The 453309-nt window shown below is 66.0% G+C and carries 441 protein-coding genes, 1 tRNA gene, 3 pseudogenes and 2 riboswitches (2 of these 447 cut by a window edge); of the genes and pseudogenes, 218 read left to right on the forward strand and 227 right to left on the reverse strand.

Translation table 11 applies throughout. From position 1 onward, the window contains the following. The 7 genes from H556_RS0104580 to H556_RS0104610 all read right to left on the reverse strand — a co-directional run. Window positions 1–457: the 5' portion of a CPBP family intramembrane glutamic endopeptidase, BDIM_20840 family gene (locus H556_RS0104580; RefSeq protein ID WP_024353313.1), read on the reverse strand. Its footprint begins 263 nt before the window's first position; the window shows 457 of its 720 coding nt (coding positions 1–457); its start codon is at window positions 455–457; the stop codon falls past the left edge of the window. Window positions 458–564: 107 nt separating this feature from the next. Then, on the reverse strand, window positions 565–1254 hold the full coding sequence (gene phoB, locus H556_RS0104585; protein WP_024353314.1) for a phosphate regulon transcriptional regulator PhoB: 690 nt from the start codon (window positions 1252–1254) through the stop codon (window positions 565–567). Between the two features lie 44 nt (window positions 1255–1298). Continuing rightward, window positions 1299–2045, reverse strand: a complete 747-nt coding sequence (gene phoU / locus H556_RS0104590) for a phosphate signaling complex protein PhoU (protein WP_024353315.1) — start codon at window positions 2043–2045, stop codon at window positions 1299–1301. Between the two features lie 10 nt (window positions 2046–2055). Beyond that, window positions 2056–2925, reverse strand: coding sequence for a phosphate ABC transporter ATP-binding protein PstB (gene pstB, locus H556_RS0104595; protein ID WP_024353316.1), 870 nt, complete (start codon window positions 2923–2925; stop codon window positions 2056–2058). 5 nt (window positions 2926–2930) lie between these two features. Beyond that, window positions 2931–4226: a phosphate ABC transporter permease PstA gene (gene pstA, locus H556_RS0104600; protein ID WP_024353317.1), complete on the reverse strand. Its 1296-nt coding sequence runs from the start codon at window positions 4224–4226 to the stop codon at window positions 2931–2933. Then, window positions 4219–5649, reverse strand: a complete 1431-nt coding sequence (gene pstC, locus H556_RS0104605; RefSeq protein ID WP_024353318.1) for a phosphate ABC transporter permease subunit PstC — start codon at window positions 5647–5649, stop codon at window positions 4219–4221. The genes pstA and pstC overlap by 8 nt, the downstream gene beginning before the upstream one ends. Window positions 5650–5830: 181 nt before the next feature. Next, a complete protein-coding gene (locus H556_RS0104610) occupies window positions 5831–7150 on the reverse strand; it encodes a sensor histidine kinase (RefSeq protein ID WP_029673205.1) in 1320 nt (439 codons plus the stop codon). Between the two features lie 232 nt (window positions 7151–7382). Between H556_RS0104610 and H556_RS0104615 the strand changes: the two genes are divergently transcribed. Further along, window positions 7383–9725, forward strand: coding sequence for an ATP-binding protein (locus H556_RS0104615; protein ID WP_024353320.1), 2343 nt, complete (start codon window positions 7383–7385; stop codon window positions 9723–9725). 28 nt (window positions 9726–9753) lie between these two features. Here H556_RS0104615 and H556_RS0104620 read toward each other — a convergent pair whose 3' ends face one another. Next, a complete protein-coding gene (locus H556_RS0104620; protein ID WP_024353321.1) occupies window positions 9754–9963 on the reverse strand; it encodes a hypothetical protein in 210 nt (69 codons plus the stop codon). Window positions 9964–9992: 29 nt separating this feature from the next. Further along, window positions 9993–11270 (reverse strand): isocitrate lyase, encoded by a 1278-nt coding sequence (gene aceA, locus H556_RS0104625; RefSeq protein WP_024353322.1) that lies wholly within the window; start codon window positions 11268–11270, stop codon window positions 9993–9995. A gap of 155 nt (window positions 11271–11425) precedes the next feature. Here aceA and H556_RS0104630 point away from each other — a divergent pair, with 155 nt between their 5' ends. Then, window positions 11426–12856, forward strand: a complete 1431-nt coding sequence (locus tag H556_RS0104630; protein WP_024353323.1) for a helix-turn-helix domain-containing protein — start codon at window positions 11426–11428, stop codon at window positions 12854–12856. 6 nt (window positions 12857–12862) lie between these two features. Here H556_RS0104630 and H556_RS15820 read toward each other — a convergent pair whose 3' ends face one another. From H556_RS15820 to H556_RS0104645, 3 genes are all read right to left on the reverse strand, one after another. Next, complete coding sequence (locus H556_RS15820; RefSeq protein ID WP_024353324.1) at window positions 12863–13696, reverse strand: universal stress protein; 834 nt, start codon at window positions 13694–13696, stop codon at window positions 12863–12865. A 71-nt stretch (window positions 13697–13767) separates the two neighbouring features. Next, window positions 13768–15201, reverse strand: a complete 1434-nt coding sequence (locus H556_RS0104640; RefSeq protein ID WP_024353325.1) for a gluzincin family metallopeptidase — start codon at window positions 15199–15201, stop codon at window positions 13768–13770. A 77-nt stretch (window positions 15202–15278) separates the two neighbouring features. Beyond that, the gene (locus tag H556_RS0104645) at window positions 15279–16262 is read right to left on the reverse strand and encodes a helix-turn-helix transcriptional regulator (protein WP_024353326.1); all 984 of its coding nucleotides are present in this window, start codon (window positions 16260–16262) and stop codon (window positions 15279–15281) included. A gap of 99 nt (window positions 16263–16361) precedes the next feature. Here H556_RS0104645 and H556_RS0104650 point away from each other — a divergent pair, with 99 nt between their 5' ends. Next, window positions 16362–16601 carry a hypothetical protein gene (locus H556_RS0104650; RefSeq protein WP_024353327.1) on the forward strand — a complete coding sequence of 80 codons (240 nt, stop codon included), beginning with the start codon at window positions 16362–16364 and terminating at the stop codon, window positions 16599–16601. Between the two features lie 85 nt (window positions 16602–16686). Continuing rightward, on the forward strand, window positions 16687–17262 hold the full coding sequence (locus H556_RS0104655; protein ID WP_024353328.1) for an HdeD family acid-resistance protein: 576 nt from the start codon (window positions 16687–16689) through the stop codon (window positions 17260–17262). Here H556_RS0104655 and H556_RS0104660 read toward each other — a convergent pair. Beyond that, on the reverse strand, window positions 17240–18706 hold the full coding sequence (locus tag H556_RS0104660) for an amidohydrolase family protein (RefSeq protein ID WP_024353329.1): 1467 nt from the start codon (window positions 18704–18706) through the stop codon (window positions 17240–17242). The genes H556_RS0104655 and H556_RS0104660 overlap by 23 nt on opposite strands. Window positions 18707–18773: 67 nt before the next feature. On the opposite strand from H556_RS0104660, the gene H556_RS16250 reads away from it, so the two are divergent. Then, window positions 18774–19271 carry a hypothetical protein gene (locus tag H556_RS16250; RefSeq protein ID WP_155802404.1) on the forward strand — a complete coding sequence of 166 codons (498 nt, stop codon included), beginning with the start codon at window positions 18774–18776 and terminating at the stop codon, window positions 19269–19271. Between the two features lie 15 nt (window positions 19272–19286). Here H556_RS16250 and H556_RS0104665 read toward each other — a convergent pair whose 3' ends face one another. The 11 genes from H556_RS0104665 to H556_RS0104715 form a co-directional block, all read right to left on the reverse strand. Then, window positions 19287–19658 carry a cupin domain-containing protein gene (locus H556_RS0104665; protein WP_024353330.1) on the reverse strand — a complete coding sequence of 124 codons (372 nt, stop codon included), beginning with the start codon at window positions 19656–19658 and terminating at the stop codon, window positions 19287–19289. Beyond that, window positions 19627–20148: a hypothetical protein gene (locus H556_RS0104670; protein WP_024353331.1), complete on the reverse strand. Its 522-nt coding sequence runs from the start codon at window positions 20146–20148 to the stop codon at window positions 19627–19629. Before H556_RS0104670 ends, H556_RS0104665 begins: the two co-directional genes overlap by 32 nt. 11 nt (window positions 20149–20159) lie before the next feature. After that, window positions 20160–20879: a hypothetical protein gene (locus tag H556_RS0104675; RefSeq protein WP_024353332.1), complete on the reverse strand. Its 720-nt coding sequence runs from the start codon at window positions 20877–20879 to the stop codon at window positions 20160–20162. 67 nt (window positions 20880–20946) lie between these two features. Next, a complete protein-coding gene (locus H556_RS0104680) occupies window positions 20947–22365 on the reverse strand; it encodes an NAD(P)(+) transhydrogenase (Re/Si-specific) subunit beta (protein WP_024353333.1) in 1419 nt (472 codons plus the stop codon). A gap of 26 nt (window positions 22366–22391) precedes the next feature. Next, complete coding sequence (locus H556_RS0104685; protein ID WP_024353334.1) at window positions 22392–22766, reverse strand: hypothetical protein; 375 nt, start codon at window positions 22764–22766, stop codon at window positions 22392–22394. Window positions 22767–22784: 18 nt separating this feature from the next. Then, window positions 22785–23066 (reverse strand): hypothetical protein, encoded by a 282-nt coding sequence (locus tag H556_RS0104690; protein ID WP_024353335.1) that lies wholly within the window; start codon window positions 23064–23066, stop codon window positions 22785–22787. After that, window positions 23063–23389: an NAD(P) transhydrogenase subunit alpha part 2 gene (locus tag H556_RS0104695; RefSeq protein ID WP_024353336.1), complete on the reverse strand. Its 327-nt coding sequence runs from the start codon at window positions 23387–23389 to the stop codon at window positions 23063–23065. Before H556_RS0104695 ends, H556_RS0104690 begins: the two co-directional genes overlap by 4 nt. Beyond that, window positions 23389–24522: a Re/Si-specific NAD(P)(+) transhydrogenase subunit alpha gene (locus H556_RS0104700; protein ID WP_024353337.1), complete on the reverse strand. Its 1134-nt coding sequence runs from the start codon at window positions 24520–24522 to the stop codon at window positions 23389–23391. The genes H556_RS0104695 and H556_RS0104700 overlap by 1 nt, the downstream gene beginning before the upstream one ends. Before the next feature lie 220 nt (window positions 24523–24742). Further along, the gene (locus H556_RS0104705; RefSeq protein ID WP_024353338.1) at window positions 24743–24988 is read right to left on the reverse strand and encodes an aa3-type cytochrome c oxidase subunit IV; all 246 of its coding nucleotides are present in this window, start codon (window positions 24986–24988) and stop codon (window positions 24743–24745) included. An 86-nt stretch (window positions 24989–25074) separates the two neighbouring features. After that, a complete protein-coding gene (locus H556_RS0104710) occupies window positions 25075–26424 on the reverse strand; it encodes a serine hydrolase domain-containing protein (RefSeq protein ID WP_024353339.1) in 1350 nt (449 codons plus the stop codon). Window positions 26425–26484: 60 nt separating this feature from the next. Then, complete coding sequence (locus H556_RS0104715; RefSeq protein WP_024353340.1) at window positions 26485–28275, reverse strand: M3 family oligoendopeptidase; 1791 nt, start codon at window positions 28273–28275, stop codon at window positions 26485–26487. 124 nt (window positions 28276–28399) lie between these two features. Here H556_RS0104715 and H556_RS0104720 point away from each other — a divergent pair, with 124 nt between their 5' ends. The 3 genes from H556_RS0104720 (at window position 28400) to H556_RS0104730 (ending at window position 32533) form a co-directional block, all read left to right on the forward strand. Then, window positions 28400–30196 carry a DUF4153 domain-containing protein gene (locus H556_RS0104720; RefSeq protein WP_024353341.1) on the forward strand — a complete coding sequence of 599 codons (1797 nt, stop codon included), beginning with the start codon at window positions 28400–28402 and terminating at the stop codon, window positions 30194–30196. A 115-nt stretch (window positions 30197–30311) separates the two neighbouring features. After that, entirely contained in the window at window positions 30312–31781 is a 1470-nt protein-coding gene (locus H556_RS0104725; protein WP_024353342.1) for a sigma-54-dependent transcriptional regulator, read from the forward strand. An 89-nt stretch (window positions 31782–31870) separates the two neighbouring features. Further along, a complete protein-coding gene (locus tag H556_RS0104730; protein WP_024353343.1) occupies window positions 31871–32533 on the forward strand; it encodes a hypothetical protein in 663 nt (220 codons plus the stop codon). A gap of 119 nt (window positions 32534–32652) precedes the next feature. On the opposite strand, the gene H556_RS0104735 is transcribed toward H556_RS0104730, so the two are convergent. The 3 genes from H556_RS0104735 to ykgO form a co-directional block, all read right to left on the reverse strand. Beyond that, a complete protein-coding gene (locus tag H556_RS0104735; RefSeq protein ID WP_024353344.1) occupies window positions 32653–32952 on the reverse strand; it encodes a hypothetical protein in 300 nt (99 codons plus the stop codon). Window positions 32953–33182: 230 nt separating this feature from the next. Continuing rightward, window positions 33183–33455 (reverse strand): nucleoid-associated protein GapR, encoded by a 273-nt coding sequence (gene gapR, locus H556_RS0104740; protein WP_024353345.1) that lies wholly within the window; start codon window positions 33453–33455, stop codon window positions 33183–33185. Between the two features lie 265 nt (window positions 33456–33720). Then, window positions 33721–33846: a type B 50S ribosomal protein L36 gene (ykgO, locus tag H556_RS0104745; protein WP_003165750.1), complete on the reverse strand. Its 126-nt coding sequence runs from the start codon at window positions 33844–33846 to the stop codon at window positions 33721–33723. Between the two features lie 357 nt (window positions 33847–34203). Between ykgO and H556_RS0104750 the strand changes: the two genes are divergently transcribed. Next, window positions 34204–35490 carry a lytic murein transglycosylase gene (locus tag H556_RS0104750; protein ID WP_024353346.1) on the forward strand — a complete coding sequence of 429 codons (1287 nt, stop codon included), beginning with the start codon at window positions 34204–34206 and terminating at the stop codon, window positions 35488–35490. Between the two features lie 156 nt (window positions 35491–35646). On the opposite strand, the gene cysS is transcribed toward H556_RS0104750, so the two are convergent. Continuing rightward, a complete protein-coding gene (gene cysS, locus H556_RS0104755; protein ID WP_024353347.1) occupies window positions 35647–37053 on the reverse strand; it encodes a cysteine--tRNA ligase in 1407 nt (468 codons plus the stop codon). Between the two features lie 140 nt (window positions 37054–37193). On the opposite strand from cysS, the gene folE (H556_RS0104760) reads away from it, so the two are divergent. The 14 genes from folE (H556_RS0104760) (at window position 37194) to H556_RS0104825 (ending at window position 49571) form a co-directional block, all read left to right on the forward strand. Beyond that, complete coding sequence (gene folE, locus H556_RS0104760; RefSeq protein WP_003165753.1) at window positions 37194–37808, forward strand: GTP cyclohydrolase I FolE; 615 nt, start codon at window positions 37194–37196, stop codon at window positions 37806–37808. Between the two features lie 199 nt (window positions 37809–38007). Further along, a complete protein-coding gene (locus H556_RS0104765) occupies window positions 38008–38451 on the forward strand; it encodes a biopolymer transporter ExbD (RefSeq protein ID WP_024353348.1) in 444 nt (147 codons plus the stop codon). Between the two features lie 135 nt (window positions 38452–38586). Continuing rightward, window positions 38587–40425, forward strand: coding sequence for a gamma-glutamyltransferase family protein (locus tag H556_RS0104770; protein WP_024353349.1), 1839 nt, complete (start codon window positions 38587–38589; stop codon window positions 40423–40425). Window positions 40426–40790: 365 nt separating this feature from the next. Next, window positions 40791–41597, forward strand: a complete 807-nt coding sequence (locus H556_RS0104775; protein ID WP_024353350.1) for an alpha/beta hydrolase family protein — start codon at window positions 40791–40793, stop codon at window positions 41595–41597. Window positions 41598–41643: 46 nt separating this feature from the next. Beyond that, the gene (locus H556_RS0104780) at window positions 41644–42510 is read left to right on the forward strand and encodes an aldo/keto reductase (protein ID WP_024353351.1); all 867 of its coding nucleotides are present in this window, start codon (window positions 41644–41646) and stop codon (window positions 42508–42510) included. A gap of 41 nt (window positions 42511–42551) precedes the next feature. Further along, window positions 42552–42800, forward strand: a complete 249-nt coding sequence (locus tag H556_RS0104785; protein WP_024353352.1) for a helix-turn-helix domain-containing protein — start codon at window positions 42552–42554, stop codon at window positions 42798–42800. A gap of 48 nt (window positions 42801–42848) precedes the next feature. Then, window positions 42849–44378: a UbiD family decarboxylase gene (locus H556_RS0104790; RefSeq protein WP_024353353.1), complete on the forward strand. Its 1530-nt coding sequence runs from the start codon at window positions 42849–42851 to the stop codon at window positions 44376–44378. Window positions 44379–44495: 117 nt separating this feature from the next. Beyond that, entirely contained in the window at window positions 44496–46277 is a 1782-nt protein-coding gene (locus H556_RS0104795; RefSeq protein WP_419185421.1) for a M14 family metallopeptidase, read from the forward strand. Then, window positions 46274–46675 (forward strand): MAPEG family protein, encoded by a 402-nt coding sequence (locus tag H556_RS0104800; RefSeq protein ID WP_024353355.1) that lies wholly within the window; start codon window positions 46274–46276, stop codon window positions 46673–46675. The genes H556_RS0104795 and H556_RS0104800 overlap by 4 nt, the downstream gene beginning before the upstream one ends. 42 nt (window positions 46676–46717) lie before the next feature. Then, complete coding sequence (locus H556_RS0104805; protein ID WP_024353356.1) at window positions 46718–48064, forward strand: TldD/PmbA family protein; 1347 nt, start codon at window positions 46718–46720, stop codon at window positions 48062–48064. Next, window positions 48061–48855: a 3'(2'),5'-bisphosphate nucleotidase CysQ gene (locus tag H556_RS0104810; RefSeq protein WP_024353357.1), complete on the forward strand. Its 795-nt coding sequence runs from the start codon at window positions 48061–48063 to the stop codon at window positions 48853–48855. The genes H556_RS0104805 and H556_RS0104810 overlap by 4 nt, the downstream gene beginning before the upstream one ends. 13 nt (window positions 48856–48868) lie before the next feature. Then, window positions 48869–49120 carry a DUF4170 domain-containing protein gene (locus H556_RS0104815; protein WP_003170661.1) on the forward strand — a complete coding sequence of 84 codons (252 nt, stop codon included), beginning with the start codon at window positions 48869–48871 and terminating at the stop codon, window positions 49118–49120. Window positions 49121–49218: 98 nt separating this feature from the next. After that, window positions 49219–49380: a hypothetical protein gene (locus tag H556_RS16450; RefSeq protein ID WP_169469172.1), complete on the forward strand. Its 162-nt coding sequence runs from the start codon at window positions 49219–49221 to the stop codon at window positions 49378–49380. Next, complete coding sequence (locus tag H556_RS0104825) at window positions 49377–49571, forward strand: hypothetical protein (protein ID WP_024353359.1); 195 nt, start codon at window positions 49377–49379, stop codon at window positions 49569–49571. The genes H556_RS16450 and H556_RS0104825 overlap by 4 nt, the downstream gene beginning before the upstream one ends. A 1-nt stretch (window position 49572) precedes the next feature. Here H556_RS0104825 and H556_RS0104830 read toward each other — a convergent pair whose 3' ends face one another. Further along, the gene (locus H556_RS0104830) at window positions 49573–50238 is read right to left on the reverse strand and encodes a protein tyrosine phosphatase family protein (protein ID WP_024353360.1); all 666 of its coding nucleotides are present in this window, start codon (window positions 50236–50238) and stop codon (window positions 49573–49575) included. 103 nt (window positions 50239–50341) lie between these two features. Between H556_RS0104830 and H556_RS0104835 the strand changes: the two genes are divergently transcribed. Genes H556_RS0104835 through lpxK form a run of 4 tightly spaced genes read left to right on the forward strand, consistent with a single transcriptional unit; the run spans window position 50342 to window position 55213 of the window. Further along, window positions 50342–52213 (forward strand): ABC transporter ATP-binding protein, encoded by a 1872-nt coding sequence (locus tag H556_RS0104835; protein WP_024353361.1) that lies wholly within the window; start codon window positions 50342–50344, stop codon window positions 52211–52213. Then, entirely contained in the window at window positions 52210–52896 is a 687-nt protein-coding gene (locus H556_RS0104840) for a lysophospholipid acyltransferase family protein (protein ID WP_024353362.1), read from the forward strand. The genes H556_RS0104835 and H556_RS0104840 overlap by 4 nt, the downstream gene beginning before the upstream one ends. Before the next feature lie 2 nt (window positions 52897–52898). After that, window positions 52899–54200 carry a 3-deoxy-D-manno-octulosonic acid transferase gene (locus H556_RS0104845; protein WP_024353363.1) on the forward strand — a complete coding sequence of 434 codons (1302 nt, stop codon included), beginning with the start codon at window positions 52899–52901 and terminating at the stop codon, window positions 54198–54200. Beyond that, window positions 54197–55213, forward strand: coding sequence for a tetraacyldisaccharide 4'-kinase (lpxK, locus tag H556_RS0104850; protein ID WP_024353364.1), 1017 nt, complete (start codon window positions 54197–54199; stop codon window positions 55211–55213). Before H556_RS0104845 ends, lpxK begins: the two co-directional genes overlap by 4 nt. On the opposite strand, the gene H556_RS0104855 is transcribed toward lpxK, so the two are convergent. Then, window positions 55204–56520: a metal-dependent hydrolase family protein gene (locus tag H556_RS0104855; RefSeq protein WP_024353365.1), complete on the reverse strand. Its 1317-nt coding sequence runs from the start codon at window positions 56518–56520 to the stop codon at window positions 55204–55206. The two genes, lpxK and H556_RS0104855, sit on opposite strands and share 10 nt — an antisense overlap. Window positions 56521–56647: 127 nt before the next feature. Here H556_RS0104855 and H556_RS0104860 point away from each other — a divergent pair, with 127 nt between their 5' ends. Then, a complete protein-coding gene (locus H556_RS0104860) occupies window positions 56648–57346 on the forward strand; it encodes a murein L,D-transpeptidase catalytic domain-containing protein (protein ID WP_024353366.1) in 699 nt (232 codons plus the stop codon). Between the two features lie 16 nt (window positions 57347–57362). On the opposite strand, the gene purD is transcribed toward H556_RS0104860, so the two are convergent. The 3 genes from purD to H556_RS0104875 all read right to left on the reverse strand — a co-directional run bounded on the left by purD (window position 57363) and on the right by H556_RS0104875 (window position 59326). Further along, window positions 57363–58640, reverse strand: coding sequence for a phosphoribosylamine--glycine ligase (purD, locus tag H556_RS0104865; RefSeq protein ID WP_024353367.1), 1278 nt, complete (start codon window positions 58638–58640; stop codon window positions 57363–57365). A gap of 72 nt (window positions 58641–58712) precedes the next feature. Further along, the gene (locus H556_RS0104870; RefSeq protein ID WP_029673212.1) at window positions 58713–59132 is read right to left on the reverse strand and encodes a hypothetical protein; all 420 of its coding nucleotides are present in this window, start codon (window positions 59130–59132) and stop codon (window positions 58713–58715) included. A 14-nt stretch (window positions 59133–59146) separates the two neighbouring features. Beyond that, window positions 59147–59326 carry a hypothetical protein gene (locus tag H556_RS0104875; RefSeq protein WP_029673213.1) on the reverse strand — a complete coding sequence of 60 codons (180 nt, stop codon included), beginning with the start codon at window positions 59324–59326 and terminating at the stop codon, window positions 59147–59149. Between the two features lie 90 nt (window positions 59327–59416). Here H556_RS0104875 and xseA point away from each other — a divergent pair, with 90 nt between their 5' ends. Further along, a complete protein-coding gene (gene xseA, locus H556_RS0104880) occupies window positions 59417–61015 on the forward strand; it encodes an exodeoxyribonuclease VII large subunit (protein ID WP_024353369.1) in 1599 nt (532 codons plus the stop codon). Window positions 61016–61124: 109 nt separating this feature from the next. Here the strand turns inward: xseA and H556_RS0104885 are convergent, their stop codons facing one another. Further along, on the reverse strand, window positions 61125–62342 hold the full coding sequence (locus tag H556_RS0104885; RefSeq protein WP_024353370.1) for a DmpA family aminopeptidase: 1218 nt from the start codon (window positions 62340–62342) through the stop codon (window positions 61125–61127). An 87-nt stretch (window positions 62343–62429) separates the two neighbouring features. Here H556_RS0104885 and H556_RS0104890 point away from each other — a divergent pair, with 87 nt between their 5' ends. Together H556_RS0104890 and H556_RS0104895 are read left to right on the forward strand one after the other, a co-directional pair. Then, on the forward strand, window positions 62430–62639 hold the full coding sequence (locus H556_RS0104890) for a DUF2093 domain-containing protein (protein WP_024353371.1): 210 nt from the start codon (window positions 62430–62432) through the stop codon (window positions 62637–62639). Between the two features lie 68 nt (window positions 62640–62707). Then, window positions 62708–63202, forward strand: coding sequence for a response regulator (locus H556_RS0104895; protein ID WP_024353372.1), 495 nt, complete (start codon window positions 62708–62710; stop codon window positions 63200–63202). On the opposite strand, the gene H556_RS0104900 is transcribed toward H556_RS0104895, so the two are convergent. Together H556_RS0104900 and H556_RS0104905 are read right to left on the reverse strand one after the other, a co-directional pair. Then, complete coding sequence (locus tag H556_RS0104900) at window positions 63199–64212, reverse strand: lysophospholipid acyltransferase family protein (RefSeq protein ID WP_024353373.1); 1014 nt, start codon at window positions 64210–64212, stop codon at window positions 63199–63201. The genes H556_RS0104895 and H556_RS0104900 overlap by 4 nt on opposite strands. Then, entirely contained in the window at window positions 64202–64972 is a 771-nt protein-coding gene (locus tag H556_RS0104905) for an SDR family NAD(P)-dependent oxidoreductase (RefSeq protein ID WP_024353374.1), read from the reverse strand. Before H556_RS0104905 ends, H556_RS0104900 begins: the two co-directional genes overlap by 11 nt. A 109-nt stretch (window positions 64973–65081) precedes the next feature. On the opposite strand from H556_RS0104905, the gene tipF reads away from it, so the two are divergent. Further along, on the forward strand, window positions 65082–66350 hold the full coding sequence (gene tipF / locus H556_RS0104910; RefSeq protein ID WP_024353375.1) for a flagella assembly cyclic-di-GMP phosphodiesterase TipF: 1269 nt from the start codon (window positions 65082–65084) through the stop codon (window positions 66348–66350). 74 nt (window positions 66351–66424) lie between these two features. Here the strand turns inward: tipF and ileS are convergent, their stop codons facing one another. After that, on the reverse strand, window positions 66425–69346 hold the full coding sequence (gene ileS / locus H556_RS0104915) for an isoleucine--tRNA ligase (protein ID WP_024353376.1): 2922 nt from the start codon (window positions 69344–69346) through the stop codon (window positions 66425–66427). Between the two features lie 288 nt (window positions 69347–69634). On the opposite strand from ileS, the gene H556_RS0104925 reads away from it, so the two are divergent. After that, window positions 69635–70201 carry a DUF3828 domain-containing protein gene (locus H556_RS0104925; RefSeq protein ID WP_024353377.1) on the forward strand — a complete coding sequence of 189 codons (567 nt, stop codon included), beginning with the start codon at window positions 69635–69637 and terminating at the stop codon, window positions 70199–70201. A 4-nt stretch (window positions 70202–70205) separates the two neighbouring features. On the opposite strand, the gene H556_RS0104930 is transcribed toward H556_RS0104925, so the two are convergent. From H556_RS0104930 to H556_RS0104940, 3 genes are read right to left on the reverse strand one after another with little or no spacing between them, the layout of a single operon-like run. Then, complete coding sequence (locus H556_RS0104930) at window positions 70206–71135, reverse strand: bifunctional riboflavin kinase/FAD synthetase (protein WP_024353378.1); 930 nt, start codon at window positions 71133–71135, stop codon at window positions 70206–70208. A 12-nt stretch (window positions 71136–71147) separates the two neighbouring features. Further along, entirely contained in the window at window positions 71148–71609 is a 462-nt protein-coding gene (locus H556_RS0104935; RefSeq protein ID WP_029673216.1) for a MaoC family dehydratase, read from the reverse strand. Window positions 71610–71647: 38 nt separating this feature from the next. Beyond that, window positions 71648–72517: a TIGR01459 family HAD-type hydrolase gene (locus H556_RS0104940; RefSeq protein ID WP_024353380.1), complete on the reverse strand. Its 870-nt coding sequence runs from the start codon at window positions 72515–72517 to the stop codon at window positions 71648–71650. A 108-nt stretch (window positions 72518–72625) separates the two neighbouring features. Between H556_RS0104940 and lspA the strand changes: the two genes are divergently transcribed. Together lspA and H556_RS0104950 are read left to right on the forward strand one after the other, a co-directional pair. Then, complete coding sequence (gene lspA, locus H556_RS0104945; RefSeq protein ID WP_024353381.1) at window positions 72626–73153, forward strand: signal peptidase II; 528 nt, start codon at window positions 72626–72628, stop codon at window positions 73151–73153. A 69-nt stretch (window positions 73154–73222) separates the two neighbouring features. Beyond that, complete coding sequence (locus H556_RS0104950; RefSeq protein ID WP_024353382.1) at window positions 73223–73789, forward strand: DUF3035 domain-containing protein; 567 nt, start codon at window positions 73223–73225, stop codon at window positions 73787–73789. 69 nt (window positions 73790–73858) lie between these two features. Here the strand turns inward: H556_RS0104950 and ispH are convergent, their stop codons facing one another. Beyond that, the gene (gene ispH, locus H556_RS0104955) at window positions 73859–74830 is read right to left on the reverse strand and encodes a 4-hydroxy-3-methylbut-2-enyl diphosphate reductase (protein ID WP_024353383.1); all 972 of its coding nucleotides are present in this window, start codon (window positions 74828–74830) and stop codon (window positions 73859–73861) included. A 148-nt stretch (window positions 74831–74978) separates the two neighbouring features. Here ispH and H556_RS0104960 point away from each other — a divergent pair, with 148 nt between their 5' ends. From H556_RS0104960 to H556_RS0104975, 4 genes are all read left to right on the forward strand, one after another. Continuing rightward, complete coding sequence (locus tag H556_RS0104960; RefSeq protein ID WP_024353384.1) at window positions 74979–75626, forward strand: hypothetical protein; 648 nt, start codon at window positions 74979–74981, stop codon at window positions 75624–75626. 3 nt (window positions 75627–75629) lie between these two features. Further along, window positions 75630–77429 (forward strand): arginine--tRNA ligase, encoded by a 1800-nt coding sequence (gene argS, locus H556_RS0104965; RefSeq protein WP_024353385.1) that lies wholly within the window; start codon window positions 75630–75632, stop codon window positions 77427–77429. A 39-nt stretch (window positions 77430–77468) separates the two neighbouring features. Further along, window positions 77469–78479: an adenosine deaminase gene (locus tag H556_RS0104970; RefSeq protein WP_024353386.1), complete on the forward strand. Its 1011-nt coding sequence runs from the start codon at window positions 77469–77471 to the stop codon at window positions 78477–78479. Window positions 78480–78605: 126 nt separating this feature from the next. Continuing rightward, entirely contained in the window at window positions 78606–79907 is a 1302-nt protein-coding gene (locus H556_RS0104975; RefSeq protein ID WP_024353387.1) for a Y-family DNA polymerase, read from the forward strand. A gap of 174 nt (window positions 79908–80081) precedes the next feature. Here the strand turns inward: H556_RS0104975 and pncA are convergent, their stop codons facing one another. Together pncA and H556_RS0104985 are read right to left on the reverse strand one after the other, a co-directional pair. After that, window positions 80082–80714, reverse strand: a complete 633-nt coding sequence (gene pncA, locus H556_RS0104980; RefSeq protein ID WP_024353388.1) for a bifunctional nicotinamidase/pyrazinamidase — start codon at window positions 80712–80714, stop codon at window positions 80082–80084. A gap of 4 nt (window positions 80715–80718) precedes the next feature. Further along, complete coding sequence (locus H556_RS0104985; protein WP_024353389.1) at window positions 80719–81687, reverse strand: class 1 fructose-bisphosphatase; 969 nt, start codon at window positions 81685–81687, stop codon at window positions 80719–80721. Between the two features lie 114 nt (window positions 81688–81801). Beyond that, a riboswitch (glycine riboswitch) is annotated at window positions 81802–81898 on the forward strand. Window positions 81899–82059: 161 nt separating this feature from the next. Here H556_RS0104985 and gcvT point away from each other — a divergent pair. The 6 genes from gcvT (at window position 82060) to H556_RS0105015 (ending at window position 87844) form a co-directional block, all read left to right on the forward strand. Then, window positions 82060–83172, forward strand: a complete 1113-nt coding sequence (gcvT, locus tag H556_RS0104990) for a glycine cleavage system aminomethyltransferase GcvT (RefSeq protein ID WP_024353390.1) — start codon at window positions 82060–82062, stop codon at window positions 83170–83172. Window positions 83173–83257: 85 nt separating this feature from the next. After that, a complete protein-coding gene (gene gcvH, locus H556_RS0104995) occupies window positions 83258–83623 on the forward strand; it encodes a glycine cleavage system protein GcvH (protein WP_024353391.1) in 366 nt (121 codons plus the stop codon). 120 nt (window positions 83624–83743) lie between these two features. Continuing rightward, window positions 83744–85090, forward strand: coding sequence for an aminomethyl-transferring glycine dehydrogenase subunit GcvPA (gene gcvPA / locus H556_RS0105000; RefSeq protein WP_024353392.1), 1347 nt, complete (start codon window positions 83744–83746; stop codon window positions 85088–85090). 14 nt (window positions 85091–85104) lie between these two features. Then, on the forward strand, window positions 85105–86682 hold the full coding sequence (gcvPB, locus tag H556_RS0105005) for an aminomethyl-transferring glycine dehydrogenase subunit GcvPB (RefSeq protein WP_024353393.1): 1578 nt from the start codon (window positions 85105–85107) through the stop codon (window positions 86680–86682). Between the two features lie 170 nt (window positions 86683–86852). After that, window positions 86853–87254: a PGPGW domain-containing protein gene (locus H556_RS0105010; protein WP_024353394.1), complete on the forward strand. Its 402-nt coding sequence runs from the start codon at window positions 86853–86855 to the stop codon at window positions 87252–87254. Between the two features lie 119 nt (window positions 87255–87373). Continuing rightward, window positions 87374–87844: a DUF6789 family protein gene (locus tag H556_RS0105015; RefSeq protein WP_024353395.1), complete on the forward strand. Its 471-nt coding sequence runs from the start codon at window positions 87374–87376 to the stop codon at window positions 87842–87844. A gap of 112 nt (window positions 87845–87956) precedes the next feature. Here H556_RS0105015 and H556_RS0105020 read toward each other — a convergent pair whose 3' ends face one another. The 10 genes from H556_RS0105020 to H556_RS0105065 all read right to left on the reverse strand — a co-directional run bounded on the left by H556_RS0105020 (window position 87957) and on the right by H556_RS0105065 (window position 95398). Then, window positions 87957–88472, reverse strand: coding sequence for a F0F1 ATP synthase subunit B (locus tag H556_RS0105020; RefSeq protein WP_024353396.1), 516 nt, complete (start codon window positions 88470–88472; stop codon window positions 87957–87959). A 1-nt stretch (window position 88473) separates the two neighbouring features. Continuing rightward, window positions 88474–89046: a F0F1 ATP synthase subunit B family protein gene (locus H556_RS0105025; protein WP_024353397.1), complete on the reverse strand. Its 573-nt coding sequence runs from the start codon at window positions 89044–89046 to the stop codon at window positions 88474–88476. Window positions 89047–89126: 80 nt separating this feature from the next. After that, a complete protein-coding gene (locus tag H556_RS0105030; RefSeq protein WP_003168985.1) occupies window positions 89127–89351 on the reverse strand; it encodes a F0F1 ATP synthase subunit C in 225 nt (74 codons plus the stop codon). 58 nt (window positions 89352–89409) lie between these two features. Beyond that, the gene (locus tag H556_RS0105035) at window positions 89410–90198 is read right to left on the reverse strand and encodes a F0F1 ATP synthase subunit A (protein ID WP_003168986.1); all 789 of its coding nucleotides are present in this window, start codon (window positions 90196–90198) and stop codon (window positions 89410–89412) included. Between the two features lie 5 nt (window positions 90199–90203). After that, entirely contained in the window at window positions 90204–90575 is a 372-nt protein-coding gene (locus tag H556_RS0105040; protein WP_024353399.1) for an AtpZ/AtpI family protein, read from the reverse strand. A 152-nt stretch (window positions 90576–90727) separates the two neighbouring features. Then, window positions 90728–91408 (reverse strand): SMC-Scp complex subunit ScpB, encoded by a 681-nt coding sequence (gene scpB / locus H556_RS0105045; protein ID WP_024353400.1) that lies wholly within the window; start codon window positions 91406–91408, stop codon window positions 90728–90730. Then, window positions 91405–92229: a segregation and condensation protein A gene (locus tag H556_RS0105050; protein WP_024353401.1), complete on the reverse strand. Its 825-nt coding sequence runs from the start codon at window positions 92227–92229 to the stop codon at window positions 91405–91407. The genes scpB and H556_RS0105050 overlap by 4 nt, the downstream gene beginning before the upstream one ends. 16 nt (window positions 92230–92245) lie before the next feature. After that, window positions 92246–93295, reverse strand: coding sequence for a beta-N-acetylhexosaminidase (nagZ, locus tag H556_RS0105055; RefSeq protein ID WP_024353402.1), 1050 nt, complete (start codon window positions 93293–93295; stop codon window positions 92246–92248). A 13-nt stretch (window positions 93296–93308) separates the two neighbouring features. Further along, on the reverse strand, window positions 93309–94124 hold the full coding sequence (locus H556_RS0105060) for an SPOR domain-containing protein (RefSeq protein WP_024353403.1): 816 nt from the start codon (window positions 94122–94124) through the stop codon (window positions 93309–93311). An 86-nt stretch (window positions 94125–94210) separates the two neighbouring features. Further along, on the reverse strand, window positions 94211–95398 hold the full coding sequence (locus H556_RS0105065; RefSeq protein WP_024353404.1) for a deoxyguanosinetriphosphate triphosphohydrolase: 1188 nt from the start codon (window positions 95396–95398) through the stop codon (window positions 94211–94213). Window positions 95399–95532: 134 nt separating this feature from the next. On the opposite strand from H556_RS0105065, the gene erpA reads away from it, so the two are divergent. The 3 genes from erpA (at window position 95533) to ypfJ (ending at window position 97248) form a co-directional block, all read left to right on the forward strand. Continuing rightward, window positions 95533–95874: an iron-sulfur cluster insertion protein ErpA gene (erpA, locus tag H556_RS0105070; RefSeq protein WP_233552006.1), complete on the forward strand. Its 342-nt coding sequence runs from the start codon at window positions 95533–95535 to the stop codon at window positions 95872–95874. A gap of 19 nt (window positions 95875–95893) precedes the next feature. Continuing rightward, the gene (locus H556_RS0105075; protein ID WP_245559414.1) at window positions 95894–96298 is read left to right on the forward strand and encodes a hypothetical protein; all 405 of its coding nucleotides are present in this window, start codon (window positions 95894–95896) and stop codon (window positions 96296–96298) included. A gap of 98 nt (window positions 96299–96396) precedes the next feature. Beyond that, window positions 96397–97248: a KPN_02809 family neutral zinc metallopeptidase gene (gene ypfJ / locus H556_RS0105080; RefSeq protein ID WP_024353407.1), complete on the forward strand. Its 852-nt coding sequence runs from the start codon at window positions 96397–96399 to the stop codon at window positions 97246–97248. A gap of 10 nt (window positions 97249–97258) precedes the next feature. Here ypfJ and H556_RS0105085 read toward each other — a convergent pair whose 3' ends face one another. Then, a complete protein-coding gene (locus H556_RS0105085; RefSeq protein WP_024353408.1) occupies window positions 97259–98560 on the reverse strand; it encodes a DUF418 domain-containing protein in 1302 nt (433 codons plus the stop codon). Between the two features lie 65 nt (window positions 98561–98625). Further along, window positions 98626–99570 carry an aspartyl protease family protein gene (locus H556_RS0105090; RefSeq protein ID WP_024353409.1) on the reverse strand — a complete coding sequence of 315 codons (945 nt, stop codon included), beginning with the start codon at window positions 99568–99570 and terminating at the stop codon, window positions 98626–98628. A gap of 187 nt (window positions 99571–99757) precedes the next feature. Here H556_RS0105090 and thrC point away from each other — a divergent pair, with 187 nt between their 5' ends. Continuing rightward, window positions 99758–101152, forward strand: a complete 1395-nt coding sequence (gene thrC / locus H556_RS0105095) for a threonine synthase (RefSeq protein ID WP_024353410.1) — start codon at window positions 99758–99760, stop codon at window positions 101150–101152. A 24-nt stretch (window positions 101153–101176) separates the two neighbouring features. Here thrC and H556_RS0105100 read toward each other — a convergent pair whose 3' ends face one another. The 3 genes from H556_RS0105100 to H556_RS0105110 all read right to left on the reverse strand — a co-directional run bounded on the left by H556_RS0105100 (window position 101177) and on the right by H556_RS0105110 (window position 104485). Further along, on the reverse strand, window positions 101177–101644 hold the full coding sequence (locus H556_RS0105100; RefSeq protein ID WP_024353411.1) for a hypothetical protein: 468 nt from the start codon (window positions 101642–101644) through the stop codon (window positions 101177–101179). Window positions 101645–101783: 139 nt separating this feature from the next. Then, window positions 101784–102746, reverse strand: a complete 963-nt coding sequence (locus H556_RS0105105) for a homoserine kinase (RefSeq protein ID WP_024353412.1) — start codon at window positions 102744–102746, stop codon at window positions 101784–101786. Between the two features lie 2 nt (window positions 102747–102748). Next, window positions 102749–104485, reverse strand: a complete 1737-nt coding sequence (locus tag H556_RS0105110; RefSeq protein ID WP_024353413.1) for an amino acid kinase family protein — start codon at window positions 104483–104485, stop codon at window positions 102749–102751. A gap of 453 nt (window positions 104486–104938) precedes the next feature. Beyond that, a riboswitch (SAM riboswitch) is annotated at window positions 104939–105065 on the forward strand. An 82-nt stretch (window positions 105066–105147) separates the two neighbouring features. On the opposite strand from H556_RS0105110, the gene metX reads away from it, so the two are divergent. Both metX and metB read left to right on the forward strand, forming a co-directional pair. After that, window positions 105148–106215, forward strand: coding sequence for a homoserine O-succinyltransferase MetX (gene metX / locus H556_RS0105120; RefSeq protein WP_024353414.1), 1068 nt, complete (start codon window positions 105148–105150; stop codon window positions 106213–106215). Then, window positions 106212–107390 (forward strand): cystathionine gamma-synthase, encoded by a 1179-nt coding sequence (metB, locus tag H556_RS0105125; protein ID WP_024353415.1) that lies wholly within the window; start codon window positions 106212–106214, stop codon window positions 107388–107390. The genes metX and metB overlap by 4 nt, the downstream gene beginning before the upstream one ends. Window positions 107391–107524: 134 nt before the next feature. Here the strand turns inward: metB and H556_RS0105130 are convergent, their stop codons facing one another. The 3 genes from H556_RS0105130 to dusA form a co-directional block, all read right to left on the reverse strand. After that, window positions 107525–109348, reverse strand: coding sequence for a methyl-accepting chemotaxis protein (locus tag H556_RS0105130; protein WP_024353416.1), 1824 nt, complete (start codon window positions 109346–109348; stop codon window positions 107525–107527). Between the two features lie 99 nt (window positions 109349–109447). Continuing rightward, window positions 109448–110272 (reverse strand): sulfite exporter TauE/SafE family protein, encoded by an 825-nt coding sequence (locus H556_RS0105135; protein WP_024353417.1) that lies wholly within the window; start codon window positions 110270–110272, stop codon window positions 109448–109450. A gap of 110 nt (window positions 110273–110382) precedes the next feature. Next, window positions 110383–111417: a tRNA dihydrouridine(20/20a) synthase DusA gene (gene dusA / locus H556_RS0105140; protein ID WP_029673218.1), complete on the reverse strand. Its 1035-nt coding sequence runs from the start codon at window positions 111415–111417 to the stop codon at window positions 110383–110385. Window positions 111418–111793: 376 nt separating this feature from the next. Between dusA and H556_RS0105145 the strand changes: the two genes are divergently transcribed. After that, a complete protein-coding gene (locus H556_RS0105145) occupies window positions 111794–112591 on the forward strand; it encodes a site-specific integrase (RefSeq protein ID WP_245559415.1) in 798 nt (265 codons plus the stop codon). A gap of 240 nt (window positions 112592–112831) precedes the next feature. Here H556_RS0105145 and H556_RS0105150 read toward each other — a convergent pair whose 3' ends face one another. Continuing rightward, on the reverse strand, window positions 112832–113977 hold the full coding sequence (locus H556_RS0105150) for a serine hydrolase domain-containing protein (RefSeq protein ID WP_081650876.1): 1146 nt from the start codon (window positions 113975–113977) through the stop codon (window positions 112832–112834). Between the two features lie 206 nt (window positions 113978–114183). Between H556_RS0105150 and H556_RS15825 the strand changes: the two genes are divergently transcribed. Then, complete coding sequence (locus H556_RS15825) at window positions 114184–115221, forward strand: S41 family peptidase (protein ID WP_024353421.1); 1038 nt, start codon at window positions 114184–114186, stop codon at window positions 115219–115221. A gap of 216 nt (window positions 115222–115437) precedes the next feature. On the opposite strand, the gene H556_RS0105160 is transcribed toward H556_RS15825, so the two are convergent. After that, the gene (locus H556_RS0105160; RefSeq protein WP_155802405.1) at window positions 115438–116013 is read right to left on the reverse strand and encodes a hypothetical protein; all 576 of its coding nucleotides are present in this window, start codon (window positions 116011–116013) and stop codon (window positions 115438–115440) included. Window positions 116014–116196: 183 nt separating this feature from the next. Here H556_RS0105160 and H556_RS0105165 point away from each other — a divergent pair, with 183 nt between their 5' ends. The 4 genes from H556_RS0105165 to H556_RS0105180 all read left to right on the forward strand — a co-directional run bounded on the left by H556_RS0105165 (window position 116197) and on the right by H556_RS0105180 (window position 123016). Then, window positions 116197–118641: a DUF4238 domain-containing protein gene (locus tag H556_RS0105165; protein ID WP_024353423.1), complete on the forward strand. Its 2445-nt coding sequence runs from the start codon at window positions 116197–116199 to the stop codon at window positions 118639–118641. A 201-nt stretch (window positions 118642–118842) separates the two neighbouring features. Further along, the gene (locus H556_RS16840) at window positions 118843–120690 is read left to right on the forward strand and encodes a pirin family protein (protein WP_051130210.1); all 1848 of its coding nucleotides are present in this window, start codon (window positions 118843–118845) and stop codon (window positions 120688–120690) included. A 92-nt stretch (window positions 120691–120782) separates the two neighbouring features. After that, the gene (locus H556_RS0105175; RefSeq protein ID WP_024353424.1) at window positions 120783–121901 is read left to right on the forward strand and encodes a zinc-binding dehydrogenase; all 1119 of its coding nucleotides are present in this window, start codon (window positions 120783–120785) and stop codon (window positions 121899–121901) included. Window positions 121902–121936: 35 nt separating this feature from the next. Beyond that, a complete protein-coding gene (locus H556_RS0105180; RefSeq protein WP_024353425.1) occupies window positions 121937–123016 on the forward strand; it encodes an MBL fold metallo-hydrolase in 1080 nt (359 codons plus the stop codon). Between the two features lie 72 nt (window positions 123017–123088). On the opposite strand, the gene H556_RS0105185 is transcribed toward H556_RS0105180, so the two are convergent. Beyond that, window positions 123089–124072 carry a LysR family transcriptional regulator gene (locus tag H556_RS0105185; protein ID WP_024353426.1) on the reverse strand — a complete coding sequence of 328 codons (984 nt, stop codon included), beginning with the start codon at window positions 124070–124072 and terminating at the stop codon, window positions 123089–123091. Between the two features lie 92 nt (window positions 124073–124164). On the opposite strand from H556_RS0105185, the gene H556_RS0105190 reads away from it, so the two are divergent. From H556_RS0105190 to H556_RS0105225, 8 genes are all read left to right on the forward strand, one after another. Further along, window positions 124165–125160, forward strand: coding sequence for an alpha/beta fold hydrolase (locus tag H556_RS0105190; protein ID WP_211216093.1), 996 nt, complete (start codon window positions 124165–124167; stop codon window positions 125158–125160). Between the two features lie 116 nt (window positions 125161–125276). After that, window positions 125277–125921, forward strand: coding sequence for a hydrolase (locus H556_RS0105195; protein WP_024353428.1), 645 nt, complete (start codon window positions 125277–125279; stop codon window positions 125919–125921). Window positions 125922–126101: 180 nt separating this feature from the next. Then, entirely contained in the window at window positions 126102–126761 is a 660-nt protein-coding gene (locus tag H556_RS0105200) for a hydrolase (RefSeq protein ID WP_024353429.1), read from the forward strand. Window positions 126762–127034: 273 nt separating this feature from the next. Continuing rightward, entirely contained in the window at window positions 127035–128747 is a 1713-nt protein-coding gene (locus H556_RS0105205; RefSeq protein ID WP_245559416.1) for an amidohydrolase, read from the forward strand. A gap of 1 nt (window position 128748) precedes the next feature. After that, complete coding sequence (locus H556_RS0105210) at window positions 128749–129138, forward strand: DoxX family protein (protein ID WP_024353431.1); 390 nt, start codon at window positions 128749–128751, stop codon at window positions 129136–129138. Then, window positions 129135–130787, forward strand: a complete 1653-nt coding sequence (locus H556_RS0105215) for an MFS transporter (RefSeq protein WP_024353432.1) — start codon at window positions 129135–129137, stop codon at window positions 130785–130787. Before H556_RS0105210 ends, H556_RS0105215 begins: the two co-directional genes overlap by 4 nt. Then, window positions 130787–131617 carry an alpha/beta fold hydrolase gene (locus H556_RS0105220; RefSeq protein WP_024353433.1) on the forward strand — a complete coding sequence of 277 codons (831 nt, stop codon included), beginning with the start codon at window positions 130787–130789 and terminating at the stop codon, window positions 131615–131617. Before H556_RS0105215 ends, H556_RS0105220 begins: the two co-directional genes overlap by 1 nt. Window positions 131618–131726: 109 nt before the next feature. Next, complete coding sequence (locus H556_RS0105225) at window positions 131727–132593, forward strand: CPBP family intramembrane glutamic endopeptidase (RefSeq protein WP_024353434.1); 867 nt, start codon at window positions 131727–131729, stop codon at window positions 132591–132593. 106 nt (window positions 132594–132699) lie between these two features. On the opposite strand, the gene H556_RS15580 is transcribed toward H556_RS0105225, so the two are convergent. Both H556_RS15580 and H556_RS0105235 read right to left on the reverse strand, forming a co-directional pair. Then, a complete protein-coding gene (locus H556_RS15580; RefSeq protein ID WP_051130211.1) occupies window positions 132700–133017 on the reverse strand; it encodes an OsmC family protein in 318 nt (105 codons plus the stop codon). A gap of 162 nt (window positions 133018–133179) precedes the next feature. Beyond that, entirely contained in the window at window positions 133180–134073 is an 894-nt protein-coding gene (locus H556_RS0105235) for a pirin family protein (protein WP_024353435.1), read from the reverse strand. 355 nt (window positions 134074–134428) lie between these two features. Between H556_RS0105235 and H556_RS0105240 the strand changes: the two genes are divergently transcribed. Next, window positions 134429–135334: a LysR family transcriptional regulator gene (locus H556_RS0105240; protein WP_024353436.1), complete on the forward strand. Its 906-nt coding sequence runs from the start codon at window positions 134429–134431 to the stop codon at window positions 135332–135334. Window positions 135335–135542: 208 nt separating this feature from the next. Here the strand turns inward: H556_RS0105240 and H556_RS0105245 are convergent, their stop codons facing one another. After that, the gene (locus tag H556_RS0105245; protein ID WP_081650878.1) at window positions 135543–139271 is read right to left on the reverse strand and encodes an autotransporter outer membrane beta-barrel domain-containing protein; all 3729 of its coding nucleotides are present in this window, start codon (window positions 139269–139271) and stop codon (window positions 135543–135545) included. Between the two features lie 716 nt (window positions 139272–139987). Then, window positions 139988–140296, reverse strand: coding sequence for a GNAT family N-acetyltransferase (locus H556_RS0105255; protein WP_024353439.1), 309 nt, complete (start codon window positions 140294–140296; stop codon window positions 139988–139990). Window positions 140297–140651: 355 nt separating this feature from the next. Here H556_RS0105255 and H556_RS16625 point away from each other — a divergent pair, with 355 nt between their 5' ends. From H556_RS16625 to H556_RS0105275, 4 genes are read left to right on the forward strand one after another with little or no spacing between them, the layout of a single operon-like run. Next, window positions 140652–141527, forward strand: a complete 876-nt coding sequence (locus H556_RS16625) for a hypothetical protein (RefSeq protein WP_162140895.1) — start codon at window positions 140652–140654, stop codon at window positions 141525–141527. After that, window positions 141524–142531 (forward strand): NADP-dependent oxidoreductase, encoded by a 1008-nt coding sequence (locus H556_RS0105265; protein WP_024353441.1) that lies wholly within the window; start codon window positions 141524–141526, stop codon window positions 142529–142531. Before H556_RS16625 ends, H556_RS0105265 begins: the two co-directional genes overlap by 4 nt. A 48-nt stretch (window positions 142532–142579) precedes the next feature. Continuing rightward, entirely contained in the window at window positions 142580–143638 is a 1059-nt protein-coding gene (locus H556_RS0105270; RefSeq protein ID WP_024353442.1) for an alpha/beta fold hydrolase, read from the forward strand. A 10-nt stretch (window positions 143639–143648) separates the two neighbouring features. Next, complete coding sequence (locus H556_RS0105275) at window positions 143649–144737, forward strand: ankyrin repeat domain-containing protein (RefSeq protein ID WP_024353443.1); 1089 nt, start codon at window positions 143649–143651, stop codon at window positions 144735–144737. A gap of 19 nt (window positions 144738–144756) precedes the next feature. Here the strand turns inward: H556_RS0105275 and H556_RS0105280 are convergent, their stop codons facing one another. Then, window positions 144757–145377: a TetR/AcrR family transcriptional regulator gene (locus H556_RS0105280; protein ID WP_024353444.1), complete on the reverse strand. Its 621-nt coding sequence runs from the start codon at window positions 145375–145377 to the stop codon at window positions 144757–144759. A 140-nt stretch (window positions 145378–145517) separates the two neighbouring features. On the opposite strand from H556_RS0105280, the gene H556_RS0105285 reads away from it, so the two are divergent. Beyond that, window positions 145518–145922: a Rid family hydrolase gene (locus H556_RS0105285; RefSeq protein ID WP_024353445.1), complete on the forward strand. Its 405-nt coding sequence runs from the start codon at window positions 145518–145520 to the stop codon at window positions 145920–145922. Window positions 145923–145981: 59 nt separating this feature from the next. Here H556_RS0105285 and H556_RS0105290 read toward each other — a convergent pair whose 3' ends face one another. Further along, a complete protein-coding gene (locus H556_RS0105290) occupies window positions 145982–146641 on the reverse strand; it encodes a TetR/AcrR family transcriptional regulator (protein WP_024353446.1) in 660 nt (219 codons plus the stop codon). A gap of 84 nt (window positions 146642–146725) precedes the next feature. On the opposite strand from H556_RS0105290, the gene H556_RS0105295 reads away from it, so the two are divergent. The 4 genes from H556_RS0105295 to H556_RS0105310 all read left to right on the forward strand — a co-directional run bounded on the left by H556_RS0105295 (window position 146726) and on the right by H556_RS0105310 (window position 151394). Beyond that, a complete protein-coding gene (locus H556_RS0105295; RefSeq protein ID WP_024353447.1) occupies window positions 146726–147466 on the forward strand; it encodes an SDR family NAD(P)-dependent oxidoreductase in 741 nt (246 codons plus the stop codon). Window positions 147467–147605: 139 nt separating this feature from the next. Continuing rightward, window positions 147606–148121 (forward strand): RNA polymerase sigma factor, encoded by a 516-nt coding sequence (locus H556_RS0105300; RefSeq protein ID WP_024353448.1) that lies wholly within the window; start codon window positions 147606–147608, stop codon window positions 148119–148121. 40 nt (window positions 148122–148161) lie between these two features. Then, entirely contained in the window at window positions 148162–149127 is a 966-nt protein-coding gene (locus H556_RS0105305) for a FecR family protein (RefSeq protein ID WP_162140896.1), read from the forward strand. Further along, window positions 149124–151394, forward strand: coding sequence for a TonB-dependent receptor (locus H556_RS0105310; RefSeq protein WP_024353450.1), 2271 nt, complete (start codon window positions 149124–149126; stop codon window positions 151392–151394). Before H556_RS0105305 ends, H556_RS0105310 begins: the two co-directional genes overlap by 4 nt. A gap of 43 nt (window positions 151395–151437) precedes the next feature. Here the strand turns inward: H556_RS0105310 and H556_RS0105315 are convergent, their stop codons facing one another. Beyond that, window positions 151438–152637: an MFS transporter gene (locus H556_RS0105315; protein ID WP_155802407.1), complete on the reverse strand. Its 1200-nt coding sequence runs from the start codon at window positions 152635–152637 to the stop codon at window positions 151438–151440. 124 nt (window positions 152638–152761) lie between these two features. After that, the gene (locus H556_RS0105320) at window positions 152762–153787 is read right to left on the reverse strand and encodes an alpha/beta fold hydrolase (RefSeq protein ID WP_024353451.1); all 1026 of its coding nucleotides are present in this window, start codon (window positions 153785–153787) and stop codon (window positions 152762–152764) included. A 453-nt stretch (window positions 153788–154240) separates the two neighbouring features. On the opposite strand from H556_RS0105320, the gene H556_RS0105325 reads away from it, so the two are divergent. The 3 genes from H556_RS0105325 (at window position 154241) to H556_RS15585 (ending at window position 157971) form a co-directional block, all read left to right on the forward strand. Then, window positions 154241–154675, forward strand: coding sequence for a DoxX family protein (locus H556_RS0105325; RefSeq protein ID WP_024353452.1), 435 nt, complete (start codon window positions 154241–154243; stop codon window positions 154673–154675). Between the two features lie 162 nt (window positions 154676–154837). Continuing rightward, a complete protein-coding gene (locus H556_RS0105330; RefSeq protein WP_024353453.1) occupies window positions 154838–156457 on the forward strand; it encodes an autotransporter domain-containing protein in 1620 nt (539 codons plus the stop codon). A gap of 428 nt (window positions 156458–156885) precedes the next feature. Next, complete coding sequence (locus H556_RS15585; RefSeq protein ID WP_024353454.1) at window positions 156886–157971, forward strand: glycosyltransferase family 4 protein; 1086 nt, start codon at window positions 156886–156888, stop codon at window positions 157969–157971. Here the strand turns inward: H556_RS15585 and H556_RS16005 are convergent. Then, window positions 157941–158426, reverse strand: a complete 486-nt coding sequence (locus H556_RS16005; RefSeq protein WP_081650880.1) for an Ada metal-binding domain-containing protein — start codon at window positions 158424–158426, stop codon at window positions 157941–157943. The genes H556_RS15585 and H556_RS16005 overlap by 31 nt on opposite strands. A gap of 300 nt (window positions 158427–158726) precedes the next feature. Between H556_RS16005 and H556_RS0105340 the strand changes: the two genes are divergently transcribed. The 7 genes from H556_RS0105340 to H556_RS16255 all read left to right on the forward strand — a co-directional run bounded on the left by H556_RS0105340 (window position 158727) and on the right by H556_RS16255 (window position 167950). Beyond that, window positions 158727–159698: a LysR family transcriptional regulator gene (locus tag H556_RS0105340; protein ID WP_024353455.1), complete on the forward strand. Its 972-nt coding sequence runs from the start codon at window positions 158727–158729 to the stop codon at window positions 159696–159698. A 181-nt stretch (window positions 159699–159879) separates the two neighbouring features. Next, window positions 159880–160755, forward strand: a complete 876-nt coding sequence (locus H556_RS0105345) for a LysR family transcriptional regulator (RefSeq protein ID WP_024353456.1) — start codon at window positions 159880–159882, stop codon at window positions 160753–160755. A 459-nt stretch (window positions 160756–161214) separates the two neighbouring features. Next, a complete protein-coding gene (locus tag H556_RS0105350; RefSeq protein ID WP_024353457.1) occupies window positions 161215–162870 on the forward strand; it encodes an acetolactate synthase large subunit in 1656 nt (551 codons plus the stop codon). 27 nt (window positions 162871–162897) lie between these two features. Beyond that, entirely contained in the window at window positions 162898–164280 is a 1383-nt protein-coding gene (locus tag H556_RS0105355; protein WP_024353458.1) for an aldehyde dehydrogenase family protein, read from the forward strand. A gap of 442 nt (window positions 164281–164722) precedes the next feature. Further along, complete coding sequence (locus H556_RS0105360) at window positions 164723–165328, forward strand: TetR/AcrR family transcriptional regulator (RefSeq protein ID WP_024353459.1); 606 nt, start codon at window positions 164723–164725, stop codon at window positions 165326–165328. A 92-nt stretch (window positions 165329–165420) separates the two neighbouring features. Beyond that, complete coding sequence (locus H556_RS0105365) at window positions 165421–167586, forward strand: prolyl oligopeptidase family serine peptidase (protein ID WP_155802432.1); 2166 nt, start codon at window positions 165421–165423, stop codon at window positions 167584–167586. 82 nt (window positions 167587–167668) lie between these two features. Continuing rightward, a complete protein-coding gene (locus tag H556_RS16255) occupies window positions 167669–167950 on the forward strand; it encodes a hypothetical protein (RefSeq protein WP_155802408.1) in 282 nt (93 codons plus the stop codon). Window positions 167951–168244: 294 nt separating this feature from the next. On the opposite strand, the gene H556_RS0105370 is transcribed toward H556_RS16255, so the two are convergent. Together H556_RS0105370 and H556_RS0105375 are read right to left on the reverse strand one after the other, a co-directional pair. Beyond that, complete coding sequence (locus H556_RS0105370; protein WP_024353461.1) at window positions 168245–169720, reverse strand: aldehyde dehydrogenase family protein; 1476 nt, start codon at window positions 169718–169720, stop codon at window positions 168245–168247. Window positions 169721–169830: 110 nt separating this feature from the next. Then, a complete protein-coding gene (locus H556_RS0105375; RefSeq protein ID WP_035302743.1) occupies window positions 169831–171450 on the reverse strand; it encodes a GMC family oxidoreductase in 1620 nt (539 codons plus the stop codon). A 427-nt stretch (window positions 171451–171877) separates the two neighbouring features. Here H556_RS0105375 and H556_RS16790 point away from each other — a divergent pair, with 427 nt between their 5' ends. Continuing rightward, the gene (locus H556_RS16790) at window positions 171878–172180 is read left to right on the forward strand and encodes a recombinase family protein (RefSeq protein ID WP_155802409.1); all 303 of its coding nucleotides are present in this window, start codon (window positions 171878–171880) and stop codon (window positions 172178–172180) included. 95 nt (window positions 172181–172275) lie between these two features. On the opposite strand, the gene H556_RS0105380 is transcribed toward H556_RS16790, so the two are convergent. Continuing rightward, window positions 172276–173169, reverse strand: a complete 894-nt coding sequence (locus H556_RS0105380) for a LysR family transcriptional regulator (protein ID WP_024353464.1) — start codon at window positions 173167–173169, stop codon at window positions 172276–172278. A 142-nt stretch (window positions 173170–173311) separates the two neighbouring features. Here H556_RS0105380 and H556_RS0105385 point away from each other — a divergent pair, with 142 nt between their 5' ends. Continuing rightward, window positions 173312–174436, forward strand: coding sequence for an alkene reductase (locus H556_RS0105385; RefSeq protein WP_029673232.1), 1125 nt, complete (start codon window positions 173312–173314; stop codon window positions 174434–174436). Window positions 174437–174483: 47 nt separating this feature from the next. Here H556_RS0105385 and H556_RS0105390 read toward each other — a convergent pair whose 3' ends face one another. Together H556_RS0105390 and H556_RS0105395 are read right to left on the reverse strand one after the other, a co-directional pair. Next, a complete protein-coding gene (locus H556_RS0105390; RefSeq protein WP_245559418.1) occupies window positions 174484–174879 on the reverse strand; it encodes an NADPH-dependent FMN reductase in 396 nt (131 codons plus the stop codon). Between the two features lie 394 nt (window positions 174880–175273). Further along, window positions 175274–176899 (reverse strand): hypothetical protein, encoded by a 1626-nt coding sequence (locus tag H556_RS0105395; RefSeq protein WP_155802410.1) that lies wholly within the window; start codon window positions 176897–176899, stop codon window positions 175274–175276. A 283-nt stretch (window positions 176900–177182) separates the two neighbouring features. Here H556_RS0105395 and H556_RS0105400 point away from each other — a divergent pair, with 283 nt between their 5' ends. The 11 genes and pseudogenes from H556_RS0105400 (at window position 177183) to H556_RS0105450 (ending at window position 190091) form a co-directional block, all read left to right on the forward strand. Next, a complete protein-coding gene (locus tag H556_RS0105400; protein WP_024353467.1) occupies window positions 177183–177506 on the forward strand; it encodes a HigA family addiction module antitoxin in 324 nt (107 codons plus the stop codon). Next, window positions 177503–179233 carry a site-specific DNA-methyltransferase gene (locus H556_RS0105405; protein WP_024353468.1) on the forward strand — a complete coding sequence of 577 codons (1731 nt, stop codon included), beginning with the start codon at window positions 177503–177505 and terminating at the stop codon, window positions 179231–179233. Before H556_RS0105400 ends, H556_RS0105405 begins: the two co-directional genes overlap by 4 nt. 4 nt (window positions 179234–179237) lie before the next feature. Further along, a complete protein-coding gene (locus H556_RS0105410; protein ID WP_024353469.1) occupies window positions 179238–181829 on the forward strand; it encodes a DEAD/DEAH box helicase in 2592 nt (863 codons plus the stop codon). A gap of 158 nt (window positions 181830–181987) precedes the next feature. Next, complete coding sequence (locus tag H556_RS0105415; RefSeq protein ID WP_024353470.1) at window positions 181988–184282, forward strand: ATP-dependent nuclease; 2295 nt, start codon at window positions 181988–181990, stop codon at window positions 184280–184282. 79 nt (window positions 184283–184361) lie between these two features. After that, window positions 184362–186206, forward strand: coding sequence for a UvrD-helicase domain-containing protein (locus H556_RS0105420; RefSeq protein WP_081650883.1), 1845 nt, complete (start codon window positions 184362–184364; stop codon window positions 186204–186206). 247 nt (window positions 186207–186453) lie between these two features. Beyond that, entirely contained in the window at window positions 186454–186639 is a 186-nt protein-coding gene (locus H556_RS0105425; protein WP_024353472.1) for an antirestriction protein ArdA, read from the forward strand. Window positions 186640–186672: 33 nt separating this feature from the next. Further along, window positions 186673–187760 (forward strand): IS3 family transposase gene (locus tag H556_RS0105435; RefSeq protein WP_155802411.1). Its coding sequence is split into 2 segments (ribosomal slippage): window positions 186673–186922 and window positions 186922–187760, totalling 1089 coding nucleotides; the frame shifts between segments, so codons are not numbered across the junction. Window positions 187761–187819: 59 nt separating this feature from the next. Continuing rightward, window positions 187820–188182, forward strand: a pseudogene (locus H556_RS0105440) (antirestriction protein ArdA); the annotation flags it as partial. Window positions 188183–188376: 194 nt separating this feature from the next. Beyond that, window positions 188377–188592 carry a transcriptional regulator domain-containing protein gene (locus H556_RS16795; RefSeq protein ID WP_081650884.1) on the forward strand — a complete coding sequence of 72 codons (216 nt, stop codon included), beginning with the start codon at window positions 188377–188379 and terminating at the stop codon, window positions 188590–188592. Continuing rightward, complete coding sequence (locus tag H556_RS0105445) at window positions 188531–189157, forward strand: DUF2285 domain-containing protein (RefSeq protein ID WP_245559420.1); 627 nt, start codon at window positions 188531–188533, stop codon at window positions 189155–189157. Before H556_RS16795 ends, H556_RS0105445 begins: the two co-directional genes overlap by 62 nt. Before the next feature lie 52 nt (window positions 189158–189209). After that, window positions 189210–190091 carry a hypothetical protein gene (locus H556_RS0105450; protein ID WP_024353477.1) on the forward strand — a complete coding sequence of 294 codons (882 nt, stop codon included), beginning with the start codon at window positions 189210–189212 and terminating at the stop codon, window positions 190089–190091. Window positions 190092–190099: 8 nt separating this feature from the next. Here the strand turns inward: H556_RS0105450 and H556_RS16265 are convergent, their stop codons facing one another. The 4 genes from H556_RS16265 to H556_RS0105465 all read right to left on the reverse strand — a co-directional run bounded on the left by H556_RS16265 (window position 190100) and on the right by H556_RS0105465 (window position 191913). Next, entirely contained in the window at window positions 190100–190411 is a 312-nt protein-coding gene (locus H556_RS16265) for a hypothetical protein (RefSeq protein WP_155802412.1), read from the reverse strand. After that, window positions 190408–190818, reverse strand: coding sequence for a hypothetical protein (locus tag H556_RS0105455; protein WP_024353478.1), 411 nt, complete (start codon window positions 190816–190818; stop codon window positions 190408–190410). The genes H556_RS16265 and H556_RS0105455 overlap by 4 nt, the downstream gene beginning before the upstream one ends. Next, window positions 190805–191518 carry an HNH endonuclease gene (locus H556_RS0105460; protein ID WP_024353479.1) on the reverse strand — a complete coding sequence of 238 codons (714 nt, stop codon included), beginning with the start codon at window positions 191516–191518 and terminating at the stop codon, window positions 190805–190807. The genes H556_RS0105455 and H556_RS0105460 overlap by 14 nt, the downstream gene beginning before the upstream one ends. A 101-nt stretch (window positions 191519–191619) precedes the next feature. Then, complete coding sequence (locus H556_RS0105465) at window positions 191620–191913, reverse strand: DNA -binding domain-containing protein (protein WP_024353480.1); 294 nt, start codon at window positions 191911–191913, stop codon at window positions 191620–191622. Between the two features lie 463 nt (window positions 191914–192376). On the opposite strand from H556_RS0105465, the gene H556_RS0105470 reads away from it, so the two are divergent. From H556_RS0105470 to H556_RS16505, 10 genes and pseudogenes are all read left to right on the forward strand, one after another. Further along, window positions 192377–192646 carry a helix-turn-helix transcriptional regulator gene (locus H556_RS0105470; RefSeq protein ID WP_024353481.1) on the forward strand — a complete coding sequence of 90 codons (270 nt, stop codon included), beginning with the start codon at window positions 192377–192379 and terminating at the stop codon, window positions 192644–192646. Beyond that, complete coding sequence (locus tag H556_RS0105475; protein ID WP_024353482.1) at window positions 192647–193789, forward strand: replication initiator protein A; 1143 nt, start codon at window positions 192647–192649, stop codon at window positions 193787–193789. Further along, complete coding sequence (locus H556_RS0105480) at window positions 193786–194304, forward strand: DUF2840 domain-containing protein (RefSeq protein WP_024353483.1); 519 nt, start codon at window positions 193786–193788, stop codon at window positions 194302–194304. Before H556_RS0105475 ends, H556_RS0105480 begins: the two co-directional genes overlap by 4 nt. Further along, a complete protein-coding gene (locus tag H556_RS0105485; protein WP_024353484.1) occupies window positions 194301–194846 on the forward strand; it encodes a S26 family signal peptidase in 546 nt (181 codons plus the stop codon). Before H556_RS0105480 ends, H556_RS0105485 begins: the two co-directional genes overlap by 4 nt. A 34-nt stretch (window positions 194847–194880) precedes the next feature. Further along, the gene (locus tag H556_RS0105490) at window positions 194881–195216 is read left to right on the forward strand and encodes a DUF736 domain-containing protein (protein ID WP_024353485.1); all 336 of its coding nucleotides are present in this window, start codon (window positions 194881–194883) and stop codon (window positions 195214–195216) included. Next, window positions 195213–196109, forward strand: a complete 897-nt coding sequence (locus H556_RS0105495) for a lytic transglycosylase domain-containing protein (protein WP_024353486.1) — start codon at window positions 195213–195215, stop codon at window positions 196107–196109. The genes H556_RS0105490 and H556_RS0105495 overlap by 4 nt, the downstream gene beginning before the upstream one ends. Window positions 196110–196614: 505 nt before the next feature. Continuing rightward, window positions 196615–197076 (forward strand): annotated as a pseudogene (locus H556_RS16800) (relaxase/mobilization nuclease domain-containing protein); the annotation flags it as partial. A 168-nt stretch (window positions 197077–197244) separates the two neighbouring features. Then, window positions 197245–198477 carry a DUF3363 domain-containing protein gene (locus tag H556_RS16500; RefSeq protein WP_414631162.1) on the forward strand — a complete coding sequence of 411 codons (1233 nt, stop codon included), beginning with the start codon at window positions 197245–197247 and terminating at the stop codon, window positions 198475–198477. A gap of 216 nt (window positions 198478–198693) precedes the next feature. Then, complete coding sequence (gene floR, locus H556_RS0105505; protein ID WP_024353488.1) at window positions 198694–199908, forward strand: chloramphenicol/florfenicol efflux MFS transporter FloR; 1215 nt, start codon at window positions 198694–198696, stop codon at window positions 199906–199908. A gap of 93 nt (window positions 199909–200001) precedes the next feature. Beyond that, window positions 200002–200118 (forward strand): annotated as a pseudogene (locus H556_RS16505) (DUF3363 domain-containing protein); the annotation flags it as partial. Here H556_RS16505 and tetR(G) read toward each other — a convergent pair. Further along, window positions 200115–200741, reverse strand: a complete 627-nt coding sequence (tetR(G), locus tag H556_RS0105515; RefSeq protein ID WP_024353490.1) for a tetracycline resistance transcriptional repressor TetR(G) — start codon at window positions 200739–200741, stop codon at window positions 200115–200117. The pseudogene H556_RS16505 and the gene tetR(G) sit on opposite strands and share 4 nt — an antisense overlap. A 104-nt stretch (window positions 200742–200845) precedes the next feature. Between tetR(G) and tet(G) the strand changes: the two genes are divergently transcribed. Next, window positions 200846–202021: a tetracycline efflux MFS transporter Tet(G) gene (gene tet(G) / locus H556_RS0105520; protein ID WP_024353491.1), complete on the forward strand. Its 1176-nt coding sequence runs from the start codon at window positions 200846–200848 to the stop codon at window positions 202019–202021. Between the two features lie 89 nt (window positions 202022–202110). Beyond that, entirely contained in the window at window positions 202111–203028 is a 918-nt protein-coding gene (locus H556_RS0105525; RefSeq protein WP_035302745.1) for a LysR family transcriptional regulator, read from the forward strand. Window positions 203029–203062: 34 nt separating this feature from the next. Here the strand turns inward: H556_RS0105525 and fabF are convergent, their stop codons facing one another. Then, a complete protein-coding gene (gene fabF / locus H556_RS16015; protein WP_081650885.1) occupies window positions 203063–204325 on the reverse strand; it encodes a beta-ketoacyl-ACP synthase II in 1263 nt (420 codons plus the stop codon). 4 nt (window positions 204326–204329) lie between these two features. Further along, window positions 204330–204839 (reverse strand): winged helix-turn-helix transcriptional regulator, encoded by a 510-nt coding sequence (locus H556_RS16020; protein WP_042061242.1) that lies wholly within the window; start codon window positions 204837–204839, stop codon window positions 204330–204332. A gap of 195 nt (window positions 204840–205034) precedes the next feature. Between H556_RS16020 and H556_RS0105535 the strand changes: the two genes are divergently transcribed. From H556_RS0105535 to H556_RS0105630, 19 genes are all read left to right on the forward strand, one after another. Beyond that, a complete protein-coding gene (locus H556_RS0105535) occupies window positions 205035–205994 on the forward strand; it encodes a LysR family transcriptional regulator (protein ID WP_035302746.1) in 960 nt (319 codons plus the stop codon). Between the two features lie 124 nt (window positions 205995–206118). Beyond that, the gene (locus H556_RS0105540) at window positions 206119–208104 is read left to right on the forward strand and encodes a conjugal transfer protein TraG (RefSeq protein ID WP_024353495.1); all 1986 of its coding nucleotides are present in this window, start codon (window positions 206119–206121) and stop codon (window positions 208102–208104) included. Next, complete coding sequence (locus H556_RS0105545; RefSeq protein WP_245559421.1) at window positions 208085–208594, forward strand: CopG family transcriptional regulator; 510 nt, start codon at window positions 208085–208087, stop codon at window positions 208592–208594. Before H556_RS0105540 ends, H556_RS0105545 begins: the two co-directional genes overlap by 20 nt. 147 nt (window positions 208595–208741) lie before the next feature. Beyond that, window positions 208742–209725, forward strand: a complete 984-nt coding sequence (trbB, locus tag H556_RS0105550) for a P-type conjugative transfer ATPase TrbB (RefSeq protein ID WP_024353497.1) — start codon at window positions 208742–208744, stop codon at window positions 209723–209725. Further along, window positions 209722–210054: a TrbC/VirB2 family type IV secretion system protein gene (locus tag H556_RS0105555; RefSeq protein ID WP_024353498.1), complete on the forward strand. Its 333-nt coding sequence runs from the start codon at window positions 209722–209724 to the stop codon at window positions 210052–210054. The genes trbB and H556_RS0105555 overlap by 4 nt, the downstream gene beginning before the upstream one ends. After that, window positions 210054–210335 (forward strand): VirB3 family type IV secretion system protein, encoded by a 282-nt coding sequence (locus tag H556_RS0105560; RefSeq protein ID WP_024353499.1) that lies wholly within the window; start codon window positions 210054–210056, stop codon window positions 210333–210335. Before H556_RS0105555 ends, H556_RS0105560 begins: the two co-directional genes overlap by 1 nt. 10 nt (window positions 210336–210345) lie before the next feature. Further along, the gene (gene trbE / locus H556_RS0105565; protein WP_024353500.1) at window positions 210346–212838 is read left to right on the forward strand and encodes a conjugal transfer protein TrbE; all 2493 of its coding nucleotides are present in this window, start codon (window positions 210346–210348) and stop codon (window positions 212836–212838) included. Further along, entirely contained in the window at window positions 212835–213608 is a 774-nt protein-coding gene (gene trbJ, locus H556_RS0105570; RefSeq protein WP_024353501.1) for a P-type conjugative transfer protein TrbJ, read from the forward strand. The genes trbE and trbJ overlap by 4 nt, the downstream gene beginning before the upstream one ends. A 13-nt stretch (window positions 213609–213621) precedes the next feature. Then, window positions 213622–213888 (forward strand): putative entry exclusion protein TrbK-alt, encoded by a 267-nt coding sequence (gene trbK-alt / locus H556_RS0105575; protein ID WP_024353502.1) that lies wholly within the window; start codon window positions 213622–213624, stop codon window positions 213886–213888. Between the two features lie 2 nt (window positions 213889–213890). Continuing rightward, complete coding sequence (gene trbL / locus H556_RS0105580) at window positions 213891–215264, forward strand: P-type conjugative transfer protein TrbL (RefSeq protein ID WP_024353503.1); 1374 nt, start codon at window positions 213891–213893, stop codon at window positions 215262–215264. A 2-nt stretch (window positions 215265–215266) separates the two neighbouring features. Then, the gene (gene trbF, locus H556_RS0105585; protein WP_456304000.1) at window positions 215267–215950 is read left to right on the forward strand and encodes a conjugal transfer protein TrbF; all 684 of its coding nucleotides are present in this window, start codon (window positions 215267–215269) and stop codon (window positions 215948–215950) included. Further along, window positions 215947–217350, forward strand: coding sequence for a P-type conjugative transfer protein TrbG (trbG, locus tag H556_RS0105595; protein WP_245559422.1), 1404 nt, complete (start codon window positions 215947–215949; stop codon window positions 217348–217350). Before trbF ends, trbG begins: the two co-directional genes overlap by 4 nt. Beyond that, window positions 217347–218474: a TraB/TrbI/VirB10 family type IV secretion system protein gene (locus H556_RS0105600; RefSeq protein WP_024353506.1), complete on the forward strand. Its 1128-nt coding sequence runs from the start codon at window positions 217347–217349 to the stop codon at window positions 218472–218474. The genes trbG and H556_RS0105600 overlap by 4 nt, the downstream gene beginning before the upstream one ends. Before the next feature lie 2 nt (window positions 218475–218476). Beyond that, window positions 218477–218698: a DUF2274 domain-containing protein gene (locus H556_RS0105605; RefSeq protein WP_024353507.1), complete on the forward strand. Its 222-nt coding sequence runs from the start codon at window positions 218477–218479 to the stop codon at window positions 218696–218698. Between the two features lie 134 nt (window positions 218699–218832). Next, on the forward strand, window positions 218833–219150 hold the full coding sequence (locus H556_RS0105610) for a hypothetical protein (RefSeq protein ID WP_024353508.1): 318 nt from the start codon (window positions 218833–218835) through the stop codon (window positions 219148–219150). Next, the gene (locus tag H556_RS0105615; protein WP_024353509.1) at window positions 219147–219500 is read left to right on the forward strand and encodes a toxin-antitoxin system TumE family protein; all 354 of its coding nucleotides are present in this window, start codon (window positions 219147–219149) and stop codon (window positions 219498–219500) included. Before H556_RS0105610 ends, H556_RS0105615 begins: the two co-directional genes overlap by 4 nt. Beyond that, window positions 219497–219895 carry an HVO_A0114 family putative DNA-binding protein gene (locus H556_RS0105620; RefSeq protein ID WP_024353510.1) on the forward strand — a complete coding sequence of 133 codons (399 nt, stop codon included), beginning with the start codon at window positions 219497–219499 and terminating at the stop codon, window positions 219893–219895. The genes H556_RS0105615 and H556_RS0105620 overlap by 4 nt, the downstream gene beginning before the upstream one ends. Then, window positions 219892–221532, forward strand: coding sequence for a recombinase family protein (locus tag H556_RS0105625; protein ID WP_029673239.1), 1641 nt, complete (start codon window positions 219892–219894; stop codon window positions 221530–221532). Before H556_RS0105620 ends, H556_RS0105625 begins: the two co-directional genes overlap by 4 nt. A 932-nt stretch (window positions 221533–222464) precedes the next feature. After that, complete coding sequence (locus H556_RS0105630) at window positions 222465–223841, forward strand: flavin-containing monooxygenase (RefSeq protein WP_024353511.1); 1377 nt, start codon at window positions 222465–222467, stop codon at window positions 223839–223841. Between the two features lie 75 nt (window positions 223842–223916). Here the strand turns inward: H556_RS0105630 and H556_RS0105635 are convergent, their stop codons facing one another. Continuing rightward, window positions 223917–224666, reverse strand: coding sequence for an SDR family NAD(P)-dependent oxidoreductase (locus H556_RS0105635; RefSeq protein ID WP_024353512.1), 750 nt, complete (start codon window positions 224664–224666; stop codon window positions 223917–223919). Window positions 224667–224701: 35 nt separating this feature from the next. Further along, complete coding sequence (locus H556_RS0105640; RefSeq protein ID WP_024353513.1) at window positions 224702–225460, reverse strand: 3-oxoacyl-ACP reductase; 759 nt, start codon at window positions 225458–225460, stop codon at window positions 224702–224704. Window positions 225461–225578: 118 nt separating this feature from the next. Between H556_RS0105640 and H556_RS0105645 the strand changes: the two genes are divergently transcribed. From H556_RS0105645 to H556_RS0105655, 3 genes are read left to right on the forward strand one after another with little or no spacing between them, the layout of a single operon-like run. Further along, the gene (locus H556_RS0105645; protein WP_024353514.1) at window positions 225579–225866 is read left to right on the forward strand and encodes a metalloregulator ArsR/SmtB family transcription factor; all 288 of its coding nucleotides are present in this window, start codon (window positions 225579–225581) and stop codon (window positions 225864–225866) included. Then, on the forward strand, window positions 225859–226530 hold the full coding sequence (locus tag H556_RS0105650; RefSeq protein WP_024353515.1) for an SdpI family protein: 672 nt from the start codon (window positions 225859–225861) through the stop codon (window positions 226528–226530). Before H556_RS0105645 ends, H556_RS0105650 begins: the two co-directional genes overlap by 8 nt. Before the next feature lie 29 nt (window positions 226531–226559). Then, window positions 226560–227492: an alpha/beta hydrolase gene (locus H556_RS0105655; RefSeq protein WP_024353516.1), complete on the forward strand. Its 933-nt coding sequence runs from the start codon at window positions 226560–226562 to the stop codon at window positions 227490–227492. 184 nt (window positions 227493–227676) lie between these two features. Here H556_RS0105655 and H556_RS0105660 read toward each other — a convergent pair whose 3' ends face one another. From H556_RS0105660 to H556_RS0105675, 4 genes are all read right to left on the reverse strand, one after another. Further along, window positions 227677–228411, reverse strand: coding sequence for a prephenate dehydrogenase/arogenate dehydrogenase family protein (locus H556_RS0105660; RefSeq protein WP_024353517.1), 735 nt, complete (start codon window positions 228409–228411; stop codon window positions 227677–227679). Continuing rightward, window positions 228408–229745 (reverse strand): dihydroorotase, encoded by a 1338-nt coding sequence (locus H556_RS0105665; RefSeq protein WP_024353518.1) that lies wholly within the window; start codon window positions 229743–229745, stop codon window positions 228408–228410. The genes H556_RS0105660 and H556_RS0105665 overlap by 4 nt, the downstream gene beginning before the upstream one ends. 66 nt (window positions 229746–229811) lie before the next feature. Then, a complete protein-coding gene (locus H556_RS0105670; protein ID WP_024353519.1) occupies window positions 229812–230768 on the reverse strand; it encodes a glycosyltransferase family 9 protein in 957 nt (318 codons plus the stop codon). A 68-nt stretch (window positions 230769–230836) separates the two neighbouring features. Beyond that, the gene (locus tag H556_RS0105675; protein WP_024353520.1) at window positions 230837–231319 is read right to left on the reverse strand and encodes an Lrp/AsnC family transcriptional regulator; all 483 of its coding nucleotides are present in this window, start codon (window positions 231317–231319) and stop codon (window positions 230837–230839) included. An 85-nt stretch (window positions 231320–231404) separates the two neighbouring features. Here H556_RS0105675 and H556_RS0105680 point away from each other — a divergent pair, with 85 nt between their 5' ends. Further along, window positions 231405–232313, forward strand: coding sequence for an EamA family transporter (locus tag H556_RS0105680; protein ID WP_024353521.1), 909 nt, complete (start codon window positions 231405–231407; stop codon window positions 232311–232313). Between the two features lie 9 nt (window positions 232314–232322). Here the strand turns inward: H556_RS0105680 and H556_RS0105685 are convergent, their stop codons facing one another. Next, window positions 232323–233738 carry a methyl-accepting chemotaxis protein gene (locus tag H556_RS0105685; protein WP_081650886.1) on the reverse strand — a complete coding sequence of 472 codons (1416 nt, stop codon included), beginning with the start codon at window positions 233736–233738 and terminating at the stop codon, window positions 232323–232325. Window positions 233739–233998: 260 nt separating this feature from the next. On the opposite strand from H556_RS0105685, the gene fliI reads away from it, so the two are divergent. The 3 genes from fliI (at window position 233999) to H556_RS0105700 (ending at window position 237008) form a co-directional block, all read left to right on the forward strand. Beyond that, window positions 233999–235342: a flagellar protein export ATPase FliI gene (gene fliI / locus H556_RS0105690; RefSeq protein WP_024353523.1), complete on the forward strand. Its 1344-nt coding sequence runs from the start codon at window positions 233999–234001 to the stop codon at window positions 235340–235342. A gap of 16 nt (window positions 235343–235358) precedes the next feature. After that, window positions 235359–235766, forward strand: coding sequence for a flagellar export protein FliJ (locus H556_RS0105695; protein ID WP_024353524.1), 408 nt, complete (start codon window positions 235359–235361; stop codon window positions 235764–235766). Between the two features lie 171 nt (window positions 235767–235937). Further along, window positions 235938–237008: an endo-1,4-beta-xylanase gene (locus H556_RS0105700; RefSeq protein WP_024353525.1), complete on the forward strand. Its 1071-nt coding sequence runs from the start codon at window positions 235938–235940 to the stop codon at window positions 237006–237008. A gap of 248 nt (window positions 237009–237256) precedes the next feature. Here H556_RS0105700 and ctrA read toward each other — a convergent pair whose 3' ends face one another. Further along, a complete protein-coding gene (gene ctrA / locus H556_RS0105705; RefSeq protein WP_024353526.1) occupies window positions 237257–237958 on the reverse strand; it encodes a response regulator transcription factor CtrA in 702 nt (233 codons plus the stop codon). A 373-nt stretch (window positions 237959–238331) separates the two neighbouring features. Between ctrA and H556_RS0105710 the strand changes: the two genes are divergently transcribed. The 4 genes from H556_RS0105710 to H556_RS0105725 all read left to right on the forward strand — a co-directional run bounded on the left by H556_RS0105710 (window position 238332) and on the right by H556_RS0105725 (window position 241421). Continuing rightward, window positions 238332–238703 carry a chromosomal replication initiator protein DnaA gene (locus H556_RS0105710; RefSeq protein ID WP_024353527.1) on the forward strand — a complete coding sequence of 124 codons (372 nt, stop codon included), beginning with the start codon at window positions 238332–238334 and terminating at the stop codon, window positions 238701–238703. Then, complete coding sequence (locus tag H556_RS0105715) at window positions 238700–239416, forward strand: DUF6456 domain-containing protein (RefSeq protein ID WP_024353528.1); 717 nt, start codon at window positions 238700–238702, stop codon at window positions 239414–239416. Before H556_RS0105710 ends, H556_RS0105715 begins: the two co-directional genes overlap by 4 nt. Window positions 239417–239530: 114 nt before the next feature. Then, a complete protein-coding gene (locus tag H556_RS0105720; protein ID WP_024353529.1) occupies window positions 239531–240325 on the forward strand; it encodes a hypothetical protein in 795 nt (264 codons plus the stop codon). A gap of 37 nt (window positions 240326–240362) precedes the next feature. Beyond that, on the forward strand, window positions 240363–241421 hold the full coding sequence (locus tag H556_RS0105725; protein ID WP_245559423.1) for a linear amide C-N hydrolase: 1059 nt from the start codon (window positions 240363–240365) through the stop codon (window positions 241419–241421). Between the two features lie 184 nt (window positions 241422–241605). Here H556_RS0105725 and H556_RS0105730 read toward each other — a convergent pair whose 3' ends face one another. Next, complete coding sequence (locus H556_RS0105730) at window positions 241606–242043, reverse strand: SufE family protein (protein WP_024353531.1); 438 nt, start codon at window positions 242041–242043, stop codon at window positions 241606–241608. A 144-nt stretch (window positions 242044–242187) separates the two neighbouring features. Here H556_RS0105730 and H556_RS0105735 point away from each other — a divergent pair, with 144 nt between their 5' ends. Next, entirely contained in the window at window positions 242188–243834 is a 1647-nt protein-coding gene (locus H556_RS0105735) for a sensor histidine kinase (protein ID WP_024353532.1), read from the forward strand. Between the two features lie 16 nt (window positions 243835–243850). On the opposite strand, the gene H556_RS0105740 is transcribed toward H556_RS0105735, so the two are convergent. Further along, complete coding sequence (locus H556_RS0105740) at window positions 243851–244486, reverse strand: LysE family translocator (RefSeq protein WP_024353533.1); 636 nt, start codon at window positions 244484–244486, stop codon at window positions 243851–243853. A gap of 62 nt (window positions 244487–244548) precedes the next feature. After that, window positions 244549–245424, reverse strand: a complete 876-nt coding sequence (locus tag H556_RS0105745) for a hypothetical protein (RefSeq protein ID WP_024353534.1) — start codon at window positions 245422–245424, stop codon at window positions 244549–244551. A 55-nt stretch (window positions 245425–245479) separates the two neighbouring features. Here H556_RS0105745 and H556_RS0105750 point away from each other — a divergent pair, with 55 nt between their 5' ends. From H556_RS0105750 to H556_RS0105760, 3 genes are all read left to right on the forward strand, one after another. After that, entirely contained in the window at window positions 245480–245809 is a 330-nt protein-coding gene (locus tag H556_RS0105750; RefSeq protein WP_024353535.1) for a DUF1491 family protein, read from the forward strand. A gap of 214 nt (window positions 245810–246023) precedes the next feature. Next, window positions 246024–246404 (forward strand): hypothetical protein, encoded by a 381-nt coding sequence (locus tag H556_RS0105755; protein WP_024353536.1) that lies wholly within the window; start codon window positions 246024–246026, stop codon window positions 246402–246404. A gap of 64 nt (window positions 246405–246468) precedes the next feature. Further along, window positions 246469–248124 (forward strand): DUF1570 domain-containing protein, encoded by a 1656-nt coding sequence (locus H556_RS0105760; protein WP_024353537.1) that lies wholly within the window; start codon window positions 246469–246471, stop codon window positions 248122–248124. 10 nt (window positions 248125–248134) lie between these two features. Here the strand turns inward: H556_RS0105760 and H556_RS16460 are convergent, their stop codons facing one another. Next, entirely contained in the window at window positions 248135–248275 is a 141-nt protein-coding gene (locus tag H556_RS16460) for a hypothetical protein (protein ID WP_169469175.1), read from the reverse strand. 158 nt (window positions 248276–248433) lie between these two features. Between H556_RS16460 and H556_RS0105770 the strand changes: the two genes are divergently transcribed. Continuing rightward, window positions 248434–250074: a peptide chain release factor 3 gene (locus H556_RS0105770; protein WP_024353538.1), complete on the forward strand. Its 1641-nt coding sequence runs from the start codon at window positions 248434–248436 to the stop codon at window positions 250072–250074. Between the two features lie 3 nt (window positions 250075–250077). Here H556_RS0105770 and yczE read toward each other — a convergent pair whose 3' ends face one another. Together yczE and H556_RS0105780 are read right to left on the reverse strand one after the other, a co-directional pair. After that, on the reverse strand, window positions 250078–250683 hold the full coding sequence (gene yczE, locus H556_RS0105775; RefSeq protein ID WP_024353539.1) for a membrane protein YczE: 606 nt from the start codon (window positions 250681–250683) through the stop codon (window positions 250078–250080). 29 nt (window positions 250684–250712) lie between these two features. After that, window positions 250713–251864: an MFS transporter gene (locus tag H556_RS0105780; RefSeq protein ID WP_024353540.1), complete on the reverse strand. Its 1152-nt coding sequence runs from the start codon at window positions 251862–251864 to the stop codon at window positions 250713–250715. Window positions 251865–251920: 56 nt separating this feature from the next. Here H556_RS0105780 and H556_RS0105785 point away from each other — a divergent pair, with 56 nt between their 5' ends. The 5 genes from H556_RS0105785 to H556_RS0105805 all read left to right on the forward strand — a co-directional run bounded on the left by H556_RS0105785 (window position 251921) and on the right by H556_RS0105805 (window position 255611). Further along, window positions 251921–252823: a LysR family transcriptional regulator gene (locus tag H556_RS0105785; protein ID WP_024353541.1), complete on the forward strand. Its 903-nt coding sequence runs from the start codon at window positions 251921–251923 to the stop codon at window positions 252821–252823. Window positions 252824–252911: 88 nt separating this feature from the next. Continuing rightward, complete coding sequence (locus H556_RS0105790; protein ID WP_024353542.1) at window positions 252912–253292, forward strand: hypothetical protein; 381 nt, start codon at window positions 252912–252914, stop codon at window positions 253290–253292. 164 nt (window positions 253293–253456) lie between these two features. Then, a complete protein-coding gene (locus H556_RS0105795; protein WP_024353543.1) occupies window positions 253457–254704 on the forward strand; it encodes a hypothetical protein in 1248 nt (415 codons plus the stop codon). Window positions 254705–254815: 111 nt separating this feature from the next. After that, window positions 254816–255166 (forward strand): Grx4 family monothiol glutaredoxin, encoded by a 351-nt coding sequence (gene grxD, locus H556_RS0105800; RefSeq protein ID WP_003169676.1) that lies wholly within the window; start codon window positions 254816–254818, stop codon window positions 255164–255166. Between the two features lie 19 nt (window positions 255167–255185). Continuing rightward, window positions 255186–255611: an acyl-CoA thioesterase gene (locus tag H556_RS0105805; protein ID WP_024353544.1), complete on the forward strand. Its 426-nt coding sequence runs from the start codon at window positions 255186–255188 to the stop codon at window positions 255609–255611. A 10-nt stretch (window positions 255612–255621) separates the two neighbouring features. Here the strand turns inward: H556_RS0105805 and H556_RS0105810 are convergent, their stop codons facing one another. The 5 genes from H556_RS0105810 to rpsD form a co-directional block, all read right to left on the reverse strand. Continuing rightward, window positions 255622–256005 carry a hypothetical protein gene (locus tag H556_RS0105810; protein ID WP_024353545.1) on the reverse strand — a complete coding sequence of 128 codons (384 nt, stop codon included), beginning with the start codon at window positions 256003–256005 and terminating at the stop codon, window positions 255622–255624. Next, window positions 256005–256133 carry a hypothetical protein gene (locus H556_RS16720; protein WP_003169681.1) on the reverse strand — a complete coding sequence of 43 codons (129 nt, stop codon included), beginning with the start codon at window positions 256131–256133 and terminating at the stop codon, window positions 256005–256007. The genes H556_RS0105810 and H556_RS16720 overlap by 1 nt, the downstream gene beginning before the upstream one ends. A gap of 87 nt (window positions 256134–256220) precedes the next feature. Beyond that, complete coding sequence (locus H556_RS0105820; RefSeq protein WP_024353546.1) at window positions 256221–258602, reverse strand: bifunctional diguanylate cyclase/phosphodiesterase; 2382 nt, start codon at window positions 258600–258602, stop codon at window positions 256221–256223. A gap of 124 nt (window positions 258603–258726) precedes the next feature. Beyond that, on the reverse strand, window positions 258727–259107 hold the full coding sequence (locus H556_RS0105825; RefSeq protein ID WP_024353547.1) for a lipoprotein: 381 nt from the start codon (window positions 259105–259107) through the stop codon (window positions 258727–258729). A 158-nt stretch (window positions 259108–259265) separates the two neighbouring features. After that, the gene (rpsD, locus tag H556_RS0105830; RefSeq protein WP_003169687.1) at window positions 259266–259883 is read right to left on the reverse strand and encodes a 30S ribosomal protein S4; all 618 of its coding nucleotides are present in this window, start codon (window positions 259881–259883) and stop codon (window positions 259266–259268) included. 264 nt (window positions 259884–260147) lie between these two features. Between rpsD and H556_RS0105835 the strand changes: the two genes are divergently transcribed. Further along, window positions 260148–261617 (forward strand): amidohydrolase family protein, encoded by a 1470-nt coding sequence (locus H556_RS0105835; protein ID WP_024353548.1) that lies wholly within the window; start codon window positions 260148–260150, stop codon window positions 261615–261617. A 65-nt stretch (window positions 261618–261682) separates the two neighbouring features. Here the strand turns inward: H556_RS0105835 and H556_RS0105840 are convergent, their stop codons facing one another. Then, window positions 261683–262297: a superoxide dismutase gene (locus H556_RS0105840; protein WP_024353549.1), complete on the reverse strand. Its 615-nt coding sequence runs from the start codon at window positions 262295–262297 to the stop codon at window positions 261683–261685. A gap of 193 nt (window positions 262298–262490) precedes the next feature. On the opposite strand from H556_RS0105840, the gene H556_RS0105845 reads away from it, so the two are divergent. Continuing rightward, window positions 262491–262673: a hypothetical protein gene (locus H556_RS0105845; RefSeq protein ID WP_024353550.1), complete on the forward strand. Its 183-nt coding sequence runs from the start codon at window positions 262491–262493 to the stop codon at window positions 262671–262673. Between the two features lie 15 nt (window positions 262674–262688). Here H556_RS0105845 and cckA read toward each other — a convergent pair whose 3' ends face one another. The 4 genes from cckA to fliQ all read right to left on the reverse strand — a co-directional run bounded on the left by cckA (window position 262689) and on the right by fliQ (window position 267121). After that, window positions 262689–264758, reverse strand: a complete 2070-nt coding sequence (gene cckA, locus H556_RS0105850) for a cell cycle histidine kinase CckA (protein WP_024353551.1) — start codon at window positions 264756–264758, stop codon at window positions 262689–262691. A gap of 244 nt (window positions 264759–265002) precedes the next feature. After that, on the reverse strand, window positions 265003–266079 hold the full coding sequence (flhB, locus tag H556_RS0105855; protein WP_024353552.1) for a flagellar biosynthesis protein FlhB: 1077 nt from the start codon (window positions 266077–266079) through the stop codon (window positions 265003–265005). Further along, a complete protein-coding gene (fliR, locus tag H556_RS0105860; protein WP_024353553.1) occupies window positions 266072–266842 on the reverse strand; it encodes a flagellar biosynthetic protein FliR in 771 nt (256 codons plus the stop codon). The genes flhB and fliR overlap by 8 nt, the downstream gene beginning before the upstream one ends. 15 nt (window positions 266843–266857) lie before the next feature. Then, window positions 266858–267121 (reverse strand): flagellar biosynthesis protein FliQ, encoded by a 264-nt coding sequence (fliQ, locus tag H556_RS0105865; RefSeq protein ID WP_024353554.1) that lies wholly within the window; start codon window positions 267119–267121, stop codon window positions 266858–266860. A 150-nt stretch (window positions 267122–267271) separates the two neighbouring features. Between fliQ and folE (H556_RS0105870) the strand changes: the two genes are divergently transcribed. The 3 genes from folE (H556_RS0105870) to H556_RS0105880 are packed head-to-tail and all read left to right on the forward strand — an operon-like array spanning window position 267272 to window position 269614. After that, on the forward strand, window positions 267272–267859 hold the full coding sequence (gene folE / locus H556_RS0105870; protein WP_024353555.1) for a GTP cyclohydrolase I FolE: 588 nt from the start codon (window positions 267272–267274) through the stop codon (window positions 267857–267859). A gap of 21 nt (window positions 267860–267880) precedes the next feature. Beyond that, entirely contained in the window at window positions 267881–268420 is a 540-nt protein-coding gene (locus H556_RS0105875; protein ID WP_024353556.1) for a GrpB family protein, read from the forward strand. 48 nt (window positions 268421–268468) lie between these two features. After that, window positions 268469–269614, forward strand: a complete 1146-nt coding sequence (locus H556_RS0105880; RefSeq protein ID WP_024353557.1) for an acyltransferase family protein — start codon at window positions 268469–268471, stop codon at window positions 269612–269614. 2 nt (window positions 269615–269616) lie between these two features. Here H556_RS0105880 and H556_RS0105885 read toward each other — a convergent pair whose 3' ends face one another. The 4 genes from H556_RS0105885 to H556_RS0105900 all read right to left on the reverse strand — a co-directional run bounded on the left by H556_RS0105885 (window position 269617) and on the right by H556_RS0105900 (window position 271276). After that, window positions 269617–270000, reverse strand: a complete 384-nt coding sequence (locus H556_RS0105885) for a VOC family protein (protein ID WP_024353558.1) — start codon at window positions 269998–270000, stop codon at window positions 269617–269619. Window positions 270001–270086: 86 nt separating this feature from the next. Continuing rightward, window positions 270087–270410: a flagellar hook-basal body complex protein FliE gene (fliE, locus tag H556_RS0105890; protein WP_024353559.1), complete on the reverse strand. Its 324-nt coding sequence runs from the start codon at window positions 270408–270410 to the stop codon at window positions 270087–270089. Between the two features lie 13 nt (window positions 270411–270423). Next, on the reverse strand, window positions 270424–270858 hold the full coding sequence (flgC, locus tag H556_RS0105895) for a flagellar basal body rod protein FlgC (RefSeq protein ID WP_024353560.1): 435 nt from the start codon (window positions 270856–270858) through the stop codon (window positions 270424–270426). 13 nt (window positions 270859–270871) lie between these two features. After that, window positions 270872–271276 (reverse strand): flagellar basal body protein, encoded by a 405-nt coding sequence (locus H556_RS0105900; RefSeq protein WP_024353561.1) that lies wholly within the window; start codon window positions 271274–271276, stop codon window positions 270872–270874. Between the two features lie 167 nt (window positions 271277–271443). Between H556_RS0105900 and H556_RS0105905 the strand changes: the two genes are divergently transcribed. The 3 genes from H556_RS0105905 to H556_RS0105915 all read left to right on the forward strand — a co-directional run bounded on the left by H556_RS0105905 (window position 271444) and on the right by H556_RS0105915 (window position 273097). Further along, window positions 271444–271722, forward strand: a complete 279-nt coding sequence (locus H556_RS0105905) for a FliO/MopB family protein (RefSeq protein ID WP_024353562.1) — start codon at window positions 271444–271446, stop codon at window positions 271720–271722. 182 nt (window positions 271723–271904) lie between these two features. Then, the gene (fliP, locus tag H556_RS0105910) at window positions 271905–272696 is read left to right on the forward strand and encodes a flagellar type III secretion system pore protein FliP (protein ID WP_155802435.1); all 792 of its coding nucleotides are present in this window, start codon (window positions 271905–271907) and stop codon (window positions 272694–272696) included. Between the two features lie 122 nt (window positions 272697–272818). Continuing rightward, complete coding sequence (locus H556_RS0105915; RefSeq protein WP_003170475.1) at window positions 272819–273097, forward strand: HU family DNA-binding protein; 279 nt, start codon at window positions 272819–272821, stop codon at window positions 273095–273097. 75 nt (window positions 273098–273172) lie between these two features. On the opposite strand, the gene H556_RS0105920 is transcribed toward H556_RS0105915, so the two are convergent. Next, complete coding sequence (locus H556_RS0105920; protein WP_024353564.1) at window positions 273173–276016, reverse strand: tetratricopeptide repeat protein; 2844 nt, start codon at window positions 276014–276016, stop codon at window positions 273173–273175. A 148-nt stretch (window positions 276017–276164) separates the two neighbouring features. Here H556_RS0105920 and H556_RS0105925 point away from each other — a divergent pair, with 148 nt between their 5' ends. Continuing rightward, on the forward strand, window positions 276165–276617 hold the full coding sequence (locus H556_RS0105925; RefSeq protein ID WP_024353565.1) for a DUF983 domain-containing protein: 453 nt from the start codon (window positions 276165–276167) through the stop codon (window positions 276615–276617). 62 nt (window positions 276618–276679) lie between these two features. Here H556_RS0105925 and H556_RS0105930 read toward each other — a convergent pair whose 3' ends face one another. The 4 genes from H556_RS0105930 to H556_RS0105945 form a co-directional block, all read right to left on the reverse strand. After that, complete coding sequence (locus H556_RS0105930) at window positions 276680–279055, reverse strand: TonB-dependent receptor (RefSeq protein ID WP_024353566.1); 2376 nt, start codon at window positions 279053–279055, stop codon at window positions 276680–276682. Window positions 279056–279172: 117 nt separating this feature from the next. Continuing rightward, window positions 279173–279406, reverse strand: coding sequence for a hypothetical protein (locus H556_RS0105935; protein ID WP_029673244.1), 234 nt, complete (start codon window positions 279404–279406; stop codon window positions 279173–279175). A 37-nt stretch (window positions 279407–279443) separates the two neighbouring features. Further along, window positions 279444–279932: a hypothetical protein gene (locus H556_RS0105940; RefSeq protein WP_024353568.1), complete on the reverse strand. Its 489-nt coding sequence runs from the start codon at window positions 279930–279932 to the stop codon at window positions 279444–279446. 77 nt (window positions 279933–280009) lie between these two features. Continuing rightward, window positions 280010–280486, reverse strand: coding sequence for a helix-turn-helix domain-containing protein (locus H556_RS0105945; protein WP_024353569.1), 477 nt, complete (start codon window positions 280484–280486; stop codon window positions 280010–280012). Between the two features lie 180 nt (window positions 280487–280666). Between H556_RS0105945 and H556_RS0105950 the strand changes: the two genes are divergently transcribed. Next, complete coding sequence (locus H556_RS0105950) at window positions 280667–281455, forward strand: prepilin peptidase (protein WP_024353570.1); 789 nt, start codon at window positions 280667–280669, stop codon at window positions 281453–281455. On the opposite strand, the gene H556_RS16025 is transcribed toward H556_RS0105950, so the two are convergent. Then, window positions 281452–282336: a hypothetical protein gene (locus tag H556_RS16025; protein WP_081650888.1), complete on the reverse strand. Its 885-nt coding sequence runs from the start codon at window positions 282334–282336 to the stop codon at window positions 281452–281454. The genes H556_RS0105950 and H556_RS16025 overlap by 4 nt on opposite strands. Window positions 282337–282409: 73 nt before the next feature. Further along, window positions 282410–282544, reverse strand: a complete 135-nt coding sequence (locus tag H556_RS16725) for a hypothetical protein (RefSeq protein ID WP_255413956.1) — start codon at window positions 282542–282544, stop codon at window positions 282410–282412. Between the two features lie 87 nt (window positions 282545–282631). On the opposite strand from H556_RS16725, the gene H556_RS0105960 reads away from it, so the two are divergent. Beyond that, window positions 282632–283192, forward strand: coding sequence for an OmpA family protein (locus H556_RS0105960; protein WP_024353572.1), 561 nt, complete (start codon window positions 282632–282634; stop codon window positions 283190–283192). Between the two features lie 210 nt (window positions 283193–283402). On the opposite strand, the gene cueR is transcribed toward H556_RS0105960, so the two are convergent. Together cueR and H556_RS0105970 are read right to left on the reverse strand one after the other, a co-directional pair. Next, entirely contained in the window at window positions 283403–283819 is a 417-nt protein-coding gene (gene cueR, locus H556_RS0105965) for a Cu(I)-responsive transcriptional regulator (protein ID WP_024353573.1), read from the reverse strand. Continuing rightward, complete coding sequence (locus H556_RS0105970) at window positions 283819–286314, reverse strand: heavy metal translocating P-type ATPase (RefSeq protein WP_024353574.1); 2496 nt, start codon at window positions 286312–286314, stop codon at window positions 283819–283821. The genes cueR and H556_RS0105970 overlap by 1 nt, the downstream gene beginning before the upstream one ends. A 547-nt stretch (window positions 286315–286861) precedes the next feature. Between H556_RS0105970 and H556_RS0105975 the strand changes: the two genes are divergently transcribed. Beyond that, window positions 286862–288259: a recombinase family protein gene (locus H556_RS0105975; protein ID WP_162140898.1), complete on the forward strand. Its 1398-nt coding sequence runs from the start codon at window positions 286862–286864 to the stop codon at window positions 288257–288259. Between the two features lie 107 nt (window positions 288260–288366). Here the strand turns inward: H556_RS0105975 and H556_RS0105980 are convergent, their stop codons facing one another. The 10 genes from H556_RS0105980 to H556_RS0106020 all read right to left on the reverse strand — a co-directional run bounded on the left by H556_RS0105980 (window position 288367) and on the right by H556_RS0106020 (window position 302066). After that, window positions 288367–288981: a hypothetical protein gene (locus H556_RS0105980; RefSeq protein ID WP_024353576.1), complete on the reverse strand. Its 615-nt coding sequence runs from the start codon at window positions 288979–288981 to the stop codon at window positions 288367–288369. A gap of 43 nt (window positions 288982–289024) precedes the next feature. After that, a complete protein-coding gene (locus H556_RS0105985) occupies window positions 289025–290989 on the reverse strand; it encodes an AAA family ATPase (protein ID WP_024353577.1) in 1965 nt (654 codons plus the stop codon). Window positions 290990–291283: 294 nt separating this feature from the next. Further along, on the reverse strand, window positions 291284–291649 hold the full coding sequence (locus tag H556_RS16270; RefSeq protein ID WP_155802413.1) for a hypothetical protein: 366 nt from the start codon (window positions 291647–291649) through the stop codon (window positions 291284–291286). 11 nt (window positions 291650–291660) lie between these two features. Then, the gene (locus tag H556_RS0105990; RefSeq protein WP_162140899.1) at window positions 291661–293259 is read right to left on the reverse strand and encodes a hypothetical protein; all 1599 of its coding nucleotides are present in this window, start codon (window positions 293257–293259) and stop codon (window positions 291661–291663) included. A gap of 397 nt (window positions 293260–293656) precedes the next feature. Next, the gene (locus tag H556_RS0105995; protein ID WP_024353579.1) at window positions 293657–294577 is read right to left on the reverse strand and encodes a TniB family NTP-binding protein; all 921 of its coding nucleotides are present in this window, start codon (window positions 294575–294577) and stop codon (window positions 293657–293659) included. Beyond that, entirely contained in the window at window positions 294574–296760 is a 2187-nt protein-coding gene (locus H556_RS0106000; RefSeq protein ID WP_024353580.1) for a Mu transposase C-terminal domain-containing protein, read from the reverse strand. Before H556_RS0106000 ends, H556_RS0105995 begins: the two co-directional genes overlap by 4 nt. Further along, window positions 296757–297656: a TnsA endonuclease N-terminal domain-containing protein gene (locus tag H556_RS16030; RefSeq protein ID WP_081650889.1), complete on the reverse strand. Its 900-nt coding sequence runs from the start codon at window positions 297654–297656 to the stop codon at window positions 296757–296759. Before H556_RS16030 ends, H556_RS0106000 begins: the two co-directional genes overlap by 4 nt. Window positions 297657–298541: 885 nt before the next feature. Beyond that, window positions 298542–300500, reverse strand: a complete 1959-nt coding sequence (drt3b, locus tag H556_RS0106010) for an antiviral reverse transcriptase Drt3b (RefSeq protein ID WP_024353582.1) — start codon at window positions 300498–300500, stop codon at window positions 298542–298544. Beyond that, entirely contained in the window at window positions 300493–301743 is a 1251-nt protein-coding gene (drt3a, locus tag H556_RS0106015; protein WP_162140900.1) for an antiviral reverse transcriptase Drt3a, read from the reverse strand. Before drt3a ends, drt3b begins: the two co-directional genes overlap by 8 nt. A 246-nt stretch (window positions 301744–301989) precedes the next feature. Further along, window positions 301990–302066: transfer RNA gene (locus H556_RS0106020), tRNA-Arg, on the reverse strand. Between the two features lie 285 nt (window positions 302067–302351). Here H556_RS0106020 and H556_RS0106025 point away from each other — a divergent pair. Together H556_RS0106025 and H556_RS0106030 are read left to right on the forward strand one after the other, a co-directional pair. Continuing rightward, a complete protein-coding gene (locus H556_RS0106025; protein ID WP_024353584.1) occupies window positions 302352–304886 on the forward strand; it encodes a helicase-related protein in 2535 nt (844 codons plus the stop codon). Then, entirely contained in the window at window positions 304883–305167 is a 285-nt protein-coding gene (locus H556_RS0106030) for an RNA-binding S4 domain-containing protein (protein ID WP_029673250.1), read from the forward strand. Before H556_RS0106025 ends, H556_RS0106030 begins: the two co-directional genes overlap by 4 nt. Here H556_RS0106030 and H556_RS0106035 read toward each other — a convergent pair. After that, window positions 305164–305814, reverse strand: a complete 651-nt coding sequence (locus H556_RS0106035; protein ID WP_029673251.1) for a YceI family protein — start codon at window positions 305812–305814, stop codon at window positions 305164–305166. The two genes, H556_RS0106030 and H556_RS0106035, sit on opposite strands and share 4 nt — an antisense overlap. A 168-nt stretch (window positions 305815–305982) precedes the next feature. Between H556_RS0106035 and fdxA the strand changes: the two genes are divergently transcribed. Next, window positions 305983–306324, forward strand: coding sequence for a ferredoxin FdxA (gene fdxA, locus H556_RS0106040; RefSeq protein ID WP_003166185.1), 342 nt, complete (start codon window positions 305983–305985; stop codon window positions 306322–306324). 309 nt (window positions 306325–306633) lie between these two features. Beyond that, window positions 306634–307176, forward strand: a complete 543-nt coding sequence (locus H556_RS0106045; protein ID WP_024353585.1) for a CarD family transcriptional regulator — start codon at window positions 306634–306636, stop codon at window positions 307174–307176. Between the two features lie 66 nt (window positions 307177–307242). Here the strand turns inward: H556_RS0106045 and H556_RS0106050 are convergent, their stop codons facing one another. Next, window positions 307243–310053, reverse strand: a complete 2811-nt coding sequence (locus H556_RS0106050) for an ankyrin repeat domain-containing protein (protein ID WP_035302749.1) — start codon at window positions 310051–310053, stop codon at window positions 307243–307245. Between the two features lie 100 nt (window positions 310054–310153). Next, the gene (locus H556_RS0106055) at window positions 310154–310639 is read right to left on the reverse strand and encodes a DUF3617 domain-containing protein (protein ID WP_233551947.1); all 486 of its coding nucleotides are present in this window, start codon (window positions 310637–310639) and stop codon (window positions 310154–310156) included. Between the two features lie 251 nt (window positions 310640–310890). On the opposite strand from H556_RS0106055, the gene rpmB reads away from it, so the two are divergent. After that, complete coding sequence (gene rpmB / locus H556_RS0106060) at window positions 310891–311187, forward strand: 50S ribosomal protein L28 (RefSeq protein WP_003170390.1); 297 nt, start codon at window positions 310891–310893, stop codon at window positions 311185–311187. A gap of 105 nt (window positions 311188–311292) precedes the next feature. Beyond that, the gene (locus H556_RS0106065; RefSeq protein WP_029673252.1) at window positions 311293–312975 is read left to right on the forward strand and encodes a M1 family metallopeptidase; all 1683 of its coding nucleotides are present in this window, start codon (window positions 311293–311295) and stop codon (window positions 312973–312975) included. Window positions 312976–313147: 172 nt separating this feature from the next. On the opposite strand, the gene H556_RS16275 is transcribed toward H556_RS0106065, so the two are convergent. The 8 genes from H556_RS16275 to H556_RS0106100 all read right to left on the reverse strand — a co-directional run bounded on the left by H556_RS16275 (window position 313148) and on the right by H556_RS0106100 (window position 323228). After that, window positions 313148–313669, reverse strand: a complete 522-nt coding sequence (locus H556_RS16275; RefSeq protein ID WP_155802415.1) for a hypothetical protein — start codon at window positions 313667–313669, stop codon at window positions 313148–313150. Between the two features lie 79 nt (window positions 313670–313748). Beyond that, window positions 313749–317027 carry a TonB-dependent receptor gene (locus tag H556_RS0106070; protein WP_024353588.1) on the reverse strand — a complete coding sequence of 1093 codons (3279 nt, stop codon included), beginning with the start codon at window positions 317025–317027 and terminating at the stop codon, window positions 313749–313751. A gap of 102 nt (window positions 317028–317129) precedes the next feature. Further along, the gene (locus tag H556_RS0106075; RefSeq protein ID WP_081650891.1) at window positions 317130–318071 is read right to left on the reverse strand and encodes a FecR family protein; all 942 of its coding nucleotides are present in this window, start codon (window positions 318069–318071) and stop codon (window positions 317130–317132) included. A gap of 67 nt (window positions 318072–318138) precedes the next feature. Next, a complete protein-coding gene (locus H556_RS16035; RefSeq protein ID WP_162140901.1) occupies window positions 318139–318666 on the reverse strand; it encodes an RNA polymerase sigma factor in 528 nt (175 codons plus the stop codon). A 76-nt stretch (window positions 318667–318742) separates the two neighbouring features. Then, window positions 318743–320911, reverse strand: coding sequence for a TonB-dependent receptor (locus H556_RS0106085; protein ID WP_024353591.1), 2169 nt, complete (start codon window positions 320909–320911; stop codon window positions 318743–318745). A 229-nt stretch (window positions 320912–321140) separates the two neighbouring features. Continuing rightward, window positions 321141–321713, reverse strand: coding sequence for an HNH endonuclease (locus H556_RS0106090; RefSeq protein WP_211216110.1), 573 nt, complete (start codon window positions 321711–321713; stop codon window positions 321141–321143). 138 nt (window positions 321714–321851) lie between these two features. After that, window positions 321852–322514 (reverse strand): trimeric intracellular cation channel family protein, encoded by a 663-nt coding sequence (locus tag H556_RS0106095; protein WP_024353593.1) that lies wholly within the window; start codon window positions 322512–322514, stop codon window positions 321852–321854. A 60-nt stretch (window positions 322515–322574) separates the two neighbouring features. Further along, window positions 322575–323228 carry a DNA-3-methyladenine glycosylase family protein gene (locus H556_RS0106100; RefSeq protein ID WP_024353594.1) on the reverse strand — a complete coding sequence of 218 codons (654 nt, stop codon included), beginning with the start codon at window positions 323226–323228 and terminating at the stop codon, window positions 322575–322577. Window positions 323229–323272: 44 nt separating this feature from the next. On the opposite strand from H556_RS0106100, the gene H556_RS0106105 reads away from it, so the two are divergent. Both H556_RS0106105 and gluQRS read left to right on the forward strand, forming a co-directional pair. Further along, window positions 323273–324406 carry a JmjC domain-containing protein gene (locus H556_RS0106105; RefSeq protein ID WP_024353595.1) on the forward strand — a complete coding sequence of 378 codons (1134 nt, stop codon included), beginning with the start codon at window positions 323273–323275 and terminating at the stop codon, window positions 324404–324406. Window positions 324407–324423: 17 nt separating this feature from the next. Then, the gene (gene gluQRS / locus H556_RS0106110; protein WP_024353596.1) at window positions 324424–325272 is read left to right on the forward strand and encodes a tRNA glutamyl-Q(34) synthetase GluQRS; all 849 of its coding nucleotides are present in this window, start codon (window positions 324424–324426) and stop codon (window positions 325270–325272) included. 82 nt (window positions 325273–325354) lie between these two features. Here gluQRS and H556_RS0106115 read toward each other — a convergent pair whose 3' ends face one another. Then, window positions 325355–325558: a cold-shock protein gene (locus H556_RS0106115; RefSeq protein WP_003170380.1), complete on the reverse strand. Its 204-nt coding sequence runs from the start codon at window positions 325556–325558 to the stop codon at window positions 325355–325357. A 486-nt stretch (window positions 325559–326044) separates the two neighbouring features. Between H556_RS0106115 and ppk2 the strand changes: the two genes are divergently transcribed. After that, window positions 326045–326788 (forward strand): polyphosphate kinase 2, encoded by a 744-nt coding sequence (gene ppk2, locus H556_RS0106120; protein WP_024353597.1) that lies wholly within the window; start codon window positions 326045–326047, stop codon window positions 326786–326788. Window positions 326789–326794: 6 nt separating this feature from the next. Here ppk2 and H556_RS0106125 read toward each other — a convergent pair whose 3' ends face one another. Next, a complete protein-coding gene (locus H556_RS0106125; protein ID WP_024353598.1) occupies window positions 326795–327433 on the reverse strand; it encodes a DUF2238 domain-containing protein in 639 nt (212 codons plus the stop codon). Then, window positions 327430–328716, reverse strand: coding sequence for an acyltransferase family protein (locus H556_RS0106130; protein ID WP_024353599.1), 1287 nt, complete (start codon window positions 328714–328716; stop codon window positions 327430–327432). Before H556_RS0106130 ends, H556_RS0106125 begins: the two co-directional genes overlap by 4 nt. 12 nt (window positions 328717–328728) lie before the next feature. On the opposite strand from H556_RS0106130, the gene H556_RS0106135 reads away from it, so the two are divergent. Genes H556_RS0106135 through H556_RS0106145 form a run of 3 tightly spaced genes read left to right on the forward strand, consistent with a single transcriptional unit; the run spans window position 328729 to window position 331557 of the window. Continuing rightward, window positions 328729–329673, forward strand: a complete 945-nt coding sequence (locus tag H556_RS0106135; RefSeq protein WP_024353600.1) for a LytTR family DNA-binding domain-containing protein — start codon at window positions 328729–328731, stop codon at window positions 329671–329673. Then, complete coding sequence (locus H556_RS0106140) at window positions 329670–330689, forward strand: UbiA family prenyltransferase (RefSeq protein WP_024353601.1); 1020 nt, start codon at window positions 329670–329672, stop codon at window positions 330687–330689. The genes H556_RS0106135 and H556_RS0106140 overlap by 4 nt, the downstream gene beginning before the upstream one ends. A 25-nt stretch (window positions 330690–330714) precedes the next feature. Continuing rightward, a complete protein-coding gene (locus tag H556_RS0106145) occupies window positions 330715–331557 on the forward strand; it encodes a DUF3298 and DUF4163 domain-containing protein (RefSeq protein ID WP_024353602.1) in 843 nt (280 codons plus the stop codon). Between the two features lie 7 nt (window positions 331558–331564). Here the strand turns inward: H556_RS0106145 and H556_RS0106150 are convergent, their stop codons facing one another. The 3 genes from H556_RS0106150 to H556_RS0106160 form a co-directional block, all read right to left on the reverse strand. Then, complete coding sequence (locus H556_RS0106150; RefSeq protein ID WP_024353603.1) at window positions 331565–332494, reverse strand: alpha/beta fold hydrolase; 930 nt, start codon at window positions 332492–332494, stop codon at window positions 331565–331567. Between the two features lie 126 nt (window positions 332495–332620). Continuing rightward, window positions 332621–332818 (reverse strand): helix-turn-helix transcriptional regulator, encoded by a 198-nt coding sequence (locus H556_RS0106155; protein ID WP_024353604.1) that lies wholly within the window; start codon window positions 332816–332818, stop codon window positions 332621–332623. Beyond that, window positions 332818–333225, reverse strand: a complete 408-nt coding sequence (locus tag H556_RS0106160) for a hypothetical protein (protein WP_024353605.1) — start codon at window positions 333223–333225, stop codon at window positions 332818–332820. Before H556_RS0106160 ends, H556_RS0106155 begins: the two co-directional genes overlap by 1 nt. A 123-nt stretch (window positions 333226–333348) precedes the next feature. On the opposite strand from H556_RS0106160, the gene H556_RS0106165 reads away from it, so the two are divergent. Together H556_RS0106165 and H556_RS0106170 are read left to right on the forward strand one after the other, a co-directional pair. After that, on the forward strand, window positions 333349–333921 hold the full coding sequence (locus H556_RS0106165; protein WP_147399889.1) for a hypothetical protein: 573 nt from the start codon (window positions 333349–333351) through the stop codon (window positions 333919–333921). Beyond that, a complete protein-coding gene (locus H556_RS0106170; protein ID WP_024353607.1) occupies window positions 333908–334573 on the forward strand; it encodes a class I SAM-dependent methyltransferase in 666 nt (221 codons plus the stop codon). Before H556_RS0106165 ends, H556_RS0106170 begins: the two co-directional genes overlap by 14 nt. A 7-nt stretch (window positions 334574–334580) precedes the next feature. Here H556_RS0106170 and H556_RS0106175 read toward each other — a convergent pair whose 3' ends face one another. From H556_RS0106175 to H556_RS0106185, 3 genes are all read right to left on the reverse strand, one after another. After that, a complete protein-coding gene (locus tag H556_RS0106175) occupies window positions 334581–335153 on the reverse strand; it encodes an NADPH-dependent FMN reductase (protein ID WP_024353608.1) in 573 nt (190 codons plus the stop codon). Window positions 335154–335231: 78 nt separating this feature from the next. Then, window positions 335232–336542: a nicotinate phosphoribosyltransferase gene (locus H556_RS0106180; protein WP_024353609.1), complete on the reverse strand. Its 1311-nt coding sequence runs from the start codon at window positions 336540–336542 to the stop codon at window positions 335232–335234. A 6-nt stretch (window positions 336543–336548) separates the two neighbouring features. Beyond that, window positions 336549–338414, reverse strand: a complete 1866-nt coding sequence (locus H556_RS0106185) for a monovalent cation:proton antiporter-2 (CPA2) family protein (protein WP_024353610.1) — start codon at window positions 338412–338414, stop codon at window positions 336549–336551. A gap of 168 nt (window positions 338415–338582) precedes the next feature. On the opposite strand from H556_RS0106185, the gene H556_RS0106190 reads away from it, so the two are divergent. From H556_RS0106190 to H556_RS0106200, 3 genes are all read left to right on the forward strand, one after another. Continuing rightward, the gene (locus H556_RS0106190; RefSeq protein ID WP_024353611.1) at window positions 338583–338996 is read left to right on the forward strand and encodes a CBS domain-containing protein; all 414 of its coding nucleotides are present in this window, start codon (window positions 338583–338585) and stop codon (window positions 338994–338996) included. A 90-nt stretch (window positions 338997–339086) separates the two neighbouring features. After that, window positions 339087–339677 (forward strand): hypothetical protein, encoded by a 591-nt coding sequence (locus H556_RS0106195; RefSeq protein WP_024353612.1) that lies wholly within the window; start codon window positions 339087–339089, stop codon window positions 339675–339677. Between the two features lie 102 nt (window positions 339678–339779). Next, window positions 339780–342167: a cache domain-containing sensor histidine kinase gene (locus tag H556_RS0106200; RefSeq protein ID WP_024353613.1), complete on the forward strand. Its 2388-nt coding sequence runs from the start codon at window positions 339780–339782 to the stop codon at window positions 342165–342167. Here the strand turns inward: H556_RS0106200 and H556_RS0106205 are convergent. From H556_RS0106205 to H556_RS0106290, 18 genes are all read right to left on the reverse strand, one after another. Continuing rightward, window positions 342152–342688 carry a periplasmic heavy metal sensor gene (locus H556_RS0106205; RefSeq protein WP_024353614.1) on the reverse strand — a complete coding sequence of 179 codons (537 nt, stop codon included), beginning with the start codon at window positions 342686–342688 and terminating at the stop codon, window positions 342152–342154. The genes H556_RS0106200 and H556_RS0106205 overlap by 16 nt on opposite strands. Before the next feature lie 2 nt (window positions 342689–342690). Continuing rightward, window positions 342691–343131: a hypothetical protein gene (locus H556_RS0106210; protein ID WP_029673259.1), complete on the reverse strand. Its 441-nt coding sequence runs from the start codon at window positions 343129–343131 to the stop codon at window positions 342691–342693. A gap of 10 nt (window positions 343132–343141) precedes the next feature. Further along, window positions 343142–343717, reverse strand: a complete 576-nt coding sequence (locus H556_RS0106215) for an RNA polymerase sigma factor (RefSeq protein ID WP_024353616.1) — start codon at window positions 343715–343717, stop codon at window positions 343142–343144. Between the two features lie 62 nt (window positions 343718–343779). After that, window positions 343780–344430, reverse strand: coding sequence for an EF-hand domain-containing protein (locus H556_RS0106220; protein ID WP_024353617.1), 651 nt, complete (start codon window positions 344428–344430; stop codon window positions 343780–343782). A gap of 67 nt (window positions 344431–344497) precedes the next feature. Next, the gene (locus H556_RS0106225; RefSeq protein WP_024353618.1) at window positions 344498–347383 is read right to left on the reverse strand and encodes a bifunctional [glutamine synthetase] adenylyltransferase/[glutamine synthetase]-adenylyl-L-tyrosine phosphorylase; all 2886 of its coding nucleotides are present in this window, start codon (window positions 347381–347383) and stop codon (window positions 344498–344500) included. Then, window positions 347380–348795, reverse strand: coding sequence for a sensor histidine kinase (locus H556_RS0106230; protein ID WP_024353619.1), 1416 nt, complete (start codon window positions 348793–348795; stop codon window positions 347380–347382). The genes H556_RS0106225 and H556_RS0106230 overlap by 4 nt, the downstream gene beginning before the upstream one ends. Next, the gene (locus H556_RS0106235) at window positions 348792–349190 is read right to left on the reverse strand and encodes an endonuclease domain-containing protein (protein ID WP_024353620.1); all 399 of its coding nucleotides are present in this window, start codon (window positions 349188–349190) and stop codon (window positions 348792–348794) included. Before H556_RS0106235 ends, H556_RS0106230 begins: the two co-directional genes overlap by 4 nt. A gap of 77 nt (window positions 349191–349267) precedes the next feature. Further along, window positions 349268–349939 carry a response regulator transcription factor gene (locus H556_RS0106240; protein ID WP_024353621.1) on the reverse strand — a complete coding sequence of 224 codons (672 nt, stop codon included), beginning with the start codon at window positions 349937–349939 and terminating at the stop codon, window positions 349268–349270. A gap of 65 nt (window positions 349940–350004) precedes the next feature. Further along, complete coding sequence (locus H556_RS0106245; protein WP_024353622.1) at window positions 350005–351549, reverse strand: Do family serine endopeptidase; 1545 nt, start codon at window positions 351547–351549, stop codon at window positions 350005–350007. 297 nt (window positions 351550–351846) lie between these two features. Next, window positions 351847–352329: a cytochrome c-type biogenesis protein gene (locus H556_RS0106250; RefSeq protein ID WP_024353623.1), complete on the reverse strand. Its 483-nt coding sequence runs from the start codon at window positions 352327–352329 to the stop codon at window positions 351847–351849. Then, complete coding sequence (locus H556_RS0106255; protein ID WP_024353624.1) at window positions 352326–354335, reverse strand: heme lyase CcmF/NrfE family subunit; 2010 nt, start codon at window positions 354333–354335, stop codon at window positions 352326–352328. The genes H556_RS0106250 and H556_RS0106255 overlap by 4 nt, the downstream gene beginning before the upstream one ends. Before the next feature lie 3 nt (window positions 354336–354338). After that, on the reverse strand, window positions 354339–354830 hold the full coding sequence (gene ccmE / locus H556_RS0106260) for a cytochrome c maturation protein CcmE (RefSeq protein WP_024353625.1): 492 nt from the start codon (window positions 354828–354830) through the stop codon (window positions 354339–354341). A 66-nt stretch (window positions 354831–354896) separates the two neighbouring features. Beyond that, window positions 354897–355715 (reverse strand): c-type cytochrome biogenesis protein CcmI, encoded by an 819-nt coding sequence (gene ccmI, locus H556_RS0106265; RefSeq protein ID WP_024353626.1) that lies wholly within the window; start codon window positions 355713–355715, stop codon window positions 354897–354899. A gap of 18 nt (window positions 355716–355733) precedes the next feature. Next, the gene (locus H556_RS0106270) at window positions 355734–357077 is read right to left on the reverse strand and encodes a hypothetical protein (RefSeq protein ID WP_024353627.1); all 1344 of its coding nucleotides are present in this window, start codon (window positions 357075–357077) and stop codon (window positions 355734–355736) included. Window positions 357078–357229: 152 nt separating this feature from the next. Continuing rightward, window positions 357230–357646, reverse strand: coding sequence for a hypothetical protein (locus H556_RS16510; RefSeq protein WP_211216098.1), 417 nt, complete (start codon window positions 357644–357646; stop codon window positions 357230–357232). A 427-nt stretch (window positions 357647–358073) separates the two neighbouring features. After that, the gene (locus H556_RS0106280; protein WP_024353628.1) at window positions 358074–359576 is read right to left on the reverse strand and encodes an ATP-binding protein; all 1503 of its coding nucleotides are present in this window, start codon (window positions 359574–359576) and stop codon (window positions 358074–358076) included. A 10-nt stretch (window positions 359577–359586) separates the two neighbouring features. Next, entirely contained in the window at window positions 359587–360267 is a 681-nt protein-coding gene (locus tag H556_RS0106285) for a response regulator transcription factor (protein ID WP_003169901.1), read from the reverse strand. After that, a complete protein-coding gene (locus H556_RS0106290) occupies window positions 360268–360618 on the reverse strand; it encodes a hypothetical protein (RefSeq protein WP_024353629.1) in 351 nt (116 codons plus the stop codon). Window positions 360619–360883: 265 nt separating this feature from the next. On the opposite strand from H556_RS0106290, the gene H556_RS0106300 reads away from it, so the two are divergent. After that, complete coding sequence (locus H556_RS0106300) at window positions 360884–361258, forward strand: hypothetical protein (RefSeq protein ID WP_024353631.1); 375 nt, start codon at window positions 360884–360886, stop codon at window positions 361256–361258. Between the two features lie 80 nt (window positions 361259–361338). On the opposite strand, the gene H556_RS0106305 is transcribed toward H556_RS0106300, so the two are convergent. From H556_RS0106305 to H556_RS0106315, 3 genes are read right to left on the reverse strand one after another with little or no spacing between them, the layout of a single operon-like run. Then, window positions 361339–361935: a nucleotidyltransferase family protein gene (locus tag H556_RS0106305; RefSeq protein WP_024353632.1), complete on the reverse strand. Its 597-nt coding sequence runs from the start codon at window positions 361933–361935 to the stop codon at window positions 361339–361341. Then, entirely contained in the window at window positions 361932–362750 is an 819-nt protein-coding gene (thiD, locus tag H556_RS0106310) for a bifunctional hydroxymethylpyrimidine kinase/phosphomethylpyrimidine kinase (RefSeq protein WP_024353633.1), read from the reverse strand. The genes H556_RS0106305 and thiD overlap by 4 nt, the downstream gene beginning before the upstream one ends. Next, window positions 362750–363091: a DMT family transporter gene (locus H556_RS0106315; protein ID WP_003169895.1), complete on the reverse strand. Its 342-nt coding sequence runs from the start codon at window positions 363089–363091 to the stop codon at window positions 362750–362752. Before H556_RS0106315 ends, thiD begins: the two co-directional genes overlap by 1 nt. Before the next feature lie 290 nt (window positions 363092–363381). Here H556_RS0106315 and H556_RS0106320 point away from each other — a divergent pair, with 290 nt between their 5' ends. Next, the gene (locus H556_RS0106320; RefSeq protein ID WP_051130235.1) at window positions 363382–363828 is read left to right on the forward strand and encodes an SRPBCC domain-containing protein; all 447 of its coding nucleotides are present in this window, start codon (window positions 363382–363384) and stop codon (window positions 363826–363828) included. Window positions 363829–363837: 9 nt separating this feature from the next. Here the strand turns inward: H556_RS0106320 and folP are convergent, their stop codons facing one another. Then, window positions 363838–364662: a dihydropteroate synthase gene (folP, locus tag H556_RS0106325; protein ID WP_024353635.1), complete on the reverse strand. Its 825-nt coding sequence runs from the start codon at window positions 364660–364662 to the stop codon at window positions 363838–363840. Window positions 364663–365141: 479 nt separating this feature from the next. Here folP and rnk point away from each other — a divergent pair, with 479 nt between their 5' ends. Next, on the forward strand, window positions 365142–365549 hold the full coding sequence (gene rnk, locus H556_RS0106330) for a nucleoside diphosphate kinase regulator (RefSeq protein ID WP_024353636.1): 408 nt from the start codon (window positions 365142–365144) through the stop codon (window positions 365547–365549). A 79-nt stretch (window positions 365550–365628) separates the two neighbouring features. Here rnk and ftsH read toward each other — a convergent pair whose 3' ends face one another. From ftsH to H556_RS0106415, 17 genes are all read right to left on the reverse strand, one after another. Beyond that, window positions 365629–367563 (reverse strand): ATP-dependent zinc metalloprotease FtsH, encoded by a 1935-nt coding sequence (gene ftsH / locus H556_RS0106335; RefSeq protein ID WP_024353637.1) that lies wholly within the window; start codon window positions 367561–367563, stop codon window positions 365629–365631. A 42-nt stretch (window positions 367564–367605) separates the two neighbouring features. Continuing rightward, window positions 367606–368910 (reverse strand): tRNA lysidine(34) synthetase TilS, encoded by a 1305-nt coding sequence (gene tilS / locus H556_RS0106340; RefSeq protein ID WP_081650894.1) that lies wholly within the window; start codon window positions 368908–368910, stop codon window positions 367606–367608. Continuing rightward, window positions 368910–369758 carry a tol-pal system YbgF family protein gene (locus H556_RS0106345; RefSeq protein WP_024353639.1) on the reverse strand — a complete coding sequence of 283 codons (849 nt, stop codon included), beginning with the start codon at window positions 369756–369758 and terminating at the stop codon, window positions 368910–368912. Before H556_RS0106345 ends, tilS begins: the two co-directional genes overlap by 1 nt. 43 nt (window positions 369759–369801) lie before the next feature. Then, window positions 369802–370950, reverse strand: a complete 1149-nt coding sequence (locus H556_RS0106350) for a DUF3667 domain-containing protein (protein WP_024353640.1) — start codon at window positions 370948–370950, stop codon at window positions 369802–369804. 105 nt (window positions 370951–371055) lie between these two features. Beyond that, entirely contained in the window at window positions 371056–371610 is a 555-nt protein-coding gene (gene pal, locus H556_RS0106355; RefSeq protein ID WP_024353641.1) for a peptidoglycan-associated lipoprotein Pal, read from the reverse strand. A 150-nt stretch (window positions 371611–371760) separates the two neighbouring features. Further along, window positions 371761–373143, reverse strand: coding sequence for a Tol-Pal system beta propeller repeat protein TolB (tolB, locus tag H556_RS0106360; RefSeq protein WP_024353642.1), 1383 nt, complete (start codon window positions 373141–373143; stop codon window positions 371761–371763). Between the two features lie 124 nt (window positions 373144–373267). After that, window positions 373268–374140 carry a hypothetical protein gene (locus H556_RS16280; protein WP_024353643.1) on the reverse strand — a complete coding sequence of 291 codons (873 nt, stop codon included), beginning with the start codon at window positions 374138–374140 and terminating at the stop codon, window positions 373268–373270. Between the two features lie 6 nt (window positions 374141–374146). Continuing rightward, complete coding sequence (locus H556_RS0106370; RefSeq protein ID WP_024353644.1) at window positions 374147–374608, reverse strand: ExbD/TolR family protein; 462 nt, start codon at window positions 374606–374608, stop codon at window positions 374147–374149. 3 nt (window positions 374609–374611) lie between these two features. Next, window positions 374612–375367, reverse strand: a complete 756-nt coding sequence (tolQ, locus tag H556_RS0106375; protein ID WP_024353645.1) for a protein TolQ — start codon at window positions 375365–375367, stop codon at window positions 374612–374614. 302 nt (window positions 375368–375669) lie between these two features. Beyond that, the gene (ybgC, locus tag H556_RS0106380; RefSeq protein ID WP_024353646.1) at window positions 375670–376119 is read right to left on the reverse strand and encodes a tol-pal system-associated acyl-CoA thioesterase; all 450 of its coding nucleotides are present in this window, start codon (window positions 376117–376119) and stop codon (window positions 375670–375672) included. Window positions 376120–376125: 6 nt separating this feature from the next. After that, the gene (locus H556_RS0106385) at window positions 376126–376476 is read right to left on the reverse strand and encodes a hypothetical protein (RefSeq protein WP_245559425.1); all 351 of its coding nucleotides are present in this window, start codon (window positions 376474–376476) and stop codon (window positions 376126–376128) included. 104 nt (window positions 376477–376580) lie between these two features. Then, on the reverse strand, window positions 376581–377612 hold the full coding sequence (ruvB, locus tag H556_RS0106390) for a Holliday junction branch migration DNA helicase RuvB (RefSeq protein WP_024353648.1): 1032 nt from the start codon (window positions 377610–377612) through the stop codon (window positions 376581–376583). 10 nt (window positions 377613–377622) lie between these two features. Continuing rightward, window positions 377623–378249, reverse strand: a complete 627-nt coding sequence (ruvA, locus tag H556_RS0106395) for a Holliday junction branch migration protein RuvA (RefSeq protein WP_024353649.1) — start codon at window positions 378247–378249, stop codon at window positions 377623–377625. Continuing rightward, window positions 378246–378758, reverse strand: a complete 513-nt coding sequence (gene ruvC / locus H556_RS0106400) for a crossover junction endodeoxyribonuclease RuvC (RefSeq protein ID WP_024353650.1) — start codon at window positions 378756–378758, stop codon at window positions 378246–378248. Before ruvC ends, ruvA begins: the two co-directional genes overlap by 4 nt. A 70-nt stretch (window positions 378759–378828) precedes the next feature. After that, window positions 378829–379551: an MgtC/SapB family protein gene (locus tag H556_RS0106405; protein WP_024353651.1), complete on the reverse strand. Its 723-nt coding sequence runs from the start codon at window positions 379549–379551 to the stop codon at window positions 378829–378831. A gap of 59 nt (window positions 379552–379610) precedes the next feature. Then, window positions 379611–380312: an MgtC/SapB family protein gene (locus tag H556_RS0106410; protein ID WP_024353652.1), complete on the reverse strand. Its 702-nt coding sequence runs from the start codon at window positions 380310–380312 to the stop codon at window positions 379611–379613. Beyond that, window positions 380305–380823 carry a hemerythrin domain-containing protein gene (locus H556_RS0106415; RefSeq protein ID WP_024353653.1) on the reverse strand — a complete coding sequence of 173 codons (519 nt, stop codon included), beginning with the start codon at window positions 380821–380823 and terminating at the stop codon, window positions 380305–380307. The genes H556_RS0106410 and H556_RS0106415 overlap by 8 nt, the downstream gene beginning before the upstream one ends. A gap of 131 nt (window positions 380824–380954) precedes the next feature. Here H556_RS0106415 and H556_RS0106420 point away from each other — a divergent pair, with 131 nt between their 5' ends. Next, complete coding sequence (locus H556_RS0106420) at window positions 380955–381656, forward strand: hypothetical protein (protein WP_155802416.1); 702 nt, start codon at window positions 380955–380957, stop codon at window positions 381654–381656. 7 nt (window positions 381657–381663) lie between these two features. Here the strand turns inward: H556_RS0106420 and H556_RS0106425 are convergent, their stop codons facing one another. Then, entirely contained in the window at window positions 381664–382437 is a 774-nt protein-coding gene (locus tag H556_RS0106425) for a YebC/PmpR family DNA-binding transcriptional regulator (protein WP_024353655.1), read from the reverse strand. Between the two features lie 125 nt (window positions 382438–382562). Between H556_RS0106425 and H556_RS0106430 the strand changes: the two genes are divergently transcribed. After that, window positions 382563–382772, forward strand: a complete 210-nt coding sequence (locus H556_RS0106430) for a hypothetical protein (protein WP_024353656.1) — start codon at window positions 382563–382565, stop codon at window positions 382770–382772. Between the two features lie 3 nt (window positions 382773–382775). Here H556_RS0106430 and H556_RS0106435 read toward each other — a convergent pair whose 3' ends face one another. From H556_RS0106435 to H556_RS0106445, 3 genes are all read right to left on the reverse strand, one after another. Next, window positions 382776–383630, reverse strand: a complete 855-nt coding sequence (locus H556_RS0106435) for a ribokinase (protein WP_024353657.1) — start codon at window positions 383628–383630, stop codon at window positions 382776–382778. Beyond that, entirely contained in the window at window positions 383627–384565 is a 939-nt protein-coding gene (locus H556_RS0106440) for a nucleoside hydrolase (RefSeq protein WP_245559426.1), read from the reverse strand. The genes H556_RS0106435 and H556_RS0106440 overlap by 4 nt, the downstream gene beginning before the upstream one ends. Before the next feature lie 91 nt (window positions 384566–384656). Next, on the reverse strand, window positions 384657–385688 hold the full coding sequence (locus H556_RS0106445) for a phospholipase C/P1 nuclease family protein (RefSeq protein ID WP_024353659.1): 1032 nt from the start codon (window positions 385686–385688) through the stop codon (window positions 384657–384659). A 394-nt stretch (window positions 385689–386082) separates the two neighbouring features. Between H556_RS0106445 and H556_RS0106450 the strand changes: the two genes are divergently transcribed. Then, window positions 386083–386646, forward strand: a complete 564-nt coding sequence (locus H556_RS0106450; protein WP_024353660.1) for a 3D domain-containing protein — start codon at window positions 386083–386085, stop codon at window positions 386644–386646. 225 nt (window positions 386647–386871) lie between these two features. On the opposite strand, the gene H556_RS0106455 is transcribed toward H556_RS0106450, so the two are convergent. From H556_RS0106455 to H556_RS0106465, 3 genes are all read right to left on the reverse strand, one after another. After that, on the reverse strand, window positions 386872–387192 hold the full coding sequence (locus H556_RS0106455) for an Mpo1-like protein (RefSeq protein WP_024353661.1): 321 nt from the start codon (window positions 387190–387192) through the stop codon (window positions 386872–386874). A 175-nt stretch (window positions 387193–387367) separates the two neighbouring features. After that, window positions 387368–389365 carry a DEAD/DEAH box helicase gene (locus tag H556_RS0106460; RefSeq protein ID WP_024353662.1) on the reverse strand — a complete coding sequence of 666 codons (1998 nt, stop codon included), beginning with the start codon at window positions 389363–389365 and terminating at the stop codon, window positions 387368–387370. 173 nt (window positions 389366–389538) lie between these two features. After that, window positions 389539–390198, reverse strand: a complete 660-nt coding sequence (locus H556_RS0106465) for a winged helix-turn-helix transcriptional regulator (RefSeq protein ID WP_245559427.1) — start codon at window positions 390196–390198, stop codon at window positions 389539–389541. 122 nt (window positions 390199–390320) lie between these two features. On the opposite strand from H556_RS0106465, the gene H556_RS0106470 reads away from it, so the two are divergent. The 4 genes from H556_RS0106470 (at window position 390321) to H556_RS0106485 (ending at window position 392288) form a co-directional block, all read left to right on the forward strand. Continuing rightward, window positions 390321–390764, forward strand: a complete 444-nt coding sequence (locus H556_RS0106470; RefSeq protein ID WP_024353664.1) for a VOC family protein — start codon at window positions 390321–390323, stop codon at window positions 390762–390764. 3 nt (window positions 390765–390767) lie between these two features. Then, complete coding sequence (locus H556_RS0106475; RefSeq protein ID WP_024353665.1) at window positions 390768–391244, forward strand: SRPBCC family protein; 477 nt, start codon at window positions 390768–390770, stop codon at window positions 391242–391244. Continuing rightward, a complete protein-coding gene (locus H556_RS0106480) occupies window positions 391241–391735 on the forward strand; it encodes a VOC family protein (RefSeq protein ID WP_024353666.1) in 495 nt (164 codons plus the stop codon). Before H556_RS0106475 ends, H556_RS0106480 begins: the two co-directional genes overlap by 4 nt. Before the next feature lie 199 nt (window positions 391736–391934). Continuing rightward, window positions 391935–392288 carry a DUF1428 domain-containing protein gene (locus H556_RS0106485; protein WP_024353667.1) on the forward strand — a complete coding sequence of 118 codons (354 nt, stop codon included), beginning with the start codon at window positions 391935–391937 and terminating at the stop codon, window positions 392286–392288. A 213-nt stretch (window positions 392289–392501) separates the two neighbouring features. On the opposite strand, the gene rpoD is transcribed toward H556_RS0106485, so the two are convergent. Continuing rightward, on the reverse strand, window positions 392502–394424 hold the full coding sequence (gene rpoD, locus H556_RS0106490) for an RNA polymerase sigma factor RpoD (protein WP_024353668.1): 1923 nt from the start codon (window positions 394422–394424) through the stop codon (window positions 392502–392504). 75 nt (window positions 394425–394499) lie between these two features. Continuing rightward, window positions 394500–396377: a DNA primase gene (dnaG, locus tag H556_RS0106495; protein ID WP_024353669.1), complete on the reverse strand. Its 1878-nt coding sequence runs from the start codon at window positions 396375–396377 to the stop codon at window positions 394500–394502. Between the two features lie 172 nt (window positions 396378–396549). Between dnaG and H556_RS0106500 the strand changes: the two genes are divergently transcribed. Both H556_RS0106500 and H556_RS0106505 read left to right on the forward strand, forming a co-directional pair. After that, entirely contained in the window at window positions 396550–397758 is a 1209-nt protein-coding gene (locus H556_RS0106500; RefSeq protein WP_024353670.1) for a patatin-like phospholipase family protein, read from the forward strand. 185 nt (window positions 397759–397943) lie between these two features. After that, the gene (locus H556_RS0106505) at window positions 397944–398207 is read left to right on the forward strand and encodes a hypothetical protein (RefSeq protein WP_024353671.1); all 264 of its coding nucleotides are present in this window, start codon (window positions 397944–397946) and stop codon (window positions 398205–398207) included. Between the two features lie 6 nt (window positions 398208–398213). Here H556_RS0106505 and H556_RS0106510 read toward each other — a convergent pair whose 3' ends face one another. The 3 genes from H556_RS0106510 to H556_RS0106520 all read right to left on the reverse strand — a co-directional run bounded on the left by H556_RS0106510 (window position 398214) and on the right by H556_RS0106520 (window position 401738). Further along, the gene (locus tag H556_RS0106510) at window positions 398214–399182 is read right to left on the reverse strand and encodes a hypothetical protein (RefSeq protein WP_024353672.1); all 969 of its coding nucleotides are present in this window, start codon (window positions 399180–399182) and stop codon (window positions 398214–398216) included. Beyond that, window positions 399183–400343, reverse strand: a complete 1161-nt coding sequence (carA, locus tag H556_RS0106515) for a glutamine-hydrolyzing carbamoyl-phosphate synthase small subunit (protein WP_024353673.1) — start codon at window positions 400341–400343, stop codon at window positions 399183–399185. Window positions 400344–400430: 87 nt separating this feature from the next. Further along, a complete protein-coding gene (locus H556_RS0106520; RefSeq protein WP_024353674.1) occupies window positions 400431–401738 on the reverse strand; it encodes an amino acid permease in 1308 nt (435 codons plus the stop codon). Window positions 401739–401859: 121 nt separating this feature from the next. On the opposite strand from H556_RS0106520, the gene H556_RS0106525 reads away from it, so the two are divergent. From H556_RS0106525 to trxB, 11 genes are all read left to right on the forward strand, one after another. After that, on the forward strand, window positions 401860–402558 hold the full coding sequence (locus tag H556_RS0106525) for an HAD family hydrolase (RefSeq protein WP_024353675.1): 699 nt from the start codon (window positions 401860–401862) through the stop codon (window positions 402556–402558). 223 nt (window positions 402559–402781) lie between these two features. Next, window positions 402782–406141 (forward strand): TonB-dependent receptor domain-containing protein, encoded by a 3360-nt coding sequence (locus H556_RS0106530; protein WP_024353676.1) that lies wholly within the window; start codon window positions 402782–402784, stop codon window positions 406139–406141. A gap of 174 nt (window positions 406142–406315) precedes the next feature. After that, window positions 406316–406636 (forward strand): ribonuclease E inhibitor RraB, encoded by a 321-nt coding sequence (locus H556_RS0106535; RefSeq protein WP_003166071.1) that lies wholly within the window; start codon window positions 406316–406318, stop codon window positions 406634–406636. Window positions 406637–406646: 10 nt separating this feature from the next. Further along, window positions 406647–409946, forward strand: a complete 3300-nt coding sequence (gene carB / locus H556_RS0106540; protein ID WP_024353677.1) for a carbamoyl-phosphate synthase large subunit — start codon at window positions 406647–406649, stop codon at window positions 409944–409946. A gap of 169 nt (window positions 409947–410115) precedes the next feature. Next, window positions 410116–411444 carry an amidohydrolase gene (locus H556_RS0106545; RefSeq protein WP_024353678.1) on the forward strand — a complete coding sequence of 443 codons (1329 nt, stop codon included), beginning with the start codon at window positions 410116–410118 and terminating at the stop codon, window positions 411442–411444. A gap of 71 nt (window positions 411445–411515) precedes the next feature. Continuing rightward, the gene (locus tag H556_RS0106550) at window positions 411516–411722 is read left to right on the forward strand and encodes a hypothetical protein (RefSeq protein ID WP_024353679.1); all 207 of its coding nucleotides are present in this window, start codon (window positions 411516–411518) and stop codon (window positions 411720–411722) included. Window positions 411723–411764: 42 nt separating this feature from the next. Further along, window positions 411765–411965 (forward strand): hypothetical protein, encoded by a 201-nt coding sequence (locus H556_RS0106555; protein ID WP_024353680.1) that lies wholly within the window; start codon window positions 411765–411767, stop codon window positions 411963–411965. A 203-nt stretch (window positions 411966–412168) separates the two neighbouring features. Beyond that, window positions 412169–412642 (forward strand): transcription elongation factor GreA, encoded by a 474-nt coding sequence (gene greA / locus H556_RS0106560; RefSeq protein ID WP_003170051.1) that lies wholly within the window; start codon window positions 412169–412171, stop codon window positions 412640–412642. 38 nt (window positions 412643–412680) lie between these two features. Then, window positions 412681–413661 carry a mitochondrial fission ELM1 family protein gene (locus tag H556_RS0106565; protein ID WP_024353681.1) on the forward strand — a complete coding sequence of 327 codons (981 nt, stop codon included), beginning with the start codon at window positions 412681–412683 and terminating at the stop codon, window positions 413659–413661. Window positions 413662–413819: 158 nt separating this feature from the next. Beyond that, entirely contained in the window at window positions 413820–414161 is a 342-nt protein-coding gene (locus H556_RS0106570; protein ID WP_024353682.1) for a hypothetical protein, read from the forward strand. A gap of 75 nt (window positions 414162–414236) precedes the next feature. Then, window positions 414237–415244: a thioredoxin-disulfide reductase gene (trxB, locus tag H556_RS0106575; protein ID WP_024353683.1), complete on the forward strand. Its 1008-nt coding sequence runs from the start codon at window positions 414237–414239 to the stop codon at window positions 415242–415244. 15 nt (window positions 415245–415259) lie between these two features. Here trxB and H556_RS0106580 read toward each other — a convergent pair whose 3' ends face one another. Next, window positions 415260–416183 (reverse strand): MBL fold metallo-hydrolase, encoded by a 924-nt coding sequence (locus H556_RS0106580; protein ID WP_029673271.1) that lies wholly within the window; start codon window positions 416181–416183, stop codon window positions 415260–415262. A gap of 114 nt (window positions 416184–416297) precedes the next feature. Between H556_RS0106580 and H556_RS0106585 the strand changes: the two genes are divergently transcribed. Beyond that, window positions 416298–416900, forward strand: coding sequence for a DUF2975 domain-containing protein (locus tag H556_RS0106585; RefSeq protein ID WP_024353685.1), 603 nt, complete (start codon window positions 416298–416300; stop codon window positions 416898–416900). Further along, window positions 416900–417151: a helix-turn-helix domain-containing protein gene (locus tag H556_RS0106590; protein ID WP_024353686.1), complete on the forward strand. Its 252-nt coding sequence runs from the start codon at window positions 416900–416902 to the stop codon at window positions 417149–417151. The genes H556_RS0106585 and H556_RS0106590 overlap by 1 nt, the downstream gene beginning before the upstream one ends. 11 nt (window positions 417152–417162) lie before the next feature. Here H556_RS0106590 and H556_RS0106595 read toward each other — a convergent pair whose 3' ends face one another. Both H556_RS0106595 and H556_RS0106600 read right to left on the reverse strand, forming a co-directional pair. Beyond that, window positions 417163–418353: a cell wall hydrolase gene (locus tag H556_RS0106595; protein ID WP_024353687.1), complete on the reverse strand. Its 1191-nt coding sequence runs from the start codon at window positions 418351–418353 to the stop codon at window positions 417163–417165. Window positions 418354–418477: 124 nt separating this feature from the next. Further along, entirely contained in the window at window positions 418478–418954 is a 477-nt protein-coding gene (locus H556_RS0106600) for a Dps family protein (RefSeq protein WP_024353688.1), read from the reverse strand. Window positions 418955–419190: 236 nt separating this feature from the next. Between H556_RS0106600 and H556_RS0106605 the strand changes: the two genes are divergently transcribed. Continuing rightward, the gene (locus tag H556_RS0106605; RefSeq protein WP_024353689.1) at window positions 419191–419460 is read left to right on the forward strand and encodes a hypothetical protein; all 270 of its coding nucleotides are present in this window, start codon (window positions 419191–419193) and stop codon (window positions 419458–419460) included. A 42-nt stretch (window positions 419461–419502) separates the two neighbouring features. On the opposite strand, the gene H556_RS0106610 is transcribed toward H556_RS0106605, so the two are convergent. Together H556_RS0106610 and H556_RS0106615 are read right to left on the reverse strand one after the other, a co-directional pair. Then, window positions 419503–419865: a DUF6481 family protein gene (locus tag H556_RS0106610; RefSeq protein ID WP_024353690.1), complete on the reverse strand. Its 363-nt coding sequence runs from the start codon at window positions 419863–419865 to the stop codon at window positions 419503–419505. 223 nt (window positions 419866–420088) lie between these two features. Next, the gene (locus tag H556_RS0106615) at window positions 420089–420286 is read right to left on the reverse strand and encodes a hypothetical protein (protein WP_024353691.1); all 198 of its coding nucleotides are present in this window, start codon (window positions 420284–420286) and stop codon (window positions 420089–420091) included. A 427-nt stretch (window positions 420287–420713) separates the two neighbouring features. Between H556_RS0106615 and H556_RS0106620 the strand changes: the two genes are divergently transcribed. Beyond that, entirely contained in the window at window positions 420714–421847 is a 1134-nt protein-coding gene (locus H556_RS0106620) for a cell wall hydrolase (protein WP_245559428.1), read from the forward strand. Window positions 421848–421853: 6 nt separating this feature from the next. Here H556_RS0106620 and nadC read toward each other — a convergent pair whose 3' ends face one another. The 9 genes from nadC to H556_RS0106665 form a co-directional block, all read right to left on the reverse strand. Further along, a complete protein-coding gene (gene nadC, locus H556_RS0106625; protein WP_029673277.1) occupies window positions 421854–422729 on the reverse strand; it encodes a carboxylating nicotinate-nucleotide diphosphorylase in 876 nt (291 codons plus the stop codon). After that, the gene (locus H556_RS0106630) at window positions 422730–424298 is read right to left on the reverse strand and encodes an L-aspartate oxidase (RefSeq protein WP_024353694.1); all 1569 of its coding nucleotides are present in this window, start codon (window positions 424296–424298) and stop codon (window positions 422730–422732) included. A gap of 4 nt (window positions 424299–424302) precedes the next feature. Further along, window positions 424303–425181 (reverse strand): metalloprotease, encoded by an 879-nt coding sequence (locus tag H556_RS0106635; protein WP_024353695.1) that lies wholly within the window; start codon window positions 425179–425181, stop codon window positions 424303–424305. A gap of 58 nt (window positions 425182–425239) precedes the next feature. Further along, a complete protein-coding gene (nadA, locus tag H556_RS0106640; RefSeq protein WP_024353696.1) occupies window positions 425240–426319 on the reverse strand; it encodes a quinolinate synthase NadA in 1080 nt (359 codons plus the stop codon). 164 nt (window positions 426320–426483) lie between these two features. Continuing rightward, on the reverse strand, window positions 426484–427110 hold the full coding sequence (gene pgsA, locus H556_RS0106645; protein ID WP_024353697.1) for a CDP-diacylglycerol--glycerol-3-phosphate 3-phosphatidyltransferase: 627 nt from the start codon (window positions 427108–427110) through the stop codon (window positions 426484–426486). A 79-nt stretch (window positions 427111–427189) separates the two neighbouring features. Beyond that, window positions 427190–427804 (reverse strand): carbonic anhydrase, encoded by a 615-nt coding sequence (locus H556_RS0106650; protein WP_024353698.1) that lies wholly within the window; start codon window positions 427802–427804, stop codon window positions 427190–427192. A 54-nt stretch (window positions 427805–427858) separates the two neighbouring features. Continuing rightward, the gene (gene uvrC, locus H556_RS0106655; RefSeq protein ID WP_024353699.1) at window positions 427859–429757 is read right to left on the reverse strand and encodes an excinuclease ABC subunit UvrC; all 1899 of its coding nucleotides are present in this window, start codon (window positions 429755–429757) and stop codon (window positions 427859–427861) included. A gap of 16 nt (window positions 429758–429773) precedes the next feature. Next, window positions 429774–430220, reverse strand: a complete 447-nt coding sequence (locus H556_RS0106660) for a DMT family transporter (RefSeq protein WP_024353700.1) — start codon at window positions 430218–430220, stop codon at window positions 429774–429776. 8 nt (window positions 430221–430228) lie between these two features. Then, window positions 430229–430702 carry an NUDIX domain-containing protein gene (locus H556_RS0106665; RefSeq protein WP_024353701.1) on the reverse strand — a complete coding sequence of 158 codons (474 nt, stop codon included), beginning with the start codon at window positions 430700–430702 and terminating at the stop codon, window positions 430229–430231. 154 nt (window positions 430703–430856) lie between these two features. Here H556_RS0106665 and H556_RS0106675 point away from each other — a divergent pair, with 154 nt between their 5' ends. From H556_RS0106675 to H556_RS0106700, 6 genes are all read left to right on the forward strand, one after another. Then, window positions 430857–431645, forward strand: coding sequence for an SDR family NAD(P)-dependent oxidoreductase (locus tag H556_RS0106675; RefSeq protein ID WP_024353702.1), 789 nt, complete (start codon window positions 430857–430859; stop codon window positions 431643–431645). Between the two features lie 90 nt (window positions 431646–431735). Then, window positions 431736–432272, forward strand: coding sequence for a 6-pyruvoyl trahydropterin synthase family protein (locus tag H556_RS0106680; RefSeq protein ID WP_024353703.1), 537 nt, complete (start codon window positions 431736–431738; stop codon window positions 432270–432272). Next, complete coding sequence (gene folB, locus H556_RS0106685) at window positions 432269–432658, forward strand: dihydroneopterin aldolase (RefSeq protein ID WP_024353704.1); 390 nt, start codon at window positions 432269–432271, stop codon at window positions 432656–432658. Before H556_RS0106680 ends, folB begins: the two co-directional genes overlap by 4 nt. A gap of 58 nt (window positions 432659–432716) precedes the next feature. Continuing rightward, window positions 432717–433088 (forward strand): serine/threonine protein kinase, encoded by a 372-nt coding sequence (locus H556_RS0106690; protein WP_024353705.1) that lies wholly within the window; start codon window positions 432717–432719, stop codon window positions 433086–433088. A gap of 14 nt (window positions 433089–433102) precedes the next feature. Next, entirely contained in the window at window positions 433103–433477 is a 375-nt protein-coding gene (locus H556_RS0106695; RefSeq protein WP_024353706.1) for a membrane protein, read from the forward strand. A gap of 25 nt (window positions 433478–433502) precedes the next feature. Beyond that, window positions 433503–433793, forward strand: a complete 291-nt coding sequence (locus tag H556_RS0106700; RefSeq protein ID WP_024353707.1) for a GNAT family N-acetyltransferase — start codon at window positions 433503–433505, stop codon at window positions 433791–433793. Window positions 433794–433924: 131 nt separating this feature from the next. On the opposite strand, the gene H556_RS0106705 is transcribed toward H556_RS0106700, so the two are convergent. Beyond that, window positions 433925–434251: a hypothetical protein gene (locus H556_RS0106705; protein ID WP_003167846.1), complete on the reverse strand. Its 327-nt coding sequence runs from the start codon at window positions 434249–434251 to the stop codon at window positions 433925–433927. 199 nt (window positions 434252–434450) lie between these two features. Here H556_RS0106705 and H556_RS0106710 point away from each other — a divergent pair, with 199 nt between their 5' ends. Then, window positions 434451–434669: a hypothetical protein gene (locus H556_RS0106710; protein ID WP_024353708.1), complete on the forward strand. Its 219-nt coding sequence runs from the start codon at window positions 434451–434453 to the stop codon at window positions 434667–434669. A 4-nt stretch (window positions 434670–434673) separates the two neighbouring features. On the opposite strand, the gene H556_RS0106715 is transcribed toward H556_RS0106710, so the two are convergent. The 4 genes from H556_RS0106715 to H556_RS0106730 form a co-directional block, all read right to left on the reverse strand. Next, window positions 434674–435894, reverse strand: a complete 1221-nt coding sequence (locus H556_RS0106715; protein WP_245559429.1) for a dicarboxylate/amino acid:cation symporter — start codon at window positions 435892–435894, stop codon at window positions 434674–434676. Window positions 435895–435999: 105 nt separating this feature from the next. Continuing rightward, window positions 436000–436929: a DUF6999 family protein gene (locus H556_RS0106720; protein WP_024353710.1), complete on the reverse strand. Its 930-nt coding sequence runs from the start codon at window positions 436927–436929 to the stop codon at window positions 436000–436002. Further along, window positions 436926–437666 (reverse strand): iron-containing redox enzyme family protein, encoded by a 741-nt coding sequence (locus tag H556_RS0106725; protein ID WP_155802418.1) that lies wholly within the window; start codon window positions 437664–437666, stop codon window positions 436926–436928. The genes H556_RS0106720 and H556_RS0106725 overlap by 4 nt, the downstream gene beginning before the upstream one ends. Further along, window positions 437606–438790, reverse strand: coding sequence for a beta-ketoacyl-ACP synthase III (locus H556_RS0106730; protein ID WP_051130216.1), 1185 nt, complete (start codon window positions 438788–438790; stop codon window positions 437606–437608). Before H556_RS0106730 ends, H556_RS0106725 begins: the two co-directional genes overlap by 61 nt. 81 nt (window positions 438791–438871) lie before the next feature. Between H556_RS0106730 and uvrB the strand changes: the two genes are divergently transcribed. Next, the gene (uvrB, locus tag H556_RS0106735; protein WP_419185422.1) at window positions 438872–441199 is read left to right on the forward strand and encodes an excinuclease ABC subunit UvrB; all 2328 of its coding nucleotides are present in this window, start codon (window positions 438872–438874) and stop codon (window positions 441197–441199) included. Window positions 441200–441220: 21 nt separating this feature from the next. Here uvrB and H556_RS0106740 read toward each other — a convergent pair whose 3' ends face one another. Then, window positions 441221–443851: a M14 family metallopeptidase gene (locus H556_RS0106740; protein WP_024353714.1), complete on the reverse strand. Its 2631-nt coding sequence runs from the start codon at window positions 443849–443851 to the stop codon at window positions 441221–441223. Between the two features lie 147 nt (window positions 443852–443998). Here H556_RS0106740 and H556_RS0106745 point away from each other — a divergent pair, with 147 nt between their 5' ends. The 3 genes from H556_RS0106745 to H556_RS0106755 are packed head-to-tail and all read left to right on the forward strand — an operon-like array spanning window position 443999 to window position 446079. Then, entirely contained in the window at window positions 443999–445105 is a 1107-nt protein-coding gene (locus H556_RS0106745) for a bifunctional transcriptional activator/DNA repair enzyme AdaA (protein ID WP_024353715.1), read from the forward strand. Beyond that, on the forward strand, window positions 445086–445637 hold the full coding sequence (locus tag H556_RS0106750) for a methylated-DNA--[protein]-cysteine S-methyltransferase (RefSeq protein ID WP_024353716.1): 552 nt from the start codon (window positions 445086–445088) through the stop codon (window positions 445635–445637). The genes H556_RS0106745 and H556_RS0106750 overlap by 20 nt, the downstream gene beginning before the upstream one ends. 37 nt (window positions 445638–445674) lie before the next feature. Further along, window positions 445675–446079: a host attachment family protein gene (locus H556_RS0106755; RefSeq protein WP_035302822.1), complete on the forward strand. Its 405-nt coding sequence runs from the start codon at window positions 445675–445677 to the stop codon at window positions 446077–446079. A gap of 4 nt (window positions 446080–446083) precedes the next feature. Here H556_RS0106755 and ilvA read toward each other — a convergent pair whose 3' ends face one another. The 4 genes from ilvA to H556_RS0106775 form a co-directional block, all read right to left on the reverse strand. Further along, window positions 446084–447601: a threonine ammonia-lyase, biosynthetic gene (ilvA, locus tag H556_RS0106760; RefSeq protein ID WP_024353718.1), complete on the reverse strand. Its 1518-nt coding sequence runs from the start codon at window positions 447599–447601 to the stop codon at window positions 446084–446086. 99 nt (window positions 447602–447700) lie between these two features. Continuing rightward, window positions 447701–448228 carry a GNAT family N-acetyltransferase gene (locus H556_RS0106765; RefSeq protein WP_024353719.1) on the reverse strand — a complete coding sequence of 176 codons (528 nt, stop codon included), beginning with the start codon at window positions 448226–448228 and terminating at the stop codon, window positions 447701–447703. Continuing rightward, window positions 448225–450342: a S46 family peptidase gene (locus H556_RS0106770; RefSeq protein WP_024353720.1), complete on the reverse strand. Its 2118-nt coding sequence runs from the start codon at window positions 450340–450342 to the stop codon at window positions 448225–448227. The genes H556_RS0106765 and H556_RS0106770 overlap by 4 nt, the downstream gene beginning before the upstream one ends. Before the next feature lie 260 nt (window positions 450343–450602). Beyond that, window positions 450603–452696, reverse strand: coding sequence for a S46 family peptidase (locus tag H556_RS0106775; RefSeq protein WP_024353721.1), 2094 nt, complete (start codon window positions 452694–452696; stop codon window positions 450603–450605). 183 nt (window positions 452697–452879) lie between these two features. On the opposite strand from H556_RS0106775, the gene H556_RS0106780 reads away from it, so the two are divergent. Beyond that, on the forward strand, window positions 452880–453309 hold the start of the coding sequence (locus H556_RS0106780; RefSeq protein ID WP_024353722.1) for an ABC transporter permease. 743 nt of this gene lie beyond the right edge of the window; 430 of the gene's 1173 nt are visible here — the first part of the coding sequence; it begins with the start codon at window positions 452880–452882; its stop codon lies beyond the right edge, outside the window.

The raw sequence follows: 453309 nt of genomic DNA on the forward strand, positions 1-453309 counted from the left end.
GCAGCACGCCGCGATAGAAGATCTCCTCGTCCAGCCCCGGCATGGTCAGTTGGAAGGCCAGGCTGTCGGCGTCGAACCCCTCGCCCGGCGCCCAGATCGCCAGACCGAGGAACAGCAGAACCAGCAGGCCGGACAGGATCAGCGCCCCCTTCAGCCCTTGCCGGTCCTGATGCAGGGTCAGGCCGCTGCGCCTCCATCCGACGATGGGCAGGCTGGCGACGGCCAGTGAAAGCATGACGGCCAGCGTCTTGCCCTCCCAGTTCCAGCGCGAAGGTCCGAAATCCAGCGGGATATGCCCATAGCCGCGTGTCAACACAGCGTCATAGACGGCCATCAGCAGCAGGGCTGCGACCAGCCAACCCCAGCGCACTCTGCCGCGCGACAGCATTGCAGCCGCCAGGCCCGCCAGCGCGACGGCTCCCACCCAGCCCAGCATGGCGATGACTGCGTCCGGCATGACCTGCCTCCCCCGATGCAATGTCGGCGTTCAGAGGTGGCCGGACGGGCCTGCGGATGCAAATGAAGAAAACTTAAGCTTCCTTCTCCCCCGAGGGGGAGAAGGGTCTAATTATTCAGGTCCAGCGAATAGCCCGCAGAACGCACCGTGCGGATAGGGTTGACCGTGCCTTCGACGTTCAGCGCCTTGCGCAGACGGCCGACGTGGACGTCCACGGTGCGGGCCTCAACATAGACGTCCGAGCCCCAGACCGCATCCAGCAGCTGCTCACGGCTGAACACCCGGCCCGGATGCTTCAGGAAGTGGTCCAGCAGGCGGAACTCGGTCGGGCCCAGGTGGACCTCCTTGCCCGCGCGGCTGACGCGGTGGGCGACGCGGTCCATGATGATGTCGGCGTGGTTGACCCGGTCGTCGGCCAGACCCGGGCGGATGCGGCGCAGAACGGCGCGGATGCGCGCGGTCAGTTCCGTCATCGAGAAGGGCTTGGTCATATAGTCGTCGGCGCCGGTGTCCAGGCCGCGCACGCGATCCGTCTCCTCGCCGCGCGCGGTCAGCATGATGATCGGCAGGTTGCGCGTCTCGGCCCGGCCGCGGATGCGGCGGCAGACCTCGATGCCCGACAGCTTGGGCAGCATCCAGTCCAGCAGGATCAGGTCGGGGGTGCGTTCCTCGACCTGCAGCATCCCTTCCTCGCCGTCAGAGGCGACGGCCACGTCATAGCCTTCCTTCTCCAGATTATACTGAAGCAGGGTGGCCAGGGCGTCCTCGTCTTCCATCACCAGGATATAGGGTTGCACGTCAGCCTCTCCGGTTCGTCGAAGTCGTCAGCGATGTAGGGGTGTCAGTCGTCCGCTGCGTCGGGAGACGCAGACAGATGCGGGGTCGGCGTCGGCTCTTCGCCGGGACCGGGCACGGCCTTGGGCCGCTCGCCCAGCATTTCCTCGCCCGTGATCTCATAGTGGACCGTCTCGGCGATATTGGTCGCGTGGTCGCCGATCCGCTCCAGGTTCTTGGCCATGAACAGCAGGTGAGTGCAGGCCGTGATCGTGCGCGGGTCGCCCATCATATAGGTGAGCAGTTCGCGGAACAGGGCGTTGTAGTGCTCGTCCACCTCGTCGTCGGTCTGCCAGACCGACAGGGCGCGCTCGATCTCTGACGCCGTATAGGCGTCCAGCACGTCGCGCAGGCGGTTCGACACCAGCCGCCCCATACGCTCGATCGAGCGCGTCAGCGGCTGCATCGGCTCGGCCTCGGCCAGGATCAGCGCCCGCTTGGCGATGTTCTTGGCCAGATCGCCGGTCCGCTCGAGGTCCGAGGCCAGCTTCATCGCCCCCAGCGTCCGGCGCAGGTCGCTGGCGACCGGTTGGCGCAGGGCGATCAGGCGGATCGCCTTCTTCTCGATGTCGCGGTGCAGGGCGTCCAGGCGGTTGTCGCGCTCGACCACCGCCCTGGCCAGCGCCACGTCGCGGCGGGCGACGGATTCGATGGCGTCCGCCACCTGGGCCTCGGCCAGACCGCCCATGCGCACGACCTCCGCCGTCAACTGGTTCAGCTCGTCGCCGTAAGCCTTGACCGTATGCTGGTTCATCGTCGCGTCCTCAGCCGAAGCGGCCGGTGATGTAGTCGAGCGTGCGCCGCTCGCGCGGATTGGTGAAGATCTCTTCGGTGTCGCCCGTCTCGACCAGCTTGCCCATGTGGAAGAAGGCCGTGCGCTGCGACACACGGGCCGCCTGCGCCATCGAGTGGGTGACGATGACGATGCAGTAACGCTCGCGCAGTTCGTCGATCAGTTCCTCGATCTTGGCTGTGGCGATCGGGTCCAGCGCCGAGCAGGGTTCGTCCATCAGGATGACTTCGGGCTCGACCGCAATGGCGCGGGCGATGACCAGACGCTGTTGCTGGCCGCCCGACAGGCCGGTGCCCGGCGAATGCAGGCGGTCGGCGACCTCGTCCCACAAACCGGCGCGCTTCAGCGACTTCTGGACGATCTCGTCCATCTCGCCCTTGCTGGAGGCCAGACCGTGGATTTTCGGGCCATAGGCCACGTTCTCATAGATCGACTTGGGGAAGGGGTTCGGCTTTTGAAACACCATGCCGACCTGGGCGCGCAGCAGCACCGGGTCGATCTTGCGGTCGTTGATGTCGCCGCCGTCCATCTCGATCCGGCCGGTCACACGGGTGCCGGGGATGGTGTCGTTCATGCGGTTCATCGTCCGCAGGAAGGTGGATTTGCCGCAACCTGAGGGGCCGATCAGCGCCGTCACCGTCTTGTCCGGGATGTCCAGCGACACGTCGAACAGCGCCTGTTTGTCGCCGTAGAAGACACTGACGTCGCGCGCAGCGATCTTGATCGGGCCCAGCGGCGCCGAAGCGTGGGCGCCGACCGTCGGAACTGTCGTCAGCGTAGCGGCCTCGGAGGCGCCGCCGTTCGACGTACCTTCAGGAGCGCGGAGGATGCGGGACTTCATAGGATTTACCACCGGCGTTCGAAGCGACGGCGCAGCAGGACTGCGGCGGCGTTCATGACGATCATGAAGGCGAGAAGGACAAGAATGGCGGCCGCCGTCCGTTCGTGGAAGGCGCGCTCGGACGCGTTCTCCCAGATGTAGATCAGCGACGGCAGGGCGCCGACGGGCTCATCAATGGCGTGCGGGACGCCCGGCACGAAGCTGATCATGCCGATCAGCAGCAGGGGCGCCGTCTCGCCGAGCGCGTGGGCCATGGAGATGATGGCCCCGGTCATCACGCCGGGCATGGCCAGCGGCAGGACATGGCCGAACACCGTCTGGGTGCGGCTGGCGCCCATGGCCAGAGCCGCCTCGCGGATCGACGGCGGCACCGCCTTCAGCGATGAGCGGGTGGCGATGATGATGGTCGGCAGGGCCATCAGCGCCAGCACCAGACCCCCGACCAGCGGACTGGCGCGCGGCAGGTGCAGGAAGTTGATGAACAGGGCCAGACCCAGCAGGCCGTAAACGATGGACGGCACGGCGGCCAGGTTGTTGATGTTGACCTCGATGATCGCCGTAATGCGGTTGCGCGGAGAGTATTCCTCCAGCCAGACGGCGGCGCCGACACCGACGGGAATGGCGATCAGGGCCGTCACCATCAGCATCAGGGCCGAACCGACCACGGCGCCCAGCAGGCCCGCCAGCTCCGGCTGGGTCGAGTCGCCCTTGGTGAACAGGGCCGCGTTGAAGTGGGCGCGGATGGCGCCCGAGGCCTTCATCTTGTCCAGCCAGTCCATCTGCGCATTGGAGACGCGGCGCTGGTCCTCGGGCTGATCGCGGGTGATCTTGCCCTTCAGATACATTTCGGCGTCGTCGGACAGGGGCGCGGCGATCGGCACGGTCTGACCCAGCAGGCTGGGCTGGCGCGCGACCATCTTGGCGGCCTGGAACTTCAGTTCCGAGGACAGCAGGGCCTTCATGGCCGAGGCTTTGCTTCCCTGCTCGTCGTCCTGCACGCCCAGGCGGCGGACCTGCTGCTCGGCGACGATCTGCTCAAAGTTGGCGCCCTGCGGATAGGAACGGTCGATCCGCGCCGGATCCATATAGACCGGCAGGGTCACGGTGTGGGCGTAGAAGGCCGTGTAGCCCTGGGTGATGATGCTGCCGAGCAGGATCACCAGGAAGGCCAGCGCCACGCCGATGGCCGCACGGCCGTACCAGCGGAAGCGGGTCTCGCGCGCATAGCGGGCGCGCAGGCGGGCCTTCAGGCGCTGGGTGCGAGGGCTGACGCCGGTCATGGGGGAGGCCGCGTCAGTCATACTGTTCCCGATAGGCTTGCACGATACGCATGGCGACGATGTTCAGCAGCAGGGTGACGACGAACAGCGTCAGGCCCAGACCGAAGGCGGCCAGGGTCTTGGGGCTGTTGAACTCCTGGTCGCCGGTCAGCAGGGTGACGATCTGGACGGTGACGGTCGTGACCGTCTCCAGCGGGTTCAGGGTCAGCTTGGCGGCAAGACCCGCCGCCATCGTCACGATCATGGTCTCGCCGATAGCGCGCGACACGGCCAGCAGCAGGGCGCCAGCGATGCCCGGCAGGGCGGCGGGCAGAAGCACCTTCTTGACCGTCTCGGACTTGGTCGCGCCCATCGCATAGGAGCCGTCGCGCAGGGACTGCGGCACGGCGTTCAGGATGTCGTCGGACAGGGAGCTGACGAAGGGAATCAGCATGATCCCCATGACCGCCCCCGCCACCAGAGCCATCTGGTTCTGCACCAGAGACAGGTATAGCCCCAGATCGTTCAGCGGCCCGCCGATCAGCATGTCGCCGATGCTGTTGAAGAAGACGCGCAGAGCCGGCCCCACGGTCAGGGCGGCGAAGAAGCCGTAGACCACGGTCGGCACGCCCGCGAGAACCTCAAGCGCAGGCTTGACCAGGGCGCGGGTCTTGCGGCCCGAATATTCCGACAGATAGACGGCCGAGAACAGGCCGATCGGCGCCGCCACCGCCATCGCGATCAACATGATCAGGAAGGTGCCTGCGAACAGGGGCACAGCCCCGAAGGCGCCCGACGAGCCCACCTGATCGGCACGAATGGCGATCTGCGGGCTCCACTTGGTCCCGAACAGGAACTCGGTGATCGGCACCATGCTGAAGAAGCGCAGCGAATCGATCACCAGCGAGAAGATGATGCCCAGCGTCGTCAGCACCGCCACCGCCGAACAGGCGAACAGGAGGCCCGTGATCCAGCCCTCGACCTTGTTGCGCGCACGCAGGTCCGGGCGGATGCGAGTGAAGACGAACAGGCCGCCCAGCACTGCGGCGATCAGGGCGGCGACGCCCCCGCCCCAGTTCAGGGTCGAGGCGATGCGGTGGGCGCGGCGGCCCTCGGCGGGCAACTCCTCGGCGTAGGGGGCGGGCCAGATTTGGCGCGCCTCCTGCCCGGCGCCGACCAGACGGGCGTCGGCAAAGAAGGCCTCGCGGCGGAAGGGCTCAAGCGCGGCGACGCTGTCCGGCGCGCCCGCCCGCATCATCTGCTGTTCGATCGAGGTCGAGAAGACCGAGGCGGCGATCAGCATGGCCAGGGCCGGCGCTCCAACCCAGATCAGGGCGTAGAGTCCATGTTGGCCGGGTCGCGAATGCGACTTCGCGCCTCGGCTCCGACGCACGGCCAGCGTCCGCCCGGCCACATAGGCCATGACGACGAAGGCGATCAGCAGCAGCAGGAAAATCCAGATCATCCGGTCCGATCAGCGCAGGAATCGATGAACGCGCCGGGTGCGGTGCGTTTCGGCCGGGAAACTGCCTGCGATACGTCAGCGGATTAAGACGGCTGGATGACAGTTATGTTACGGCGCAGGTCCGTCATGTCGCAGTCCTGTGACGGTGAATCCGCAAACGCCCGGATTTCCTTCGCTTCCGTCAGCTTTCAGAGGTCGGAGCCAGCGGGAAACAGGCCGCAAAGATAGCCCCCTGCCCCGGCGCGCTGTCTACCGACAGGCCGCCTCGGTGGCGGATGATGATGTGCCGAACAATGGCCAGGCCCAGACCCGTGCCCTGACGATCGCCGCTCTTCTGTCCCTCGACACGATAGAAGCGCTCGGTCAGGCGCGGCAGATGCTCGCGCGCCATCCCCGGCCCGTGATCACGTACGGTGACCACGGCGTAGCGCTGCCCCGCCTCGCGGTCCGGCGTGGCCAGCGACAGGCGGTTGCCCTCGGCCATCCGGCTCGACATGGCCTCGTCCAGCGTGCGGTCGATCTCGATGCCGACCTCAATGGTGCCGCCCGCGCTGGAGTATTTCAGCGCATTGTCGATCAGGTTCTGCACCACCTGGGCGATCTCGTCCCGGTCGCCGGTCACGGCGGACCCGCCGTGCGGCAGTTCCGCCTTGATCGTCACCTGACGCTCGCGCGAGATGACGCTGACCGCATCGACCACGTCGGCCGTCGCCCGCGCCAGATTAACCCGGCCCAGCGGCGCGATGTGTTCGTTCAGTTCGATCCGGCTCAGAGACAGCAGGTCGGCCACCAGACGCCGCATCCGGTCGGCCTGCACCGCCATGATGTCGAGGAATTTGTCGCGCGCCTTGGGGTCGTCCCTGGCGTGGCCCTTCAGCGTCTCGATGAAGCCGGACAGCGAGGCCAGCGGCGTGCGCAGTTCATGGCTGGCGTTGGCCAGGAAGTCGACGCGCATCTTCTCCATGCGCCGCACGTCCGTCTCGTCGCGCAACGCCAGCAGGGCCAGGGCGCCGCCGCCCCAGTCGTTCGCCTCGCGCGCGGGAAGCGGGCGGATCAGGGCGCGCCAGTGGCGTTCCTGCGCGCCGCCGCCGACATATTCCACCGCCCCCGCCAATCCCTCGAACAGGGCCTCGTCCACGGCCTCAAGCACGCGCGGCTCACGGATCACCGAGACCAGCAGCCCCGCGCCGGTCCCGCCCAGCCGAAACAGTTCGCGCGCCGAGGCATTGGCCAGGGCGATGCGGCGCCCGGCGATATCGTCCGCCTCGCCGCCGCTGATGATGAACAGCGGGTCGTCCAGCGCTTCGAACACATCGCCCAGCAGGGCCGCATCCGGCCCCAGGTCCACGGCGCCGCCGTCCAGATCTGAAATATCCACCGGCGCCGGGGGCGTGCGGTTGACCAGCCAGGTCGCCAGGATCACCGCAGCCGCGCCAGCCGCCAGCCACCCGGCCAGTTCCGGCTTCATCACCGCCAGCACCGCCATGACCAGGACCGCCACGCCGCCGCTGGCGCCCGCCGTCCAGAGCCGGGAGGTCGCCGTAGGGGCTACGGGTGATGGCGGATGCTCATAAGGCATGGTGATCGACGTTATCTCATTCTTCAGCAGACCGGCGTTAGGCTGCTGGACTTGGGGGCGCCGAGTCGCACGACGTCGAACGACACTAAGGGCGTTTCTTCACGGATTTACGGCGGATTTTTCAACAGTTTTCGGAGCAAGCGGAACACAGGCCATGAGGACCGTCATCAGTTGCCTCGTCAATGATCACGACTGGCGCCTGCTCCCGGTCGCCATACTGGTCTGCCTGTTCAGTCTGGCCACCGCCTTCGTACTGACCGACCGGGCGCGGCGCGTGGCGCGGCGGTCGCGCCTGCCCTATATGGCGGCGGCGCCGCTGGTAGGCGGGCTGGGAGTGTGGAGCACCCATTTCATCGCCATGCAGGCCTATGACGCAGGCGTGCCGGTGCGCTACGACCCGGCCGAAACCCTGTTGTCGCTGGCCATCATCATTCTGGCTCTGGGCGCCAGCATCAGCCTGGGTTTCGCAGCCCTTGGTCCGCGCCACCGTTCAATCGTCACCCTGGGGCGCAGAGCGCCGGGCGGCCTCCTTCCTGCGGTGACCGCAGGTTTCGGCGTCACAGCCATGCATTTCGTGGGCATGGACGCCGTACGCCTGTCCGGCGCCGTCATTGTCTGGAACCTGCCTCTGGCGATGGCGGCCGTCGCCGGCGGCGTCGCCATTTTCGCCTCCATCGCCTTCCTTCCCTCATGGCGCGACTGGCGGGCGCTGGCGGGCGGAACCGTCATTGCGGCGTTGGGCGTCTGCTGGCTGCATTTCGTCGGCATGAGCGCCGCCTCCGTCATCCCGGCGCCCGGCGTACTGCTGCCGGAAGCCGCCGCCTCGGCCCGGCTCATCGGCCTGTGGACGATGATCGGGGTCAGCCTGACGGTGCTGATCGCCGCCTTCCTGACCGGGATGATCTGGTGGTCACGGCGCAGCGTCCTGGGGCAGGTGTTGGAGGCGATCCACGCCATGCCTGACGGTCTGGGCGTCTATGACGCCGACGACCGGCTGCAAATCTGGAACGAGCGGTACCTGGATATCAGCCCCCATCTGGCCAGCGCCCTGAAGGTCGGCGTGTCGTTTGAAGAACTTCTCGACATCGGCCTGAAGGCGGGCGCCTACCCCGAAGCCGTCGGCCGCGAACGCGACTGGGCCGCCGAACGACTGGCCCAACGCCGCCATCCCCATGGCCCGCGCGAGCTTCAGGTCGGCGATCGATGGCTGCGCGTCCAGGACCGTCGCACCACCGGCGGCGGTCTGGTCACCGTCTGTTCGGACATCACCGACATGATCCGCAGCGCTGAAGCCCTGGCCGAGGCTCGCGACGCCGCCGAAACCGCCAACCGCGCCAAGAGCCGCTTCCTGGCCAATATGAGCCACGAGATCCGCACGCCCCTGAACGGCGTCATCGGCGTCGCCCAGGCGCTGGCGCGAACCGAGCTCAACCCCAGCCAGCATGAGATGCTGGACCTGATCCAGTCGTCCAGCCGCACCCTGCAGACCCTGCTCAGCGACATTCTGGACCTAGCCCGGATCGAGTCCGGACGGCTGGACCTGAAGGAGGAAGCCTTCGATCTGGCCCGCGTCGTCGAAGAAGCCGCCCTGCTCTACGCCGCCGCCGCGCGCGACAAGGGCCTGCAGTTCATCGTCGAGGTAGCGCCCGAAGCCCGCGCCTGGGTCATAGGAGACCCCGTTCGACTGAAACAGGTGCTGACCAATCTGGTCTCCAACGCGGTCAAGTTCACGTCCTCCGGCTTCGTCAGCCTGACCGTCGACGCCGCCCCGGCGCAGAGGCCCGAGACCCTTCGCTTCGTCGTGCAGGACACCGGCATCGGCTTCGACGCCCCCACTCGCGACCGCCTGTTCACACGGTTCGAACAGGCCGACGGCGACATCACCCGCCACTACGGCGGGTCCGGCCTGGGTCTGGCGATCTCGCGCGATCTGGCGGCCATGATGGGCGGCGACCTGGACTGCGAGAGCGAACCGGGCGCGGGCGCCGCCTTCATCCTGACCCTGCCGTGGCGTGAGGTCGCCGCGCCCGATACCGCTGCGCCTGCCACCCTGTCGCAGACCTGTGAGCCGCAGGCTTGCGACCCGGCCCCACGCCGCCTGCGCATCCTCGCCGCCGACGATCACCCCACGAACCGCAGGGTGGTCGAACTGATCCTCGACCCGTCCCTGTTCGACCTGGTCTCGGTCGAGAACGGCGCCGAAGCGGTCGAGACCTATCGCGCCCAGGCTTTCGATCTGGTGCTGATGGACATGCAGATGCCCGTCATGGACGGCGTGACCGCCGTGCGTGAAATCCGGCTGCATGAGGCGGTCCTTGGCCTTGCGCCCACGCCCATCGTCATGCTGACCGCCAACGCCCTGCCCGAACATCTGCAACAGGCTCTGGTCGCCGGGGCCGACCGCCATATGGCCAAGCCGTTCAGCGTCGAGGCCCTGCTGGCCGCTGTCGCTGAACTGACCGCACAAACGCCTCAGGCCGCGGAAGCCGCGGCCTGAGATCGCCTTCATTCAACCGCGGCCGAGCCTATTCGTAGCCGTGCGCTGCTTCGTTGATGACCTGGCTGGGCATGGATGAGAAGTCCACGCTCAGCGGCCGGGCGGCCTTGGACTGGAACGTCCTGATGACGTGCTCCAGGCGGCGGCGGGCCTCCCGCTCGCCCTCTCCTGATCCGTCGAGCCCCAGCGGCGCCAGACAGAAGTCGATGATGGCCTGTGGTCTGCTCAGCGGTTCCATAGGGTTTCCTTTCCTGTGAAGTCTGGAACTCAGGCGGCGTGGAACTGGGCGGTTTCGGTGGAGTCCTTCAGGGCCGTCGTCGAGGACTGGCCCGAAGAGATGACCGTGGCGACGTCGTCGAAGTAGCCGGTGCCGACTTCGCGCTGATGACGGGTGGCGGTGTAGCCCGTCGCCTCATTGGCGAACTCGCGCTGTTGCAGCTCCGAATAGGCCGCCATGCCGCGATCCCGATAGCCGCTGGCCAGCTCGAACATCCCGTTGTTCAGGCTGTGGAAGCCCGCCAGCGTCACGAACTGGAACTTGTAGCCCATGGCCCCCAGCTCGCGCTGGAACTTGGCGATGGTGTCCTTGTCCAGCTTGGCTTCCCAGTTGAACGAGGGCGAGCAGTTGTAGGCCATCAGCTTGCCCGGATGCTCCTTCTGGATCGCCTCGGCGAACTTCTTGGCGTCGTCCAGATCGGGGTGCGAGGTCTCCCACCACAGCAGGTCGGCGTATTTGGCGTAGGACAGGCCGCGCGCGATGCAGTGGTCCAGACCCGTGCCCGGCTTGAGGCGATAGAAGCCCTCCGGCGTGCGGTTCTCGCGGTCGATGAAGGGGTGGTCCCGCTCGTCGATGTCCGAGGTGATCAGTTGGGCCGACTCGGCGTCGGTGCGCGCCACCGTCAGGGTCGGCGTGCCGCAGACGTCGGCCGCCAGACGCGCCGCGATCAGGTTCCTTTCGTGGGCCTGGGTCGGGATCAGCACCTTGCCGCCCAGGTGGCCGCACTTCTTCTCGCTGGCCAGCTGGTCCTCGAAATGGACGCCTGCGGCGCCCGCCTCGATGAAGGCCTTCATGATCTCGAAGCTGTTCAGCGGCCCGCCGAAACCGGCCTCGGCGTCGGCGACGATGGGGGCGAACCAGTCGCGCTTGGCGCCGCCCTCGGCGTGCTCGATCTGGTCGGCGCGCTGCAGGGTGCGGTTGATGCGGCGGCACAGTTCCGGCGCGGCGTTGGCCGGATACAGCGACTGGTCCGGATACATGGCGCTGGCCGTGTTGGCGTCGGCCGCGACCTGCCAGCCCGACAGATAGATGGCCTTCAGACCCGCGCGGACCATCTGCATCGCCTGATTGCCGGTCACGGCGCCCAGGGCGTTGATGTAGGACTCGCTGTGCAGCAGCTCCCACAGGCGGTTGGCGCCGCGCTCGGCCAAGGTGTGGGTGACCGGCACCGAACCGCGCAGACGCAGGACGTCTTCCGGCGAATAGGGGCGCTCGATGCCGTCGAAACGGCCCGCGGGCGAAGGAACCAGATCGGCGAAGGTCGTCATGTTCGTCTCGGTCTCGATAAGGCGCGGCCGCAGCCGCCGTCCCGGAAACCTGAACACGCCGCCGTCACGATTGACACAGCTAAAGCCACATCATTCAAGTCAAACAGTCACATCATGACACTTGCTATGAAGTCATGATGTGACATAATCGCACTATGAACGCCGCCGCTGACCGCAAGCTGTTCCTGGGCGGCCGCCTCAAGCGGCTGCGGCGCGAGCTTGACCTGTCGCAGACGGCGATGGCGGCGGATCTAGGCGTCTCGCCCTCCTATCTGAACCATATCGAGCGCAACCAACGCCCCGTCTCGGCGCAGCTGCTGCTGCGTCTGGCCGAGACCTATGACGTCGATCTGCGCAATCTGGGCCACTCCGGCGGCCCGGCGTCCGAGGCGGAACTGTCCGAAGTCTTCGCCGACCCTCTGTTTCGGGGTCTGGCCGTGCCGCGTCACGAGATCATGCAACTGGCAGAGGATCAGCCCGCCGCCGCTGACGCCGTGCTGCGCCTCTATCGCGCCTTCACCGACCGCCGCGTGCGCGACCGGGCCGAGGTCGAGGCGGGCGGCGGCGCAGCCCCGACCGACAGCCCGTCCGAATGGGTGCGTGAATACGTCCAGTCCCGCCACAACCACTTCCCCAACCTCGACGCGCTGGGAGAGGCCCTGCATGACGCCCTGCGCGCCGAAGCCACCGGCCCCGACGAAGGCTTTGAGGCGCTGGCCCGCGCGCGCCTGTTCGCCCGCCACGGCCTGACCGTCCGCACCCTGCCCGTTGAGGTCATGGTCGAATGGACCCGCCGCTTCGACCCGCACCGGGGACGGCTGCTGCTGTCCGATGCGCTGGGCCCGTCGTCGCGCGCCTTCGCCGTCGCCAACCAACTGGCCCTGATGGAGCATGGCGCCGAACTTCAGGCCCTGACCGAAGCGGCGAACGCGCCCGACCTGCCGACCCGAAATCTGCTGAAGACCTCGCTGACCAACACCCTGGCCGCCGCCGTGCTGATGCCCTACGCCGCCTTCCAGCGCGCGGCCGAGGAAACCGGCTATGATCTGGCCCGGCTGCAGGCCCGATTCGGCGTCGGCTTCGAGCAGGCGGCGCACCGGCTGACCACCCTGTCGCGGCCCACGGCGCGCGGCGTGCCCTTCTTCCTGATGCGGGTGGATCAGGCGGGAAATGTGTCGAAGCGATACGCCTCCGGCGCCTTCCCCTTCTCGCGCTTCGGCGGCGCCTGCCCGCGCTGGCGGCTGCATTCGGCCTTCCGTACGCCGGGCCGCATCGTCACCCAGATCATCGAGACTCCGGATGGCGGCCGCTGGTTCACCCTGGCGCGCACAGTGGATCGTCAGGGGCAGGACGCCTTCACCGAAGGGCATGACCTCGCCATCGGCCTGGGCTGCGAACTGAAACACGCCCACCGTCTGATCTATGCGCGCGGTCTGGACCTTCAGAAGCCGGAGGTCACGCCCATCGGCCCAGCCTGCCGCCTGTGCGAGCGCCACCCCTGCGCCGAACGCGCCGCCCCACCGGTCGGACGAGCGCTGACGGTCGATGACTGGTCCAAGTCCGTCAGCCCCTATCCGTTTGCCTGACGCGTTTCAGTGCGCCAGCATCAAGGTCACGGGCGCTTCGGTCAGCAGGGTCTGCGTCACCCCGCCGAAGATCCATTGCCGCATCCGCGCATGGCCCCAGGCGCCGGCGACGATCAGCCCGGCTCCCATTTCCTCGGCGCAGTCGATCAGGCGTCGCCCGCCTGAGCGGTCGTCGTGTGCGCGGGCGTCGGGCTCAGCGGCGACGCCATGTCCGGCCAGCCACCGAACGACGTCCTGCGTCCTGATCCGCGCCCCGTCGATATCTTCGGGGTCGCACAGTTCGACCACCCGCACGCTGTCGGCGCGCTTCAGCAGCGGCAGGGCCGCCTGCGCCGCCAATCGGCTCTCACGCGTGTCGGTCCAGGCCAGCAGCGCCGCCGCATCCACCATCGACCGGATCGGGTTAGGCGGCAGGACCACGACCGGCCGCCCCGCACGCATGGCCAGATCAGCCGGATGCGGCGCGCGCCAGGCGCTGAGCCCGCCCGCGTCGCGCCCGACCAGGGCTGCATCCGCCGCCCGCAGATGGCGCAGGGTCAGAGCCGTGGGATCGCCCACATCGCCCCGCCATTCGCCCTCGACCCCCGCCGTCTCGACGGCGGTGCGGAACCTCTGCTCGGCGGATTTCAGCGTGGTCTCGTTGCGCGCCTGTTGGGCCGCCATCACCTCGCCCAGCAGTATGCCCGCGCCATAGGCGTCGGCCACAGGCGTCTCGGGCGCGCAGCCCGAAACCCCGATCAGCCGCGCTCCATAAGCGCGGGCCAAGGTGCAGGCCTCGATCAGGCGGGCGGGGTTGTCGGCTTCGTCATCGACGTAAACGATCAGACTGGTCCAGGGCATGGCGGCCTCCTGTTTCAGGACACGCCCTATCAACGCACCAAACGCCGTTCCGCGCCTTGAGCAGGATCAATTCACGTCAGGAGGATGCGCGCGCCTTCGGCCCGATGCGGCACGCCCGCGCGGCGGAACAGGCTGGCGATCTCCGCCGCCGGATCGGCTGCCCCCTGATCCAGCATCCGCCCGATGTCGGCCGCTAGCGTCGGATCGCCCGACACGCGCGTCAGAGCGTTCAGCCATTCGTCGCGGGACAGCACTCCATCCCTGCGGTTGGCGTCCAGCAAGGGGCGCAGGAAGCCGAACCAGTCGCCCCCGTCGCGCCGCTTTTGCGCCCCCTCGGCCGTCATGGCGAAGACGGCGCCGCAGGCGTAATAGGCGCGGTGCTCGCCCCGCTCCGCCGCTCCGGCCACGCCGCGCCCCTGACTCAGGGTCACGCAGTCGTCGACCTCTTCCTGCAGGGCCTTGCGGTCGTCGTAGGCCGGATCCAGCGCCTTCAGCGCCCGCACCGCCATCAGGTCGGCGCCACCCTCGGTGATCCAGGCGTCGCGCGCGAACTCGTAACGCACCGTCTGGCCCAGCCAGAAGTGAGCGCTTTCATGGGCGATGAACCAGCGGGCGACCCGCTCCATCTCCGCCGTCGGCCGGGTGACGCCCGTCCCCTCGAACGACATGACGATCAGGCCGGGCAGGACGCTGCCCCCCATGCTGGTCATCCGTTCAGTCGGGCCGTTCCACGACACCATGACGACCGGCTTGTCGCCGCCCGCGCCGGGACGGCCCAGCCGCTGCATGTAGAACTGGCCCACGTGCGGGGCGAAGTCGCGGATTTTTTCGCCGATCCACGGCGGAAGATTGGGGTCCATGACCGTGGTCAGTCCCTCGCCCGGCGTCACCCGCGCCTGGCCCAGCAGGACATAGGACCGCTCGCCTGTCGTCGTCAGTTCGGCGTGACGCTCGCCGTTGAACAGCACAAGGCCGTCCAGATCGCGCCAGGTCACGCGCGAGGGTCCGCCGTCCAGATTGAGCCCGTTCAGATCGGCCGGAACCGCCGCCGCCGCCTCGGGCGAGCCCAGGGCGAAGACATCCATCTGTCGCGTCGGCAGGGCCACGGCCCCGTCCGAGAAGACCAGAGTCTTGTACTCCGCCTCCAGCTCGACCGCCTGCGGCCGGACGCTGAAGCGGACATGACGCGGCACGGGACCACCGTCTGCGCTGCGGATGATGTCGTAGTGGCCGCGCCGCTCCATCACCACGCCGGGCGTCTCGACCGTCCACTGGCGCGGCCTCCACGGCTCGCGCACGTCGGAGATCAACGCCGAGTCCATGAAGGCCCAGACCACGGCGTCGCGGTTGAAGGCGTAGTCGACCGTCAACCGTCCGTCCGCGCGCGTCACCGTCACCTGCGGCGCCGCCTCGGCGTTCCAGCGAGCGGGCGCCGGAGTCGCGGCGCAGGCAGTCAACAGGGCGACGACGGACAGGGCGGTTGCAGACAGGACTTTCAGACGCACGAAGAGCAGTCTCCTAGAGGGAACGGCGCAGCTTAGGGCTCTCAAACACCGCCCGTCACCTTACGGTTTCCTCAGCATTACGCCCCTTCGAGGGCGCGCCCCGCCGCGTCCAGCGCCTCGGCCATCGCCGCCTTCAGCCGTTCCGGCCCCAGGATGGTGGCCTGCTCGCCCCAGGTGAACAGGTGCCAGGCCAGTTCGCGCATCCCTGAGGCGCGGAACCGCACCACGACCGCGCCGTCGGCCTGATCCTCGATCGTCTGGGTCGGATGCCAGCGCCAGCCGCGCGCCTCACTGGCGCCTTCGGGCGCGATGCGGACGGCGACCTCTTCGATCTCGTCCTGATAGATGCCGAAGGACTGGCTGGCGAAGGCGCCGAGGTCGAAGTCCTCAGGCGGGCGAGCCGTGCCTTCGCCCGCCTCGACTGCGCTCATCCGGTCCAGCCGGAAGGTCTGGATACGCCCGCTTTCGCGGTCGGCCGCCACCAGATAGTTGGCGCGCCCGAACATCAGGCCGCAGGGCGTCATGGTGCGGGTGCGCGCCTCGGCCCCCGGCCGGGCGTAGATGAAGTTCAACGGCCGCTCGGCCAGCACCGCCCCGCGAATCTCGGCCAGCACCGTCTCGTCGGCGCTGGGGCGCGGCCCGGCCTGGACAGCGATAGTCTCGGCCCGGACCAGAGCCTCCAGATCGGGCGCCATGCGGTTCAGGGTGGTCGAGCGCATCGCCGCCTTCACCTTGCGCTCAAGGCTTTCCAGCGCCGCCGCCCGCGCCGGTTCGCCCGCCGCGCGCAGAGCCGCCGCCGCCTTGGTCAGTTCCAGCATTTCGGTCGCCGTCGGCGCCTGTTCAAAGGCCGACAGACCGCCGCGGATGCGCCAGCGTTTGGTCGGCGGGTCGGACACCTCCTCTACCTGCGGAAACAGCATCAGCACGGCGTCGCGCATCCGTTCGGCCGTGCGGCGCCCGACGTTCAGTTGAGCGGCCATCTCATTCAGCGTCAGCCCCTCGGCGCTGGCCGCCATGCCCCGCGCCAGATCGATGACCATGGCCGCCTTGTCGTGCCGCAAGATATCTTCTCCACAGAGATACGTCCGAAACTGGCGCAATGCTGTCTCATATTCATCCTGTCAGCAAGAGGCGACGCCTTTCGCATCAGGAGTTTTCACATGGCCTTCGTCCGCACCCCCTCCGTCCAGAAGCCCGCCCGCAAGACCTTCGCCGACCGCTACATGATCGTGCCTTGCGAAACCGAGAGCGATCTGGCCGTCATCTGGGACCGTCAGGAAGAACAGGTCGTGGACGTCATCAGCGCCTCGACCAGCCGCTACACCAACGAGGACGCCCTGTGGGACGAGTTCCACACCCCGCCGTTCAACGCCCGCTCGGACTGGCGCGCGGCGGCCTGAGCCAGCAAGGGTTGCGGAACCCTCCCCACGGCCCAACGTTGCGCCAGCGTGGCAGTTTGAAGGCCACGGGCTGGGAGCCGAACTCATGACTTCGTCCAATGCCGCGCCTTCGCTGGAAGGCTTTGTCAAATCCGCCCTGCATCGGTCGTGGTGGCTGCTGCTGTTGCGCGGGATCGCCGCCGTGGCCTTCGGCGTCCTGACCTTTGTGTGGCCGCAGATCAGCCTGCTGACGCTCATCATGGTCTATGGGATCTACGCCCTGGCCGACGGGATTCTGGCCCTGATCGCAGCGATCCGCGGCGGCGGCATGGTTCCACGTTGGTGGCTGGCGTTGGCCGGGGTGGTCAGCGTCCTGACCGCCGTCATCGTCTTCGCCTGGCCGGGCCTGACGGCTCTGGTCCTGGTCTATCTGATCGGATTCTGGTCGATCCTGCGCGGCGTGCTCGAAATCGTCGGCGCCATCCGTCTGCGCAACGAGATCGCCAATGAATGGAGCCTGGGCGCCGCCGGGGCCCTGTCGGTGATCTTCGGCCTGATCCTGGTCTTCATGCCGGGGGCGGGCGCCCTGGGCCTGCTATGGTTGATCGCGACGTGGGCCGTGCTGTTCGGCCTGTTGCTGATCTGGGTCGCCTTCAAGGTCAGGGCGCTGGCGAAGGCGTAAACGCAGCATTGCGCGCCGCGACCCGAGCGCGGATTTCGGCGCGCATCCGCTCCAGTTCGGCCGCATCGATCAGGCGGCCGCGCAGCACCACCGCCTCGGCGCCGCGGGTGGCGCTGACGTCCTTCAGAGGGTCAGCCTCCAGAATCAGCAGATCCGCCGACTTGTCCGCCGCCACGGCGCCGTAGCGTTCGCCCTGGTTCAGGAAGCGCGGCCCGTCCACGACCGAACCCATCAGCGCTTCGCGCGGAGTCAGGCCCAGCTCCACATAGAGCTCCAGCTCATCGTGCAGCGAGAAGCCCGGATAGTTGAACGAGTTCAGGAAGCCCGCGTCCGTCCCGGTCAGGATGGTCACGCCCGCATCGCGCAGCATGGGCAGGGTTCGCGCGGTGACGTCCTTGACGAAATGACGGTCCTCGACCTGCTGCGGCGTGGCCTGCGCCGCGCGCTGGATGCGCCAGTCATAGGTCGCCCGGATACCCGGCCCGACATAGGCCAGACCCTCGTCATGCGAGTGGTCGTCAAGGTCCAGATTAGCCAGCGTGGTCGAGCCGTAGAGGGTCGGCGACACCGCCGTGCCCAGCTCCCTCAGCCGCGCATAGACCCGCCGCGCCGTCTCCACGTCAAACGTGTCGGCATAGCGCCGCATCGTCTCGGCATAGGTGTATTTGCCCGCCAGATAATCGGCGGCGATAGCCGCCTCATCGCGCGAGCCCGCCTTCATGGCGTAGTCGAGGTGTTCGATCGACGACAGGCCCGCCTCGGCGGCCTCCAGCACGGTGATGCTGGCGGGAATGTGGGCCGAGGTCTTCATGCCCCGCTTCTTCGCCTCGCGCACGGCGTAGAGGAAAAGCTCGGGCTTCAGGGTGTTGTCGGTGATCTTGACGAAGTCGACGCGCAGGGCCTGCAGTCGGTCCAGGGCGGCGTCCACGTCCGCCTCGCTGCCCGTCTCGATCACGCCCTTCCAGACGGGGGCTATGCCCTCGATCTTGGGGCCGGAGGTGAAGATGCGCGGGCTGTCCGGGCTTGGCGGCGTGTCACGCCAGTCCAGCACCTGCTGCGCCAGATCGCCCGCCGCGTCGCGCACCGCCACCACGCCGTTGATGACGAACAGCGGCATCAGCTCGGCGTTCTCCTCGATCAGGGCCTCGCCGCCGCCGAAGTGGACGTGCATGTCCCACAGGCCCGGCATGACGTAGCGGTCGCCCAGATCCTGTGTCCGCGCGGCCTGATAGCGGCCCGCCTCGCCCTCCGGGCCCACAGCCACGATGTCGCCGCCGCGCACGGCCACCAGTTGATCCGGCGTCGTCGTCCCCTTCTCGACATCGACCACAGTGGCCGAGGTCAGCAGCAAATCGACTGGCTGAACCGGCGTCTGAGCAGCGGCCAAAGGCGCCAGGGCGCAGGCGGACAAGAGGGCGGAGGCGGCGATCAAAAAGGTGCGCATGAATCCGCTATAGGCATGGAAAAAGCTTGGTAAAAGCCATTTTTTTCAGTTGAGGGGAGTGCCAAGCGTGAGCGTAAACAGGATCACCGTTAGGCAAATTTCCGTCGCTTGCAGACATTATCGCGAGCTTAGGGCGGTTGGCGTTACCGAAAACCTCGGCATACGTATTCTCGAGCATCTTGTTGATGTTTACGCCAAATTGCTCACGGGCGCTTCAGCAACCCCCCACCATGTCAGGCAAGTCGATCCGTCACAGTGGTCCGTCGCTGCCCTGGCGCTTCATGCCCGCGATCCCAACGCCCAGCTACGCGTAGAACACGGCACGCCAAGACGAGCCTTGGCACGCCTGGTCCTCGAATTGTGGGAGCAGAATCGACTGTCAGAAGCGGAACTTGATCCTTTGATACAGAAGCGTTGGAAACTGGCGGTTATCACGCTCGAAGAAGATCGACGCCTGAACCGAATGGCGCGATCAAGCCTTTTCGATACCCCCGACGAGCGATGGACAGCCGCAGGCATATCGTTCCCCGACAGGCCCGGCACAGACCGACAGTTGGACCTGTAGTCGTCCCCGATTTTACTAGCGGATATTCAAGCCGATCCGCCCCGCCAGACACCACCCGCCGACCGACCGGGTTCGCAGCCAGCCGCCCGGCAGGATGGAGAGCCACCGGCCCGATCCGGCGTGTAGTGCTTCGCGCCGTACGCCTGCCTCGGTGGCCAGTTCGACCTCCAGCGTCGCGCCCATATAGACGGTCCAGAGTTCCTCAGCCTCGACCGCGCGCCAGTCGGACGGCGCATCGGGGGTCAGCAGACGATAGACGCCGACCGGCGTTCCGGGCGCAGCCTCGTCCGCTCCCGCCATGGGGCGCCCCCAGCCGCCCTCGCCCAGAGGCCGCAGCCCCAGGTTCTCGACGACCTCAGCCAGAGTGAAATCCGCCTCGCCTTCCATTCGGCCGCTGGTGAGGTGTTTCGTCGCCTGCGTCCACGCGCAGGCCGCGCTCCTGCGCCGTGACCGGACGCCACTGACCGCTCTCGAACACCACCTCGTCGCCGCCGCGCCAGGGCAGGCGGCCCAGCGGACCGCCGGTCCGGCCGTAGCCAAAGACGCTGTAGCGCACGCCGGGTTTCAGAGGGGCGGCCTCCACCGTCGCGTCGAACCCGTCGGGCGTCTGGCCATAGACGACCTGTCTCAGGCTCCGGCAATTGCGGCCTCGCGCCTCAATCGACCAGATCGGCCGCATCATGGCGTTCGACCGCTCATGCACGGCGATGCCGCCCAGACAGGCCTTCTCGGGCTTTGCCGGATCCAAGCCGAAGGTCGCGATCGGCTGCTCCAGGCTGCCGCTGATCCGCACCGGGATCATCGCCGAACAGGCGGCCAGCATGGCGGCCGCCGCCGCCAGCGTCGTCCCGGCGCGCAGAACCGCACCGCGCCTCACCGCCCTGTCTCTCAGCACCCGCCGTAAGGGACGTAGCCGACCTCGATCTCGTCGATGCGGACGGTCTTCAGTTCTCGGATCGCCAGCTGGTCGAAGTCGGCGCTACAGTTGAAGGTCGTGTCGATGACGTAGTCCTCGCCCTTGGCCGCCTTGATGGCGTCGCGGATGCGGAAGGAGGCGTCAATGGTGGCGTCGCTGACCATAACGGCCGAAGCGCGGATGCCTGGGAAAGCGCGCGGGCCAGGGCTCTCCAGATAGACCCACGGATCGGCCGCATTGCCACACAGCGTCAGGCAGTCGGCCTTGAAGTCGACGTTGCCGCGCGCCGCCGCGAACTCGCCCATGGTCAGGTCGATCTTCTGCGGCAGGTCATAGTCCTTCAGCGCCGCCAGGGCCTGGGTCGAACAGACCGGCGTCATCGGCACGGCGTAGCCGACGACCTCGCCGCCATCAGCGCTGACGCGGACCGTGCAGCCGCCGATCTCATAGGTGCGCTCCTTGTCCTGAACCGTGCGGGCCGGGCCCAGCTTGGATTCCAGATAGGCGACCTGTACTCCCATCATCTGAGCGATCATCGGCGCGCCGCTGGCAGCAGGCGCGGCTGCTGGGGCGGGCGTCTCGGCCGGGCCTTCGGCTTTCGCAGGCGCCTTATCCGCCTGACCGCAGGCGGCCAGCCCCGCCAGTGCGCCGATCATGGCGACGATCTTCAGTCCCTGGAATGCAGTCATCATCTCTCCACGGCTCAGGTTGAGCGTCGCAACCAACGCACCACGGCGCGATGGGTTCTCGGGCGCGAACTCAAAGGGCCTTCACGATCCCCTCGACCATCTTCTTGGCGTCGGCGAACAGCATCATGGTGTTGTCGCGGAAGAAGAGCTCGTTCTCGACCCCGGCGTAGCCGCTGCCCATCGACCGCTTGATGAACAGGACAGTGCCCGCCTTCTCCACGTCCAGCACCGGCATGCCGTAGATGGGCGACTGCGGGTCGGTCTTCGCCGCCGGATTGGTCACGTCGTTGGCGCCGATGACGAAAGCGACGTCGGCCGAGGCGAATTCGCTGTTGATGTCCTCCAGCTCGAACACCTCGTCATAGGGGACGTTCGCCTCGGCCAGCAGGACGTTCATGTGGCCCGGCATTCGGCCCGCGACGGGGTGGATGGCGTATTTCACCTCGACGCCTTCTTCTTTCAGCTTGTCGGCCATCTCGCGAAGGGCGTGCTGCGCCTGGGCCACCGCCATGCCGTAGCCCGGCACGATGATGACCTTGGAGGCGTTCTTCATGATGAAGGCGGCGTCCTCGGCCGAGCCCTGCTTGACCGGTCGCGTCTCGACCGCCCCGCCGCCCGACGCCGCGCCCGCCTCGGCGCCGAAGCCGCCCAGGATGACGCTGACGAAGCTGCGGTTCATCCCCTTGCACATGATGTAGCTCAGGATCGCGCCCGACGACCCGACCAGGGCGCCGGTGATGATCAGGGCGATATTCTCCAACGTGAAGCCCAGCGCGGCCGCCGCCCAGCCGGAATAGGAGTTCAGCATGGACACCACCACCGGCATGTCCGCCCCGCCGATGGGGATGATCAGGGTCGCGCCCAGGATCAGGGCGATGGCGAACACGCCCCAAAAGGCCCAGACCGCCGTGCCGCCCGTCCCGATCAGGATGCCGATCAGGAAGACCAGGGCCAGAGCCAGCGCAATGTTGATCAGGTGCCGCGCGGGCAGCAGGATAGGCGCCCCGCTCATCCGCCCATCCAGCTTGGCGAAGGCGATGACCGAGCCGGTGAAGGTGACGGCCCCGATGGCGACGCCCAGGCTCAGCTCGACGATGGACAGAGTCTTGATCCCGCCGCTCGCGGTGACGATGCCGAAGGCGTCGGGCGCATAGACCGCCCCCACCGCCACCAGACAGGCCGCTAGGCCGACGAGGGAGTGAAAGGCCGCCACCAGCTGCGGCATGGCTGTCATCGGCACGCGGTTGGCGATCACCGCGCCCGCGCCGCCGCCGACCACGACCCCGCCCGCGATCAGGGCCAGCGTGAGCGGGTCCAGCGCGCCCGAGGCGCCCAGCGTCAACAGAGTGACGCCGACGGCCAGGGCCATGCCTACCATGCCCAGCGTATTGCCCCGTCGGCTGGTCTCGGGACTGGACAGCCCCCGGAGAGACAGGATGAACAGAACCCCCGCCGCCAGATAGGCCAGCGCCGCGATGGATGCGTTCATCCCCCTCCCCCCTCTTCAGTCCTGAATCAGAAAACGTTGACGATGGCGGGCGCGCCGCCGTTGGTGCCCGCGGCCTTGGCCTCGCCGTCCTTGACCACCGCCAGGCCGACGGGCCCCTCGCCCCCGGTCTTGGTGACCTTGCAGCGGCCGTTGTCGCCCGGCAGGCGGCCGGCCATCCGGCCCGAGCCGGTGTGGTTGATGCGGTTCATGTGAATCCCCCGGATCGTCACCGGGGTGAAGCCGCACTCCAGCGCCCAGCTGGCGCCCTGAGGCGCGACCACCGACCAGTGCAGGCCGTTATAAGGGTTCTTGCCCACCTCGCGGTCCGACTGGGCCGAGGCGGCGCCCGCGACGGCGACGACGGCCGACACGGCCAGGGCGGAAATCAGGGAAGCTTTCATTACGCGATACTCGTTGGATTAGCGTTTGACGGACTGAGTGCGCGACAGACGCCACAGCGCCGCCGCAATGAAAAGAGGGCCCAGCAACATCATCGCCCAGTCGAAGACCGTCATCTCCCGGTCCTGAATTATGATGCGCGTCAGCACGGCGGCGAACACCATGACCACGCCGCAGTCCTGGAACCGCAGCCGCCCGATGGGATCCTTGATCCGCACCCAGCTGACGATCCACAGCGCCACGCCCAGACCAGTGACGGCCCAGGAAGCGTAAAACGCCAACAGATAGGGGGACAAGCTCACGAGGCCTTGGGCCTTTCCTTCTTCTTGTACATGGCCAGCATCCGGCGCGTGACCATGAAGCCGCCGAAGATGTTGACGCTGGCCAGGGTCACGGCGGCCACGCCCGCCCCCTTGGCGATCCAGGCGTTCGGCCCGCCCGCCTGCGCGCTCATCGCAGCCGCCGCGATCAGGCCGCCGACGATGATGACGCTGGAAATAGCGTTGGTCACGGCCATCAGCGGCGTATGCAAGGCCGGCGTCACGCTCCAGACGACATAGTAGCCGACGAAGATCGACAGGACGAAGATCGCCAGACGAAAGACGGTGGGATCGACGTGTTCCATCAGCCTCTCACTCCTTCATGCACCACAGCGCCGCCGTGGGTGACGACTGCGGCCTTGAGGATTTCCTCATCCAGATCGACCGCCAGGACGCCGTCCTTGATCATCAACCCCAGAAAGGCGACCAGATTGCGGGCGTAAAGGGCGCTGGCGTCCGCCGCGATGCGGCCGGGCATGTTGCTCCAGCCGACGATTTTCACGCCGTTGGCCGTGGTCACCACCTCGTTCGGTTTCGAGCCTTCGACATTGCCGCCCGCCTCGACCGCCAGATCGACGATGACCGAGCCCGGCTTCATCGAGGCGACATGCGCCGCCGTCACCAGCTTCGGCGCCGGGCGACCGGGGATCAGGGCCGTGGTGATCACCACGTCCTGCTTGACGATATGGGCGGCGGTCAGATCGGCCTGCTTGGCCTGATACTCGGCCGACATGGCCTTGGCGTAGCCGCCTGCCGTCTCGGCCGCCTTGAACTCTTCGTCCTCGACGGCGACGAATTTGGCGCCCAGGCTCTCGACCTGCTCCTTGGCGGCGGGGCGCACGTCAGTGGCCGTGACGACCGCGCCCAGACGCCGCGCCGTGGCGATGGCCTGAAGTCCCGCGACCCCCGCCCCCATGACGAAGGTCTTGGCGGCGGCCACCGTCCCGGCGGCCGTCATCATCATGGGAAAGCCCTTGCCATAGGCGTAGGCCGCCTCGATCACCGCCCGGTATCCGGCCAGATTGGCCTGGGACGACAGCACGTCCATGACCTGAGCGCGCGTGATGCGCGGCACGAACTCCATGGCGAAGGCGGTGGCGTTGGCGCCCCTCAACGCCTCGACCGTCGCCTTGTCGCGCCAGGCGTCCAGCAGGCTGACGACCACCGCGCCGGGCTTCAGGGCGCTGATCTCCGACGCCGTGGGTCCGCGCACCTTCAGCAGAACGTCCGCCCCGGCCAGAGCCGCCGACAAATCCGGCTTCACGCTGGCGCCCGCTTCGGCGTAGTCGGTATCGGTCAGGGAAGAGCCAAGGCCCGTCCCGGCCTCGACGCTGACCGTCGCGCCAAGCGCAATCAGCTTCTTCACCGTCTCCGGCGTTACGGCGCAGCGCGTTTCGCCTTCACGGCGTTCGCGGGTCACGGCGATGGCGACAGCCAAGCGAATCCCTCCCACTCCCCAGGGTCGAACCGACGTTAGGCCGAAGCCGAAGCGGGCGTCAAAGGCGCACCTGCGTCAACGGGCGATTTTCTTGCCGACTTGACCAGTCGCCTGCCCCACGGCGCAAATTTCAACCAAAGACCCAACCCTGACGCGCAAACAAAAGGCCCGCCGGACGCGCCGACGGGCCTTTCAATCACATCAGTCCGAAAGACCGGGCTTAATGGGCCTTTTTGGTCTTCAGCATGAAGAAGCCGATAACCGACACCACCACCGAGGCGATGAAGGCTGGCACGAAGCCGGCGCCGACGCCGAACCACACCGTCAGGAACAGGATCACCACCGCCGTGGCCAGCGAGACCCACTTGGTCAGCCCCAGGAACAGAGCCCAGGTCCAGGCCTGTTCCGAGATGTTCATTTCCCCGTGGACGTGGGGGGCGGTCGCTTCAGCGTGCTGGTCGGCCATGGGGTCTTCCAAAAAAAGAGTCGAGATTTCGACGGCTCTTATAGCGAGGCCTGCGCGCGGCTCAAGTCCGTGGGCCCGAACCGGCTTTAGTCGAGGCTTTCCAGCACCGCTCGGGCGAAGGCGGCGACGTCGAACGGCTTGCCCGCGGGGTCTTCGCCGCGCCTCACGATGACGATGTCGCGGCTGGGCGCGATCACTACATACTGGCCCCGATTGCCGAAGGCGGCGAAGGTATCAGACGGCACGCCTTCGGAGCGGTTCATCAGCCAGAAGGTCGCGCCATAGCCGAAGTCGCCCGTCGGCGGCTGCGGGCCGGTCGGCGCCGTGACGTAATCGCGCCAGCCCTGCGGCAGGAGACGACGCCCCTCCCACACTCCGCCCTGCAGATACAGCTGGCCGAAGCGGGCCAGATCGCGCGCCGTGGTCCAGACCTGGCTCGACAGGATGTAGTTCCCGCGCCAGTCCGTCTCGGCCCAGGTGTGGGTCATGCCCAGCGCATCAAACAGTTCGGCGGGCGGATGGGCGGCGAAGCCCGGGGCCGCCGCCAGGGTCGCCAGAAGCGTGTCGTTGTTGGCGTAGCGATAGACCGTCCCCACCGGCGCCAACAGCGGCCAGCCCGGCGCCTGCTCATCGACCGCCACCCCGCCGAAATAGAGGCCGTCAGTGCGGTTGCCCGCCGTGTCGCTGGTCAGACCCGAAGACATCCGCATCAGGGCGTCGAGCGTGATGGCCGCGCGCGGGTCGCCGGGCGTACGCCAGTTGGCGATGGCGGCGGGCGCCTTCACGTCCAGTTCGCCGCGCTGGACCGCAGCGCCGATGACGGTTCCGGCCAGGCTCTTGGCCACCGACCAGGTGCGCTGGGGCGTGTTCGGGCCGAAGTCGGCGGCATAGCGTTCCGCCACCCGCTTGCCGCCCTGCATCACCACCACGCCGGTCGTGTTGGTCCCCTCGCCGAAGCCCTGATCGAAGGCGCGGCCGACGGCAGCTTCCAGCGCGCGGGCGTTCCCCTTGGGCCGCGCGGTCGGCAGGTCGGGCGCCGAGGCCCGGCGCGCCAGCGGCGCCCGTTCAGGCGCGCCGCCCTGCACATAACCCATCGGCTCGATGACGCAGCCGCGCCCATCGGTCCAGGTCGCGACGCGCGCCGGAGCGGCTTGATCCCAGGCGACGGTGACGGCGTTCCCCGTCATCTCAGCCTTCATGTCGCCGACCAGCGACTGAAGCTCAGGATAGATGCCGACCAGTTCGTTCGCCTCGACGCTGGCGACCGTCCGCTCAGCCCCCGCCGCCCGCGCCGAATGGACGGCGCTGCAAACCGTCAGCGCCTTGTATCCCGCCGCCAGAGCGCGGTGATTGGCCGTAGCCTCAGTCTGGGCGGAAACCGTCGTCGGCAGGGCGAGAACGGCGGCGATAACAAGAACACGTGACGCGATTTTCATGCAGCCACGCTTCAACGCCGCACGCGCCCCTGTCAACGCATACCTGTCAACGCATAGTCGTCAGGCCAGCGCCTCGAACCGGTCGATCAGACCTTCCAGCCGCTTGGTCCCGATGGTCCAGAAGGCCGGGTCGCGCGGATTCAGGTCGAACGGCTTCAGCGCCTCGACATAGGTCCGCGCCCCGCCGCCCGACAGCAGTTCGCGATACAGCGGCGTGAAGCCCGCCGGATCCTTGGCCCGCGTCTCCATCAGCGCCGCGACCAGCAGGTCGCCGAACGCATAGGCGTAGACATAGAAGGGCGCATGGACGAAGTGGCTGACATAGGCCCACCAGTCCTCATAGCCGGTCAGGTCGACAGACGGGCCGAGACTGGCGCCCAGTTCCTCCATCCAGATGTCGCGGATGCGCTCGACCGGAACCTCGCCCGCCGTCCGCTCGTCGTGGAAGCGCGTCTCGAAGCGGTGGAAGGCGATCTGGCGCACCACCGTGTTCAGCCCGTCCTCGATCCGGCCCGCCAGCAGGGCGCGCTGCTCGTCCGGCGTCGCCTCGGCCAGCAGGCGGTCGAAAGTCAGCCCCTCGGCGAAGATCGACGCCGTCTCGGCCAGCGTCAGCGGCGTGTCGGCCAACAGCGACCCCTGCCCCGCCGCCAGCGTCTGATGCACGCCATGCCCCAGTTCGTGCGCCAGCGTCAGCACGTCGCGCCGCTCGCCCATCCAGTTCAGGAAGACATAGGGGTGCCGATCCGCCGTTACCGGGTGGGCGTAGGCGCCGGACTGCTTGCCTGCCCGCGCCCGTGCATCGATCCACGGCCGGTCGAAGAACCAGCCCGCCCGCTCGGCGAAGTCTCCGCCCAGATCCGCAAAGCTGGACAACACCACCTCGCGCCCGCCCGCCCAGTCATAGGCGCGCGACGCCGCCGCCTCGATCGGGGCGTTGCGGTCCCAGTGGGCCAGCCGATCCTTGCCCATCGCCCTGGCCTTCAGCGCGTAATAGCGGTGCGACAGGCGCGGATAAGCTTCGGCCACCGCCTCGGCCATGGCGTCCACGCTCTCGCCGTCGACCTCATTGCCCAGATGGCGGCTGTCGGCGGGGCGTTTAAAGCCGCGCTTGCGGTCTTCCAGCGCCTTCTCGGCGGCGACGGTGTTCAGCACCATGGCCATGGTCCGGGCGATGCCGGAAAAGGCCTTCGACAGGCCCTCGCCCGCCGCCTGACGCCGGGCGCCATCCGCATCGCTGAGACGGTTCAGGCCCTCGGCCAGAGTCAGTTCCTCATCCCCGACCGATGCGCGCAGCACGGCCAGGGTCTCGTCGAACAGGCGCGGCCACTGAGCCTGAATCGGTCCCCGCTCGGCGATGAAGGTCTCAAGTTCGGCCGACAATTCATGCGGCTTCATCGCACGCACCCGGCGCAGCCACGGGGCCCAGCGCGCGGCCGGAGCATGGGCGGTCAGCGCCGTCTCCACCGCCGCCTCGTCCAGCGCATTGATCTCCAGCGTCAGCCAGACGGTCGGGGTGGCGATGACCGTCAGCTTCTCGCGGACATCGGCCTCGAACGCTTGCGCTGCTGTATCCTCGCGGTTGGTGGAGGCGGCCAGGAAGGCGTAGGCGCCCAAGCCTCCCATCACGTCCGCCGCCTGTTCGTAAAGCCCGATCGCCTCGTCCAGCGCCCGGCCCAGCTCGGCGCCCGACAGCACGGCCAGCCGCCCCTGCCAGCCGTTCATCCTCTCCACCAGCGCCCTTGCACGCTCCAGATCGACGGCGACGCGCGGGTCTTCGCGCGAGGCGTAGAGGTCGGACAGGTCCCACAAGGGAGCGTCGGCGAATTCGGTCGGTTTGGCGGGCGCGTTCATGCCCTTGGTTGTGGGGAGGCAGCCGCCGTGATGCAAGCCGCTTCCCCCTCGCTTGAGGGGAGAGGGTGGACGCAGCGCCGTCTGTCGGTTCACCCTGCCTGCAAAGTTCAGGACAAAGCCCGACATGACCCACCCCGTCACCGACCTTACCGGCCGCGCCTCGCTGGACGGTGCGCGTGGGCTTGCCGCCATGCGTATCGGCATCGGTCTGGCGCAGGGCCTGATCCTCTATCTGCTCTATCGCTCGGCAGCGGACAGTGAGGCTCTGGCCTGGCCCGCGACCCAACCGCCGCTGTTCGCCGCCCTGGTTCTGGCGGCCCTGTTCGCGCCCGTGATGCTGCTGGCGGGCGTCGGGCGGATGGGGTGGAAGGCGCTGGCGCTGTGGGGCGCCGTGGCGGCGGCGGTGCTGGCGCTGATGGGCTGGCATGACGCGGCCCAGCAGACCAGGGACTATTTCCACCCGCCTTATCTGAACTTCCCGGTCCTGGCCTTCTCGGCGGCGGGCCTGTTCATCGCCCACCACCTGATCGTGCCCGCCGTCGCCGCGAGACGCTGGATCGCCGATTTCGACGACTATTTCGACACAGCTTGGAAGGCCGGGGTACAACTGGTGCTGTCGCTGGGCTTCACCGGCGCCTTCTGGCTGCTGCTGTTCCTGGGCGCGGCCCTGTTTCGCGTCATCGAACTCAGGTTCCTGGCCGACCTGATCGACGAGAAGTGGTTCTCCATCCCCGTCACCTGCCTGGTCTTCGCCGTGGCGGTGCAACTGACCGATGTGCGCGGCGGGCTGATCCGGGGCGTGCGGACGGTGGCGTTGATGCTGTTGTCGTGGCTGCTGCTCGTCATCACCGTCCTGGTGGCGGGCTTTCTGGCCGCCCTGCCGTTCACCGGGCTTGATGGATTGTGGAAGACGGGCAGCGCTACGGCCCTGGTGCTGTCGGCGGCCGCCGCTCTGATCGTGCTGATCAACACCGCCTATCAGGACGGACGCGAGGACAATCTGCCGCCGGTCGCCTTGCGCCTGGGCGCGCGGGTCGCCTCGGTGCTGCTGACGCCGCTGATCCTGATCGCCATCTGGGGCCTGAGCCTTCGCATCGGTCAGCATGGCCTGACGCCCGACCGCATCATCGCCTCGGCCTGCGCCCTCGTGGGCGTCATCTATGCCGCCGGATACGGCTGGGCGGCGCTGTCGCCGCTGTGGCGCAGGACCGCGTGGATGAAGCCGCTGGAGCGGACCAATGTTCTGGCCGCCGTCCTGACGGTGCTGGTCATCCTGGCCCTGTTCAGCCCCCTGGCCGACCCGGCGCGCCTGTCGGTCAATGATCAGATGGCGCGGCTTAAGCGGGGCGGCGTCAGCGCGGCCCGGTTCGACTACGCCTTCCTGCGTTATGATGCCGGCAAGGCCGGGCGCGCCGCCCTCGCCGAGCTGGCGAAATCGTCCGACGCGGAAGTCGCCCGTCACGCCAAGGCCGCGCAGGCCTCGACCTCGCGCTATGAGCTGACGGACACGACCACGCCCCCGCGCACGCCGACCATCGCCCCCTGGCCCGCGGACAGGCCTTTGCCCGCCGCCTTCCTGGCGCCGACAGCGCCCCCTGATCCGCGCTATGCCTGCAACAGCGACGACAACTGCCTCGCCGCTCAGCGCGACCTGAACGGCGACGGCCGCGATGAAATCCTGCTGGCGACCGCCTACAGGATCGCCCTGTTCGCTCAGGGCGCCGACGGCCGCTGGGTCCATCAGGGCGACTATCAGGTTCCGCATTGCCCCGGCCCCGGCGGGCGCGACCTGCGCGAGGCGCTCAAACATCCCGATCTGAAGACCGCCGCCTCACCCTGGCCCGATCTGAACATGGGCTACTTGACCGGTCGACTACAGCCGGAAACCGTCTGCCCAAAATCCGCCGTCGTTAACCCCTGACTCAGGTCTCCGAAACCCGATCTTCATTCCCTCCGTTCTAGGATTGTGTCGAAACGAGCCAGTCCCGAGCCAATGAGGACGGCCGTTCGATGGTGATGTTGAAGGGTGTGCTCAAATGGCCAAGACCATTCTGGTCGTCGACGATGATCCTACCCAGCGCCGCCTGCTGCAGGCGGTGCTGGAGCGTGAATCCTATGCAGTCGTCCATGCCGAATCCGGCGGCGAGGCCATTGATCGGCTGACCAAGGGCGGCGGCGCTGATGTCGTGCTGCTGGATCTGGTGATGCCGGGCCTGTCGGGTCTGGAAGCTCTGGCCGAACTGCGCACGGCGGGCGTGACCACGCCGGTCATCGTGCTGACGGCCAACGGCGGCATCGAGACGGTGGTCCGGGCCATGCAGGCCGGCGCTCAGGACTTCTTCGTCAAGCCGGTCGGGCCCGAGCGCCTGCTGGTGGGCGTTCGCAACGCCCTGCAGATGACCCAGTTGACCGCCGAGATCGGCCGCCTGAAGAAGCGGGCCACAGGCCGCTCTTCGTTTGACGACATGGTCGGCGACAGCGAGCCCATGCGTATGGTCAAGGCGCTGGGTCAGCGCGCGGCCAAATCCTCCATCCCCGTGCTGATCACCGGCGAGAGCGGCGTGGGTAAAGAGGTCATCGCCCGCGCCCTGCACGGCGCTTCGGACCGGGCGGGCAAGCCCTTCATCGCCGTCAACTGCGGCGCCCTGCCCGCCAATCTGGTCGAGTCCATCCTGTTCGGCCACGAGAAGGGCGCCTTCACCGGCGCGCATGAAAAGCACGCCGGCAAGTTCGTCGAGGCCAACGGCGGCACCCTGTTCCTGGACGAGATCGGGGAACTGCCGCTGGACATGCAGGTCAAGCTGCTGCGCGCGCTTCAGGAAGGCGAAGTCGATCCCGTCGGGGGCAAGCGTCCGGTCAAGGTCGACGTCCGCATCGTCTCGGCCACCAACCGCGACCCGGCCCAGCAGGTGAAGGAAGGCGCCTTCCGCGAAGACCTGTTCTATCGCCTGAACGTCTTCCCGATCGAGGCCCCGGCCCTGCGCGAACGGCGCGAGGACATCCCCGCCCTGGTCGACCATTTCATCGCCCGCTTCAACGTCGAGGAAGGCAAGCGCGTCACCGGCTGCTCGGCCGAGACCCTGGCCCTGCTTCAAGGTCATGACTGGCCCGGCAATGTCCGCCAGTTGGAGAACGCCGTCTATCGCGCCCTGGTGCTGGCCGATTCGCCCCTGCTTCAGCCGCACGACTTTCCGGCCATCTCCGGCGTCGCCGTGCCGCTGGACTCGATGACAGCCGCCCCTGTCGGAGAGACGACGTCCGAGCCGACGACAGCGGCGCCGTCGACCGACGACGACGGCCAGCACGACAGCCCGGTCCGCATCACCGATGAACGCGGGCATGTCCGCACTCTGGAAGAGATCGAGCGCGACCTGATCCAGCACGCCATCGAGGTCTATTCCGGCCACATGTCCGAGATCGCCCGTCGCCTGGGCATCGGCCGCTCCACCCTCTACCGCAAGGTCCGCGAACAGGGGCTTGAGGAGCAGGTCAGAGAAGCGGGCTGACCAAGCCCGTCTTTTCTATTTCAGGGTTTCAACAGGGCATTTTTCACGCCACACCACCCCTTCCTGTTTACGGAGGGGAGCCTTCCATCTTGTTACGTCCCGTTGTTATCGCCCTGAGCCTGGCGTCCTTCGCCGCCCTGACCGCTGCCTGCTCCAACGGCGAGGCGTCGGCCAAAGCTGAAGCCGCCCCTTCCGCCGCGACCAAGATCGCCCTGCCGCCCGAGTGCGAGAATCACCCCCTGCTGGCCGCCATGCCGACGGCCCAGACCATCGCCGGCAAGCCGCTGACCGAGGTAGAGTGCCAGGCCTTCTCCGTCGCGATGACCTATGGCGAACCGGGAACCAGCGCCAAGATTGTTCTGATCGACGCCAAGGCGCCGATTCCCGAGGACGCCGGCGCGCTGGGAGGTCTGCTCGCTACCGCCCAGAAGACGGCCTATGAGAGCGTCTCTCGCGGCGTCATCATGACCAAAGGCGTACGCGAAGCCGCCCTCACCTCCCCGACCGCCGTCGCCTCCGTCGGCGGCGAAAACTACCTTTCTGTCGTGATGGACGGCCCGACGGGCGAACCTGCCGTCATCAGCGTCGAGCCCAAGGACGCCGACGGCCGCGTCGGCGCCCTGATGAGCGTGCTCAAGGGCCGCTACGCCCTGAGCATCGGCATCGAACAGGACGACCTGTCCGGCGCAGACGCAGCGCGCGCGGCCTATCAGCCCTATTTCAACGCCATGCGCCTGAGCGCCCTGCCTTAAATCCTGCCGTCACCCTCGGGCCTGGCCTGAGGGTGACGAAGCCCCTCGCCGTCCTCCCGGAAGGGACCCATCCCCTATCCGGCGCCGCATCAAACGCCTGCGCCTGCGGCGGTTCCGGCTCAAGACCGGGAGGACGCTGGAGGCCGCTTCCGCCTCGCGGGTTTCTCGCCTTTGGCCTTGGCGGTGATCTCTTTCAGTTTGCGCCCCTGCATGGCCGACAGCGGCTGACCCGGCGCGCCCTTTTCCGGATCGGCGAAGGCGCGGCCGTGTTCGCGAATCCGCTCCCCGACCGAATCGAGAAACTCGCCCTCCCAGTCGGACAGGGAAACGCCCGCCTTCTCAGCCGAGCGGCGGGCGCATTTCAGGGCGTGGAGCGCCGAGCGCTTGGCCGCCTCGCGCTGTTGATCCCAAGGGCTCAACAGCTTGGTTTTAAGGGCGCTGCCGTCCTTCGGACTACTTGAGCGGGTTTTAGTGGCGCTACCGTCCTTCGGACTACTTGAGCGCAGTTTAGAAGCGCTACCGTCCTTCGGGCTACTTGAGCGCGAGAAGCCGCTGGAGCGCAGCTTGCTCGAGTGGCCGCCCTTCAGGCTGCTGGAGCGTGAAGGGCCGTTGGAGGGCTTGAAGGGCGTGCGCTTCAGGCCCGCCTCCCTCAGATCTCGCCGAGGGCCGACAGATAGAGGTCTAGGATCGCTTCTTCTTCCTGACGCTTGGCCTTGTCCTGCTTGCGCAGGCGCAGAACCTTGCGCAGCACCTTGACGTCATAGCCTTCGCCCTTGGCCTCGGCGAAGACCTCCTTCATGTCGCCCATGACGGCCTGCTTGTCCTCTTCGAGGCGCTCCAGGCGCTCGATGATGGAGCGCAGACGGCCCTGGGCCGTGGCGGTCAGGACGTCGGGGCTGGCGTCGAAGGAAGCGTCGTCCATGACTGAACTCCAGAACTCATAAACAGGCTGCGCCCTCAAACAGGCCAAGGGCCGTTAGGGCAAGAAGAAACCACGCGCTCAAGCAGGCCGAAGGCCGTTAGGGCGACTAAGTAAAGAATCACTAATCACGCGCAGGCGCAGGGCTCAACGCCGGACGCGAAAAAGCCGCGGACAACGCCCGCGGCCCTGTGGATAGTCATCCCATCCACCGACGATCGGCGCGCGCCTCGCCTTCAGCAGGCAGGGCGCGCCGGATCGCGCCTGATCAGCCTTGCTTGGCTTTGAAGCGCGGGTCGGTCTTGTTGATGACGTACAGAACGCCCTTGCGACGAACGATCTTGCAGTCGCGGTGGCGACCCTTCAGCGATTTCAGCGAGCTACGGACCTTCATGGTCGGACGTCCCGGATTTGGAGGCCCGTGAGGGCGGGTAAAACAAAAGAGCCGCGGGCGAACCTGCGGCGGAGGCGGTCGTATAGAGAGGCCTTGGCCTTTCGTCAACATTCCGCGCGGGAAATCCGCTGGAGGCCTGGCCTCCGAGTCGAACGGAGGGTCTTCGGACATGCACGTCCGACGCGTCGCCCCTCCGCCACCAGGCCGTGCTCAGGGAACGACGCAATGTAAATTCCACTCCCTTAACCGCCTACTGCCGAAAAGGGTTAACGGCGCCTTCACCCTTATCACGGAAACTGATCCTGCCTTCGCGCGCTTGTGATTGGTCGTGGAATTCGGGGGCGTTAGCCTGTGCTCATGCGTATCGCTTATCGTCTTCTTTTGCTCGGGTCGGTCGCCGCCTGCACCCCCATGGTTCCCACGCCGCCGCAGCCCCAGCCTGCGCCGCCGCCCGTGGTCGAGCCTGCGCCCGCGACGCCTGCCCCCACGCCTCCCCCCGCCCAGACTGATCTGAGCGAGGCCTATGACCACGCCAGCTTCGACGCCTGGAAACAGAGCTTCCTGGAACGCCACGGCGGCGCGCATAAATGGGAATACGCCCGAGAACTGGAGGGCGTGACGCCCAACCCCAGCGTCGTGCGTCTGGACCGTAACCAGCCCGAATTCTCCCGCCCCGCCGGGGTCTACATCCAGAACGCCACCACCCCGGCGCGAATCGCCATGGCCCGCCAGCGCGTCGACCGCGTGCCGTGGGACGTGACCCAGAAATACGGCGTGCCGACCGAAATCCTGCTGGGCGTCTGGGCCCAGGAAAGCGCCTTCGGTCAGGTTCAGGGCGACTTCGACGTCATCCGCTCGCTGGCGACCCTGGCCTATGACGGCCGCCGTCGCGCCTGGGCCGAAGAGCAACTGAAGCACGCCCTGGACATCGTCGTCTCGGGCAAGCGCGACCGCGCGGGCCTGAAAGGCAGTTGGGCCGGGGCGATGGGCCAGACCCAGTTCATGCCCGACAACTATCTGAAGCTGGGCGTCGATCAGAACGGCGACGGCAAGGTCGACATCTGGGGTTCGGACGCCGACGCCCTGGCCTCGGCGGCGAATCTGCTGGCTCAGGCGGGCTGGAAGCGCGGTCAGGGCTGGGCCTATGAGGTCACCCTGCCCTCCAACTTCGATTACAGTCAGGCCGAAGGGCCGAAACACCCCTGGTCCTATTGGGTCGCGCGCGGCGTGCGGCTGGCCGACGGCTCCTCCCCCAACAGCGCCGAGGCGGCCGAGGGTTCCGCTATCCTGCTGCCGCAGGGCGCCAAGGGGCCCGCCTTCCTGGCCCTTCCGAACCACTATGTGATCCGCCGCTACAACAACTCGGTCAGCTATGCGCTGGCCATCGGCATGATCGCCGACGGGGTGGCGGGCAAGCCGGCGCTCAAGGCCTCCTGGCCCAACGACGGCCCCCTGACGCGGGATCAGAGAATCGGCGCCCAGCAGGCCCTGACGAGCATGGGCTTCGACACGCAAGGCGTCGACGGCGTCATCGGCTCCAACACCCGCGCCGCCCTGCGCCGCTGGCAACAGGCCAACGGGCGGACGGCGGACGGATACCTGACCGACGTGTTGGCGGATGAGTTGATCAGAAGAGCGCGCTGAGTCTCTCCCTCCCCTTCATGGGGAGGGTGGCTGAGGCGAAGCCGAAGTCGGGTGGGGGCGACGAGGCTATTTCAGCGCCGAGCCTAGCATCACCTGGCCCTCCCCACCCGGTCGCTGCGCGACCACCCTCCCCATGAAGGGGAGGGAGGCGTCGCTTTAGCTCTTCATCCGCCAGGTCGCGCCCTGCGGGCCGTCCATGACGACGACATTCAACTCGTTCAGCCGATCGCGGATGCGGTCGGCCTCTGCCCAGTTCTTGGCCGTGCGGGCGGCCGCGCGCTGTTCCAGCAAGCCCTCGACCTCGGCCTTCAGCCCTTCGTCGACGCCCGAGAACCATTCCGCCGGATCGGCCTGCAGCACGCCCAGGATCGAAGCCGCCGCGATCAACTGCCCCTTGGCCGTCGCCACCGCCGCCTCGTCGCCCGCCGTCATGCCGCGCTCGATGTCGCTGGACAGGGCGAACAGGGTCGCCATGGCGCCCGGCGTGTTCAGGTCGTCCTCGATCGACTTCAGGAACTCGACCGGCGGCTCCACGTCCGCCGCCTCGACCCCGGCCGCGCGGTGCAGGGCGCCGTAGAGGCGGTCCAGGTTCTTGCGGCTCTGCTCCAGCAGGGTCTGGTTCCAGTCCAGCGGCTGACGATAGTGGGCGCTCAACAAGGCCCAGCGCACCACCTCGCCTGGCATGGCCTGCACCAGATCGTGCAGCAGCAGGACGTTGCCGATCGACTTGGACATCTTCTCGGCGTCCACGGTCAGGAAGCCGTTGTGCATCCAGTAGCGGGCGTATTCGTCGTGCGCCGCGTCGCCGTGGGCGTGGCCGTGGGCGCAGACGCCCTGCGCGATCTCATTCTCATGGTGAGGAAAGACAAGGTCGATGCCGCCGCCGTGGATGTCGATGGGCAGGCCCAGCGTCTCTTCGATCATGGCCGAGCATTCGATGTGCCAGCCGGGTCGCCCTTCGCCCCACGGCGACGGCCAGGACGGCTCGTCCGCCTTGGAGGGCTTCCACAGGACGAAGTCGTGCGGGTTCTTCTTGTAGGGAGCCACCTCGACGCGGGCGCCGGCGATCATGTCGTCCAGATTGCGCCCCGACAGCGCGCCGTAGGACGGATATGAAGACACGTCGAACAGCACATGGCCCTCGGCGGCATAGGCGCAGCCCGCGTCGATGATGGCCTGGATCTGTTTGGTGATCGCCTCGATATAGTCGGTGACGTGCGGGGCGATGTCGGGAGGGCTGACGTTCAACAGACCCATGTCGGCCAGATAGGCGGCCTCATAGCGGACAGTGATCTCGCCGATGGCGACGCCTTCCTTGGCGGCCTTGGCGTTGATCTTGTCGTCCACGTCGGTGACGTTGCGGGCGTAGACCACCTTGTCGGCGCCATAGGTGCGGCGCAGCAGGCGCACCAGCACGTCGAACACGACCGGCGGGCGGGCGTTGCCGATATGGGCGTAGTCATAGACCGTCGGGCCGCAGACATAGAGGCTCACCCGGTTCGGATCACGCGGCGTGAACAGGCGCTTTTCACGGCGCAGGGTGTCGTGGATGTGCAGGGCCATGGGTCAGGTCTTTTGCGAGTTTTCTTGCGGGACGGACGAGGTGTCCCATATAGCGGCCTGATAGACAGTCAGGGCCGCGCGCCCAAGTCCATATATAATAGTATTCTGAACAGGCGCTCTCGCCGCCGCCGGATCGTTTCATGAGCAGCACCCCCGCCAAGCCCGTCCTCGTCGCCAATGAGGCGCCCCAGCGTCCCAGCCGCGAACAGGCTCTGGAGGCCGTGCGCACCCTGATCGCCTGGGCCGGCGACAATCCCGACCGTCCCGGCCTGCTGGACACGCCCAAGCGCGTGGTCGACGCCTACGGCGAATGGTTCGACGGCTATGACGCCGATGCGGGCAAGGAGTTGTCGCGCACCTTCGAGGACGTGACCGGCTATGACGACATGGTCATCCTGCGCGACATCGAGGTCGAGAGCCACTGCGAGCACCACCTGGCTCCCTTCCTGGGCAAGGCCTACGTCGCCTATCTGCCGGGCGAGAAGGTGGTGGGCATCTCCAAGCTGGCCCGCGTGGTCGAGATCTTCGCCCGCCGTCTCCAGAATCAGGAAACCCTGACCAACGACATCATCGACGCCATCGAATCGCACCTGCAGCCCAGGGGCGTGGCCGTACTGGTCGATGCGGCGCACCAGTGCATGACGACGCGCGGCGTGCATCACCGCCACGTCTCGACCATCACCACGCGCTTCACCGGCGCCTTCAAGAACGACCCGGCCCTGGCCGAGCGATTCCTCAAACTGGCCCGGGGCTGAGCCTCAAAGGGCTGTGATACGGGGCTGAATTGATCGCGGCCAAGGCGGCCTTGCGCCGAATTCGCAATCTTATTCCCCCGGCGGCGTCATTTCCTCGCATTCAACGGCTTTACAAGCTCGCTTCAGGACGCCAAGAGACGAGCGAGACTTTCAGTTTGGCCCGCCGGAGGGTGTGGGCCTTGATAGAGACGAGGGCGTAATGGGCGCGAGACTTTCTTCGGGCGGCGGCGGCGGCAGCGGCAAGCTGGCGGCACAGAACGCGGACATCAACGTCACGCCGTTCGTGGACATCATGCTGGTTCTGCTGATCATTTTCATGGTCGCGGCGCCGATGGCCACCGTGTCGATCCGTCTGGACCTGCCGCCGGCGACGCCGCCGGCAGACGACGCCGAGCCCAAGGAACCGGTGTACATCACCATCCAGGAATCGGGTTCGCTGTTCATCGCTGAGCAGGAAACGACCGTTTCCAAACTGGCCGCCGACGTCTGCGCCGCGCAGGGCGCCGTGGCCGACTGCCGTGAGGAGCGCGTGTTTGTCCGCGCGGAGCCGGAAGTTAAATACAATCAGTTCATGGAAGTCATGAACACCCTGCAGGAGAACGGCTACTTCAAGGTCGGCCTGCTGAACGAAGACATCACCTGATCCGGTCTTCAGTTGGATATTGAAAGGGTCGCCTTCGGGCGGCCCTTTTTCTTTTGCCGCAAGCGCATCGACGGCTTGCGCCCTCCCCCTGTTCCGGCGTCAATGCGCGCCTCGAACGAGGGGGAGTAAATCATCATGCGTCGTCGTACTTTTCTTTCGGCCCTGCCCGCCGGAGCCCTGATGGCGGGCGCCGCCCGCGCCCAGCAGGCGCCCGCCGCTGCGCCGGTCGCCAATCCGGCGTCGGTGCAGCCCGCCCCCGCGCCCGACCCTTACGCCGGCGTCGGCATCGGCGACCGCATCACCGGCCCCCGCTTCGTCGGCCGCTCGACCGTCTGGGGCGCCAACGGCGCCGCCGCCACAGCCCACCCCGCCGCGACGATGATCGGGCTGGACACCCTGCGGCGCGGCGGCTCGGCCATCGACGCCGCTATCGCCATCAACGCCGCCCTCGGCTTCCTTGAACCGACCGCCAACGGCATCGGCGGCGACGCCTTCTGCCTGATGTGGGACCCGGCCCAGAAGAAGGTCGTCGGCTTCAACGGCTCGGGCCCCAGCCCGCGCGGCCTGTCGCTGGCCGCCGCACGCTCAAAGGCCGGGCGGGACGGCTATCTGCCCCGCTACGGCGCCGTGACGGTCAACGTCCCCGGCGCGGTCGACGCCTGGTGGAGCGCGCACCAGCGCTATGGCAAGCTGCCGTGGAAGGACGTCCTGCTGCCGGTCGCCGAACTGTGCGAGCAGGGCGTGCCCGTGCCGCAGGTCGTGGCCTACTACCTCGAACGCAACATGGCCGGCTTTGACCGCGCCGCCGCGACGATCGAGGAAAACGACAACCGCAAGAAGGTCTGGCTGACCGGCGGCCGCACGCCCAAGACAGGCGAGATCTTCGCCAACCCGGACCTCGGCCGCACCTACCGCCTGATCGCCGAGGGCGGCCGCGACGCCTTCTACGACGGGGTGATCGCCGACCACATCGAGCGTTACTTCAAGCGCATCGGCGGCTGGATGACCCGCGCGGATCTGGCCGCGCACCGCACCGAATGGGTCGAGCCGCTGATGACCACCTATCGCGGGGTCGAGGTCTATTCGCTCGGTCCGAACACCCAGGGCCTCTCGACCAACCAGATCCTGAACATCTGCGAACAGTTCGACCTGAAAGCCATGGGCTTCCAGTCCGCCGCCTCCATCCACGTTCAGGCCGAGGCCAAGCGCCTGGCCTTCGAGGACCGCGCCCGCTACTTCGCCGACGAACGCTTCGCCAAGGCCCCGACCGCCTGGCTGAACTCCAAGGAATACGCCGCCGAGCGCGCCAAGCTGATCAACCCGAACCGCGTCATGGACCGTGTCTTCCCCGGCGATGCGCCGACGCAGGGCGACACCACCTATTTCAGCGTGGCCGACAGCGACGGCATGATGGTCAGCTGGATCCAGTCCAACTATCGCGGCATGGGCGGCGGTCTGGTCGCCGATGGCCCGGACGGCCGGACGCTGGGCTTCATGTTCCAGAACCGCGGCGAACTGTTCGCCCTGACCGACGGCCACCCCAACGTCTATGCGCCGGGCAAGCGCCCCTTCCACACCATCATCCCCGGCTTCGCCTGCAAGGACGGAGAACCGTGGCTGGCCTATGGCGTCATGGGCGGCGGGATGCAGCCGCAGGGACAGGCCCAGATCATCATCAACATGGTCGACTACGGCCTGGACCCGCAGGAAGCCGGCGACAGCCCGCGCTGGCAGCACTACGGCTCGTCCGAACCGACCGGCCAACCGGCTGAGGGCGTCGGCAAGCTGCACCTGGAATTGGGCGTGCCCGAAGCGACCAAACAGCAGCTGACCGCCATGGGCTGGGACCTCGGCCCGCCCGACGGCGGCTTCGGCGGCTATCAGAACGTGATGAAGCAGATCAACGAACAGGGCCGCTGGACCTACGGCGCCGCCACCGAAATGCGCAAGGACGGCAACGCGCTGGCCTATTGATCCGGATGGCTCACCTCTGAGTGTTGTTGCAGACGATTAACACCCGCTCATCCCGGCGGACGCCGGGACCCAGTAAGAGCGCCGGGCAGAAGCTTTGCCGCTGAGTCGGGCGCATTGATGCCAAAACACTGGGTCCCGGCGTCCGCCGGGATGAGCGGGAGGCGGAAGGCGGGAGGCGACGAACGTCCGGTGTGAACCAGGTCTTCTGAAGCCAGCGCGCATCGGCACCCCCCTCTGAACGCGCCAGCCAAGCCTTGACCTGAGATCGGTCATAGGTCCGTCCTGTTTAGAAACGAACTCTAGCCGATTGACGCGGCGTCACGCGCGACTTCACCGCCCCGGCCGCCGACGGCTATTCGCTGTCGATGCGGGTGATTTCGGCCGCCCAGCCTCGTATCGCCGTGCTGGTTTCGTCCGGCACCGGCTTCCCCAAAGGGTTCTACGAACGGTTCGCCCGTTATCTGGCGGAGCGAGGGGCGGCGGTGCTGACCTATGACTTCCGGGGCATCGCCGGGTCGCGGCCGGATGAGCTGAAGGGCTCAACCATCGACTATCCGGACTGGGGACGGCTGGATATGCCCGCCGCGCTGGACGCCCTGATCGAAGCGGCGCCGGGCCTGCGCCTTGTCCATGTCGGACACAGCGTCGGCGGCCATTTCGTCGGCTTCATGCCCAATCACGACCGGATCGAGCGGCACGCCTTCGTCTCGGTCGGGACCGGCTGGTGGGGCGGGCACCACCGCCGCTACAACCTGCTGGAGTTGTTCTTCTGGCTGGGCTTCGGCCCGTTCAGCCTGATGCGGCACGGCTATATCAAGGGCGGCGGTCTGTGGGCCGGGACCGACCTGCCGCGCGGTGTTTTCACCACCTGGCGGCGCTGGTGCCTGAAGCGGGAATACTTCTCCAAGGAGTTGGAGACGACGCTGCGGCCCCACCACTATGAGGCCGTGAGCGCCCCGATCCGGTCGTGGATATTCACCGACGACCCTATCGCTACGCCAGGCACGGCGCGCGACCTGTTGAGCGTCTATCCCAACGCCAGATCCGAGATCAGCGTCCACGCGCCGGGCGATTTCGGCGCTCGCCGCATCGGTCACGAAGGCGCCTTCCGCAAAGGAATGGAGCCGCTGTGGGATCAGGTTTTCCACTGGCTGAACAATGGCGAGGCCTGAGCGGGCGCCTATATTCCAGGCTCCTATTCCTCACCGGAGCCTCCCCATGCCCCATTCGCCATCCTTCTCGGGCCAGCCGACCGTGACCGCTTCGGGCGTTGAGATTCCGCTGCTCGGCTTCGGCACCTGGCAACTGGAGCCCGACGACGCCCGCCGCATGGTGCGCGAGGCCCTGCGCATCGGCTATCGCCACATCGACACCGCCTGGATCTACAAGAATGAGAAGGCCGTCGGCGACGGCATCGCGGACGCCGTGGCCGAGGGGATCGTCACGCGCGACGACATCTTCGTCACCACCAAGATCTGGGTCGAGCATTTCCATCGCGACGCCCTGCTGCGTCAGGCCGAGGAATCGGCCATCAGCCTGGGCCTGACGCCGGACCTGCTGCTGCTGCACTGGCCCAAGCCGACGCCCGCGCTGGAAGAGACCATCGGCGCCCTGAATGAGGCGAAGGAAAAGGGCTTCACCAAGAACATCGGCCTGTCCAACTTCCCCTCCGCCCTGTTCCGCGAGGCCGCGGCCCTGTCGAGCGCGCCGCTGATCACCAATCAGGTCGAATACCACCCCTATCTGTCACAGAAGACGCTGATCGAGACGGCGCGCGAACTGGGGTCGTCCATCACCGCCTGGTCGCCGCTGGCTCAGGGCAAGATCGCCGACGACGCCGTGATCGGCGAGATTGCTCGCGCCCACGGCAAGACCAATGGCCAGATCACCCTGCGCTGGATCATGCAGCAGGGCGTCATCGCCATTCCGCGCACCACCAAGGAGAGCCGCGCGGCCGAGAACTTCGGCCTCTTCGACTTCGAGCTTTCTGCGGACGAGATGGCGCAGGTCAGCGCACTTGCCCGCCCCGACGGCCGCATCGGCGACTGGCTGGACGAGGCCTTTGAGTGGGATCAGGATGCCTGATCCGACGCCGATCTAGAGGCGCGGGCGCACAGGAGGGGGCTTTGGGTTTAGTTCTGGATTTCCCGGCGAGCGATCCGAACGACGCCGTCGTCGGCGCCCGCATCCGCCGCTGGCGCGACCGGCGCGGCGTGCCGTTCGAGGATCTGGCCGCCGCCCTCGACCTGACGCCTGAAGCCCTGCGCCGTGTCGAAACCGGGCGTCAGCGGCTGGATTCGGCTCGGCTGGACGCCGCAACCCGCGCCCTGCGCCTGCCGGTGTGGGCGCTTGTGTCCGACGCCCCGGCCTATTGAAGCGCGCATGGCGTGACAGACGGCTCGCGTCCGCCTAAGCGTCAGCGCATGGCCTACAAGTCCCTGCGCGATTTTCTTGCGACCCTCGAAGCCGACGGCGAACTGGTCCGCGTGTCGGAGCCCGTCTCCACCCATCTGGAGATGACCGAGATCCAGACCCGGCTGCTGCGCAACGGCGGCCCGGCGGTGCTGTTCGAGAAGCCGGTCATGCCCGACGGCTCGATCAGCCCCATCCCCTGCCTCGCCAACCTGTTCGGCACGGTGAAGCGCGTAGCCATGGGCGTGACGCTGGAGGGCAAGCAACGCACCACCGGGCGAGACTTGCGCGAAGTCGGCGAACTGCTGGCCTTCCTGCGCAACCCGACGCCGCCGCGCGGGTTCTCCGACGCCATGGAGATGCTGCCTCTGGCCCAGACCGTCATGTCCATGCGGCCCAAGATGGTGAAGAAGGCTCCGGTGCAGGATGTGGTGCTGAAGGGCGATCAGATCGACCTGACCGCCCTGCCCATTCAGGGCTGCTGGCCGGGCGAACCCGCGCCATTGATCACCTGGGGGCTGGTCGTGACCAAGGGGCCATCGAACGAGCGCGAGGACGACTTCAACCTGGGCATCTATCGGATGCAGGTGCTGGGCAAGGACAAGGCCATCATGCGCTGGCTGGCCCATCGCGGCGGCGCCCAGCACTACGCCCGGCACAAGAAGGCCGGCAAGCGCGAGCCCCTGCCCTGCGCCGTGGTGCTCGGCGCCGATCCGGGAACTATTCTGGCCGCCGTGACCCCGGTGCCGGAGACCCTGTCGGAGTATCAGTTCGCCGGCCTGATGCGCGGCTCCAAGGCCGAGCTGGTTCCGTGCAAGACCGTGCCGTTGATGGTCCCGGCGCAGGCCGAGATCGTGCTGGAAGGCCACGTCCTGCTGGACGAGTTCGAGGACGAAGGCCCCTACGGCGACCACACCGGCTACTACAACTCGGTCGAGAAGTTCCCGGTCTTCCAGGTGTCGGCGATCACCATGCGCAAGGACCCCATCTATCTGACCACCTTCACCGGTCGTCCCCCGGATGAGCCGTCCGTGCTGGGCGAAGCCCTGAACGAGGTCTTCATCCCCCTGATCCGGCAGCAATTCCCCGAAATCACCGACTTCTGGCTGCCGCCCGAGGGGTGCAGCTATCGCATCGCCGTGGTGTCGATGAAGAAGGCCTACCCCGGCCACGCCAAGCGCGTGATGATGGGCTGCTGGAGCTATCTGCGCCAGTTCATGTACACCAAATGGATCATCGTCGTGGACGACGACATCAACGCCCGCGACTGGAAGGATGTCATGTGGGCCGTCTCGACCAAGATGGACCCGGCGCGCGACATCACCGTCATCGAGAACACCCCCATCGACTATCTGGACTTCGCCAGCCCCGAGAGCGGGCTGGGCTCCAAGATCGGCCTGGACGCCACCGACAAGTGGGAGCCGGAGACCAAGCGCGAATGGGGCGAGGAGATCCGCATGGACGAGGACGTCATCGAACGGATCAACGACATCTGGGATCGCCTGGGCCTGCCGGGCGACAAGACTCCGATCTGGAAATAGCTGACTTCTCCCGGAGGGAGAGGGCTGAAAGCTTGCCTCATCGGACCATTCGGCCCACCAAAGCGCATGCGCTCCTGTCTGTTGTTCGCCGCCGCCTTTCTGCTCGCGAGTCCCGCCATGTCCCAGACGCCCCCATCGGCCCTGCCCAATGCCGCACCGTGGGATCAGGCCTTCCTGCCGCCTGCGCCGGCCTGGAACGGCGCCAGCCGAGCCCTGCTGCGCGACGCCTCCGATCCGTGGGTCACGGGTTTCGAGGCCGATGCGGCACATGACTTCTCGCCCAACTACGCCGACACCCGCGCCTGGTTTGACCGGCTGGGCGCCGCCAGCGACCTGATCCGCATCGAACAGTTCGGCACCTCGCCAGAAGGCCGCCCGATCTACGCCGTGATCGCCTCCAAGGACGGCGCGACCTTCGATCCGTCCAAGCCCGTCCTGCTGGCTCAGGCCGGCATCCACCCCGGCGAGATCGACGGCAAGGACGCGGGCATGATGCTGCTGCGCGACATCGCCTTTTACGGCAAGGACGGCCTGCTGGACCGGGCCAATCTGATCCTGATCCCCATCCTGAGCGTCGACGGGCACGAGCGCACCGGCCCCTATTCCCGCCCCAACCAGCGCGGGCCGCGCAATCAGGGCTGGCGCCACACGGCGACGAACCAGAACCTGAACCGCGACTTCATGAAGCTGGATCAGGCCGAGATGCAGGCCGTCATGGGCCTGATCCACAAATACCAGCCCGACCTCTACGTCGATATCCACGTCACCGACGGCATCGATTATCAATATGACGTCACCTTCGGCTACAACGGCGAGGACGGCGTCTGGAGCCGCAGCCCGGCCATCGCTCAGTGGCTGGACGCCGCCTTCAAGCCCGCCATGTATGAGGCGCTGGAGGCGCAAGGGCACATCCCCGGCGAACTGGTCTTCGCCATCGACGACCGTGATCCGAAGAAGGGCCTGAACGACGGCGGTCTGGGCGAGCGCTTCTCCAACGGCTGGGGTTCGGCCGCGCACATCCCGACCATACTGATCGAGAACCACAGCCTGAAGCCGCACGAGCAGCGGGTTCTGGGAACCTATGTCTTCCTTGAACAGGCGTTGAAGCTGCTGGCCGAAAAGTCCGGCGACCTGCGCGCCGCCATCGCCGCCGACCGCGCCCTGCGCCCCGCCGAACTGCCCGCCAATTTCGACAGCGACGAGACGCCCTCGCACACTCGCCCCTTCAAGGGCATCCGCTATGAGACCTTCGACAGCGTGGCATCGGGCCGCCCCGAAATCCGCTGGCTGGGCCAGCCGGACGCCGAACTTTGGCAGATGCCCTTCTATGGCTCCCACCCCACACTGACGCTGAAGCGGCCGAGCGCCTATTGGGTGCCGTCCTACCGCACGGACGTCATCGAGCGGTTGCGCCTTCATGGCGTCGAGATGGAGACGCTGGCCGCCCCGCGCACGGTCGCCGTCGACATGCTGCGCCTGGTCGATCCCAAGGTCTCCGCCCGCACCAATGAAGGCCATGTGCCGATCTCGGTCAGCGAAGTCCGGCCCGAGGCGCATAACTGGACCTTCCCGATCGGCTCCGTCCGCGTGCCGACCGATCAGCCGATGGGCGACCTCGCCATCCTGCTGCTGGAGCCGCAGTCGAACGAGAGCTTCTTCGCCTGGGGCATGTTCCCCGAGGTGCTGAACCGCGTCGAATATATAGAGGCCTACGCCATCGCCCCCCTCGCCGAGAAGATGCTGGCCGCCGATCCGGCGCTGAAGGCCGCGTTCGAGGCCAAACTGGCGGCCGACCCCGCGTTCGCCGCCGACGGCGACGCGCGCCTGGCCTGGTTCTATGAGCGCACCCCCTTCTACGACCAGCGCTATCGCCTCTATCCGGTGGGGCGCGAGAATTGAGCCTGATCCCCACCATTCAGGCGGCCGCCCTATGGGGCGGGCTGCTGATCCTGCTGCTGTTCGTTCTGTCGGGCGTGGTGGTGAACCGGCGGCGCAAGCATCTGGTCGAGTTCGGCGACGGCGGCGTGCGCGAACTGGTCTGCGCCACCCGCGCCTTTTCCAATGCTGCCGAATACATCCCGGCCGGAATGTGCGGCCTGATCCTGCTGGCCTTCCTCGGCGCCCCCGCCCTGTTGATCCATGCGGTCGGCGGGACGCTGTTCGCGGGACGAGTGATCCATGCGCTGGGCCTGCTGTTTCAGGAGGGACCGTCGCTGGGTCGGTCGATCGGCATGATCCTGACCTGGCTGGCGCTTCTGGTAGCGGCGGTCAGCCTGATCGCCTGGTCCATTCTCTAGTCCGGCTGTTGCGGGCGCGGGTTCCGTCCGCCATATCGGGGCATGTCCGATAAGACGCCCTCCCCCGATATCCTGAACGACCTGATCTCCGCCGCGCTGAAGACCGGCGCCGATGCGGCCGAGGCCGTGTCCGCCCATCGCGCCTCCCTGTCCGTCGGCGTGCGCAACGGCGCGCTGGAAGACGTCGAGCGTGAAGAGGCCCGCGACCTGGGTCTGCGCGTCTTCATCGGGCGGCGTCAGGCGACGGTGTCCGCCTCCGACCTGTCCGACGCGACCCGCGCCCGTCTGGTCGAGCGCGCCGTGGCGATGGCGAAACTGGCGCCGGAAGACCCCTATGCCTCGCTCGCGCCGCAGGACCGACTGGCCGCCGCGCCGCACGCGGACCTCGACCTCTACGATCCCGCCGAGCGCTCGGCCGAGGCGCTGGAAGCCACCGCCGCCGAGGCCGAAGCCGCCGCCCTGGCCGTATCGGGCGTCTCCAAATCCGAAGGCGGCCACGCCTCATGGTCGGCCAGCGAATGGCGCCTCGTCACCTCGCATGGCTTCGACGGGCGCCATCGCGGCAGCGCCTTTTCGCTGGGCGTCGGCGTCATCGCCGAAAAGGACGGCGCCATGGAACGCGGCGGCGAAAGCCGCGCCGTCCGCCACCTGTCCGACCTGCCCGACGCCGCCTCCATCGGCCTGAAGGCAGGCGAGCGCGCCGTCGCCCGCGTCGGCCCGCGCAAGATCGCCTCGATCACCGCCCCCGTCATCTTCGAAAACCGCGTGGCGACACAGGTGCTGTCTCCGCTGCTGGGCGCCATCTCCGGCCCGTCGATCGCGCGCGGCAGCTCCTTCCTGAAGGACAAGCTGAACCAGAGCGTCCTGCCGACCGGCGTCGATCTGATCGACGACCCGTTCCGCCCGCGCGGCCTCGGCTCCACCCCCTTCGACGACGAGGGCGTGGCCGTCGAACGGCGCGAGATCATCAAGGACGGCGTCCTTACCACCTGGCTGCTGAACACGGCCTCGGCGGCCCAGCTGGGCCTGCAGACCACCGGCCACGCCTCGCGCGGGCTGGCGGGGCCGTCGGGCGTTTCGACCCACAACCTGCATCTGGCGCCGGGCGAAGGCGATCTGGAGGCCCTGATGGCGCAGGCCGGGACGGGCCTGCTGATCACCTCCATGTTCGGCCCCTCGCTGAACGGCAACACCGGCGACTGGTCGGCGGGGGTGTCCGGCTTCTGGTTCGAGAACGGCCAGCGCGCCTATCCGGTCAGCGAAGTCACCGTGGCGGGCAATCTGATCGACCTCTACGCCCGCCTGCAACGCGCGGGCGATCTGGAGTTCCGCGGCTCGTTCAACAGCCCCTCCCTGCTGTTCGACAAGGTGGCGATCGCGGGCAAATGAGCGACTACAGCGCCGACCTCGCCCTGATCCGCGACGCGGCGCTGGCCGCCGGTCGGCTGGCGCTCGAACACCGCGAGGCCGGGCTGAAGGTCTGGTCCAAGGATGGCGGCTCGCCTGTCACCAGCGCCGACCTGGCCGTGGACCAACTGCTGCGCGACGCCCTGCTGAGCGCCCGGCCAGACTACGGCTGGCTGTCCGAGGAAACGGCCGACAGCACGGACCGCCTGTCGAAGAAACGCATCTTCGTCGCCGACCCGATCGACGGCACGGTCGCCTTCATGAAGAACAAGCCGTGGTGGTGCGTGCCCATCGCCGTGGTCGAAGACGGCCGCCCCGTCGCCGCCGTCATCCACGCTCCGATGATGGACGAGATGTTCGAGGCCACCCTGGGCGGCGGCGCCCGCCTGAGGGGCCGCCCCATCAGCGCCTCCGACACCGACGATCTGGAAGACGCCGAGCTTCTGGCCGACGCCCGGCTGATGGAGGCGCGCGAATGGGACGAGCCATGGCCGCCGATGCGCTTTTCCAAGCGCAACGCCCTGGCCTACCGCATGGCCCTGGTGGCGGCGGGGGCCTTCGATGCGGCCATCGCCATCAGCCCCAAATGGGATTGGGACGTCTGCGCCGGCGCCCTGATCGCCGAAGAGGCCGGGGCGAAGGTCAGCGACCATATGGGCCGTCCGTGGAGATTTAATCGCCCTGATCCGCGTCAAACCAGCCTGATATGCGCCGCACCGGCCCTTCACCCGTTGATCGTAAGGCGCACAGCGCCTATCCCGCTGGCCATCTGACATTCCTCCCGCAATGGACCCCCTCTCCATGGCCGACTCTCACGATCCCCAACTGCTTCACCTCGTCATCGGCGGCGAGATGCGCCACCCCGCCGAGCCTGTCTTCCGCGATCTGTCGCAGGTCGAGTTCGTCGGCGCCTTCGGCAGCTATGACGAAGCCAAGAAGGCGTGGAAGGCCCGCGCCCAGGCGACCGTCGACAACGCCCACATGCGCTATTTCATCCTGCACGCGCACAAGTTGATCGACCCGCGCACCGACGCCTGAGTCAGCGCTCACGGCGTCATCACGCCGCTGTTCCGGAACCGCAGAGGCGGCTGATGCGCTTTCGTGTCAGTCGCCTTTGTTCTTGAACAGGATTTCCCATGCTGCCGACCTTCATCGTCCTGCTGCTGGTCGTTGTCGCCGTCGCGGCGATCGTCTGGGTCGTGCGCAAGGGACCGCCGCACGTCGCCCGTCCCGACGAGGACCAAGACACCGCGTGGAACGACCCCATCACCCCGGCTGATCGAGACCCTCGACCTTGACCCTTTTCGGCCAGACGCTGGACGCCCAGCAGATTTTCAGTCTGATCTCCATGCTCGCCGTTCTGGCGCTGTGCATGGTCACCTTGAGGCGCCGCCTCGAACATGACCGCCAGGTCAAACGGTGGAAAAAGGAGCGGGCCGCGCGCCAAGCGCCGCCCAGCGGCTCTGATCACGGCGGTCCGTGGAGCTGACCTATTCGCGCTTCAGCAGGCGATCCACCACCAGCCTGCCCCACCAGCCGGCCTTGAACTCTGCCCGAATGGCCTTGGGATCATAGGCGTCGCTTTCGACCCAGTCCTCGAAGCTGACGCCCGTGGGCTCGACCTCGGCGACGTATTTCTCCAGCGTATAGTCCAGCACCCCGGTCAGGCCCTCGCGGCTGTGCAGGGTGCGCTTGCCCAGTTCCGTCATGGCCGCCGAAATCGGCTCGCCCAGGTGGAAGTGGCGATAGAAGACCGCCATCATCCCCGCCCGGTCCGCACCCGACTTGCAGTGGATCAACGCCGGATACTCCATCGTCTGGAACAGAGCCTTGGCCCGGCGCACCCGGTCCTTCCCCGGCGGGTCGCGTGAATCCAGCGGGGCGTCGATCAGCGTCAGCCCCAGCCGTTCGCAGGCGTCCTTCTCCAGCCAGTAATAGGCCTCGTCCCTCTGGCCGCGCAGATTGACGACGGTGCGGATTCCCTGCCGCTTCCACCAGGACAACTGCCCCGGCGAGGGCTGGTTGGTCCGCACCAGATCCGGCCCCAGCCAATGGGCGTTGGTGAAGGCCGTGCGCAGGAAGGCGTGATCCTTCCAGAAATAGGACCAGCGCGCCTTGAAACGGCCGAACGGCGTAGTCAGATCGTAGCGCCCCATGACGGCCAGATAGCGCCGTTTGCACCCGGCGTCACCCGTCCCGCGGCGCCTCTCTCTCGCGCGGCCGCTTGACTTGCCGCCTCAGCCGTTCGACCGAAGGCCGATGACTGTTCCCGCTCCTCATGCCGACGCCCGCGAGCCGCTGCGGCCCCTGCTCGCCCGCATCTGGCGCGAGTATCTGTCGCGGCACAAGCCGGCCTTCTTCACCTCCATGCTGCTGGCGGGCGTGTCGGGCGGTCTGACGGCCCTGCTGCTGAAGTTCCTTGAGCCTGCGATCGACCTGCTGTTCGGCCAGCATCAGGGGCCAGTGACGATCTGGAAGACGCTCACCATTCCGGCGGACAAGGTGCTGATCGCCATTCCCCTGTTCATCATCGTCGTGGCGGTGATCCGTTCGCTGAGCATGGCGGGCCAGGCGGCGCTGGTGAACCGGCTGGGCCACGGCATTGTCGGCGACATTCAGAAGCAGTTGTTCTCGGGCATGATCCGGGCCGACCTGTCGCGTCTGCGCAGCCAGCATTCAGGGACGTTCGTGTCGTCGGTCCTGTTCGACGCCAATCTGGTGCGCGAGGCCTTCACCTCGGGCGTAGTCAACTACACGCAGAACGCCCTGATGCTGCTGGGCGTCATCATCGCCATGGGCTTCATCGATCTGCCGCTGACGCTGATCGTTCTGCTGGGTGTGCCGCTGGTCAGTTGGATCATCGGCCGCTTCGGCAAGAAGTCTCGCAAGGCCGCGCGCGGCGCGATGGTCGAGACCGAGGCCCTGTCCAGCGCGCTGATGGAGAATCTGGACGGCGTCCGCGTCATCAAGATCGAGAACCGCGAGGCGGCCGAGGAAGCCCGCGTCGCCACCGTCATCGACCGCCGCCAGCGCCACGTCATCAAGGGCGCCGACAGCCGCGCCTTCTCCGGCCCCGCCAGCGACATCGTCGCCTATTCCGTGGTGGCCGCCGCCATGGCCTATGCCGGATGGAGCGCCAGTAAGGGGCAGATGACCGTCGGCGCCTTCGCCTCCTTCATCGGCATGTTGCTGCTGGCCGGTCAGGCGCTGCGTCAGGTGACGAACCTGACCACGGTGCTGAGCGAGGGCTTCACCGCCGCCCGCCGCCTGTTCGCCGCCCTGGATATCGAGCCCGAGATCCGCGAGGCCAGCGACGCGGCCGAGGTCGCACCCGGTCCCGTAACGGTCGCTCTGGAGCGCGTGTGTTTCGCCTATCGCGCCGAAGTAGATGACGCCGCGCCGACCCTGTCGGACGTCAGCCTGCACGTGGCGCCGGGCGAGACGATCGCCCTTGTCGGCCCGTCGGGTGGGGGCAAGTCGACCATCCTCAGCCTGCTGCCGCGCTTCTATGACGTAACGGCGGGGCGGGTGACGCTGAATGGTCGCGACATCCGCGAGCTTAGCCTTCCGTCCCTGCGCGATCACATCGCCCTGGTGACGCAGGAGCCCTTCCTGTTCGACGACACCATCGCCGCCAATATCGCCTATGGCCGCCCCGGCGCCTCGGCCGAGGATATCGTGGCCGCCGCCCGCTCTGCCGCCGCCCACGACTTTATCGCGGCCCTGCCGGACGGCTACGCCACCCGCGTGGGCGAGGCCGGTGCCCGCCTGTCCGGCGGCCAGCGCCAGCGCATCGCCATCGCCCGCGCCTTCCTGAAGGACGCGCCCATCCTGTTGCTGGACGAGGCCACCAGCGCGCTGGACACCGAGAGCGAGGCCCTGGTCCAGGCGGCGCTGGAGCGGCTGATGAACGGCCGCGCCACCCTGATGATCGCCCACCGCCTGTCCACGGTGAAGAACGCCGACCGCATCTACGTCATCGACGGCGGCCGCGTGGTCGAGGAAGGCTCGCACGACGCGCTTGTGGCGCGCGGCGGTCTCTACGCCCGGCTGGCCCGGCAGCAGTCGCTGGACAGCGACCCCATGGAACTGCCGCCTCTGGTCGAGCTTCCCGACGAGACGGGCGCATGAGGCCGCTGCGCAACCCCGCCATCCAGAACGCCCTGTCCTGGACCCTGGCCCAGTGGATGCGGTTCTGCATCGCCACCATCCGCTGGACCCATGAGAATGAGGCCGCGGCTGAAGATGTCTGGCGTGACGGCGGAGGGGTGCTGTGCGCCTTCTGGCACTCTCGCATCGCCCTGGCGCCGTCCTGCTGGCCCAAGGACAGAGCCCAACCCGCCAAGGCGCTGATCTCCCTGTCCGCCGACGGCGAGTTCATCGCCAAGGCGATCGCGCGTCAGGGCTTTCCCGCCGTGCGCGGCTCCTCCGCCAACAAGGACAAGGCCAAACAGGCCAAGGGCGGGACACAGGCCCTGCGCGACGGCCTGAAGCAGTTGAAGCTGGGCGCTCTCGCGCTGACCCCCGACGGCCCGCGCGGTCCGGCGCGGCAGATGGCCGAGGGCCTGCCGTTGATGGCGAAGATTTCCAAGGCGCCCGTACTGCTGATCGGCATGTCGTGCAAACCGGCGATCCGGCTGAACAGTTGGGATCGCGCCCTGCTGCCCCTGCCATTCGGGAAGGGCGCCGTCGTCTGGGACCGGGTCGACTGGCCTGAAGGCGGCGATCTGGCCGAGGTCGCCGCCGAATGGGGCCAGCGCCTGACCGCCGTCGAGGCCCGCGCCGACGCCATAACCGGGCTGGAGCGCGTCTGACCGTGGCCTTCAGCCCCGCCCTGATCGCCTATCGGCTGCTGACCCGTCTGCTGGAGCCGCTGGCCCCGCGCCTGCTGGACGCCCGCGTCCGCAAGGGCAAGGAAGACCCCGCCCGCGTCGACGAACGGCTGGGCCTGCCCGGCATGGCGCGCCCCGAGGGGCCTCTGGTCTGGATTCACGGCATCAGCGTCGGCGAGGCCCTGTCCATCCTTCCGCTGGCCGAGCGAATCCGCAAGGACCGGCCCGATGTGACCGTGCTGGTCACCACCGGCACCCTGACCTCGGCCCAGGTGCTGGCCAGTCGCCTGCCGCGCGGCGTCATCCACCAGTTCGCCCCGGTGGACGCCCCCTCGGCCGTCGCGGCCTTCCTCGACCACTGGCGGCCCAACGTCGGCGTCTTCGTCGAGAGCGAACTGTGGCCCAATCTGCTGACCACGGCACAGAAACGCGGCGTGCCGCTGGCCCTCGTCAGTGCCCGCATCACCGACAAGACGGCCCAAGGGTGGAAGAAGGCGCCCGGCATGGCCCGCGCCCTGATGAACGGCTTTTCGCACGTCTGGCCTCAGGATCAGGACAGCGCCGACCGGCTGAGCGCGCTGGGCGCGCGCATCGACGGTCAGGTGAACCTGAAGCTGTCCGGCGAGCCCCTGCCCTATGACAAGGGCGAGTTCGCCCGCCTGTCGGCTCTGATCGACGACCGCCCCGTCGTCGTCGCCGCCAGCACCCATGAGCATGAGGAAATGGCCATAGTCGGCGCGCTGGATCATCTGGCCGACCGCCTGTTCCTGATCGTCGTGCCGCGCCACCCCGAACGCGCCGACGCCATCGCCGAGGCCCTGACCCACGACGGCTACGGCTTCGCCCGGCGCAGTCAGGGCCAGCCGATCTGCGACCAGACCGACATCTATCTGGCCGACACCCTGGGCGAACTGGGGCTGTTCCTGCGACTGGCCGATGTGGTGGTCATGGGCGGCTCCTTCGCCCCAGCGCTGGGCGGCGGCGCGGTCGGCGGCCACAACCCGCTGGAGCCTGCGCGCCTAGCCAAGCCCATCGTCACCGGCCCGGACGCCAGCAACTGGCAGGCCGTGACCCGGATGCTGAAGCAGGCGGGCGGCCTCGTCTCCGTCCTGTCGCCCGTCGAACTGCCCTCGGTCGTCGGCCCCATGCTGGCCGACCCCGAGGCCGCCCGCGACATGGGCGAGCGCGCCCGGCGATCCGCAGAGGCCGCCGCCGCCGGTCTGGACCGCCTGTGGCTGGCGCTTCAGACCCACCTGCCCGCCGCCCCGTCGCGGAGACGCCCGTGAAACTGAACACCCCCCGCTGGTGGTATAGCCGCGAGCGTCGCCACGCCCCGGTGACGCGGATGCTGCTGAAGCCCGCCTCATGGCTGTGGGCGGGCGTGACGGCGCGCAAGATCGCCAGCGCCACGCCGGTCGATCCCGGCGCGGCGGTCGTCTCCATCGGCAATCTGACCGTCGGCGGCTCGGGCAAAACGCCGATCGCGCGTGAGACGCTACGCCTGCTGCGCGCTCAAGGGATCGAGGCCGCCGCCCTGTCGCGCGGCTATGGCGGCAAGCTCGAAGGCCCGGTCCGTGTCGATCCGGCCGTCCACACCGCCGCCGATGTCGGCGACGAACCCCTGATGCTGGCGCAAGGATCGCCCGCCTGGATCGCCCGAGATCGCGTCAAAGGCGCCCGCGCCGCAGCGGCCGATGGCGTCGCCGTCCTGGTGCTGGACGACGCCCATCAGAATCCTTCGTTGAAGAAGGCGATCAGCCTGATCGTGGTCGATGGCGAGACGCGCGGCGGCGAATGGCCGTTCGGCGACGGCTCGGTCTTTCCCTCCGGCCCGATGCGCGAACCCCTGAAGGCGGGGCTGGCGCGCGCAGACGCCGTGGTGGTGCTGCTGCCCACCGACCTGGCCGAGGTCGATCCTGAATTGATCGAGGTTTTCGACAGCCTGCCCGTCTTCATCGCCCGACTGGCGCCCGAAGGCCCGCCGCCGCCGGGACCGCAGGTCGGCTTCGCAGGCATCGCCAAGCCGTGGAAGGTGGAGCGGTCGCTGATCGCCGCCGGATGCGATCTGAAGGACTTCGTCCCCTTCCCCGACCACGCCGAACTGTCGGATCGCGACTTCGCCTTTCTGAATGATCGGGCGTCGGTCTACGGCGCCGGTCTGGTGACGACGGAAAAGGACTGGGTCCGGCTCAGCCCAGAAAGAAGGGCCAGGGTTTCACCCTGGCCCGTCGTCGCTCGTTTCGAGGATGAGGCGGCTTTCACCGCCTTCCTGCTGGATCGGCTGAAGCCTCAGTCCTGACGGAAGACCTGGCCGCCCTTCATGACGAAGCGGACGCGCTCAAGCTCGGTCACATCGTTCAGAGGGTCGCCGGCGACGGCGATCAGATCGGCCGGCATGCCCGGCGCGATACGGCCCGCTTCGGCCGAGATCTTCAGGTGCTCGGCGGCGCCGATCGTGGCCGACTGAATGGCCTCCAGCGGCGTCAGACCTGCGCGCACCAGCAGGGCGAACTCCTGGGCGTTGTCGCCGTGGGCCGAGACGCCCGAGTCGGTGCCGAAGGCGATCTTGACCCCGCCGCGATGGGCGCGGGCGGCCATGTCCAGCATCTTGGGACCGGCTTCAAGAGCCTTGGCCGTCTGGGCCGGAGTGAAGAAGTTTTCAGGGCCCGAGGCCACGCGCGCGACGAAGTCGCCCGCCAGCAGGGTCGGCACCAGCCAGGCGCCGTTGGCCTTGAACAGGCGCATGGACTCATCATCCAGATAGGTGCCGTGCTCGATGGAATCGCCGCCCGCCTTCAGGAAGGCGTTGATGCCGTCGACGCCGTGGGCGTGGGCGGTGACCTGACGGCCCATGCGGTGCGCAACCTCGACGATGGAGGCCAGTTCATCCTGGGTGAACTGCTGGTTCAGACCGGCGGCGGTGTTCGACAGCACGCCGCCCGTGGCCGTGATCTTGATGATGTCGGCGCCCGCGCGAACCTGGGTCCGCACCGCGCGGCGGCAGTCTTCGGCCCCCGAGCAGACGCTCTCGTTCGACAGGACGTGCAGGATGTCTTCGCGATAGCCGTTGGCGTCGCCATGGCCGCCGTGGACCGAGACGGACGAACCAGCGGCGATGATGCGCGGTCCGGCCACGTCGCCGCGCCGCACCGCGTCACGCAGGGCGAAGATCGACTCATTGGCGCCGCCCAGGTCCGCCACCGTGGTGAAGCCTGCATTCAGGGTGCGACGGGCGTGACGCGCCCCGACCATCGCCTGGTCGGCGTTCGACATGGTCAGCCGGTCCAGACGGCTGTTCGGGCTCTGCTCGCTGCCCAGATGGACGTGGCTGTCGATCAGGCCGGGCAGCACGAAGGCCGAGCGCAGATCGACGACGTTCCCCTCGCCGACGAAGCCGTCGCGGATTTCGACAACCTGGTTCCCTCTGATCACGAGAGTTTTATCGCGCAGCACCCGGCCGCTGGCCGGATCGGCCAAAAGCCGCCCCACTTGGACGAACTTCGTCGCCTGTTCAGCCGAAACCGGCGCTGCCGCCGGGGCTTGGCGCGCCTCGGCGCCGGTGGCAGCCAAAACAGCTGCGGTCACAATCAGGGCAAGCTTTTTCATGTATCCCTCCCGTTACTGAAGCGCGCAACATAACCATTCCAATCTTCCCGCCAAGGCCAAGGTTGCGTTCTAACGACGGTTCATGAAACAAGCCGATACAGTTGTTTAACCGTGCGAGGGGCGTCGCATGCGGCTTTCCAGACGTGGCTTGATTTTGGGCGGTTCGGCCCTGTTGGCGGGGTGCTCCTCCGCCGCCTCCACCTCTCAACTTCAGCTCGCCGGAGCCGTCGCTCCAACGCTGCCTATCGTACCTGAGCGCGCGCGCACAGCCCATGTGCAGATGGCGGACGCCGGGACGACGATCGACCCCCACGGCATTGTGCGTCCGGACCTGATCGAGCGCGCCCGCGCTGCTATGGACGTGCACGGTCATAAGATATCGAAGCGCGACCGGATGTATCTGGTCGATTTCCAGAAGTTCTCGGGCGAGGACCGCCTGTACGAAGTCGATCTGGAAGGCGGCTGGGTCACGGCTTATCGCACCAGCCACGGCCGCGGATCGGACCCGGCGCATTCAGGCTATGCGCAGCAGTTCTCGAACCGCCCGGACAGCCATATGTCCTCGATCGGCGCCTACGCTACGGCGGGCGCCAGCTGGGGCAGCCAGCAAGGGCCGAACGTCCTGCTGGACGGGCTGGAGTATTCCAACAATCTGGCGCGCGAGCGGGCCATCATCATCCACGGCGCCGACTACGCAGACCCGGCCTTTTTGGCGCGCCAGGGCAAGCTGGGCCGGTCCTACGGCTGCTTCTCGGTGTCCCACGCCGACCTGGTCCCCTTGCGCGAACGCATGGGCGAAGGGCGGCTGTTGTTCGCGATGATCTGAAGCCGCCCGGGCCGCGTCAGCGCGGCTCCAGCGCCCGCCAGCCGATGTCGGTGCGGTGGAAGCCGCCCGGCCAGTCGATCTTGGCGATGGCCTCATAGGCGCGCTCACGCGCCTGGGCCACGTCGTCGCCATAGGCGCAGACGTTCAGCACCCGACCGCCCGCCGCCGCCAGGACGCCGTCGTCACGCAGCCTGGTCCCCGCGTGGAAGACCTGGACGTGCGGTCCGAAGTCCTGATCCGCGCCGCGAATGACCGAGCCTTCCAGCGGGCTGTCGGGATAGCCCTTGGCCGCCAGCACCACGCAGATGACCACGCCGGGCTTGAAGACCGGCGCCGGCGCCTGGGTCAGGTCGCCGCGCGCGCAGGCCAGCAGCAGCGGCACGACATCGCCGTCCAGCCGCATCATCAGCACCTGACATTCGGGGTCGCCGAAGCGGGCGTTGAACTCGACCACCTTGGGGCCTTCAGTCGTCGCCATCAGGCCGACATAGAGGACGCCGCGATAGGGAACGCCTTCCTCGGCCATCTTCTGGATGGTCGGAACGACCACGCGCTCATTGGCGGCGTCGGTGAAGGCCGCCGTGAAGACGGGCGCAGGCGAATATGCGCCCATGCCGCCGGTGTTGGGGCCCATGTCGCCGTCAAAGGCGCGCTTGTGGTCCTGCGCGCCGCCGAACAACACCGACCGCGTCCCATCCGACAGGACGAAGAGGGAGCCCTCTTCCCCGTCCATGAACTCTTCGATCACCACGCGCGCCCCGGCCGCGCCGAACCGGCCGCCCAGCATTCGTGCGATCTCGGCCTCGGCGTCGGCGCGATCGGGGCTGATGGCCACGCCCTTGCCCGCCGCCAGACCGTCGGCCTTGATGACATAGGGGGCCGCATACCGATCCAGCGCCGCCTTGGCCGAGGCGACGTCCTCATAAACGCCATAGCCCGCCGTCGGAATGCCGTGGCGCTGCAGGAAGGCCTTGGAAAAGGCCTTGGAGGTTTCCAGTTGCGCCGCCGCCTGCGTCGGGCCGAAGCAGGGGATGCCCGCCGCGTGCAGACGGTCGGCCAAGCCCTCGGCGAGGGCCGATTCAGGCCCGACGACGACCAGATCGGCCTTCATCTCGCGCGCCAGGGCCGCCAGGCCTTCCGCGTCCGTCGCCTTCAGGTCGGGCCGCATCTCGCCCAGCGAAGCCATGCCGGGATTGCCGGGCGCGACGACAAGCCGCGTGACCAGCGGCGACTGGGCGATCTTCCAGGCCAGGGCGTGTTCGCGCCCTCCCGATCCGACGAGCAGAATGTTCATCCGGGCGGAATGGCCGCACGCGCCGTCCCGGTCAAGCGCCGGAAAGGGTTAGCGGACGCAAGATCATGCAAATCAGGGCATCCAGGCGGGCATGGCTTTCAACTGCTCCAGCGTCATGTCCGACACCAGGTCATAGTCGTCGCCTTCCTTGCGGGGCGTAAGGCCATCCAACGAAATACGCACCCAGCGCGGCCCGCCCTCGCCTGCCGGCTCGATGATCAGCCCGGTGATGGCGCCCGAAGCGTCCACATCGACCTTCTGGACGTCGCCCAGATCAATCCCCGCCGGGGTGATGAGATCGGCGTCCTCCAGTTGCTTGACGGTCAGACCCAGCGCCGTCGCGCCCGCCGCAGGAGCGGCCGTATGCGTCATCCTCGGCGCCGAGGCCGCGTCGGGCGAAGCTTCCGGCGTCTTTGCCGGCTTGGGCGGCGCCTCTGAGCAGGCCGCCATCAAAGCTGCGGCCGAGGCGGCGGCGAGCAATATCCTCATCATCACGTCCTCCTGTCCTAGATCAGAGCCGAGACCACATAGACGCCGGCGCCGGCCAAAAGAATCACGCCCAGAATCAGCCACGGGCTGAGCGCCGGATTATGGCTGCGGCGCGCCAGGTCGCGCTCACGCGCCTGATCGGGCGGCAGGGCGTCGTCCGTAGCGTCTTCCGGCAGCGGGTCTGGGGACTGCACCATGATGCGCGAACGCGCGCGGAGAGGCGCCCGTTCCGCCACGCTTGCCGCAGACGCCTTTGCGGGCGCGACGGCGGCGTCTAGGATGGCGCCATGACCTCCGACGACGACTACGCTTTCGAGGGCGCGGCCCCGCAACCCGCCCGCGACAACAATCCGCCGCTGTCGATCTCGGAGCTGAGCTTCGCCCTGAAGCGCACCTTGGAGGAACGCTTCGGCCATGTGCGGCTGCGCGGCGAAATCTCCAAGGTGAACCGCCACGCCTCGGGCCACGTCTACCTGACGCTGAAGGACGACAAATCGGCCATCGACGGCGTGATCTGGAAGGGCGTGGTGCGCGGTCTGGGCGTCCAGCCCGAGACGGGGCTGGAGGTCATCGTCACCGGCAAGATCACCTCCTATCCGGCGCGCTCTTCCTATCAGATCGTGATCGAGAGCATGGAGGCGGCGGGCGCGGGCGCCCTGCTGGCCCAGCTGGAGCGGCTGAAGGTCCGCTTGCGCGACGAGGGCCTGTTCGACCCGGCGAAGAAGCAAGCTCTGCCCGCTTTCCCGGCAACCATCGGCGTCATCACCAGCCCCACCGGCGCCGTCATCCGCGACATCCTGCACCGCATCGCCGAGCGCTGGCCCTGCCGCGTCATCGTCTGGCCCGTTGTGGTTCAGGGCGACGCCGCCTGCGGCCAGGTGTCGAACGCCATCCGCGGCTTCGACCAGATGACGCCTGACGGGCCGATCCCCCGCCCGGACCTGCTGATCGTCGCGCGCGGCGGCGGCTCGGTCGAGGACCTGTGGTGCTTCAACGACGAGGGTCTGGCGCGCACGGTCGCAGCCGCCCGCATCCCCATAATCTCGGCCGTCGGGCACGAGACCGACACCACCCTGATCGACTTCGTCTCCGACCGCCGGGCGCCGACTCCGACCGGGGCGGCCGAAATCGCCACGCCGGTGCTGGCCGATCTGCGCTGGGCGCTCAGCGATCTGGAGGGCCGCCTGTCGCGCGCCGGGGCGCGGATGCTGGAGGACCGCCGCACCCGCCTGCGCGCCGTCGCGCGCGGCCTGCCCGCCCGCCCCGAAGACCTGCTGGCCCTGCCGCAGCAACGACTGGACCTCGCCGCCAGCCGCCTCGGTTCGGGCCTGCACCGCAACGTCGCCGTGCATGAGCGACAGTTGGCGGTCGCGGCCGGTCGACTGACGCCTGGCCTGCTGCGCGCCCGCGTCGAGCGAGGTCAGGACCGCCTGCGCGGCGCCGCCGACCGTCTGGGCTCCGCGCTTCAGGCCGGGGTCGCCCGCAACGAGCGCCGCCTGCTGCAAACGGCGGGCCGCCTCAGCCCCGCGCCCCTGCACCGCCGCCTTGATCAGAGACAGGCGCGGCTGGAGGCGCTGAGCGTACGTCTGGACGGGGTCATGCCGCGTCGGCTGGAGCGCGCCGAGGACCGCCTCGCCTCCCTGTCCCGCGCCCTGACGACGCTGAACCCCAAGACGCCCAAACCCGGCTTCGCCCGCATCGAGGACGCCCAGGGCGCCATGATCGCCTCTGCCGCCGCCCTGTCGCCGGGTCAGACGGTGCAGATCGTCTTCGGCGACGGCGCCAAGGGCGCGACGATCGACGGCGAGGGTGGGATGCCGCGCCCCACGCCCAAGTCCGCACCGCGCCCGAAGGCCCCTCCTGCCGGACAGGGCGACCTGTTCTAACTTCTAATAACTCCGCTCCTCCCGGCGGACGCCGGGACCCAGTGCTTTGGCTTCAACCTCAGCGCTTGAAAACTCGGCGCCAGTCTCCAGAGAACCGAGCGCGTCGCTCTCACTGGGTCCCGGCGTCCGCCGGGATGAGCGGGTTTAAAGGGGCCGCGCCGCCGGCCTCGCCCAGCACCGCCTTCACCGCCTCGATGTCCAGCGCCTCAACCGTCACCGGCTTGCCATCAATGACCGAGGTCGTCGTCTGCGCCTTCAACAGGGAGTTGAGGATGGCCTCCTCCGTCGCCTCGGCGACCGCGACGAACAGGGGCGACATCCGGTCGTTGGGCCAGTCCGCGACCATCGCCTGCCCCGACCGGCGTTCCGATGTCCGTCGCACGCCATCCGCCGTCGAAAACGCGATTGCATAGTCTCCTGACCCGTTCGAGAAGGCCGCCCCCGTCCGCGCCAGACCGGCGAAGGCGCGGTTCGCCAGCCGCTCCAGATTGCGGTCCGACAGCGGCGCATCGGTCGCCACCACGATCATGATGGAGCCGTCGGCGCGCTCATTCTCCACCTCTTCGCGCAGGTAGTAACGGCCCAGCCGCACCCCGACCGGCGCCCCGTCGATGCTCAAGACCCCGCCGTAGTTCGACTGGACCAGCACACCCACGGTGAAGCCGCCCAGACTATCGGGCAGCTTACGCGAACTGGTGCCGATCCCGCCCTTGAAACCGAAAGCAATGGTGCCCGTCCCTGCGCCGACCGCGCCCTGCTCGACCGGGCCTGTCGTCGCCGTCTCGATGGCCCGCACCACGTCGGCGGCCGTGACGACGCGCGCGCGGATATCGTTCAGCCCGCCATCGTTCGTCTCGCCCACCACGGCGTTGACCGAGCGGACATCCTCATGCCCCGGCTGTTTCAGCGTCCAGTCCAGAACGCCGTCGATCCCTCGCGCCACGGACAGGGTGTTGGTCAGGATGATGGGCGTCTCGATCTCGCCCAGCTCCCTGATCTGGGTCGCGCCCGCCAGCTTGCCGAAGCCGTTGGCGACCGACAGCCCGGCCGGAACCTTGTCGCGGAACAGGGAGCCGCCGTGCGGCACGATGGCGGTGACGCCAGTGCGGATGCTGTCCCCCGAATGCAGCGTCACCTGCCCCACTTTTACGCCCGCCACATCAGTGATGGCGTTCAACGGTCCCGGCGACAGTATGCCCGGCGCCCGTCCGAGGTCGCGGATCGTCGGGCGCGCCTCCGCCCCAGCCTGAGCGTTCACGCCGGAGGCGGCGGCCAGAACGGCGGCCGAAACGGCGACGGCGAGAACGGCGGCGGGCGATCGAGACATGAAATATCCGGCAGATAACGGAGGCGCACGGCCAGATGACCGCGATTCGGCTCTCGTGCCGCACCCGGTCCGCGCTATGATGGCCCCATGAGCACGCAGATTCCTCAAGACTCGGGCCAGACGGCCAGCCTGCACTATGGCGACGGCGAGTTCGCTGTTCTGTCCGCCGGCGCCTTTGTGCGTTGCGCCGTCAGCGGCGTCGCCATTCCCCTGGCGGCCCTGCGCTACTGGTCGGTAGAGCGACAGGAGGCCTATGCCGGGCCGCGCGAATATCTCGCCGCCCAGCCGCCGGGTTGAGCAGCGACTTTTCTTCGCCCTCCCTGTCCGCCGGATGATCCCCGGCACCTCCGTTCGCCGGTGTTCCAATGTCCGCCCTGAGTTCGATCCACGTCCTGCTGGTCGACGACAATCCCAATATGCGCGCCATCGTCGCGGCCATGCTGAAATCCGTCGGCGTCGGCCGCCTGACCGAGGCCGAGGACGGGGCGGCGGCGCTGGAGTTGCTGCGTCAAGAAGCCGTCGACATCGCCATCGTCGACTTCCGCATGAAGCCGATGGACGGGGTGGCCTTCACCCGCGCTGTCCGCAACGAGGCTGACAGCGCCAATCCCTATCTGCCCGTCATCATGATGACGGGCCATTCCGAGAAAAGCCGCGTAACCGAGGCGCGCGACGCGGGCGTCACCGAATTCGTCGCCAAGCCGGTCAAGGCCCAGACCCTGCTGACGCGGATCGAGGCGGTGATCCTGCGTCCCCGCCCCTTCGTGCGTTCGGCCAGCTATTTCGGCCCAGACCGTCGCCGCACGCGAACCGAGAGCTACGCCGGTCCGTTCCGTCGCGCCGACGACACAGCGATTTAGGCCTCAGCCTCTCGCAGCGCCTCATAGACTTGAGGCGGCCAGCGTTTGTGCACCCAGAACCAGTCGACCGGATGCTCGCGCACCCGATCCTCGACGAAACGGTTGGCCGCCAGCACTCCCGCCCGCACATCGGCGGCCTTGTCGCCCGTGTCCGGCACGGCGATCGGCTCATGGGCCGTGACGCGGAAACGCACGCCCGGCAGACGCACCACCGACAGGGGCTGCATCACCGTGCCGAACTTCAGCGCCATGCGCGCCGCGCCCGGCGAGGCGTTGACCGGCTGGCCGAAGAACTCGACCTCCGGCCCCTGGCTGTATTTCTGATCGACCAGCAGGGCGATGGATTCGCCGCGCTTCATCCCCGCCATCAGCTCGCGCGTGCCGTCGCCCTTGGGCGCGAACAGCTTGATGCCGTAACGCTCGCGGCTCTGGCGGATCAGGGCGTCGACATAGGGATTGTTGGCCGCGCGATAGGTCACCTGGCACGGCACGCCCGCCGCCATGATGACCGCCGCCATGACCTCGAAATTGGCCAGATGGCCCGAGATCAGCACGACCGGGCGGCCACTGTCGCGCACGGCGTGAAGCCGCTCCAGCCCGACGATGTCGATGCGCCCGCTTTCCGGCGTCAGTCTGTCCATGACCGCCAGTTCGGCGAAGGTGCGGCCCGTCTGCTCCCACTGATCCACGGCCAGACGGTTGCGCTCGCCTTCGTCCATGTCGGGAAAGGCGATGCGCAGGTTGCGCGTCACCGTCTTGTGCGTGCCGGTCAGCGGCCCCAGCGTCCGCAGCAGCTTGCCGCCGAAGCCCGAGGCCCGCTCGACGCCCAGCAGGCGCAGAAAGCCGAACAGCCCCTGAAACGCCGCCGCCTCCAGCCGCCAGTTCAGGTCCTGAAGAAACGGGACCTCTTTATGTGCGCTACCGCCCTTCGGGCTACTTGAGCGCGTTTGATCGTCTCTATGTGCGCTACCGCCCTTTGGGCTGCTTGAGCGCGTTTGATCACCAGGCAATCGTCAGTCCGCCGTCCACCACAAGGGTCTGGCCGGTCACATAGGCCGACGCAGGGCTGCACAGATAGACCGCCGTGCCGGCAATTTCATCCGGCTGGCCGATCCTTTTCAGCGGCGCAGGATCGGTGACGGTCTTCAGCAGCTCCGGATTCTCCCACAGGTAGCGGGCGAAATCGGTCTGAACCAGGCCCGGTGCGATACAGTTCACCCGCACGTTCGACGGCCCATATTCGACCGCCAGATTGCGCGCCAGTTGCATATCGGCGGCCTTGGAGATGTTGTAGGCGCCGATCAGGCCGTTGCCGCGCAGGCCGCCGATGGACGAGATGATCAGGATCGCCCCGTCCTTCCGCTCCAGCATCTCCGGCGCGACCATCTGGATCAGCCAGTGGTTGGAGATGACGTTGTTCTGAAGGATCTTTTCGAACTGTTCGTCGGCGATGCCCGCCATCGGCCCGGCGTAGGGATTGGTCGCCGCATTGCAGACCAGGATGTCGATCCGGCCAAAGTCGGCGCGCGTGTCGTCCACCAGCCGCTGCAGGTCTTCCTTGGAGGCGATGTTGGCGGGAATGGCGATGGCGCGGCCCTCGCCATGCTTGTCATTGATGGCGACGGCGACCTCTTCGCACGGCCCGGCCTTGCGCGAGGAGATGACGACGCGGGCGCCGTGCTCGGCCAGACGCTCGGCGATGGCCTTGCCGATGCCCTTGGAAGAGCCGGTGATGATGGCGACCTTGCCGCTCAGATCGAACAATTCCATGCGTTAACCTCCTTTTACCGCCCGTTTATCCGCGCGGACCCTAGCCGTTAGCCTTCGTTAACGTGATACTTGATCGATTCTATAGGGAAAGGCGGTTCTGACCGGCCCCATGCGAAAGATCACCGGCGGCTTCCTGTTCTTCGGCTACCTGTTCCTCGCCCTGACCATCGGGGCGATGATCTGGCGCGCCGGTCTTGGAGCGGGCGCAGGCGCAGCCGGAGTGCTGGGCGCGCTGGGGATCATGGCCGGCGCCCACGCCATCGTCACCGGCATGGCCGACCGCCGCGCCCTGCGTCTGGAAATCGGCAAGGTGCGCGAGGCCCACCGCCTGCTGGCCGACGCGATGGAGTCGACGCAAGGCGCCCTGACCGAACTGGCCCAGGCCATCGAGACCGGCGCCCTGTCGCGCACCGACGCCCTGACGGGCGAGGTGCGGATGCTGGAAGGTCTGGTCCAGCAGATGAGCGAATCCATCGAGGAACGGCTGGCCGCCTCCACCTTGACCGCCGACACCTTCGAAGGCCGCCGTCAGGTCCAGTCGAACACCCTGCTGAAGACCGTCCACGACGCCCTGAGCGAGAACCGCGTCGACCTGTATCTGCAGCCCGTCGTGACCCTGCCCCAGCGGCGGACGGTCTTCTATGAAAGCTTCACCCGCCTGCGCGACCCCTCGAACCGGGTGATGATGCCCGCCGAATACCTGTCGGTGGCCGAGGGCGAGGGCCTGCTGCCCGCCATCGACAACCTGCTGCTGTTCCGCTGCGCCCAGATCGTGCGCCGTCTGGCCAGTCAGGACCGCAAGGTCGGGGTCTTCTGCAACATCTCGCTCGCCTCGCTGGGCGACGAGACCTTCTTCCCGCAGTTCCTCGACTTCCTGAGCCAGAACCGCGACCTGAAGGACGCCCTGATCTTCGAACTGGGTCAGGCGACGTTCGACGCGCGCGGCGCCGTCGAAGCGCGCAACATGGCCAAGCTGGCCGATCTGGGCTTCCGCTTCTCCATCGACAAGGTGCAGACGCTGGACCTGGACTTCGCCGACCTGCAACGCTCGGACGTGCGCTTCATCAAGGTGGCGGCCGACCTGCTGATCGAACAACTGCTGGACCTGGACGGCGCCGCCCCACTGCCCAGCCAGCCCGACATCCGCGCCGGGGACTTCGCCCCCTTGACCCGCCGCCACGGCCTGGAACTGATCGCCGAAAAGGTCGAGAGCGAGAAACAGGTCGTCGACATCCTTGAGCTGGATATCGCCATGGGCCAGGGTCATCTGTTCGGCGAGCCGCGTGCCATCAAGGAAGCCGTCCTGGCCGAGACCGACCCGCCCGCCGACTTCGTCCGCTCGACGCTGAAATCGGCTGAGCAGCGGGTGCGGCTCTAGGCGCGGGATCCTTCTCCCCCTGTGGGAGAAGGAAGAAAAAGGCCCCTCCGGCGAACGGAGGGGCCTGATCTCCTTTACGCCTTGCGCGCATCCAGCCAGCGCACCGTGTCAGCGTCGCGGGCCGACAGGTCGGGGTAGTCGGCGTCAGAACCGACGTCCGGCACACGGCGCCAGGAGCGAGCGCACTTGGGATAGTTCGCCGTCTTCACCTCGACCGTGACGGCGTCGCCGCCCGCCACGAGTTCGGCGCCCGAGGTGCGGAACACCTCGGCGGCGTCCAGCCCCTCGAACGGCGCCAGCAGTTCAGCCGGGGCCGTCACCACCGGCCAGGCGTCCAGCGCCCCGCCGATGACCTTGTCGCGACGTGCGGCTTCCAGGGCTTCGTTGACCTCTTCCAGCACAGTCTCGACCTTGGCCCAGCGCGCCGCCTCAGCCGCGTTTTCCCATCCGGCGGGCGTCTCGGGGATCACCCGCGCGCAGTTGGTGCCGGCGTCGGGGAAGCGCGTGGTCCAGGCCTCGTCCATGGTGAAGGGCGTCAGCGGAGCCAGCCAGGTGGTCAGGCGGCTGAAGACCTCGTCCATCACCGTGCGGACCGCACGACGCTTGATGCTGTCGGGACGGTCGCAATAGAGGCTGTCCTTGCGCACGTCGAAATACAGCGCCGACAGATCGCCCGAACAGAACTCCAGCACCGGCCGCACCACGTCCTGGAAGCGGTATTCGGCGTAGGCCTGACGCACCTGAGCGTCCAGCTCCCACAGGCGATGCAGGATGAACTTCTCCAGCGGCGGGAACTGCGAATAGTCCGTCAGGCGCTCTGCCTCGTCGAAGCCGTTCAGCGCGCCCAGCAGATAGCGGACGGTGTTCCTCAGCTTGCGATAGGCGTCGACTGTGGTCTGCAGGATCTGCTTGCCGATGCGCTGGTCGTCCGAATAGTCGACCAGAGCCACCCACAGACGCAGGATGTCGGCGCCGGATTCCTTGATGATGGTCAGGGGGTCGGTCGTATTGCCCCGCGACTTCGACATCTTCTCCCCGTTCTCGTCCAGGGTGAAGCCGTGGGTCAGGACAGCGTTGAACGGGGCGCGACCGCGCGTGCCACAGCCTTCCAGCAGCGACGACTGGAACCAGCCGCGATGCTGGTCCGAGCCTTCCAGATAGAGGTCGGCGGGCCAGTGCGACGGGCGGTCGCCCGTATAGCCGCTCGCGGCCGTGCGCGGGTCCAGGGTGAAGGCGTGGGTCGAGCCAGAATCGAACCAGACGTCGAGAATGTCCGTCACCTTCTCGAACCGCTCGGGATCATGCGCGCCCAGGAAGTCGGCGTCGGGCGCCGAGAACCAGACGTCGGCGCCGCCCTCGGCCACGGCCTTGACGATGCGGGCGTCGACCTCGGGATCGTGCAGGGGCTGGCCGGTCTGCTTGTCCACGAACATGGCCAGCGGCGTGCCCCAGGCGCGCTGACGGCTGATCAGCCAGTCGGGGCGGCCCTCGACCATGGAGCGGATGCGGTTCTTGCCCGCCGCCGGGTGGAAGGCGGTGGCGTCGATGGCGTTCAGCGCACGATCGCGCAGGGTCGCGCCGTCTTCCAGCTCCTCATCCATGCGGATGAACCACTGCGGGGTGTTGCGGAAGATGATGGGCGCCTTGGAGCGCCAGCTGTGCGGATAGGAGTGTTCCATCCGGCCGCGCGCCAGCAGGTTTCCGGCCTCGATCAGCTTTTCCATCACGGCGCCGTTGGCGGGACCGAACTTGCCCGTCTTCTTGCCCTCGGTCTCCAGCACCTTCAGGCCCGCGAACAGAGGAACATGCTCATAATAGGCGCCGTCGGGATCGACCGTGTCCGGCACCTCGCGATGACCGTGGGCCAGCCAGACGGCGAAGTCGTCCGCCCCGTGGCCCGGCGCCGTGTGGACGAAGCCGGTTCCTGCGTCGTCGGTGACGTGGTCGCCCGCCAGCAGCGGCACGGAGAAGCCGTAACCGCTGTCCAGCGCGGCCAGCGGGTGGGCGCATTCCAGACCCGACGGGTCGATGTCGTAGACGCGCGTCCAGGCGGCGATCTTCGCGGCCTTGAACACCTCTTCGGCCAGCTTGTCGGCGAGGATGAAGCGGTCGCCCGGCTTGGCCCAGGGCTCATAGTCCAGCCCTTCCTCAAGGGCCGTGACCTCATACAGGCCGTAGTTGATTTCGGGGCCGTAGCTGATCGCCCGGTTGGCCGGGATGGTCCACGGCGTCGTGGTCCAGATCACGATCGACGGCGTCGCCGTGCGGAAGGCCAGCAGGTCGTCCGGGTGGCTGTCGGTCGCACCGACCACCGGGAACTTGACCCAGATCGTGGGCGAGACGTGGTCGTGATACTCGACCTCGGCGTCGGCCAATGCGGTGCGCTCGACCGGCGACCACATCACCGGCTTGGATCCGCGATACAGCTGGCCCGAGTTCTTGAACTTGTGGAACTCCGAAACGATGGCCGCCTCGGAGGCGAAGTCCATGGTGGCGTAGCGGTTGGCGAAGTCGCCGGTGACGCCCAGACGCAGGAACTGGTCGCGCTGCAGGTCGATGTATTTGCCGGCGTATTCGCGGCAGGCGGTGCGGAACTCCTCCTTGGAGACCTCGTCCTTGCGGCGGCCCTTGGCGCGGAACTGCTCCTCGATCTTCCACTCGATCGGCAGGCCGTGGCAGTCCCAGCCCGGCACGTAGTCGACGTCATAGCCCAGCAGGAAGCGCGAGCGGACCACGAAGTCCTTCAGCGTCTTGTTCAGGGCGTGACCGATATGGATGTCGCCGTTGGCGTAAGGCGGGCCGTCGTGCAGCACATAGAGGGGCGCGTTCTGCGATTGACGGAGGCTGCGCAGATGGCCGTACAGATCGCCCCACTGGGCCAGGATTTCCGGCTCCTTCTTGGGCAGGCCGCCGCGCATCGGGAACGGCGTCTCGGGCAGGAAGACGGTGTCGCGATAGTCGCGGCCGGAAGGGGTCTGGGTGTCGGCGTCAGCCATGAAATGTCTTTTCGTCTTTGCGCGCGCGGCCGCTTCGGAAGCGGCGTCAGGCGTCAGTCTAGCGTGAAGCCGCCGAACGGCCCATGCCCTGATGCCTCAAGGCGGCGACGTCTCGGCGGAATGTTTCGAGAAAATCCCGACGTGCGCGGGGCTGTCAGCCCTGCAGCGCTACGCCGGGCGGCTAATCGAAATCGGACGGATCACGCGAACGGTCATGATGGGAAGGCTCTAGCAGACCCCGCGCCCCCTGCGCCATAGTCCAGACGCACAGATGGGGAGACGGATGAGATGCGTGTTCAAGCCTTGGCGACGGCGGCGGTGTTGGCCCTGACGGCGGCCGCCTGCTCGGAACAGAAGAGCGCCCCTGCGGCTGGAGAGTCGGCCGCGCCCGTCCTGACCGGCCGCGCCGCCGTCTATGCGGCGGGCGAAAGGGACGCCGAAGCCTTCGTGCGCGCCCTCTATGCCCGCGTTAGCGAACCGAAGGACACGCCCGACCCGGCCGAGGCGACAATCACCCCCGGCCGAGACCCGCTCTATTCGCGCACCATGAACGCCCTGATCGGCGTCGACGACCGTGAAGCCAAGCGCAAAAAGAGCGCGCCTCGCCTCAACTACGACCCCGTCTGCGCCTGCCAGGACGCCGAGGCCTTCGCCCTGAAGTCCGTGAACATGACGCCCGAAAGCCCTCAGGCCGCGACCGCCGAAGTCGTTTTCGCCAACCACGGCCAGGACCACCGCCAGACGCTTAAACTGCTGAAGGAAGGCCCGATGTGGCGCATCGCCGATGTGATCGACGACAAGGGCAAGTCGCTGCACGACGACCTGATGGCCATCGCCGAAAAGGCGCCGGGCTGAGGCGTCAGCCCAGAACGGCCCTTGCCGCCTCTGCATCCGCCTCAATCTGAACCTTGAGCGCGTCCAGACCGTCGAACTTCATCTCGGCGCGCAGGAAGGCGACCAGTTCCGTCTCCAGCACCTGGCCGTAGAGGCTTTCGTCGAAGTCCAACAGCCAGACTTCCAGCAGGGGCTGTTCGATCTCGAACATCGGGCGCACGCCCAGATTGGCGACGCCGTTGATGACTCGCCCGTCCGGCAGGCGGGTGCGGGTCGCATAGACCCCATAGGCCGGGCGCATATAGTCGCCCATCGCCACATTGGCCGTCGGCACGCCGATGGTGCGGCCGCGCTTGTCTCCGTGGATCACCTCGCCCTGAATGGCGAAGGGGCGGCCCAGGATGGCGGCGGCGCGGGCCATGTCCCCGGCCTTCAACGCCTCGCGCACGGCGCTGGACGACAGCTTGAGCCCTGAGGCGTCGTCGATGCGGTCGGTGACGGAGACGGTGAATCCCAGCGTCTCGCCATAGGCTTGAAGCAAGGCGGGCGAGCCGGAGCGGCCCTTGCCGAAGGTGAAGTCGAAGCCGACGGCGGCGTGGACGATCCCGAGGCCTTCGGACAGGACGCGTCGGGCGAATTCCTCGTCCGACATGCCGGCCATCTCGCGATCGAACGGCAGCAGATACAGGCGGTCGACTCCCAGCGGCGCCAGGGCGCGCGCCATCTGGTCCGGCGTCATCAGGCGGAAGGGGGCCGCCTCGGGCTGGAACAGGCGGCGCGGATGGGGATCGAAGCTGACCACGGCCAGGGGGACGCCCAGCCGGTCCGCCGCCTCGCGCGCCGAGGCGATAACCGCCTGATGGCCGCGATGCACGCCGTCGAAGGCGCCGACGGCGACCGCCGCCCCCTGCTGCGCTGCGGTCAGACCGCGCCAGTCGCGAATGACTTCGACCACTTCAGGCGGCCTTCAGCGCGCCGAAGGCTTGCGGCGACGCGGCACGCGCACGACGGCGACGCCGTCCATGATCAGCTTGTCCTCGACAAAGCCCTCGCATTTCAGCTGGGCGCGGGCGCCTTCATGGTCCAGCTCGATGACCGTGATCTGAATGCGCACCATATCGCCGATCCGTACCGGGAAATGGAACGACAGGGTCTGGGAGATGTAGATCGACCCCGCGCCCGGCAGGATGGTGCCCACCACCGCCGAGCCGAAGGCCGCCGACAGCAGGCCGTGGGCGATGCGGCCGCGATAGGCCGTCTTGGCGGCGAAGGCTTCATCCAGATGCACCGGATTGAAGTCGTCGGACGCCTCGGCGAACAGACGAATCCGCTCTTCGGTGACGTGAACCGTCTTCTCTGCGGCCATGCCGACGTGGAGTTCGTCGAGGATATAGCCGCCCGACGGGTGCGCTTGGACCAGATCAACCATGTGCGGCCTTTAAGGCAGGTGCGACGAAATGGCGAGACTTACCAGGTCAGTTCCAGCGCGGCGTAGCGAGCGAAGGTCGTCTCGGCGCGAAGCAGTTCGGCGGCGCGCGCCGGATCCAGGGAACCGTCGGCCGCCCTGGCCGCATCGCCGTGAATGCCCTGTGCGATGAACAGGCAGTCCAGCGCCTGCTCGGCGGCGCCCAGGACATCGGTCACCACGCCGTCGCCGATGCACAGCACACGTGAACGGTCGACGGCGCGGCCCAGCAGGCCTTCCGCCTCCTTCAGCGCCAGGGCGTAGATGGGCGCGAACGGCTTGCCCGCCATGATCACCCGCCCGCCCATCGACTCATACAGATCGGCGATGGCGCCGCCGCAATAGATGATCGTATCCCCGCGCTGGACCACGCGATCGGGGTTGGCGCAGATCAGCTCCAGTCCGCGTTCAGCCGCCGGAGTCAGACGTTCGCGATAGTCCTCGGGCGTTTCGGTCGTGTCGTCATAGGGACCGGTGACCGAGATGAAGGCGGCGTCCTCGGCGCCGTGGGCGCTGGTCAGATCCAAACCTTCATACAGGGCGAAGTCGCGATCCGGGCCGATGATCCAGGCCGGGCCGGGCGCGCGGCGCGCAAGCTCCATCCGTGTGGCGTCGCCCGAGGTGACAAAGGCCTTCCAGGCGCTGCGCGGCACGCCCAGTCCATCCAACTGCGCTACCACGTCCGAAGACGGGCGCGGCGAGTTCGAGATCAGGACGACATGGCCGCCCTTCTCATTGAACTTGGTCAGGGCCTCGCAGGCGGCGTCCCAGCTCTCGCGCCCGTTGTGGATCACGCCCCAGACGTCGCAGAGCAGGATATCGTAGTCATTGGCGACGGCGGACAGGCGGGGCAACGGATGAGGCTGGGTCATGCCCCGCTTATAGCGAGTGAAAACCGGGGGGAAAGGCCGTGGCCGACGATGGGGCAGCCTGCGCTTTCCCTCTTCGCCGTCGCTCGTCTTCCTGCTAACCGGCTGGACATGAAGATTTCCCGTCTCGCGCTGGGCGCCTACGGCATCGCCCTGGCCGTCATCATCCTGGACCAGTTGACCAAGGCCTGGGTGCTGGGGGCCATCGACGCCGCCCATATCTCCCACATCCCCGACGGCTATCGCATCGCCGAGGTCGCGCCGCCGGTCTTCAACCTGACCTATGTGCTGAACACGGGCGTCAGCTTCGGCCTGTTCGGCGGCGGCGCGGGGCGCTGGATCCTGAGCATCTTTTCGGTCGTGGTGGCGGGCCTGCTGGCCTGGTGGGCGACACGGGCGAATCGCCGCCTGCTGGTCGCGGCCATCGGCCTGGTCATGGGCGGCGCCGTCGGCAACGTCATCGACCGCATCCGCTTCGGCGGCGTGGTCGACTTCCTCGACTTTTCGGGCACCGGCCTGTTTCCGTGGATCTTCAACATAGCCGACAGCGGCATCACCATCGGGGTTATGCTGCTGATCCTGGACAGCTTCCTGTCCGAGCGTCGCACGACTGTTGGCGCGGCCCACGAAAAGTCGTAATCACACCCTCTTAACTTATCGACCCGAGCCAGCGCCCCGACGGGCGCGCCTCCCGGAGCCGAACGACCCATGCGTATCCGTCCCGTCCTGATCGCGACCCTGGCCGCCGGCGCGGCCCTCAGCCTGAGCGCCTGCGGATCGATGAAGCAGAGCATCGGCCTGTCAAAGGTTGTGCCGGATGAATTCGTCACCGTGGCCAGCGCCCCCCTGGTGGTGCCGCCCGAATACGGCCTGACCCCGCCGACGCCGGGCGCCCCGCGTCCGCAGGAACTGGCCCCCGAAAGCGCCGCGCGCCAGATCCTGCTGGGTCAGCGCCAGGCGGTGACCCGCACGCCGGGCGAACAGGTCCTGGCCGCCGAGGCCGGCGCCGACCGTGCCGACCCCTTGGCCCGCTATGTCGTCGATGACGAGTTCGGCAACCTGGCGCACAAGGAAGAAAGCTGGGCCAATCGCCTGATGTTCTGGCGCAAGAACGATCCGTCCAGCCAGGCTGCGACGGTGACCCAGACGCCGGAGGGCGCCAAGACCATCGACGCCTCCAGCGAACACGCCCGTCTGGAAGCCCTGACCGGCGGCCGCGAGGGCATCACCATCGCCCCGCGTCGCGACACCCGCTTCAAGCTGCCGGGCCTGTAAGCGGCCTCAAGCCGTTCGAGAGATTAAAGGCGCGTTCGTTTCGACGGACGCGCCTTTTTCCTGTTTGGATCAGGTCGTCAGGGCGCGCGGCAGTTTGAAGGTCACGGTCTCGCGGGCGCCGTCGTCCTCGGTCACGGTGACGTCGAAGCGAGTCCGCAGGGCGTCGATCACCCCCTGCACCAGCGGCTCGGGCGCCGAGGCCCCGGCGGTCAGGCCGACCGTCTCAACCCTGTCGAACCAGCTCCAGTCCAGATCGCCCGCATCATCGACCAGACGCGCGTCGCCCGCCCCCGCCTTCAGCGCCACATCCACCAGCCGCGCCGAGTTGGAGGAGTTCTTGGACCCCACCACCAGCACCAGGCCGCAACCGTCGCCCAGCCGCTTGACCGCCTCCTGACGGTTGGTGGTGGCGTAGCAGATGTCTTCCTTGTGCGGGTCGGGCAGTTCGGGGAAGCGCCGCTTCAGCGCCGCCAGAATCTCGGCGGTGTCGTCAACGGACAGCGTCGTCTGGGTGGCGTAGGCTAGCGGCTGATCGCCGGGACGCTGGAAGTTTTCCGCATCCTCGACCGTCTCCACCAGACTGATGGCCCCGGCGGGAAGTTGGCCCATGGTGCCGACGACCTCGGGGTGGCCCGCGTGGCCGATCAGGATGACGTGGCGGCCTGCAGCGAAATTGCGCTCGGCCTCGACGTGGACCTTGGACACCAGCGGGCAGGTCGCGTCCAGAAACAGCATCTCGCGCGAGCGGGCTGTGGCGGGCACAGACTTGGGCACGCCGTGAGCCGAGAAGACCACCGGCCGATCATCCGGGCACTCATCCAGTTCCTTGACGAAGACGGCGCCCAGCCCTTTCAGCCGATCAACGACGTGTCGGTTGTGAACGATCTCGTGGCGCACATAGACGGGAGCGCCGTATTTCTCGATGGCGCGCTCCACGATCTGGATCGCCCGGTCCACCCCGGCGCAGAAGCCGCGCGGCGTCGCCATGCGAACGATCAGGGGGCGTCGTTGAAACTGTGAGGGCGGTACAGGCGCGTTCATGGCCGCGAACTTAGGACTTTGCGCGCCGGATCGCCACCGGAAGTCCGCGCGCCGTTTGCCGCGCCTCGCTTTAGCCGCTATCACCACCCAGCGTGGCCCGTTCGGGCGTCTGATCGGCCCGCCTTCATCGACTGCCGGAAAGCTCCTGATGCGTCGCGTCCTGACCGCCCTCGCCGCCCTTTCTCTTACGGCCGCGCTGATCCCCCACGCCGCCGAGGCCCAGAGCGGGCGCCCACAAGGCGGCCAACAGGGCGGACAGAAGGCTGAAAAGGCGCCGTCGCGCCCGATGCGTTTCGCTCCGCTCAGCCGCCGCGCCAACGCCGGTCCCTGCCCCTATGTGAAGATTCTCTACGACGCGGCCCGCTACGTCGAACTGGCGGACTATGAGCGTCCCTCGGCCAGCGGCGTCGGCTTCACCGGCGAGATCGAAGGCGTCAATTCCGACTGCACCTATCGCGAAAACGATCCGATCCGTCTGGACATGAATCTGCTGTTCAGCCTGGGCAAGGGTCCGCAGGCGCAGGGCGACGCCCGCACCTATCGCTACTGGATCGCCGTGACCGAGCGGAACTCCGCCGTTCTGGCCAAGGAATATTTCGATCTGCCGGTAACCTTCGGCGGGGCCGACCGCACCCAGGCAGAGGCCAGCCAGACCATCGTCATCCCGCGCGCCGAAGCCACCACCAGCGGCGGCCACTTCGAGGTCCTGATCGGCTTTGAGATCACGCCCGAAAACGCCGAGTTCAACCGATCCGGCAGCCGTTTCCGCCCGACTGCGGGCCAACAGACCGACTAAGACATGACCGACCTCAAGACTTCTCTCAGCGAAGCGGTCGGGTCCGCCTTCGCCGCCGAAGGCGTGGACAAGGCCCTGGCCCGCGTCACCGCCTCCGACCGTCCCGATCTGGCCGACTTCCAGTCGAACGGCGCCCTGGCCGCCGCCAAGGCGCTGAAGGCCAATCCGCGCGAACTGGCCGCCAGGGTGGCCGAGCGTCTGGCGGCCGATCCGCGCCTGTCGTCGGTCGAGGTCGCCGGGCCCGGCTTCATCAACATGAAGCTGTCGAATGCGGCCCTGGCGCAGCGCGCAGCCGAGGTCGCGGCGGACGAAGAACTGGCCGGCGCCTCGCGCGTCGAACCGCGTAAGGTCGTCATCGACTACGGCGGCCCAAACGTGGCCAAGCCCATGCACGTCGGCCATTTGCGCAGCGCCATCATCGGCGAGAGCCTGAAGCGGCTGTTCCGCCTGCGCGGCGACGAAGTGGTCGGCGACGCCCACTTCGGCGACTGGGGCTTCCAGATGGGCCTGCTGATCACCGCCTGCGGCGACGAAGGGCTCGCAGACGCCTTCATAACCGAGGGCGACGGCCCCTTCCCGACCGAGACGCCGGTGACTCTGGCCGACCTGGACCGACTGTATCCGCTGGCGGCGGGCAAGGCCAAGGAAGACCCCGCCTTCCGCGACCGCGCCCGCAAGGCGACCGCCGAACTGCAGGGCGGCCGCCCCGGCTATCGCGCCCTGTGGCAGCACTTCGTCGCCGTCAGCCGCGAGGCGCTGAAGCGCGAATATGACGACCTGTCGGTCGACTTCGACCTGTGGAACGGCGAGAGCGACGCCGATCCCCTGATGGACGAGATGATCGCCGACCTGAAGGCCAAGGGTCTGTTGGTCGAGGACGACGGCGCCCAGGTGGTTCACGTCGCCCGCGACGGCGAGACCCGCAAGAAGAAGCTGGCCGACGGCTCGGTGATCGAGGCGCCGTCGCCCCCGCCCCTGCTGGTCATCAGCTCGGAAGGTTCGGCCATGTACGGCACGACCGACCTTGCGACGATCCTGGACCGCAAGAAATCGATCGGCCCGGACCTGATCCTCTACGTCGTGGACGAGCGTCAGGCCGAGCATTTCGAACAGGTCTTCCGCGCCGCCTATCTGGCCGGATACGCGCCCGAGAAGTCGCTGGAACACCTCGGCTTCGGCACCATGAACGGCGCCGACGGCAAGCCGTTCAAGACCCGCGCGGGCGGCGTCCTGAAGCTGCGCGACCTGATCGATCAGGCGACGGAAAAAGCGCGCGAGCGCCTGCATGAGGCCAAGCTGGGCGACGACCTGCCCGCCGAAGAGTTCGAGGATATCGCCCACAAGGTGGCGGTGGCCGCGCTGAAGTTCTCGGACCTGTCGAACAACCGCACGACCAGCTACGTCTTCGACCTCGACCGCTTCATGAGCTTCGAGGGCAAGACCGGCCCCTATCTGCTGTATCAGGCCGTGCGGGTGAAATCCCTGCTGCGCAAGGCTGCAGAACAGGGCGTGGCCTTCGCCCCCATCGTCATCGAGGAAGCCGCCGAACGCGATCTGGCCCTGACGCTGGACGCCTTCGACGCGGCCACGGCGGACGCCTATGACAAGCGCTCGCCCAACCTGATCGCCGAACACGCCTATCGGCTGGCCCAGAGCTTCTCGAAGTTCTACGCCGCCTGCCCGATCCTGGTGGCGCCGGACGAAGCGACCAAGGGCTCGCGCCTGGCCCTGGCCGCCGCGACCCTGCACCAGCTGGAGACGGCGCTGGGCCTGCTGGGCATCGAGACGCCCGAGCGGATGTAATGTGATAAGGGGGAGGCGACCGCCAAGGAGCCTCCCCTCATGTCCCTCGACGCCTTCATCGCCGGCCTGCCCAAGGCCGAACTGCACCTGCACATCGAAGGCTCGCTCGAGCCCGAACTGATGTTCGAGCTGGCGCAGCGCAACGGCGTCGCTATCCCCTACGACGGCGTCGAGGCCGTGCGCGCGGCCTATGACTTCTCGAACCTGCAGGACTTCCTCGACATCTATTATGCTGGCGCGGCCGTGCTGCTGACCCGTCAGGACTTCGAGGATCTGGCCTTCGCCTATTTCCAGCGCGCCGCCGCCGACAACGTGCGCCACGCCGAGATTTTCTTCGATCCCCAGACCCACACCGACCGGGGCGTCCCCTTCGCCGTCGTGGTCGAGGGCCTGATCGCAGGCATGGACCGGGCCAGGAGTGAGCTGGGCGTGACCTCCGGCCTGATCCTCAGCTTCCTGCGCCACCTCAGCGAGGACGAAGCCTTCGCCACGCTGGAAATGGCCAAGCCCTATCTGCACCACTTCATCGGCGTCGGGCTGGATTCATCGGAAGTCGGCCACCCGCCGTCGAAGTTCCAGCGCGTCTTCGCCGCCGCTCGCGAGTTGGGCCTGAAGCTGTGCGCCCATGCGGGCGAGGAAGGCCCGCCGGAATACGTGCGCGAGGCGCTGGACCTGCTGCACATCGACCGCATGGACCACGGCAACCGCTCGATGGAGGACGAGGCCCTGATCGCCCGCCTGGCCGCCGAACAGATGACGCTGACGGTCTGCCCCCTGTCGAACCTGAAGCTGTGCGTGGTCAAGGATCTGAAGGATCACCAGGTCCCCGAGATGCTGCGCCGGGGCCTGCACGTCACCCTGAACTCGGACGACCCCTCCTATTTCGGCGGCTATGTGAACGCCAACTATATCCAGTTGGCCGAGGCGGTCGGCCTGACGCGGGAGCAGGTGACGCAACTGGCGAAGAACAGTTTCGAAGGCAGCTTCCTGAACGACGCCGACAAGGCCGCGAGGATCGCCGAGGTCGATGCCTACGCGGCGGCGAACTGAGACCCTTCCTTCCGTCATCCTCCGGCAAGCCGCGCAAGCGGCGCAGACCGGGGGATGACGAACGAAGGAGGCGGGCCGCGCCAGACCTCACTATCGAGCCACAAATGTTCCTGATATGTTCACCACATGGAGCACCCCGGCCGAAAGCCTGATGAAGACGCCGCGGGGCTGCGCTGGCTGTTCATCGACCTGAACGCCTTCTTCGCCAGCGTCGAGCAGCAGCGGAACCCCGACTGGCGCGGCAAGCCGGTCATCGTCCGCCCGGCGATCAGCGAATACACCGGCGCCATCGCCGCCAGCTATGAGAGCAAGGCCTTCGGCGTCCGCACCGGGATGCAGGTGGCCGAGGCGCGCCGCCTGTGCCCCGACCTGATCGTCGCCGAGGCGCGGCCCGACCTCTATGTTCAGGTCCACAAGCAGATCATGGAAGAAATCGACCGACACGTGCCGGTGTGGAAGGTCGGCTCCATCGACGAATGCTCGTGCGAACTGATCGGGCCGGAGCGGCGCGAGGCGAACGCCGTCGCCCTGGCCCGGCGCATTCAGGCGGGGATCATGGAGAATGTGGGCGAGTGCCTGCGGTCCTCCATCGGGCTGGCGCCTTCACGGTTTCTGGCCAAGACGGCCTGCGGCATGAAGAAGCCCGCCGGGCTGACCATATTGCGCGCCCATGAACTGCCCGGCGCCATCCTGCACCTGCCGCTGTCGCAGTATCCGGGTGTCGGCTCGCGCATGCAGCAAAGGCTGGCCGCGGCGGGCGTCACGGACACGGCGGGTCTGTGGAGCATGACCGCCAAGGAGGCGCGCGCGGTCTGGAACAGCATCGAGGGCGAGCGCATCTGGCGCGGCCTGCACGGTCTCGACAGCGAGCCGACGCCGGTCAAGCCGCCCGCCTCCATCAGCCACAGCCATGTGCTGGCGCAGGCCATGCGCAACCCGGACAAGGCGCGGGCGGTCGCGCGGCGGCTGATGGTCAAGTGCGGGGCGCGGTTGCGGCGGATGGGGCTGACGGGCGCGGGCATCAGCCTGCATCTCGACATGGGGCCGAAGGGCGCCAAGCGCGGCTGGGACACGACGGGCCTGACCCGCGCCATCGCCCCGACGCAGGACACCTTCGCCCTGCTGGCTGCGCTGGACGCGCTGTGGCGCCGGGTCGAGCCGGAACTGGAGGCCGGGCGGCTGAGCTATGTCGGCGTCGGCGTCCACGGCCTGACGGCGCGCGACGCTTTCGAGGCCGACCTGTTCGACATCGGCCCAGATCAGGGCGGCGATGCGCCGTCCCTTCGCCTGTCGCAGGCGCTGGATGCGCTGAACAAACGCTATGGCAAGGACACGGTCAGCATTGGTCCCAAGGCGGGCCTGCCCGACTACATCGGCGCCAAGATCGCCTTCACCCGCATCCCCGACGAGGCAGATTTCTATGAGTGAGTTCCCTTTCGTCATCCTCCGGCGAGCGTAGCGAGACCGGGGGACCCAGCGGCGCGCGTGAGCGCGAAACAGCCACGCGCAGCGCTTGCCGCAAAGGTCGCCTTCGGCGCCGCTGGGTCCCCCGGTCTGCGCCGCTGCGCGGCTTGCCGTAGGATGACGAAAGAAAAAGAGCAGTCAGCCGATGAGCGACGCAGCCTCGATCTCAGCCACGCCCAGCACCGCGAAACTGGTCTTGGCGGCCGCCGCCGTGTCCGGGGCGATGGCGCGGCAGGCGTCTTCGATGACCACGGCCTCAAAGCCTTCGTTCACCGCGTCTTCGGCGGTGAAGCGCACGCAGTAGTCATAGGCCAGACCGCACAGGAAAACGCGCTTCACGCCCAGATCGCGCAGCAGGCCCGCCAGACCCGTCGCCGTCCTGTGGTCGTTCTCATAGAAGCCGGAATAGGAATCGACCGCCGGATTATAGCCCTTGCGGACCACGGCCAGCGCCTTGTTCACCGCAGGCGCCGCGTCGGGGTGAAAGTCCGCCCCCGGCGTCCCCTGCACGCAGTGATCCGGCCACAGCATCTGCGGACCGTAGGCGACCTCGATCTGCGTGAAGGGCGCCGCGCCTGCGTGGTTGGAAGCGAAGCTGATCTGGTCCGGCGTGTGCCAGTCCTGAGTGGCGATGACGGTCGCGAACCGTTCGGCCAGTTGGTTGATCAGGGGCATGATCGCCGCCCCGCCCTGCACCGCCAGGGCGCCGCCCTCGCAGAAGTCGTTCTGGGCGTCGATGACCAGCAGGGCGTCAGAAGCGTCGATCTCCATGGCGTCAGGCCGCCGCGATCTGGTCGACTTCGTTGGCCGAGCCGAGCACGACCGGCACCCGCTGGTGCAGTTCGGTCGGGGTCACGTCCATAATGGCCTGCCTGCCGTCGGTAGTGGACTTGCCGCCCGCCTGCTCGACCAGGAAGGACATGGGGTTGCCCTCATACATCAGGCGCAGCTTGCCCGGCTTGTTCGGCTCGCGCGCATCCCACGGATAGAGGAAGACGCCGCCGCGCATCAGGATGCGGTGCACGTCGGCCACCATGGCGGCGACCCAGCGCATGTTGAAGTTCTTGCCGCGCGGGCCGTCCGCGCCCTTCAGGCAGCCGTCGACATAGCGCTGGACGCTCTCGGCCCAGTGGCGCTGGTTCGACATGTTGATGGCGAACTCCTTGGTATCCGCCGGAATGCGCACGTCCTCATGCGTCATCAGCCAGCGGCCGTCGGGCGCCAGGGTGAAGCCCGCCACGCCCTTGCCCGTGGTCAGCACCAGCATGGCCTGACCGGCATAGACGGCGTAGAGCGCCGCGACCTGATGTCGCCCCGATTGCAGGAAGTCGGCCTCGGTCGGCTGGGCCGAAGGCGATTTCAGCACCGAGACGATGGTGCCGACCGGCGCATTGATGTCGATGTTGGACGAGCCGTCCAGGGGGTCGAACAGCACCAGATACTCGCCCGCCGCATTGGCCGAGGGCTGCATCGTGTCCTTTTCCTCGGACGCCACGCCCGCCACGGCGGGGCAGGCCAGCAGGGCCTCGGTCAGCAGGTCGTCGGCGATGACGTCCAGCTTCTTCTGCTCTTCGTCCTGCACATTGACGGCGCCCGACGCGCCCAGCGCCCCGACCAGGGCGCCGCCCGCCACCACCTGGCGGATCTCGACGCAGGCGGCGGCCGCCGTCGTCAGCGTCGCGACCAGTCCCTGCGGCAGGTCGAGGGAGACGAGGTGGGCGGCGAGATCGGTGCGGGCGGTCATGACGTCCTTGAAATCCTGTGGGCGAAGCGGGGTTCCGCCCCTCATGGCCCTTAGGATCGACGGCGGCAAGTCCGGCGCCGCTTGACTCGGCGCTGGATTCACGGCCTTAGGTCGAACGCTCTCGCGGGAGAGACCGGGGCCGTTCGCGGCGCCCGGAGCCGAAGGCGCAACCGCCCCGGAAACGCTCAGGCAAAAGGACCGCGAAAGCGCACGGACGCTGGAAAGTCGCCGAAGGACGGAGGGTCCCGACGCGCGCCGACGGAGCAAGGCCGAACCTTTTCGGGAACGGTCGGAATCTCTCAGGCTTCGAAGACAGCGGGGGCGCAACGACGGCGAAGCTATCGCCGCAACCTGCGACCCGGAGGCGACGCCATGAGCGATCAGGCCCTTAAGACTACCCCCCTTAACGCCGCGCATCGCGCGCTGGGCGCCCGCATGGTCGGCTTCGGCGGCTATGACATGCCGGTCCAGTATGAAGGCGTGCTGGCCGAGCACCGCTGGACCCGCGAGCACGCCGGCCTGTTCGACGTCTCCCACATGGGTCAGGCCAAGATCACCGGCGTCGACGCGATTGCACAGTTCGAGCGCTTCGTGCCCGGCGACTATGAGATCGTGAAGCCCGGCAAGCAGAAATACACCCTGCTGCTGAACGAACAGGGCGGCGTCATGGACGACCTCATGGCGGGCAAGCCGTTCGAGGACGGCCTCTACATCGTCGTCAACGCGGGCAACAAGCACGCCGACTTCGCCTTCCTGAACGCCAATCTGTCGGGCGATGCGAAGCTTGAGGTGCTGGACCGCGCCCTGCTGGCCATTCAGGGGCCGGAAGCGGCCGCCGTCATGGCCGCCCATTCGGCTGAGCTGGCCGACATGGGCTTCATGGACTGCCGCACCATCCGCCTGTTCGACGAGGACTGCATCGTCTCGCGCTCGGGTTACACCGGCGAGGACGGCTATGAGATTTCGGTTCCGGCCGCCGCCGCAGAGCGCGTGTGGAACCTGCTGCTGTCGGACGAGCGGGTGAAGCCGGTCGGTCTGGGCGCGCGCGACTCCTTGCGTCTGGAAGCCGGTCTGCCGCTGCACGGCCACGATATCGACGCCGCAACCACTCCGGTCGAGGCGGGGCTGACCTTCGCCCTGTCCAAGTCGCGCAAGGAACGCGCCGACTTCGCCGGCGCCGAGACCATCCTGAAACAACTGGCCGATGGCCCGGCGCGCGTCCGCGTCGGCCTGCACGTCAAGGAAGGCGCCCCCGCCCGCGAAGGCGCCGAGATCGCCGACATGGACGGCGCTGTCATCGGCAAGGTCACTTCGGGCGGCCCCTCGCCGTCGCAGGGGCGCAACATCGCCATGGGTTATGTGCCGCCCGCCTTCGCCGAGCTGGGCACGGAACTTAAGGTTCTGGTGCGCGGCCGCCCCGCCGCCGCCGAAGTCGTCGCCACGCCCTTCGTGCCGACCCGCTACTACCGGAAGCCGAAGGCCTAACGCCTTCCTTCCGCTCCTCGGCGCAGGGCCGAGGAAGACGCCTTGAAACAAAGCCTGGGCCACAGGCTCTATGAGGAAGACCAAGATGAAGTTCACCAAGGATCACGAGTGGGTTCGCCTGGACGGCGACGTCGCCACGGTAGGCATCTCCAAGCACGCCGCTGACGCCCTGGGCGACGTGGTGTTCGTCGAGACGCCGGAAGCGGGCAAGACCGTCTCGGTCGGCGACAGCTTCGCCGTCGTGGAATCGGTCAAGGCCGCCTCTGACGTCTACGCCCCGATCGCGGGCGAAGTGATCGAAGGCAACGCCGTGCTGGCGACCGCCCCGGAAACCGTCAACGCCGACGCCGAGGGCGAAGGCTGGTTCGCCAAGATCAAGGTGTCCGACGCCTCGGTGCTGGACGGCCTGATGGACCGCGCCGCCTACGACGCCTACCTGACCACCCTCTAAGTTCCGCTGTCGTCCCCGGACGGCGCGGCGCGCCGGTCCGGGATGCCGGATTTCCCGCCGCTTGAAGCGCTCCCGGAGCGTCGCGCCCCGCGACCTCCGGGATGCCGCCGAGGACCTGTAATGCGCTACCTCCCCCTGACGCCCGACGACCGTGAGGCCATGCTGGCCGCCATCGGCGCCAAATCCATCGACGACCTGTTCATCGACGTGCCGCAGGCCGCGCGCCGCGACGGCTTCGTCGACCTGCCCCGCGTGGCGGGCGAGCTGGAGGTCGAACGCGCCCTCTCGGCCATGGCGGGCAAGAACGCCACGGCCTCGACCGTGCCCTTCTTCTGCGGCGCAGGCGCCTATAAGCACCACATCCCGGCCACGGTGGACCACGTGATCCAGCGGTCGGAGTTCCTGACCAGCTACACCCCCTATCAGCCGGAAATCGCGCAGGGCACCCTGCAGTACCTGTACGAGTTCCAGACCCAGGTCGCGAACCTGACCGGCATGGAGGTCGCCAACGCCTCCCTCTATGACGGCTCGACCGCCATGGCCGAAGGCGTGCTGATGGCCACCCGCGTGACCCGCCGCAACAAGGCCGTCATCTCGGGCGGCGTCCACCCCCACTACGTCAAGGCGACCGAGACCGTGGTTCACGCCGTCGGCGTCGAAACCGAGGCCCTGACCGCCGCCGTCGACGCCGAAGACGCCGTCATCGCCGCCATCGACAAGGACACGGCCTGCGTCGTCGTCCAGACCCCGAACGTCTTCGGCACCGCCACCGACGTGACCAAGATCGCCGAGGCCGCCCACGCTGCGGGCGCCCTGCTGATCGTCGTGGTGACGGAAGCCGTGTCGATGGGCCTGTTGAAGTCGCCCGGCGAAATGGGCGCCGACATCGTCGCGGCCGAAGGCCAGTCGATCGGCAACGCCCTGAACTTCGGCGGCCCCTACATCGGCCTGTTCGCCACCCGCGAGAAACTGCTGCGCCAGACGCCCGGCCGCTACTGCGGCGAGACGGTGGACGCCGAGGGCAAGCGCGGCTTCGTCCTGACCCTGTCCACGCGCGAGCAGCACATCCGCCGCGACAAGGCGACCTCGAACATCTGCACCAACTCAGGCCTGTGCTGCCTGGCGTTCAGCATTCACATGAGCCTGCTGGGCGAGACGGGCCTGCGCCAGTTGGCCCTGCTGAACCACGAGAAGGCGGTCGCCACGCGCGACGCGCTCGCCGCCATTCCGGGCGTCGAAATCCTGACCCCGCGCTTCTTCAACGAGTTCGCGGTCAAGCTGCCCAGGAACGCCGCTGACGTGGTGCAGACGATGGCCGACAACGGCGTCCTGTGCGGCGTGCCCTACAGCCGCCTGAACCCGGATGCGGGCCTCGACGACGTGCTGCTGGTCGCCGCCACCGAGACGACGCTGGACGCCGACATCAAGATCCTGGCGGGTGCGCTCGCCAAGGTTCTGGCCGCCTGAGGGAGATTGGAATCATGAGCACGATGAACACTGTCGGCCGCCCGACCGCCCCGAACGAAGGCCTGGACGCCAACTACAAGCCCGCCACCCTCACCGGGGGGCGCGGCCTGCTGCAGGATGAGCCGCTGATCTTTGAAGGCGAAGGCTGGGGCAAGACCGGCGTCGACCTGCCCAAGCCCGCCACCAATGGCTCTGACTTGGGCGACCTGGTCCGCAAGGATCCGATCGGCCTGCCCGGCCTGTCCGAGCCCGAGGCCATGCGCCACTATGTGCGCCTGAGCCAGAAGAACCACGCCATCGACCTGGCCGTCTATCCGCTGGGTTCGTGCACGATGAAGCACAACCCGCGCCTGAACGAAAAGATGGCGCGCCTGCCGGGCTTCTCGGACATCCACCCGCTGCAGCCGCAGTCGACGGTGCAGGGCGCGCTCGAACTGATGGACCAGCTGGCCCACTGGCTGACGACGCTGACGGGGATGCCTGCGGTGGCCCTGTCGCCCAAGGCCGGCGCCCACGGCGAACTGTGCGGCCTGATGGCCATCCGCGCCGCCCACCAGGCCAAGGGCGAGCATGAGCAGCGCCGCAAGGTGCTGGTCCCGACCTCGGCCCACGGCACCAACCCGGCCACCGCCGCCTTCGTCGGCTACAGCGTGGTCGAAGTGGCCCAGACCGACGACGGCCGCGTGGACGTGGCCGATCTGGCGTCCAAGCTGGGCCCGGACGTGGCGGCCATCATGGTCACCAACCCGAACACCTGCGGCCTGTTCGAGCGCGACATTCTGGAGATCAGCCGCCTGACCCATGAGGCGGGCGCCTACTTCTACTGCGACGGCGCCAACTTCAACGCCATCGTCGGTCGCGTGCGCCCCGGCGACCTGGGCGTCGACGCCATGCACATCAACCTGCACAAGACCTTCTCGACGCCGCACGGCGGCGGCGGACCGGGCGCCGGTCCGGTCGTGCTGTCGGAGGCCCTGGCCCCCTTCGCCCCCGCCCCTTGGGTCGTGAACACCGGTGATGGCTACAAGCTGGTCGAGCGCGAGGAAGACGAGGCCGAACAGGCCTTCGGCCGACTGTGCGCCTTCCAGGGCCAGATGGGCATGTATGTGCGCGCCCTCAGCTACATGATGTCCCACGGCTCTGACGGCCTGCGTCAGGTGGCCGAGGACGCGGTGCTGAACGCCAACTACATCAAGGCCCGTCTCGAGGACCTGATGAGCGTGGCCTTCCCCGAGGGTCCCTGCATGCACGAGGCCCTGTTCGACGACGAATGGCTAAAGGGCACGGACATCACCACGCTGGACTTCGCCAAGGCGATGATCGACGAGGGCTTCCACCCGATGACCATGTATTTCCCCCTGGTCGTCCATGGGGCCATGCTGATCGAGCCGACCGAGACGGAATCCAAGGCCGAACTGGACCGCTTCATCGAGGCCATGCGCCTGCTGGCGGGCGCAGCAAAAGCCGGAGACGTCGAACGCTTCAAGGGCGCGCCCTTCCATGCGCCCCTGAGGCGTCTGGACGAGACCCGCGCCGCGCGCTCGCCGCGTCTGCGCTGGGCCGCGCCGGAAGGCTCCAACCGCGCCGGTTGATCGGTCCTGCAAGCCTGATTTCAGGGAACGCCGTGTCTTTCGGGACACGGCGTTCTGCATTTCTGGCCGACTTACGAAAGCGTCATGGCGACGCCGCCTTTCGGCCTTGTCTCATGCGTTTACTGATTGTCGGCCTTCCCTGGCCGCCATCTTGATCGAGACGCCGCCCCGTGACCCTGGTCCTGCCCTCTCTGAGCCCGCCGCCGCCCCGTCCGGGGCTGGCGCGGCGCATGCGCCGTCTGGCGCTTATGGGTGTGGGCTTCTTCGTCATCCTGCTGGGCGTATTGATCGCGCCCCTGCCCGGCCCCGGCGGCGTGCCCGTCATCGCCCTCGGTCTGGTGATCGTCCTGCGCAACTCCTGGTGGGCCAAGCGCCAGTTCATCCGCGCCCAGCGCGCCCGGCCCAAATGGGTCTATCCCTTCCGCCGCCTGATGCGGAAGAAGCCTGAGATCGCTCCCGTCTTCTGGCAGCAGACCCTGCGCGCCGAAAAAATGGTGTTGCGCCGCCGTCGACGCCCGCTGGCGCGCTTTCGTCGCCGCCTGCGCCGCGGCTGGCGCGCCTTTCGGCAATAAAGGCCAAGCTAAGGCGAACACAGGAATGTGAACCGGGTTCACCCCCGAGCGCCCCTGAACGGCGTATGCTCCCCCTTGCGTAGTCACGAGGTTGATAGGCGTTGGGAGGCGCTGTTCACATGATGTCACGCGTAAAAAAGGGAATCATCGCCGGTTTCATTGCTACCGTCGTGGTTTCCGTGCTTGAGCTCGCCAATCTGTTCCTCAACCACCTGTTCGATCCCTTTCCGGGGGTCGTAGCCCGGATGTTCGGCATGCCGGGCAATATGGCGGCGGGGTGGGCCATCCACCTGGTCATGGGCACCTTTGTGCTGGGGTCGCTGTTTGGCGTCGTCTATCCGAGACTGCCGACGGCCACGCCGATCACCAAGGGCATCGTCTTCGCCGTCGCCGCCTGGGTAGCGATGATGCTGGTCATCACCATGGGCGGCGATTACCGGACCTTCACCGGCTCGTCCGGATTTGGAACCTTCGGCTGGATGCTGGCGCTGCACATGGTCTTCGGCGGCGTCCTGGGCAATGTCTACGCCCGGCTGGTCGAACGTGAGAAGCGCGGCGCCGCGCCGATCGGAGCCGCTCCGGCCCATTAACCGACAGTCTGAACCGTCCTCGATCCCGACAACCGGATCTTGAACAGCAAAAGGCCCCGCCGTCGCCGGCGGGGCCTGATGTTTTTCGGGGCTGACTAAACGCGGTCAGCGATCAGTTCAGCTTGCCGCCGATCTGGCCGATGGCCTGGTCCAGCAGCGGATCGGTCTTGGCGCCGGCGATGCGGGCGGCCAGGATCTGTTGAGCGGCCTTGGCGGCCAGGTCGGCAGCCGCGGCCTTGACCTCTTGCGTGGCCTCGGCCTCGGCTTGGGCGATCCGGCGCTCGGCCAGAGCCTGACGGCGAGCGGTGGATTCTTCGATGCGCGCCTTGGCTTCGGCTTCCAGACGCTTGGCGTCCGCCTCGGCGGTGGCCAACAGGTCGGCGGCCTGAGCCTCCGCCTCGGCCTTCTCCTGACGGATCTGGGCCAGCATGGCTTCGGCTTCGGCGCGCAGGCGGGCGGCCTCGTCCAGGTCGCCCTGGATCTTGGCGGCCTTGGCGTCCAGGCTGGTGGCGACCAGCTTGGGCACGCCCGCCATCACCACGATGGCGATGAAGATCAGCAGGCCGACGGCGACCCACAGCTCAGGGTTGGCGAAATCATAGAAATGGCCGGTCAGGAAGGCGGGCATATCAGGCGGCTCCCTTGATGGCGGCGGCCAGTTCGGCGTCGGTCGCGGCCTTGCCGGTCAGACGCTCGAGCATGGCGCCCGCCGCGGCCGAGGCGATGGTCGACACGTTCGTCATGGCGGCGTCGCGGGTCTTGGCGATGGCGCCTTCGGCCTCGGCGATGCGCGCGTTGACCACGGCTTCATCGGCGGCCAGGCGGGCGTTGAATTCTTCGGTGACGCGCTGCTTGGCGGCGACAGCGGTCGCGCGGGCGTCGGCGCGGGCCTTCTCGACCTCGGCGCGGGCGGCCTCGGCTTGAGCGGCCGCTTCGGTCTGGACCGAGCGGGCGGCGGCGATCGCGGTGTCGATCGTGTCGGCGCGTTCGTCCATCACCTTGCGCAGGCGCGGGGCGAAGACCTTGGCGACCAGGACGTACAGAAGGACGAACAGGATCAGCAGATAGCCGATCTGGCCCGCCCAGTGCTGGAATTCGAACTGGGGCAGACCGCCCGAGGCATGCTCGGCCGTCGCCTGCGTCTCCGCATGGAGGTCGCCCGGCGCCGGGGTCTGAACGTCAAGTGTGGGTGTGCTGGCCATGAACCGTCTTCACTAGATCAGGACAGCGGCGCGCAGGTCTGGCCCGCGCGCCGCCAATTCTGAGAGATCGTGGGCTGGGATCAGCCGAAGATCATCAGGACGCCCAGCACGAAGGCCAGGATGCCCAGGGCTTCGGCCAGAGCCGCGCCGACGAACAGGTTGCCGACCTGCGAGGCGGCAGCAGCCGGGTTGCGCAGAGCGCCGGCCAGGAAGTTGCCGAAGATGTTGCCGACGGCCAGGGCCGAGCCGATCATGCCGAGGGTGGCCAGACCAGCGCCGATGTACTTAGCGGCTTCAGCGTCCATGATGATTTCCTAATTTCTTGGAGCGTTGGAGGGTAGGGTTACGAACTGAACTCAAGCCTTAGTGGCCATCGCCCAGGTTGACCACATCGTTGAGGTAGATGCAGGTCAGAACGGTGAAAACGAAGGCCTGAAGGAAGGCCACCAGAAACTCGAGCGCCGTCATCGCGACCGTCATGCCCAGCGACAGGGCCGCGACGGGAATGAGGGCATAGGCCAGACCGCCGGTGACGATGGCCGCCGCGCCCAGCTGAACGACGAACTGGGCGAAGATCTTCAGCGCCACGTGGCCGCCCAGCATGTTGCCGAACAGACGCAGGGCCAGGGTGATCGGACGCAGCAGGAAGGAGACCAGCTCGATCAGGCCCACAAACGGGCGCAACAGCAGCGGCGCGCCAGCGGGCCAGAACAGCTTGAGGAAGCCGACGCCGTTCTTGACCAGACCGACCACGACAACCGTCAGGAAGGCGATCAAACCCAGGGTGACGGTCACGGCCAGTTGCGAGGTGGCGGTGAAGGTCAGGAACATGCCCAGCAGGTTCATCGACAGAACCATCAGGAACATGGTGAAGGCGAAGGGGAAGTATTTGCGGCCTTCGTGACCGATGATGGAGTTGGCCAGGTTGTCGACCATGCCGAACAGGCTCTCGCCCGCCGCCTGCATCCGCCCCGGGACTACCTTGGCGCCCGAGGTCGCCAGCGACAGGAAGCCCACCACGCCGACGAAGGCGATGGTCATGGCCACGTGCGAATTGGTGATCGCGATCACCTGCTCGCCCAGGACGGGAACATTGACCGTGCCGAACTCTACGAGCGGCTTGACCTCAAATTGTTCAATCGGACCGGCCATTAAGCCTATCGTTCCCTGTTTTCTTCGTCAGCCTCGACGATAGGTTCGCCCTGTTGGGGCAAACCCGCCGCCTTGGCCTGCGCCATCAGCCGGTTGGCTGTGCGGCGCGCCATATAAACCGATAAGGCGAAGCCCAGAAGGACCCCGCCTACAACGCCAATCGGCGTCGTCCCGAACAGCCGGTCGACGCCAAAACCAAGTGCAAGACCGATCAGCACCCCGCCCAGCAGTTCGGCGATGATGCGATAGGCCTGGCCGACCACCTTCTGCGCAGCGACCTCGACGGACTTGTCCGCCTGAACCTTCGCCTCCAGCGCGGATGCGCTTTGGTGGAGGCGTTTGATCGCCTCTTCGCGCGATTCCTTCGTCGGGGACATGGGCCTGTTGGGTCAGCGCCCGGCAGGGCCGGATCGGGTCTGAATTTCGGCGCGGAACCTATAGGCGAGAGGCCTTCAGGTCAAGGCGGCCTCCGCTGGACTTAAGTCCATGAGTTTTCGCGGTTTCTTGCAAGCGCGACGATCCGTCCCGGCTAAGGTTGCGACTCTTCGTCCTCGCTGATGAAATCCTGGGCGAATTCGGGCGAGGCGCCGTCCAGACCGGTCAGCAGATCCTCGCCCTCGTCCTCGCCGGCGCGCGAGGGGTCCGGCACCTCGAAACCGACCGGCATGGACAGGTCCAGCAGGCCCGCCGCCTTCATCTCCTGCACGCCCGGCAGGTCATACAGACTGGCCAGGCTGAAATGCTCCAGGAAGCGGTCGGTCGTCGCGTAGGTCACCGGCCGTCCGGGCGTACGGCGTCGGCCGCGCAGGCGCACGAAGTCCATCTCCAGCAACAGGTCCAGCGTGCCTTTGGACAGGGAGACGCCCCGCACGCTCTCGATCTCGGCGCGGGTGCAGGGCTGGTGATAGGCGATGATGGCCAGGGTCTCGAGCGCAGCCTTGGACAGGCGGCGCGGCTCCTCGCGCTCCTCGGTCATCAGGAAGCCGAGGTCAGGGGCGGTGCGGAAGCGCCAGCGCTCGGCCACGCAGTCCAGCTCGACGCCCCGGCCCTGATAGCGTTCTTGAAGCGCGGTCAGCGCGCCGCCGACGTCGGCGCCTTCTGGCAGGCGGCGCGCGATCTCGGCCAGCGACAGCGGCGCAGCCGCGGCGAACAGCAGGGCCTCGACGCGGCGCTCGATCTCGAGGTGGTCGGGGGTGAAGTCGAGGGTCACGGCGTCAGCTCCAGCGGCTGGCCCAGCCCCCGTCGCTTCAGCCACACCGCGTCGAAAGGCCGCTCCTGCCGGATGTCCATGCCGCCCTCCTTCACCAGTTCCAGACTGGCCGACAGGGTGGAGGCGGTATAGCTGGCCTGACTGGGGCCCTCCTGCCCCTCCGGCTTCTGCGGCGCCACGCGCTCCAGCGGCGTCCATTCAGCCAGGCGCGGCATGATTTCGCGAAGCCAGTCGCGCGCGGCCTCCAACTGGAAGGCCTCGACCCGCTGACCGGGGGCGTATTTGCGGCGTTCCTCGCGGCGGCGCTGGGCGACATAGGCGCTCATCAGTTCATAGAGGCTGGCGTCCACCCGATCAGAGGGGATGATGACCGTCGCCTGCGGGTCGCCGCGCGTGAAGACGTCGCGCTTCAGTTGCGGGCGGCTGGTGATGGCCTCCACCGCCGTGCGCATGGCCTCCAGCTTCTGCAGGCGGAAGGCCAGGGCGGCGGCGATCTCTTCGGCCGGAGGCTCCTCCGGCTTGTCCTTCTCGTTGCGCGGGATCAGCAGGCGCGACTTCAGATAGGCCAGCCACGACGCCATCACGAGATAGTCGGCCGCCAGCGCGAAATTCCGCCGCCGCGCCTCATGCACGAAGGCCAGATACTGTTCGGCCAGACGGGTGATGGACAGCTTCAGCAGGTCCACCTTCTGCGTCCGCGCCAGGGCCAGAAGAACGTGCAGGGGGCCTTCATACCCCTCCAGGTCGACGACGAAGGCCTCCTGCGCCTCGACCTGTTCGACGGCGGTGAAGTCGAGATTCGGCTGGAAGGCCTCGCTCATGCGCCCTCCCCGGCGATCACCCTTGCGCCTCGCCGACGTCCGGCCCCTTGGCGGCGTCGAAGCGGCCGTTCAGCGCCGCCTCCAGCCGGGCCCGGCCCTCGGCGACATCCAGCGGCTCGGGCGCGCGGACGATGCGGTTCAGCGCGGCCTCGGCGCGGCGCTTGGCCTCGCCTTTCAGCTTCTTCGTTCCGTCGGCGACGGCGGCCATCTCCTTCAGGTCGCCGTTGCAGTGGAGCACCACGTCGCAGCCCGCCTTCAGCGACTGTTCCGCCCGCTCGGTCAACGTCCCCGACAGGGCCTGCATCGACAGGTCGTCGGACAGGATCAGGCCGGAGAAGCCCAGCCGCTCGCGCATCAGGCGGATCGCCTTCTTCGAGGTGGTGGCCGGGCGTTTGGCGTCGACGGCGGTGAAGACCACGTGCGCCGTCATCGCCATCGGCATGTCCGACAGCGCCTTGAACGGGGCGAAGTCCCAGGCGTCCAGTTCCTCGATCGCCGTCTCGACCACCGGCAGGTCGTGGTGGCTATCCGAGAAGGCGCGGCCGTGGCCGGGGATATGCTTGATGATCGGCAGGACGCCGCCCGCCAGCAGGCCCTCGGCAGCGGCCCGGCCCAGCTGGGTCACGGTCGCCGGGTCCTGCGCATAGGCGCGGTCGCCGATAATGTCGTGGGCGCCCGGCACCGGCACGTCCAGCACCGGCACGCAGTCGACGGTGATGCCCAGTTCGCGCAGGTCATGAGCGATCAGCCGCGCGCCCAGACGCACCAGTTCACGCGCCGCCGCCGGATCATTGGTCGCCTTCAGATAGGCGGCGCCGGGCGGATATTTCGGCCAGTGCGGCGGGCCGAGGCGCTGCACCCGGCCGCCTTCCTGATCAATCAGGACCGGGGCGTCGTCGCGGCCCACGCTGTCGCGCAGTTCGGACACCAGCGCCTTGACCTGCTCGGGGCTGTCCACATTGCGGCGGAACAGGATGAAGCCCCAGGGCTTGGCCTCGGCGTAGAAGGCGCGTTCCTCCGCCGTCAGCCTGTGGCCGGAACAGCCGTAGATGGCGGCGGAGGTCATGTGCGCTCGCCCCTTAGCGGACGATGCAGTCGCGGCCCGCAGCCTTCAGCGCATTGCAGAAGGCGACGGCGCGTTCACGGCTCATGCCGGTAAAGGTGGTGCGGTACAGGGTCGAGCCGTTGGCGGCGGTGACTTCCTGCACGCGCTTCTGGGCGCCCGAGGCGTACTGGCCGAAGCGGGCGGCGACGGCCGCGTATTCACGGTCGGCGATAGCGGTCGAGGAGAAGGCGCCGATCTGCACGCCGGACGATCCGCCCGCCGCAGCCGGAGCGGGCGCCGGAGCCGGGGCTGGAGCCGGAGCCTTCGTCGCCGGAGCGGGCGTTACGGGCGCAGGCGCGGCCGGAGCCTTGGTCGCCGGGGCGGGCGCGGCGGGCGGCGGGGTCGAGGACTCGACCGGCGTAGCCGGGGCCGTCGGCGCGGGGCGCGGCAGGACTTCTTCCGGACCGGGGGTGAAGGTCGGCGCGGCGTCGCTCGGCTCGCCGCCGTCGCGATAGACGCGGATGTCGGCTTCCGGGTCTATCGGCTGGGCGTCCAGCGGCGCCTCGACCTTCATGCTCTCGACCGGGGTTCCGACGGCGGGCGGCGCATCCGTCGAGGAGCGCACGCCCGAACGATAGAAGACCACCACGGCCACGATCAGCAGCAGCAGGACGATGGCGCTGATGATCAGGGTGATGGGCGGCGACTTGGCGGCCGGAGCCCGGCGAGGGTCATAGCCGCCGCGCGTAAAGGGCAGGTCGTCGTCGGTCGGCGGGGTATAGGCGCCGCGGTCGCGGCCAGCGTTGTGCCCCGCGTTAGGATTGCCTCGGTGATCGTCGTCGTAGGACATGGGTCGCGCCTTGGTGGTCGTGGGACACGCGCGCGAATCGGCGCGCGTCGGCGCTCAGTCTAACGCGCCGTGAAGCCCTTCTCGAATCACAGATCGAGGGCGAGGTCGAGGCTGAACAGCTTCCTGTGGACCTCGATAGCGTAACGATCTGTCATACCGGCGATGTAGTCGCACACCGCCCGCGCCCGTGCGTTCTGGTCATCGGTCAGGGCCGATGCCTGCCATTCCGGCGGCATCACCTCCGGCTCGGCCATGAACAGCTGGAACAGCTGGGCCAGCACACGGCGCGCCTGACTGCGGGTGCGGTTGACGCGATAATGGCGATACATCCGCTCGAACAGGAAGCGACGCAGCACAGCCAGCTCCGCCATCATGCCAGATGAGAACTGCACCAGAGTCTCGGGCGCGTTACGCACGTCCTCGACTGTCTCGATCTTGTGTCTGGCCAGACGGGCCTCGGTCTCGACCAGGACGTCATCGACCATAACGCCGATCATCCTGCGCACGGCCTCCAGCCGCAGCATCCTTTCGTCGACATCGGGCCAGTCGGCGCGCGCGCTGGCGATACAGCGCCCGATCAGGGGCACGTCGGACAGGTCGGACAGGCTGAACAGCCCCGCCTGCACCCCGTCATCCACGTCGTGGTTGTTATAGGCGATGTCATCGGCGATGGCCGCGCACTGGGCCTCCAGCGAGGCGAAGGTGCCAAGCCGCAGGTCCCAGTCGGCCGCTCCGCCCGGCGCATAGGCGGCGACCGCCTTCCACGCCGGGTCCGTCAGCTTATGCGCCACCGGGCCGTTGTGCTTGACCACGCCCTCGACCGTCTCCCAGCTCAGGTTCAGGCCGGTGAAGCCGGGATAGCGCGTCTCCAGCTCGGTCACGACGCGGAAACTCTGGACGTTGTGGTCAAAGCCGCCGAACGCCTTCATCTGTTCGTGCAGTTCGTCCTCGCCCGCATGGCTGAACGGCGGGTGTCCCAGATCGTGGGCCAGGGCGACCGTCTCGGCCAGATCGTCGTCCAACCGCAGGGCGTGGGCCAGCGATCGGGCGATCTGCGCCACCTCAAGACTGTGCGTCAGCCGGGTGCGATAATGGTCGCCCTCATGCGCCACAAAGACCTGCGTCTTCTCCTTCAGGCGACGGAAGGCGGTGGCGTGGATGATGCGGTCGCGGTCGCGGGCGAAGGCGGTGCGGGTGCGGCTGGCGGGCTCGAAGACATGACGACCGCGACTGGCGGCGTGGTTTTCGGCGTAGGAAGCGCGGGTCTGGCTCAAATCGTCAGGCCTTTTGGGGAGTCGGCAGGACTTCGTGATGGCGACAGGCCTTTGCGAACGCCTGTCAGACCCTCATATAGAGGGCTGTGAGCACCGTCCAATCTACAGAATCAGCCCGCGACCTGTCGCTGTCGATCGCGCCCCGTTCGCCCGAAGGCATCACCTTGTCCGAAAGCGGCGCGCGCCGCTTGGCCAGGCTGTCCGAGGCTGAGGGCAAGCCGGTGCTGCTGCGTGTCGCCGTCGACGGCGGGGGCTGCTCGGGCTTTCAGTATCGCTTTGAGCTGGTCGACGGCCCCGAGGCCGACGATCTGGTGGTGCGCCGCGACGGTCAGGCCGTGGTCATCGACCCGGTGTCCGTGCCCTTCCTGAAGGATTCCGAAGTGGCCTTCGTGGACGAACTGGCAGGCGCCCAGTTTGTGATCCGCAACCCCAACGCCGCCTCCAGTTGCGGCTGCGGCGTCAGCTTCTCGATCTGACATCGCAGAACCGCCCCGCTTGGCGGCGGGGCGTCGGGCGCCCATCTTTATCGACATGAAGCGTCTGGCGTTCCTGATCCTGCTGTTCGTCGCCGTTCCGCTGACGGCTAGCGCCCAGACCTGGCCGGGCTGGCCCGGTCCGCCGCCTGCCGGCTACGATCCCAATGTCGCGCGCGCCGAACAGCACAATCAGGCGATGGAGCGACTGCGCCTTCAGGCCGACCAGCGCGAGGCCGACGCCGCCCGCACGAGGCTGCAGACGGAGCGCACGGTTCGCCAGCTCGAAGCCGCACGCGCGCCTGCGCCCGCTGCGCCTCCTCCGACGCCCTATGCGCCGCGACCGACGCCTCTGCCCGCTCCTGCCGATCAGAATGCTCCCGGCGTGGCCGAGATCGACGCCTGGCTGAACCGACCGCCGCACTAACGCCCGCCGCAGCCCACGACGCGTTACATTTGCATCTCTTCACCTGCCCCTGCGTTTCAGCCTAGCTTCGGAACAGACAGCACAGCGGAGACCAGCAGATGCGTTGGCAGGGCGGACGGCGCGGCGGCGGGGTTGAAGATCGGCGCGGCATGGGCGGCGGCGCGGTCGCGGGCGGCGGCATCGGCGTGCTGGTGCTGGCGGCGATCGGCTATTTCGTCTTCGGCATCGACCCCAACACCACCCAACAGCTGGCCAGCCAATTCGGCGGCGCCGGTCAGGCGGAACAGCAGGGCCAGATGGGCTCGCCCGAGGATCAGGACGGCCAGTTCGTCGAGGTCGTCGGCTCCAACATCAACGACGTGTGGAAGACCAAGCTGAAGGGCTACACCGCGCCCATCACCGTCCTTTACGAACAGGGCACCCAGACCGGCTGCGGCTATGGCCAGGCGGCGATGGGGCCGTTCTACTGTCCGGCGGATCAGAAGGTCTATCTGGACCTCAGCTTCTGGCGCGAGATGGAGACGAAGCTGGGCGCGTCCGGCGCTGACTTCGCCAAGGCCTATGTCATCGCGCATGAATTCGGCCACCACGTCCAGACCCTGACCGGGGCCAGCCAGCAGGTGCAGCGCGCCCAGCAGGCGGCGCGGTCACAGGCCGAGGGCAACCGCTATTCCGTCGCGCTGGAGCTTCAGGCCGACTGTTACGCCGGGGTCTGGGCCAGCAACGCCGCCGCCGTGTCGAACGGTCAGGTGGCGCTGGAGCCGGGCGATCTGGAAGAGGGCATGAAGACGGCCCAGGCCATCGGCGACGATACCCTGCAGCGGCGCGGCGGCGGGCGCGTCTCGCCCGAAAGCTTCACCCACGGCTCCTCGGCCCAGCGGGTCGAGTGGCTGCAGCGCGGCTATCAGACCGGCGATCCAGCCGCCTGCGACACCTTCTCCCAGCTTTAAACCGAGTGGATCAGGCGGCCTTCGCGCGCTTCAGCTGCGAAGGCCGCCCATAGGCGAACCAGCGCAGGGCCCACTCCAGCGGTCCCATGTTGAAGGCGCGCAGCCACAGCGCGCTGAACGTCATCTGAACCACCCAGATGCCGAGCGCGACACCCCACAGGCCCCACCAGTCCAGCCTGCCCCACAGGTTCAGGCCATAGAACAACAGGGCCGCGATCGCCGACTGTCCCAGATAGTTGGTCAGGGCCATCCGTCCCAGATTGCGCAACGCCCGCCCGACAAACCCCAGGGCGTTCATCTTCCACAATGAGAGCAGCAGGCCGACATGACCCAGGGTCATGGCGCATCGGCCCAGTTCATAGCTGCTCTGCGTCGCCCAAGACTCGGACGAAAACTGGCTCAACCACAGCACCACCGCCTGCCCGCCGTTGACCGCCAGCCCCACGCCATAACCACAAGCCGTCAGCGCCAGATAGAAACCCAGCGAACGCGCCCCGCCCAGCACGCCCAGCTTGAACAGCGCCATGCCCAACAGCATGAAGGCGACCGATTCAATGACCAGGGTGATGGTGTAGCTGGACGCCGCATAGTCCAGCCAGGTCCTCACGCTCCACTTCAGCAGGCCTGCGACGCCGCCGGTGCGCACGGCGACCTCTTCGGCGACAGCCTCCGGCGACAGGCTCTGCGCCTCCTGGGCGCGGCTATGCGCCTTCAGGGCCTCGGCGTCTTCGGCCGACAGGGACGCTCCGGCCTCAACCTGCAACGCCAGTTCGGCGCCGCGACGCGCTTCAATCGTCTGATAGGCGCCGACCACGGCCGACTCAGCCGTCAACAGCAGCAGAAGCGCGGCCGACAGGGCGATCAGAGTGCGCGGGCGGGCCATGCGGAAAACAAACAGCAGAAATCCCGACAGGCCATAGACATAGAGAATGTCCCCCGGAAACAGCAGGGCCGTGGCGTTGAACACGCCCAGCGCCAGCAGGGCGATGCAACGTCGAAAGTACACGTCCGCCGCCTGAATCGTCCCGCGTCCGTCTTCGCCGCGCAGGGTGATCAGCAGCATTCCCGCGCCGAACAGCAGGGTGAACAGACCCCGCATCGACCCCTGCACGAACAGATGCTGGATGATCCACGCCGACCAGTCCGGATTGGCCAGCGTCGGCGGCAGGTCCGGATGATACTGGTCCCAGGCGCCGCCCATCATCATGATATTGACCAACAGGATGCCGCACAGGGCGAAGCCGCGCAGCAGGTCCAGGCTTTCCAGCCTTTGACCTGGCGATACGGACATCATGGACGGCGAGGCGCTCATGCGGGCCGCTTATCCCCCTTCAGGCCGTGGACGAAACGGATTCTGCCTGCGCAAACCCGTCAAAGCTAAACAATGGTCACATCCATCAACGGCGCGAGGTGCAGCTGTCCGTCGCCAAGGTTGAGAATAATATCGCGCCCTGCGAACGCCTCCATGCCCAACAGGGCGTCCGGGTAGTTGGGCAGCGCCCGATCGGCGTAGACCGCTATCGTCACGTCGCGCCAGGTTTCCGACCCCAAAGCCACGCTCTTCGCCTCAACCAGACGCGCCCTGGCCACCCCGCCCAGAACGATGCTTGACCCTTCCCGTTCCGGGCGGCCGTCCAGCAGGCCCGCCGACTGCGCGACGCCTTCGCTCACAGCCAGAAGGGCGGAAGAGCCGGTATCGAGGACGGCCTGCACCCTGACGCCCTCCACGACCGTATCGGCGATCAGGGACGTACCGGCCCGCCGCACGGGCATGGCGCGATAGGCCGGCGACAGCTCCGTCTGCGCCTTGCGGAACAGACGCAACCGCCGTCGGCGCAGGTCCATCTCCAGCCCCGCCTGCATCAGCAGATCCTGCCCCAGGATCAGCGGCGCCCCCAGCCCCTCCTCTTCCGACAGAGGCCCGAGGTCCAGAATTCCTGCGCGCAGGCGGTCGATGCGCGCCTCGCCAAACGTCAGGTCCAGGGTCACCCCACGGCCCATCTGGGCGCGCCCATCCACCCCATAGGCGATCAGCGGCATGTCGAAGAAACGATCCAGCCCCAGCTCGGCCACCAGCCGCCGGTCGATCACCGAATACTGGGCGCCGCTGTCGATCAGCGCCGTCAGTTCGCGACCAGCCAGCCGCACCGGCACGGTCGGCAACAGGGTCCGGGGCGCGACGAACTGAAGCCAGCCGCTGCTTCCGTCGGCGCCGAAGGTCACGCCGGGACGTCGCCACAGCACATGATCCTTGAGCCACAATCCGCCGCCTACGGCGGCGACGGCGGCTCCGGCGCGAATGAAAAGGGAGCGGCGGTTCATCGGCCTGACATGAACCGGGCGGGGCTCCGACGCCAGCCCTTTTCCCTCGAGATAGCGGTCGCGACGGGGCAAGGCGCGCTGAACGCTTAGTCCCAACCAGGTTGTTGCGTCATCTGGCGAACTTTCCCTTCGCATACGCAAAATAATCATGACGAAGCAGCCAACGGCGGCTAGAAACGACCCCGATATGACGAATTCAGCTGACCGCTACATCTCGACGCGCGGCGACGCCGCTCCGACCCGTTTTTCGGACGCCCTGCTGCGCGGAATCGCGCCGGACGGCGGCCTCTACATGCCGCAGGCCTGGCCCGCCCTGCCGGTCGACGCCACCCGGCCGGGACGCAGCTACGCCGAGATCGCCAAGGCGGCGATGGCGCCCTTTATCGGCGACGCCCTGCCAGCGGGCGCGCTGGATCGTGCGTTGGACCGTCTGACCAAGGGCTTCGACCATCCGCTGGTGACGCCGCTGGTCGAACTGGAGCCGGGCCTGTTCGTACTTGAGCTGTTCCACGGCCCGACGGCGGCGTTCAAGGATCTGGCCATGCAGCTGGTCGCCGCCCTGTCGGACGAGGCCCTGGCCGCGACGGGCGAGACCCTGACCCTGCTGACCGCCACCAGCGGCGACACCGGCGCCGCCGCCGTGCGCGCCTTCGCGGGCGCCGAACGCATCAAGCTGATCGTTCTGCATCCGCTGGACCGCGTGTCGCCGGTGCAGCGCAGGCAGATGACGACGGTCGAGGCGGACAACGTCCTGAACCTGGCCGTGCGCGGCGACTTCGACGACTGTCAGCGTCTGGTGAAGGGGCTGCTGGCCGAGGAATCCCTGCGTGAACAGGGCCGTCTGTCCTCGGTCAACTCGATCAACTGGGGCCGACTGGCGGGCCAGATTCCCTATTACGTCTCGGCCACGGCCCAGCTAGGCCAGGCGGCGACCTTCGTGGTGCCGACCGGCAATTTCGGCGACGCCTTCGCCGGGATCGCCGCCAAGAAGATGGGCCTGCCCGCCGCCGGTTTCGTCGCCGCCGTCAACCAGAACGACGCCCTGGCCCGCGCCATCAATGACGGCGTCTACGCCCGCCGCCCGGCGGTCGAGAGCGGCAGCGTGTCGATGGACGTGCAGGCGCCGTCCAACTTTGAACGTCTGGTCTATGAAGCCTCCGGCCGCGACGCCGAGGCGACCCGCGCCGTGTTCGAAACCTTTGCGCGCGAGGGGTCCGTCACCCTGCCCGCCGACCTTCTGGCCGCCCTGCGCGCCGAGGTGTCGGCTGTCTCGGTCGATGAAGCGACGACAAAAGCCGAGATCGCCCACGCCCACGCCGCCTGGGGCCGCGTCGTCTGTCCGCACACCGCCGTGGCCCTGGCCGCCGCGCGCCGCCTGGACCGCAACGGCGCGCCCATCGTCGCCCTGTCCACCGCCCACCCGTCCAAGTTCGGCGCCTTCGTCTCTGACGTCATCGGCGTCGAGCCGGAACCGGCCCCCGTCATCCGCGCACTGGGCGACCGCCCCGAACGCCTGACGGTGATCGAGAACACGCCCGAGGCGGCGCTGACGGCGGTGAAGGGGTTTGCGAAGGCGAGCTGACACTCCCTCTCTAAATACTCTGGCTCAACGGTCGCCGGTCGAGCGGCTGATGGCGGCCCTCATCCCTTCGGCGTGAAGAGCGCCGGACGGAGCGATCTTGTCGTTGGGGGTGTCGGCAGGGTCGGTATGGGCCGTGCGGTTGTCAGGGATGCCCTCATGCGTCTGTTCGGCCTTACGCTCTACGGCGGCCTTCAGATTGCGCGTCGCTGAGGTCGATGCACGACGGCGCTTCTGTTCCTCAGCTGCGCGCTCGATCGCCTCGGCCAGTTGCGCCTTCTTTTCACGCGCGCCCGTGTCGATATTGGCCTGCCCCTCGCGGCTGGCCTGGCGGGTGCGGGTGCGGATCATCCGCTGAGCGCGGTCGCGCCGCTCGCGCAGTCGTCGCAGCAGATCGGTCAGTTGCGTATCGGTCAGGTGCGCCGCCGCACGGCTCATCTCGACCCACTCCGTCTCATTACGGTCCAGGGCGCGGTTCTTGTCGGCTGCGGTCATGCTGTCCTCCATTCTGAGATGTAGAGGGAGCGCATGGGCCGCCAAGCTTGTTCCCGGTTGCGGCGCCTTGTCCTGCCACACAGGCGGGAATGAAAAAGCGGCCCCTTCGCATGAAGAGGCCGCCTTGATCGCAGAGGGTTCAGGCCGGCTCCGCCGCCTTCCAGTAATCCAGGCGCCGGAAGAAGGGCGTCGGATCCTTGGGCGTGACGAGATTGGCCGGGTCGTGAAACAGCCGGTCATGCAGGCGCGTCAGGGTGAAGCGCACCGCCGCCGCCGCGCCGAGTTCCGGCAGGGCCTGACGCTCGGCGTCCGACAGGGGCCGCACCGACTCATAGCCCTTCTGGAAGGCGCGCAGGGCTGACGGCAGAGGCCGTCCCTCGGCGTCGAAGCCCCAGGCGCTGAGCGCGATGGCCAGGTCATAGGCCAGCACGTCGACGCAGGCGAAATAGAAGTCGATCACGCCGCCCACGTCGGTCGCCCCATGCTCGTTCACAGCAAACAGGACGTTGTCGGGGAAGTAGTCGGCGTGGATCGGGCCGCGCGGCAGCGACGCGTCGCTCCACGGTCGGGCCAGATCGGGCAGCAGGCGCTGCATCTGCTCCAGCATCCTGTGATCCTCGCCCGCAGCGACCGTATCGCAGCGCGCGGCCAGATCGGCCCAGACGCGCGGCCCGACCGGGTTCTCGCGCATGCCTTCATAATCGGCCGCATCGAGATGCAGCAGGGCCAGAACCTGACCGGCGCGATACTGATCCTTGTCCGTCGGCTGGCGCTTCCAGGCGCCGGGCGTCCATTCAACAATGGCGGCGGCGCGATTGTTCAGGCGGCCGATCACCAGCCCTTCGCGATCCGCCACCGGCGCGGGCGTCGGAAAGCCCTGCGCCGCCAGCCGCCCCGTCAGGCCGAGGCAGAACGGCAGGGCCGAGGCCTCGGTCCGCCCCTCGAACAGGGTCAGAACATAGGCGCCCTTGTCAGTCACCAGACGGTAGTTGGTGTTCTCGACCCCCTCGGCGATCGGGGTCAGTTCGACCAGCCCGCCGAGAGGGTAGCGCATGAGATAGTCGTCGGCCTGTTGCGGCGTGACGGGCGTGAAGACGGCCATGACTAGACAAGCTCCGCAGCGGCGCGCCGGGCGCGCATGACGTCGGCGACATCGGCCAGAACGCTCTCGGTCGTGGCCCAGCGCCCGGCGCCGCGCCCCTTGCACGTCCACACCCGGCCGTCCTGACCATAGACTTTCAAGGCGTTGCGCTCTCCGTTCAGCGACAGGAAGAGCGCGTCCTCAAGCGCGCCGTCAAGACGGACATAGGCGTCCAGTTCGCCGTCGCGGTCGAAACAGGCGCCGATCTGGCGCACCGGCGCGTCGCCCAGCGGGGTTTCGGCGGCCAGCACGTCGCGCGGCAGGGCGTCGGGCGAACGGCCGAAGGCCTCGAACGACAGCAGTTTGACCTTGGCCTCGGCGTCGAAGCCTTCCAGGTCCGAGGACGGGTCCTCCTCGGCGAAACCGGCGGCGCGGGCGTCGGCCAGGGCGTCGGAGAAGGTCGCCCCCTCGCCCAGACGCTGCAGCATGAAGTTGACCGTGCCGTTCAGCACCGCCTCGAAACCGACCACCGGACCGGCGGCGCGGGCGGCGCGCAGCGTTTCTATCATCGGCGAGCCCCCGCCGACCGAAGCCGACCAGGCGACCCGACAACCGTTGGCGTCTGCCAGGGCCTGCAGCCCTTTGGGATCGCGGGCCACGGCCTGTTTGTTGGCGCTGACCACGTCGCAGCCCGCCTCCAGCGCGCGGCGGATCAGGGCGTGACCCGCCTCGCCCTCGGACAGGGCTTCCAGCAACAGGTCGGGTTTCTTGGCCAGCAGGGCGTCGACGTCATTGGTGAACAGTTCAGCCGGGGCGGCGACGTCGCGCGGCTTCTTCGGATCACGGACCAGGACGCCGACGACTTCAAAACGGCTGTCGGGCAGAAGGCGGCTGAGCAGACCCCCGCCGACGACCCCGCATCCGGCCACGGCCACCTTCAGCGCCGCCGCCGCCTGCACCGGCCCCGGAGGGGCGCCGCGATCGCCGACCACCGTGCCCTCGGCGCGGCCCAGAGCCGCCACTTCAATCTCGACCGCGCGGGCCTGAGCCAGGTCGATGGCGTCATGCTGGACCAGGGCCCCGCCCACCTGGCGCGCCGTCTCCCATGAGGCGCGGCGATAGCGCACGGGCGTCCCCGCGCTGACCGCCGGATCGCGGTCGTAGAGGCCGTCCACATCCTTGACCAGCCGCACGCGGTTCAGTCCCAGTTCAGCCGCCAGAACCACCGCCGTCAGATCGGACCCGCCCCGGCCCAGCAGGGCGACGCGGCCGTTGGGCCGGACCGCGCCGAAGCCAGGCACGACCACCACCTCATGCGCCTCCAGCGCGCGTTGCAGTTGGTCGCCCTTGAGGCAGACCGGGCGGGCGTGCTGGCTCGGCCCCTCCGCGATGATGCCCAGTTCCCGCACCGACAGGCCGATGGCGTCCAGCCCCACACGATCGCAGGCGACGGCGACCAGGGCGGCAGCCTTTTCCTCGCCCAGCACGACATAGGCGGGCAGAAGCTCGTTCTCGTGGTCGAGGCCCAGGCTGCGCGCCTCGGACAGCAGCTTGTCGGTCTGGCCAGCCAGGGCGGAGACGACGGCGACCACCTTACGGCCGGCGCGGACGTGGCTGTAGATTTCGCTGGCGACGGCGGGGGCCTGAGAGGCGTCGCGCAGAACGGACGAACCGAACTTCAGCACCACCACTTCGGCGGCCGGAGCGAGGGCTTCAACTGGTTTGGGCTGGTCGGCGACGAGGGCGAGAGAGGCGGACATGGACGTTTCCTGAAGGCTGGGTCTGGGAGGATTTTTAAGAGAGATCGGCGGGGTCAGAGTGGATTTAAGGCAATAAAAAACCCGCCCGGGGGTCCAGGCGGGTGATCGGTTTTCTGCGTGTCTCGCCCTAAACGGCGCGCATCATCCGGTCCCCGCCCGCAAGGGCATGGTGGTGGTACCGGTGGTGGTAATCATGGACGCGAAGAGACCCGTCGCCGGGGCGGCGATGGTGGTCGTCTTCATGCTGGCGAGGCGGTAAGGCACAGGCGGCGTCCGGTTGAAAATCGTGCCTTAGGGTGAGCCAGGGCGCCGCGTCGCGTCAACCCCGCATCGAAATAATTTTTCTCGACATCGCCCCAACAGGCCCATTTGGCCATCACCTTGGGGCGCTTTCGCCCAAACGGGGTGAAATTTTTCGCTTGACCGGCGCTCTTCGCAACCGCACCGTAAGCTCACTCATCAAGACCGGCTGAGGGATTAGGCCCTTTGACGCCGGGGCAACCATCGGGTTCCGCCCGAAACGGTGCCAACTCCTGCGGGGTTCTTCGGGCTTGCCTGAATGGACCGCGAGAGATGGGTGGAGCGTCGACGAGGCGACGCGCCACAGGTCTGTCACTGCATGGGTTCCTTGGCGAGCCGTATCTGCTGAGTGACCGAGACCAATGACCCTGGCCCTGATCGATCCCGCCTCCCCCGCCGAAGAGCCCGCCTGTCGGTCGGCTTCCCCACGCCGCCCGTCCAAACTGCTGCAACGCGAGGGCGCTCATGACGTCGTGGTTCCGATCCCGGACGGTTTCGAGCTCGATTTCGGCGGAACCCTGACCCAGAAACAGGTCATCGGCCGCCTGCACGGCAAGCCGGGCGCCCCCCTGATCGTGGTCGCGGGCGGGATTTCCGCCGACCGTTACGTCCATCGCACCGAGACCAAGGGACTGGGCTGGTGGTCCGGCGCCGTTGGCGTGCGCGCGCCGATCGACCTGACGCGATTCCGCGTCCTGGCCTTTGATTTCGCACCGGAATTCGGCGACGGCGTGACGGAGCCGAAGACGCCGCTGACCATCACCACCCAGGATCAGGCGCGGCTGCTGGCCCATCTGCTGGACCATCTGGGCGTGGACAAGGTCGCCGCCTTTATCGGCTGTTCCTACGGCGGCATGATCGCCCTGGCCTTCGGCGAGCTCTTCCCCGACTGGGCCGAGCAACTGGTGGTGGTGTCCGCCGCCCACCGCCCTCATCCGCTGGCCACCGCCTGGCGCGGCATTCAGCGCCGCATCCTGCAACTGGGCCTTGAGACCGGCCGCATCGATCAGGCCGTCGGCCTGGCGCGCGAACTGGCCATGACCACCTATCGCACCCAGGAAGAGTTCGGCGACCGCTTCGATTCAGAGGCCCCAAGCCATGCGGGCCAGGCCTATCCGGTGTGCGACTATCTGACGGCGCGCGGTCGGGCCTATCGCGACCGCACCACCCCCGCCCGCTGGCTGACCCTGTCCGACTCCATCGACCGCCACCGCGTCGAGCCCGAGGCCATCACCGCCCCCGTCACCCTGGTCGGCTTCACCACCGATCGCCTGTGCCCCATCGACGACATGAGGGAGTTGGCGGACCGTCTGCCCAACCTCTGGCGCTTCGAACAACACGCTTCCGTCTACGGCCACGACGCCTTCCTGAAGGAAGACAGACTGGTCGCCGACATCCTGACCTCCGTACTGAAGGATATCGACCAATGAGCCGCGCCCGTCCCGCCGATCCCCGCACCATCGCCGCCCGCTCGGGCGTCGATACGGACACGGCCCACGGCGCGGTCATGCCGGCTCTGTATCTGTCGTCCAACTATTCCTTCGCCGCCTTCGGCCAACCGCGCAAATACGACTATTCGCGCTCGGGCAATCCGACCCGCGACGTGCTGGCCGAGACGCTGGCCGAGTTGGAAGGCGGCGCCGGGGCCGTCATCACCGCCACCGGCATGGCGGCGGTCGACCTGCCGCTCAGCCTGCTGGAGCCCGGCGACCTGCTGATCGCGCCGCACGACTGCTACGGCGGCACCCACCGCCTGCTGACCGCCCGCGCGAAAAAGGGCCACTTCCGCGTCGCCTTCGTCGATCAGAACGACAGCGCGGCGCTGGATACGGCGCTGGCCGACGGCTGCAGGCTGGTGCTGGTCGAGACGCCGTCCAATCCCCTGCTGCGCGTCACCGACATCGCCGAGGTCTGTCGCCGCGCCCACGCCGTGGGGGCCAAGGTGGTGTGCGACAACACCTTCCTGTCGCCCGCCCTGCAACGGCCGTTGGAGCTGGGCGCCGACATTGTGGTCCACTCGACCACCAAATACATCAACGGCCATTCCGACGTGGTCGGCGGCGCCGTGGTCGCGGCCGATCCGGCCGATCATGAACAGCTGGCCTGGTGGGCCAATTGCCTGGGCGTCACCGGCTCGCCGTTCGACGCCTATCAGACCCTGCGCGGCCTTCGGACCCTGTTCACCCGCATCGAGCGCCAGCAGGCGACGGCGGGCGCCGTGGCCGCAGCGCTGCAGCAGCACCCCGCAGTCAAGGCGGTCCACTATCCGGGTCTGACCAGCCACCCCGGCCATGCACTGGCGTCGCGCCAGCAGTCCGGGCCGGGCGCCATGCTCAGCTTTGAGCTGACCGGCGGGACCGACGCCGTGCGCCAGGTGATCGAGCAGCTGGAAATCTTCACCCTCGCCGAATCTCTGGGCGGCGTCGAAAGCCTGATCGCCCACCCGGCCACCATGACCCACGCCGCCATGACGCCCGAAGCGCGCGTGACGGCAGGCATCACCGACGGGCTGCTGCGCCTGTCGGTCGGACTGGAGCATCAGGACGACGTCCTGGCTGACCTGATTCAGGCGCTGGATACGGTGACGCTGGAGGCGGCGGCGTAACCTCTCCTCCCCCGTTTGTGGGGAGGGGGACCTCGAAGCGGTGGAGGGGCAAAGGCCTGCGGAACCAAGCGGCCCCTCCGTCTCGTCGGCTGCGCCGTCGATCCACCTCCCCACTGAGGGGTGAGGAAAACGCCTTAGGCCACCGCCCGCGCCAGGGCCTCCATCCGCCCGCGTGCGTCCAGATCGCGCGCATCATCCAACGCGAACTGCCCCATCATCCGATCCAGCTCGACCGCGTCCGACGCCAGAGCATGGCTGGCGGCCGTCGACTGTTCGACCATGGCCGCATTCTGCTGCGTGACCTGATCCATCTGGGTCACGGCGATATTGACCTGTTGCAGGCCGCTGGACTGTTCCTGCGACGAGGCGGCGATCTCTTCAGCGATCAGGGTCAGGCGTTCGATCTGACCGGCGATCCGCTCCAGCGCCTGGCCGGTATCGCCGACCAGAGCCACCCCCGCCCCGACCTGACGGCCGGATTCCGAAATCAGCGTCTTGATCTCCTTGGCCGCCGAGGCCGAGCGCTGGGCCAGCGCCCGCACCTCGGACGCCACGACCGCAAAGCCGCGCCCGGCGTCGCCTGCCCGCGCCGCCTCCACACCGGCGTTCAGCGCCAGCAGATTGGTCTGGAAGGCGATCTCATCGATCACGCCGATGATGGCGCTGATCTGGTTGGACGACTGCTCGATGGCGCCCATGGCGGCGATGGCGCGGCCGACCACGGCCTGTCCTTCGACGGCTTCGGACCGGGCGCCGCGCACTACGCCCCCCGCCTCGATCGCGCCCTCGGCCGAACGGGCCACGGTGGCGGTGATCTGCTCAAGGGCCGCCGCCGTCTCTTCCAGGCTGGCGGCCTGCTGTTCAGTGCGACGCGACAGGTCGTCGGAGGCTTGCGAAATCTCGCGGGCGCTGGCGCCGATGGCGGCGGCGCGTTCAACGATGACCCGCATCACGCCTTGCAGCTTGTCCATCGCCGCGTTGAAGTCGGCGCGCAGGCCTTCATATTCCGGCGCGAACGGGTCGTTGAGACGGAAGGCCAACTGGCCGCCCGACAGACGCTCAAGCCCCCTGGCCACGCCGTCGACGACCTGGGCCTGCTGGCGGGCGGCCTCGGCGTCGCGGGCGGCCTGCTCCTGACGCTCAATCTCCGACGCGAGGCGCGCTGTTTCGGCCTCGGCTTCCAGCCGCACCTTCTCCTCAGCGTTCTGTTTGAAGGTCAGGACGGCGTCGGCCATCCGACCGATCTCGTCGCGACGGCCCACCGCCGGGATGGCGACGTTCAGATCGCCATTGGCCAGGCGGCTCATGGCGCGGGTCATCGCCTCGACCGGGCGGCTGAGGGCGCCGATGAGCCACAGGGCGGCGCCCACGGCGATGGCCAGAGCCAGCACCCCGCCGATGGCGAAGGAGACATAGGCCTGAACAAAGGCGCCGGATTTGGCCCGGCTGACGACCTCTGCCTCTGCGGCTTCCTTGGCGCGGATGGCGGCGACGGCCGTACGGATATCGGTCAGCTTGGCCACCTGTCCGACCTGGGCCAGAGCCTCGCCGCGAGCGGCCGGATCGCGAGCCTCAGCCATAATCGCCTGAGCCTGCTCCTGAAAGGCGGCGGCGGCGGCGCGAATCTGCGCCTGCTCCTGCCCATAGACGCCCTTGATGTCAGAAGCCGCCAGATCGGCCAGGCGAACAGGCAGGTCGCGCCGTCCCGCTTCGTACTGTTCCAGCACGGCCGGATCTCCGGTCAGGACATAGCCGCGCATGGCGTTCTGCTGCTCGACAGCGGCGGCCAGCAGGCGGTCGGACGCCTTCAACACCTCGCGCGAGGTCAGGTCCGCCGCGTCGGCGCGCTGCAGGGACGCCACGCACCACAGGACGATCAGGGTCGCCGCCCCGCAAGCCCCGATCACGGCCATGAAGGACAGGATCAGCTTCTTGGGTACGGACAGGTTATGCAGCATGACTCAAGGCTCAGACAGAGGGAGGTTCAGCCTCGCTCCTAACCCGCCGTTGTTCGACAAAGTGTTAGCGCCCGCCTGCGGGCATCTACTTAATCGCGCTCACAGCGCCTTCAGCACCACCGAAAACGCCGTCAGCAACAGATAGACGGCGAAGGCCCGGCGCAGGATCTTGCGGTCCAGCCGGTGCGCCAGCCGCGCCCCATAGGGCGCGGTCAGCGCCGTCAGCAGTCCCATGATCACCGCCGCCGGCACATTGACATAACCCAGCGACAGCGGCGGCCGCCCCGGCGCATCCCAGCCGAAGAAGGCGAAGCCCAGCGCCGCCGCCGCCCCGATAGCCAGACCGAAGCCCGAGGCGGTCGCCACCGCCTGATGAATCGGCCGCCCGCACAGGGTCATGGTCATGCCGCCCAGACTACCCCCGCCCACGCCCATCATGGCGGACAACAGGCCGATGCCTGTCCCCACGCCGCGACGGCCCCAGCCCGTCGGCAGGTCTTTTCTGAGCGTGAACCGCTCGGGCATCAGCCCCATCTGCGCCGCGACCAGCAGCAGGCAGGCGCCGTAGACGACCGCCAGCCCCTCCATCGAGGTGAAGCCCGCAATCGCCGCCCCGACCAGTCCGCCGAACGCCACCCACGGCGTCCAGGTCTTCAGCACCGTCTCATCCACCGCCCCATGCGCCCTGTGCGTGGCCAGCGACCTCAGCGAGGTGGCGACGATGGTCAAAAGCGAGGTGCCGATGGCGACGTGCAGATTGCTCTCGCCCCCGACGCCCAGCACCGAAAAAGCGTAAAACAGTGCTGGGACAAGCACCGTCCCGCCGCCAACGCCGAACAGGCCGCCGATCACTCCGGCGATCGCGCCAGCCCCAGCAAGCGCGGCGAGCATCAGGGCGAGTTCGGAAAGGGGAAGGGCGCTCATGGCTTGGGCATAGCCGCAGCCTTGGCCAGCGTCATCCCGGAATTGCGCCAACCTTCCCCTACCTTTCGTCATCCTCCGGCGCCCGTAGGGCGAGGGTGACGCCTGAGGGATCAGGCCGCTTCTTCGCTCTCGCCCAGACGGGCCTGCCGCGCCTCGGCCTCGCGCACGGCCTCGACGGCGCGATCCACGACCTCCAGCCCCGCGCCGGATTTCACGCCCTCGACGGTCAGGATCCGGCGGAAGGCGCGCGCCCCTGCCCGACCGTGCATCAGCCCCAGCATATGGCGGGTCATGCTGGCCAGATTGGCGCCTTCGACCAGCCGCGCGGCCATATAGGGTCGATACCGCTCCAGCGCCTCGAACACGTCCACATCCGGCGTCGCCTCGCCGAAAATGCGTCGATCCACCTGGCCCAGCAGGGCTGGCTCATGATAGGCGGCGCGGCCCAGCATGACGCCGTCCAGTTGCACCCCGTCGTCAGCCTTCAGATGCGCCTCGGCCTGATCCAGATCGCCGATCCCGCCGTTGATGCAGATGGTCAGATGCGGCCGCTCGCGCTTCAGCCGACGCACCAATGCGTAGTCCAGCGGGGGCACGTCCCGGTTCTCCTTGGGCGAAAGGCCTTTCAGCCAGGCCTTGCGGGCGTGGACGACAAAGTGGGTGATCCCTACCGCCGCCGAGGCGTCGACCGTGGCGAACAGGCTTTCCTGCGGGTCCTGATCATCGACGCCGATGCGGCATTTGACGGTGGCGGGCACGGCGACGGCTTCCTTGATCGCCGCCATGCAGTCAGCCACCAGCTCCGGCTTGCGCATCAGACAGGCGCCGAACCGGCCCGACTGCACCCGGTCCGACGGGCAGCCGACGTTCAGATTGATCTCGTCATAGCCATAGGCCTCGCCGATCCTCGCCGCCTCGGCCAGCTGCGCCGGATCCGAGCCGCCCAACTGAAGCGCCACCGGATGCTCGACCGCGTCGAAGCCCAGCAGACGGTCACGATCCCCGTGGATCACCGCCGGCGCCGTCACCATCTCCGTATACAGAAGGGCCCGCGTGCTCAGCGCGCGGTGAAACGCCCGACAGTTGCGGTCGGTCCAGTCCATCATGGGTGCCACGGACAGCCTATGAGCTTGAATTATAGACATTTTTTTAGTAAGATCAAAAAGTTGGAAGGCGGCGTGTGCACTCGAATTTACGACGTGTTGCGACGTTTTTTCCGGGTTTTCGACACCTCAGTGCACACAGAGCGCACACGAAATGGCGACGTACTCGAAACTCCCGTCAGGAACGTGGCGGGTCCAGGTGAGACGGAAGGGTCGCTATATAAGCGAGACCTTCCTCAAACGCGATGACGCGCGCCGGTGGGCCACCGAAGCCGAGGGGCGGATCGATCGCGGCGAGGTCCCTACCCCATCGCGGTCAGCGCGGCTCCGCACGTTCGGCGAACTTATCGACCTACACATCGCGGACATGAAGTCCGTCGGGAAGCCGCCCAGGCGGTCGAAAGCGGCGACGCTGAAGATGCTGAAGACGCGCCTGGGCGCTAAGAAGATCGCCCAGCTGGATCGACAACTGTTCATCGATTTCGGTCGGAGGCGCGCTACCGAAGGCGCCGGCCCCATGACGCTGAGCATCGACATCGGGGCGATCAAGCTCATCCTCTCACACGCCGCGGCGGTTCACGGCCTGACAGTCTCGGTCGAGGCCATCGACATGGCCCGCCTCGCCCTCAAACGCCTTGGCCTGATTGGCAAGGGCGTCGAGCGAGATCGCCGGCCTAGCACTGAAGAACTGGAGCGCTTGATCCGCCACTTCGACGAGAAGCCTCGTCAAACCATACCCATGGGAGCCGTCATTCGGTTCGCGATCGCAACGGCGATGCGTCAGGAAGAGATCTTCAAAGTCGTATGGGATGATTACGCAGCCCGGACCAAGATGCTGACCATCCGCGACCGGAAAGACCCTCGCGAGAAGACGGGAAATGATCAGCGCATCCCCCTATTGTCCGTCTCTGGGTTTGATCCCGTCGCGTTGATCGAAGATCAGCGCCCTGCCCGCTCGAATGCGGACCTTCGCATCTTCCCTTTCAATCACCGGTCAGCCGGGACCGCGTTCACGCGAGCCTGCAAAAGCCTCGAAATCAAGGACCTGCATTTTCACGACCTTCGTCATGAGGGGACGAGCCGTCTGTTCGAAGCCGGCTTTCAAATCCAGCAGGTTGCGCTTGTTACCGGACACAAGGACTGGAAGATGCTCCGACGGTACACTCACCTGCGCCCCGAATCCCTCCACCTCGTTGCATCCGGATTGGCGGCCTGAACCAACCGTAGGTGACCAAAGGCGGAGCTGTAGAACACCGAGGAGCGACGATGGCTTGGCCGCCTGTAAACGGACGCGCGCGCCACCGGCGATTGCAGGGGCACATTCGACCCGTTGAACCCTTTTTTCCGGCTTTACCCGAAGATGGGGCGCCGGTCGCAGAGGGAATTTAGCGGACGTCGCGGCGCCCGCTTTTCATTCGATGACGAGAACTGTCTTCGAAAGGCCCAGTCGGATTTCTCAAGCAGTCTCACCCGTAGGAACTGCCGTGAAAGCCCGCCCGACCTGCTCACGAAGAGGCTGAAGGCGGGTAAATCCCCGATTGGTAAGGACGACAAGCACGGCGTCCTGATCCGGCAGTTGTTCGAAGTCGGCGATATAGCCGTTCGTGCCGCCGCTATGCCCGACCATGACCTGGCCAGCCGCCGAAGAGACCACCACGCCCAGCCCATATCCTCTGGGGCCGACCACAGCCTTGCCTTCCCGGCTCACGACCGGCGCTGCGCGCATCTCGGCCAGGCTTTCAGGCTTCAGAAGTCGGCCGTCATCCAGGGCGCGGTCGAGCGCGAGCATGTCTGCAAGACTGGCGCGAACAGCTCCCGCGCCAAGTTGAATAAAGGCCCAATTCTGAGCCTGGGAAAGAGCGCCGGGCGACCCGTTATAGCCGATGGCCAAGCCTTCTTCCTGCACCGCCACCGGGTGACCGGCGACCATGTTCGGCGCTTCGACGCTGGCGGTCGTCATGCCAGCCGGCTTGAGGACCAGCTCTTCCAGGAGGTGGTCGAAGGGCGCCCCCCGGGTCGCGGCCGCCGCATGCGCGAGAAGCTCGAAACCGAAATTATTATAGCGGAAGTTTTCGCCCGGCGCTTCCAGGGGGCGGGTCTCGTCCTCGGGCAGGTCGTTCAGAACCGCCTTCATCGCCGCCGGGTGATCGACGCTGAAACGCGCCAGCATGGCCTCCGTCAGGTCCGGCAGACCCGAGGTGTGGTTCAGCAGGTTCCGCACGGTGACGCCGGCCCAGCTCGCAGGCGCATCGGGGAGATAGCGACCGATGGGAGCGTCGAGATCCATCTCCCCGTTTTCGCACAGGCGCAGGATGGCGATGGCCGTCAGATACTTGCTGGTCGAAAAGATCTTGAACCGCGTTTCAGGCGTATTGGCGACGCCGTTGACGGGGTCGGCCTGGCCGCAGACATGCTGGAACAGCATCTCGCCGCGCCGCGCCACCGCGAGCACCCCGGAAAATTCTCCGGCTTCGCACGCCGTGACAAGTTGCGCTTCGAGAGGCGCGAAATCAGGTCGCTCTGCGGCGGAGGCCGACAAGGGCGACAACAGGATCAGTGAGGCCAACGCCCCGGCGGGAAGGCTATGCTTGATAAGGGTCATGACCACAGCCTAGGGAGCGGCCCCTCCTCTCCTCAAGTGAAGCTTGAGTCAGGTTGCGGCCATTCTCGTGACGAACGCCCCCTCCAAAAGGCGCTGCCAGATGCCCAGCCCCTTGCCGATTATAATCCGCCCGCATGACCGAGATTTAACTGGTCGCGTGACGGATCTGCTGACTAACCAGGCCTGAACACTGATTTTGGTCCGTCATGCTCCTTCCCCTTCTCGCCGCCCTCTCGCTGACCCAGCAGCCTTCCGAACGTTTCGACGCCGAGGCGCGCATTCAAGACGCCATTGCTATCGTTCGCCCCGTCGCCTATCGCAGCCGGCAGGTCGACTGGGACGCGCTGGCCGAGGACATGCGCCATCGCGCCGAAGGCGCCCGCGACGACATCGACATGCTTCCGGCCTGGGCGGCCCTGGCGCATGGATTGGGCGACGGCCATTCCTTCGTGCAACCCACTCCCGAAGCGATCGCCGCCTGGCGCGAGCGATATGGCGATCGCCCGCTCATGCCTGATGCGCCGTCCCGGCCTCGTCCAGGTTCCCCGTTCATGAAGCGGGCTGAGATCGAAGCCCGCACGCTTGCTGTAGGCACCGACCATGACGCCGATCTGGTTACCGTGCCCTCCGTCTCCGGTTTTGGTGACAAGGCTATCGCCTACGCCTCCCGTCTGTTCGGCGCCGTCGCCGACGCCAGCCCGCGCACCTGCGGTTATGTCCTGGACCTGAGAGGCAATACAGGCGGCAACGTATGGCCGATGCTGATCGGGCTTTCGGGTCTGCTTGGGGACGGTCCGCAGGGCCGAAGCGAGGACGCCGACGGAATGATCGAGGACTACGCCATGCTGAAGGAGGGCTCCGCAATCGTGCTCGCCGAACAGGGACGCGGCCTGACCATGATGACGATCGACAACTGGCGTCCGATCCCGTCGCTCGCCGCCGCCCCAGTCGCGCTTCTACTGGATGACGCGACCGCCAGCTCCGGCGAGGGCGTTGCGGTCGCCTTCGCCGGCCGGGCGCTCACACGCAGCTTCGGCGCCCGCACCTATGGCGTCGCCTCCTCTAACGAGGGGTATCCCCTGGCCGATGGCACCAATGTGGTCGTGACCACGGCCATGATGATGGATCGGAATGGCCGAATCTACCCGGACGGTATCGAGCCGGACCAGGTCATCGATGGTGAAGGCGAAGATGCCGTCGAAGCCGCCCGTACCTGGCTCGCCCTCCAGCCCGCCTGCAAATAGCGATGCGAGGCCTGGAGGCATGATCTCCAGCTTCGTTTGCGTTGAGCGAGAGCACTCATCGTCGGCCAAACCAACCTCCACCTCCCGCCAGCAGAATGTCGCGAGGGCCGCAGACCCAGGCCGCATCTGCGCCAAGAGCGGACATTGGCACACCGCTGAAAAGCAGTCCTTTAGAGCGTCCGACCAGCCCTGACCGCTGCCGCCACCCCTAATAACTTACCGGTCATCCGAAGCTGTAAAAACGTCTTCTGGTGCACCCCAGCGACGCAGGTCCTCTTCATCAACAAATCCAAGACTGCTTTGGGCGATGATGTCGAACTGATGAAGGGCGGCAAGCAACTCGTTCGCTTCATCCACGACTGTCGGCAAAATGGCATTCATCGCCGTCCGCGTCAGTTTCAGTGGGGCTCGATCGAGCGTGCTCAGAAGCGCGTCCAGCTTCAGGCCCACCTCCAATACGGCGATCATCAATGCTTCCGTCCCGTCAGGGGTCGCTTCAACAAAGCGCTGCACATAAGCTTGGGCAGTCCTTAAGCGATAGAGCTCCGAAAGACGGCCAGAATCGCCAAAGGCGTTCAATCGTTCCGCGATATGATTGCGGACGGCGAACATACCCGTCAGCAAGGTCCGTTCGCGTTGTGCTCGAAGGTCTTCTTCAACACGGCGCTTGCGCCTATCTGTGACCCAGTTCGCCAAAATGACGAGACCGCCGCCTACCACTGCAGCTACTAGGCTGCCACAGAGCCGGAGCAGTTCGATCGCGATGGGCGTCAAGCCTGAGGAAAAAGTCATGACACTCGGTAACGCACATCCCAGCGCTGCACACTAAGCCAAATGGCTGTGCTTTGACGGCGATGACGCCCTCATCCGAAGCGAATGCTTCTAGAGATCATCAATCCCCCCACTGATGGGGCACCACTTGTTCGGTACCGATAGCCGATTGATCTCCTGACGCTGCTCGCCGACCATGGTCCGATGGCGAGCCGCGATAACCACTATGTCCCGCGTTGGTACCAGGAAGGGTTCTTCGAACCCGGCCAGAGCGCCCTCGCCTATCTCGATCTACAACCGGTCCAGTACCGTCAGAGCGACGGCTCCCTGAAGCCCGGCAAGTCGCTGTCGTATCGGCCGACGTCCCGCTGCTTCGTGAAGAAGGATCTCTACACCACCTTCTTCGGCGAGGACGTCAATGACGAGATCGAGCGGATGCTGTTCGGCGCCGTCGATCGAAGCGGCGCTCCGGCGGTCCGGGCGTTTATGGCCGACGACAGGAACGAGTGGATCAGGCACTTCCAGACCCTGTTCGGCTACATCGATACGCAGAAGCTCCGCACACCGAAGGGGCTCGCCTGGTTGCGGACCCAGTATCCCGGCCTGACCCAGAATGAACTGATGGAGGAGATGCAGGGTGTCCGGATGATGAACTGCACCATCTGGAGCCAGGGCGTTCGCGAGATCGTGTCCGCCGAAGCGTCCGATGTGAAGTTCCTGATCACCGACCACCCAGTCACCATTTACAATCCGGCCCTGCCCCCCAGCGACGCCCGGAACTGCTATCCTAACGACCCGTCGATCGCGCTGAAGGGCTCGCAGACGATCTTCCCCCTGAGCAGGGACTTCTGCCTGATCCTGACGAACCTCGAGTTCGCCCAGGAACCGGGACGCGCACCGCTGGACAAACGCACCTTCGCGCGGAGCTTCCGCCAATCGATGGTGAAGGCGGACGAGTTCGTCAGGACGAGATCGCTGCAACGTGGGGAGGTCCTCAGGATCAATGCGATCCTGAAGGCTAGGGCTAGTCGCTATGTCGCGGCTGGACGAAAGGAGTGGCTCCACCCGGAAGCCGAGGCCGTCGGGGACTGGCGCGCCCTGGGGGAGCCGCTGTTGCCGCCGAAGAATGAACTCTGGGGGTTCGGCGGCGAGATGTTCGCCAAGATGGAGGACGGTCGCGTCTTCTATCAGGATGCCTTCGGTCGCACCGAGAAACCACTGGAAGAACTGACGAAAGTGCCCACCAAACGGCAGCCGAACGATTCGTGCGGCTGTGGCTCCGAATACGCCTACCGCGCCTGCTGCGCCACGCGCCCGGATCACCTTCGCCCGAGCTGGACGGCGATGAGCATCCGCGAACGCAACTTGTCCCTGTACAACGCGATCTTGGACATCTGCGGCTTCGCCGAGGGCAAAAGCTGGGACGAGGTCCGGCGTGCGATGACGGACGAGAAGATTGCCCGCCTCTATGGCGTCTTCGCCGCCTTCTGGCCGCTCGAGACCGACCTGCTTCAACTGCTTCCCAAACCGGATGGGCGCCCCCGCGCGGTCTACACCGGTCTGATCCACCCTGAGTCGATTGGCCGACATGCCGTCGGCATGGCCCTCTATTTCGGCGAGGTGATTATCCAACACCCCTTCGCCCATCCGGGGGTGTTGGCGAAGGAATTCAGCCCGGTCGAACAGCCACAGGCCTATCGGCAGGAGGTCCTCAAGGCTGTCCTCACCTTCCTGAAACTGTTCCCCTTGGTCGACGCGGGTCTGGTCAACCTGGTCCCCGACCCCTGCGTCTTCGATTTCCACCTTCGCGATCAGATGATGCACATGGCGCAGTCCCGCGGGGCGCGACGCCCGGAGGACGCACCGCAGGACCCTGCCGCCTACCGATTGATGGAAGCGGATGCGCGACGCGCCCTGATGCTCATGCCCGACGAGGTGTTCGAGAAGAGGATAGACGAGGGCCTCCCTGGCCTCGAGGGTGCCAGTCGTGAGGATCTTCGTGTGGCGCTGGACGAGCTTAGGCTGAACGATCCCCTGATATCGCTGCAGCCGGACGGCCTGCCTGCAGGCAAGGAAAAGGGGCTTCTCACAACGATGAGCCTCGCACCGAACTTCGAGATGGCGATGTACCTCGCCCAGGCGACTGGGGCTGCGATCGTGACGGACTCGCCAGACCGGTGGAGAGAGGTCATGACGGCCATGCGGGTCAAGGGAAGCCCCGCCAATGACGGTTTGAATGGACTGGCGCGCGTGATCGAAGGCGCGAGCTTCGCCTTTCCGACCGAGCCGATGAATCTCTTCCTGACCGGCTCCGCCTCGACGGCGACCTACCCCGACCTGTTCTCCGGTGCCTTACGCTATCTTCAGACGCGTTCGGTCAAAGGCCCCAAGCCGAACGTGGAGGCCTCGATCGCCTCGCAGTTCGGGCGCATCCACTCAACCGCGCAGAAGGCCATCGCCAAATCCGGCCAGCCCACCATGACTGCACAGATACGAACGGCGCTCCCGGCGCAGGGCATCCAGGATCACACGATCAACCGCCTGCTTCTGATGTCGAGCTCAGAGCATCATCTCTCGAGTGTTCCGATGGCTTTTTTCATCGCGCCGCCTGGCCCATCGACCGTTAGCCACCTGCCCGGCCTGGGGTAGGGCGCGACCAGCTCCCATCCCAATTTCATCCCTACAGGGCCACTCGATCGCGACGTCCCTCAACTGCGGCACCAGGGCCACCTGACAGACGGCCATGAAGGCGGTGATCCAGGCGTTGGAGTGGCTCCGCGCGGTGCGCGCCCATCCTTGTTCATTCACGACCCTGTAGACTGATCTACCGAATCAGACCGGCGGAAACCCTTGGCTAAGTTGAAGACAACACGACCCCCGATCGCGCGTCGTCAGCCTCGCAAACGCGGTGGTGGACCGACGGCGGCGGGCGGCTACAACTATCAGGCTGCGGTAACAGCCATCGCCCTCGCCTATGCGGGACGCGGCGCGCCGCTCGGCTGGCTGGATGGGCTGGCCGACGACACACCTCGCGAGGTCGCCTGTGAGACGGGACGCGGCGGTGACGACATTCGCCTGACTCTCGTCAACGGCGATCGCGTGGAGATTCAGGTCAAGAAGGGACTGTCTGCCGGGGCTGCGTTAACCGACGCATTAACCGACTTGGCCACCGTCCTCGCCGACGGAAGCGCGGCCTTCGGTGTTCTCGCGGTGTGCCCCTTCAGCAGCCGAACAGTCGCCCAGGGTCTAGCCGCCGACATCATTCGCTTGGGCCAGGATCCCTCAGCGGAGATCGATCCCCTCGCGGCGGATTTTCGGGACAGCTTGACCGCTGGGGGACTGGATATCGCTGGCGTCTGCGGGCGACTGCGGATCGTGACCGTGGCCGCCCTTGACGGCAACGCCGCGCATGTCGCCGCGGCGCGCGCCGAACTGGCTTACCTCTGCGGGAACCCCGCGCAAGCCCGTTCGGCCTGGGATGCGCTTTACCGGTTCGCCTCCATCATGATCGCGAGCCGCGGACGCCGAACCGTCGCCGGCATCGTAGCGCTCCTGCGATCGGCGGGCATCGACCTGTCGAAGGGTGAAGTGCACGCAACGGCGGTTCTGATTGACCGCCTCATCCGCTGGACCGCAGACACCAACGACAGCTTTTCCATCCTGGGGCTCGGCCAAAACCTGTCCATCGATGAAGCTTGGCTACCTCTGACGCTTCGGGTGACCACGGAGACCATTCCTGCCACCACAGACACTCAGACTGCCCTCGACGCCTACCATGGCTGGTCGGCCCGGCCCGGAGCCAAGGGTGAGACCTGCGATGCGGACTCCGTTGGACGCTTCTTTCGACAGGCGGTCAAACCAGGCGACCTGGCGTTGACTGACCCCTTTTTCCTGATGGCCGACGATCAGGTCACATCTGGCGGGCCATTCGGCGAAGCCCACCCACACGCCGGGCTGGAAACGGTCACCTTCATGCTGAACGGCTTCATGGAAGACGGCACAGGCCGCCTTGAGGAAGGCGACGTTGAGTGGATGACTGCAGGGAGCGGCATCGTCCACAATAAGGACACCGTCGTCTCGACCGGCATGCGCCTTTTCCAGCTATGGCTTATTCTCCCCGAGCGCGATCGGAACATGGAACCCCGGGTCCAGATTTTGAAGCGCGATCAAATGCCGGTCCGCCGAGCCCACTACGAAGCCGTTGTATGCTCCCGGCAGATCCTTCGTTGGCTGGACGCATCCTCTCGAGGAGAAAGGCGAAAGCCGGCTGCGACTGACGGCGGGCCCATTGGGTGGCCGCATCATGCTCTACGCGGGCCAGCCCCAGGATATCCAAGTGGTCGCGCGAGGCCCCTTCATCGCCGGATCGGCGCAAGAGTTGGACGGCTATTACCGGAGCTATCGACACGGGGAATTCCCGCAGGCCGAATCTTTGCCCGCATAGGTCCGCTCCACGGACGCTCTACGATCACAGGTCGCCACTTGTCGGCCAGAAAGAGCGGCCTGAGACGCCCTTTGCGGTCCGCGTCAGCATCACCGCGCAGAGCTTGCTCACGCTGGCCGACGCGGCGGCTGGCGATCGATTGGCGACGCCGAGACGCAGGGCGGCCGTCCACCACGTCCACCGCCTTAGGTTCCGGCATTGCAACTCTCTGTTCCCACAAGGCGCACTATAGGGACGCAGGCGAGAGTGGTTAGCTAGCCGAAGCCCGGCCCTAGCCCATGCAGGTTTCGGTGCTTCACGAGGAGCGCGCCTTGCCGACTTTCGACATCATCCCAGCGAGCGCAGCATGAGCGTCCTGGCCCGAGCCGCAGTCATCGCTGAAAAGGACGCGGCCTTCACCTTCCGCAAGGTAATCATCGACGACCCGCGCGCCGACGAGGTTCTTGTCCGCATGGTTGCGACCGGCATTTGTGCAACGGACGCCCATGTGCGGCAGCAGCATATCCCCGCGCCATTGCCGGCCATCCTTGGACACGAAGGCGCGGGCGTCGTGGAGCAGGTCGGATCCGCCGTAGTCCACCTGAAGCCGGGGGACCACGTCGTGCTGTCGTATCACTCCTGCGGTCAGTGCAAGCCGTGCCTGTCTTCCCATGCCGCCTATTGCGACCACGTCTGGGAGACGAACTTCGCCGGTGCGCGGCTGGACGGCTCCATCGGCGTCGGGTCCGATGAAGTGAAGGGCTTGCGCGCCCACTTCTTCGGCCAGTCGTCCTTCGCGACCTATGCGTTGGCTCACGCCCGGAACACCATAAAGGTTCCGGATGATATCCCGCTGGAGCTGCTCGGGCCGCTGGGCTGCGGATTTCAGACGGGTGCGGGCGCGGTGTTGAAGGCCATGGCGGTCACGGTGGGCGCGTCCATGGTGGTCTTCGGCGTCGGAGCGGTCGGGCTGGCGGCCATCATGGCGGCCAAGGTCGCGGCCGCGGCAACGGTCATAGCAGTCGATGTCAACGCCGAGCGACTACAGCTGGCCCTCGAACTTGGCGCCACCCATGTCATTAATGCACGCGAGACCACTGATGTCGCAGCGGCCATACGGGACATCATCCCCAGAGGGATTGAGTACGTCCTGGATACAAGCGGCCGAAAAGAGAACCTCGACGCGGGCGTCGCCGCCCTGGCGCCGATGGGACGCTTCGGCTTCGTCGCCTTCAACGATCATTCGGGCGCGACCCTGGATGCGTCCCGGCTGACGCTAGGCCAGACGTTGCAGGGGATCATCCAGGGCGATGCGGTGTCCTCCCTGCTGATCCCTGAGTTGATCGACTTCTACCGCAGCGGTCGGTTCCCGTTCGATCGCCTGATAACCTTCTACGACTTCGCCGACATCAACGAGGCGTTTGACGACGCTGCTGCAGGGCGCGTCATCAAGGCGGTGCTCCGCTTCGACGCTCCGCGCGGCTGACAGACATTTCACCGACTTCAACTTGGAGACAGACGATGTGTGACAACCATCAAAAACCGATCACGGCATCGGATACGCCCGGATTCTTCGGCATCGACCGGTACGGGTTTCCGGAAGCGGGCGAGCATCCGCTCGACCCTCCCGAATATTACCCGCCTTACTTCCGGAGCGAGCGCTTCCAGAAGCTCGGCTACCACGTTGAAGAATTGCGCGACGGTTTCTACTGGGTGACCAGCGGCGGCTATGACGCAGCCTTTGTGGTGACCGCGGACGGCGTGATCGCCATCGACGCACCGCCCACGCTCGGCGAGAACATGCTGGCCGCCATCGAGGACGTGACCGACAAGCCGGTCACCCACGTGATCTACAGTCATTGGCACACCGACCATATCGGCGCCGCTTCGATCTACGGGCCGGACGTCCAAATCGTCGCCCATGAGATCACAAAGGAGTTGCTCGAGCGCTTTCCCGACCCTAACCGACCCATTCCCACGCTGACATTCGACAAGGCGCACACCCTCATCGTCGGCGGAGTGACGCTTGAGCTCTCCTACAAGGGCGAAAACCACTGCCCAGGCAACATCTTCATCTACGCCCCGGCCCAGAAGGTGCTGACGGTGATCGACATCCTGAGTCCGGGCAGCGCCACCTTTATGCACTGCGACGCGTCACAGAACATTACGGCCTGGTACGAGGCTCAGCACCAGATCATGGAGTATGACTTCGACTTCCTGGTGGCGGGGCACCACATGAAGTACGGCACGCCTGAACTGGTGAAGGAGGGCATCGAGTATTTCGCCGATGTGCTGGAGGGCGCCCAACTCGCCGTTGATCGCTACTCGCGATCGGATCGACTGGTGGACATCCTGCTAAAACCTGGCCTCGATCGCTTCTGGGTAGGGACGGAGAACTGGATCAACTCAATGGTGAATTACGCCACCAAGCACGTGCTCGAGAAGAAGACCAGCAACGGCAAGCTCTGGTCTGAGCGGTTAGCCGGCGTCACCACCCAGACCAAATATCACGCCTACACAGTCCTCGAGTCGATCCGCCTAGAGCGACCGCGCCCAGACTATCGCAAGAGGGGCGAGAATCCGCCGCCATTCTACGCCTGATCGGCCTCCGGCCCTCCCTCGTTTTCTTTAAAACCGAGGGAGGGTCTACTGCGACCGTGAGGCGCGAGACGTCTACAGCGAGGCCCGTCTCGAACTATCCGCATGCGTTGCCCCACGCTCCCCGTCAGATCCGCGCCCTTGAATATTCGCCTCAACGCCGAGCAACTCCGCCTTCAGATCCGCCGCTACGTGATCAATGAAGCTCCGGACAGCTCCCCGTTTGGCTCGGTCAGCCGAGAACACCAGATGGACCGGAACAGCAGGCGGTTCGAAACTCTCAAGAACGCGCACCAAGCGCCCGGCCGCGATGTGTTCCGCAACTTGATAAGATCGCGCGCTGATGACGCCCTGCCCCCGAAGAGCCGCGTCGATGACGGCCGCTTGGTGGCTCACGCTCAACCGCGTACGGACACGAACCGATCGCACCCCGCCTTTTCGCTCCCCTACCGCCCTAAACGGCCATAGCTCAGCGCCGCTTTCCGCGTTTAATCCGACGCAGCTGTGGCGCTCCAGGTCGCCGATAGACGCCACCGCCCCCCCCTCATTCAAATAATCGGGAGAGGCGCAAAACAGTATGCGTACTTGACCGATCTTGATCGCTGACAGCGTTGAATCAGGAAGCGGTGCGATACGAACCGCCAGGTCCACGCCCTCACCGATCAGATTGACGACACGATTGACCAACAAGGCGCGTACAGAAACGGCGGGGTGGTTCCTCAGGAACGTTTCGACAGTAGGCAACACTTTGAGACGCCCGAAGAGCTCCGGCGCAGTCAGGACGACCTCGCCTCTGAGCGACCCCCCCGATTGCTCGCAGGCCACCTCATCAAGCTTCAATAGCACTTCGCGCCAGGTCGCCAGATGGCGCGCGCCGGCCGGCGTAAGGCTGAGTTGCCGCGTGGAGCGCAAAAGCAGAGTCGCGCCGGCGAAGTGCTCCAGCAGCGCCACCGCACGTGTGACGGCAGCAGGCGAGCGGCCGTGACGCCGCGCAGCGGCAGCCAGTGACCCTTCGTCCACTGCCGATACAAACAATGCCATGGCGTCGAGGCGATCCATCGTTCCAGAATCTGCAACTAAGATACGCCAACGGCAAGAGTTCTAACGGCCAGTGGAATAAATACCATCGGTCCTCTTTCAGGAGGTCTCTGATGGACGCGCCCAACCCCACCCATCCTCGCCGCGCTGCACTTGCTCTCCTTGCTGGAGGAACAATCGCCTTGCCCGCACTGCAGGCTGCAAGAGCCGAGCCTGCTCAGGCGAAATCAAAGGATAGGCCGATGACTACCGTTCGATATCTCACGCAGAAGGTGGGCGAGGTAGACGTGTTCTACCGCGAGGCCGGGCCGCTAGACGCGCCAGTTATTCTGCTGCTCCACGGCTTTCCGTCCGCCAGCCACATGTTCCGGGACCTCATACCCGAATTGGCTGATCGCTATCGCGTAATCGCACCCGATCTTCCTGGTTTCGGACAGACTAAAGCGCCCCCGCGGGGCCAGTTCACCTACAGTTTCGACGCTCTGGCTGACGTTGTCGACGGTTTCGTGGATGCCCTGGGGCTCCGCCGTTATGCGATCTACATCTTCGACTACGGCGCTCCTACCGGCCTGCGACTGGCGATGAGGCGCCCCGAACGCGTCACCGCGATCATCTCGCAGAACGGCAACGCCTACCTTGAGGGCTTCAGCGACAACTGGGGACCTTGGCAGGCCTACTGGCGCGACCCGAGCGAAGCAAACCGTGAAGCCTGCCGCGCGTCGCTCTCCCCGGACGCGATCCGCGACTTCCAGTATGGGCCCGGTTCCCCACCTGACCTACTGTCCCCCGACGGATACGAACTCGACATCGCTTACATGGCGCGTCCTGGGGCAGAGGACATCCAACTCGACCTGATCCTCGACTACCGTAGCAATGTCGAGCTCTACCCGGCCTTTCACACCTATTTTCGTGAACACCGCCCGCCTCTGCTGGCCGTATGGGGGCGCCACGACCAAGCGTTCATTCCCGCGGGCGCGCAGGCCTATAAACGCGACCTTCCCGACGCCGAGGTCCACCTTCTCGATGCGGGCCACTTCGCGCTCGAGACACACGCTCGCGAAATCTCGGCTTACATCCGGGAATTCCTTGAACGACGGCTCGTCCGATGACGTCCGCGCTCTGCGTTTGCTGAGCAAGCCGCAGCCCCCTTTCGGGCTGCGCAGGGCCCTCCCCACCGTATCTATGACGATTAGCCCGCCAATTTTTCATCCGCCAAGGCCGCCTCATGACCAGCGAAACGATCCGCAATCCACACACCGACCAACTTCTGTCGCCCGAGAATTCCGCCCTCATAGTGATCGACTACCAGCCGATTCAGGTATCCTCAATCCGCTCGATGCCGCGCGACGAACTCGTCTTCAATATCACGGGCGTGGCCAGGGCGGCGGTCAACTATGGTCTGCCGATCGTCCATTCGACCGTCAATGTTGCGACCGGCCGGAACAAGCCTCCCATTCAGGAACTGCAGGACGTCATCGGCCACCTTCCGACCTATGACCGCACGTCGATCAACAGTTGGGAAGACGTCGAGTTCAAGCAGGCTGTTAAGGCGATCGGTCGCCGCAAGCTCATCATGACGGCGCTCTGGACCGAAGCGTGCCTGACCTTCCCGGCGCTCGACGCCATCCAGGAAGGCTACGAGGTCTACGTGCCGGTCGATGCCGTAGGCGGCACCTCTCTGGCGGCGCACGACGCAGCCCTGCGCCGGATGGAACAGGCCGGTGTGAAGTTGATCAGCCGGGTTCAGATGTACTGCGAGCTTCAGCGCGACTGGGCGCGTGAGGCCACCGTTGCGGGCTTCATGGACGTCTTCCAGAGCTTCGACGGCTTCAATCCGGAAAAGGCGGCCGAAGCGGCGCAGGAATCGTAGCCACCGACGATCCATGCGGGAAGTTCCGAACGGTGGATGAGCCGCCCTCTCTTTCGAGCGGGGAGGCTCGAGCCTCGCTTGCCGCACCACGCTAACCACCGCCAGGGCCGATCATCCTGATGCGGTGATCATCATGAGCTCACTGACAAGCTGCAACTCGCCAGACTTGAGGACATTCAAATGCCAATCACCGCCACCCCGTCGGCCGGCAAAGGTCTGCTTACCCCGACCGATCACACCCTGATCCTGGTTGATCACCAACCGCAGATGGCTTTCGCTACGGCATCCATCCCCATCTCGACACTGCGCACCAACACGGCCCTGGTTTCGGCCGCAGCCCGCGACTTCGAGATCCCTACCATCCTGACGACGGTTGCTGAAAAATCGTTCTCGGGCCCTATCTTCCATGAGATCCGAACCGCCTTCCCCGACGCCGAAGTCTATGACCGAACCACGATGAATGCGTGGGAAGACGCCCAGGTAACCGACGCTGTCAATCTTGCGGGCAAGTCACGCATCGTCTTGGCGGGCCTGTGGACGTCGGTATGCATCACCGGCCCCGTGCTCTCCGCTTTGGATCAAGGTTTTGAGGTCTTCGTCATCACCGACGCGTCCGGCGACATCTCCGATGAAGCGCACGAACGCGCTGTGCAACGCATGATCCAGGCGGGAGCTCGCCCGATGACGTCACTGCAGTATCTCCTCGAACTGCAACGCGACTGGGCCCGTACCGAAACCTACGACACGACCACCGCCGCCGCCGCCGACTTTGGCGGCGCTTACGGGATCGGCCTGCACTACGCCCTAGCCATGCTCGGAGAAGACGCCCGCGAGGGCTGATCCGCAAATGTTCCCGCGGCGGCCGGGCGCCGCGGGCTTCGCAAGCTCAGCCTTGCGCCCGCACGTGACCGGCTTCGCTATGTTCGCTCTTTGGCCCGGAGTTCCGGCATGCCCTCAACCGAGACCCCTGATCTAATCCTAAGCGGCGGTCGATTCACTACTTTGGACCGATCGAACCCGAGCGCCGACACCGTGGCGGTCAAGAACGGGCTCTTTTCCGCTGTGGGTTCTGCGCACGAAATCCTGCCCACCGCAGGCCCCCTGACAAAGATCATGGACCTGGGCGGCCGGCGGGTGGTGCCGGGCCTGATCGATAGCCACACCCACTTCATCCGCGGCGGGCTGAACTACAACATGGAGCTCCGCTGGGACGGCGTACCCAGCCTGGCCGACGCCATGGCCATGCTGAAGGCCCAGGCTCAGAATACGCCGCCGCCGCAGTGGGTGCGCGTCGTCGGCGGCTTCACCCGCCACCAGTTCGTCGAAAAGCGGCTGCCGACGCTCGACGAGATCAACGCCGCCGCGCCAGAGACCCCGGTTTTCATCCTGCACCTTTACGATCGGGCCCTAATGAACCGCGCGGCGCTCCGCGCCGTCGGCTTTACCAGAGACACGCCTAATCCTCCGGGGGGCGACATCCAGCGTGACGCGTCTGGCGAGCCAACCGGCATGCTGATCGCACAGCCCAGCGCCTTTATCCTATACTCTACCCTGGCCAAGGCCCCGAAGCTGCCGGAAGAGTATCAATTGAACTCGACCCGCCACTTCATGCGCGAGTTGAACCGGCTGGGCGTAACCAGCGTCATCGACGCGGGCGGCGGCTTCCAGAACTATCCCGACGACTACGAGATCATCGAGAAGCTGCACGAGGACGGTCAGCTCACGATCCGGCTGGCCTACAACCTCTTCACCCAAAAACCGAAGGAAGAGCTGGCGGACTTCAAGTCCTGGGGCGCAAAGATCCATCCCGGCCAGGGCGACGACTATTATCGCCACAACGGAGCGGGCGAGATGCTGGTCTATTCCGCCGCCGACTTCGAAAACTTCCACCAGCCGCGCCCTGACCTGCCCGTCGGCATGGAGGACGACCTGGAGCCGGTGGTGCGCCAGTTGGTTGAGCAGCGCTGGCCCTGGCGCATGCACGCCACATACGACGAGACGATCGACCGGGCTTTAGACGTCTTTGAGAAGGTCGACCGCGACATGCCATTCGATGGCTTGCACTGGTTCTTCGACCACGCTGAGACCGTGAGCCAGAAAAATATCGACCGCATCGCGGCTCTCGGCGGCGGCGTCGCCGTCCAGCACCGCATGATGTACCAGGGCGAAGATTTCGCCGAGCGCTATGGCGTCGAAGCCCTGGCGAACACGCCGCCGGTATCGCGGATGCTGGCTTCGGGCGTGCCGGTCGGCGCGGGCACCGATGCGACCCGGGTCGCGTCCTACAACCCCTGGGCTTCACTGAGTTGGCTCGTGACAGGCAGGAGCCTCGGCGGCCTACGCATGTATCCAGCCGCCCAGCGTCAGGACCGCGAGACGGCGCTGCGCCTTTGGACCGAAGCTAACACCTGGTTCTCCAATGAAGAGGGCAAGAAGGGCGTCATCGCCGAGGGCCATCTGGCCGATCTGGTCGTGCTGGACCGCGACTATTTCTCGGTGGCCGAAGACGAAATCGTTCACATCGAAAGCGACCTGACCCTGCTAGGCGGACAGGTTGTCTGGGGATCCGGCGACTTCGCGAGCGAGGCGCCGCCAATTCCACCGCCCACGCCGGACTGGTCGCCAGTGCGCGCCTTCGGCGGCTATCACTCGACCAGGGCGCAAGAGCCTGCGGGCTTTTTCGCCAAGGTCGCGGCGGCTTGCGGGTGCGCCACGGCCTGCGGCGTGCACGGGCACGATCACGCGGCCGCAATGCGCCTTCAGGTTCCGGCCGCTGACGCCCGATCCTTCTGGGGGGCGCTCGGCTGCGCCTGCTGGGCGGTTTAGGATGAGCATCCTTTTCAAGCGGGCGACCGTCTCTGGAAGCATCTTGCTCACGGCTGCCTTCTGGGCAAACGGCGTGTCGAAGCTGCTCGATTTCGGGGCGGCCAAAGCTGAACTCCGCAGCAGAGGCTTGCCTTCTCCTGCCCTAGAGGCCGCTATCGTCGTCGCTATCCAACTCGGCGGATCCGGCTTGGTGATTTCGGGGCGAGCGGTGTGGATCGACGCATCACTCCTCACATCCTTCACTGTCCTCGCCTTGCTGGTCGGCCACGCTTCCTGGACGGCCCCCAAGGGCAGGGAACGAACCCATCATCTGAACGCCCTTTTGTCCAACCTGGGCCTCGTCGACGGTCTGGGCCTGGCCGTCGTGTCGGCGGAAAGCCCCCTGCCATGAGCACCGCGACGTTTGAAAGCGCAGCCCGGTCGCCTTTGACCACTCCGGCATTCCGCGCCCTTTGGATCGCCACCATAGTGTCGAACATCGGCACCTGGATGAATGATGTCGGGTCCGCGTGGCTGATGACCTCGCTGTCGCCCAGCCCGCTCTGGGTCGCCATGGTGCAGACGGCGACCACCCTGCCGATATTCCTGTTCGCCCTGCCTGCAGGCGCGCTGGCGGACGTGATTGACCGACGCAAGCTGCTGATCGGATCGCAACTCCTGATTCTGGTCGGCGCGGCCGCGCTCGCGACCACGACCTGGCTTGGCCTGACCACGCCGCTGCTATTGCTGGGGCTGACGGCGGTGATGGGACTGGGCGCTGCGCTCAGCGCCCCAGCCTTCCAAGCCATTGTGCCGGAGCTCGTGGACAGGCCCGTTCTGGCCGAGGCGATCTCGCTGAACAGCCTCGGCGTGAATATCGCGCGCGCCATTGGCCCCGCGCTCGGCGGCGTCATCGTGGCCCTGTCTGGGCCGCCTGCCGTCTACGCTCTTAACGCCGTCTCTATCCTGGCCGTCCTTGGCGTTCTCGTCATGTGGCGGCGACAGGTCGAGGTCAGCTCCCTGCCTGCAGAGCATTTTTTCGGCGCCCTGCGCTCCGGCTTTCGCTACGCACGCCATGCGCCTGCGCTGCAGCTCGTCCTCATCCGCGCGGTCGCTTTCTTCCTCTTCTCGAGCGCTCTTTGGGCCCTTCTTCCTCTGGTCGGACGTCGAGAGCTTGGGCTGGATGCGGCCGGGTACGGCGCGTTGCTGGGCTGTATGGGAGCAGGCGCCATAGTCGGGGCCGTCGGCCTGTCGCTTCTTCGCAAGCACGTAAGCCCCAACAGCTTGTCGATCTGCGCCTCGCTGCTGTTTGCTGTGGCGACCCTATCGCTGGCGCACGCCCCCAACGTCTGGGTCGCGGGCATCGTCATGCTTCTAGCCGGCCTGGCGTGGATCACCATGCTGTCTGCGCTCAACGTCGCCGCCCAGATGGCCGTCCCAGCCTGGATCAAGGCCAGGGCTCTGGCGATCTATTTACTGGTGTTTCAGGGGGCCATGACGGCCGGCAGCATTTTCTGGGGCGCGCTCGCCAGCCGAACGGACATCACCACCGCTCTCAGTATCGCTTCAACCTTAACCGCACTGGCGACCGTTATCGCGCTTCGTTTCCGATTACCTGCCGCCAACGCCGTCGATCTGACGCCGTCCGGCCATTGGGCCAGCCCGGCTGTTGCGGGCGACCACGCTGCAGATCGAGGACCGGTGATGATCTTGATCGAATACCGGGTCGACCCCGCTCGAACGGCGGAGTTCGCCAGCGCCCTTCACAGCTTCAAGTCCGTCCGCAAACGCGACGGCGCCCTCCGCTGGGATGTCTTCGTCGACGCCGAGACGCCGGGCCTCGTCGTGGAGAGCTTTGTGGTCGCGAGCTGGCTCGAACACCTGCGCCAACACGAGCGTGTCACCAACGCTGACCGCCTGAGCCAGGAACAGATGCAGCGTTTTCACATCGGCGACGTTCCCCCCGTCGTTCGCCACCTCATTGCTCCCCCAGTCGTCGCCGGGTCGAAACGCCTGTCGACACGACGCTCGCCCCTCACATTCTTGAAAGGAGTAGACTAATGACGTTTCTAACTCTGAACGACGGCGTTCGCATCTTCTATAAGGACTGGGGGCCGAAAGACGCCCAGCCGATCGTCTTCCACCACGGCTGGCCGCTAAGCGCGGACGACTGGGACAATCAGATGCTCTTCTTTTCTCAGAAGGGCTATCGCGTCATCGCGCACGACCGCCGCGGTCACGGCCGTTCCGATCAGACCGATGCCGGAAATGAAATGGACACCTACGCCGCCGACGTGGCGGCGCTGGCCGAGGCGCTCGATCTGAAGAACGCCGTCCACGTCGGTCATTCTACCGGCGGCGGCGAGGTCATCCGCTATGTCGCGCGCAGCACGCCCGGCCGGGTCGCCAAGGCGGTGCTTATCGGCGCGGTCCCGCCGATCATGTTGAAGACAGCCCGGCATCCCGACGGACTGCCCATGCAGGTGTTCGATGGGTTCCGCGAGGCTCTGAGTCAGAATCGCGCGCAGTTCTTCCTCGATGTGCCGTCCGGCCCCTTCTACGGCTTCAATCGCGAGGGCGCAGCGCCCAGCGAGGGACTGATCCGGAACTGGTGGCGGCAAGGCATGATGGGGGGAGCCAAGGCTCATTACGATTGCATCGCGGCCTTTTCAGAAACCGACTTCACCGAGGATCTCAAGGCTGTGTCACAGCCGGTGCTTCTGATGCATGGCGAGGACGATCAGGTGGTGCCGATCGAGGCCTCCGCCCGAAAGGCGATTGACTTGCTCCAGCATGGAACGCTGAAAACCTATCGCGGCCTTTCGCACGGCATGTTCGCCACGCATCCCGACGTAATAAACGCCGACCTGCTAGCGTTCATCAAGGCCTGACGTCGACATGGCCTTCGATCGATCGCGGCTCCCGGGCTCCCGCCTCCCCCGACGAGGTCAGTCGCCCGCCGTAAACCCGACCAGTAGCAGCTCAGCGATCGTCGCGGGAATGGGCCGCAAGTCCATAGGCGTCTACATCGCCAGCGCCCTTGCACTCAGCTGGCTCCTTCAACTGGCGGCTATTCGCTTCTGGGGTCTCAACACCGGCGGCGCAGACCTGATCTTGCTAGCCACCATGTGGTCGCCCACCCTGTTGGCCTTGATCTTCATTGCAGTTCATCGCCCAGCACGCTCCGGCGTACTTTGGCGCCTGGGACGTCTCCGCTATCTACCGTTGGGCGTAGCCGTCGAGACCGCCATCGCCTTTGCCATGGTGGCGATCCTGGCCGGAGCCGCCGTCGCGACCATGGGATGGTTTGCATTCGAAAGAACCGGGGTGACGGTCCACGGCGGGCCGTGGCTGCTCGGTGCTGGTTTCCAGATCTGGCCGTTTTACGTTTTGAACATCGCGGTCACGGCTGCCGCGTTCTCGGTGTTCGGTCTCGTCGCGGCCACTGGGGAAGAGTTTGCTTGGCGGGGCTTCCTCCAAGGGCACCTGATTAGCCAGGTCGGCGTGCGAAGAGGCATTCTTCTGATCGCGGCCGTCTGGTGGGCGTGGCATCTGCCGGGCCTGCTAGCCGGGTATAACTTCCCTGAATATCCCATCGTCGGCGCCCTGATCCTTTTTCCCCTTCAGATGATCGGCGCAGCCTTATTCTTCGGCTGGCTCACCCTGCGCTCCAAAAGCTTCTGGCCGGCGGCGCTGGCGCATGCCGCCGTCAATTCGGTGCAGCAGGGCGTCATCAACAATCTCGTCGCGACCGTGCCGACGCTCTATATGGACGGACTTCGCACGGCCCTGATCGTGGCTGTGGGCTTGGCTTGCTGGGCGAGCTTGGGCAGGGCTGAGAACAGGTCGACGGCAAAACGAGCATGAACTGCGGGCCTTGGCCCGACAAGTCATAACCGTAAGCCGCGCGATCAACCGTCCGGCGTCTGCTTTGGCCGTTGCTGGGAAAACCCCTGCAGAAAGATAGCGCCGATTACATCGCCGTCGTGATCGTGGGAGTGCTTTCCAGCGTTCGCTGCACTGGGCATTTGTTGGCGACAGCGAGCAGGCGAGCCCGCTGTTCATGCGTAAGCCCGGAGCCGTGGATCGTGATTGTCTTTTCGAACACCTCGACCGGCGCCCTGCCTCCGGCAGGCGCCGCCTTGCTGTAGTTGACGATCACCTCGACGCTCTCCACCGGCCAAGCCTGCTGTCGGGCGAACCACCTCAATGTCATCGCAGTGCATTCGGCCAGGGCCGCCGACAGGAGCTCATACGGCGCAGGCCCCAGACCCCCGCCTCCCGCCTCCACGGGTTCATCACCGGTCAGGACATGGGGCCGACCTGCATGCGCACGGCGTAGACGCTCTCGCCGGTCTCTCTGGCGGCGGCGCGCGCGTGATAGGCCTCCATTACGCCTTCCCTGCAGCGAGACTGCGCGCGAGAGCAGCGCCGTCGTGACGCGCTGCCGGGTTCAAGCCAGGGGCTCCGGCGTGATCCGAGCATTCTCCGGAAAAGGCGTGAACTCCTGGTCATCCTCGCCAGGCAGGATCATGCGACCGGCTTTCCAGTCCTCGGAAGCCTGCCGAAGCCGATCGGGAGAGGAGGATACGAAGTTCCAGTATAGGTAGCGTTCGCCGACCGGCTCCCCGCCGAGAACCATCACGGTCGATGGTTGATTGGCTCGCATCGACGACGCCTGCTTGTCCAGAATCGCCATCTGGCCAGCCGTCAGCCGTTGGCCGCCCAACTCGATTTCGCCTGCGGCGACATAAAGGGCGCGTTCGCTGTGACCGGTCGGGACCTCGGCGGCTGCGCCCGTCTCCAGCTCGAGATGAAGATAGAACAGCGGCGAGTGGGTACGCGCGCCCGCGGTCAGGCCGTGGGCGTTTCCGGCGATCAGATGCCCGTTGACGCCCCTGTCCCGCCAGGATGGCAGATCGGCCCCAGCATAATGGGCGAAGGCCGGCGTCGTTTCCTCATATTCGGTCGGCAGGGCGACCCAGGCCTGGATGCCATGCAGGTGGTCGCCGACGGCTCGCGCCTTCTCCAAGCGCTCGCTGTGCGTGACGCCGCTGCCGGCGGTCATCCAGTTGACCTCCTGAGGCCGAACCGCCTGCGTGAAGCCGAGACTGTCCCGGTGCATCATCTCGCCGGCGAATAAATAGGTGACGGTCGACAGTCCGATGTGAGGATGTGGACGCACATCAATGTCGCGACCGACCCCGGCGCCGACGTCGATCGGTCCCATATGGTCGAAGAAGATGAAGGGCCCGACCATGCGCCGCTTTGCGAACGGCAGGACGCGGCCGACTTCCAGTCCGCCGCCGAGGCTCCGTCGCCGCTGTTCGATGATCATTTCGATCATGGATTTGTCTCTCTATCTACGTGGTTTCAGCGGTCGAGCCGCCTGAAGAACCTCGACCCGCACCTGCCCGGCTCGGCGATCACTGTGTGGCGTGCTTCACCACGGCCTGCGGATCATGGCTGCTCAGATTGGCCAGATGGAAGCGTTGCTAGTTGATCGGACCAGAACGGAATCCGCCCGAAGGATTTGGAACCATTGCGGAACGTTATGATTGCTCTTTGCGCCGGAAGCGGAAACATTGCGAAGAATGGCCATCGCCGCATGCCGCCACGGATGCTTCTACGATCGCACTGAGGGTCACACTGGGGTATTCCCCCTGCGAGCTACGCCGTGTTGCCGTTTGGGGAACGACTAGTTGGACATCGAAGATCTGCGCATCTTTGTGGAGGTGGCTGACGCGGGCGGCGTCTCCGAAACAGCCCGGCGTCTCGGCCTTGCAAAATCGATTGTGAGCCGTCGCCTCTCGCGGCTTGAAAGCGCGCTCGGCGTGGAACTCTTAACCCGGACCACACGCGGGGCGTCTCTGACGCAGGCCGGGGCGACGCTGAAAGACCACGCTGCTCGCATCACAGCCGATGTCGACGCAGCCAGGGAATCGGTTCTGCCGGAAGGCGAACTGCGTGGGCGTCTCAGGATTTCGGCGCCGCTCACATTCGGGCCGACGCATATAGCGCCTGTACTTGCGGAGATGGCCCGTCGCCATCCCTTGCTGAGCCTCCAGTGCTGCTACACGGACAGGTTCGTTGATCTCGTTACGGAAGGATACGACTGCGCGATCCGGGTCGGGCATCTGCCGGACTCCAACCTGCTGGCAAAACGCATAGGGCCGCTTCTTGCCAAGCTGGTCGCGAGTCCGGACTATGTCAGGGCTCATGGCGCACCCGACAAGCCCGAGGACATCGGCGACCATGAGGCCGTTATGCAAGGCACCGAGGCGTGGCGATTCGCGGACGGCAAGAAGATCATTACGGTTCGCCCGCGCGGGCGCTTTAAAGCCGACAACGGCACGGCGCTCGCATCGGCGGCGGTCGCAGGGCTCGGCCTTGCTTGTCTGCCCGATGATTTCATCGACCAACACCTCGCATCAGGCGCTCTTATATCGGTAATGACACGCTATCCACCGCCGCCCGCAGGCGCATATCTCGTGCGCCCGTCAGGTCTGCCGCCCGTGCGAAAAATTCGCGCGCTGACCCAAGTCTTAATCGAGCACTGGAACGACCGGGATGCCTTGGCCGCGCTCCCGAGTGCGCCCCACCCATAACCTTCTTCGGTGGGTCGGGGTCCGTGGCTGACGCCTCCACCCCGCGACGGGCCCGTAGGGCCCACAACACAAAAAGAGGGGCCGCCGGCTAACGCCAGCGGCCCCGGCCCCATGTCATCGCGGGGGGGCAGGAAGGGATGACATGGAGCGACAACACCGGCTCCAGAGAATACCACGGCCCGGCATTGCTTTCCTTACCAACAGCTACCTAGAAACGGATCCGCATGCCGATCCGCGCCGACATAGCGTCATAACCGGAGCCGACATCACCCTGCCCTTCGGCGAAGGTCTCTAAGCCTCGCTCACTCCGGTATGATAGGCCGACCACGCCCTGCCCCCAGGTCTCGACGCGTTCAGCCTCGACACTTTGGCGATTACCGCTGGCAAGCGTGAGGTGATAGTCGTCTCCGAAGCTATGGACGACGGTAGCGCCGCCGTAGAAGCTCAGTTGATCGCCACCGGCCAGGGCACGAGCGCCGCCCAAACGGAACCCAAGGCGACCGGACAGATCTTCGGCGTCCTTGAACAAGAGGGATTGAGCGCCTGAGATGAGATCGTCGGACTTGCTCGTCGTCCAACGCAGCGCGACAAGGGGCTCAAAGAACAGGGTCGGCTTGCCAAGCCGATAGCCGCCTTCCACGTCCAGACCCCAGGTGGAGCCGTCAAGATCGACCTTGCGCGTCAGCGCGGTGCTCGTGAGCTCTGCGGAATGCTGATCGTACTTCAGCAAGACGTTGGCGAAAACGGCGCCCCGAACGATCCCAGCATAGGCCCCGAGGTTGTAGCTCGACACGTCGAACGAGTCAGAGGAGCCGCTGAAGTCCAGCGATGATTGACCATAGCCGGCGGTGACGCCCGCCCTGACATTTTCGCTGACCACCCGCTCGTAGCCGAACTGAGCGCCCTGATGATCCTGGCTGTAGCCCAGATCCACATCTCCGCCGCCCACCATGGCCGCATCCCAGTCGCGGTTGCTTTCCCCAGCCTGAGCAGCGAACCAGAAGCCGCCCTGCGGGGAGCCATCGAAGGCCGCATCACGAGAGCGAACGTTCTGAGAGCCGACGAGATCGCTGCTTGCGGTCCAGACGCCGTCTAGCGCCTGGAGCAGTCCAACCTGGCGGTAGGCAGCCGCGCTGGCCGCGCTGTGGAGCGCGTAGCGTCGGTTCGCCGCGTCGTAGGACAGACTGTGGCCGACGAAACCAAGGTCGCCGGCGCCAGGCGCCAGGCTGAAGGCGTCCGCATCGGACCCTGCGCCCGTTTCGACGACAACCAGCCCATCCAGCCCCCCGAGGGTGGCGACGGAGTAATCGCCCTTGAAGATCAGGCCTGTCTTGCCTGTCGCCGCACCGCCGATCACAAGCCGGTCGGCGACGCCCTTGGCCAGGTCGATATCCAGCGCCACTGTCGAACCCTCCTGACCCGCAAAATCACCCGAGATCGTCAGTTGATCGCCGATCGCGCCGTTACGTAGGTCGACCAGTCCGGCGTTCTCGAACCGCTCGAGGTTACGCAGGGCCAGGATATTCGCGACCTTCCCTTCGGCCAGCGCGACGATTCCGGTGTTGCGCAACAGATCCACGCCGTCACCGAAGTCGCTGTCCTTGGACATCTCGAACAGGCCGGCGTTGTCGAACCGGTCATCTTCCCCGGCGAGCGACAACGAGCCCAGAATCCGACCGGTATTGGTCAGGGCCAGTCGACCGTGGGTCAGACGGATGGCGTGTCCCGTCCCGCCAACGATAACCCCTGCGTTGTTGACCGCCGCTTCACCGTCTCGAAGGATCGGCTGCAGCTTTTCGGGATCGTTATGGTATCCTTCATCGTCGCCAGGATTGGGGCAAGGGTTCGGCGACTTTCCATCATCCGGATTGGGAAGCACGCAGCGCGATCCGGCTGTCAGAAGCAGCCCGTCGACGGCGCCCTGTATGCGGGCGCCCGCACTGATCCTGGCGTCCACGTTCCCGCCCTTCAGCAGTACTGCGCTGCCAAGTTCAGAACGGGCCGCGCCCCGCAGATCCAGAGCAATGTCGCCGATCATATCGGATTCAATCGCCAGATGATGGCGCGACGAGACATCGCCCACAAGCAGGTTCGCATCACCTCGTCCGCGGGCGCTGATGCCGATGGAGCCGGCGCCGGTCACCGCCACATCAACGACCCGAATATCGATATCGCCGTTCAGCAGCGTCTCCGAGGGAGTTTCGGGCATCCCTTGATACAATTCGGCATAGTAGGTCCGCGCGTTGACCCCATGCGAACCTTCGCCGCTTGTCACGATCCGGTTGGCCGCAATCCGCACGTCCCCGCTCTCTCCGCCCCCGAAGACGCCGTGGGACGCAGCTCCGAAGGTGGTGACATCGTCATGCGCTCCGATGTCCGTCACGCCATAGCGCCCGACCGCTCGGAGGGCGTGCGATGCGTCCCCTCGAGTCGTGACCCCGGCGCTGGCCACCACGACAGCATCGCCAAGCGTGGACACCGCTCGAACGCCATCACTGAGCAAACCCGATGTTTCAACGGGCCCCGAGACGGAGACGACCACGTCCTTACCCGCCGCCAGGATGCCGCTCGACTCGTCACCCAAGGTCGTCACATCACCGGCGTAAACCTGCACGGTCCCGCGGAAGGCGGTCGCGGCGATCCCGACGGATTTCCAGCCGCGCGTCGTCACGTCTTTGGCGCGAACGAGAGCGCCGCCCTCTAGCGAACCCGCACTGATGCCGATCGCTTCGTGGCCACCAACGTCAATCGACCCGGCGTCCACAAAAGCCGTGCCGTACTTGCCGTAGGCGAGGACGCCAAATCCGTTCTCGCTCACAAGACTGCCGACGGAAACGTAGGCGTCGCCGTCGGATTCAGCGCCCAGCCCCCCGGTGTTCTCCCCAGTGAAGCGCGCGCTACCGACCATAAGGTGGGCTCTCTCAATTCCAGTCACCATCGCGCCTATGCCGAAATCACCATTGATGGTGAGATCATCAATGACCGCTTCAGCCTGCGTCCATGATCCAAGATTGACGCCGATGTTGTGAGCGCCCTTCAGGTCGATCTTTCCGACTGAAACGCCCGTATAGTCGCTGCTAATCTGGCCTGACGAGTCCATAACGCCATTGAAGGCGTTGACGCCCCAAATATAGTCGCCGTCGCCTCGGATTTCTTTGACGTCAATGATCATCAGACCGCCGCCCGTCGCGACCACGCCGTCAGACGCAAATCCTGCGGTGACGACGGAGTCGGCCTTGATCGAGATCATGCCGAGGCCGCCGTCGACGACAATGCCTCGGGATTCATCCCCCGCCGTCTGGATCTGGCCGGCGTTGATGGCGATGGAGCCGCCGCTGCGCGCGAAGATTCCGTCAGCCATGTAGCCGTCAGTTTCGACCGATTTGGCCTGAATTTTGATCGCGCCCGACACGCTGCCAGCGGAGATGCCGGTCGCGTAATCGCCGCTCGTCCGGACATGGCCGACGTCGATGACGGTATCGCCATGATCGGTCCAGGTGTCTACGCCCCGAAGCGTCGTCCCGGTATTGTCCGAAATTGCTGTGACATCTCCCACTTTCACTCTGACGTCGCCAGCGCCTTCAACGTAGGCCGCCACGCCGCTGGCGTTGTGCGTCGTGAGGGTTGCCCCGGCGCCCTCGATACTGATCGCTCCGCCCTGCGTCACCACATGAACAGCTGGGCGGCCCTGGTCGGTTTCCACGACCGTGCCGTCTTCAAGTCGAACCGTAATATCGCCCGGATACTCGCCGCCATAGTGGATGCCGTCAGGGTAGTCTCTTGGTTCGCAAATCGCGACGCCCTCGACGAGGGGGCCGCACGCGTCGTTGCCGAGAGACTGGCTGTGAACCGCCCCGGCGCTCATAAGGGCCGCGCTCGCGGCCCCGCCGCAAAGCAGGAACCGGCGGCCATGCCGGCCGAGTGATGGGTGCTTCATGGAATGTCCCGATCTGGACGTTGATATTGGGCGTAAGACGCCGCCCAAGGTTCGAACCCGCACGCTGCCCGGAGAAAAATCCGCCCAAATGAGCCAGTGACCGAGATAATAAGCTGATAAATAAAGATTTTTTCTTTATGAATCGAGAGCGCCTTCAGCCTGAATGAGGGAGACTAGGCACGTCGCGCCGTAAAGCCGCCTGCCCGTCGCAGTCCTCCTCCTGAATGGACATCGCTCCGGCTGCGCGCCCAAGGTCGGTTCGCCGCACCCAGACCTCGTCCGAGAGCCGGGTCCGGGCGACGGTCGCTAACCCGGCCGCCTACCGGAACTGAGAGGGACGTCTCACACGCCATTCGCGTAAGCCGGGGTCTCTGCCTCGACCACCGTCCGTTGCGCCTCGGCAACGCCAGTCTCTTGATGTCCGCCCGCCACGTCGCGCTAAATTTTGAGCGAACAAACGTCGGACACAGTCCAGCGCCCCTCAGCCTCGGCGGGACTTGCGTTACCTTGGACGCTCTCGACCTGACCTCAGCTCGAGACTCGACTACCCCCAAGGGGAGGACTGCGCCATCCGGCTGGAAGCCATAGTGGCAGGGTCTTCAACCCTTCATATCGCGGCGAAGCGCTTCGAGATCGGAGCGCAAAGGCGCGCGTTAGCCAGCCCCGCCTGTCGACACCCACGTCCAACAACGAGGCCCCCCCTCAGCAAAAGTCCGTCAGATGCCGAGAATGCCCCGATAGGTCGGATGGACGACGTCCGCGTGCTCGGGATGCTTCTTCAGATAGGACGAGAAAAACGGACAAACCGGCAAGATCAGCAATTTACGCGCCGCCGCATCGGCGATCACATATTTGGCTAGACGCGCCGCGAGCCCTTGCCCCTCAAGCTTCACCGGAACCAAGGTTTCAGTGATCATGAGCTGGTTCGCTCCAGACAGATTATAGGTCACGACTGCTAGGTCGCCGTCGACTTCCAGCTCGTAACGGTTCTGATCAGCGTTATTGCGAATGGTTGCATCAAGCATATTCCGCCCTCCGGCAGCACTGTAGCGGTTCAAGCCATGACCTGGCTGCCTGCCGGCCTTGGAGCGCTTGGTGAAATGTTGATCAGGTCCCCGCCGGCGGTGTCGAGAATACAAGATGGACGTCTTGAACCTCCAACGGCACGAGCCCTGACGCCCCCAGCTAAGCATTCACATCCGCTTTGTCCCGCCCCCGATCGTTCCTGGACATGAAACTCTGTGACGCAGATTTCGAGGCTGTTGAACCACCAGAGGAACGATAACGTGTCGGGACTTGGAGCAGGCCGATCTGTCCGACGCTTCATGGACCTTTTCGCCCCCAATCGCTCGAGGCGAGCCAATGCTTACGGAACGACCTTTGTCGCCGCGGATCTGGATGCTCGTTGGCGCCCTGCTCGCAGCTGGCTTTACCGCTCTCAGCATTCATGTGGGATTGTTGGCGGCGGGCGTCCCATTTCCGCTTCCAAACGGCCCCGCCTGGGCCGGATGGTTGTATGACTCGACGGTCGCAGGCGGGGTTCTCGCTTTCCTCAGCTACGCGCGACCACGCCTTGGGCGTCTCAGTATCCTGACGCAGGCCCTTGTGACCTTCCTGATCATTGCAGCCGTTCAGGAAACCCTGCGAGCGGCGGTCATGAACGGTGTTGTGACGGGCGGGTGGGGCCACTCCGCGCTCAGCTTGGTAAAACCAGTCCTGAGCGATTTGATCTTCGCCTTCCTCTGCGTGATCGCGGCTCGCTGGACCCGCAGCCTCCTGTCGTTTTTCGGAGCGGCCCTGGCGGTCGGCGCGCTCGCGGGATTTGCGGACGACGCGATCAAGGCCGCCATGGCGCCGGTCCTTGAAGCCTTCGCCTGGCTCGCGCGAGATGACCTCTACGGCTTCCCTTACCCAGCCCACGTCATGATCGCAGCCTACGCCACCTTCATCGAAGCGGTGGCTGGCGTAACCCTGATGGCAGCGCTCACATGGGAGCAGATCTCCGCCTCCCGGACGGTTCGCCTGCTGACGCTCGCCGCGCTGACGGCCACGGTGAAGGGAGTGGCTGGCGGCACGTTCCTGCTCGGCTTCTTCACCGGCGAGAACGTCTGGATCGGCATGTTCAGTTGGAGCCAGTTCCTGCTCGAGTTTCTAGCGCTGGGCCTGCTTGTCGGCCTGGCCTGGGAAACGCTGGGTCCCCCCTCAACGCTGGCGGGGCAGCTTGCGCAGCCCCTTCGCAAAGGAATTTTTCAGTGACTTACGTTTCACGCCAGTTTCATCTTATAGACCGCCCGAAGGCCACGCCAAGCAGCCAAAGCTTCAGCTTGGTAGAGCGCCAGTTGACGCCGCCCGGCCCCAAGCAACTCCTCGTTAAAAATCTATGGCTGTCGGTCGATCCGTACATGCGGGGGCGCATGGTCGACCAACCGTCCTACATTGCGCCTTTCGGCCTCAACGAGCCTTTGGATGGCGCTGCGGTCGGCGTCGTCATCGAAAGCCGCGACGACGCGTTCGCGCCGGGCGACATGGTGAGCCACTTCTCTGGATGGCGCGATCGCGCCGTCATTGATGCGTCAGCGGCCACCCTCATCGAATCGTCCCTTCCAGCGCAAACGTTTCTCGGACCGCTGGGCCTGCCCGGGCAGACCGCCTATGTCGGCCTCTTGCGGATCGGCGCCGCTAAGGCTGGCGAAACCGTCTTCATTTCCGCGGCGGCAGGAGCCGTAGGCTCGATTGCGGCCCAGATCGCCAAGATCAAAGGCTGTCGGGTTATCGGCTCCACCGGCTCAAAAGACAAGGAGCGCTGGCTGCTTGAGGAGGCCGGCATAGACGTCGTCATCAACTACAGGGACACCCCTGACATAACGGCAGCATTGATGGATGCTGCCCCTGAAGGCATTGACGTCTATTTCGACAATGTCGGCGGAGATCATCTAGAGGCGGCTATCAGCGCAGCAAACGATTTCGCACACTTTCCACTTTGCGGAATGATCGGCCAGTACAACGGTGAACCCGTGGGTCCTAGAAATATCTTTCAGGTCGTCACAAAGCGCATTCGCATGGAAGGCTTCATCGTAACCGATCACTCGGACATGATAAACGATATACATCGTGACATCAGTCTATGGATCAATCGTGGAGACATAAAATGGACCGAGACAATCGTTGATGGCCTAGAAAACACTCCCAAGGCCTTCATTGATCTGTTTAACGGCAAAAATACTGGAAAAATGATCGTTCGCCTGGATCATAGTATTTAAGCACTCTCACTGAGAACATACACCCGAGACACGAAAGGCAATAGGAACATGACCACCTCCTCCAGAAGACGCCTGCTGCAGGGCGCGGTGGCGCTTGGACTGGGCGTCGGCCTTAGCGGCTCTGCTGCAGCCTCGATCGGTGCAATAGGCGGCGACTTTCCGCTTCAAAGCAGGCTGATCAACATCAATGGCAAGCCGTTCCGCGTTCTCGAGCAGGGCAGCGGTCCTGCTGTTCTGTTCTGCCACGGATTTCCGGATACCGCCGCCACCTGGCGCAGTCAGATGAAGGCTGTGGCCGATGCAGGATACCGCGCCATCGCGCTCGACATGCGCGGCTTTGGCGACAGTTACGCGCCCGTCGAAACAGAGCTCTATTCGTCTCTTTACATCGTCGGGGACATCATTGGCGTGCTGGATGCGCTCGGCGTTCCCACAGCCGTTATTGTCGGCCACGACTGGGGCGCCGACCATGCGCAGCGCACAGCCCTGCTTCGCCCGGACCGAATCCGGGCGCTGGTCAGCCTCAGCATTCCCTACGCGCCACGTGGCGAAGCCAATTACTGGGACATCCTGCGCGAGCTTGGCTTCGGCGAGCGCTACTATGCGCTGGGCATGCTTGGCGACGGCGCCGAGCAGATGTTCGAGCCCGCGTCGCAATCGATTCCGAGCATTCTCTACTGGTTGTCGGCGAGCCCACCGGCCGGCACAGGCTGGGATCCGGTCGATCCCGCCCGACATATGCTGCGCCCGGCGCCGGTCTCCGTCCCCGACTGGGCGGACCCCGACTATGTCGCCCATACGATCCGCGCCTTCACGAAGGGCGGCTTCCGAGGCGGGATGAACTATTATCGCTCGCTGCCGGAGACCTTCGACCTCACGTCGGCATTCAAGAACGCGCCCATTCGGCAACCGAGCCTGTACATCTGGGGCGAGGCGGACGGTCTGTGCCAGTTCTTCCACCCGGGGGGGCCGTCGCTGAGCGACCTGCGGCGAGGGCAACCCGGCCTGGTCGACCAGATCATGATCGAAAACGCAGGGCACTGGATCCAGCATGAGGCGGCCGACCGCGTGAACGCGGAGCTGCTGAAGTTCCTGAAGTCGATCTGACTCCGCTCAAATGGGCAGGCTGCGGTCGGCAGCCTGCCCAGACATCTGTTGTAAGGAGGCGAACCTGACTCTCATCGATAATGTGCGAAACGAGGATCTGACCGCCATCCTCGCGCACGTCGAGGCTGGCGCTGACATCAATCAAGCAGATGAGAACGGACTGACGCCATTGATGATCGCATCGGGTTTCGGCCGAGCGCACGTGGTCGAAATCCTCCTTAGCGGAGGGGCTAACCTGCACGCTACTGAGCCTCGCATGGGGGCGACGGCCCTGCACAAGGCTGCGCAATCAGGCGATGCGGACGTGATTGCGCTTCTGCTCGACCACGGGGCCTTTATTGATCAGCAAACACCGACCCTGGGTCATACGGCGTTGATGGATGCCGTTCTGCACAAACAGGAAATAGCAGTCCGGCGCCTTTTGGATCGCGGGGCCAAGACCGGGATCCGAACCCATTACGACAAAACCGCGCTCGACCTGGCTCGCGCTGACGATCTCATCGAGATCGCTAGGCTGCTGGAAGCGGCCCAAGAGAGGATCAGCGCCCGCGCCGCCTCCCAAGCGCTGATGCTGGCGGTCCAGGCCAACGACGTTGAAGAGGTCCGACAGCGGATTGCGGACGGGGCCTGGATCGACGAACGGGCGCCGATGCTCGGCACGCTGGACGACGACTACACCCCTCTCGGCCTCGCTGCGCGGGATGGGCGTGCAGAGATCGTTCGCGCCCTGCTGGAAGCCGGAGCGGATATCTCGCTACTGAATGGCCTGATGCGCGCCACCGCAGGACATGAGGCCGGATATATGGGGCATGCTGATGTTGCGCGGCTTCTGGTGCAACATCGCGACGGAGGCCGGGCGCTCGATATCGACGCTCAAGGCGCCTACAACGGCTATACCGCCCTGCACGACGCCGTGTGGCACGGCCATCTCGCTGTCGCAGTCGTGCTTGTAGAGGCAGGCGCCCGCCTCGACCTCGAAACTCACGCCGGGATGACTGCCCGCCAACTCGCCATCAGTCTCGGCTACGATGACATCGCACGTCTTCTGAGCGAAGCCGGACCAAGGCGCGGGCCTGACGACGTCCGCAGCCATGCCTAGCCAAAAGGTCGGCGCGGCGTCAGGCCGTCCCCTCATGGAGGGGGGCCTCTTGCGACGGCGCAAGGAGGCCGGATGCAAAGGCGTTGAAGGCCTCCGTGGCCCGTCCCAGAACAGCCTTGGGATCATCAGCTGTTGCGACCCACATCGCCGCGTTCAGGGCCGCGCCGTTCAACAGCCGCGCAGCTGCTTCGGCGTCCACCGTCTTGAGCTGCCCTTCCTCGATCAGAGCTCTGACCGCCTGAATCGTCGCCTGCAGGCATCCATCCTGGCTGGGCCATTGCGAGGGGTCGCCCAGCACCGCAGGACCGTCCAGCAGGACAATTCTCTGGACCTCGGGGTCCATCGCCATTTCGATATAGGCTGCGCCCTCGGCCAGGAGAGCGCGCCACGGCGTCGCGGCCTTACGCCCGATGGCGCGCGCACGCGCCGCCATGTCGCTATCAATCTGTTCGACCACCGCCTGCATCAAGCCGCGCTTGTCGCCGAAGTGGTGATAGAGCGCGCCGCGGGTGAGGCCGGCCTCGGCGGTGAAGTCATCCATAGACGCCCCGGCATAGCCCTTCTCGGCGAAAGCCTTGCGACCCGCGCGCATAAGCTTTGCGCGCGTCTCTTCGATCATTTCGCTGCGCGATCTTCGCACCAAGCCAACCTCCATGTCACCCATTGACATACGATACGTATGCGATTACATATTCGCATACGTCACGTATACTATCGCACCAAATCACTGACTAGAAAAGGCGGGGCTTCGCCACGCAGTGTCGGCGCCCTGAAGTGTCCATGACCCAACGCCAAGCTGTTTTCCCTGCAGGCCGCCACGCCCTCTATGAGACGCACGGCTACTCCGCCGCCATCAAATCCGGCGACCTTCTCTTCGTATCCGGCCAGGTCGGCAGCCTGCCCGACGGCTCGCCTGAGCCGGACTTCACCAAACAGGTGCGACTCGCCTTCGACAATCTGATCGAGGTCCTGGCGGCGGCAGGCTGCACGCTGCAGGACGTGGTCGATGTGACGACCTTTCACACCGACCCGGAGAACCAGTTCGACCAGGTCATGCAGGTTCGCAACGCCGTGATCGGAGACCCCCCCTACCCGAACTGGACGGCCGTAGGCGCCACCTGGTTGTCGGGCTTTGATTTCGAGATCAAGGTCATCGCTCGCATCCCGTCGACCACAGAACTCTAGCTCCACAGCACGGCTCCGCAGGGCAGGCTGTATCCAGCCAATGCCCTGTGCGACGCCGGTCAGGCTTTATGGGCGGATCCGGCAATCCCGTCCCAGGCCGCCATGGCGACGTCAGCAACACCCTCTAGCTCAGCACGACCAGCCCCGCCTCGCGCTTGGATCGTCATGCCGTACTGGATGGTCTCGACGAACTTGGCCAGGCGGCTCGCATCATCGGTTTCCCCCAACTCTCCGTCCGCGACGCCCTTTCGAAATCTCTCCTCCAGACGCTCGAACGTCCCCTGGATGGATTGGGCGAAAGCGTTAAGCGCCGGCAACCCCTCGCAACCGACTGAGGCGATCGCCAGCATACAGCCGCGAGGCCGGTCGGAGACGGCTCCGCTGAGGGCGGCGGCTGAGTCGTAAAGAAAAGTCCGCGCCGCTTCTCGCGCGGTTGTCGCCGCTTCAAAGCCAGTCCATCCCAGCCTGGCGTAGGTTTCATAATAGTGCTGAAGCGCCTCGGCAAACAGGGCTTCTTTGGAGCCGAAGGCCGCATAGAGGCTCTTCGTCCCGATCCCCATGACAGCGGTCAGATCAGCGATCGACGTCGCCTCGTACCCATTTCGCCAGAACAGGTTGGTGGCGGCGCCGAGGGCCTTCTCACGATCAAACGCCCGCGGCCGCCCGCGTCCACGGCGTGTCGGCGGGGCATGGATCGTCACTTCGCCTGATTTCTGCATCGATCACTGAATATATCTATTGACTCCCCCACGCAAGTCCCCAAGTTATTGTGCATCAATCGATGCATAAATGGATGAAAGACGATGACTGATCTGACCGGAAAGCGCGCGCTGGTGACAGGCGGCTCCAGAGGCATTGGAGCCGCCATCGCCCAGGCCCTTGCGGATAACGGCGCCGATGTCGCCTTTACCTATCAAAACTCGGCGGCGAGAGCCGAAGCCGTGAAGACCGGGATTGAAGGCAGGGGGCGTAAGGCCGTCGCGATTCAGGCTGACAGCGCCGACCCCGCCGCTATCGCGCGCTCTGTCAGCGAAGCCGTTTCAGCGCTCGGCGGACTCGACATTCTCGTCAATAGCGCGGGCATCGCCCACAACGGCTTTATCGAAGACCTGGATGTAGACGCCTATCAGCATTTGATGGACGTCAACGTTCGTGCGCCGGTGCTGTTCGCAAAGGCGGCGATCCCTCACCTTCCTGCGGGCGGGCGCATCGTCTTCGTAGGTTCGAACCTGGCGGACCGCGTGCCCTTCCCGGGCGTGACCGCCTACGCCATGTCCAAGTCAGCGCTGCTTTCGCTGACCCGCGGACTGGCGCGTGAACTGGGCCCGAAAGGTATCACCGTCAACCTCCTGCATCCCGGATCGACCGACACGGAAGCTAACCCGGCGGACGGCGCGAGCGCGGAGGTTCAGCGGAGCCTTTCGGCGATTGGGCGTTTCAGCGAGCCTGCCGAGGTTGCAAACGCAGCGGTCTTCCTGGCGAGTCCCGCAGCGAGCGTCGTCACGGGTTCTGTCCTGACTGCGGACGGCGGCGGCGTCGCCTGAGACGCAGGGCGGTTTCATTCGCGCACAAAACCTCTTAGCACGGCCAGCATAACCGGCCCCGGCCATCATCAGGTCGGGGCCGGCGCTCCACGCCCTTCTGATCTTGCCCTGAAAACCCCCCCTACGGTTAGCCCAGCGAATGACGAAGCTTTCTGCGCCGCCCTCGGGACTTGAGGCGGTCTTTCTCGAGCTTCGGCCAACGCTTCTCCACCGCGCGCGCGCCATGGGCGCCGGCCCGGACGCAGAAGACGTCCTCCAAGACGTCTGGTTGCGAACGCAGGCGGTCAAGACGCCGATCGCCCAACCACGCGCCTACCTCTACCGCATGGTCTATACGGTGGTGCTGGATCGTCGCCGACAAGCGCGCCGCGCGGCAACGAGAGACGGCGCCTGGATCCGCGACCAGGACGTGGACGAACCCAGGGCGACGCCGACCCCGGAGCGCAGCCTGTTGGCCCGAGAAGCCCTGCGTGCCGTAGAGACGCGCCTCGCCATTCTCGGCGAGCCCGCCGCCACCATTCTGCGTCGTCACCGGCTAGGCGGCGAAACTCAGAAGGCGATCGCCGCCGATCTGGGAATGGGCCTCAGCACGGTGGAAAAACATCTCAGGCGCGCCTACGCCGCCCTTCTGGACGTGAGCGAGGACGAGACATGAGGGCGAACGCTGTTCGCGGCGTCTTAGAGGGATGGCGACGATGACCGCATCCAAAGACATTCAACAGGTCGCGCTGGACTGGCTCCTACGCGTCAACGACCCTCTGTTCGACGACTGGGACGGCTGGCAGGCCTGGCTGGACGCCTCGCCGGAACACCCCAAGGCCTACTGGACGCTGGCGGAGCAGGAAGCCGAGCTTGTGGACACGCTCGGGTCGATCTCGTGGCCCGCTTCGGGAGCCGCGCCAACGGCCGCGCCCACAGACCCCCGCGCGGGCGGCCGGACGCGAGCCGGCCGCCGCTGGACGCTCCCCGCCCTCGGCGGTCTGGCCGCCGCCCTGGCCTTTGGACTCTGGCTGGCCGTCACCGTGCCCGGTCGGCACTCCATCGTCGAGAGCCCTGACGGCCAGCCCATGACCCTAGCCCTCGCCGACGGCAGCGAAATCGCCCTGGCGGGAGGCAGTCGCATCGTTTTGGACCGCCGCAACCCCCGCTTCGCCAAGCTGGAAGAGGGACGCGCCCTCTTCACCGTCGTCCATGACCGTCACCGCCCGTTCGAGGTCCGGATCGGCGATATGGTCGTGACGGATCTCGGCACCGTCTTCGACGTGACACGCCTTGATCAGGGTGTCCGCGTCGAGGTCGCCGAAGGCTTGGTGCGCGTCGCTCGCGGTGCGGACCGCGTCGACCTTGAGCCAGGCGAGGGCGTCATGGTCGCGCCAGACGGCTTCCATCTGCGCTCGACGCCTCCTGCGAGCGTCGCGGGCTGGCGATCATCCCGCCTCACCTACCATGACGAGACATTGTCGGTCGTGGTTCAAGATCTGGCCCGCGTCCAGGGCCGGCGCATCGCTGTCTCGCCCGATGTCGAAGATCGGCGCTTCACCGGGAGCCTCTCGGCTGACGGAGCCGTGGCGCAGTCCCCCGAACGACTGGCGCAGTTGCTGGGTGCGCCAGTGACGGTCGAGCGGGACGGCTGGCGGGTGGGGGCCGCGACGGGTCATTGACGATCATCGCCTTTGCAGTCGCGGGCCTTGTCGCGTCTGAACCCCTGACGTCCGTGGACGTCCGCTCCGGCCCTGCGCTTCAAGGCGTCTACAGCATCGCCGAGCAGACGGGAATCGACGTGGTCGTCTCGACCCCGCTGGGATCGCGGCGTCTGCCAGCCTTGCGAGGGCGGATGACGCCGGAGGCGGCTCTGGATCGCTGGCTTGCACCGGCCCAAGCGCGAGCGGATCGCATCGGCCCGGGCCTTTACCGGATCGTCGCCGCCAGCCCGGACCGCCCCGCCGTTTCGGCGGATCCAAGACTGACGGAGCCTGTTGCGGTCGCCGATGTCGTGGTGCGCGCCCGGCCTGCCCGCAGCCCCCTGGATGGCGCTGAGGGCCGCGTCCGGCTGCCCGCGGAAGCGCTTGACCTCCAGACTGGACGGCACGCTGTTGCGGCCCTGTCCGATCTCGCCTCCACCGTGGATTCCACGCGGCAAGGATCGGGACGCAATAAACTCTTTATCCGCGGCGTGTCCGACTCGGCCTTCAGCGGCCCCCTACAATCGACGGTCGGGGTCTACCTTGGCGATTTCCGGATCGGGGCCGGAGCCCCGCATCCCGACCTTGCCCTGGTCGACATCCAGAGCGTGGAGGTTTTCGAGGGCCCGCAAAGCGCTCGCTTCGGCACAGGCTCTATTGGCGGCGTAGTCCGGCTCATCCCCACTCCTCCGGATCCGGGGGCTACGGAAGGCTCGCTTGCGACGGGGATCCAAGCCACGCGCGACGGCGCAGCCGGCTTTGACGCGTCCGGATTCATCAACGCGCCCATCGACGACAAGACCGCATGGCGCGTGGCGGCCTACAGCCTACGCGACGGCGGCGGATACGGCGGAGCCCAGGCCGATGACGCGGTATCCACAATCGGCCTGCGCGCTTCCCTGATCCGCAGGGGCGAAGCATGGACGGTCACGGGAATAATCGCCGTCCAGGATATCCAGGCGGACGACAGCCGTAATCGCCCCCTGTACGAGGGAGCGCCGACACGGCGGATCGCCGAACCTTACGAGAGCCGGATCGCTCTGACGGGGGTCACGGCCGTGCGTCGCGCTGGCGGCGTACGCTTCCTTCAATCGGCGATCCTGTCGCGACAGACCCTGGACGAAAAATTCGACGCCAGTCCTTCGCCCGCCAGCCCAGCCGCCGCGGCCCGGTCCCAGGATTCATTCATGGCGTCGAGCGAGACCCGGCTGGAGATCATCGACGGCCCCGTCACCGCCAGTCTCAACCTTTCTCTTGCGGCGGGCCGATTAACCGCGCGACGCGCCCGAGACTTCCAGAACGACGCCGCCCCCATGACCCGGACCCGCGTGACGCGCGACGCCCTGGAAGCCGGCCTCTACGGCGAAGCAGCGTTCGAGATCGGCCCGGATCTGCAGCTCGCGGTCGGCGGCCGGGCGTCGGCGGCGCGGATCGAATACCGCACCCGGACCACGGATCCTGCCGCAACGGGTGCGGAGCAGCCCGATGGGAGAACCTTGTCTCTGGTCCCGGCCCTCACCCTGCGGTGGCGTCGAGAGTCCCGACCGCTGGAGATTTTCGCGCGCCTCGAACAGGGGGTCCGGCCAGGCGGCCTCGACGGCAGCGGAGGCGGCTTCCACGCCTATGAGGAAGATCGGCTGACCTATGCCGAACTCGGCGTCCGCACCGGCGGACTGAGGTCTGATTGGTCCGCAGAGGCGTCCTTCGGGCGCATAGACTGGCGCGACGTTCAGGCGGACATCACGACCCTCGGCGGCGATCTCGTGACCGACAATATCGGCGATGGCGTCGTCCGCTTCTTCCAGGCCAAGGCGTCGTGGCGGCCCGTGGCGACCCTATCGCTGACGGGCAATCTCTTTCTCAACGACAGCCGGCTCCGCTCGCAACGGCCCGGCGTGATCGTCCCCGACGGCGACGCCATTCCCAACGTGGCCTCGGCCGGCGCCTATGTCGGCGCGACTTGGGACGTCTCCCCCTGGTTTCGCCTGGGAACCGCCGCTCGGTATGTCGGACGCTCCCGCCCTGGCTACGGCCCTGGCCTGGAAACCCCGCAGGGCGGCTACCTTAAGCTCAACCTGTCGGCTCGGCTGGGCGGCGATCGAAAAGCCCTGACCCTGGACATCTCCAATGTGCTGGATGAAGACGCTGTCGAGTTCGGGCTGGGTTCGCCCTACCAGTTGTCGTCGCCCCGCATTTCGCCTCTCCGCCCCATCACGGCGCGAATTGGCGTTTTCGCCGCCTTTTGAACCCCGGGGCGAGGGCCGACCCGCCGGCTTTATCAGGCGCAGCCTATCTGATTTTGACCCGGCTTGCGGCTATCATGGCCGCTGCAGCCAACATCACGCCGCTGGCGAGAAATACGCTCCGCGGCCCCGCCAGATCTAGGATCGCCCCGCCAAGCCCAGCGCCTACGGCGGTCGCAAGACTGACAGCCGCAACGATCAGACTCCCGCCTGCCTCGGTCTGATCCGGGACGGACCGGGTCACCCACGTCGACCAGGACACAGGAACCCCTGCGGAAGCCACGCCCCAGAAGGCGATCAAAATCGCGACAGGGGCCGACAGACCTCCGACTAACGTCAAGGCGATCGCCGTCGCCGCCATGACCACCGGAAGCAGCACCAGGGCCAAACGCAGCGACCGACGGATGACAGAGGCAATCCAATAGGCGCCCAGGAGATTGGCCACCCCAAAGCCGAGGAGAATTAGGCCAACGCCATCGATACCGAGGCCGGTGACGGTCTCCAGAAATGGGCGCAGATAGGTGAAAAAAGTGAAATGGCCGCCAAAAGCCAGGAGTGCAGCCGTCATGCCGACGCCTACGCCGGGGCGGCGCAGCACTTCGAGAAGGACTCCGGCGCGAGCCCTGCCTTGGGCGGGAAGCGGCGGCAGCGTCAGGATCTGAAGCAGCAGGGCAGATAACGCCAGCCCCGCCGCCGCAACAAAAACCGCGCGCCAACCGACCAGGCCGCCCAGGTAGACGCCCATTGGGATCGCCAGGACCGTCGCCGCCGACACGCCCATGAACATGATCGAAAGCGCCCTGGGCGCGTCCCGCTCGGGAACAAGACGGATCAGGACGGCGAACGACAGACTCCAGAACCCTCCCAAGGCGATCCCGGTCAGGATCCGCCCAAGCAGCAGCATGGCGATCCCTTGCGCGCTGGCCGCAATCACATTGGCAGCGACCAGGAGCACCGAAAAGGCCATGAGCACCCATCTGCGGTCCAGGCGACCGATCACAGTCGAAATGAACAGACTGGTGAGAAGACCGACAAACGCCGTCACGGTCACCGCCTGCCCGGCCGCGCCCTCGGTAACCCCCAAACCCTCCGCCAGCGGCCTTAAAAGGCTCGCCGGCAGCACCTCGGCCGTCACCAGTGCGAAAACACCGAACGACATGGAAATGACGGCGCCCCAGGCTGGCGGCGCCTGCTTGGGGGGGCGCGCCGCGTCGCTTGCGACAGCAACACATATATCGGACAGCATGAGAGCCTCTCGTTCTTGGCCCCTCGCCGCTGACAGCGAGGCAGTCGCGATCCGCGACCGGTGGAGCTCTGCGGGCTCCGCGGCGCTCGCCGCTGCTGGACGGCAATAGGGCCCAGCGCTCGCGTCACTGCGTCGTCGACGGGAAGCGCGTTGCAAGCCAGGCAAGAGCTGCCTCGTTCACTTCCTGCGGCTTTTCGATTTGCGTCCAATGCCCTGCCCCGGCAATGACGACGACCTCGAGATCGGGCACGTGCTCGTGCATCCCCTCCGCCATGCGAGGCGTAAACACCACATCGTCCGACGCCGCGATCATGAGCGACGGGACACGTACCGTCTGGTCAACCGTAAGACCGGCCTCCCAGTTACGGGACAGGTTGCGGTACCAATTCGCCGCGGGCGTGAAAGTGGTCCGCGTGAAGCTCGCTGCAAAGAACGCGAGCTCATCGTCCGTGAGGATGGCTTCGCCGAGCAAAGCCCCCTCAGGCGAACCCAGCGGCGTGTAGAAGGCCATTTGCCGGTATTCTGCAGGCAAGCTGAAGTAATCGTCTGGTGCGATGACATTTTTACGCACCATGCTTCGGAAGGAGCGCCCCGGATCGAGCGCCAGAAGGCGGTCCCCTTCGTCTCCATCGAGCATCATCAGCACATACATGTCTGAGTTATAGACCTGTCGCATCTGCTGTACGGGATCGGCTAGCGGGTCCGGAACAAAGCCTTCGGGCGCTAGTCCGGCTATCAGCTCCGGCTGCAACCAGAACTGCCAGTGAGGGATGTGCGGCGTGCCGACGCTGATCACGCCCTGGCTGCGGCTTGGGTGGAAAAGCGGCATCTGCCAGGCGAGAATTCCGCCCCAGTCATGACCCATCCACACGGCCTGCTCGATATCCAAGGCGTCAAGCAAGCCCACGAGGTCGTCCATGAGATGGGCAAGGTCGTAGTCTTCCACCGCAGCCGGTCGATCAGTCAGGCCATAGCCTCGAAGATCCGGCGCGATGACGTGATACCCGGCGTCAACGAGGACCGGAATCTGGTTTCGCCAAGAATGGGCGAGTTCCGGGAAGCCGTGAAGCAGCACAATAGCGGGGCCGCTGCCAGCCTCATAGACAGCCATGCGGATGCCGTTTGTCTCAACGTAACGCGCGGGCGGCATGGATGGGACTTCTGCCGACGCGCCGCTAGAAATCGGCGAGACCGTCGTCAGAACTGTAACGCTTAGGGCGAATATTAGCAAACGTCGAGAAATGTTCATTTTCTTCAACCTGAGGCTGTCGGGTTCAGAGTAGTTGCAGCCATCGATCAAGATGCCATGCGATCAGAGCCTCACCCTCGCCGGAAGCCTGCGACGGCAGCACGGGTTGCCCTGACGAACCCAAACCTAAGCGCTCAAAACAACTTTGTCTCTGCTGAGACCGTTCCAAAAACTGAGACTCTGTTGCCCACAACCTGACGCTACCGCACGCACCTTAGAACGCAGTATTCTAAGCCCATCCTAAGCAATACTCCCCATCAACAACCGAGCCATCCCTGAAACCATTTACATTATTACCTCTAGGGACTCGCTCTCGAAAGTAAAAATCCCACCAAAATCAAATGAGGCGACCCTGTGTTTAACAACACCGCCCCTCAACTGCTCACCATCGCTCAGCAGCGCCAACGCAAGAACGTTGCGAATTTGACACTCTGGACCTTCCAGGGGTGGATGGCGATGCTCCTTATCGGGGCTGGCTACGCTAAAGTCGCCGAGCCCATGACTTCTTTGGAGATCCTCCTCGGATGGGCGCGCGCCGACCAGCAGAGTTTGGTGCGCGCTCTGGGCTGGTTCGAGATAGCGCTTGGGCTGACGTCGGCGTCACCTCTCATATTCGGGAACTTCGCGCGATTTCCCCTTCTGATCGGCGCAGCCCTGATCAGCGCGCTCGCGACTATAATGATCGTGGTCCACGGCCTGAGGCTGGAGCCCGGCGCGGTTGCGATGAACCTGGCTCTATTGGGCATGGCCGCGGCAGTATTGGCTGGCCGTCGGCGCCGAACCGGCTAGGGGCCTTTGTCGCTAGTCCCGCAGCGGTCGTCGCAGATCTGAGCTTTCCCCGCAAATTGCCGCCTCCCCATAAGGCTCAAGGCCCAGTGCGGCGTCTTTCCTGAAGGGCCGCAAGCGCGGCGCCGCCTCGCCGACTAGCAGGCGGGTTCCAGGGAAACCTTCATGTCCAGTTTCTTCGTCGCAGTTCTCGCCGGCGGCCACCGTGCTCTGCCCTTGTCCAGCGCCGCCGTGGCCGCGACTCTTTCGGTCACATCTCCGGCCGCGGCTCAGATCGAACGCACGCCAGCCTGGATGCGGGACGGGACCGTGCTCATCGTCGGCGGCTTAGGCTCGATCGAAAGCGCGCAGCCGCTGTCTGACGGCGACGACCACGTGATCAACACCGACACCCTGGTCCTGACCGCCAGCCGCGACTTTGGAGCCGGGAAGGATCTCTTCACCAACAAGGGCGGGACGGTTCGGTTCGGCCAGTCCGGCACGCCTCTCAAACTCGCTTTCAACGGCCTGGAGCAGTTCGCCAATGAGGGCGGCCGGATTGATCTTCGCAACGGCGGCGTCGGCGACAGCCTCACCCTCTCCGGCGCCTATTCCGCCTCCGGAGACGCCCGCCTCGCGCTAGATGTGAGCGGCGGAGCATCAGACAGCCTCGTAGTGATGGGCAAGGCTTCGGGACTAACCCATGTAAGTCTGGCTGCGCTCAAACCAGAGCAGGCCACCCTCTTCGCATCACCGATCAAGCTCATTTCCGTTGGAGCCGGCTCAACCGCCAACGCCTTCAGGTTGGCCGCTCCCGACCAGGGACTGGTGCGCTACCGCCTGACCTACGACCCGAAAGGACTGGCCTATATGCTGGACGCCACAGCCGGACGCTCGGTCCTGCAGAGCGTAAGAGCCGTGGAAGGGCTGCGGTTCGCCTGGCGATCGTCGGCTGAGGCCTTCGACACGGAACAGGCCATGGTGCGCGCCGCAGGCGGCGAGGGCGGTCGCCTCTGGGCCGTCGCTCATGGCTCTCGCATCTCACGCGATAGCGACGGCGCCGACCGCGAATTGGAATATGATCAGGACCTGATCGGCGGCCAGATGGGCGTGTCGCTCGGCGCGCCGCAACTGGCCGGCGGGGATACGGCTTTCGGCCTGACCGGCGGCTACGTCGACTCAACGCTGTCTTTCCAGGGGTCCGGTCAGTCGATCAACATGCAGACCTTTAACCTAGGCGTCTATGGAGCCTGGCGTCGCGACGACTTCTACGCGACCGCCCTGATCAAGGTGGACCATCACGCTTTGGCGATCGAGGACGGCGCCGCCGGGTTCAAGACGAACGCCGACGGTCTCAGCTGGGGCGTGCGCCTGGAAGCGGGACATCGGATCCACCTCGGCCCCATCGCCTTCGATCCGATTGTCGGCCTCGACTACCTGTCGACCAGCGTCGACGACCTGGCGGTCCTTGGGCAGCAGGTGGTCCTGGACGACCGCGACGGCTTCTCGGGTCGGCTCGGGGGGCGAGCCCTAACCCGTTACGTCTTCGCCGAAGGGCGTCATCTGGAGTTGTCGGCCGGCCTCGAACTCGTGCACGACTTCGACGCCGCTCAGAAGGGATCCCTGGCCTCCAACAAGCTCAACGACGCAATCGAGCTCACTGGCCCCGAGACCTACGGACGGGCCCTCGCCGGCGTCCAAGTGAGTCTGACGCAGCATCTCCAGGCTTACGTCCAAGGCGAAGGACGCTTCGGAGACGGCCAGAACGGCGGCGGTTTGCGCATCGGGGCGCGATACCGCTTTTGACCCAGTTGGCCTGCGGCCCCCCACTAGCCCCCCTGGCGCGCCGCAGGCTTTCAGGGCGATCAGATATCCTTGCTGATCGCCTTCGGGGACCGGCGCCTCGGCGTCGGTCCCCGGCCCTCACGCCCTCTTTCGGAACGGCTGCAAGCCCGACGGCTTCGTTCGCTCGCCCGCCCCCACGCCGGTCCGCAGGAAGCCGCGCCGGTCAAGGGCGGCTTGTCCGAAGAAGGCGGTCGGCTCCTGCGCCGGGCGCCCTCTGCTTGATCGCATCGCTCCGCCGAGATGGGCGGCGGCGGGGCGCGTCGCCCCAAACTCACGGTCACGGCCATCGCCCCCGCTGACCTAGAAATTTGCAAACCACCGAGCGCCTCATGAGAACCGCTATCGTCCTGCCGTCTGGCAGTCAGTTTTCCAGCTCCAGGCCTAATTCGATGGAAACGGTCGTCCGCACGCTCCTTCGCGCTGGAACGGGCCATGACCTGCGGATCTTCTGCGACGATGGCGCCGCGGATCACGCGATGGGCGGCCTCATACTCCTGCCTCCCGGCCGCGCCCGCACGCCGACGCTCATTGCCGCCTTGCAGGATTTCGATCCCGAGATCGTCGAATACCACCAGCAGGTCAAACAGGCCGTGGCCGTCGCCCGCCGCCTCCCGAGGGCGGCCCACATCCTCTATCGCCACAATGCCGTAAAGCCGCCGCGCCACGCGATCGATCGTTGGCGCTACGGCCGCCGCTATGACCGCATGGACGGAATGATCTTCGTCAGCGAAGCCGAGCGCGCCCTGTTCGCCGAGACCTTCCCCCACCTTGCTGACCGCGCCTGGGCGGTGCCCAATCCCATCGAGGCGGCCGACTGGCGCGCGCCGCCCGAAAACCGTGAACCCCTGATCGCATTCGCCGGCCGCGCGATGCCGGAGAAAGGCGTCGATGTCATCTGCGCAGCGCTGCCCGCCATCCTCGACCGGCACCCCGACTGGAATGCCGTTCTGATGCTGAATGACTGGGAAGAGCATCGGCTCTGGGCCGAACCGCACGTGGCCCCGCTCCGGCGCTACGGGGACCGGGTGCGCCTGTTGCATTCGGCGCCGCTCGCAGAGGTGCGCTCCTGGATGAAGCGGGCCGCAATCGCCCTCGTCCCCTCGACCTGGGCCGAGCCGTTCGGACTGACCGCCCTTGAGGCCCACGCTGCGGGCGCCGCCCTTGTCTCTTCTGGACGCGGCGGCCTTAGGGAAGCGAGCGGGCCGCATGCCCTGTATCTCAATCGAGTCACGCCGGCGGCGCTGGTCGCCGCAGCAGAGCGGCTGATCACGCACCCAGAGGAACGGCTCAGTCTGGCGCGTGCCGCCCAGGCCTATGTTGAGCTGGTGCACGCTCCCGGGCCGCGCGCCGCTCAACTCGACACCGCTCGCATGGCGATCGTTGAGCGCGCCCGCCAACGCTGTCTCAGACGCGCCGGCGCTTTGGAAAGGAGCGCCTCGGGCGTTCAGGACTGGCCGGTTCCCAACGAATCCTGAAGGGATACGGGCGCGAACACGCCAATCTGCCGCTTGAAGACGCCTGGCGTCTGCCCCGTCACGCACCGGAAGACCTTGTGAAAATGGCCGCGGCTAACGCCGAGCGCGTCCGCCAGTTCGGCGCTCGAAATCCGCCCCAGGCGCTCCCGGATTAGCGTTTGGGCCCGCGCCACCAGGGCTGCCCGCTCCTCGCCGAGCGACCGATCCTCAGGATGGCAGCGCCGGCAGGGTCGGAAGCCGGTGCGACGCGCTTCGGCGAGACTGCCATGGAAGCGCACGTGTTCAAGCCTCGCATGGCGCGACGGACATGACGGCCTGCAATAGACGCCCGTCGTGACCACTGAACACCAGAAACGATCGTCCGCTGCAGCGGATCGGGCCAGATAGGCGGCAACGCGGTCTTGCCGCTGAGTATAGTTGGCCGCCAGCGGCCCGGAGGTCAAAAGGTTCGACACTTAGCGTCTCCATCGCCCCCTTTTTGAAGACGCCGCGACCTCCTCTCCGCCTTATGGTCCGGCTAGATCGCAGTCTAGGGTCGCGCAGATGCTCAACGGCGCATTAGGCGCCCCCGCTCTTCCAGTCGGGGCGATGCTCCCAACACGCTGGAGCATGTCCGTCTGGCCTAGCCCCCGATTGATGGGGGCAGGCGACTGAACCCGCCGCCTGCCACGAAATCGACAGACAGTTGCAAGCGCCTCCCGCGCCATGGTAGCACCAGAATTGATACACCATGTCGCCCAAACAGGAACGCAAGGGTGGATGTCGAAGAGCTACGGACTTTCGTGTCGGTCGCAGAGGCTGGCGGGGTCGCATCAGCCGCGCGAAAACTTGGTATCGCCAAGTCTATTGTTAGCCGCCGCTTAGTACATCTCGAAGACGAAATGGGCGTAAAGCTCATTGAAAGAACAACGCGCGGCACGACACTGACTGAAGCTGGAGCTACTTTTCGCGATTACGCAACGAAAATCTGCGCAGAGCTTGACGTCGCCAAAGAAACTATCCAACCAACAGGCAGCTTGCGCGGACGCCTTAGGATCGCCGCACCGCTTTCCTTCGGACCGACACATCTCTCCTTAATAATCGCGGAATTGGCGCACCGTCACCCACATCTGGACGTCCATACAAGCTATACTGACCGCATCGTAGACATCGTCGCCGAAGGCTTTGATTGCGCGCTCCGACTGGGGCACTTGCAGGACTCAAACCTAATCGCAAGGCGGGTAGGTCCATTTCACGGCAAGCTGGTCGCGAGCCCAGGCTACATCGAGATTTACGGGACGCCGAAGACCCCCGCAGAGCTCGCCGCACACCAGGCTCTCATGCAGGGCACGGAGACCTGGCTCTTCATGGACGGCGAGAGAGTCATCACGGTCCACCCCCAAGGGCGGTTCAAAGCCGACAATAGCTTGGCCCTGGTTACCGCCGCTCTGGGCGGGCTTGGGATCGCCAATCTGCCGGAGGGGCTCGTCGCCGAGCATATCGCTTCAGGCGCGCTCGTGTCGATTATGGCTGACTACCCGCTCAAGCCAGCAGGGATATTCGTCGTCAGGCCGCCGAGCCAGTATCCGACTAGAAAGCTCCGAGCCCTCACCGAGCTTCTCATCGCACGCTTCAACCCGCACGTGATGGATGCCGAGCCCATCGCGGCTTCGACCGCTAAACCGTCCGACACAGCAATCAGTGATAGCGTAGCGGGAAGCTGTCGCCTTCCTACCATAAGCGGCTGATCCCTGTTTCGCGGAGACGAGACAGGAGAGCGAGCGGTCGAAGAATTCGCCCTCAAACTTACGACGTTTGGCGTGTCGTGGCCTTGCGCGCGCTCCTCCGATTATGTGGACAGCATCATTCCTGTTTGCGATACATAGCCACCCGACGCGGCCAAACTTGTCGCAGAAATAGGGACGCGACATGAACATCGACGAGCTCAGGACGTTCGTGGAGGTCGCCGACACGGGAGGTGTGACACCAGCCGCACGGCGACTTGGTTTGTCCAAATCAGTTGTCAGTCGTCGACTGGCTCGCCTCGAGGCGGCCCTGGGCGTGCAGTTGCTGGCGCGAACCACACGCGGCGCCGCGCTAACCGAGGCCGGCATCACATTCCGTGATCATGCTGCGAAGATTTGCTCCGACATCGACATCGCCCAGGAGACAATCCTGCCGGCTGGCGATTTGCGCGGTCTCCTCCGCGTAGCTGCGCCCCTGACTTTCGGCTCGACGCATTTCGCTCCGGTGATCACAGCCCTTGCCCAGCAGCACCCACAGCTGCACGTGCACACCTGCTATTCAGACCGAATGATCGATCTGATTGCGGAAGGCTTCGACTGCGGCATCTGGTACGGTCGCCGAAGTCAGTCGAGCCTGCCCACGAAGCGTGTTGGCCCGATGAGCGCCATATATGTCGCGAGTCCCGCCTACATTGAAAAGTATGGATCACCTGAAACGCCTGAAGAAATGAGGACCCACCAGGCGCTTTTGGGCAACGAAGTGTGGCCCGCTATGGATGGCGACACGCTTATCGAAATGAAGATGAATAGTCGTTTCAAGGCCGACGCGGGCATCGCACTTGTACCCGCGGCTTTGGCGGGGTTGGGAATTGCAGGACTGCCTGTTCCGGCGGTTGAAGAACATCTTGCTTCCGGCTCCCTTGTGCCCGTCATGACCCGCTACCCTGTTCCGGATATGGCGATCTACGTAAGCTACCCGCCAAATCCGCACCCCTTACGCAAGGTGAGAGTGCTGACAGAGATGCTCATTGAACGTTTTGGATCGACTACGAACGATTGATCCAGAGCGCCTGCAAAGAACCGCGAGCGTCCGCAGCGGCCTCGCGCACTTAAAATTAGATTTCGGAGCTGATCTTCAGGATGGGAGAGCAGCGCCTTGGCGACCTGCCTCACTTCGTGTCGCGACCGTGATCGCCAGCCGCGACCTCGAGCGCCCTTGTGTCGGTCTTAGTCCGCCGGTCGGCACGGCCATGCTGATCTAATTCCGAGCACGGCGTCGGGGCATCGTTCCCAATGGGACGACATAGATCTGCAACTAAGGACGCTATCGCACCGCGACTAGAACATTACGGTGAATGAAGAAGCGTGTCCTGGCATATTCGCCGTTGAGAAAAGGCCGCATCGCCAACGATCGATCGTCCGCCACCAAACCGCGAATGGCCGATTTTGCGTCGAGAGCACTTCCTGCACACGTTCGCTGTGAACATCTCCCACGACTAACGCCACAGAGGGTGAAGCTATGCCTAAGGGATCTGACCTTTTCGTCGCCGCGCTTGAGAACGAAGGCGTGGACCGTATCTTCGGTGTGCCAGGCGAGGAAAATTTAGACCTTCTGGAGGCGCTTCGGACCTCCAGCATTGAATTGGTGCTGACGCGGCACGAGCAGGCGGCCGCCTTCATGGCGGCGACGCATGGACGGCTTACCGGACGACCCGGCGTCTGTCTCGCCACCCTCGGACCGGGCGCGCTCAATTTCTCGACTGGCGCGGCCTATGCCCACCTCGGCGCCATGCCGATGATCCTCATCACCGGCCAGAAGCCGGTAAGGAGCGCCAAGCAGGCTCGCTTTCAGATCGTCGATGTCGTCGCCTCGATGAAGCCCCTCACCAAGATGACCCGCCAGATCATCAACGCCGCCAGCATCCCTGCGACAGTCCGAGACGCCTTCAGGTTTGCGATGGAAGAGCGACCAGGGCCGGTGCACCTGGAACTCCCGGAGGACGTCGCAGCGGAAACGATTGAGCATATTTCGGTCATCGCACGTCATGCGCTCGATAACCCCGTGGCCAGCGCCGTCGCGCTCGACAGGGCTGCCGAGGCAATCCGCGCCGCCAAGCGGCCGCTGGTGATGATCGGCGCCGGCGGCAATCGTCCTGCTCTGGTTGAAGCTCTATCGAGTTTCGTGGCGCGTACGCGGTTGCCCTTCTTCAACACCCAGATGGGCAAGGGCGCTGTGACCGGCAACTCAGACTTCTACATGGGCACTGCAGCGCTCTCGGAAGGCGACTATGTGCACGAGGCAGTGGGGCGCGCCGATCTTATCCTCGCCATCGGACACGATACCGTCGAGAAGCCCCCCTTCCTAATGACGAGCAACCTTGGACCGAAGATCGTCCATATCGGCTATCAATCCGCCACTGTCGAACAGGTCTACCAACCTAGCCTCGAGGTGCTCGGCGACATCGGAGCTTCGGTCGAAGGGCTCGCTCAACGACTAGAAAACCGCCTGACCCCCGACGAAGGCATGCTCGAACTAGGTCGGAAAATTCTCGCCCGGATCAACGACCGTGCAGAGGAAGACCGCTTCCCGGTGACGCCCCAGCGCCTTGTCCATGACGTCCGTCAGGTGATGCCGAAAGACGGCGTCGTGTGCCTTGACAACGGAATGTACAAAATCTGGTTCGCTCGCAACTATCGCACCCATGTCGCCAACACCCTGCTGCTCGACAATGCGCTCGCCACGATGGGAGCCGGCCTGCCCTCGGCGATGATGGCGGCGATGATCTACCCAAACCGGCGCGTGATGGCAGTGTGCGGCGACGGCGGCTTCATGATGAACTCGCAGGAGATGGAGACGGCGGTGCGGCTTGGGCTGAACCTGGTCGTGGTCATCTTGAACGACAGCGCCTACGGAATGATCCGTTGGAAGCAGGCAGTGGACGGCTTCCCCGATTTCGGCATGAGCTTCGGCAATCCGGATTTCGTACGATATGCCGAGGCCTATGGCGCGAAAGCTTCTCGGGTAAGCGCGGTCGAGCAACTCGCACCGACACTGGAGGCAGCTTTCGTCGGCGGAGGCGTCCATCTAGTCGAGGTGCCGATCGACTATTCAGAAAACACACGCGTTCTTGTGGACGAGCTACGCAATCGCACGCCGAACGTGGACTGCAGGTGATGGGACGAAGGGTTGAGGTACGCTGCAATGATTAAGGTCGTACAGGCTTTTGATCGCGCACCGATCCGGGAGATCGAAACTGACGATGCCGCAGCGTTGGAGCGCAAGCTTGAAGCCGCCCATCGCACCTTCAAAGATCGTGACAACTGGCTCAAACCTCATCAGCGCATGGCGATACTGCGAAAGCTAGCAGCGCTGATGGAAGGCAAACGCGACCACTTCGCCAGACAAATCGCGCGCGAAGGCGGCAAGCCGTTGCCCGACGCTATCGTTGAGACCAACCGCGCCATCGACGGCGTCCACAATGCTGCGGACGAACTGCGCAATTTCTCAGGTCGAGAAATCCCCATGGGGCTGTCGGCGGCAGCGGACAACCGCTGGGCCTTCACCACCAAGGAGCCGATCGGGATCGTCGCAGCGATCTCAGCCTTCAATCACCCGCTTAACCTGATTGTCCATCAAGTCGCGCCCGCGATTGCTGTCGGCTGTCCTGTCATCATCAAGCCCGCGATTACGACGCCGCTATCCTGCTTGGACTTCTTGGCGCTTGTCCACGAGGCAGGCCTACCTGAGCCGTGGTGCCAGAGCTTGATTGTCGAGGACAACGCCCTGGCTGAACAACTAGCGACTGACAGGCGCATCGCTTTCTTAAGCTTCATAGGCTCGGCCAAGGTAGGGTGGTCTTTGCGCTCGAAGCTCCCCCCGGGGGCCCGTTCGGCGCTGGAACACGGAGGCGCCGCGCCGGCTATCGTCGACCGCAGCGCTGATCTCGGCAAGGTCATCGAGCCGATCGTCAAGGGCGCTTTTTACCACGCAGGGCAGGTCTGCGTGTCAACGCAGCGCATTTACGTTCACGACAGCGTCGCCGACGAATTCACTCAAAGACTCGTCGGTCGCGTCGAAGAACTACGCGTCGCGGACCCGACCCTGGCTGACACAGAGGTGGGGCCGCTAATCCTTCCGCGCGAGGCCGATCGAGTCATGGAGTGGATCAGCGACGCGATCAGAAGCGGGGCCGCCATGGCGACCGGCGGCGCGCGCCTTTCGGACACGACCGTACAGCCGACGGTGCTGCTCGATCCTGCTGCCGACTCGAAAATTTCGACACAGGAGATTTTTGGCCCAGCAATCGCGGTCTATCGCTTCACGGAGCTCGACGAGGCCATTGGCCGAGCGAACGCCCTGCCCACAGCTTTCCAAGCCAGTATCTTCGCACAAGACATCGACGCTGCGATGCGCGCTGCCGACCGCCTCGACGCTTCAGCCGTGATGATCAACGATCCCACCGCATTCCGCACGGACTGGATGCCCTTCGCCGGCCGCCGCGAATCCGGCTACGGCGTTGGCGGTATTCCCTACAGTATGCGCGACTTGGCGCAGGAGAAAATGGTGCTTCTACGCAGAAGCTGACCGCCCCGTTATCTTGGTCGGAACTCTCCTTGCGATGCCAATCCCGACGGCGTTCAAACCCGAACAGCTTAGAACGCTCTCATTAAAATCGTAGCAGCGACGCAGGACAGAAGCCTGCCTGACGGGCCCAGTCGCAAAGCTCGAACACGTCGATCTTGCCGTCGCATCAAGGTCGACTTGCCTCACATCGGACGCTCGAAAAGGTCGCGGCGAAGGCCGAGTCAAAAGTTTTCTGAACCAGCCTCAATGCAAGGAGCAAGGGCGCCTTAATGGGCAGCCGATGACCCGCTTGCCTTACGCTCATCCAAGCGTCCGAGGCGATCCGGGCCCAAAACTCGCCCCATTTGGCAGTTACTGCCACAAAACTGGCAGTTCATGACAGACATGGGAGTACGTCATCGCCCGCCCCGATCCCCGCCTCGCAATCGCTCGGCATGCAGCCATGCTATTCTTGACCAAGGGCGTCTCCGGCACGAGCGGTAAAGAGATAGCCGCCGCCGCTGGCGTGTCAGAGAGAACGGTTTGGCGGCTATTTCGGACTAAGGAGAGCTGCGTCGAGCCGCTTCTGTCGCAGTCGGCGCTTCGTTTTACTGAGCATATGCGCCGATGGTCTCGCCTGATCTCAATCGAAGACCACCTCCTCGAAACTTTCGCCCTTGATCGACAATCTGAGACGACCACCGGGGACAACCGGTTGATCGTACAGCTCCTTGGCATCCTGCCAAATGAGCCCGACTTGCGAGCCACCTGGCTCTTAGCGTGCCAGCTAGGTGAGCGCGGACTTATCGAGATCATTGCTTCACGGCTGGATCGGTCGCCTGATGAGTTCGCCATTCGTCTGTGCGCAGCGGCCGTCTCCGCCGCCATGCGAACAGTCGATGAAGACATCAGCCTTGCCGTGAGCGAACGCAGCGAAGTCATCACGCCATCGCAGGTGGTGGCCCGAATAGCTGATGCCATCCGCGCTGTCAGCACGGTCCCATTCTGCGACCCAGTGCCATTGCCTGCTGGGAAGACGGCAGACGCTCCAAGCTCATTTCAATCCTGACCGAGGTCATTATGCGCCTGCCTCCCGTCCTGTCCGCCCTGGCTCTGTTAATTCCCGGCTCTGCGGCCGCCCAACCCGACATGGAGCTAGAAATGCGACCGATCACCTACCCTCACACCAGACAAGATCCGGTTGTTGGGGTCCATTTTGGCCAAGAGGTTGCAGACCCATACCGCTGGCTCGAAAACAATGTCCACAGCGACACGCAAGTAGCGCAGTGGGTTGAAATACAGAACCACCTCACGCAGCAACATCTGGCGTCCATACCAGGACGAGATGTTTTTGCAGAAAGAATGAAAGCTCTATCGAGCTTCAACCAGTACTCCGTCCCGGTCAAACGTGGAGAACGTTATTTCTATACCCACAGTTCTGGCCAGGAAAATCAGCCCGCCTTGCACATGCGAGCAGGGCGTGATGGCCCCGCGAGAGCGCTGATCGATCCTAACAGCTGGTCGGAAGACAGCGGCGACGCTCTCGCGGAATGGGCGCCCTCTGACGATGGACGACTAGTGGCCTATAGCGTGCAACAGGGCGGAACAGACTGGCGGACGATTCAGGTTCTTGATGTCGACGCCGGCGACATTCTTATCGATACCGTCAAATGGGCCCGTTTCACCGATATCGCCTGGGCTCCAGACGGATCTGGCTTCTTCTATGCGCGCTTTCCTGAACCCGACGGTACGAGCGCCAGCGCAGGAATCGCCAATCATGCGGTCTACTTCCACGCACTAGGAACACCACAGTCCGATGATCGACTGATCTATGCAGACTCAAGCCGCCCCACCTTTCTTGTTCCGCTAAAACGAACTGCAACGGGACGGTATCTCGCGATCTACCCCACCCCTGGGGCCGGTTCCAATGACCTGGTCATAGTGGATCTCAATAGTACCGACTGGACGCCACGCACGCTGATCAAGGACTCCGCTGCAGATTGGCAGATCATTGATAATGAGGGCAGCAAGCTGTTCGTGCGCACGAACCACGACGCCGAGCGCGCGAGGATCGTTGTCTTCGACATGGCGGACAACGAGCCTCAGGCTATCGATGTGGTGGCTGAGAGCGATGCTGTCTTAAGCCAGGCCGCCTTGGTGGGCGGCACCTTGCTCGCCACCTATCAAGTAGACGTAAAAACCGAAATCAGGCGCTTTACCACCACGGGCGCACCTGACGGCGACCTGGCGCTCCCTGGCATTGGCGCCGCCGGCGGCTTTCAGGGTTCGGCGGCTGATGATGAAGCCTTCTTCCTCTTCACCAGCTTTGACACGCCGATCACCGTCTACCGCTACAATGCGGTCGCCAACAGTTACGAAGTCTGGGCCCAACCCGGGCTCGCGGCCAAGCTCGACGACGTCGTGGTCGAACAGCACTTCTATCGGTCAAGCGACGGCGCTCGTATACCAATATTCACTGTTCGCCGCCGGGCCGTGACCGGGCCAGCCCCCACTCTGCTATATGGCTACGGCGGGTTCGGACTGTCGATGCTGCCTATCTATAACCCGATGCAGATGGCCTGGGTGGAGCAAGGCGGGGTTCTGGCAGTCGCCAATATCCGCGGAGGCGGAGAGTATGGCCGGGCCTGGCATAGAGCGGGACAGCTCGAGAACCGTCAGAACGCCTTCGACGACTTCATCGCGGCCGGCGAGTTTCTCAAAGCTGCAGAAATTACCAGCACAGACGGTTTGGTGGCCCAGGGCGAGTCAAACGGCGGGTTGCTCGTCGGCGTCGTGACCAACCAGCGGCCGGATTTATTTGCAGCAGCACTTCCCGGTGTCGGCGTGATGGACATGCTACGCTATCACAAGTTCACAGGCGGCGCGCTTTGGATGTCCGATTTCGGCAATCCCGAGGAAGATGTCCATTTCCGCAATCTGATCAGCTACTCCCCCTATCATAACGTCAGGGGAGGCAGGGACTATCCGGCGATCCTCGCGACAACGGCGGATACTGATGATCGTGTCGTCCCTGGCCATAGCTTTAAGTATGTGGCGGCGCTTCAAGCCGCCGACCTGGGAAACAGGCCGCGCCTTATCCGGGTCGAAACCAGAGCTGGCCATGGCGCCGGCATGCCACTGGACAAGCTGATCGCATTACATGCCGACCAGTGGGCATTCGCCGCTCATTGGGCTGGGTTGAAAGTTCGCGAAGCCCTTGATCCATCATCGACCTTGGCCGCGCGCCAGGCAGTTGGCTCCAAACAACAAGCTACTCAGCCCCTCGTCGCTGGAACTCAAAAGCCATTCTCTGCACGCGACGAATAACCGTAGCGCTCCGACTCGCCTCGATGGCGGGTGCGTTCGGCTCTCAACGAGCAACGACATTCATTCATGAAAGTACGCCTAAATGACCAAGCTCACCCTCCTTGTTTTCGGACCGATCCTGCTGGCGACCTTGGCCGGTTGCGCAGGTCAACCACAGCCAAGCTCGTCTGACGGCTCTCGCTCGGTCACCGTGATGTGCAACAGTACAGTTGGCTATGACACGGGCTTCTGTCAGCTCAAAGCCAATGAGGCGTGCGGTCATCGGGCTCGTCTTGCTGGGATCATCTCCAACATAGAGATGACCGGGCGGCCGACCGGTCAGCTCTACACGATCACCGCGCGCTACCAATGCGGAAGCAATTAGCGACGCCCACGACCTCCTGACGTTTGCCGGCGCAACGCAAGTTTTGAGGGCTGGTGCAGATACAGCGACGAGAGATCGGCCCCACGGCAGGAGCGACTAGGCGCCGATCATGCTGATGCACCAGCCGACATAGCAGCCCGCCACGCGGACAGGGGCCGCAAATTTGGCCTCGGACGCGCCGATAGCGTGGCGGACCACCTCGCCATGAGCTCTACCGCGGCCGAGGGAAGTCAGGCGCGCGTTCACAGGCTGAGCGCAGCGACATGACCCCACCTCGGCAAGGATGCACGGGCGTCAAAAAGCCAAGCCAGGCTTCAAGGCGATGTGCTTGAGCTCTAGAAAATCCTCGAGCGCAGCGAGGCCATTGAGTCGACCCAAGCCCGACTGTTTGAAGCCGCCCTCCTCAGTGTTGTCATACACCTTAGCCCAGTCGTTGACCCATACTGAGCCTGCCTCAAGGGCTCGTGCGACCCGCAACGAACGGTTGACATCTTGCGTCCATATGCTTGCGCAAAGGCCGTACTCGCTGTCGTTCGCCAGCGCGATCGCCTCACGTTCATCGTGGAACCGGTGGATCGTCATCACAGGGCCGAAGGTCTCCTCCTGAGCGATGGGCAGCCGATTATCCTGGACCTCAAGTAGAGCGGGTCGATAAAATGCGCCTCTGGCGAGCGGTCCGTCCTTCGGCGCCCCCCCACGCAGGACCACACGCGCGCCACCTTTGATCGCTGCCTCGACGGCTTCATCCACGCGCTCGACGTTTGCTTTATCGATCAGCGGTCCCATGTCACTCGACACGTCAGCGGCAGGCCCGACTTTCACGTTGCGAAGGCGCTCTGCGATCCCATCTTTCACTTTATCATAGATCGACGCGTGAACGAGCAAGCGCGAGCCCGTCATGCAGAACTGCCCCGAGAATACGGTGAGGGACTTCTCGATTACGGGCAATGCGGCCGCGACGTCGGCGTCCTCGAACACGATCATTGGCGTCTTTCCGCCCAGCTCCATGCCAAAGCGCTTCAACTGCTTTGAGCCCGCAGCTGCTATTGCCCGACCAGTCCGCGTACTGCCCGTGAAGCTGATTGCAGCGACTTCAGGTGCCTCGACCAAATAAGCCGACCCCTCCGGACCGCTTTCGAAAAACAGATTTATAACGCCCTTCGGCAAATCCGGCGCCTCCGCCATCACTTGCGCCATGACGCTTGCCGTCTGCGCGACTTGGCCGGGAAGTTTGATAACCGTGGTGCAGCCAGCAGCAAGGGCTGGGGCCAATGACCGGATCGTCAGGATCGCCGGGGAATTCCACGGCGCGATCACCGCGGCGACGCCGATAGGTTGCCGCATGATGATCGAGATGCTGCCCGGCTTTGGCGTCACCGCCCGTCCGCTTTCAAGCAAGGCTGTCGCGGCCGAGTAGCGCAGTTTGCTCGGTATCATGTCCAGCTCGAACGCGGCTTCCGCGCGCACTTTTCCGTTCTCAAGCATGAGGATGTCGAGCAACCGATCCCGGTGGCGCTCGAATGCAGCGGCCAGTTGATCAAGCACCCGCGCACGGAGCTCGTTATCATGCGCCCAGCCGGTTTCGTGGAAGGCCGCCGTCGCCGCCGCCACCGCTGCCTTAGCGGCTGCAATCCCATTGTCCGGATAGACGCCGATCACCTCATAGGTGGCCGGGTTAATTGACTCGCGGATCGGCCCGTCGCCTACCATTTCGCCGTTAATCCAATTATGGGCCGCCGAACGCAGCTCATTACCCTGATGATCGCCCATTCTAGTCACTCACTGCTGGATTGATTTGTGTGTCGGCGTCGACGGCTAGGCGGCCATCGAGCCCACCTGAGCCTGTCCAGGCGGGCCCAATTTTGTTGCCCGCCATCGGCCTATCCGTTGCGGATCCAGTCGCTCACGCGCTCGCCGATCATGATGACCGAAGGATTGGTCGCGACGCTAGGAACATCCGGAAAGATCGAGGCATCCGCGACCCGCAGATTGGCGATGCCACGCACCCGTCCCTGATAGTCGGTCACCGCATGAGGATCGCCGTCAGATCCCATCGGCGCCGTAGAGGTGGGATGGTGGTAGATGTCCATCGACGTTGCGAGCGCGCTCTCGATCGCCGCGTCGTCGTTGACCGAAGGGCCGGGCGACAACTCCGCTGCGATCATCTTGGACAATGGGCCGGTCGCGGCGATCCTTCGCACCATCTTCACTCCTTCGATGAGCCGGAGACGGTCTTCCCGTGCAGACAGAAGATTGAATCTGATCTGCGGCGCCGAGGCTGGATCCCGGTTCAGCAACTTAACTGAACCGGTCGATTGCGGACGAGTAAGGGCCAGCGCCAACATGAAAATGGCGCCCGTGGGCGACATGTGCGGATCGCCATAGTGCACAGCGCTGACCTGGAGATCGCCGTCACTCGCGCCGGGACCCGACGATCCAGTCCAAAGGATGGCCCCTACCGGGGGAACCGGCAGGCCAAGGCGTTCGGGATGGGCGGCCCAGATGGTGAAGAAGAAGGGATGCTCCTGTAGGCGTTGGCCGACCGGCAAGTCTGCTATCAGCGGAATATTCAGGCGCCGCAGGTCCGCCGCAGGGCCAATGCCGGATCGGAGCAGTATGGCCGGCGAGCCATAGGCCCCAGACGCCAGAACGACCTCGCCGGCGGCGACATGCTCTCCGCTTACAAGCCGCACCCCGGTCGCGCGCCCGTTTTGCACGGTGACGGTGTCGACCATGGTTTCACTGCGAATAGTGAGGTTTGGCCGCGCCCGCACGCCATTCGACAGATAGGTCATGCCAGTGTTGAGGCGCTGGCCCATACGGTTATTCATGGGATAAGGACCGACGCCAAAAGGCTTGTCGGAGTTGAAGTCGTCCGTTCGGTCGAACCCTGCCTGCTGCGCTGAAGCGACAAAGGCCCGCTGCATGTCAGAGATTTCATCATCCTGGAGCTGATGGATCGGCCAGGGACCATTGCGTCCATGCCAAGCATCCTGGCCCGAGGCCGTGCGCTCGCTGCGCTTATAGAAAGGAAGGACGTCAGCGTGGGTCCAGTTAGGAAGACCGGCTTTGGTCCATCGCTCGAAATCAGAGGCGGGCGCTCGCATCGCCACGCCCGCATTCACAGCCGAGGACCCGCCCAGGACCTTGCCTCGGGGGACGGGGTACGCCTTCCCCCCAAAGTCCGGCTCGGACGTATAGCCCCAGTCATGCGCCGGATCCCCCCCGATCAGAGTTTGCAGGCGCACTGCATCCGGATACTGGTCCGGCGCATAGGCCTTGCCAGCCTCGATCAGCAGCACGCGGCGTGACGCATCTTCACTGAGCCGGTTGGCGAGAACGGCGCCAGCTGAGCCGCCACCGACAACGACAACATCGAATCCGCGGCCAGCAGCGATCGCCTGTGGGCCAAAGGCAGCAGCAGCCCCAATCGCGGCAACGCTACCAAGTACAGCTCGCCGGTCGACGCCGTCACCGAGAGTTTTTCCATCGACAACCATAGTGCTTCTCTTCCTATCTGGCAAAACCAGCACACCTTACTCTATTTTTCTACTTACTGATTACACTGCGACACCTACACAAGGTACGACTATCGACCACGAGGAAACGAGAGTATATTTTGCTTTTAATTGTATTTCAGCCAGCACAGAACCATTCACCAAGACTGAATGCAGGACACGTACGCCTACACTTGTGGCTTCTGTAGTCACCACTTGTGGGACAGTCCGTTCTCATTCGTGGAACGACAACGAGCGACGACGCCCCACGCGGAGCCAGAGTCCAGCCCCTGAAAGAACGGTCGGAATGATGCGTGCGAGACTTACAGAAGAGCAGATCATCGGGATGCTGCGGGGAACGAGACCGGCGCCGAAAGGGGCGAGCCGGACAGGCACCCCACCATAGCCTAGCCCGCCGCTCGCAGATCGGATGGGGCGGACTCTCCAAGGAGCGCTTGATGCGAACTCGATCCAGCAGCAGAAATCTGCCATCGCTTCGTATGCGAGTTCGCGCGGATATCAGGTCGTCAGCACCTCTGCTGACGAGGGTATGAGGGGTCTGCTTATCGACCAGCGATCAAGCCTCAAGACCATGCTCGCAGACGTGCTTAGCGGCACTCCAGGTGACGTGATCGCTTCATTCTGTCCGTCCTTTCGAGGGACGGACTCTAGCTATTCCTGGAGAAGTTTCGGGGGATCACGTCAGGGCGCGCCACAGCGGGGCTTTCAGTAAATAGCGATGCGCGACCTTCTCGACTGGGTCCCGCTTCACCTTACAGACCAATCTGACGGTCTAATTTCCGTCACTCGTCGTGGCGGAACGTCGGGTCAGTTAACAACTGCGGCTGCCACGATCCAATCCACGAACGCTCGTAGACGTCCGTTTTGGTGACGATTGGCCGGATAAATCAGGTGGTAGTCCATCGACGGTTGCAACCAGTCATCCAGAAGGGTGACCAGGCGTCCGTCATTGATAAAGGGCTGCATCATGGGGAGGATGCTCTGCCCAATGCCCAATCCCGCAGCCATCATATCGATATGGCCGCTGCTTTCATTAGCCAGGATCGCAAACTGGGCCAGTTGCGTCTTAACGCCGTCCTTCTCGAGTTGGATCGGCACAGTTCGGGAGGTTGCCGCGAAGAAATAGCCCACAAGGTCGTGGCCTTGCCGGAGATCTTCCGCGGTTAGAGGGCAGCCTTTATGTGCAAGATAGCTCGGGGAGGCCGCAAGCGCTGTCGTGGCAGTAAAAAGTCGGCGGGCGATCAAGCTCGTATCACGGAGCTCGCCAACCCGGATCGCACAGTCGACCCCTTCTCCCACGATATCGATCGTTCGATCCGACATCCCGAGTTCGAGCTGGAGCTCAGGATAGCGGCGACGGAAATCCGGCAACCGATCAATGAGAAAATGTTTTGCGAACGACGACGGGACGTCGACGCGTAATCGGCCACGGGGAGTGAGACGTCTGCCACGCACGCGCTCTTCCGTCTCATCCAGATCTAGCACGATAGGCATGACGCTGGCGTAGTAGTCCGCCCCTTCCGGCGTCACGACAGCCTTGCGCGTCGTCCTCTGCATGAGCTTGACGCCAAGATGCTGCTCCAAGTCTGCAACCAGCTTGCTAACAGTCGATCTAGGCATCCCCAGGTGGTCAGCCGCACGCGTGAATGACCCAGATTCAGCTACTCGAACGAACGCCCTTATGGCGAGGAGATGGTTCATCCTAGGCTCCAGCAGAGACAATCTGCGCCGCGCAGATTGTCCATAGGTCTGCATAATGATGTCAGATCCAAGCTCTTCAGTCGCCCCCTATAGACACCCAAGTTTTAGCTCAACAGCGGCGCTATGCTGCCAGGAGCCAACCATGATCGACCTGTTCTCGCCCTTCAACCTGTCCGGACTGCCTCTTCGAAATCGAATAGCTATGGCGCCCCTGACACGTTCTCGCTCCCCGGAAAACATTCCGACGGAGCGCAACGCTCTTTACTATGCCCAGCGAGCCACGGCGGGTCTGATCATCAGCGAGGGCGCGCCAATTTCCCGGGAGGGCCAAGGCTACCTGTTCAATCCAGGCCTCTACACGCCAGAACAGTCGGCCGGTTGGCGCCTCGTGACGAAGTCAGTGCATGCGGCCGGGGGCGCTATATTCGCCCAGCTATGGCATGTGGGCCGCGTATCACATACCAGCGTTCATCCCGACAACACCAGCCCGGTAGGCCCATCCGCCAAGGCAGCCATCGGCGCTCTTGTATTCGCGTACAATGACAAGGGCGAGGCTGGCATGGTCCAGGCTTCGCAGCCGCGCGCCCTCGAGACCGCCGAGATTCAACGCGTCGTTGAGGACTTCGCCTCTGCGGCAGCGCGCGCCGTCGAGGCGGGCTTCGATGGCGTCGAGATTCACGGCGCCAACAGCTACCTGCTGGAACAGTTCCTGAACCCAGTCGTAAATGACCGGTCGGACCAGTACGGCGGCTCGCTGGAGAATCGCCTGCGATTTCCGCTCGAAGTCGTTGACGCTGTGATCGCCCGGATCGGTAAGCACCGCACGGCGATCCGTGTCTCTCCCTATTCGCAGATCTTCGACATGCCGCTCTTCGACGGCCTGGAGCAAACTTACACGGCCTTCGTCCGCGCCCTTGGCCAACGCGGCGTCGCCTACGTCCATATCATGGACCATACGGAGGTCAGCGCGGGTGAAGGCGAGCCCTCGCCACTGGCTTCCCGCATTGACCCCCTGTTGCTCCAGTTCCGTTCAGATCTACCCGCCTCTGCTCTGATTGTGGCAGGGAATATGTCGCCAGTGCGCGCCAAGGCATTGGTCGCTTCTGGGACGGTGGACCTGATTGCGTTCGGCCGCCCTTTCATCGCCAATCCAGACCTCGTCGAGAGGTTGCGTCACGATTGGCCGCTAGCCACCCCGCAGCCTGAGACCTTTTACGGTGGTGGGGCTGAGGGATATATCGACTATCCGCCTCATCGCGTTCGCTGACCGATCCAAGGCCCCGATGCAGTTGGGGAACCGACCAGCGGATCGCCCTAACGTACCGTCATCCGGCAGTGTTCAGCAAAGCCGCTGATGAAGATGCCTAAACGACGGCTCGCATTCTCGTCGATTAACTGCCCCTCTGCATCGAAGGCCGCGCCCGCGTGCGGGATCAACAGTCGCGCCCCGAACCACGGCGCGGCCCCAAGGGTGTGCAGGACCGGCAGCCAGGCGGCTTGACTCATCACCGTGCCGAAGGGGCCCGGCGAAGCGCCCAAGATCGCGACCGGCCGCCCGCCGAACACCCGGTCGATGTCCGAGGCCGGGCGACTGAGCCAGTCGATGGCGTTCTTGAACACGCCGGGAATGCCGTGGTTGTACTCGGGTGTGAACAGCAGCAGGCTACGGTCGTCATCGATGGTCTTGACGCTCAGACGTCCGTTGCGCACGGCTGGCGGTTTGATGACCTCGGGGGCCGCTTGCGAGGCTTAGTAGAGATGTTGAGATGGATTTCGCAGTTTATCGGACAACCGCGTAGCCGCACCGCGCCAGGTGAAGATGACAACTACGTTTACTCCGTAGCCCTATAAATCAGGGTTCGGGAATTGACCGGAAACCATTGGTATCACAATGGGTTCCGGTCTACTCGTTTTCACCATGTGTTGCTACGGACCCGGCGCTACAGCGCCGGGACATTGTCACTGGCGGCTCTCTACAGCGCAACGAATAGCGCGTTCGATTCGGGCCGGCAGTTTGTTCAGGCATCCATGATTTTGCGTCAGCCAGCGGTTTTCAGCGGAATTTATGTGGCTATCGGCGGCAATTCGGATGTTGGGCGCTAGGTCACTCGGCGGCGTCCAACTCGTCATCCAACGAGACGACTTCAATCGCCAGACCTTTGAACTCAGGCGGTTTAGATTTCGTAGGAGCCATCCATGACTGCACTTTTCCTGCGGCCTCGTCGGCTTCGAATTGCTTGGCGACTTCGGCAAGCGGGTGACGGAAGAAATGCTGGTTGAGAGCGTCGGCAAGGGCCTTCTCTTTGCCCGCCCTCGCCAGCGCCAGAACCGCATCGCCGTCCTTCCAGTCGATCTTCGCCTTTACGCGGCGGACCTGTTCCTCTTTCAGTTTCGCCAACGCATCAGGTGCGATGCTGCCACTCGTCCAGATTTCGAAGCGCTGCTCTGCCTCGCGTAAATACCCGTGCTGAGCGTAATGAACGCGGAATGTGGGAATCTTCGCGAGCCATTCCTCCACCTCTGCCAGACTCAACACACCGCCCGGCTCCTTACCTTTGCATTCAATGGCCGTGACGATTGCGTTCTGGTTGGTGATCGTCTGAACGTCGATATCCGCTGTCTTCCCGGTGCTCGGGTCTTTGGCGGTGACGCCCATATCCATCGTCATGGCTGTGCGCCTTGCAAGATAGCCCGCCACCATCTCAAACAGGATGCCCCGAAGGTTCTTGTTGCGTCCTTCGATATCAAACAGGTTGTTCAACAGCATGGTGAGGCGTTCGGGGCTCGATGACGCATATTTCGCGGCATTCTTGAGCACTTCGCAGAGCGAGGCGATTGCCTCCCCGACACGCCTCCCGAACAGGTCTTTGGGGGTTGCCAGCATAACGCCCGCCGCATGTCCTGCGGTCATTGCTTCGCCCGTGAAGCCTTCCGCGACGATGATCGACAGAATGCCGATATCCTTGAAGCTGGCTTTGAGAACGCGAGCTTTGCGGATGAAGAACTGAATCTCATGGACGGTCAAAATGCCTTCGGCGAAAACGTCCGCCACAACGAAACCCGGTTTGCTTGCCGATCCCTGCAACGGTAGGAGATAGCTCGGCCCGGCAAGATCGAATGCGAAAGGCCCGATCGGCTTCAAGTCTTCGTCGCCCCGGATGCGGATAGCGTTGTAACTCGCGAGGCCAATTTTTCGGCACCATTCGCGCAGGCCATCCAGCAAGACACGTTCCGTAATGTCCCGCGCCCGCATGGCAGCGGGTGTGCCCATGGCCAAGCTCGGAGCCGTGTGGAAACAGCGGCCATATTCCGGGTCGTGGAATTCCTTGAGGAAGTCGGACTTTATGAGACGGCTGGCGACCGTATCAGCCGGGACTTGCCCGGTCTTAGGCCTGACCGTCGCACCGCTTACAACCGCGAATTGCTCGACAGGAATTATGCCGCCCCGAGCGATCACGCCGTCGATAGCCGCCGCCGTAATCGAATTGGTTTCGCGGAGATCGCGCAGGAAATTTTGCCAGAACCGTTCGCCGTTACGGTCCTTCTCCAGATAGAGGAACGCCTCGCGTTTAGGCAGGAGCGGAACAGGAAAGCTGCGGACCGGCGGCTTGGCTCGCGATACGCGTTGACGCGCTGCCTCTGCGGATAAACCAGATGCGACAAATGCCTCAACGATCCGTGAGGAACGTGAGGGACCATGCTCGGAAAGGTACTGCGCAACGCTGGTCATAGGGCATGTCACACTACTTAATTTATTAATTCAACTACCTCCACGGCCTCGTTTTTCAACGATGTGTTCAGGGTTGTTTTAAATCAATGGCTTAGAGGGCTGTTTCCGGGTCCGATTTTTTGGTCTCTGTCACAATGGTTTTTTGGAGGCAGGCTTTTGGCCTGCTTTCGCGCCCGAAAATAGGTGCTTGGCACTGCCATGCGCCGTAAAGCGTAACTTTACAGGAAACGTTATGTCCGATACGCTGCATCCGAATCGATGAACATTCAACGGGCAGCGCGCGATGACCGATGAGGATGACCTTCGGCTGAAGACGCCCGCCCATCCGGGTGGCTTCGTGAAGCAAGAGGTCTTGAAACCGCTCGGCTTATCCGTAACGGATGCGGCAGACGCGCTTGGCGTTACGCGGCCGGCCTTGTCAGCGCTTCTGAACGAGCGTGCGCACCTGTCGCCAGAAATGGCGATCCGGATTGAAAAAGCGTTCGGCGTCTCGATGGAGACGCTGATGCGCATGCAGAACAGCTACGACATTGCGCAGGCCCGCAGGCGGGAAGCCGAGATCAAGGTCGAGCGATACACGGGAATGAATACGAAGGGTCGAGCATGACGGAGCTGAGTTTCAAGGGCAAAGAGTTTGTCTATAACCACCATCTGGCGGTGCCCTTCCGTCCGCTTGTGCCCGATGAAAGCAAGGGCATCGGCCCGATTGCGCTTGACGGCAATCTCGTCATTCACGGCGACAATCTGCACGCGCTGAAGGCGCTCCTGCCGCTTTATGCGGGCAAGGTAGATTGCGTGTATATCGACCCGCCCTACAATACCGGCAAGAGCGATTGGTCATATAACGATAAAGTCAATTCGCCGGTGATTCAGGAATGGCTCGATAGCAATCCGATCACCGTCGATGACACGCTTCGGCATGACAAGTGGGCGTGCATGATGTGGCCGCGCCTTCAGCTCTTACGCGACCTCATGAAGCCGGGGGCAGTCATTTTTGCGAGCATCGACGATAACGAGGTCGCTCTGTTCAAGCATCTTCTGCACGCTACATTTGGCGACAATAACAATCCGAAAAGCAACCCTCATCTTGGCACCATTATCTGGAAGAATGCGACAGATAATAATCCAACGAATATCGCAATTGAACATGAGTATGTTCATGTCTTTTGCTTGGAGCGGGATGGCGTTGCACCTATCTGGAGTTCTCCGTGGTCGGACCTGAAAGATTGCCTTCTTGCGAAGGAGCAGGAGCTTTTGGCCGCCAACTTAAGCGATGATGAGCTTTCATCACAATATACGGAATGGTTCAGACTGCATAAGCCGCAACTCGGCCCCTTGCAGGAGTATAATCAGATCGACCGGGGCGGGATTTTCACTGCCTCGCGAAGCGTCCACAACCCGGGCCGTGAGGGTTATCGCTGGGATTTAATGAATCCCAAGACCCAGAAACTGGTGCCGCAACCGCTCATGGGATACCGCTTTCCTGAAGACACCCGCGACGAGTTGCTTGCGCAGGACCGCATCATTTTCAGCGACGATCCCGATCAGCTCATCCGCCTCAAGACCTACGTGAAGGACTACAAGGAGAAGATGCCGGGGATCATTGAAATAGATGGTCGGCGCGGCGCGAATGAGCTGAAAAAGATTTTCCCAGAGTCGAAGCAAGCCTTCAAGAATCCAAAGACCTACACGCTTATTGAGTGGCTTCTTTCATACACCGCTGGCCCGGATGCTGTCGTTCTCGACTCATTTGCTGGCTCCGGAACGACGGCGCAGGCGGTCATGAAACTGAACGAGAGGGATGGCGGAAATCGGAAGTTTATCCTTGTCGAAATGGAAGACTATGCCGACGAACTGACGGCAGAGCGTGTTCGCCGCCTTATCCAGGGCGTTCCGACTTCAAAGGACGACGAGTATAAAACCGGCCTCGGCGGCACCTTCACCTATTGCACTCTCGGCGATCCCGTGGAGCTGGATAAGGTGCTGAGCGGTGAAACCCTGCCGCCCTATGCCGGTCTCGGCGCGGCACTGTTCCACATGGCGACCAATCGCGCGCTCGATCCCGCAGCCGTGCGGGAGGATGATTTCTATCTCGGTGCCATGGGAGGCCAGCATGTCTGGCTGATCTACAAGCCCGATCTCGACTGGCTGAAATCGCCGGAAGCGGCCCTGACGCTGGCGCGCGCCAAGGCATTCGCCGCCTCCGATCCGGACAAGCGGCACCTTGTCTTCGCCCCGGCGCGCTTCGTGAGCCAGAAGATGCTGGCGGAACAGAACATCCCTGTGGAGTTCGTGCCGCTGCCCTTCGCGCTTTACCGCATAGACCGGAGCTGACGCCATGTTTCGCCAGCTCGATTATCAGGACCGCGTGCTCTCTACGCTCGATGCCTATCTCGACCTTTTGAAGGAGAAGAAAGCACGCGCAGACAAGGTGGCAGCGCTCGCCGAACAAGACCCTGACCTTGGCCTCGCCATTCCGGATTTTGCGAAGGACGCTTGGGAAGCGATGAAGGCTGCGAACAAGCTGCCCGCTTCGCGCGCGGCTATTCCGTTCTCGCCGCGCATGGACGGCTGCGAGCGGCCAGTGCCCAACGCCGTGCTGAAAGTGCCTACCGGCGGTGGCAAGACTTGGCTCGCCGTCTCTGCGGTGTCGCGGGTGATGGGCCGCTATCTCGACCGCAACACCGGCTTCGTCCTGTGGATCGTGCCGAACGAGGCGATTTATACGCAGACGCTCAAGCATCTGAAGGATCGCCAGCACCCCTATCGCCAGGCGCTTGACCGCGCGGCGGCGGGGCGTGTGAAGATCATGGAGAAAACTGACCGGCTCGATGCGCGGGACGTGGAAAGCAATCTCTGCATCATGCTGCTGATGCTGCAATCCGCGAACCGCGAGACGCAGGATTCCCTGAAAATGTTTCAGGACCGGGGCGACGTGCATGGCTTCTTCCCGCCCGAAGGCGAACAACAGGCGCATCAGGCCGTCATCGACCGCACGCCGAACCTCTCCGCCTATACGGGCATGTTCCCGATGGTGAAGGACTCCCTCGGGAACGCCCTTCGGATCATCCGGCCCGTGGTCGTGATGGACGAGGGCCACCGCGCCATTTCCGATCTCGCCTTCGGCACGCTCTACGGATTCAACCCCTGTTTCGTGCTGGAGCTGACCGCTACGCCGCAGGATGTGCAGCCGCGTGGCGGCCGCAATCCGCGCGAAGGCCGCTATGCCAATGTGCTGGTGGAAGTGACGGGGCGCGAGCTGGACCGTGAGGGCATGATAAAGATGCCGCTCAACCTCGATCCCCGGCAGGGCAATGACTGGAAGGCGACGCTGAACGCGGCGCTTGCCAAGCTCAACGCGCTCGATGCCGAAGCCCGGCAATTGCGGGCCGATACGGGCCGCTATATTCGCCCGATCATGCTGATCCAGGTCGAGCGCACGGGCGCGGATCAGCGCGAAAGCGGCCATATCCATGCGGAAGATGTAAAAGACTGGCTCCTGACGGCGGGTTTCGACCAGGCGGAAATCGCGATTAAAACCGCCCAGCAAAACGACCTCAACGATCCCGAAAATCAGGACCTGCTCTCGCCCACCAACCGGGTGCGGGCGATCATCACGAAACAGGCGTTGCAAGAAGGTTGGGATTGCCCCTTCGCCTATGTGCTGTGCAGTCTTGCGGCCAGCGCCAACCTAAAAGCCATGACCCAGCTTGTCGGCCGTATTCTTCGGCAGCCAGGCGCGCTCAAGACAGGCGTTGAAGCGCTCGACGAGTGCCACGTTATCACGCATCATGCGGGTACTGCCACTGTCGTCGATGCCATTAAAGATGGCCTCGAACAGGACGGCCTTGGCGATCTGGTCCTGCGCGTGACGCAGGACGACAAGAGCGGGTCAGGCAAAGCTGCTCGCACGATCACGCGCCGCCCGGCTTTCGCTTCCACGGAAATCTACCTGCCCAAAGTGATGGTGGTGGAAAGCGGAGGAGCACGCGAGCTGGACTACGAGACCGATGTGCTCTCCGCGCTCGACTGGCGGGGTTTCGATCCGAGGGACATCGCGGATCGGGTGCCGGAAAACGCACAAGCGGCGGAAAGTCAGATCCAGCGGATCAGGCTTTCTGAGGACGGCGACGAATTGTTCGTCGGCGAAACCGTAGCCGCCAATACGGAAGTCCTCGCCTTCGATCCGGCACATGCCGTCCGGATGATTTCCGACATCGTGCCGAACCCCTTCGTTGGCCGTGAGATTGTGGGCGCGATGATTACGGCCCTGCGGGCGCGAGGCTTCGATGATGCGAAGCTCGGCCTGCTTGCCAGCCTGATCGTGGAAGAGCTGCGCAAGGGCCTCGATGCTGCGCGTAATGCGCGCGCCGAAGCGCTGTTCAAGGCTGAGGTCGCCGCGGAACGCATCCAGTTCCGGTTGCGGCTCGATGGTCGCAACTGGCGGATGCCGTTTGGCATCGAAACGACAGAACCGGAGAACGCCCGCCAACTCCTTAACCGCGCCGGTGGCCCGCTCGAAAAGAGTCTTTTCGCGCCGGTCTACGAGAACGAGCTGAACAGCGACGAGCGGGATGTGGCGGTCTATCTCGACGGCGAAAAGACGCTGGCCTGGTGGCACCGCAATGTCGCGCGGACGCAGTACGGCATTCAGGGATGGAAGAAGGCCAAAATCTATCCGGATTTCATCTTCGCCGTGCAGCGCGATGGCGAAGCGAAGCGGATCACGGTGCTGGAAACCAAGGGCGACCAGCTCGACAACCTCGACACGGCGTACAAGCGCGAGGCGCTGGCGTTCCTCTCGGACCATTTCGAATGGGACGAGGCAACTCCGGTCGGCGAGCTGGAACTGGTCAACAACGGCGAGACCGTGGAAGGCACCTTGATCCTGATGAGCGAATGGAAGGCGAAACTGCCCGCGTATCTCTGACTGAACAGAATTTGTCAGATGGTGTAGTTACCGAGCCGCGAGGGATACGCGCTGCTTGCAGCAATCCCCTGCATTCTTACAATACACCGCCACAACGGCGTGCAATTAAGATTCCGACGTGGGTTATCATCCGTTAGACTTCGTGGTGGGGGAACACGATGCACCTACATTCCTATCGACTGAGAAATTTCCGGCGGCTTCGGGACGTGCATATCGAGCTTGCGTCCGACATTTCCATTTTCGTTGGGGCGAATAATAGCGGAAAAACCTCCGCGACGCAGGCTATGCAGATGTTTCTCTCGGGTGGCAAAGACGCTTTCTCGCTGTATGATTTCAGCTCGCACGCTTGGCCGCTGCTTGATGAGATCGGCGAACGAGAGGGCGACATCGCCGAGGCTGAGTTTCCGACCGTCTCGCTCGATCTTTGGTTCGAGGTGGGAGCCGAAGACCTCTATCTTGTCATCCCCATTCTGCCCTCGACCGCTTGGGCCGGGACGCTTGTGGGCGTCCGCGTCGAACTCGCGCCCAGAAACATCACGGAATTGATCCAGCGTTATCGCACCGCTCGCGACGATGGTCGGGCCAAAGCGGCGGCGCTGGTCGGCGGCGCAGGCGATTATGTGCCTTGGCCAAAATCGCTATCGGCTTACCTGCTTAAAGAACTGAGACACGAGTATGAGCTGCGATATTACGTCCTCGACCACAGGCAATTTGATGCGAAGTTTCAGGCGGTGGAGGGGTATCAGCCGCTGCCGTTGGGGAACGAGCCCGGCGGCAGTGCTGTACTAAAATCGCTCATCAAGGTAGATTTTCTCAATGCACAGCGGCACCTTGCGGACCCTTCAACTGCTTCCGGAAGCGGCCGTTCGGAGGATTTGTCGAAGCGTCTGAGTCGCTTCTATCAACGCAATCTCGATCAACGTCAGGACGATCATCAGGCGCTCAAAGCGCTATTCGAGTCTGAGGTGGGCCTCGACAAGCATCTCGCGGAGGTTTTTAAAGGTACACTGGAACGGTTGGGGCGTTTGGGTTATCCCGGCCTCAATAACCCAAGGCTCGAAATCAAGTCGGCCCTGAACCCCGCGTCCATCATGACGCAGGATGCGCGCGTCCATTACATCGTGGGCGAAGCCGCGCAGACGATCATGCTGCCCGACACCTACAATGGCCTCGGCTTCAAAAACCTGATCTATATGGTGGTCGAAGTGCTCGACCTTCAGGAGCGCTGGAAAGCCGAAGAGGAGAAGCGTGCGCCTCTCCATCTCATATTCATCGAGGAGCCAGAAGCACACCTTCACGCGCAGCTCCAGCAGGTTTTCATTCGCAACATACTCGACTTGCTCGTCATTCCGGGTGAGGCGGGAGGATCATTCGCCACACAAGCGGTCATTACGACCCACTCGCCGCACATCCTGTACGAGCGTGGCTTTCAGCCGATCCGCTACTTCCGGCGCGATTTGGTCGGAAACGATCAAGTCACTGAAGTGCTCAACCTCTCCGCGTTCTATGCGCAGGAAACCGAACACCGCGATTTCCTGCAAAGGTATCTCAAACTCACCCACTGCGATTTGTTCTTCTCTGACGCCGCTGTGCTCGTGGAGGGCAATGTCGAGCGATTGCTGCTCCCGATCATGATATCAAAGGCGGCGACATCGCTGCGATCCTCCTGCATTTGCATTCTGGAGGTGGGCGGTGCCTTCGGCCATAAATTCAAATCGCTGATCGAATTCCTCGGGATCGTCACGCTGATCATCACCGACGTAGACAGTGTTACCTTGTTGCCTGCTGATCATGACGGCGATGATGACGACGATGACGAGCTGGAGATCGAAGTCGAGGCCCTTGAGGTGGCCGCTGCCAACGATGTCGATGAACTACTCGGTGGTGATGCTCCGGCCGCCCAAGCTGGCGATGCCGCCGATCCTGCCCCCGCCCGTCGTTACGGAAAAAAGTGCTTGCCCGGTGTAGCCGGGGCAGTCACCTCCAACCAGACTCTCGTGAAATGGCTTCCGGCCAAGCTGTCGATCGACGAGCTTTTCGCAGCACCGGAGCAAGAGAAGGAAACGCCGGCGGATGTGACGCCCCGTGTCCGCGTGGCATATCAGACGCCCGTTCCAGTCGCATGGAATGGTCAGAACGTAGAGCTGGCAGGTCGGACGTTGGAAGAAGCGTTTGGGTTGGAAAACGCCGAATGGTGCCAGAGCGCGGAGCAGAGGAAATTGGGGCTACGCCTCCGTGGTGCACTAGTGGACCCGGCGGCGTTGGCAGCCGGCCTTCACAAGAGGGTCAGCGGCGATAAATTCGACAAGACCAAGTTCGCGCTTGGCGTACTTACGGCCCGACCGGAAGAGTGGCAGGTTCCGACGTACATCCGTGACGGTCTGGTTTGGCTTAAGGCGCAGGTCGATCTCGAAGTTGAGGCCGAACTGGAAGGTGGTGTAGTCGGTGAGTAGCCGCGCTCAACAGCCTGACACACAGGCCGACGTAGATCTTCGGCTGTGCTTGGAATCTCAGCCGCCGACCAGTTTTAACATGGTCGCCGGCGCGGGGTCGGGCAAAACCACTTCGCTGATCAAGGGGCTCGCCTCGATCCTTGCCATCCATGGCGAGCGTTTGCGACTACGCAGGCAGCGCGTGGCCTGCATAACCTATACAGAGATCGCCGCCGGAGAGATTTGGGCTGACGTGGGAAACAATCCTCTCGTCCACGTCTCCACGATTCATAGTTTTCTTTGGTCGATCGCACGCGGCTTCCAACAAGATATCGCCGCTTGGGTTGCAAACAGGATCGACGAGCGGATCACAGAATTACAGCACGATGCCGCCAATTTTGGCCCACGCGTTCAGCAGAAAACGCGAGACAAGAACGCCCACGATATAACGCGCTACGAGCAGCAGCGTGAGGCTATCACTCAAGTTCGTAGCTTCACTTATGGAACAGGAACTGACTACGCCAAAGGTATCCTCGGCCACGATGACATTATCAAAATGGCTTCGCAGTTGATGATTCAACGGCCGCTTTTCCGAACTCTCGTCGCACAACAATTTCCGTTTGTTTTCGTGGATGAGAGCCAAGATACCTTTCCCATTATTGTCGAAGCATTGATGGCGGTCCAGCAGCAGGAGCGGGCCCGCTTCTGCCTCGGGTTCTTCGGCGATCCGATGCAGCGCATCTATCCCACCGGCATCGGCACAGTTCCCAAACCCGACGATTGGCGGGCGATCCCCAAGCCGGAAAATTTCCGTTCGCCCACCTCGATATTGAATCTCGCAAACGCCATTCGGCGTGAAGGTGACGATCTGGTTCAGATTGGTGGCCGAAAGAAAAAAAACGGTGATCAGGAAGTGCCGGTGATCGGAACGGCGCGATTGTTTGTCTTGCCGACAGATGCTCATCGCGACGAACGCGTGGCGCAGGTTCGGGCGTGGATTGCGAACGCAAACGATGACGAGTTGTGGCAGCCCACCGACGAGAACGACCCGGTTAAAATGTTGGTGATCGTGCATCGCATGGCAGCGAAGCGATTGGGGTTCGGCGATCTGTATGCGGCGCTCAACGATAAGGCGCCTGAGGCCTTCAAGAATGGCTTTCTGGACGCGTCCGCCTGGCCGCTGCGCCCGTTGGTGTCGTTTCTACTGCCGCTTGCGGAGGCTGTTCGGGACGGGCGAGACTTCGAGACGATGCGGCTGCTTCGGCTCCATTCACCGTTGCTAGAAAAGGCCAACCTCCAAGGCGTGAACATCGCCGAGAGGCTCAATGAACTTCAGGCGGTGAGCAATCAGGTCGGTGAGCTGATGGGACCTCAGTCGCAGGCTACCATTCGTGACGTGCTGACTCTTGCCAAGGAAAGTCGCTTGGTAGAGTTCGACCCGCGCCTGTCCGCGTACCTTGAGGATGTTGCTGTGAACGAGGCCGAAGTCGAGGCCGATGACAACGTAGACGAAGGCGAGGAAGGCCTTTCAAACGAGATCAATTCAATGGCCGCGTTCCTAGACTGTCCGGCTAAGCAGCTTCGACCCTACCAGGCTTACGTTAACGACGAATCGCCTTTTTCCACGCAGCAAGGCGTGAAAGGGGCCGAGTTCGATCGTGTGCTCGTCGTCCTCGATGACGAGGAAGGCACGCACTTTCAATTCTCCTACGAGAAATACCTCGGATTGAAAGAGCTTTCTGCGCGAGACAAAAAGACTTTGCAGGACGGTGGCGAAACAGGCGTCGAGCGGACGCGGAGACTTTTCTACGTTTGCTGCACACGCGCGCGGCAAGACTTGGTCGTTATCCTTTTCGTCGCTGATCCCGCAGCGGCGATTGCGCATATTCGCGGGCTCGGACTATTTCCAGAAGCGGATATTCTCTCGCAAGATGCGCTCGCTTGACTGACTCGAGAGCCAAGCCAGATGAGCCTGCGAGCGTAATACTGAATTATACCCTTTCATAGAACTTAGGGCTCCGCCCTCGGCGCACTTCGAGAGGCTTCCGCCCAGCTTCCTACGCGCGTGCCGCGCTCCGTGCAGCCGGTTCCCCGCGAAGTCTCACTCCGTTTGCACACCCGGTCTCGGCGACGGCCAGAAGGTCAGGCGCGGCGTTCCGCTTCGCTGACCTTCAGACCCGAGGATCAGAGATATGACCAACGTATCCGACAGCAGCCCCCGCATTTATGTCGCCTGCCTTGCAGCTTACAATAACGGTTTTCTGCATGGAGCTTGGATCGACGCGGATCAGGACGCGGACCAGATCAGGGTCGAGATTGCCGCGATGCTTGCCCGTTCTCCGGTAATCCTCCCCGTGGTTAAGGGGATGCGAAGGTAGAATTTTCTCGGCAAGATGGACGAGGAGATTCCGATGAAGAAGAGCCGTTTCACCGAAGCCCAGATCATGGGCGTGCTGCGCCAGGCGGAGGGCGGGCTGCCCGTTTCCGAGCTTTGCCGCGAGCATGGGATCAGCAGCGCGACGTTTTACAAATGGCGCGCGAAGTTTGGCGGCATGGATGCATCCATGATGAGCCAGATGAAGGCCCTCGAGGATGAGAACAGGCGACTGAAGCGCATGTTCGCCGATCTCAGCATGCAGGCCGATCTGCTTCGAGAGGCTCTGGGAAAAAAGTGACGCGGCCAGCTCAGCGCCGGGAGCTGGCCGAGAAGGCGGTGGCGACGAAGGGGGTCAGCATCGCGCTGGCCTGCCGGGCGTTCGGCGTCAGCGAGACCTGCTTTCGCTATAGTCCGAAGCGTGACGACGAGAACGAGATGATTGCCGATCTGCTGGTCGGGCTGGCGAATGCCCACAAGACCTGGGGTTTCGGCCTGTGTTTTCTGCACCTGCGGAACGTCAAGGGACATGTCTGGAACCACAAGCGGGTCCACCGGATCTACTGCGAGCTGGAGCTGAACCTGCGGATCAAGCCGCGGCGCAGGCTGAAGCGGGAGAAGCCCGATGAACTGGCAGTTCCAGAAGCCCCGAACCTGGTCTGGTCGATGGATTTCATGGCCGATCGGCTGGCCGACGGGCGGCAGTTCCGGCTGCTGAATGTGCTGGACGACTTCAACCGCGAGGGGCTGGGTATCGAGGTCGATTTTTCGCTGCCCGCCGAGCGGGTCGTCCGAGCCCTGAACCAGATCATTGAATGGCGCGGCAAACCGCTGGCGATCCGGGTCGATAACGGCCCGGAATACGTCAGTGCCACGCTGACAATCTGGGCCGAGAAGCAGGGCATCGCCCTGACCTACATCCAGCCCGGAAAGCCGCAGCAGAACGCCTATGTCGAGCGCTACAACCGGACGGTCCGGCACGAATGGCTCGACCTCTACATCTTTGAAACCATCGAGGAGGTGCAGCAGATCGCTACCGAATGGCTATGGACCTACAACAACGAACGCCCGAACATGGGCATCGGCGGCGTCACACCCGCCATGAAGCTGAAAATGGCCGCGTGAGTTCTACGGTCGCGCCCCGTTAAAACGGGGAGGATTACCCTCCGGTCGAGGAAGCGGAGGAATACGCCATTCATGACTATGAGGGCTTCGAGGGCGTCAGCATCTCCAAATATGCGGGCATCGACAGCGTGGCGCGGATGGCCGCCTTCATCGCAGAACACGGCGCACTAGGCGCGGGCCTGTTGGAGCAGTTCAGCGGCGACATGGACCAAGCCGAAACCGCCTTGCAGGATTGCTATCATGGTCAGTTCGCCAGCCTCGCCGACTACATGGAGGAATTGACCACCGAGAGCGTCACGATTCCCGAGGCACTACGCTACTATGTCGATTGGCAGGCGATGGCGCGCGACGCTCAGATCGGCGGCGACCTATTCACCATCGAGACGGCGCAGGGCGAGGTGCATGTGTTTTCAAGCAGATGAGATCATGTCTGCCTGCCTGTGCTCATACAGGCAGGCATCTCGAAAGCTACGGCTGTCGCCAAGCTAAAAACACCAAAGAATTATCGGATTAGCCGCTCAAGGTATCTGCTTTGAGCGGGTTCTATATTTCCAGTGATCCTTGAACCTCTTTTTGCCGGGCGCTGCCCAGCATCCCGGCTTGGGGAGGTGACGCCATGCTCAGCATCGATTGGCGATCTCCGGCGGCATACGGGCATACAAAGCACATCCCTGCCGCTGGTTTCGCTTGGGAATATTTGCGCCGCAACGAAGAATATCGTCGGGACTACCAGACCATCGCATCGACCGGAAGGGCGGCTGCCCGCGCCCTTGAAGCGTTCGCGCATCGCTGGGGGTTGCGATTTCCCGTGCGATCCGGACGCGCCGCATGATAGGCAATCGCCGATCTGGAGTCCGCGCCTTCAACCGCAAGCCGTGGTGTTGTCGCCGGTCGATCACAAGGACGACGATACCGAACCGACAATGACGTTGGCGCATCTCGACGGCCTCGACCTGCGCCGCGCTGCCGACGGCTGGCACGGCATATGGCATGTGGATGGCGTCGCGCACCAGTTCTGGCTACCCGAGGCGATGCCGGACGCGGCCGCCTTCTATGCCGTGACCCTGCCGATGGATTCCTTTCTGGAACTTCGTGCTCACGCTGTCCGCCGGTTCTGGCGTTCCCTTAACGGCCGTGCGCCCGGTCCCGATTTCCGGGCGGTCCCAGCCCAGCTCCGGCAATGGCATATACTGTCGCTACGCGCGCTCGATGCCCGGCTGCATGGCGAGAGCTATCGCGCCATCGCCGAAGTCTTGCTCGGCTTTCGCGGCACCAAAGAGGATTTCGAGAGTGACCCGCGCAAAAACAAGGCTCGCCGGTTAGTCGCCCACGGCGTCAGGATGATGCGCGGCGGCTACCGCCTGTTGCTCCACTATCCAATCAAGCTTCCGAAGTGAGGCCAGAGCAACTATATTCAGAAAGCATCGGCGCTGTTGGGAGAGCACGTTTATGGCGGATGACGATAACAGTGACGGTGACGGAGGGGAGGATACCCCTGGCGCTAAAGGTCTGGATATTTCCAAGCTCATGATCGGCGGCATGCGACCGCCTGCAATGAACGATACGGTTCGCAAGGCTATTGAGGGTATAGAGCGCCAGACACAACCCTTCCGTGACTTGCAGGACAGAATTACACCGCAGTTAAACAGTGTCACCGCAGCACAGAAAGCGACGGAAACATCTCTCGGGCCATTGCGTGATCTTGAAGCCCGCATGAAGACCCTTGGCGGCATCGCTGGAGAGAACTCATCTTTGGGTCGCCTAGCTGAGCAGATTGGAGCACAGAAAAGCGCCATTGATGCGATGCGTCTGCACGAAACTGAAATACCCCGCATTCCTGAGCTTCCTCCTATTCCGCCGAACCCGATCTTTGAGACCAACAGGCGGCTTGAGCGGATAGAAGAGCGCTTCGAGCAGATGCAAGTCATTGCCACCGACGCTGCCGAGATTGCCACGGGACTTCAAGGAGCTGCCGCTGAGTTCCTCCAGAAATTCGAGAAAGCGGCAGCCGACAATGACCGCACCGCAGCCCGCGCCATCTGGATCGGCGTAGTCGCGGTATTCATTGCTGTCGCTATGCCTGCCGCGCAGATCATCTATTCGGAATATCGCCGCGAACCGAGCAATGGGGCCGAGGTTCAAGCGGCGCTTGAAGCCATGCAGTCTGAACTTACTACCATGCGCAACGCTCAGACCGTTGCCGACGACCAATTGACTGAGGCGCTTGCCACGTCCGACAGCGAGACTGCCGCAATCCTGCGGGATATTCGTGGACTCCTCGCCGGGGAAGGTGCGTCGACCCCGGCCGCGAGAGACGAATCGCCACGATAGGACGTGACCTATCGCGCACCTAACTTATGAAGCTCAGCGTCTAGTGCCGTTAAATCGACGTTGAAGTAATCTTCACGGATCGCCCCAAGACGCACTGCCCGCGCCGTCTTAATGAACTCAAAATGTGCCTCTTCTGCTTCCGAAAGCATTGTTATGTGTGCCCGATCTATGGATTCAGCGAGTCGCCTCTTGCACTCGATGGCTAACTGGCAAGATGCGAGATCGGTGCCTTGATGCACTATTAAAAGATCAACATCACGAGGTGCTTTCGCATCGTCAAAAGCCGATCCAAAACCATAGATAGTGACGCTGTGCGTCACAGCCAGCCTTGCTTCTGGAAGTATTCCTCTTCCATTTCGGTGAGGTGGAGCCAGTAATCATCGCGGTGTAACGCGCCCATGAATTCCCCGATCTTGAACAGTCCGACATTGGAATCGCGACAGTGCCGCTTCGCATCCGGGGAGTATCCGCACCACGCGGAATTGATGACTACGGCATTGACCTCGCCAAGCTGTTCGATAGTTTCGATATATTCCGCGATTCCAAACGCATAGCATTCACAGATAAACACGCGGAGCGTGTCACCTTGCCTTCTCTCCAATGTATAGACGCCGTTGCCCTCACGAGTCAGTGAGACAACCTTCCCATGGCGACCCATCTGCCCCTCAAAGTAATTGTAGTGGCCGTAATGGCTGGTCCAAGGAAAGGTTTCGCTATGCGCCGCCATCGGCAAGCCCCCGAATGAGATCATCAAATTCCATAGGGAAGCGTTTCACCGCTGCATACGGAATCGCATCCTCTACCCATTGTTCATAGCTGCGCACATGCAGGAAGAAGGCCGCAACCACCCCCTGTTCGTCCGCGTCGAACAGAGATCGGTGCTCTTCAAGCAGCACTGCAATCTTCCGGTTATTAGGAATTATTACTGATAGACGCTCCGACATCCACACCGCATGCGCCGATTCATTGTGAGGCTGCGTTCGCGCTAGCTCAGAAAGCGGGCCATACTGCGCCCAAGACTGCCTGTTCTCTTCCAACAGCGGCAGAATTGCGCGGGCAATATCTTGCTTGGTAGGCATGGGGTCTTGATCCAAGCGTTCGAGCACCCGTGCTTCGTGCTCTGCCTTCATCGCATGCAGAATCTCGACCGTATAGACGGCTTCATTTTCCTTGCGGTCGATCAGCGTGTGATGCGTTGGGCAGAGCAGTATTAGGTTTTCATAGTCGTCCCGCTGGGAGTCCGTCTGGCCCACATCATGACGATTGGCCCCCGGCTTGTCTCCGCAGATATGCGCCATCTCACCCAGCGTGTAGGGTGCGGCGTCTTCTGCCTCATGGTAGCATAGACGTTCCCAACAGCCGGCAAAGGCGCAACGACCGCCAGCCGCTGACCAGAGAATCTTGACTGATTTCTGAGTGATCGCCATCACATCTGAATATCATGGTCTACAAAAACATCTATCCATAGGTTCACAGTTTCATGTCTCACGGCGAGCTAACCTGATGATGCAGCCCCGAAGAGCACACGTCAGCCACCGGACTCATTAGCTGCTGCCTGTTCCAGAATCTTCCGATAGCCATCACGCGATAGCCATTGCGCGCGTTCGAGATGGCTTTGCCAGCAACGATAAGTCCGAAGTTCATAGGCGACCGGATCGCGGTGCAGCACGATCCGCGCGACTTCCTTCCAGTCTGCGCCCTCGGCCTTCGCGTCCAGCAAGCGCAGGTAGGTGACGTAGTGCCGTTCGTCATAGGCGGTTATGGCGTTGCCGGTCGGCGCTTCATCATCCACATCGGGATCGAGTTCGACGGGAGTTCGCATAGTCATTCCCCGTTTCCGAGAGAGCTTTGTCTGCGGTGCGCCCCCGCAAACGATTCTCTCTGACTCTTGGTGATCGGGGAGTTCGAAACCGCTGTTACACGGCCCCATGGCCTTTAGCTCGGAAAGCCTGTTGTATACGCCACAGGCTCCCCGACCATAGGTCAAGGAGTGCGGTGCCGTAACGGCCGGCACCAAACGGTAACAGAGGGGTTTCGACGCCCCGGAGCAGCGCGTCTGCTCCGCTGACATTCTTAGCCGAACAGCGCTCGAATGTCTTCGCCTATTCAACGCCACAGGCGATGAGCCGCTGAAATCCCTCATCTATTGGCCGCGCACCGCCCCGAAGGGGGTGCCGCCAGCGCATAGGCGCAAATGCGGCACGCTACGCGCCGCCGATCCCTCGCCATGGTCCGCCACAGTCCGCTGCCGCCACCGGCAGCCCAATCCCGACTGGAGGTGATCCATGCCCAACCCGCTTGCGGGACTGCCGCCGCGCCTGCTGCGCACCAAAGAAGCCGCGCGCTTCCTCGGCATATCCATCAGAACCCTTGAGAAACATCGGACCTACGGGACCGGGCCGACCTATCGCAAGGTCGGCGGCCGTGTCCTCTACACCGTTCGCGATCTGGAAGACTGGAGCGCGGTCGGCGAGCGCAAATCCACCCGCGACAAAACCGCCGGCACCGTATTTCCCGCGCGTCCGCTCACGCCCGAAGAACGGGGCGACTGCTAGATGCTGCGCGAGGACGATCACGACCGCGCATTGCCGGGCGAGGACAGCGAGCGCAGCCGCCTAGACCCCTTCGTGGTCGCAACGGGCGACGCGCCGCCGCGCGACCAGCGCGACTTGATGGAACGGCCGTTTTTCTCGCTGGCGAAGACCCCGCGCAACAAGCCGATTCTCTACAAGGCCGCCGACATAGAGGTGCAGGTGTTCGGGATGCCCGAGCACGGCATGGCGACCATATGGGACGCCGATGTGCTGATATGGGCGGCCTCGCAGATCGTTGCGGCCGAGAACAACGGCCTCACCACTTCGCGCTTTGTCCGGTTTACGCCTTACCATCTGTTGCGCGCCATCGGGCGGCCGACCGGCAATCATCAATACCGGCTTCTGAAAGCCGCGCTGGCGCGGCTGCAATCGACCGTCATCGCCACCACCATCCGCAACGGCCCGCATTGGCGTCGCCGGCAATTCTCATGGATCAACGAGTGGGAGGAAATGACGACGCGCGCCGGCCGCGTCGAGGGCATGGAGTTCGTCCTGCCCGAATGGTTCTACAACAGCGTCATCGACCGTTCGCTGGTCCTGACCATCGACCCGGCCTATTTCCGGCTGACTGGCGGCATCGAGCGATGGCTTTACCGCGTCGCCAGAAAGCACGCCGGGCACCAGCGCCACGGCTGGATTTTCGAGGTCGCGCATCTTCACCAGAAATCCGGCAGCCTCGCGCGGCCGTCCGACTTCGCGCTTGACCTGCGCCGCATCGCGGCCCGCCAGCCACTCCCCGGCTATCGGCTCCGGATCGAGCGGGAAGACGGCCGCGAGCTGCTGCGCATCCGCCCCGAAAAGCTGTCAACAGGCACTGTTGATAACCCTGTTAATGCCATCGGCAGATCAGGCGCACGGGGTATCGGCACATCAGGCGCACCACTATCGGCAGATCAGGCGCACGAACCGCAGCTAACACTTTGGCCTGAAACGCGGAATCCGACCGCTAACTTATCTAACAGAGAATCTAACTCTTTTTCTTTGACGCGCGCGCAGGCGAAGCGTGGTGCCGGTTCCTGCCCGAAGGGGCGAGCCATGACGGCCGCCGGGCTCGACGCGCTGCGCCCGCGCAGCCCCCAGCACATCACCGGAGACGAACAATGACCCGTCGCGCCCATTGCAGCGCGCACGGCCGTCCGCTGCCGGACGGACCTGCGCCCTTCACAACATTGGTCGAGCTGAGCTTCGAGAAACGCAAGGTCGAGCACTGGATACGCTTCGGCCGCAAGAGCTACGAGCAGATCATCGACCGTCGCCGGAGTGTCGTCGGCTTCGCGCCGGGCAGCGTCTTTGCCTTCGTGCGATGGGCGAAGGGCGAGCACGGCACTGTCGTTTCGCGCATCGACATTGTGCGCGCCATCGGCCGGGGCGAGCCGTTCCAGACATTGCCCTTCGTGCGCCCCGGCGGCGAAATCCTGTTGCGCCTCGATAGCTGGCCCAAGGTGCAGCGCGCGCTTGCCGCCATCGACGCCGTGGAATCGCTCGGCCTCGATCCGGCCGATGCCTCGCCGGAGCATTGGCGACACGTCCACAACCGTTTGACCGCCAATCTGGAGGCGCACGCCTACACGCCCGAGCGACATGCCGCGTGGCTTCATCGCCGAAGGATCGCCCCATGACGCGCCGCCGCACCCTCACGGTGACGGCGCTCGCCGTCATCGGCACCGCCGCCGCAAGCGCGGTCGAGACGCCATTGAGGCTCATCTGGAACGCCACCGCCAGCGCGCCCATTGGCTTCTACACCGTCGAGCCGGCAGACCGGATCGACGTACCCGAGCTAGTCGCCGTCATGCCGCCCGAACCGCTCGCCGCGTTCATGGTCGAGCGCGGCTATAGCGCGCGAGGCGTCCCGCTCTTGAAGCGCGTCTTGGGCCTGCCCGGACAGCAGATTTGCCGCACCAACCGCACGATCACGGTGGACGGGATCGAGATGGGCGAGGCGCTGGAGCGTGACAGCCTCGGCCGCGATCTGCCCGTCTGGCAGGGCTGCCGCGTCATCGGCGACGGCCAGCTTTTCCTCATGAATTGGGAAGTCCGCGACAGCCTCGACGGCCGGTATTTCGGACCCATCCCCGCAGCTTCCGTCATCGGCCGGGCGGTCCCGCTCTGGACCGATGAGGAAGGCGTCGGCCGCTACGAGTGGCGCGCGCCGACCCACTGAACCACCCCCCGAGAACCAACCACAGGAGATTTCCATGGCAGAGATAGGCACCTTCACCCGCACCGAAAGCGGCTATGCGGGGGAGCTTCATTCGTTCGGCCTCCGCGATGAGCTGTTCATCGTCCCGGCCAAGCCGAGCGACGCAAAAAACGCGCCCGATTATCGCGTGCGCCTCGATAGCGAGGACGGCCCGGACGCCGGCCCCGCATGGAAAGACTCCAGCGAGAACGCTGGCGACTTCGTGTCGATGCGATTGGAGGGGCCAATCTTCCCGTTCCCGATCCGCGCCAAGCTGTTCCAGTCCAACGACGATCCTTCGGTCTGGACCCTGCGTTGGAAGCACGCCCGGAAGATCGAGGACGAGGAATGACGGCCGCGCGCGGCCGGCCCGCCATCCGGTCAAAGATCGGCATCCCTTTGTTCGCGGAAAAGCCGTCTCATCCCTTCGTCCCGCTCGGCGACCAAACGGCCGGCGCTTGCGCCTTGCCCTTGACCGCAGCGAGAACGCTGGCAGGCTGGCGGCGAAGCGGAGACAGGCCGGCATGGCATTATGCCGTCCTGCTGCTGGCGGGGGCGCTATCCGTCTGCATCGGATCGGGCGTCGCCGTTGCGCAATCCGCGTCGGTCGAGCGCCCGGCCGCTGCCCATCCGTATGCGGCGCACATCGCCGAGGCGTCGCAGCGTTCCGGCATCCCCGAGTACTGGATTCGTGCCGTGCTGCGCGCCGAAAGCGCGGGCGATGTGCGCGCCATATCGTCGGCCGGGGCGATGGGATTGATGCAGGTGATGCCCGACACATGGGCGGGCCTGCGCGTCCGCCATGGCCTCGGCCGCGATCCCTACGACCCGCGCGACAACATCCTCGCAGGCACGGCCTATCTGCGCGAGATGTTCGACCGCTACGGCAATGTCGGCGCGATGCTTGCGGCCTATAACGCCGGCCCCGGCCGCTATGACGAGCACCATGCGACGGGCCGCCCGCTTCCCGCCGAGACACGCGCCTATGTTGCCGCACTCGCCCCGATCCTTGGCGGCGCGGCTCCATCGGATGCGTCGTTGCAACCACCGGCACCGCCGCCCGACTGGCGCGAGGCACCGCTGTTCGTCATGCGCCCGGCCGACACGCGAGCGGCCGCCGCGCCGCCGTCCGAGGTGCAAACAGGCGACGGCCGCGCGACCGTTCCGGCGCGCGATCCCGCCCGTGCGGAGCCGCAGGACGGCAGCATTTTCGTGGCGAGCGCCAGCGATGGGAGAACGCCATGAGGGCGGCGTTCCCGCGCTCGGCGGCTTTGGTTTCGGCATCCGGTCGGGCAGGTTTGCGCCCGGCAGGATTCCCGGCAGGAGGGGCAGAAAAGACAGAAAGGGCGGAGGGCAAGATTAAAGAAGACGGCACCATATGGGGCCGCTTCTGGAAATTGTTGTTGTCTGCACACTGGTTAGGTGGCCGGTTCCGGCACCATGGTTTTGAGGGGCCGCGTGCCGCGATTTTGCGCAAAGCCTTGGCTTTGCAGGGTTTCGAGCGGCACCATAGGCGCAGATCGGCCGTTTTTCGGCGGTTTGGGCTGGAGTCGCGCCCTTGAGCGCCGACGACGAAAACCGCTTCCGTCCGAAGCCCGGCCGCATCCGATCCGACACGCCGAAGGCCGGCAAGACCAAGAGCTTTTTCACGCAGGTCAGGAAGATCACCCGCCAGCATCAGGCGGCAGCCTCACGCGATCCTTCCATGCCGTCATCCGCGCGCCCGTCATCGCCGGGGCGGTCTCGCGCCATGGCCGCCAGCGGCAAGGGCGTGAAGCGCGGCCGGGGCGCGAGCTTCGTGCGCGCCCGGAACATATCCGGCAACTGGCATCATCGCCAGCCGGGCAGCCGCCGCGTGATCGTCAAGCAGCGCAGCGTCCGGGCCGCATGGAAGGGCGGCCGTGCCCGCGCGCATCTGCGCTATGTCCAGCGTGACGGAACCTCGCGCGACGGCGAACGCGGCCAGCTCTATTCGGCGCATGAAGACCGCGCCGATGGCGACGCCTTCCTTGATCGTGGTCAGGATGACCGCCATCAATTCAGATTCATCGTCTCGCCCGAGGATGGCGCGGAGCTGTCGGACCTCACGGCCTACACCCGCGATTTCATGAAACAGGTGGAAGGCGACCTCGGCACGAAGCTGGATTGGGTTGCCGTCAATCACTACAACACCGGCCATCCCCATGTGCATGTCATCGTCAACGGCCGCGATGATACGGGCGGGGATCTAGTCATCAACGGCGACTATCTCGCCAACGGCCTGCGCGAGCGCGCCAGCGAGCTTGCCAGTCTGGAACTCGGCCCCGTTACCGAGATTGAGCAGACCCGCAAGCTGTCCGCCGAAATCGACCAGGACCGTTTCGCCCGCATCGATCGCGCCATGGCCGAGGAAGCCGATGCCCGTTTCGTCGACCTGCGCCACGAGCCGGCAGCGCCGAGGCGGCAGTTCGAGCGAACGCTACGCCTGCGCAGGCTCGCCAAGCTGGAGAAGATGGGGCTGGCGACCGAGCACGCGCCCGGTGTTTGGGAATTGAGCAAGGACATGGAACCGGTCTTGCGCGAGTTGGGCGAGCGGGGCGACATTATCCGCACCATGCACAAGGCGCTTGGGCCGCAGGGCGGCGAACGCGATCCCATGAGCTTCCAAATCCATGACGGAGCGCCCGAGACGCCCATCGTCGGCCGCGTCGTGGACAAGCACCTGTCCGACGAGCTGGGCGAGAACCTGACAATCGTGGTGGACGGGATCGACGGCCGCACACACCACATTGCCGGCATCGCGCCCGAGCGGCTGGAGGACGCCCGCATCGGCAGCGTCGTCCAGATCGGCCCGGCCGAGGCGGCAGCCCGACCGTCCGACCGCACCATCACCGCCATCGCCGAGGACGGCATCTATCGGCCGAGCCGTCATCTGGAGCAGGCGAAATTCGAGGGCCGCGTTCCCGGCGGCGACTATGAGGGCTATATCGATGCCCATGTCCGGCGGCTGGAGGCGCTGCGCCGGGCCGGCATCGTCGAGCGCATCGACGCCGACCAATGGCGCATCCCAGATGATCTGGTCAGCCACGCGGCTGATTACGATGCCGGCCGCGACCGGCAGGCCAGCGTTCGCGTGCTTTCCCCGGTTGATCTGCAAAGGCAGATACGTTCGGACGGCGCGACATGGCTGGACCGGCGATTGGTCCATGGCGAAACGGCCGACCTTGCGCCGACCGGCTTCGGGCAACAGGTCCGCGAAGCCATGGACCAGCGCCGCGAGCATCATATCGAACAGCGCGACGCTACGCGCAACAGGGACGGCCGCATCTTCTACCGGCGCAATCTTCTCGCCACCCTGCGCGAGCGGGAAGTTGCGCGCGCCGGTGCGGAGATGGCCGAGGGCAAGGCGCTGCCGTTCCGCGCCGCCAAGGATGGTGAGAGTGTCAGCGGCAAGTTCACCGGGACTGTCCAGCTAACGAGCGGCAAGTTCGCCATCGTGGAAAAGAGCCACGAGTTCACCCTTGTCCCGTGGCGGCCGATCATCGACCGCCAGCTCGGCCGCGAGGTCGCGGGTATCATGCAGGGCGGTTCGGTGTCGTGGCAGTTAGGGCGGCAGCGGGGGTTGGGGCTATAGGAGCCAACGATACCGCATTGCAACGCAACAACTAATTCGATAAGAGCTGCTATTCAATTTCGTAATCGTGGAGCCATCAGCATGGGAAATTCCAAGTCAGCAGACAAGTAAGCCGCAACATCAGAATTGTTGTTGCGGCGCTCTGTAAGACCAATCCCATCTGATTGCTGACGAGCAGACGCTGCCCGGTATCCTTAATCGAGCGGTTGATTCGTCATGACCACCACACGCCCCGCGTGGGCCTATACGCTGCCGGCAGCCTTGCTGCTTATGGCTCCCTTCGACATCCTCGCGTCGCTGGCGATGGATATTTATCTTCCAGTCGTTCCGGCGATGCCGGGCGTCCTGAACACGACTCCATCCATAATCCAACTCACGTTGAGCTTCTACATGGTGATGCTCGGTGTGGGCCAAGTGATCTTTGGGCCACTCTCCGATCGCGTCGGGCGACGGCCGATCCTGCTTGTAGGCGCAACGGCTTTCGTTGCTGCGTCTCTGGGAGCGGCTTGTTCTTCAACTGCATTAGCCTTTGTTGCGTTTCGTCTGGTTCAGGCAGTTGGAGCATCGGCCATGCTGGTGGCCACCTTCGCGACCGTGCGCGACGTATATGCCAATCGTCCCGAAGGTGCCGTCATCTACGGCCTTTTCAGTTCGATGCTGGCGTTCGTGCCTGCGCTCGGCCCTATAGCCGGTGCGCTGATCGGCGAGTTTTGGGGATGGCAGGCGATCTTCATCACACTGGCTGCACTGGCTTCGCTCGCACTCTTAAACGCCAGTTTCAGGTGGCATGAAACCCGACCGTTGGATCAGGCCAGAACGCAACGATCTGTTTTGCCGATCTTCGCGAGTCCGGCCTTTTGGGTTTACACAGGCGGATTTAGTGCCGGCATGGGCACATTCTTCGTTTTCTTCTCGACAGCCCCCCGTGTTCTCATAGGCCAAGCCGGCTATTCCGAGATCGGATTTAGCTTGGCCTTCGCGACTGTCGCGCTGGTCATGGTCACGACAACCCGCTTCGCAAAGTCCTTCGTTGCCAAATGGGGTATCGCGGGATGCGTAGCGCGCGGGATGGCGTTGCTCGTTTCCGGCGCGATCCTGTTGGGGATCGGCCAACTTTTCGGATCGCCGTCATTTTTCAGCTTCATCCTGCCGATGTGGGTTGTCGCGGTCGGCATTGTCTTCACGGTGTCCGTTACCGCCAACGGCGCACTTGCGCAGTTCGACGACATCGCTGGATCAGCGGTTGCGTTCTACTTCTGCATCCAAAGCCTGATAGTCAGTATCGTCGGGACATTGGCGGTGACGCTGTTAAACGGCGATACAGCGTGGCCCGTGATTTGTTACGCCACGGCAATGGCAGTGCTGGTGTCGTTGGGGCTGGCGCTCCTTCGATCCCGTGATGCTGCCACCGAGAAGTCGCCAGTCGTCTAGCCGACGACTGGAAGCAAGCCCGCTCCGATGCGGCGCAATAATCATCGAAACCTTGTGAATGGCGGTATCCTGTCCGGCAAGATACCGCTCATTTCCCTTGTCCCGTGGCGGCCGGTCATCGACCGCCAGCTCGGCCGTGAGGTCATCGGCATCGTGCAAAGCGGATCGGTGTCGTGGCAGTTGGGGCGGCAAAGGGGCATAAGCCTCTAATCTGTTGTAGATGAACGCAGCCGCTCGAAACCAGCGATGAGGCTGTCGAGTCCGAAGTTGAACGCAGCATCCATGCCGTCTGTTTCCAACTCGTGAAACAGATCGTGCAGGAAGGACGACGGTGCTTGCTCGGACACATCTGGCCTGTCCGGAACTCTCTCATCGGCATCAGATGCCTGCTGCTCGAGAACGGAACCGACCACATAGTGACTGACCGCCCGGAGCGCCCAAACAGCGTGCTTCGGACCAAAGCCCGCCGCGCAGAGAAAGCGTATTTGTGTCTCGGCAGCGCCAAAATTCGGTTCTGTCGGTCGAGTGCCGGCATGGATGCGCGCCCCGTCGCGATAATAGAGCAACGCCGTTCTGAAACTCTGGGCGTTCTCTTTCAGGAATAGCCGCCAGTCTTCGTTCTCTTCGGGTAGCGAGCGGGTGTGGCGTTCCGTCAGCATTGCCTCGGCCAGTGCGTCAAGCAGCGCGCGCTTGTTCTGGAAATGCCAGTAAAGCGCAGGCTGCTGAACCTTGAGGCGTTCAGCGAGCTTTCGCGTCGTCAGGTTGTCCATGCCAACCTCGTTCAGCAGCTCCAGCGCCGCTGCGATCACGGTGCCCTTGTCCAGTTTGGTCATTCACGTTCCTTCGCCAACGCTTGACAATTTATCACCGATAAGTTCTATGTCCATGTCCTTATCATTGATAAAGTCGCTCGCATTGAGCGGCGCTGGAGTTTCAGGTGCGCAGCTCTGCCATCATCGCCCTGCTGATCGTCAGTCTCGACGCCATGGGACTCGGCCTCATCATGCCGGTCCTTCCGACGCTTCTGCGCGAGCTTGTGCCGGCGGAGCAGGTCGCTGGTCACTATGGTGCTTTGCTGTCACTCTATGCGTTGATGCAGGTCATCTTCGCGCCCGTGCTTGGACAATTTTCAGATGCTTACGGTCGGCGTCCGGTGCTTCTGGCTTCCCTTGCGGGGGCCGCAGTCGATTACACGATTATGGCATCAGCGCCGGTCTTATGGGTGCTCTATATCGGCCGGCTCGTCTCCGGCATCACGGGCGCAACCGGAGCTGTAGCTGCCTCAACCATTGCGGATTCGACGGGGGAAGGTTCTCGCGCACGCTGGTTCGGCTACATGGGGGCCTGTTATGGGGCAGGCATGATTGCCGGGCCAGCACTTGGTGGTATGCTCGGTGGTATTTCTGCCCATGCTCCGTTTATCGCCGCTGCCCTTCTCAACGGCTTCGCGTTCCTGCTAGCCTGCATTTTCCTCAGGGAGACTCGTCGCGGCGATGGCGAGACCGGAAAGCCGGTTCGCATCAAACCATTCGTTCTGTTCCGGCTGGATGATGCATTGCGCGGGCTAGTGGCCCTTTTCGCAGTTTTCTTCATTATTCAACTGATCGGCCAGGTCCCTGCGGCCCTATGGGTCATATATGGCGAGGATCGTTTTCAGTGGAACACCACGACCGTTGGCTTGTCGCTCGCGGCGTTTGGAGCAACACACGCGATTTTTCAGGCGTTTGTTACCGGCCCTCTTTCAAGCCGGCTTGGAGAACGGCGCACGCTACTGTTTGGCATGGCTGCGGATGCGACTGGCTTCATTCTTCTGGCTTTTGCCACGCAGGGATGGATGGTGTTCCCGATTTTGTTGCTGCTTGCCGCCGGAGGTGTTGGCATGCCGGCCTTGCAGGCAATGCTTTCAAACAATGTCAGCAGTAACAAGCAAGGAGCTTTACAGGGAACGCTTACAAGCCTCACCAATCTAAGCTCTATCGCGGGACCGCTTGGCTTCACGGCACTCTATTCTGCCACCGTAGGAGCATGGAACGGTTGGGTTTGGATTTTCGGCGCGATCCTCTATTTAATATGTCTGCCAATACTACGCAGACCTTTCGCAACTTCATTGTGATTGAGTCATGGCGAATTGGTATGCGTAGACTTACGAGAAATGACGGATTAAATCCGTTGAGCAATCATCTCCTTTCGGGGCGAGTGCCAATGATGACCTTAGTTCACACTCTCGCTGTCGCCGAATATCTCAACTTCCGTCACGCCGCCAATGCGCTCGGCGTTGCACAGTCCAGCGTCAGCGCCCGCGTGAAGGCACTGGAAGAAGACCTCGGCATCCTCTTGTTCGAGCGTCATGCACGCGGCGTTCGGCTGACCGAGGCCGGACGCCATTTCGTCGAGCGGATAGCCGTAGGTATTGACCAACTCGACCATGCGGTGAAAACCGCCGGCATGGCGGCAGCCGGAGAAAGCGGCCGGCTTCGTATCGGTATCCATGCCCTGATTCCGCATAGCTTCCTCGCAAAGCTGATCGGCCAATACCGCAAGGATCACCCCGATGTTGAAGTCGAGATCGCCGAAGGCCCGGCCCGTGAAGCGGTGGTGCAGCTTCGCGCCGGCAGGTTGGACGTGGCGTTCGTCGCGGGCACGCCCCAACCACCCGACTGCCATTCCCGTCGCACATGGACCGAACCGCTCTTGGCGGTGCTACCGGAACGGCATCCGCTCGCCAAGCGGTCAGCCGTCACATGGCCCGATCTGGCAGGCGAGACGTTCCTTGTCCGGCATGGCGGCACTGGACCGCAGGTTCATAGCCATATCATGCTACGCCATGCCGAGCGCTGGCCTGCGCCGTCGATCCTGCGCTTCGACGTGGGGCGTGGCACCCTTTTGTCCTTGGTCGGACAGGGCTTCGGCATCACCATCGTCGGCGCGGCCACGGCGCTGTTGCCGACAAACGGCATTGTCTTCTTGTCCTTCGCCGACGAGCCGGAGCCGGTCGCCTTCTCGGCTGTCTGGTCGCCGTCCAACCGCAGCGCGGCGCTTCGTAACCTGCTCAGCCTCGCCAACGACATGGGCCGGCAGGTCTGCACGAATTCAGTACTGCCACGGATAGCGAGGGCGTGAGCCGAAGTGGTCGCGGAAGCACCGTCCGGGACTGTTATTGCCATCGCCGGAAAGCGACACTTGCATTAACGCCGCCAAAGCCGAATCCGTTGGAAATGGCATGTTCCATGAGAACAGGCCGTGCAGATTGGCGAACCAGATCGATACCTACGGCAATAGGATCGGGGCTCTCCAAATTTCTCGTTGGGGGAGCGATTTGATCCCGTAAGGCGAGTATCGTGAAGATCGCCTCAATGCCGCCAGCGGCACCGAGTAAGTGCCCCGTCGCTGACTTCGTGGCGCTTACAGCTACATCATGATCGCCAAAAACGGATTTTATCGCGGCTATTTCTCCTCGATCCCCTACGGGGGTGGAGGTTGAATGAGCGTTCAGATGTTGAACATCGTTGGGCTTCAAACCGGCACTTTGTAGCGCGATTTTCATTGCACGGGCCGCGCCTCGACCGTCCTCTGGACCGGCAGTCACATGGTGTGCATCAGCGCTTGTGCCGTATCCTACCAATTCGGCTATGGGTTTGGCACCCCGAGCAAGGGCATGTTCCAATTCTTCTATGACGATCAGACCCGCCCCTTCGGACATTACGAAACCATCGCGCTCGGTGTCGAACGGCCTTGACGCCATTTCAGGTGTAGTATTGTAGCCGGTAGATAGTGCTCGCGCGGCAGCAAATGCCCCGAGACTAACCTTGTCAATGCACGCTTCTGCTCCACCGCACAGAGCGATATCGGCTTCGTTGGAGCGTATCAGCCGCGCGGCGTCTCCGATGGCCTGAACGCTCGCAGCGCAGGCGGTTACAGGCGTGCCAATTGGGCCTGTAAATCCATGCCTGATGGTAACGTGTCCTGCTGCAAGGTTGGCAAGAAACGACGGCACGGTAAACGGTGAGAGCCTCCGTGCTCCCCGTGTATCCGTTATGCGAACTGCCGAAGCGATAGCAGGAAACCCGCCTATACCAGAGGCGATAATTGTCGCCGTGCGCTCACGTTCGTAGTCGCTCGTGGGATGCCATCCTGCCGTTTCAAGAGCCTCCTTCGCGGCCGCAAGTGCAAACAGAATGAAGCGATCCATTTTTCGTTGATCCTTTGTGTCAACGATTAAATCTGGATCAAAACCGGCTTCGGAATCTTCAATCAGGCTGGGAACGATTCCCCCGATTTTCACCGGTAGATCATTGGAGATTTCATCAGGCAAATTCCTGATTCCCGATTTCCCGTCGAGGAGTCTTTTCCAGCTTATTTCAGTGCCAGAACCAAGGGGGCCAACTAAACCCATGCCGGTTACAACAATTCGGCGCATTGGATTATTCCGTTTCTTTTTCTGAGCTTATTCGCTTCATGCGATTTATGACGCGCATCGTTTCCTCTGTTGCGGCGGGGCCTGCCAGAAGAACGGTGTTTTCGGGAGTGATTGCTTCTCCTGTATTCGCGTCGATGATAACGGCGGTCCTCTCCTGTCCGGTTTTCTTGTCACCAAGGCGCATGGCTATTTCATTGGGCGCAAGGTTCCGGTTCCCCCATGCGAACAGGGCGATTGCTACCGGATAGAAATCTCGCCCCTTGTCGGTAAGGACGTATTCAAATCGAGGCGGATGATCATTGTATCGTTGCCTTTCAAACAGTCCTTCCGCCGTGAGATGCTTCAATCGCCTCGCCAAAATGTTCGCGGAAATACCGAGATTCTTCTCGAATTCATCGAATTTGCTAAGCCCTTGGAAGGCGTCTCGCAGGATCAGGATGCTCCACCAGTCACCGACGCTTTCCAGCGCTCGGGCTGCGGGACACTCGAATGACAGAAAGCTTGTTCGTTGCATGACACATCCATAATGGTGTAACTTCCATCATGCAAGTCACCTATGCGCAGTAGGCGACATAGTAGGAGGGGTAATCCAATGCGTCATTCTAAGGGAGCCAAGCACCTGCGTCTGCTACGGCGTGGAACAAAGCACTGTAGTGGCATTTGAGCGATGCGGCGGCGATCAGCACCGATGGATGGTTGCCCATGGGGTATGCCGACCACGCTCGGATCGCGTATCCCCCTCGCATCGCTGATCCAGACACTCGCCGTCGCCGAATATCTGAACTTCCGCCACGCCGCCAATGCGCTCGGCGTGGCGCAATCCAGCGTCAGCGCCCGCGTGAAGGCGCTGGAAGAAGACCTTGGTATCCTTCTGTTCGAGCGTCACGCGCGCGGCGTCCGACTGACCGAGGCCGGACACCACTTCGTCGAGCGGATAGCGGCCGGCGTCGATCAACTGGACCATGCAGTGAAGACCGCCGGCATGGCGGCAGCGGGAGAAAGCGGCCGGCTTCGTATCGGTATCCATGCCCTGATCCCGCACAGCTTCCTCGCAAAGCTGATCGGCCAATACCGCGAGGACCATCCCGGCGTTGAAGTCGAGATGACGGAAGGGACAGCTCGCGAAGCGGTGATGCAGCTTCGCGCCGACCGGCTGGACGTGGTGTTTGTCGCGGGCACGCCCGAGCTGCCAGACTGCCACACCCACCCGATCTGGACCGAACAGTTGGTTGCCGTGCTGCCGGATGGGCATCCACTCGCCGGGCAGTCGGCCGTCACATGGGCCGATCTGGCAGGCGAGACGTTTCTTGTCCGGCATGGCGGCACAGGTCCGCAGGTTCATAGCCATATCGTGCTGCGCCATGCCGGGCGCTGGCCCGCGCCGTCAATCCTGCGCTTCGACGTGGGGCGTGGCGCGCTGCTGTCCATGGTCGGACAGGGCTTCGGCATCACCATCGTCGGAGCAGCTACGGCGCTGCTGCCCACGTCCGGCATCGTCTTCCTGCCTTTCGCCGATGAGCCAGAGCCGGTTGCGTTCACCGCCGTCTGGTCGCCGTTCAATCGCAGCGCCACCCTGAAAAACCTGCTCAACCTTGCAAACAATATGAGGCGTTGCGGCGATTCGCCCGGCCAGTTGCGCAGCGGCGATCACCCGGCCGGATGGCGGTGAACGCAACCCGTCCTATTTGCCGCCGATAGTATCCGGTAGCCCTCCCGCACCCCCTTTCCTGTTGCCTGTCCGGTTTTGCCTACTCTCTGATCGGCTCCGTTTCTTTTGCCGACTGGAGCCTGCATTGCGCGGAGGCCGAATCCTTTGGGGTCAAATCGCTGTCGTCTTCACCATCGTTCTGGTGATGGTGTGGGCAGCGACGCAATGGACGGCGTTCCGCCTCCGCTTCCAGCTCCAGCTTGGCAATCCGTGGTTCGAGCTGGCGGGCTGGCCGGTCTATTATCCGCCGGCCTTCTTCTGGTGGTGGTTTTCGTTTGACGCCTATGCGCCCGCAATCTTCGTCGAAGGTGCCATCATCGCGGCGTCCGGCGGTTTCATCGCCATCGCCGCCGCCATCCTCATGTCGATCATCCGGGCACGGGAGGCGCGCAACGTCGCCACCTATGGTTCGGCGCGATGGGCGGAGGATCGCGAAATCCGCGCCGCCGGTCTGCTCGGCCCCGATGGCGTGGTGCTCGGCAGATACGACCGGCACTATCTGCGCCATGACGGGCCGGAGCATGTGTTGTGCTTCGCCCCGACTCGCAGCGGCAAAGGTGTCGGGCTGGTGGTACCGACGCTGCTGACATGGCCGGGAAGCTGCATTGTCCACGACATCAAGGGCGAGAACTGGACTCTGACGGCCGGCTTTCGCGCCCAGCATGGCCGCGTCCTGCTGTTCGATCCCACGAACGCCAGATCGTCCGCCTACAATCCGCTGCTCGAAGTGCGGCAGGGGGAATGGGAAGTCCGCGACGTGCAGAACATCGCGGATATTCTGGTCGATCCCGAAGGCAGTCTCGACAAGCGCAACCATTGGGAAAAGACCAGCCATTCGCTGCTGGTCGGCGCGATCCTGCATGTTCTCTATGCGGAGAAGGACAAGACCTTGGCGGGCGTCGCCAACTTCCTGTCCGATCCCCGCCGTCCGGTCGAGGCGACCTTGCGCGCCATGATGGATACGCCGCATCTCGGCGAGGCGGGCGTTCATCCCGTCATCGCGTCGTCGGCCCGCGAGCTGTTGAACAAATCCGAGAACGAACGGTCGGGCGTGCTCTCCACCGCCATGTCGTTTCTCGGCCTCTACCGCGATCCCGTGGTGGCGCGGGTGACGGCGCGATGCGACTGGCGCATTGCCGATCTGGTCGGCAGCCGCCAGCCCGTCACGCTCTACCTTGTCGTGCCGCCGTCCGACATAAACCGCACAAAGCCGCTTATCCGCCTGATCCTCAACCAGATCGGCAGGCGGTTGACCGAGGAATTGACCACCTCCGGCAAGCGCCATCGGCTGCTATTGATGCTGGACGAGTTTCCGGCGCTCGGCCGGCTCGATTTCTTTGAATCGGCGCTCGCCTTCATGGCGGGCTACGGAATCAAAGGCTTCCTGATCGCGCAGAGCCTCAACCAGATCGAGCGCGCCTATGGCCCGAACAACGCGATCCTCGACAACTGCCACGTCCGCGTCAGCTTCGCCACGAACGACGAAAGGACGGCGAAGCGTGTTTCAGACGCATTAGGCACGGCGACCGAGCTGCGCGACTCCACCAACTACGCAGGGCACCGCCTAGCCCCGTGGTTAGGTCACTTGATGGTGTCGCGGCAGGAGACGGCCCGGCCGCTGCTCACGCCGGGCGAAATCATGCAGCTTCCACCCACCGACGAAATCGTCATGGTCGCGGGCACGCCGCCGATCCGCGCCATCAAGGCGCGCTATTTCGAGGATGCGCGATTGCAGGAACGCATCCTGACCCCGCCCGATCTGGTCGCCGCTCCGCTGGCGCCCAGCCCATCCGCCGATGATTGGTCCGGCCGCGTGGTCGCGGCGGAAAGCCGTTCCGCGACGTGCGGAAGCGAGGCCGAAGGCGATCCGGCCAATGCGGGCATCCGCCGCGAGCCGGAATTGCCCGAGCATGAGGAAATCGTCGCCCCGCCGCCATCCCCCGAACAGGAGTTCGAGTTTCTGGACGACGAGCCGGACGTTGACGCGGCCAAGGCCCGCGCCATGCGCCAGCGCATGAGGATGGTGGCGCGGCAGGTGGCGATGAACCCCGATGATGGAATCGACCTTTGAGGATACGCCCATGGCAACCAGAACCCGCCTGAATCTCTATTTCGACCCCGCGCTCATTCCACAGATCGAGGCGATGGCGCTGCGCCGCTCGGTGGCGCTGCGCCGCAATGTCTCGAAATCCGCCATCGTTGAGGCGGCGGTCATGTCCTACCTGTCCGGCGATTCCGCCGACCAGCTTGAAGCCGCCATGTCGCGCCGCTTGGACAAGCTCGGCCGCCAGATCGACACGCTCGACCTAGATCTCGCCGTCCTTGGCGAGGCGGTCGCGCAGTTCATCCATTTCTGGATGACCCTCACGCCGCCGCTTACGGGAGCCGCACAATCCGCTGCCCGCGCCAAAGGCGCGGAGCGCTTTGAGGGCTTCATGCAGAATCTCGGACGGCGTCTGGCGACGGGCGACAGGTTCCTCAAAGAGCTGTCGCGTGACCTCGACTCACTTCCCGACGATCCGTTGCCGGACGAGTCCGAGAGCAACGGCGATCAAGAATAAGTATTCGGACCCATCCTATTTACCGCCGTTCGCCGCCGATCACCGCACGCAGCTAGATACTTGTTGAACCGGCCAGATTTCGGCCTCTCTTAATCGACCCCGATCCGGGGATGGCCTGTCGCGTCCCCGCAAGAAGCCGGGGCCGACATGACCACCAACCACCAAAAACCGGAAGCCATTGCGCGCGGCGCACGCATGTTGCGCACCGCGCTCGGCCCCGCCATTGCCCGGCTGCTCGAAGACCCGGCCGTGGTCGAGGTGATGTTGAACCCGGACGGGCGGTTGTGGATCGACCGCCTGTCCGAAGGGCTTTCCGATACGGGCGAGCGCCTGTCCGCCGCCGATGGCGAACGCATCGTTCGGCTGGTCGCGCATCATGTCGGCGCGGAGGTTCATGCCCGCAGCCCGCGCATCTCGGCCGAGCTGCCGGAGTCTGGCGAAAGATTCGAGGGCCTGCTGCCACCCGTGGTCGCCGCCCCGACCTTCGCCATCCGCAAGCCCGCCGTCGCCGTGTTCAGCCTCGACGACTATGTGGCGGCGGGGATCATGTCCACCGATCAGGCCGCGACGTTACGCGCGGCCGTTTCCTCCCGCGCAAATATCCTCGTGGCGGGCGGCACCAGCACCGGCAAGACCACGCTGACCAATGCGCTGCTCGCCGAGGTGGCGAAGACGGCGGATCGCGTCGTCATCATCGAGGATACGCGCGAGCTGCAATGCGCCGCGCCCAATCTAGTGGCGATGCGGACGAAAGACGGCGTGGCGACGCTTTCCGATCTGGTGCGTTCCTCGCTGCGCCTGCGCCCCGACCGCATCCCCATCGGCGAGGTGCGCGGATCGGAAGCCCTCGACCTCCTGAAAGCGTGGGGAACGGGACACCCCGGCGGCATCGGCACCATCCATGCAGGCACCGGCATCGGTGCGCTCCGTCGCCTTGAACAGCTCATCCAAGAGGCTGTCGTCACCGTCCCGCGCGCCCTGATCGCCGAGACAATCGACCTTGTTGCTGTCCTTTCCGGGCGCGGTTCCGCGCGCCGGCTTGCCGAGCTTGCCCGCGTCGAAGGGCTGGGGCCGGACGGCGACTACCGCATCACCCCCGCAATCCAAACCAGCACAGGAGAATCTTCATGATCCGCACGATTTCGCGCGGCTATCGCTTCGCCGCGACCGCCGCATCCACCCTTGCTATCAGCTTCATGCTCGCCCCGGCCGCCCATGCGTCGGGATCGTCGATGCCGTGGGAGCAACCGCTTCAGCAAATCCTTCAGTCCATTGAGGGACCCGTCGCAAAAATTATCGCGGTGATAATTATCATCGCCACCGGCCTGACCCTCGCGTTCGGGGACACCAGCGGCGGCTTTCGCCGTCTGATCCAGATCGTGTTCGGCCTGTCGATTGCTTTCGCCGCGTCGAGCTTCTTCCTGTCGTTCTTCTCGTTCGGCGGCGGGGCGCTCGTTTGATGGCCGTCGCGTTCGAGCAACTGGACGCCGTGCCGGGCTTCACGGTCCCGGTTCACCGGGCGCTGACCGAACATATCCTGCTCGGCGGCGCTCCGCGCGCCATCGCCATCATGAACGGAACGCTGGCCGGAGCCGTGGGCCTCGGCCTGCGCCTCTGGCTGATCGGCATCGCCATCTGGGCAATCGGCCACTTCGCGGCCGTATGGGCGGCAAAGCGCGATCCCCTCTTTGTCGAGGTCGGGCGGCGGCATCTCCGCATCCCCGGTCATTTGGCGGTTTGAGGGTGCAGCCATGATGAACCTTTCCGAATTCCGCCGCACCGCCGCGCGCCTCTCTGATTATCTGCCATGGGCCGCGCTGGTCGGTCAGGGCGTTGTGCTCAACAAGGACGGCAGTTTCCAGAGGACGGCGAAGTTTCGCGGTCCCGATCTGGATTCCGCCGTCGCGGCCGAGCTAGTCGCCGTCGCCGGCCGCATCAACAATGCCGTGCGCCGCCTCGGCTCCGGCTGGAGCATCTTCGTCGAGGCGCAGCGCAGCGAAGCCGCCACCTATCCCGACAGCACCTTTCCCGATCCCGCGTCGGCGCTGGTCGATGCCGAGCGTAAGGCCGGTTTCGAGGAAGCGGGCGCGCATTTCGTGTCCGGCTACTTCCTCACCTTCCTCTGGCTGCCCCCGGCCGAGGAAGCCGCCCGCACTGAGGCATGGCTCTACGAGGGCCGGGAGAAAACGGGGGTGGACCCGTGGGAAGTCCTGCGCGGCTTCATCGACCGCACCGACCGCGTGCTGGCCTTGCTTGACGGCTTCATGCCCGAGTGCCGTTGGATGGATGACGGCGCGACGCTGACCTATCTCCATTCCACCATCTCGACCAACCGGCATCGTGTGCGCGTGCCCGAGGTGCCCATGCACCTCGACGCGCTGCTCGCCGACCAGCCCTTGACCGGCGGGCTGGAGCCGCGCCTTGGCGACGCGCATCTGCGCGTGCTGACCATCGTGGGATTCCCGACCGCGACGACGCCGGGCCTGCTCGACGAAATGAACCGGCTGCCGTTCCCATATCGGTGGAGCACCCGCGCGATCCTGCTCGACAAGACCGATGCAACCCGGCTGCTGACCCGCATCCGTCGCCAATGGTTCGCCAAGCGCAAGAGCGTCGCCGCGATCTTGAAAGAGGTCATGACAAACGAGGCGTCCGCGCTTGTGGACACCGACGCCGCCAACAAGGCGCTCGACGCCGACATGGCGTTGCAGGAGCTTGGGGCGGACGTGGCGGGCATGGCCTACGTCACGGCGACCGTCACCGTATGGGATGCCGACCCGCGCCTTGCCGACGAGAAGCTGCGCCTGGTCGAGAAGATCGTTCAGGGCCGCGACTTCACCGCCATGCCCGAGAGCGTCAACGCGGTTGATGCATGGCTCGGCAGCCTGCCCGGACACGCCTACGCGAATGTCCGTCAGCCGCCCATCAGCACTTTGAATCTCGCCCACATGATCCCGCTATCGGCGGTGTGGGCGGGGCCGGAACGGGACGAGCATTTCGGTGCGCCCCCTTTGCTCTTTGGAAAGACCGAAGGCTCAACCCCGTTCCGGCTAAGCCTCCATGTCGGCGACGTAGGCCATACCCTTGTCGTCGGCCCCACTGGCGCGGGCAAATCCGTGCTGCTCGCCCTCATGGCCTTACAGTTCCGGCGCTATGAGGCCAGCCAAGTCTTTGCCTTCGACTTCGGCGGTTCGATCCGCGCCGCATCGCTCGCCATGGGCGGCGACTGGCACGATTTGGGCGGCGGCCTCACGGAAGGGGCCGAGACGTCCGTTTCGCTCCAGCCGCTTGCCCGCATCCACGATACCTATGAACGCGCGTGGGCGGCGGACTGGATCGCCGCCATCCTCATGCGCGAGGGGCTAACCATCACGCCCGAGGTCAAAGAGTATCTTTGGACGGCGCTGACTTCGCTGGCCTCGGCCCCCGTCGAGGAACGCACCATCACCGGCCTTGCCGTGCTGCTGCAATCCAACGATCTGAAACAGGCGCTCCGGCCGTTCTGCGTCGGTGGGGCCTATGGCCGGTTACTCGACGCCGAGACAGAGCATTTGGGATCGGCGGACGTGCAGGCGTTCGAGATCGAGGGGCTGGTCGGGACCGGCGCGGCTCCGGCCGTGCTCGCCTACCTGTTCCATCGGATCGGCGACCGGCTCGACGGGCGGCCGACGCTTCTCATCATCGATGAAGGCTGGCTCGCGCTGGACGACGAGGGTTTCGCCGGCCAGCTCCGCGAATGGTTGAAAACGCTGCGCAAGAAGAACACCAGCGTCATCTTCGCCACGCAAAGCCTGTCCGACATTGACGGGAGCAACATCGCGCCCGCCATCATCGAGAGCTGCCCGACGCGGCTCTTGCTGCCGAACGAGCGCGCCATCGAGCCGCAGATCACGGCCATCTATCGCCGCTTCGGCCTCAATGACAGGCAGATCGAAATCCTCGCAAGGGCCACGCCCAAGCGGGATTATTACTGCCAAAGCCGCAGGGGCAATCGCCTGTTCGAGCTTGGCCTGTCCGAAGTCGGCCTCGCGCTCTGCGCCGCATCCGCCAAATCCGACCAGACGCTCATCGCGCAGATTGTCGCCGAACACGGCCGCGATGGCTTCCTCGCCGCATGGCTACAGGCGCGCGGCGTCGATTGGGCTGCCGACCTGATCCCGAACCTCACCAATCTCGCCGACCGACCGGAATCCGCCGCGCCGGCCGCGCCGGATATCCACCCCACACAGGAGATTCTTCCATGACCTATTCCAAGATCGTCGGGGCCTCGGCCCTCGCGCTGGCGCTCGCCGTGCCCGTCGCGTTGTCGCCTATGCTGGCAAGCCCGGCCCATGCGCAATTCGGTTTCGGCCGCATCGTCTATGACCCGTCCAACTATGCGCAGAACGTGCTCACGGCAGCGCGCACTCTGGAGCAGATCAACAACCAGATCACCAGCCTCCAGAACGAGGCGCAAATGCTCATCAATCAGGCCCGCAATCTGGCGAGCCTGCCGTATTCCTCGCTCCAGCAGCTCCAGCAGAACGTCCAGCGCACGCAGCAGCTTCTCGGCCAAGCGCAGAACATCGCGTTCGAGGTCGGGCAGATCGACCAAGCGTTCCAGCAGCAATATGGCAACGTCTCGCTTTCGGCGACCGAAGCCCAGCTTGTCGCCGATGCGCGCGGCCGCTGGGAGAATACCGTTGGCGGCTTGCAGGACGCGATGCGCGTTCAGGCGGGTGCGGTCGGCAACATCGACAGCAACCGCGCCGAGATGGCCGCGCTTGTCGGCCAGAGTCAGGGCGCGACCGGGGCATTGCAGGCGACGCAGGCCGGCAACCAGCTTCTCGCGCTCCAGTCGCAGCAGCTTTCCGACCTAATCGCGGTCATCTCGGCAAACGGCCGCGCCGACGCGCTGACCGAGGCAGAGCGCGCGACCGCCGCCGAGCAGGGCCGCATCCAGCGCGAACGGTTCCTGACGCCGGGCAGCGGATACCAGCCCGGCAACGCGCAGATGTTCAACGGCAACAACTGACGGGAGGCTCGCCATGGACGGCAAGATGCTGGCCCGGCTCGGGGCCGTGGTGTTCATCGCCATCGCCGTCACGGCGACCGCAATCGACATGGCGCGGAAGGACGAACCTTCCGTGCTACCCCCGGCGTCGGCCTTCCAGCCACCGGCCGATCCCCTGCGCGAAACCCTGCGCCGTTGCCAGCAGCTCGGCGAGGCGGCGGCGAGTGACACCGACTGCCTCGCCGCATGGGCTGAATCCCGCGACCGCTTCCTCGGCCGTGACCGCAGCGAGGCGCGCTGACCATGGGCAACACGGGCGTCATCGACAATTTTCTCGGCGTATTCACCTCCTACATCGACAGCGGTTTCGGGCTGCTCGGCGGCGAGGTCGCCTTCATCGCCACGACGCTCATCGTCATCGACGTGACGCTTGCCGCGCTCTTTTGGGCATGGGGCGCGGATGACGACATTATCGCGCGGCTGGTCAAGAAGACCCTGTTTGTCGGTGTCTTCGCCTACATCATTTCAAACTGGAACAACCTCGCCCGCATCGTCTTCGAGAGCTTCGCCGGCCTCGGCCTCATGGCGTCGGGTACCGGCTTTTCCGTTTCCGATCTGATGCGGCCGGGCCGCGTGGCGCAGACCGGCCTTGATGCCGGCCGGCCGCTGCTCGATTCCATTTCCGACCTGATGGGCTGGATCGCCTTCTTCGAGAATTTCATTCAGATCGCGTGCCTGCTGTTCGCGTGGGCGCTTGTGGTGCTCGCGTTTTTCATTTTGGCGATCCAACTTTTCGTGACGCTGATCGAGTTCAAGCTGACCACGCTGGCCGGCCTCGTGCTGATCCCCTTCGGCCTGTTCGGCAAGACCGCGTTCATGGCCGAGAAGGTTTTGGGCAACGTGGTGTCGTCCGGCATCAAGGTCTTGGTGCTCGCCGTCATCATCGGCATAGGCAGCACCTTGTTTTCGCAATTCACGGCCGGTTTCGGCGGGGCAACCCCGACCATCGACGAGGCCATGGCGATTGTGCTTGCCGCGCTGTCTCTGCTCGGCCTCGGCATCTTCGGTCCCGGTATCGCCAACGGCATCGTCTCTGGCGGCCCGCAACTCGGCGCGGGCGCAGCCGTGGGAACCGGCCTTGCGGTCGCAGGTGCAGGCGTCGCCGCTGGCGGCGGGGCCATGCTCGCCGCCAAAGGTGGTGCTGCTGCCCTGTCCGGTGGAGCCGCGGCCGTTCGGGGAGGCGCGACCGCCGCGGGCGCGGCGACCGCTGCCTATAACCTCGGCTCGCTCGGCCAGACCGGAGCGGCGGGCGTTGCCTCCGGCCTCGGCGGTGTCGCCCGAGCGGCAGGCTCGGCCGCCGTCTCGCCGCTCAAGCGCGCAGCCTCCAGCGCAACATCCCAAGCAAGCGAAAGCGTCAAGTCCAGCTTCTCCGCTGGCGCAAAGGCCGGCTTCGGCGCGACTGGCGGCAGCTCGACCATGAGCACGGTCGGCGGCGCGAGCGCCGCCCCGGCCGCCGCGCCGCCGACTTTCCCCGATGGTCCCCCGGCTTGGGCGCAGCGGATGCAGCGCCGGCAGGCCCTCAACCACGGCACCGCCATGACAGCCCATGCCGTCCGCTCCGGCGACAGCCACGGCTCCGGTTCCTCCGTCAACCTTTCCGAAAGTGACCGCTCATGAGCATCTTCAAACGACCCGCAACTCATTACGGCAAATCACCCGAACCCGAGACGCCCTACCAGAAGGCCGCGCAGGCGTGGGACGAGCGCATCGGCTCTGCCCGCGTGCAGGCAAGGAACTGGCGGCTCATGGCCTTCGGCTCCCTGATCCTTTCGGCCGGCTTCGCCTCGGCGCTGGTCTGGCAGTCGGCGCGCGGGACCGTGGTGCCTTGGGTTGTTCAGGTCGATAATCTCGGGCAGGCGCAGACCGTCGCGCCGGCCCTAGCCGACTATCGCCCGACTGACCCGCAAATCGCTTTCCACCTCGGCCGCTTCATCGAGCAGGTCCGCGCGATCCCGGCCGATGCGATCATTGTCCGCCAGAATTGGCTTCGGGCTTATGAGTGGACCACGGATCGAGGCGCGGCTGCCTTGAACGACTACGCCCGCGCCAACGACCCGTTCACCCGCGTCGGCCGTCAGCAGGTCGCCGTCGAGGTCTCGAGCGTCATCCGCGCGTCCCCCAACAGCTTCCGAGTGGCGTGGACCGAACGCCATTTCGAGAACGGCCAACTCTCCACGACCGAACGCTGGACCGCGATCCTGACCATCGTGATCCAGCCGCCTCGCAATGCCGAGCGCCTGCGCGCCAATCCGCTCGGAATCTACGTCAACGCAATTTCGTGGTCGCGGGAGATGAGCCAATGAAAACTTCAGCTTGCATCAATCACCTCGCTGATCTTTCCCTCGGAGATCATGAAAAACGAGGTGCCCGTCATCTCGATCTCCTGCCCGGCCTTCCAGCCATTGGGCAGGTCGGTCTTGACCTTGGCGCGATAGCCGATGCGCACGGCTGCACGGTCGTCTATCGCGATACAGTCGAGGATCGTCTGTTCTCTTTCAGCAAACAACTGGACGCCCTGTTCCGCCAGCGCGCGGAATGCCTCGATCCCGTGCGTTTCGTTCGTCGTCTCTCCGTTCGATCTGTTGATAAACCGAACGTCGCCCGACAGGCAGTCGAGCATCGCCTGAACATTCATCCTGTTGTAGGCGTCGATATACCGGGCAACAATCGTCGGCACAGAATCCATTCTGTCGATTCCTCCTTACTGATCCTGAAGTCGCTAACCTATGCGATTTTTGCGACGGCGTTTGCAATTACTTTGGCAGGCTGCGCGACCAACCGGACACCGCAATTCAGCTACGATGCCAGCGTTCCGCCGCTGCCGACCGTGCAGGCGGCGGCAACCGACAACACGCCCCGGCCGCTGCATGTGCCCCCGGCATGGACCGTGGCGCGCGGCGGCACCGCCGCAGGCACACCGACCGGCCGCGTCGAGAACGCAAATGCCGCCGCCCGCGTCGAGCCGCGCCGGGAAGGCTACTACAACGCCATCCAGATTTATCCGTGGTCGGAAGGCGCGCTCTATCAGGTCTATGCCGCAGTCGGGCAGATCACGACCATTGCGCTGGAGCCAGGCGAGAGCCTGACAGGCGCGGGGCCGATCGCGGCCGGCGATACGACAAGGTGGATTATCGGCGACACAGAGAGCGGCAGCGGTGCAAACCGCCGGGTCCATATCCTCGTGAAGCCGACGCGCCCCGACATTTCCACCAACCTTGTCGTCACCACCGACCGGCGCACTTACATGCTCGAGCTGCGCGCGCGGGAATCGCTCTACATGCCGGCCGTGGCATGGGCCTATCCCGCACCGCCTGCCGGCCAGCGCCAGACCGTTCCGGCCGCACCCATCATTCCCGCCGAGGCAGCGCGGAACTATCGTTATGGGTTGCAGGTGCAGGGCGATAGCCCGCCATGGCGGCCGGTTTCCGTCTTCGATGACGGCAGGCGCGTTTATATCGTCTTCCCGGCTGGGATCGTGCAGGGCGAGATGCCGCCGATCTTCGTGCTTGGCGCGAACGGCGAGCCGCAGATCGTCAACAGCCGTGTCCACCAGAACGTCCTGATCGTTGACCGCCTGTTCGGCACGGCCGAACTGCGCCTTGGTTCTGGCAACCGCCAGCAGACGGTCAGGATCGTCCGCACCAACCCGACGCAGGCCGCAGCCCAGCCGGCCAGCGCGACCACGGGAGGATCGTCCTCATGAGCGATACCGATACCGCCGCACCCATGCGCCTGCGCGCTGAATCGCCCCGCGTCACCCGCCTGTCCCGCAAAATGCTGGCAGGCGTCGGAGCCGTCGCGCTTCTCGGCTTCGGCGGGGCGCTGATCTACGCGCTCCAGACCCGCGACGGAGGGCCGGACGGCGGCGAACTTTACTCGACCAACAACCGGCAAACCGCCGATGGGCTGGCGGGCCTGCCGAGCGACTATAGCGGCCCGGTGCTCGGTCCCGCGCTGCCGGGCGACCTTGGCCGCCCGATCCTTGACGCGCAGAACAGGGGCCAGCCAGTCGCGCCGCCCGTCATGACGACGCCCGCCGTCGATCCCGAGGAAGAACGCCGCAGGGCCGAGGAAGAAGCCGCGCGCTTGAGCAACGTCTTTTTCCAGTCCGGCCCGCGCACGGTAGCGCCAGCCGGCACGGCCATGCCCGGCCTTGCCGGTCTTGGCCTCGGCGGGCAGCCCGCGACACAGGATCGCCACGCGGCGTTTCTCAACGGGCCGGTGGACCGGCAGACCGTCGCCCCGGATCGCGTTGTGCCGCCAGCATCGCCCTATATCCTTCAGGCCGGGGCCGTGATCCCGGCCGCGCTCATCACCGGCATCCGTTCCGACCTTCCGGGCCAGATCACCGCGCAGGTGACGGAGAACGTCTATGACAGCCCGACCGGCTCGCTGCTCCTGATCCCGCAGGGCACCCGCATCATAGGCCAATACGATGACGGCGTGACCTTCGGCCAGCGCAGGGTGCTCTTGGTGTGGAACCGCCTGATCCTGCCGGGCGGCCGCTCCATCGTTCTGGAGCGCCTGCCGGGCGCGGACGCCAGCGGCTATGCCGGCCTTGAGGACGGTGTTGATTACCATTGGTGGGATCTAATGAAGGCCGCAGGGCTATCCACGCTGCTTGCAGTCGGCTCGGAGCTGGCCACGAGCGACGAGGACCGGCTGATCCGCGCCATCCGCGACGGGGCGCAGGATACCGTCAATCAGGCCGGCCAGCAGATCGTCCAGCGCCAGTTGCAGGTTGCGCCGACGCTCACCATCCGGCCGGGCTTTCCGGTCAGGATCATCGTCACCCGCGATCTTGTGTTCGAGCCGGCAGGAGGTTGACCATGACGAAACTGAAACTCGGCCCGCTGCCCGACGACAAGCCTGTCAAGGTGACGGTGGAACTGCCCGCGCCGCTTCACCGCGATCTGATCGCCTATGCCGAGGTGCTGGCCCGCGAGAGCGGCCAGCCCGTTGCCGATCCCGCCAAGCTCATCGTTCCGATGCTTCAACACTTCATCGCCACGGATCGCGGTTTCGCCAAGGCGCGGCGAGCCTCCAGCTAACCCCATTCCGGCAGGGGTGCCGCCAGCGCATAGGCGCAAATGCGGCACGCTACAGGCCGCCGACTGCCCTCCATGGTTCGCTTAATTCCGGGGCCAATAGCGCCCCGGAATCCGCCAGAACCAAGGAGGATTCCATGTGCGCAGAGCGCCGCCGCGCCCGCAAAGGGCGACCGCGACAGTCGATCCCCGAACCACTTCCCGACGATCTGTTCGACTACGCCGACGATCCTACGCCGGACGACCGGACGCGAGCCGGCAACACGCCACTTCTCGGCCCGGACGGCCAGAGGATGCGCGTTACCGACGATTGGCCGGAGGACATTCCCGTTACCGAGGCCGAGATTGACGTGTTCGAGCGCTGGTTCGGCGATGTGTTCGACGAACTCTTGAACCCGGGAAAGCCGGATGACAGCTTGCAATTCCTATCTCAAACTGATAGGAAAAAGGCATGAGCGCGGATCGTGATCCGGGCCTCGACACGCTTCTGGACCTCGACGGACAGATGCTCTTTGTCGATCCAGAGGGCGGCCATTGGGTGAAGTTCGTCGTCACCCGCGTTCCGGCATCCCCGGAGAAGCCGCACGGCCTCGATTATTCGCTCACGCTTCACGGGCCTTCGGGCGAACGACTGGTCGGCTTCGACAATGCCCACCCGGTCGGCCGGGGCAGGCGCGGCGAGCCGATGGACCATCGGCACCGCTTTCAGACCGTGAAGCCTTACGCCTACGAGGATGCGGCCACGCTGCTGGCCGACTTCTGGCAGACCGTGGACGCGGTATTGAAGGAACGAGGTGCCCTATGACCACATTGAAAGTCGGGATTGCCGACTATGAAGAAATGAAGGCCCGCACCATGCGGATCGCGCGCGGCGAGGAAAAACCTGCGCCCAGCGATCCGAAGGTGTGGTTCACCTCGACCGAATCCTTTGCCAAGGTGCTGTCGGCCGGCAACCGCGAACTGCTGCGCATCATCGCCGAGAAAGCCCCGGCATCGCTGGAGGAACTGGCGGAAATCACCGGCCGGGCCGGCTCCAACCTGTCACGCACCCTGAAAACCATGGAGAGCTATGGCCTTGTGCGGTTTGAACCGGGGCATGGACGCAAACTCGCGCCCAAGGTGGTGCATGACCGGGTGGAGCTGGCGTTGCCCCTGATCGACCGCCCCAAGGCGAAGAAAGCTATGGGAGGCCAAGCATGAACAAGCACAGCCCAACCACTACCGCCCGTGCCGCCCTCTATCTGCGCGTCTCGACTGCCCGGCAGGCCGAGCATGACATTTCCATTCCCGACCAGAAGCGGCAGGGCGAAGCCTATTGCGAGCAACGCGGCCTGCAACTGGTGGAGACGTTCATCGAAGCAGGCGCAACCGCCACCAACGACAAACGCCCCGAGTTTCAACGAATGATCGAAGCGGGCACGACCAAGCCCGCGCCCTTCGATATTGTCGTGGTCCACTCGTTCAGCCGGTTCTTCCGCGATCACTTCGAGATGGAGTTCTACGTTAGAAAGCTGGCGAAGAACGGCGTCAAGCTGGTGTCCATCACGCAGGAGATGGGCGACGATCCCATGCACCAGATGATGCGGCAGATCATGGCGCTGTTCGACGAATACCAGTCGAAGGAGAACGCCAAGCACGTCCTGCGCGCCATGAATGAGAACGCCCGGCAAGGCTTCTGGAACGGCGCACGGCCGCCTATCGGCTATCGCATCGTCGCAGCCGAGCAGCGGGGATCGAAGATCAAGAAGAAGCTGGAGATCGACCCGCTGCACGCCGACACCGTGCGGCTGATCTATCGCCTGTTCCTCGAAGGAGACGGCACGTCCGGCGCGATGGGCGTAAAGGCCATCGCCACCTATCTCAACGAGCGCCGCTTCTTCACCCGCGACGGAGGGCGTTGGGGATTGGCGCAAATCCACGCCATCCTGACCCGCACCACCTATATCGGCGAGCACAGGTTCAACACCCGCTCGCATAAGGACCGGGAGAAGAAGCCGGAGAGCGAGGTCGCTATCATGGCGGTGCCGCCCCTAATCGAGCGCGAGACGTTCGACGCGGTGCAAGCCCGCCTCAAGTCCCGCAATCCCATGGTGACGCCTGCACGTGTCTCCAGCGGCCCGACGCTCCTGACCGGCATTTGCTTCTGCGCCAAGTGCGGGGGAGCGATGACCCTTCGCACCGGCCAAGGCAGCACGGGCGCGACATACCGCTACTATACCTGCTCGACCAAGGCCCGGCAGGGCAAGACCGGCTGCAAGGGTCGCACAATCCCCATGGACAAGCTGGACCATACGGTCGCCGATTATATCGGGGACCGCCTGCTCCTGCCCAAGCGGTTGGAAACCGTCCTTGCCAGCGTCATCGACCGCCGACAGGAACGCACCGAACGCCGCCGCGAGCATCTTGCCGAGCTTCAAAGGCGAATCACGGAAGCCGACCAGCGGCTCGGCCGTCTCTTTGACGCCATCGAAGCCGGCATGGTGGACAAGGACGACGCCATGGCAAAGGAACGCATGGTGAGCCTCAAGGCATTGCGGGATCAAGCCGCCGCCGACGCGGAGCGCACGCAGCTCGCGCTCGATAGTTCAGGCAATCAGGGCGTCACCCCCGATATGCTCAAGGGGTTTGCCCGCAAAGCCCGTGAACGGATCAAGCTCAACGATGGCGGCTACCGCCGCGACCATCTACGCGCGCTGGCGCAGCGTGTCGAGGTTGCCGACGACGAGGTTCGCATCATGGGATCGAAGTCGGAACTGCTGCGAACGTTGGTCGCCGCTTCAAGCGTAGAAACGGCGGCGTTCGGCGTTCATAGTTCTGTTCTGAAATGGCGCGCCTAGGACGATTCGAACTTCTATCTCGATAGCCTAAATCTGTACGCGATTGATGCCGGTACTAGCGCAGGCCTGAACATCGTAAACTAGGTCTGCATGGCGCTCGCGGTCAGAGCGTCGGCACCACCGGAGCGCTTCAGTGGTCACCCGCCAACGGCAGCGTACGAAGCACAGTTTCAGTTAGCCGCCGATCTCATTGGCGTAGAAAGCCACGCCGGTTCGCGAGAACGAAAAGGAAAGAAAAGCAAAACTGCGTGTGCAAATTTTGCACACACCGACAAACAACCAACTGATTATAAACAACAATCATCACCATCCATCATGGGGGCCACGGACAGTCTGTACGCTGGGTGCATCGGCGTTATTGGAAGACATCAAGAAAGGCGGAAGGGTCGCTATATAAGCGAGACCCTCATCAAATGCGATGACGCGCGGCATGGCGGCCCATACTGCGGCATCGGGCGTCCGCGACCATCCCCGCTCCTCTGTCCAACCCAGCTTGGCGCAGCAGGAGACACCGTCAGGCCCCCTTGCGCAGCGCGGCCGCCGACGTTTCTGAAGGCGCGCTGTAACCGTTGCTCGCACATGGACCGAACCCGGATATATCCGGGATAAATTTGCGATTCATCGAGCATTAAGTCATAATCGCTCGATTATAGAGACAACATAAGATTGCGGCGACGAATATATGTTCATATTCGTCGTGACGTTTTTTGTTCTTGTGTTGTCTGCCGAATAAAGAACTGGAGAGGCAATCATTCCAGCCTGCAAGCATAAACTCTAAGATATTCGGACTAAGCGATATTTCCGCGCGCCGATTCCATGTCCGCACTCCGTATATTGGGAATGCTGGCGATCGGCCCTCTTTCGCCCCGAGTTTTTTTGCGGCCGCAGAGCCGCCTGCGACGGGGCCTGTCACCCATCAGCCCAAAGTGAATATGCCCAAGCAAAAACGTATCGCCATCATCGGCGCCGGCCCGTCGGGCCTGGCCCTGCTCCGCGCCTTCCAGTCCGCCCGTGACGAGGGCGCCGACATCCCTGAAATCGTCTGCTTCGAGAAGCAGACGGACTGGGGAGGCATGTGGAACTACACCTGGCGCACCGGCATGGACGAGAACGGCGAACCGGTTCACGGCAGCATGTACCGCTATCTGTGGTCGAACGGCCCCAAGGAGTGTCTCGAGTTCGCCGACTACACCTTCGACGAGCACTTCAAGAAGACCATCTCCTCCTATCCCCCGCGCGAAGTCCTGTGGGACTACATCCAGGGTCGGGTGAAGAAGGCGAACATTCGCCAGTACATCCGCTTCAACACCGCCGTGAAGGACGTGGTCTTCGACAAGGCGTCCGGGCAGTTCACCGTGACGGCCAAGGACTATTCCGCCGGTCGCCGCACGTCAGAGACTTTCGACCATGTGATCGTCGCCACCGGCCACTTCTCGACGCCGAACGCGCCGTCCTATCCGGGTTTCGACCTGTTCCCCGGCCGTATCCTGCACGCGCACGACTTCCGCGACGCGGCCGAGTTCAAGGGCAAGGACGTGCTGCTGATCGGCTCCAGCTACTCGGCCGAGGACATCGGTTCGCAGTGCTACAAGTATGGTGCACGGTCGGTCACCACCAGCTATCGCAGCCAGCCGATGGGCTATGACTGGCCCAAGGGCTGGGAGGAGAAGCCCTGTCTGACGCGCGTGGACGGCAAGACCGCCCACTTCAGCGACGGTACGCACCGCGACGTCGACGCCATCATCCTGTGCACCGGCTACAAGCACCACTTCCCCTTCCTGCCGGACGAGCTGCGCCTGAAAACCAGCAACCGTCTGTGGCCGCTGAACCTGTATGAGGGCGTGGCCTTCACGCCGAACCCCAGGCTGTTCTACCTGGGGATGCAGGACCTCTGGTACAGCTTCAACATGTTCGACGCCCAGGCCTGGCTGACGCGCGACATCATCATGGACCGCATCCAGCTGCCGTCACGCGCGGACATGGAGGCCGCCAACGACCAGTGGCGCGAGAAGGAGGTCGCCATCCGCACGGATGAAGAGGCCTTTGAGTATCAGGGCGAATACATCAAGCGCCTGATCGCCCAGACCGACTATCCTGATCTTGATATCGACAACATCAACAGGATCTTCCTGCAGTGGAAGAAGGACAAGAAGGCCGACATCATGGGCTATCGCGACAAATGCTATCGCTCGGTCCTGACCGGTACGCTGGCGGCGCGTCACCATGTGCCGTGGATGAAGGCGTTCGATGACTCGCTGGAGGCCTATCTGCGGCTTCCGTCGGCGCGCAGCCAGGCCGCGCGCGCCTGATGCACGGCCTCTCCTGCCGCCGCCGCGCGGGCAGGAGAGGCCGCACCGGCGGCCCGGCGCAAGGCGAAAAGGCGCTTAGGCGCGCGCCACCTGAAAACCGGCGAAGGACTGGCTGACCGGCATCAGTTCCAGCGCATTGATGTTCAGATGCGCCGGCAGGGTGGCGACCCAGAACAGGGTCTCGGCGATATCCTCGCCGGTCATCGGCTGGGCGCCGCCATACAGGGCGTCCGACGCCGCCTGATCGCCGCCGGTGCGGACTAGGGTGAACTCCGTCTCGGCCATGCCCGGCTCGATGGAGGTGACGCGCACCCCCGTCCCATGCAGGTCCGAACGCAGGCCCAGCGAGAACTGGCGCACGAAGGCCTTCGTCCCGCCATAGGCGTTGCCGCCCTTATAGGGATAGGTCGCCGCCACCGAACTGATGTTCAGGATCGCCCCCTTGCGCGCGATCAGGCGCGGCAGCAGGCGGTGCGTCAGCGTCACCAGACCGGTGATGTTGGTGTCGATCATCTGGCGCCACTGGGCCAGATCAGCCTCCTGCGCCGTCGCCGTGCCCAGCGCCAGACCGGCGTTGTTGACCAGAACGTCGATGTCGCGGAAGCCCTCGGGCAGGGCCTCCAGCGCCGCGTCGATGGCGGCCTCGTCCCGCAGGTCGAAGGGGGCGGCGTGGACCCGATCCGCGCCCAGTTCGGCGACCAGTTCGTCCAGGCGTTCCTGACGGCGGCCGGTGGCGATCACCTTCCAGCCCGCGCCCGCGAAACGGCGCGCCGCCGCCCGGCCGATGCCCGAGGTGGCTCCGGTGATCAGAATGACGCCGCTCATGATGTCCGTCCTTGAGGCCTTACTGCCCAGCCGACTTAATCCCGCACCAGCCCGCCGTCGACCACCAGATTCTGCCCCGTCACTGCGCGGCTCCACGGCGAGGCGAAGAAGAGGGCCGCATCGGCGAACTCTTCCGGCGTCGTCACCGACCGCAGCGGCGTCATGCTGGCGATCAGGTCGAATACGGCTTCAGGCGTCGCGGCGCTGGCGTCCGTCGTCCGCAACAGGCCGCCCGAGATCATGTTGACGGTGATCCCCGACGGCCCCAGATCGCCCGCCGCCGTCCGCGTCAGGCTGAGCAGGGCGGCCTTGGCGGCGGTGTAGTCATGGTAGGGCACCACCGGATTCTGGAACAGGTTCGTACCGATGTTGACGACCCGGCCGAACGCCTGCGCCCCCATGCCGGGCACCGTCGCCTGAATGACGTTCAGGGCGCCCCGGATCACGGTGGCGAACTGACGCTCCATGTCTTCCCACGGAATGTCCGCCATCTGGGCGCGGGCGTCGCCGTTGAAACTGTAGTCCAGTGCATTGTTGACCACGGTGCTGACCGCCCCGCCGAAATGCGCCTCAACCTTCGCGACCATGGCGTCGACGCCTGCGCGGGCCGTCACATCGGCCTGAACGGCCAGCGCCCGCTCGCCCAGTTCAGCCGCCAGCGCCTCGGCCCGCTCGCCGCTGTTGCGCCAGTTGATCGCCACCCGCGCGCCCTGCCCCGCAAAGGCCCGCGCCGCCGCCGCGCCCACGCCGCGCGCGCCGCCGGTGATGAGAACGATCTGATCGCGGATTTCCATGAGAACAACTCGCAGCTTCTGAACCGACCTCAGCCATAGGCCGTGCCCGTGATGAAGACCAGCCGACCCTGAAGAACAGCGGTTGCATTTAGCGAATACCCTAATTAGTTTTCCTCCTATGAACAGCCTGTTCAAGGCCCTGTCCCATCCGGTGCGACGGCGCATCATCGCCATGCTGCGCAAGGGGCCGCTTGCGTCCGGCGACATCGCCGCCGCTTTCGACATGAGTTGGCCGACCATCACCGGCCATCTGAATGCGCTGAAGGAGGCCGAACTGGTCAGCACCGAGCGCGACGGCCAGTCGATCCGCTATCGGCTGGAGATTTCAGCCGTCGAGGAGGCCCTCGCCTTCCTGATGGACCTGAGCGGGACGGGCGAAACAAAGGAGGAGGACCATCATGACTAGAGTGAAACTGGACACCCTGGATCTGGCCTCGATCATTCTGATCGGCGCCGTCGCCTCCCTCGCCATCTGGGTCGGAACCGCAGGCCCGACGACGCCGATCCCCATCCATTTCAACCTGGCGGGAGAAGCCGACGGCTGGGCGCCGCGTGGCCAGGTCGCATGGATGATCGGCGGCCTCGGCGTCGCCGCCGCCGCAACCGTCGGCGGATGCAGCCTTTACGCGCGGCGGGCTCAGGCCGATCCCGCGCGCCGACGCAGCCTCAAGAGCGCCCAGTTGGTCAGCCTGCTGGCCTTCGCGGGCTGCATCGGTCTGATCGCCTTTCCTCTGTTCAGCAAGGCCCCGCCAAGTCAGGGTGCGCATATGGCCGTGACGGCTCTGCTGTTGCTGGCGGTCGGCGCCTTCCTTGGCCGCGTCGGCCCCAATGTGGCTGTCGGGGTGCGCACCCCGTGGAACTATAAGAGCAAGCTGGCGTGGGAACGCTCCAACCGCCTGGCCGGGCGGCTGATGTTCGGTCTCGGCCTGGTCGGCCTGATCGCCGCGCCGATTGCGCCCCAGCCCCTGGGGTTCAGCGCCCTGATCACCGGCGCTCTGATCGCCGCCGCCTGGTCGGTGTTTGAAAGCTGGCGCGTGTGGCGCGCCGATCCCGACCGACAACCTTTCTGACCCCTGCCCATCTGACGACGGAGACGACCATGCTGACCCTCGCCGCCGCCCTGCTGCTCTCACCGGTTTCGACGCCGGTCGAGCTGCCATCCGGCCCCGCGCCGCTGCACGGAACCCTGCTGTCGCCCGAAGGCCAGACGCGCGCCGCCGCCGTCATCATTCCCGGCTCGGGACCGACCGACCGCGACGGGAACAGTCCGCAATTCGGCATTCAGGCGGCGACCTATCGCCTGCTGGCCGAAGGATTGGCCGAGCGCGGCGTCGCCGCCGTTCGCATCGACAAACGCGGCATCGGCGAGAGCGCCGCCGCAGGCGCCTCCGAAGCCGACCTGCGCTTTTCAGCCTATGCCGAGGACGCCCGCGCCTGGGCGGCCGAGACGGCGACGAAAACGGGCCGCCCCTGCGCCTGGCTGATCGGCCATAGCGAGGGCGCGCTGGTCGCCCTGGCCGCTGTCGCCGCCAAACCCGACGGAGAGGGCGACGACAAGGTCTGCGGCCTGGTGCTGCTGTCCGGCGCCGGGCGTCCGGCGGGCGTCGTGCTGCGCGAACAACTGGCCGCCCTGCCTGAACCGCTGAAGACCGAGGCCTACGCCGCCGTCGAGGCGTTGGAAGCGGGCCGCACGGTCGCCAATCCGCCTGCATCGCTGGCGGCGCTGTTCCGGCCGTCGGTCCAGCCTTACCTCATCTCCTGGCTGGCGCTGGATCCGGCGAAGCTGGCGGCCGCCTACGACGGCCCGCTCTTTATCGGTCAGGGCACGACGGACATTCAGGTGACGCTCGCCGACGCCGAAGCGCTGAAAGCCGCCCAGCCGCGCGCCGAACTGGCGATCTGGGACGGCGTGAACCACGTCCTGAAGGTCGCGCCCGTCGAACGCGCCGCCAATATCGCGACCTATATGGACCCCGCCCTGCCGCTGGCGCCCGGCGTGGTCGAGGCGGTGGCGGATTTCATGCTGAAATAGATCATCCAGACACCACGCCTCTCCCTCCCCTTCATGGGGAGGGTGGTCGACGCGAAGCGGCGAGCGGGTGGGGAGGGCTAGATGATCCCGGCCTCGGCGCTTGATCGCCCAAGCCGCCCCCACCCCCCCCCGCCCTGTCGGGCTCAGCCACCCTCCCCATGAAGGGGAGGGAGAAGGAAAGCGGTCAGTCGTCCAGTTCCGCCCGCGCCTGTTCGGCCAGATCGAAGAAGCGGCGGCGGACTTCGGCGGCGAAGGGGTTGTCGTGTTCGATGGCGCGGAAAACCGCAGCGCTGTCGTGGCGGACCATGTCGACGCCCTGCATGACCCGCTCGAAACTGGTGGTGGTCATCCGCGTCGGCAGCGGCTCCATCGCCAGCAGCACCTTGGCGATCAGATGGGTCAGACCCTGCACCGTCGCCGCCTCCCGGTCGTGATCCTCGGGGCTGACCACGAAGACCTTCAACGCCAGCGCACGACGACAGAAGGCGGCGACGCGCCACGCCGCCTTGTCGCCGCGCACCGGACAGACGGCGATGCGCAGACCGACGATGCCGTCCTTGCCGCTCTGGGGACCGAACAGGGGGTGGGCGCCGACGATGTCCACGCCTTGCGGCAGACCCTCAAGCATGACCTTTGCAGGCTTTACCTTCACCGACCCCACGTCGAGGATCAGGGCGCCCGGCGTCACGGATGGCGCGATCGCCGCGACCGTCTCGGCCAGAACCCCGACCGGCACGGCCAGCACCACCACCGGACAGGCGGCGGCCTCTTCCAGCGTCGTCAGCCGCGCCAGCCCATCGCCGTCGCTCGCCGCCGGATCATGGGCGACAAGGTCGAACCACGGCGCCAGATGCTTGGCCGTCAGCCGCCCGAAGGCGCCGAAGCCGATCAAGCCGAGTTGGGGCTTGGCGCCGCTCACCCCGCCAGCGTCTCCTGGAACCGCACCGGGCGGCCGTGGGCCTGACCGATCAGTTCGCCGTCCTTCATCACCACGCGGCCGCGCACGATGGTGGCGACCGGCCAGCCCGTCGCCTCGAAGCCGTCGAAGGGCGTCCAGCCGCAGCGCGTGGCCTGCTGGTCGTGCGTGATGGTCTTCTTCGCCTTCAGGTCGACGATGGTCAGGTCGGCGTCATAGCTGACGGCCATGCGGCCCTTGTTGGCCGTCCCGAACACCCGCTGCGCCCCGCCCGAGGTCAGGTCGATGAAGCGCTCCAGCGACAGGCGGCCCTCGGCCACATGGGTCAGCATCAGCGGCACCAGGGTCTGCACCCCCGGCATGCCCGAGGGCGAGGCCGGATAGGGCTTGGACTTTTCTTCCTTCGTGTGCGGCGCGTGGTCCGAGCCCAGCACATCGGCCACGCCCTGCTGCATCCCCCACAGCCACAGGGCGTCGACGTGCTCCTGCGACCGGATCGGCGGGTTCATCTGGGCGTAGGCGCCGAGGCGCTGATAGGCCTCTGGCGCGACCAGGGTCAGGTGCTGGGGCGTGATCTCGACGGTGGCGACGTCCTTGTGGAAGCGCAGGAACTCCATCTCATCCTTAGTCGTCACGTGCAGGACGTGGATGCGGGCGCCGGTCTCTTTCGCCAGCCCGACCAGACGGCGCGTGGACATGATGGCGCTCTCGGCGTCGCGGACTTCCGGGTGGCTGGTCCAGTCGCCGGTGCGGGCCAGGTTGCGGCGCTCGACTAGGCGGTATTCGTCCTCGGAGTGGAAGGTGGCGCGACGGCGCACGTTCGACAGAACCTTGCGCACCCCCTCGTCGTCGGCGATCAGCAGGTCGCCGGTCGAGGCGCCCATGAAGACCTTGACCCCGCAGCAACCCGGCAGGCGCTCCAGATCGGCCAGATGGTCGGCGTTCTCATGCGTGCCGCCGATGTAGAAGGCGTGGTCCGTCCACATCCGGTCGCGCGCCCGCGCCAGCTTGTCGGCCATGGTGTCGGGATCGGTGGTGTTGGGATTGGTGTTCGGCATCTCGAACACGGCGACGACGCCGCCCAGGGCCGCCGCGCGGCTGCCGGTCTCCAAGTCTTCCTTCCATTCCAGACCCGGCTCGCGGAAGTGGACCTGGGTGTCGATGACGCCCGGCAGCACGGTCAGGCCCGTCGCGTCGAACACCTCTCCGGCCGAGGCCTGCGACAGATCGCCGATGAAGGCGATACGGCCGTCGATGACGCCGACGTCCGCCTTGCCCCGCCCGGCGTGGTTGGCTACCTCGCCGCCCCGAACGATCAGGTCATAGGTCTGGGTCATCGCGCGCATCTCCTGAAGTTCCGGCGCTTATGCGCGCCGAAGGCTTGGAGACGCAAGCCGAGGGGGTCAGGCCGCCCGTTCCGCCAGCAGCCTTTTCGCCGCCTTCAACACGCGCTCATAGGGCAGGTCCATCATGTGCTGGATGTGCTGGTTCAGGCGCGGGTCTAGTTCGCGGAACTCTTGCAGGCTGCGCGGGCCGCGCACGGCGACGCCCGTCCACGGGCGCTTCAACGTCTCGTCCGAGGGGCCGAAGACCGCCACCGCCGGCACGCCTGCCGCCACGGCCAGCTGCGTCCACAGGGAGTCGCCGCCCAGATAGAGGTCCGCGTGCGACAAGGCCGCGGCCGTCTGCAGACGCGTCAACCGCCCCTGAAGCTCGATCACCCGGTCGCGTTTGACGGCCGAGCGGATGGTCTGGGCCGCATCGCGGTCCGCCTCCTCGCCCACGATCATCAGCCGCCCGCCCGCCAGCGGCCCGCCCTCGCCCAGCAGGGAGATGGCGATCTTGGCGTAACGATCGGCGGGCCAGCGCTTGCCGATCCAGTCGGCGCCCGGCCCGATGGCCAGAATAGGCCCGTCGCCTGCCGGGATCAGGGCGTCGGCGGCTTCCTGTGTGTCCCGCTCGATGAAAAGTTTCGGGGCCGGAATCTCGTCCAGTTGCAGGGTCCGCGCCGCCTGTTCGACCAGGTGCACGCCCGGCAGGGTCTTGCCCCGCACCGCGCGCCGCTGGCGCCGCAGCTTGCCTGACAGGGTCGAGCCGCGCATGTCGACCACCAGACCCCAGTTCGTCTCGCGCACCTGGTTCCACAGGGCGATCCAGTCCCAGCGCCCGTCGCGATCCAGCGTGATCAGCCGCTGAAGACGCGGCAGATCGGCGAACAGCGGCGCGCTGGCCGGAGAGCCGACGACGGTGAAGGTCGCCTGCGGGATCGCCTCGACCAGCTGGGCCAGCGCCCCGGACGACAGGACCGCCTCTTCGGCGTCCGCCTCGGCGATATAGAGGATCGGAAAACGACCATGCATGATGTCAACCTATCCGGATTCTCAAGGCGATTCAGCGGCGAAACTGAAACAGGACCGGAAACCGGGCTTCATCGCGCCAGCGCCCGTCGCGCCGGGTCGAACGGAAGAACTTCTCTGATTGAAATCAGCGTCTTGAACGCGCGCACGCGGGCGTCGTCGTTCAGCATTTCACGCGTGAAGACTTCATAGGCCTCCATCGTCGGCACCACGACATAGAGGATCAGGTCAGTGTCGCCGGTCACATACCAGGCCGCCTGCACCTCAGGGCGAGCGGTCAGCTTGTCGATCAGCGCGTCCAGAACCGCCGTGCCCTCGCGTTCCATCTCGACCAGGACGTGCATGGTCAGGACGCGCGCCAGCCGAGCCGGATCGACCACCGCGACATCGGCAATGATGATCCCTTCGTCTCGCAGCCGCCGCAACCGCCGCGACACCGCCGATTCCGACAGGCCGACCTTGTCCGCCAGCACGCGCGCTGGCTGGAGATTGTCGCGGCGCACCAGGGCCAGCAGGCGACGGTCAAAGGAATCGAGGTCGGCGTTTTCTTGCATAGGGACTGACAATACGCGTTTTTCTTGCAGCATGGCAGGCGAAATCGCCAAGAAAAACGAGCGGCTTTTCGATAGATTGCCGGCCATGTCCTCCCCGGTCCTCGTCCTTCGCCATCCGCGCCTCTCAGCGGTCCTGCCCTATCTCGCTCTGATCGGCGGCATGGTGTCGCTTTCGGCCGGCACCTCCTTCGCCAAGACGCTTTATCCCATGGTGGGACCGGCCGGGACGGCGGGCCTGCGCGTCGGGCTGTCGGCCATCGTCCTGCTGGCGGTTTTTCGTCCCTGGCGCAGCGCCTTCACCACCAGCGACCTGCGCGCCCTGGCGGTCTACGGCGTGGTGATGGGGCTGATGAACCTCAGCTTCTACATGGCGCTGAACACCATTCCGCTGGGGGTGGCCCTGGCGATCGAGTTCATGGGGCCGCTGTCGGTCGCCCTGTTCAACTCGCGGCGGCTGATCCATTTCGTCTGGGTCGGACTGGCGGTGCTGGGTCTGGTTCTGCTGCTGCCGCTGGATGGAAACGTGTCGGGGCTTGATCCGGTCGGCTGCGCCTATGCGGCGGCGGCGGCGGTGTTCTGGGCGGGCTATATCGTCTTCGGCAAACGGGTCAGCCATCTGCCCAGCGGCTCGACCGTCGCCATCGGCATGACCTTCGCCGCCATGACCGTGGTGCCCTTCGGCGTCGCCGGTGCGGGCATGAGCCTTCTGGACCCGAAGATCCTCGCGCTAGGCCTAGTGGTGGCCTTGGTGTCCAGCGCCCTGCCCTACACCCTGGACATGGTCGCCCTGCGCCATATCCCCAAGCGCACCTTCGGCGTGGCGGTCAGCGGCGATCCGGCCATTGGCGCCCTGGCGGGCCTGTTCGTGCTGGGCGAGCACCTCACCAGCCAGCAGTGGCTGGCCATCGCCGCCATCATCGCCGCCTCGGTCGGCGCCGTGCTGACCTCGCCGTCAGACGAACAGCCGTTGCAGGATCCGGCCGCCCCGGCCTGATCTCAACGCCTAGAACTCGGTCCATTCTTCGGCGGCCGGGCCGTTGACGACCGCACGCAGACGGGCGCGCTGCGCCTCCAGCACGGGCGGCGGGCCGCCATAGGTCTTCAACGCGCGCACCGCGCCGCCTTCGGCTCCCGTGCGGAACCGCCCGACCAGTTCGGCCAGATGCTCGGCTTCAGTCTTCAGATTGGCGGCGGCGGCCGTCGTCTGCTCGACCATGGCGGCGTTCTGTTGCGTGACCTGATCCATCTGGTTCACCGCCTGATTGACCTGGCCCAGACCCGAGGCCTGTTCCTGGGCCGAGGCGGCGATTTCGGCGACCAGCCCGTCCATCTCATTGACCTGTTCGGCGATGGTCCCCAGCGCGCGACCCGTCTCGGCGACCAGTTCGACGCCCTGCGCCACCTCGGCGCCTGAAACAGAGATCAGAGCCTTGATTTCCTTGGCGGCCTCAGCCGACCGCTGGGCCAGCGCCCGCACCTCGGACGCCACCACGGCGAACCCGCGCCCGCTGTCGCCCGCCCGCGCCGCCTCGACCCCCGCATTCAACGCCAGGAGGTTGGTCTGGAAGGCGATCTCGTCGATCACTCCGACGATGTCGCTGATCTCGGATGAGCGACGGCTGATGCCGTCCATAGCCGCCACCGCCCGCCCCATGATCTCGCCCGAGCGACCGGCTTCGGCATGGGCTTTGGCGGCGACGGAGGCCGCCTGCCGGGCGCCCTCGGCGCTGCGCTGGACAGTGGCGGTGATCTGGTCCAGCGCCGCCGCTGTCTCTTCCAGACTGGCCGCCTGTTGTTCGGTGCGTCGCGACAGGTCGTCAGATGCCTGACTGATCTCGTCCGAGCCGCCCCGCAGGGTCGTCACCGCCGAAAGGACCTTTTCAAGCGCAGTCCTGAGACTGGACACAGCGCCGTTGAAGTCAGCCTTCACCGCCTGATGGGCGCCGTCCATATCCTGTTCGATAGCGGCCATCAGATCGCCATCCGACAGGCGGGACAGTTGTTCCGCCAGGGCGCTGACCAGTCTGGCCTGCGCCGCCTCGGCCGCCAGACGCTCCTGCTCGGCCCGCTGGGCGGCCTGTTCAGCCTTGGTGATGTCGACAGCCAGCTTGACCACCTTCAGCGGCCGCCCCGCCTCGTCCAACACGGGATTATAGGAGGCTTCCAGCCAGACCTCGCGCCCGCCCTTGGCGATGCGGCGGAATTTGCGGGCGACGAAGCGCCCCTCGTTCAACTCTCGCCAGAACGCCAGATAGTCGGCCGACGCCGCCTCGGCCGGATCCATGAACATCCGGTGATGCTGTCCCCGGATTTCGTCCATGCCGTAGCCCATGGTCTGGAGCAGGTTTTCGTTGGCGTCCCGGATCGTGCCGTCAAGGTCGAACTCGATCACCGCCTGGGACCGCCCGATGGCCGCCATCCGACGATCCAGTTCCCCAAGCCGCTCAATATCCGCAGCCAGTTTTTGTCGACGACCTGCATTGAACATCCGAACCGCCCCCCTTCAGAATAACGGCGATGGACTGGATAAGCCTGTGGATAACAGAGGCGCTTGAAAGGTTTCATCTTCGTTACTTGCAATCAGAAGTTGAATGGTCAGTCTAAGCTTCATTGACCATTAACCATGATGCAGCACCATGACTGGGAACGGTCGCGCGGCTCGCGGCCTGGGGGCCCTCCTTGCGTAATCTTGTCGCCGCCGTCGAAGCGATCGACCCGCTGGTCGTCACCGGCAAGGTGGCGGGCGTCAGCGGCCTGCTGATCGAGTCGCGTGGCGGCCTGTCGCGTCTGGCCGTCGGCGCCCGCGCCGAGATCGAGCGGCGCGGCCAGCCGCCCCTGCCCGCCGAGGTCGTCGGCTTTCGCGAGGCCAAAGCCCTGCTGATGCCCTTCGGCCCCGTCGAGGGGGTGGCGCCGGGCGCCGACATCCGCATCATCAACGCCGCCGCCAGCGTGCGCCCGACGACGGCATGGCTGGGCCGGATCATCGATTCCTTCGGCGAGCCGATCGACGGCGCGGGGCCGCTGACGCCGGGCCTCGTTCCCTACCCCCTGCGCGCCGCACCGCCGCCCGCCCATTCGCGCGGTCGGGTGGGCGAGCGGCTGGATCTGGGCGTGCGGGCGATGGACGTCTTCACCACCACCAGCCGGGGCCAGCGTCTGGGCATCTTCGCCGGTTCGGGCGTGGGCAAGTCGGTGCTGCTGTCCATGCTGGCGCGACAGGCGACCTGCGACGTCGTCGTCGTCGGCCTGATCGGCGAGCGGGGCCGCGAGGTGCGCGAATTCATCGAGGAGACTCTGGGCGAAGAAGGCCTGAAACGCGCCGTCGTCGTAGTCGCCACCAGTGACGAACCGGCGCTGAAACGGCGTCAGGCCGCCTATATGACCATGGCCGTGGCCGAGTTCTTCCGCGATCAGGGTCTGGAGGTGCTGTGCCTGATGGACAGCGTCACCCGCTTCGCCATGGCCCAGCGTGAGATCGGCCTCGCGGCGGGCGAACCGCCGACGACCAAGGGCTACACCCCCACCGTCTTCACCGAACTGCCCAAGCTGCTGGAGCGCGCCGGGCCGGGGCCGATCCGGCCGGACGGAACCGAGGCGGGGCCGATCACCGCCCTGTTCACCGTGCTGGTGGACGGGGGCGATCATGACGAGCCGATCGCCGACGCCGTGCGCGGCATTCTGGACGGCCACATCGTCATGGATCGCAAGATCGCCGAGCGCGGCCGCTTCCCCGCCATCGACGTGCTGAAGTCCGTCAGCCGCACCATGCCCGGCAACCAGTCCCCGCCCGAGCGCGAACTGAACCGCCGCGCGCGCCAGTGCCTGAGCGCCTATTCCAACATGGAAGAGCTGATCCGCATCGGCGCCTATCGCACCGGCGCCGACCCCATCGTCGACCGCGCCATCGCCCTGAACCCCTCCCTGGAAGACTTCTTGACCCAGGACAAGGACGACGTGACGCGCCTGAACGACAGTTTCGACAGACTTGAAACCATCCTGAACCAGGGCATGGTGGACCAATGATCGCGGGAGACGACGCATGACGGCCTGGGCCCAATCCCTGATCCGCATCTCCAACTATGAGGTCGAGACGCTGCAGAAGCGTCTGGCTGAGATCACCGCTCGCAAGGCCGAGGCCGAGATGCGCGTCGCCGTGCTGGACGCAGAGGCCGAAATCGAGCGCGAGAACGCCCGGCTCGACCCGGCTTCGGGCATGATGCTGCAGGCCTATCTCAACGGCTGGAGACAGCGCCGCGCCGACGCCGAGGCCGAGATCGCCGCCGTCTCCGTTGAGGAGGAAGGCGCTCGCGACGCCCTGACCGGCGCCTTTGAAGAACTGAAGAAGTTCGAGCACGTCGCCGAGACCACCCGGCTGAACAAGCTGATGGCCGCCGCCAAGCGCGAGGCCGCCGCCTATGACGAAATGGGCCTGCGTCGCCGTGGCTGAATGCAGCAGCGGCGCCTCTCCCTCCCCTTCATGGGGAGGGTGGCTGAGGCCGTCAGGCCGAAGCCGGGTGGGGGCGACGTGGCTATTCAAGCGCCGAGGCCAGGATCACCAGGCCCTCCCCACCCGGTCGCTTCGCGACCACCCTCCCCATGAAGGGGAGGGAGAAGCGCTGTGATCGACCGTCGTGTCCTGCTGGCCTCAACCCTCGCGCTCGCGTCGTGCGGTGCGGGCGAGGCGCCCGAAGCGGCGCCTGCCGGTCCTATCCGCCCGCTGAAGTCCGTCGCCCCCTTCCCCGTCGGCACGGTCGCCATGTCTGGCCAGCTGTCGGATCAGGACTGGTTCCGCCTCGTCTCCACCCACTTCTCCCAGCTCACGCCCGAGTGGGAGATGAAGATGGAGTACATCCTGCAAAAGGACGGCTCCCTGCGTTTCGACGCCCCGGACCGCATCGCCTATTTCGCGCGCGATCTGGACATCCGCCTCTTCGGCCACGCCCTGATCTGGTATGCGCAGGAGCATCCTTGGTTCACCGCCATCGTCGATGACCGCCCACGTTTCATCGCCGAACACGACCGCTATATCGCCGAGGTGGCCGGGCGCTGGCGCAGCCAGATCGTCGGTTGGGACGTGGTCAACGAGCCGGTCGAGGATGACGGCAGCGGCTATCGCGACTGCGTCTGGAGCCGGGGTCTGGGCGGGATCGACGCCTATATCATCCGCGCCTTCGAACAGGCCCGCATCGCCGCGCCCGAGGCGACCCTGTTTCTGAACGACTACAACCTGGAGAATACGCCCAAGAAAGGCGCGGCCTTCCTGCGTCTGGTCGAACGGCTTCTGAAGGCGGGCGCCCCGGTGCAGGGCATCGGCATCCAGTCCCACCTCGATATCGAAATCCCCGGCGGCCAGATCGCCGCCTTCATGAACGAAGCGCGCCAGTTCGGCCTGCCTATCCATGTCTCCGAACTGGACGCCACATTAAAGCGCGGCGGCCGGATGCCCGACCTGCGCCCCCGCGCCCAGCGCCGCGAGCAGCAGAGCGCGCGCGTGACCGAACTGGCCGAGGCCTTCATGGACCTGCCTACCGCCCAGCGCTTCGCCTTCACCGTCTGGGGCGTGCGCGACAGCGACTCCTGGCTGCGCCGCGGCAAGAACGACGACGGCCAGGACAGCCCCCTGCTGTTCAATGACGCAGGCAGGCCCAATCCGATGTTCGGCGTGCTGACGGAAGCGTTTGCGCAATAATCCTTCTCCCCTTGTGGGAGAAGGTGGCAGGCGGAGCCTGACGGATGAGGGGTGTGCGCGCCCCGAGCTGAAGGATTGTCGCCACCGCTTGATCTCAGAACGTCAGAAGACGCGCCGACACCCCTCATCCGAGCGCCTCCGGCGCCCACCTTCTCCCACAAGAGGAGAAGGACATAAAAAAACGCCCGCCGAGTTCATCGGCGGGCGTTTCTGGATCGTTCCTGAGTGGAGGCTCAGGCGGGATCTGTTCAGGCGGCGACGGTCGCAGCGCCTTCGGCCGGGTCGCGCAGGACGTAGCCGCGGCCCCAGACGGTTTCGATGTAGTGCTTGCCGCCGGCGGCCGTCGCCAGCTTTTTGCGCAGCTTGCAGATGAAGACGTCGATGATCTTCAGCTCCGGCTCGTCCATGCCGCCGTACAGGTGGTTCAGGAACATCTCCTTGGTCAGGGTCGTGCCCTTACGCAGGGAGAGCAGCTCCAGCATCTGATATTCCTTGCCGGTCAGGTGCACGCGGTGGCCGTTCACCTCGACGGTCTTGGCGTCCAGGTTCACCGCGATCTCGCCGGTGTGGATGATGGCCTGGGCGTGGCCCTTGGACCGGCGGACCACGGCGTGGGTGCGTGCGATCAGCTCGTCCTTGTGGAAGGGCTTGGTCAGATAGTCGTCGGCGCCGCCGCCGAAGGTCTTGACCTTGGTGTCGATCTCATGGCTGCCCGAGAGGATCATCACCGGGGTGTTGATCTTGCCGTTGCGCAGCTGGCGCAGAACCTCAAGCCCGCTCATGTCCGGCAGGTTCAGGTCGAGCAGAATGAGGTCGTAGTCATAGATCTTGCCCAGATCGATGCCTTCCTCACCCAGGTCGGTAGTGTAGACGTTAAACCCTTCCGACTTCAGCATCAGCTCGATGCTTTGAGCCGTCGCGTGGTCGTCTTCGATCAACAGGACGCGCATTAATGCCCCTCCAGGCAAAGCTAGGGATGACCGCACGTGAGATACGGCCGGGTAACCTTGTTCCAACGTTAACGGGCCAAAACCTTAAGAAGGGTTAACGGATCCCGATATGGAACGCGTAGGGTGATTTGCGAATCGCCGTCCAGAGTCCCGAGTCAAGGATTCGTTAATTTATTTACGGCGGGCGCCGCATTCCCCTGTTGACCTTTAGCGCGTCTTCCACAGGGGGCGTGCACAACCGCCCCCGCCGATGCCCGGCCCCGCCTGGGGAAACGACCGCTTCTGACGCCTCATAGGATAACATTCCTAACGCAGCCGCCGCACGCACTCATAATGGCGGCATCCACAAGAATGACGGGAGGAAGCGCAGATCATGGAACCCTATCGCGTGCCGGTGACGGAGGGCGACCGTATCCGGGCGGACGCCGCCCTGTCGCTGTCAGGTCTGGCCCTGGGCGTGCCGGTCGCGGAAATGACGCGGCGCGAGCGGGTGCGGCCCCGGGCCTGCCGGGCGCGCTGGTCGGCCATGTACCTGGCGCACGTCTCCTTCGGCTGGCCGCTGGAGCGGGTGGCCCACGCCTTCGGCCTGAACCGGGCGACGGCGGGCGCGGCCTGCCGCTGGGCCGAGGATGAACGCGACCGGCCCGACTATGACGCGCTGATGGATGGGCTGGAGGGGTCGCTGCGGGCGGTGATGGAGTTGCCGCTGGTCGATCTGGCGCCCGAAACCGGAGGCCGCCGATGAGCCGTCAACTGGAACGCGCGCGCAGCCTGCTGCAACGGCCCGGCGCTTGGCTGGACCAGGCGAACGGCGCCTATCCCTTGCGTCTCGGCGGCGACCGGCGCAGCCGGGTGGTGCTGACCCTGGACGAGGCCGCCTTCCGCGCCGTGATCGAACGGCCTGGACTGCGGCTGCGCGAAGGCGGCGGCTGGCTGCCCCGCGCGGCCAACGACCACGCCCCCGCCTCGCCCCCACCCGGCCGCCCCGGCGTCATCGAGGGCGAACGGGCGGTGATGGAAGCAGACGGCCGCCTGACGCTGCGCCGCGCCAATCTGGGCGAGAGCCCGATCCTGTGGCTGGCGCGACGCAAGGATCAGTCGGGCCGCCCCTGGCTGACCCCGGCCGAGGTCGCGGCGGGCGAGCGGCTGCGCGCCCAAGCCGAGATCGCCGCCGCCGGTCCCACCATGACCATGCGCTGGGACGGCCTGCCCCGCAGCGGCTCCGGCGGCGGCGCGGGACGGGTCGAGCCCAGCGACCGCGCCATCTCCGCCTCGGCTCGGGTGCAGGCGGCGCTGGAGGCCTGCGGCCCGCGCCTTCGCGCCATGGTCGAACAGGTCTGCATCCACGGCACGTCGCTGCAACTGGCCGAACAGGCGCTGTCCTTACGCCGCCGTCAGGGCAAGACCCTGCTCAAACAGGGGCTGCAGGCGCTGGCGGAGCATTACGGCATCGGTTGATCCGGCCGAACTGCGGCATTTCGGCATGCAATCAGCGATTGTCGATCCATCATTGCTTAAGCATGGATGCTCTACCCAGAGGCGATCCTTTCGGTCGCCGCGAGCAGAATTCCCATGACATTCTTCCGTCCAGCCGCACATGTTCTGGGCTTGCTTCTGGCCCTGTCGGGCGGCGCCTCCGCCTTTGCCCAACCCAGCGCGGGCGAGCTGTGGCGCGTCACGGTCAGCCCCTATGTCTGGGCCACCTCGCTGGATGGGAACGTCAGGCTGGCCGGGCACAAGGCGCCGGTCGACGTCTCCGCCTCGGACGCCTTCGACCAGTTGGAAAGCGTCGTCATGGGCGACATCGAGGTGCGTCGCGGCCGCTGGGCGGGCGTCATCGACTATCAATATGCCAGGACCAATGAGGGCGTGTCCCTGATGGGCGTCCCGGCCGAGCTGGGCACCCGATCGACCACGGTTTCGGCAGGCGTCCTCTATCGTCTCGTGGACGATCCGCTGGGCGGCCGCACCGCCTTCGGCGACGCGCGCAGCCTGCGCGTCGAGCCGCTGGTCGGCGCCCGCTGGAGCAAGCTGCGGGCCGATCTGAACACGCCGCTGGGCGCCACTCAGAAGGGCGCCGAGTGGACCGACCTGCTGCTGGGCCTGCGGGTCGAGGGCGATGTGTCCGAACACTGGACCCTGCGCGCCCAAGCCGAGGCTGGGGGCTTGGGCGACGACGATCGCCACAGCCTGTCGTGGCAGGCGCTGGCCTCCTATCGCACCCCGCTGGCGGGGGGCGCGGTCTCGATCAACGCCGGCTATCGCCTGCTGCATCAGAACTATGAGCAGGATGACTTCACCGGCCAGCGCTTCGACTGGAAGGTGACGCGCCACGGCCCGGTGCTGGGCCTGTCGCTGACCTACTGACCCTTCCCTCACGACCCCTCACTCCCAAGGAGACGACATGCGTAACGGAATGAAGAAGGGCGTCGCCGCCCTGGCCGCCGCCTTCATGATGGCCGTTCCGGCGGCCGAGGCGTGCACGCGCCTTGTCTACCACGGCCACGACGGCGCGGTGATCACGGCCCGGTCGATGGACTGGAAGGACGAGATCATGACCAACCTGTGGATCTTTCCGCGCGGCATGGCGCGGGACGGGTCCGGCGGTCCCAACTCCCTGACCTGGACGTCCAAATACGGCAGCGTCATCGCCAGCGGCTATGACATCTCGACCGTCGACGGCGTGAACGAAATGGGTCTGGTCGCCAACGTCCTGTGGCTGGTCGAGTCGCAATACCCGACCTACGACCCGAACAAGCCCGCCCTCAGCATCGCCGCCTGGGCGCAGTATGCGCTGGACAACTACGCCACCGTGGCTGAGGCCGTCGAAGGCCTGCGCGACGAGCCCTTCGTTCTGATCAGCGACAATGTGCCGGGTCAGGAGCGGCTGACCACCCTGCACCTGTCCCTGTCGGACAGCAGCGGCGACAGCGCCATCTTCGAATACATCGACGGCAAGCTGGTCGTGCACCACAGCCGCGACTACCAGGTGATGACCAACTCGCCGACCTTCGATCAGCAGCTGGCGCTGAACACCTATTGGCAGGGCATCGGCGGCACGGTCATGCTGCCGGGCACCAACCGGGCCGCCGACCGCTATGCACGCGCCTCCTTCTACGCCAACGCCATTCCCAAGTTCGAAGACCAGAACATGGCCGTGGCCAGCGTGTTCAGCGTAATCCGCAACGTCTCGGTGCCGTTCGGCATCTCGACCCCGGACCAGCCGAACATCTCCTCGACCCGCTGGCGGACCGTCGTGGATCACAAGCGCAAGCTGTACTTCTTCGAGTCGGCCCTGACGCCGAACACCTTCTGGGTGGACCTGAAGAAGATCGACTTCTCTGAACGCGCCCCGGTCAAACGGCTGGAGCTGGGCGAGAACCAGATCAACACCCATGCAGGCGACGCCACCGCCAAGTTCAGCAACGCGCGGGCCTTCGCCTTCCTCGGCCCGCAGCAGTAAGCCCGAACGCAGCGTCTCTCCCTCCCCTTCATGGGGAAGGAGGTCGCGCAGCGACCGGGTGGGAAGGGCCTCGCGATCGGGGCTCAGCATCTGAATAGCTTCGCCGCCCCACCCGGCCTCGCCTTACAGGCTCAGCCACCCTCCCCATGAAGGGGAGGGAAAGGCGTGACGCTCTATTCTGACGTCAACTCGCCGCCAGCGCCGCCTCGCGGATGCGGCCGACCATGCTGTTCAGGCCGTTGGCGCGCTGGCGCGTCAGGGCCGAGGGCAGGCCCAGCCGGTCCAGCGCAGCGCGGGCGTCGAACGCCAGAATCTCGTCCGGCAGACGCCCCGAATAGAGCCGCAGCAGCAGGGCGATATTGCCCTTGGACAGGGCGCTGTCGCTGTCGGCGTCGAAGAACAGCCGCCCGCCCTGCGGCCGCATCGACAGCCAGACCTGGGCGGCGCAGCCCGGCACCTTGTTCGCCTCGACCCGCGCCTCTTCGGGCAGGGGCGGCAGGTCCTTGCCCAGGTCGATGACGTATTCGATCCGCCCTTCCCAGTCGCCCAACAGGTCGAACTCTTCGACCAGTTCGGCCAGGATCTCGTCGATGGAGCGGGCGGGAGCGGCGGCGGAAGTCATGGGCGCGACATAAGCTCCTGCCGCCGTGATCACAACCGGGGCCGCGCTTCGGACGCCGCTCCCCCTACAGGCGAGCGCCCTAGGGGCTTGGAACGACGCGGCCTAGATATACAGTTGTTTTCATTCCATCCGCCTACAGCGCCCTTGAAGCCCCACACCGCCCTGCTTGATCCGATCCGCCGCCCCGAGGTGCACGACGCCGGGGACGGCGCCGCCGTGGCCGCCTGGCATGCGGGCTGGGCGGCGGCTGTCGGCGTGACGGCCCTGTTCGCCACCGGCGCAGGGACCGGCGCCGAGGCAGCTGGGACGGCGGCGCCCCTGCTGCTGGCTCTGGGGGTCATGGCCGCGCCAGGGCTGGCAGGGCTGACCCTGCTGCGTCGCGACGATGACGAGGCTCGTTCGGCCCTATTGACGCTGTGGACGCTGGCGGCGCTGGCGAGCGCAGCGCTCAGCGGCGGAGCGGGCGGCCCGCTGACGGGCTTCGTGTTCGCGCCCTTGGCGGCCGGGCTGGCGCTGGGCGGCCGTCGCCGCGTGCTGGTCGCCGCCATAGCCGCGACGGGGGCGGCGGGGGCGGGCCTGCTGTCCGGCTGGCTATTGGGCGCGCCGATGGCGGCCGCGACCACGGCGGGTGTCTCGGCCCTGATGACAGCGGGCGCGACCACGGCCGCCCTGTTCCTCGGCGCCCGCCGCGCGGCCCGCCGGATGGAGGTCGCCGAGGCCGACGTGGCCGGAGTCGAGACCTTGCTGGCCGGTCAGCCCGCCCTGACCCTGGCGCTGAACCAGGACCTGCGCGCCTTGGCCGCCTATGGCGCAGCGCCCGCCGCCCTGCCGGTCGAGCCGCTGTTCAAGGAGGGACTGCTGTCGGCCGTCGACCCTGCCGACCGCCCCGCCGTCCTGGCTGCGCTGGCCTGCGCGCGCAATCTGGGCGAGGCCCAGGTCCGCTTTACGCCGCGTCTGGCGCTGGACCGCCGCATCCTCCTGACGGCGCGGCGCATGGATGACGGCGGCTCTCGCCTGATCGTTCAGGCTCTGGACGCCACCTTGCAGTACGCCCGCGAAGCCGAACTGGACGCCGCCCGCATGGAGGCCGAGGCCCAGAGCGCCGGCAAGTCGCGCTTTCTGGCCCATATGAGCCACGAGCTGCGCACCCCGCTGAACGCCGTCATCGGCTTTTCGGACGCCATGCGGCAGGAGTTGTTCGGCCCGGTCCCGGCGCGCTACGCCGACTACGCCCGCTCGATCCACGAGGCGGGCGGCCACCTGCTGGACCTGATCAACGACGTGCTGGACGTCAGCCGCATCGAGGCCGACCGCTATGAACTGGCGCTGGAGCGTTTCGACGCGCGCGAAGCGGTGACGGCCGGACTGGCGCTGGTGCGTATTCAGGCCGAGGACAAGGGGGTGGCGCTGAACGCCGTCCTGCCGCCCGAACCGCTGATGATCCGGGCCGACCGTCGGGCGCTGAAGCAGATGACGCTGAACCTGTTGTCGAACGCGGTGAAGTTCACCCCGATGGGCGGGACGGTCACGGCCTCGGCGCAGGCGGCGGGAACCATGCTGGAACTGATCGTCGCCGACACCGGCGTCGGCATCGCCAGGGCCGATCTGGCGCGGCTGGGGCGTCCCTATGAGCAGGCGGGCGAAGCCGAACAGAAGGCGAAAGGCTCCGGGCTTGGGCTGGCCCTCGTCCGCGCCCTGGCCGAGCTGCATGGCGGGACGTTGAGCCTGGACAGCACCCTGGGCGAGGGCACGGCCGCCGCCCTGCGCCTGCCCGTGCTCGCCGAAACCTGACCCCTCAACAGAGCCGTCAGACGCGCGACGCGGCCAGTTTCAGGCCGAAGCCGATGAAGATCGCGCCGACCGCCCGGTCCATCGTGCGCACCACAGCCGGACGACGCAGAAAGCGGCCCAGCGGCGCCGTCGCCAAAATCAGCCCGGCGAACCAGACGATGGTCAGCGCCACATGCACCCCGACCAGGAAGAAGGTGAAGCCCGCCACATTCGCCCCCTCAGACACGGAGGGCGGCACGAACTGGGGCAGGAAGGTCACATAGAAGACGCCGATCTTGGGGTTCAGCAGATTGGTCAGCAGGCCCCGCCGAAAGGCGACCGCCGCGCTAGGGGGCGGGGCGGCGCCCGGCTCGCCGAGGCTCTGGCGCGGCTTGAACAGCATCTGCGCACCCAGCCAGACCAGATAGGCCGCGCCCGCCCACTTCACCGCCGTATAGGCCAGTTCGGACACCCGCAGCAGCGCGCCGAACCCCAGCGATACCGCCGCGCCCCAGATCAGGCACCCCAGCAGAATGCCCGCCCCGGCGAAGACGGCTGAATGCGCGCCCTCGGCCGCCGCCGATCGCAACACCATCGCAGTGTCCACCCCCGGCGTGATGGTCAGAATGGTGATGGCGACCAGAAAAGCGGCGAACAGGGCGGGATCGAACATGGGCGCACTGGAACACGGCGGCGCCTCGGATCGCAACCGCCTGCCGCTGCGAAAGCGGGCGGTTAAACCGGGCCCATAGCCAGGAAGGCGCGGGCGGCGGCGAAGTCGCCCGCCTCGAACCGCGCCGTCGCCACGCTGTCGTCGCGGAACAGGAACTCGATCAGGAAGGGCTCGCGCGGGTCCAGCGTCGCCAGCGCTTCAACCGCGCTGTTGGGAAAGCGCCAGACCTCGCCCGCCCGCGCGCCTGAGCCCAGCAGATCGCGCGGCGCGAGGTCGGACCCCGCGGCGAAGACCGCGCGACGCGCGGCGTCCGGCGGCAGGCCGTCTGCGCCCAGCCACGGCCGGGGCGAGCGCGCTGAGTCGCGCATGACGATGCGCGCGGCATAGGGCCGGGGCTTGCCGACGAAGGAGACGACCGCCGCCGGATGCGCCTCCTGCGGCGCCTTGCCGGTCAGACCGAAGCGCACGGGCGAGGCGCCGGTCGCCCCGTCCTGAAACAGGCGCCAGCCGTTGTGGGCGCTCTCGAAACGGTCGGCGCTCCAGACGGCCCTGTCGCCGGGGAAGTTGATCCGCGCCGCCCGCGACCATCCGGCGAAGGCGTGGCGCACCCGCGCCTTGACCCGTTCCAACTCGGCGTCGTTGCAGGGGGTGGCCTCGGCCCGCGCCTTGGCCCGCTCGGCCGTGGCGGCCAGTTCTGCCGCCGGACGCCCGGCGCGCAGGGCCGCCCCGCGCGCCTGCAGCGTCGCCGCTTCCAGCGCCTGCGTCAGGCGCGGCTCGAACAGGCGGCATTTGTCCTGCGCCGCCCGCACGAAGGCGCGCTCATAGTAGACGTCGGAGCCAAGATTCTGGGCAGCCGTCGCCGTCCCGGCCGCGAGGGTCAGGGCGACGATCGCGGCCAGCGTTCTGCTGACTATGCGGGGCGACGGCGCTATCTTCATGCAGCCACCCTAGCCGCCGCCGGTTCCGGGTCCGTGTCCAAACAGGGTGAACCAATTGCTTCTTTCCACTGACGTCTGGGTCGGCGCCCTGATCCGCCGCGCCGAGCTTGAGGGCGCTAACGCCGTGGTGGTGAAAAAGGGCGACGCCCGCGCCGGGGCCGTCATCGTCAAGGCCTATGACCCCGCGACCCGCACCGCCCGTCTGTGGACCGAGGCGACCGGCCAGGACGGCGAACCCCTGTGGATCCAGCCCGTCGCCAGCGAGTTCGAGAGCGAACTGGACGCCTATCTGGACCGCCAGCGCCGCTATGACCCCGACCTCTGGATCGTCGAGATCGAGGACCGTCAAGGCCGCCACTTCCTGACTGAGAAGACGCAAGGCTGACCCTCTCCCGATAGGAGAGGCTTCATCGGCCCTCAAGCAGGCCAAAGGCCGGTAGGGCCTCTTTAAAAAAGCCCTCAAGCAGCGCAAAGCGCGTTAGGGCGACCTAAAGAATAGTAACCGGCCCGTTCACCGCGTTCGTGAACCGGACCGCAAGCGCTGGCGCTATACAACCCGTCGCATGGGGCCAGAACGGTCCTGCGAGCGGGCGCGGTCCATGCTGTTTCTTCTGAACGACGTCGTCTTCGATCTGGACGAGGCCTGCCCGGCCCCGAGCCACGACGTGCGTCGGTTCGAGAACCTGTCGTTCGACTATGTGCTGGAGATGGGCTGCGAGCTGTTCTCCGAAGACCCGCTGCTTCACCACAACGATCCCGCCCGCGCACGCCGTCTGGCCTGGCTGATCGCCCACAAGGCCGAAGGCGTCAGCGCCGCCCTGTTCGCGGCGCCGCAAGCCGGCTGCGCGCCTGAACTGGTCGAGCCGCGCTTCTGCGCCCTGCCCGAGATCGTGCTGCGTCACCTGCATCAGCGCGCGCGTCGCGGCGCCCTAGACGCCGCCACGGCCGACAAGACAGTCTGGAGCCGTCTGGCCGCTTAGGGCTTCCCTAACACACCATCGTTCTTTACGTTTTGCTCCTCAGCCTTGGGGGGACGAAGGGGCGATGAACAAGAAAATGCGGTTTCGCCTGAAGCGCGGCGCAGCGCTGGCCGTCGCATCAGCTCTAAGCAGCTTCGCCGCATCGCCGGCCCTGGCGGAATGGCTCCGGGCCGAAACCGACCACTTCATCGTCTATGGCGACACCTCGGAAGGCAGCCTGCGGCGTTACGCCCAGAAGGTCGAGCGTTTCGACGCCCTGCTGCGAACCTACTATCCCATCCCGACCGACCATGAGATCCCCAAGCTGGAGATCTTCATGGCCGATGGTCGACGCGACATGAACCGTATGTCTCCCGGCATCAGCGAAGGGGTTGCGGGCTATTATTCGCCTAATAGCGGCCGCATATACACGATCGTCGATACCCGCAGCTCTATGGGTGACGTTGTCGTCTTCCATGAATACGCGCACCACTTCATGTTCCAGATGAAGACCAACGCCTACCCATCGTGGTTCGTGGAAGGGTTTGCAGAGTTCTACTCTACCGCCAATCTCACCGATAACCGCATCCAGTTCGGACGGCATAATCCGGGCCGGATGAACTCCCTGACCATGGGCTTCAATGCCTGGGCCAAGATGGAGGATGTTCTGAAGTGGCGCATCTCGGATTCGGGGCGCTACCCGGCACATAGCTATTACGCACAGTCCTGGGCCATGACGCACTACTTCATGAGCACGCCCGAACGCACCCGAATGCTGGGACGCTATCTGGGGGCTGTGGCCGGTGGTGAGGATTCCGTCGTTGCGATGCAGGCGGCGACAGGCAGGACTCCCGCCGAGCTTCAGCATGATGTCTGGCGCTATATTTCCGGCGCCATCAATGTGACCTCGCCCCAGATTGCGGTCACGAACCCACAGGTGTCGATCAGCCGGCTGTCGAAAGCCCAAGCGGACGCCATCTGGCTGGACGTTCGCCTCGACAATGCGCCGATCAAACTGCCTGCCGAGGACGACGCCGAAGACGATACCCAAACCGACGCTCAGAAGGCGCGCCAAGCTCGCGCCAGGCGGCAAGCCGCAGAGAACCGTGCCGAGTTGATCCGCTCGGCCTTCGCCCTGGGCGAACGCCATGCGGATTCGGATATGGGCCGTCTGCTCGCCGCCCGTGCCCACCGGCTGTCGCAACGCCCCGATCTGGCGCTGGCGGCTCTGGCGCCCAGCCTCGACGCCAACACGAACAACGCCCAGGTCCTGCGCGTCGCCGCCCTGGCCCTGCTGGATCAGACCGACGGGGCGGAGTCGATAGACGATGCCAATGACCTTCGCCGTGAGGCCGCCGCCTATCTCGCTCGCGCCATGCATGCCGAACCGCTGGATTTCCGTATCTATCTGGGTCTGAACGACGTACGGAACGGACAACCGCGCTATCCGACAGATAACGACATCTCCACCCTGGAGGTCGCCTGCGCCTTGGCGCCGCAGTCCTTCGACTGCCGCACCCGGTTGGCCCACGCCTATATGGCGCGCGACATGAACCCGGAAGCGATCGCGGTCCTGACGCCGGTGGCCAACAGCCCCCATTCCAGCGGTTACAAGCGCCAGGCGCGGGCCATGATCAACCGAGCGCGACAGGCCCTGCACCAGGCTCCGCTGGAAACAGGACCCGAGCCTGACGACGAAGACGACGCCGATGCGCCGGGTCAGGCCGCCGACGCCGCCTGACATGAAGGCGCTAGAGAATGACGCCGAACACTGTATGCACCAGCGCCGCCGCCAAGACGATCAGGCCGAACCCCGCCAGAAAGCAGACCAGCGGATGAATCTTGGACGCGTTCGGTGCAGGCGCGGCCTTGCCCGGATCAACCAGAGCCATGATGTTTCCCTTCCCTAGTGCGGCGGACTCATGGCCCGCCGTCTCCCGAAAACGAGCATGCCTCGAATAACCTTCATACGCGAAGGGTCTCTCACGCCATCGTGAACGTCGACAATTGAGCCCCGGCGCGCTAGGTCGCGCCTCCTAAAGGAAGCTCAATGTCCAAACTGACCCTCGCGCAGGAGGCCGATCGCCGTCGGACCTTCGCCATTATCGCCCACCCGGACGCCGGTAAGACGACGTTGACCGAGCATATCCTGCTGGCGGGCGGCGCCGTGCGTGCGGCCGGCGCGGTCAAGGCGCGCGGCGAAAACCGCCGCGCCCGTTCGGACTGGATGAAGATCGAGAAGGAACGGGGCATCTCGGTCACCGCCTCGGTCATGACGTTCGAGCACGACGGCAAGATGTTCAACCTGCTGGACACGCCGGGGCACGAAGACTTTTCCGAAGACACCTATCGCACCCTGACCGCCGCCGACTGCGCCATCATGGTGCTGGACGCCGCCAAGGGCATCGAGCCGCAGACGCTGAAGCTGTTCGAGGTCTGCCGCCTGCGGGACATCCCGATCATCACCTTCATCAACAAGCTGGACCGCGAGGCGCAGGACCCGATGGCCCTGCTGGACGAGATCGCATCGCGTCTGCAGTTGGACCCCTCGCCCATCTGGTGGCCCGCTGAGAGCGGAAATCGCCTGCGCGGTCTGGCCGAGGTCGGCGGCCAGGGTCGCTTCCAGCCCTACACCCGCAAGACCGCCGACAACGACGGCGAACACCCCGCGCCCCTGCCCTTCGATCAGGCCGCCGCCTTCTTCCAGGGCGACGAGCAGGCCGACATGGTCGATGCGCTGGAACTGGTCGAGGCGGGCTATAAGCCGTTCGATCATCAAGCGTTTCTGGAAGGCCACATGACGCCCGTGCTGTGGGGCTCGGCCCTGCGCCACTTCGGCATCGAGGAACTGCTGAAGGCCATCGGCGAATGGGCGCCGCCGCCCAAGACGATGAGCGCCCGCAAGGAGGCGCCGCCCGAAACGCGCAACGCCCCCGCGCCCGAAGACATCACGGTCGAACCCAGCAAGGACGAAGTCACCGGCTTCGTCTTCAAGGTTCAAGCGAACATGGACCCCAACCACCGCGACCGCATCGCCATGTTCCGCATGGCCTCGGGCAGCTTCAAACGCGGCATGAAGCTGAAGGTCCAGAACACTGGCAAGCAATTGTCGGTCAACGCCCCCATCATGTTCTTCGCCTCGGACCGCGAACTGGCCGAAGAAGCCTATGCGGGCGACGTCATCGGCATTCCGAACCACGGCGTGCTGCGCGTCGGCGACAGCCTGTCGGAGAGCGGCCTGGTGCGCTTTGCAGGCCTGCCCAACTTCGCCCCGGAAATCCTGCAGCGCGTCCGGGTCAAGGACCCGCTGAAGGCCAAACACCTGCAAAAGGCGCTGGTCGGTCTGGCCGAGGAAGGCGTGACTCAGCTGTTCCGCCCGGAACTGGGCGCGGACTTCATCGTCGGCGCCGTGGGCCAGCTGCAGTTCGAGGTCATGGCCGACCGTCTGGGCGAGGAATACGGCCTGGACGTCGTCTTCGAGCCGAGCCCCTACGCCGAGGCCCGCTGGGTCACTCCAGCATCGGGGGGCGCCAAGGCCGACCTTGAGGACTTCACCGGTAAATACCGCCCCCAGATGGCCGCCGATATCGACCAGAACCCGGTCTTCCTGGCCAAGTCGAGCTGGGAGACGGGCTATGTCTCCGAACGCTTCCCCAAGGTCGCCTTCAGCAAGACCAGGGAGCGCGGCTGATGATCAGGCGCGCGCGACCCGCTTCTCGCCGCGCCCCAACGCCTGGAACCACGGCAGGAAGATCTGGATCAGCGGGCCGATGCCCACGGCGAAGACGATCGTGCCGACGCCGACCGAGCCGCCCAGCAGCCAGCCACCGGCCAGGACGCTGAGCTCGATCAGCATCCGCGACACGCGGATCGACCATCCCAGCCGCTGGTTCAGGCCGACCATCAGGCCGTCGCGCGGTCCCGTCCCCATGCCCGCCCCGATATAGGCCGCGGCGCCCAACGCTGTCAGCACGACGCCCCCCGCCATGAAGGCCAGCCGCAGCGGCAGGGTCGTCATCTCGGGCATGACCGCCAGGGCCGCATCCATCGACAGGCCGATGACGAAGATGTTGAACAGGGTGCCGATCCCCGGCTTCTGCCGCAGGGGAATCCACGTCAGCATCACCACCACCCCCATCAGGATGGAGGCGGTCCCCAGGCTCATGCCTGTGCGCAACGACAGACCCTGATGGAAGACGTTCCACGGATCCAAGCCCAGGTTGGCCCGCACCATCATGGCGGCGGCGACGCCATACAGGCACAGGCCGAATTGAAGCTGGATGAAGCGGCGCATGAACATGGCCCCCTTCTGCCTGATCGCGCCGGGAATTAAAGGCCCGGCTTTCGTCTGAGCCCGAAGGTCATGGCGAACATGACCAGACAGACCCCGCTGGACAGCAGCATGGCCAGCCCCGCCGAGCGGTCCAGCACCACGCCGTAAAGCGCCGGAGCCGCCGCTTGGACGAAACGGGCGGGCGTCAGCACAAGGGCCTGTCGCGCGCCATAGTCCTCGCGCCCGAACAGATGCAGCGGCAGGACTCCCGAGGCCACCGCCAGCAGGCCGTTGCCCGCCCCCTGCCCCAGCGCCACAGCGCCCGCCGTCCCCTTGCCGCCGACGAAGGCGACCAAGGCGCCGAACGGATGCAGCAGGGTCGCCGCCCGCGCCGGCGCGACGGGCGAGCCTCTGCCCGGCGCCGCCAGGGCGACCAGGCGCACGGCGATGGCCGCGCCCGCCATCAGTCCGGCGGCCAGAGCCGCCTCAGCGGGCCTCAGACCCAGCCGGGTCAGCAGACGCGGCAGATGGGCGCTCATGGCCGTCGCCACCCACCAGGCTCCGGCGAACAGGACGGCTAGCCGGATCATGGTCCCATCCCACCGCACGCGCCCGGACGCAGGAGGCCTGCCCCCGGCCCGCCCATCCGGCAGCACGGCCCCATAGAGCGGCAGACACAGCACGACATGCGCCCCCGCCCAAACGAAACAGGCGCCGCGCCAGCCGACAGTCTCGATCATCAGCAAGGTCAGCGGCCAGCCCAACGCCCCGCCGAAGGCCCCCAGCAGGGAGACGGCGGTGATCGGCCTCTTCGCCGCCTCGCCATGCAGGGCCACCAGCACGGCGTAGGCGGGGCCGTACAGCCCAACGCCCATGCCCGCCCCCAGCATCAGCACGCCGGCGACCATGACGACCGGATCGCGCGCCAGCCCCAGCAGGGTCAGGGCCACGGCGAAGATGACGCCCGCCGCCGACAACACCTCGCGCCCGCCGCGCCGGTCGATCCAACGCCCGCCGAACGGGCTGAGCGCCGCCGAGACCAGAAATGCGCCCGACAGGGCCGTGAACACCACCCCCGGCGTCGTACCCACGCCCACCGCCAAGGGCTCGGCCAGCACGCCGAGCAGATAGTAGTTGGAGGCGAAGGAAACGATCATCCCAAGGCCCAGAACGGGAATGATCAGGCGAGAAACGGCGAGGCGCGACATGGCGCGCTGTGTCAGCGGATTTGCCCGCGTGGCGAAAGCGACCTATCGAACGCGAGATGTTCGAAAACCTCACAGCCTCAGCGCCTCTGCCTTCGCTGAACGCCCTGCGCGCCTTCGAGGCGATGGCGCGCACCGGCAGCGCGACCCGCGCGGCGGCCGAGCTGAACGTCACCCACAGCGCCGTCAGCCGGCAGGTCAAGGCGCTGGAGACGCAACTGGGCCTGCGCCTGTTCGAGGGGCCGCGTCACGCCCTGACGCTGACGGAAGCGGGGCGGGGCCTCCTGCCTGGCCTGACCGCCGCCTTCGACCAGATCGCCGCCGCCGTGGCCGAGGCGCGGAGCGACGGGCGCGACCTGCATGTCGCCGCCAACGCCAGTCTGGCGGTCAAATGGCTGATCCCCCGGCTGGCTGACTTCAACCGCCTGTATCCGCAGGTGCGGGTTCATCTGGTCGAACTGGCGCCCCACGCCGTCAGCCGCCGAGGGGCCGATGTGCTGTTGCGGCTGCTGGACGCCTCGCGCATCGACAGCCTGGGCGCCATTCGCGTCATTCCCAATGCGATCGGGCCGGTGATCGCCCCAGCCCTGATCCGGCGCGATGCGCGGATGGACGTCCTGAACGCGCCGCGTCTGGCCCCGCGCACCCATCTGTCGGCGTGGAAGGACTGGGCCCGCCTGACGGATCGGCGCCTGCCCGATGCGCACGAGCGTCCTGTGGCCCATCTGCATTTTGCGCTGGACGGCGCCCTGGCGGGCTGGGGCGCGGCGATCCTGCCGTGGGCGCTGACGGCCGAGGCGGTGGCGGACGGGCGGCTTCTGGCGCCGTTCGGCTTCGCTCGCGACAACGGCGCCGTGGCGGCCATTCCCGGCGCAGGCGAGATGTCGAAAGGCCGCCGTCAGTTCCTGCGCTGGCTCGCAGATCAGGGCCGCGCCATGCCGGACGCCCCGGATGCAACCTGAAGCTTAGCTGAACACGTCTTTCATCCTTCGCGGGGACGTGGTTCTCTAGTAGGGCCAGTTCGGCGCTCCCCGCGCCTGTGGAGTTCTGATGTTCATCCTTGCCGTCACCGCCGCCATGGCGCTGGCCCAGACCTCGGCGCAGGCCCAGACCTCGCCCCAGGCTGCGGCCCCAGCGCCCAGCGCCCGGCTCGTCTCCTATGACGAGGCGGTGCGTTGCGCCGGTTTGACACAGGCGGCGTCCGAACTGGAGGGCGGAGAGAGCCGTTATGGCCGCTCCCTCTATGACGCCGCCCTCTACTGGTCGCTGGCGGCCATGCAGGCGGCGACTGTCGCCGGGCGCAATCCCGCCGTGGCCGAAACGGAACAGACCCGCGCGCGCCTGGACGCCGTGCGTCGCCTTTCCGCCGGGGAATCCGAGGCCCGCGCCACCCTGCAGCGCTGCCGCCAGAAGGCGCCCCGCCTGGGTTGAGGGGCGCCGCGACGCCGCAGGACCGAGGCCCGCGCTGACGCCCGCCCGACAATTTGTCTTCATAGCCAAGGCGAACCGTTCCAACGGCGCTGCGTTTGCTTGGTCGATGCCGGGATCATCCTCTTGATCCCGAAGCGGGACGATGCAGGCGGCGATACAGGCGAATGTTCGAATTCGGCAGAGATCTCAGACGGCTGTTCGAGAAGGCGCGCGACAGCGACGACCTTGGCTGGCTGGAGCTGATCGGCGTGGGTCTGGTCGAGGTTGAGGCGCGCCAGCAATCCACCGACGCCGGGCGCGTCTCATGCCCCCGTCCGTTCGACGCAGCCCTGCGCGCCGCCGCCTTATGGCGCGAGCACGCCCGCCGCTGCGGCGCGGCCGCCAGCGTGGAGCGCGCCGAAAGCAGTGGCCGCGACGCCGCCAAACACGCCGCCAACGGCGATCAGGCGGTGCGCGCCGCCCTGGATCTGGCGACAAGCGCCATGCTGGCCTTCGACCTGCGCGGCGGGCCGGAACGGCTGACCGCCGCCCTCGACCTGTTGAGCGACCTGCCTGCGGCGCGACGTGTGGATACGGTGGCGGCGGCTGCGGCGCTGCACGCCCGGCTGCGCGCGCGGCTGGCGCTACTGTCCGGCCGCCTGTCGGAGATGAACGAGGCCGCCAGCCTGCTGGAAACCGCCCTGGCCAATCTGAAGGGCCCGCGCACTCTGGAAGACGAGATACGACTGGACCGCGCCGCCCTGGTGCTGGAGATCGGCCTGACGGCGCGCGATCCCCAGATGCTGGATCAGGCCGGGCGCGACCTGCGCGCCCTGGTCGAGGCGGCCGCTCCGGAACAGAGGCCGCTGAGCCGCGCCCGCGCTCTGGCCCTTTGCGCGGCGGGGATGGCGGCCCTTGCGGCCGTCGCCGACGCCCCGGCCGCCCGCGATCAGGCGCAGGCCATGTTCGATGTCGCCGCCCAGTTGTTCACGCCCGATCACAGCCCGCTGGACTGGTCCGCCATTCAGGTCATGCGCGCCGAGCGCGAGACCCTGCCGTCGGTGGTGCTGATCCAGGCCGAGGCCCTGACCGAAGGCGGCGGCCTGATCCTGGGCGCCCTGGCCCATGAACAGCGCGTGTCCCAGGACGCCGCCCGCGCCAGCGCCGCCGGCGACCTGACCGCCTTGTTGGATATCGAGACCAGCCTGCGGCGCCGTCTGACGCGGCCTTCGGTCACGGCCACGCCGCTGGACTGGGCCGCCGAGCAGATCGGCCTGGCGCGGGTCGCCCTGGCAAGGGCGCGGTGGACCGGCGAAAGCCCGCGCGGCGTCGGCCTGATGCTGACCGAAGCCGCCCAGACCGCGCGCGAATACGGCGCCCAGACGCTGGCGGAGCGGGCAGAACGGCTGACCGCCAGCACGCATTCCGCCTGAGCCGCAAAGTCCGCCCCGCACTGCCCCTGTACTATCCCTGTGCTGGCCCGGCCTTGACCCGGCCCCAAAGGGCGCCTAGCTCACGGGCTCCTCAAGAAGGGTTTCGACACAGTGACCGAACAAACCGCCGCCGATCCCGTCCACGCCTTCATCGCCCAGGCGGTGGCTGAGCATGACGTGGTGCTCTTCATGAAGGGCACGCCGGACTCGCCGCGCTGCGGCTTCTCCTCGCTGGCCGTTCAGATCCTGGATCACGTCGGCGCGCCCTTCGTGGGCGTGGACGTGCTGCAGGACGAAGCCCTGCGCGAAGGCATCAAGGCCTTCACCGACTGGCCGACCATCCCCCAGCTCTATGTGAAGGGCGAGTTCGTCGGCGGCTCGGACATCGTGCGCGAGATGTTCCAGTCGGGCGAGCTTCAGGCCCTGATGGCCGAGAAGGGCGTCGCCCTTGGTGAAGCGTAAGATGGGCGAAGCCTGACCGATGGCCCGGCCGCAACTTCAGCCGCGTGAGGACCGCGAGGTCTTCGTCGTTCCGCTGGACGTGCGGCCGGAACACATCGACGAGAACAACCACGTCAACAACGTCGTCTATGTCGGCTGGCTGCAGGATGTCGGCACGGCGCACTGGAACGCGCGTTTCGACGAGGAAACGCGCGCCAGATGGGCCTGGCTGGCCCTGCGTCATGAGATCGACTACATGCGCGCCATCGAACCGGGCGCGACAGGCGTGATCGCCCGCACCTGGGTTGGCGACCCCCAGGGGCCGCGCTTCAACCGTTATGTCCGCATCGAAGACGCCCAAGGGCGCCTGTGCGCTCAAGGGCTGTCTGAATGGTGTCTGGTCGACGCCAAGACCCTGCGCCCGGCCCGCATCCCGGCTGAGATGCTGGGGCCGTTTCAGGCTTAGTTTTCGGCTTTTACAGGCTGATCGGGTTCAGCACGCGCACCGGCTGGCCGCGCTCAAGACCCAGTTCAGCGTAGGTCCAGCTGACCGTCACGCCTTCCGCAACCAGAGCCTTGCAAAGGTCCGGCGTACGGCGCGTCAACGTCAGTTCAGCCGGATCGCCGTCCTTGATCTTGACCTCGAAGCTGGAGGTTTCGGTGCAGCCGTTGGAGCCGACCACCACATTCAGCCGCTGGCCGTCGAAGTCGACCTTGCGCACGGCTTCCAGCGCCTCGGCGCGCGTCGCCCCCTGATCAGTGACGATGGAGACCTTCTCGCCCCCCTCGTTCGAATAGATGACGCAGCCGCCCAGCAGGGGCAGCAGGGCGGCCGCAGCCGTAACAGCAGCCAGACGCATCAGTTCGCCTCAGCCGGGGCCGAGTGGATGACGCGCGTGGTCGGCTTCTCGGTGGCGATGATGATGCAGCCCGACAGCATGGGCGCGGCGACCGCAGCGACGGCGAGAGCGATGATGAGACGACGCATAGGATTTTCCCGTGTTGATTGACCCGACACTGCCAGCGTCGCGGTTCTGGATCACGTGAATAATCGGAAAGGCTGCGAACGCCCGCCTCAGGCGGCCTCTCTTGCTGCCCGCATCGGAGCGGACTGCGCGGGGGCTGCCGGGATCATGGCGGCGCCCTGCGACAGGGCGTCGGCTTCCGGCTGGGGCCGACCCAGCAGATAGCCCTGAACCTCATTACAGCCCTGAGCGCGCAGGAAGGCCAGCTGCTCGGCGGTTTCGACGCCCTCGGCCAGAACCGGGATCGCCAGGCTTTCGCCGATGGTCAGGACGGCGCGGATGATGGCCCGCGACTGGGGCGCCGCCCCGTCCAGCTCCAGCATGAAGGAGCGATCCAGCTTGATCTTGTCGAAGGGGAAGGCCTTCAGCGTCGACAGCGAGGAATAGCCGGTTCCGAAATCATCCATGGCGATGGTGACGCCCAGCGCCTTCAGCTGACGCAGCACATGTGTAGTGCGCTCCATGTCGGTGATCATCGCCGTCTCGGTGATCTCAAGCTCCAGACGCGACGGCGACAGGCCGGTCTCCATCAGGATCTGATGCACCAGACGCGGCAGGTCGACATGGCTCAGTTGGACCGGCGACAGATTGACCGCAATGCGGTGCGGCTCGGCCCAGGCGGCGGCCTGCCGGCAGGCCTGACGCAGGACCCATTCGCCGATCGGCAGGATGAGCCCGGTCTCCTCGGCCACGGGAATGAAGTCTGCAGGCGACGTGTAGCGGCCTTCGTCGTTCTTCCAGCGCAGCAGGACTTCATACCCGGTGGCCCGGCCCGTCTCGACCGAGGCCTGCACCTGATAGTGCAGTTCGAACTGTTCGCGCTCCAGCGCCTCGCGCAGCGCCTGGGTGACGCGGCGGCGCGCGCGGACGGCCTGATCCATGTCCGCTTCATAGAAGCAGACATCCTGGGTCAGAGAGGCCTTGGCGCGATACATGGCCAGATCCGCGTTGTTGATCAGGGTGGAGACGTCCTGGGCGTCTTCAGGCCATAGGGAAACACCGATGCTGGCGCCGCACGACAGGTCGGCGTGCTCGATGGTCACGGTCTGAATCGCCGCCTCGCGCAGACGTTCGGCCACGGCGAGAGCCTCGTCCCGGTTCGAGACAGACGCCAGAGCCAGGAATTCGTCGCCGCCCTGGCGCGCAATGAACTCGCCCTCCTGCAGGGCCGCCCTCATCCGCTCGGCGATGGTGCACAGAAGCCGATCGCCGACGGCGTGGCCGTACAGGTCGTTCACCTCTTTGAACCGATCAAGGTCCAGGGCGAACAGGGCCAGATTCTCGCCTTCCGCCGCCGTCTTCTTCAGCCGGGTCAGCCGTTCCAGGAAGGAAGCCCTGTTAGGCAAGCCGGTCAGGCTGTCGTTCCGCGCCAGATGAGCGATCCGACGCTCCTGAGCCATCCGGTCGCGGAGGTCGCGCACCGCATAGATCATGGTGCGCCCGCCGGTGGTCTGGTCGCGACGGGCCGACAGCTCGATGGCGACGTCTCCGACGTCGGACCGCAGCACGGTCTGGGCCATGGCGCCGTCGGCGAGACGATGCGCGTCCTCGACCCATTGCTCCAGACTCGCCCCCATCAGGACTTCGCGCTCGACTCCCAGCAGGGTCGCCAGGACTTCATTAGCGGCGATGATGGCGCCGTCGCGCTCGATGGCCATGCCGTCGACGCTGCTATCGATCAGATATTGTTGACGTTCGCGGTGCAGTGCGTGCGCCTGACGGTCCAGAACGTGGCTGGCGGCGCCCGCCCCCAGCACCAGCAGGCCCACCCCGGCGACGCCCAGCGCCAGCACATGCTGCGCATCCTCGCCAGTCAGCACGCCGTCTGCGGCGACGAAGGGAATGATGGTCATCGCCGCCATCGCCGTGAAATGCAGGCAGACGATGCCCAGAACCATCGCCGCAGCGCCTTTGATGCGGGCGAACCGATCCTGTTCGCAGGCGCTCAGTTGGAAGGCGGCGGCGCCGAACACCACCGATCCGATCAGGGAGGCGGCGACATAGGCGTAGGACCAGTGCACCACGCCCTCCACCGCCATGGCGGCCATGCCGACAAAGTGCATGGCGGCGACCGCCAGTCCGAACACCGCCCCGCCAAGGGCAGGCGCGAAACGTCCGCGGATCGTCGCCCCGCCCAGAGCCAGGCCGACACCCACAATGGCGATGGCTAGCGAGACGCCGGTCAACAGCGGCTCATAGGCGATATCCACGCCCGGCCGGTAGGCGATCATGGCGACGAAGTGGGTGCACCAGATGGTGGCGCCGCCCGCCAGCGCCCCCAGGAAGAGCCAGGATGCCAGGGAGACGCCACGCTCATCACGGACTCTGCGTAGAAGGCCGCTGGTGATCCAACTGCCAACCAGACAGATAAAAGCGGCCAGAGCCACCAGACCGAAATGGTGGTCATCGGTCAGACACGAAAGAACGCGCATGCGGGGGAGACGCCAAGCAGGAAAAAACGGCCTGCCGTTCTATGGCTCAGGCCTTAAACCCGACTGTCCGAGCGTGGCTAACGAAGGCTGAAGATTCAGCGCGCCCGGGGCTTGGAACTGCGGCCTATTGGGCCACGCCCTCGTCGCCGTTCAGCAGATATGGATTGTTGACGACCACATTGGCGCCGGGCGGCAGGCCCATCTCCTCGAAGGTCCATTGCAGTTGGACGCCGTCCTTGACCGGGCGGGTGCAGCGATCCTCATCCAGGCGGCGCAAGGTAATGACCGCCGAATCCTTCAGCCGGGTGATGAAGGGTTTCACGTCGCCCTTGTCAGTGCAGCCGTTGGAGCTGACGCGAAACACCGCCAGGTCGCGCGTGAAGGCGGCGGCGTGGATCGGCTCCAGCTGGCCCGGCATGCCTTCGGTCCTCACCAGTTCACCCGGCGCATGGGCGCAGGCGGCGAGCCCGGCAGCGAGAACCAGACCAAAGAAAGACCTTCTCATGTTCGGCCTCCCTGGGCGCGACCCTGTTGATTATCCATTGTGCGCGCAATTGGCCCGAAAGTGAACCGTCAGGGCCGCAATATGAACAAAGAAAGGCCCCGGCGTCGCCGGGGCCTTCCAAAGAACCGTGGCCAAGAACCTTGGCTGATCCGTCGAACTTACGAGGAGTAGTATTCGACGACCAGGTTCGGCTCCATCTTCACCGGGTACGGAACGTCGGACAGTTCCGGCACGCGGCCGTAACGGACCGAGAAACCGCGATCGCCCAGTTCCAGATAGTCAGGCAGGTCACGCTCGCTCGACTGCTGGGCTTCCAGCACCAGAGCCATGTTGCGCGACTTCTCCTTGACCTCGATGACCTGGCCCGGCTTGACGCGGTACGAACCGATGTCGACCTTCTTGCCGTCGACGGTGACGTGGCCGTGCGAGACGAACTGACGGGCGGCCCAGACGGTCGGCACGAACTTGGCGCGGTAGACGATGGCGTCCAGGCGCGATTCCAGCAGACCGATCAGGTTTTCCGAGGTGTTGCCCTTGCGGCGGGCGGCTTCGGCGTAGGTCGCCGCGAATTGCTTCTCGGTGATGTTGCCGTAGTAGCCCTTCAGCTTCTGCTTGGCCTTCAGCTGCAGACCAAAGTCAGAAACCTTGGACTTGCGGCGCTGACCGTGCTGGCCGGGGCCGTAGGAGCGCTTGTTGACAGGAGACTTGGCGCGACCCCACAGGTTTTCACCCATGGCCCGGTCGAGCTTGTACTTGGCGCTGTGGCGCTTGGACATATGTCACTCTTCATCATGATGCGGCCCGGCCCCTCCCCGATTGGAGCGGCGATCTCAACGGCGGTCCACGCATCGTCCGTAATAGACATCGCGCCTCGGGACGAACCCGATGCGAGAAGGGCGGGCTTATGAAGGCGACGCGCCGCGGAGTCAATGTCCCCGACCATTCTGGTCCCTGCATGACAGAAAGGAAACTTGAGCCCGCAGCCCCGTCCCGTGCAGTTGTCCGAGCAAGAAGAAACAGCTCGGGAGGCTGACAACATCATGAAAAAGCTTTGGCTTACGGCGGCGGCGGCCCTGACCGTTCTAGCGACGGCGGCGGCGCAGGCCGGCGAGGCCGACCGACCTTATGCTGTGGCGCTCTCGGGGCGGATCATCGACGGCTCGGGCGCGGCGCCCATCCCTGAAGGTCGGGTCGTGGCGATCGACGGCGTCATCACCTGCGTCGGCAGGGCGGACGATTGTCCCGCGCCTCCCGGCGCCGTTTTCATCGACGCGGGCGAAGGCAGCATCATGCCCGGCCTGATCGATCTGCACGCCCACCCGCGCCCCCACTACTATGGCTGGTTCCTGGCTTCGGGCGTGACCACGGTGCGATCCGCCAACACCGACCTTGCTATGGTCCGCGCCCTTCAGGCCCTGCCTGCGCCGCAGACCCGTCTGATTTGGGCCGGCCCAATGCTGGACGGCGATAACAGCATCATCAAACGTTTCTATCCCGAAGCAGAGCCCGGCGCGCTCTCACCGGCCCGCCCGGCCGATGGCCTGTCGCTGGAAGGCGTTGAACTGCTGATCGCCGAGACGCCCGAACAGGCGATCGCCGCCGTCGACGCCCTGGCGGCGGAAGGGGCCGACTGGGTCAAGCTGTACGAGCAGTTGCCGCCTGACGCCTTCGCCGCCGCCGTCCAGCGCGCCAGGACGCTGGGTCTGCCTACAATGGCCGATCTGGGCATGGCCTCGACGCGCGGACTCGGGGGCGCCGAGGTCGATCTGCTTGAGGCCGCCGCTCTGGGCATTGATAGTCTCGAGCACGCCAGCGGCGCAGCCTTGGCCTACCAGCGTCTGGGCGGCGACCTGGAGAAGGACGCTCTCGATCCCGCTCTGATTGATCAGCTTGCCCGCGCCCTGCTGACGGCGAAGACGGCGCTGGTGCCTACCCTGTCTGTCTCTCACTTCACGGCCGAGCCGGAATCGCCCGAGCCGGTTTTGTCCGAACTGCCGTTAGGCGCCGCGCGGGGGACGGTCCGCGACGGCCTGGACCAGCAATGGCGCGGCATCCATCAGCATTTTCATAGCAGCCCTGGGAGCAACGCAAAGGCGAAGCTGGACGCCCGCATCGGCGCCGCCGTGATGGTGCGCCTGGCCCAGTTGGGCGGCCGCATAGGCGCTGGCTCCGACACGCCCGCAGGCGCTTACAACCTGCCGGGCGGCGGCCTTCATCTGGAAATGGAGTTGATGACCCGTGCGGGCCTGAGCCCCCTTCAGGCCTTGTCGGCGGCGACCGGGTCCGCAGCAGACATCCTTCAGCGCAAGGATATCGGCCTCATCGCCGTCGGACGCCGCGCTGATTTGCTGGTGGTCGCCGGCGACCCGTCGCAGGATATCCGCGCCACCCGCCGCCTGCGCCAGATCATTCTGGACGGCCGGATACTTGATCCCGCCGCCATGCAGAGGCGGGCGCTGGATGACGGCGAGACGCTGTTGGCCGCCCTCATGGCCAAGCAGGGAGATTAAGCAGAACGGCCGCCGCTTCCCATCGGAAACGGCGGCCGCAGATCAAGCGCTCAGACGCCGGGCGATCAGCCCTTGGCGGCTTCGTACAGTTCGTTGACCTTGTTCCAGTTCACCACCGACCAGAAGGCCTTGAGGTAGTCGACGCGGCGGTTCTGGTACTTGAGGTAGTAGGCGTGCTCCCACACGTCGGCGGCCAGAAGGACGGCGCCCTTCTCGTCGGCCAGGTCCATCAGCGGGTTGTCCTGGTTCGGCGTCGAGGTGACCTTCAGCTTGCCGTCCTGGAGGATCAGCCAGGCCCAGCCCGAGCCGAACTGACCGGCGCCGGCGGCGTCGAAGTCAGCCTTGAACTTGTCCATGCCGCCCAGTTCGGCGTCGATCTTGGCGGCCAGTTCGGCCGAGGGCGCGCCCGCCTTGTCGGCCGGGGCCAGCAGTTCCCAGAACAGGCTGTGGTTCCAGTGGCCGCCGCCGTTGTTGCGGACCGCCTTGGGCAGCTTCGACATCTGGGCGAACAGGTCTTCGAGCGACTTGCCCTGCAGCGAGGAGTCGGCGTCGATCGCCTTGTTCAGATTGTCGACGTAGGTCTGGTGATGCTTGTCGTGGTGGAAGGTCATCGTCTCCTTGTCGATGGCCGGCTCCAGCGCGTCATAGGCGTAGGGCAGCGGGGGCAGGGTGAAGGCCATGGGAGACTCCTCTTTACGGCGTGTGATTCCTCTGGACCCTATCTAGGGCCGCGCGCGACATACCCAAGCCTTGAACGTCGCCTTTGTTCACAATTGTCGAGCCAAGGCCGTTTTTCGGAACCTAAAGAGGCAAATAACGGTTTTCCGAGCGCCCCGGACCGTCATTGCGGTCGCTTTTCAAGGACGGCGCATCATGCCTGTCCGTTCTCGCGACGCCTTCCTCTCCGACGCCGAAGCGGAAAGCCTGCGCCTGCGGTTGCTGGAAGTGATTCCACGTCTGCGCCGTCATCAGTTGCTCGATCTCGCCGACACCCTGCACGAAGCTGCGCGGGAGCGCCGCTGGTCGTCGGACGATAGGCTCGACCTCAGGGCCTGACGCCCTCGCCCTGCATCAGCTCGCGTGAAGCTCCTGCTTCACCCGTTCGGCCAGGGTCTTGATATCCAGAGGCTTGGGCAGGAAGGATACTCCCACCTCGTCCTGCAGCAGGTCCGAGAAGTCGCTCTCGGCATAGCCCGAGATGAACATGACCGGGGCGTCGCCCAGGAACGGCCGCGCCTTCCTCAGCAGCGACGGCCCGTCCAGCCCCGGCATGATGACGTCCGAGATCAGCATGTCGATCTGGCCCGCCCATTCCTCGGCCAGGATCAGGGCCTCCTCGCCGTCGGCGGCCTCGATCACCTCATAGCCGCGCTGGCGCAGCAGGCGGGCGGCGATGCCGCGCACGGCGGCCTCGTCCTCGACGAACAGGATGCGGCCCGCGCCCGACAGGTCGCGCGGCGCCTTGACGACCTTCTCGACCACCGGGGCCTCGACCAGTTCCTCGGCCGTGGCGGCGGGCAGGAAGATGCGGAAGGCGGCGCCCGCATTCTCAAGATTGGCGACGGTGATGTGGCCGCCCGCCTGCTGGGCGATGCCGTAGACGGTGGCCAGACCCATGCCCGTTCCCTCGTTCACCGCCTTGGTGGTGAAAAAGGGCTCGAAGATCTTGTCCAGCAGGGCGGTCGGCACGCCGGGGCCGGTATCCGACACCTCGATCAGGGCGACGTCCTCGGTGGCCTCGCGCCAGCCAAGGTCGCGGGCCTGGGCGCCCGTCAGGCGGCGGGTGCGGATGGTGACGACGCCCGCGCCCGGCTCAACCACGCCGCGCATGGCGTCGCGGGCGTTGACGGCCAGGTTCATCACCGCCGTCTCCAGCTGGCTCTTGTCGGCCAGCACCAGCGGCAGGTCGCGGCCATAGTCGGTCTCCAGCCGCACGTCCTCGCGCAGCAAACGACGCAGAAGCACGGCGAACTCGCCGACCAGCTCGCCCAGGTCCAGCCGCTCGCGCCGCACCGTCGACTTGCGCGAAAAGGCCAGCAGCTTGCGCACCAGATCGGCGGCGCGGATGGCCGTCTGGCGGATTTCGTTCAGCCCTTCATAGGAGGGGTCGCCGACCGGGTGCCGCTCCAGCAGGCCCGACAGCTGCAACTGGATCGCCGTCAGCAGGTTGTTGAAGTCGTGCGCGACCCCGCCCGCCAGCTGGCCCACGGCCTGCATCTTCTGGGCCTGAGACAGCTGGAGCTCCATCGACTTCTGCGCCGCCACGTCGAACAGCCAGACGCGGCGTCTGTCGCCTTCGGGCGCGACATAGAGGTGCAGCTGGCGATCCGGGTGAGCGCGGGCGATCAGCTCGATCGGGCCGGACGATCCGGCCTCCAGCTTGACCCTGGCCTCGGCCACGCCCGCCGGGTCGAACAGATGGCCGAAGGCGGCGTCGCCCGAGGCGGCCGGGCCGGTCAGCAGGGCCATCGCCGCATTCGGCTCCTCAGCCCGGCCTGCGAACAGGTCCTCGCCCCCGATCACGGCCGAGCCGAAAGGCGCCCCGGCGGCCATGGCGCGGGCCTCGCCCGTCGGGGCGGCGGGCTGAGGCGCGACGGGCGCGCTGGGAGCCAGCGGCAGGACGGCGTCGGGCGCCGCGCGAACCAGAAAACGCCCCTGCCCGGCCTGTCCGATCAGCACCTCTTTCTCTCGCGGGCCGATCTGGACGATGGCGCGCCCCTGCTGGCCCTCACGCGCCTGTGCGAAGGCCATGTAGAGGGCCTGCGCCGACTTGCCACGTGGAAGCGTTGTGACGGTTCCGTTCTCCTCGGCCCAGGCGGCGTTGTAGGCCAGCACCTGTCCCGACGGCCACACCAGGGCGGCGGGCTCGGCCAGGGCGTCCAGCATCTCGACCGCCGTATCGCCATTGGCCCGCCGAACCTCGGCCCGACCGAAGGCGAACAGCCAAATCAAGGCCGTAGCGCCGGCCGCGAAGATCAGCATCAGGCCCGGCGCGCTGAAGGCGTTGGCCCGAAAGGCCGGATAGGCGATGGCGGCGACCGCCAGGGTGAAGCCCACGGCCATGATCACCAGCAGGGGATCGAACGTCGGGCGGCGCGTCGCCTGCGCCTTCAACCTGTCTTGGGGTCGGGAAATCATCATGGCGTCTCGCCCGCGCGAATCAGGGTTCGTCAGCATACCGAAGCTCTTTCGCGCGCCCTAACGCGCAGCCGCGACGCCTCTCCCTCCCCTTCATGGGGAGGGTGGTCGCACAGCGACCGGGTGGGGAGGGCGAGGTGATGCTGGATGCCGCGCTTGACCAGCCAAGACGCCCCCACCCGACTTCGGCCTGTCGGCCTCAGCCACCCTCCCCATGAAGGGGAGGGAGAGACGATACCCTCGCCCCTCATCGCCGCTTCCTTTGCTGCATGACGAAGCCGATGACCTTGGCCGCCGCTTCGAAGTGTTCGCGCGGGATCACGTCGTCGACCTCGACCGCCGCATAGAGGGCGCGGGCCAAGGGGACGTTCTCGACGATCGGCACCTCGTGCTCCCTGGCCACCTCGCGGATGCGCAGGGCCAGGGCGTCCACGCCCTTGGCGACGCAGACGGGCGCGCCGTCGCCCTGATCCGGTTCATAGCGCAGGGCCACCGAATAGTGGGTCGGGTTGGTGATGATGACGGTGGCGTCCGGCACGGCCTGCATCATCCGCTGGCGTCCGCGCTGCATGCGGATCTGGCGCAGCTTGGCCTTCACATGGGGGTCGCCTTCGGACTGTTTGAAGTCGTCCTTCAGCTCTTCCTTGGTCATCCGCATCCGCTTGGCGAAGCGCATCCGCTGCCACAGATAGTCCATGCCCGCCGTCAGTCCCAGGAACACAAGGGCCGACACCATCAACGCCAGCGCCAGGTCCCGTGCGAACGGCAGGATGTAGGCCGGGCTCATGGCGGCCAGTTCCTCCAGTTCGCGCACATGCGGGTTCAGCACCCAGAAACACACGGCGCCGATGGCGACCAGCTTGATGAAGGTCTTGAGGAACTGCACCACGCCGTCGGGGCCGTAGATGCGTTTGAACCCCTCCAGCGGGTTCACCTTGGACCATTTGGGTTTCAGCTTCTCGGCCGTGAAGATCAGGCCCGACTGCGCCAGATTGCCCCCAACGCCGCCCAGTATGACGGCGAACGACACCGCCGCCAGAAAGGGCGTCACCACCCAGACGGCGCGCATCCCGATCTCGATGCCGGCCCCCGCCTCCAGCCCGCCGATCATGGCGTGCGGCTGCGACAGGAAGGGCATCAGCCCCTCCGCAATCTGCGTGGCGAACATGCCGCCGCCCGCCAGCAGAACCCACGCGGCCCCTGCCAGCGACAGGGCCTGAGCCACGTCCGGCGACTTGGCGGCATCGCCCTTCTTGCGCGCCTGTTCGAGTTTTCGCGGGGTGGCTTCTTCTGTTTTCGACTCGGGATCGGGACCGTCAGCCAACGGCGCCTCCCGTGAAGAAGGCCGCCACCGAGCGATAGCGGTCGATGAAGACGGTCCCCAGGACCCCCAGGCTGAGGGCGAACACCGACAGCCCCAGAACGACGCTTAAGGGCGCGGCGGCGAAATAGACCTGAAAGCTGGGCATGACCCGCGCCACCAGCCCCGACGCCAGGTTGAAGATCAGGGCGAAGACCAGCACCGGCGCCGCCAGTTGCACCCCTAGCGTGAAACTCTGGCTCAGGGTGCGGATCGCCATCTGGGTGAAGTCCGACACGATCAGCGGCTTGGCCGGGGCGATCGCCTCATAGGATCCGACCATGCCGCCGATGAACAGGTGATGGGTGTTGGTGGCGAACACCAGGGTCACGCCCAGCAGCATCAGAAAGGCCGACAGGGTGGTGCCCGGCTGGGCCTGCATCGGATTGGCCGTCTGGGAAAAGCCGAGGGTGGTCTGGAGGGACACGACCTCGCCCGCCGTCGTCATGGCGGTCATGAAACTGCGCAGGATGGCGCCGATGGCCAGGCCGGTCAGGACCTCGCGCATCACCCAGCCGACGGTGGCCCCCAGGGTGGCGGGCAGGGCCGGCAGACTGCTGGCCACGACGGGCCACAAGGCCAGCGACAGCACCAGCGCCAGCGACAGCCGCACACGCGGCGGCACATAGGATTCCCCGAAACCGGGCAGCAGCATCAGGATGGCGCCGACACGCGCGAAGATCAGCCCGCCGGTCCAGACCTGCTCCGCCGTCGCATAGGGCTCCACCCGCCTGCCCTCGCCTTACATTCCCGCGATGCGGGCGGCGATTTCGTTCATGAACCCGCCCAGAAGCGCGCCCATCATCGGCAGAAACAGCAACAGGGCGGCGAAGACGGCCACGATCTTGGGCGCATAGACCAGGCTCTGTTCCTGCACCTGCGTCAGAGCCTGGAACAGGCCGATGGAGACGCCGACGCCCAGCGCCACGGTCAGAATCGGCAGACACAGCTGAATGGTCAGCCAAAGGGCGTCGCGCCCGACATCCAGAACTTCCGCGCCGTTCATCGCCGTTCCCCAAACCCCGCCGAACATCAGACACGGGTCAGTCGGCAGAAAATGCCGACAGGATGGTTAACGCCGCGCTAACCGTCTGGACAAAAAGTCGCTCAGGCTCGGCTCTGGCCTTCGATGACGCCTCGGCGCTATGAAGCGCTCATGACCGATCACGCCCCCACTCCGCCCGTCTCGCAGGAAGAAGCCGAAGCCGCCGTCCGCACCCTGATCCGCTGGGCCGGCGACAATCCCGCGCGCGAAGGCCTGATCGAAACGCCCAAACGCGTCGCCAAATCCTATCGCGAGCTGTTTCAGGGCTATGAGGTCGAACCGCGCGACTATCTGGAAAAGACCTTCGAAGAGGTCGGCGGCTATGACGAACTGATCGTGCTGAAGGACATCCGCTTCGTCAGCTTCTGCGAACACCACATGCTGCCGGTGGTGGGCAAGGCGCACGTCGGCTATCTGCCGACCGACCGGGTCGTGGGCATCTCCAAACTGGCGCGCGTGGTGCGCGGCTACGCCCGGCGCCTGCAGATCCAGGAAAAGATGACGTCCGAGATCGCCCAGGCCATCCAGGACGTGCTGCGTCCGGTCGGCGTCGGCGTCGTCATCGAGGCCGAACACAGCTGCATGACCATGCGCGGCGTCAACGTTCCAGGCGCCAGCCTGTCCACCAGCTGCCTGCTGGGCGCCGTCCGCGAAGACCCGCGTACGCGCGAGGAATTCCTGCGTCTGGTGCGGGGCTGAGAATCCGGGGCTGAGACGACGATGCCGCCGCCCTTCCGTGTCGAACTGGAACCGCACCATCCGGCATGGGCGGAACAGGCGGAATGCGAAACCGCGCGCCTGTATCAGGCGTTCGGCCCGGCGCTAAAGGCGGTTCACCACATTGGGTCGACCGCCATCCCCGGCATCGCCGCCAAGCCTGTTCTGGACCTGATGCCGGTGGCGGGCGACCTGTCGAACCTGGACGACCACCGCGCCGCGATCGAGACGCTGGGCTATGAGTGGTGGGGTGAATACGGCCTGCCGGGGCGGCGCTATCTGACCTTGAGCGATCCCGCCACGGGGCACCGTCTGGTGCAGGTTCACGCCTACGCCGAAGGTTCGCCCGAGATCACCCGGCACCTGGCCTTCCGCGACTATCTGCGCGCCAACCCCGCGATCGCCGCCGCCTATGACGCGGAAAAGGCGCGTTGCCGCGCCGCCCATCCGGACGACTCCCACGCCTATGGCGACTGCAAGTCCAACTGGGTCCAGACGATCGAGGCCGACGCTCTGAACTGGGCCGCCGCTTCATCGGACTGATCCACGGCCCCGTTCCTGCATGCCCCCCTTCCGAACAAGGGAGTCGCCATGCTGCAGGCCGTGTTTTCGTCCCGGAATGAGCCGCCGCCGATCGGGCGCGGCGGGTGGCTGGATGCGCTGCGCTTCATCGTGGCCGCCCTGATCATCCTGCATCACTTCCAGATGTCAGCGCCCGTGCCGCTGGCCGAAGGGCTACATCCCGTGTTCGAGCGGGGCGGGTTCCTGCTGACCAACTTCTTCCTGATCGACAGCGGCTATGTGCTGATGCGCGTCTATGGCCGGGCGGTCGGGTCAGGCCGCATGTCAAAGGCCGACTTTTTCCTGAAGCGGGCGCTGAGGGTGTTTCCAGCGCACCTCATCGTCCTGGGTCTGCTCGTTGCATTAGTGCTCGTCGCCACGGCCGCAGGCATGCCGCCCAACCATCCCGAGTGGTTCGCCTGGGATCAGTTGCCCGCTCAGGTCGCTCTGGTGCAGTCGTTCGGGGTGCACGGCGGCATCGGCTGGAACGCGCCGACGTGGTCGATCTCGGCCCTGCTGGGCTGCTACGTCGCCTTTCCCTTCGTGCTGCGCGGCCTCAGCCGGATCGGGCCGTGGACGGCGCTGATTCTGGTCGTCGTCGGCTATCTGGCCGCCAATGAGCTGAGCTGGGCGATCCTGAAATATCCCGTCTATCAGATGCCGCTGAACCTGGGCATCTGGCGCGCCCTGCCCCTGCTCATCCTCGGCATGGGTCTGGCCTGGTTCGCGCAAGGGGTATGGATCAACCCGCGCGTCGCCGGCTGGGCAGGCGTGCTGGCCGCCGTCGCCCTGGCGGGCGTCCAATATTTCGACAAACACGCCCTAATCTCGCTGGTCTTCATCAGCATCATCATCCTGGCGGCGGGCGCCGTTCCGGGACGCAAGCCCTCCAAACTGGTCGAGCAGGCGGCGATGGTGTCCTTCTCCATGTTCATCTCGAACGAAGTGGTGCGCATCGCCTGGTTCGGCCTGGCCGACGCCCTGGCGGGCAAGCTGGCGCTGGGCGACGTCTGGCGCTGGGGCCTGTGGGGTCTGGGCGTGCTGGCGGCCTTCGTCTTCGCCTTCGGCCTGCACTATCTGATCGACCAGCCGATCCAGAACCGCATCCGCGCCTGGCTGAAGGCGCGCGGCCGCAGCGCCGACGTCAGCCAGCCGGTGGTCTCACTGGAAGGATAGCCTCAGCCTGCCCCGGCGCCGCCGAACAGGTGCAGGATGTTGCCGTCCGGATCCTTGAACCAGGCCAGGCGCAGCGGCCCGGCCACATGGACGTCGCCGTCCTGCTCCATGCCCTCATAGCGCTCGAAGGCGACGCCTTTGGCCTTAAGATCAGCGACGATATCGTCCACTTCTACACCCACGTCCCAGACCACGGCGTTGGCCCGGTTCGTGCCGGCATAGTCCGATTGATAAACCGTCAGCCACGTATTGCCTGTGCGATAACCCAGCACGCCATCCATGCCGGTGTCCGCCAGGTTCAGTCCCAGCACATCGGAATAAAAGGTCTTCGCCCGCTGAAGATCCTTTACCGCCACGATGGCCGAGGAGTTCTTGTCTTTGAGCATCACGCTTCCTTTCCTGATCTGAAAGAAAGCGTGCGGCGGCCCGGTTCGATCCCCGCGCGCCAGCCTCATTGAGGGGCAAAGGCAGCCTAGATCGGCATCCGCATGATTTCCTGATAGGCCGAGATGACCTGATCGCGCACGGCCATCACCGTCTCCAGCGAAGCCTCGGCCGAAGAAATGGCCGTGACGACGTCGATCAGATTGCCCTGCCCCTGAACCGACTGCGCCATCTGGACCTCGGCCGTGCGGGTCGCCTCGGTCGTCTGAGTCATGACGTTCTGCAACAGGTCGGCGAAGCCGCCCGCCGCATTCGGACCGGCGCTCGCGGCGGCGTTGGCGGTAGAGGCGACGTTAACGCCGCCGCCGCCCTGAACGGCGGCGTAAGCGCGGGCGGCCATGATGGGATTCATGCCTTAGCCCCTCTTATTTCTTGATGATGTCGAGGGTGCGCGAATCCATGTTCCGCGCCGTCTCGATGACGTTCAGATTGGCCTCATAGGCGCGTTGCGCCTCGCGCATGTCCATCGCCTCGATCAGGGTGTCGACGTTGGGCCGCATGACATAGCCTTCCGCGTTCGCCGCCGGGTGCGACGGGTCGTAGTCCATGCGGAAGTCACGCTGATCCGGCCGAACCTCGGCCAGGGCGACGCCGGTCGCGCCGTCCACGTCGCGGCTCTGAAACACCGGCATCTGGCGCCGATACGGCTGGCCGCCCGCGACGTTGGCCGTAGACTCTGCGTTGGCGATGTTCTCGGCGATGATCCGCATCCGCGACTGCTGCGCTTTCAGCGCGGTCGAGGCGACCGCCATGGCCGTGTTGCGCGGCGTGACGGGGCGGTTGTTGATCGGGTCAGGCATGCTTCACTCCCCCTCAGGCCGCAGGCTTCTTGGCCGCCAGGCGGATCATCTGCATGGACTTCTGGTAGAAGCCGATGGCGGCGTCATAGGCCATGCGGCTCTCGGCCATCTTGAGCATCTGCTCTTCGACCACGACCGAATTGCCGTCCAGGGTGGTCTCGGAATCGGGCGACTCCATCCCCTCGAAGCGCGGCGCCCGCGCGGGCGGAGAGACGTGATGGGCATTGGTGGCTGTCATGCGCAGCCCGGCGTTCTTCTTCACGGCTGTGGCGAAATCGGCGGGCGTCTTCAGGTCGCGCGCGATATAGCCGGCGGTGTTGGAGTTGGCGACGTTCTCGGCGATCACCCGCTGACGGTCGTCCAGCCATGCCAGACGGCCCTTTATCTGATTGAGCAGCGGCAGGTCGGTGACGGACATGCGAATCCCCCGGACGAACGGATCGGCAGAATTTGCCGCCTGCATGGTTAATATCCCGTATCCCTAAACGCGCCGTTAACCACGTACGTTGAAACATAGCCCCGAAGCGCCGCGTCCGCGCGCCGCCGTCGTGTGCGACTTTATCGTGCGTCTGGGGCTGCATCCGCATGAACTTCCTTGATCTGTTCCGGGCGATCTTCGGCCTGGCCATCACCCTGGGCATCATCGGCCTGGCCGCCTGGGCGGCGCGCCGCTATGCGCCGGAAATCCTGGCTCGGTTTCAGGGCCAGCAGGGACAGGTGCGGCGGATGAAGGTCGTCGAGACCCTGGTGCTGGACCCGTCGCGCCGTCTGGTTCTGATCCGCGTCGATGACGAAGAACGGCTGATCCTGCTGGGCGAGGGTCGCGAACTGATCGAGCCGCGCCAACCGGGAGGCGTGAAGTGAGCGGCCGCAAGCATGGCGCCTCTCCCTCCCCTTCATGGGGAGGGTGGCTGAGCCCGAAAGGGCGAAGCCGGGTGGGGGCGACCTTAGCGGCGAGCGCCGCGCGTTCCATAAGGCCCTCCCCACCCGGTCGCTGCGCGACCACCCTCCCCATGAAGGGGAGGGAGAAACAGAGCCTGTTCGCCATGCCGACCCGCGCCGAACTGAAGCGCGCGGCTCTGTTGTCGCTGATCACCACCGCCCTGTGCCTGATCTGGCCGCTGGGCGCCCTGGCGCAGGAGGCGGCGCAGAGCGGATCGGCCATCAACATCGACCTGGGGACCGGCGCGGGCCTGACGCAGCGCGTGGTGCAGTTGGTCGGGCTGATGACGGTGCTGTCGCTGGCCCCGTCCATCGTCATCATGACCACCAGCTTCGTGCGGATCGTCGTGGTGCTGTCGCTGCTGCGCACGGCGTTGGGGATGCAGCAGTCGCCGCCGAACGCCGTCCTGGTGTCCCTGGCCCTGTTTCTGAGCGCCATCGTCATGGCGCCGACCTGGCAGGACGCCTATGATTCGGGGGTCCGTCCGCTGATGGATCAGCAGATGGAACTGCCTCAAGCCTTCGATGCGGCGTCCGAACCGGTAAAAACCTTCATGCTGTCCCAGGTGAAGCCCGACGACCTGGCCCTGTTCACCCGACTGTCGGGCGTCACGGCCACGGCGAACGCGCAGGACCTGCCCCTGCGGGTCGTCACCCCGGCCTTCATGATCAGCGAATTGAAGACCGCCTTCACCATCGGATTTCTTCTTTTTGTTCCGTTCCTTGTGATCGATCTGGTGGTCGCCAGCGTGCTGATGTCCATGGGCATGATGATGCTGCCGCCGGTGGTGGTCAGCCTGCCCTTCAAGCTGATCTTCTTCGTGCTGGTGGACGGGTGGAGACTGGTCGCCGGAAGCCTGGTCGAGAGCTTCCAGAGAGCCTCCGGAACCGGATAAATCCCCAGCCTGCAAGGTCTTGACGCCAATGCGGGCTTGCCAAGTTCATAAAAACCGTCGTTGATCCCCCGGTCCTCGCCCGGCGCTTTCTTCCGGGCGACCACCATTGGGAAAATACCCTCATGACCACTCAAGCTGAACTGATCGCCGCTGTCGCCAAAGACGCGGGCGTTTCGCAAGCTGACGCCGGCAAGGTGCTGACCGCCATTGTCGAGAACATCCACAAGGCTCTGAAGTCGGGCGACGACGTCCGCATCTCCAACCTGGGCGTGTTCGACACCGCCGAGCGCGCTGAGCGCGAAGGCCGCAACCCGGCCACGGGCGCGACGATCAAGATCCCGGCCTCGAAGGCCGTGCGCTTCCGCGTGTCCAAGCCGCTGAAGGACGCCGTCAACGGCTAAGCCTTTCAGGCGCGTCCGGTCCTCCTCGCGGGGAGCGGACGCAAAAGACCCCTCTCCCGTCGGGAGGGGGGTTTTTTATTGGCCCGCGCCCGTCTTCGCCCTGAACTCAGCCTTGGTCTGGGCGATCCAGCCGGCGTAGGCGTCGGCCCCGGCGCTGAGGGCGGCGAAGTCCTGCGGGCGGCCCGAGTCGCCGCCGTCCAGCCCCGCCAGCGCCACCCGGATCGCGCCCGGCGAGCGCGCGCCCTCGGCGAAACCGGCGTAGTTCTTCGACAGACGGGTCAGCGCCCCGGCGTCCCGCGCCAGCGAATATCCCGCCCCGGCGCGGATCAGGCGCGTCTCCTCAACCTCGCTGAGCGGCACGGCCGTCTCCTTCCAGCGGTCGCCCAGGCGCTGGTCGTAGAGGGCGGCGGCCGCCCCCCACTGCTGCTGCTTCCACAGGATGTCGGCGCGCACGTCGCGCGCGGCGGGCGAGGCGTCCTTGCCCAGCACCTCCAGCGCATGCTCATAACGGCCCAGCTCCATCAGGGCGCGAGCCTCCAGCGCCCGGCGCTCAAGGTTCATGGCGGCGGGCAACAGTGTCGTGCGCGACGACCACAGGGCCTTCAGCGCCTCTTCCGGCTGGCGGTTCATCAGATAGACAGCGGCCAGATTGGTCGAGACCTGAGCCTTCGCCACCCCGTCCAGCCGGTTCTCGGCCTGATATTTCAGCAGTTCCGCCGCCTGATCCAACAGGTCGACGTCGATCAGGCGTCGCGCCAGCCGCCGCACCATCTCGTCGCCGTCAGCGCCGACGGGCGTCAGTTCGCGGAAATCGAAGAACAGGGCCAGCGCCTGCACCGGCTGCAGGCCATCGGCCGCGCCTTCCAGGAACAGGGCGCGGAAGGCGTTGTCGAGATCGGCCTGAAGCCGGTCGCCGCCCGGCAGGGTGACGATCTTCGACCCCGCCGTCTTCAGCGTGGTCAGGGCCTCGCGATAACGGCCCTGCGACAGATAGAGTTCACCGAGAGTGCGGATCACCGCCAGCTCGGTCGCATCCCCGCGCCAGCGCCATTTCAGCGCCTCCAGCTGGACGGCGGCGGCGTCGGCCTTCAGCGCCCCCTTGGCCATCTCAAGCTTGATGACGCCCAGACGCGCGGGCGTGGCGATGCCGTCCAGCGGTGCGCGCGCCACCGCCTTATAGACCGCCAGAGCGCGCTCGGGCTTCTCATCCAGTTCGAACAGCCGCGCCTGCACCAGACGGGCGGTCAGTTGGTCGGGCGCCGAGACGTTCGGCTGGCTGAAGACATAGGCCAGCAGTTCGCGCGCGGCGTCGGCGTCGCCGGTCTCGACCGCCGCCATCGCATGGGCGGCGCCGAAGCGGGCGCGCCATTCGGGGGCGAAGCCATCGACCACGCCTGCGCCGGCCGCAAAGAGCCGCCGCGCATTGGCCCAATCGCCCTGCTGGGCGGCCACATAGCCCTGCCACACCTTGGTCGAGGGATCGCCCGCCAGCGCGCCGGAGGAGAAGTCAGCCTCCGCCTCGTTAAAGCGGCCGATCGAGGCGCGGGCGGCGCCGCGCAGGCCGCGCACCTCGGCCACGCCCTGCATGGCGGGCGTCTGCTTGATCAGGGCGTTCAGCACCCCAACCGCCTCGAACCCCAGACCATGCCCGACCAGGAAGCGGGCGTAGGCCAGCCGCGCCTCGATGGGCGCGCGCGGGTCTTCAGCGGCGCGGCCGCTCTCGCGTTCGGCGGCGTCCTGTAGGGCGCGATGGCGGGCGATGAAGCCCCCCCCCTCGCCCGCATCAGCGGACCAGTCGGCCGGGATCAGGGCCGGGCGCGACGCCGCGCGCGGCGCATCGGCGCCCTCTGCCGCCCGTTCGAGCCCTGCGGTAGGCGAGGACAGCGTCAGGCCGCGCGGCCGCGTCACCGTGACCAGATCGCCGTCGGCGGTGACGCTCAGGTCGTCGGTCGGCGTCTCGACCGCCAGGCCGTGGGCGGTCGGCAGGAAGCCTGCGTCCACCGTACGCCGCCCGACTTTCAGCCCCTTGCCCGGCGCCAGGGCGGTGACGGCGGCGAAGCGGTCACCGATCATCGGGTCGGTCAGCCAGACGGTGCGGGTCGCCCCGGCCATGCGCGCGGTCAGCGACGCCTTGACCGCGTCGTCGCGCTCGATGTCCACGCCGCTGGGAGCAGGGGCGGTTCCGCCGATGGTCACCACCCAGGTCGACCCCTCGGCGCGGGCGGCCACGGCCTGACCCGGCTCGACCGGAATGCGCACGGCGGTGAAGTCAGGCCCGGCGGCCCAGCGGGCGCCGTTCAGCCTCTCGCCCTTCATCTGCATGCGGGCGGCGTGATCGAACACGGCCCAGACCGCCTCGCCGCGCCGGAAGACAGCCGCGCCGACCGGACCGCTCCAGTCGAAGCGCATGATGGTCTGCTGGCCCTTGGCCTCGGCCGCCACCGGCACCGCTCCGCCGATCGGCACGGGCGAGCGGCGCAGACCGTCGCCGTCCTTGCTAGGCGCATAGAGGTTCAGCCAGACGGCGCCGTCGGCGGACCCGCTGGTCGCGCCCGCCCCCTCGGCCAGGGTCAACACCAGCTCGGTCGCGCCCTGCGCCGCGCGGGTCTCGATCTTCTCGAGCCCCTTGGGCGGATCGACGCGCAGGCGGCTGACGTCGGGGGCGGCGGTCGTGCCGATGCGGACCACGACGGTGCGGCCGTCCTGGCGAACCCGCGCACGCGCTCCGACGACCCCGGCGAACTCGATCCTCGTGAAGCCCGCATTGGCCCCGATGCGGATCTCGACTGGAGCGCCCGCCTGAGACTGCCCTTGAGCCAACGACGGCGCCGGAGCCAGAGGCGCGAAGACGACGACGCCCGCCGCGGCGGCCGCCACGGTCGTCTGCAGAACGCGCTTCTTGGCGGGGGCCCCGGACATATCGCGCGCATGCTCGCGCGAAGGGCTTTAATCGTCGTTAACGGGGCCGGACCCGAGGGTCTGTCGGCCCATAGGACAAAACACCCGCTTGCTTCCCCGTGGCGAACGGCCGACATCATGGACATCGTTCGCCGTAGGAACAGTTTTAGTGTCCGACCCCGCCTATCCTCCGATCAGCCCGGTGAAGACCGGCATCCGCGCCCGCTGCCCCCGCTGCGGCCAGGGCCCCGTGTTCAAGGGCTATCTGAGCCTGCGCGAGTCCTGCCCCGAATGCGGGCTGGACTACAGCTTCGCGGATCCGGCGGACGGCCCGGCCTTCTTCGTCATGTGCGCCGTCGGCGTCGTCGGCATGATCGCCTTCATGATCTTCGAGTTCACCGTTCATCCGCCGGTCTGGGTCCACTTTCTGGTGACCTTCCCGGTGCTGGCGGCCATGTGCCTGTCGGTGCTGCGTCCCTTCAAGGGCTGGATGGTGTCCGAGCAGTATTTCCACAAGGCCGAGGAAGCGACCTTCATCAGCGTCGGCAAACATGGCGAAGGCTACGGCTGGCGCGGCCAGGCCGAGCGCGCGGCCAAGGCTGTAGACCGCGACAAGAACTGATCTGTCGCGACCGTGAATTTAAAAAAGGACGCCAGCATCGCCGGCGTCCTTTTTTCATGGCCTCAGCGCATGACTCGCAAGGTCACGCCCACCGTCCGCGGCGCGCCCAGGAAGGCGCCCAGGGTGCCCGTCTGGAACGGGGCGCCGAAGGCCACCTGGCGATAGTCCTGATCGAACAGATTGCGGCCCCACAGCTCGACGCTCCACGCATCGTCCCGGGCCAGGGCGACGCGGCCGTCGACCAGCCAGAAGCCCGGCTGGCTCTTGGCCGGGTCCAGGTCCGAGCCAGTGTTGTATTCCGACGAATATTTGGCCGCCAGCGTCACCCGGCCCGTCAGCCCCGCCGCCACCGGCCGCTCATAGGTTCCGGCCAGCGACCCGCTCCACAACGGCGCGAAGTTCATCCGCTTGCCCGCCAGCAGCGGCAGGCCCGGCACGGCGTCGTCGCCGTATTCTGTCTGGGCGTAGGTCAGGCCGCCCTGCAGCGACAGCCCCTCAAACGGCAGCAGCATGAAATCCGCTTCGACGCCCTTGGCCCGCACCTGCGGGATGGAGCGGACCAAGAAGGTCGTCCCCAGGAAGGTGTTCAACTGGAAGTCTTCATAGGTCTGGCGGAAGGCGGCGGCCGAGACCAGCAGGCGCCGGTCCAGCATCACGCTCTTGATCCCCGCCTCGAAGGCGTCGGCGCTCTCGGCCGGGAAGGCGCACGAGGCGTCGGGGACCAGATTGGTCTGCCCCCGGTCCAGGTTGAAGCCGCCGTTCTTGCGCCCTCGCGACCAGGAGGCGTAGAGGCGCGTCCCCTCCGCCGCCTTGAACTCGGCGCGGGCCATGCCGGTCCAGGCCTCGTCCTTGACGGTCTCCGACTGGCTCAGGCCGTTGAAGGCCGGGTTCGACCACGGCAGGCACAAGGTGGCGTTGCTCACGCCGTTGGCCAGCGCCGCCGCGCAAGCCCGCCCGCCGTCGGTGTTGTGATAGGCGGCCGTCATCTCCTTGGTCTCATGGGTGCGGCGCAGGCCCCCGGTCAGGGTCAGGCGGTCGGTCACGGCGTAGGAGACCTGGCCGAACAGGGCGGCGCTGCGGGCTGTCTGCCAGTAGCGGTCCAACTGGCCCTCGCCTTCGACGAAGTTTTGGCCGACAGGCAGGCCGGTCAGGGTCGAGACGTAGTTCGGGTCGCCCAGCGGGTTCAACGCCGAGCGCGACAGCAGGCGGCTGACGTAGCCTTCGTAATCGGCGCCGTAGAGCAGGCTGTCGCGGCGGGTCAGCCTCTCAGCGGCGAAGAAGGCGCCCGCCGACCAATCCAGCTTTCCGTTCTGGCCCGACAGGCGGAACTCCTGCGTCAGGGTGCGGAAGCGGTTCGACCAGCTGCCGTCGTCCGGGCGATAGGCCAGGTCGGCCGAGGTGAAGTCCCAGTCCTGGCTGATGACGCCGCGCCAGTCGCGCACCGCCGAGGTGCTGTCCAGCGTCGCCCAGTCCAGGTCGGCGCTCAGGTGCAGCGCCAGGCCCTTGTCGCGGATGCGGGTGTTGGTGTCGCGGTTGGAATAGGCGACGCGGTCCCAAGGCTTGGGCGTCGCCGCCACGCCGCCGTCGGGCGCGAAGGTCGCCAGAAGAGGCGCCGTCGCGCCGGTCACCAGTTGCACGCCGACGCAGCAACGCTCGTCCCGCTCGGTCCAGTCGGCGGTCAGGCGGGCGGTCAGGTCCGGCGTGGCGCGCCACAGCAGCTGACCGCGCACGGTGTCGTAGTGTTCGGTCTGATCGTCGGTCGAGGTGCGCGGGCCGTCGCCTGTCTTGACGTCATAGACGCCGTCGCGACGACGCGCGGCGACATACAGCCGCCCGGCCAGAACCTCGTCCACGATCGGGCCGGTCAGGGAGACGGAACCGCCGTGCGTTCCATAGTCGCCGAAGGTCGCTTCGCCCGCCATGCGCGCGTCGAACGAAGGGGCGGCGGTGACGACGTTGATGACGCCCGCCGAGGTATTCTTGCCGAACAGGGTCGCCTGCGGGCCTTTCAGCACCTCGACGCGTTCCACCTCGCCCAGATCGCCTAGGGCGGCGCCGTTTCGCGGGCGGTAAACGCCGTCGATCATGACGCCGACCGAGCTTTCCACGCCCGGATTGTCGCCCACCGTGCCGACGCCGCGGATGCGAGCGGTGGTGAAGGTCTGGTTCGAGGTCGAGGCCACGATCAGCCCCGGCGCCAGGATCTGCAGATCCTTGATGTCGCGCACGCCGACGCCGTCCAGCAAGGGCTGGGCCGCTACCGTCAGCGACAGGGGCGTGGCCGCCAGCGGTGTCTCGCGCCTTTCGGCCGTCACCACGATCTCGGACACTTGGGTCGGGCCTGTGTCGATGGGCGCCTCGGCCAGAACAGGCGCGGCGAAAGCGAGCACGGAGACGGAGGCCGACGCGAGAGACGCGGCGCGGACAGCGAAAATCATGGGAGGAAAAACCGCTTTGCGGAGCGACGGCGCAAGGCTTGGTCGCGGACTGTCAACGGCTGTAACAGTCCGGTCGGCGGGACGAAACCCTGGCCGACGATCATCAAATGATGACTTTTAGGCCCGCCCCGCCAGCGGTCCCGAGGCGCGCGGAGCGAAGCTGTGCTCCACCCGGCTGCGATGGGCGTCGACGTCGTTGCGGACTCCGCCGCCGATGCGGCACAGTTGCTCCAGCCCGCGCCCGCCGCCGCTTTCATGCGATGTGATCAGGTCCAGAAGACGCTCCGCCTCGGCCAGAGTCTCGGGCCGTTGCTCCAGCAGCCAGGCCTCAAGCGCGCCCAGTTCAGCCATCAGCCCCGCCGCACGAACGGACGCTTCCAGCCGCTTGTCATTCCATTGACGGAGCAGCGCGCGGGCCGCCTCCATCGTCCAGTGTTGAGCCATATCGCCCCCCAAAGGCGAAGCGTCGGGCGGCTTCAATCTCCCAGACGCCGAATAAAAATGTCAGTGACGTCAGGAGCCAGAGGACCCAGATCAGCGTCATCGCGGCCCAGGCCAGACTGGTCGAGGTCAGGAATGGCGCGACGTAGACCAGGGTCGACACCAGATGCAGCGCTGCGGTCATCACGATCCACCAACGCCCCGCCCGTTCGGCGATCAGCCACAGGGCGATAAAGGCCGCTGCATCGATCAGGATCACGCCGAACTCAAAGCTATCTTGGCCAGTATTATCAATGGCATATGATAGTGTTAGAGCCATCAGCACGACGCCTGCAGCCGCGCGGTCCCAGGTCCTTCCTCGCCAGAGAAGCAGGGAAAGGCCTATCAGACTGAACGCCAGCAATGCGAACTGCAGTGCGAGTTGCAAGGGGCTCATCGACGTCTCCGCTCGGCCCGACTGTCGTCAGGCGCTTAATTCCCTTTGATCATGCGCATCTCCGCCATCCCGAAGCGTCAGCGCAGGCCCTGGATCATCTCCAGGACGGGAGGGATCAAACTGACCGCAGCGGCTGCGAGCAGAATCCACGCCAGCGCGCCGCCCAGGATCAACAGCAGGACAGAGCCGCCGATTCTGCGTGGCCGACGCCAGCGCCCCAGGCGCAGGTAACCTCCGTAGAAGGGAACCGGCCAGGGAGCCTTCCCGTCCTCGACACGGTCAGAACCTGCAAGGACGCCCTGTTCTGACGGCAGAAGCGGCGCGGGCGACAGGGGCGACGATTGCCCTGAGTAGGAATTACTCAGCAGGCGAGCCGCCTGCTGGCGGTCGGAAACGCCCAGCTTCTCATAGGCGCGATGCAGGTGGTTCTGAACAGTGCGCGGCGACAGGTTCAGTTGCTGGGCGATTTCCTTGTCGCCCAGACGCTCCGCCACGAGCAGAAGAATTTCCCGTTCGCGCGGCGTCAATTTATCGATCGCCGAAACTATGGTCACAAAACCTGAATATCCATTTGAGCTATCGTGCGTCCAGTCTTCAGAGACGCGTCCGACTGATAGGTCGTTAGGTGTCGCCGCGATACGACACAACCTTTGCGTCGCAGCAATTCGATTGCATGTCGCGAAGGGATCGCCGCACTAGGGGCCGGATCTGGATATGGAGACAGAGGAAAACGCATGCTGGCGACGTTGTTAGGCGGCCTTGGCCTGATCGTGGGCAGCTTTCTGGGCCTGGTCAGCCTGCGCCTGCCGCAGGGTCAGGATGTCGTCGTGCAGCGCTCCCGCTGCGGGTCATGCGGCCGTCCGCTGAAGCCCTGGCGGCTGATCCCTGTCGTCAGTTGGGCGATGACGCGGGGGAAGTGCAGCGACTGCGGCGCGGCCATTCCTGTGCGCTATCCCCTGATCGAACTGGCCGCCGCCGCCATCGGCGTCTGGGCGGCGCTGCGCCTCGACGATCCCGCCTGGGCTCTGGCGGGGGCGGTGCTGGGCTGGCAGCTGCTGCTGATCGCCATCATCGACGCCGAGCATTTCTGGCTGCCGGACGCCCTGACCCTGCCGCTGTTTCTCAGCGGCCTGTTCGCGGCGGTGGCGCTGGACCCCGCCAATGTGCAGAGCGGCCTGCAATGGTCGCTGGTCGGCCCGCTGAAGACGCCCTTGATCGGAGCGGCGGCGGGCTTCGGCGGCCTATGGCTGTTGGCCTTTATCTATAGGCGCCTGCGCGGTCGCGACGGTCTGGGCGGGGGCGATCCCTTCCTGCTGGGCGCGATCGGCGCCTGGGTCGGCTGGATGGGTCTGCCCAGCGTGCTCCTGTGGGCGTCCCTGAGCGGCCTGAGCGTCGTCGCGGCCAAGATCGTCCTTCGCCGTCCCATCGCCGGGACCGACCGCCTGCCTTTCGGCGTCTTTCTGGCGATTGGCGCCTGGCTGACCTGGCTTTACGGCCCCCTCGGCCTCGGGTTGCCAGGCTAGAGGGACAGCAGGTCGGACCAGCGCCAGCGCCCGCCGCTGCCCAGCGCCACGCGCGGCGCGCCCGGCTGGTCGCTGAGCGTCAGCAGCACATAGCCGTTCACCGTTTCCGCCTTACAGGCGCGCGGCGAGAATCCGACCGTGACGGCGATGGCTTGACGCACCCCGGCCAGCCCCTTGCCTTCCTCGCCGGGGCTCTGCAGCCAGTCGCCGTTCCACATCAGGATAGCCTGCCCCGAGGCGCCGGATGTGCGATAGGCCTCTCCTATCGCCGCGTTGATGCGCGCATCGTTGCGCAGGGCGTCCTGGATGCGCTTGACCATGTCGCACCCCTGCCCCGAACCGCCGCCTGTCCCTGAACCGGAGCCGCCGCCGGAGCCGCCTGCCCCGGAGCCCGTCCCACCGCCCCCGCCCGTCCCCTGCCCCGCGGTCAAGGCGCCGCTGAGCGCGCCGTCTCCCAGCAAAACAAAGGACACGCTGGGTTCAGGCGCCGAGACCGGCAGCGGCTCAACCTGCGGCGCCAGAGGCGTCGGACGACTGGGGCGAGGCGTCGGCGGCGTCGGCGCTGCGCGCGCCTTCTGGGGCGTCTTCGCCGGGACCGGAACGGGGGTCGCTACTGCTGGCGCGGCAGGCGCCGGTTCAGGCTGAGGCGCGGGTGCGGGCTCCGATCCTCCCGCGGGCGCATCGCCGGGCGCCGGCTCTGACGGCGGAGGCGGAGGCGGAGGCGGCTCGACCAGAGTCACCTCGACCAGCGGCGTCGGCGCAGGCTCGACGACAGGCTTGACCGGAGCCGTCACCATAAGCGCCAGGATCAGGCCATGCGCCGCGACGCTGGCCGCAACCGGCAGAGCCCTGGAACGTTTACGCCTCGAGGCCCGGCTCACCCCTGGTCGCCTGTTCCGCTACAGGTTCCGCGAACGCCCAATGGTGATACTTGCAACAATGGCTCCTCGCCCTTCAGCTCGCGCGAAGCTGATCACCTGAGAGCGTCAGGAAAAAGGCGTCAGCCAAGGCGGCTGAAACAACAAGAACGGCGGTTTGTTTAAATTTTTTTACAGTCAAGCTGAACCTTTTCACTTCTTCGCGCGTCATTGCTCCGCCGTTTTGCAACCGACACCGGTGCGGCGCGTAACCCCCCCGGAGTTGGGCCGGGCACGAAGGAGACTTGATTTGATCAAATTGGCACCCAGGACCGCCGTCGTCGGCGCTATCGCCATTCTTGGCGTCGCCGTCAGCGGCTGCGCCAGCCATCGGTTCGTCCGCGACAACGTCCAGGTCGTGAACGAGCGCGTCGACGGCGTCGACAGCCATCTGACGCAGGTCGAAGGCACGGCAGGCGAAGCCCTGGCCCGCGCCAACGCCGCGCACAAACTGGCCCAGGGCAAATTCCTGTACGAAGTCGTTCTGTCGGACGACTCGGTGAAGTTCCCGGTCAACCACACCGAACTGTCGCCGGAAGCCGAACAACGCCTGGCCGAACTGGTCCAGCGTCTGCGCGCCGAGAACGCCAACGTCTACCTGGAAATCCAGGGCCACACGGACTCGACCGGCACCAACCAGATCAATGAGCGTCTGGGCCAGGAACGCGCCGAAGCGGTGCGTCGCTTCCTCAGCGATCAGGGCATCGCCCTGAACCGCATGGCGACCATCTCCTATGGCGCCGCCAAGCCGGTCGCCCCCAACAACACCCGTGAAGGCCGCGCCCAGAACCGCCGCGTCGCCATCATGGTTCTGGCCTAACAGCCAAGAGCGAAATCGGTTGAGTTGGACGCATGTCCAACTCAACTCGGATATTCGCTCCAGATAGTTCTGGACCCTTGTTCTGGGTGCAGTCGATTCCGACTGAACCGAAAAGGGTCTAGGCATTCGTTCCGGCCTCCTGCCCCGGCCGGAACGAGAAACGGCGGCGTCCTGTCAGGGGCGCCGCCGTTGTCATTTTGACTTTCAGGTTCAGTCCGCGCGCTGTTCCTGCCCGGTCGGTGCGCCCGCCAGATCCGACAGGATGGGACAGTCCGGGCGGTCATCGCCGGCGCAGCAATGGGCCAGGTGGCGCAGGGTGTCGGCCATCTCGCGCATTTCGCGGATGCGGGCGTCCAGGTCCTCCAGATGCTTCTGCGCCATCGCCTTGACCTCGCGACTGGGGCGGGCGTCGTCGCGCCACAGGGACAGAAGGCGGCTGATCTCCTCAATCGAAAAGCCCAGCCCGCGCGCCCGCCGGATGAAGCGCAGGTCGTTCAGGTCGCGCTCTGAAAAGTCGCGGTAATTGCCCTCGGTGCGATCGGCGGGGCGGATCAGGCCCTGCGCCTCATAATAGCGGATCATCTTGGCCGAGACGCCGGTCGCCTGGGCCGCCTTGCCGATGTTCATCACGCGGCTCCCTTCGTGCTGCCGGTGTTGATATGGGGTTTGAAGGTCTTCAGACGCAGGGCGTTCAGCACCACGCTGACGCTGGACAGGGCCATGGCCCCCGCCGCCAACATGGGCGACAGCATCAGGCCGAAGACCGGGTACAGCACCCCCGCCGCCACCGGGATCAGCAGGACGTTGTAGCCGAAGGCCCAGGCCAGGTTTTGGCGGATGTTGTTCATCGTCGCCCTCGACAGGCCGATGGCGCTGACCGCGCCGCGCAGGTCGCCGCCGGTCAGGACCACGTCCGCGCTCTCGATCGCCACGTCCGAGCCGCCGCCGACCGCCAGACCCACGTCCGCCGCCGCCAGGGCCGGGGCGTCGTTCACCCCGTCGCCGACGAAGGCGACCTTGCGTCCGCTCGCTTTCAGCGCCTCGATCACGGCCACCTTGCCGTCTGGCATGACCTCGGCGTGGACTTCATCAATGCCCAGACGGCGCGCCACGGCTGCGGCGGTGCGGCGGTTGTCGCCGCTGATGACCGCAACCTTCAATCCCAGCTCGTGCAGGGCGGCGATAGCCTCGGCCGTCGTCGCCTTGACCGGGTCGGCCACGGCGATGATGGCGGCCAGTCGACCGTCCACGGCGGCGTAGAGCGGCGTCTTGCCCTCATCGCCCAGACGGGCCGCCGCCTCGGCGAACACGGCCACGTCGCAGCCCAGCTCGGCCATGTAGCGGTCGGCGCCGACGGCGACGCGCGCGCCATCGACCAGACCCGTCACCCCCTTGCCGGGGATGGAGGCGAAGTCCTGCGGCTCGACCACGCTGACGCCGCGCGCCTCGGCGGCGGCGACCAGGGCGCGAGCCACCGGGTGCTCGGAGCGGATCTCGAGCGCCGCCACCTGGGCCAGCACGGTCGCATCGTCAAAGCCCTCGGCCGTGACCAGATCGGTCAGCGTCGGCTTGCCTTCGGTCAGGGTGCCGGTCTTGTCGAAGGCGACGACCTCGACGCCCTGCAGGGCCTGAAGCGCCTCGCCCTTTCGGAACAGCACGCCCAACTCCGCCGCGCGGCCTACGCCCACCATGATGGAGGTCGGCGTCGCCAGACCCATGGCGCACGGGCAGGCGATGATCAGCACGGACACGGTCGCGACCAGCGCCATACCCATCGCCGGATCAGGCCCGAACAGGAACCACACGACGAAGGTCAGGGCGGCGATGGCCATGACGGCGGGCACGAACCAGCCCGTCACCTTGTCCACCAGCGCCTGAATAGGCAGCTTGGCTCCCTGCGCCGCCTCGACCATCCTGACGATCTGGGCCAGCACGGTCTGCGAGCCGACCTGACGCGCCTCGAAGCGGAAGGCGCCCGTGGTGTTCAGCGTGCCGCCTGTGACCTCGGCCCCGGCGGCCTTCTCGACCGGGATCGGCTCGCCCGTCAGCATGGTTTCATCGACGAAGGAGGCGCCGTCCGTGACCACGCCGTCGACCGGCACCCGCTCGCCGGGGCGCACCACGACCAGGTCGCCGACCTTGACCGTATCGACGGCTACGTCCTGCTCGACGCCGCCCCGCACCACACGCGCGGTCTTGGCCTGCAGCGACATCAGGCGGCGGATCGCCTGACCCGTGCGCCCCTTGGCCCGCGCCTCGATCCAGCGCCCGACCAGGATCAGGGTGACGATCACCGCCGCCGCCTCGAAATAGATGTTGGCCGTGCCTTCAGGCAGCCACTGCGGCGCGAAGGTCGCCACCGTCGAGAAGGCCCAGGCCGCCGTCGCGCCCAGCACGACGAGGGAGTTCATGTCCGGCGCCGCGCGCAGCAGGGCGGGCACGCCTTTACGGAAGAAAACGGCACCCGGCACGAACAGGACGAAGGTCGCCAGCACGAAGCTGATGACCTTCCAGTTGAAGGCGCCGATCGTCTCGCCGATCCAGTGATGCATCCCCGGCACGAAGTGCGAACCCATCTCCAGCACGAACAGCGGCAGGGTCGCCGCGCCTGCGATCAGCACCGCGCGGCCCAGCTTGCTGATCTCGGCGTCACGGGCGGCCTGTTCGCGGTCGCCGGCGTCGGGACCGGCGTCCTGCGGCGCCTCCAGCACATAGCCCGCCTGTTCGACGGCGGCGGCCAGATCCTGGAACGTCGTCGCCCCCGACAGGAAGCGCACCGTCGCCCGCTCGGTCGCCAGATTGACGCTGGCCGACAGCACGCCCGGCACGGCGGCCAGCGCCTTTTCGACGCGGCCGACACAGGAGGCGCAGGTCATCCCCCGCACGGGATAGACGACCTCCTCCCCCATCGGCTCATAGCCCGCGCTCTTAATGGCGGCGGCGACGGCGGCGGCGGAACCGTCAGGCGACAGCGACACCTGCGCCCGTTCGGCGGCCAGATTGACCTGCGCCTGCGCCACGCCCGGCACGGCGCGGATGGCCTTTTCAACCCGCCCCACGCAGCTGGCGCAGGTCATGCCCAGCACGGGCAGATCCAGTGTTCTGAAGCCTTCGGCGGCCATGACGTCGTCCTCGCAAACCTTTGACGACAACACTGCTAAACCTTCCCATCAAGGGAAGGTCAACACCCCCTCGACACACCACGGCCCAAAGCCCCGCCAACAGCAGGACGCACGGGTGAGGATTGAGGTTCACAGGCTGGCGCAGACCAAGGCCCTGCCGACGCCACGCGCCTGCGCCCCATGACCCACGGAATAAGGGATATCCGGACCACTTAAGAGCGGGTCACCGAAGGCCGATAGCCGCTGCGTCTAGCCGGCTCTGACTAACTGGCGCGACCACCTAAGGGCGGCTCAAATCCGCACGAGACCACCTAAGAGTGGCTTAGTCGCTCGCCCCTAACATCATCGCAGCAATATGTCAGTGCTCAGCTTACGCCCGCGAAGCGCCATGCGTGAGTGATGGATGCGCGTGACCGCGTCGGCGGGGGCAGCTGGGAGATTTACTGTCGAACTGTCGCAAATCTAGAAGGTCTGCCCTGCAAGCGTCGAGCAGCGGTAAAAACATCGGCAGCGGATGAGGGATCCGCGAAAGCTAAAGGGTAAGTCGATGTCGAAAAACGCGGAGGCGGCGGTCGGCGAGCGCGCTGCTTTGATACCTGCCGCCCAGTACCTCAGGGCTTCGTCAGAAGTGCAGAAATACTCCAGCTTCCACCAGCGAGCCTCCATCGCCGAGTTCAGCAAGCGAGAGGGCTATGACATCGTTCGAACCTATGTCGATGAGGGCAAGAGCGGGGTCTCGACAAAAGGGCGGAAGGGCCTCAGCGACATGCTAGCGGACATAGTGGCCGGGCGCGCGGAATACAGGACAATCCTCGTGCTCGATGTCAGCAGATGGGGCCGGTACCAGGACCCAGATGAAGCTGCCCACTATGAATTTCTCTGTCGCTCCTCAGGGATAAGCGTCCGCTATGTGGCGGAGGCCTTCGACGAGAACCCAACGGGGGCGATCCTCAAGCAGCTCAAGCGAGTCATGGCGGGCGAATATAGCCGCGAGCTTTCCGAAAGAATCCGCCGCGCGAAGCGGATCAATAGGGCGCTCGGGCTAGTCCAGGGAGGGTCTTGCCCCTACGGGGTTGCCCGGCAGGAACTCCTGCCGGATGGGTCTCTCGGCAAGGTGCTCCGCCGAGGGGAGAGGAAAAGCCATCCGGAATACAGATTAAGATATGTGCACGGGGACGAACGGGAAATCGGAGTCGTTCGAAAGATCTTCGACCTCTACCTGGTGCGGAAGAAACTTCCCGCTCAGATTGCCCGAATTCTCCAGCGAGATGGAGAGACTTGGACTTCGGGCGAGCCTATCACCTTCCAACATGTGCGACGTGTCCTAACGTGCGAACTGCTGACCGGCGTGCTCAGGTTTGGCAAGGAAGCTCGTACATTCGGCGGGCCTCGGACGATCCAACCCAGAAGCACTTGGGGCGAGGTTCGCGTGATGGAGCCAATCGTTCCTCCACGCACATATGCCGCCGCCCAGCGAAGACGTGCATGGTTGGCGGACAACCGGCGGCGATCCGAGGAGAGGATGCTATCGGATCTCCGTCGAGTTCGAGACCGGGTTGGCCGACTCTCGACGAGTGTCGTCGATGAGGCTCCTGAATGCTGCAACGCAAGCTATTACGACAAGCGGTTCGGCACACTGGGGCGAGCAATGGCGCTGGTTGGCGAAAAGCCTCGCCTCAATCGCCTAGGCAGCGTGCTTGGTCGGAAGATCGGTGAAGAACAGCTCCTAGCGGTTCTCCGAAGGATAGAGCACGAGCGCGGGAGCGTCTCCACTTCATTGCTCATCAAGACCCCCGATGCACCTTCGTACATGACCTACATAAAGCGGTTCGGCTCTGTCGCCGCCGCGTGTGAAGCAGCGGGAGCGCGCTACTCGCGGCTTCGGCCCGGGCCAGCCGCCCTAGTTCCTGTGCAGGGAGATGCCGCGATCAATAGGCGCAGCTGACCGCGTCTATTACGCGCCAGCAACGGACATTGACCGTGCGCCGGACAACGGACCATCGCTAGCCGATCCGACGAACAGTCGCTGCTTGGCGAGCCGGCAGAGGCAGCTTACGCCGTGTCGTCGGGCCAAGACGGTGCCGGAGGATAGGGATGGGCGCCCTGAGAGAAGATCGGGACGCCCTGCATCGCCGAGGTGATCCGGATGTGGGTGTATTCGTACAGCTGCAGGTCAGAATTTAGCCGTCGACTGGCCTCGTACAGCGATGCAGCCAGCTGGCCCAAGCCGATGATGTCTAAGGCGTCATTCCCGCCCTCATAGACGTAGCGAAACTCGACGAAGGCGTTGGCGAACGTCACCAGATCGTGCTCTAGCACGGAGCCCAGCCCATCCCGGCGCTGCTCATAGCGGACCTTCACGAGCGCCCTGACGTCGTCGGGCAGCTTGGCGAACAGGACGTTGAGCCTATGGCCGTGCGGTGCCTTTCCGTAGGCGATCAGCAGCAGGGTTTTCAGGTAGAGCTCACAGGCGAACGCCAATCCGACGACGCCAGCAGTGAAGGGAAACGCATAGCGACCGTCCGGCCCGACCCGCTGCTCGAAATTCCGCTGCGCGCTCTCGTGGAACGAGACGGCTTCGCGCCACATCTGATCACGCAGCGACACAGGCCCCAGAGCCTTCGCCCGCGCCTTCAGGGCGGAAATCACATGGGGCGGTACATTCATCGGCCGACCATTGCCGAAGCAGCAGCCGTCGGTACCTCCAACATCAGGGGAGAAGTGCGTTGAACGTCGCGAAAACCTTCTCTGCTCGTTCGAGAGTCTTCGCGACGGCTGGAGACTTGCTTTCGAGCACCTTCGGATTTCGGATCAGCCACGCGGCCGGCGTAAAGTGATCGAAAGTCGGGACCGTATCGGGCAACACGTTGAAGGCAGCTTCCGCTTTCTTCAGCAGGCGGGTCGTATTCAGATCAGCCTCGTCCAAGGTCTTGGTGGTGAGAAGATGGCTCTCTGGAACTTGGAAGGCAGCGTTGATGATGGACACAAATATCGACGGATCGAACAGGTCCTCGATGTCGGCCTCAGCTGCGTCGACGAAGTCTGCGATGGAATAGAAGTGGCCCGCCTTTAGGACGTCGCTCCGTTTGAGGTCTTCGATCTTCCGCTTGTCGCCCTTCGCCTCATCCGACAGCGCTGCCACATTGAGCTGATTAGCGCTGAACAGGCTGACAAACGGGCGGATCTTGTCGATGCCGCCCGCCGGACACAGGACCCATCGCGGATCGAGTCCGGTGCGTTGACGCCTGTTCAACGCGTCGGAGAGCGCCTGCAGGTAAAGAATGTCTCCCGGTCCCTCGACGAGTAAGGTGTTCTTCCCAACAAACAGAGACTGGCTGATTTCGTAGCCGAGCGCGCCCTGCAGCGGAAAAACCGTATCGGGGTCTCGGCCGAGGACATCTTCTCGCACCTTCGTGCCAATCGGCACGCGTCGCGGTCCCTTCAGCTCGACTTGGTCTTCAACAATCCTAACGGATGCTAGGTCGTCGGCCGGGACCATGAATGGCGAGTGTGTCGAGTAGATGATCTGGTGATGGGGTGCCAGCTTCTCCGCAAAGAAGCGAAGAAGGTCAGCCTGCGCCTTGCCGTGTAAGGTTAGCCCCGGTTCGTCCAAGAGCAGGACGACGGGCGACGTCTCGTCCTTCACTTGGGCGAACTTTACGAGGAAGGAGAAGAACCAAACGAATCCGGCGCTCCGTTCTGAAAAAGGGGTATCTACCCTATGCAAGCGGTTCTCGATACGCGCCCTGGCTATGGTCCCGCTGTTGAAGGGGGCCGGGTCGCCCGGCCTCGCTTGCTCGACACGCACAGCGACGTTCAAGTCTGGATTCTGGGTCCAATATTCGAGAATCTGATCCGTGATATTGTTGGAAGCTGCCTGAAGCTTGGCATTGAATGTCTCGTAGGTTTGGACACCTGCGATTTCGTCAATGCTGACGCCAGCATACTCTAGAAACTCAGCGAAAAGCTTTTGGCCGCGGTGAGCGTCGTTGTCGATTGTGTCGTTGGCGATCAGCTGGCGCGTCTGCTCGATCTGAATGGCACCGTCCATTCGGTCATAGGACGAGAAATACATAAATTTCGGCAGCCGCTTAGCTAGGATTGCCTTCACCCGACCCGTGGCTGATCCGTTCTTGGCAAGATCAGCCTTCAGAGCTTGCTGGCGCTCTGAAAGCGCGGTCATGCCGTTGAGCGTTTCGATAAGAGCTGTTGTCGTTCCAGCAGTCGACAATACGGCCACTTCGGACTCATCGAGATTATGTTTACTGTAGAGAAATTTTAGCACCACGCCGAAGTCCAAATCGAATTGGAATTCCGGAGCCTCACCGTACGAACGTGACACCTCGACCCGGTCGCCTCGGAAAGCTCCTGGACCAACTGCGAGTGCGATGGCCGCTAGGTCGGATCCCTCAAGTTTCCAGCTCGTTGAAACCGCGACAGCGGCCGCAGACAAATGCAGTTCGTCATACTTCAGCAATGAAGCTCTGGGATAATCGCGTTCTTTATCCAATACGGCGGGCGTGGCGGAATGAGGATTGAGCGCGGCAAGCGCCATGAGTACGGCGCTTTTTCCGGCTTCATTCTTTCCAACCAAACACGTCACCTGCGAGATGGCGAACTCTCCCGTATCCATTGCAGACCGGAAGTTCGTGACGTGCGCTCGCTCGAGAAGCATGGGTTGGTTTCCTCTCCGGCTCTAGATGGCCGCGTTGCAAGAACAACAGACCGCACAACCGCAAGAGTCAACGTTCACTGAACGAAGAATGTTACGGACGAACCCTTAGTCGATCGATTGGGCAGACGATTGTGTCGATGTGCTTCTGATGATCGAGGATCCGCCGCTTGGTGACTCTGGCTTGGGGTGGTGCCTGCAACAGTTGTTGGGCTTCACCGAGGCTGCAGCGATCTGACTGTCCGCCTGCTTGATGGACTTACGCCAGACCAGGCCGCGGAGGCGCAGACCATGGTTTCAATCCACCTCCTGGCGTCCGACTACGAAGGTTTGAGGCCTGTGCATTTCGAGCTGCCAACGCGCGGTCGCGGCGGGAGAGTAGATTCGCTCCAAAACCAACGCATGCCAAATGCGATCACACCCCGTCGGCGGATCTGATCCTCGCCGCATGTTGCAGGCGAAGTGTTTGAGCAACCCGTTGATCAGACCGTGCCCACCACCTCGGCTCTTCTGCACGATATGATCATAGGTCGGATAGTCAGAACGGTCTCTCGGCAAACCGCGCTTCAGGGTCATCGGCTGACCGCAACCTGCACAGCGCCCACCCTGCGCCCAGTGCAATATCTGGCGCTGGCGGACCTTTCGTTTGGCATCCTTGCTCATCGCCTAGCCATTCACCCCGGCCGCGGTCGCTTTTCGCCCATAGAAGCCTTGACCCAGCCCCCTCGTAAGCCTCTAGGCTGGAGCCCTGGCCAGCGCTCCACCAGTGTCCTTCGCTCGGAGGCCAGGGTGTTCACTATCCTCTCGAGATCAGAGCGAAGATAGAACCCCCGACCAAGGCCGGGCTCGATGGGATAGGCTTCGATGAGACGCCATAAGCCACGAGGTTCGACTTCCAGCCTTGCAGCCGCTTCCCGCGTGCTCATCCAGTGGCATCCGAAAGCCTCAACCCTGATGCGCTCGTAACTCGTGGGCGAGACCCACTGTCGCGGCGCCAACAGGTCGCGTTCCCGCAGCCAAGAAATTTCTACGGCGGAGCAGTTGAGATAGTCCATCACTTCGCCTGGCGTCATAGTCGGCGGCGCAGAGCTTCCCGAACTCTCATACAGGACGGTTAAAGGGGATCGGGAACCTGGCCCACCTGCGACGAACTCTCGGGCCGCGAGGCGGGCCATCGAAAGCGTACCGCGTTCGTGATGGGAAGAGGCCGCAAATACGAGACCGCCGGGCAGTTCCCGCGAGAGAGCTGCCTTGATTACCGCGGCCCAAGGCTTGTCTCTGCCCCCAACGGCCGTGAAAGCTTCGCTGAGCGAAATCCATTCTCGCGATGGCGGAACAAGTGGGAGAGCCGCTAGCCAATCAGCAATCTTCTCAACGTCCTCGGCGCCCACCCGATGGTCGCCTCGCAGGAACATCGAGAGCTCACTTGGCTGAGGCTGCAGGATGTTGAGCGCAACAAGTTGCGGGATTGCATAGAGAGGCAGACCCAAAAGCTGCGCGGCACGACGGGCGCTCATCCCAGCCGTCAACTCCGCCCGCATGCCCTCTACAACATGGGTGTCGAAAAGGTACTGCTTACGCTGCGTGCCTGAGCTCGACAGCGGGGTGAGAAAGCCTGCTTCGACAAGGCGTCCCACGTCGCCTGGCGGCACGCCAAGGACGGAAGCAGCACCTCGCGAGTTCAACTCGCCCGGCGGCGGCCGACGGTCCTGCTTCACCAACATCAGCGGGCAATCGGCGAGGATTTCGATCAGCGCCTGTCGGACCACGGGCACGGCGGTGTCCCGAGAAATCCGCGCCATGACGCCGTATAGCTTATCGCGCTCGCCAGGCGACCTTTGGAGAAGGTCCCACCTCGACTTCGGGTATTCGAGAACGAAGCTCACAGCTTCGCAAAGCGCCCGATGACCGACAGGTGCGTCGTCCATGTCCAGCCCAGCGTCAGATACAAGTTGCCAGGCTCGCACGATCGCGAGAACAAACTCATAGACGTCCGTCTCGCAATGCAACGGCAAAGCAGCGGGCACGCGGCGCATCGCAGCAAGCCGGATCTCCGCACTTTCGTCGAACAGGTCCGCGAGCCAGCGAAGATTCGGCCGGTGATGTTTGGCGACCTTGTCCGAAGCAGCCGAGACCAAAGGCTCACGACAGTGCCGGCACTCTCTTAAGCTATCGGCGCGTGGCCATGTCAGCGGCTTGCCGCAGAACCGGTTGGGACAGGAGCGGATCAGGATGTCCCAGCTCACCGGGCAGAAGTCGAAATGGCGGAGCATCCAGACGGCTTGGTCTCCGTCCGATTTGGCCAGTCCGGGCCTGACCCGTCGACGCGCTTGGTCAATGAGGTGGGGCCGCAGGAATACTCCGCCCAACCGACGACGCCCGAGTTCGTCCAAGGGCTCAGCGCCCCAGAGCTTGGCAATAGAGTGTGGGGGCGCTCCAAGCAGCATCTCGATCGCAGGAAGCGACCGTTGTAGTCGGCCAAGGAAATCACCGGATATCGAAAGATCGATTTCGGCCTGTCGCAGGAACTGCACAGGAGACTGCAGGTGGTTTCGCTCCACGCACCTGACGAGGTAACTCAGAAGCGTTTCGCCGGCGGTCGGCTCAACGGGGAAGAGCAAGCTCTTCCCCGCATACGACCGAGCCTCACACGGAGCCAAAGTCGAACCATCAGCCATGGCGCCGCTTCCTGAACGGGTTGTGGTCGATGAACGACTGCTCCACCGCCCAAGCATCTACCGCCCAGGAGAGGTCGGCGATCTCAAGCCGGGCGGCGCCTCGACGAACGGCGACCTCAATCGCCGCATGCATCAGGCGGTTAACCCGCCCGACCACCCCCTTCGACACATCAAACAGTGCGGCCAGTATCTCCGGTTCGTTGAGGCCTGACTGTTGGCCGAAGATGCCCTCGTCGACCAAGACCTGATCGAGCCGAGTGACGTAGCCTGCGAACAGCTTCTGATCCCGCCCACTGCGGGCCTTCAACGGATGAAGGTCACAAGGGGGCAGCAGCCGGCCATTCAGTTGAAGGTTCCTCCTGAACATCGGAAGCGCCTCGTCCGTGCCCAGAAAGGCGATAGGGATAAGGCCTGTATCGAGCATCCCTTTGAGGGTGTCGGTTACGTCGTTCCGCAAGCCGTTCCGGTAGTTGAGATGCTGCACCTCATCGACGATGAGCAACTCCGTCCCGAACCGCTCAAAGCAGCTTAGCACTCGCCGCTTGAGCGTTAGCTCATTGCCGTAAGAGGCATATGGATCCCGAAACGCCTCAAGGATCAGGACCATCAGCTTCTTCGATGTCGTGTGCCGTTCGAGATCGACCTTAATGACCGGCACATACTCAGGCGTCCGGGGTCGACGCGTCTCGACCAAATCGACGTAGGCCTTTGCCGCAGTACTCTTGCCGGATCCCGAGGGGGCAAGGACACGCAACCCCATCTGAGGTTCTCCGCGCGTGCGCCGACCGATTTTTTGTAGGTAATCCAATCGGCCATGGAGACTGACGTGTGGCGGATAATGGATGAACACCGATCTGAAGCGGGCGACCATGTCAGCCGCCTCGTCATTGAGCTCCGCTGCGGTCCGGTTCATTGGAATGCCTCCCAATGCTCGTCACTGGAGGACGCAACGGCGGTCCAACCAGATTCGGTCGAAACCTCGGAAACCGGCTCAGCCTTCGGCACTCGCTTGGTCTTCGGCTTTCCGCCGCGTGCCGGACGGACAGGTTTGACATGGTCGTCTGTTCGTTCGGGCGCCAATGCGACGGTCGGTATGGTTGGCGCCATGCCGTCGTGCCGCGCCTCCGCGTATTCGATGCGGAGGCTTCCCTTGGCCATTGCTTCAACCTTCGGTGAAGCCAACAGACGGGCTTGGGTCCGCTTGTTCCGGGTGAGCACCCGAACCGGCGTTTCAGCCTCGATTTCCCTCCTCAGCTCGATGCGACGTCGACGCCTGTCGTCCTTCGTCGAGTCTTTCTCCTCGCGGGACCAGGCCTCGATCAGGTCGTGACGCCACTTGCAGAGCCCTTCGGCATACTCCGGGTCGGTACAGGGCAAAGCGACAAACTCGCCATTGCCCGGACACCAGATATAGATCTGGCCGAGGTTGGCAGGATTGTATTTGATCACCACCTTGGCGGTAGCAGAACCCTTCCGCTGTCCCCTTCGTGGCTCACGCCTCGCGAGATCCTCAAGCAGGCGACCCGTTATTGCTGGATCCTGGTACTGAAGATTGAAAAGGTTCACGCCAGAGCGCGTCAGAGTGGCGTCGCGGCGGGCGCCAAGCATTCGATCAAGCTGACTATCGTCACCGATCACTTGTACCCCACCCTGCTCCCGAACTTTTCGGTCCCACGCTGTCACCGGAGGTTCCCCCAAGGTGGAGTGCAGCTCCTGATGATAGATACCGATGGCGGAGATCAGGAGGTCTTCAGCCTGCTGGAGGGTGAGGACCGCATCCTTCCGCGGGTCGAGCCCCCATTCCCGCAGTTGCGCTACCGGAAAGGTCCCCCCGGGCATTTTGCGGTGCAAGCGGGTGTTCAAGGTGCCGAACAAGCGCTCGATCACAGCCTTGTAGGTCGGGGACCGCACGGGGGCCCAGCGAACACTGACGCCCATATCGATCATGGCCGACTCAAAGGAAGTTCCGGTGAACTCCCAGCCGTTGTCGACGACGATCTCGTCGAACTTCCCGTGAATGCTGACGAGCTCCGGCTTCTCAGGGAAACGGTCCCCCATCCGAATTTTGGGCCGGTTTGCGCGCTTGATGCACTCTGTGACCGAGTAGAGTGAGGGCGGTTCAAAGCTCAAAACCCAGCCAACAATGCAGCGCGTGTAAACGTCGAGGATAATCGTGAGCCAAGGCCGCCCGAGCAGCCTCCAGCCCTTGGAGTTGATGACGACGTGATAGTCGACCTGGGTGTGGTCCATAGCGCCCAGCATCAAAGGACGTTGGGAGGCCAGCCCTTGACCACAGGCCTTGAACCTTTGGTCAGCGACCTTTTTGCCGAACTTCGCAGCCACCGTTTCGTAGCATTCGATCGACCGAACATACTTTCGAAATGTCTCTTTCGCAGGCACAGGCACTGTCATCCATCTGGACGAACGCTGGCGAATCCATTTGTTCAGTGCGCCGAGATGTTCACAGAGATCGTCGTAGGCGTCGCCGAGGGACTTCTTATGGTCGGCCCAGTAGGCCGTCGCCTCCTCATGCATCCGTCGGCGCACTGATGCCGGAAGGCGATGCTTGCGCGGCACCTTCCCAGACATGTTGACCATCGCCTTCAACGGTCGCTCGCCGACGTCGCCGCGATCGGCAAGCCATCTGCGAACCGTCGTCGGCGACGGGGGTTTCTTGCCGCTGAAGAACTCTGGCTTCTTGCTCCAGACGACCGCCAATGCCTTGCGTATCCCGTCGGCGCTTCGAGAGAATGGTGCGATACGATCCAGGGAGGTGATCACTGCCAAACGGAAGGTCGCCGACGGATCGCGCGACACGATCATCTCGTAGTCGCCTCCGAAGGCGAGAGCGCCTTTTCGAACTGACGACTTCGCTTGCTTGAGGTCGATACGACGAGCCTGGCCGGCAGCGAACTGCTCCACGAGCCAAGCCGAACTAGGGCACACCAGATCGTTCTGTTCGCCCCTCACCTGCAGCGGCGCTCCGGTCCGTTCGCATCGCAGGTGGAGCAGCCCATTGCCCATCACCTGATCAAGGACATAGCGGTTCGAGCCGATGGCCCAGGTTTCACCGGCGGTCAGTCGAATAGTGTTCATTGGATTTCCTCCTGCGGCCCTTCGACCAGCGTCACGGGGGTCGAGCTGTCGGGGATGTTGGTGAGGTCGAGCCTGACGATGCGGCCGACCATCATGGCCTTCAGCTTGGCCAGGCCGCGCAGCCGTTCATCAAAGCTGTCGGCCAGCTGACCGAGTGGCAGCTGACCATGCTGGCGCAGTTGTCGGACGACCTCGAAGACCTCAGCGTCGCTGAACTTTGTGAAGGCCCATGACTGGACGTCCTCCACCGCACGATAGAAACGGGATGGCTCGGTCAGGTCGGTGCGGAACAGGATATGGAACCGCCAACCGATCCGATCGCAGATTTCGCGAACCGCCTGAAGTTTCAGCCGATACTCCGGATCTCTGAGGTCCCCGGGATCGCGCTTGATTTCGATTACTTCGACCGTTCCATCGGCACGGAGCGTAACCGCGTCCGGCAGATATGCGCGCTTGATGCCATCAACGACGAACTCGAACCGGAACGGTTGTGCCCGGTAGTCGACGACGTCGGTGTCGACTTCACAGAGCATGAAGAACGCCTTTTCGAGCATGCTCTCGTAGGGCTGCCCGCAGCCGGTTTTTCGACTGGCATAGACACCTGTTGTGATGATGCGCCGGCCGGTGACGATGGTCCTGATGGATCCGCCAGACTTCGACAAAACCATCGTAGCAGTTGCGGAAAGGCTCTCCCAAGCCTCCCTGTTTTCGTCGCAGGCCAAACCGAGTAGCGCCTCATTTAGGGGCGCTGGGTCTCTTGCGGGCGTGCCTGCCCGCGGATGAACGATGTCCATCTTGATCTCCACATTTGGGAAGTTCGCTGGGTTCAGGGCGAGCGAGGGCGTCACGCGTCTCTGAGAGAACGCGTTGACTTCTTGCGCGGTGCGGAGGATCATTTGCCAAGTCGTCGGCACAACGATTGGGGACTTGATCCTCCGACCGAGCCTTGGGTTTACGCCCGGGGCTCGCGTCGTTTCTGCGCTAAGCCACAGAATTGACGTCTGATTTTCATGGCGGTCGGGACATTGTTGCTCCTGTTTTCAGTTAGCCCGTTCGAATCTAAGGCCTAGCAGGAGGGTCTTGGAGGACTCACCGCCGGCTCGAAGAGTGTTCCAGAGCGATGAAGCGGAGTCACAGGGATTTTTTACTACGCCAACCGAGCTGCAATCGGCCGGTCAGCTAAATATATACTATGCTATATATTCTGAATGCTTACGAACGACATAGAACGGCGGTCTCATTTGAGAGCTCCGCGACCCAAAAAAGAGGCCTGATCCGACCAGCAGTTCGAAGCTTGGCCGCGCGAGCGATCGCTGACCCCATCTTGCGTCGGTTCAACTCTGCGCCATTAGCGGACGTTGACGCTCTGCCAAAAGGTGGACGTCCCCCTCCTCGGCGCAGGATCGGGCGCGCGCTACCTATGCTACACGAATCGAACGATCGGACAGGCAGCAGCTGTTAGGCACCTTCCGATAACGAGGCGCCCACCATCAGACATTGACTTGGCGACACGACCAGACCTTGAGCATGAGTGCATCATTTCGATGCCATTCCTCCGAAAAAGCTCCAGGCCTCAGGAGAGTCGTCTAGCGCCCCCGTCCACGGTTTCTCCACCAACGATGCGCCAGACGGTCGATTGGCTAGCTGCTGCGCCGAGCCGTGTGTGCCTGACAACGCCAGGTCCCGGATCAGACCAACACTGCCCCAAAGGGCAGTTTCGATCCTCACTCGTCATCGGCCACCCGAAAGCGACCGCATTCGGCGCAGCAACCAACGGAACACTAGGTCCAAGCGTAGACAGGACGCAATGCCTTTCGCTGCAACTGGTGATCGACGCTCAACCCGGACCAATCTGCAAAACCTGCGTAGCTGCCGAATTCAGCCCATGTCGCCAGCCTAGGCTCGCCACCAAAAACGGCTCTGAAGAGTGACCGCTTGTCATGAGGGCCAACATCCGGTGACGCCAGGTAATCGATGGCAATCAGATACTCTTCTGTGTCACGCCATATATCGACATCTGCTGCCAAGACTCTGTCGCGCGCGCGTTGTTTCAACATGCCGATCTCGACTTGAAATTCGCCGGCCTGCTTTCGAATGCAAAACATCAAAGTGATATAGGCGAAATAGGTCAGCCGAGGCTCGTCCAGCAGTCGCTCTAAGCAGTCCCTGAACGCGGTCGAAGCAAGGAAATCATTCCCGATAAAATGAGCCCCGCATATCAGGAGATTAAACAGCTCGACATTATCCTCCACCTTCGCCCCGTCCGAGGGTGTCTGGCGGCGGATTAGACTCGAGAGGCTGTCCGATATGAGATGGATCGCAAGATCATATTGCTCGGGGGGCATGACATCACGAGACCGTTCTACCACCTGGACAAGCTGGCAGAGTGAGTATGTCGTACGAACTCGCAGATCCACTGCGCACACGTAAAGAGCCGTCTCTAAGGCGCTTATAACCACCGATGAGTACGGATCTTGCACGTCCTGATCTGCTGTCTCGCTCATTACGTTCAAGCACCGGCTAATCAGCCGTCGGAGCCTAGACAGCAACCAGCCTGAGAGGTTGGCGAACTGGATCTCATGTTCGGCCACGATCAGTCGGATATGGTTCAGCCGCGCCCGGATGGCGCGAGCCTGCTGCGCATTCTCGTTGGAGGCCCCACCTCGACCTGCAGCCCTCTCTTCGGCAGCGTCCTGCGCTCGCATTCGCGTGACTGCCGTAGACACCTCCCGCAGCGTGGCGGCGACGTGTTCCCGCGCGATGGAAAGCCCGGACACAAATGGCCTGCGACTGGTCGCAACCTTTCTGTCGTTAACGTAGAGCTTGTAACGTTCAAGATGGTGTCGGATGCGCCCTTCGAGAAGGTCAGCATGCTCGATTGACCCCGTGAATACGAAGTAGTCATCGACGTACCGTCGAACGTCGTAATGCCGACCATGTATCAGTCCACGCTCCAGCATATCAGCCCTCACGCAATCATCAATGTCTTGGAATATGATTTCGGCAAATACTCTCGATATCTCCGGACCCACTACAATGCCATTGGTCTCGTTGTAGTTTGCCCTCTGCATCAACCCATCAAACGCGGACTCAAAACTGTATGTCGATCGATGCTCTTTCGCAAAAGACTTGTCTTTTACAGCCCACGTGATTGAATGGGTGTAAATATTGTAGAAGCATTTCGACACATCGATAGTTCGCATGACTGGGTGTCGTTCTTCTAAGCGAATGTATTCGCGAGAAGAGACGAATTTTCCCAAAAGATTGTACTTGCCATAGACGAAGTATGACGTCATGTGGGATGGGTCGGGCTCGCCTTCGGCGGCGAGCATTTGCGGAATGCCCGACCTGGACTGATCGTTTTCAACAGAAACCTCCGTCGTGAACGGAGACGCCAGTGCGGCGGGATGGCGTAGCGAAAAGTCGCCTCGGCTACAGTGCGCCAACATTCCCATCGCGTGGAGTTCGTAGAAGTCAGCCATCTCCCTTTGGAGCAGCGGGTGGACAACGCTGAGCGTCGTTGTTCGCTCGCGATCCTTGGTAATCCCGTAGTTGTACGGGATGGTGTAGGCAGGTCTTCGGACGGCTACCCGATCGAGGACATCCTGAACCGCTGCAGTTGGTGTGGTCGAGAGACCAGCGTGCAGGCGGTCATTCGAAAAGATGACCGGCAGCTCGTACGGAAGTGTTTCGGTCAGGAGCGCTCTATGCCTGAGCGACTTCTTCGACTGGTCAGACATTGCGCCATGCTTCCCGTGCCTGAGCCAGACGTTCATTGCTGAGGCGGACCAGGCGTCGGGATTTGAAGCCCAGACGGAACGAAATTCCGTCCAACAAGATCAGGTGCCGCAAGCCCATTGCGGCCCGCAGGCGAGCAGAGAATTCGCTGTGTCGGCTTCGCAATAGATGGTGAGTGAAGGTGTCCAAGGCTCCAAGCTCGGGCGGCTCGACGCAATTGTATGATCTGTGATTATAAATTCCACAGCGTCTATAGTTGTAGAATATACCGGTGCGCACACGCTTCCTTGGCCCCCAAAAACTCACGCCGTGTCTTTGGAGCTGGTGATTAGAAGAAAGCAATCGTAAGCGATCGAACAGAAGGTTAGTATTACCGTCTTTCATGAAGCGCTTCAGAGACATGATCACACGAGTCTTCAAGCGTTTGATTTTTTCAGGCGCGATGGTGACGACGATCGTTCGGGATTCTCTGCTACCGGTCCCCGACGTCGTCGAAAACCTGTAGCCGAGATAGTCGAGATGGCGGGAGTTTGACGTGCGGTCGACAAAAGCCGTCTCAGAACGCTTTTTGGCGTGAAACAGCATGCCGGTAGGCAGGGCGCCGACCATATCGTTCGCTATGCCTGCCGCGCGGTCGTAGCAGAAGACGACGATGTCATCGGAGTATCGGAAATAACGGTAGACGCCTGGCATGGCGCGCACCCGACGGTCGAACTGCTCCATCGCGAGTTCTGCGAGGACACCCGACAAACCCACTCCTCGGGGCAAGCCGAGAACGCCCGGCAAGCAATGCGCATCGAAGTATTGCTGCAAAAAGGTTCGTACGATGCGCGGGAGCGAGGTGTCGTAGACAAGCCTCTCACGAAGAGCGTCTGCGTCTATGGACTCGTAGAATGAGGTCACATCCCTCCTGATGACCGTGTATGGCGTGGCATCGAACATCGTCTCGATGACCCCGCTGACGACACGGTCCCTGTTGGGTGGCGTTATTCGGAAACGCTTGGCGATGTAGCCGGCTAAAACTCGTAATATGATTGACCGTTCATAGGATGGGTAAGTGACGCAGGGCTTGCCGCGCGCGCGTCCGCGCACAAAAGTACTGAGATCTACGGCTCGATTGCCTATGTCATCAGCGAGTTGCTCGGCAATGGCTTGGCCTTCAGCGGCAACATCGATGTCAAATCGATGGGAGTCGCCTGCGCGCATCACGCGCGATAAGGCGCGTACTGAGAATACCGACTTCAAGCCAACGCCTCCCCGCCTGACGTGCATCGGGATGGTTGATGGCGCAACCCAGCCGCGTCAAGGTAGCCTGCGCAATCGGAGACTCCGCGCCGCCGGGTGACAATGCGACGGACAGCGGACGTTCTGACATTCCGCTATGAGTCAGAACCGGCTGCTACGAGGCTTGGCGCGAAATTGCGATCGGCTCTCATGTTGAGCCACTTCTAACTGGTTTTGAGCCAGTTCTAAGTGGTCCCGACAAGGGAATGGCGACCCCGGGAGGACTCCAACCTCCGACCTCGGCTTTAGGAAAGCCTTGCTCTATGCAGCTGAGCTACGGGGCCACGCGCGTCTGCCTAAAGGAGGTTGGGGCGTCAGGGAAGCCCCTGCGAAACCTGAACGCGTGACGGCGACCGTGCGAGGGTTCGGCCTTGTGGTTAAGGCGTGTTAAGCTACTATACCTAGTATGGAACAAAGCCTGAATCGGCGAACGTCGCTGATTCGGTCATGATTCGTTTCGCCCGTGTTCCAGGGGCTGGTAAGGTTCCGCTTACCAATTCTTTTTCGTTCATATCGAGATCGCCGCGCCGCTTGTGAAAGCAGGCGGGGTTCGCCACCTTGGGCCGGTCATGAGCGACCGTTCCGCAGGCATGGCCCTTTCGCGCGTCACGGCGATCCTGGGGCCCACCAACACCGGCAAGACCCATCTGGCGGTCGAGCGGATGCTGGGTCACGCCTCGGGCATGATCGGCCTGCCGCTGCGGCTGCTGGCGCGCGAGATCTATGAGCGGATCGTCAAGCGGCGGGGGGCGGCCTCGGTCGCCCTGATCACCGGCGAGGAGAAGATCGTCCCGCCGCGTCCCGCCTTCTTCGTCTGCACGGTCGAGGCCATGCCGCTGGAGCGGTCGGTCGACTTCCTAGCGGTGGATGAGATCCAGCTGGTCGCCGATCCCGAGCGCGGCCACGTCTTTACGCAAAGACTGCTGCACGCGCGCGGCCGGTTCGAGACCATGTTCCTGGGCGCCGGGACGATGGCCCCGCTGATGCGGTCGCTGGTTCCGGATGCGGAGATCGTGACCCGCGACCGGCTGTCGATGCTGTCTTACGCGGGGTCGAAGAAGCTGACCCGCCTGCCCCGGCGCAGCGCCGTCGTCGCCTTCTCGACCGAGCAGGTCTACGCCATCGCCGAGCTGCTACGGCGTCAGAGAGGCGGGGCGGCCGTAGTCATGGGCTCGCTTTCGCCCCGCACCCGCAACGCCCAGGTCGAGCTGTTCCAGTCGGGCGAGGTGGACTTCCTGGTCGCCACCGACGCCATTGGCATGGGGCTGAACATGGACGTGGACCATGTGGCCTTTGCGGGCCTGCGGAAGTTCGACGGGCGGCGCACGCGCTGGCTGCACGCCGCGGAGATCGGCCAGATCGCCGGGCGGGCCGGGCGTCACCTGCGCGACGGCACCTTCGGCGTCACGGGCGAGGCCGAGGAACTGGACGAAGACCTGGTCGAACAGGTGGTCGATCACCGCTTCGATCCGGTCGAGGCGGCCGAGTGGCGCAGCGGGAGGCTGGATTTCGACACGCTGCCCGACCTGCTGCGCTCGCTTACGGTGACGCCGGATCGGCACGGGCTGCGGCTGACGGCGCAGGCGCTGGACGAGACCCTGCTGCGGCGCTTTGCGGTCGATGAGGACGTCAGGAAGATCGCCCGCTCACGCGGGGCCCTGATGCGGCTGTGGGAGGCGTGTCAGTTGCCCGACTTCCAGAAGACGACGCTGGACGAACACGCCCGCCTGTCGAAGGAGATCTTCACCGCCCTGACCAGTCATGGCCCTCACGGGAGGGGCGGCCGCCTGACCGAGGACTGGGTGGCGCCGCGCTTCAATGATCTGGATCGCGACGACGGCCAGATCGACCAGCTTTCGGCGCGGCTGTCTGGGGTGCGGACGCTGAGCTACATCGCCAACCGGCCCGACTGGATGGCGGGGGCGCAGGAGTGGCGCGACAGGACCAAGGCGCTGGAGGAACGGCTCAGCGACGTGCTGCACGAACGGCTGACGGCGCGTTTCGTCGATCGGCGCACGGCGGCCCTGATGCGGGCGCTGAACGTGCGCTCCGACGTGCTGGCGGGCGTGGCCGAGGACGGCGAGGTCACAGTCGAGGGCGAGGTCGTCGGTCATCTGGACGGCGTCTGCTTCACCGTCGATGCGGGCGGATCGGCGCTGGCCGACCGCGCGCTAAGGCAGGCGGCGACGCGCGCCGTGGGGCCGGAGGTGGCGCGGCGGCTTGGGCGGCTCGCGGCCGACGAGGACGCGGCTTTTTCCGTTACGCCGGACGGCGGGGTGCTGTGGAACGGGGCCCTGACCGGGCGCATCACCAACGAAGACCCCTTCTCGCCGCGCGTGCGGCTGCTGGGCGAGTTGGGGCCGGTCCCGGCGCGCGAGCGGGCCGAGCGGCGCATGGAGGCCTGGCTGGCGGGCGAGGCCGGGCGGGCGCTGAAGCCGCTGAAACGCCTGCGCCACGCGATCGAGAGCGGCGCCCTGACCGGCCTGCCGCGCGGGCTGGCGTTCCGCCTGATCGAGGCGGGCGGCCTGATCCCCCGACGCGAGGTCGAGCGCGACCTGGCGGCCCTGAGCCAGCATGAGCGGCGCACGCTGAAGACCTTCGCCATCCGCGTCGGCGCCCATTCGGTGTGGCTGCCCGGCGTGATGAAGCCGCGGGGGGCGACGCTGGCGCAGGCCTTCCTGCCGCGTGAGGCGACGAAGGGGCTGGCGGGTGAGGGCCTTCTGCCCCTGCCCGAGCCGGCGCCGTCGGCGCGCGCCCTGTCGGCGTTCGGACGCCGCGCCGTCGGCCGTTGGACCGCGCCGGTCGAGGCGCTGGAAACCTTCGCCGAGACTCAGCGCGCTGCGGGAAAGGCGCCGCTGTCGGATCAGGCGCTGAACGACCTCGGCTGGACGGCGGATCAAGCGAAGGCGATCCACGCCGCCCTGCGCACCCCGCGCGCCGAACGGGCGCCGCGCCCCGGCAAGCCCACGCCGCCGCCCAAGGATTCGCCCTTCGCCGCCCTGGCTCAACTGACCCAGCCGCCACGGCCCGCCGCCAACCCCAAGGCGGCGCGCAGGCCCCGTCGGCGTCCTCGGCGGGCCCCGTCGGGCAAGCCCGCCGAATGACCATCGAGAGCTGCCGCATCGACGTCTGGCTGTGGCGCGCCCGCTTCGCCAAGACGCGCAGTCTGGCCGCCGCCATGGTCGAGAAAGGCGCCATCCGCCTGACGCACAACGGCGTCCAGACCCGCCTCGACAAGCCCAGCCGCAGCGTCCATCCCGGCGATGAGGTGCTGTTCGCCCAGGCCGGGCGGCTGATCGCCGTGCGCGTGGTGCAGATGGGCGACCGACGCGGACCTGCGCAGGAAGCCCACGCCCTTTATGAACCGCTGGACGCGGCGGACTAACCCGCCGCCATCACGAACTCGCCCTCGATGTGCAGCTTCACCTCGTCGCCCAGGGCGGGCAGGCCGAAGGTGATGCCGAAGTCGGACCGCTTGATCGTCGCCTCACCGTCGAAACCCGCCTTGTAGCCGCCGCGCGTCGGGCCGGCCTGGTTGAACTCGACCTCCATGACCACGGGGCGCGTGACGCCGCGCAGGGTCAGGTCGCCATGGACCGTCGCCTCGTCGCGATCGTCGGCGTCGACCACGATCCGGGTCGAACGGAAGGTCGCCACCGGATGGTTGGCGGTGTCGAAGAAGTCCGCCGTCTGCAGGTGTTTGTTCAACCCGTCCGAGTTGGACGCCACGTCCGTCAGAGGAATGGTCGCGGTCAGGGTGCTGGCGGACGGGTTGGCGGGGTCCAGCTTCAGCTCGGCCTGGACGTTCACGAACTGGCCGACATAGGTGGAGAAACCCAGGTGATCGACGGACCAGGTGATCTTGCCGTGCTCCGGATCCAGCTTGTAGTCGCCGGACTGAACCTCGGACGGAACCTTGGTCAGGGCGGCCTGGGCGACGACCGCGCCCCCGGCCAGAAGGCTGAGCGCCACGCTCGCGGCGCCGATGCGGCCTATGGCGGAACGCGTGATGAAACCTTGATTGAAACGCATGGGACAGGTCTCCGGGCGGATGATGATCCGGCGTCAAGAAGAGGGAGCGCGGCCCGGCGCCGTCGAGCCTGAACAGCTTTGCATCAGCGCCTTCGGTTGACAGTTGGTTCCGACGGGGCCATTTGCCCGCCCTCGACCTCCTCGCTGCCACGGGCCCATCCGAACGCCATGACCTACATCGTCACCGACGCTTGCGTGAAATGTAAGTTCATGGACTGCGTCGAGGTGTGTCCGGTGGACTGCTTCTACGAGGGCGAAAACTTCCTGGTCATCGCCCCTGACGAATGCATCGACTGCGGCGTGTGCGAGCCTGAATGCCCCGTCGACGCCATCGTGCCCGACACCGAGGACGAACCGGACGGCAAGTGGCTGCAGGTCAACGCCGAATACGCCAAGGTCTGGCCGAACATCACGGTCAAGGGCGTGCCCCCGGCGGATCGTGAGCAGTATGAGCGCGAAACCGGCAAGTTCGAGAAGTATTTCAGCCCCAAGCCGGGCAAGGGCTCCTAAGAATCCGCCACATTGCAGTCACAATGTGCCGCTCGTCGCCGACGGCCCTGTGGATGTTTTGAGATTTCCTAATTTTATGATAGGTTCCTCCCTATTCGAAACGGGCGGTTCCGCAACTCTGCGCGCCGCCCGCATTTACGACAGAACCTCGCCGCGAGGACGGGGTCGGCCAGAGGTTCGGTGATCCTTTTTCGCGTCTGACAATGCGACCTTCCGCTCAACCGCCTGGCTTACGCCCGGCGGCGGGGTGGATTTTGCTTTCAAAGATGCGGCGGAGATCTCGCCCCTTCGGTTCGGGAAAGGAATGACATGACGAGCAAGACCGGTCTGGAATTCAAGGTTGGCGATGCGGTGGTCTATCCCGCGCATGGCGTCGGCAAGGTCGCTGCGATCGAGACTCAGGAAGTCGCCGGCATGGCGCTCGAAGTCTACGTCGTGACCTTCGAGCACGAAAAAATGACCCTGCGCGTCCCGACCAAGAAGGCCAAGACCGCCGGCCTGCGCACCCTGGCCGCCGATGACACCGTGACCAAGGCCCTGACGACCCTGAAGGGCCGCGCCCGCGTCAAGCGCACCATGTGGTCGCGCCGCGCCCAGGAATACGAAGCCAAGATCAACTCGGGCGACCTGATCTCCATCGCCGAAGTGGTCCGCGACCTGCACCGCGCCGACACCCAGCCGGAACAGTCCTATTCCGAGCGCCAGCTCTATGAATCGGCCCTGGACCGCATGGCCCGCGAAGTCGCCGCCGCCAACAAGATCGACAAGGACGCCGCCATGGCCCTGCTGGGCAAGTCGCTCAGCGCCAAGAAGCCGGTCGCCCCTGCCGCAGAAGAGGCCGAGGCCGCCTGATCTCAGGCGACCGACTGATGATAAAAAAGGCCCGGCGTCGCCGCCGGGCCTTTTTACTGTGCGGCTCTAGAAATCGACGCTCTGCTCCAGGTCGAGATCATCCTGCGTCCGCCGTTCGGCCTTGCGCGCCTGATCCGCGTCCGGCGCCACGACGGCGGCGGTCAGCCCGCCCAGAAGCCTGAGCGCCTCGGCGTTGACCAGACGATTGTATCTCACCGCCACATCCAGCGCCGTTCCGCCGTCAACCCCGACCTCATTGACGTCCATCCCGCCTTCGCGGACCAGGACGTCCGCCACACGCGCGTCGGCGCAACCTGCGGCGAAGCTCTGAACGGGCGACCAGTGCGTATAGTCGTTGGGCGCATAGGTCTGTGTCAGACGGTTGGCGATCAGCAACCGCGCCGTCGACGGCTTACACGGCGTACCCGATTGCGTGAGGTTGCTCCATATCCGCTCCGGCGCCTCGACCTTCGACAGATCCAGTCCGGCATCTAGCATCACCTGAAGAGCGTCATTGTAGCCGCTGTATACCCCACTCCTAAAGGCGTCCTCCAGGCTTTGGGGCCCCTCCACGCGCGCCGCCTCAGCGATCAGCAGGCGATAGACTTCAAAGTCCCGATCCACGGCGCGGTTCGGCAGATCTTCGTGATCCGCAGAACGATCGGGCGCCAGAAACAGGCTGGTCAGACCGGCCGGCGGATTGCCCAGATTGCCCGCCCATTTCGCCAGATTGGCGGCGCCGCGCGCTCCGGCGTCCGACAGGGCGCGCATCATGGCGACGTCGCCGCGCTCGGCCGCACGCTGCAGCAGCGACTGATCGTGCCGCAGCGCCTGTTCATAGCCGTTGGCCGTCGCAATGGCGTCCGCGCGGGCCTTCAGACTGCCGCCATAGGCGATGCGCTCACGCTCCGGCGCATAGGTCGGCGTCAGGTTCGCCCCGCGCTTCAACAGGGCCTGCACCATCTCCAGACTGCCGCTGTCGACCGCGACGGCCAGTTGGCTGCCCTTCCCCCGTTCGCGCAGATCCGCCGCCTCGGCGACCAGACGCGCAAACTCGGGCTCGTTTCCACCGCGTATCGCCGCATGAAGCGCCTGACGCCTGCGCCCCGCCTCCTCCACGCAAACCAGCAGGCCCTCGATATCCCCGGCCCGCGCCCTGTCGGCGCAACCTGCCAGCGCGTCGAGAGGCAGCAGATTGAGGTCCGCCCCATAGTCCCAGAGGAAGGTCAGGGCCTCCATCTGGCCGCCCTCGGCCGCCGCGCGCCAGGCGGTGGCTTCGGCCTCGGATCGCGCCGCCTCTGCGCCATGATGCAGGACATAGGGCGCAACCAGATCAGGCCGCTGGGCAAGCAGGCGCTTCAGCACCTCGCCGCCCCTTGAGCCCGGATAGCCGACATGAGGCAACAACCGCGCCGCTACGGCCTCATCCCTCGCCGCGGCCGCCGTCAGGAAGGCGCCCGCCAGATCGCCTGTGCTGTCGATCGTCGCCAGCCGCCCTTGCGCCGCCTGCTGGTCCAGAAGATCAAAGGCGCCCGCCTGGATCAGCAAACCGGCCCAGGAACAGCCCGAGTTTGTGAACGGTTCGGGCGGCGCCTCATAGAACCCGATACGGCACGCGCCGGTCGAACCCTCCATCACGGCGCCGGCCTCGATAAGGCGATGCGCCAGTTCAACGCGCTTCTGGCTGAGCGCCCGCGCCAGCGGCAGCCCTTCATCGCGGCCCGCCGAGGGATCATTGCGCGGGTCCGCCCCTGCCGCCAGCAGGGCCATGGCCATGGGCTCGTCCTCACGGCGCATCGCCCAGCCCAGCGCCGTCACGCCCAGGGCATCCGGCGCGTTCACGTCCTGACCGGCCGGGACCTCCGACAGGCGCGCCAGGTCGCCGCTGCGCGCCGCATGGGCCCAGTTCGCCACGGCGCCCTCGTAACGCTCCGCCGGACCGACCATGGTTTCGGCGCAGACATCGGCGTAGGCGAAAGCCGGATCCGTCACCATGGCGCGATTATAGGCGGCGATGAAGCCGACGGCGGCGCTGGTGTGCTGGCTGTCGCCGGGCATGATCACGTCCTGGTTGACGTGCCATTTGCCGATCATGTCGCGCGTCCAGACCGTGCAGGAAACGCCGGGCAGGCTCCAGCCCATCGGCATGGGGCCGATATGATTGAACCCGCCCAGGCGGAAATCCCCCCTCGCCGCCGCCTCTTTCGCCTCTCGCGCTGGATCACGAGCGTTCAGGCGCGCAATCTTCTGCGCCAGAATCTGACAGCGTTCATTCTCGTCGCAATCCGGTAGTGGGCGGTCTCCCCATGGCCGCGACTCGTCCCAAAGACTGCGGAGAATGGCGTATCGTTCTTCGCCGCCGCAGATCGCTTCGGCCTCTCGCTGCCGCCGCTCAAAGGCCTCAAGGTTCCCATCCTCGTCATAGAGGACCGCCAGAAAGGCCTCCAGGCCCCGATCCGGTTCGCGTTTCAGCACGCTGACGCACTCGTCGGCCCGGCGGATGGCGAGGCGCAGAGAGGCGTCCCCCGGAACATTGATCAGGGCTGTCCGGCCGGGCGCGCCGTTAACGCCGGGGATATATTGGGTGATCGTCGTCGGGGCCGCCCGCGACAGCGCCTGCTTCTTCAGGGTTTCAGCTTCCGCCAGCTCGACGGGCGCCCCGCGCAATCCCTCTGCCTTGACGATCGAAAGCGCTGCCTGGGCGCCGGCGTCCCCATTGGCCGCCTGGCGGCTCAGATCATCCATGCGCGTGGAAAAGGCCCGCATCAGCGGATCGCCCGCCACCGCCGCCTCGAAAGGGGTCAGGGCCGCCCCTGCGCCGCACCCCGCCGTCACCAGCGCTGATGACGTCGCCAGAATACGCAAGAACAGTCGCACCGTGTCACCCCCCCCCGAACGTGACAGCGTTCTACCATTCTTTTTTCATGCGCCGACAATGAAACGCGCGCCGTCAGCTTCAGGACACGGTGTCGAGGCGTTAGAAATACTCCGCTCCGGCCGGGCATTGGGCGGCCAGACGCCGCGCCGTGATGCTGGCGGGAATGTAGGGGGTGCCGCGCGCCAGTTGGGCGCCGCCGTTGAAGCGGAAGGCCTGTTCTTCATAGGTGCCGTTCAGGCGCACATTGATGCGGCGGCCCTTGTGATCCTGGCAACTGCCTTCAAAGCGGGCCTTGCCGTCGCCGACCTGGCGGGTCGGATAGGTGCACCGCCATTTGCGCGTCGACAGACCGCCGAAGAAACGGTTGATCTCGCTGGGACGGACGCACTTCTGCTCCGTGTCGCGCGAACCCATCACGCTGGTGGTGTACTCCCAATAGCCGGGCAGGACCTCGGATTGGGCGGCCGACTGGGCCTGGGGCGCCGACGCGGGCGCGGCCAGCATCACAGCGCCCGCGACCATGGGGGCCGCGACAGCCATCAGCTTGGCCAGGTGGGGCAGGGTCTTCATGGATTTGCCGTTCATGGGACTCATCATGGGGTTCTCTATATAGTCACGGCTTGAACGGCTGCTGAACAAAGGCGATCCCTCGCCTTCACAATGACTCAGCGCCAGCCGCGCGACGACCGCACGACGACCGCACGACGACTCTGGCCTTGACGCGCGATGATTCATTCCTCTATACGGCCCCCTCTCGCGCAGGCCTCCTTGGCTTGCCGCGCCCCTGTTTCATGCGTCCGCGCCCGTATTGCGGATGTGACCTTGAGGATCTTCAGATGTCGCGTCGCTGCGAACTCACCGGTATCGGCCCGATGGTCGGCAATCACGTGAGCCACTCCAACATCAAGACCAAGCGTCGTTTCCTGCCGTCGCTGAAGACGGTCAAGGTTCAGTCGGACGCTCTGGGCCAAACCTTCTCGCTGCGTATCTCGAACGCCGCCCTGCGCACCCTGGACTTCAAGGGCGGCCTGGACGCCTTTATCGTCAAGGCCCGCGACGAGCAGCTGTCGATCGCCGCCCTGCGCATCAAGCGTCAGGTCCGCGCCAAGCTGGCCGAGCAAGCCGCCGCCTGATCGGCGTCGACTGACGGATTTTGAAGAGGCCGGTGGAAACACCGGCCTTTTTCTTTTAAGCGCGCTCCCGCTACCCTCACGGCTCGTCCAGCCGGAGCCTCAGCCTTGCGTCCTCTCGCCGCCCTCATCCTGACCACGACCCTGCTGTCGTGGCCCGCTGTCGCGCAGGAGGCCGCGCGCGAAACCTCCGCCTTCACCCTGTCCAGCGGCACGCCGCGCACGCCTGAACAACTAGCCCTGCGTTTCGACAAGGCGGACCTGTCCTTCAAACTGCTCCCTGAGACGCAGTCGCTGGAAGGCGTCGCCGTTCTGGACTTCACCGCCACAGCGCCGACGGCGGCGGTCGTGGTCGAGTTGGACGCCGCATTCGCCATCGCCGCCGTCACCGTGGACGGTCAGGCCGTCGCCGACTGGTCCAATCCCGAGGGGCGGCTGACCATTCCCCTGCCCCGCGCCCTGGCTGCGGGTGAGACGGCCAGCGTCCGCATCGCCTATTCCGGCCGGCCGCATCAGGCCCAGCGCGCCCCCTGGGACGGCGGCTTCGTCTGGACGACAACGCCCGACGGCCAGCCGTGGGTCGCCAGCGCGGTTCAGGGCGAGGGCTGCGACCTGTTCTGGCCCTGCATCGACCATCCGCAGGGCGAGCCGGAGCGCGTTGACCTGCATATCACCGTGCCCTCTGCCCTCAGCGCCCCCGCTAATGGCCGTTTCCTGGGCAAGACCGACAACGGCGACGGCACGACCACCTGGAACTGGACCACGCGCCAGCCCGACACCTACGCCATCAGCCTGAACATCGGCCCCTATGTTGAGATGGCCGCCGACTATCAAAGCCGGTTCGGCAATGTGATTCCCATGCGTTTCTGGCGGCTGGCATCCGCTGACCCGGCCAAGGCGCAGCGTCTGTTCGACGAATTCCCGCAGATGCTCGACTTCTATGAGGCGACGATCGGCCCCTTCCCCTTCGGCGACGAGAAGATGGGCGTGGTCGAGACGCCGCACCTGGGCATGGAGCACCAGACCATCAACGCTTACGGCAACGGCTATAAGCTGGACGGCAAGGGCTACGACTGGCTGCTGCAGCACGAACTGGCGCACGAATGGTTCGGCAATCAGCTGACCAACGCCGACTGGGACGACATGTGGCTGCACGAAGGGTTCGGCACCTACATGCAGCCCCTCTACGCCCGCTGGCTGAACGGCGAACGGGCCATGCAGGCCGAGCTCCAGACCATGCGGCTGACCCTGGCCAACCGCTTCCCCGTGGTGTCAGGCAGGCCGCAGGACGCGGCCACCGTCTATGACGACAAGACCGGCCCGGCGCTGGACCTCTATTACAAGGGCGCACTGATCGCCCACACCCTGCGCCTCTTCATCGGCGACGACGCCTTCTATGAGAGCCTGCGCCGCCTGGTCTACGGCCGCCCCGATCCGCAGCCGGGGAACTTTCGGCCCCGCTACGCCACGACGCCGGATTATGTCGCCATCGTCAATGAAGTAACCGGCCGCGACATGGGCTGGTTCTTCGACGCCTACCTCTATCAGGCCACTCTGCCCGATCTGGTCATGACACGGCAGGGCGAGCAGGTGACGCTGGAGTGGAAGACCGGAAACAGCCGCCCCTTCCCCCTGCCGGTCGAGGTCGAGGTCGACGGCGAATTGCTCTCTCTGCCCATGACCAACAGCCGCGCAATCTTCACCGCTCCTGCGCGCGCGCACATCCTCCTAGACCCCGGCTCAAAAGTGCTGAGGCGGCTGGAGTATCTGGAGCGGTGGAAGGCATCGTAAGCGAGATCTGACGTTTCAGTGGCGCTTGAAGGCGCCCGAGGCTCCATCCAGACTTGCTGAATGCTAAGCACTTAAAAAGAAAACCGGATGAAATCATCCGGTTTAGTTAACTCAGGGGAGCTTAAATATTAGCATAGAGAATTATCATTAATAGCTTAGCTATTAGCCAGCTTTACATTTTTAGCTCGCCAGTAGTCGGAGCAACTGGAGTGATATTCAGATATCCTGTTGCGTAACAAGTAGAAGGAGATCCAGTAACAGTAGCCGTAGGATCAGTTACAATACGATTAGGACCCTTAGTACCCCAATAAAGCTTTAGTGGAGCCAGAACACCAGAGCATGTTCCTGCTCCAGCCTGAATATTAACATTAATATTGATAGAGCCTTCATCTGTGCCACTAGGGGAACCGGTGATGAGTTGCGGCGGCGGGGGGCTCAGAGGGCGGATCAAGGTGCCGCAAAGCGGATGCCCCGGAGAGAATGTCATACTGGTGATGTAAGCTTGACCAGCAGCATTAACCTCTATGGTAGCGTCAACATTACAGTCTACACCATCAATCGTCTGATAGAGCTCAAGATTTCCAACAGCCTTAAAAATACCTGGGGCCGGTTGAAAGGATTGAGCATTAGCCACTCCAAAGCTGGAAACAGCCAAAACAGCCGCACAAGAAACTACAGAAAGCGTCTTAGTCATAACATATAACTCCGTCTTTCATAAGTAGCTATTATAGGCGAGATTTATACTACACAATTACTGAAAAAAGCCAACAGAACTAGAACATTTTTTGTAGGGAAAATCCAAAAACTCTTGGATCAAGAGTAAATACATTTGTAGTTAACATCGTATCGTCGCTATTGGTAAACGCATCCACAATAGGGGTATCGTCAAAAACATTCTTTACGTATGCACTTACAGTCAGACCGTTGGAAGGATTCTCGAGAGATATAGACAAGTTTGCATTACCCCACCCCTTAAGTCTATCATACTCTGTATTATAGACTCGGAAATAGCTTTCAGCCTGCCTATAGTAATCGGCTCTGAACGTAATGCTTGAGGCTCCGATATCCCAGACGTACTGGGCTCCGATGTTTGCCGTCCATCGCGGCGAGTTCGGCAGTTCGTTTCCACTGAGGTCCGCCAAGAAGCCGCGACCGCTATTCGGCGCATCGGTCAGTGGATTATATATAATGCCGTACAATGCCCAGAATGGCGTACCGCCCACAAAGCTCGGATCGAACGAACCATAGTTCTTTGAACCTCCGCACAAGACCTGAAGAGCCAGTTGATTCAGGCTGTCGCCGAAGTTGCTGCTTACAATCTTCTCGACAAGCGCGGTCGGCGCCACACAATTTGACGGCACCTGGACCCAGGGCCTCAATACCATCCACTCGGGATTTCCCTGAGTGCGATCCATGACATTGATGGAGCCTTCACCGTCGGCAATCCGCGTTTTCAGATAACCAAAGTTGCCATCGATCCGGAACCGTGGCGTGACCTGATAATTGACCTCAAGCTCTAACCCCATGCTTTCCGCATCGAAATTCTCGTTCAGAGAAATACGGTCAACGATCTGAGACACCTGATAGTCGGTATAGTCGTAGTAGAAGGCTGTTGCGTTCAAGCGCAGACGGCGATCCAACAGACTGGTCTTGATCCCGAGCTCATAGGCGTTGAGGAATTCAGGCTCGAAAATGCTCGACTGCGGCAGATACTGCACCACCCTCGGATCGAGGCCCGCCCGCGGAGGGTTGGTCCCCCCGCCTTTATAGCCGCGCGCGTAGGACGCATAGGCCATCAGATTGGCCGACGGCTTCCAGTCCAGAACAAGACGGCCCGTCATTTCAGACCAGTTTTGCTCAATGTCCGGCAAAGCTTCAAAGCCCCTGGAGAACGAACCGCCAGTCAAATGACCGTAGCCTAGACTATCCCTGGTCCCTAAAAGCAGTTGCGTCGGATATGGCGTTGACGTCTTGCTGTCGTCGGTATAGCGGAGGCCAGCCGTCAGGCGAAAAATATCTGAAAGATCAACATATACCTCACCAAATACACCATAAGATTCAGTTGTTACTTCATTTTTACTTCTAAAATAATTATGCCCGTCGCCCGCAATGTTTTTGATAGAGGATCGGTCAACGTAGACACATTCATTCTGGCTTCCATCCACACAGGGGATCGACATGCCACCGTCAGTTGGATTTGAAGGATCTATAGGAACCCTATTGTACCAGTATTCAGCAATAAGTGTGAAAACATTATTGAATACATAATAATCATCCCTTGTATCAAATTTGAGGTAATTCACTCCTAGATTAAAATTAAATCGTCCGGAGTAGTTTGATTGTAACCTGAATTCTTGGAAAAATTGCTCATTTTTTGACTTACTAAGATCAACGGCAAGCATTCTTTTAGATGGCCCAAGCTGAGGATCCGTATACACCCCCTCCGGTGCTGCATTGTAAATACTGCTATGAAGAGGTCGCGGATTTCCCCACGCATCTATAATATCGTCGTAATTACTTTTATTAAAAATTTCATTAGAAACATATCTCATATAGTCCTGAGACGACCAGAAATAGTCTTTTGCATATGTTGTTTGCGACACAAGTGTAATATTAGGATTAAAATCATACTCAAGATTTAGCTGATAAACATCATTATTAGCTACAAATTTCGGATCATAGCTCGTAGAGACCTCACGAAGATCTGTTGACTGAACGACGCCTTCATAGGGATTTATCCCTACATCAATTCCCCGTGTTGAAATTCTGACGCCATTTACGAGACGCTGCCCATAACCGACGTTCGCTGCCGCCCAGATCTGGCCCATGCTAGTGCCATTAGGCGTGCCATAGGCCGCATCTTCATAAAGGCTCCCCGGCTGACAGCCCTGACTTAGAACCCCCTGCAGGAATTTACTGGTGAGCGTAAAATTCCCCACCTGCGTCGGGCCGTCGTCAGTCGTACACAGTTGCTTGCCGGTACGAGAACGATTGTCGTCTTCCCCGAAATGTTCCCAGATCAGATTGGCGCGGAAACGATCCGTCGGCTCCCAAGCTGCGGACAGCCGCACAGAATGCAGATCACGTCCGTTGACGTGTGTATCGTTGAAGGAATTGTAATCAAATCCATCCCGCTTGGTCAGGCCCGCAGCCGCCCGAACCCAGAAGGTGTCGGTGATCGGGACATTGACCATCATCTGGCCGCGCATCGTGCCGAAGTTGCCGGTCTCAGCCTTCAGCATCGCCTCAAAGTCCGGACCGGGCAGTTTGGGGAACATGTTGACCACGCCGGCCGTAGCGTTACGGCCATAGAGCGTTCCCTGCGGCCCGCGCAGGACCTCTACCCGGTTCACGTCCAGGTATTCCTGTTCGAAAAGACGGTTTCGGATGAGGGGGGTATTGTTGAAACTGACGGCGACAGCAGGGTCAGACGATGCTGAAACCGCCTTGGTCCCGATCCCACGGATCGAGAAATTGTACATGCTGAAATTGCCCTTGGAGAAAGCCACGTTCGGGATGGCGCGCATCAGTTCCGAACCGCCTTCAATCTTCATCGCGTCCAAGTTCTCTGCCGAGAAGGCGGAGACCGCGATGGGCACGCTCTGAATGGATTCCTCACGCTTCTGAGCCGTCACGATCACGTCGGCGACGCTGGTCGTCTCTTGGGCGATCGGGCCCTGCAGAAGGTCGTTTCCCCCCGCATCGCCCTGGCCGCCGCGTACCAGACGAACAGCATTCGGGCCGGCGAATTCGGCGGTAAGCCCCGTACCGACCAACAGTCGGTCCAGGGCTTCGCCGACCGGCAGGTCGCCCGACACGGCGCGGCCGCGCAGGCCGGATGTCAGAGATTGATCTACAGCGACCGAAATTCCGGCCTGGCGTCCGAATTCAAGCAGGCTTTGCGACAGCGGCGCCGAACGGATGTTGAATGAGGTCACCGCCGACTGAGCTGTCGCGCCCACGGGCGACGCCGCAATCATCAATGCGGCGCATCCCGCCCCCGCCAACATGCGCAAACGTGAAATACCGACGCGCGAAGACCGCAACACCATAGACCTCTCCCTCCCAAGAGATGGTTGTTTTGAGAGATTGACGTTTCAGGCGACAGAAACCCTACCTGCCCCGACGCATATTTTTGCAGGGATCGTAAAATCTCAGCTTGCGGGCTTGAGGCGGTCCTCGCGACCCGCATCGCGGATGTCGGCGTCGAGCAGGGCGGCGAGGCGCTGCACCGTGTCGGCCCGGTCGTCGATCACAAGGCGCAACGTCACATGACGGCGTCCCAAGGAGGGCTCTGCCGAAACAGGGCGCTCGTAGAAGCGATTGAGGTCGCGGATCACCTGATCGACCGGCGCATCTTCATAAGTCAGGACACGCTGGCGCCATTCATCGACGGACGTCGTCGGGATCGTCGAGATCCGCGTCTGCTTGAACGTGTGTTGGTTCGTATTCTTAACTTGAAATCTCTGCCCGGCGCGCAGGAGAATCGGCTTTCCGCCCCCTGCCAGGGAGCGGACCTCGACCACGCCTTCCTTCACGGCGACGTCCAGGCTGTGGTCACGGCTACGAACATTGAACGCCGTGCCGATCGCCCGGACTTCATAGCCGCTCGCCCGTACCAGGAAGGGACGATCAGGGTCCTTACGGACGACGAAGGTCGCCTCGCCTTCTTTCAGATTCACCACTCGTTCGCGGCGATTAAGATCATATTGAGCGCGCGTTACGACGTTCAGCGCGACAATACTGCCATCCGGCAACTCCTGACTGCGTTGTTCGCCGACACCCGTTTCACTGGACGTGCGATCCAGCCGCCAGAGGGCGCCCAGGCCCACGCTCGCAGTCAGTCCCAACACCAGAACGGCGGCTATGGCGGCGAGGCGGACCTGTCGGGGAGCCCTGCGGCGCGGCGCCGGAACCATTTCAGCGACGTTTGAAAGCTCGCCCCACACCTCGTGCATACTGTTCAAGGCGGCCTGATGCAGAGGATGGGAACGCCAGACGTCAAAAGCCTGTCGCTCTTCCAGCGACATAGGACCTCTTCGCTGGGCGGCGAACCACCGAGCAGCCTCCTGCTGGATTTCTTCGTTTAAGATCATGACCGGCGAATTGGCGGCGTGTAGAGCCGAAGGATTACCACCATAGACGAATGAAGGAGCTTATTCCCTACTCATCCAATTCGTCTGCCTGCATTTTTTGTACCAATTCCAGCATGGCGGCCGAAAGATGCTTTTCCACCGCCTTCACGCCAATTCCCATTGTACGGGCGATTTCGAGATAGCTGAGACCGTCGATGCGATGCAGGAGAAAGGCCTCGCGACGGCGGCCAGGCATGGCGTCGATGACCGCCAGCGCCCTGCGCAGCCTTTCAGTCGCAAGCAGGACGCGCTCTGGGTCAGCCAGATTGCACGGCCCCTGCTCATAATGGTCTTCCGGACGAAACAAGCGCAGCGTCCGCGCCCGACTGCGCAGTCGATCAATCACCAGATTGCGTGCGAGACGGAAAAGCAAATGAGTCGGTGCTTTAACCGGCTCGCGCCTTGCTGTTTCGACAAGCTTTAAACAAGCGTCCTGAGCAAGATCGGCTTCGTCTCCCTGCACGCGGCGCGTGATCGCGCGCAAACCTTGTGCGCTGGATCGAAACGTCTCGTCCAGTTCATGTGGCGCTGTAATCCGTGCTTGCCTCTCGCCCATGGTCTCTCCCCAGACCATTGTTCGCTAGATTGACACTCTCACGAAGCGTGCGGACTTCGTCAAGTCGCCCCTTCCATCAGAACCGGCGCTGCAACGTCAGGCGCACGGCGCGGCCCAAGGGATCCTGCATGTCGCGCCCATAGCCTTGAGCTGGCGATCCGTCGCCCAGGCGCGCCTCACGGCGCGTATCGAACAGATTGCTGATCTCCAGATTGACCTGCAGGCCTGTACTGCGACGACGAGGCGTCTCGATGGCTCCGGTTCCGGATCGACTACGACCGGACATCATCTGAAAGCTGAACCTCAGATCAGCCGTCATGAAATCCGCGATGACCAGATCATCGGGACCATCCAGTCCGCCAAGGCGCCGCGTTCGATAACCTTCCTGCCAATGAGCCGAAAGATTCGCGCGCCACCGCCCCCGCTGAGCGTCAATCAAAACGCTGGCGTTCTGGCGTGAAATTCCTCCGCCATCTCCCTTGAGGCGATCTAATTCGGCCAACCCTGCGCGCAAACGCGTGACGCTGGCGAGTTGAAGACTGTGACTGATCGCGACGCGCATGATCGTCGCCTCTTGCCCCGCCGCCCCTGCCGGACGAGGAAGATTGAAGTTCGCGCCCGTGGTCAGACTCTCGGAAAACGTCGAACTCAGATTAAGCGGCCGATAGTCGATACTTGCCAACCTACCATTGATATCCCGATGGAAACGGTCGGGAAACGCCATCTCCACGTCTTCGGTCAACTCGGGCAGCGAGCCGATCCCATTTGTATGGGCGTTGCGCACATAACCCAGATTGCCCGACAGTCCCCATGATGTGAAAGGCCCCCATGAGGCCGAGACGCTCCAACGTTCGGATTCGGGCGGCGTCAGATCCGGATTGCCCCCCCTGATAGGCAAAACCTCGACTGCCTCTCCGCTCCGGAAGTCGAAAACAACGATCGGAGGGCCGTAATACTCCGGCTCAGAACGCTGGATATCCGGCACGCTATCCGTCGACGCCCCCCATTCGCCGTTTAAACGTATGCCCCGGCGGGGAGTCCAGGCCAGCCCTGCGCTGACATCCTCGCCACTGGCGCCGCCGCTGCTGCGCATTCCCACGCCGAAGGTCGCCACAATATCACCCAGGCGATCCCTCCCTCCGGGACCGCCTGACTTCGTCAAGGGGATGCTCAGCGCGCCTCGAGCACTGTTCGTCTGGAAACTGTGAACCGACCGGTCCAGGTCACGCTCAACAGTCGCCCGGCTGCCCTGGAAGCCGGCGCTCACATTGGCGGTCATAGGTCCGGACGGCAGTTCAATAAGCGACCGCTGACCTGCACCCGTAATCCCGAACGACAAGGTGTCGCTGCTCATGTCCTGCAGGCCGTCTTCCTGACTGCGCGCAATCTGGCCGTTCAGATTCGTCTGCACCATCCAGCCCGCCACTTGCCCACTGGCGCCGCCGGACACGCCGAGGCTTTGCGAACGGCGACGGCTTTCGACCACGCCGACGCCTATCTGCGCCACTGAACGGCTCTCTTGCGCCTGTCCATTCAGGCTGAAGACCCCGGACCACTCGCCCAGCCCGCGCGTAAGGCTGATATTAGCCGAAAGGAGTTCCGATTGCGGGCGCAACGTCACGAGGTCCGCGTCCGGTCCATCTGTCGCCAGGGCGCGGTCTCTTTCCCCTGCCCGCAGCGCCGTGTCGCGCGAGAGACGCAGGCCGAGTTGATGCGTATTTCTTCCGGCGATAGCGGAACGCCTCAGATCGCCGGACAAAGTCGAAGTTCCGCCCTGGGTCGGCCGCGATCCGACAGCCCGCCCGTCATAGCTGGAGAAATTCTGCTGCAGCACCAGGTTGACGACACGTTGTCCCGGAACGGCGCCGTAGAGGCCTGCAGCTTCAGGAGGCAGAACTTCGGCGCGCACAAGGGCGTCAGGCGGAAACCCCGTATAAGCGCTGACATTAGGCGTCGGTCGCCCATTGATCAGCACCAGAGGCTGGCCGCCAAGCGCCAGGGTTTCATCCATGCGCTTCAAAACATCGTCGATGCTCCACGCGCCCAGAGCATCAATATCGGCGCCGTCTAATTCGATCTCCGGGGGCGTCAGCGCCGCGCCGCGCCGCCCGAACACCTCCACATCCTCGACCTGGACCGGCTCTTCCAGATCAAGATCCGGGCGCACATTCTGCCCCGCCGCCGCTTCAGCCGAAGCGCCGCCATGCCCCATGACGACAGCGGCGACTAAGGGGAGCCACCCCATACTATTCCTCGCCCCCCAACTGCATCATGGCATGAAGCCTCGCGCGTTATTCACGGCACGACAAGACGAAACATAAAAAGATAGCTGATGTCGGGCGCTATTGACGCCAGGGAACAGCAATGAAGCTGAACATCATCTGAAAAGACGAGAAACCAGCCGCACTTCGTCAAGGACACCGCTCAAAATCCAACGCCAACGCATCAAGATCGAGCGCCAAGACGCTCGCCGATCAGGGCTCCAGCTCGATGTCCCAATAGAGGTAGTCGAGCCAGCTCTGGTGCAGGAAGTGGGGCGGGAAGCGCCGCCCCGCCTGCTGAAGCTGCCAGGCGCTGGGCTGGTGGGCGGTGCGGCGCAGGGGCATATGCGCCTGGCCGGGCGTGCGGCCGCCCTTCCTCAGGTTGCAGGGTCCGCAGGCGGCGACGATATTCTGCCAGGTCGTGCGCCCGCCGCGCGAGCGCGGGATGACGTGGTCGAAGGTCAGGTCCTGGGACGTACCCGGCTCGCCGCAGTACTGGCAGGCGAAACCGTCGCGCAGGAAGACGTTGAAACGGGTGAAGGCCGGTTTGCGGTCCTGGTCCACATAGGACTTCAGGCAGACTACGCTGGGCAGCTGCATCTCCAGCGAAGGGCTGCGGACAACCTTGTCATAGGTGGCGACCACGTCGACGCGGTCCTGCCACACGGCCTTGACCACCTCTTCCCAAGGCCACAACGACAGGGGGAAATAGGACAAGGGCCTGAAATCGGCGTTCAGCACCAGGGCTGGAAAGCCGGACGGCGGGCGGGACAGGACCTGCATCAGGCCCTCCCGCAGATACGGGGGGTTATCGACGCGACAGGACTGAAGACACGTCTCCTTCCTTGGTCTGATGCAGGAAACCCTACGCCTGATTCCCTCGCATCGCCATGACCGGCATGAGGAGTTTTCGTGACGGCGGCGTCATGGGCGACGACCGTAACTGGGGAAGGCCGGCAGGCTCCAGCCCCACTGCAAGGCGCCGGCGCGCAGCATGAATCCCGCCGCCAGCCCGGCGCCGACCGCAGGCCAGGTCCCAACCATCAGCGCCTTCAGGCCGACAAAGACGCTGGCGGACACCAGCGCCGCCGTGATGTTCAGCTCGCGTCGCAACAAAATGGAGGGCTGGTGCGCCAGCACGTCGCGCACGATGCCGCCGAAACAGGCCGTCAGCACCCCCATGACGATGCAGATCAGCGGCGCCGCATTATAGGACGCCGCCTTGGCCGCTCCCATGACGCCATAGGCGGCCAGCCCGACCGCATCCAGCCACAGCAAGGCCCGGAACCGCCACGAGCGTGCGCCCAGCAGCCAGAAGCCGACCGCCACCACCAGACAGACCGCCACATAGACCCAGTCCTGCACCCAGAAGACCGGCGCCCCGATCAAAAGGTCGCGCAACGTGCCTCCGCCCATGCCGGTGACGGCGGCGAAGAAGGCGAAGGTCAGAACATCGTGCTTGGCCCGGGACGCGGCCAGGGCTCCGGTGGCGGCGAACACGGCCACGCCCGCAAAATCCAGCAACGGAAGCACCGCAGCCGGACGAACCAGGTCTGCGCCCGCGATCGGCTCCAACATCGTCATCATCCCCAAGGCGCCGCCCGGCGCCGTCTTCGGGGTCGCCCCCGGCCTTCGTGAAGACGAGAGTCAGGCCCCCTCGTCCAGCGCGATTTCGCCGCGCCGAACGCCACCATACCACCCCCAGAGCAAATGCGCCGCCACCGCGCGATGCGGCCGCCATATCTCGGCGCGGGCGTAGGCCTGTTTCTCGTTCGGACGGTCCTCGGCGCGGTCCGCCCAGCGCATGGCCTCCTGCAGGGCCACGTCGCCGCCGGGAAAGACATCCAGTCGGCCCTCGCAGAACATCAGGAAGGTCTCGGCCGTCCACCGCCCCACCCCCTTGATGGCCACAAGGGAGGCGATGGCCTGGGCGTCGTCCAGCCGCTCCAGATGGTCGAAGTCGATGTGCCCCTCGGTCTGGGCGCGGGCGATCTCATGGCCGTATTTCGCCTTCTGGCCGGACAGGCCGAAGGTGCGCAGCGTCTCGACGTCGCGCGCCAGAACGGCGTCAGGCGTCACCTGCCCCTCCAGCCCTTCGACCACCCGTTTCCAGATCGAGGCGGCGGCCGCCACTGAGACCTGCTGCTCCACGATCATGCGGAACAGACCTTCATAGCCGCCGGTCCGCAGCCGCCATTCAAACACGGGCGTCGAGGCATGCGCCCGCGCCAACGCCGGATCGGCGGCGGCCAGAGCCTCGCGGGCGGCGGCGACGGAGGCGGGAGACGGAGCTGAGGCCATGGCATCGTATCGACAGAAAAACGGCGCCGCTTTAGCATCGCGCCATGCGTACTCTGGACGATCTTCTACACCCGATCACGCCTGATCGTTTCTTTGCGGAGTTCCACGGCCGAAAACCGCTGTACATCCCCGCTGAGGAAGGCGCCGCCAAGCAGTCGCTGCTGGACTGGGCCACGTTCAACGGCCTGCTGAACCAGCCGTCGATCTGGACGGCGCAAAGCCTCAAACTGGTGCAAAACACCGAGCCGGTCCCGCCCGAACGCTATTGCCGCACCGTCTCGACCCAGTCGGGGCCCGCCTTTCGGCCCGACCCGGCCAAGGTGGCGCTGTTCGTCGCTGAAGGCGCCAGCCTGATCGCCGGCGACGTGCAGGACCTAACCCCGCCGATCGCCGAACTGTCCGGCGTCCTCAGCCGCACCTTCGCCGCCAGCGCAGGCGCCAACATCTATTGCTCATTCAAGGGGGTGCAGGCCTTCGGCGCCCACTTCGACCTGACCGATGTCTTCGCCGTCCAGACCGAGGGCGAGAAGCTGTGGCGCATCTATGAAAACCGCGCCGACGCCCCGGTCGAGATGCCGTCCGACGTCGGCGACATGCGCCGCTGGCTCGACCAGACGAAAGGCCGCCTTCTGGCCGAGGTGATGATGCGGCCGGGCGATGTGCTCTATCTGCCGCGCGGCTGCTATCACGACGCCCTCGCTCAGGACGCGGCCTCTCTGCACGTCACCTACTCCATCGCCTCCCTGCATGGCCGCATCATCTTCAACCTGCTGGAACAGGCGGCCATGCAAGACCCGGCCTTCCGAGCGTATCTGCCGCCCTCCGGTCAGGACGGCGGTCGCGCCCTGCAACAGCACCTGGCCGGGCTGGGCCAGAGGCTGTCGCAGCTGGCCGCCTCATCCGCCTTCCGCGATGAGATCGCCATGACGCAGGAACGTCTGTCGCCGCGCGCCCACCGCTTCACCCTGCCCCATCGTGAAGCGCTGACCCGCTACAGCCGCACCGCCATGATGGCCCCCGCCTACGCCGGCCCTGTCGCCCACGCCATGCACTGGGCGCTGTCGCAGCACGTCTTCACCCTCGAAGACCTGATCGCCCAGTTCGACTTCGTGTCCGAGGCCGACATCCGCGCCGCCGTAGATCAGGCCAAGAAGGCAGGAGCCTTGAAGCGGGTCTGACCCGTTTCGTCGCCGCCATGTTCGTCACCCGTTTCGCGCCTTCGCCCACCGGCCGCCTGCACAAGGGGCACGCCTTCTCGGCCCTGACAGCGTGGCGGGCGGCGAAGGGTGCGGGCGGGCGCTTCCTGCTGCGGATTGAGGATATCGACCCGACGCGGTGTCGGCCCGAGTTCGAGGTCGGGATTTTCGAGGATCTGGCCTGGCTGGGGCTGGATTGGGAGACGCCCGTGCGGCGTCAGTCCGATCACCTGACCGACTACGCCGCCGTGGTGGAGACGCTGGACCGCCACGGCCTGCTCTACCGCTGTTTCCGCACGCGCAAGGAGATACTGGACGCCATCGGCGATGCGCCCCACGGCCCCGCCGAGGCGGCCCGGCCCGGCCCCCATCCGGTCGAAGAAGAAGCGCGTCTGCTGGCTGAAGGGCGTCCTTTCGCCTGGCGACTGTCGCTGGATCGCGCCAGGGAGGCGCTGGGCGGCGCCGCCTGGGACGCCTTGAGCTTCATTGAGGAAGGCTCAGGCCCCGACGGCGAAACCGGCCGCATCAAGGCGCGGCCGGAGACGGCGGGCGACGTGGTGCTGGCGCGCAAGGACGCCGGGACGGCCTATCATCTGGCGGTGACCCACGACGACGCCCTGCAAGGGGTCAGCCATGTCATTCGCGGTCAGGACCTGTTCGAAGCGACCCATATCCAGCGGTTGATCCAGGCTCTCATGGGCTGGCCCGCGCCCGTTTATCGCCACCACCGCCTGCTGGCCGGGCCGGACGGCCGCCGCTACGCCAAACGCGACCGCTCCGTCACCCTGGCCGAGTTGCGGGCGGGCGGCCTGACGCCGGATCGCCTCCGCGCGGAGCTGGCGCTCTAAAGCTCGCAAAAAGCGTCCAACAAAAAAGACGCGGAGGTCACCCTCCGCGTCTCTTCCTAGAATCCTTGAGGATTCGCGGCCTTTAGAGAACCTTGAGGTCCACAGCCGAGGTCTTGCCGCGCTGGGTTTCCAGCTCGTATTCGACCTTGGCGTTTTCATCGAGGCCCACCAGACCAGCCTTCTGAACGGCGGTGATGTGGACGAAAACGTCCGAGCCGCCGGTGTCGGGTTGAATGAAGCCGAAGCCCTTGGTGGGGTTGAACCACTTGACCGTGCCGGTCGCCATATTGCGTCTCCGTAAACGCGCTTTTCCAGGCGGACGTCCTTGCAGGATCGCCCGTCAGCCCATCTGGACAAGCTCGTTCAGGCGAAGGAGCAAGACGCGGGTTTGGACCCCACGTGAAATCCGGACTGCAGCGATGTTGTCACCCGACTATCCACAGCGGTCAACTGTAAAGCGAATAGGGGCGTACGGGCTTTACAGTTAATTCGGCGCCTGCGCGCACAGGTCGCGCCCCGCCTGCTCGGGCCTACGCATCCCGCTGCGCCCCCAATATCGTCCGACATCAGCATATCGCCGGACAGACAACAGGATTAGCCGCAGAACTGACGAAAAACCTGCGCCCTTCTAGGGCTGCATACGACAACTTCCGATAGTTCAGGTCGAAATCTCCTTTTCGGGATGCTGACCCGGAGAAGAGGTTGGAACTCGGGCTGGCGACGCCCGCTGTTTCATCGCAAGGTCGATACATCACGACACAGGGACACGCCGATGGCCAAGGACGACTATGCCGACATCCTCGAAGCCCTGCAGATCCAGATGGTCGAGACTCAGGCCTGGGCGATCGAACAGGGGCTGAAGGTCGTCATCGTCTTCGAAGGGCGCGACGCCGCCGGCAAGGACGGGGCGATCAAGCGGATGACCGAGTATATGGCGCCGCGCCAGACGCGGGTCGTCGCCCTGCCCAAGCCCACCGAGCGCGAGACGACCCAATGGTATTTCCAGCGCTACGCCGCCCATCTGCCGGCGGCGGGCGAAATCGTGATCTTCAACCGCTCCTGGTACAACCGGGCCGGGGTCGAGCCCGTCATGGGCTTCTGCACGCCGGAGCAACATGAGCGGTTCCTGCACGACGCTCCGCATTTCGAGCGGATGCTGACCCAGTCGGGGACCTTGCTGATCAAGCTGTGGCTGGACATCAGCCGCGACGAACAGGCCCGCCGTCTGGAGGAGCGCGTCGACCATCCGCTGAAGCGTTTCAAGGTCTCAGCTCTGGACGCCGAGGCCCAGGCCCGCTGGAGCGCCTATTCCGCCGCCCGCGACGAAATGCTGAAGCGCACCCATGCCGACTATGCGCCCTGGACCGTGGTGGCGACCGACAAGAAGAAGACGGCGCGGCTGAACATCCTGCGCCACGTCCTGCGCCGCCTGAACCGTCCCGGCCTGGAGTGCCGCGAACCGGACCCTGCGATCGTCTTCTCCGCCGATGCAGCGCCGGGGCGGCTGGCGCAATAGGCGTCCTCAGCCGCCGAACAGGCGCCGGTTCCTGTCGATGAAAGCGCGCATGGCCCGCACCAGCGGCCCGCCTTCGCGCCCTTTCAGATAGGCCCAGCCGGCGCCGGCCCCGATCAGCGCGCCGATGGCGTCGACGATCAGGTCCCACATGGTGTCGACCAGGCCGGACTTCTGGGTGTTGAGGCCGAATACCTGGTCCAGCATGAACTCCCAGATCTCCCACAGGGCGCCGATGGTCACGGCGAAGCAGAAGGCGAAGAAGGCCACCGTGAGGGGCGCCGCCTTCAGCTGGCTTCCCTGCACCAGCATCAGCATCAGCAGGGCGCCGACCAGGCCGAAGGCCACGGCCGAGCCCCCGTGCAGCACCACGTCCCACCACCAGTAGCGTTCGTAGAAATCGCCCAGTTCGCCCAGGAACAGGGTCGCGCACAGGAAGACGGCGATGGCGGTGACGAAGCCGATCGGCAGGTTCAGCCCGACGCGCGGCGCCAGCCAGAACGGGACAAGCGTCAGCAGGAAGGTCCCGGCGCCGACGAAGGTGACGCTGAACTCCCCCGTCAACAGGCCGCCGACGGCCGCGCCCAGCAGCACCAGCCAAGTCAGGACGAGCAGCCAGGGGAATGGTGACTTCCTGCGTGTCGTCATCCGTCCCGTCCGACCGGCTGCTGTTCTCGGGTCTCGAACCTAACCGGACGGCTCCGAGGCGCAAGCCCGGCGTTTCGCTTCACTCCCAGCACCAGGCCCAGCGGTCCCAGGCGGCGCGCCGCCTCATAGGCCGCCCAGCAACCGCCGAAGGTGACGACGACCAGCAGCCCCGCCTCCAGCCCCTGCGGCAGACCCAGCTTGGACAGGTGATAGGCCGCGACGACGGTCAGGGTCTGGTGGACGATGTAGAAACAGAAGACGCCGCCCGTCAGATAGCGCAGCCACGGCCCGCCCCGGTTCAGATAGCGCGCGCCATAGCCCAGCACCGCGGCGATGAAGGACCACTGATCGAGGGCGTAAACCAGTCGCATGGCGGCCCTCAGCGCTTCGGGCGGCGTTCCCCCGTCACGATAGGTCCAGGCATAGGTCGCCCATCCCGCCCAGGCGCACAGGGCCAGGATCAGCGCCGGTCGCCGCAGCCGTTCATAGGCTGCCTTCAGCACCGCTGAGCGGACGCTGAGAAAGCCGAACAGGAAGGCGCTGAACGACACCGCGTGGTTGTACCAGTCGTCGGTCAGGGCGTGGGTCGTCGGAAAGATCCGCGCCAGGGTCCAGCGCAGCAGGAACAGCCATAACACCGGCCAGATTAGCAGGCCCCAGCCCTTCAGGGCGCGCTCCAGCCCTGACTGGATCGCGGGCAGCAAACCCCGCTCGAACGCCAGCAGGCCCGCCAGCACGAGGCTGTAGACGAACAGATAGGCCACGAACCACATATGGTTCCACGTCGGCGTAGTCAGGCAGCCGTCGGCGTCGCACCAGCCGCCGGACGCCGTGGCGTACTTCACCCAGAAGTCGGCCAGCCATGGCGAGCGCGCCGGATCGATCACGCCCAACCCCTGAGCCGCCTCGACCACCTCGTAATAGGACTGCGGCGGCACGATCACGAACATGGCGAACAGCAGCGGCGGCAGCAGACGCCAGGTACGCGACCCGGCGAAACGGCGCGCGGCGCCCTTCCCCTCACCCTCCAGACTGTCGAACAGGAAACGGGTCGCCGCGCCCGAGACCAGAAACAGCAGGGTCAGTCGCCAGGGGTTGGTCAGTTGCATGACCGGCTCCAGCCATTCGACCGGCTGCGGGCTGTTCACATGCCAGTCCCAAGGCACGTAGAACATGCCGACGTGGTAGAGGATCAACAGCATGAAGGCGCCGACCCGGATCCAGTCCAGGTCATGGCGGCGCAGGGCTGCGGGGGTTTCGGATGCGAGGAGTTCTGAGGACATGGACGACCTGACATGACGGAAACGACGCCATCGGCCGTGCCTCGGGCGCCCGGCGCCCGGCAAGGCGCGGGGGCTGAACAGTCGGACGCCGGGGCCGGGTTGCAGGCGTCAGTGACGAACGGCGCGCCTGTCGGGACGAAAAGCGCGGACAGACGCGACCTGCTGGCCGGCGGGACGATTCTGCTCGCCGTTACCCTGGCGTTTCTGGTGGTCAACGCCCTGACTGTTCTGGCGGACTGGCCGGACCTGCGCCCCTGGGCGCCGTGGCTGTGGGAAGGGTCCAGCGCCCTTGCGCTGATGCTTTTGATCTGGCTGCCGTGGCGGGCGTCGGGCGCGGCGCCGTCATCGCTGTTGCACGAAGGATGGCGGGCGCGGGGGCGGTTTCTGGCCGTGCATCTGGGCGCCGCCATCCTGTTCAGCCTGCTGCACGTCGTGCTGATGGTGGGGATGCGGCACGGGGTCTACGCCCTGCTGGGAGAGGTCTATGACTATGGACCGCCCATCGAGAAGTTCATCTATGAACTGCGCAAGGATGTGCTGAGCTACGCCCTGTTCGTCGGCGTCTTCTGGGGATCGCGCAGCCTGCGCGAGGCGCGCGAGACGCCGCTGCGACCCGTCAGCTTCGACATCCGCGACGGGGGGCGGCTGATCCGGGCGCCGCTGAACGACATTCTGGCCGCGACCTCGGCGGGCAACTATGTCGAGTTCGTGCTGGCCGACGGGCGCAGACCGCTGATGCGCGTCACCCTGTCGGCGGTCGAGGGCGAACTGGCGCGCTTCGGCTTTGTGCGGACGCACCGGGGCTGGCTGGTCAACGCCGCGAGGATGACCGGACTGCGGCCCGAAGGCTCAGGCGACTGGACGGTGGAGCTGGGCGCGCTGGAGGCCCCCCTGTCGCGCCGTTACGCCGAAGCGCTGGACCGGCTGCGGACACAGGGGTTAAGACCGCCCGCATGAACACAGCCCCGCTTCCCGACGCCGCCGGCCAGAACTGGGTCGACCGTCATGCGCCCGAGCGTCTGAAGCCTTGGCTGAAGCTGGGCCGCTTCGACCGGCCGATCGGGACATGGCTGCTGCTGCTGCCCGGCTGGCAGGGGATCATGCTGGCGCTGAACCAGTATGATCGACCGTTCGGCGGCTATGAGCTGTGGCTGGTCATCGGCTTCGCCATCGGGGCCGCCCTGATGCGCGGAGCGGGCTGTGCGGTGAACGATATCGTCGACCGCGACTTCGACGCCCGAGTGGCGCGCACCGCCCTGCGCCCCATTCCGGCGGGCCAGATCAGCGTCAAGCAGGCCTGGGCCTTCGTCGGCGGCCTCAGCCTTATCAGCCTGTGCATCCTGCTGACGATGAACCTGGCGTCGGTGCTGCTGGGCGCCCTGTCGCTGGGGCTGGTGGCGGCCTATCCCTTCATGAAGCGCATCACCTGGTGGCCGCAGGCGTGGCTGGGCCTGACATTCAACTGGGGCGCCCTGCTGGGGTTCGCGGCCGCGACGGGGGGCCTGTTCGCCCTGGGCTGGCTGTATGTGCTGCAGGTCAAGATCAGCGGCGACAGCTACTGGATGGCCGAGGGGCTGAACCGGATGGGGAACCTGGCCCTGTCGGCGGGGCTGCTCTACGCGGGCGGCGTCTTCTGGACCCTGGGCTATGACACCATCTACGCGCTTCAGGACATCGAGGACGACGTCATGGCCGGGGTGAAGTCCTCGGCCCGCGCCCTGGGCGGCAAGGTCAGGGAAGGCGTGGCCGTCTTTTACATCCTGGCCGTGGCCCTGGCGGGCGCGGCGGGCTACGTCGCCGGTCTGGGGCCGGTCTTCTATGTCGGTCTGGCGCTCTACGCCCTGCATTTTGTCTGGCAGGTGCGGCGACTGCAGCCGGACGATCCGAAACTTTCCCTGCGTCTTTTCAAATCAAATCGCGATGCGGGGTTGATCCTTCTGGCCGCCATCGCGTTCAACGGCCTAGCTTTCTGATCGAACCGTTCCAAAGGAGCCCGGCATGATCCCTTCGCGCCCCCTTCGCGCCCTTCTCGTCACCGCCGCCGTCGCGGCCTCGCTCGCAGCGTGCCAGCGCAATGAGAAGAAGGAGGCCCCTGCTGCGCCGACCGCCTCCGCCCATGCCGTCGAAGGGCCGCTGAAGTACGACAGCGCCACGCCCTACGCCAAGGTCAGCCTGAGCCTGCCCGAGGCCGTGCTGTCCTATCCGGCGCTCTACACCCCGCTGTACCGCGACGAGGTGGCCAAGCTGAAAGAATACGCCGAGGGGGCCCAGGCCGACCGCACCGAGGCGGGCTCGCCGGAAGGCATGCCCCCCTACGAAAAGACCATCGTCTACGGCGCCCCGATCGAGACCGGCCGCCTGTTCAGCCTGATGCGGACCGACTTCGACTATTCGGGCGGCGCCCACCCGAACACCGTGGCCACGGGCCTGCTTTGGGACAAGTCCGAAGGCCGTCGCATCGCCGCCGCCGATCTGCTCGCCGAAAAGGCTGACAAGACCAATCTGGAGCGCGCCCTGTGCCAGGCGGTGAACACCGCTAAGACCAAGCGTCCCGGCGCCACGCCCGTCTCGACCACCGGCGAGATGTGGACCTGTCCCAAGCTGAAGGACGTGGCCGTGACGCTGGCTCCGGGCTCCACGCCGGGCAAGGCGGGGGGCCTGACCTTCCTGCTCGACGCCTATGCGGTTGGTCCCTATGTCGAGGGCGCATACTACCTGACCCTGCCGCTGTCGGCCTTCCAGAGCGCCCTGTCGCCGGAATATGCGGGCGAGTTCGAGGGCGCTCCGATCAAGTCGGGGGACGTGACCGACGACCTGCGACTAAAGGCGCCGGCCGCCTGATCAGCGGTCAGTCCTCGCTCTTGAGGAAGGCGTCGATCAGGGCGTTCAGCCGCTCCGGCTGATCGATCATGATGAAGTGCCGGGCGTCGTCGACGCGCTTCAGCGTCACGCCCGGCAAGGCGGCGTACTCGCGGCTCCAGACGGCGTCGGCCAGGGCGGCGGGGGCCCCGCCGTTCGCGTCCGAGGCGTAGATGGCCCAGACCGGCGTGGTCATGGCCGCCAGTCCGGGGCGCGCGTCGGCCGTCATCACTTCGCTGATGGCGGACGCCATCGCCTGGCGGTCGGAGGCCATCGACCAATCGACCATGGCGCTGCGCCCGGCCTCGTTTCGCATCATGCCCACGGCCGTCTGCTGCTGCTGGACACGGAAGGCCGCCTCGTCTGCGCTCAGAATGGCGGCGGCGGCCTGATCGGCGAAGGGCTGGGCCGTCTGCGGCGTGACCTGCGGGCCGAACATGGCGCTGAAGAAGGGCAGGCTGTCCACGCTCATCACGCGACTGACCGCCTCGGGATGCTGCTGCGCCAACAGCAGACTGCTGAGCCCGCCCATCGAATGGCCGATGACGGCAGGCCTGTTGAGCGTCGCCGCATAGCGGGCCAACTCATCGACGACCGGCTGAACAAAGGCGTCGTCCCCGTGCGCCCACGGCTCGCCTGCAAAGCCCGCCAGCTGCACCAGATGAACGCGATGCGAGGCCGACAGGCGCCGGGCCAGCGGCCGCCAGACTTCGCGCGAAGAGGCGAAGCCGGGGATCAGGATCACGTCCGGCCCCTGTCCGATCACCTCGACCGACAGACGGTCGGAAACGAAGGCGGGCGCCTCGGCAACGGCCGGTTCGGCCTGGGCAGGCGAGACGATACTGGCGACGCTGAAGCCGACGGCGGCGGCCAGGATGAAGGCGCGCAGAGCCTTGGCGGGAGCGGAGATCTTGGTCATGGCGTTTCCTTATGTGTCGGCCCTGCCCGCTGTTCAGCGCACAGCAGGGTTCGCCCCTCGGATCAGGCCCGAGGATGAAAGCGATGAAGCGAAACAGGGAGAGTAAGGTTTTCCTGACTTTACGCGTCAGGCGTGCGGGTTCTCGAAGATGTCCTCGACCGGCCGCTCGAACAGGGCGGCGATGCGATAGGCCAGGTCCAGCGAAGGGTCGTGCTTCTCTGTCTCCAGAGCGTTGACCGCCTGGCGGGATACGCCCAGCGCCTGACCCAACTGCTCCTGGGTCCAGTTACGCTCGGCGCGTAGCAGCTTCAGCTTGTTCTTCATCAGTTCGACGACCGGATGAAGGGCGCCACCAGGCCGAACGCAGCCCAGAACAGCGGATAGATCAGCCAGGCCGGCAGATGCGGCGCCCCGGCGAAACTCTCGCCGAAGCCCCAGAATGTCGCCGCCGCCATCGCCAGTCCCGACGCGATGATGAACTGCTTGGCGGTGACCATGCGCACGAACTCGTCGCTTTCGCGCATCAAGGCCAGGGTGGCCCAGAGCTGGCCCACCACCGGCGCGGCGACCGCCGCCGCCAGCGCCCATCCTGCCGGCTTGCCCATCAGTTCGTCAAAAGCGTCCGTGGTCATCATCGCCACGCAGATCAGCGCATAGGGGATCATGAAGGCGAAGGTGCGCAGGACATAGCGGCGTCCCGCCGGGGTGTGTTGCTTGGAAAGGGTCAGCATGGCAGGCGCTCCTGACTTTATGTCATGAAAACCTGACATCATGCTCGTGTCATGTCAACCTGACTTTTATCAGCCCGTGCTGACTTTATTGCCACGAGCTTCGGCGCCCCCTAGCTTGCCCTCATGCGTAGTCTTCTCGCCCTCGTCGCTGCTTTCCTGACGACAGCCGCGCCGCTCTCAGCGCTGGCTTCGGCCACCGCGCCATTCCATGCGGAAGACGTGCGCGGCGCCCGCGACTACAGGGACCTGCCGCGCCTGGACGGGGCGCGTATTCGCGCCTGGCGGCAGTTGTCGGTAGCCGAGATCACCTTGCCGACCGCCGCCGTGGCCGAAGGCGCCGCCACCGAAGACGCCCATCGCATCCAGGGTCAGATCAATCATCTGGACTACGTCGTCCGCCCCGCCATCGCGTCGATCGACATGGCCCGGCACTACGAAGACGCCCTTCGCGAGGGCGGTTATGAGACCGTCTTCTCCTGCACCGGCATCGCCCGCTGCGGCTCGGGCATGGGCGCCCTGATCCTGCTCAGCGACACGGTGGCGCCCGCCGGGTTCGCCGACGGCGTGTTCAACGATCAGTTGCGGGTCATCGTGGCGCGCAAGGGTTCGACCTGGGTGCTGCTGCACATGACGCGCGGGCCGGACCGGTCGCTGGTCTATCAGGCCGTCATCGAGGGCGCCCGTGAGCTCGACTAGGCGGATCGCCGACCCTGCCCGCTTCATACGCGATAACACCCGCCTTCAACCCGTTTCGCATACGCCCGAAATCTCCCTGTGGCTGGCCGATGAGGTCACGCCGATCTGGCGCCTGACCGAGGAGGAACTGGGCGAGATGGGCCTGCCTCCGCCGTTCTGGGCCTTCGCCTGGGCGGGGGGACAGGCGCTGGCGCGCTGGTTGCTGGACCATCCGCAGGCGGTTGCGGGGCGCCGGGTGCTGGACCTGGCCGCCGGATCGGGTCTGGTGGGGATTGCGGCGATGAAGGCGGGCGCGGCCTCGGTTCTGGCCGCCGACATCGACCCCTTCTGCGCCGCCGCCGTCGCCGCGAACGCGCAGGCCAACGGCGTTCAGATCGCCTTCACCGCCGACAATCTGCTGGAGGCCGCGCCCGCGTCGTTCGACCTGATCTGCGCAGGGGATGTCTTCTATGAGGGGCCGATGGCGCAGGCGATGCTGGTGTGGCTGAAACAGGCGCGGGCGACCGGGACAACCGTGCTGGTCGGCGACCCCGGCCGCACCTACTTCCCTAAGGAAGGCCTCAGCCTGCTGGCCGAATACCGGGTGCCGACAACGCGCGAGTTGGAGGACCAGGAGGTCAAGCGCACGCGGGTCTGGTCGCTGGACGCCTGACGCCCCCTCAGGCGTCTCTCGGCAGGACGGTCAGCACCCGCGCCATGTGCTGGTGGAAGGCTTCCATATAATCGCGCAGGAACTGTTCCGTGTCGGGAACCGAGACGTTGCCGTCATCGTCGATCAGGTCCGGCTTGAACTGGATATAGGCCTCGACCGCGTTCATCTGCGGTGCGTTCAGGAAGCCCAGGATCGGGCGCAGGGCCTGCTGCCCGACCGCCGTGCCGATGGCCCCGATGGAGGCGCCGATGACCGCCGTCGGCTTGTTCTTGAAGACATTGGTCCCATAGGGGCGGCTGGCCCAGTCGATGGCGTTCTTCAGCCCGCCGGGGATGGAGCGGTTGTATTCCGGCGTAACAATCAGGATGGCGTCCGAGCCCTTGATCGCCGCCTTGAAGTCGTTGGCGACGGCCGGATAGTCGGCGTCGTAATCGTAGGAATAGAGCGGCAGATCGGCGAAGCTGATCTCGGTCATGTTCAGCTTGTCCGGCGCCAGCCGAACCAGGGCCTTGGCCAGTTTGCGGTTGATCGAGCCCTTGGCCAGGCTGCCGATGATATAGCCGACGTTGTAGGTGGTCATGAGGGGCGTCCTGCTGGGTGAGGGCGGCGTCCACGGCCGCTGGCGAGTCAATGCCCAGCCAAGCTTGGCGGTTCCCCCTCAGACGCGAACGGCCTGACGCCCCCGCCCCGCCTCGCCGAAGACGCGCAGATAGCGTTCGATCTCGGCGCGGTCGCCGGTGGCCTTTTCGACGTTGTCCGACAGTTTGACCGCCGGACGGCCCGCCGCCTGCGTCACCTTGCACACCAGCGACAGGGGCAGCAGTTCCGGCGCCTCTACGGGGGCGCAGTCGCGGAAGTCGTTGGTCAGATTGGTGCCCCAGCCGAAGCTGGTGCGCACCCGACCCTTGAAGTGGGCGTGGGCCGCCTCGATGCCGTCTACGTCCAGACCGTCGGCCAGGACCAGCAGCCGCTGGCGCGGGTCGCGGCCCTTGGACTCCCACCACCCCATGATGATCTCGCCGCCCTCGATCGGCGGGGCGGAATCTGGGCGGAAGCCTTTCCAGTCGGCCAGCCAGTCGGGCGCGTCGTCCAGAAACGCCTGCGTTCCGAAGGCGTCCGGCAGGGCGATCAGCAGATTGCCGTCATAGGCCGCGCGCCATTCCTCCAGCACCCGATAGGGCGCGGCGCGCAGGGCCGCCTCGTCCTCGCCCGCCATCGCCGCCAGGACCATCGGCAGTTCGTGGCCGTTGGTGCCGATGGCCTCAAGGTCGTTGTTCATGGCCAGCAACACGTTGGACGTGCCGATGAAAGCGCTTCCCAGCCCCTCCTTCAGCGCCTCGACGCACCAGCCCTGCCACAGAAAGCCGTGGCGGCGTCGCGTGCCGAAGTCAGACAGGGCCAGCGGCTCCAGCTTTCTCAGCCGCTCGATCTTGCTCCACAGCCGGGTCTTGGCGCGCGAATAGAGGATGTCCAGTTCGAACCGGCCCATGCGGCGCAGGGCGCGGCGGCTGCGCAGCTCGTTCAGGATCGACAGGGCGGGGATTTCCCACAGGGTGACGTCGGCCCAGCTTCCCGAAAACTCGAGCCGATACTGGCCGTCGGCGCTGCGCGAGAGGTCGTATTCCGGCAGACGATACTCGGCCAGCCACGCCAGGAAATCAGGGCTGAAGATCTGCTTCACCCCATAGAAGGTGTTGCCGCCCAGCCAGATCAGCTCGCGGTTGGTGAAGCGCAGGGACCGGGCGTGGTCCAGTTGGGCGCGCAGTTCGGCCTCGTCCACCTCTTCGGCCAGCCGCACCGAAGTCGTGCGGTTGATCACCGAGAAGGTCACCGGCACGTCGCGGAACCGCCGCCAGATCAGCTGCAGCATCAGCAGCTTGTAGAAGTCGGTGTCCAGCAGGCTGCGGACGATGGGGTCCAGACGCCAGCCGTGGTCATAGGCCCGCTTGGCCAGGTCGATGTTCGCCATACCCGATCAGTCCGCCTTTCGTTCCGCCGGTTCGAGAACCGCTTCCGCCGGGGCCTCGTCCTCATTGACCAGCCGCCCCTCGCGGTGCGGCTTGATATAGGGAGTCGGCTTGGGCGTCGGCATATTGCCCCGCATCATGGCCCGCCCGGCCCCCAGACCGCCGGTGACCTCCAGGTCCAGCCGCGCCTCGTCGCGGCGGCGCACGTCGGCGATGACTTCGGCCGCTTCGTCCTGCGGCAGGCCTAGTTCCTCCAGCACGGCCTGACCGAACTTGAGGGCGGATTCGAAGGTCTCGCGCACCTGATAGTCCACGCCCGCCTGGATCAGGCGCAGCGAATGCCCCCGGTCGAAGGCGCGAACCAGAAGCTTCACGCCCGGAAACTCGGACTTGACCAGTTGGACGATGCGGTCGGCGGTCTCGGGCCTGTCGACGCAGACCAGCACCGCCTCGGCCCGCCCCGCGCCCGAGGCCCGCAGCGTGTCCAGCCGCGTGCCGTCGCCGTAATAGACCTTGAAGCCGAAGTTCCCCGCCGCCTGAATCATCTCCACGTCGTTCTCGATAATCGACACGTCCACGTCGCGCGCCAGCAGGGGCTGGGACACCACCTGGGCGAAACGGCCGAAGCCGATGATCAGCACCTGGCCGCCCAGGCCGTCGGCGGCATCGACGCCCTCGGCCTCTTCGGGCGACAGGCCCGCCTCTTTCGGCAGGAGCCGCTTCAGGGCCAGCGTCGTCAGCGGCGTCAGCGCCATCGACAGAATGACGATGGCCGTCAGGGCCGCGCTAGCCTGTGCGTCGATCACGCCGGCGCTGGCCGCCGCGCCGTACAGGACAAAGGCGAACTCGCCGCCCTGTGCGAACAGGGCCGCCCGCTCGACTGCTTCATGATGGCGCGCCCTGAACAGGCGGGCGACGACATAGATGACCAGCGCCTTGACCGCCATGAAGGCGGCCAGCCCGGCGACGACGATGCGCCAGTCGTTGATGACCACGCCGATGTCCAGCGCCATGCCCACCGACAGGAAGAACAGGCCCAGCAGGATGGCGCGGAACGGCTCCACATCGGCTTCCAGCTGGTGCCGGAAGGCCGAGTCCGACAGCAGCACCCCGGCCAGGAAGGCGCCCATGGCCATCGACAGGCCGACCTCGTCCATGATCCACGCCGTGCCCGCCACCACCAGCAGGGCGGCGGCCGTCATCACCTCGCGCCCGCCGTTGCGGGCCAGGAAGCGGAACGCCGGATTGATGGCGTAGACCCCGACCGCCAGCACCCCCGCGAGGGCCGCCAGCGCCAGCCCAATCGACCGCCACAGCGGCGTCTCGCTCTCGGCCGCATGCCCAAGGGACGCGCCCAGCAGGGCGACGATGGCCAGCAGGGGCACGATAGCCAGATCCTCGAACAACAGGATGCTGACCGCCCTCTGGCCGCCGGGCGTGGGCAGGTCGCCGCGCTCTTCCAGCATCTGGATGATGACAGCGGTCGAGGACATGACGAAGCCCATCGCCCCGACAAAGGCGACCGGCGCCGAAACTCCTGCCGCCATCGCCACGCCGGTCAGGGCCAGCCCCGCCAGCCCGACCTGTGCAGAACCGAGGCCGAAAATCTCCCGCCGCATCCCCCACAGGCGCTTGGGCCGCATCTCCAGCCCGATGATGAACAGGAAGATGACCACGCCGAACTCGGCGACGTGCAGGATGACTTCAGGCTCACGGAACAGGGCCAGACCGAAAGGACCGATGGCGACCCCCGCCGCCAGATAGCCGAGCACCGAGCCCAGCCCCAGCTTGCGGAACACAGGCACAGCCACGACGCCCGCCGCCAGCAGGGCCGCCACATGGCCCAGGTCCAGTCCCGTCGCAGCCTCGGCCATCGCTCACCTTTGATGATCTGGTTTCTAATAGTGGGGGCGAACGCAGTCGATTGCGAGAGGCGCCATCGCTCCGCCCGCGCCGCCAAATGCGCCCCTGTCGGAACTGCGTCCCCCGCACGCGGGTTTCCCCGCAGGGCCGCAAGGAGCCCCTTTCACCGGGAGAACGCCATGAAGATTCGCGACGTGATGAGCAAGGACGTGCAGGTCGCTCGCCCCGAAGACACTCTGCAGACCGTCGCCGGACGGATGGCGGCGGGCGACTTCGGCTTCATCCCCGTGGCCGACGGCGATCGGCTGATCGGCGCCCTGACCGACCGCGACATCGTCGTGCGCGGCGTGGCCTCGGGCGCCGGGCCGGAGGCGAGGGTGCTGGACGTTCTGTCGCGCGACGCCCTTGTGGTGCGGGCCGACGATGACTTGAAAGTTGCGCTGGACCTGATGTCGTCGCGTCAGATCCGCCGCCTGCCGGTGGTGGACAAGGACGGCCGTCTGGTCGGGGTGGTGTCGCTGGGCGACCTGTCCACGCGGGTCAAGGAACGCTACGCGGGAGAGGCGCTGGAAGAGATTTCCCGTCCCAGCTGACAGCCTTAAGGCCCCGCTAACCACGTCGCGGAACCCCGCGATAACAGCTGATGCGCCATGCTGCCTCTTTGATTTTCAGGGGAGATCGGCATGGCGCGCGCCCAGTTCCAGAAGGGCCAGAAGGTCTGGGTCGAAAGCGTCGGCGTCTGGGCCCAGGTCGAGAAGGTCAATCCCGTCTGGGCCAAGGGCTTCGACGAGCCTGTCCGCATCACCTATGACGTAGGTCTGGGCCGTGAGTTCGCCGGCGCAGAGTTGCAACTGCCCGCAGAGGATCGCGCGGCCACGGCCATAGGCGACTGGCGCATCCTGCGCGCGCGCAACAAATGGCAGGATGTCGCCGATTGCGCGCACCATCCCTTTCCCGGCAGCTATCCGGTCGTCGTTACCGACAAGGCTGACTGGGGCGGATGGCGCGTGCCCGGCGCCGAATACGACCGCGATCCCCAGCGCATCGAGTTCCAGTCGCGCCTGATCGCCGCCGCGCCCGAACTGATGGATCTGGCGCGTGAAATCCTGGCCTCAGTGGCCGAGGCGCCCGATGACGCTCCACCCGAGACCGTCCGCTTGGCGCGACGGGCCCAGACGGTGCTGCGCCGGATCACCGACGTTCTCGCCCCTCCGCCCGAAGCCTTGCGAACGGGGTCAGGCGACACCGCAGCGCCTTTCGAAACTGAGGCTTAGCGGCCAGACTCCGCCTTGATGTCGCCTCCCGGCTGCCGACCCTCGACAGGAGTCGGCGACACAGCCTAGATTCTTCGCTGAATCGGCACAGGAGGTCGCCTTTTGCAGGGCATAGAGCGGCGCAGCTATGGGCCGGGCCGCAGGGCCACGGACCGACAGGGCGCGCGATCGGCGCCCTGGGCGCGCATCCTTGCGCTTGCCGTCGCCATTGCACTTGTGGCTTACGCCCTTCTGGTCCTGCGTGAGGCTGATCGACCCCGCCGCGAAGCTGAGGCCGCCCGCATCGAAGCTCTCAGTCTGGAAGCGCGACTGGCCGCGTCGCAGGTCGAGGCCCAGGCCAGCCGCGCCGCCCTGGCCCTGCGCGCGGGCGCGCGCGCGCTGAACCAGACGCCCGCCCAACCCGCCGCCGCCCTTGACCATGCGCGCGGCCTGGCGCCCGAAGCCGCCTTCATGATCGTGGATCCGCAGGGTCGGATTCTTGCCGCCAGCGGCGCGCGCCTTTCCGCCCCCGCCGCCGCCATCTCCGCCGTCCAGCTGGGGGAGGACGGCATGACCCAGAGCGTCACGACAGGCGGCGGCGCCGTCCTGCTGGCCCGCACGCCCCTGCCTGAACTCAAGCCCAGCCTGAGGGACGTGACCCTGTCGGTCATGCCCGCGGGCCAGACCCCGGCTGAGCCGGGCCGCGCGGTCAAGGGACCGGACGGACAGGCGCGCTCGGCCGCCGTCGCGCCCATCGGCGACACCGGGCTGGCCGTGGTGGCCGCCCTGCCCCGCGCCCACGGCCTGGCCGCCTGGCTGGAAGACGCCTGGATGCTGGCCGGGCCCTTGCTGCTGGTGGTGCTGATGCTGGGCGTCATCGCCGTCCAGAACAGCCGCCAGATGCGGGCAGGCCGTCGCTGGGCCGAGACCGAGCGGCGCTTCCGCGTGGCGGTCGAGGCCGCGCGTTGCGGCATATGGGAGTGGGACATCGGTCGCGGCGAGATGGTGCTGTCCGACTATATGGCCGCCCTTCTGGAGGTCGAAGAAGGCTCGCGCCTGACGACCCAGGCGCTGATCGAACGCGTCCATCCCTCCTATCGCGACGTGCTGCATCAGGCGCTGGACGAGGCGGCCCTGAACGGCGCCTTCGAAGCCGCCTTTCCGATCCCGCTGAAGTCGGGCGGCGTCCGCTGGATCGACGCGCGCGGCCAGTCGCGTCAGCCGCGCCGCGACGGCGTCTTCGTCAGCCTGATGGGCGTGGCGCTGGACGTGACCGATGCGCGCCGCACCAAGGCCCAGGCCCAGGCCGCCGAGGGTCGGCTGCGCGACGCGATCGAGAGCGTGTCGGACGCCTTCGTCCTGTTCGACCGACGCGGCCGCCTGATCCTGTGGAACCAGGGCTTTCAGGACGCCTTCGCCTTTCCGCCCGGCGTCGTGCGACGCGGCGCGCTGAAGGACGAGCTGAACCGCATCGCCGCCGACGCCATCAAGTCCGAACGCCCATCCGTCGAAGGGCGCGCGGGCGTGCGCGAGGTCGAACTGAAGGACGGCCGCTGGTTGCAGATGGCCGAACGCTTCACCGGCGACGGCGGCACGGTGGTGATCTGCGCCGACATCACCGTCGTCCGCCGCCAGGAAGCCGAGCGCCGCCGCGCCGCCGATGAACTGCGCGCCATGGTCGAGGAACTGGAGGCCAGCCAGGACAAGCTGTCCCTGCTTGCGCGCAAATATGAGGTCGCCATGACCCGCGCCGAAGACGCCAACCGCGCCAAGTCCGAGTTCCTGGCCAATATGAGCCATGAACTGCGCACGCCGCTGAACGCCATCAACGGCTTCTCGGAGATCATGGCGGGTGAAATGTTCGGGCCGCTGGGCGACCCGCGCTACAAGGGCTACGCCGCCGACATCCACGCCTCGGGCCAGCATCTGCTTAGCCTGATCAACGACATCCTCGACATGGCCAAGATCGAGGCGGGCAAGCTAACCCTGCACTATGAGGCGGTGGCGCTGGACGTGCTGTGCGGCGAGGCGGTGCGGCTGATGCGCGGCAAGGCGCTGGAGTCCCAGTTGCGGCTGGCCCTGTCCTGCCCGGACGGGCTGCGCGTCGAGGCCGATCAGCGCGGCCTGAAACAGGTCCTGCTGAACCTGATCTCAAACGCCGTGAAGTTCACGCCCGAGGGCGGGGCGGTGAGAGTCAGCGTGATGCCCAGAGACGATGAGACGGTGCGCATCGCCGTGGCCGATACCGGCATCGGCATCTCGGCGGACGACCTGGCGCGTCTGGCCCAGCCGTTCGAACAGGTCGAAGGCCAGCATTCCAAATCGACGCAGGGCACGGGCCTCGGCCTGGCCCTGACCAAGTCGCTGATCGAACTGCATCGCGGCCGGATGACGATCGACAGCGAGCCGGGGCGGGGCACCACCGTCTGGTTCGACCTGCCCGTCAAAGCCCCGCAAGGCGCCATGAAGCCTGTGAGCGGCCCGGTTCAGCGGGTTCAGCGCGCGGCCTGATCGTCCGTAGGAGCCCCCGCATTGTCTGCGGCCTTGTGCTCCGGATGCGGCGTCGCGCACGTATCGCGGGTCCTCGACTTATGCCGCGACAGGATGGGCGCGAGGGCCTTGCGATTGTCGGGCGACAGGCGGCCCAGCGTCTCGACCGCGCCGGCCTCCAGACGAGCGCGCCCGCGCATCTCTGAGGCGCGAGACCTTTCCAACAGAGCGGCGACCGTCACGGCGTCGAAGCGATCCGACGCCGTCATGACGATGGCTTCACGCCGCGCGGCGCGGGAGTCCTCGAAATCCGGCCGCGCTTCAAGGGCGTTGGCGCGCAGCTCGCTCCGGACCTGATCGCGGACGGCAGGCGGCAAGGCCTCGACCACGGCCCAAACGGGTTCGCTGCGACCCGGCCTGCGCCCTTCGATCGCCTGATTCTCGGCCTTGCGTGACAGCACCCAGGCGGTGCCTCCGCCGACGACGGCGAAGATGTTGAGCGCGACCGAGGCCGCCAGGGCGATCTTCAGACCCTTGTTCATACTTATCCCCCCAGGCCGGCGGCCAGGATTTCAGCGTCGTCCGCCGCTGTCAGACTGGCTTGATACAAGACGGTGTCGGCGCGGATTTCCGCCGTCATCTGACTGGTCAGCACCATGCCGAAGGCCACGCCTGCACAGGCGGCGGCGGCCCAGCCCGCGCCCGACATCCAGGCGAACGGCCCCCACAGGCCTCGACGCCGCCCAAGATGGGCGCCCGCCGCATCAGCGATGACCCGCTCGCGCAGGGCGTGAGACGGCGCCGGACGCGGCGCTGCGTCGAGAAAGGCGTCCAGCACGTCCGCCTCGCCCAGAACCCGCCCTGCGCGCGGATCGGCGGCCAACAACCGGCGCGCGGCCTCGCGCTCCGCTTCGGGCCAGCGTCTCAGGTCGGCGCCATAGGCGTCAGCCAGATGCTCAAAACGTTCCAGGTCCATCGTCGTCATCTTCAGCCCCTTATCTCCCCGTCGCCTTCACGACGCCCTGCGGCGCGAGATCCGCCAGCGCCGCCCGCAACGCCCGCCGCCCGCGTGACAACAGGCTTTCCAGCGCCTCGACGCTGATCTCCATCAGAGCGGCGGCTTCGATATTGCCCAGCTCCTGATAGTGGCACAGGACGATGGCCTCGCGCTGGCGCGGCGGCAGGCGCGACAGGGCCGCCTGAACCTGGGCGCCCGTCTCGGCGGCCAGAAGCCCCCGATCCGGCGCCGGACCGTCGTCGATATGGTCAGGAATGACGTCCGTCGCGATCTCGCGGCGGCGACGCAGCCGGTCGTAACAGAGATTGAGGGCCACGCGATGCAGCCAGGTATCGAAGCGCGCCTGTCCGGGCGTCCAGCGCGGCGCCTGTTTCCAGGCTCTGAGCATCGCCTCCTGGGCCACGTCCTCAGCCTCCGCCGCATCGCCCAGCATCCGCTGAGCGAGCGACAACATGCGCGGCAGTTTGCGCGCGACCATGGCCTGAACGGCGGCAGGATCGCCCGCGCCCACGCGCTTCACCAGGTCCTCGTCGGGGTCGGCGACCTTCGCCAATCACGCCTCTTTGCTTGGCTGCAACAAGGGCAAGCGGTCCAGCCGCCGTCCCCGACATCACCTTACTCCGAAACGGGCGCCGAAGGCGACGCCGTCCCCTGCGAACTGACCGCCGGGCGCTGCATCCGGCGCATGTCGCGCTTCTGACGCATCTCGGCGCGGCCCGCCTGCATGGCGGCCCGGCGCTCTTCGACGCTCAGCGTCCCGTCGCTGTTCGCGTCCATGCGGGCGAAGGCCTCGGTCGCCTTACGCTCCACTTCGGCGATGACGATAGGGAAGCGGTCGGCGTCGCCGCGCGCGGCGTGCCCCCCCATGCGCCCCTGCTTCATGCCTCCCCGCGCGTGGCCCCAACGGCCGGCGCCCATACGGCCTTCGCCGCGGGCCTGCTGGCGCGGCGCCTCAAACTCGGCGCGGCTGATGGAGCCGTCCTTGTCGGCGTCCAGGCGGTCGAACTGGGCGGCGCGACTTTCGGCGCGGCGGGCCTGGGCATGGGCGCGCATTTCCTCGGCCGTCACCTGACCGTCCCCGTTCGCGTCGGCGGCGCGCAGTCGCTCCACGCGTCGCTGAACAAAGTCAGCCTGACTGATCGGCTGACCCGCAGACTGGGCCATGCGCGCCTGGCGTCCTGTTTCCGGCGTCGTCTGTGCAGCAGCGGCGCCGCCCAGCGTCAGCATGAGGGCGGATACGGCGGCGGCGGCGAATATGGTCTTCATCTCGATGGTCTCCTGGGGCGAAGCCGCCCCGAAAGCATCCCTGTCGAGAGATAGAACGGCGCCCGGATCAGTTTCCGTCGCTGATCGGCGGCAAAACCGCATCAAACGCCCGCCGCGCCCGCAGACGCAGGTCGATCAGACGCGCCTTCAGCGTTTCAAAATCCGGCGCCCCGACCGCTGCAGCCAGACGCTTCTGAAAGCCCGGCGGCTCCTGATCGGGGTCGTTCTTATCCTCGAAAGCGCAGGCGGTTAGTTGTGACAGCTGTTGATGCATGCGCCAGCTGTCGGCCAGCACAGGGTCGTCCTTCAGCGCCTCCAGCGTCGAGACGGTCAGGGGCCGGCCCGCCGCCCCCGCCATCAGCTGGCGGTATTGGCCGACGAACTCGGCGTCCACCTGAGCTCCCGCCGACAGCTTCAGGTCCCAGAAGCCCTTGGCCGCCCGTTCGCGCTCCATCAGGTCGCGCATCGCCCGCACTTCGCGCGCGGTTTGCGCAGCATCCCTGGGCCGCCGCAAGGCCTCGTCCAGCGCCGCCGTGACCTCGGCGCCGAAGCCGTCGTCGCTGGCCCACACCACGCGCGCGCGGGTCAGGGCCATGTATTCCCAGGTATCGGCCTCTTCGCCGTAATAGGCGCGCAGGGTCTCCAGCCGCACCGAGACCGGCCCCTTCGAACCCGTGGGCCGCAGGCGCATGTCGACCTCATACAGACCACCCTCGGCGGTGTGGGCGGACAGGGCGGCAATGAGCCGCTGGGTGAAACGGCCATAGAAGGTCTCGGCGCTCCAGCCGCGCCCGGCGGACACGGCCTCGGGCGGCGCCGCATAGACGGTCATCAGGTCCAGGTCCGAGCCCGCCGACATCTCGCGCGAGCCCGCCTTGCCCAGGGCGACGACGGCGACCGCGCCCGCCAGCGCTCCGCCCAGACGCTCGGCCTCCTTCAAGGCCGCCGGGGCCAGCGCCCGCATACAGGCCTCGGCCATATCGGTATTGGCGCGCCCCGCCTCTTCCGGTCCCGCGCGGCCGGTGATGGTGTGCATGCCGATGCGGAAGACCTGTTCGCGATGCTGGCGGCGCACCACGTTCATCGCCTCCTCGAAATCGGTCGCGGCGGCGGCCTCGGCCAGAAGCTGGCCGACGACGCCCGAGTCAGCGTCCAGGTCCGTCAGGAAGCGCGCATCCAGCACCCCGTCCAGCGCCTGCGGACGCCGCCCCAGCATCCGCGCCAGTCGTGGCGCAAAGGCCATCACCTCGACCACCAGTTCGAACAGCTTGGGCTGGTTCAGGAACAGGGCCTGCACCTGCACCCCGGCGCTGAGCCCGGCAAAGAAGACGGCGAACCGACGGAAGGCCGCGTCCGGGGCCCCCGTCTTGGCCACCGCCGTCAGCAGTTGCGGCGCCAACCGGGTGAACAGCTCGCGTCCCCGCGCCGTGCGCGTCGCCTGAATACGGCCGTGATGCCAGCTGCGGATCGTATCGGACACGCTGGCGGGCTCGGAGAAGCCCATGCGGGCCAACGTCTCCAGCGTGCCGGGGTCGTTCTCCACCCCGGTGAAGACGAGGCTGCCATAGGGAGAGGAAAGGTCTTCGCCCCCCTCGAACAGTTCGCCGTAGCGGGCGTTGACCCGCACCAACAGGCGCTCGATCCCGCCGTCGAAGGCCGCCAGATCGCCCTGCCCCGCCAGAGCCGCCACATCGGCGCGGCGTTCAGGATCGACGGGCAGGATATGCGTCTGTTCGTCCGCCAGCATCTGAGCCCGGTGCTCCAGCGCGCGCAGCTCGACATAGGCGGCGCGCAGTTCGTCGCGCGCCTCGGGGCTGACATGACCCGCCTTGGTCAGGGCGTCCAGCGCCTCCAGGGTGCGCGGCGAGCGCAAGGCCCGGTTCCGCCCGCCCAGGATCAGCTGCTGGGTCTGGACGTAGAACTCGATCTCACGGATGCCGCCGCGACCCAGCTTCAGATTGGCGCCCGCCGCCTCCAGCCCCTCGCCGGTTTTGTGGACGTGGATCTGTTTCTTGATCGACTGGATGTCGAGCACCGCCTGATAGTCCAGACTGCGGCGCCAGATGTAGGGGACCAGCGCCTTCAGGAAGTTGGCGCCCTCGGCCGCATCGCCCGCGCAGACGCGGGCCTTGATAAAGGCCGCTCGCTCCCAGTTCTGGCCGACGGATTCATAGTAGGCCAGCGCCATCGGCGCCGCGACTGCCGGCGGGGTCGAGGACGGGTCCGGCCGCAGCCGCAGATCGACCCGAAAGACGTAACCGTCCGCCGTCCGCTCGGCCAACAGGGCCGTCAGCCCCTGCGCCAGACGGTTGACGAAGCCCTGCATCTCCACGCCTTCCGACAGGGCGGTTTCAAGCGCTTCCGGCTCGTAAAACAGCGACAGGTCGATGTCCGAGGAGTAGTTCAGCTCGAACGCCCCGCCCTTGCCCATCGCCAGAACGAACAGGCCCGGAACCGGCCCGCGTGGATCGTCGGGCGTCGAGATCAGCCGCCCGCGACGGCTCCAGTCGTCGGCGATGATCCGAAGCGCCGCGCGCGCCGATGCATCGGCGAAGCGCGACAGGGCGCCCGTCACCTGATCCAGATCCCAGACGCCGCCCAGGTCGCACAGGGCCGTCAGAAGGTGCAGTTCCGCCTTCAGATGACGCAGCGTCGCCTTGGCCTCGTCCGGCGCGCCGGTCAGGGCGTCCGTCGCCGCCAGAATCTCCGCCTGCCGCGCCTCGGGATCGCTGTCCAGCGTCCGTCGTAGCCGATCCGGCCAGCGCCGCGCCAGCCCGGCCAGATAGGGCGAGGCGGCGAAGACGGGCTCCAGCGCGCCCCACGCCGCATCCAGCGTCGCGCGCCAGCCGTCGGCTTCCGCCACTTGAGCCAGTCGTTCATGCAGGCGCGCCGCCGCCTCTGCGTCGCGTACGGGACCGCAGGCCTGCAACCGTCCCGCCAGACCTTCGCTCACGCCTCGACCTCTGGCGCCCGCGTGGCGGCGGGCAGGATCAGGGCCACGCGCAAACCCGGCCCGCGTCCGTCATAGACGCCCGGTCCCTCGTCCAGCTGGATACGGCCGCCGTGCGCCTCGGCTACCGCCGTGACCAGCGACAGACCCAGCCCCGAGCCCGGCTCGGTGCGGCTGTTGTCCAGCCGCACGAAGCGTTGCAGCACGCGCTCGCGGTCTCCGTCCGGCACGCCCGGCCCGTTGTCGGTGACCGAGAACTCCACATCGCCCGACGAGCGCCGCCGCGCACGGAACATCACCGCCCCGCCTTCGGGGGTATATTTGACGGCGTTGTCGATCAGATTCGCGAGCGCCTGGGCCAGGAAGGGCTGGTTGCCCTCGATCATCAGCCCCCTCTCGATCTCGGCGGCGAACTCCAGCCCCTTGTCCTCGCCCGCCGGTTCATAGAGCTCGGCCATGTCGGCCGCCAGATCGGCGGCGTCGAACACCTTGGGCTCAGGCGCCCCGCCCGCCTGCAGTCGGGCGATGGCCAGTACGGTGTTGAAGGTCTTGAGCAGGGCGTCGGCTTCATCCAGCGCCACGCTGAGGGCGTCGACGCCCGAGGTCCGCCCCGCCTCGGCGTCGATCAGGGCTACCTCCATCTTGGCCTTCATCCGGTTCAGCGGCGTGCGCAGGTCGTGGGCGATGGCGTCGCCGGCATGGCGGATCGAGGCCATCGAGCCTTCCAGCCGGTCCAGCATGCCGTTCAGACCCTCGGCCAGTTCGTCCAATTCATCGCCGGAATGACGGATGGGCACGCGCGCCTTCAGATCGCCCTCCTGAACCGCCGTGACCACGCGGTTCAGCCCGGCCATCGCCCGCTCGACGCGACGGCTGATCCACAGCCCGCCGCCGACGCCCAGCACCAGCACCATGACCATCGCGCCCCACAGAGCCTGGGTCAGCCGCGCCAGATAGGCCTCGATGTCGCCGATGTCCTCGCCCACGAACAGGTGTTCGCCGCCTGACAGCGAGGTGTTGACACCGATCGACTGACGGCGCCGGACGCGACCGTCCTCGTCCGTATCGGTCAGTCGGAAGCTGTCCCACTGCCCCGGCTTCACCCCGTCGGGCACGTCGGTGATGTTGGCGGTGATGATGCGGCCCTCGGCGTCCTTGAAGACATAGAGGTAGGGCCCGTGGCGGATCGCCCGTTCGACCAGCGCCTGATTCAGAGCGTCTCGGCCGCGCGTGCGATAGATGGCGGTCAGACTATCGACCTCGCCCTGCACGCTCGTCTCGGCCCGCGTCCGCGCCTCGGACGCCGAAGCGAAATAGACATAAGCCAGCACCGCGCTGGCCGTCGCCACGAACAGCGCCAGAAACAGCAGCGTCAGCCGAAAGGGCGTACGCCGAAAGAGCGAGGGGAGTTTCACTTTGGCTTATCTCCCTCCCCTTCATGGGGAGGGTGGTCGCGCAGCGACCGGGTGGGGAGGGCTTCAAGCGCGCCCATTATGCCCGCCATCACGCCGTCCAGATCATCGCGAACGGCGGCGTTGTCGAATCTCAGCGTCGTGAACCCTTCGCCTGCCAGCACCGCGTCTCTCACCCTGTCCCTGTTCGTCCGCGCCTCGACCGTGTGGGTGACCCCGTCCACCTCTATGACCAAGCGCTGGTCGAAACAGACGAAGTCGAGATAATAGCCGCGAAACGGCGCCTGCCGCCGAAAATGAAACCCTTGAGCGCGCAACAGCTTCAACTGCCCCCACAGACGCGCCTCGGGCGGCGTCAGCGCCTTTCGCATGGCGCGGGCTCGAGCGATGATCGCCATGATTTGCAAGCCCTCCCCACCCGACCGGCTGCGCCGGCCACCCTCCCCATGAAGGGGAGGGAGAAAGATTGCCCGCCTTACGCCTCCAGCCGGTACCCCGCGCCGCGCACGGTCTGCAGCATGGCCCTGTCGAAGCCCTTGTCGATCTTGGAGCGCAGGCGGCTGATGTGCACGTCGATGACGTTGGTCTGGGGGTCGAAGTGGTATTCCCAGACCTTCTCCAACAGCATGGTGCGCGTGACCGACTGGCCCGCGTGGCGCATCAGGAACTCCAGCAGCTGGAACTCGCGCGGCTGCAGGTCGATCTCCTGACCCTCGCGGTGGACGGTGCGGGCGATCAGGTTCATCTCCAGATCGCCGACCTTGAGCACGGTCTGGACTCCGCCCGTCTCGCGGCGACGCGACAGGGCCTCGACCCGCGCGACCAGTTCGGCCAGAGCGTAGGGCTTGACCAGATAGTCGTCGCCGCCCGCCTTCAGCCCCGTGACGCGATCCTCGACCTCGCCGAGAGCCGACAGAAACAGCACCGGCGTCTGGTCGCCGCCCTTGCGGATGGTCTCGACCATGCCGACGCCGTCCAGGCGCGGCATCATTCGGTCCACGACATAGACGTCGTAGCCGCCCTTCTGCGATTCCAGCAGGCCAAAGGCGCCGTCCACGGCGTGGGTGACCTCGTGCCCGGCCTCGCTCAGGCCGCGCACCATGGCGGTCGCGGCTTCAGCATCGTCCTCAACCACCAGAATACGCATGCAGCCTCCCAAAAAAGATTCGGCGGCGATGTTAGCGCATCGCCGCCGATCCCGTGAGTTACGCCTTATTCAGACTTGGCGAAGGGCAGAACCACCGAGGAGTTGGTTCCCTGCACCCGGATCAGCAGGAAGACCCCCGGCCTTCCCGCTGACCGCGCCTCATCCACGGCCGCCTTCAGATCGGCCTCAGAGCGAACCACGCGGTTGTTCGCCCGCTGGATCACCGTGCCGACCGGCAGCCGCATCTTGCCCGCTTCCGAGCGCGGCGCGACGGCGGTGACCACCACGCCTTCCATGTCGTTGGGGATGGCGTAGCGCTGGCGCAGGGCCGAGGTGATCGGCGTAACCGTCAGGCCCTCGATCGACTGGCCGACGACGCCGCTGTCGCCCGGCTGCGGGCTGGCATCGTCGCCGCCGTTCAGTTCCGCCTCAGACGGGCGGGCGCCCGCACGGATATTCAGCGTCTGACGCTTGCCGTCACGCAGGATTTCCAGCCGCAGCGTATCGCCCGGCCGTGCGCGGGCCACGCGACGGGTCAGTTCGGTCGAGCTGTCGACCGCCTCGCCGTTCACGCTGGTGACCACGTCGCCGACCTTCATGCCGCCGCGCTCGCCAGGCGTGCCCGCCGTGACTTCGGCGACATAGGCGCCCTTGGTGTCCTCGTTCAGGCCCAGAGCGGCCGCCGCATCCTTGGACAGGGTCTGGATCTGCACGCCCAGATAGCCGCGCTCCACGCTTTCGCCGCGCATCAGCTTGTCAGTGACCGCCTTGGCCGTGGTCGCGGGAATGGCGAAACCGATGCCGACCGAACCGCCCGACGGCGAGAAGATCGCCGTGTTCACGCCGATGACACGGCCGTAGATGTCAAAGGTCGGTCCGCCCGAGTTGCCCCGGTTGATGGCGGCGTCGATCTGCAGATAGTCGACATAGGCGCTGGACTGGTCCTGGAGATCGCGCGAGCGCGCCGAAACGATGCCCGCCGTCGCCGTGCCGCCCAGACCGAACGGGTTGCCGACCGCGATGACCCAGTCGCCGACGCGCGGCTCCGACTGCTCTTCGAACGAGACGAAGGGGAAACCGGCGCCCTCGACCTTGATGACGGCAAGGTCGGTGTTCTCGTCACGACCAATCAGCTTGCCTTTCAGCTCGCGGCCGTCGCTGAGCTTGACGCTGATCTCCTCGGCGTTCTCGACGACATGGTTGTTGGTGACGATAAAACCGTCGCCCGAGATGAAGAAGCCCGACCCGGCCCCGGCGGCCAGCTGGGTGTTGTCTTCGCCTTCAGCCGAGCCGCCCGGCGCGCCGGGGATCGGTACGGCGCCGAAACCCGGAATCTGGAACATGCCGCGCGGACGCTGGACGCGGGTCTTAACGTCGATCTGCACCACGGCGGGGGCGACCTGCTGGAAGATGTCGGCAAAGCTGAGCGGCGCGCCCTGCGGCGGCGCAAAAGCCACGGCTCCGGCCCCGGCCGAAGGGACCAACTGTCCGACCCTGGCGGCGGGCGCCGCCTCGGCGCCGGGCCAGGTGATGACCCCGCCCGCCGTCGCGGCGGCGGCGAAGGTCAGGCCGACAGCGGCCCCCAGAATGAACTCCTTGCGTTTCAGCATCGTCGTCCTTGCAGTCTTTACTGGCGGATACGGAAAGCTCCGTTCGCACATGGATATAGGGCGTTTTGGCTCAAGCCAATGCACGCCGTCGCGATGATTGTTCCCGATCGTCGTTCGGCGTATGGCGCGTCTGCGTCAGGAACGCGGCGAAAGACTTGCCAAACAGATAGGAGCCAAGCCCTTTTCCGCTCACCCCGGCGGACGCCGGGGCCCAGTGAGACCATCATCCGCCACACGTTTGCAGCCCAAGAACTGGATTCCGGCGTCCGCCGGGATGTGCGGGAGATAGGGCGGAGCTTAGCGCTCGGCTTCTTCGTCCGCCGTAAGCTCGGCCAGGGCGCATTCTTCTTCCGCCGTGAGAGGCGGGGCCTCGGCCGTCCCACGACGGCGCGCGCGCAGCACCAGCACCACGCCCGCCCCCGCCGCCAGGGCGAACGGGCCGAACCACAGCAGCCATGTGCCGATCCGCACCGGCGGCTGGAACAGCACATAGTCGCCATAGCGGCGGATCAGGTCGTCCTTGATCTCGTCGTCCGTTTTTCCGGCGGCGATCTGTTCGCGCACCAGACCGCGCAGGTCGGCGGCGATGCCCGCCGGGCTGTCGGCGATCGATTCATGCTGGCAGACGACGCAGCGGATATCGCCGAACAGGGCGCGGGCGCGGGCCTCCTGCGCCGGATCGGTCAGCGGCCGGTCGGGCGCGGGCGGCGGCTCGGCCAGAGCGGGCGCAGCCGTGCTGGCCAGCAGGGCGGCGGCGAACAGGGCGGCGGCGCGCCTCATGCCTGCGCCTTCACGGGCTCGACCGGCTTGGCGGCCTTCTTCGCGCGCGAACCCGCCCCGACGCGCAGGCGCCGGTCCAGCAGGGAGACCAGCCCGCCCAGCGCCATCAGCGCCGGTCCCAGAAAGATCAGCCGCGCCCACGGATTATAATAGATGCGCACGATCCAGGCGCGCTCCCCGGCGTCCGTCGCCGCCCGGTCGCCCACGACGACATAGACATCGTCCAGCCCGCGAAAATCGAGGCCGACCTCGGTCGTGGTCTGGCCGCCTGCCGGGAAGAAGCGGCGCTCGGCGGTGATGACGCGCTCGGGCGCGCGGCCGTCGACCGGCATGATGGTCAGGCGGCCCTGTTCAGCCAGATAGTTCGGGCCCTCGATGACCCGAACCGCATCCAGCCGCGCCTTCCACGGTCCGGCGGCGACTTCCCCTCCCAGCGGCAGGGCGAGGGCGGCCTCGGCTTTGAAGCTGGTCTCGACCACGGCACCCAGAATGAAAACGCCCAGACCCGCGTGGGCCAGCGCCATGCCCCAGGCGCCCAGCGGCAGGCCCGTGGCGCGGCGCAGCGTCTCGGCCAAGGGCGCACGGAAGGCCTTGGTCCGGACGCCCAACTCAGCCAGCGCGCCCAGAATCAACCACGCCCCGACGCCCAGCCCTGCAGCGGCCAGCGCCTTCTTCGGCTCGAACAGAAGGAAGGCGGCGAAGGCGGCGGCGATGGCCAACAGAGCCGCCAGCCACAGGCGCTGCAAGGCCCCCTTCAGATCGCCGCGCTTCCACGCCAGCAGCGGCCCGGCCGGCAGGATCAGACAGGCGACGATCATCAGCGGGTTAAAGACAGCGTTGAAATAGGGCGGACCGACCGAGATCGTCGCCCCCGTCACGCCCTCCAGAATGAGCGGATAAAGGGTGCCCAGCAGCACCGTCGCCGCCGCCGCCGTCAGGAACAGATTGTTCAGCACCAGCGTCCCCTCGCGGCTGACCGGCGCGAAGGCGGCGCCCGAGCGGATGGCCGGGGCGCGCAATGCGAACAGGATGAAGGCCGCGCCCGCCGCCACGCCCAGAATGGCCAGCAGCATCATCCCCCGCTGGGGATCGACGGCGAAGGCGTGAACGCTGGTCAACACGCCCGAGCGCACCAGAAACGCGCCCAGCATGGAGAAGGTGAAGGCCAGAATGGCGAGGAACACCGTCCAGCCCGCCAACGCCCCTCGCCGCTCAGTGACGATGGCCGAGTGCAGCAGGGCCGCCCCCGCCAGCCACGGCATGAAGCTGGCGTTCTCGACCGGATCCCAGAACCACCAGCCGCCCCAGCCCAGCTCGTAATAGGCCCAGAACGACCCCAGCGTGATGCCGACGGTCAGCAACGCCCACGACGCCAGCGCCCACGGCCGCACCCAGCGTCCCCACGCCGGATCGACGCGCTTTTCGATCAGGGCGGCGACCGCCAGCGAGAAACAGACGGAAAAGCCGACATAGCCGCCGTACAGCAGCGGGGGATGCACCGCCAGCGCCGGGTCCTGCAGCAGGGGGTTCAGAGACGCGCCCTGCACCGGCGCCGGGTCCAGCCGGAAGAAGGGGTTGGAGGTGAAGGCGGCGAAGGCCAGGAACAGGCTCGACAGGCCCGCCTGCACGGCCACGGCCGAGGTCTTAAGCCCGAACGGCAGGCCGCGCGCCAGCGCCAGCGCCCCGCCGAAGACCGTCATCACCAGACACCACAGCAGCAGCGAGCCCTCATGGCTGCCCCATGCGGCGGCGACCTTATAGAAGACCGGCTTGTCGGTGTGGCTGTTCATGGCCACGTTCGACACCGAGAAATCCGAGACGACGAAGGCGTAGATCAGGGCGCCGAAGGCCAGAAGGATCGCCCCGGCCGAGGCCAGCATGGCGCCGCCCCCCGCCCCGGCCAGCACCGGGCTGAGCCGCAGCCGTCCCGCCGCGGTCAGCGCCAGACTCAGCACCGACAGCGCCAGCGCCAGGATCAGGGCGAAGGCGCCCAGTTCGACGATCAAGGCTTAAGTCCCCTGCTGCGCGACGACGGCGGGGGCCGACGCGTCGTCGGGCCGCCACTCGCCCTTTTCTTTCAGCCGGTCGGCGACTTCGCGCGGCATATAGGTCTCGTCGTGCTTGGCCAGCACCTGACTGGCCTCGAACACGCGGTCGGGGCGGAAGGCGCCTTGCGCTACGATTCCCTGCCCCTCGCGGAACAGGTCGGGCAGGTCACCGTGATAGATCACCTGCGCCGTCGCCCCGTTGTCGGTGACGACAAAGACGACCGAGCCGTCTGCGGCCTTGGTCACGCTGCCCGCCTCGACAAGACCGCCCAGACGGATCATCTGACCGGCGGGCACCTTCTGCGGCGTCACTTCCGAAGGAGAGTAGAAGAAGGTCACATTGTCCTTCATCGCCCACAGCGACAGGCCGACGGCCAGCGCCAGCACGGGCGCCGCGGCGATGACGACCCACAGGCGACGGCGCGCCTTGGGCGATTTGGGCAACCAGCTCATGTCAACAATCCGAGTGCGGCGAAAACGCCGTCGCATATGGGGCTAGGTTCAGGACGGGCCAAAGCGTCATCGCGCGGCCTCGGCCAGACGGGTCTGCAACTCGGCCCGGCGCGGGTCGGACGGGTCCAGCACAGCGATCAGCGGGCTCCACATGGCCCTCGCCTCGGCGCGATCGCCGCGCGCCAGAGCCGCGTCGCCCAGATAGAAGCGCGCGCCCAACTGGTCCGGATCCAGCCTGACCGCCTGACGGAAGGCCGCTTCGGCGTCGCCGTCGACCGTTCCGCCGTTGGCCCGGACCAGACTTTCCCCCAGCCGCGCCCAGCTCTGGGCGTCGTCCGGCTGGATGGCGAGTGCGCGGCGGAAGGCCGAGGCCGCGCCGATGGGGTCCCCTGCCTCGAACCGGGCGGCCCCCAGCATGGTCAGGGCCAGACGGTCGTCGGGCCGTTCCTTGACCACCTGCCCCAGCACGGCCGCGACCTGGGCGGGCTCAAGCGCCTCAGGCGCCGAGGCCCATTCGCGCACGCGCGTCTCATAGGCCTGATCCTTCATGCCCGGCGCGCCGAAGACGGCGTAGAGACCCAGCGTCGCCGCAGCCGTCGCCCCGATCCCGCCCAAGACCCAATAGCGGTCGCGCGGCCCGGCGACCGGGCGGCGATCCGCACGGCGGGCGGCCAGCAGGCGGCGCCCGGCCTCGGCCCGCGCGGCGGTCCAGCCCGCCTCGTCCAGCAGGCCGCGCGCCTTCAGCCGGTCCAGCTCGGCCAGTTCCAGCGCGCCTGCATCGCGGTCCGCCACGCTCTCAGCCTCAGCCCCGCGCCGGGCGGCGGACAGCACGGCCAGCCCCGCCAGGGCGGTCACAAGCGCCGTCATGATCCAGAAGATCGTCATGGCCGCCGCTTTAGCGGATCAGGCGGCCGGAGGCGAGGCGCGCGACGACGCACCCGCCTTGCCGCCCGCGATGGCCAGCCGTCGCCGCACGACGCGCGACGCATCCCTGGCGCCCAACAGGCCCAGCAGTTCGGCGGTCAGGCCAATCCGTTTGCGGGCCACGCCTTCGTCCGGCGCCTGACCGTCGTTCAGTTGCTCGATCGCTTCATCGGCCCAGGTCGCCAGTCGTCCCGTCAGGGCTTCCGCCGTCTGGCGGCGCTCGGCTTCACAGCCGAAGACCGCCGCGATGGGGCGCACCTGGCCCGCCAGCGTCAAAAGAACCCGCGCCCGCGCCGCCGCATGCGGATCGGGCGCCTGGGCCAACAGAGGCGTCGGCCGGGTCATCCGTCCAACCAGAGGCGTGCGTTGAACCGGGAGGACCGCATCAAGCGCCTTCTCGGCGGCATCGAAATGCTCAGACAGACGAAGTGCAATCCTCAGGCGCGCCTGACGCACAGCCTTGGCCCAGGCGCTGTCAGGCCGCAGCGGCAGAACGGCGTCGATCTCCGTCAGGATTTCGGCGCACCAGGTCAGCCCCGCCGCCAGCCGCCTGCCCTGTGCGTCGTCCTCAAGGCTCTGGGCGGCGATGTCGGCGGCGCGATGCGCCAGGGCCGATATGATGCGGTCGATCAGCAGATCAGCCTCGTCGCGGCCCGGCGTCGCCTCGCGTCCTGAGGCGCCGATCAGGGCCAGCACCCGCAACATCAGCCGCGCATCGGTCATCTGGGCGAAAAGAAGTTCCAGCAGCCGCTCGACCCCGCCCGGCCCGGCCGATGAGGCCTGACGCAGGGCCAGCTTCAACTCCGCCAGTTCGGCGCCGCTGGGTCGCCCGGTCCAGGCCGACAGATGCGGCAACGCCCGCCGCGCGACCGGCGCCAGGTCCAGACAGGCGGCTAAAGCCTCGACCTCGTCGGGCGCGGCGCCGGGCCACACCGTCTCGGGGGCGTCGCGCAACACCACGGCGGCGCTGTGGCACAGACGGTCGGCGACCATGCGCGACAGGTCGTCGTCACGATCCAGTTGCGGCAACAGCTCCGGCTCGCCCCGCGTCGCCGCACGCCATAGCCTGGCAGGCAGACCGGCAGGAAAGCTCAGCCCCTCCAGCGCATCCGCGCGCGGCCGGAACAGCGGCGCCAGCGGACCGAAGGCGACCTCGCGGCGACGCCGATCCAACTGCTCGACCTCGACCAGTTCGCGCAGGGCGGCCGCCCGATCGCCCGCCATCGTCCCCGCCAGCCCCAGCAACTGCGGCAGGGCCCGGTCCGGACACCGTTCGATCAAATGAGCCAGAGCGGCCCGCTGGGCGACCGACAGGTCCGCCATCCACGCATCCTCCGGCCACACTCAAATCCCGGCCAAGGCCCCAAAGGTGACCGTCGCCGGTTAACAAGGGCTTTTGAGGCGAAATGGCGAGCGCGTCCGCTCTGCGAGCCGAAATCGGCTTTCGGCGCTAAAGTCGAAGACTGGAAGCGACCCTAAGCGGTCGTTGCACTCAACGCCTTCAAATACGCCCATAGTCTCGCGCTAGCGTTCCGCAATGCGGCACGGACATGGGCGACAGGTATCTTCCCTATTGCGTCTCCGTCTGGCCTAGGATCACGGAAAATCACTTTATCACCTGCGAATTCAGCTAGCAGAACAGTGTAGCCGCTCATGAAGACGTTGTGCGCTCTCCCGCTTTCAAGAGCTTCCAACTCTCCAAGAAGGTCCACGAGTATTTGCGCAAGACTAGCGGGATAGTATGAGACAACCTTGCCGCATATTATGTAGCGTAGATCATGGTCGGGCTGGCCGTCGGCCACGCCGTACGCAAACGCCCGACTGACCTTTTTAGGGGGAGCGACCGTACCGTGATCGGGCAGCTCCGGTTCAAATGTCACTTCGAAAGTCATGGCAACATCCTGACGCCAATGATGTCCGCTAACCACCCTGTGCAGTCGCTGTGAACGGCCGCTCTCGGGCTGTCTGGCCAAGATCCGGTTTCAGGCATGATGCCTAGGACTGAAACGGACCCATTGTGGACACTCAAGTAGCGGCTACGCTTTCATCATGAACAATGATCTGCGAGATTCATTGAAGCTTTGGGCGGGTGCCATCGTCTTCGGCGCGCTGTTCTGGATATTGGCGCGTTCCGACGTGCTGCGGGGTGCTGTCGATAGCGTTCCTGGCAAATGGTTCTGGCTAGGCTTTGGAGCCCTAGGCGTTTGGAATATGGGAAAACTGATCTGGGGCTTGTGGCAACGTCGGGCTTCTAGAGACAACTAGCTGAATGACCGCTAACCACCCGTCGTAGACCTTCACAACAGCCGCTCTGCGCCCCTACCCCTCGGCGGCGGGCAGCTCCAGCACCACCTTCAGCCCGCCCAGGCTGCTGTCGCTCAGGGTGACGCGGCCGCCGTAGGCGCGGGTCAGTTCGTCGACGATCGATAGGCCCAGCCCCGTGCCGGGCGTGTCCTCGTCCATGCGGGTGCCGCGTTTCAGGGCGGTGTCGCGCTGGTCGGCGGGCAGGCCGGGGCCGTCGTCCTCGACCACGGCGATCAATTGGCCCGGCATGGACGGACCGGCCGAGACGCGCACGCGGCGGCGGCACCATTTGGCGGCGTTCTCCAGCAGGTTGCCGAAGATTTCCTGCAGATCCTGGCGCTCGCCCAGGAAGGCTAGGTCGTCGGGGGCGCGCCAGTCGATCTCGACGCCCTTTTCCTCGAACACCCGCTCCAGCATGACGGCCAGTTCGTCCAGAACCTCGCTGACGTCGGTTCGTTCGCCCAGACCGTGCGCGGCGCGCGCGGCGGCGCGGGCGCGGCGCAGGTGGTGGTCGACCTGATCCTGCATCACCTTCGTCTGCTTGCGAACCATGTCGGGCAGAACGCCCGGGGTCGTCCCCGCCTCGGCCAGCATGACGGCCAGCGGCGTCTTCAGCGCATGCGCCAGATTGCCGACGTGGGTGCGCTGGCGTTCAACCGTCTCCTGATTGTGCGCCAGCAGGCGGTTGACCTGTTCGGCCAGGGGCTGGATCTCCAGCGGATAGCCGCCCTCGACCCGGTGCGAGCGCCCCTGGCGCACATTAGAAATCTCATCGCCGAGATCGAACAGGGGGCGCAGGCCCACCCGCACCTGAATGAAGACCGCCGCGACAAGCCCCGCGCCCAGCAGCAGCATGGCGATCCAGGTGACGGTGGCGAACTGGCGCGTGTCGGCGTCGACGTCGGACCGGTCGATCCCGGCGAAGAAGACGACAGGCTGTCGGCGGTCCGGCAACTGCTTCATGCTGGCGGCGATGCGCAGGGGCTCGCCCTTGGGCCCATCCTCGGCGTTGTAGCTGATGGTCTGGCCGAAGGCGCCGCGCAGCCGGTCGGCCAGGTCGTGGCCGTACTCCAGATCGGCGTTGCCCAAGGAGGCCGAGCGCGCCAGCACATGCAGCGCGCCCTGAGGCCCCGGCTCGGCCACCATCCAGTATTTTCCAGACAGCAGGCGCTGAGTACGGGCGTCCTGAATCTCGCCCACGAACACCTCGCCCTCGGGCGTGATGACCGAGGCGACCACGGCCTCGTCGATGGTGTCGCCCAGGGTGTTGCCCAGGCGGCGAAGGGCCGATTCCTGGAAGACCGCCGTCAGCACCACCGCCGCCACCGCCAGGCCGATCAGAATCCAGGCGGCGGCCAGCCAGATCAGGCGCCGTGTCAGCGACCGGCCAGGTCGCCCGAACCAGCGGCCCCATTCGCGCCGCGCCGCCGAGGAAGGGGCGCTGCCAGCCCGAAAATCGAGCCCAGAGTCGAGCCCAGAGTCGATCTCGCCTTGGGTGCTGGCTTCGGCCTCAGTCATGGCCAGGCGATCAGGCCGCGTCGCTTTCGCCGGCCAGCGGCGACAGGCGATAGCCCAGCCCGCGCACGGTCTCGATGCGGTCGGCGCCGATCTTCTTCCTCAAGCGGCCGACGAAGACCTCGATAGTGTTGGAATCGCGATCAAAGTCCTGATCATACAGGTGTTCGACCAGTTCGGTGCGGCTGATGACCCGGCCCTGGTGCATCATCAGATAGTGCAGCAGGCGGTATTCCAGCGAGGTCAAACGCAGCGGCTCGCCGTTGACGGTGGCGCGGGCGGCGCGCGGGTCCAGCCGCAGCCCGCCGCAGGTCAGGGTCGCCGCCGCGTGACCGGCCGAGCGGCGCAGCAGGGCGCGCAGGCGGGCCAGCAGTTCTTCGGTGTGGAACGGCTTGGTCAGATAGTCGTCGGCCCCGGCGTCGAAGCCCGCCACCTTGTCCGACCAGGCGCCGCGCGCGGTCAGGATCAGCACCGGCGTCGCCTTGCCTTCACGGCGCCAGCGCTCCAGCACCGAAACGCCGTCGATCTTGGGCAGGCCTAAGTCCAGCACCACCACGTCATAGGGTTCGGTGTCGCCCAGGAACCAGGCCTCTTCGCCATCGGGCGCGTGATCGACGGCGTAGCCGGCGTCGGTCAGGGCGGTCTTCAGCTGGCGCGACAGATCAACGTCGTCCTCGACAAGCAGCACCCGCATTCAGTCGTCTCCGCGAACCCGGCCGGACTGGCCGTCAACCTGTATGTCCGACACGCGTCCGCCCGGATACTCCCAGCGCACCACATAGTCGCCGCCGCGTTCCTGAACGCCCAGCATGCGGCCAGGACGGCCCGACTGGACACGTCGGGCGATATCGCCCGGATTGGCGCGAGGGGCCGAGCGGGGCGCATCGCGCAGCCCCTGGCCCGGGTAGTTGCGGGGCGCCTCGCGACGATCCTGAGAACGGCTTTCGTCGCGGTCCCGATCACGGCCGCGCGACTGTGCCGCCGCGTCCGTCAGGGGGACGATGGCGATCAGACCGGCCAGAAGGAGGGCTCGAATACGCATCATGATCGTCTTCTAGACAGGGGCCTCTGAACGGTGGCTGAACGCGCAGTCTACCGCCGTTCCTCCGAACAAGGAACGCGCGCCCGAGGATTCTCCGTCGCTGTCGCCCTCGCGCCTCATCAGAACCGCCCCCTCCCCAGAAGATGACAAAGATCTCATGCTGATGAACGCCGACTGAAACGCGCCGTTCAGACGGGGATCAGGCTCAGGCTGCTCTTGTGGGGTCAACGCAGCCCGGTCGGTTGCGAAGACCCGAAGGAGTTCGATCATGAAGACCTTGCTGATCCCCGTCCTGGCCGCCACGGTCGCCGCGACCACCCTGCCCGCCGCAGCGCAAGCCTATGATCGTCACGGCCCCTCGCGCGGCCCCGCCTATGAGCAGAACCATGGCGGCTGGCAGTCGGTCAGCCAGCGCAAATACAGCCTGGACCGCCGCATCGACCAGAGCGTCCGCACTCGCCAGCTGAGCTCACGCGAAGCCTCGCGCCTGAAGGATGAACTGAACGGCCTGGTCCGCCTGGAACGCAACTATATGCGCGGCGGCCTGACCCGCTGGGAGCGTCAGGATCTGGACCGCCGCTATGATCGCCTGTCGGCCAAGATCCGGCTGGAGCGCCGCGACCATAACAACCGTCGCTACTGAGACGGTTCAGCATCAGGGCCCCATCCCTCCCTGTCAGGGGCTCTGCCGAGGGCGCGATCCGAAAGGGTCGCGCCCTTTTCCTATGCCGGCTCGACCACCGCGATTTCGGGCCAGCGCCCGCGGGCATTGGCGATCACCCGGTCCCAGCCCCTGGCCAGGCTCCGCGTCGGATTGGGACGGATCACCATGTCGAATACGTCCTGCAGGCCGAAGGGGGCGACGATGCTGATCGCATCGTCCTTCTCCAGCCGCACGCCCAGGGCGAAAGCCGGGGCGACGAAGCGGGCTGGGGCGTCGTCCGTGCAGGTCAGCGGCTCATAGGCTTCGCCGAACTTGCCCTCGAACCACAGATGCACCCGCGCCTGATTGCGGACCTCGACAATATCACGCAGCTCGGGCGCAAAGGCGGCCGCGACACGCTTGATCGCCTCATCCTCGGCGTCCCAGGAGGTATCGGGGTCGAAATAGCCGATGTCGTAATCCTTGACGCCATAGCCCGGCGCCCGGCCCGTCCGCTCATTCCAGACCGACTGATAGACGGCCCCCGAGAACAGCCTCCAGTCCGGCAAATCTAGGTCGCGCATCACGCGCAGCACATGCATCAAGCCCGCATTGGTGCGGACGATGTCGATCAGGCGAGCCTCAAGCTCCGCAGCGGTCGTCGTCTCCACGCTCATCGCAGGGGCCACCCGTGGTCCAGCGGGCCATGACCCTGCCCTAGTCCCGGCGCGCGTCGGATGGCTTCGGCGACATAGGCCCAGGCTTCGGCCACCGCCGTCGACAGGGGCAGGCCCTTGGCGATGCCCGCCGCGCAGGCGCTGGCCAGGGTGCAGCCGGTGCCGTGGGTATGACGGGTCTCCACCCGCTCGCTTTCCAGCACCGTCTCGCCGTCGTGGGTCAGCAGCAGATCGGTCACCGTCTCGCCGGGCACATGACCGCCCTTCATCAGCACCGCCTGCGCGCCCATCGCCAGCAAGGCCTCGCCCGCCCGGCGCTGACCGTCCAGATCAACGACGGCAATCCCGGTCAGGGCCTCAGCCTCGGGCGCATTGGGGGTCAGCAGCGCCGCGCGCGGGACCATCAGCCGCCGCACCGCCTCGACCGCCGCCTCGGCCAGCAGAGGCGAGCCGCCCTTGGCGATCATCACCGGATCGACCACGGCCGGGACGCCGCCCGCATAGTCGATCAGACCGGCGACCGTTTCGACGACCTCCACAGAGCCCAGCATGCCCGTCTTCAGGGCGTCCGCGCCGATGTCGTCCAACACCGCCCTGGCCTGAGCCTCGATCACGTCCAGCGGCAGAGGATGGACGCCGTGAACGCCCAGGGTGTTCTGAACGGTGATGGCGGTGATCGCCGTGGCGGCGAACCCGCCCAGCATGGTCACAGCCTTGATATCCGCCTGAATGCCCGCGCCGCCGCCTGAATCCGATCCCGCCAGGATCAGCACGCGGCCCAGCGGCTTCGTCGCCGCTTCCGCAGAAGAGGTCATCAGTGCGCCCCCGAAAACAGCTTCAGCCCGACGATGCCCGCCACGATCAGCAGAATGCAGACGGCCCGCACCGCCGTCGCCGGCTCGCCATAGACGGCGATCCCGACCGCCGCCGCTCCGACCGCGCCGATGCCGGTCCAGACCGCATAGGCCGTGCCCACCGGCAGCTTCTGCGTCGCCGCCCACAGGCCGATCATACTGGCCGCCAGGGCGAGCGCCACGCCCAGCGAAATCAACGGTCGCTGCAGCCCGACGTATTTGACGCCCGACGCCCAGCCCACCTCGAAAAGCCCCGCAACGACGAGCACCAACCAGGGATTCAGGGACAGCAACCAGGACATGACGGCTGCATGACTGATGGCGAAGCGTCAGACAAGGGCGATCTAAAGACCCCGATGGAACGCCATATCCCCCTCGCCCATACGTAAGACGAGGAGAGTTGTTTTAGAATAGCACATAAATGAACAATGATCTCAATGAACAGATCAGAAAGACAAAGTTATTGCAAGAACAGCTAAGGTTTTCGGCAAAATTTGGTAAAATTGGCGCAACAACTTCGGCCTCATAAGCGTTGCCATGCGGGTTTTATGATAGAGAAGGCCATATGGAAGCTCCTGTGGTGAAGACTGGCATGTTGATCCGTCGGCCCGCCGACGAAGTCTACCAGGCCTTTACCGAGCCGGGCGTGACGGCGTGGTTTTGGTTCACCCACGCGGATCGACGGATGACGCCGGGCGCACAGCTGACCTGGACCTGGGGCATGTATGGCGTCGCCACGCGCGTCCTGGTGAAGGCGCTGGAGGCCAACCGACGCATCCTGATCGACTGGAATCTGGACGATGCGCCCACCGAGGTGGAATGGACGTTCGAAGAGCGCGGCTCGGCCACCTGGGTCGAGATTTCAAACCGCGGCTTTCCCGCTTCCGACGCAGGCGTAAAGGCGGCTCTCGAAGCGATGGAAGGCTTCACCCTGGCGCTGGCGGGCGCCAAGATCTGGCTGGAACGCGCCATCGAGCCGACCTTCATCCTGGACCGGTTCCCCGATCAGGTCCTGCCGAGCTGGAAGCCTAAACTCTAAGCCCTGGCTTCAGGCTGCGCTGGCGACCGCCGCCTGAAGCTGCAAGGCCTGAACCGTCTCGCGCACGTCGTGTGTACGCACCATCCGTGCGCCGCGCCGCGCCGCCTCCAGGGCAAGGGCCAGCGAACCGCCCAGCCGATCCGCCGCATCCCGCGCCGTCGCGTCCACCCCCTGGATCATCCGCTTGCGGCTGGCCGCGTAAAGGACCGGAAAACCCAGCTCGACCAGGGCCTCCAACCGCGCCGTCAGCGTCAGATTGTGCGCTGTCGTCTTGGCGAAACCGATGCCGGGATCCAGCCAGATCCTGTCGCGCGCCACGCCCGCCGCCATAGCCGCCTCGGCGCGAGCGGCCAGATGGGCCGTCACCTCGGCGACTACATCGTCATAGTGCGGGTCGTCCTGCATGGTCTTGGGGGCGCCCTTCATATGCATCAGCACCACCCCGCACCCCAGTTCGGCTGCTGTGGATAGACTGTCCGGCGCATGGCCCAGCGCAGAAACATCGTTCCACATCGTCGCCCCGGCGGCGACAGCCGCGCGGGCCACGGCGGGCTTCATCGTATCGATGCTGATGGGTCCGTCCCAGCGCGCACGCAGGGCGGCGATCAAGGGCAGGGTGCGAACCGTTTCCTCGTCCTCGCTGACGGGGTCGGAGCCCGGCCGGGTGCTTTCCCCGCCGATGTCCAGCACGTCGGCGCCCTGCTGGATCAGACGCAGGGCGTGCTCGAGAGCGGCGTCCGGCGTGGGCAGGCGCCCGCCATCGGAAAAGCTGTCCGGCGTGACGTTGACGATGCCCATGACCAAGGGCCGCTTCACGGGGGATTGAAGGCTCATGCGACGATGACTCCGCGAGCGCCGGTTTGACTTTCGGTGCGCTGGGGTTCAGCCTCTAACGGCAATGAAACGCTTCGTCAGCCAGGCTCGACGCCTCACCCACGCGGGACGCCGCGTCGAAGGCTTTTAACCCGTAGCGGTCTGCCACGCGCGCGCCCTGCGCCGGGCGCCCGCTACGGGACCACGTTGCACGCTTTCGGTTCCCTTTTTTTATCATCGCAGAACAGGCCGGTCGTCGGACAGGCCAAGAGACTTTGCGCCATGACCACTGAAATTCAGGACCACAGCCTGCCGGATTCGTCTCAGCCAGACGTCGGCGGCGCCGAAATCATTCCCTTCCGTCGCCCCCCAACCCCAGGCAGCGCGCCCGATAGCGCGCCGCCGCCCGCGTCGGAACCCGAAGACCATCATCCCGACGACGACGGCCCCTCAGCCGCCTGAGCGCGTCCCCATCGCTTTTTTTGAGAACGAGACGTTCCATGACCACCCCTCGCAAGGGCGCCCTGCCCGCCATTACGCTTCGCAGCGACGACTTCGACGCCCTGGACCGCCTGGTCGGCGATCTGCCCGGCTCGGGCCCCGCCGGCCTGCTGCAACAGGAGTTGGACCGCGCCAAGGTGTGCGAGCCCAAGGCCATGCCCAAGAATGTCGTCACCCTGAACCGCTGGCTGCACTATTCGGACGACCACAGCCCCGACACGCGTCGCGTCCAGCTGGTTCTGCCCAAGGAAGCCGACATCGACGCCGGTCGCGTCTCCATCCTGTCCTATGTCGGCGCGGGCCTCATCGGCTTGAAAGAAGGCCAGTCCATCACGTGGCCTGATCCGTCCGGCGCCGCGCGCAAGCTGACCCTGGTCAAGCTGGAAGACCCGGAGCCGGCGAACTAAGCCGTCAGGCCGAGGTTCAAATTAAAGAAGGGGCGCGCCCATCGGACGCGCCCCTTTTTCGTGGCTGGACGAAAGTCTCCTAGACGGCGGGAGCCGGCTCGACCGGCTTCGCCGGTTCGTCTTCCGGGGTCGCCGGAACCGACAGCGACGGGCCAACGACCGTGTCGTTTTCCTCATCCCGCTTGGGCGGCTGGCCGTTTTCCAGCAGGTCCTTGATCTCGTCGCCCGACAGGGTTTCGTACTCCAGCAGAGCCTGGGACAGCTTCTCGTGGTCGCCCGCCTTGTCGGTCAGGATGCGGCGAGCCTCTTCCCAGCCTTCGGTGACGATGCGGCGGACCTCTTCGTCGATGATGCGGGCCGTCTCTTCAGAGACGTTCTGGCTGCGCGACACCGAATGGCCCAGGAAGACCTCCTCCTGATTCTCGCCATAGGCCACCGTGCCCAGACGCTCCGAAAAGCCCCAGCGCGTCACCATCGCGCGCGCCAGCTTGGTCGCCTGTTCGATGTCCGAACTGGCGCCCGAGGTAATGCTTTCCGGGCCGAAGATCAGCTCCTCGGCGACGCGGCCGCCCGCCATGATGGCGATGCGGTCGATCATCTGCTGGAACTTCATGGAATAGCGGTCGCCCTCCGGCAGCTGCATCACCATGCCGAGCGCCCGGCCGCGCGGGACGATGGTCGCCTTGTGCACCGGGTCGGCCATCTTGACGTTGATGGCGACGATGGCGTGACCGGCCTCGTGATAGGCGGTCAGGCGGCGCTCTTCCTCATTCATGGCCATGGACTTGCGCTCAGAGCCCATCATGACCTTGTCCTTGGCGTCCTCGAAGTCGCGGTGCGTGACCATGCGGCGGTCCTTTCGGGCCGCCATCAGGGCCGCTTCGTTGACCAGGTTGGCCAGGTCCGCGCCCGAGAAGCCCGGCGTGCCGCGCGCCAGGGTCTTGACGTTGACATCAGCGGCCAGCGGCACGTCCTTCATATGCACGCGCAAGATTCGCTCGCGACCCGAAACATCGGGGTTGGGCACCACGACCTGACGGTCGAAGCGGCCCGGACGCAGCAGGGCCGGGTCCAGCACGTCGGGACGGTTGGTCGCGGCGATCAGGATGATGTTCTCGGACGCCTCGAAGCCGTCCATCTCGACCAGCAGCTGGTTCAGCGTCTGCTCGCGCTCGTCGTTGCCGCCGCCCAGGCCTGCGCCCCGGTGACGACCGACGGCGTCGATCTCATCGATGAAGATGATGCAGGGCGCGTTCTTCTTGGCCTGTTCGAACATGTCGCGTACGCGGCTGGCGCCGACGCCGACGAACATTTCGACAAAGTCCGAGCCCGAGATCGAGAAGAAGGGCACGCCCGCCTCGCCCGCCACCGCGCGCGCCAGCAGGGTCTTGCCGGTGCCGGGAGGACCGACCAGCAGGGCGCCCTTGGGGATCTTGCCGCCCAGACGCTGGAACTTGGCCGGGTCCTTCAGGAAGTCGACGACCTCCTGCAGTTCGTCCTTGGCTTCATCCACGCCGGCCACGTCGTCAAAGGTCTTGCGGCCCTTGTGCTCGGTCAGCAGCTTGGCCTTGGACTTGCCGAAGCCCATGGCGCCCTTCGTCCCGCCCTGCATCCGGTTCATGATGAACAACCAGAAGGCGACGATCAGCGCCACCGGCAACAGCAGGCCCAGCAGGCCCGACCACCACGGCTGGCGGGTGCTCTTGACCTCGACGTCGCCGCCGCTGGTGCGGATCTGGTTCAGCAGGTCGACGTTGGGCACCGGCGTCACGGCGTTGAACTTGACGCCGTCCTTCTTCTCGCCGGTCATGGCGTCGCCGCGCACGACCACGGATTTGATCTGCTGCGCCTCGACGGCGGTCATCAGCTCCGAATAGGTCAGGGTCTCAGGGCGTCCGGCAGCGCCTTCCTTGGCGCCGGGCATGGCCGGGCCGCCGTTCTGGCTGATCGCGGCGTAGACGCTCACCAGTCCCAACAGGATCACGGCCCAGATGGCGAAATTGCGCAGGTTCATTCGGTCCTCGGTTCCTCGACAGGGCCGCGCTGGGCCCGTCGATCAGCAGTCTTCGTCTGAAAATAGGTCAGACGGCGGCGTTTCGCCATGAAGGGTTTGAAAGAGTCCGTCTTCCTGCGTCGTTTCGCCCGTAAAAACCGCCGAGGCGAGCGTCAGACGGCGCAGGCCCAGCGCCCGGACATCGGCCCCGCGCCAGGCCAGCTGCGCCCGCCCCTGCCCGTCGATCAACACCGGCGCGGCGGCGCGGGCGGCGGGCGGCAGACCGGACAAGACCGCCCTTTCCCGATCGGACAGCTGCGCCAGCCGCCCGGCCGCCGCCTCGACGCGCAGGCCGGGCCTGTCAGCGACGATCTCGAACCGCCCGTCCCAGACGACGGCGACGCCCGACGTGAGGTGCAGCGGCGCGACCGGGCGGCGACGCCATTCGCCCGGCTCCCGCATCACCCGGGCAAGGGCGCCGGACGCCTCAATGCGGGCGCCGCACAGGACAGCAGTGAAATCCTCGCCCGCCGCCAGCCGCCCCTGAAGAGCCGCCAGCCGGCCTCCGCGCGGAGGGGTCACGCTACCGCCCGCACACAGCAGGACGGCGGCCAGCGTCGATCCGGGCAGGTCGCGGGGCACTGTCAGCACCCCGGCCCAGGCAAGGTCCTGCCCGCACGGCGACAAACCGGGGGCGAGCTGCGGATCAGCCCTCTGACTTTCCATTGGCGGGTGGGGCGGGGTTTTGTCGAGCGCCGCCCGCGCCCGCCCCCGGCCGAAGCGCAGGTCGGCGTTGGCGGGGTCCTCCAGCCATGAGGCCCCGCGCGCGCGCAGATGATCCCGCAGCGCGTCACGCCGCTCCTCCAGCACCGGACGCAGCAGCATCAGTCCGCGCCCCTCAGGCCAGGCGGGCGACGCCGACCAGTCGCGCAGGCGCCCCAGCGTCGCGCCCTCGGCTCGCATCCACTCGCCCTCGGCGACATCATCGGCGGTGTGACCGGTCAGGATGACGCGCGCCCCCGCATCCCGCGCGGCCTCGGCCAGCAGGGCGTGGCGGGCCGCCCGCGCGCGCGCCGGAAGCCCGGCGCCGCCTCGCCCCTGCGCCCAGAGCAACCCGCGCCAGTCGGCACCCGCCGCGCGCGCAGCCTCGGCCGCGAACCGGGTCCAGGCCGCGCTGTCGGGATTGAGATTGTGGTCGACCGTCAGGGCGAGCAGCCGCCGTCTCCTCGCCTTCGCCCAAGCGACGGCGAGGTCCAGCAGGGCCATCGAGTCGCCCCCGCCCGACAGGGCCAGGGCGACCGGCTCGGGTCCAATATGGTTCAGGCGCGCGTCCAGCCGGGCGAAGACCCGACTGGTCAGATCGTCCATCAGCTGCAGCTGGCGCGCGTCCGCAGCTGGGTCGCGCGGGTCTTCTGCGCCGCCGTGGCCGCCTCGGCGTAGCGGCGACCGAACTCGGTAAGGGCCCCGCAGGCCTGGGTCGCGCGGTCGGTGGCGCGCAGGGCCTCGGCCAGCTTCAGCGTCGTCTCGGGCGCCCACGGCGTGCGCGGCCAGCCGTTCAGGGCAGCGGCGTAGGCCTGAACCGCCGAAGCGTTGTCACGCGCGGCGACGTGCAGGTCGCCCAGACGGCTGTTGGCTTCGCGCGACTGGGGCGTGTTCGGCCAGGTGACGATGACGGTCTCCAGCGCGCGGCCGCCGCGCACGGCGTCCTCGCCCGCCAGACGCATGGCCGCCTGCAGGTCCTGCGCCGCGTCGCCGGTCGGCGAGTTAGCGACGATCGGGCCGTTCAGTTCAGCGGCTTCCTCAGCAGCCTTCTCGGCGCGCTCGACCCGGCCTTCCAGATCGCGCAGGCGGCGGCTCAACTGCGTATTCTCGCGCGTCGCCTCGTCCAGTTGGAAGGTCAGCCGCTCGCTGTCGGCGTTCATGCGCTGGAAGGTCTGCTCCACGTCGCCCAGACGGCGCTCGAGGATCGAGACCTGCCCCTGCAGGGCCACGACCTCGGGGTCCAGCTCGACCAGAACCGGTTGGCCGGCGGCGTTGCGCTGGGTCAGGGCGCGCTCAAGACGGCGGACGTTACGGTCCAGCTGGTCCAGGCGGCGCTTGTCCCACTGGATCTGCTCCATCGGCTGGACCTGGGCGACGACGGCGCCCCCGATCAACGTCAGGCCGATCGCCGTCAGGACAGCGGGTTTCGTGAGGCGGAATGGCGTCTTCAGCATGGCTCTGTCGTCCCACCGATTTGCGGCGACGGCAAGGCCCCGATCAATGTCCGAGGCCCAGATAGATGATGGAGACGATGAACAACGTCGCCGCGATCTCGCAAAAGATCAGCAGCACCGCCGTCCGCCACAGGGTCGAGAAGACCGACAGACTGTAGGCGCCCTTCAACTGGGCGAACATGTGAACGGGAACGATCAGCGCCGCGATCGTGCCGACGGCTGCGCCCGCTCCCTTCAGCGTCGTCGCGACCACGACCACCGCCATCAGCAGCAGCGACATGAAGGTCAGGGAATAGAGAACGAACACCCCGTGATCATACAGGGTGAAACCCCGTTTCCACAGGAACATCAGGGCCACGAACGGGATCGACAGCGGCACCAGCAGGAAGGCGAATTTATAAATGGTCTGCTGCAGCTTGTAGAGCGCCAGATCCGGGTTCTTCAGCTTCTTGGCCACCGTCTTGGTCAAGCCGTTGGTCTGACCATCCGTGCCGACGCTGGCGGCCAGATCGGCGACCTGAGCCTGCCAACTGCCCGAGTCCAGGCCGTCCTTGCGGCCCTCGACCGCGTCCTTCTGCAGGCGTTCAAGCTTGGCCTTCTCAGCGATGACGCCGGCTTCGGCTCCGGCCAGAACGCCGGCGGCGGCGCCCGCCCGCGCGCCGCTGTTGAACGCCGGGGGCGATCCGTCCGCCGGCTCCATCGCCGCGGCAGCCGCATCGACTTCCTTACGGGCGGCCGCTGCGACCTGTTCCGCCTCGGCTATCGCCTCCTTCTGGGCCTCGATCTGCTGCGGCAGGGACGGCAGGGTCACTTCCTGATGCGGCATGAAGCTGAGGGCGAAGAACATCACGAAGAGGGTGAACAGGAACATCGCCAGTGGCGAGACATAGCGTGTCCGCCTGCCCTGAACCCACTCGCGCGTCAGCTGTCCCGGATTGACGATCAACAGCGGCAGGGTGCGCCAGAGGCGACCGTCGAAGTGCATGACCCCGTGCAGAAGTTCTTCGCCCAGATGCAGCAGGGTGCGGTGGACATGGGCCGCCTGTCCGCAGTTGGAGCAGAACCGCCCAGTGACCTCGGCGCCGCAGTCGGCGCAGACGCCGTGAGGCTGGCCCGCCTGACCGGTCGGCTTCTCGATCGCCCCAGCGATGACGCCTGCCGTCATGGCCCCGCCTGCCGCCTCCAGATCCATGCACTTTCTCCCCGATTCGGTGCGGACTTTGATCCCTGGAAAGCGCAAAGAAAAGAGGCGCCGGCTTGCGCCGACGCCTCGATCCGTCAGTTTTTCGCCTGATGTTTAGCGCGGGGCGCCCGACACGATGGCCGTGCGGCCATTGCGGTTCTGCGCCCAGGCCGACTCGTTCGAGCCTTCAGCGATCGGACGCTCCTTGCCGAAGCTGATGGTGTCGATGCGGGCGGCGGCGACGCCACGGCTGATCAGGTACGAGCGCACGGCCTCGGCGCGACGGGCGCCCAGGGCCAGGTTGTACTCGCGCGTGCCGCGCTCGTCGGCGTTGCCTTCGATGCGCACGGTGACCTGCGGGTAGCGGGCCAGCCAGGCGGCCTGGGCGTCCAGACGCGGCTGGGCCTCAGCCCGCACCGAATAGGAATCCAGGTCGAAGTAGACGCGGTCGCCGACGTTGACGACGAAGTCCTGTTCCGAGCCCGGCGCGGCGGCGCCGACGTTGCCGCCCGTGACCGGGGTGCTCGGCGCGGTCGGATACTGAGGCCCGGTGGCGGGCGGCGGGGTTTCGGTCGGGACGGCGGGCTCGACCTTGGGCTTGGTGCAAGCGGCCAGCGAGGTCACGGCGACGCCGACGGCGGCGAGCCGGATCAGGGTGGAGGCGTTCATGTAATTCTCCTTCTCATTCGGTTCGAGGCCGATGCCTCTAGCTTAGCTGTATTTGACGGCTGCTACAGCGCTATGCAGCGTTACGCTAGCGGGATAACGCACAGTTTACGGCAATGGCTCCGCTGAAGATGCAGCGACGGCGAATCCGCGTTACGCCGAGCAGGAATCCGGACCCTGGCCGATGCCCAGATTGACCGGCGGGGCGTCCAGCAATCCCGACCACGCCGGGTCCGAACCGCGCCCGTCGTAGCCCGCCTGGGACACGACGCGGCCCGACAGGTCTACGGTCCACAGACGGGTGTCCCCGCCCGGGCTCTGACGCGCGAAGGCGATATAGCGGCCGTTCGGCGCCCAGGAGGGGCCTTCCTCGAAATAGGAGGACGACAGGATGCGCTCGCCGGTGCCGTCGGACTTCATCACGCCGATGTGGAAGCGGCCGCCCTGTTGCTTGGTGAAGGCGATCAGGTCGCCGCGAGGGCTCCAGGCCGGGGCGGTGTAGATACCGCCGCCGCGGCTGATCGGGCGCTGGCCCGAGCCGTCGGCCCGCATGGTGTAGAGGCGCGCCGAGCCCGAACGGTCCGAGGTGAAGACGATCTGATTGCCGTCAGGGCTGAACGAGGGCGAGGTGTCGATGCCCGGATCGGTCGTCAGGCGCGACAGCTGGCGGCTGCGCAGGTTCATCACATAGACGTCGGTGTTGCCGTGCCGGATGATGGAGAAGGCCATCTTGGTTCCGTCGTTCGAGAAACGCGGCGCCAGCACCTGACCGTCGAACTCGCCCAGGCTTTCGCGGCGGCCGGTCGACAGATTGTAGAGGTAGATGCGGCTGTAGTCCTTGCCCAGCGCCACATAGGTCACTTCGTCAGGATTGGAGGCCGAGAAGCGCGGCGACATGATCACCTCATCGCCCTGAGTCAGGAAGACGGGGTTGTAACCGTCCTGATCGACGATGGTCAGGCGCGAGAGCTTGTTCAGCTGGGTGCCGCTTTCGGACACGAACAGAACGCGCGAATCGAAGAAGCCCGCCTCGCCGGTCAGACGCTGATAGACCACGTCCGAAATCTTGTGCGCGATGCGGCGCCACTGCTCCGATGTGGCGGTGAACTGGTAGGAGACAAGCTGGCACTGGCGATAGGGGTCATACAAACGGAAGCCCACGTCGATCCGCCCGTCCGCGCGCGGCGTCACGCCGCCGTACAGCACCGCCTGGGCGCCGATGGAGGTCCACTGCGGAAAGTTCGGCGCATTGGCCAGAGTCAGGCCCGTCTCGACGAAGCTGGCCGGGTTCAGCGGGTCGAAGAAGCCCGACCGCTTCAGGTTGCCGCTGATGACGCTCGAAATCTGCGACCCGTTCTGGCCGGTAAAGGGCACGACGGCGATCTGAAGCGGGCGCAGGACGCCCTCATCGACGACCACGTCCTGCATCGGCGCCGACGAGGGGGCCATCGACTGGGCCTGCACCGATCCGCCCAGCGCCAGAGGGGCGGTCAAAGCCAGCGCGGCGGCCGAGGCGAGAAAGCGGTTCAGGCGCATGGGTCATTCCTTCGCAGATCGTGACAGGGTCGGGCCCGGTCGCCCCTCATAGCATCGGCGCGACCGACAATCGCCAGCTTCACAAGGATTTGGGCGACTTTGGGGTGATAGACGGCTCGCGCCCCTAACGGTTCCCGCATTGACGTTTGGTTTCAAAACGGAAGGGCACTTCCTGAGCCTGGAAGCCGTCCGGCACGGTGAAGGGCGAGGTCGCCCGCAGTGCGCGCTGCATGGCGTCGGACGCCGCCCGCCAGGTGGGATCGTTCTGCACGTCCTGAAGGCGCGGCGTGCCGATGATCTGGCCGTCGGCGCTCAGGCGCACGGTCACGCGGATGACCAGATCATCCATGCCTGGCATGTCGCAGTTGATGTTCCAGTTCGGCGTCACCTGGGCCCCCAGGGCGGCCAACTGCGGGCCGGTGGCGCGTGGGGCGGAGCCAGCTCCCTGCTGGCCCGCCGCCGGGCGGCCGGGATTCTGGGTCGGGCGCGGCGGTCCCGCCAGGGCGTCCAGGTCCAGACCCGGCGCCGGGCGAGCGGGACGCGGAGGCGTCGCAGGCGCCTTCTTCTCGGGCGGAGCTGGCGTGGGACGCGGCGGTGGGGTCGGCGCCTTCTTTTCCGGCGGGGTCGGCGTCGGGCGCGGCGTCGGCGCGGGCGTCGGCGTAGGGGCCTTCTTCTGCGGCGGCGTCGGGGTCGGGCGCGGCGCCGGCGGCGTCGGGCGCGGTTGAGGCTGTGGCGCGGGCGGGGTCGGCTCAGGTTCCGGCGGCGTCGGTTCCGGCAAGGTCTCGACCGGGGCCGTCTCGCCGTCGTCAGGAGAAGGTTCTTCCTGCGGATTGTCAGCCGGGGCGGCGGCGATCTCGATATCCGAGACGATGGACACCGGCACCGAATTCACCAGCGGCTTCAACTCGTCCTTCGACGACCAAGACACGAGGGCGAGCGCCACCACCCCCGCGTGCAGGGCGATGGAGCCGAGGATGGCGGGACTGGGGCGGCGCAAGGTCCGTCAGCCCTCCGTCGGCTCGTCGGCGGCGGTGTCGGTGATCAGGTTCAGCTTGGAGAAGCCCGAGGCCGACAGGCGGGCCATCACCCGCGCCACGGCCTGATACGGCGCGCGGCCGTCGGCGCGGATGAAGATCGGCTTCTCGCGCGCCTTGTCGCCGCCCTCTTCAGCCACGCGCAGGGCCAGTTGCTCCCAGCGGACCTCGCCCTCGCCGATGAAGATGGCGCCGTTCTGGTCGATGCTGACCGTGACGGGCTTGTCGGTCGTCTCGACCGCGCTGGCCTCGGTCTTGGGCAGTTCCAGCGGCACCCCGACCGTCAGCAGCGGCGCCGAGATCATGAAGATGATCAGCAGCACCAGCATGACGTCCACCAGAGGCGTGACGTTGATCTCGCTCAGCGGACGCTTGCGCGCGCGGCGACGGCCGCGCCCGCCGCTGGAGCCTCCTGCAGCACCCATGCCCATGGATCAGGCGCCCCGGCGCAGGTTCAGGTCCGCAGACGGCGGCGGCGGCGGCGGCGGCGGGGTCGACGGTGCGCCCAGACGACGGGCGATGGCCGATTGCAGATCGTCCGCAAAGGCTTCCAGACGCCCGGTGAACTTGCCCGCCGACACCGAGAAGGCGTTGAAGGCGATATAGGCCGGAATGGCCGCCGCCAGACCGATGGCCGTGGCGAACAGGGCTTCGGCGATGGCCGGGGCCACGGTCGTCAGATTGGTGTTGCCCGCCGCCGCAATACTGTCGAAGGCGTTCATGATGCCCCACACCGTGCCGAACAGGCCGATGAAAGGCGAAGCGGTGGCGACCACCGACAGCACGCCCAGACCGTTCTCGATCTTCTGGCTCTCGCGGGCGATGACGGAATCCAGGGCGCGGTCGATGCGGGCGATCAGCATGGAGCCTTGCGTATCTGTCATGGCGCCGCGCGCGCGCGCCTCGCGCCAGTCCTGCAGCGTCAGCACCAACATGCGCGGCAGGGGATCGGCCGGTTGCGGCCCGGCCTGGGCGGCGACCTCTTCCAGCGAACGCCCGCCCTCGACCTGCTGCTCGAACGCAGTCGCCCGAGCGTTCATGCGCGAGAAACGCACCGCCTTGTCGATGATGATGGTCCACGACCAGACCGAGGCCACGGCCAGGCCGATCATCACCGTCTTCACCACCCAGTCGGCAGTCATGAACAGCTCGATGGGGTTCAGCAGGGAGGCGTCGACGGGCGGTGTCATGCGTGGTCCTTGGCGAAGGGTCCGATCAGTCCGCCAGTTGCACCGGGCGGACGTGGCGGTTTCATGGCGGCGGTCTAACCGGCGTCGCGGCCTGCGTCATCAGGCGAAAGGGTGACAACATCGTTATTGAAGAAACAAGCGCCTCACCTCTCCCTCCCCTTCATGGGGAGGGTGGTCGCGCAGCGACCGGGTGGGGAGGGCCGGGTGATGCAAGGCGCGGCGCGTGAACAGCCAAGCCGCCCCCACCCGGCTTCGGCTTCGCCTCAGCCACCCTCCCCATGAAGGGGAGGGAGAAGTTGCGCCTATTCCTCCCCCGACAACCAGGGCGTCACCAGTTCCACCAGCCGTCTGGTCGGCCGCCGGGGGCGCCCGTCCAGGTGGATACAGGCGGCGACGACATCCGCCCGGCACAAGGCCTCCCCGTCCCGCTCGACCGTCTGGCGGATGATCAGGCGCGGCCCCTTGATCGCCTCATAGCGGGTGCGCACCACCAGGGCGTCGTCGATGCGCGCCGGCTTCAGATATTTGATCGCCAGGTCCGAGACGACGAAGGCCAGCGGTTCCTCCTGCTCCAGCAGGTCCGCATGGCCCACCCCGGCCAGACGCAGGAAGTCCGACCGCCCCCGTTCGAAATAGCGGACATAGTTGGCGTGATAGACTAGGCCGGTGAAGTCCGTGTCTTCGTAATAGACGCGCACGGGCAACAGGTGATCGCGGCCGTCGAAACGGCCCGCGCTGGGTTGATCGGTCATGGTCGGTCAGCTCTTGCCGGCGGCGGGAACAGGGGCGTCGAAGCCGGGACAATAGCGCGATTTCAACGTCGCGAACTCGCCGGTCAGCGGATCGTGGCTCATCAGGATGCGGTTGGGCCGCGAGACGAAGGCCACCGCCTCCTTGCGGCCCTTCAGACCGGCGTAGCCGCAGGCCGCCCGGCCGCGCCCGGCCTCGACATAGCGCACCTCGGCCTCGGTCCCCATCTGCTCTCGCACCTGAGACAAGGCCCGCTCCGCAGGCGTGGTCTGACGCGGCCCGAAGCGCGCGCCCTGATTGACGGCATAGAGGCTGAACCCGCCCAGCACCACGACAGCCGCGCCAAGCGCGATGATCATCCGGTTCATCCTGCGGGGCTGGGCCAAAACCGCCTCCTTCTGGGAAGCTGGAGGATGACCGGCTTCGCCGCCGAGGTGAAGCCCTGTTGCGAAAGAGTCGCGGCCTATTTGCCGAACAGGTCCGGGGCGGCGGCGGGCGGCGCGGCGGGCGTCTCTAACCCAAGGTGCTCATAGGCCCTGGCGCAGGCCATCCGGCCGCGCGGCGTGCGCTGGATGAAGCCCTGTTGCAGCAGATAGGGTTCGATCACGTCCTCGACCGCATCGCGCGCCTCGGCGATGGCGGCGGCCAAGGTGTCCATGCCGACCGGCCCGCCGCCGTAATTCTCGATCAGGGCCTTGAGGAAGCGGCGGTCCAGGCTGTCCAGTCCGGCCTCGTCGACCTCCAGCCGCGCCAACGCCCGCGCTGCGGCCAGTTGGTCGATAGGGGTCCCTTCCGCATCGGCGAAGTCCCGAACCCGGCGCAACAGGCGCCCGGCGATGCGCGGGGTGCCGCGCGCGCGACGCGCGATCTCCATCGCCCCATCCTCGGTGATGGCCGCGCCCATCTTGCGCGCCGCCCCGCGGATCACCGCAGTCAGCTCTTCGGGCGTATAGAACTCCAGCCGCAGCGGAATGCCGAACCGATCCCTCAGCGGCGTGGCCAGCAAGCCCGCCCGCGTCGTCGCCCCGACCAGGGTGAAGGGCGCCAGATCGATGCGCACGCTGCGCGCCGACGGCCCTTCGCCGATGATCAGGTCCAGCACATGGTCTTCCATCGCCGGATAGAGGATTTCCTCCACCTGCGGGGCCATGCGGTGGATCTCGTCGATGAACAGGACGTCGCGCGGTTCGAGGTTGGTCAGGATGGCCGCAAGGTCGCCCGCCTTGGCCAGGATCGGGCCGGAGGTGGCGCGGAAGCCCACGCCCAGCTCGCGCGCCACGATCTGCGCCAGCGTCGTCTTGCCCAGCCCCGGAGGCCCGAACAGCAGGACGTGATCCAGCGCCTCCGAGCGGCCGCGCGCGGCGTCGATGAAGACCTTCAGATTGCCCTTGGCCGCCGACTGGCCGACGAACTCGGAAAGGGTCTGGGGCCGCAGAGCGCGGTCGTGCTGCTCGCCGGGCGCGGACGCGGGCGAGATGATGCGGTCGTCGGTCATGCGGCGGCCCTCATCGTCCCAGCTCCTGCAGGGCCGTGCGGATGACCAGCGGCAGTTCGGCGTCTTCGCCCAGCTTGATCAGGGCGTGATCGACGGCGCGGCGGGCGTTGACCTCGGCGATGCCCAGACCCAGCAAGGCCGCGACCGCCTCGCCGGTGACGCTGGGCGGCGGTGGAGCGATGACGGCGGCCTCGGCGTGGACGCCCGGCGCAGTCGGGGCGAAGACGCCGTCGGTCAGGCTCTTGCCCTTCAGTTCGGTGACGATGCGCAGGGCCAGCTTGGGCCCCACGCCGTTGGCGCGGCCGACGGCGGCCTTGTCCTCGCGTGCGACGGCGGCGGCCAGTTCGGCGGGCGGCAGGATATCCAGCACCCCCAGCGCCGCCTTCGGCCCCACGCCCTGAATGGTCTGCAGCAGGGTGAAGACCTTGCGCTCGTCGCGGGTCAGGAAGCCATAGAGACGCGGCCCCTGATCCTGGCTCCACTGGCTGTGAATGAACAGGGTCGTCTCATCGCCCGGCGCCGGCAGGCGGCCCAGCGTCCGCGCCCCGCAGGCAGCGACATAGCCCACGCCTCCGCAGTCGATCAGGCACTCCGCCTCGCCGACCTCAGCCAGAACACCCCGCAGACGACCGATCATGCCGCCCCTCTCACTGCTATCGTTTTGAACCGCCGATGATGGGCGTGGGTGACCGCCACGGCCAGCGCGTCGGCGGCGTCGGCCTTCACGTCGCCCGAGGCGGGCAGCAGGCGTTTGACCATGAAGGCGATCTGGCTCTTGTCGGCCTGCCCTGCGCCCACCACCGCCTTCTTGATCAGGGTCGGGGCGTATTCGGCGACGGAAAGACCCGCCCGCGCCGGGGCCAGCATGACCGCCGCCCGCGCATGGCCCAGCTTCAGCGTCGAGGCCGGATTGACGTTGACGAAGACCTCTTCGATCGCCGCCTCGTCGCAACTATAGGCGGCGCAGACCTCGCCGACCTGCTCCAGCAGATGCAGCAATCGTTCGGAGAAGGGCGCCTTTTCGCTGGGCGCGACGACGCCGTGCGCGATCCAGCGCAGGCGGCTGCCCTCGCTTTCGATGACGCCCCAGCCGGTGCGGCGCAGGCCGGGGTCCAGCCCCAGAATCCGAGTCGTTTCGTTCGCCATCCGTTCCTATTGCCCCAAAGAGGGTTAGCGAACAATGACCGGGCGTTTTGTCAGAAGGTCGCGCGTCCGCTCAGTCGTCTCGGGGCATGACCGAAAAGCCCGCCAGGCCTGCCTGTTCGGCCAGGACGCCGGACAAGGCGTCGACCTTCAGCGGCATCGGACCGCGCGCCTTGACGTACTGTTCGTGGATCAGGCCGTCTGGGCTGACGACATGGCCGATGCGAGTGGGCTTCAGTCCATTATCGGCCAGCAGGGCGCGCAGAACCTTCTCGTCCGGCGCCGAACCGCGCGTCCAGCGCAGGGTGACGTCCATCACGCCGACGTGCGGCAGGCGCGCATCCAGAAAGCGCAGGATGGCCAGCACCAGCAGCGTCGCCCCCGCGGCGATCAGGCCCAGCTTCCACAGGCCGACGCCGAACATCACCCCGATAGCCGAGGTGGTCCATAGGGACGCCGCCGTGGTCAGGCCATGGACCGAAAACCGCTCGCGGAAGATCACCCCGGCGCACAGGAAGCCGATGCCGGTCAGTATGCCGTGCGCCATCCGCGTCGGGTCGATCACCAGACGCTGTTCAGGCAGGGCGACGAACCCCCAGCTGGCCTGATGCATGGCCGCCAGCATCAGCACGCACGAGGTCATGGACACGAGGATATGGGTGCGGAACCCCGCCGGATGGCCGTGATAGGTCCGCTCGATCCCGATCAGGCCGCCCGCGATCATGGCGGCCGCCGCCGGCGCCAGCAGGCTCAGATCCTCGACGCCCCAATGCGTCACGCCCCAGTCAATCGCCATGTCACAACCGCTCCCAACGACCGTTCAGGTTGAACCGCGCCGGTGCGCCCGGCAAGTCGTCAGTCGTCGCGCGGATCCAGCACATAGCCGCAGACGGAAGGCAGGCCTGACAGCCGCGCCGCCAGGGCCTTCAAGGCCTCCTCGCCCTCGATGCGGACGCGCCAGCTGCGGCGCACCACGGCGCCGTCGTCGATCAACTCAAATCGATCGGTCGCAGGAGCGGGATCCAGGGCGCGCAGGGCGGCTTCGACCTCCGCCTCCGGCGAGGGGGCGTCGCGGCGCCATCGTACCTCCACGTCCGCCAGGGTGCGATCCGGCAGGCGAGCGTTCACCACCCTGAGCGAGATCAGGATCAGGCCCGTAATCACCGTCCCCGCCGCGCCCAGACCGAACAGCCCCGCCCCGAACAGCAGGCCGATGGCCGAGGTGATCCACAGCGACGCCGCCGTCGTCAGACCGTGAATGGAGAAGCCCGTGCGGAAGATGACCCCCGCGCACAGAAAGCCGATCCCCGTCAGCACCCCGTGGGCCATGCGGGTCGGGTCGGTGACGATGTTCTCGTCCGGCAAGGCGCGGAAGGCCCAGTCGGCTTGTGTCATCGCCGCCAGCATCAGCAGGCAGGACGCCAGGCTGACCAGGATGTGGGTGCGGAACCCCGCCGGCCGGCCCCGCCATTCGCGCTCAAACCCGATCATCCCGCCGGCTATCAGGGCCCCCGCGATAGGCAGAAGGAAGGTCTCCACCCAGGCGGCGTCAGCCATGTTTCTCGACGTAGGTTTCCGGGTCCTTGTTGACCGGCCTCACCCCGTTGATGTGACGCGCCTGGAAGGCGGCGAAACGCACGCCCAGTTCGTGCCGGGTCTGCAGGTCGGCGTTCAGGCGGAAATCAGTCAGCCCCTGCCGCTCCTCTTCACCCATGTGTTTGGAATTGACGACATTGGCCTCGCCGACGGCCTTGAACCACGACGGGCTGCCGACCTTGTGCCTGGCCACGGCCTTGACCGCGTCGCGCAGCTTGTTGTGATCCTCGATGGCGTCCTCGGTCTCGCCCTGGACAGTGCCGTCCTCGGCGTCATTGGCGCCCTCGCCCAGCTTCAGCAGCTCGGGATAGAAATGCTGTTCCTCAGCCTCGGCGTGAGCGTCCAGAAAGGCCGACAGCCGCCCCCAGACCGCCTCCAGCGCCTCGACATCGTCGGCCCCGATCTCTTCGACCAGGGAGAAGAGCCGTCTTTGTTCGGCGTGGTCGTCGAGGATCAGTTGGGTGATGTCCATCGCGCAAGGCTCCTGGCGGCAAGGCTTGAGCCTCTAGAAGCCTTGGCGGCGCGGGCGGGTTCCGCCGGACTCCCGCAACGGCGATATTTCAGGCATAATGTCATTCGGGGAACAAACGTCGGAGCCTTTCCATGTCTCCTCGTGTCATGCGCCGCTTTCTTTTCGCCGCCGGTCTCAGCCTGACCGCCGCCGGGGCGGCCCTGAGCGCGCCCGTCGCCGCGCCCCAGGACGCTCGCGATCACTTCCTCAGCCGCTGTCGCGAGCGCACCCTGGCTCAGAACCCTGGGGCCGACTGGGCGGCGTCCTACTGCGCCGAAACCTGGCCGGCGGTGACGCGCTCAAACCCCCTGGTCGACGCCATCCTGTCTCCATTCGCCGAGGGCGCTCCCGCCGCGCTCGATCCCGCCGACGTCAAGGCGCGGGCGACAGGGGTGCGCTGGCTGCCGGCCCGCCCCGACGCCCAGGCGTTCGAGGGCGCGCTCGGCCCGGTAAAGGTCGTGGCCCGACGCGGGCCGACCACCCTGCTGGAACTGGGGTGGACCGCCGTCGGCGAACCCGTGCCCTATGAGATCGTCGAGGCCTTACGGACGCGCGACGCCGTGGTCATGCCGATCGGCTGCTACGCCTTCGGCGCCGGGGAATCCAACACCGTCTATCGCGTAGAGGCGGCGGGGCGCGTCCCCTTCGCTATGACCGTCTATCGCCGTGAAGCGCCGACTGGCAGCGCCTGGTCCAGCCTGACGATCACGGCGGATGCGGAAAGACACATCCCGACGCTCAGCAGCCTCAAAGCCGCCGAGCCGGATGCGGAATGGACGGCCGACTGCAGCTGAACAGGATTCAGCCCGCGAACTTCGCCGCGTCTTCGTCCGAGACGTTCTCGTTGGAATAGACCTGCTGCACGTCGTCTTCAGCGTCCAGCGCGTCCAGCAGCTTGAACAGGACGCCGACGGAATCGCCTTCCAGGTCGATTTCCGACTGAGGTTTCCAGACGATGGCGGTCGACTTGGGATCGCCCAGCACCTTGGACATGGCCTCGGCGACTTCGTTCAGGTCCTCGAAGGCGGTCCAGATGGTGTGGCCCGGCGCGTCCTCATAGATGTCCGGCTTGACCAGATCGCTCTCGACGTCCTGGGCGCCCGCCTCGATGGCCGCTTCCATGACGGCGTCCTCGGTGCCCGCCTCGGCCGGATAGTCGATTTTGCCGACCCGATCCCACATGAAGGTGACCGAGCCCGATTCGCCCAGCGCCCCGCCATTCTTGGCGAAGGCCGAGCGCACGCCCGAGGCGGCGCGGTTGCGGTTGTCGGTCAGCACCTCGACGATGACCTGAACGCCGCCGGGGCCGCGGCCCTCGTAGCGGATTTCCTCCATCGCATCGACTTCGCCGCCCGAGGCCTTCTTGATGGCGCGCTCGATGTTGTCCTTCGGCATCGATTCGGCCTTGGCGTTGTTTACCGCCAGGCGCAGCCGGGGGTTCATCGCCGGGTCCGGCATCCCCGACTTGGCCGCCACGGTGATTTCCCGTGACAGACGCGAAAAGAGCTTGGAGCGCACGGCATCGGCGCGCCCCTTGCGGTGCATGATGTTCTTGAATTTCGAATGGCCGGCCATGGTCTCACCCGACAGGAATTTGTAAGTTGGGGCAGGTCCTTTAATGGACAGACTCCCTTCTGTCACCTGAGGGGAACCGCCGGACCGCGCCGGGGATTAACCGCGGGCATGATTGGGAGACGCCGATGGCCGCCGCTGACGACACCTATCTGGACGAAGCCTATGATGAAGGCATCGACCACGCCAATGCCGGCGAGATCGTGCAATGGTACGCAAAACGGCCAGTGACGGTCTCCACCGCCGCGGCCACCAGCTCCCTGGTCGGCGCCTTCGCCCTGGGGGTTCTGACCACGGTGGGCGCCCTGGCGATCATGCGTCTGTACGACCGGAACTGAGCCTTACGCGGCGCCCTGAGCTATCAGGGCCTGAACCTCAGCGCGGTCGCCCAGCGACGGCTGCGCCCCCGGCCGGGTCGCCGCCAGCGCACCGGCCGCACAGGCGAAATGCAGCGCATCGTTCGGCGCCATGCCCTCCAGCAGCGCAACCGTAATCGCCCCGACGAAGGCGTCCCCCGCTCCGACCGCGTCCACGGCCGTGATGCGCGGCGGCGTGGCCCAGGCCATCTCGACCCCGCGTCGATACATGACCGCTCCGCGCGCGCCCTTGGTCACGACCACCATGCCGCCGCCGACGTGCAGGGCGTCGCCATAGAAGGCGGCCTCAGTCTCATTGACCACCAGCAGGTCGGCCCGGCGCAACAGGGCCTCCGACACCGGCGCGGCGGGCGCCAGGTTGACACAGACGAAGTCCGTCGCACGGCCGATGGCCGCCTCGACCGTCTCGATCGGCAGTTCCAACTGGGCGATCAGCGGGCTTTCGATTCGCGCAGGCAGTTGTTCGGGCGTGACGAAGTGGTTGGCGCCGGCGGCCACGGCGATCTGGTTCTCGCCGGTCGGATCGACGGTGATCAGGGCCACGCCGGTGGGCGCGGCGATGTCCGTCTCCACTCCCGACAGGTCGACGCCGTGCGCCAGCATCAGGGCGACCGCCGCACCTGACATCTCGTCGTCGCCGACCCGGCCGATCAGCGACACCTCGACGCCCAGCCTGCGCGCCGCCAGCGCCTGATTGGCGCCCTTGCCGCCGGGATGGCGGGACAGGCTGGCTCCCGTCACCGTCTCGCCCGGCGCAGGCAGGGACGGCGCCGCCGCCACGAAATCCAGATTGATCGAGCCGACGACGGTGATCCTCATGCGCCTTCTCCCTCTTCTTTAGCTCCTAGGCGCTGGGCGATCAGGGCGAAGATTCCGGCCGCATCGGCCTTCGTCGCCCAGAAATGGTTGGCCGTCGCCGCATCGACGCGGAACTCGACCGCCGTGTGGCCGCGGGTCAACGCGCTTTCGGTCTCCACCGCGATGCGGCAGGGCGCCAGTTCGAACAGCTCCGGCTTCAGCAGCCAGGCGACAGTACAGGGATCATGCAGAGGCCCGGCGTCCCAGCCGACGATCTGCCGCTCCACCCGCTGGGAGAAACGCAGCATGGCCGCCGCCGTACGGGCCGAGGCCGTGGGCAAGGCCTCTATCTTCGCGATCCGCTCCTCGGTCGCCCGCACCTGATGGGTGGCGTCCAGCCCCATGACGATCATGCGGCAACCGGACGCGAAGACCTCGGCCGCGGCGTCCGGGTCAGCCCAGATATTGAACTCGGCCGAGGCTGTGATGTTGCCCCCCTCTGCGCGCGCCCCGCCCATGACCACCACCGGCCCCAGATGCGCCGCCAGCGCCGGTTCAGCCTGCATGGCCAGCGCCAGATTGGTCATAGGCCCCATGATCGCCAGCGCCACGGAGCCCTCCGGGCGCGCCATCACCTGCTGCACGATGGCCCCCGCCGCCGTACCCTCGGCGACCGGGGCGACAGGCTCGAACGGCGTCAGGTCGCCCAGTCCTTCGCGTCCGTGAAACTCGCCCGCTCCGGCCGGGGCGCGGCGCAGGGGCCGTTCGGCGCCGCGATAGACCGGCACGTCCTCGCGCCCGGCGATCTGGCGCAGGATGCGGGCGTTGCGCGCGGTCTTGGCGGCGCTGACGTTGCCGCCGACCGTGGTCACGGCCAGCAGGTCGAGATCAGGCGAGGCGAAGGCGGTCAGCAACCCGGTGGCGTCGTCCACGCCGGGGTCGCAATCAATGATCAAGCTCTGTTTCACCGATCCGGTGTGCCGCCTGCCGCCGCCTGAATCAATCGTGCTGAATCAATCGTCCTGAGCCAACCGTCTTACGCGTGCGTCAGTCCTCGCCCACCATAGAAGCCCACGGATCGACCCGCCCGGCCTCGACCTCGGCGACCTTGACCGCCGGCCAGCCGATGCTGCTGCTGGCCGAGACGCGCCAGGCGGCCGACACGAAGTCGCGCAGTTCCGACGCCCCGGCCGCCAGCCGCTCATTGACGAAGACGGCGCCGCGCGGGTCCGTATCCTTGAACGCGCCCGCCTTCTCCATCCGATAGAAGGGGATGACCGTCGCCAGGGTGGCGTTCAGGTGCGAAGCCGTCCGCGCCCGCACGTCAAAGCCTTCGATACTCATCGGGACCATCGCCGCCTCGACCGCCTCCAGACGCAGGGTCCGGCTGGTGAAGGCGCCCTCGAAGTCGCCATGCGTGCGGCGCGATTTGGTGAAGCCTTCAGGGTTGGTCTCGCCCGCCCAGCCGTTGAAGTGGATGGTCGTGTGGTGCGGCTGGGCCGCATCGCCGACGAAGTGGCTCAGGATCCCGATGTCGCGCAGGATCAGCTGCTCGCGGCGTTCGCGGTCGGCGCGATACCAGGCCTGTCTGGCCAGATCCGGCTCGCGCGCCTCGGCGGCGCTCAGCACGCGCCAATAGGCGAAGTCGCGCTCCAGATTCTGCCAGGCGTCCATGATGGCGTAGGGCAGATAGCCCGCCTTATCCACATCCAGACCGGCGCGGATCAGGGCGGCGTCGTATTCCGACTTCAGACGCGGCAGATCGGCCATCGTCATGCCGCGCGCGTCCATCACCCGGCCCTCATCATCCATGTCGACGAAGTGGGCGGTGTCGCGCTCGCGGTCGTGCGGCTGGCCGGCGCCCTTCCAGCGGTCAGGCTCGCGCGAATATTCGCCGACGTCTGCTGCGGCCCCGGCCGTGCGCAGGAAGGCGGGCAGATCGCCCGGCAGGTGGCGCATCGCCGCCACGCCGATCATCCGGTGGCCCGAACTGCCCCAAGCCTCGACCTGAACGGCGGGCGCCGCAACCAGCATCAGGGCGGCGGCGGAAATCATCAGTCGTTTGACTTGTCGGTTCATGAGGCGGCGCCATCGGAAATTTCAGAAGGGGAAACGACGGCTTATCCCATTCCCGCGCCCGCCTCTACCCGCCCCGGATGACAGCCGCAGCGCCGATCACGCCGCCGTTATCTTGGCGTCATCGCCAGCTTTTCTTGCCAATAAAGTGTTAGGGGCCACGATCAAGTCGTTAACGACACAGACACACGTCAAAGTATAGAACTCAAATCAGTCAAATACTGATATGATATAGTCATGATAGTCTGAGACCGACCGGCGATAGACTGGCCCCATTTGCGCCTTATCCACTATCGATACAGCCGCTGATCTCATTCGCCGCAATTGCGCCGCAATTGGCCGTCAAAAACCGCCGCGCCGGAGCGTGTCGGGACCGGTGCTGCGTGAAGTTTGAACGATGTTGAGCACGGCCGCCGCGCTTGCCATGTTGTGGACCATGGCCTTCTCCGGGTCCGGAGAGCCTGTCCCTTACGAAACGGCCGTCGCCCGCGACGCCGCAATCGTAGAAGCCGCCGCGACGGCCCCTGGTTCCATCGAATCCGTCGAGACGGCGGACCTGTCGGCCGAACAGCTTGAGCTGATGGCCGGCGATCCCGACTGGCGCGCCTCGGCCCGCCTCTATCACGCCGGCGGCGGTGGAGCGACCGGCAACGATTCTCTGGGCTGCCGCCCGATTCCGATGCGCACGGTCGCGGTCGACCCGCGCGTCATCCCGCGCCGCACCAAGCTGTTCATCCGCGAGACGGTCGGTCTGCGCATGAGCGACGGCACGGTGCACGACGGCTACTGGTACGCGTCCGACACCGGCGGCGCGATCAAGGGCGCCAAGATCGACCTTTACACCGGCCACGGCCGCGGCTCGATGCAGCAGGCCCGCACCCTGAACATGAAGACCCTGACCATCGCCGACGCGGGCGATTTCGATGGCTGCCCCCCGGCGTGGGAGACGGCCTCGAACTGAGGGCTTTCAGACTGACGAGAAAAAGGGGCGGCCGGATCGAACCGGTCGCCCTTTTTCGTTCTCCTCCCTACGCAGTGGGGAGGTGGCGCGGCGCCGAAGGCGACGTGACGGAGGGGCTGCTTGGTTCCGCGACCTAATGCCTATCCGCCTGCACAGGACTCGCCGTCCCGTCCCCTCCACCGCTTCGCGGTCCCCCTCCCCATTGCATGGGGAGGAAAGGCGCAGTCAGAATTTCCGCTTGCCGCTGACCGTCTCGAAGAACAGGCGGAAATCGCCCATCAGGCTCCACAGCGGGTATTTGAACGTCGCGGGCCGGTTCTTCTCGAAGAAGAAGTGCCCGACCCAGGCGAAGCCGTAGCCGACCAGCGGCATGGCCAGCAGCCACCAGGGGTTCAAGGTGAAGCAGAAGGCCAGAAAGGCCGCGATCACCAAACCCGTCCCGACCACATGGATGCGGCGGCACGTCCGGTTCGAGTGCTCATGAATGTAATAGGGGTAGAAGGCCTCGAACGAGGCGTACCGCCCTTGGGGTTGCTCGATGCTCATGACCCCAGCCTGCCCCCGGATCGCGCCGGGAGCAAGTCGTTCGCCCCATCCACACCGCTCATCCCCGCGGAGGCGGGGACCCAGTGCTTTGGCCGAAAGCGCGCGGATAGCCACTCTAAACGATGAGCGTGTGGCTCTTACTGGGTCCCAGCCTCCGCGGGGATGAGCGGGCCGTTTAAGCCCGTTTGCCCTTCGGGCCCTTGGCGAAAGGTTTGGCCCCGGCCTTGAAGTCAGGCTTGCCCTTGAAGCCCGGCTTGGGCGTGAACGGCTTCTTGTCGCCCTTGTCCTTGAAGCCCGGCTTCTTGTTGAAGCCGCCTTCAGCTGGCGCAGCATCGGTGCGGGGCGCATAGGGCTTTTTCTTGAAGGGACGCTCGCCATCCGCGCTGCGGCCTGCGTCGCCCTCAGGGCTCCACGGCTTCTTCTTGAACGGCGGGCGGCCCTGACCGTCCTCGTCGCGGCGGAAAGGTTTCTTGGCGAAGGGACGAGCCTCGCCGTCGCGCTCGAAATTACGGTTGCGCGCGCCCTTCATCGAGCCGGGCGTCGGCGCCTCGGACGGGGTGATGCGGGCCTCTTCCCTGCTCTGGGCGGCAGCAGCTCGGAAGGCGTCGGCGTGGGTCAGGGCGACCTCGAAACGGGTCTCTTCGGGGAAGGTGCGGATCGAGCCGATCTGCTGCTTGGTGATGCCGCCGATACGGCAGATCAGCGGGATCAGCCATTTGGGATCGGCGTTGCGGTTGCGGCCGATGTCCAGACGGAACCAGCTGACCTCGTCCGGTTGCAGACGATCACCCGGCCACGGTGCGGGGGCGTAGTCGTCGCCGCCCGCCGCATCGCGGTCCTTGCGCGGCTTGCGCTGCGGGCCTTCGCCCGGATCGGTCAGGTCTTCCGGCGCGGGCAGGTTCTTGCGCAGCAGCACCAGAAGGGCGCGCGCCAGATCATCCGGCGTGCGCTCCTTGACCAGCGTCGCGATCAGGCCCGCATCCTCGTCCGAGCCTTCCTCGGCGAAGACGGGCGCGGCCAGCAGGCGCTGTTCGTCCTGGGCGCGGATTTCATCGGCGGTCGGGGCGCCCGACCAGACGGCCTCGACCCCGGCCGAGCCCAACAGCATCTCGGCCTTGCGGCGACGGCTGTGCGGGACCAGCAGGACCGAAATCCCCTTCTTGCCCGCACGGCCGGTGCGGCCCGAACGGTGCAGCATGGTCGCCTTGTTGATCGGCAGTTCGGCGTGGATCACCAGACCCAGATCGGGCAGGTCCAGACCGCGCGCGGCCACGTCGGTGGCGACGCAGACGCGGGCGCGGCGATCACGCAGCGCCTGCAGCGCCTCATTACGCTCGCGCTGGCCCATCTCGCCCGACAGCGACACCGAGGCGAAGCCGCGCTCGACCAGCGAGGCCTGCAGGTGACGCACCGAATCCCGCGTCGAGCAGAAGACCAGCACGCCCGGCGCCTCGAAATAGCGCAGCACGTTGACCACGGCGCGCTCGATCTCATTCGGCGCGATGCGCATGGCGCGATATTCGATGTCGTTGTGCGGCTGGCTGCGGTCGACGGTGTCGATGCGCACCGCATCCTTCTGATAGCGCTTGGCCATGATCGCGATGTCGCGGGCGATGGTGGCCGAGAACAGCAGGGTGCGGCGCTCTTCCGGCGCCTGATCCAGAATATACTCCAGGTCCTCGCGGAAGCCCATGTCCAGCATTTCGTCGGCTTCATCCAGCACGACGACGCGCGCGGCCGACAGGTCCAGCGCCCCGCGATCAATGTGGTCCTTCAGACGGCCCGGCGTGCCGACCACGACGTGGGCGCCGTGGTTCAGGGCGCGGGCTTCCTTGCGGGCGTCCATGCCGCCGACGCAGGTGACGATCTTGGCGCCCGCCTCGGCATAGAGCCATTCCAGCTCGGCCGCGACCTGCAGCGCCAGTTCGCGCGTCGGCGCGATGGCCAGCATCAGCGGCGTGTCGGCCTGACCGAACTTCTCGGCGTCGCCCAGCAGGGTCGGCGCCGCCGCCAGGCCGAAGGCCACCGTTTTGCCCGACCCGGTCTGGGCCGAGACCAGCAGATCCGCCTCGCCATGGCCTTCCAGCACGGCCGCCTGGACCGGCGTGGGCTCAAGATAGCCCTTGTTCAGCAAGGCGCGGTCAAGCGCGGGATGGATCGCGGGAAAGGGCATGAAGGGCCTGGAAATTCAGATGAGGCGACCGTTAAACGGCCGCGCCCGGCGAGGCGTCGCAGCCTGCCGGGCGTCGGGGAAGGCGCTCCCTATACACGAATAAGGGCGCCGGTGGGGCCGATTTTCACAAATCGACCGGCGTTCACCACCGCGGCGAGAAACAGGGCGGCCCCCTACCCCGCCTTATCCGGCAGGTGAAAGAAGTCCACGAACCGCGCGAACATCGCCCGATCGCCCTCGACCGCCATCGTCCCCTCGCCGTCCAGAGCCTCCAGCGGGACCTTTCCGTAGACGGCGGCCGCGACGACCTGGGCCGGGGCGCGCACCACCACGTCGCAGGCCTCGACCTCGCCGCGCCGAGCGTCGATGACCCCGTCCGCGACAGTCACGACCATACGATCCTCGTCCAGCACAAAACCCAGCCGCATCTTCGCATCCAGCGCGCGCACAGGATCAAACATCGTCTTGAACGACTGCATGATGGAGACGGCGCTGATCGGCAGGGTCGGGTCGTGCTGGGGCGAGCGCGCGGCCCAGCGACCCAGCACCATGAAGACCGGTTCGATCTCATAGCCCCAGTCGGTCAGCTCATAGACCTGGACCGAGGCGGGCGGCGGCAGCTTGCGGCGCTGGATCACGCCCGAGGCTTCCAGCCCCTCCAGCCGCTGGGTCAGCACATTGGCCGACAGGCCGCACAGATCTTTTCGCAGGTCGCTGAAACGGCGCGGCCCCATCATGAGTTCTCTGATGACCAGCAAGGCCCAGCGCTCGCCCACCAGATCCAGCCCGTGCGCCGCTCCGCAGGCGTCATGATAGCGCCGGGATCGAGACAATGACTGCTTAGTTACTTTTTCTAACTTCATAGTTGACTAACATAACATCGAGGCGCAGAAATCGCCACACCACAGAGCAGGCCGTCCGGGGAGGGAGGGCCGCGCAGAGGGAGGAAACGCCGATGCCCAAGCTGATCTTCATCAACCTGCCGGTCGCCGACCTGCCGCGCTCCGTCGCTTTTTACGAGGCGGTGGGGGCGAGCAAGAACCCGAAGTTCTCGGACGAGACGGCGGCCTGCATGGTCTTTTCCGACACCATCCACGCCATGCTGCTGACGCATGAGAAGTGGGCGACCTTCACCGATCGCTCCATCCCCGACGCGCACAAGACGGCGCAGGTGCTGCTCTGCCTCTCCGAGGACAGCCGCGAGGCCGTCGACGCCGTGGTCGAGCGCGCAGCCAAGGCCGGCGGCCAGGCCGACCCCAGCGCCAAACAGGACTACGGCTTCATGTACGGCCGCAGCTACGCCGACCCCGACGGCCACATCTGGGAGATCATGTGGATGGACCCGGAAGCCGCCGCGCAAGGTCCGGAAGGCTTCGCCGCTCAGGTCGGCGGGGGCTGAGCCGTGAGCGGCCTCTACGAACTCGCCGTCAGCCGCTTCATCAAGGCCCCGCCGGAGAGGGTGTGGCGCGCCTGGACCCGACACGGGACCGAATGGTTCACGCCTCGCCCGTGGCGCACGGTGTCGGTCGACCATGACTTGCGCCCCGGCGGCCGCGCCGATGTCGTCATGGAGTCGCCCGAGGGCGAGCGGCATGAGTATCGCGGCGTGGTGCTGGAGGTGGAGACGGGCCGCCGCCTGGTGACGACCAGCGCCTTCACCGAGGGCTGGATTCCGCAGCCCGGCGACATGAACTTCGTCCGCATCGACACCTTCGAGCTAGAGGGCGACGGCACGCGCTACACCGCCCGCGCCCGCCACTGGACCGAGCAGGCCATGCTGACCCACCGCGACATGGGTTTCGAGACCGGGTGGGGCGCCGCCGCCGACCAGTTGGCTCAGGTCGCCGAAAACCTCACCCCGCAGGAGAGCGCGTCATGAACGACAAGATCATTCCCTGTATCTGGTACGACCTGGGCCAGGCGAAGAAGGCGGCCGAGTTCTACGTCTCGCTGGGCCTGCCTGACAGCCGCATCGACCGCGTCGTCGCCAGCCCGGCTGACAATCCCTCCAATCCTGAAGGCGCCGAACTGGTGGTCGAGTTCACCCTGGCCGGCAGGCGCTACATGGGGCTGAACGGCGGCCCGATCTTCCCCCAGACCGAGGCCGTGTCTTTCATGATCATGACCGATGATCAGGCCGAGACCGACCGCCTGTGGGACGCCATCGTCGGCAACGGCGGGGCCGAAAGCGCCTGCGGCTGGTGCAAGGACCGCTGGGGCGTGAACTGGCAAATCACGCCGCGTCGCCTGATGGCCTTCTACGACGATCCCAACCCCGCCCGCGCCAAGGCCGCCTTCGAGGCGATGATGACCATGCACAAGATCGACATCGCCGCCTTGGACGCCGCCGCAGACGCGGCTTCTTCCTAGTGGGCCGCGGTCAGAAGGCTCCGCCTTCTCGACCCGACGCGGCCTGTTCTAGTGGGCCGCGATCAAAAGGCTCCGCCTTTTCGACCCGACGCGGCCTGAATGATCAGTTGCTTCCCGCCACGACACGACCGCCCCGCCCCTCAAGCAGCGAGCCGCCGCGCGGCGAGCGATAGGGGCCAACCTCCGAAGGAGAACTAAAATGACCTACATCACCGGCTTCCTGACCCCCGTGAAGGTCGAGAACAAGGACCGCTACATCGAGTCCGCACGCGTCGCCTGGCCGCTGTTCAAGGGCTACGGCGCCCTGGCCCATGTCGAGAACTGGGGCGTAGACGTGCCCGACGGCAAGGTCACCAGCTTCCCCATGTCGGTGAAGCTGGAGGACGGCGAGGTCGTCGTCTTCTCCTGGCTGATCTGGCCCGACAAGAAGACCGCCGACGACGCCTGGGCCAAGATGCAGGACGACCCCGCCATGGCGAATATGGACATGCCCTTCGACGGCAAGCGCATGATGTGGGGCGGCTTCGAGACCATCTTCGACGAGAAGCAGTAAAGCGGCGCTCTCCTCCCCACATCGTAGGGAGGAGGACCACGACCCGAAGGGCGGCGCGGAGCTGCCAAGTGGTGGAGGGGCTTGCGACAGCGGAAGCCATCGGCCCCTCCGTCTCGACGGCTACGCCGCCGATCCACCTCCCCATTTCATGGGGAGGAGAAACAAAAAAGGGCGGCTCCGAGGGAGCCGCCCTTTTGATCTTCATCGTCTCGTTTAGGAGTCCAGGAAGCTCCGCAGCTTCCGCGACCGGCTGGGGTGCTTCAGCTTGCGCAGGGCCTTGGCCTCGATCTGACGGATGCGCTCGCGCGTGACCGAGAACTGCTGGCCGACCTCTTCCAGGGTGTGGTCGGTGTTCATGCCGATGCCGAAGCGCATCCGCAGGACGCGCTCTTCGCGCGGGGTCAGCGAAGCCAGGACGCGGGTCGTCGTTTCACGCAGGTTCGACTGGATCGCGGCGTCGATCGGCAGGATGGCGTTCTTGTCCTCGATGAAGTCGCCCAGGTGGCTGTCTTCCTCGTCGCCGATTGGCGTCTCAAGGCTGATCGGCTCCTTGGCGATCTTCAGCACCTTGCGGACCTTTTCCAGCGGCATGGCCAGACGTTCGGCCAGCTCTTCCGGGGTCGCCTCGCGGCCGATCTCGTGCAGCATCTGACGCTGGGTGCGGACGATCTTGTTGATCGTTTCGATCATGTGCACCGGGATGCGGATGGTGCGGGCCTGGTCGGCGATCGAGCGGGTGATCGCCTGACGAATCCACCAGGTGGCGTAGGTCGAGAACTTGTAGCCGCGGCGGTACTCGAACTTGTCGACCGCCTTCATCAGGCCGATGTTGCCCTCCTGGATCAGGTCCAGGAACTGCAGGCCGCGGTTGGTGTATTTCTTGGCGATGGAAATCACGAGGCGCAGGTTGGCCTCGACCATTTCCTTCTTGGCCTGACGGGCCTCGCGCTCGCCCTTCTGAACCATCTGGACGATGCGGCGATAGTCGTCGATCGGCACCCCGGCCTCGGACGCCACAGCGGCGATCCGGCTGCGGATGTCGCCGATCTGGCTGGTCTCGTTTTCGCTGAACTTAGTCCAGCGGACGCCCATCTCCTTGATGCGCTCGGCCCAGTTGGGGTCGGTCTCCGAGCCGAAATAGGCCTTGAGGAATTCCGGACGCGAGATGCCGTAGCCGTCAGCCAGACGCAGAAGGCGACCTTCCAGACCGATCAGACGCTTGTTGATGGCGTAGAGCTGCTCGACCAGCGCCTCGATGCGGGCGTTGTTCAGCTTCATCGTCTTCAGACGGTCCGAGATCGCCGTCGACAGGGACTCATAGGTCTTCTGGTCCTTGGCGGTCAGGACATCGCCTTTCAGGCGCGCCTCGACCAGCTTGTCCTGCAGCTTGCGGAACTCGCCGAAGTCCGAGGCGATGGCGTCCAGCACCTCCATGACGCCGTCGCGCAGTTCGGCTTCCAGCGCCGAGATCGACATGGCGCCGCCGTCGTCGAAGTCCTCGTCGTCGTCCTCTTCGCCGTCGCCGTCCGGCTCGCCGGTCGGCTGGGCCGGGGCGGGCTGGTTATGCGGCAGGGATGAGGGGTTGAGGATGCCGTAGGTGGCGTCCAGGTCGATGACTTCGCGCAGCAGGATGCGGTTGTTGGCCAGTTCCTCGCGCCACACCATGATGGCTTCGAACGTCAGAGCGCTTTCGCACAGCCCCGAGATCATGGCGTCGCGGCCGGCCTCGATGCGTTTGGCGATGGCGATTTCGCCCTCGCGACTCAGCAGCTCGACCGTGCCCATTTCGCGCAGATACATCCGTACCGGGTCGTCGGTGCGGTCATAGGCGGACTTGGCGGGCGCTTCGGCGACCGAGGTCTCGGCGGCGGCGGCGACGTCGGTGCCGGTCGCCTCGGCGGCGTCCTCTTCGGCTTCGACGACGTTGACGCCCATCTCCGACAGCATGGCCAGGATGTCTTCGATCTGGTCCGGCGTGACTTCTTCGGACGGCAGGACCTTGTTCAGCTCCTCCATCGTGACATAGCCGCGCGTCTTGGCTTGGCGGATGAACTTCTTCACCCCGGCGTCGGTGAGATCGAGCAGGGGCCCGTCGGTGTTGGTTTCGGCGTCCTGCGTCTCGGTCTGCGCGCTCATTCAGTCTGTCTCCACGGCCGACGGGGGGTGATCAGGCCCCTGCGGCGAAAATACAACGCCCGACGACTTCGTTCACTACGAAGAAGCCGAGTCTTCCCAAATCGTTCCGGTCTTGATGGCCCGTCGCAACGCATCGCGCTCGGCCTTCACCAGAGCGAAAGCCGAGGTGTCGAAAGCCTTGTGGGCCTCCGACTTTGCCGAAGCGAGCGCCTCGTCCAACGCCGCTGCGCGGGTCAGAGCGTCGAACGCCTGCGACCACCGGGTCCTCGCCTCGCCGAGGGGCTTGTCTGTAGCCAGGAATGGCGCGCCGGACTTCGCCGCCGCCTTCTCGACCTCGCGCAACATGGCGTCATGACCCGATTGGGCCAGATGGCGGCGCAGGGCGGCGGAGTCAAGGGTTCGGCCTGAGAAACGCAGACGCACCATCTCCTGCGCCAGCCCGTCCAACGCCGGATCGCCGAAGCCATAGCGAGCCACCGCCTCCATGTGATCGTCCAGCCGCTCCGGGTCGTCCAGCGCCCCGTGGGCCAGAGCCGCCGCGATCGGCTCGACCGAGCGGAACAGGGCCTGCATGGCCTGGGCGCCCTCGACCGTCTGCCCCTGCAGCGGCGGCGGACCGCGCCAACGCCCGCCCGGCCCCGGCCGACCGCCCAACTGTTGCGGCCTCTGCGGCTGACGCGGGAACAGGGCGTCGAACCGGTCGAACAGGTCGCGCCTGTATTGTTCGGCCAGATCCTTGTCCTGCACGGCGTTGGCTGCCTGACGCAGTCGCCCCTTCAGCCCCGCCTTGCGCTCGGGCGTGTCCAGCGGCTCGGCCTCAACCTCGCGACGGAACAGCACCTCGGCGAAGGACCGAGTCTCGGCCATGGCCTGACGCAGGGCCGGCGCCCCGCGATCACGCAGGATGTCGTCCGGGTCTTGCCCGCCTTCCAGCAGGGCGAAACGGAAGGACTTGCCCGACTTCAACAGCGGCAGCGCCCGCTCGATCGAACGATAGGCGGCGCGCAGCCCCGCCGCGTCGCCGTCAAAGCTCAGCACCGGCTCGGACGACACGCGCCAAAGCACCGCCATCTGCTCTTCGGTCAGGGCCGTGCCCATCGGCGACACAGCCGGCAGCCCCGCCCTGTGACAGGCGATGACGTCCATATAGCCCTCGACGACGATGATCCCCTGCTCGCCCCGGCTCTCGGCCCCCATGATCCGCCGCGCCTCCGGCAAACCGTAGAGGGTCGCCCCCTTGTGAAACAGCGACGTCTCCGGCCCGTTCAGATATTTGGCCCGGTCGTCGGGGTTCATCGCCCGCCCGCCGAAGCTGACGATGCGGCCGCGCGCGTCCAGGATCGGGAAGATCAGCCGGTCGCGGAAACGGTCGTAGGGCTGCCCCCCTCCCTCCGGCGCAATGAGAAGCCCCGCCTCGACCAGATCGCCCGGGCGCGCCCCGCGCTGGACCAGCGCCTGCTTCAGCCCCTCACGGTCGTTGGGCGCATAGCCCAAGCCGAAGCGCTCCCACTGATCCTCGGGCAGGCCGCGCTTTTCCAGATAGTCGCGCGCCGCCTTGCCGACGTTGCGGCGCAGGTTGGCGGCGAACCATTTCTGGGCCAGCTCCATCCAGTCGGCCAGCCCCTGACGCTTCTGCTCGCGCTCGGCGGCCTGGGGGTCTTCGGCAGGCAGTTGCATCCCCGCCTCGCCCGCCAGGCGGCTGACCGCCTCGACGAAGCTGAGCCGCTCCGTCTCCTGCAAAAACGTGATGACGTCGCCGTGCTTGCCCGAGCTGAAGTCGTGGAAGAAGCCCTTGTCGTCATTGACGAAGAAGCTCGGCGACTTCTCCTTCGAGAAGGGGCTCAAGCCGACGAACTCGCGTCCCTGACGCTTGAGCTTCACCGTCCGCCCGATGATGTCGGACGGCCGAAGGCGGGCCTTCAGCTCCTCGATGAACCGTTCGTCAAATCGCACCCCGGACCTATGCCGTCCGATGGCGGGCAAAGGCCAGCCCCCGCCGCTGCGTCGCCCGGACGGCCCCCGAGCAAAACCCCGCCTGGGGATAAGTGCGGGGACAACCGCTTGCTTCCTTCCGGCGAGCGTCTGGGCTTTAACTCATGCAAGCCTCGCCGGAGCCTTTGCGACCATGCGCCGTCTTCGTCTTCTGATCCTGCTGCTGCTGCCCTCAGCCCTGCTGACGCTCGGCGCCTGCCAGACGATTCCGCGCCCGACCTTCGCCGCCGCAGACCTGACCGCCGCCAGCCCGCCGTGGCGCTATGACTTCCTGACTCCAGAGGCGCGCGACCGCTTCGTGCGCGAGACGGTCAACGCCCAGAACGCCACGGCCGACGGCACGTTCGACATTCTGGCCCTGTCCGGCGGCGGGGCCAACGGCGCCTATGGCGCGGGCGTCATGGTCGGATGGAGCCAGGCGGGAACCCGCCCCCAGTTCGAGGTGGTGACCGGCGTCTCCACCGGCGCCCTGATCGCCCCCTTCGTCTTTGCGGGACAGCGGTTCGACCCGGCGCTGGAGCACGCCTACACCAGCGGCCAGACCGACGATCTGTTGAAGTCGCGCGGCCTGCTGGCCCTGATGCTGCCCGGCGTGTTCAAGCCCGAGCCCCTGACCAATCTGGTGCTGAACAACATCTCGCCCGAGCTGTTGACCGCCATCGCCGAGGAGCACCGCAAGGGTCGTCGGCTCTACGTCTCGACCACCAGTCTGGACACCCAGACCCAGGTCGTCTGGGACATGGGTGCCATCGCCCAGCAAAACGACGAGGCCTCGCGTCTGCTGTTCGTCAATGTGCTGATCGCCTCGGCCAGCATTCCCGGCGCCTTTCCGCCCGTCCTGCTGAACGTCGAGCATGACGGCCGCCGCATTCAGGAACTACATGTCGACGGCGGCACGGTGTCCAGCTTCCTGGTCGTGCCCCAGGCCCTGCTGCTGGAGGCGCCGAACGCGCGTCCTCTGGGCGACGCCCGCATCTGGATCGTGGTCAACGGCAAGTGGGATCCGCGTTTCGACGTCTCGCGCATTTCGGCCATCAGCATCGCCGCCCGCAGCTTCGACACCATGATGAAGGCCCTGCAGCGCTCGGACCTGACCGCCATCACCCAGTTCGCCCGCCGCTATGATCTGACGCTGTCGGTCGCCGCCATCCCCGACCACGCCGAGGCCAACACCCTGGACTTCACCCAGGCCCACATGACCGCCCTGTTCCAGGCAGGCGAGGCCGAGGCTCTGGCCGGCCGCGCCTTCGACCGGCGCGTCGACCCGTCCGAGCCGCGCCCCAGCCGCCGCAGACATCGCGAACAGACGCCGCCCACGGTCGTCATCGCTCCGACAGGTTAGGATTCCATTAACCATATTGGCCGCACTGGGGCCACAACCATCTGATTACGAACAATATTTTTCGTATAACGGCGGAACTATCCACAGTTCCTGTGGATTCTTCCTGCGTCTCTGAGAAACAGAGACCTTCGCCGACGGCCCCGTCGCAGACTGCGACAACCGCCGTTCACAGAATGGGTTTTCTCATGTTCATCGCCATCGCCCGCCCGGCGGTGGAGCCCCAAGGCCCCGACGCCGTCGCCGTCCCCGGCTCTCCCGCTGTTCCCCTGCTCAAGCCGCGCGCGCTGCACGCCCGCCTGCTGGCCAACGCGGCCCTGCGCCGTCAGCGCGGCTGGCTCCGGCGTCAGGAAAACCGCAGCGAGGACGCGGATTACTGGCTGCACGCGGCCTGCATCGCCGTCAGCAAGGCGGCCGCCCTACGTCGCGCCGAACCGGCCTTCCTGCCTTAAGGCGCCTCAGCGCAGTTCCGGCAGGCGTCGGGCGAAGGAGTCTCTGAGCTTGCGCCCGCGTTCGGACAGACTCTTGCTCCGGCGCCGCTCGCGCGCCTCGAAGCCCTGCCCCCAGCGTTCGTGAATAGCCGCCATCAGCACCGGGTGGCGATCATACTGGTGCACGATCGGGCTGACCCCGCCGTCGGGGTTCACGATCCGACCCGTCCCGTCCAGCGACAGGCCCCCTCCGGGCGTCAGACCCACGGTGGCGATCCGGCCGTAGTTGGGCTGCGTCTCTCCCTCGACCAGACCCAGATGCAGGGCGATGTTGCACGCCGCCTGATCCGCCCCGAAGGCGCCGCCGATCTCGGACCGGGGGATAGCCGCCAGCATCAGCAGGGTGCGGCAGAAGCGGATCATGCACGCGCGCGGCCCCATGACGGTGCCGACGCAGACGCAGGGCTTTTCAGCCAGGGCGCGCGCCACGTCCTCGCCGCCGACGCCGCGCAGATATTTCATGTTGAAGGCATGGCCCTTCAGCCCGCCGTCATACTCGACGAAGAACTCGAGCTTCTGAGGCGGCGGATCGAACGGCGGCGCCTGAAAGACTACGTCGCGCACGTCCGTCAGCAGCACATGGCGCGCCCAGGGCCGCTCGCTCATCAGGGCATCAAAGGCGGCGAAGCGCTGCATCACCGGATGCGGACGCCACACGCCGCTACAAGCCGCAGGCGGCGGCGCAGACTCCACGCCATACTGCGCCAGAAAATCCAGAAGCGCCGGCTCCTGATCCGTCACCAGCACCACCGGCCCGGCGTAGACCGCGCGCAGGGAGCGCACAAAGACCGCCACATCGGCCGCTTCATAGCCGGTGGCGTAGCCCAGGATCAGATCGTGTTCGGCCGCCGCAAAGGTTGGAGAGGCCCCCCTCTCGCCCGCGATCGCGGCGGCGACCCAGCCCAGATAGGCCGACTTCGCCGCCGGTGAAGCCATTTACGCCCTCATGGAATCCACGAAACGCTTGAACAGATAGAGGCTGTCGGTCGGACCCGACGAGGCCTCCGGGTGATGCTGCACGCTGAACACCGGACGGTCCTTCAGCGCGATGCCGCAGTTGGTACCATCGAAAAGCGACACATGTGTTTCAACCACCGCCTCGGGCAGGCTGGCGCCGTCGACCGAGAACTCGTGGTTCATCGACACGATCTCGACCTTGCCCGTGGTCAGGTCCTTGACGGGATGGTTGGCGCCGTGGTGGCCCTGTTCCATCTTCAGCGTCTTGGCGCCCAGGGCGATGGCCAGCATCTGGTGGCCCAGGCAGATGCCCATCAGCGGCTTGCCGCTGTCCAGCAGTTTGCGGATCTCCGGCACGGCGTATTCGCCGGTCGCGGCCGGATCGCCCGGACCGTTCGACAGAACCACGCCGTCAGGGTTGCGGGCCAGAATCTCTTCCGCCGTGGTCGAGGCGGGGACCACGGTGATCTTCACTCCGGTCGAGGCTAGGGCGCGCAGGATGTTGCGCTTGACGCCATAGTCGACGACCACCACCGACCGGTCGCCGGCCTCGGGCTTGGCGTAGCCGGTCGGCCAGTCCCAGGCGCCCTCGGTCCATTCAAAGGCCTGGGTGGTCGAGGCGTCCCTGGCCAGGTCCAGACCGACCAGCCCCTTCCAGTCGCGCGCCTGCGCCGTCAGGGCCTCCAGATCGAACCGGCCTTCGGGATCATGGGCGATGACGGCGTGCGGGGCGCCCTTTTCGCGGATCAGCTGGGTCAGGGCGCGGGTGTCCACGCCCGCCAGGCCGATGACGCCGCGCGATTTCATCCAGTCGTCCAGCCCGCCCGTGGCGCGCCAGTTGGCCGGGTCGGTCGGCACGTCGCGCAGGATGACGCCGCGGGCGGCCCGCTCGGGCGCCTCGCCGATCTGCTCGACGTCCTCCAGGTTCACGCCGACGTTGCCGATGTGCGGGAAGGTGAAGGCCAGGATCTGGCTCATGTACGAGGGGTCGGTCAGGATTTCCTGATAGCCCGTCATGGCGGTGTTGAAGACCACCTCGCCGACCGCCGAGCCGGTCGCCCCGACGCCGATCCCCGACAGGACCGTTCCATCTGCGAGCACGAGGACGCCGGTGGCGCCGGACAGGATTTGAGTCGTCATGGCGCAGGGCTCCTAGCAGTGAATACGGGCGGACAAACGGCGGGGTCGCTAAAGAGATGAAGGGGTCCTGTCAACACGGCCTCCGGTCTATGCGCCCTGAACACGGGGCTGTCCCCGCCGCACCCACAGCCAGGCCAGGCTGGTGACGGCGAAGAAGCCGACGCTGGGCCAGATATAGCCCCCCGCCGCCGCGGCGACCGCAAAGGCCGAGAACACCGCCCCGCCGACGGCCAGCAGGCGCCAGCCCGGCTTGGTCGTCAGCTTCCACAGCGTCACCGAACACAGGGCGTACAGGCACAACGTCAGCACCGAGGTCACGCCGATCAGCACGCCGAACTGCTGGCCCAGCGTCGGCTGGGCGCTGGCGATCACCATGGCGCTCATGATGACGCCGTTGATCAGGGGATTGGACAGGGGCGTCTTGCCCTTCCGCGCTCCGCCGAACCAGCGCGGCAGCCAACCCGCCTCGGCCGAGGCGCGGGCCGTCTCGCCGCCCATCATGGTCCAGCCCGCAATGGTGCCGGTCGCCTTGATGACGGCGCAGGCCGCCACCAGACCGGCCACCGAGGCCCCCATGACCCGCGCCACCAGATCGGCATAGGGGCTGGTCGAATGGGCCAGGACATCGGCCGGGATGACGCCGAAGACCGCCACGCTGGCCGCCACATAGACGACGAAGGCCAGCAGCACTCCGCCCAGCGAGGCGCGGCCCACGTCGGTCGCCGGATTCTTCACCTGACTGGACAGGGCCGCCGCGCTCTCGACGCCCAGAAAGGCCCAGAAGATCACGGCCAGCGACGCCGGAACCGTCTTCATCAGCGGCTCGCCGGCCGGGCTCCACGAGGCGGTGAAGGTGTCGCCGCTGAAGGCGATGACGCCGGCGATGATGGCCAGGCCGATCGGGATCAGCCCCAGCACCAGGGTGATCGCGCCGAACCGCGCCGCCGTCTTCGACCCCGCCGCATAGGCCGCCGTGGTCAGCCAGATCAGCGCCAGATTGCTGAGCGCGCCCCACATCGGCTCCTTCAGCGCCGGGAAGAAGAAGGCCAGATAGCCGGTCCCCGCCACCGCCACGGCGACGTTGCCTGTCAGGCAGGCGGCCCAATAGGCCAGTCCCGTCTGATAGCCCAGAAACCGTCCCAGACCGCGCCGGGCGAAGTCCGACAGGCCGTCGGCCTCCGGCTGCATCCGCCCCAGCCCGCCGAACACCAGCGCCAGCGTTACGGCGCCGACGCCGCAGACGATCCAGCCGATGATGCTGCTGCTGCCGGTCGGCGCCAGGGTGGCGGGCAAGAGGTAGACGCCCGATCCGATCATGTTCCCGGCCACCACCAGGGCGGCCAGGCCCCAGCCGATGCGGCGCGAGGGTTCAGGCAGGATGTCGACTTGGCTCATGCCCGCCGCATAGACCGAAATGTCGCAGCCGTCGCCATGAAGATTCTTCCCCGCGCCGTCGCCGGGATGAGCGGTCGGCGCTGGCGTGCTAAAGCCCCGCCAAAAGTTCTGGAGTTCGCCCATGCCCGTCACCACGGTCGGCCTCGATGCCGACGACACCCTCTGGCACAATGAGACCATCTTTCGCCTGAGCCAGAAGCGGTTCGCCGAACTGCTGGCCGATCATGCCGAAGAGCCGGTGATGATGGACCGCCTGGCCCAGGTCGAACGGCGCAACCTTCGTCTCTACGGCTACGGGGTGAAGGGCTTCACCCTGTCGATGCTGGAGACGGCGATGGAGCTGTGCGAGGGCTCGGCCCCGCCCCACATCGTGCGCGAAATCCTCGCCGCCGGGCGCGAAATGCTGGTCCACCCGGTCGAAACCCTGCCCGGCGTCGCCGACACGGTCGCCGATCTGTCGACGCGCTATCGCCTCATTCTGATCACGAAGGGCGACCTGATGGACCAGGAACGCAAGCTCGCCGCCTCACGGCTGGGCGACTACTTCTCGGGCGTTGAGATTGTGTCTGAAAAGGACCGGGGAACTTACCAAACTGTATTTTCCCGTCACGGCGTCGCCCCCACCGACGCGGCAATGGTCGGCAATTCGATGCGATCAGACGTCCTGCCCGCCATCGAGGCCGGCGCCTGGGGAATCCATATCCCGTACCCGATCACATGGACGCACGAACTGGCGGAAGCTCCGGAAGGCCACCCCCGTTTCGTCAGCCTGAGCCGTTTCGACGAAGTGCCGGCCTGGCTTCAGACAGTCGACCCATAACAAGGTTACTTGGTCTAAATTCAAACACAGTTCGCCCTATTTGGTGCAATAACGTGCCGTTATTCCGTCACTATTGGACAGATTTCGTCCCAAATTTGCAACACGGCAACATTACCGTCGCACTTCAGCCTCCATGCGGGCGATGCAACTTGACCTCATCTGGTTGAGGCAATCCTGTGGCGGATCATGGTTCCTACCGTGTCGCAATGTGAGGCTTAACTGTATGCGTATTAATCGCTCCCGTTTGCTGGGCAGCACTGTTCTGATCAGCACCATCGCCGCCGCCGGCGTTGCTTCGGCCCAGGTGGCGGAACTGCCCGCGTCGGACGCCCAGGCCACGGAAGTCGGCGAAATCGTCGTCACCGGTTCGCGTATCCGCCGTAGCGCCGCCAACGCGCCGACCCCGATCATCCAGGTCACGCAGGAAGAGATCCTGTCGACCGGCCAGACCAGCCTGATCGACTACCTGGCCACCATTCCGGCCCTGCAGAACTCGACGGTTCCGTCGGACACCACCGGCTCCAGCCTGAACACCGGCGGCCTGTCGCTGGCCAACCTGCGCTCGCTGGGCGCCAACCGCACCCTGACCCTGGTCGACGGCCGTCGCCACGTCGGTTCTTCGGGCGGCGAACTGTCGGTGGACGTCGACGCCATCCCGCGTCTGCTGATCCAGAACGTCGAGATCATCACCGGCGGCGCTTCGTCGGTCTACGGCGCCGACGCCGTCTCGGGCGTGCTGAACTTCATCCTCAAGAAGGACTTCGAAGGCCTCGAGATCGACGCCAACTACGGCCAGATCAACGACAACGGCGAAGCCACCCGCCGCATCTCGGGCCTGATCGGCAAGAACTTCTTCGACGACCGTCTGAACGTCTATGCTCACGCCGAGTATGAGAAGATCGACAACGTCGACTCGATGGACATCGACTGGATCCGTCGCGGCCCGGCCCGTCTGGCCATCGACGCCGACCCGACGAACAATCCGTATGACGGCCTTCTGGACGCTCAGGTCTTCTACGGCCTGAACCGCCTGGACATCCTGCCCTGGGGCCAGACCACCCTGGCCAACCTGCAGCGTCCCAGCGACCTGACCAACCCGAACGTCCCCTATCAGAACTGCTTCTCGGGCGGTGGCTTCACCTACGCCGCCAACTGCTACGGCATCATGCCGGGCAAGACCTTCGTCTATGACGGCGGAGTCGCACGTGAAGCCAACTTCGGCCAGCGTGTCGGCAACGTCGGCATCAACCGCCCCTACAACATCGGCGGCGACGGCATGCCGATCGGCGAAGTCGCCGGCTACAGCCGCATTCCGGCTTCGGAATCGCAGCGCTATCAGGTCGGGACCAACTTCAAGATCACCGACTCGATCAACTTCCACGCCTCGGCCAAATACATCACCGAGGAAACCTTCATGCGTGGTCAGCCGACGTTCTTCGACGTCGACCTGGACAATGACTCCTATGGCGCCGGTGAGACGAACTCGATCTGGGCCACCTCGGCCTTCGACCTGCGCTGGGATGACAACGCCTTCCTGCCGCAGTCGATGAAGAGCGCGATCGCCAACAACAGGATCGACATCTACGCTCCCCCGACGGCCGAGAACGCCGGCGAACTGATCGGCTCGCAAAGCCTGCCGATCGCGCGTCACAGCTTCTTTGGCCCCGAGCGTTCGCAGAAGAACACCCGCGACCTGCAACGCTACGTCGTAGGCTTCGACGGCGACCACGGCCCGATCGGCTTCGCCAAGTCCCTGTCCTGGGACCTGGGCTACACCTACGGCAAGGTCGAGATCGAGAACATCGAGCGCGGCGTAGACGTGCAACGCATGGCCCTGGCCGCCGACGCCGTGGTCGACACGACCGGCCTGCTGGGCTCCGCCGGCGCCGTCGTCTGCCGTTCGGCCCTGCTGAATGCGCGCGGCGTGCCGATGCGTGAGGTCAATGAGCAGGGCCAAGTCATTCAGGCCGGTCTGTACGACCCGGTCCGTGGCGGCGACCTGCGTGAGACGGAGTATGGCCGCAACGCCATCGCCCAGTGCACTCCGCTGAACATCTTCGGCGCCGGCAACCAGTCGGCTGAAGCTCTGGACTACGTCGACGCCTTCGTCCGCGTCGAGGAAATGAACGAGCAGCACCAGTTCATCGGCTCGGTCTCGACCGAACTGTGGGACTTCTGGGGCGCGGGGAACCTCGGCCTGGCCCTCGGCGGCGAATGGCGCAAGGAAACCACCTCGGCCGTCGGTCGCAGCACCACGGCGGGCGACCGCCTGCTGTTCCTGAACACCGGCGACGACTTCCCGGAAGTCAGCTATGAGTCCAAGGAACTGTTCGCGGAAGTCGCTGTGCCGCTGTTCCGCGACTCCTTCCTGGGCGAATACGCCGAGTTGAGCGGCTCGTACCGCTGGGCCGACTATTCGACCGTCGGCAACGTCGACGTTTACGGCGTGAACCTGGTTTACCGTCCGATCCGCGATCTGACCTTCAAGACCAGCTTCAACACCTCGGTCCGCGTGCCGAACCTGGGTGAGAACTACTCGCCGTACGGCCAGACGTTCGCCAACAACTTCAGCGACCCCTGCGCCACGGCCAACATCGCGGCTCTCGACGACCAGCAGATCAAGGCCAACCGCGTCAAGAACTGTACGGCCCTGGCCGCACAGCAGGGCCTGTCGTTCGACTTCGCCGGCGAAACCGCCACCAACACCGACGACTTCCGTCCGAACTACACCTCGGGCATCGCCGGCGTTTCGGGCGGCAACCCCGACCTGAAGCCGGAAGAGTCGGAATCCTTCACCTTCTCGACCGTCTATCAGCCGCGCTTCGCGCCGGGCCTGACCCTGTCGCTGGATTACTATGAAATCCGCATCGACAAGGTCATCGCCGCCGTGTCGGCCGCCGGCATCGCCGCCAACTGCGTCAGCGGCGCCGAGCTGAACATGGACGCCTGTAACTCGATCTTCCGCAACAACCCGAACATCGAGTTCGGCGTCGGCGCCCCCTCGGGCGACCCGATCGGCGGCTTTATCGAGCGGTCGTTCAACTACGCGGCTCTGGAAACGCGCGGCCTGGACTTCGGCGCCAACTATTCGTGGGACACCGCGGATTGGGGCAAGAACTGGGGCTCCTTCGACTGGCGCCTGCAGGGTTCGTGGCTGATCGAGCAGAAGCAGTTCCTGAACGAAGCGGATCCGTCGGACTACAACGAACTGGCGGCCAGCATCGGCCTGAGCGGCACCAACGCCTACCCGCGCGTCCGCATGGCCTCGTCGCTGTCCTGGCGTCCGAACGACATCTGGAACGTGAACTGGACCGCCGACTGGCAGTCCGCCACCAACATCGTTCGCGCCCGCGATTTCGTGAACAACGCGGACTCGCGTCTGGCCGACCAGATGGACACCGGCAACTTCACGCGTCACGACATCACCGTGCGTTACAACGTGCGTGACGACCTGACGCTGCGCGCCGGCGTGGTGAACCTGTTCGACGCTGAACAGCGCGACATCCTGGGCACCACCATCTACTCCAACTTCGACCCCTACGGCCGCCGCTTCTTCGTCGGCCTGAACTTCCGTCCCTTCTAAAGGACGGACGAGGTTTGAAACTCTGGGGGCGGTCCTTACGGGCCGCCCCTTTTTCTTGTGCGCTCATGGGGGATAGGCTCTTGCCCCCCGGCTGCTCCCTCTCTAAACGGGCCGCTTAACCGACAACCCGAACGGATCGGCCGCGAGCGCGCTCGCGCCCGTCCGTCTGCGCGCGTGGAGACCGCCGCCCTGACCAGTCATGAAGAAAAGGACGCCATGGTGCGCGCCGCGCTCGCAGAGCAGGGCGACAGCGGGATCACCCCGCGCCATACGCTGTTCTACTTCTACGGCGAGGAAGAGGCGCACGGCGACCTGTGCGAGGTGGCCCGCCGTGCGGGCTTCCTGACGCGGGGCCAGGGCGACATGACCGTCCTGGAGACCACCATGCCGGTCGACGAGGCGTCGTTTTCGCCTGTGTCGGCCATGATGCAAACCTGGGCCGCGGCCTTCCAGCTCGACTACGACGGCTGGGAGTGCGCGGTCGTGACGAACTGAGTAGACGCCGATGCCCAAGCGCACAGACATCAAGTCCATCCTGATCATCGGCGCCGGGCCGATCGTCATCGGCCAGGCGTGTGAGTTCGACTATTCCGGCGTTCAGGCCTGTAAGGCGCTGAAGGCCGAGGGCTACCGGGTCATCCTGGTCAACTCGAACCCCGCCACCATCATGACCGACCCGGAGGTGGCCGACGCCACCTATATCGAGCCGATCACGCCCGAGATGGTCGAGAAGATCATCGCCAAGGAAAAGCCGGACGCCCTGCTGCCCACCATGGGCGGCCAGACGGCGCTGAACACGGCCCTGGCCCTGAACGCCTCGGGCGCCCTGGCCCGTCACGGCGTCGAGATGATCGGGGCCAAGGCCGAGGTCATCGACAAGGCCGAGGACCGTCAGAAATTCCGCGACGCGATGGACAAGCTGGGCCTGGAATCGCCCCGCTCGCGCGCCATCCACCATATTGAAGAAGCCGACGAGGCCCTGGCCTTCGTGGGCCTGCCCGCCATCATCCGCCCGTCCTTCACGCTCGCGGGCACCGGCGGCGGCATCGCCTACAACGTCGAGGAATTCCACGAGATCGTGGAGCGCGGCCTGGACCTGTCGCCGACCACCGAAGTGCTGATCGAAGAGTCGGTGCTGGGCTGGAAGGAATATGAGATGGAGGTCGTCCGCGATCATGCGGACAACTGCATCATCATCTGCTCGATCGAGAACATCGACCCGATGGGCGTCCACACCGGCGACAGCATAACCGTCGCCCCGGCCATGACCCTGACGGACAAGGAATATCAGATGATGCGCGCGGCCTCGATCGCCGTGCTGCGCGAGATCGGGGTCGAGACGGGCGGCTCGAACGTCCAGTTCGCGGTCAACCCCAAGGACGGCCGTCTGGTCGTCATCGAGATGAACCCGCGCGTGTCGCGCTCCTCGGCGCTGGCGTCCAAGGCCACCGGCTTCCCGATCGCCAAGATCGCCGCCAAGCTGGCCGTCGGCTACACGCTGGACGAGCTGAAGAACGACATCACCATGGTGACCCCGGCCAGCTTCGAGCCGGCCATCGATTATGTCGTCACCAAGATCCCGCGCTTCGCCTTCGAGAAATATCCGGGCTCCGAGCCGTCGCTGACCACGGCGATGAAGTCGGTCGGCGAGGTCATGGCCATCGGCCGCACCTTCCAGGAATCCATGCAGAAGGCCCTGCGCGGTCTGGAGACCGGCCTGAACGGCTTCGACGACATCGAGATCGACGGCGTAACCGGCGCCGAGGACGACGCCGCGATCAAGGCCGCCGTCATCCGCGCGTTGGGCCTGCCCACGCCGGACCGCATCCGCGTCATCGCCCAGGCTTTCCGCCACGGCCTGACGGTCGAGGAAGTCCAGGCCGCCTGTTCGTATGAGCCGTGGTTCCTGCGTCAGATCGCCGACCTGATCCGCACCGAGGGCCACGTCCGCGTTCAGGGCCTGCCCACGGACGCGACCGACTTCCGCAAGCTGAAGGCCAAGGGCTTCTCGGACGCCCGTCTGGGCGCCCTGACCGGCAAGACCGAGGGCGAGGTCCGCAAGGCCCGCCGCGCTCTGGACGTGCGCCCGGTGTTCAAGCGCATCGACACCTGCGCCGCCGAGTTCGCCAGCGCCACCGCCTATATGTATTCGACCTATGAGACCGGCGCCCTGGGCCAGGTTCCGGCCTGCGAGGCCGAGGTGTCGGATCGCAGGAAGGCCGTCATCCTGGGCGGCGGTCCGAACCGTATCGGTCAGGGCATCGAGTTCGACTACTGCTGCGTTCACGCCGCCTTCGCTTTCGCCGACATCGACGTCGAGAGCATCATGGTCAACTGCAACCCCGAGACCGTCTCAACCGACTACGACACCTCTGACCGACTGTATTTCGAGCCGCTGACGGCCGAGGACGTGCTGGAGCTGATCGACGTCGAACGCTCCAAGGGCGAGCTGATCGGCGTGGTCGTCCAGTTCGGCGGCCAGACCCCGCTGAAGTTGGCCCATGCGCTTCAGGAAGACGGCGTGCCGATCCTGGGCACCAGCGTCGACAGCATCGACCTGGCCGAGGACCGCGAGCGCTTCCAGCAGATGCTGCAAGCCATCGGCCTGCAACAGCCGCCCAACGCCCTGGCCCGCTCAGCCGAGGAAGCCGCGATCAAGGCCGAGGAGGTCGGCTATCCGGTCGTCCTGCGCCCCTCCTACGTCCTGGGCGGCCGCGGCATGATGATCGTCCACGACCGCGAGGGTCTGGACCGCTACGTCGGCGAGGCCATGCGCGTCTCGGGCGACGATCCCGTGCTGATCGACCACTATCTGAACCGCGCCACCGAGGTGGACGTCGACGCCCTGTGCGACGACGAAACCGTCTTCGTCGCCGGCGTTCTGGAGCATATCGAGGAAGCCGGCGTCCACTCGGGCGACAGCGCCTGCTCCATGCCGCCCTTCTCCCTGCGCCCCGAAACGGTGGCCGAGCTGAAGCGCCAGACCACCGCCATGGCCAAGGCCCTGAAGGTGCGCGGCCTGATGAACGTGCAGTTCGCCATCGAAGAGCCGCACAGCGAGAACCCGCGCATCTTCGTGCTGGAAGTGAACCCGCGCGCCAGCCGCACGGCGCCCTTCGTCGCCAAGACCATCGGCCGGCCGGTCGCCGCCATCGCCGCCAAGGTCATGGCCGGGGTTCCGCTGTCGTCCTTCGGCTTGGTCGACAAGGAACTGGACCACATCGCGGTCAAGGAAGCCGTCTTCCCCTTCGCCCGCTTCGCCGGGGTCGACACCATCCTGGGCCCGGAAATGCGCTCGACCGGCGAGGTCATGGGTCTGGACTGGAAGCGTGAGGGCGAGGCCGATCTGGCCCCCGCCTTCGCCCGCGCCTTCGCCAAGTCGCAGACCGGCGGCGGCACCATCCTGCCGACCGAGGGCACGGCCTTCGTCTCGGTGCGCGACGCCGACAAGCCCTTCATCGTGGAGGCGGTGAAGACCCTGCTGGCGCAAGGCTTCGCCGTCATCGCCACCGGCGGCACCCACAGCTACCTGACCGAACAGGGCCTTGAGGTCGGTCTGGTCAAGAAGGTGCTGGAAGGCCGTCCAAACATCGTCGACGCCATGAAGAACGGCGAGGTCCAGCTGGTCTTCAACACCACGGACGGCAAGCAGGCCCTGGCCGACAGCTTCTCGATCCGCCGCACGGCCCTGATGATGAAGATCCCCTACTACACCACGGCGTCCGGCTCGCTGGCCGCCGCGCAGGGCATCGCCGCCGTCCGCCACGGCGAACTGGATGTCCGCCCGATCCAGTCCTACAACTGAGATCAGGCCCAGACCTGAAGAAAAGCCCCCGACGATCGCTCGTCGGGGGCTTTTTCGTGGGACCGGCCCATCAAGCCTCAGGATGTCGGCGGATAAATGCACGCCTTATCCGGTTGCCCCATCCCCTCCAGCGGCTAAGGTCGCGCCTGACACCGGAGGGGACACCACCATGAAGAAGACCGCGCTTACCGCCATTCTGGCCGCCGTTCTGGCCGCCGGTTCCGCGCCCGCCATCGCCCAGAACGCCGACGACGCCGCTGCGCTGAAGGCCGCCGTCAAGGCAGACTACGACGCCAACCTCGGCGCCCTGTTCGACCATTTCCACCGCAACCCCGAACTGTCAGGCCTTGAGGTCCAGACCTCGGCCCGCATGGCGGAGGAACTGCGCGCTCTGGGCTATGATGTCACCACCGGCGTCGGCGGCACCGGCGTGGTCGCCGTCCTGCGCAACGGCCCTGGACCCACGGTGATGATCCGCGCCGACATGGACGGCCTGCCGGTCGAGGAGCAGTCGGGCCTGTCCAACGCCTCCACCGCCCGTCAGGTCGACACCGACGGCGTCGAAAAACCCGTCATGCACGCCTGCGGCCACGACGTGCACATCACCGCCCTGGTCGGCACGGCGCGCCAGATGCAGGCGCGCAAGGCCAACTGGTCGGGCACCCTGGTCCTGATCGCCCAACCGGCCGAGGAACGCATCTTCGGCGCCCGCGCCATGGTGCAGGACGGCCTCTATTCGCGCTTCCCCAAGCCGGACTACGCCCTGGCCTTCCACGTTTCGTCCGACACGCCGACGGGCCGGATCGGCGTGCCGCTTGGCATCACCTCCTCCAGTTCGGACAGCGTGGACATCGCCGTCCACGGCGTCGCCACCCACGGCGCCTCGCCGCACCTGGGGGTCGATCCGATCCTGGTCGCCTCGCACATCGTGGTCGCGCTGCAATCCCTGCGCAGCCGCGAGACCAGCCCGCTGGAGGGTGCCGTGGTCACGGTCGGCGCCATCAAGGGCGGCATCAAACACAACATCATCTCCGACCGCGTCGACATGCAGTTGACCGTCCGCTCGGACAGCCCCGAGGTTCGCGCCAAGCTGCTGGACGGCATCGACCGCATCTCGGCGAACACCGCCCGCGCCCTGGGCGTGCCCGAAGACAAGCTTCCGACCGTCGTGCGGTCGCCGCTGGAAAACACCCCGCCCACCATCAATGACGCCGAGACGGCCGCCCGCGTCCGCGAAGCCCTGACCGCCGGTCTGGGCGACGACGTGCTGATCGACAATCCGCGCACCGGCATGGGCGCCGAGGACTTCGCCGAGTTCGTCACGCCCGAACTCGGGGTGAAGGGCGTCTATTTCCGCGTCGGCGGCACGCCGCCCGACCAGGTCAAGGGCGCGGCCGGTCACCACTCGGGCCTGTTCCGCATCACGCCAGAGCCCGCCGTCACCCTGGGTGTCGAAGGTTCGGTGCTGGCCGCCGAGGCCCTGATGCCGAAACGGTAAAGGCTGTTGAACCGGGCGGCGTCCTGGTCGTTGAGGAAGGAACATTCCCTTTCCGTCTGGAGACGCCGCCCATGTTCCTGCCTACTCTGCCTACCCTCGTAAGCAGTCTGCTGTTGTCGCGTCGCGGCCGCGCGATGATGGGCCGCCACATGGGCAAGATCGCTCTGGCGGGCATAGCCTGGCAGTTGTGGAAGCACCGTCGCGGCGCCGCCGAAGACGCGCCTGCGGTCAAGGCTGCGCCGCCGCAGCGTCGTAGATCACGCGGGCGCGCACGCTGAGCTCGGCCGCAACTCGGCGGTTTGTGAGGCGTTAACACCTTCATGCGCCTGTCCGTAATCCAAGTGATCGCGGCCCTGTTTTCGGCCGTCTGTTTCGTCATCGCCTTTATCGCGGCAGGCGTCGCTGTCGTATCCGGCGCCTTCATGCTGATGGCGCTTGCGGCGCTGGGCTTTATCGCCTGGACCGCCCTGCGCCGCGCCTTCGGCAGGGATCGCCTGCCAGGACCGCCGTCCAGCGAATGAAGGGCGGGCGAATGAAATGCAGGCGACCTGCGCCTTGCGCTGTTCCGCCGCGACGAACAACGTCCAGCGACCTGCCTGCCCCATCTTGAGTTTGAGCGCTGGGCGCCCTACCTTCTTTGGCCGGTCACGCGACGCCCCCGTGGCCGCGGTGCACCGAACCGTCTCTCATCTGTCTTCGGGCGTAGCAAGAAACTCACGACACAATGGAAAAAGTGCCGATGACGGCCGAGGGTTATCGCGCCCTCGACGATCAACTCAAGCAATTGAAGTCGGTGGAACGACCCAGCGTGATCGCCGCCATCGCGGAAGCCCGCGAGCATGGCGATCTGTCTGAAAACGCCGAATACCACGCCGCCAAGGAGCGCCAGGGCTGGATCGAAGGCTCGATCGCCGAGATCGAGGACAAGCTGTCCCGCGCCCAGGTGATCGACGTGTCCAAACTGTCCGGCGACCAGGTCAAGTTCGGCGCCACCGTCACCTTCGTGGACGAGGACACCGAGGAAGAAGGCGTCTATCAGATCGTCGGCGAACACGAGGCCGACGTGAAGCTGGGCAAGATCTCCATCGCCTCGCCGATCGCCCGCGCCCTGATCTCCAAGGAGGTCGGCGACGTGGTCGAGGTCAACACGCCCGGCGGCGTGAAGGCCTATGAAATCCTCAAGGTCGAGTGGAAGTAACCTCAGCCGACATCAAGGTTGAAGGCAGGGCGCGCGGCATGGCTGCGCGCCCTCTTTCCATCTGGGTCGTCTCCGACGGCCGGACCGGCATCCAGAACCAGGCTCTGGGGCTGGCTGAGGCCATCGCCCGCCTGACCCCCGCCGAGATCGAGATCAAGCAGGTCCGCTGGCGCCCCGCCTTCAACCGGCTCCCCTCGGCCCTGAAGTCGCCCGCCATGCTGGCGCCGGGTTCTTTCGATCCGCGCACGGTATCCGAATGGCCCGACCTGTGGATCGCCACGGGCCGCGCCAGCCTGCCCCTGTCGGCGCGCGTGCGCGACTGGAGCGGCGGCAAGACCTTCATCGTCCAGACCCAGGACCCGCGCTGGCGCAACGACCGCTACGACCTGATCGTCGCCCCCGCCCATGACGACCTCAGCGGCTCCAACGTCCTGTCGATCACCGGCAGCCCCCACCGCATCACACGCGAAAGACTGGCCGAGGCGGCGCCCGCCTTCGCCGCGCGCATCGCCCCCCTGCCCCATCCACGCGTGGCGGTGATGGTGGGCGGCGCCTCCGCCGCCTTCGACCTGCCGCCCGACCACGCCGCCGATCTGGCCCAGCGCATCGCCGAGGCTGTCACCGCCGCAAACGGCTCCTTGCTGCTGACCTATTCGCGTCGCACGCCCGAAGCCGCCAAGGCGGTGATGAGCGACCGGCTGTCGGCCCTGCCCGGCTGGATCTGGGACGGCAAGGGCGACAACCCCCTGTTCGCCATGCTGGACGCCGCCGACCACATCCTCGTCACCGAGGACAGCGCCAATATGGCCGCCGAGGCCGCCTCAACCGGCAAGCCGGTCCACGTCCTGCCGATGATCGCGAAGAAGGCGCCGGGCAAGTTCGCCCGCCTGCACGCCGACCTTCAGGCGCGCGGCGCCGCCCGCCCCTTCGACGGCGCGCTGACGCCGTGGACCTATGCGCCATTGAACGAGACCGAACGCGCCGCCCGCGCCGTTCTGGCGGCCCTCAAACCCCGCTGAAATCGGCCCCCGCCCCGCAAGGGTGGCGAAACGTCCTCGCCGTCCCCATATGTCGGGATCAAGGCAAAACACGACCCCTAACCCGACGGCGGAAACGCTGATCGGACGGCTGCGCCTTGAACTTTGACGCTCTTTTTTCACGGAAAGGACGCTCCGAATTGATCGTAGAAAACTTCATCCGCCTCTACGCCCACGACTTCAGCCAGATGGCTGGCCGCGCCGAGATGGGACAGGATGTTGATGATGCTCTGGCCCGGCGGCTGCGTGACGCCGACAACCACGCCCAGGTGATGGACCAGCGCAAGGGCAAGGGACACCTGACCGCCCTGGTCGCGCGCATCCGCGAAGAGGCCTCCGTCTTCAACGGCCGCGTCATGCGCAACGGCGCCGACCCTGCCGAAGCGGCCGCACGACGTGAGGCGTTTCTGTCCGACGTCGCCGACACTCTGGAAAAACTGCGCGCCGCCCGCAAGGCTGAGGGCCAGCAGGCTCACGCCTGACGCCAATCGGCGCAGCAGGTCGTGAAATGTCGCATCGGCATCGCGCTTAAGAGAATCAGCGCCTAAATAGGCGCCATGACCCAAGCTCGTACCGTCCGTGTCGCCATCATCGGTTCCGGCCCCGCCGGCTGGACCGCCGCCATCTACGCCGCCCGCGCCTCGCTGAACCCGGTGATGATCGCCGGGCTTCAGCCTGGCGGCCAGCTCACCATCACCACGGACGTCGAGAACTACCCCGGCTTCGCCGAGACCATTCAGGGCCCCTGGCTGATGCAGCAGATGCAGGCCCAGGCTGAACATGTCGGCACGGAAGTCCTGCATGACATCGTGACCCAGGCCGACCTGTCCCAGCGCCCCTTCCGCCTGACGCTCGATTCAGGCGCTGAAATCCTGGCCGAGACGGTCATCATCTCCACCGGCGCCCAGGCCAAATGGCTGGGGCTGGAATCAGAGGCCGCCTATCAGGGCTTCGGCGTCTCGGCCTGCGCCACCTGCGACGGCTTCTTCTATCGCGGCAAGCAGGTGGTGGTGGTCGGCGGCGGCAACACCGCCGTCGAGGAAGCCCTCTTCCTGACCAACTTCGCCGAGACCGTCACCGTGGTTCACCGCCGCGACGAGTTCCGGGCCGAGAAGATCCTGCAGGACCGCCTGTTCGCCCATCCCAAGATCAAGGTCGTCTGGGACGTGGCCGTCGAGGAAGTCGTCGGCGTCGTCGACGGCGTGGCCCGCAACGTCACCGGCGTGCACCTGAAGAACGTCAAGACCGGCGAGATCAGCGAAATCCCCGCCGACGGCGTCTTCATCGCCATCGGCCACGCCCCCTCGTCCGAACTGTTCAAAGGCCAGTTGGAGACCAACTCCGGCGGCTATCTGCGGGTCAAGCCGGGCACGGCCGCGACCGCCATCGAGGGCGTCTGGGCCGCCGGCGACGTCACCGACGACGTCTATCGCCAGGCCGTGACTGCGGCGGGCATGGGCTGCATGGCCGCCCTGGAGGCCGCCCGCTTCCTCGCCGAAGAAGACCACAAGGCCGCCCACCATCCCATCAGCCACAAGGAAGCCGAGAAGATCGGAGCCTGGTGAGATTCAGGAGGCGTTTCAACGCGCCTCGGCCTGCTCCGACCGTGATTGGTGGCCGAGGAACACCTCCACATTCGGATGCGCGGCCGCAAAGTTGCGTAACCTTTGGGCGGACGCTTCGGCGTCGGCGCGGGCGGCAGGCGTGACCGGCTGGGGCATCCCCTGCTCCCAGCCCAGACGGGTGCTGACCGCGTCGCCGACCACCAGTTTCGGCCCGTCCACGGCGTTGACCAGATAGGCGGTCGAGCCCGCCGAATGCCCCGGCGTGCTGATGGCCCAGATCGAACCGTCGCCGAAGACATCGAGCACCCCGGCGAACCGGCCGTCGGGATCCGGTTCGAACCGCCACTCACGCAGGGGGCCGTAGCCGCGCAGGGCGGCGTCCGCCGGGCGGCCCAACACCAGGTTCACACGACTGCGTTCCTGAGCCTCGCCTGCGCCCACATAGACGGGCGTGGCGACCGGAAGGTCGACCAACCCGCCCACATGATCGAAATGCAGATGGGTCAGGAAGACGGCGCGCGGCGGCGTCTGGCCGTCCAGCCACTGAGCCGTGGTACGCGTGATGCGGAGATCAAGGTCGGACACCGCTCGGCGCATCAGACCGTTCAGCCGCTCCCCCAGTTCAGCCGACACCCCGCTGTCGATCATCACCCGACCGAAACGGGGATGATCCACCACATAGGCGTAGATCGTCGCCTCCTCATCGCCCTTGGGCACGGTCGCCGTGCGTGGATCCTTGCGATCGATGAAGACGCCCCGTCCCGCCGTCCACTGAGCGAAACGAACGCGCTCGAAAGTCACGACGCCGGGCCGCGCCAGGCTCGCCTCCAGCACCGAGGCGCGCGAGGCCGCGCCCAGGTCTGCGAGCGTCAACGGGTGGCGGCTGGCCGGAGTAGCGCAACCGGCCAGCAGGGCCGCCAGAGCCAGACTCGCGATCATGGGCGACCGGCGCCCTTGGCCTTGATGCGACATGTCGTATCCTTGGTTGAGTTGCTGATCATATCGAAATACATAAAAATATAGCCGTCAATCGAATTGGAGCAGCGTTATCCCATGACGGTCGTCGTCGCCCTGCCCCCGCCGGTTCCGCTGGAGCCTGACGCCTTCGTCCGCATCCGGCGGCTCAGCCGCCCGCTGGAGTGGCTGTTCACGCTGCTGTTCGCGCTGGGCGCCGCCCTGTTGGCGATCGCCGTCGTGGCCGTGCTGACCTATGTCGGAACACGACTGCAGGTCCGCCCCGGCGGGATGCAGATCTATATCGAGGCGACGGTCCCGCCCGTGCCGCCCGGCTGGACCACCGTCGGCGCCCTGCCCTGGATTCAGAAGATCGCCCTGGCCCTGTCGGCCAGCGTGATGATGACCCCCGCCCTGGCGGTGTTGTGGGGGCTGCGACGACTGTTCCGCCTCTACGGGTCCGGCGTCGTCCTGACCCAGGAGAACGCCCGCTGCATGGGCGGCATCGCCCTGTGGCTAATGGCCTGCGCCGTCGCCCCGACGCTCGGCCATGTTCTGGTGACGCTGGCGGGTTTCGACGACGAGGGCTGGCTGAGGATCGACAGCGCCAAGGCCCTGGCGCTGGGACTGATCCTGTTCGTCGTGGCGCGGGTCATGGCCTGGGGCGCCGAGGTGCACGACGACGTCTCGCGGTTCGTGTGATGCCCATTATCGTGCGGCTGGACGTGATGATGGCGCGGCGCAAGGTGCGCTCGAACGTGCTGGCGCGCGCCATCGGCATTTCCGAGACCAACCTATCCCTGCTGAAGTCGGGCAAGGTCCGCGGCCTGCGCTTCGCCACCCTGGACGCCATCTGCCGCTATCTGGACTGCAGCCCGGCCGACATTCTGGAATACGCGCCCGACGTCTCGGAAACGGATGACGACGTGCTTCGCAAGACCGGCACGGGCTGATCGCCCGCCCCTTAACCTTGAGGCTTGCCGACCTCTTCGACAACCATGGGCGTGACGCCGGCGGGCGGCGGGGCGGTCACGCTGGGGACAGCGCCGCTTTCAAAGGCCTTCAGCCGCTCGTTGATGGCGGCGATTTCTTCCTTGCTGGCCTGACGGCGGCCGCCCAGGCTGGCGATGCCGACGACGCGGGTCTGGCCCTCGATCTCGACCGTGCGCAGTTCGCCGGACCTGGCGCCCTCCAGCGCCGCCTCAACGCTGTCGGCCGCCGTGGCGAGCAGGACGCGCGGTTTGGCGAACCGGGCCTCGTCGATCGACGGCTCGCGGCCCGCGTATGCATTGACGAAGGCGGCCGTCTCACCGGCCGCGCCCTTCCAGCGATAGAAGATATGCGCCCCGACCTGGGTGATCTTGGCCAGGGTCGGCGACCACCAAGGATGGACGTAGTCGGCGTGGTAGTGGGTGGCCGTGCCCACGCGCTCGGCCACATGACCGTTCAGGGCGCGCGCCGCGACTCGCTCGGCCCGATCCCAGGCCCAGCGCACCGGGCCGCGCGCCAGAGAACCGTCGCAGGTGAAGCTGAACTGGCAGCCCGTGGTCCGCTCGGCGCCCTGATAGACGACGCCGCAGACGCTGGCGGGATAGTTGGGATCGCGCACCCGGTTCAGCACCACCTGGGCCACGCCCTCCTGCCCCTCGGTCGGCTCCAGCGCCGCCTCGTAATAGACGGCCTGGGCCAGGCAGCGCAGGGCGCGCTGGCGCGACGCCTCGTCCGCCGGGCGGAAGACGAAGGGCAACGCGGGCTGAAGCGCGCCGAAGGCGTTGGGCATGGCGGCGTTCAGCTGCTGAGCGGCGACGCCGGCCACGCCCTGATCCAGACTGGGCTTGCCGCTGAGCGTCAGACTCTCCCAACCGGGAGTCAGGCCGTAAAGTTCAGGCAGCCCCAGAGCCGGGTCGTGACGACGCGCCACAGCCAGTTGGCCCGCGTCCATCCGCGCCATCACCGCCGCCAGGCCGTTCGGACCGAGATCTCCGCCGGTGGCGCGCGCCACCGCCTCGGCCGTCCGGTCGATGTCGGGGCGCGGCGTCGAACTGGCGGACATGGCCACGCCCATCGCCGCCAGGGTGACGGCCATGGCCGCAGGCGCCGCAGCCAGGGCGCGGCGTCCGGTCGTCTTCAGCGGCGTGAGGCGGCCCAGGGTCATGCGATGTCCATATAGAGACGCCTGACTGCGCCGGAAACCGGCGATCTGCATGATCGCCCAATCCGGCGCTTTTCAGACGCCAAGATTACCGTTGCGTGAGATGGAACGGTAATCCCTCCGGCCCTTATCGCTCGCCGAGGCTCGAGCGCAGCATCCAGGCCGCCTTTTCGTGCGCGGCCAGACGCACCGTCATCAGGTCGACCGAGGCCTCGTCACCGACCTCATCGGCGGCGTCCAAAGCCGCGCGGGCGGTGGCGATGACGACGCCGTGGTCCTTGATCAGCTCCTTGAGCATGGCTGCGGAATCCTTCTCAGGATCGCCGTCCTTGATCGAGGTGAGATTGGCGAAGGCCGAAGCGCTCTGCGGCGCCAGTTCGCCCAGGGCGCGGATACGCTCGGCGATCTCGTCCAGGGCGGCCCAGATTTCGCGGTACTGTTCTTCCAGCAGATTGTGCAGGCTGAAGAACTCCGGCCCGCGCACGTTCCAGTGGTAGCCGTGCGTCTTCAGATAGAGGGCGTAGCTGTCGGCCAGGGCCTTGGACAGTTCGCGCGCGACGTCAGCGCGTTCCTTGGGCTTCAGACCGGTGTCGATGGCGTTCATGACGGCTCCTGTTGGCATTGCTGGGGAAGATCAGCCTTGCAGTTAGGTCGTCTGGCCCGCGTTCCAAGGGGCCGGCGACATCACTTCGCAGGAATCTTCGCCCCTGTAACGTCAGACCGGCATGAGCGTTGCTGCGCGCATGAACCCCTTCGATTTCAGCGATCACGGATTTTCTATTTCAGAAACAGACGTTTTTTATGAGAGCGTCACACGTCGCCAATCAACGGAGTTTTATCATGGCTCGTTCGATCAAGACTATTGCGTGTGTGGCAGCCGTCATAAGCGCAGCTCTATCCACCGCAGCACTCGCCACGCCGTGGTCTGACCCCCTCTACGATTACATCTATTTCAGCGACGCAACCAAGACCGTTCAGGTCGGCTATCAGGCGGGTGTCTGCTACAACGGCTATGCTGGGGTGGCCGAGCATGCCGTGGGAACGGTGACGTCCCATTACGTGCTCGTTCGAACCGGCACCTGCACCAGCAACGGCGCCATCTATCAGTGAGCCGCGCGTAAACGCCCCGGCCAGAGCCGGGGCGTCTTCAACCTAGCGCTTGCGCGCCTTGCGGGCGGCGTAGCGGGCGTCGCGAGCGGCCTTCTGCTCTTCCTTAGTCAACTGCTTGCGCTCCTTGCGGGCGGCGCGCTTGGCGGCGTCGACCTCTTCCTGAGCGGCCATCTCGGCGGCCAGGCGGGCGGCGTCCTTCTCGGCCTTCTCACGGCGCAGCTCGGCCTTGGCCAGTTCGTGCTGCTGGCGGATCGCCTCCTTCTCGGCGGCGCGCTTGGCGGCCAGCTTCTCGAACTCGGGGTCCTGAACCGTCGGCTTCGGCTTGAACCGGGCCAGCAGGGCTTGTTTGGCGTCTTTCTGGGCGGACAGGCGGTCGTTGAAGCCGGTGTTCTTGAGGTCGCGCATGCTGAGAGGCGGGTGTCCTTGATAGGGAATGGAAACGGCGAATAGGGCCGATCGCCGAAGCGACGGCCGCAAGACGGGGCGCAAAGCGCGTTTCGGCACGCTCGGCCCGGCGGGAGGGCAAAGCCGAATTTCGCGCCGAAATCAAGCTCTACAGCCCGATTTCATAGGATTTAGCGGCGACTGACGCCCTCCGACCGCGTTTCGCGGCCAAAAAGACGCGTCGTTACTGCGGCTTTTGAGCGTGGCCGACCGCAGCGCCCGCGGCGCCGCCAACGGCCGCTCCAACCGGGCCACCGACCACGGCCCCTGCGACGGCTCCGGTCGCCGCCTTCTGTTCCACCGTGTGGCCGCAGCCCGACAGGGCCAGGGCTCCGGCGCCGGCCAGCGTCAGAACGAGCAGGCGGGAAGCGATGCGGGTCATGGGGTCAACTCCTTGAAATAGCTCAGCTTAGAACGCGGAAATTACCGACTGGTTCCCATCTGAGGCACGACTCAGGCATCCAAGATGTCACACCCCCGCCAATAGCTTATTCATGCCCGCGCCTCGCACCGCACAATCTTTGTTCAACAAAACAATACGGTATTCCCAAGAATGTCTCAGGCGCAATTTCGTCATGATTTGAAACAATAAAAATAATGACTTTCCGGCAATTTCCCTATGCTGAAGAAATTACAATTCTAGCGAATCAGTCACATTGAGGCCATAAACCAATGGATAAAGGCCCGCCTTCGAGGGCCGGCGTTCAGTCGGCGTTCACCCGACCCGCTTGAAGCGCGACGCGTCCTTGTCGCCAGGGTTCGGGAACTACGGGGGCGGCATCCTCGCCCTGTTGTACAGGACTACGCCTTTGTCTCTCTCCTCGCAGACGCGCGCGCTGATGCACGCCGCCCGCTCATTCCGCCTGCGCCCCACGACGGCAGCGGCGGCGTTCGGCGGCGTGGTCGGCCTCGCAGTCGGAGGGGCCTATCTGGGCGGCCTGGCCGCCCAGGCCTCGACCGTGCGCAGTCAGGCCGAGCGCCTTCAGGGCGCCTATACCCAGGAAGCCCTGGCCGAAGCGGCCGGCGGCCTGGACGCCAGCGCCCTGGCCATCGCCCACCGCCACGATCCCTATTCCGTCGCCGGGTCCGCCCAGCGAGACCGCCAGGCCGAACTGTTGACCACCCGGCTGGAGCAGCTTCAGGGCCAGGACGGCCTGCGCCGCGCCAACCTGCAGGCCGCTGGCGCGACCAAGATTTCCGCCGCCCGTCCCTTCCGCCTCGACGGCGCCCTGGACCAGTCGCGCGACCTCGAATGCCTGACCCAGGCCGTCTATTATGAAGCGCGCGGCGAGGGCCGCGACGGCATGAAGGCCGTGGCCCAGGTGGTGCTGAACCGCGCCCGCCACCCCGCCTTCCCCAAGACCGTCTGCGCCGTCGTCTATCAGGGCGCCAACCGAGGCTCAGGCTGCCAGTTCAGCTTCACCTGCAACGGCGCCATGCGCGGCGCCGTCAACCGCAGCGCCTGGAACCGCGCCCGCGAAGTGGCGACCAAGGCCCTGTCCGGCCAGGTGTTCAGCGCCGTCGGCAACGCCACCCACTTCCACACCACCGCCGTCTCGCCGTCGTGGCGCAACAATCTGATCCGCGTAAATCAGGTCGGCGACCATCTTTTCTATCGCTTCGGCGGTCGTTCGGGCGCCAGTCAGGCCTTCGCCTATAATCCGCGCGCCTCGGGCCCGGTCGAGCAGGCCCCGCGACTGGTTCAGGCCAGCCTCGACCCCGTCGAGGCCGCGCGCAATGTCTCGGGCGCGATCGCCTATACCGCCGTACTGGCGCGCGAAGCCGCCGTCGCCGGCGACAAGGCCCCGGCCGCCGCTCCCCCGGCTGCAGCGCCCGCCGCGCCGCGCACCACGGCCTCGCGCGGCGCCGAGCCCCAGCCTGTGACGATCAAGACCGCCGCCTTGACGCCCGCCCCTTCGACGGTTGGGGCGGGCGGAGCCTGACCGGCGTCACGCCTCGTCCAGGCCGATATCCAGTTGAATCACCGAATGGGTCAAGGCTCCCACGGAGATGACGTCTACGCCGGTCGCGGCGATGCCCGCGACCGTGCTCAGGTTCACCCCTCCCGACGCCTCCAGCACCACTGATCCGAAGGCGCTGTCTCGCACGCGCCGAACCGCCTCGGCCATGTCGTCCAGGCTGAAGTTGTCCAGCATGATGACGTCCGGCCGCTCAGGCAGGACCTCGTCCAGTTGATCCAGGCCGTCGACCTCGACCTCGACCTTCATCAGATGGGGTGCAAAGGCCCTGGCCCGGCGCACCGCCTCGCCCGCCCCGCCGCAGACGGCGACGTGGTTGTCCTTGATCAGGATGGCGTCATCCAGCCCGAAGCGATGGTTCAGCCCGCCGCCGCAGGCGACCGCGTGCTTCTCCAGCGCCCTTAGCCCCGGCGTGGTCTTGCGGGTGTCGGCGATGCGCGCCCTGGTCCCCTCGACCGCCTGCACATAGGTCCGCGTCAGGGTGGCGATGCCGCACATCCGGCCCAGCAGGTTCAGCGCCGTCCGCTCGGCCGCCAGCAGGGCGCGGGCGTTCGCATCGACCGCGACCAGCACGGCTCCGGCCTCGAACGCCTCGCCGTCGGCGACCTTCACCGTCACCGTCGCCAGCGGGTCCAGCGCGTGGACGGCGATCCGCACCACCGCACCGCCCGCCATCACCCCGGCCTGGCGCGCTGAAAACACGGCGCTGAAGCGAGCGTCCTCGGGGATGCAGGCCTGCGCCGTCACATCGCCCGTGCGTCCCAGATCCTCGGCCAGCGCCATGCGCACCACGGGCTCGATCAGCAGGTCCGGCAGGGTTCGGGTCACGGAAACGTCCTTCATCATTCAGATCACGGCCGCCAGGGCGGCGAGCGTCGCCGCCTCGGCCTCTTCGTCGCGTGCAGGCGCCGGCGCTGCGCGCATCCGCGTGTGCTCGGCCCTCGGCAGGCTGTCGGGGAAGTCGCGGCGATAGTGGCCCCCCCGGCTCTCGCGCCGCTTCAGCGCCCCCTCGGCGACCAGCCGCGCCGCTGTCAGACAGGCCGCCGCCGGATACGCCTTCGCCAAATCATCGATCAGGACCAGCAGCGCCGTCAGTCCCGCCTCGTCCCGCACCACGCCCGCATGGCGCGTCATGGCCGCGCGCAAAGCCGCCAGCGCCTCGGGCGGCAGATCCGTCATCGCCGGCGCCGCCGCCAGAGGCCGCCGCTCGGGCTGGACCTCGGCCGCCGCCGCCCGGCCCGCGCGCCGCCCGAAGGCGCCCGCCTCCAGCAGGGAGTTGGACGCCAACCGGTTGGCCCCATGCACCCCCGTCGCCGCGCACTCGCCGATGGCGAACAGGCCGGGGACGGTGGTGCGCCCCTCGTCGTCGGCGACGATCCCGCCCATGTGATAGTGGGCCGCCGCCGCCACCGGAATGGGGCTGACACGCGGGTCCAGCCCGGCCCTCATGCAGGCGGCGAAGACGGCCGGAAACTCATGCGGAAAGGCCTCGCCTACCGCCTTGGTCGCATCGAGGAAGGCGCCGCTTCCAGCGACCCGCGCCGCGTGCACCGCCCGCGCCACGATGTCCCTCGGCGCCAGATCGGCGTCCGGATGATCGCCCAGCAGGAAGACGCCGCGCCCATCGACCAGCCGCGCCCCTTCGCCGCGCAGGGCCTCGGTCGCCAGCGGCGCCGGGTCCAGCCCCACGTCGATGGCTGTGGGGTGGAACTGCACAAACTCGGGGTCCAGAATCTCGGCCCCGGCCTGATACGCCAGCGCCAGCCCCTCGCCGCGCAGGGCCGATGGATTGGTCGTCGCCTCGAACAGGCCGCCGATCCCCCCGGTGGCCAGCACCACGGCAGACGCAAACACTTCATCCAACCGGCCGCCGCGCCGCTCGATCACCGCGCCGCGCACCCGGCCGTCGACGTCGCGGATCAGGCCGCGCAGCCGCCCGTCTTCCCAGATTTCAATGCCCTTCGTCGCCCGCGCGGCGGCGACCACGGCCGACAGTATGGCCCGCCCCGCGCCGTCGCCGCCCACCCGCGCCACGCGCGGCAGGCTGTGCGCCGCCTCCAGACTGACGGAAAAGCCGCCGTCGGCGTCGCGGTCGAAGGGCGCCCCCAGCGCCGCCAGCCACTCGACGGTCTCGCGCCCGCGCTCCGTCAGGGCGCGCGCCGCCTCGGCCTCCACCAGACCGGCGCCCGCGCCTTCGGTGTCTCTGGCGTGCAGGGCCGCGCTGTCCTGCGGCGACAGGGCCGCCGCCATCCCGCCCTGCGCCCACGCCGAGGAGCAGGCGTTCAGCAAGGGCTCGGGCGTGACCACCAGCACCCGGCCGTCCGGCCCCAGCGCCCCGGCCGCTTCCAGCGCCGCCGACAGCCCCGCCAGCCCGCCGCCGATGATCAGAGGGCCGTCATGCCGGATACGCGCCATTGGCCTAACGCGCCCCCACGCCGAAGAAGCGCAGGCCCATCTCCAGCGCCGGCTCGATCGCCCCTCCCGTCAGCGGCAGCAGGGCGCCGATCGCCGCCGCCGCGCAGACGACGGCTGTCAGCAGATAGAGGCCCAGACTGCGTCCCGCCTCAGGCCAGCTCAACTGCCCCCACGCCGCGCGCCACACGCCGCGCTTCAGATGGCCGAACACCGCCAGACCTAGAAAGACGGCGAGGATCAGCCGCCCCGTCGACAGCCCCCACCACACCGCCAACCCGCCGACGGCGAGCAGGGCGACCTGTTCCAGCCGCGGATGCACCCGTGTCAGCACCGGCCCCAGCGCCTTGGAGCCGTCCAGCGGCGGCGCAGGCAGCAGGTTCAGCAGATTGATCATGGCGATGAAGAAGGCGCCCATCAGCCATTCCGGCGCCTTCAGCGCCAGGCCCACGGCCACGAAGGGGATCATGGCCAGCAGGCCGAACGCCGGCCCCGCCAACGACACCAGCACCCCGTGCCACTCGCTCTTCGGCGCGCGCTGACCCTTCGCCAGCCCGCCCAGGAAGGGGATGATGTAGATGCGCGCCGGACCCATGCCGACCCGGTTCATCGCCAGCACATGGCCGTATTCGTGCACGAACAGGCCGAACAGCACCGCCCCCGCCACGACCCAGCTTCCGGTCAGAAACCACAGGAAGCCCGCCATCAGCAGGGTCGAGACCACCGCCCAGACCGAGTGCTGGCCCTTGTCCTCCTGCAGCGTTTCATGGCGCGCGCTGTAGCGCGGCGTCTCGCGCGCGGGCGCAGGCGCCGTCTCTTCCGGCCGCGCATCCCAGGGTCCGGGTCTGCGGCCGCTTGGGGGAAGGGTGTTGTCTGTGTCGCTCATGGGTTCGAACTGGGCGCGCGGCGACGGCCCCGCAACGGGCCGCGTCGCCGCAGGGCCATCAGATCAGCTCCACATCGACATGATGCCGCGCCTTGACCAGGTCATAGCGCGCCGGCTTCGAAGGCGGCGGCAGGTCGATCATCCGCTGCACCGCCAGAGCCGCCCTCTCCAGCATATCCTCCTGCACTGTCACCTCGAACTGCATGTGCAGCAGGCAGTCGCGGATGTTCTCCAGCGTGATGCGCTTCATGTGCGGGCACAGGTTGCACGGGCCGACGAACTCCACCTCGGGCACGTCGCCCTTGATGTTGGAGGCCATCGAGCATTCGGTGATCAGCACCACCCGCTTCGGCCGACGCTTTTCGACATACTCCGTCATGGCGGCGGTCGACCCGGCGAAGTCGGCGGCACGCAGGATCTCTTCGGGGCATTCGGGGTGGGCCAGCACCTCGGCGTCCGGCCAGGCGTCGCGCATGTCGGCGATGTCCTGCGTCGTGAAGCGCTTGTGCACCTCGCAGTGGCCCGCCCAGGCGATGATGCCCACCGTCGTCTGGGCCGCCACGTTGCGCGCCAGATATTCGTCGGGGATCAGGATGACCTTGTCGACGCCCCACTCCTTCGCCGCCCATTCGACGACCTGAACGGCGTTGGCGCTGGTGCAGCAGATGTCGGTCTCGGCCTTCACATCGGCCGTAGTGTTCACATAGGTGACGACCGGCAGGCCCGGGTGCCGCTCCTTGATCAGCCGCACGTCCGCCCCCGTGATCGAGGACGCCAGCGAACAGCCCGCGCGCAGGTCGGGGATCAGCACCGTCTTGTCCGGCGACAGGATCTTGGACGTCTCGGCCATGAAGTGAACGCCCGCCTGAACGATCACCTTGGCGCTGGATCGCGCGGCCTCCTTGGCCAGCCCCAGGCTGTCGCCGACATAGTCGCCCACCCCGTGAAAGATCTCGGGCGTCATATAGTTGTGGGCCAGGATGACCGCGTCGCGCTCGCGTTTCAGCCGGTTGATCTCGCTGATCAGCCGCGCCTGTTCGGGCCATTCCAGCGGCGTGACGTGGTCCTTGACCTTGTCCCACACCGAGGCGGTTTCTTCCGCCAGTTCCTTCGACAGACCGAAAGCGCCGTCCGCCATCGTCCCTACTCCCTCAACGGCCATCTGCGCGGCCCCGACTTATGCTCAGACTTAGCATAAGCAGGCGTAATGTAGGCCGTTCCGCACACGGCGCAAGGGAAAAGGACGCCGCTAAGCGGTCGCAGGCGAACGCCCGGCTTGCTTAGATGGATAGACCGAACCGCTTAGAGGTCGCGCATCTGCTTTTGCGCTGCGCTGAAATACTGCCAGCCGGTCCACAGGGTGACGATCGCGGCCAGCCAGATCAGGGCGTCCGAAAACAGCTGGAAGTGCGGCAGATAGTCGAACGGCAGACCCCAGCCGTCCCAGTTTCGGGCGAACAGCTGGCAGCCCAGGGCCACCATCTGCAGCGTCGTCTTCCACTTGGCGGCCAGGGTGACGGGCAGCTTGATGCGCCCGGCCATGGTTTCGCGCAGAGCAGAGACGGCGAATTCACGGAACAGGATCAGGCCGCAGGGAATGATGATCTGCTGCACCGAGCCGCTGGTCAGGACGCCCAGCACGGCGCCGGTGACCAGGATCTTGTCGGCGATGGGGTCCAGGATGGCGCCCCAGCGCGTCTCCGCTTTCCAGCGGCGGGCCAGATAACCATCGATCCAGTCCGTCGAGGCGGCGATGACGAAGATCCAGAACCCCGTCCGGTACATTGCGAACTGGTCGTCCGGGCTCAGCCAGGCCGAGACGAAGGGGAAGCCGCTGGTCGCCCCCGCCAGCAGCAGGAACATGACGATCCCCGCCGCCAGCCGCAGGCTGGTCAGGATGTTGGGAATGGCTTTGTAGGCAGGGGCCATGACGTCTTCCGTTGCAACACGCCGGGTGTGCCATGGTTCGCGGCCAGAGGCGAGGGCGGGGTAAGCGGCGAGTGCGCTCTCAGTCCAGCCGCTCGAACCGTCCCGGTCCCGTCAGCTTGGACAGTATGCCCAGCGCGATGCCGAAATGCAGGCCGCTGAGCTTCAGTTCGCCCGCCGCCTCCTTCTGCGCGATCCAGGGGAAGGTGCGCAGGTTGTCCAGCGACAGGCGCACGACGGCCTCCTCGGCGGCGCATTCGACCTGTTCGGCGGGCAGGGTCTCGACAGCGCGGCGCACGCTGGGGGCGGCCTGTTCGACCCAGGGAGCGACGAAGTCCTGACAGTTGGCGGGGGCGCCGTTCAGCATGGCGTTCACCCCGCCGCACGAGGCGTGGCCCATGACGACGATGTGCCGGACCTTCAGAACATTGACGCCGAACTCCAGCGCCGCCGAGACGCCGTGCAGCTTGCCGTCCGGCTCATAGGGCGGGACCAGATTGGCGACGTTGCGCACGACGAACAGCTCGCCCGGCGCCGTGTCGAAGATCAGGGCCGGATCGGCGCGGCTGTCGGAACAGGCCACGACCAGGGTGTGCGGCTTCTGGCCGTTGGCGGCCAGGGCCTCGTATTCGGCGTGTTCGGACGGCCACCTGTTCGCGCGGAAGCGATGGTAGCCCTTGGTCAGTTCGGCGATCATGAGATCGTTCCTAGACCCGCGACGCTTGGTCGCTCAACCCGGAATCTTCGTCTCTCATGACTTGTGAAAGAAGCCGTGGATGCGCTCGGCCAGGGCCTGGCTGATGCCGTCCACCTTGGCCAGATCTACGACCGAGGCGCGGCTGACGCCCTTGGCCGAGCCGAAGGCGTGCAGCAGGGCCTTCTTGCGCCCCGGCCCGACGCCGTCGATCTCATCCAGCGGATTCTTCTTGATGTCCATCGAGCGACGCTTGGCGTGGGCGCCGTTGGCGAAACGGTGCGCCTCGTCCCGCAGCCGTTGCAGATAGTAGAGCGCGGGGCTTTTCAGCGGCAGCATGAAGGGCGCCTTGCCAGGCATGAAGAACTTCTCCAGGCCTGCGTCGCGGTCCGGCCCCTTGGCCACGCCGACCACGGCGATGTCGTCAACGCCCAGATCGGCCATAACGGCCAGCACCTCGGCCAGTTGGCCCGCCCCGCCGTCGATCAGCAGCAGGTCGGGACGCTCGACCGCCTCGCCGGCTTCCTCGTCCTTCACCAGCCGTCCGAAACGGCGGCGCATGACCTCGCGCATCATGCCGTAATCGTCGCCGGGCGCCAGGTCTTCGCCCTTGATGTTGAACTTGCGGTACTGGTTCTTGCGGAAGCCCTCAGGCCCCGCGACGATCATGCCGCCGACGGCGTTGGTCCCCTGAATATGGGCGTTGTCATAGACCTCGATCCGCTCGGGCCGGGCGTCCAGACCGAAGGCCTCGCACACCTCGTCCAGAATTTTGCTTTGCGCCGAGTTCTCGGCCAGCTTGCGGCCCAGCGCCTCGCGGGCGTTGGTCAGGGCGTGGTCGACCAGACTGGCCTTGCCGCCGCGTTGGGGGCGGGCGATCTCGACCCGATGTCCGGCCTTCATGCTGAAGGCTTCCTCCAGCAGCTCCAGCTCGTGCGGGCGGACGTTGGACAGGATCAGGCGCGGAATCGGCTTGTCCTCATAAAATTGGCCCAGGAAGGCGGCGAGGATTTCCGGGTCGCTGTCGCTCTTGTCCACGCGCGGGAAATAGGCGCGCCCGCCCCAGTTCTGACCCGCGCGATAGAAGAAGACCTGGACGCAGGCCTGACCGCCCTCGGCATGCAGGGCGAAGACGTCGGCCTCGGCCACGCCGTCGGCGTTGACGCTGCTTTCCATCGAAATGGCCGACAGGGCGCGAATCCGGTCGCGCACGCGGGCGGCGGTCTCGAAGTCCAGGTCGTCCGACGCCGCCTGCATCTCCTGCGACAGACGGCCGATGACCGCGCGCGACTTGCCGCGCAGGAACTGTTCGGCCTCAGTGACCAGATCGCCGTAGTCCTCAAGGCTGATAAGGCCGGTGCAGGGCGCCGAGCAGCGCTTGATCTGGTGCAGCATGCAGGGGCGGGTGCGCGTCTCGTAGACGCTGTCCGAACAGGAGCGCAGCAGGAAGGCCTTCTGCAGCGTGTTCAACGTGTGGTTGACCGCCCAGGTCGAGGCGAAGGGACCGAAATAGTCGCCCGGAATCGTATGGGCGCCACGATGCTTGCGGACCTGGGGCGCGCGGTGGTCGCGGCGGATCATCAGCTCGGCGAAGGACTTGTCGTCCCTCAGCACCACGTTGAAGCGCGGCTTCAGCTTCTTGATGAAGTTCGATTCGAGCAGCAGGGCCTCGGTCTCGGAGGCGGTGACCACCAGCTCCATTGAGCGGGTCAGGCTAACCATCAGGCCGATGCGCTGGGTGTGGAATCGCCCTTGCGCATATTGAACCACCCGCTTCTTCAGCGACTTGGCCTTACCGACATAGAGGCAGGCGCCGTCCTCGCCGTACATGCGATAGACGCCGGGCTTGTCGGGCGCGCGCCGGGCCTCGTCCGCGATCAGCTCGGCGGCCTGAAGCGGCAGGGCGTTCGCCTGCGAGACGGGCGTCTCCGGAATGTCTGGCGTCGGATCGGTCATCAGGCGGGATATAGGCTCAGCCGCGCCGGACCAGAAGCACCCCGCCGATCACCAGCAGCACACCGGCGATGCGGGTCAGGCTGATCGGTTGCTGCGGCACGCCCATGACGCCGAAATGATCGAGGATCAGGCTCAGCGCCAGCTGACCCGCCACCATCAGGGTGATGGTCAGCGCCACGCCGATCTTGGGCACGCCCCAGGCGGCCGCCACCACGAAGACGCAGCCGTAAAGCCCGCCCATCCAGGCCCAGGCGGGCAAGGTCTTCATCGCCTGCACGTCCGGCCGCGTCTGCAACGCCATCGCCAGCACGCCCAGCGCCACCGTCCCGACGAAGAAGGAGACGAAGGCCGCATTGACCGGCGAGCCCACCGCGCTGGCCAGCCGCGCATTGGTCGGCCCCTGCAGGGCGGTGGCGGCGCCGCCGATGATCATGGCCAGCAGGGCGAGGACGGGTAACTGCATCGGCTGTCTCACCAATTCGGATCGGGCGCGGCGCCGCCGAAGATCTCGGCCAGTCGGGCGCGGGTGGCGCGGGTCGCATCCTCGGGCAGGGCGTCGGGGGAAAACCAGCCGATCTCGGCGATTTCGCCGTGACTGGTCCGCTCGGTCATGTCGAAGGCGTCGATGCGGAAGACCAGCACATGATCCCCCGGAAAGAAGCGCTCATTGGAATGAACCGACAGCAGGCGCGGCTCGCCCCTGACGATCAGCCCGGCCTCTTCGCGCAGTTCGCGGATGACGGCGGCTTGCGTCGTCTCGCCCTTGTCCACCCCGCCGCCGGGCAGCCACCAGCCCTCCAGATAGGTGTGTTTGACCAGCAGCACCCGGCCCTCGCCATCGACCGCCGCGCCGCGCACGCCCAGCGTCATGCCCCGGCTCATCCGCGACCAGGCGAAGAACAAAGGCCGGGTGAAGGGTTCGATGCGGATGCGCCAGTTCGCCATGCGCGAACGATAGGCCGCGGTCGGGCGGCTTGAACAGGGGCGCGCTTGCCCCTATTCGGGGACAAAATCAGGAGCTGCACCATGCTGGCCATCGCCACCATCTTCGTTTTCATCGCCGTCATCGCCGCCGTCAACTATTACGAGTTCGGCCGGGTTGACTGAGTCCGGGCGCGCGGACGCTCCTTCGACGGCTCAGTTCAAAGGCGCTGCGCTGGTCACCGCCGCTTCGGGCCGGATCGGGGCGGTGCTGGCCAAGGCGGCCGCTCAGGCGGGCTATGACGTCGTCGTCCACTATCGATCCGGCGCGGACGGCGCACAGGGCGTGGTTCAGGCGATCGAGGGCATGGGACGGCGCGCCATCGCCGTCCAGGCCGAGCTGACGGACCCCGACGCGCGCGCCGCCCTGATGGATCAGGCCTTCGCCTTCGGGCCGTTGCGGGCGCTGGTCAACAATGCCTCACTGTTCGTCTATGACCAGTTGCAGACCTTTCAGGAGGCGGATCTGCGCCTTCATCACGAGGTCAACGTCCTGGCGCCGCTGGCCCTGACCCGAGACTTCGCTGCGCGCCTGCCTGAGGCGGACGAAGGCGTGGTGGTCAATATGCTGGACTATAAGGTCACGGCCCCGAACCCCGACTTCTTCTCCTACACCGTCAGCCGCGTCGGCATCGCCCACATGACCGGCGCCCTGGCGCTGGCCCTGGCGCCGCGCATCCGCGTCTGCGGCATCGCGCCGGGTCTGACCCTGCCCTCCGCCGGCTGGCCTGAAGCCGACTATCAGGCCGGAGCCGAGGCCACGCCGCTGAAACGGCCCGTGACGGTCGAGGATCTGGCCGCCGCCCTGACCTTCATCCTGACGGCGCGCAGCCTGACCGGACAGAATCTGGTGATCGACGCGGGGGCGGCCCTGACACGCCGCGACCGCGATCTGGAGTTCGCCTGAGCCGTCAGCAGCGGCGTTGTTCGCCGCCACATGACCTTTATTTGCCGATAGGTTGGTGCTTTAGCTGCCGTCGTTCATCCTGAGACCCTCATGCCCGCTGTCCGTTTCACTCGCCGCTTCTCGATGGCGCACCGGCTGATCGCCGATGCGGGGTCGAAATGCGCCGTGCCGCATGGACACAATGAGTTCGTGACCGTGACGCTGGAGCCGATGGCCGAAATCGATTTCGGCGGCGCCAACTATGCGGCCTCCTTCGAGCGGCTCAAGGCGCGCTGGCATGGCTTCGTCGACCGCAGCCTGGACCACGCCTTCCAGCTGAACCGCGCCGACCCCCTGCTGACCTGGTTCCAGCAGCATGAGCCGCATCGGCTCAACCAGGTGCTGACGGTCGACGGCGACCCGACGACCGAGGCTCTGGTCATCGCTCTGTGGCGAAAGCTGGAAGCCATCCTGTCGGCCGAGGACCTGCCCTTCCGCCTGGCCGAGCTGGCCATTGAGGAAACGCCGACCAACACCGTCCTGACGCGCGGCCTGACCGAGGCGGAGCGGGCGTGGGCGCTGGGCGCCTGGTGCGACCGGGCCGATTTCAGCATCAATGATCTTCTGCCGCCGGAGACCTGGTCTTGAGCGCCGTCGTCACCCCCCTGCCCTCCGCCGAGCCGCGCCGCCTGGGCCTGAAGGTCATGGTGCGCGCCCTGAAGGTCGAGGCCTCCATCGGCTTCTACGACCACGAGCACGGACGCCTGCAGCCGCTGTCGGTCGACGTCGAACTGGACCTGGGCGCCGCGCCGGTCGAGCGGCTGGCCGACACGCTGGACTATGACGGCGTCGCCCGCATCGTGCGCGAGCTGGCGGCGGGGCCGCACATCGCCCTGATCGAAACCTTCGCCGAGCGCACCGCCGTCGCCTGCCTGGCCGATCCGCGCGTGCTGGGCGTGGTCGTGCGGGTCGAGAAGCCCGGCGCCATTCCCGATGCGGCGGCCGCCGCCTGCGAAGTCGCCTATTCGCGTTGAGGCTGGTTGCGCGGGGCCGTTCGTCCCGCCATCATCTTCGCCCTGACAAGAGGTTCCGATGGTTCAGCCCGGCGATTACACCAGCAACAGCGGCGAGGCTTCGGCTGAGTTGACCGGCATCTATGCCGGCTATGCGTTGATCCTGCTGGCGGCGCCGACCTTCGGCGTGGCGGCGGCCATCGGCCTGTTGCGCGCATGGGGGCGCTCGGCGCCGGTCGACCCGATCCTGCGCAGTCACTTCATCTTTCAGCAGCGGACCCTGGTAGCGGCGGTGTGCGCCATCGTCGCCGGCGCGGTGCTGATCCTGGTCAACCTCGGCGTCTTCGTCCTGTTCATCATGGCCGTGTGGACCATCGTGCGCGGCGCCCTGGGGCTCAAGGACCTGCTGAACGGACGCCCCATCGCCGCGCCCCGTCGCCTCTTCTACTGAAAGGACCGCCCTTCATGAGCGATCAGAACCCGGCCGCCCCGATTGCGGGCCGCGACGGCGCCGTCGTGGCGTGGATTCTCTACATCCTGTCGATCCCCAGCGCGAACGTGCTGGTGCTGGTCGGACTTGTCCTGGCCTATGTGAATCGCGGCTCGGCGACGGGTCTGGCGGCCCAGCACGTCGAGGCGCAGATCAAGCTGTTCTGGTCCGTCTTCTGGATCAGCGCCATCCTGTGGGTGCTGGTGGCGATCAGCGCCGTAGCCTCGGCCTTCCTGATCGGCATTCCCTTCCTGCTGCTGTTCGGACTTCTTTTGCTGCTGGTGTCGATCTGGTTCACGGTGAAAAGCGTTCTGGGTCTGCTGGCCCTGTTGAACGATCGGCCGGCCTGATCTGACCCCTTCAGGAGGAGCCGCCGTGTCCGCCTTCAAAGACCACGCCGCCGACCACCGTTTCCAGCAGATGTTCGCCGACGCTGACGGGACCGAGCATCTCGTCTGGGCCGAATACGCCGTGCGCGGCCATGCCCGCGTCATCCTGCACGTCGAGGCCCACCCGGCCCTGCGCGGCACGGGCGCCGCCGGCCGCTTCATGCAGGCCCTGGCCGAACACGCCCGCGCCGAGAAACTGACGCTGATCCCGCACTGCAGCTATGCCGTCGCCTGGCTGAAACGCCACCCCGAGTACGCAGACGTACTCGGTTCCTAGTCGGCCGCGGTCAGAAGGCTCCGCCTTTTGGCTGCTGCGCGCCGCCCTTCGGGTCGACCCGACGCGGCCTGACACTTCGCGCGGGCGCTCAAGCAGTGAGCGACCGCGTCGCGAGCGGTAGCGCCCTTAGATCAAGGATGACTCTTGGCGACGATGGCCTTCATCGTCTCGGCCTTGGACGGCAGGTCGGCGACCAGGCGGGCGGCCAGTTCGCGGGCGCCGACCGGATAGGCGTCGCCCCCGTCGGCGATCTCCTTGGCCATGTCGGCGGCCTTGCACAGAGCGGCCTCAAGCGCCTCGACCTGTTCGATCGCCAGGGCGCGAGCCTCGGCCTGCAGGCGCTTGACCCGTTCAGCGGTGGTTTCGGGGGCGCGCATCAGGTCGTAGACCTCGGCTTCCGGCGAGGAGACCACGCGCAGGGCCGCGCGGGCGTCGGATTCATTGCTGGACTTGGTCATCGCATCATCTCCTGGCGGCACCATGCCTCATTTTCGCCCTAAGGTCGCATCCCATCTGCAGCCAAGCTGCAAGGACGGCGCCGGATGTTGCGCCAAGGCCGCATCAAGCGCGGATGGGTTGCAACAGTTCCCCGCCTGTGACGCTCTTTGACAGTGTGGTCCAGCCGCGCTTTCCTGACTGTCGCACAGGGAGACGCTGATGACCCAGACCGTTCCGCCGCCCCGGCCTCCTCAGGGAGAGGAAGGCGAATGGACCCTGCTGCAAAGCCGGGTCGACCGCAATTTCTGGCAGTGGGACCGCCGCCACGCACCGTCAGCCCCGACTCTGACCCGATTCGTCATCGTCCGCCCGCCCGAGCGCCTCGACTACGACACCTTCGACGAGGCCGAGGCCATGTTCGAGGCGATGGAAGGCTGAGCGCTCAGTCTCCCTGCGCCTCTCCGCCCTGAACGATGCGCACCACGGCCAGATCGGCGGTGACGTTGCCGAGGGTGCGGAAGATGTCGGGCACGACCTCGACGGCCAGCAGCAGGGGCAGCAGCTCCAGCGGCACGCCCATCGCGATGCAGATCGGGGCGATGGAGGCGAAGAAGCTGGCCTGACCGGGCAGGCCTACCGTACCGATCGAGATCAGCACCGCCGTCAGCATGGCGGCGAACAGCTGGCCCGCCGAAGGCTCCAGTCCGAACAGATGGGCGCAATAGATGGCGACACCCAGATTGGCGACCGGGCTGGTGATGCGGAACACCGCCACCGCCAGCGGCAGGACCAGACCCGCCGTCGCCCGTTTGACGCCCAGCTCGTCAACCGCCCGCTCGACCATGACCGGCAGGCTGGCTAGCGACGACTGGGTGGAAAAGGCCACCACCTGCGCGGGGGCCGCCGCCCGCGCGAACCGGCCCAGCGACACCCTGCCGAAAATGACGGCCAGCGGATAGAAGATCAGGCCGATGCCGATGCAGGCGATGGAGATCAGCGCCACATAGTGCAGCAGCACCCCCGCCGCGCTGGCGCCCGCCGTCAGCCCCACCCCGATCGACAGGGCGAAGACGCCCAGCGGCGCGACGCTCAGCACCCAGCGGACGATGACGATCATCGTCTCGCCCACCGCCTCGAAGAAGGTGATCAGAGGAACGCGCAGCCGCTCGGGCAGTCCCGAGGCCGCAAAGCCGAAGAAGACGGCGAACACAACCATACCCAGAATGGCGTCCTCGGCCGCCGCGCGGATCGGGTTGGACGGGGCGATGGTCTTCAGAAATTCGCTGAACGGCGCCCCGGCGCCCAGGCCCTCGGCGCCCTCCGGCTTGATGGCCAGCAGCAGGCGCGCGCCCTCCGGGTCGATCGGCCACAGGGCGTGCAACCCATAGGCCGCCGCTACCGCATAAATCGTCGCAAACACGATCAGCCCCCCGAACCAGGCCACCGCCTTCAGCGCCAGCCGCCCGGTCCGCGCCGCATCGGCGATGGAGGCGATGCCCGTCACCAGCAGGCTGAACACCAGCGGAATGATCGTCATCCTCAGCGCATTGAGCCACAGTTGGCCAAGCGCCTGGATGAAGTCCGCCGTCACATGCCCGCCCGGCAGGCCCCAGCGTTGCGCCGCCGCCCCAGCGACCAGGCCCAGCACAAGCGACAGCAACACAAGCGTGCTGAGAGAGGTCAGAAAGGAACGCGCCGATTTCATCCGACCACGCTAGCAGCCGCCGCGCCGGGCGCCAGCGGAAATCGGCGGAAGGCTCCCCTCCCCCTAATGCGGCGTGCCCGAGTTCGCCGGGTCCAGCGGCAGGCCCGCCGCCTGACGCGCCTTCATCACCCGCAACCAGCCGTGCATGGCCTCTGAATCCAGCCCGTGCATCATCAGCCGATAGCCCGCCTGCAACGTCGACAGCGCCACCAGCGGATGGCCGTTCTTGACGAAGGCCATGTGGTAGCTCGTGCCCAGGATGCGGGCGATATAGATGGCCATCACCTCGTCCAGCTGCAGCGAACTGGACGCCCGCACGAAGTCGTCTCTCGGCAGCATCAGGGCGTAGATGGGCGTGTAGAACTCCACCGCCGTCTGCACGTCGACGAAGTTGTGCCATTTGCGCGGAAACTCCTCGAACGGCGGAAATTCGTCCGAGATCATGGAGAAGTCGATCCGCTCGGGCGGCGTCAGCTCCCGTCCCTCGGCGCGCAGGGCGGCGTTCATCTCGATGACGAAGTTGAAGATGTTCAGGTCGTGCTGAAGGAACAGATCCGGCTCAATGTCCTTCAGCCGCGTGGGCGTCAGCGGCCACTTGGTCACCTTGTCGCCCACCCCCGCGTTCTCGCGCACGAAGGCAGTCAGCTCGGACCCGACGTGGAAGTGGCGCAGGATCACCCGATTGCCCTCGGGCGTCACAAAGGTCCGCAGGCCCCAGTGGATGGTCTTGTGCAGCAGGCCGTTCAGGTTCGGATATTTGGGCGAAATGACCCGCAGCACCTTCACCAGACAGAAGAACAGGAACACCAGCGGCCGCGCCATCGGAAACAGCCAGCGGCGCGACCGCGACCGCGCCCCCAGCAGCAGGTCGCGCTTGGCCCCGTCGTCGATCGGCAGGCTGTGGTCCAGATACAGCGCCATCCACGGATCGGGATCCTTGGGATCGAACCGCGCGGGGTCGAACGGATCCTCCCCCGGCTTGTAGTATCTCACGCCGCGATCTCCTCGATCTGCAGGGCGTAGAGGCGGGCCGTCACCTTGGCCGTCGTGACGATGCGTTCGGCGATGAAGGGATCGGGCAGGACCATGCCCAGCATCTCCTCGAACTCCTTCATGTGCTCGGCGTCGTTGTCGCCGTGATACAGCAGGAAGCGCACCGCCTCGTCGGGCAGCGCCAGCCGCTCCTGCACCTTCAGGCCCCACGGCCGCGCCTTGATCGAGCCCAGCCCCTCGATGATGAACATGGCGCCCAGCAGGCCGAAGGGATCGGGCTTCGACGCCTCATGGAACATCCACGCCGACAAGGCCTCAGAGCCCACATTCTTCGGCGCCGACTGGATGTCGTCCAGCGCCCCGCCCGAGGCTGTGAAGTCGGCCTCCAGCAGGCGGAAATCGCGATGCTCCGTCACCGCATGGCGCATCAGGGTCGACCGCAGCTCCAGATGATCCTCGCCGATGTTCGACGCCGCCCGGCTCATCCACAGCGCCCCGTCCTTTACCTGCTGGCGCAGGTTGATCAGGAAGGCGTGGTAGTCGGCGACCTCGAACCGTCCGCGCGTCAGCTTGCGGATCAGGGGCGTCGCCTCCAGCCGCTGCTCGAAATCGGCGAAGACCACCGCCAGCTTCCGCAAGCAATCGGCCACCGCCGCCTCGGCCAGTTGTTCCGCCATCACACAATCTCCAGCATCATGAAGCCGATCATCGCCCGCCCGCTCTCGGGCACGATGCACAGCACCTTGTCTCCGCGCTTTCCGCGTCCCGACTTCAGGAAGGCGTCCAGCATGACCCAGATCGAGGCCGAGCCGACATTGCCGCTGTCGGCCAACGTCGTGAACCACTTCTCCTCCGGGATCATGGCGGCGGTGCTTTCCAACAGGCCGACGATCTCCTGACGCAGCGACCGCGCGGAGTAGTGGCACAGCAGATGGTCGACCTCATCCGGGACGATCCGCCCGGCGTCCACCTTCTCCAGCCAGACGCCGATCCAGGCGCGGATGACGATCTTCAGCAATTCGAAATCCTGCAACAGGGCCACCGCCCCCGCCGCATGGGCGGCCGCCGGTCCGGCGTGGCTCCAGGCGCTGGTCATGTCGGCGCGCGCCTGCGGCGTCGATCCGGCCCACATGCAGGGATCGAAGCGCCCGGCCAGGGAGGTCATGTCGATCCACTCGACCTTCAGGCTCAGCCCCTCGGGCTTCGGCCTCGGCTCCATCACCACGGCGCCCGCCCCGTCCGACAGGGTGAAGCGCAGGAAGTCCGCCTCGATCCGCGCCCGTCCCTTCTCGTCCACCAGCGCCGTGCCCTCATAGAAGTGGGGTCGGAACCAGCGCGACGAGAACTCGCCCGCACAGGCGGCGGCGACCTCCGCCTCGCCCGCGCGCACGCTCAGCCACGCTCCCTTGGCCGCCATCAGGGCGCTGGCGCAGACGGACTGATAGCTGAACGCCTCCAGCGGCCCCGCGCCCAGTTCGGCCTGAACGGCGCTGGCGTGGCCGGGCACCAGATAGTCCCCCTGCGTCGCCGCCGCGCCCAGATGCTGCAAATCGCCCAGGCTCAGCCCCGCCTCATCCAGCGCCGCCCGCACGGCGTCCGCGCACATGGAGGCGTTGGAATGCAGCGGCTGCCCGTGCGGCGTCAGGGCGTAATGCCGCCCCTCGATCCCGTTCCAGCGCAGGGCGCGCCGCCCCACGGCGGACGCCCGCCCGCCGATGCGGCCGATGAAGTCCTCCATCCGATCGTTGCCGATCCGCTCTCCAGGCAGCACAGCGCCGGTCCCGGTGATGAAGACGTCGCGAAGCATACTCATGGCGCGGACCTTGGCGACGCGCCCGGCGCCGCACAAGCCGGAAATCATCGGTTCAGGGGCCTCTCTTTATCGGAATCGCCGATCCGCTCGCCCTAGCGTCACGCACGCGCAGGCATTACCTTGATGTTCATGGCCCGTTCTCCCGCGACACCGTCCCAGAAGCTGACCAAGCCCGTCCACACGCCCAATCCCGGTCTCAGCGAAGCGCCCGTCGCCTTCGACCACGGTCGTGCACCCGCCTTCGCGCCCGTGAACGGACCGCGCCTGACGCCCGAGGAGGCGCCCGCCGCCCCCGCCGACTGGGTCCCTCACCGCCCCGACCGGCCGACCAACAAGAAGCGCATCCCCTTTCGGCTGGAGACGAAATACCAGCCCGCCGGGGACCAGCCCTCGGCCATCGCCGAACTGGTCGCCCAGGCGGATGAGGGCGATCGCGAACAGGTGCTGCTGGGCGTCACCGGCTCGGGCAAGACCTTCACCATGGCGAAGGTGATCGAACAGACCCAGCGCCCGGCCCTGATCCTGGCCCACAACAAGACGCTGGCGGCCCAGCTCTATTCCGAGTTCAAGGCCTTCTTCCCCGACAACGCCGTCGAGTATTTCGTCAGCTATTACGACTACTACCAGCCCGAGGCCTACGTCCCGCGCACCGACACCTACATCGAGAAGGACTCGTCGATTAACGAGCAGATCGACCGGATGCGCCACGCCGCCACCCGCGCGATCCTGGAGCGGGACGACGTCATCGTCGTCGCCTCGGTCAGTTGCATCTACGGCATCGGCTCGGTCGAGACCTATACCGCCATGACCTTCGGCCTGAAGGTTGGCGACCAGATCGACGAGGCCAAGCTGCGCGCCGACCTGATCGCCCTGCAGTACAAGCGCAACGACGTCCATTTCGAGCGCGGCATGTTCCGCAAGCGCGGCGACACGCTCGAAATCTTCCCCGTCCACCTTGAAGACCGCGCCTGGCGCATCAGCCTGTTCGGCGACGAGATCGAGGCCATCGACGAGTTCGACCCCCTGACCGGCAAGAAGACCAATGCGCTGGACGAGGTCACCGTCTACGCCGCCAGCCACTACGTCACCCCGCGCCCGACGCTCAATCAGGCCGTCAACGGCATCAAGGCCGAGCTGAAGGAGACGCTCGACTGGATGGTCGAGAACGGCAAGCTGCTGGAGGCCCAGCGGCTGGAACAGCGCACCCGTTTCGATCTGGAGATGATGGAGGCCACCGGCTCCTGCGCCGGCATCGAGAACTACAGCCGCTGGCTGACGGGCCGCGCGCCCGGCGAGCCGCCGCCCACCTTCTTCGAATACATCCCCGACAACGCCCTGCTGTTCGTGGATGAGAGCCACGTCACCGTGGGCCAGATCGGCGCCATGTATCGCGGCGACTACCGCCGCAAATCGACCCTGGCCGAATACGGCTTCCGCCTGCCCTCGGCCATCGACAACCGCCCGCTGAAGTTCGAGGAATGGGACGCCATGCGGCCCCAGACGGTCTTCGTCTCGGCCACCCCCGGCGCCTGGGAACTGGAAAAGACCGGCGGCGTCTTCACCGAACAGGTCATCCGCCCTACCGGCCTGATCGACCCCCCGGTCGAGATCCGTCCCGTCTCCGGCGCCACCCGCAACCAGGTCGACGACGTCATCGACGAGGTGAAGGCCACCGCCCGCGCGGGTTACCGCTCCCTGGTCACCACCCTGACCAAGAAGATGGCCGAGGACCTGACCGAATACATGCACGAGCAAGGGGTGCGCGTCCGCTACATGCACTCCGACGTCGACACCCTGGAACGGATCGAGATCCTGCGCGACCTGCGCCTGGGGTCGTTCGACTGCCTGATCGGCATCAACCTGCTGCGCGAGGGCCTCGACATCCCCGAGTGCGGCTTGGTCGCCATCCTCGACGCGGACAAGGAGGGCTTCCTGCGCTCGGAAACCTCCCTGATCCAGACCATCGGCCGCGCGGCCCGCAACGTCGACGGCCGCGTCATCCTCTACGCCGACCGCATGACCGGCTCGATGGAGCGCGCCATCGCCGAGACCGACCGCCGCCGCGAGAAACAGCAGGCCTACAACCTCGAACACGGCATCACGCCCGAGACGGTCAAGCGCGACATCAAGGAGATCCTCGACAGCCCCTATGAGTCCCGCGACCTGGACCGCCTGACCCGCCCCGGCGTCGCCGAGGAGGCCAAGCCCTTCGTCGGCTCCAACTTCCAGGCCGCGCTCAAGGATCTGGAAGGTCGGATGCGCGAAGCCGCCGCCAACCTCGAGTTCGAGGAAGCCGCCCGCCTGCGCGACGAGATCAAGAAGATGAAGCTCCTCGACCTCGAATTCGCCAACGAAGCCCTCACCGGCGCGGGCGAGGAGGTCGACAGGTCAGCCCCCAAACGCTGGCGCAGGGAAGCGGCGGCCGAAAAGGCCGAGGCGTTCAGGAAGGGGCGCTGACGCCCCTCCCCTTCACTCGTTTCAGTTCCCCTTGGCCCCCGAGGTGTGGGCCGGGCCGCGGAAGACGGCGTTGAGGAACAGCGGCTTCAGCCCTTCCAGGAAGGCGCGCATGGTGACGTCCTGGGTGAAGGCGACGACCTGACCGCGACCGACTTCGGACGCCATCGCGACGGGCTTGTAGGCCAGCTGGCGGCGGTTCTCGGCCCACAGCTGGCCAGACGCCAGCACCTGATCCGGGCCGGCCAGACGCACGACATTGGTCCCCTGATCGCGGGCCAGCGGCGCATAGATGTCCGAGCCGCGCACCATGACGCTAAGCGTCGGGGCGACGCCTGCACCCAGCCAGTGTTCATTGTCGACCACGGCGCTGGCCAGGACGCCAGCGACAGGATCGGGCGCTCCGCCGTGGTGGCCGGTCAGGGCCAGGTATTCGGCGTCGGTGGCGATCTCGCTGCCGCCGTCCTTCTTGTCCTTGTCGCCGTCGCCGGAGACGGCGCTTTCCCGGCGGCTGTCCAGCAGCTTGGAATCGGGATCGGTCAGCAGGCGACTGGCCGAGCCGACGCCGATCAGGACGCCGCCCGACTGGACCCACGCGCGCAGGTTGGCGACGCCGCTCTCGCCGAGGATCTGCTCATAGTTTCCGCCAGACGGCAGGATCAGCACCTGGTAGCGGGACAGGTCGGCGTTCGCCAGGCGGCGGGTGCGCACGGCCGTGACGGGCCAGCCATATTCGCGCTCCAGCACATGGCGGATGGAGCCGGCGGACTCCGGCTCGGTCGGGTCGTCCCAGGCCATGGCGACGCGCGGGGCGGCGATGACGGTAGCCTTGTCCGAGCCGACGCTGGGACCGCTGGAGACCCACGACGTCGCCAGCGGCGTCACCTGGGCGCCGCTGCCTGCGGCCAGACGGCGGACGCGCTCGTCCAGGTCGGCGGGCGACCCGGCGCGCGGCACGATGAAGGTCCCGCCCGGATAGGCGCGGCCGTCCAGGGTGAAGGGCTCCTCGACGGAGCGGACCGGCAGCTTGTCGGTCAGGGCGGCGGTCAGGAAGCGCATACCCGCCGTGCCCGGATGGATGGCGTAGCCATAGGTCGCGTCGCCCTGAGCCACGGCGGCCGGGCGGATCAGTTCCGGGCCGACGGCGGCCGTCTGCACCGACGGAGCGCCGGTGCAGCGCTGGCTCGGCACGTTGAACAGAAGCGGCAGGGACCAGCCGGTCAGATCATAGATCTCATCGCCCAGACCGCGCGCGCGGCGAGCCTCCTGCTCGGCCAGGAATTTGGGGTCCAGCGGCACGTCTTTCGCCAGCAGGGTCTCGGCCATGCGGCGCTGGGGTTGGGCCAGGTTCACGACGTAGTCGCCCGCCTGATAGCTCTGGCCGCAGGCGGAGAAGGCGGCGGTGGCGCGTCCGACCTCCAGCCCCGAACGGACCAGCAGTCCCGCCAGCTTGTCGGCGGCGGCCGGGTCCGCGGCGGCGGAGCGCGACAGGACATAGGCGCCGCGTCCGCCCGAAATCCCGTCGCGGTGGAAGGCGTAGAAGTCGCTGAGCAGCTTCTCGCGGTCGCGGGCGGCGGTCTCGATGGTCGACAGGGTGGCGGTCAGATGGCCTTTGACCGTGTCGGCGTAGGTCAGCATCTCGCCCGACGACCGGCGCGCCAGCAGACCGCGCGACGATCCCTGCTCATAGGTCATGGAGACGGCGCCGAAATAGGCCGGCCAGCCGTCGCCGTAGCCGGGATAGAAGGCGTCGAAGGTCTCGCGCGTGAAATAGTCCAGCCCGGCCTGATCGAAGCGTCCGGCGGTGTTGCGGCCGAACCGTTCGCGCGCGTCGAGGATCGGCGGATAAATCCACGGGTTCAGCGGCTGGGCTTCGGGCGGGAAGAAGAAGCTGGAGTCGGTGCCCATCTCGTGGGAATCGACCACCACCTGCGGGCGCCATTCGCGGATGAGAGCCGAGTGGCCCTGCGTCTCCGGCTGGGACTGGATGAACCAGTCGCGGTTCAGGTCGAACAGATTGTGGTTGTAGCGGCCGGACGGCCAGGGCTCGGCCCGCTCCGCCGACAGGGGATCGCCGTTGGGCTGGGCGCCGAGGCCCGCCTCGAAGCTGTTGATGAAGCGCTCGCGTCCGTCGGGGTTCTGGGTCGGGACGAAGACGACCACGACGTTCTCCAGCCAGCCTTGCGCCTCGGCGTCGAGGCTGTCGGTCAGGCGACGCGCGGCCATGATGGCGGCGTCGGCGGGGCTGATCTCATTGCCGTGGACCGAATAGGCCATCCAGACGATGGCCGGGGTGTCGTTGATCAGGGCACGGGCCTGCTCGGGGCTGGTCTTGCGCGGATCGGCCAGGGCGTTGGTCGCGGCCTTGATCGCGTCCAGCCGGGCGATGTTGCGCGGCGAGCCGACGGCGGCCCAGAACAGCGGGCGGCCTTCCCACGACTGGGCGTAGTCGCCCATGACCATGCGGTCGGGGTTGGCGGCGCGCAGCGCCTCGAAATAGCGGCGCACATCAGCCGAGCGGGTGATGCGCTCGCCGCTGTCATGGCCGACGACGGCCTGTAGCGCGGGCGGCGTCTGTTGCGCCAGGGCGGGCGCTGCGCCCAGGGCCAGGCTGAGCGCCAGCAAGGAACAGGCGGCGCGGCGACGATACGACATTCAGAATACTCCCCCTACAGACCGCCGAACTTAGCCGTGCAGGCGCCGCGAAGGAAGCGGCCACGACAAAACCGCAGGATCATCGCGCGGCGCCGTCATGTCCGAAAACCGCGAGACAGGGCGGCGTCGAAGGCGCAGGGTGCGGCTATGGAAAACGCCCGCGACAGTCTGGATCAGGAGGCCTGCTATCGGGCGGTCCTGACGCGCGACCCGCGCTTCGACGGGCGCTTCTTCACCTGTGTGAAGTCCACCGGAATCTACTGCCGCCCAGTCTGCCCGGCGCGGACGCCCAAGCGCGAGAACATGCGCTTCGTCATCAGCGCGGCGGCGGCCGAGGAGGCGGGCTTTCGGGCCTGCCTGCGCTGTCGGCCGGAAACCGCGCCCGACATGGGGGCGTGGCGCGGCACCTCCAACACCGTCAGTCGGGCGCTGAACCTGATCGAGGCAGGGGCGCTCGATGAGGGCGACGTCGACGCCCTGGCCGCGCGGCTGGGGGTGGGCGAGCGGCACCTGCGTCGCCTGTTCCGCCAGCATCTGGGCGCCGCCCCGGTCAGCGTGGCCCAGACGCGCCGCGTCCTGCTGGCCAAGGCCCTGATCCACCAGACCGACCTGCCGATGGCCGAGGTGGCGATGGCGTCCGGCTTCGGCAGCGTGCGGCGCTTCAATGAGACGTTTCAGGCCCTGTATGGACGACCGCCGTCAGCGCTGAGAGCGCGGGCTGAACGACCGTGGGATGGAGGCGTGCGGCTGAGCCTGCCCTATCGTCCGCCCTATGAGGTCGAGGCCATGTTGGCCGCACTGAAGGCGGACGGCGAGACGGTCGAGGACGGCGTCTGGCGCCGCGTCCTGACCCCGGCGACGGACGGGGCGACGGGCGAGGTTTCGGCCCGGTTCGAGGCGGGCGACCGGCTGGCGGTGACGGCGGCGCTGGACGATCTGAAGGTCTTGCCGGGGGTGCTGGCGCGGGTGCGGCGGCTGTTCGACCTGTCGGCGGACCCCGAGGCGATCCGGCGCGACCTGGCGGCTGACCCTGTGCTGGCGCCGCTGGTCGAGGCGCGGTCGGGCCTGCGCCTGCCGGGCGTCTGGAGCGATGAGGCGGCCGACATGGCCAGCGACCGGCTTGAGGACGAACGGCTGGCGGGGCGGGCCGAGCGATGGCGGCCCTGGCGGGCCTATGGCGTGCTGCACCTGCGCGAGGCGGGGATCGACGGCATGACGATCATGGAGAACGACGATGAAAAAGACGCAGCCTGAAGCCTTCACCCTGGACCGCATCGCCACGCCGGTGGGCGAGGTGCTGCTGGTCACCGATGCGGACGGCGCCGTGCGCGCCTTCGACTTCACCGACTATGAGGCGCGGATGATGAAGCTGCTGGCCCGTCACTATGGCGAGGCGCGGCTGACGCCGGGGCGGGCGCCGGAGGCGGTGCGGAACGCCGTGGCCGCCTATTTCGACGGCGATCTGACGGCGCTGGATGGGCTTGAGGTGAAGACCGGCGGCACGGACTTCCAGCGCGCGGTCTGGGCGGCGCTTCGGACCATTCCGGCGGGACGGACCTGGAGCTACGGCCAGCTGGCCCAGGCCATCGGCAAGCCCGCCGCCGTGCGCGCCGTGGGCCTGGCCAACGGCGCCAATCCGATCGGCGTCATCGTGCCCTGCCACCGCGTCGTCGGGGCTGATGGAACCCTGACCGGCTATGCGGGCGGGCTGGAGCGCAAGCGCTGGCTGTTAGCGCACGAAGCGTCGCAGGAGGGAACAGGACAGGGGGCGTTTGCGCTGGACTGACAGCGCCCTCCCTTTCGGCGCTCATTTCTGGAGTCTGATGATGAACCTGCCCAACGGGGCCCTGGTCGCCGTCGCCGACGGCGAGAAGCTGAGCCTGTTCCGCAACACCGGCCACAACCTCGACATCCAGCTCAAGCCGATGGCGACGCCCGAGATCCCCGAACGCCTGTCCGGCGCGCCGGGCCGCCGCTCCAGCGACGCCAACCCCGACAACGACACCCAGGCCGAGGACGGCTTCGCCATGGGCGTGGCCGAGGCGCTGAACCACATGGCCCTGACCAACAAGATCGAGGCCCTGGCCGTCGTCGCCGCGCCCAAGACCCTGGGCCAGTTGCGCAAGCATTGGCACAAGACGCTGGAAGGCCTGCTGGTCGGCGAAATTCCCAAGGCCCTGGCCGGCCGACCGGCCGAAGAGATCGCCGAGGCGATCAGCCGGGCGTAGCCGTTCAGGCCGCCCCGTCCAAGAACAGGCGGCAGGCCGGGTTGTCGGTCTCGTCGACGTAAGGATAGCCCAGTTCGTCCAGAGCGGCGCTCAAGGCCGCCGCCTGGTCTGGCGGGACGCTGACGCCCGCCAGCACCCTGCCCGCGTCGTCGCCGTGGTTGCGATAGTGGAACAGGGTCAGGGCCCAGGCGGGTTGAAGGCTGTTGAGGAAGCGCAGGAAGGCGCCCGGCCGCTCGGGGAATTCGAAGCGCAGCAGCCGCTCGTGCGGCAGGCCGATGGTGCGCCCGCCGACCATGTGGCGGACGTGGAGCTTGGCGGTCTCGTTGTCGCTCATGTCAACGACGGAATAGCCGTCGGCGGTCAGGCGCCTGAGCAGGCTTTCGCGCTCGGCGGCGCCGTCGCGCAGGGCCACGCCGACGAAGATCTGGGCCGTGCCGTCGCCGGACCAGCGATAGTTGAATTCGGTGATCGAGCGGCCGTCGAGGCTCTGCAGGAAGCGGTGATAATCCTCGCGCCGGTCGGGCATGGAGACGGCGAACAGGGCTTCGGCGCCCTCGCCGATCTCGGCCCGCTCGGCGACGTGGCGCAGGCGATCGAAGTTGACGTTGGCGCCCGAGTTGATCGCCACCAGCGCCCCCGATCCGGGGTTGCGCGCGGCCCAGGCCTTCATCCCGGCCAGGGCGACGGCGCCTGACGGCTCGGCCACCGCGCGCACGTCGTCGAAGATGTCCTTCACGGCGGCGCAGACGGCGTCGGTGTCGACCAGCACGATCTCGTCCAGCAGATCGCGGCACAGGCGAAAGGTCTCGTCGCCCGCGCGGCGAACGGCCACCCCGTCGGCGAACAGGCCGACCTGATCCAGATCGACGACGCGCCCGGCCTCGATAGCGCTTTTCATCGTCGGGGCCTCGGCCGGTTCGACGCCGATGAGGCGCGTCTCGGGCCGCAGGAAGCGGACGATGGCCGCCACCCCCGCCGCCAGCCCCCCGCCGCCGATAGGGATGAAAACGGCGTCGATCGGATCGGCGTGCTGGCGCAGGATCTCCAGCCCCACCGTCCCTTGCCCGGCGATGACGTCGGGGTCGTCGAAGGGGTGGACGAAGGTCGCGCCGGTTTCCTTTTCCAGCGCGCGGGCGTGGGCGTAGGCGTCGTCAAAGCTCTCGCCATGCAGCACGACCTGGCCGCCCAGCCCCCGAACCGCCGCCACCTTGATGCCGGGCGTGGTGGTCGGCATGACGATGGTCGCCGCCGCCCCGCGCTTCGCCGCCGCCAGCGCCACCCCCTGCGCGTGATTGCCCGCTGAGGCGCAGATGACGCCGCGCGCCAGCTCGGCCTGGCTCAGGGCCGCGATGCGGTTGTAGGCGCCGCGGATCTTGAACGAGAAGACCGGCTGCAGGTCCTCGCGCTTCAGCAGGGCGGGGCGCCCGATCCGCGCCGACAGCCGCTTCAGCGGATCGAGGGGGGTCTCCTCGGCCACGTCATAGACGCGGGCGGTCAGGATGCGGCGGACGGTGTCTTGCACGATGATCTCGGTCAGGCGTCAGAAAAAGAAACGAAGCGTGTGCCCGTCTAGGCCAGACCGAACCTTATGAGAACGAAAATTGCGCCCTTCCCTGCTGATCTAAAGCGTCTTCTCCAGAACCACGAAGGCCAGGTCGCGCGTGCGGGGCAGGCCGAAGCGGGGGTCGTCCATCGGGAAGGGGCGGGTCTCGCCGGTCAGGCGATAACCGCGCCGTTCGTACCAGGCGATCAGCTCGGCGCGCTGGCGGATGACGGTCATCTCCATGCGCGTGGCGGCGAAGCGGGCGGCGGCCTCGGCTTCGGCGGCCTCGATCAGCAAGCGGCCCAGACCGCCCGCCTGACGCGCCGGATCGACGGTCAGCAGGCCCAGATAGGCCAGACCCCGCCCCTGATCCGCGACCTGAACGCAGCCGATCAGGGCGCCGTCGACCTCGGCCAGCAGGATGATCCGCGAGGCGTCGGCGAGGATGTCGCGCAGCTCCGCCTCGTCGGTGCGCTGGCCCTCCAGCAGGTCGGCCTCGTGGGTCCAGCCGGCCCGGGCAGCGTCGCCGCGATAGGCGCTTTCGATCAGGGCGCGCAGCGCCGGAACGTCGTCCGGCGCCGCAGGTCGAAAGACCGGGCCGTTCAACGGCGCGCCCGGCGCGAGGCGGCCTTGGGCGCATCCGCGCCCAGTTCGGCGATCAGGTGATCCATGCCGTAGACGTCGCGCAGGGCCGTGGTCACGGCCTGGGTGGTGACGATCACGCTGCGGTTGACGTTGCGGTCATAGCCATAGGCGTTGCGCTGGGTCAGGACGGTGGAGTCGAAGTTGGCCCCGATGATCTCGCCCTTGGCGTTGACGGCGGGGGAGCCCGACGAGCCGCCGATGGTGTCGGACGAGACCGCCATGTTCATCACCGCGTTCGGGTCGATGCGGTCCTTGGCGGCCAGCAGCTTGGGCGCGACGTTGAACGGCTCGGCGCCGGTCGCCCGGTCCCACAGGCCAGCGAAGGTGGTGAAGGCGGGGATGCGCTGACCCGGCACGTCCGTGCCTTCGACCCGGCCGTAGGTCAGGCGCAGGGTGCCGGTGGCGTCCGGATAGACGGCGTCGCCGAAGACGGCGAAGCGGGCGGCGGACAGCTGTTCCGAGGCGCGGTCGGTCGGCGCCTTGACCGTATTGTCCCACTGGCTGCGCACGGCGCGGGCGTCGGCGTCGATGGCCAGGACGTACTGGATCAGCGGATCGGTCGAGGCCTGAACGGCGGGCAGGCCGCCTTCCCACAGGGCGCGGCGCACGGCCGGATCGGCCAGTTTAGTGCCTTCGACCAGACGGGCGGACAGGCCCTCGGGGCTCTCCTTGCCCAGCAGGGTGCGGACGTAGGGGCTATCGACGGTCAGCCATTCGCGCGTCTTGGACAGCCACCATTCCAGACGGATCTGCTCCAGCTCGGGATAGGTCGGGCGCGCGGCGAAGAGGCTGGACTGCACGCCCGGCAGGCGGCTGTCGGCGAACTCGGGCAGGCGCTGATCCGACGGCTTGGCGCGCTCCTGCGCCCCGCGCACGATGGCCCGCGCCCAGCTGAACAGGGGCGAGCCGCCCGCGACCGAGGTGGTGCCCATGCCGGTGCCGCCTTCCAGCAGGGCCATCGGGGCGTAGAGCTCGCGCGCGATCGGCTGGATCTGCGCCAAAACGGCCCAGGGATCGCCGACCTCGGCCGACAGGGCCTCGTTCTCGGCCACGCCGCGACGGAAAACGGTTTCCTGACCGGCCAGTTGATCCATGAAGGCCGGGTCGATCAGGGCGGCCATCCGGCCGCGCCCGCGCTTATAGGTGTTCTCGACGCCCGACAGCGGATCCATGGCGATGAAGGCCTGATCCTCGCCCTCTTCCGAATAGCGGATCAGACGCCCGCGCAGCTCCGACGCGATCAGCTGATCCAGCGGCAGGACCACGTCGCGGATGGTCATCAGCTGGGCCTGCGTCAGCAGACGCTGGGTCGAGCCGGGGTTGCCGGTGACGAAGACGGGCTCGCCCTCGGTCGGCTTGTTCGGGTTCCAGGTGAAGTGGGTCGGGGTCGCGGCGGGCTTGCCGTCCTCATACAGGCGGATGAAGGCGGCATCGATGGCGAAGCGCGGGAAGGAGAAGTTGTCCAGATCGCCGCCGAAGGTCGCGGCGCGGTCTTCCGGCGCCCAGGCCAGACGCACGTCGGAGTATTTGCGGAACTTGTAGAGTTTGAACTGGCCGCCGCGATACAGGCTGACCACCTGACAGCGGATCTTGGCGTCGTCGCCGCAGGCTTCGGTTTCGATGCGGCCGGCCTCGGCCTCGCGCGCCTGGGTGTAGGCCTGACCGTCCAGACCGGCGCCCGCCTTCTGGACCCGCTGGGTGACGTCGGTGATGTCGGTCAGGATTTCCGCCGAGGCGCCGGGGCATTGCAGCTCTTCCTCGCGGCTCTTGGGGGTGAAGCCGGTCTCATTATACTGAAGCTGGGGCGTCGACAGGTTGGCGACGCAGGACGAGACGCAGTGGTTGTTGGTCATCACCAGCCCCTCGGCCGAGATGACCCCCGCCGAACAGCCGCCGAACTTCACCGACGACAGGCGCACGCGGTCCAGCCAGGCCTGATCGATGTTCGTGCCCAGCGTCTGGTTGGCGCGGGCGATGGGGAAGTTGTCATAGGTCCACATGCCCTCCTCGGCCTTGGCGGAAGAGGCGGCGGCGAAGGCCAGGACGGCGGCCGAGGCGAACAGCATGTGACGCATGAGAAGCTCCTGATTCAGACTCCGGCGAGGAAAAAACAGAGTCTAATTCGTCTGAATAGTCTGAAATCGGCAGGAAGAAAGCTAGCAGGCCGATGCGTCAGACGGGGGCGTAACCTTTCCTCCCTATCGCATGGCGATGGGGAGGTGGATCGGCGGCGAAGCCGACGAGACGGAGGGGCTGCTTGGTTCTGCTGTCGCAGGCCCCTCCACCACTTCGTGGTCCCCCTCCCCACGATGTGGGGAGAAGAAAGTCGCCTTATTTAGCGACGCACGCCCAGTTCGCGCAGCAGGCGCGGCTGGTTGTAGACGTTGCGCAGGGCCTCGGTGACGGCGGCGGTCGAGACCGACACCGTGCGGTTCAGTTCGCCGTCATAGCCGAACGAGCCGCCCAGCGAGTGGATGTTGCCGTCGAAGGCGGCGCCGATCACTTCGCCCTTGGCGTTGATCACCGGCGAGCCGGAGTTGCCGCCGATGATGTCGTTGGTCGAGACGAAGTCGTAGACGACATCCTTGTTGATCCGGTCCTTGGCCGCCAGGAAGCGCTCGGAGGCGTTGAACGGCTCGGCGCCGGTGGCGCGCTCGTACAGGCCGCCCATGTAGGTGAAGGACGGCACGGTGACGCCGCGATAGGTCCAGCCCTTCACCTGGCCGTAGGACAGGCGCAAGGAGAAGGTGGCGTCCGGGTACAGGTTGTCGCCATAGACGGCGAAGCGGGCCTGCGCGACCTTTTCGGCGGCGCGGGCGGTCGGAGCGTTGACGCCGGCGTCCCATTGGGTGCGGACGGCCTGGGCGGCGTCGTCATTGGCCAGGACGAAGGCGATCATCGGGTCGCCCGAGGCGGCCAGCTGCTCCGGCGTCATGGCCAGGGCCTGCGCGCGGAAGGCCGGGTCGATCAGGCGGCTCTGCACCAGGCGCGCGGCGATGGTTTCGGGGCTTTCAGCGCCCAGCATGGCCTTCACATCGGCGCTGTCGACCGTCAGATATTCGCGGGTCTTCAGCATCCAGTGCGACAGCTGGATCTCCTCGACGCCGACCGGGATCGGGGCGTCCGAGGCCAGGCGGCGGCCCAGGGCGGCGATGTCGCTGTCGGCGTAGCCGGCGCGGCGCTCGGCGGCGAGCTTGGCGCGCTCCTTCGACGCGCGGACGATGGCGCGGGCGTAGGAATACAGGGTCGAGCCGCCGCCGGCGTTCGCCTCAAGCTGGCGATAGGGCAGATAGAGGTCGCGGGCGGTCGCCTGCACCTTCTCCAGATCGGCCCAGGGGTCGCCGATGCGCTCGGCCACGGCCGGGTCGGCGGCGACGCGCTGGCGCAGCTCGGCCTCTTCCTGGCGCTTCTTGGCCATGAAGGCGGGGTCCGTCAGGGCGCCCTGCTGGCCGTAGTAGACCTTGAAGCTGTTCTCCAGACCGAAGATGGGGTCCAGAGCGACGCGCTTTTCTTCCTCGCCCAGGGTCGAATATTCGACCAGACGGCCGCGCAGTTCGGCGCTCTGGATCAGGGTGATGGGGATCTGCTGGTCGCGCAGGCGCTCCAGCTGGCTCATGGTCAGCAGGCGCGAGGTCGAGCCGGGGTTGCCGGCCACGAAGGTGGGCTCGCCGTCGGTCGGAGCGTTGGGGTTCCACTTCAGGTGGTTGGGCGAGGCGACCGGCTTGCCGTCCTCATAGGCGCGCAGGAAGGCCGCATCGAGGGCGTAGCGCGGGAAGTTGAAGTTGTCCGGGTCGCCGCCGAAGAAGGCCGCCTGGAACTCCGGCGCGAAGGCCAGACGCACGTCCTCATACTTGCGGAACTTGTACAGGGCGTATTTGCCGCCGCGATAGAAGCTGATGACCTGACACGTCAGCTTGCGGTCGTCGCCGCAGGCCTCCTTCTGGATCGCGTCGATCTCCGCCGAGCGGGCGGCGACGAAGGCCGCGCCTTCCAGACCCGAACCAGCGCCCAGCACGCGATCGGTGACGTCGGTGATGTCGGTCAGGACCTCGGCCGTCTGGCCGGGGCAGGTCTTCTCTTCCTCGCGCGTGGCGGGCATCCAGCCGTTCTTGACGTAGTCGTTCTGGGCCGTCGACAGGTCCTGGACGCACGAGATGACGCAGTGGTGGTTGGTCAGGATCAGGCCTTCACCCGACACGAACGAGGCCGAGCAGCCCTGCAGGCGCACGGCGGCGTTGCGGACGCGGTCCAGCCAGGCCTGGTCGATGCGCGTGCCGTACTTCTCATTGACCGTCTGGATCGGGAAGCTGTCGAAGGTCCACATCCCCTCGTCGGCGCGCGCGGCCGAAGCGGGGGCGTTGACCACCACGGCGGCCATGCCGAGGGCGGCCAGCGAGGCGGTGAAGGAAAGGGTGCGGCGAAGCGACATGGGCGTCTCCGTGAGGCGGGACACCACGCCCACGCCTTGCTGTCCGCCGTCACTAGACCCGCAAGGGCCGCGCCCTCAAGCCCCGTAACAAATCCGGCGCAGCCAGCCTTACCCCGATTTAACTTGGCCCAGCGCCCGCAGGCGGTCAGATAACAGCGCAAGTCAGGGGAATGAATACGCGTCATGTCGCTCGCGCTGTCCACGCTGCTCTTCGAGTGGCGCCGCTATATGGCCGCCGTCATGGCGCTGGCCCTTTCGGGGTTGCTGGTGCTGGCCATGACCGGGGTCTTCATTGGCATCGGCAAGGGATTCACCGCCGCCATCGAGCGCTCCAGCGCCGATATCTTCATCATGCAGCCGGGCGCCAAGGCCCTGTTCAGCGGGCCGATGGGCATGCCGCGACGCTTTGTCCCGCTGGCCTATAACCACCCCGAGGTGGTCGAGGTGAAGACCCTCGACATGTCGGGCGGCAATTTCCAGAACATCAAGAACGTCGACCCGACCGCCACGGCCGCCGACCGCGCCAAGCAGGGCGCGCCGCGCCAGAAGAGCGTGCTGGTCAACATCATCGACACGGCGCCCGGCTCGGTCACCATCCCGCGCGACTATTCCG

The sequence above is a fragment of the Brevundimonas naejangsanensis DSM 23858 genome, from assembly GCF_000421705.1.
Lineage (GTDB): Bacteria > Pseudomonadota > Alphaproteobacteria > Caulobacterales > Caulobacteraceae > Brevundimonas > Brevundimonas naejangsanensis.

What these genes read in the sequence shown, in the direction of transcription:
- phoU (WP_024353315.1), bottom strand. Translation starts at nt 2,045, where the DNA reads ATGAACCAGCATACGGTCAAGGCTTACGGCGACGAGCTGAACCAGTTG.
- pstB (WP_024353316.1), bottom strand. Translation starts at nt 2,925, where the DNA reads ATGAAGTCCCGCATCCTCCGCGCTCCTGAAGGTACGTCGAACGGCGGC.
- pstA (WP_024353317.1), bottom strand. Translation starts at nt 4,226, where the DNA reads ATGACTGACGCGGCCTCCCCCATGACCGGCGTCAGCCCTCGCACCCAG.
- pstC (WP_024353318.1), bottom strand. Translation starts at nt 5,649, where the DNA reads ATGATCTGGATTTTCCTGCTGCTGCTGATCGCCTTCGTCGTCATGGCC.
- H556_RS0104615 (WP_024353320.1), top strand. Translation starts at nt 7,383, where the DNA reads ATGAGGACCGTCATCAGTTGCCTCGTCAATGATCACGACTGGCGCCTG.
- H556_RS0104620 (WP_024353321.1), bottom strand. Translation starts at nt 9,963, where the DNA reads ATGGAACCGCTGAGCAGACCACAGGCCATCATCGACTTCTGTCTGGCG.
- aceA (WP_024353322.1), bottom strand. Translation starts at nt 11,270, where the DNA reads ATGACGACCTTCGCCGATCTGGTTCCTTCGCCCGCGGGCCGTTTCGAC.
- H556_RS0104630 (WP_024353323.1), top strand. Translation starts at nt 11,426, where the DNA reads ATGAACGCCGCCGCTGACCGCAAGCTGTTCCTGGGCGGCCGCCTCAAG.
- H556_RS15820 (WP_024353324.1), bottom strand. Translation starts at nt 13,696, where the DNA reads ATGCCCTGGACCAGTCTGATCGTTTACGTCGATGACGAAGCCGACAAC.
- H556_RS0104650 (WP_024353327.1), top strand. Translation starts at nt 16,362, where the DNA reads ATGGCCTTCGTCCGCACCCCCTCCGTCCAGAAGCCCGCCCGCAAGACC.
- H556_RS0104655 (WP_024353328.1), top strand. Translation starts at nt 16,687, where the DNA reads ATGACTTCGTCCAATGCCGCGCCTTCGCTGGAAGGCTTTGTCAAATCC.
- H556_RS0104660 (WP_024353329.1), bottom strand. Translation starts at nt 18,706, where the DNA reads ATGCGCACCTTTTTGATCGCCGCCTCCGCCCTCTTGTCCGCCTGCGCC.
- H556_RS0104665 (WP_024353330.1), bottom strand. Translation starts at nt 19,658, where the DNA reads ATGGAAGGCGAGGCGGATTTCACTCTGGCTGAGGTCGTCGAGAACCTG.
- H556_RS0104675 (WP_024353332.1), bottom strand. Translation starts at nt 20,879, where the DNA reads ATGATGACTGCATTCCAGGGACTGAAGATCGTCGCCATGATCGGCGCA.
- H556_RS0104680 (WP_024353333.1), bottom strand. Translation starts at nt 22,365, where the DNA reads ATGAACGCATCCATCGCGGCGCTGGCCTATCTGGCGGCGGGGGTTCTG.
- H556_RS0104685 (WP_024353334.1), bottom strand. Translation starts at nt 22,766, where the DNA reads ATGAAAGCTTCCCTGATTTCCGCCCTGGCCGTGTCGGCCGTCGTCGCC.
- H556_RS0104695 (WP_024353336.1), bottom strand. Translation starts at nt 23,389, where the DNA reads ATGGAACACGTCGATCCCACCGTCTTTCGTCTGGCGATCTTCGTCCTG.
- H556_RS0104705 (WP_024353338.1), bottom strand. Translation starts at nt 24,988, where the DNA reads ATGGCCGACCAGCACGCTGAAGCGACCGCCCCCCACGTCCACGGGGAA.
- H556_RS0104710 (WP_024353339.1), bottom strand. Translation starts at nt 26,424, where the DNA reads ATGAAAATCGCGTCACGTGTTCTTGTTATCGCCGCCGTTCTCGCCCTG.
- H556_RS0104715 (WP_024353340.1), bottom strand. Translation starts at nt 28,275, where the DNA reads ATGAACGCGCCCGCCAAACCGACCGAATTCGCCGACGCTCCCTTGTGG.
- H556_RS0104720 (WP_024353341.1), top strand. Translation starts at nt 28,400, where the DNA reads ATGACCCACCCCGTCACCGACCTTACCGGCCGCGCCTCGCTGGACGGT.
- H556_RS0104725 (WP_024353342.1), top strand. Translation starts at nt 30,312, where the DNA reads ATGGCCAAGACCATTCTGGTCGTCGACGATGATCCTACCCAGCGCCGC.
- gapR (WP_024353345.1), bottom strand. Translation starts at nt 33,455, where the DNA reads ATGGACGACGCTTCCTTCGACGCCAGCCCCGACGTCCTGACCGCCACG.
- ykgO (WP_003165750.1), bottom strand. Translation starts at nt 33,846, where the DNA reads ATGAAGGTCCGTAGCTCGCTGAAATCGCTGAAGGGTCGCCACCGCGAC.
- H556_RS0104750 (WP_024353346.1), top strand. Translation starts at nt 34,204, where the DNA reads ATGCGTATCGCTTATCGTCTTCTTTTGCTCGGGTCGGTCGCCGCCTGC.
- cysS (WP_024353347.1), bottom strand. Translation starts at nt 37,053, where the DNA reads ATGGCCCTGCACATCCACGACACCCTGCGCCGTGAAAAGCGCCTGTTC.
- folE (WP_003165753.1), top strand. Translation starts at nt 37,194, where the DNA reads ATGAGCAGCACCCCCGCCAAGCCCGTCCTCGTCGCCAATGAGGCGCCC.
- H556_RS0104765 (WP_024353348.1), top strand. Translation starts at nt 38,008, where the DNA reads ATGGGCGCGAGACTTTCTTCGGGCGGCGGCGGCGGCAGCGGCAAGCTG.
- H556_RS0104770 (WP_024353349.1), top strand. Translation starts at nt 38,587, where the DNA reads ATGCGTCGTCGTACTTTTCTTTCGGCCCTGCCCGCCGGAGCCCTGATG.
- H556_RS0104775 (WP_024353350.1), top strand. Translation starts at nt 40,791, where the DNA reads ATGCGGGTGATTTCGGCCGCCCAGCCTCGTATCGCCGTGCTGGTTTCG.
- H556_RS0104780 (WP_024353351.1), top strand. Translation starts at nt 41,644, where the DNA reads ATGCCCCATTCGCCATCCTTCTCGGGCCAGCCGACCGTGACCGCTTCG.
- H556_RS0104790 (WP_024353353.1), top strand. Translation starts at nt 42,849, where the DNA reads ATGGCCTACAAGTCCCTGCGCGATTTTCTTGCGACCCTCGAAGCCGAC.
- H556_RS0104795 (WP_419185421.1), top strand. Translation starts at nt 44,496, where the DNA reads ATGTCCCAGACGCCCCCATCGGCCCTGCCCAATGCCGCACCGTGGGAT.
- H556_RS0104805 (WP_024353356.1), top strand. Translation starts at nt 46,718, where the DNA reads ATGTCCGATAAGACGCCCTCCCCCGATATCCTGAACGACCTGATCTCC.
- H556_RS0104810 (WP_024353357.1), top strand. Translation starts at nt 48,061, where the DNA reads ATGAGCGACTACAGCGCCGACCTCGCCCTGATCCGCGACGCGGCGCTG.
- H556_RS0104815 (WP_003170661.1), top strand. Translation starts at nt 48,869, where the DNA reads ATGGACCCCCTCTCCATGGCCGACTCTCACGATCCCCAACTGCTTCAC.
- H556_RS16450 (WP_169469172.1), top strand. Translation starts at nt 49,219, where the DNA reads ATGCTGCCGACCTTCATCGTCCTGCTGCTGGTCGTTGTCGCCGTCGCG.
- H556_RS0104830 (WP_024353360.1), bottom strand. Translation starts at nt 50,238, where the DNA reads ATGGGGCGCTACGATCTGACTACGCCGTTCGGCCGTTTCAAGGCGCGC.
- H556_RS0104835 (WP_024353361.1), top strand. Translation starts at nt 50,342, where the DNA reads ATGACTGTTCCCGCTCCTCATGCCGACGCCCGCGAGCCGCTGCGGCCC.
- H556_RS0104840 (WP_024353362.1), top strand. Translation starts at nt 52,210, where the DNA reads ATGAGGCCGCTGCGCAACCCCGCCATCCAGAACGCCCTGTCCTGGACC.
- H556_RS0104855 (WP_024353365.1), bottom strand. Translation starts at nt 56,520, where the DNA reads ATGAAAAAGCTTGCCCTGATTGTGACCGCAGCTGTTTTGGCTGCCACC.
- H556_RS0104860 (WP_024353366.1), top strand. Translation starts at nt 56,648, where the DNA reads ATGCGGCTTTCCAGACGTGGCTTGATTTTGGGCGGTTCGGCCCTGTTG.
- purD (WP_024353367.1), bottom strand. Translation starts at nt 58,640, where the DNA reads ATGAACATTCTGCTCGTCGGATCGGGAGGGCGCGAACACGCCCTGGCC.
- H556_RS0104870 (WP_029673212.1), bottom strand. Translation starts at nt 59,132, where the DNA reads ATGATGAGGATATTGCTCGCCGCCGCCTCGGCCGCAGCTTTGATGGCG.
- H556_RS0104875 (WP_029673213.1), bottom strand. Translation starts at nt 59,326, where the DNA reads ATGGTGCAGTCCCCAGACCCGCTGCCGGAAGACGCTACGGACGACGCC.
- xseA (WP_024353369.1), top strand. Translation starts at nt 59,417, where the DNA reads ATGACCTCCGACGACGACTACGCTTTCGAGGGCGCGGCCCCGCAACCC.
- H556_RS0104885 (WP_024353370.1), bottom strand. Translation starts at nt 62,342, where the DNA reads ATGTCTCGATCGCCCGCCGCCGTTCTCGCCGTCGCCGTTTCGGCCGCC.
- H556_RS0104890 (WP_024353371.1), top strand. Translation starts at nt 62,430, where the DNA reads ATGAGCACGCAGATTCCTCAAGACTCGGGCCAGACGGCCAGCCTGCAC.
- H556_RS0104895 (WP_024353372.1), top strand. Translation starts at nt 62,708, where the DNA reads ATGTCCGCCCTGAGTTCGATCCACGTCCTGCTGGTCGACGACAATCCC.
- H556_RS0104905 (WP_024353374.1), bottom strand. Translation starts at nt 64,972, where the DNA reads ATGGAATTGTTCGATCTGAGCGGCAAGGTCGCCATCATCACCGGCTCT.
- tipF (WP_024353375.1), top strand. Translation starts at nt 65,082, where the DNA reads ATGCGAAAGATCACCGGCGGCTTCCTGTTCTTCGGCTACCTGTTCCTC.
- ileS (WP_024353376.1), bottom strand. Translation starts at nt 69,346, where the DNA reads ATGGCTGACGCCGACACCCAGACCCCTTCCGGCCGCGACTATCGCGAC.
- H556_RS0104925 (WP_024353377.1), top strand. Translation starts at nt 69,635, where the DNA reads ATGCGTGTTCAAGCCTTGGCGACGGCGGCGGTGTTGGCCCTGACGGCG.
- H556_RS0104935 (WP_029673216.1), bottom strand. Translation starts at nt 71,609, where the DNA reads ATGGTTGATCTGGTCCAAGCGCACCCGTCGGGCGGCTATATCCTCGAC.
- H556_RS0104940 (WP_024353380.1), bottom strand. Translation starts at nt 72,517, where the DNA reads ATGACCCAGCCTCATCCGTTGCCCCGCCTGTCCGCCGTCGCCAATGAC.
- lspA (WP_024353381.1), top strand. Translation starts at nt 72,626, where the DNA reads ATGAAGATTTCCCGTCTCGCGCTGGGCGCCTACGGCATCGCCCTGGCC.
- H556_RS0104950 (WP_024353382.1), top strand. Translation starts at nt 73,223, where the DNA reads ATGCGTATCCGTCCCGTCCTGATCGCGACCCTGGCCGCCGGCGCGGCC.
- ispH (WP_024353383.1), bottom strand. Translation starts at nt 74,830, where the DNA reads ATGAACGCGCCTGTACCGCCCTCACAGTTTCAACGACGCCCCCTGATC.
- H556_RS0104960 (WP_024353384.1), top strand. Translation starts at nt 74,979, where the DNA reads ATGCGTCGCGTCCTGACCGCCCTCGCCGCCCTTTCTCTTACGGCCGCG.
- argS (WP_024353385.1), top strand. Translation starts at nt 75,630, where the DNA reads ATGACCGACCTCAAGACTTCTCTCAGCGAAGCGGTCGGGTCCGCCTTC.
- H556_RS0104970 (WP_024353386.1), top strand. Translation starts at nt 77,469, where the DNA reads ATGTCCCTCGACGCCTTCATCGCCGGCCTGCCCAAGGCCGAACTGCAC.
- H556_RS0104975 (WP_024353387.1), top strand. Translation starts at nt 78,606, where the DNA reads ATGGAGCACCCCGGCCGAAAGCCTGATGAAGACGCCGCGGGGCTGCGC.
- pncA (WP_024353388.1), bottom strand. Translation starts at nt 80,714, where the DNA reads ATGGAGATCGACGCTTCTGACGCCCTGCTGGTCATCGACGCCCAGAAC.
- H556_RS0104985 (WP_024353389.1), bottom strand. Translation starts at nt 81,687, where the DNA reads ATGACCGCCCGCACCGATCTCGCCGCCCACCTCGTCTCCCTCGACCTG.
- gcvT (WP_024353390.1), top strand. Translation starts at nt 82,060, where the DNA reads ATGAGCGATCAGGCCCTTAAGACTACCCCCCTTAACGCCGCGCATCGC.
- gcvH (WP_024353391.1), top strand. Translation starts at nt 83,258, where the DNA reads ATGAAGTTCACCAAGGATCACGAGTGGGTTCGCCTGGACGGCGACGTC.
- gcvPA (WP_024353392.1), top strand. Translation starts at nt 83,744, where the DNA reads ATGCGCTACCTCCCCCTGACGCCCGACGACCGTGAGGCCATGCTGGCC.
- gcvPB (WP_024353393.1), top strand. Translation starts at nt 85,105, where the DNA reads ATGAGCACGATGAACACTGTCGGCCGCCCGACCGCCCCGAACGAAGGC.
- H556_RS0105015 (WP_024353395.1), top strand. Translation starts at nt 87,374, where the DNA reads ATGATGTCACGCGTAAAAAAGGGAATCATCGCCGGTTTCATTGCTACC.
- H556_RS0105020 (WP_024353396.1), bottom strand. Translation starts at nt 88,472, where the DNA reads ATGCCCGCCTTCCTGACCGGCCATTTCTATGATTTCGCCAACCCTGAG.
- H556_RS0105025 (WP_024353397.1), bottom strand. Translation starts at nt 89,046, where the DNA reads ATGGCCAGCACACCCACACTTGACGTTCAGACCCCGGCGCCGGGCGAC.
- H556_RS0105030 (WP_003168985.1), bottom strand. Translation starts at nt 89,351, where the DNA reads ATGGACGCTGAAGCCGCTAAGTACATCGGCGCTGGTCTGGCCACCCTC.
- H556_RS0105035 (WP_003168986.1), bottom strand. Translation starts at nt 90,198, where the DNA reads ATGGCCGGTCCGATTGAACAATTTGAGGTCAAGCCGCTCGTAGAGTTC.
- H556_RS0105040 (WP_024353399.1), bottom strand. Translation starts at nt 90,575, where the DNA reads ATGTCCCCGACGAAGGAATCGCGCGAAGAGGCGATCAAACGCCTCCAC.
- H556_RS0105050 (WP_024353401.1), bottom strand. Translation starts at nt 92,229, where the DNA reads ATGAGCGAGGCCTTCCAGCCGAATCTCGACTTCACCGCCGTCGAACAG.
- nagZ (WP_024353402.1), bottom strand. Translation starts at nt 93,295, where the DNA reads ATGACCTCCGCCGCCATCTACGGCTGTTCCGGCCACAGGCTGACGGCG.
- H556_RS0105060 (WP_024353403.1), bottom strand. Translation starts at nt 94,124, where the DNA reads ATGTCCTACGACGACGATCACCGAGGCAATCCTAACGCGGGGCACAAC.
- ypfJ (WP_024353407.1), top strand. Translation starts at nt 96,397, where the DNA reads ATGCGTTGGCAGGGCGGACGGCGCGGCGGCGGGGTTGAAGATCGGCGC.
- H556_RS0105085 (WP_024353408.1), bottom strand. Translation starts at nt 98,560, where the DNA reads ATGAGCGCCTCGCCGTCCATGATGTCCGTATCGCCAGGTCAAAGGCTG.
- H556_RS0105090 (WP_024353409.1), bottom strand. Translation starts at nt 99,570, where the DNA reads ATGAACCGCCGCTCCCTTTTCATTCGCGCCGGAGCCGCCGTCGCCGCC.
- thrC (WP_024353410.1), top strand. Translation starts at nt 99,758, where the DNA reads ATGACGAATTCAGCTGACCGCTACATCTCGACGCGCGGCGACGCCGCT.
- H556_RS0105100 (WP_024353411.1), bottom strand. Translation starts at nt 101,644, where the DNA reads ATGACCGCAGCCGACAAGAACCGCGCCCTGGACCGTAATGAGACGGAG.
- H556_RS0105105 (WP_024353412.1), bottom strand. Translation starts at nt 102,746, where the DNA reads ATGGCCGTCTTCACGCCCGTCACGCCGCAACAGGCCGACGACTATCTC.
- H556_RS0105110 (WP_024353413.1), bottom strand. Translation starts at nt 104,485, where the DNA reads ATGTCCGCCTCTCTCGCCCTCGTCGCCGACCAGCCCAAACCAGTTGAA.
- metX (WP_024353414.1), top strand. Translation starts at nt 105,148, where the DNA reads ATGACCCTGGCCCTGATCGATCCCGCCTCCCCCGCCGAAGAGCCCGCC.
- metB (WP_024353415.1), top strand. Translation starts at nt 106,212, where the DNA reads ATGAGCCGCGCCCGTCCCGCCGATCCCCGCACCATCGCCGCCCGCTCG.
- H556_RS0105130 (WP_024353416.1), bottom strand. Translation starts at nt 109,348, where the DNA reads ATGCTGCATAACCTGTCCGTACCCAAGAAGCTGATCCTGTCCTTCATG.
- H556_RS0105135 (WP_024353417.1), bottom strand. Translation starts at nt 110,272, where the DNA reads ATGAGCGCCCTTCCCCTTTCCGAACTCGCCCTGATGCTCGCCGCGCTT.
- dusA (WP_029673218.1), bottom strand. Translation starts at nt 111,417, where the DNA reads ATGTCTATAATTCAAGCTCATAGGCTGTCCGTGGCACCCATGATGGAC.
- H556_RS0105145 (WP_245559415.1), top strand. Translation starts at nt 111,794, where the DNA reads ATGCTGAAGACGCGCCTGGGCGCTAAGAAGATCGCCCAGCTGGATCGA.
- H556_RS0105150 (WP_081650876.1), bottom strand. Translation starts at nt 113,977, where the DNA reads ATGACCCTTATCAAGCATAGCCTTCCCGCCGGGGCGTTGGCCTCACTG.
- H556_RS15825 (WP_024353421.1), top strand. Translation starts at nt 114,184, where the DNA reads ATGCTCCTTCCCCTTCTCGCCGCCCTCTCGCTGACCCAGCAGCCTTCC.
- H556_RS0105160 (WP_155802405.1), bottom strand. Translation starts at nt 116,013, where the DNA reads ATGACTTTTTCCTCAGGCTTGACGCCCATCGCGATCGAACTGCTCCGG.
- H556_RS0105165 (WP_024353423.1), top strand. Translation starts at nt 116,197, where the DNA reads ATGGCGAGCCGCGATAACCACTATGTCCCGCGTTGGTACCAGGAAGGG.
- H556_RS0105175 (WP_024353424.1), top strand. Translation starts at nt 120,783, where the DNA reads ATGAGCGTCCTGGCCCGAGCCGCAGTCATCGCTGAAAAGGACGCGGCC.
- H556_RS0105180 (WP_024353425.1), top strand. Translation starts at nt 121,937, where the DNA reads ATGTGTGACAACCATCAAAAACCGATCACGGCATCGGATACGCCCGGA.
- H556_RS0105185 (WP_024353426.1), bottom strand. Translation starts at nt 124,072, where the DNA reads ATGGATCGCCTCGACGCCATGGCATTGTTTGTATCGGCAGTGGACGAA.
- H556_RS0105190 (WP_211216093.1), top strand. Translation starts at nt 124,165, where the DNA reads ATGGACGCGCCCAACCCCACCCATCCTCGCCGCGCTGCACTTGCTCTC.
- H556_RS0105195 (WP_024353428.1), top strand. Translation starts at nt 125,277, where the DNA reads ATGACCAGCGAAACGATCCGCAATCCACACACCGACCAACTTCTGTCG.
- H556_RS0105200 (WP_024353429.1), top strand. Translation starts at nt 126,102, where the DNA reads ATGCCAATCACCGCCACCCCGTCGGCCGGCAAAGGTCTGCTTACCCCG.
- H556_RS0105205 (WP_245559416.1), top strand. Translation starts at nt 127,035, where the DNA reads ATGGACCTGGGCGGCCGGCGGGTGGTGCCGGGCCTGATCGATAGCCAC.
- H556_RS0105210 (WP_024353431.1), top strand. Translation starts at nt 128,749, where the DNA reads ATGAGCATCCTTTTCAAGCGGGCGACCGTCTCTGGAAGCATCTTGCTC.
- H556_RS0105215 (WP_024353432.1), top strand. Translation starts at nt 129,135, where the DNA reads ATGAGCACCGCGACGTTTGAAAGCGCAGCCCGGTCGCCTTTGACCACT.
- H556_RS0105220 (WP_024353433.1), top strand. Translation starts at nt 130,787, where the DNA reads ATGACGTTTCTAACTCTGAACGACGGCGTTCGCATCTTCTATAAGGAC.
- H556_RS0105225 (WP_024353434.1), top strand. Translation starts at nt 131,727, where the DNA reads ATGGGCCGCAAGTCCATAGGCGTCTACATCGCCAGCGCCCTTGCACTC.
- H556_RS0105235 (WP_024353435.1), bottom strand. Translation starts at nt 134,073, where the DNA reads ATGATCGAAATGATCATCGAACAGCGGCGACGGAGCCTCGGCGGCGGA.
- H556_RS0105245 (WP_081650878.1), bottom strand. Translation starts at nt 139,271, where the DNA reads ATGAAGCACCCATCACTCGGCCGGCATGGCCGCCGGTTCCTGCTTTGC.
- H556_RS0105255 (WP_024353439.1), bottom strand. Translation starts at nt 140,296, where the DNA reads ATGCTTGATGCAACCATTCGCAATAACGCTGATCAGAACCGTTACGAG.
- H556_RS0105270 (WP_024353442.1), top strand. Translation starts at nt 142,580, where the DNA reads ATGACCACCTCCTCCAGAAGACGCCTGCTGCAGGGCGCGGTGGCGCTT.
- H556_RS0105275 (WP_024353443.1), top strand. Translation starts at nt 143,649, where the DNA reads ATGGGCAGGCTGCGGTCGGCAGCCTGCCCAGACATCTGTTGTAAGGAG.
- H556_RS0105285 (WP_024353445.1), top strand. Translation starts at nt 145,518, where the DNA reads ATGACCCAACGCCAAGCTGTTTTCCCTGCAGGCCGCCACGCCCTCTAT.
- H556_RS0105290 (WP_024353446.1), bottom strand. Translation starts at nt 146,641, where the DNA reads ATGCAGAAATCAGGCGAAGTGACGATCCATGCCCCGCCGACACGCCGT.
- H556_RS0105295 (WP_024353447.1), top strand. Translation starts at nt 146,726, where the DNA reads ATGACTGATCTGACCGGAAAGCGCGCGCTGGTGACAGGCGGCTCCAGA.
- H556_RS0105300 (WP_024353448.1), top strand. Translation starts at nt 147,606, where the DNA reads ATGACGAAGCTTTCTGCGCCGCCCTCGGGACTTGAGGCGGTCTTTCTC.
- H556_RS0105305 (WP_162140896.1), top strand. Translation starts at nt 148,162, where the DNA reads ATGACCGCATCCAAAGACATTCAACAGGTCGCGCTGGACTGGCTCCTA.
- H556_RS0105315 (WP_155802407.1), bottom strand. Translation starts at nt 152,637, where the DNA reads ATGCTGTCCGATATATGTGTTGCTGTCGCAAGCGACGCGGCGCGCCCC.
- H556_RS0105320 (WP_024353451.1), bottom strand. Translation starts at nt 153,787, where the DNA reads ATGCCGCCCGCGCGTTACGTTGAGACAAACGGCATCCGCATGGCTGTC.
- H556_RS0105330 (WP_024353453.1), top strand. Translation starts at nt 154,838, where the DNA reads ATGTCCAGTTTCTTCGTCGCAGTTCTCGCCGGCGGCCACCGTGCTCTG.
- H556_RS15585 (WP_024353454.1), top strand. Translation starts at nt 156,886, where the DNA reads ATGGAAACGGTCGTCCGCACGCTCCTTCGCGCTGGAACGGGCCATGAC.
- H556_RS0105345 (WP_024353456.1), top strand. Translation starts at nt 159,880, where the DNA reads ATGAACATCGACGAGCTCAGGACGTTCGTGGAGGTCGCCGACACGGGA.
- H556_RS0105350 (WP_024353457.1), top strand. Translation starts at nt 161,215, where the DNA reads ATGCCTAAGGGATCTGACCTTTTCGTCGCCGCGCTTGAGAACGAAGGC.
- H556_RS0105355 (WP_024353458.1), top strand. Translation starts at nt 162,898, where the DNA reads ATGATTAAGGTCGTACAGGCTTTTGATCGCGCACCGATCCGGGAGATC.
- H556_RS0105360 (WP_024353459.1), top strand. Translation starts at nt 164,723, where the DNA reads ATGCTATTCTTGACCAAGGGCGTCTCCGGCACGAGCGGTAAAGAGATA.
- H556_RS0105365 (WP_155802432.1), top strand. Translation starts at nt 165,421, where the DNA reads ATGCGACCGATCACCTACCCTCACACCAGACAAGATCCGGTTGTTGGG.
- H556_RS16255 (WP_155802408.1), top strand. Translation starts at nt 167,669, where the DNA reads ATGACCAAGCTCACCCTCCTTGTTTTCGGACCGATCCTGCTGGCGACC.
- H556_RS0105370 (WP_024353461.1), bottom strand. Translation starts at nt 169,720, where the DNA reads ATGGGCGATCATCAGGGTAATGAGCTGCGTTCGGCGGCCCATAATTGG.
- H556_RS0105375 (WP_035302743.1), bottom strand. Translation starts at nt 171,450, where the DNA reads ATGGTTGTCGATGGAAAAACTCTCGGTGACGGCGTCGACCGGCGAGCT.
- H556_RS16790 (WP_155802409.1), top strand. Translation starts at nt 171,878, where the DNA reads ATGGGGCGGACTCTCCAAGGAGCGCTTGATGCGAACTCGATCCAGCAG.
- H556_RS0105380 (WP_024353464.1), bottom strand. Translation starts at nt 173,169, where the DNA reads ATGAACCATCTCCTCGCCATAAGGGCGTTCGTTCGAGTAGCTGAATCT.
- H556_RS0105385 (WP_029673232.1), top strand. Translation starts at nt 173,312, where the DNA reads ATGATCGACCTGTTCTCGCCCTTCAACCTGTCCGGACTGCCTCTTCGA.
- H556_RS0105395 (WP_155802410.1), bottom strand. Translation starts at nt 176,899, where the DNA reads ATGACCAGCGTTGCGCAGTACCTTTCCGAGCATGGTCCCTCACGTTCC.
- H556_RS0105400 (WP_024353467.1), top strand. Translation starts at nt 177,183, where the DNA reads ATGACCGATGAGGATGACCTTCGGCTGAAGACGCCCGCCCATCCGGGT.
- H556_RS0105405 (WP_024353468.1), top strand. Translation starts at nt 177,503, where the DNA reads ATGACGGAGCTGAGTTTCAAGGGCAAAGAGTTTGTCTATAACCACCAT.
- H556_RS0105410 (WP_024353469.1), top strand. Translation starts at nt 179,238, where the DNA reads ATGTTTCGCCAGCTCGATTATCAGGACCGCGTGCTCTCTACGCTCGAT.
- H556_RS0105415 (WP_024353470.1), top strand. Translation starts at nt 181,988, where the DNA reads ATGCACCTACATTCCTATCGACTGAGAAATTTCCGGCGGCTTCGGGAC.
- H556_RS0105420 (WP_081650883.1), top strand. Translation starts at nt 184,362, where the DNA reads ATGGTCGCCGGCGCGGGGTCGGGCAAAACCACTTCGCTGATCAAGGGG.
- H556_RS0105425 (WP_024353472.1), top strand. Translation starts at nt 186,454, where the DNA reads ATGACCAACGTATCCGACAGCAGCCCCCGCATTTATGTCGCCTGCCTT.
- H556_RS16795 (WP_081650884.1), top strand. Translation starts at nt 188,377, where the DNA reads ATGCTCAGCATCGATTGGCGATCTCCGGCGGCATACGGGCATACAAAG.
- H556_RS0105450 (WP_024353477.1), top strand. Translation starts at nt 189,210, where the DNA reads ATGGCGGATGACGATAACAGTGACGGTGACGGAGGGGAGGATACCCCT.
- H556_RS0105455 (WP_024353478.1), bottom strand. Translation starts at nt 190,818, where the DNA reads ATGGCGGCGCATAGCGAAACCTTTCCTTGGACCAGCCATTACGGCCAC.
- H556_RS0105460 (WP_024353479.1), bottom strand. Translation starts at nt 191,518, where the DNA reads ATGGCGATCACTCAGAAATCAGTCAAGATTCTCTGGTCAGCGGCTGGC.
- H556_RS0105465 (WP_024353480.1), bottom strand. Translation starts at nt 191,913, where the DNA reads ATGCGAACTCCCGTCGAACTCGATCCCGATGTGGATGATGAAGCGCCG.
- H556_RS0105470 (WP_024353481.1), top strand. Translation starts at nt 192,377, where the DNA reads ATGCCCAACCCGCTTGCGGGACTGCCGCCGCGCCTGCTGCGCACCAAA.
- H556_RS0105475 (WP_024353482.1), top strand. Translation starts at nt 192,647, where the DNA reads ATGCTGCGCGAGGACGATCACGACCGCGCATTGCCGGGCGAGGACAGC.
- H556_RS0105480 (WP_024353483.1), top strand. Translation starts at nt 193,786, where the DNA reads ATGACCCGTCGCGCCCATTGCAGCGCGCACGGCCGTCCGCTGCCGGAC.
- H556_RS0105485 (WP_024353484.1), top strand. Translation starts at nt 194,301, where the DNA reads ATGACGCGCCGCCGCACCCTCACGGTGACGGCGCTCGCCGTCATCGGC.
- H556_RS0105490 (WP_024353485.1), top strand. Translation starts at nt 194,881, where the DNA reads ATGGCAGAGATAGGCACCTTCACCCGCACCGAAAGCGGCTATGCGGGG.
- H556_RS0105495 (WP_024353486.1), top strand. Translation starts at nt 195,213, where the DNA reads ATGACGGCCGCGCGCGGCCGGCCCGCCATCCGGTCAAAGATCGGCATC.
- H556_RS16500 (WP_414631162.1), top strand. Translation starts at nt 197,245, where the DNA reads ATGGCCGAGGAAGCCGATGCCCGTTTCGTCGACCTGCGCCACGAGCCG.
- floR (WP_024353488.1), top strand. Translation starts at nt 198,694, where the DNA reads ATGACCACCACACGCCCCGCGTGGGCCTATACGCTGCCGGCAGCCTTG.
- H556_RS0105525 (WP_035302745.1), top strand. Translation starts at nt 202,111, where the DNA reads ATGATGACCTTAGTTCACACTCTCGCTGTCGCCGAATATCTCAACTTC.
- fabF (WP_081650885.1), bottom strand. Translation starts at nt 204,325, where the DNA reads ATGCGCCGAATTGTTGTAACCGGCATGGGTTTAGTTGGCCCCCTTGGT.
- H556_RS16020 (WP_042061242.1), bottom strand. Translation starts at nt 204,839, where the DNA reads ATGCAACGAACAAGCTTTCTGTCATTCGAGTGTCCCGCAGCCCGAGCG.
- H556_RS0105535 (WP_035302746.1), top strand. Translation starts at nt 205,035, where the DNA reads ATGCCGACCACGCTCGGATCGCGTATCCCCCTCGCATCGCTGATCCAG.
- H556_RS0105545 (WP_245559421.1), top strand. Translation starts at nt 208,085, where the DNA reads ATGATGGAATCGACCTTTGAGGATACGCCCATGGCAACCAGAACCCGC.
- trbB (WP_024353497.1), top strand. Translation starts at nt 208,742, where the DNA reads ATGACCACCAACCACCAAAAACCGGAAGCCATTGCGCGCGGCGCACGC.
- H556_RS0105555 (WP_024353498.1), top strand. Translation starts at nt 209,722, where the DNA reads ATGATCCGCACGATTTCGCGCGGCTATCGCTTCGCCGCGACCGCCGCA.
- H556_RS0105560 (WP_024353499.1), top strand. Translation starts at nt 210,054, where the DNA reads ATGGCCGTCGCGTTCGAGCAACTGGACGCCGTGCCGGGCTTCACGGTC.
- trbE (WP_024353500.1), top strand. Translation starts at nt 210,346, where the DNA reads ATGATGAACCTTTCCGAATTCCGCCGCACCGCCGCGCGCCTCTCTGAT.
- trbJ (WP_024353501.1), top strand. Translation starts at nt 212,835, where the DNA reads ATGACCTATTCCAAGATCGTCGGGGCCTCGGCCCTCGCGCTGGCGCTC.
- trbK-alt (WP_024353502.1), top strand. Translation starts at nt 213,622, where the DNA reads ATGGACGGCAAGATGCTGGCCCGGCTCGGGGCCGTGGTGTTCATCGCC.
- trbL (WP_024353503.1), top strand. Translation starts at nt 213,891, where the DNA reads ATGGGCAACACGGGCGTCATCGACAATTTTCTCGGCGTATTCACCTCC.
- trbG (WP_245559422.1), top strand. Translation starts at nt 215,947, where the DNA reads ATGAAAACTTCAGCTTGCATCAATCACCTCGCTGATCTTTCCCTCGGA.
- H556_RS0105600 (WP_024353506.1), top strand. Translation starts at nt 217,347, where the DNA reads ATGAGCGATACCGATACCGCCGCACCCATGCGCCTGCGCGCTGAATCG.
- H556_RS0105605 (WP_024353507.1), top strand. Translation starts at nt 218,477, where the DNA reads ATGACGAAACTGAAACTCGGCCCGCTGCCCGACGACAAGCCTGTCAAG.
- H556_RS0105610 (WP_024353508.1), top strand. Translation starts at nt 218,833, where the DNA reads ATGTGCGCAGAGCGCCGCCGCGCCCGCAAAGGGCGACCGCGACAGTCG.
- H556_RS0105615 (WP_024353509.1), top strand. Translation starts at nt 219,147, where the DNA reads ATGAGCGCGGATCGTGATCCGGGCCTCGACACGCTTCTGGACCTCGAC.
- H556_RS0105620 (WP_024353510.1), top strand. Translation starts at nt 219,497, where the DNA reads ATGACCACATTGAAAGTCGGGATTGCCGACTATGAAGAAATGAAGGCC.
- H556_RS0105625 (WP_029673239.1), top strand. Translation starts at nt 219,892, where the DNA reads ATGAACAAGCACAGCCCAACCACTACCGCCCGTGCCGCCCTCTATCTG.
- H556_RS0105630 (WP_024353511.1), top strand. Translation starts at nt 222,465, where the DNA reads ATGCCCAAGCAAAAACGTATCGCCATCATCGGCGCCGGCCCGTCGGGC.
- H556_RS0105635 (WP_024353512.1), bottom strand. Translation starts at nt 224,666, where the DNA reads ATGAGCGGCGTCATTCTGATCACCGGAGCCACCTCGGGCATCGGCCGG.
- H556_RS0105640 (WP_024353513.1), bottom strand. Translation starts at nt 225,460, where the DNA reads ATGGAAATCCGCGATCAGATCGTTCTCATCACCGGCGGCGCGCGCGGC.
- H556_RS0105645 (WP_024353514.1), top strand. Translation starts at nt 225,579, where the DNA reads ATGAACAGCCTGTTCAAGGCCCTGTCCCATCCGGTGCGACGGCGCATC.
- H556_RS0105650 (WP_024353515.1), top strand. Translation starts at nt 225,859, where the DNA reads ATGACTAGAGTGAAACTGGACACCCTGGATCTGGCCTCGATCATTCTG.
- H556_RS0105655 (WP_024353516.1), top strand. Translation starts at nt 226,560, where the DNA reads ATGCTGACCCTCGCCGCCGCCCTGCTGCTCTCACCGGTTTCGACGCCG.
- H556_RS0105665 (WP_024353518.1), bottom strand. Translation starts at nt 229,745, where the DNA reads ATGACCCAGACCTATGACCTGATCGTTCGGGGCGGCGAGGTAGCCAAC.
- H556_RS0105670 (WP_024353519.1), bottom strand. Translation starts at nt 230,768, where the DNA reads ATGCATGGTCGTTTTCCGATCCTCTATATCGCCGAGGCGGACGCCGAA.
- H556_RS0105675 (WP_024353520.1), bottom strand. Translation starts at nt 231,319, where the DNA reads ATGCAAGAAAACGCCGACCTCGATTCCTTTGACCGTCGCCTGCTGGCC.
- H556_RS0105680 (WP_024353521.1), top strand. Translation starts at nt 231,405, where the DNA reads ATGTCCTCCCCGGTCCTCGTCCTTCGCCATCCGCGCCTCTCAGCGGTC.
- H556_RS0105685 (WP_081650886.1), bottom strand. Translation starts at nt 233,738, where the DNA reads ATGGCGGCCATCGGGCGGTCCCAGGCGGTGATCGAGTTCGACCTTGAC.
- H556_RS0105695 (WP_024353524.1), top strand. Translation starts at nt 235,359, where the DNA reads ATGACGGCCTGGGCCCAATCCCTGATCCGCATCTCCAACTATGAGGTC.
- ctrA (WP_024353526.1), bottom strand. Translation starts at nt 237,958, where the DNA reads ATGCGCGTCCTGTTGATCGAAGACGACCACGCGACGGCTCAAAGCATC.
- H556_RS0105710 (WP_024353527.1), top strand. Translation starts at nt 238,332, where the DNA reads ATGGAACCCTATCGCGTGCCGGTGACGGAGGGCGACCGTATCCGGGCG.
- H556_RS0105715 (WP_024353528.1), top strand. Translation starts at nt 238,700, where the DNA reads ATGAGCCGTCAACTGGAACGCGCGCGCAGCCTGCTGCAACGGCCCGGC.
- H556_RS0105720 (WP_024353529.1), top strand. Translation starts at nt 239,531, where the DNA reads ATGACATTCTTCCGTCCAGCCGCACATGTTCTGGGCTTGCTTCTGGCC.
- H556_RS0105725 (WP_245559423.1), top strand. Translation starts at nt 240,363, where the DNA reads ATGCGTAACGGAATGAAGAAGGGCGTCGCCGCCCTGGCCGCCGCCTTC.
- H556_RS0105730 (WP_024353531.1), bottom strand. Translation starts at nt 242,043, where the DNA reads ATGACTTCCGCCGCCGCTCCCGCCCGCTCCATCGACGAGATCCTGGCC.
- H556_RS0105740 (WP_024353533.1), bottom strand. Translation starts at nt 244,486, where the DNA reads ATGTTCGATCCCGCCCTGTTCGCCGCTTTTCTGGTCGCCATCACCATT.
- H556_RS0105745 (WP_024353534.1), bottom strand. Translation starts at nt 245,424, where the DNA reads ATGAAGATAGCGCCGTCGCCCCGCATAGTCAGCAGAACGCTGGCCGCG.
- H556_RS0105755 (WP_024353536.1), top strand. Translation starts at nt 246,024, where the DNA reads ATGCTGTTTCTTCTGAACGACGTCGTCTTCGATCTGGACGAGGCCTGC.
- H556_RS0105760 (WP_024353537.1), top strand. Translation starts at nt 246,469, where the DNA reads ATGAACAAGAAAATGCGGTTTCGCCTGAAGCGCGGCGCAGCGCTGGCC.
- H556_RS16460 (WP_169469175.1), bottom strand. Translation starts at nt 248,275, where the DNA reads ATGGCTCTGGTTGATCCGGGCAAGGCCGCGCCTGCACCGAACGCGTCC.
- H556_RS0105770 (WP_024353538.1), top strand. Translation starts at nt 248,434, where the DNA reads ATGTCCAAACTGACCCTCGCGCAGGAGGCCGATCGCCGTCGGACCTTC.
- yczE (WP_024353539.1), bottom strand. Translation starts at nt 250,683, where the DNA reads ATGTTCATGCGCCGCTTCATCCAGCTTCAATTCGGCCTGTGCCTGTAT.
- H556_RS0105780 (WP_024353540.1), bottom strand. Translation starts at nt 251,864, where the DNA reads ATGTCGCGCCTCGCCGTTTCTCGCCTGATCATTCCCGTTCTGGGCCTT.
- H556_RS0105785 (WP_024353541.1), top strand. Translation starts at nt 251,921, where the DNA reads ATGTTCGAAAACCTCACAGCCTCAGCGCCTCTGCCTTCGCTGAACGCC.
- H556_RS0105790 (WP_024353542.1), top strand. Translation starts at nt 252,912, where the DNA reads ATGTTCATCCTTGCCGTCACCGCCGCCATGGCGCTGGCCCAGACCTCG.
- H556_RS0105795 (WP_024353543.1), top strand. Translation starts at nt 253,457, where the DNA reads ATGTTCGAATTCGGCAGAGATCTCAGACGGCTGTTCGAGAAGGCGCGC.
- H556_RS0105805 (WP_024353544.1), top strand. Translation starts at nt 255,186, where the DNA reads ATGGCCCGGCCGCAACTTCAGCCGCGTGAGGACCGCGAGGTCTTCGTC.
- H556_RS0105810 (WP_024353545.1), bottom strand. Translation starts at nt 256,005, where the DNA reads ATGCGTCTGGCTGCTGTTACGGCTGCGGCCGCCCTGCTGCCCCTGCTG.
- H556_RS16720 (WP_003169681.1), bottom strand. Translation starts at nt 256,133, where the DNA reads ATGCGTCGTCTCATCATCGCTCTCGCCGTCGCTGCGGTCGCCGCGCCC.
- H556_RS0105820 (WP_024353546.1), bottom strand. Translation starts at nt 258,602, where the DNA reads ATGCGCGTTCTTTCGTGTCTGACCGATGACCACCATTTCGGTCTGGTG.
- H556_RS0105825 (WP_024353547.1), bottom strand. Translation starts at nt 259,107, where the DNA reads ATGAGAAGGTCTTTCTTTGGTCTGGTTCTCGCTGCCGGGCTCGCCGCC.
- rpsD (WP_003169687.1), bottom strand. Translation starts at nt 259,883, where the DNA reads ATGTCCAAGCGCCACAGCGCCAAGTACAAGCTCGACCGGGCCATGGGT.
- H556_RS0105835 (WP_024353548.1), top strand. Translation starts at nt 260,148, where the DNA reads ATGAAAAAGCTTTGGCTTACGGCGGCGGCGGCCCTGACCGTTCTAGCG.
- H556_RS0105840 (WP_024353549.1), bottom strand. Translation starts at nt 262,297, where the DNA reads ATGGCCTTCACCCTGCCCCCGCTGCCCTACGCCTATGACGCGCTGGAG.
- H556_RS0105845 (WP_024353550.1), top strand. Translation starts at nt 262,491, where the DNA reads ATGCCTGTCCGTTCTCGCGACGCCTTCCTCTCCGACGCCGAAGCGGAA.
- cckA (WP_024353551.1), bottom strand. Translation starts at nt 264,758, where the DNA reads ATGATGATTTCCCGACCCCAAGACAGGTTGAAGGCGCAGGCGACGCGC.
- fliQ (WP_024353554.1), bottom strand. Translation starts at nt 267,121, where the DNA reads ATGAACGGCGCGGAAGTTCTGGATGTCGGGCGCGACGCCCTTTGGCTG.
- folE (WP_024353555.1), top strand. Translation starts at nt 267,272, where the DNA reads ATGACCGATCACGCCCCCACTCCGCCCGTCTCGCAGGAAGAAGCCGAA.
- H556_RS0105875 (WP_024353556.1), top strand. Translation starts at nt 267,881, where the DNA reads ATGCCGCCGCCCTTCCGTGTCGAACTGGAACCGCACCATCCGGCATGG.
- H556_RS0105880 (WP_024353557.1), top strand. Translation starts at nt 268,469, where the DNA reads ATGCTGCAGGCCGTGTTTTCGTCCCGGAATGAGCCGCCGCCGATCGGG.
- H556_RS0105885 (WP_024353558.1), bottom strand. Translation starts at nt 270,000, where the DNA reads ATGCTCAAAGACAAGAACTCCTCGGCCATCGTGGCGGTAAAGGATCTT.
- fliE (WP_024353559.1), bottom strand. Translation starts at nt 270,410, where the DNA reads ATGAATCCCATCATGGCCGCCCGCGCTTACGCCGCCGTTCAGGGCGGC.
- flgC (WP_024353560.1), bottom strand. Translation starts at nt 270,858, where the DNA reads ATGCCTGACCCGATCAACAACCGCCCCGTCACGCCGCGCAACACGGCC.
- H556_RS0105900 (WP_024353561.1), bottom strand. Translation starts at nt 271,276, where the DNA reads ATGTCCGTCACCGACCTGCCGCTGCTCAATCAGATAAAGGGCCGTCTG.
- H556_RS0105905 (WP_024353562.1), top strand. Translation starts at nt 271,444, where the DNA reads ATGAACTTCCTTGATCTGTTCCGGGCGATCTTCGGCCTGGCCATCACC.
- fliP (WP_155802435.1), top strand. Translation starts at nt 271,905, where the DNA reads ATGCCGACCCGCGCCGAACTGAAGCGCGCGGCTCTGTTGTCGCTGATC.
- H556_RS0105915 (WP_003170475.1), top strand. Translation starts at nt 272,819, where the DNA reads ATGACCACTCAAGCTGAACTGATCGCCGCTGTCGCCAAAGACGCGGGC.
- H556_RS0105920 (WP_024353564.1), bottom strand. Translation starts at nt 276,016, where the DNA reads ATGTCCGGGGCCCCCGCCAAGAAGCGCGTTCTGCAGACGACCGTGGCG.
- H556_RS0105930 (WP_024353566.1), bottom strand. Translation starts at nt 279,055, where the DNA reads ATGATTTTCGCTGTCCGCGCCGCGTCTCTCGCGTCGGCCTCCGTCTCC.
- H556_RS0105935 (WP_029673244.1), bottom strand. Translation starts at nt 279,406, where the DNA reads ATGGCTGAACTGGGCGCGCTTGAGGCCTGGCTGCTGGAGCAACGGCCC.
- H556_RS0105940 (WP_024353568.1), bottom strand. Translation starts at nt 279,932, where the DNA reads ATGAGCCCCTTGCAACTCGCACTGCAGTTCGCATTGCTGGCGTTCAGT.
- H556_RS0105950 (WP_024353570.1), top strand. Translation starts at nt 280,667, where the DNA reads ATGCTGGCGACGTTGTTAGGCGGCCTTGGCCTGATCGTGGGCAGCTTT.
- H556_RS16725 (WP_255413956.1), bottom strand. Translation starts at nt 282,544, where the DNA reads ATGACGCGCGAAGAAGTGAAAAGGTTCAGCTTGACTGTAAAAAAATTT.
- cueR (WP_024353573.1), bottom strand. Translation starts at nt 283,819, where the DNA reads ATGAACATCGGCAAGGCGGCCCAGGCGACCGGCGTCTCGGCCAAGATG.
- H556_RS0105970 (WP_024353574.1), bottom strand. Translation starts at nt 286,314, where the DNA reads ATGGCCGCCGAAGGCTTCAGAACACTGGATCTGCCCGTGCTGGGCATG.
- H556_RS0105975 (WP_162140898.1), top strand. Translation starts at nt 286,862, where the DNA reads ATGTCGAAAAACGCGGAGGCGGCGGTCGGCGAGCGCGCTGCTTTGATA.
- H556_RS0105980 (WP_024353576.1), bottom strand. Translation starts at nt 288,981, where the DNA reads ATGAATGTACCGCCCCATGTGATTTCCGCCCTGAAGGCGCGGGCGAAG.
- H556_RS0105985 (WP_024353577.1), bottom strand. Translation starts at nt 290,989, where the DNA reads ATGCTTCTCGAGCGAGCGCACGTCACGAACTTCCGGTCTGCAATGGAT.
- H556_RS16270 (WP_155802413.1), bottom strand. Translation starts at nt 291,649, where the DNA reads ATGAGCAAGGATGCCAAACGAAAGGTCCGCCAGCGCCAGATATTGCAC.
- H556_RS0105990 (WP_162140899.1), bottom strand. Translation starts at nt 293,259, where the DNA reads ATGCTCCGCCATTTCGACTTCTGCCCGGTGAGCTGGGACATCCTGATC.
- H556_RS0105995 (WP_024353579.1), bottom strand. Translation starts at nt 294,577, where the DNA reads ATGAACCGGACCGCAGCGGAGCTCAATGACGAGGCGGCTGACATGGTC.
- H556_RS0106000 (WP_024353580.1), bottom strand. Translation starts at nt 296,760, where the DNA reads ATGAACACTATTCGACTGACCGCCGGTGAAACCTGGGCCATCGGCTCG.
- H556_RS16030 (WP_081650889.1), bottom strand. Translation starts at nt 297,656, where the DNA reads ATGATCCTCCGCACCGCGCAAGAAGTCAACGCGTTCTCTCAGAGACGC.
- drt3b (WP_024353582.1), bottom strand. Translation starts at nt 300,500, where the DNA reads ATGTCTGACCAGTCGAAGAAGTCGCTCAGGCATAGAGCGCTCCTGACC.
- H556_RS0106025 (WP_024353584.1), top strand. Translation starts at nt 302,352, where the DNA reads ATGAGCGACCGTTCCGCAGGCATGGCCCTTTCGCGCGTCACGGCGATC.
- H556_RS0106030 (WP_029673250.1), top strand. Translation starts at nt 304,883, where the DNA reads ATGACCATCGAGAGCTGCCGCATCGACGTCTGGCTGTGGCGCGCCCGC.
- H556_RS0106035 (WP_029673251.1), bottom strand. Translation starts at nt 305,814, where the DNA reads ATGCGTTTCAATCAAGGTTTCATCACGCGTTCCGCCATAGGCCGCATC.
- fdxA (WP_003166185.1), top strand. Translation starts at nt 305,983, where the DNA reads ATGACCTACATCGTCACCGACGCTTGCGTGAAATGTAAGTTCATGGAC.
- H556_RS0106045 (WP_024353585.1), top strand. Translation starts at nt 306,634, where the DNA reads ATGACGAGCAAGACCGGTCTGGAATTCAAGGTTGGCGATGCGGTGGTC.
- H556_RS0106055 (WP_233551947.1), bottom strand. Translation starts at nt 310,639, where the DNA reads ATGAACGGCAAATCCATGAAGACCCTGCCCCACCTGGCCAAGCTGATG.
- rpmB (WP_003170390.1), top strand. Translation starts at nt 310,891, where the DNA reads ATGTCGCGTCGCTGCGAACTCACCGGTATCGGCCCGATGGTCGGCAAT.
- H556_RS16275 (WP_155802415.1), bottom strand. Translation starts at nt 313,669, where the DNA reads ATGACTAAGACGCTTTCTGTAGTTTCTTGTGCGGCTGTTTTGGCTGTT.
- H556_RS0106070 (WP_024353588.1), bottom strand. Translation starts at nt 317,027, where the DNA reads ATGGTGTTGCGGTCTTCGCGCGTCGGTATTTCACGTTTGCGCATGTTG.
- H556_RS0106075 (WP_081650891.1), bottom strand. Translation starts at nt 318,071, where the DNA reads ATGATCTTAAACGAAGAAATCCAGCAGGAGGCTGCTCGGTGGTTCGCC.
- H556_RS16035 (WP_162140901.1), bottom strand. Translation starts at nt 318,666, where the DNA reads ATGGGCGAGAGGCAAGCACGGATTACAGCGCCACATGAACTGGACGAG.
- H556_RS0106085 (WP_024353591.1), bottom strand. Translation starts at nt 320,911, where the DNA reads ATGGGGTGGCTCCCCTTAGTCGCCGCTGTCGTCATGGGGCATGGCGGC.
- H556_RS0106095 (WP_024353593.1), bottom strand. Translation starts at nt 322,514, where the DNA reads ATGATGACGATGTTGGAGCCGATCGCGGGCGCAGACCTGGTTCGTCCG.
- H556_RS0106100 (WP_024353594.1), bottom strand. Translation starts at nt 323,228, where the DNA reads ATGGCCTCAGCTCCGTCTCCCGCCTCCGTCGCCGCCGCCCGCGAGGCT.
- H556_RS0106105 (WP_024353595.1), top strand. Translation starts at nt 323,273, where the DNA reads ATGCGTACTCTGGACGATCTTCTACACCCGATCACGCCTGATCGTTTC.
- gluQRS (WP_024353596.1), top strand. Translation starts at nt 324,424, where the DNA reads ATGTTCGTCACCCGTTTCGCGCCTTCGCCCACCGGCCGCCTGCACAAG.
- H556_RS0106115 (WP_003170380.1), bottom strand. Translation starts at nt 325,558, where the DNA reads ATGGCGACCGGCACGGTCAAGTGGTTCAACCCCACCAAGGGCTTCGGC.
- ppk2 (WP_024353597.1), top strand. Translation starts at nt 326,045, where the DNA reads ATGGCCAAGGACGACTATGCCGACATCCTCGAAGCCCTGCAGATCCAG.
- H556_RS0106125 (WP_024353598.1), bottom strand. Translation starts at nt 327,433, where the DNA reads ATGACGACACGCAGGAAGTCACCATTCCCCTGGCTGCTCGTCCTGACT.
- H556_RS0106130 (WP_024353599.1), bottom strand. Translation starts at nt 328,716, where the DNA reads ATGTCCTCAGAACTCCTCGCATCCGAAACCCCCGCAGCCCTGCGCCGC.
- H556_RS0106135 (WP_024353600.1), top strand. Translation starts at nt 328,729, where the DNA reads ATGACGGAAACGACGCCATCGGCCGTGCCTCGGGCGCCCGGCGCCCGG.
- H556_RS0106140 (WP_024353601.1), top strand. Translation starts at nt 329,670, where the DNA reads ATGAACACAGCCCCGCTTCCCGACGCCGCCGGCCAGAACTGGGTCGAC.
- H556_RS0106145 (WP_024353602.1), top strand. Translation starts at nt 330,715, where the DNA reads ATGATCCCTTCGCGCCCCCTTCGCGCCCTTCTCGTCACCGCCGCCGTC.
- H556_RS0106150 (WP_024353603.1), bottom strand. Translation starts at nt 332,494, where the DNA reads ATGACCAAGATCTCCGCTCCCGCCAAGGCTCTGCGCGCCTTCATCCTG.
- H556_RS0106155 (WP_024353604.1), bottom strand. Translation starts at nt 332,818, where the DNA reads ATGAAGAACAAGCTGAAGCTGCTACGCGCCGAGCGTAACTGGACCCAG.
- H556_RS0106160 (WP_024353605.1), bottom strand. Translation starts at nt 333,225, where the DNA reads ATGCTGACCCTTTCCAAGCAACACACCCCGGCGGGACGCCGCTATGTC.
- H556_RS0106165 (WP_147399889.1), top strand. Translation starts at nt 333,349, where the DNA reads ATGCGTAGTCTTCTCGCCCTCGTCGCTGCTTTCCTGACGACAGCCGCG.
- H556_RS0106175 (WP_024353608.1), bottom strand. Translation starts at nt 335,153, where the DNA reads ATGACCACCTACAACGTCGGCTATATCATCGGCAGCCTGGCCAAGGGC.
- H556_RS0106180 (WP_024353609.1), bottom strand. Translation starts at nt 336,542, where the DNA reads ATGGCGAACATCGACCTGGCCAAGCGGGCCTATGACCACGGCTGGCGT.
- H556_RS0106185 (WP_024353610.1), bottom strand. Translation starts at nt 338,414, where the DNA reads ATGGCCGAGGCTGCGACGGGACTGGACCTGGGCCATGTGGCGGCCCTG.
- H556_RS0106190 (WP_024353611.1), top strand. Translation starts at nt 338,583, where the DNA reads ATGAAGATTCGCGACGTGATGAGCAAGGACGTGCAGGTCGCTCGCCCC.
- H556_RS0106195 (WP_024353612.1), top strand. Translation starts at nt 339,087, where the DNA reads ATGGCGCGCGCCCAGTTCCAGAAGGGCCAGAAGGTCTGGGTCGAAAGC.
- H556_RS0106205 (WP_024353614.1), bottom strand. Translation starts at nt 342,688, where the DNA reads ATGAACAAGGGTCTGAAGATCGCCCTGGCGGCCTCGGTCGCGCTCAAC.
- H556_RS0106210 (WP_029673259.1), bottom strand. Translation starts at nt 343,131, where the DNA reads ATGACGACGATGGACCTGGAACGTTTTGAGCATCTGGCTGACGCCTAT.
- H556_RS0106220 (WP_024353617.1), bottom strand. Translation starts at nt 344,430, where the DNA reads ATGAAGACCATATTCGCCGCCGCCGCCGTATCCGCCCTCATGCTGACG.
- H556_RS0106235 (WP_024353620.1), bottom strand. Translation starts at nt 349,190, where the DNA reads ATGGCGATCATCGCTCGAGCCCGCGCCATGCGAAAGGCGCTGACGCCG.
- H556_RS0106240 (WP_024353621.1), bottom strand. Translation starts at nt 349,939, where the DNA reads ATGCGTATTCTGGTGGTTGAGGACGATGCTGAAGCCGCGACCGCCATG.
- H556_RS0106245 (WP_024353622.1), bottom strand. Translation starts at nt 351,549, where the DNA reads ATGCTGAAACGCAAGGAGTTCATTCTGGGGGCCGCTGTCGGCCTGACC.
- H556_RS0106250 (WP_024353623.1), bottom strand. Translation starts at nt 352,329, where the DNA reads ATGAGGCGCGCCGCCGCCCTGTTCGCCGCCGCCCTGCTGGCCAGCACG.
- ccmE (WP_024353625.1), bottom strand. Translation starts at nt 354,830, where the DNA reads ATGAGCTGGTTGCCCAAATCGCCCAAGGCGCGCCGTCGCCTGTGGGTC.
- ccmI (WP_024353626.1), bottom strand. Translation starts at nt 355,715, where the DNA reads ATGACGATCTTCTGGATCATGACGGCGCTTGTGACCGCCCTGGCGGGG.
- H556_RS0106270 (WP_024353627.1), bottom strand. Translation starts at nt 357,077, where the DNA reads ATGGCGGACCTGTCGGTCGCCCAGCGGGCCGCTCTGGCTCATTTGATC.
- H556_RS16510 (WP_211216098.1), bottom strand. Translation starts at nt 357,646, where the DNA reads ATGACTTTCGAAGTGACATTTGAACCGGAGCTGCCCGATCACGGTACG.
- H556_RS0106280 (WP_024353628.1), bottom strand. Translation starts at nt 359,576, where the DNA reads ATGACTGAGGCCGAAGCCAGCACCCAAGGCGAGATCGACTCTGGGCTC.
- H556_RS0106285 (WP_003169901.1), bottom strand. Translation starts at nt 360,267, where the DNA reads ATGCGGGTGCTGCTTGTCGAGGACGACGTTGATCTGTCGCGCCAGCTG.
- H556_RS0106290 (WP_024353629.1), bottom strand. Translation starts at nt 360,618, where the DNA reads ATGATGCGTATTCGAGCCCTCCTTCTGGCCGGTCTGATCGCCATCGTC.
- H556_RS0106300 (WP_024353631.1), top strand. Translation starts at nt 360,884, where the DNA reads ATGAAGACCTTGCTGATCCCCGTCCTGGCCGCCACGGTCGCCGCGACC.
- H556_RS0106305 (WP_024353632.1), bottom strand. Translation starts at nt 361,935, where the DNA reads ATGAGCGTGGAGACGACGACCGCTGCGGAGCTTGAGGCTCGCCTGATC.
- thiD (WP_024353633.1), bottom strand. Translation starts at nt 362,750, where the DNA reads ATGACCTCTTCTGCGGAAGCGGCGACGAAGCCGCTGGGCCGCGTGCTG.
- H556_RS0106315 (WP_003169895.1), bottom strand. Translation starts at nt 363,091, where the DNA reads ATGTCCTGGTTGCTGTCCCTGAATCCCTGGTTGGTGCTCGTCGTTGCG.
- H556_RS0106320 (WP_051130235.1), top strand. Translation starts at nt 363,382, where the DNA reads ATGTTGATCCGTCGGCCCGCCGACGAAGTCTACCAGGCCTTTACCGAG.
- folP (WP_024353635.1), bottom strand. Translation starts at nt 364,662, where the DNA reads ATGAGCCTTCAATCCCCCGTGAAGCGGCCCTTGGTCATGGGCATCGTC.
- rnk (WP_024353636.1), top strand. Translation starts at nt 365,142, where the DNA reads ATGACCACCCCTCGCAAGGGCGCCCTGCCCGCCATTACGCTTCGCAGC.
- ftsH (WP_024353637.1), bottom strand. Translation starts at nt 367,563, where the DNA reads ATGAACCTGCGCAATTTCGCCATCTGGGCCGTGATCCTGTTGGGACTG.
- tilS (WP_081650894.1), bottom strand. Translation starts at nt 368,910, where the DNA reads ATGGACGATCTGACCAGTCGGGTCTTCGCCCGGCTGGACGCGCGCCTG.
- H556_RS0106345 (WP_024353639.1), bottom strand. Translation starts at nt 369,758, where the DNA reads ATGCTGAAGACGCCATTCCGCCTCACGAAACCCGCTGTCCTGACGGCG.
- H556_RS0106350 (WP_024353640.1), bottom strand. Translation starts at nt 370,950, where the DNA reads ATGGATCTGGAGGCGGCAGGCGGGGCCATGACGGCAGGCGTCATCGCT.
- pal (WP_024353641.1), bottom strand. Translation starts at nt 371,610, where the DNA reads ATGAACGCCTCCACCCTGATCCGGCTCGCCGCCGTCGGCGTCGCCGTG.
- tolB (WP_024353642.1), bottom strand. Translation starts at nt 373,143, where the DNA reads ATGCGCCTGAACCGCTTTCTCGCCTCGGCCGCCGCGCTGGCTTTGACC.
- H556_RS0106370 (WP_024353644.1), bottom strand. Translation starts at nt 374,608, where the DNA reads ATGGGCATGGGTGCTGCAGGAGGCTCCAGCGGCGGGCGCGGCCGTCGC.
- tolQ (WP_024353645.1), bottom strand. Translation starts at nt 375,367, where the DNA reads ATGACACCGCCCGTCGACGCCTCCCTGCTGAACCCCATCGAGCTGTTC.
- ybgC (WP_024353646.1), bottom strand. Translation starts at nt 376,119, where the DNA reads ATGACCGATCAACCCAGCGCGGGCCGTTTCGACGGCCGCGATCACCTG.
- H556_RS0106385 (WP_245559425.1), bottom strand. Translation starts at nt 376,476, where the DNA reads ATGATCATCGCGCTTGGCGCGGCTGTCGTGGTGCTGGGCGGGTTCAGC.
- ruvB (WP_024353648.1), bottom strand. Translation starts at nt 377,612, where the DNA reads ATGACCGACGACCGCATCATCTCGCCCGCGTCCGCGCCCGGCGAGCAG.
- ruvA (WP_024353649.1), bottom strand. Translation starts at nt 378,249, where the DNA reads ATGATCGGTCGTCTGCGGGGTGTTCTGGCTGAGGTCGGCGAGGCGGAG.
- ruvC (WP_024353650.1), bottom strand. Translation starts at nt 378,758, where the DNA reads ATGGCGAACGAAACGACTCGGATTCTGGGGCTGGACCCCGGCCTGCGC.
- H556_RS0106405 (WP_024353651.1), bottom strand. Translation starts at nt 379,551, where the DNA reads ATGGCGATTGACTGGGGCGTGACGCATTGGGGCGTCGAGGATCTGAGC.
- H556_RS0106410 (WP_024353652.1), bottom strand. Translation starts at nt 380,312, where the DNA reads ATGGCTGACGCCGCCTGGGTGGAGACCTTCCTTCTGCCTATCGCGGGG.
- H556_RS0106415 (WP_024353653.1), bottom strand. Translation starts at nt 380,823, where the DNA reads ATGGACATCACCCAACTGATCCTCGACGACCACGCCGAACAAAGACGG.
- H556_RS0106420 (WP_155802416.1), top strand. Translation starts at nt 380,955, where the DNA reads ATGTCTCCTCGTGTCATGCGCCGCTTTCTTTTCGCCGCCGGTCTCAGC.
- H556_RS0106425 (WP_024353655.1), bottom strand. Translation starts at nt 382,437, where the DNA reads ATGGCCGGCCATTCGAAATTCAAGAACATCATGCACCGCAAGGGGCGC.
- H556_RS0106430 (WP_024353656.1), top strand. Translation starts at nt 382,563, where the DNA reads ATGGCCGCCGCTGACGACACCTATCTGGACGAAGCCTATGATGAAGGC.
- H556_RS0106435 (WP_024353657.1), bottom strand. Translation starts at nt 383,630, where the DNA reads ATGAGGATCACCGTCGTCGGCTCGATCAATCTGGATTTCGTGGCGGCG.
- H556_RS0106445 (WP_024353659.1), bottom strand. Translation starts at nt 385,688, where the DNA reads ATGAACCGACAAGTCAAACGACTGATGATTTCCGCCGCCGCCCTGATG.
- H556_RS0106450 (WP_024353660.1), top strand. Translation starts at nt 386,083, where the DNA reads ATGTTGAGCACGGCCGCCGCGCTTGCCATGTTGTGGACCATGGCCTTC.
- H556_RS0106455 (WP_024353661.1), bottom strand. Translation starts at nt 387,192, where the DNA reads ATGAGCATCGAGCAACCCCAAGGGCGGTACGCCTCGTTCGAGGCCTTC.
- H556_RS0106460 (WP_024353662.1), bottom strand. Translation starts at nt 389,365, where the DNA reads ATGCCCTTTCCCGCGATCCATCCCGCGCTTGACCGCGCCTTGCTGAAC.
- H556_RS0106470 (WP_024353664.1), top strand. Translation starts at nt 390,321, where the DNA reads ATGCCCAAGCTGATCTTCATCAACCTGCCGGTCGCCGACCTGCCGCGC.
- H556_RS0106480 (WP_024353666.1), top strand. Translation starts at nt 391,241, where the DNA reads ATGAACGACAAGATCATTCCCTGTATCTGGTACGACCTGGGCCAGGCG.
- H556_RS0106485 (WP_024353667.1), top strand. Translation starts at nt 391,935, where the DNA reads ATGACCTACATCACCGGCTTCCTGACCCCCGTGAAGGTCGAGAACAAG.
- rpoD (WP_024353668.1), bottom strand. Translation starts at nt 394,424, where the DNA reads ATGAGCGCGCAGACCGAGACGCAGGACGCCGAAACCAACACCGACGGG.
- H556_RS0106500 (WP_024353670.1), top strand. Translation starts at nt 396,550, where the DNA reads ATGCGCCGTCTTCGTCTTCTGATCCTGCTGCTGCTGCCCTCAGCCCTG.
- H556_RS0106505 (WP_024353671.1), top strand. Translation starts at nt 397,944, where the DNA reads ATGTTCATCGCCATCGCCCGCCCGGCGGTGGAGCCCCAAGGCCCCGAC.
- H556_RS0106510 (WP_024353672.1), bottom strand. Translation starts at nt 399,182, where the DNA reads ATGGCTTCACCGGCGGCGAAGTCGGCCTATCTGGGCTGGGTCGCCGCC.
- carA (WP_024353673.1), bottom strand. Translation starts at nt 400,343, where the DNA reads ATGACGACTCAAATCCTGTCCGGCGCCACCGGCGTCCTCGTGCTCGCA.
- H556_RS0106520 (WP_024353674.1), bottom strand. Translation starts at nt 401,738, where the DNA reads ATGAGCCAAGTCGACATCCTGCCTGAACCCTCGCGCCGCATCGGCTGG.
- H556_RS0106525 (WP_024353675.1), top strand. Translation starts at nt 401,860, where the DNA reads ATGCCCGTCACCACGGTCGGCCTCGATGCCGACGACACCCTCTGGCAC.
- H556_RS0106530 (WP_024353676.1), top strand. Translation starts at nt 402,782, where the DNA reads ATGCGTATTAATCGCTCCCGTTTGCTGGGCAGCACTGTTCTGATCAGC.
- carB (WP_024353677.1), top strand. Translation starts at nt 406,647, where the DNA reads ATGCCCAAGCGCACAGACATCAAGTCCATCCTGATCATCGGCGCCGGG.
- H556_RS0106545 (WP_024353678.1), top strand. Translation starts at nt 410,116, where the DNA reads ATGAAGAAGACCGCGCTTACCGCCATTCTGGCCGCCGTTCTGGCCGCC.
- H556_RS0106550 (WP_024353679.1), top strand. Translation starts at nt 411,516, where the DNA reads ATGTTCCTGCCTACTCTGCCTACCCTCGTAAGCAGTCTGCTGTTGTCG.
- H556_RS0106555 (WP_024353680.1), top strand. Translation starts at nt 411,765, where the DNA reads ATGCGCCTGTCCGTAATCCAAGTGATCGCGGCCCTGTTTTCGGCCGTC.
- greA (WP_003170051.1), top strand. Translation starts at nt 412,169, where the DNA reads ATGGAAAAAGTGCCGATGACGGCCGAGGGTTATCGCGCCCTCGACGAT.
- H556_RS0106565 (WP_024353681.1), top strand. Translation starts at nt 412,681, where the DNA reads ATGGCTGCGCGCCCTCTTTCCATCTGGGTCGTCTCCGACGGCCGGACC.
- trxB (WP_024353683.1), top strand. Translation starts at nt 414,237, where the DNA reads ATGACCCAAGCTCGTACCGTCCGTGTCGCCATCATCGGTTCCGGCCCC.
- H556_RS0106580 (WP_029673271.1), bottom strand. Translation starts at nt 416,183, where the DNA reads ATGATCGCGAGTCTGGCTCTGGCGGCCCTGCTGGCCGGTTGCGCTACT.
- H556_RS0106585 (WP_024353685.1), top strand. Translation starts at nt 416,298, where the DNA reads ATGACGGTCGTCGTCGCCCTGCCCCCGCCGGTTCCGCTGGAGCCTGAC.
- H556_RS0106590 (WP_024353686.1), top strand. Translation starts at nt 416,900, where the DNA reads ATGCCCATTATCGTGCGGCTGGACGTGATGATGGCGCGGCGCAAGGTG.
- H556_RS0106595 (WP_024353687.1), bottom strand. Translation starts at nt 418,353, where the DNA reads ATGACCCTGGGCCGCCTCACGCCGCTGAAGACGACCGGACGCCGCGCC.
- H556_RS0106600 (WP_024353688.1), bottom strand. Translation starts at nt 418,954, where the DNA reads ATGAACGCCATCGACACCGGTCTGAAGCCCAAGGAACGCGCTGACGTC.
- H556_RS0106605 (WP_024353689.1), top strand. Translation starts at nt 419,191, where the DNA reads ATGGCTCGTTCGATCAAGACTATTGCGTGTGTGGCAGCCGTCATAAGC.
- H556_RS0106610 (WP_024353690.1), bottom strand. Translation starts at nt 419,865, where the DNA reads ATGCGCGACCTCAAGAACACCGGCTTCAACGACCGCCTGTCCGCCCAG.
- H556_RS0106615 (WP_024353691.1), bottom strand. Translation starts at nt 420,286, where the DNA reads ATGACCCGCATCGCTTCCCGCCTGCTCGTTCTGACGCTGGCCGGCGCC.
- nadC (WP_029673277.1), bottom strand. Translation starts at nt 422,729, where the DNA reads ATGATGAAGGACGTTTCCGTGACCCGAACCCTGCCGGACCTGCTGATC.
- H556_RS0106630 (WP_024353694.1), bottom strand. Translation starts at nt 424,298, where the DNA reads ATGGCGCGTATCCGGCATGACGGCCCTCTGATCATCGGCGGCGGGCTG.
- H556_RS0106635 (WP_024353695.1), bottom strand. Translation starts at nt 425,181, where the DNA reads ATGAGCGACACAGACAACACCCTTCCCCCAAGCGGCCGCAGACCCGGA.
- nadA (WP_024353696.1), bottom strand. Translation starts at nt 426,319, where the DNA reads ATGGCGGACGGCGCTTTCGGTCTGTCGAAGGAACTGGCGGAAGAAACC.
- pgsA (WP_024353697.1), bottom strand. Translation starts at nt 427,110, where the DNA reads ATGGCCCCTGCCTACAAAGCCATTCCCAACATCCTGACCAGCCTGCGG.
- H556_RS0106650 (WP_024353698.1), bottom strand. Translation starts at nt 427,804, where the DNA reads ATGATCGCCGAACTGACCAAGGGCTACCATCGCTTCCGCGCGAACAGG.
- uvrC (WP_024353699.1), bottom strand. Translation starts at nt 429,757, where the DNA reads ATGACCGATCCGACGCCAGACATTCCGGAGACGCCCGTCTCGCAGGCG.
- H556_RS0106660 (WP_024353700.1), bottom strand. Translation starts at nt 430,220, where the DNA reads ATGCAGTTACCCGTCCTCGCCCTGCTGGCCATGATCATCGGCGGCGCC.
- H556_RS0106665 (WP_024353701.1), bottom strand. Translation starts at nt 430,702, where the DNA reads ATGGCGAACTGGCGCATCCGCATCGAACCCTTCACCCGGCCTTTGTTC.
- H556_RS0106680 (WP_024353703.1), top strand. Translation starts at nt 431,736, where the DNA reads ATGCCCGCTGTCCGTTTCACTCGCCGCTTCTCGATGGCGCACCGGCTG.
- H556_RS0106690 (WP_024353705.1), top strand. Translation starts at nt 432,717, where the DNA reads ATGGTTCAGCCCGGCGATTACACCAGCAACAGCGGCGAGGCTTCGGCT.
- H556_RS0106695 (WP_024353706.1), top strand. Translation starts at nt 433,103, where the DNA reads ATGAGCGATCAGAACCCGGCCGCCCCGATTGCGGGCCGCGACGGCGCC.
- H556_RS0106705 (WP_003167846.1), bottom strand. Translation starts at nt 434,251, where the DNA reads ATGACCAAGTCCAGCAATGAATCCGACGCCCGCGCGGCCCTGCGCGTG.
- H556_RS0106710 (WP_024353708.1), top strand. Translation starts at nt 434,451, where the DNA reads ATGACCCAGACCGTTCCGCCGCCCCGGCCTCCTCAGGGAGAGGAAGGC.
- H556_RS0106730 (WP_051130216.1), bottom strand. Translation starts at nt 438,790, where the DNA reads ATGATTTCCGGCTTGTGCGGCGCCGGGCGCGTCGCCAAGGTCCGCGCC.
- uvrB (WP_419185422.1), top strand. Translation starts at nt 438,872, where the DNA reads ATGGCCCGTTCTCCCGCGACACCGTCCCAGAAGCTGACCAAGCCCGTC.
- H556_RS0106740 (WP_024353714.1), bottom strand. Translation starts at nt 443,851, where the DNA reads ATGTCGTATCGTCGCCGCGCCGCCTGTTCCTTGCTGGCGCTCAGCCTG.
- H556_RS0106745 (WP_024353715.1), top strand. Translation starts at nt 443,999, where the DNA reads ATGGAAAACGCCCGCGACAGTCTGGATCAGGAGGCCTGCTATCGGGCG.
- H556_RS0106750 (WP_024353716.1), top strand. Translation starts at nt 445,086, where the DNA reads ATGAAAAAGACGCAGCCTGAAGCCTTCACCCTGGACCGCATCGCCACG.
- H556_RS0106755 (WP_035302822.1), top strand. Translation starts at nt 445,675, where the DNA reads ATGATGAACCTGCCCAACGGGGCCCTGGTCGCCGTCGCCGACGGCGAG.
- H556_RS0106770 (WP_024353720.1), bottom strand. Translation starts at nt 450,342, where the DNA reads ATGCGTCACATGCTGTTCGCCTCGGCCGCCGTCCTGGCCTTCGCCGCC.
- H556_RS0106775 (WP_024353721.1), bottom strand. Translation starts at nt 452,696, where the DNA reads ATGTCGCTTCGCCGCACCCTTTCCTTCACCGCCTCGCTGGCCGCCCTC.